We start from the raw sequence: 451,559 nt of genomic DNA, 5'->3' as shown, positions 1-451,559 counted from the left end.
CTTCTGCGCGATGGCGTACGCGAGCGGATAGCCCAGCAGCAGCGCCAGCACCAGGGCCACGCCCGCGTAGCCGAACGAGCGCAGGAACTGCGGCCAGTACGCCTGGAGCACGTCCGGGTAGTTGCCGAACGCCCAGGTCAGCGCGTAGCCCGTGGACAGCGAGCCGCTGGGGTCGTAGAGGCTGGCCGCGGCGAGCTGCACCAACGGCACGCCGAAGAACACCAGCAGCCAGGCCGCGCCGGGCAGCAACAGCAGGTACGGCAGCAGGCGGTGCCGCCCGGTCCGGGCGGCCGGTGGCACCGGCGCTGGCTGCCCCGATCCGGTGGGCACCTGGGCCAGGACGGTCACGACGACGCACCCACCGGCTCGTCGACAACCGGCGAGGTCCGGTCGGTGTCGGCGGCATCCCGGGGCAGCAGGAACGCGTGCCGTGGATCCCAGTACGCCACGGCCTCGCTGCCGACCGGCACCTGCGCCGCCGCACCGCTGTTGGCCGTGAAGACCGACAGCTCGGTGCCCCAGCCGGTGCGCAGCAGGTACTGCGTGCTGACCCCGACGTAGGAGGCGTCGGTGACCACCCCGGTGACGTGCTGGTGGCCGGCGGGCACCTGGTCGGCGGAGCCGACCAGATGCAACTTCTCCGGGCGTACCCCCAGGTGGACCGGGCCACGGTCGGCCCGGGCCCGGCCGGCGGGCACCGAGAAACGCGCGCCGTGCGCCGTCACCGCGACCTCGCCGGCACCGGTGCCGGCGGCGTCACCGGCGAGCAGGTTGGACTGGCCGAGGAAGTTCGCCACGAACGCGGTCGCCGGGAACTCGTAGATGTCGGCCGGGGCGCCGAGCTGCTCGATCCGGCCGGCGTTCATCACCGCGACGGTGTCGGCCATGGTCATGGCCTCCTCCTGGTCGTGAGTGACGTGCACGAAGGTGATGCCCACCTCGGTCTGGATCCGCTTCAGCTCGATCTGCATCTGTCGGCGCAGCTTCAGGTCGAGCGCGCCCAACGGCTCGTCGAGCAGCAGCACCTGCGGCCGGTTGATCAGCGCGCGGGCCAGCGCGACCCGCTGCTGCTGGCCACCGGAGAGCTGGGCCGGGCGGCGGTTGCCGTAGTCGTCGAGCTGCACCAGCGACAGCATCCGCAGGACCTCGTCGTCGACCGAGCGGATGCCGCGCCGGCGCAGCCCGAAGGCCACGTTCTCGAAGATGTTCAGGTGCGGGAAGAGCGCGTAGCTCTGGAACACGGTGTTGACCGGCCGCTTGTATGGCCGCAGCCGGGCGATGTCGCGGTCGCCGAGCAGCACCTGACCGCTGGTGGGCTCTTCCAGGCCGGCGATCATCCGCAGCGTGGTGGTCTTGCCGCAGCCGGACGCCCCGAGCAGGGCGAAGAACGAACCCTGCGGAATGGTCAGGCTGAGGTCGTCGACCGCGGTGAAGATGCCGAACCGCTTGGTGAGGTTGGCCAGGCGCAGGTCGCCGGCGGGTGTCTCGCGTGCCATCCCCGTCACGCCCCGATGACCTGCTGGAACTTACCCTCGTACTCCTTCTCCTGCTTCTCGTCCAGGGCCATGAACACCTTGGACTTCGACAGGAGGGCCTCGTCGGGGAAGATCAGCGGGTTGGCGGCCAGCTCGGGGTCGATCTTCTCCATCTCGGCCTGGGCGCCCTTGACCGGGCAGATGTAGTTGACGTACGCGGCGAGCGTCGCGGCGACGGCCGGCTCGTAGTAGTAGTTGATGAGCGCCTCGGCGTTGCCCTTGTGGGTGGCCTTGTTGGGGACCATCATGTTGTCGCTGAACAGCATCACGCCGGAGTCGGGCGCGACGAACTGCACCTTCTCGTTCTCGCTGGAGAGCTGGATGATGTCCCCGGACCAGCCGATGCACGCGGCGATGTCGCCCTTGGCCAGGTCGGGTGCGTAGTCGTTGCCGGTGAATTTGCGGATCTGCCCGGAGTCGACGGCCTTCTTGAGCTTGTTGAGCGCGTCGTCGTACTGGGCGGTGGTGAAGTTGGCGGGGTCGTGCCCGTTGGACTGGAGCAGCAGGCCCATCGTGTCGCGCATCTCGCTGAGCGCGGTCACCTTGCCCTTGAGGTCGGGTCGGGTGAGCAGCTCGTCGACGGTGCGCAGCTCCTTGGTGACGCTGCCGTTGTACGCCAGACCGGCGAGGCCGGACTGCCACGGGATGGAGATCCGGTTCTCCTGGTCGAAGGAGCGGTTGAGCAGCGACGGGAGCAGGTTAGCCTGCACATTCGGGATCTTCGCCGGGTCGAGCTTCTGGATCCAGCCGAGCCGGATCATCCGCGCCGCCATCCAGTCGGTCAGCACGATGATGTCCCGGTCGGTGCTCTGGCAGGCTGCGAGCTGGTTCTGCACCTTGCCGAAGAACTCGTTGTTGTCGTTGATGTCCTCCGTGTACGTGACCTGGATGCCGCTCTTGGCGATGAACTGGTCCAGGCTGGGCCGCTTGGACTCGTCCTTCTCATCCACGTCCATGTACTGCGGCCAGTTGGAGAAGGCAAGCTTCTTCTCAGTGCCGGACAGGTCATCGCTGACGCAGCCGGCCTCGGTCTGCTGCGCGCCCTTGGTGCCGCAGCCGGCGAGGCTGCCGCCCGTGACGAGGAGCGCGGCCGAACCGAGGGTGCCGGTGAGCAGTCCACGCCGGGTGAGGGGCCGGAGGGGAGTACGCATGACGACTCCTATGGGGTCATCGTCGGCGGGCGGGACGGGGGTGGCGCGCCGGCGGGAGGGTCAGGTGCGATGGACGACTGATCCTGACATGAGGTGACCTCCCTTACAAGGGATTCCGTTGCGGAGTTAGCGATGCACGACGAAATACGCCAGACTGCGCGGGGATATACGCGCGACATCACGATTCGGGACATGGGGAGCGCACGATGACGAACCGGCAGCACGAGAACGGCAACGGCGGTCGACGCGTCGCTGTCCGTGAAGGCGCCCATCACGCTCTGCTGGACGACGTGGCCAAGCAGATCATCGAACAGCTCCAGGAGGACGGCCGCCGGCCGTACGCCACCATCGGCAAGGCGGTCGGGCTCTCCGAGGCGGCGGTCCGCCAGCGGGTGCAGCGGCTGCTCGACTCCGGCGTGATGCAGATCGTCGCGGTGACCGATCCGCTCCAGCTCGGCTTCCCCCGCCAGGCGATGATCGGCCTGCGTACCGACGGCGACCTGGAGGCGGTGGCCGACCGGCTGGCCGAGCTGGAGGAGGTCGACTACGTGGTGATCACCGCGGGCTCGTTCGACCTGCTCACCGAGGTGGTCTGCCGCAACGACGACCACCTGCTAGAGATCCTGCAACGACTGCGCGCGGTGCCCGGGGTGCTCGCCACCGAGGCGTTCGTCTACCTCAAGCTGCGCAAGCAGACCTACACCTGGGGCACGGCCTGACGCTCAGCGGCCCGCCGGGTGCACACTGCGGCGCACGATAGCCACGCTGCGTGTCGGTGTCCGCTGCCTACCGGCGTGTTGCGGTGGACGTGTTGACGCGCATCCAGAACGCTCCGCACCTGCCCCCGAGGTGCCCCGCCCCCGTCCCGGCTGCTCGCCCCGTTGCTCCACTCGGGTGATCGACTCGCTTGATCCACCGGCAGGCCACCCGGCCAACGGCCACCCGGCCGGCAGTCCACCGCTCGCGTCCTTTGCTCTGCTTCAACCGGCGCAACACCCCGTGTCCGGACACCGGACATGCACTGTTGCGTCCGTTGAAGCAGAGCAAAGGAGGCGCGGAGAACGCCGTCAGCTACTCGTCCTGGTCGAACAGCGTGCCCGCCTCGGTGCACCTGGCCGCCCCGAGCGCGCCGACCAGGGGTCAGCGGGCAGTCCGGCGCGCCCGCCGGGCGACGACGAGCAGGCCAACGGCCTTGCGGATTCCGTCGCGACTAAGGCAATTTCTCGCCGAATCCGTCGCCCTGAGGCTCAGGCACTACCGATCACACTTGCTTTCCCTGGTCGTGCTGTGCGATAACCGTGGGCAGAGCGGCCGGCGTCACCCCTTTGACCGGCCCGACGACCGATGGGGCTGACATGGCCAACGCCACCGACCACCTCTGGATGCACTTCACCCGGATGGCGAGCTACTCCGCCGGCGAGGTGCCGACCATCGTGCGCGGCGAGGGCGCGTACGTGTGGGACGCGCAGGGCCGCCGCTACCTGGACGGGCTCGCCGGGCTCTTCGTCGTCAACGCCGGCCACGGCCGCACCGAGCTGGCCGAGGCCGCCGCCAAGCAGGCCGGCGAGCTGGCGTACTTCCCGCTCTGGTCGTACGCCCACCCCAAGGCCATCGAGCTGGCCGAGAAGATCGCCTCGCTCACCCCCGGCGACCTCAACCGGGTCTTCTTCACCACCGGCGGCTCGGAGGCCGTCGAGGCGGCGTGGAAGCTGGCCCGGGCCTACTTCAAGCGCACCGGCCAGCCCAACAAGTACAAGGTGGTCAGCCGGTACATCGCGTACCACGGCACCTCGATGGGCGCGCTGTCGATCACCGGCCTGCCCGGCATCAAGAGCGACTTCGAGCCGCTGGTGCCCGGCGGGATCAAGGTGCCGAACACCAACTTCTACCGGGCGCCGGAGCACGGCGACTCGCCCGAGGCGTTCGGCCGCTGGGCCGCCGACGAGATCGGCCGGGCGATCGAACGGGAGGGGCCGGACACCGTCGCCGCGGTCTTCCTGGAGCCGGTGCAGAACTCCGGCGGCTGCTTCCCACCCCCTCCCGGCTACTTCGAGCGGGTACGGGAGATCTGCGACGCGTACGACGTGCTGCTCGTCTCCGACGAGGTGATCTGTTCCTGGGGTCGGCTCGGCGAGTACTTCGGGGCGGTGCGCTACGGCTACCAGCCGGACATCATCACCACCGCGAAGGGCATCACCTCCGGGTACGCCCCGCTCGGCGCGATGATCGCCAGCGACCGGCTGATGGAGCCGTTCCTCACCGAGACCGGCATGTTCGCCCACGGGGTGACCTTCGGTGGCCACCCGGTGTCCTGCGCGGTCGCCCTGGCCAACCTGGAGGTCTTCGCCCGTGAGGACCTGGTCGGGCACGTGCGGGCCAACGAGGACGGGTTCCGGTCCACTCTGGAGAAGCTCAACGACCTGCCGATCGTCGGCGACGTCCGCGGCGACGGCTACTTCTACGGCATCGAGCTGGTCAAGGACAAGACGACCCGGGAGACCTTTGACGAGGCCGAGTCGGAGAGGCTGCTGCGGGGCTTCCTCTCCACCGCGCTGTTCCAGGCGGGGCTCTACTGCCGCGCCGACGACCGGGGTGACCCCGTCGTGCAGCTCGCCCCGCCGCTGATCGCCGAGCAGCAGCACTTCGACGAGATCGAACAGATCCTGCGTACGGTCCTCACCGAGGCATGGGCGCGACTCTGAGCGGCGACCCCGCCGGGCGCTACCGGGAGCTGTCGCACTGGCTGTCCACCCTGGACGAGCCGCTGACCCCGCGACCGGCGCTGCCCGGCGACGCGGACGCCGACGTGGTCATCGTGGGCGCCGGCTACACCGGGCTGTGGACGGCGTACCACCTGGCCCGGGCCGAGCCGGCGCTGCGGATCATCGTGCTGGAGAAGGAGATCGCCGGGTACGGCGCGTCCGGCCGCAACGGCGGCTGGTGCTCGGCGCTCTTCCCCACCTCGCTGACCGGGCTGGCCCGGCGGCACGGCCGGGACGCGGCGATCGCCATGCAACGGGCCCTGCACGAGACGGTGCGCGAGGTGGGCCGGGTGGTCGCGGCCGAGGGCATCGACTGCGACTGGGCGGACGGCGGCACGGTCACCCTGGCCCGCACCGGCCCCCAGCTCGCCCGCGCCCGGGCCGCCGTGGACGAGGCCCGCGCGTTCGGCTTCGGCGCCGAGCACCTGGCGCTGCTCGACACCGGCGAGGCCACCGCCCGCTGCGCCGCCGAGGGGGTACGCGGTGGGACGTACACCCCGCACTGCGCGGCCGTGCACCCGGCGAAGCTGGTCCGGGGTCTGGCCCGGGCGGTGGAACGGCTCGGGGTGACCATCCACGAGCGGACACCGGTCACCGCGATCCGGGCCGGGTCGGCAGTGACGGTGGCCGGCACGGTACGGGCGCCGGTGGTGGTCCGGGCCACCGAGGGGTACACGCCCGCGCTGCCCGGCCAGCGACGAACCGTGGCACCCGTGTACTCCCTGATGGTGGCCACCGAGCCGCTGCCGGCGGAGACGTGGGCGCGCATCGGGCTGGCCCAGCGCGAGACGTTCTCCGACCACCGGCACGTCATCATCTACGGCCAGCGCACCGCGGACGGCCGGCTGGCCTTCGGCGGGCGCGGTGCTCCGTACCATTTCGGCTCCCGGGTCTCCCCCGGCTACGACCGGGAGCCACGGGTCTTCGCCGCGCTGCGGCGGACGCTCGGGGAGCTCTTCCCGGTGCTCGGCCCGGACGTGCCGGTGACCCACACCTGGGGTGGCCCACTCGGGGTGGCCCGGGACTGGGCGGCCTCGGTGGGCTTCGACCGGGCCAGCGGGCTGGCCTGGGCGGGCGGCTACGTCGGGGACGGGGTGGGCTCCAGCAACCTCGCCGGGCGCACCCTGGCCGACCTGATCCGCGGCGAACGCACCGAGCTGACCACCCTGCCCTGGGTGAACCACCGCTCCCGCCGCTGGGAGCCGGAACCCCTACGGTGGCTGGCCGTCAACACCGCCCTCCGCGTGATGACCACCGCCGACACAACGGAGATGCGCACCAACCGCCCCTCCCGCCGCGCAAAAACCCTCTCCCGCCTCCTCGGCAACTAACCCCACCTCACCCAACCCCACCCCACCCACCAGCGCCGTTGATCATGAAGTTATTGCCATGACACGCCGAGGCGAGTGGCAATAACTTCATGATCAACCGGGGGGCACGGACGGCGCCGGCCCCTTGGGGTCAGTGGTTGGGGGGGATTACGCGGAGGTGGCCTCGGCGGCCGGTCGCGTGGTGGGGGTGGTCGGAGGGCTGGTCGGGCTCCGGAGGGCGGGGCGCCGGGCGGGCGGCCTCGCGGACGGCCTCGGCGAGCGCGACCAGGTCGTCGGTGGTCGGGGGCGGCGGCTCGAACTCGCCCTCGTGCCGGACCACGTCCCAGCCCCGGGGGGCGGTGAGGCTGCGGGCGTGCGGCTCACACAGGTCGTACGTGTGCGGCTCGGCGAAGGCCGCCAGTGGACCCACCACCGCCGTCGACTCGTTGTAGACATAGGTCAATGTGGCGACCGCTTGCCGGGGGCAGCCGTTACGGGAGCAGCGCCGTGGTGACCTCACGGCGGCAGGGTATCTCCATTACCGGGTCCGGCGCATCGCTTCGCGTTGCGACACGCCCGTCGTGGTGATCACAATCCACCCGTCCGGCGCACGGCGCGCCACGGGAGCGGCGCTGCCGCTGGCCAGCCCGACGCGGGGGCTACCCTTTGCCTCATGACGAGCCCGGAACACCGCCGCCCCGGTTCCGGCCGGCGCGCTCACCGCGACCGGCACGGGCGCGGGCTGCGTGGGCGGTTGGTGCCGGCGACCGTGCCGCTGGCGCGGACCAAGGCCGAGGTCTTCGACGACCTGGTCCTGGACACCGTCGAGACGCTGGAGCGACGGTTCGCCAAGGAACTGGCCGGCGTCGAGTTCGCGGTCGAGGACGTCCCGCCGGATCTGAACGTCTACGACTCCGACGTGCTGGAGGACGGCGAGGTCCCGCTGGCCCGACTGCTGCCGGGCCGTCCGGGCCGGCAGGAGGTGCCGCCGCGGATCGTGCTGTACCGGCGGCCCCTGGAGTTCCGGGCGATGGACCGCGAGGACCTCGCCGACCTGGTGCATGACGTGATCATCGAGCAGGTGGCGAACCTGCTCGGCGTCGATCCCGACGAGCTGGCCTGAGCCGTCCGCCCGCGCGCGAGTCGGGCGGCCCCCACCGCCCCGACCCGGCACCGCTCAGGCGGCCCGCCGCTTCAACTTGCGCCGCTCCCGCTCCGAGAGCCCACCCCAGATGCCGAACCGCTCGTCGTGACCGAGTGCGTATTCGAGGCATTCGGTCTTGACCTCGCAGCGCGAGCAGATTCGCTTCGCCTCGCGTGTCGAGCCGCCCTTCTCGGGAAAAAACGCCTCAGGGTCGGTCTGCGAGCACAGGGCCCGCTCCTGCCACTCCGGCGCGTTTCCGAGCAGGTCGGCCACTTCAAGCTGGCCGTCCATCAAATGCCTCCTTGTCGCGCACCGGCGTCATCGCCGCTGCAACCCCCCACGCGAAAGGCGTGCTTGTCCGTCCGGTCCCGTTTTGTTGCGTTCCGCGCGAACAACCCCATTCAAATTACACGCGTGTAATGCGTGCGCCGTCAAGCCAAACTTGATAATGGAGTCGCCCTCCCGACACCCCCGGCCGGCCACTCGGGCCGTCCAGCCTCGCAACCTGCCCTATCGATTCAGACCCCGGCCGAGTAACGCCCTCTCCGGCGAGTTGCCCGACTTTTCTGCCGTGGCGCTCTCCCGGCAGGTCGCCCCCGCGACGTCGCCAGGAACACCGGATCGCCCCTTTCCCCAAAGCTGATCTTGGTGGGGGACAGGTTAACGCGGCTCGGGCCAGACCGCCCGTCGAGTCGCGGACACCGGTCGCGCCCCGTCCACAGTGTGGACGGGGCGCGACCGGAAACGCTGCGGCGTGGGTCAGCCGGCGACCCCGAAACCGCTGCTCGGCCATACGAACTCGGCAATCGCTCCACCATGGACAAAAACCGTGCCGGCGGGCGTACGGTCGTCCCACCAGACGGTATAGATACCGGCCGGCAGATCGGGGTAGACCGCACTGTGGAACGAGCCGTCCCGCACTCGACGTTCCCGCACCGCCGAGTGGGTCCGCCGATCCTCGTCACGGCTGATCTCGATCTCCCGGCCGTGCAGATCCCGCCCGGTGTAGACGATCAGGGCACCGGTCTCGCCGCCCAGATCGAGAACGACGCTCCCGGTCTCCGACGGCCCGTACGCGTGCTCGTGCATCCGCGTCTCCTCCCCCACCCCGGTCAGGACGACGCCGGCGGGTTGTTGAACCCGTCGTACGGCGTACCCAGGTAGGGGAAGTTCCCGAGGAAGGGTGCGGTCACGTCGGCGGCGCTCAACCCCGGGGTGACCGCGGCGGCCGCCGCGTCCGGGCGGAACGTCTTGTCCACCAGCGGGACGGTCACCCCGGCGATCGCCCGCAGCGCGATGCTGACCACGTCGTCGCCGACGCGCCGGCCGTTCGGGAAGCCGGCCAGGTCACCGCCGAGCACGCCGAACCGGTCCGGACGCCGGCTGGGCGGGATGGCGGTGTTCAGTCGTAGCATGTCGGCCTGCACGTCGCCGGTGGTGTTGGTGAAGCCGTCGATCAGCCCGGCCGGCACGCCGGTGAGCAGGATCGCGACGAGGTCGGCCCGGGGCTTCTTCGCCTTGGTGAGCTTGTCCAGGTTGGGGAAGACGTCCGGGTAGAGCGCCGGCAGCAGCGCCGCCAGCTCGGGCTGCTCGACGAACTGCGCGAACCGCTTGTCCTCCGACGGCGGCAGGGAGTTCCACAGGTCCTTCTTGGACATCGGCACGATGACCTCGTTGAACAGTGGGTTGCCCAGCCGGGAGACCTGGGTGAACGGGCCGGCGGCGGTGTCCGCGGCCGCGCGGTCGCCCAGCACCCGGACCTGCCGGCGCGACGCCGACGTCCACACCCCGATCACCGACGCCCGGTCGGCCGCGCCGTACCGGTTGGCGCGCCGGCGCACCCGACTCAGCGGCACCTGCACGGCGATGCTGTGCACGTTCATCCGATCGGTGGCGTTGACCGGCTCCCCCTCGGCCTTGAAGACCTTCTTGCCGGCCACGTGCAGCTGCTGGAACGGCCGCAGCGTACCGAGGTCGAAGATCGCCCCCAGGTCCACGAAGAAGCCGTCCGCGCGCTGCCCCGCGAACACCCGCTCGCCGGTGGAGAGCGAGTAGGTCGCCTGCCGGACCAGCTCCGCGTACTTCGGGGTGGACAGCGGCCCGACGTTGCACGGCGGGCAGGGCAGCTTGTGCGCCAACCGGTGCTCCCGGCCGTCGGCCACCCGGGTCAGGCTGTAGAACTGCCGCCGGTTCCAGTTCTTGCTGTCCAGCGAATCGATCGGGCCGGTGTTGTAGAGAAAACTGTTCGGATTGGTGATCTCGGTGGTGAATTCGAACCGGTAGGTGACATCCGGGCGGCCGTCACCGTCGTTGTCGATATGGATCTCGTACCGCACGTCGTCGCCGAACTCGAAGAAGTTCGGGCCCCCGGAGGGGAGCTGCAACGGCACGTAGTTGGCGATCAGCGTGACCGAGTCGGGCTTGTCGGGGCTGACGAACGCGTACAGGTCGGAGCTGTCGGCGACCGGATCCTTGGCTATCTCCGGGGCCTCGCGGTGGGAAGACATGGCGGACCAACCTCACTGGGCGGGGACAGGATGGCGGGGCGGAGGGTCGGGTCAGCGCCGGGCGGCGCGCCGCAGCCGATCCGCCAGGCCACGGTCGCGTACCTCGATCCGGGAATCACCGACGAAGACGTCCATCGTTCCGGAGGCGGCGTCACGCAGGTGCACGACGATCGGGTCGTCGGCCCGGCCGGCCGCGCTCGGGGCGTTCTGCGCGGCCGACAGGCCCGGCACGGTGAGCGCGGCGGCGCCGAGGGTGGCGCTGGCCGCGGCGGTCAACGTCTGCCGGCGGGTCAGTCGCGGCCAGGGCCGCTTCCGCTGATCACTGGTCATGGGCAACCTTTCCGGCGGTGGCGCGAACGCGCCCGCGGGGACGGAAGGGTCCGGTGCCGCCTACCGACGCCGCCGGGCCCGAGGGGGACACCGGCGGCGGGCCTCGCCGCGACCGCCGCCGGCACCGCTTGGTACGGCCGGCGGCGGGAAAAGGTTCGACGTCAGGGCCGGACGTGACCGTACGCGGTCGTGCGCTTGCGGGCCGGTCGGCCGGCCGCCGTGGCGATCGCCCGCAACTGCTCCTCGGTCCGCGCCGAGCCGTTGCCCGAGCCGGCCATCCGGGAGATGGTCTCCTCCATCAGCGTGCCGCCCAGGTCGTTGCAGCCGCCCTGGAGCATCGCCACCGTGCCCTCGTCGCCCAGCTTCACCCAGGAGCACTGGATGTTGTCGATCCGGCCGTGCAACAGCAGCCGGGACATCGCGTGCACCACCCGGTTCTCGCGCCAGGTCGGCCCGGGGCGGGCGATGCCGGCCAGGTAGATCGGGGCGTTTGTGTGCACGAACGGCAGCGCGACGAACTCGGTGAAGCCGCCGGTGCGGTCCTGCACACCCGCCAGCACCCGGAAGTGCGCCAGCCACTGCCCGGGATGGTCGACGTGGCCGTACATCATCGTCGAGCTGGACCGGATGCCCAGCTCGTGGGCGGTGCTGACCACCTCGACCCAGGCGGCGGCCGGAAGTTTGCCCTTGGTCAACACCCAGCGCACGTCGTCGTCGAGGATCTCGGCGGCGGTGCCCGGGATGGTGTCCAGCCCGGCCTCGCGCAGCTGGGTCAGCCAGTCGCGCACCGGCACGCCCGCCTTCGCCGCGGCGGTGACGATCTCCATCGGGGAGAACGCGTGCACGTGCATCCCCGGCACCCGGGCCTTGATCGCCCGGACGATGTCGGCGTACCCGGTGACCGGCATCTTCGGGTCGATGCCGCCCTGGAGGCACACCTCGCTGGCACCGGCCGCCCACGCCTCCGCGGCCCGGTCGGCGACCTGCTCGACGGAGAGCCGGTACGCGTCGGCGTCCCGCTCGCGCTGGGCGAAGGCGCAGAACCGGCAGCCGACGTAGCAGACATTGCTGAAGTTGATGTTGCGGTTGACCACGTAGGTGACGTCGTCGCCGACCGCGTCGCGGCGCACGTCGTCGGCCAGCCGGCACAACTCGTCGAGCGCCGGCCCGTCCGCCGCGAACAACGCCAGCGCCGCGTCGGTGTTGCCGGGTTCCAGCAGCGCGGCCGGGTCGTCGGCGGCGAGCCGCAGCCCGGCCCGCAGGTCGTGGTCGCCGGCGAGGGCGGCCGGCCCGGCGGTCACCTTCGTGGCCACCTCCGCCCAGTCGCCGTAGACGCTGTCGAAGTCGCCGCGCCGGTCCTCCGTACGCCCGGTGGTGTCGATGGTGGTGTGCAGGTCGGTCCGCCCGCCGAACACCTCCTCCGGCTCCTGCCAGGGGCGGCCCTGCGGCCGGGCCGACTCGACCGCCAGCCCGGAGGTCGGGTCGGCCAGCGCGCCCACGTGCGGCAGCAGCCTCGGGTCGAGCCACGGGTCGCCCGCGCGCACGTACTCGGGGTAGATGGTCAGCCGCTCACGCAGGGTGAACCCGGCCAGCTCGGTGTGCCGGGCCAACTCCTCGATCTGCGGCCAGGGACGTTCCGGGTTGACGTGGTCCGGGGTGAGCGGGGAGACACCGCCCCAGTCGTCGATGCCGGCCCGCAGCAGCAGGTCGTACTCGCCGGCGATGAGGTTCGGCGGGGCCTGGATGCGGGCCTTCGGGCCGAGCAGCAGCCGGGCCACCGCCACCGTCGCGGCCAGGTCGTGCAGCTCCGCGTCCGGCATCCCCCGCATGGCGGTGTCCGGCTTGGCGCGGAAATTCTGCACGATCACCTCCTGGAGGTGCCCGTACTCCCGGTGCGCGCGGCGGATCGCGAAGAGCGCGTCCACCCGCTCGGCCGGGGTCTCCCCGATGCCGATGAGGATGCCGGTCGTGAACGGCACCCCGACCCGGCCCGCGTCGTCGAGCACCCGCAGCCGGACCGCCGGCTCCTTGTCCGGCGAGCCGAAGTGCGGGCCGCCCGGCTCGGACCAGAGCCGGGTCGCGGTGGTCTCCAGCATCATGCCCATGCTCGGCGCGACCGGCTTGAGCCGTTGCAGCTCCGACCAGGACAGCACTCCGGGGTTGAGGTGCGGCAGCAGCCCGGTCTCCTCGAGCACCGCGACGGCGCAGGCACGCAGATAGTCCAGAGTGGAGTCGTAGCCGCGCTCGTCCAGCCAGCTCCGGGCCGCCGGCCAGCGCTCCTCCGGCCGGTCGCCGAGGGTGAACAGGGCCTCCTTGCAGCCCTGTTCGGCGCCCGCCCGGGCGATGGCCAGCACCTCGTCGCGGTCCAGGAACGGCGCCGGCAGCCGGTGCGGCACGGTGGCGAACGTGCAGTAGTGACAGCGGTCCCGGCAGAGCCGGGTCAGCGGAATGAAGACCTTCTTGGAGTACATGACCACACCGGGCCGCCCGGCCTCGCGAAGCCCGGCGTCGCGGATTCCACCGGCCACCCGGAGCAGCTCGTCGAGCGCGTCACCGCGGGCGGAGAGCAGCGCGGTCGCCTCGTCGACGTCCAGCGCCCGCCCGGTCGCGGCCCGGCCCAGGGCCCGCCGCACGCTCGCCTCGCTCGGACCGGAGTGGGTGCGATCAACCATCCGCCCAGCCTATGCGCAACCCCACCGCCCCCACCGCTCCCCACCCAACGGCCCACCCCGCCGGCCCACCCCGTTGATCATGAAGTTGTTGCCTCGACACGCCGTGCCGACGGGCAACAACTTCATGATCGACGGAGGTGACCCGGCCGGTGCTGGGACGGGACGGTGGGTGGGGTGGGAGGTCAGCGGGGGTCAGCGGGGTGGTTGGGGGTGGTCGCCCGGGTTGATGCGCTGGGTGCGGTCGCTGTCCGGGTCGCCGGGACGGGGGATCGCCTCGGTCGCGTCGGCCGACTGGCGCGGAATCGCCTGCGTCGGGTCCGCCGACGGTGGCTGGCCGAACGGCGGGGCGGACTGCGGGGCCGGCGTGAACGGCGGGGCGGACTGCGGGGCGGGGTTGACCGGCGGCGGCGACTGCGGGGCGGACCCGAACGGCGGAGCCGACTGCGGCGCGGACCCGAACGGCGGAGCCGACTGCGGCGCGGACCCGAACGGCGGCGAGGGCTGGCCGTACTGGCCGGGGTGCTGTGCCGGCGGGTAGCCGCCCGGCTGACCGGGTGCGGGCCAACCGCCGCCCGGCTGGCTGCCGGGCTGCCCCGGCCAGCCGCCCTGCTGCTGCGGCCAGCCCGGCTGCGGCTGGCCGTAGACGCCCGGCTGGGGCTTCGGCCGCGGCACGTAGTACAGCTTCCGCCAGATCGTGTAGACCACCCAGGCGGCGGCCGCGAAGATCATCAGCCAGGCGAACCTGGTGAGCACGCCGAGCAGCGCGTCGAGCACCTCGGCCTCGGCCAGCCGGCCCACCGTCCAGATCAGCATGGTCAGCGTGCCGAGCAGCGCGCTGACCGCGTACTCGCCGAGGGCCACCTGTGTGATCAGCTTCGCCTTGGGCAGCACCGGCGACACGTGCGTGGCCAGGAGCACGGCCAGCAGCGGCAGGGCCACCGCCTCCAGCCCGACGAACGCGAAGAAGGCATTGCCCGCGCGGTCGGTGAAGGAGCTGTAGTCGTTCGGGCTGAGCAGCCGGAGCAGGCCCACGAAGAGGAACACCGCGTTGGCGCCGAGCAGCGCGAGCGCACCCAGTTCGCGTAGTGGCTTGGTCAGCTGGCGGGCCTGGGTCGCGTCGGTGGACGCGGGCTCGGCGGGGCTGGTCACGAGCTCCCCCTCGGGGCATGGACGGACAGGGCGCACGTGAGCCTAGTCTCCCGAGCCACCGGCGGACCGGAGGCGTCACGTGCGCGAGGATGGTCGACATGCGCATCGTGGTTCTGGCCGGCGGCATCGGTGGTGCCCGGTTCCTGCTCGGCGTCCGGGCGTACGCCCGAGAGGTCGGCGCCGAGGTGACCGCCGTCGTCAACGTCGGCGACGACCTGTGGCTGCACGGGTTGAAGATCTGTCCCGACCTGGACAGCGTCATGTACACGCTCGGTGGCGGCGCCGACCCGGAGCGGGGCTGGGGCCGGATCGGGGAGAGCTGGACGGTCAAGGAGGAGTTGGCCGCGTACGGGGCGGAGCCGACCTGGTTCGGCCTCGGCGACAAGGACATCGCCACGCACCTGGTGCGCAGCACCATGCTCAACGCCGGCTACCCGCTGCACGCGGTCACCGAGGCGCTGGCGACCCGCTGGAAGCCGGGCGTACGCCTGCTGCCGGCGACCGACGACCGGCTGGAGACCCACGCCATCGTGAGCGCGACGAGTGAGCTTGCGAGCCCCGCGGTCGCGAACAGCGGCGGCACGGCCGAGGACGACCGGGGCCAGCGGGCGATCCACTTCCAGGAGTGGTGGGTGCGGTACCGGGCCGACATCCCCACCCACCGCTTCGTCTTCGTGGGCGCGGAGACGGCGAAGCCGGCACCCGGGGTGCTGGACGCGATCGGCACGGCCGACCTGGTGCTGATCGCGCCGAGCAACCCCGTGGTGAGCGTCGCGCCGGTGCTGGCCGTGCCGGGGCTGCGCGAGGCGGTGGCCGACGGGCCGGCCCCGGTGGTGGGCGTCTCGCCGATCATCGGCGGCGCGCCGGTCCGCGGCATGGCCGACCGGTGCCTGGAGGTGCTCGGTGTCGAGTGCAGCGCGGCCGGGGTGGGCCGGCTGTACGGCGGCCGGGCGGCCGGCGGGCTGCTGGACGGCTGGCTGGTTGCCGAGGAGGACGCGGACACGCTCGTGCCGGAGGTGACGGTCCGCGCGGTGCCGTTGCGGATGACCGACGAGGCGGCGACGGCGGCGATGGTCCGCGCCGCGGTGGAGTTGACGTGAGGCTGGAGATCCTGCCGGTGCTGGGCATCGGCCACGTGTCCGAGGGCGACGACCTGGCGGCCATGATCGCCACCGCCGCGCCCTGGCTGCGCGACGGTGATGTGCTGGTGGTCACCAGCAAGATCGTCTCCAAGGCGGAGGGACGGTTGGTCGACGTCCCGGCGGACGGGCCCGAGCGGCTCGCGACGCGCGACGAGGTGCTCGCCGGGGAGACCGCCCGGGTGGTGGCGAGCCGGGGGCCCACCCGGATCGTGCAGACCCACCACGGCTTCGTGATGGCCTCCGCCGGCATCGACGCGTCGAACGTGGACAAGACCCGGCTGGTGCTGCTGCCGGTGGATCCGGACGCCTCGGCCCGGGCGCTGCGCACCGCGCTGCGGGAGCGCTACGACCTGGACGTCGCCGTGATCGTCAGCGACACCATGGGCCGACCGTGGCGCAACGGGCTGACCGACGTGGCGCTCGGGGTGGCCGGGATGCCGGCCATCCGCGACCACCGGGGCGAGGTCGACCCGTACGGCAACGAGCTCCAACTGACCCAGATGGCCGTGGTGGACGAGCTGGCGGGCGCCGGCGAACTGATCAAGGGCAAGTGTGACCAGGTGCCGGTGGCGGTGGTGCGGGGCTACCTCTCCGCCACCCGCCCGGACGACGCCGCTGGCGCACAGGCGCTGGTCCGCGATGCCACGCAGGACCTCTTCTCGCTCGGGACCGCCGAGGCCCGGACGGCCGGGCTGGCCGACGCCGCCGCCCTGACCGACGCTCCCAACTCGACGCCGGCCGACCCGGCCGCCGTGCGACGCGCGATCGACGCGGTCGCCGGGGTGGTCGCCGCGGGCACGGTCTTCACCCTGGTCGACGAGGCGGAGGTACGCGCCGGTCTGATCGCCAAGGTGCCCGGCTGGCCGGACGGCGCCACCGCCCTGGTGCTCGGCTCGCCACCGGCTCCGGTCGACCCGATGGACCTGGTCCGCTTCGGTGCCGACCTGCACCGGCTGCGCGCCGCCCTGGCCGCGGAGGGCGTCGGGTCGACCCTGCTCCCCCCGCCCGCCGGCAGCCCGGCCAGCGCCACGCTCGCCATCTGACGGACCGGCCGGGTCAGGCGTCCAGCATGGCCCGGCCGAGCGGGGTCAACGTGTGCAGCACCGTGTTGCGGTCCCGCTGGCTGACCAGCAGGCCGGCGTTGCGCAACACGGTGGCGTGCTGACTGGCCGCCGCCGCCGAGATGTTGAGCCGGCGGGCGACCTCGCCGGTGGTGCAGCCCTCGTCGCTGGCCTCCAGCACCGCCGCCCTGGTCCGGCCGAGCAGGGCGGCGAGCGAATCCCGGCCGGCGCCCGACACGGCCGGGCCGGCCCCGTCGGCCGACGCCAGCGCGCCCAGCCGGTCCACCCGGTAGACCAGTACCGGCGGCAGCGCCGGATCCAGCAGGGCGACCGGGGTGGGCGCGCAGAAGTAGGACGGCACCAGCAGCAGCCCCCGGCCGTCGAGGTGCAGCTCCCGGCTGTGCGGGTAGTCGCGGACCTCGAGCACCCCGCCGTCCCAGCGCATCGCCGGCCGGAGGCTGGTGAGCAGGCCCTCCATGCCGCCGTCGAGCAGCGCCCGGGCCCGGCGGGACCGGTCCGCCGCCACCGCGGACTGGATGCGGCTCCAGTACGGGCTGATCGCCAGCGACCGGTACTGCTCCATCGACTCGGCGAGATGACTCAGCGCCGCGACCTCGCCCCGGGCCAGTGCGCCGGCCGAGGACGGCAGGGAGTTTTCGGACGCCAACACGGTCAGGTCCCGGTGCAGCCGTTTGGCGGGGGTGCTGCGGACCGCGTCCAGCCCGGCCTCGAAGCCGTCGACGCTGGCGTACGGGGTGAGGAAGTCGGGGAAGTAGCCGCGCGGCGGACTCAGCGCGAAGAGCAGCCGGAGCTGGTCGGAGGCCGCGTCCTGGCGCAGCCCTCGGGACACCGTGCGCCGCCAGTTCTCCGTCAGCGGATCACGGCCGCGGCCCTGCAACAGGTGCAGGCTGAGGACCAACTCCCAGACCGGGTCCGCCGCCGGCGCCACCCGGGTCCGGAGAATGTCCTCGCCAGAAAAGTGGATCTTCAGCATGCAGCGCTCCTGTGCCGCCGGGCAGGGGGATGCCGGGTGACGCTTCGACTCTACCTGGCCGGCACTTATCTCCATCTTTAAGCCTGAGCTGAAAAACCTCGACGCCTCCGGGCACGGTTCGGCATGCTTCCAGTGCCCGAGCACGGCACCGACGCGTCACGCACGCGCACCGGCGCCGGGCACCGGGGCCGGGGGAGGACCGGTGATCGGGCGGCACCACGAGGGTCTGCGGCCCTTGCTCCGCAGAGGTGCCGTCCGGTCGCCGCCGTCGCGGCACATACCGCCCGGCTCAGCCGACCCAGAGCGCGACCCGGTGGTCCTCGTCGGTGACGTAGAAGCGCCGCCCATCCAGCTCGGCCAGCCCCTCGACGTGGTGAAACGGCGCCAGGTCCGCCACCAGTTCCCCGGCGAGCAGGTGCCGGTCCGGGGCCGCGACCCGCGGGTCGCCGGCCGGCAGCCGGAACCGGACGTGCCGGGAGCCCACGTCGCCCCCGCCGGGATGGTCATCGAGCAGCACCGAGCCCTTGCCCAGCGCGTCGATCGAGCCGATCACGGCGGCGTACCCGCCGTCCGAGGTCGGTGCGATCGCCCGGAACCCGGTCAACTCGCCCGGCGGGGTCACCCCGGTCACCGCGTACGTCCCCACCGCCCGGGGCCAGGCCGGCTCCGCAGCGAACATGCCCGGCACACCGGCCACCTCGACCAGGATCGGCTCGCCGGCCTCGGTGACCGGGAAGCGCAGCCCCAGCAGCACCGTGCCGGCCGGAGTGAAGGCCGCCGCCTCGACGTTCAGCGGCAGGTCGTCCGGGGCCAGACGGCTCACCCAACTCTTCTCCCCCGCGGTCCCCCGGGCCAGGGTCTCCACGATGAACCGGTCCCGCACCCGCTTCCCCGGCGGCAACGGGGTCAGCGGCGCCGCGACCAGCGCGTCGTTCACCGCCCGGTGCAGCCGGAAGCGGTTGCGCACCACGTGCACCGGCACCGACCCCGTAGCCGCGTCGTCCTCCCGGAACCGGGCCACGAACGCACGCCGGGGACGCAGCGGGCCGGCCTTCGAGCCGAAGTGGGAGCCGAAGACGTACACCCAGCCGTCGTGGTGGGCGAGCGCCTCGCCGTCCTCGGTCCGGCCGTTCTCCACGCCGGCGTCCGCCGCGACGTGCCGTGCGGTCCACTCGCCGTCGTCCAGCTCCAGCAGCAGCGCCAGGCAGCGCTCCACCGGCCCCTCGTCCAGCACCGTCCAGAAGCCCCGGCGGGCGCCGTACGCCCGCAGCAGCGCCGCCGACCGCACCGGCAGCAGATCGCTCGCCTCGTTGCCGGCCACCACGAATTCAAGGAGTCGCAGGGTCACCGCGCCAGCGTACGGAGCGTGCGCTCGTAGAGTGGCGGGGTGCCCGACACCGCGCTCACCGGACCCGCCACCCACCCGACCGACCCCGAGACGTACGCGGCGCTGCACGCCGACGCCACCGCGCTGCTCGAGGGCTGGCGGCCCACCAGCCCGGCCGCTGCCGCCGCCCGGGACCAGACCGTCCGCCTGCTCGCCGCCGGGCCGGTCGCGATGAGCCGGCCGCACCGCGCGGGGCACGTCACCGCCAGCGCGCTGGTGCTGGATGCCACCGGCTCGCGGGTGCTGCTCTGCCTGCACGGCAAGTTCGGGCGCTGGGTGCAGCTCGGCGGGCACTGCGAGCCGACCGACCAGACCCTGGTCGGCGCCGCGCTGCGCGAGGCCACCGAGGAATCCGGGATCGCCGGCCTCCGCATCGACCCGGTGCCGATCGACGTGGACATCCACCCGGTGGGCTGTCAGGGCGGCTCCCTGCACCACGACGTCCGGTTCGCCGTGCTCGCCCCGCCCGGTGCGGTGGAGCAGGTCAGCGACGAGGCGGAGGCACTGGGCTGGTTCCCGCCGGACCAACTCCCCGAGCCGCTGGCCGGCGGGACCGTGCAACTGGTCGCGCCGGCCCTCGCGGCCCTCAGACGTAGCCCTCTTCGCCCCGCTCCTTGAGCTCGTCGACCAGGACCTTGACGTCCTGGGCCCGGTCGCGCGGGCAGACCAGCACCGCGTCCGGGGTGTCCACCACGATCAGGTCACGCACCCCGAGGACGGCCACCAGGCGGCCGGACTGCGGCACGACCACCAGGTTGGAGCTGTCCCGCAGCAGCACACCCGGCTTGGCGTCGGTGCCGAGCACCACGTTGCCCGACGCGTCGGCCGGCAGCACGTCGCCGAGGGTGTGGAAGTCGCCGACATCGTTCCAGCCGAAGTCGCCCGGCACGGTGGCCACCCGACCCGCGGTGGCCGCGCCCTCCATCACCGCGTAGTCGACGGAGATCTTCGGCAGGGTCGGCCAGACCGTACCGAGCACGTCGTCCTGCTCGGGGGTGCCCCAGGCGGCGGCGATCGCGGTGACCCCGGCGTGCAGGGCCGGTTGCTGGCGGAGCAGTTCGGCGAGGAACACGTCCACCCGCCAGACGAACATGCTCGCGTTCCACAGGTGCCGGCCGGACCGGACGTACGCCTCGGCGACCTCGGCGGCCGGCTTCTCCTTGAACTCGGCCACCGGACGCCACGGGGAGCCGTCGGCCGGGTCGCCGGTCTCCAGGTAGCCGTAGCCGGTCTCCGGCCGCGTCGGGGTGATCCCGACGGTCATCAGCATGCCCTGCTCCGCGCCGCGGACCGCCTCCTGGACCGTCCGCACCCAGCTCTCCGGATCGCCGATCAGGTGGTCGGCCGCGAAGCTGCCCATTACCGCCTCCGGGTCGCGCAGCGCGATCACCGCGGCGGCCAGCGCGATCGCGGCGCAGGAGTCCCGGGGCGAGGGCTCGACGAGGATGTTCTCCTCGGGCAACCCGGTCAGCTGCCGGGCCACCGCCGCGACGTGCGCGGCGCCGGTGACCACGAGGATGTGGTCCGGTGTGGTCAGCGGCGCGAGCCGCGCCACGGTCGCCTGGAGCAGCGACGCGTTGGAGCCGGTCAGCGGGTGGAGGAACTTGGGGTGGCCGGCGCGGGACAACGGCCACAACCTCGTGCCGCTGCCACCTGCCGGGATGACCGCATAGAGCATCCGCACATCATGCACGACGGATTCCGGCCGGGTGGGCGGGTCGCCGCCCAGGGGCCCGGACGGTCACGAGCGGGCGCGGCTCCACGCGGCGATGTGCACCTCGGCGCTGGACTCCCAGGTGAACTCCTTGGCCCGGTCGAAACCGGCCTTCGCCAGCGACAACCGGCGCTGCTCGTCGTCCAGCAGGGCCGCCAGGTCGGTGCCGATCTGCTCCGCGTCCTCCGACGTGTACGCGACCGCGTCGCCGCCCACCTCGGGCAGCGAGAGCCGGGGCGTGGTCAGCACGGGGGCGGCGCAGGCCATCGCCTCCAGGATCGGCAGCCCGAACCCCTCGCCGTAGGAGGGATAGGCCGCGACCAGCGCGCCGCCGAGGAAGCCGGGCAGGTCGGCGTAGCGCAGGTAGCCGGGGCGCAGCAACCGCAGGTGGGACGGGACCTCGGCCACCGCCCGATCGATGTCGTCGTCGTGCCCCTGCCCGCCGGCGATCACCAGGGCCGGCGGATCGGCCCGATTGGCCACCGCCCGGGCCCAACCACGGATCAGGTTGGGAACGTTCTTACGCGGCTCCTTGGCCCCGAGGAAGGCGACGTAGCTGCTGTCGCCCAGCCCCAGCCGGGCGCGCACGCGGGCCTTCTCCTCCTCGCTGGGCGCGTGGAAGGCGGCCTGGTCGACCCCGTGGTAGGCCACGTCGATCCGGGTCGGGTCGGCGTCGAGCAGCCGGATCAGCTCGTCCCGGGTGGCCTTGCTGGGCACGATCACCCGGTCGGCCCGCCGCAACGAGGTCTTGATGGCGCTGCGGAAGAAGGTGCGGCGGGACTTGTCGTAGTGCTCCGGCTCGGTGAAGAACGTCGCGTCGTGCACGGTGACCGTAACGGGACACCCGGCCCGCAGCGGGCAGGTGTAGAAGGGCGAGTGCAGCACGTGCGCGCCCACCTGCTGGGCGAGCAGCGGCAGGCCGGTCTGCTCCCAGGCGAGCCGCGCCGGGCGGTGCGCCACGGCGGCCGGGGCGGGAATGATCTCCGCGCCGGGCAGCATCCGGGTGTACCGCTCGAGATCGGTGCGGAGGCTGACCACCGCCAGCTCCACCCCCGACCCACACACCTTGCCGAGGGCACCGAGCAGACCGTCAACGTATCGACCGACACCACCACGGTCGGCGGGGACACTCGTGGCGTCGATGAGCACGCGGGGCGGGCGACCGGCGGTCACGGGGCGACTCCTTGCACTGGCGGGTCTGTGGGGAACAACACTCCGGGGGCCAAGCCTACGCCGGAGCACGGGGCCGACGCTGACTGCGACCCGACGGTACGCCGACTTGTCATCGTCTTCGAGTACGGCCCACGGAGGCGTATCGTTCGCGCCGATGGCCGACAACATTGCCCGGGTGTTCGCCGACGCGATCGCGACCGACCCGACCCGACCGTTGCTGACCTGGTACGACGACGCCAGCGGTGACCGCACCGAACTCTCCGGCGCCACCCTGGCGAACTGGGTGGCGAAGACCGCCAACCTCCTCGTCGACGAGGTCGCCCTCGCACAGGGGGATCCGGCCGGCGTCCTCCTGCCGCCGCACTGGCAGACCGCGGCGGTGCTGCTGGGTTGCTGGTCGGCCAAGCTGAGCGTGGTCGACACGCCGGGCGACGTGGACGTGCTCTTCGCCGCCGCCGACCGCTTCGACGAGGCGCAGTCCTGGTCCGCCGGTGAGCGGTACGCCCTGGGGCTGTCGCCGCTCGCGGCCCCGCTGCGGCAGGTGCCGCCCGGGTTCGCCGACTACGTGGTCGAGGTGCGCCGGCACGGCGACCACTTCCGCCCGCAGCCCGGGCCGGGCCCCGCCGACGGTCACCTGCTGGCCCGCGCCGAGGCCCGCGCCGCGGAGCTGGGCATCACGCCCGGCGCCCGGATCATGGTCGACGCGGCGGCGTACCCCGACCCGGTGGACTGGCTGCTGGCGCCGCTGACGCAGGCCGCCACCGTCGTGCTCTGCGCCAACCTCGACCCCACCCGGCTGCCCGCCCGCCTGAGCACCGAACAGGTGACCCACCCGCTCCCGTGACCCCCGCCCGCGATCAGGCGGGGGTGTTGTCGGGGGCGCGGCGCTGGGCGAAGGCGGCGAAGGCCGTGAGGGACTCGGGATTGACCAGCGCGCCCTTCGCGGCCGCCGAGTCGACCGGGGTGCCGGTGAGGATCTTCTTGACCGGCACCTCCAGCTTCTTCGCCGAGAGCGTGCGCGGCACCGCGCGCACCTGGTGGATCTCGTCCGGCACGTGCCGGGGCGAGAGCGCGGTACGCAGCTCGCGGCAGATCTTCGCGCGCATCGGGTCGTCCAGCTCCAGGCCCTCGGCGAGCACCACGAAGAGCAGCAGCTCGCCGGCGCCGCCCTCGTCGTCCTCCAGGTGCACGACGACCGAGTCGACGACCTCGTCCAGCCCCTCGACCACCGAGTAGAACTCGGCGGTGCCCAGCCGCACTCCGCCGCGGTTGAGAGTGGCGTCCGACCGTCCGGTGATCACGCAGCCGCCCCGGTCGTTGATCGTGATCCAGTCGCCGTGCCGCCAGACGCCCGGGTAGACGTCGAAGTAGGCCTCCCGGTAGCGCGTGCCGTCCGGGTCGTTCCAGAAGCCCACCGGCATGCTCGGCATCGGCTCGGTGATCACCAGCTCGCCCAGCTCGCCGATCACCGGTGTGCCGTCGGCGGAGCGAGCCTCCACCTTGGCGCCCAACGCCCGGCAGGCGATCTCACCGGCGTACACCGGCAGCAGCGGCACCCCGCCGACGAAGCCGGTGCACACGTCGGTGCCGCCGGAGAGGGACTGGAGCTGGAGGTGGTCGCCGACGGTCTCGTACACCCAGGTGAAGCCCTCGGCGGGCAGCGGCGCGCCGGTGGAGCCGACGCCGCGCAGCGCGGACAGGTCGGCGACCTCCCGCGGCACCAGACCGGCCTTGCGGCAGGCCAGCAGGAACGGCGCCGAGGTGCCGAAGTACGTGGTGCCGGTCTCCGCCGCCAGCCGCCACAGCCCACCCAGGTCGGGGTGGCCCGGGTTGCCGTCGAAGAGCACGATGGTCGCGCCGACCGCCGGGCCGGAGACCAGGAAGTTCCACATCATCCAGCCGGTGGTGGTGAACCAGAAGAACCGGTCGGCCGGGCCCAGGTCGTGGTGCAGGGCGAGCATCTTCAGGTGCTCCAGCAGGATGCCACCGTGGCCGTGCACGATCGGCTTCGGCAGCCCGGTGGTGCCCGAGGAGTAGAGCACGTACAGCGGGTGGCCGAACGGCACCGGCGTGAACGCCAGCGGCTCGTCGGTGGGCCCGGCCAGGTCGGCCCAGCTCAGCGCGCCGTCGGGGAGGGCGCCCTCCGGGTCCAGGTACCCGATGCTGACGGTGTGCCGCACCGACGGCAGCGCGGCCCGGATGGCCTCGACCTCGGCGCGCCGGTCCACCGGCTTGTCGCCGTACCGGTAGCCGTCCACGGCGACCAGCACGGTCGGCTCGATCTGCTGCCAGCGGTCGGTGACGCTGCGGGTGCCGAACTCGGGCGCACACGACGAGAAGATCGCCCCCAGGCTGGCGGTGGCCAGCAGCAGGACGTACGTCTCACCGATGTTCGGGGCGTACGCCGCCACCCGGTCACCGGCGGTGACGCCGAGCCGGCGCAGCCCGGCCGACACCCGGCGGACCTGCTCGCGCAGCTCCCCGGCGGTCAGCGTGACCGGCGCCCGGGTCTGCCCGTGCGCGATCACCACCGGGTCGTCGTCGGCCCGCCCGGGCATCCGCAGCACGTTCTCGGCGTAGTTGAGGGTGGCCCCGGGGAACCAGCGGGCCCCGGGCATTCCCCGCTCGGCCAGGGTGGCCGTCGGCGGGGTGTGCGCCACCACCTCGAAGTGGTCCCAGATCGAGCGCCAGAACGCGTCCAGGTCGGTGACCGACCAGCGCCACAGCGCGTCGTAGTCGGCGAAGTCCAGCCCGCGGTGCTCCCGCAGCCAACGCAGATAGCCGCCGATGCGGGACCGCTCGCGCACGTCCGCCGGCGGCGTCCACAGCATGTCACCCACTGCTCCACCCTCCCCTGGCCCGACACGACACTGTGCGGGGGCCGTGCGGCCATCCTCCCCCACCTCGCTGCGCCATTCTCCACTCGTGGTGCCGGCGGGGGCGTGTGGAGGGCCCCCATGGCTGGGCTGCCGGCAGTGTGGGCGGGGTTGCGGTGTGGACGCGGAAGGCTGCAAGGGCCCAGGGGGGCAAATCGGACGATGTTCCCCTTAGGTACGATCCCGATCGGCTCGACCGTCAATGGGCGGACCGGGTCAACGGGGGAGCTACCATGGCAATTGGGCGCATCCTGGCGTTCATCGGCGGTAAGCGCGGGTGGGTCGCGGCGCTGCTGGCGGCGCTGGCCTTCGTGGGGCTCTGGGCGCTGGTCCGACCGGCGGTCAATCCGGTGAACGACTCCTACCGATACGCCAGGGCCACGCTGACCCTGCTCGGCGAGTCGCCGGCCAGAGCACAGCGCCAGGCCCTGGCCGCGGCCTGCACCGAGCAGGCCCACTGGCAGGCGCGACAAGCCTCCCTCGACCCGGTCGCCATGGCGACTCCGTTCTCGGTCAAGGATGCGTCCCGGCAGTGCGTCGCCAAGTATCCGGACGGGCTGACCCCGAACGAGCCGCGGTACGAGGCGATCTTCGCCGACCGGTTCGGCTACTCGGCGCTCTCCGCCCCGCTGGTGCGCGTGTTCGGGGTGAACCTGGGTCTGTCGGCGACCTCGGTGCTGTTCACCGCGCTCGGCGGCCTGTTGATCTTCTGGTTGCTGCGTGAGGTCGGTGTCCCGCCCGGCGTCGCGCTGGCCGGCCAGGTGTTCTACTACTTCTCGCCGCTCGGCTGGTGGGGCTCGTACCCCTTGACCGAGGGGCCGGTGCTGACGTGCATGACGGCGGCCCTGCTCGGCTCGTGGTGGCTGTTGCGGCGGCGAACGGTCGCCGGCGTCGCGCTGCTGACCGCGGCTCTGGCGCTCGGCACGACGGTGCGCTACCCGACCTTCCTGCTGGCCGCCGCCGGATTGGCCGCCGCCGCGCTGCTCTCCCTTCTCACGACCCCGGCCGGCCGGCACGCGGGAACGTGGCTGCTGACCGGGATCGGCGCGGCCGCGACCGTGGCCATTTTCGGGGTGGCGAACCTGCTGGGCTTCTCCGGCTCGGAGGAGACCCTGCAGGACAAGTTCACCAGCCACTTCACCCTGCCGGACGTCGACGATCCCTGGCAGCGGCTGATCGATCTCAACCTGAATTTCTGGCCCAGCTGGTTGCAGCACGAGCTGCGCGCGCCCTGGCTGCTGCTCGGGCTGGCCTTCGGAGCGTGGGCGCTCTTCCGCCGGCACGCCCCGTTGGCCTGGGTCACCCTGGGGCTGGCCGGGACCGGGCTGGCCACTCAGATCGCCCACCCGATCTGGACGGAGAGTGACCGCCTCTACGTCGCAGTCTGGCTGGTGCCGGTGCTCGGCCTGCCGCTGTTGCTCGACCGGCTGACGTCCACCCGCCGGCCGGAGTCGGCCGGCGCGACGGAGGCCGACGCCGTGACCGAGGTGGTGGAAACCGCCGGTCTCCGCTCCGGCCGGCAGTGACCCGGCCAGAGCGGATCGGTCAGCCCGCCCGGTGCGCCTGGATGGCGCGGCGGCGGGCGAGCCGGTGCGCACGACGGATCTCCGCCTCCCGGTAGCGGCGCTCGTCCTCCGGCGTCTCCGGGAGCACCGGGCGGACCATCCGCGGCGCCCCGCCCACGTCCACCCCCACGAAGACCAGGTACGCGGTGGCCACCCGGACCGGCGCGTCCTCGGCCGAGTCCCACCGTTCGGCGACCACCCGCACGCCCACCTCCATCGAGGTCTGCCCGGTCCAGTTCACCTGGGCGTGCGCGTGCACCAGGTCGCCGACGCGGACCGCCTCGGAGAAGACGATCTCGTCGATCGCCGCGGTCACCGCGGTCCCGCCGCTGTGCCGGGCGGCTGCGGCCCCCGCCACGTCGTCGACGAACTTCATCAGGACCCCGCCGTGCACGGTGCCGTACAGGTTCACGTCGACAGCGGTCATGATCTTGCTCAGGGTGACGCGCGAGTACGACGTCGGCTTGCCGGTCGGAGCGGCGGAGGGGTGCTCGGTCATGCCGGAAACGGTACGGTGCGCGGATGCGACATCTCTGGAGCTTCCTCGCCGGGTTGGTGGTGGTGCCCATCACCTGGGTGCTGGTCACACTCGGGCAGGACGGGTCGAGCCGGACGGTCGACCGCTGGGTGGAGATCGGCACCTTCAACACGGCCAACCTGATCGAGCCGGCCGTGTACCTCGGTGTCGGCGGTGTCCTGCTGGGCCTGCTCGGCACACTGCGCGTCTCGCCGTTGGGCCCGCTGGTGGCCGGGCTGCTGCTGGCCATCCCGTACGTCGGGATGTTCGTGGCGCCGTTCGAGGTGCGGGACGCGATCCCGCAGGGGTGGAAGGTGTTCGGCGATCCGCTGCCGCTGCGGCTTCCGGTGGAGAACGGCACCCTCTTCCTGATCGGCCTGCTGCTGCTCATGGCGGCGTTCAGCAGGCAACGCTGGCAGCAGTGGCCGCGTCCGGTGACCGAACCGGCCACCGCGCCAGCACCGGCGGGCGGCCCGCGCAGCGACGACTTCACCCTGACCGACTGGCCGCCGCCCGAGCCCGCCGAGCGCGACGCCGCCCCGCCCACCCTCGGTTACCCGGCCGATCCGACCCCGACCGACCCCCTGCCCCGCCGGGTGGGCGGCGAGTCGCCGTGGTCCGCGCCTCCGCGCGGCCAGCCGCACCCCGAGGACACCACCGAGATCCGTTGATCGTGGGGCGGGCCGGGTGACCGGCCCGCCCCCAGACCGGAGTCCAGCGTGCGCGGTGGACGGCCGGACTAGTGCACTGCGACGGCCAGGTCCGCATCGACGGTGCCGAGCTCGGCGCGGGGCACGACGAGGACCATGACCAGCGTCGCGGCGGCCATGCCGCCCGCGATGACGATCGCCATCGGCACGCTGCCGGTGCCGAACAGGCCCGCCAGCGGCGCCGACAGCGCACCGATGCCGAACTGCACGGCACCGAGCAGCGCCGCCGCGGTGCCAGCGGCCTCGCTGTGCCGGCTCATGGCCAGCGCCGGGGCGTTCGGCAGGGCCAGGCCGGCGGCGGCCAGGACGAGCCACAGCGACGCGAGCAGCGTGCCCAGGCCACCGAAACCGGTCGCGGCGAACACGATCAGCAGGAGCCCGGCCGCGGTCCCGGCGATCAGGGCGATGCTGAGGATCCGCTGCGGGGTGTAGCGGCGCAGCAGCCGGACGTTGAACTGGGTGGCGCCGATCAGGCCCACGGCACCGGCGCCGAAGGCCAGGCCGAACTGCTGCTCGTCGAGGCCGTACTCCTGCTGGAGCACGAACGACGACCCGGAGACGTACGCGAACAGGGCCGCCATCGCCAGCCCGGCGACCAGCACGAGGCCGACGAACGCCCGGTCGTTGAGCAGCCCCCGGTAGTCGCGCAGGGTCGCGCCCACCCCGCCGTGGCGCCGACGCGCCACCGGAAGGGTCTCCGGGAGCTGGAAATAGGCGACGACGATCAGGAGCGCCCCCAGCACCGCCAGCGCCGCGAAGACGCCCCGCCACTCGGTCCAGCGCAGCAGACCGCTGCCCAGGGTCGGCGCGAGAATCGGCGCCAGGCCCATGACGAGCATCAGGCGGGAGAAGATCCGGGCGAAGGAGGCGCCGCTGAACAGGTCCCGGACGACGGCCGTGGCGACCACGGTGGCGGCCGCGACGCCGAGCCCCTGGAGCACGCGCAGGGTGCCGAGCACGGCGATGTTGGGCGCGAAGACGCACAGCACGGACGCCACGATGTGCGCGGCCAGCCCGGCCAGCAGCGGCACGCGCCGGCCGACCACGTCGGAGAGCGGCCCGATCAGCAGCTGGCCCAGCGCGAGGCCGAGCAGCGTGCCGGTCAACGTCAGCTGCACCGCGGTCTCGGTGGTCTGCAGGCCGGCCGTGATGGCGGGCAGGGCCGGCAGGTACATGTCGATGGTCAGGGGGCCGATCGCGATCAGCGCGCCCAGCACGAGGACGAGTTGGGCCCGCTGACGGTTGGTCATCAGGTCGCCGGGCAGCACCTCCCGATCGGAGGCGGTATCGGGGGCGGTCTTCTCCACCAACTGCTTCATCATCTCGATTTCTCTGCGTGTGTTCAGACGTCGTTGGGCGTGCCCGACGTTGGGCAGCGAGTGGATGGCGAGGCAGGGTGGCGGCGGGCGTGCCGGCCCGGGGTGGGCAGATGCTCGGTCGATCAGGCTCTGATCCTCCCCTTCTGCCGACATCGTTGACTACCTCAACGACCTGGTGTGTGGGGACTCACGTACGAACGCCGACCGCCCCACCGCCGGATGGCGGTGGGGCGGTCGGACCGGACAGGGGCGGCGCGTCTAGACAGCGCCGCTGAGCAGTTGCCGCGCCATGACGATCCGCTGCACCTGGTTGGTGCCCTCGTAGATCTGGGTGATCTTGGCGTCCCGCATCATCCGCTCGACCGGGTAGTCCCGGGTGTAGCCGTAGCCGCCGAGCAGCTGCACCGCGTCGGTGGTGATCTCCATGGCGGCGTCGGAGGCGAAGCACTTGGCCGCCGCGCCGAAGTAGGTCAGGTCCGCGTCACCGCGCTCGGACTTGCCGGCCGCGGCGTAGGTGAGCTGCCGGGCCGCCTCCAGCTTCATGCCCATGTCGGCGAGCATGAACTGGACACCCTGGAACTCGGCGACCGCCTTGCCGAACTGCCGGCGCTCGGCCACGTACCCCTTGGCGTAGTCGAGCGCGCCCTGCGCGATCCCGATGGCCTGGGCGGCGATGGTGACCCGGGTGTGGTCGAGGGTCCGCATCGCGGTGGCGAAGCCGGTGCCCTCCGCGCCGATGATGCGGTCCGCCGGGATCCGCACGTTGTCCAGGTAGACCTCGCGGGTGGGCGAGCCCTTGATGCCCAGCTTCTTCTCCGGGGCGCCGAAGCTCACCCCCGAGTCGGACTTCTCGACCACGAAGGCCGAGATTCCCCGGGACCGGGCGGTCGGGTCGGTGACCGCGAAGACGGTGTAGAACTCGGACACGCCGGCGTTGGTGATCCAGCGCTTCACACCGTTGAGCACCCAGTGATCCCCGTCACGTACGGCACGGGTGGTCATCGAGGCCGCGTCGCTGCCCGCCTCCGGCTCGGAGAGGCAGTACGAGAACATCGCATCCCCCGCCGCCACCGGCGTGAGGTAGCGCCGCTTGAGGTCCTCGGAGCCGGACAGCAGCAGCGGCATGGTGCCGAGCTTGTTGACCGCCGGGATCAGGGACGAGGACGCGCAGGCCCGCGCCACCTCCTCGATCACGATGGCGGTGGCCAACGCGTCCGCGCCCGCCCCGCCGTACTCCTCGGGGATGTGCGGCGCGTGGAAGTCGGCGGCCCGCAGCGCGTCGTAGGACGCCTTCGGGAACTCACCGGTCTCGTCGGCCTCGGCGGCGTGTGGAGCCACCTTCGCCGTGCAGACCTCCCGGACCGCCTCCCGGATCGCCTCGTGCTCCTCCGGCAACCGGTAGACGTCGAACGACTCCCCTGCGGCCATCTCGGCCCTCCCCTTCACCGCTATCATGCGCAGTCTGTAGCCTCCCCTGACCGCCGACCGCGCAGACTGAAGGATAGCGACTGCAGTTCAGGTGGATGTTACCGGCGCGTAGGTAGAGGCTTGACGGAGTACCCACGCCGCTGAGCGATGATGGAAGACAGACAGTGAGCCACCCCTCCGGTGCCCGGCCAGGCGCCGCAGCAGAATGCGACGCGACGAAGCGCCGCCAGTGCGAGCGGAGAAGACAGGCGTGACGATCCCCTATCCCACCATCCAGCCGACCCCCGCCATCGCCACGGTGACGCCGCCCTCGGGCGCTCCTCGCCCGCGGGTGACCTTCCTGGGGACCGGCTACCTCGGTGCGACGTACGCCATCTGCTACGCGGAGCTGGGCTATGAGGTGCTCGGGTTCGACGTGGACGCCGACAAGATCGCGAAGCTCAACGCCGGTCAGGTGCCGATCCACGAGCCCGGCCTGGACGAGCTGCTCAAGCGCAACCTGGCCGCCGGCCGGCTGCGATTCAGCACCGACATCGCGGAGACCGCCGACTTCGGCGACGTCCACTTCATTTGCGTCGGCACCCCCCAGCGGGCCGACGGGATGGGTGCCGACCTGTCGTACGTCGAGGCGTCGGTGACCAGCCTGGCGCAGCACCTGACCCGCAAGTCGCTGATCGTCGGCAAGTCGACCGTGCCGGTGGGCACCGCCGAGTGGGTGGAGCAGCTGGTCGGCAAGCACAGCCCCAACGACCTGGGCGTCGAGGTGGCGTGGAGCCCCGAGTTCCTCCAGGAGGGCTTCGCCGTCGACGACGTGCTGCGCCCCAACCGGATCGTCGTCGGCGTGAAGAGCGAGTGGGCCAACGGCATGCTCTACGCCGCGCACAAGGGCGTCTTCGACCTGGCCGCCACCGAGGACCGCGAGGTGCCGCTGGTGGTCACCGACTTCGCGACCGCCGAGCTGGTCAAGGTCGCCGCGAACGCCTTCCTGGCCACCAAGATCTCCTTCATCAACGCGATGGCCGAGGTCTGCGAGGCCTCGGGCGGCGACGTCACCCAGCTGGCCCGGGCGATCGGCTACGACCCGCGGATCGGCAACCGGTTCCTCCAGGCCGGCCTCGGCTTCGGCGGCGCCTGCCTGCCGAAGGACATCCGGGCCTTCCAGGCCCGCGCGCAGGAGTTGGGCGCCGGCGAGGCGCTGCGCTTCCTGCACGAGGTCGACCTGATCAACCTGCGCCGCCGTACCCGGGTGCTCCAGCTCGCGGCGGACCTGCTCGGCCGCCGCTCCGGCCCTGCCGGCCCCGACTTCTCCGGCACCCGGATCGCCGTCCTCGGCGCCACCTTCAAGCCCAACACCGACGACGTCCGCGACGCCCCGGCGCTCGCCGTCGCCGCGCTGCTCCAGAAGGCCGGCGCCGACGTGCACGTGTACGACCCGCAGGGCACCGAGAACGCGCGCCGCGCCGTACCCGAGCTGACCTACGAGACCGGCATCAACGAGGCGGTCACCGGCGCCGACCTGGTCTGCGTCCTCACCGAGTGGGCCGACTTCCGCAACGCCGACCCGGTCGCCCTCGGCGAGCTGGTCGCCGGCCGCAAGGTGGTCGACGGCCGCAACTGCCTCGACTCGGCACTGTGGACCCAGGCCGGCTGGGAGTACCGGGGCATGGGCCGCCCCTGACGGATCCGACCTCACCGGCCGGTCGCGGAGCACCTCTCCGCGGCCGGCCGGTGTCGTTGTTTGCCCCGGACCCGCCGACAAGTGTCGAAATCCGCGCCAGCTTTGGGCATGCTGCGACAGTGGGAGTCCACAGTGCGGGCGGAGGGGTGTCGTGGCGACCTTTCAGTGCTCCTCGTGCGGCCGGGAGATCAAGCCGGCCGTCCGCTGCCCGCACTGCGGGGCCGATCAGGCCCAGTGGGTCGAGCACCTGGCGGACATCGAGCGTTCGATCGCGGAGATGAAGGCGCGCGACGCCGCCATCGCCCGCGAGCAGCGGCAGATCGCCGCCAAGATGCAGGCCGCGCTCTTCCAGCGGGACATCCTCGCCCACGCCGGTGAGGAACGGCTCAAGCAGGCCACCCGGCCGCGCCGGGTGCTGCGCCGCCGTCCCGGCCGTCGGCCGCCGACCGCCACCACCGGCGCCCCGCCCCGGGTGCCGCGTCAGGGCACCCCGCCCAGCGCGGAGGACCCACCGCCGCCCCCGCCCCCGCCGTCCTGGCTCGACGCGGACGACCCGGAGCACCCCCCGGAGGCGTCCTCCCGCGAGGTGCAGAACATCCCGCTCGGGCTGGGCGCGTTGCTGCTCGGGGTGGCCGCGGTGGTCTTCGCCGCGGTGGCGACCAGCTCGATGGACGCGCTGGCCCGCCTCGGCATCCTGCTGCTCGCCACGGTGCTGATGCTGCTCGCGCCGCCGGCACTGGCCCGCCGCGGGCTCACCTCGACCGCCGAGACGATCTCCGCGGTCGGCCTGCTGCTGGTGCCGCTGGCCGGCAACGCCCTGTGGGCGGTCGACCGGATCGGCAACGGGGGCTCGTCCGGCGCGGTCTTCGCCGGGGTGATCTTCGCGGTCACCGCCGTGGTCGCGTTCGGGTACGCCGGCTGGACCGGCCTGCGCACACCCCGGTTCGCCACCGTGCTCGCCGCGCAGCCGGTGCTGCCGCTGCTGGCGTACGACCGGATCACCGGGCCCGGCGGCTGGGCTCTGGTGCTCACCCTGGTCGCCCTCCTCGACCTCTGGCTGACCCGCTCCGGGGTCACGGTGGAACGACCCGTCCGGCAGGACCTGCCGGACCCGGGCACGCCGTCGGCGCCCCGGCAACGCAGCGCCGAGAGCCGACCCGAGGGCGACCCGGAGGAGGCCGCCGAGGTGGTCGACCCCGACGCGGGGGCCACCGACGCCCGGCCGGTCCGTCCGGTGCCGGGGCTGCGCGAGCTGATCTGGCTGCTCCACGGGGTGGCGGTCGCCGTCGCCCTGGCGTACGCGGTCACCGCCCTGCTCCGCGCGGAGACCGTGCCGACGGCGACCGGCGCCGGGATGGTGCTGCTGCTGGCCGCCGCCGCCGGGCTGGCCGGCGCGCTGGTGCTGCGCCGCCCGCCGCTGCCCGACGTGGCGGCCGGCATCCTCACCCTGGCCGTGATCGGGACGCTCAGCAGGATCGCCTCGGTGGCGCTGCCCGGCCGGGCGTTGCTGCTGATCGCGGCGGTCATCACGGTGACCGGGCTGGCGGTGCGCGCGGTCCCCGAGGCCGCCCGTCGGGGCCCGCAGGTCGCCTCGGCGGTGGCACTCACCGTCAGCGGGCTGGTGGTCGCCGGGGGCGCGTTGCGCGCCGGGGTCGCCCCGGTCCGGGCGGCGCTGCCCGCCTGGGGCGCCGACCTCGACCGGTACCCGGCCGAGCTGGCCGCCGCCGTCGGCCCGACCACCTGGCAGCTCGCCGGCGCCGCGTTCCTGCTCACCATCGCCGCGGTGCTGGCCCTGCCACCGGAGATCCGGCGCGAGTTCGCCGTCGCCGGGGCGGCGCTGACCGCGCTGGCCGTGCCGGCCTCGTTCGGTCTCGGCTGGGCGTCGGCACCCTGGCCGATGGTGCTCACCGCCGTCGGGATCGGGGTGATCGGCCTCTCCGCGCGCACCAGCCGCGCCGCGCTGGCGCACTCCGTCGCGGCCGCCGTGGTGGGCCTGTTCGGCGCGGGCGCCAGCCTGGCCGGTCCGACGCTCACCGCCGCCGTCCTGCTCACCCTCTTCGCGGCCGGGGCCCTGGTCGCGCTGGCACCCCGGATCCGGATCGCCTCGGTCGCCGCCGACACGGTGACCGCCTGGGCCGCCGGGGGCGCGGCGTTCGCGCTGCCCGGGGCGGTCGCCGCGTTCGTGGCCGCCACCGTGCCCACCGACCCGACCCCCACACCGGCCAGCCTGCGCGAGGTGACCGTCCCGGTGCTGGCGGCGAGCTTCCTCGCGGTCTGCGTGACCCTCGGCTACGCCGCCATGGTGCAGGTGTCCCAGCGGCGCATCCCGGCGCCCCTGTCCGTCGGCACCGGGCTGGGCGCGCTGGTGGTCACCGCCGCCGCCTTCGGCGCCCCCGGGGCGACCGTCGCCGACGCCTGGGTCGGCGCCCTGCTGCTGGTCGCCGCGGTGCTGCTCTTCCTGGCACCGTCGATCGACGCTGGCCGCCGCTCCGATCTCACCCTGGACGGCTCGGACCTGGCCGCTGCGGCCGTCACCACCGCCCTGATCGCCACACTGGTCCGGATCGCGGCTGTGCTGACCCCGGGCGGGCAGCTGGCGGTCGCCGCCGGCCTGGTGCTGGTGGTGGCCGTCGGGGCCCGCGCCATGCCCGAGGAGTGGCGTCGCGGGCCCATTCTCGGCATCACCATCGGCGGCCTGCTGATCGGCGTACTCGCCGGGTGGACGGCGCTGCGCGGTGGGCTGGGTGTGCTGGCGACCCCCGGCCCGATCTGGGACGGCGACCTGAGCGGCTGGCCGGCCGCGCCGACCGGCGGCTCCACCTGGCAGGCCCCGGTCGCTCTGGTCCTGCTGGCCCTCGCGGCCGGCATCCTGCTCCCCCCGCCGTGGCGGTGGGACGTGTCCGGCGCGGCGGTCGTGCTGGCCACGATCGGCGCGCCCACCGCGTTCGAGCTGCCCTGGTGGTCGCCGGTCCTGGTCGGCGGAATGGTCGCCACCGTCTACGGGATGGCCGCCGTGGCCACGGAGGAGGCCCGGGCTGGGCTGTCCCGGGCCACCGTGGCCGGGGTGGTCGCGCTGCACGCGGCCGGCGCCGGCCTGGTCCGACCGTGGACCACCGCGCTGGCGCTGGGCAGCATCGCGCTGATCGGCGTGGCGGTGGCCGCGCTGGCCCGCGTACTGGCCGGTCCACAGGTGACCGACCTCGAGACCGAGGGGATGCCACCGCACCTGGTGCAGATCGGCGGTGCGGCGGCCGGTGCCGCGCTGCTGGCTCTTCCCGGCTCGGTGGCCGCCCTGGCCGCCGAGTTCGAACACTCGGCACAGGTGGTGCTGACCGCCGCGCTGGCCGCGTCCAGCCTCGGCCTGGCCGCCGTGGCCGCGGTCCGCCGGCACGTCCCGCAGTACCTGCCCTGGGCCAGCGTGGCCATCGTCGGCGGGGCCACCATCAGTGCTCTCGCCGCCATCCCCACCGGCCTCGCCTCGGGCGTCTACGCGGCCGCCGCCGCGCTGCTCGGCGTGCTGGCCGAGTTGATCCGCGCGGCCACCGTGCCGCCGGCCGGCTCGGCCCAGCCGGTCCGGCGTTGGGCGGTCCTGCTCGACGGCGCACTGCGGCGGTTGCCGGACGACCCGGATCGGCGGCGGTGGCGGGTCAGCCCGTCGGCCGGCGCTCTGGCCGCGGCGGCCCTGCCGACCGCCCTGGCGCTCGCCTCGATCACACCCACCCTGGTCGCCGCCCTGGTCGACCCGCACCGCACGCTGACCCGCATCTGGCAGGGTCCGCCGCCGGAACTGCTCAGTCCGCCGCCGGACGTGGTCGACCCGACCCACGTGCTCACCGCGCTGCTGCTCACCGCGGCGGCGGCGCTGGCCGCCACCGGGTTCAGCGGCGGACGCCGGTCCCGGGCCGTGCCGGTGGTGCTGCCCGGTGCCGCCGTCACGCTGCTGATCGCGCCCATCGCGCTGGGCAGCGGTTGGCCGGCGAGCACCCTCGCCGCGCTCTCCGTCTTCACCATCGCGATGCTCGGCCTCGCGCTGACCCCGCCTCCGCCGCTGGTCGAGCCGGCCCGCTCGCTGCGGCTGGCCCGGGTGCTGGTGTTCGTCATCGGCCTGGCCGCCGGGGGCGCCGGGCTGGCCGGCAGCCTGGCCACCCGCGAGCTGACCCTGTTCACCCTCGGCGGCGCGGTCGGCGTCGGCACGGTGGCGGCCCTGTACGGCGCCACCCAGCGGGCCCGCATCCTCGGCTGGCTCTTCGCCTCGCTGATGGCGCAGCTCTTCGTGCTCACCGCCGGCCTCGTCGCCGGGCTGGCCGCGGTCTGGTCCGCGTTCGGGGTCCTCGCGGTCGGGGCCGCCCTGCTGGTGTTCTCGGCGACCCTGCCCCGGCTGCGCCGCCCCGAGGCGCAGCGCGAGGCCGCGACGGTGGAGTGGAGCGGGTACGCGGCGGCGCTGATCGCCCTCGCCCTCGCCTTCGACTCGCCCCGGCACATCGCCGCACTGCTGGCCGCCTGGGGCGCGGTCCTCGGGGTGGCGGCGACGCGTCCCGGTCGCCGGCCGGTGGAGCGCCGGATCCTGTTCTGGGCGGTGGTGGCCTGCGAGATCAGCGCCTGGTGGATCATGATGCGGGTCGCCAACGTGGCCCTGCCCGAGGCGTACACGCTGCCGTTCGCCGCGCTGGCACTGCTGGTCGGGGTGCTGGAGCTACGCCACCGGTCGGACATGAGCAGTTGGGTGGCGTACGGGCCGGCGCTGGTCGCCGCGTTCGTGCCCACTCTGGCGATCGTGCTGGCCACCGAGTCCAGCACCCTGCGGCAGATGCTGCTGCTGCTCGGGGCGGTAGCGGTGCTGATCTTCGGCTCGTCCAGCCGGCAGCAGGCGCCGGTGATCGTCGGCGCGTCGGTCACCGCCATCACCGCGATCCACGCGCTGTTCAGCCTCGGCCCGTGGCTCGCGTTGATCCCGGTTGGCATCCTGTTGCTCATCCTGGGCGCCAGCAACGAGCGCCGCCGCCGCGCCCAGGAACGCCTACAGACCGCGCTACGCGGCATGAGGTGAACCGGAGGGTCCCTGCGGCGTGGGTGGGTGGGGGCGGTGAGCGGGCCGGGTCCGTACGAGGTCGGGATCGGCGGGCCGGGTCCGTGCGAGGTCGGGATCAGCGTGCCGGGTCGGGGCGAGGTCGGGATGACCGCGACCGGGGTGGGTCAGCTCAGGGTGGCGTGGAGGGCGGCTTCCTTGGTGGCCACCAGCTTCTCCAGGTCCTGCTGGTAGGTCGCCATCCGGGCGCGCAGGTGCTCGTCGGCCGCTCCGAGGATCCGCACGGCGAGCAGGCCGGCGTTGCGGGCGTTGCCGATCGAGACGGTGGCCACCGGGATCCCGGCGGGCATCTGCACGATGGAGAGCAGCGAGTCCATGCCGTCGAGGTGCTTCAGCGGCACCGGCACGCCGATCACCGGCAGCGGGGTCACCGAGGCGACCATGCCCGGCAGCGCCGCAGCCCCACCGGCACCGGCGATGATCACCTTGAGGCCCCGGTCGGCGGCGTCACGGCCGTACTCGATCATCGCGACCGGGGTCCGGTGTGCCGAGATCACCCGGACCTCGTACGGCACCCCGAAGTCGTCCAGCACCTCGGCTGCGGCCCGCATGGTCGGCCAGTCCGAGTCACTGCCCATGATCAGCCCGACCGTGCTCACTGCGGCTCTCCTTCGTTCGCGGCTGCGGGGCTGACCGGCTCACGCCTCGCGCTCACTCGTGCCCCTCACGCAACCAGCGCGCGGCCCGCGCGGCCCGCGCCCGTACGTCGTCCAGGTCGTCCCCGAGCACCGTGACGTGCCCGATCTTGCGGCCGGGCCGCACCTGCTTGCCGTAGAGGTGCACCTTGGCCCCGGGCTCGGCGGCGAAGAGGTGGTGCAGTCGCTCGTCGATCGACATCCCGCCCGGCTCGCCGCCGAGCACGTTGGCCATCACGACCACCGGCGCGGCCAGCCCGGTGTCACCCATCGGGTAGTCCAGCACCGCCCGCAGGTGCTGCTCGAACTGCGAGGTCCGCGCTCCCTCGATGGTCCAGTGCCCGGAGTTGTGCGGACGCATCGCCAGCTCGTTGACCACGATCGCCGGTCGGCCGGCCGCGTCGCGCACCTCGAAGAGTTCCACCGCGAGCAGGCCGACCACGCCGAGCGCGGTGGCCAGGTCGATGGCCAACTGCTGGGCGGTGACCGCCAGCTCCTCGTCCAGGCCGGGCGCCGGGGCCAGCACCTCCACGCAGATGCCGTCCCGCTGCACCGTCTCGACGACCGGGTACGCGGCCACCTGGCCGAACGGCGAGCGGGCCACCTGCACGGCAAGCTCCCGGCGCAGCGGCACCCGCTCCTCGACGATCAGCCGCGTGCCGCCGGCGAGCAGGGTCCGCGCCAGCTCGGTGGCCTGGACGACGTCGTCGACCAGCCAGACCCCCCGGCCGTCGTAGCCACCCCGGGCCGCCTTGAGCACCACCGGCCAGCCGACCTGCTCGCCGAAGCCGACCAGGTCGGCGGGCTCCCCGACCGGCCGCCACGCCGGGTTGGGAGCGCCCAGCTCGGCCAGGCGCTCCCGCATGACCTGCTTGTCCTGGGCGTGCAGCAGCGCGTCCGCGGGTGGATGCAGGGTCACGCCTTCCGCGGCCAGCGTGCGGATGTGCTCGGTCGGCACGTGCTCGTGGTCGAAGGTGACCACGTCGCAGCCCTTGGCGAAGGTGCGCAGCGCGGCCAGGTCGGTGTGGTCGCCGTACTGGACGTCGGCGGCGACCAGCGCCGCGCCGTCGTCGGGAGCGACCGCGAGCACGCGCAGTGACTGGCCGAGGGCGATCGCGGCCTGGTGGGTCATCCGGGCCAGCTGGCCGCCACCCACCATGCCGACAACAGGCAGACCGGTACGGGAATCCATAGCGCGGCCAGCCTATCCGGGCCGCCGACACGGCCACCCGCAGGGCCGCCGCTCGCGCCGTCGATCCGTCCGGGTGCCGCCCGCCGCAGCCGGACGCGGGGCGCGGGCGGCCTCGCGGGCGCTACACGGGGCAACCATCGGGCGGGGCACGCTCAGCGGAGCTCGGCGACCAGCTCCTCGACCGTCGTGACCGGGCGCTGGCAGACGAAGCCCCGGCAGACGTACGCGGCGGACCGCCCGTCGACCAGCGCCCGGTCGGCCAGCAGCGGCACCCCGGGCTGGTCCGGCCGCCCGGCGACCACCACCGCGCCGGGCGGGGCGTGCCGGTGGGCCGCCGCCACCAGCGGGTCGTCGGTCGGGTCGTCGGTCGCCACGGCGATCTCGTACGGCCCGGACAGCAGCGCCTCGCCGACCGTTGCCGCGTACCCGGTGAACCGGGCGTGCTGCCCGACGATCGGCGCCACCGTGCCGAGCGCCACCTCGGCGGCCTCCCGGTAGCGGGTCTCACCGGTCAGCGCCGCGTACGCGACGAGCCCGGCGATCAGCGCCGACCGACCGGACGGGGTGGCGTTGTCGGTCGGGTCCGCCGGCCGGGCGACGAGCCGCTCCGCGTCGTCGGCGGTGTCGTAGAAGGCGCCACCGGGCGCGGCGAAGTGCTCCAGCGCGACGTCCAGCAGCCCACCGGCCAGGGTCAGCCACCGGCCCTCGCCGGTGAGCTGGTGCAGCGCGCAGAACGCCTCGGCCACGCAGCCGTAGTCCTCCAAAACGCCGGCCGGCTCACCGACCGCACCGCCCCGGGAGACCCGGCGCAGCCGGCCATCGACCAGGTGCACGGCGGCCAGGTGCTCGGCGGCGTCGCGCATCGCGCCGTCGGCGACGATGACCACACCCTCCATCAGGTTGGCGTCCTCGTCCTGCGGCGACGCGTACAGCGCGACGACCTGCTGGAACTCGACGATGGCGGTGATCGCCAGGCCGTTCCAGGCAGCCACCACCTTGTCGTCACGGGCCGGCTGTGGCCGGTCGTCCCGGGCCGCGAGCAGCCGCCCCACCACCTGCTGCCAGCGGGCCCGGATCTCGGGTGCGACATCGTCGACGTCCCGGGCGAGCCGGAGCACGCTCGTGCCGTGCTCGAACGTGCCCTGCTCGGTCACGGCGAACAGGTCGGCGGCCCACCGGCCGTCCTCCTCGCCCAGCACCTCGACGAGTTGGGCCGGCGTCCAGGAGTAGGTGAGCCCCTCGACGCCCTCGGTGTCGGCGTCCAGCGCGGACGCGAAGCCGTCGCCCGGCTGGTGCAGCTCGTCGGCGAGGAACCGGGCGGTGTCCCGGGCGATCCGGCGGGCCAGCGGGTCGCCGGTCAGCCGCCAGAGCTGGGTGTAGACGCGGAGCAGCAGCGCGTTGTCGTAGAGCATCTTCTCGAAGTGCGGCACCGTCCAGTGCGCGTCCACCGAGTACCGGGCGAAGCCTCCGGCGAGCTGGTCGTAGATGCCGCCCCGGGCCATCGCCTCGGCGGTGTGCCGGACGATCTCCAGGCTGCGCGGGTCGCCTGTGCGCTGGTGGTGGCGCAGCAGGAACAGCAGGTTCATGTGCGGCGGGAACTTCGGGGCGCCCCCGAAGCCGCCGTTGGTCGTGTCGTACTCGCCGGCCAGGGTCGCGGCGGCGGCGTCGAGCAGCGGGGCGTCCAGCGGCGCGGTGGACCCGCCCACGGCCTGTGCGCCGCCGATCGCCTCGACCACGGCGGCGCCCTGGCGCAGCACCTCCTCGCGCTGGTCCCGCCAGGCGGTGGCGACCGACTGGAGCAACCGGACGAAGTTGGCCCGCGGGAAGTAGGTGCCGCAGAAGAACGGGGTGCCGTCCGGGGTGGCGAAAACGGTCATCGGCCAACCGCCCTGCCCGGTCATCGCCTGGGTGGCGGTCATGTAGACCGCGTCGACGTCCGGGCGTTCCTCCCGGTCCACCTTGATCGACACGAAGTCGTCGTTCAGCAGGGCGGCCACGTGCTCGTTCTCGAACGACTCGTGCGCCATCACATGGCACCAGTGGCAGGCGGCGTAGCCCACCGAGATGAGCACCGGCACGTCCCGTCGCTTCGCCTCGGCGAACGCCTCGTCACACCAGGGCCACCAGTCGACCGGGTTGTCGGCGTGCTGGAGCAGGTACGGACTGGTGGCGCCGGCGAGTCGGTTCACCCGACGACCATAACCAGCCCCGGACGGATACGCCGGGCGGTCACCCGGCCCAGGCCGCGCGGGCCTGGGCCGGGCGCGGATCAGCCTCGCCCCAGGCTGACCGTCGCGGTGTCGGAGTCGCTGACGAAGATGTCGTACGTGGTGTCGTAGGAGCTGGCATTGGCGGTCACCTCGACGTCACCCCTGCGGAACGGGGTGGAGCTGAACGAGGGTGAACTCGCCGTCCAGGCGACCGGGGCGCCCGGGGTACAGGCCACCTCAGCCCGGACGATGCCTTCGACACGCGTGCCGTGCCATGTCTGGGTCATGCCACCGTCGACGTAGACGGTGGCCGGTGCGGTGCAGGTCACGGTGCCGTGCACCGTCACCTCGTCGGTCCGGGTGTCGATCGTGCCCGAGGCGGCCACCTGCACGCCGACGGCCAGCACCGGAGGTGCCGGCGGGTTGGCGACGTGCACCTCGCCGCGGGCCGAGCCGGTGCTGTAGTTGCAGCGCTGCTCGAACGTGGCGTCGAACCGCTCCAGGTAGCCGTGCGGGCCCCAGGAGATGTCGGTGACGGTAAACGAGCCGGTCTGCCCGTACGGGCAGATCCGGTCGTTGCCGCTCAGCGCGATGCCGGGCAGCGGGCTCTCGTAGGTGTTCTCGGTGGCGCCGGTGTAGGTGCCCACGGTCAGCGCCTGACCGACCGGCGCGCTCAGGTCGATCGTCCAGGGGCCGGCGGGCGGGTCGAAGACCTGGACGGTGAGGTGGTTCGCCGTGCCCCAGACGTTGAAGCCGTCCCCGGTCGCCGTGGCGAACGAGTAGCTCCGGCCCTCGCTGACCGGGTCATCCGGGTCGCCGGTGACGGTCAGCGAGCCGGACTGCGGCGCCTTCGCCTGCACGGGTGGGGCTGCGGCCAGCGCGCCGAGCGACGCGGCGGTCAGCGCGAGCGCCGCCGCGAGGATGGGACGTTTCCGGGAGAGTCGCATGGCTGTCCCTTCGACAGGTGGACGTGACGGCCGCGCAGATCAATGCATCTGCGTAGCTCGATCGACTCTAGAAGGTTGGCGGGCGGTTGGCCGCCCCGTCCGGAACCGATCAGTGGGAGGTGGCCGACGGTCAGGAGGCGCCGTCGGCGCGGAGCCGGAAGACGTTCGACTCCGCCGAGTCGCGCAGCGACCCGAGCACCGCGCTGATCTTGTCCGCCGGCATCGGCTTGAAGAAGTGGTAGCCCTGCGCCGAGGTGCAGCCCAGCTCGGCAAGGGCCAGCCGCTGCTCGGCGGTCTCCACCCCCTCGGCCACCACCCGCAGGCCCAACTCCTGGGCGAGGCCCACGGTGGTGCGTACGATCGCCGCCGCCTCCGGCGAGTCCGCCATCCGGATCACGAACGAACGGTCCACCTTCAACTCGTCCACCGCGATGCGGGTGAGGAAGGTCAGCGAGGAGAAGCCGGTACCGAAGTCGTCCACCGCGAGCTGCACGCCCATCGACCGGAGCGTGGCCAGCACCTCGTCGATGACCTCCAGCTCGCTCATCACCACCGTCTCGGTGATCTCCAGGACCAGCCGGCGCGGCGGCACCTGGTGCCGGCGCAGCGCGTCGGCGATCTCCGCCGGCAGCCGGGGGTCGAGCAGGCTGCGCGCCGACAGGTTCACCGAGATCGGGACGTCGAGCCCCTCCCGGGCCCACTCGGCCGCCACGCCGAGCGCCTTGTCCAGCACGTACCGGGTGAACGTGCCGAGCTGCTCGCTGTTCTCCACCGGCCGGATGAAGTCGGCCGGGCCCAGCCAGCCGCGCCGGGGATGCCGCCACCGGATCAGCGCCTCGACCCCGGTGGGGGCGCCGGTGGCCAGGTCGACCGCCGGCTGCAACGCCAGGACCAGCTGGTCGTCCACCTCCAGCGCCTCACGCAGCTCGGCCAGCAGGGCCAGCTGGTCGGTGCTGGCCGCGTCCCGGGCGCCGTCGTACGCGGCGACGTTGCCGCCGCCCTCCTTGGCCTGGTACATCGCGATGTCGGCCCGGCGCAGCAGCTCCGTCAGGTCGGCGGTGCCGGCGTCGGCCACGACCACCCCGACCGACACCTCGATCGACATCCGCACCCCGGCCACCTCGGTCGGTGCGGCAAGCCGCTCGGCGATCTCCCGCGCCTGCCGGAGCGCGTGCGCCATCGGGGCGGCCCGGTCGCCGAGCACCGGCACCGAGGTGAGCAGCAGAGCGAACTCGTCGCCACCGAGCCGGCCGAGCAGGTCACCGGGGCGGGCCAACGCGCTGAGCCGGTTCGCGGTCAGCCGCAGCAGCTGATCGCCCGCGGCGTGCCCGAGGGTGTCGTTGACTTCCTTGAACTGGTTGATGTCCAGCAGCAGCAGCGCCACGGGGTGATCGTGCGCGAGCTGCCGCAGCGACTGGTCGCCCTTCCCGAGCATCGCGGCCCGGTTGGCCAGCCCGGTGAGCGGGTCGTGCACCGCCTCGTACGACGACCGGGCGGTGACCAGCCGCAGCTCGCGGTGGGTCGCGGCGTCGTGCAGCGCGGCGGCGAGCGCGTCGCCGAACGCGGCCACCGCGTCGCGTTCCCGGGCGGTGGGCGGAGCGGACCGGGGGAACCGGACCCGCAGCCGACCGACCGGCGCGGCGCCCACCGACAGCGGTCGGATCAGCTCGTGCTCGTCGGGCTCCGACCGGTCCGGCGGGCTCACCTCCCGGTCGACCAACTGACCACCGGGGTCACCCCGGTACCGGCGCCACCGGCCATCGGCCCGGGCCACGTCCACGTCGACCAGCTCGGCGTTGAACAGCGCCAGCGCGCCGGTCACCGCCGCGCTGGCCACGCCCCGCTCGTCGAGCTGGTTGAGAGCCGCGGTCGCCTCGGCGAAGGCCCGCCACGTCCGGCGTTCCTGGTCGGAGCGCAGCCGGTACCGGTAGGTCTGCTGGAGCAGCCAGAGCAGGGGCGGGAGCAGCAGCAACCAGCGCGGGTCGAGCTCCAGCAGCGCGACCACCACCAGGCCGACCGCCACGTTGCCCACGAACATCAGCAGCTTGCCGCGCAGCGCGGCGAGCAGCGGCGGCCCGATCGGCAGCCCGTGCCGCAGGCCCAGCGTCACCCCGCCGAGCCAGGCGGTCACCAGGAGGTACGTCACCGAGCCGGCGATCACGGCCAGTGCCAGCATCGGGGTGGGCGGGGCGAGCAGTGGATGGCCCAACGCGGTGGCCACGGACACGGCCAGCGCCACCGCGGCGGACAGCGACGCGGCGATCCGGACGATCTCCAGCATCGGACGGCGGTCGTTGTGCAGCGAGAGCACCGTCCAGGCCAGCCCGGCGCCGAGCAGGGCGGCCGACGGCAGCCAGCCGGCGGGTGTCAGGTACAGGCAGACGATCAGCGCCGCCTCGCCCCAGGTGATGCTGACCATGCCGGCGGACGAGCGGAACCGCAGCCGCGCGAACTGGGCGACGGCGAAGACGGCGACGGCGATGCCGAAACGGGCCGGACCGCCGAGCGGATCGTCGGCCGGCAGCCGGTCCGGCAGGGTCAACCCGACCGCGGCGGCGACCAGGGCGGTCAACGTCACCGCGGCGGTGAGCACGAGCACCCGGGCAGGCGTGCCGCGCACGCCGAGCCGGTCGGTCGGGCCGGAGGTCATCGACCTCCCCCGTCAGCCGACCGACCGACGACGGTACGGCGGGCGGCCGGTGCTGTGACGGTCATCGGCGCCCCCTCCCGCGCACGGCTCGGGGACTTTTGGTCCCCCCGGCGGAAGGCTAAGCCAAACCGGGTGGTCGCAACAGGGGGCGACCACCCGGTTCGGCGTGAATCATGCGCGGACTACCCGTTCCGGTGCTGCTGGTGCCCATTGGGAGCGGGCGGGGAGGAATCACGCCCGTCGGCCCCGTCTGTCGGATCGGCGACTGACGCTTCGGCCTTGCTCGGGTCGGTCGGCCGCGTCTGCTGCGGGAACCGGTCGGGCAGCCGGCGCAGCCGGGCGTTCATGTTGCGGATCAGCAGGATGGTCGCGGTGGCCAGCAGCAGGATGAGGAAGAGGCCCATCGGACCGGCCAGGCCACCCGTGCGGGTGTCCCCGAAGTTGTTCTCCGCGAGCACCTGGGCAGTGGTCAGCATGGCGTTCCTCCGATGTGCGGTTGGTTACCAGGGTAGCCCCGCGCGGAATCAGCGCGCGTGCGCCGTCTCCCGCACCCCGGCGAAGAGATCGGACTCCGGCATCGGGCTGTCCACCACCGAACGGGCCAGCTCGTAGTCCTCCGTCGGCCAGGCGCGCTGCTGGAGCTCCATTGGCACGTGGAACCAGAAGCCGTCCGGGTCGACCTGGGTGGCGTGGGCGCGGAGCGCGTCGTCGCGGACCGGGAAGTATTCGGCGCACTCCACCCGGGTGGTGATCCGGGGACCCTTGTCCGGTCGATCCTCCCAGCGCTCGAGCCACTCCTTGTAGGGCGACTCCAGGCCGGCGGCGAGCATGCCCTCGTGCAGAGCCATGATCTTGGCCTTGGAGAAGCCGATGTCGTAGTAGAGCTTCAGGGGCTGCCACGGGGCGCCCAGCTCCGGGTAGCGCTCCGGGTCGCCGGCCGCCTCGAAGGCGGCAACGCTCACCTTGTGGCACATGATGTGGTCGGGGTGCGGGTAGCCGCCCTCTTCGTCGTACGTGGTGACCACGTGCGGACGGAACTCGCGCATCAGCCGCACCAGCGGGCCGGCGGCCACCTCGACGTCCTGGAGGGCGAAGCAGCCCTCGGGCAGCGGCGGCAGCGGGTCGCCCTCGGGCAGCCCGGAGTCGACGAAGCCGAGCCAGGCCTGCTCGACGCCGAGGATCGCCCGGGCGGCGTCCATCTCGCCGCGCCGGATCTCGGCGATGTTGGCCCACACGTCGGGCCGGTCGAGCTTGGGGTTGAGCACGCTGCCGCGCTCGCCGCCGGTGCACGTCACGACCAGCACGTCCACACCCTCGGCGACGTATTTCGCCGTGGTCGCCGCGCCCTTGCTCGACTCGTCATCCGGATGGGCATGAACGGCCATGAGACGCAGTTGCTCTGCCAACGTCGGCGCTCCTCGTCTGTGCCGGACGGTGGACCCGACCGGGCTCGACCGGCTGACCTGCCGGGAATCCTGCGCACCCGCTCGCCGAACGGCACCGCGGGGGGCCACCTGCCATTCCCGCCGCTGAGCCGGGCTGGGAGGATGGACCCTGTCATTCTTGCTGATGCCGCCGACAACAACGCCAGGAGATACCCGCCGGTGACCGAGACGCACGCCACAATTTCACCGGGCGCGCCGGTTTTCCCGGCCGGCCGCTACGGTCGCCGTCGCGCGACCGGCGGAGGGCGCCGCCGCACCCTGTCGGCCGCGCTGGTGCTGCTGGTGCTCCTGGGAGCGCTGACACTGATCTCGTTCCGTCTCTACCGGCAGTATGGCGATCCCGTCTACGACGCCCAGGTGATCACCTATACCGACATCACGGACAATCAGGTGCTGGTCGACTTCCGGGTGACCGTCCCGCCGGGCGGATCGGCGGTCTGCGTGCTGCGCGCCCGCGACCGCGCCGGCGCCGAGGTGGCCCGCGAGGAGGTCACCGTGACCGCCGGGAGCGGCGACCGGCACATCACCACGCGGCACCGGCTGGCCACCACCGCGCGGCCGTTCATCGGCGAGGTGGTGCGCTGCCGGGCCGCGGCCTGAGCAGCCGGGACAGCGACGCGGCGGGCAACCACCGCGGGCCCGTGGGGGCATCCACCCTTGGTGTCGGATACGGACACCAGCGGTGATCGCCGACACCCTGTGTCGTACCGCACTGGTAACTTGGTAGTTCACCTGTCAGCCAGCCACGCACATCTGAGGAGACCGCCTGTGTCCACTGGCAACGAGGCGCCCGCCACCTGGCTGTCCCAGGACGCGTACGACCGCCTCCAGGCCGAGCTCGACGAGCACATCGCCAACCGCCCGGCGATCGCCGCGGAGATCAACGCCCGCCGCGAGGAGGGCGACCTGCGGGAGAACGGCGGCTACCACGCCGCCCGCGAGGAGCAGGGCAAGGCCGAGGGCCGCATCCGCTACCTCCAGGAGCTCCTGCGCACCGCCAAGGTCGGCGAGGCGCCGACGACGGACGCGGTGTCGCCCGGCATGGTGGTGACGATCTACTTCGACGACGACACCGAGGACACCGAGACCTTCCTGCTCGGCTCCCGGGAGATCGCGTCCACCACCGACCTGACGGTCTACAGCCCCGAGTCGGCGCTCGGCAAGGCGATCCTGGGCGGTCGGCCCGGGCAGACCTGCACCTACACGGCGCCGAGCGGCGCCGACATCAAGGTGACAGTGGTCAGCTTCGAGCCGTTCTCCGGCTGATCGCCACCGGCCGCACCACCCGCTGAGGCGTAAGCCGGCGAGGCGTGGCACCCGCCGGTGTCACGCCTCGCCGGCGAAGACCACCTGGTAACCGCTGGCCCGCAGTGCGCTGATCAGCGTGTCCGAGTGCTCCACCCCCCGGGTCTCCACCGACAGCGCCACCTCCACCTCGCCGAGGCTCAGGTGCGGGTTGGCCCGCTGGTGCTCCACGTCGACCACGTTGGCCCGGTGCTCGGCGATCTGGCTGAGCAGCGACGCGAGCTGCCCGGGCCGGTCGGAGCAGCGCACCGTCACCCGCAGGTAGCGACCCGCGGCGGCCAGCCCGTGCTCGATCACCCGCAGCATCAGCAGCGGGTCGATGTTGCCGCCGGAGAGCACCGCGACCACCGGGGTCTCCACCTGCACCACACCGGCCAGCAGAGCGGCCACGCCCACCGCGCCGGCCGGCTCGACCACCTGCTTGCCCCGCTCCAGCAGCATCAGCAGGGCCCGGGAGATGTCCTCCTCGGAGACGGTGACGATCTCGTCGACCAGCTTGCGGACGTGGCTGAAGGTGATCTCTCCCGGCCGGCCGACCGCGATGCCGTCCGCGATGGTGGAGAAGGTGGGCAACCGGACCGGCTCCCCGGCCACCAGTGAGGGCGGGAAGGCCGCCGCGCCGGCCGCCTGGACACCGATGATGCGGACGTCGGGTCGCAGCGCCTTGGCGGCCACCGCCATGCCGGAGATGAGACCGCCGCCGCCCACCCCGGTGATGATGGTCCGCACGTCCGGGCACTGTTCCAGGATCTCCAGCGCCACCGTGCCCTGGCCGGCGATCACATCCGGGTGGTCGAACGGGTGGATCAGCACCGCGCCGGTGCGCTCGGCGTACGTGTGCGCGGCGACCAGCGCCTCGTCGACCGTGTTGCCGGCCAGTTCGACCTGCGCGCCGTACCCCTTGGTGGCGGCCACCTTCGGCAGCGGCGCGTTGACCGGCATGAAGACCGTGGCGTGCGTACCGACCAGGCCGGCGGCCAGCGCGACACCCTGCGCGTGGTTGCCGGCGCTCGCCGCGACCACGCCGCGCTCCCGTTCCGCCGCCGAGAGCCGGGAGATCCGCACGTACGCCCCGCGCACCTTGTACGAGCCGGCCCGCTGCACGTTCTCGCACTTCAGCCAGGTCGGCCCGCCCAGTGCCGCGCTCAACGGCCGGGAGGGCTCCAGCGGGGTCGTCCGGGTGACGCCGGCGAGCAGTTCGCGCGCGGCCCGCACGTCGTCGAGGCCGACCAGTTCCGTCATGCCCCGATCGTGCCACCCGACCCCGGCGCCTCCTGCGGCGACACCGGGGTCGTCGGGGACACGACGGCCGGCACGGGTCCGCCCGGCATCGGCACGCCGAGAGCCGGCGACACCGGCCAGCCCTGGGCGGCCGTCGGCCAGGCCGGCATCCCCCGGGCGATCCGCGCCTCCTGCATCGTGGAGATCCGCCGGACCAGCACGATCAGCGCCACGGCGGCGATCACACACGCCACCGCGGGCACGGCGTTGCGGAGCAGGGAGTCCGGGTAGTAGTCGACGTACGCCTGGTAGTCGGCGTCGGTGGAGGGGCTCACCGGCAGCTTGTCGTACGCCCGGCTGTCGAGGCGACCGGCCAGCCGCTCGCCGACGCTGAACACCAACCAGGCGGCCCACCAGACGTACACCAGGTCCGGCGTGAACCGCCGCCAGAGGCTGTCCCGGGCCACGTTGGCCACCACCCGGGCCGGCACCACGAAGTTCGCGAACGGCACCAGCCAGCCGGCGATCGCCCAGCCTGCCCCGAGCGTCGGCAGCGCACCGGGGAACGCCTCGATGTTCTTCCGCGCCCGCCACGTCCAGATGATCACCAGCACGGCGGCGGTGAGGTACGCGGCCACCATCGGCAGCGCCAACAGCGCCTCGATGAGCACCGCGGCGACCAGCAGATCCGGGTCGCCGTCGGCCCGGGCCTGCCGGGCCATCACCAACCCCACCAGCGGAGCGAGTGCCGCTACGAGGTACAGCACAGCGGTCGCGCCGACCGCGATGCCGGCGGCCAGGCCGATGCCGCGTACGGAGTAGGTGGGCAGCCCCGGAGTGACGGCGGGCTGGCCGAGCGGCGTGTGGCAGCGCTCGCACTCGTTGTGTTCGGGGGACGTGGCGTCCCCGCAGGTCTGGCAGCGCACTGGTGTCCCCCGGGTTCGCGCGACGATGCGCGCACACCGTAGACGATCATGCGGTGGTCGGTGACCCCGTTCCGACCCGGGGGTAGCCGGGGGCGTGGCGCGACCAGGGTGCGGCCATCTCGAACTGGCCGGCCACGCCGAGCAGCAGCAGCTCCGAGCCGGGCGGACCGACCAGCTGCACGGCGACCGGCAGGCCGTCCGGACGGCGGCCCACCGGCACCACGATCGCCGGCAGACCGGCGATGTTCCACGGCGCCGCGTACGGGGCGTACCGGATGTTCGCCGTCATGTTCGCCCGCCAGGACCGCTCGGACCAGCGGGCGGCCTCCGGCGGCGCGCTGGCCAGCGCCGGGGTGAGCAGCAGGTCGACCGAGTGGTCGGTGAAGAAGTCGATCGACCGCTGCCGCCAGGCGGCCCGGTCGGCCTCCCGGACGTAGCCGCGGCGCTGCGCCCACTCCCCCAGCGCGACGTGCCGTCGGCTGCGCCGTTGCAGGTCACGCCGGGCCAGCCCGGCGGCCCGGACGTCGGCGGCAGCGGCGGCGAACCAGGTGGCGATGCCCTGTAGCCCGAGCGCGGTGGGATAGACCGGGTCGGCCGGCACGGTGTCGTGCCCGGCTGCGGCGAGCAGCCGGCCGGCGGTGGCGACCGCGTCGCGGTTGGGCGCGTCCGGCGAGACGCCACGCACCGGGGAGCGCAGCGAGACGCCCACCCGCAGTCGCTGCGGCGGGACCAGCTTCTCCGGGCGCCGACCGGCGAGCACCGAGAAACCGACCGCCGCGTCGGCGACGGTGCTGGTCAGCATGCCGTGCTCGGTGAGGCCGAACCAGTCCTCCGCGCCGAGCTGGCAGGGGACCACGCCCCGGCCGGGCTTGAGCCCGACCAGGCCACAGCAGGCCGCCGGGATCCGGATCGAGCCGAGGCCGTCGTTGCCGTGCGCGATCGGCACCAGCCCGGCGGCCACCGCGGCGGCGGCGCCGCCGGAGGAGCCGCCGGGGGTACGCCCGCTGTCCCACGGATTGCGGGTCACCGCGCTGGAGTCGTCGGTCAGTGCCCACAGCCCCAGCTCGGGCATCCGGGTGACGCCGAGGATCACCGCGCCGGCGCCGCGCAGCCGGCGCACCACCTCGTGGTCGGCCTCCGCCACCTCGGTACGCACCGCCGCCGACCCGTTCCAGGTGGGCAGGCCGGCGACCGGAGTGTTCTCCTTGACCGCCACCGGCACCCCGGCCAGCGGCAGGTTGGCCAGGTCCTCCTGCTCGTCGACCTTCTCCGCCTCGGTGATCGCCTCGCCACCGCGCACGGCGCGGAACGCGGCCAGCTCGGCGTCGGCCCGCGCGATGTATTCGAGATGGTCGGCGACGACCTGGGTGGCCGAGACGTCGCCCCTGCGTACGCCCCGGGCGATCTGCTTGGCGGTCGCTCCGACCCAGGTCGCCATGATGTCCTGCACGGCCATCCTCCCCAGCGGTCAGCCCAGTGCCTGCTCCAGATCGGCGAGCAGGTCGTCGACCGTCTCGATGCCGACAGACAGTCGCACGAGATCGCCGGGAACTTCAAGCGGCGAGCCGGCAGCACTTGCGTGTGTCATCCGGCCCGGGTGCTCGATCAGGGATTCCACCCCGCCCAGCGACTCGGCGAGCACGAAGAGCTTGGCCCGGTTGCAGATCTCCACCGCGTGGTCCTCGCCGCCGGCCGCCCGGAAGGAGATCATGCCGCCGAACCGGCGCATCTGCTTGGCGGCAACCTCGTGACCGGGGTGCGAGGGCAGCCCGGGGTAGATCACCTGGGCCACCTTGGCGTGCCCGTCGAGGTATCCGGCGAGCCGCTCGGCGTTGTCGCAGTGCCGGTCCATCCGCACCCCGAGGGTCTTGATGCCCCGCAGGGTGAGCCAGGCGTCGAACGGCCCGTTGATCGCGCCCATCGCGTTCTGGTGGTAGCGCAGTTCCTCGCCGAGCGCGGCGTCGGCCACGACGAGCGCGCCACCCACCACATCGGAGTGCCCACCGATGTACTTGGTGGTGGAGTGCACCACCACGTCCGCGCCGTGGGCGATCGGCTGCTGCAGGTACGGCGAGGCGAACGTGTTGTCGACCACCAGCAGTGCGCCCGCGTCGTGCGCCACACCGGCCAGGGCGGCGATGTCGGCGATGCCGAGCAGCGGGTTGGTCGGCGTCTCCACCCAGACGATCTTCGTACGCCCCGGCTGCACGGCGGCCCGGACCGCGGCCGGGTCGGAGACCCTGGCCGGGGTGAACTCCAGACCCCACCGCTGGGCGACCCGGGCGAAGAGCCGGTACGTGCCGCCGTACGCGTCGTCCGGGATCACCACGTGGTCACCCGGCTGGCAGACCGCCCGCAGCAGGGTGTCCTCGGCCGCCAGGCCGCTGGCGAAGGCGAGCCCCACCGGCCCGCCCTCGAGCGCGGCCAGGCACTCCTGGAGCGCGTCGCGGGTCGGGTTGCCGGAGCGGCTGTACTCGTAGCCGAGCCGGGGCGCGCCGACGGCGTCCTGGGCGTACGTGCTGGTCTGGTAGATCGGTGGAATGACCGCGCCGGTGCGGGCCTCAGGGTCCTGACCGGCGTGAATGGCGAGAGTCTCGAAGCCGTGGTTCATTCTGGTGAGGCTAGTGCCCCGCCCGGCGCCGCGGGGCGGGGCCGGGCAGCCGCCATTAGCCTGGGCCGATGAGCGGGTGCGTGTTCTGCGGGATCGTGGCCGGCGAGGTGCCGGCGTTCCGGGTTGCCGACGAGCCGGACGGGGTGGCGTTCCTGGACACCCGGCCGGTCTTCGCCGGGCACGTGCTGGTGGTGCCCCGGGTCCACCTGGTGACCCTGGCCGAACTGCCCGCCGACCTGCTGCCGGGCTACTTCGCGCTGGTTCAGCGGCTCGCGGTTGCGGTGGAGACCGGTCTGGGGGCCGGTGGGACGTTCGTGGCGATGAACAACAAGGTGTCCCAGTCGGTGCCGCACCTGCACACCCACGTCGTTCCCCGGACCAGGGGGGACGGGCTGCGCGGGTTCTTCTGGCCGCGTACCCGCTACCCCAGCGACCAGGACGCCGAAGACATCGCGGCCCGGGTGTCCGCCGCGCTGCCGCGCCCGTCCCGACCGTCTGCCTGACTCCAGCCTGGGCGGGTAAGGAACCTGGGCCCGCCGGCGTTGCATGCGGCAGAGGTACGAGAGGAGTTCCACCGTGTTCCTTCGCCAGTCCAAGGCTGAGCTGCCCACCCCCGACCAGGCCCTGCCGGGCCGCCCGATCGCCATGCCGGTCGCCGACCGGCACGAGGTGCTGGGGACCCCGCTGAAGGGCCCGTTCCCGGAGGGCTTTCAGGTCGCCGTGTTCGGTATGGGCTGCTTCTGGGGCGCCGAGCGGCTGTTCTGGACGCTGCCCGGCGTGTACACCACGTCCGCCGGCTACGCGGGTGGCATCACCAAGAACCCGACGTACGAGGAGACGTGCACCGGCCGCACCGGGCACGCCGAGGTCGTCCAGGTGGTCTACGACCCGACCAAGATCACTTATGAGGACCTGCTGAAGGTCTTCTGGGAGAACCACGACCCGACCCAGGGCATGCGCCAGGGCAACGACGTGGGCACCCAGTACCGGTCGGCGATCTACACGACCACCGACGAGCAGCGGGCCATCGCGGAGTCGTCCCGGGACGCGTTCCAGCCGATCGTGACGCGGGCCGGCAAGGGTGAGATCACCACGGAGATCGCCCCGCTCGGCAGCTACTACTTCGCCGAGGACTACCACCAGCAGTACCTGGCGCCGACGAAGAACCCGAACGGGTACTGCAACCACGGGCCGAACGGGCTGAGCTGCCCGGTCGGTGTGGCGCGTACCTCCGGCTGACCGCCGCCGCCCCGTAGGACCACGATGCCCGGCCGCCGAGAGGCGGCCGGGCATTCCCGTCCGGCCCTGTGATCGAAATCCGTTGCCGAGCCCGGCGAGGACTCGATAGCGTGGCGGTACACGTGAAAGGAGGTGGTCCAGACTTGTATAGCAATCGGACTCGTGAGGTGGCTGTCAGCTAGCCGCTGTCCTCGACAGTGATCGGTCCGCCGCGAGGCGGGCACCAGCACCATCGTCGAGACCGTGTGGCAGCGGTGCGGCGAATCCACGACAGCCACCCGACCCCCGGGGTGCCGGCCAAGTCCAGCCGGCCCGCGCGCGAGCGCGGAGCGCCCCGGGGGTCGCTCCATATCCGCGGGAGTGGCGATGTCCATGCGCGAGCTGGTGGTGCTCGGTACGGCCAGCCAGGCCCCGACCCGCCAGCGCAACCACAACGGGTACGTGCTGCGCTGGGACGACGAGGTGATCCTCTTCGACCCGGGCGAGGGCAGCCAGCGCCAGCTCCTGCACACCACGGTCACCGCCACCGACCTGACCCGGATCTGCGTCACCCACTTCCACGGCGACCACTGCCTCGGCCTGCCCGGCACCATCCAGCGGCTCTCCCTGGACCGGGTGGCGCACCCGGTCGCCGTGCACTTCCCGGCCGGCGGCGCCGAATACTTCGCCCGGCTGCGGCACGCCACCTCCTTCCACGAGACCGCCGAGCTGCGCGTCGAGCCGATCGAGGCCGACGGCCAGCGGATCACCCTGGGCTGCGGCACGCTGGAGGCGCGCCGGCTGCGGCACCCCATCGAGACGTACGGCTACCGGCTGGTCGAGCCGGACGGCTGCCGGATGCTGCCGGAGAAGCTGGCCGCGTACGGCATCGCCGGGCCGGCCGTCGGCGAGCTGATCCGGGTCGGGCACCTGGACCTCGACGGGCGCCGCGTCACCCGGGACGAGGTGAGCGTGCCCCGGCCGGGGCAACGGTTCGCGTTCGTGATGGACACCGGCCTCTGCGACGGGGTCTACGCCCTCGCCGAGCACGCCGATCTGCTGGTGATCGAGTCGACCTTCCTGGAGTCGGAGGCCGCGCTCGCCGCCGAGGTCGGCCACCTGACCGCGGCGCAGGCCGCCCGGGTGGCGACCGAGTCCGAGGTACGCCGACTGGTGCTCACCCACTTCTCCCAGCGCTACCCGGACCCGCGCCGGTTCCACGACGAGGCGCGCGCGCACTTCGACGGCGATCTGATCATCGCCGAGGATCTGATCACCGTGCAGCTCCCACCACGCCGGGTAGCCTCGGCCGGGTGACCGTCACGCTCCGCCCCGCGACCGAAGGCGACCTGATGGCGGTGGGCGCCCTGCACCAGCGCTCCCGGGTCGCCACGTACTCCTCCTTCCTGCCGGCCGAGGCGCTGGCCGACCCGACGCCGGAGGCGATGGGTCGGTACTGGAGCGAGCGGTGGAGCTGGGAACGGGACACCCACCGGCTGACCGTGGCGGAGCGCGCCGGGACGCTGGTCGGGTTCAGCCACCTGGGCCCGGACGACGAGGACGACCCGGCGACCGGGCTGCTCAACGCGATCCACCTGGACCCGGCCGAGCAGGGCCGGGGCACCGGCCGGACGCTGATGGTGGACGCGCTGGACGCCATGCGGGCCCGGGGCTGGAGGCGGGCGGCGCTCTGGGTGCTGCGGGACAACACGCACGCCCGCGCCTTCTACGAGCGCGGCGGCTGGACCCCCACCGGCGCGGAACGCGAGGAGCACATCGGCACCGCCCTCACCCCCCAACTCCGCTACAGCCGCGCGCTGGCGGTGTAGCCCCCCCTTCCGACACGCCGCCGGTCGATGTTCGCTCTCGGCGGATCGGGGCATGCCGGGGCGTGCGGCGGCGTTGGGGCGGGCATGGACACCGATCACACCAGGTCCGACCCGGCCGAGGAGGCCGCGCTGGACGCGTACTCCCGGGTGGTCACGACCGTGGCGGCCCGGGTGCTGCCCAGCGTGGCCGCGCTGTCGGTGCGGACCGCGCGCGGTGCCGGCGCCGGCTCCGCGGTCACGGTGGGCAGCGACGGTCTGCTGCTGACCAGCGCACACGTGGTGCAGGGCGCCGCCGGCGGCTCGGCGGCGTTCGGCGACGGCACCGAAACCCCGTTCCGGGTGGTCGGCACCGATCCACTCTCCGACCTCGCCGTGCTGCGGGTCGAGGAGGCCACCGTGCCCCCGGTGGAGCTGGGCGACGCCGACGGGCTGCGGATCGGCCAGTTGGTGGTGGCCGTCGGCAACCCGATGGGCCTGGCCGGATCCGTCACCGCCGGCGTGGTCTCCGGACTGGGCCGTTCGCTACCCGCCCGCGACGGGCGGGTCACCCGCCTCATCGAGGACGTGATCCAGACCGACGCGGCGCTGAACCCCGGCAACTCCGGTGGCGCGCTCGCCGACTCGACCGGCCGGGTGGTCGGCGTGAACACGGCGGTCGCCGGCTACGGGTTGGGCCTCGCCGTGCCGATCAACGCGACCACCCGCCAGATCATCGCCGAGCTGACCACCGCCGGCCGCGTCCGCCGCGCCTGGCTCGGTGTGGCCGGCGTACCCGTGCCACTGCCACCGGAGGTGACGGCGCGTACCGGTCAGCGGCGCGGGCTGCGGGTGGTGGAGGTCGTACCGGGCAGCCCGGCCGGATTGGCCGGTCTCTACCTGGGCGACATCATCCTCAACGCCGGCGGACGAGCGGTGGCCGACGGTCAGGGGTTGCAACGGTTGATGCTCGGCCCGGCCATCGGCGCCCGGCTGCCGGTGACGGTGCTGCGCAAGGGCGCGTTCGTCGACGTCGTCGCGGTCCCGACCGAGCTGCGCGCCTGACACTTCCGGCCGTCGGGGCGCCCGACGGCCGGAAGCGTCAACGAGGGGGTGCTCAGCGGGCGCCGAGGTGGGCGAGGAGGTCCTGGCGGGTGAGGACGCCCTTGGGCTTGCCGTCGACGAGGACCAGCGCGGCGTCGGACTTCTCCAGCAGGCCGACGGCCTCGCTGACCGGCTGGCCACCACCGATCATCGGCAGCGGATCGCCCATGTGCCGCTCGATCGTGTCGTGCAGGTGGGCCTGGCCGGTGAAGAGCGCGTCGAGCAGGTCCCGCTCGGCGATGGAACCGGCCACCTCGCCGGTCACCACCGGCGGCTCGGCCTTGAGCACCGGCAGCTGCGAGACGCCGTACTCGCGCATGTAGTCGATCGCGTCGCGGACCGTCTCCGTCGGGTGGACGTGCACCAGCTCCGGCAGCCCGCCCGGCTTGCTCGCCAGCGCGTCGGCCACCGTCGGCTCGGTGCCGGAGTTGTCGAGGAAGCCGTACCGGGCCATCCACGAGTCGTTGAAGATCTTGGACAGGTAGCCCCGGCCGCCGTCCGGCAGCAGCACGACCACCACGTCGTCCGGGCCGGCCCGGCGGGCCACCTCCAGCGCGGCGACGACCGCCATCCCGCAGGAGCCGCCGACCAGCAGCCCCTCCTCGCGGGCCAGCCGCCGGGTCATCTCGAAGGACGCCTTGTCGGAGACCTCGACGATCTCGTCGGCGACGCCCCGGTCGTACGTCTCCGGCCAGAAGTCCTCGCCGACGCCCTCCACCAGGTACGGCCGTCCGGTGCCGCCGGAGTAGACCGAGCCCTCCGGGTCGGCCCCGACGATCCGCACCCGGCCCTCGGAGGCCTCCTTGAGGTAGCGGCCGATGCCGGAGATGGTGCCGCCGGTGCCGACGCCCGCCACGAAGTGGGTGAGCCGGCCGTCGGTCTGCTTCCACAGCTCCGGGCCGGTCGTCTCGTAGTGCGAGCGCGGGTTGGCCGGGTTGCTGTACTGGTTGGGCTTCCAGGCGCCGGGGATCTCCCGGGTCAGCCGGTCGGAGACGTTGTAGTACGAGCGCGGGTCCTCCGGGGCGACGGCGGTCGGGCAGACCACCACCTCGGCGCCGTACGCCCGGAGCACGTCCTGCTTGTCCTGGCTGACCTTGTCGGGGCAGACGAAGACGCAGCGGTAGCCCTTGAGCTGGGCCACCAGGGCCAGCCCGACGCCGGTGTTGCCGCTGGTCGGCTCGACGATGGTGCCGCCGGGCTTGAGCAGGCCGGCGGCCTCCGCGTCCTCCACCATCCGCAGCGCGATCCGGTCCTTCACCGAGCCGCCCGGGTTGACGTACTCGACCTTGGCGAGCACGGTGGCCTGGATGCCCTCGGTGACGTTACGCAGACGTACCAGCGGGGTGTTGCCGATCATGTCGACGACGTTGTCGTAGTACTGCACGGTGTGCCCTTCGTTGCGGCGCCGGCGACGGCGGCCCGGCAGACGTTTCCTCGCCGCCCAGGGTACGTGTCGTCAGGGCGCCAGGCCCCCGGGGATGACGGAGCTCCGACGGGCCTCCCACTCCAGGAAGCGGTCGGTCTCGGCGAGCACGCTCCCGGCCAGCCAGGTGATCATGACGGCGTCGTCGGCCAGCCCGAAGATCGCGAGTGGGATCTCCGGTAGCAGGTCGATCGGCGAGACGATGTACGCCGTCGCCGCGGTCATCAGGGCCAGCCGGAGGCCGCCGTCGTACTCCCCACGCGCGGTGGCCCGGATCATCCGCGGCAACGCCGCCAACCGGGCACCCAGCGACGGCCCGCCGCGCGCCCCGGCCGCCAGTGCCCGGGCCAGTGCCGTGAACGCCGCGCTTCGCTTCAGTGTCTTCCCCATCGTCGCGCTCCTCTCCGCCGGATCAGCGTGGCGGGTCGGCGCAAATCGGCCGGCCTCCCCCGGACAGGTACCCCGTCGCGTCGATTTCCAGGCACCCGTGAGCCGTCACGACGACAGCGGCGTGTCGGCCCGGCGAGATAATGTCGCGGTATGGGGGTGGCTGGTTCCGTCGTACCCGTTGATCCGCGCTGGCGGCAGGCCCGGCGTGTTGCCCGCCTTGCGGCCATCGGGACGGGCGCCACCGCGGCGGCCGCGATCGCCACCGGCGGGGTGCTGCTCGGCCAGGCCCGCCAGGCCCGGCGCACCATCCCGATGGCCGAGGCGCCGCCGCCACGCTGCGACGGAGTGTACGGCGCGAAGTTCCCCGGCACCCCGCTCACCATGGTCGTGCTCGGCGACTCGTCGGCGGCCGGCTACGGGGTGCACCGCCGCCGGGAGACGCCCGGCGCGCTGCTCGCCACCGGCCTGTCCCGACGGCTGCACCGGCCGGTGCGGCTGCACCGTTTCGCGGTGGTCGGGGCCATCTCGGCAGTGCTGCGGCACCAGGTGGAGGCGGCGCTGGAGCGCCAGCCCGACATCGCGGTGATCCTGATCGGCGGCAACGACATCACCAACCGCACACCGCGCGGCCTGGCCGTGCGCTACCTGGTCGAGGCGGTCCGCACCCTGCGCGACGCCGGTTGCGAGGTGGTCGTCGGCACCTGCCCCGACCTCGGCGCGATCCGCCCGATCCAGCCACCACTGCGCTGGCTGGCACACCGGTGGAGCCGGCAGCTCGCCGCCGCCCAGACGGTGGCGGTGGTCGAGGCGGGCGGTTGGACGGTCTCCCTCGGCGACCTGCTCGGCCCCCGCTTCGCCGCCGAACCGCACCGGATGTTCGCCTGGGACCGGTTCCACCCCTCCGCCGAGGGGTACGCGGTTGCCGCCGCCGCGCTGCTGCCGACGATGCTCTCCGCGCTCGGCGCGGGACAGGAACGACGGGTCGCACCGACACCGGGCGAGGGCGTACGGTCGCTGCCGGAGGCCGCACAGGAGGCGGCCCGGCACGCGGGCACCGAGGTCAGCGGCACACAGGTCCGGGGCCACGACCGTGGGCCGGCCGGCCGGTGGGCACAGCTGCGCCGCCGGGCGTTCTTCGGTGTCGGCGCGGTGCCGCAGCGCGGGTCCGCCGCGGACACCTCGACAGTGGAGGGACTGGCATGAACGAGCGCAGCGAGCGGGACGTGACAGCCGGTTTCCCGGGCCGCCTGGGTCGGGCGGCGGCGCTCTCGCTGCTCGCCGGCACCGTGGGCGGCGCCGCCGTCCTGGCCGGCGAGGCGTTCGTCGCCCGGCACCGGCGCTACGCCCAACCGGAGCTGGGGCTGGCGCTGCGGGCCACGATCGGCCGGGCCGGCGCACCGCCGCTGCGGCTGGTGCTGCTCGGCGACTCGTCGGCGTTGGGCGTGGGCGTCGACCGGCTCGACGACACCATTGGCGGGCAGTTGGCCAACCTGCTCGCCGAGGGCCCCACCGGCCGGCGGGTGCACCTGTCCAGCGTCGGCGTCTCCGGATCCCGCTCGACGGACCTGACGACCCAGGTGGCCCGTGCCCTGCTCGGCGAACGACCCGACGTGGCGCTGATCCTGATCGGGGCGAACGACGCCACCGGCCTGCGCCGGCCCGCCGACGCGGCGGCGTATCTCGGCGCGGCCGTGCACCGGCTGCGCGAGGCGCGCGTCGAGGTGGTGGTGGGCACGTGCCCCGACCTCGGCGCCGTACGGGCCATCGCGCCTCCGCTGCGTCAACTGGTCGGCTGGTCCGGGCGGCGGATGGCCCGCGCCCAGACCACGGCCGTGCTGGACGCCGGCGGCGCCGTGGTCGACCTGGCCACCGAGACCGGGCCGGTGTTCCGGGCCGACGCGGGGACGCTCTGCCATGACGGCTTCCATCCCTCCGCCGACGGCTACCGGGTGTGGGCGCACGCCCTGCTGCCCGCCGTCGCGGCCGCGGCGGCGGTGGCCACCCGACGCTAGATCGACCCCGGCGGGCGTGACATTTCCCGCCGGGCCGGCTTCTTCCGCGCCAAGTTACCGGCGGGTTAACGTGGGGCCATGCCGATTGAGTCGTCCCGCGACGCCGTCATCGTCGCCACCGCCCGCTCCCCCATCGGCCGGGCGCACAAGGGGTCCCTGCGCGACGTCCGCTCCGACGACCTCGCCGCGACCATCGTCCAGGCGGCCCTGGACAAGATCCCCCAGCTCGATCCGACCACCATCGACGACCTCTACCTCGGGTGCGGCCTGCCCGGCGGCGAACAGGGCTTCAACATGGCCCGGGTGGTGGCCACCCTGCTCGGGCTCGACACCGTGCCCGGCGCCACGCTGACCCGCTACTGCGCCTCCTCGTTGCAGACCACCCGGATGGCCATGCACGCGATCCGCGCCGGCGAGGGCGACGTCTTCGTCTCCGCCGGCGTCGAGATAGTCTCCCGGTACGCCCGGGGCAGCTCCGACGGGCTGCCCCCCGAGGCGCAGGCGCTGGTCGGCGGCGGCTGGGAGAATCCGCGCTTCGCGGCGGCGGGTGAGCGCTCGAAGCGCCGCGCGCAGGGCGGCGCCGACGTGTGGACCGACCCGCGCGAGTCCGGCGAGCTGCCGGACATCTACCTGACCATGGGGCAGACCGCGGAGAACCTGGCCCAGGTGTACGACGTCACCCGCGCCGACATGGACGCGTTCGGCGTCCGCAGCCAGAACCTCGCCGAGAAGGCCATCGCCGACGGCTTCTGGGCCCGGGAGATCACCCCGGTCACCACGCCCGACGGCACGGTGGTGAGCACCGACGACGGCCCGCGCGCCGGCGTCACCCTGGAGGGCGTGGCCGGCCTGAAGCCGGTGTTCCGCCCGGACGGCCGGATCACCGCCGGCAACTGCTGCCCGCTCAACGACGGCGCCGCCGCCGTGGTCATCATGAGCGCCCAGCGGGCCGAGGAGCTCGGGCTGACCCCGCTGGCCCGGATCGTCTCCACCGGTGTGACCGCGCTGTCGCCGGAGATCATGGGCCTCGGTCCGGTCGAGGCGTCCCGGCAGGCGCTGCGGCGGGCCGGCATGACCATCGACGACGTCGACCTGGTCGAGATCAACGAGGCGTTCGCCGCCCAGGTCATCCCCTCCTACCGGCAGCTGGGCATCCCGGAGGAGAAGCTGAACGTGATGGGCGGCGCCATCGCTGTCGGCCACCCGTTCGGCATGACCGGCGCTCGGATCACCGGCACCCTGCTCAACGCGCTCGAGTGGCACGACAAGACCATCGGTCTGGAGACCATGTGCGTCGGCGGCGGCCAGGGCATGGCCATGGTGCTCGAGCGGCTGAGCTGAGCTCAGAGCGCGCTGCGGGTCGCCGTCACCTCGGCGGCGGCCCGCGCCAGCACCTCGGCACCCGGGCCGGCGGCGACGAGGTCCGCCGCGACCACCCGTAGCTGGTCGGGCAGGGCCAGGTCGTTGTCCAGCCGCGGCACCACCCGGCGGGGTGCGCCCTCGGCGTCGGCGGCCAGGTTGGCGATCTCCTGCACCAGTCGGTGCATCAGGTCGGCGCGGGGCACGTTGCCGGTGGTCGCCACCGCCGCCCAGCGGGGCTGCTCCCAGTGCCCGACCTGACGGACCAGCAACTGCACGGCCTTGTCCAACTCCCCTGCGCTCATCGCCGCCGAGTCTACGGCCGGCGCCGGCCGGGTGGCGTCGGGCCGGTCAGCGGCGCAGGTAGCTGAGCAGCCGCAGCAGCTGCCAGTAGAGGAAGACCAACCCGGTGAGCAGGCCGAACGCGCTCAGCCACGCGTACCGGCGGGGTCGGCCGTCGCGCACCGAGCGCTCGACGAGGTCGAAGTCGAGGATGAAGCTGAACGCGCCGGCGATGATGGCCACGACCGAGAAGGCGTACGGCAGCCAGCCGACCTCGCCGCTGACGCTGTAGACCGCCAGCCCGGGCCGACCCGAGACCAGGTACGACACCAGGTTGACCACGCTGAGCACGGCGATCCCGAGCAGCGTGCCGATCACCAGGCGGGCCAGCCGGGGCGTCGCCCGGATGATCCGGGCCCGGTAGAGCGCCGCCATGCCGAGGAAGACGCCGAAGGTGCCGGCCACCGCCTGCACCACGATGCCCGGATAGATCGACTCGAAGGCGCGGCTGGCCACCCCCAGCAGCAACCCCTGGAGCACGGCGTACCCGACGATCGGCACCGGATTGGTGATCCCGCGCAACGAGATGACCAGGACCAGCGCGATCGAGGCGAGCGCGCTACCGGCCAGCGCGGCGGGCAGCCAGGCCGCCTGCGGCACCACCGCCCAGGAGACCGCCGCGGCAGCGCCGGTGATCAGCAGCAACCCGACGGTGCGGACCACCACGTCGTCGACGGTCATCGCCTCGACGTCGCGGGCACCGAGCACCCGGGCCTCCACGCGGCCGGTCTCGTCCAGCCGGTTCAGCACCGGGTTGTTGCTGCGCACCGCCGCCTCCTTCGCCCGCGTACCCCCTCGCAGTCACTCTGCCCCGGGCGGACCGGCGGCGGCGGGCAAACGGCACGGCCGGCGCGGACGACGGCGCCCGCCCCCGCGGGAGCGGGGGCGGGCACCGGTCAGCAGTGCGGACGAGGTCAGTCGTCGCCTTGGAAATAGCTCAGCAGTCGCAGGATCTCGATGTAGAGCCAGACCAGGCTGACCAGGATGCCGAAGGCGGCCGTCCAGGAGTAGCGCTGCGGCAGGCCCATCCGGACGCCGTCCTCGATCTCCTTGAAGCTGAGCACGAAGCTCAGCGAGGCGACCACGATGCACACCAGGCTGAAGCCGATGGCCAGCGGGCTGCCGTCGCGCAGGCCGGTGTTGACGCCGAACAGGGCCAGCACCAGGTTGATCAGCATGACCGCGAAGAGGCCGGTCATCACCGCGATCATGCCCTTGACGAAGGCCGGGGTGGCCCGGATGACCTTCGCCCGGTAGAGCATCGCCATCAGGAAGAAGATGCCGAAGCTTGCCGCGGCGGCCTGGAGCACGATGCCGTCGTACGCCGTCTCGAAGGCCTTGCTGACCATGCCGACGAAGACACCCTCGACGACCGCGTACGTGATGACCAGCGCCGGGTTGGCCATCCGGGAGAACGAGATGATCAGGCCGAGCACCAGGCCGACGACCGCGGCGCCGATCCAGGCGGCACCGACCAGCGCGTCGGGCACGAGCACCCAGGCGGCCGCGGCGGAGACGCCGAGGATGCCGAGCAGAGCGACCGTCTTGACGACGACGTCGTCGACGGTCATGGGCGCCACGGTCGGCGGCGCGGCCGGGTAGCCGGCTTGGGACGGGTACTGCTGCGGAATGCCGGGCTGTCCGTACGGCCCGGTCGGGGCGTACCCGGCGGAGCGCTCCCGCTCGGCCGCCTGGCCGAGCCGGGCGAGCACCGGGTTCGAGGTCTTCACTGTCTGGCCTCCCTCAGGGGGTCGTTTGCACGTGAACGTGCCCTCCAAGAGTAAACGGCCCGACCAACTCCTGGTGATCACGAATGAGAAAGCGTCGAGGCGGCTGGTGCCCGGGGCGGGGGTCGAACCCGCACGCCTTGCGGCAGCCGCTTTTAAGGCGGCCGTGTCTGCCGTTCCACCACCCGGGCGGGTGGCACCGGCGCGCCGACACGCACGGTGCAGTCTCACCGTAGCCGGTTCGCGGCGACCCGGCGTACCCCGCCGGGCTGGCCGCACTAGGGTCGATGCCGTGAGCAGCGCAGCCCCCACGGCCCCCGACGCCGCCCCTGAGCAGGCCTTCCTCCTCGCCGATCAGGTCAACCGCCAAGCCTGGGCCGTCCGGCTGCTGGCCGCCGTCCGCCGGCATCGGGCAGACCTGCTGGTCGCGTTGATCTGCACGGTGGTGGCCGCCTGGCTCACCCACGGGCTGTGGCCCGACCCGACCGGCCGGACGCTGGCGCTGAACCCCGAGGACCAGACCCTCTACGAGTGGTTCCTGGCGGTCGACGCGCGAGCGCTGCTCGGCGACTTCAGTCTGCTCACCGACCGGCTCAACGCCCCCGACGGGGTCAACCTGATGGCCAACACCACGGTCATCGCGCTCGGCATCGTCTGCGCGCCGATCACGCTGCTCCTCGGCGCGCCGGTCACCTTCGCGCTGCTCGCCGCCGCCAACCTGGCCGGCACCGCCGTCGCCTGGTACCTGCTGTTCCAGCGGACGATGCGCGCCCGCCGGCTCGCCGCCGCCCTGGGTGGGGGGCTGTGCGGGTTCGGCCCGGGAATGATCTCGCAGACCAACAGCCATCTGCACATGACCGCCCAGTGGCTGGTTCCGGTGATCGTCTGGCTGGTGGTCCGGCTGCTTCGGGCATCCGACCCGGGACCCGCCACCCCGCCCGGGCCCGACCGGCTTCCGTCCGCCGGACCGGACCGGCGGCGCATTTTCAGCTCGGCGGCCGGGCTGGCCACGGCGGTCACCGCGCAGGTCTTCATCGGCGAGGAGGTGCTCTTCCTCGCCGCCATCACCCTGCTGGTGATGGCGGTCAGCTACGCCGTGGTGGACCGGGACCTGGCCCGACGGGCGCTGCCCAACTTCGCCGCCGGGCTGGCGGTCGCCGCCGGGCTGGCCCTGCTGGTGCTCGGATATCCGCTGTGGTTCCAGTTCGCCGGACCGCAGGGGGTCGCCGACGGGATGTTCAGTCCCGCCTACTTCTCGGCCGACCTGAGCAGCTGGTGGACGCTCTCCCCGCTGTCGGTGGCCGGCAGCGACGAGTCCGCCCGGTTGACCACCGGCCCGGCCGAGTACAACACCTTCCTCGGCTGGCCGCTGCTGCTGGTCACCGCGGCCTGCGCGGTCTGGGTCTGGGTGGGGCGGCGCCGGCTGGTGCTCGCCTGCGTGGTCGCGGCGCTGGTGATGGGCGCGCTCTCGCTCGGCCCAGAGGTGGTGCTCGGCGGCACCAGGACCGCGCTGCCCGGCCCGTACGCCCTGCTGGCCGGGCTGCCGGTGGTGGACGGCGCGCTGCCGATGCGGTTCGGCCTGGCGCTGCTGCCGATCATCGCGACGCTGCTGGTGCTGGCGCTCGACCGGGCCCTGCGGAGCACCGGTCGGGCGCGGCGGCTGGTGCCGCTGGCCGTCGTGGCGGCGCTGCTGCCGGTCTTCCCCACCCCGCTGCCGACGGCCGAGCGGCCCGCCGTGCCGGAGTTCATCACCGGCGGGCACTGGCAGCAGTGCGTCCGCCCCGGCGGGGTGCTGGTCCCGGTGCCGCTGCCGACGCCCAAGGAACCGTGGCCGATGCGCTGGGCGGCCGCCGCCGACGCCGGCTTCGGGCTGCCCGAGGGGTTCTTCATCGGCCCGTACGGCCGGGGCGGCACCGCGGCGATGGGCACCTTCAAGCAGCCCACCTCGGCGCTGCTGGCGGACGTCGCGCGACGCGGCGACCAGCCAGCCATCGGCGACGAGCAGCGCCGCCAGGCCGCCCGGGACGTCGACTTCTGGAACGCATCCTGTGTGGCGCTGGCGGACGACGCCCCGCACGTGGAGAGCCTCCGCGCGACCCTGGAACAGCTCTACGGCCCGGCGACCCGGATCGCGGACGCCTGGATCTGGCGGGTCTGACGCCACCGGCCGCGCCGCCGCCGGGGCTCAGCGTCTCCCGGAGGGCACAAAAGAAGGGGCCCCTCCCCACCGGAAATGGCAGGAAGGGGCCCTTCGCACATCTCGGTCAGACGCGGGGGCCGACCGGCTGGGACGCCTCGACGAACTCCTCGCGCGGGTCGTGCAGCTGACCCAGGGCGACCACCTCGCGCTTGAGGAAGAACGCCAGCGACCAGTCCACCACCACCCGCACCTTGCGGTTGAACGACGGGATCCGGCTCATGTGGTACGTCCGGTGCATGACCCAGGCCGGCCAGCCGGTCATCTTGACGCCGTACACCTGGGCGACACCCTTGTGCAGGCCGAGGCTGGCCACGCTGCCGACGTGCTTGTGCTTGTAGTTGACCGGCTCGCGGCCCCGGATCACCGCCGCGATGTTGTCGGCCATCCGGGCGGCCTGACGTACCGCGTGCTGGGCACTGGGCGAGCAGAAGTTGCCCGGCTCCTTGGTCAGGTCGGGCACCGCCGCGCAGTCGCCGGCGCTCCACGCGCCCTCGACCACCCGGTCGCCGTCGACGACCTGGAGCGTGGGCAGGCAGGTGACCCGCCGGCGGTCGTCGCGCGGGAGGTCGGTGGCGTCCAGCATCGGCGACGGCTTCACGCCCGCCGTCCAGACGATCGTGTCGGAGCGGAAGCTGTCGCCGTCGGAGAGCTTGACCACCCCGTCGACGCAGGACTCCAGCCGGGTGTCCAGCCGGATGTCCATGTTCCGCTTGAGCAGCTGCTGCACCGTGTAGGCGCCCATGTCCCGATCGACCTCGGGCAGCACCCGCTGGGTGGCCTCGACCAGAACCCAGCGCATCTCCTCCGGCTTCAGCTCCGGGTAGTAGCGCATCGCGTCGCGGGCCATGTCCTCCATCTCGGCGAGCGCCTCGATGCCGGCGTAGCCACCACCCACGAAGGTGAAGGTCAACGCCGAGCGGCGGACGTCCGGGTCGGGAGTCACGGCCGCGACGTCCAGCCGGTCCAACACGTGGTTGCGGAGGTAGATCGCCTCACCGATGGTCTTGAACCCGATGCCCTGCTCGTGCAGGCCGGGGATCGGCAGCGTCCGGGACACCGAACCCGGGGCCACGATCACGTGGTCGTACGCGACCTCCCGGGCCGGGCCGACGATCGGCTGCACGGTGGCCACCTTGCGGTCGTGCTCGAGCCGGGTGACCGTGCCGGCCACCACGGTGCACCGCCGCAACTCTCGCCGCAGCGGCACCACGGAGTGCCGGGGGGAGATGTTGCCCGCCGCGGCCTCGGGCAGGAACGGCTGGTACGTCATGTGCGGCTGGGGGTCCACCACGATGACCTCAGCCTCACGGGAGCTGAGCTTCTTCGACAGGCGCAGGGCCGCATAGAGACCGACGTGCCCGGCACCCACCACAAGGATCCGCTTCGGATTCACGTCATCTATCTTTCCCCGGCCGGCTCAGGTAATCCCGTCCGCGCCCCCCATCTGTGACGGAGCACAACCCCTGTGACCTGGCTAACCCTCCCGAATCACCGCTTCACCTGCGTCTCAGGAGCCAGCCCAGCAACGCCGCGATCCCCACCGCCACGAGCAAACCGAGCACGGTGACCCACTGGTGGCCGTTCTCCCCACCCATGCCCCCCACCTGCAACAGCAGCACCCCCAGCACGGCGGTACCCAGCAGCACCGCGCCCGCCCGCAGCAGCCATCGGGTGACCAGCTCCGGGTCCACCACGGCGTCGTACGGCAGCAGCGCCGCCAGCGCGCAGAGGGTGTGCCCCAGGTAGAGCAGCGCAGCGAGGGCCAGCAGCCGCCAGAGCGCCACCGGCCGGCCATAACCGTCGGTGGCGAGCAGCCAGCCGCCGACCATGAGCAGCGCCGCGAAGGTCGGCCAGACCCGACGCGGACCCACCGCGGGCAGCAGCGCGGCCACCGCCAGGAAGGCCAGCGGGCGGCCGGACAGCACCTCGGCGGGGAACGCCAGCGCGAACCCGGCCAGCACGGTGACGAAGATCCCGGCCCGAACCATGAGCGGGGCGGGACTGATCCGGGCGAACGCGTCCTGGGCCGCCCGGACCCGCCCGGCCACGACGTCGATCATCTGAGCCCGCCCCCAGTCCTCATCGGGCACCCACCCTGGGGGCCATGGCCAGCCGCGCCACGTCCCGCAGCACCTGGTCGAGGCTGCCGGCACCCGCCCAGCGCACCACGGGCACGCCGTGCTCGCGGAGCTGCCCGATCATGATGTCCCGGTCCAGCCGCCACAGCCGGTACGCCACCTCGGCCCAGCCCCGATCCTTCGGCGGCGTCAGGTCGGTCGGCAGCGTGTCGACCGCCACCACGAACCGCCCGGCCCGGGCCAGCCGGGCCAGCATCTGCGCCGACCGCTCGTCCAGCAGCGGGGTGAGCACCACCACCAGCGCGTCCGAGGAGAGCAGCTGCGGGCCGAAAACCTGGTCGTACGGCTCGTGCTGGGAGGCTTGAGCACGTACGTCGAGCAGCCACTCCAGCACCGTCAGGTACTGCCGGCGACCGGCCGCCGGGCGCAACCGCCGGGCCGCCGGCCCGTACTCCAGCAACGAGACCCGGTCGCCCCGGTGCAGATAGTGCTCGGCGATCGCGGCGGTAGCCCGCACGGTGGTGTCCAGCACCGAGGCGGCACCACCCACCCCGCCCGAGCGGCCCGCCTCAGCGAGCACGTCGAGCAGCACCACCACCTCGGCGTCCCGGTCGGAGAGGGTGGCCGCCACGTGCAGTTGCCGGGCGCGCAGCGACACCCGCCAGTCGATGCGGCGCAACCGGTCACCGGGCGCGAAGATCCGGACGCCGGCCAGCTCGCCGCCCTCACCGGGCCGGCGGGAGTGGTGCGCGCCGACCAGGCCGGCGGCTCGGGGCATCGCCTCCACCGCCTCGAACGGCTCGGTTCGCGGGTAGACCCGGACCCGCACCGGCTCGGTGATCACCGCCCGGGAGACCAGGAGGCCACCGGCCGTGGCGACCCGCGCGCCGGCCGGACCGACCGGGTGCCGACCCCAGCGCAGGGCCTTACCGGCCAGCCCGAGGTCCACCGCCGTCGCCCTGGGCACCGACGTCACGAACGGCCGATCGGCGACCGACCGCCCCCCGCCGCCGGCCGGTGCCGCGCCACCGCTGGGCGGCACGTCCCCGAGCGCCCCGTCGAGGGCGAAACCGGCCCGCTCGATCCGCAACCACGGAGAGACCCGGGACCGCACCACCACCAGGTCGTAGTCGACCGTGTCCGGGTTGCCGACGCTCACCGCCGCCGTCATGTCGCCACCCTCGACCAGCGGCCCGTCGTCGCCGGAGGTGATCCACACCTGCGGCAGCGCGGAGGGCCGGCGGCGCAGCGCGTACGCGGTGCCGAGCGCGAACGGGGCCGCCAGCACGATCAGGTCGACCCGCCCCAGCAGCACACCTGCCACCAGCAACAGGCCGGCGAGCAGCACCGCCCGGCCGAGCGCCCAGGTGGGTGCCCAGCCGGCGGCCGGCTCCGGCTCGGCGGATCGGGGCAGGGTCGGTCCGGTCATCAGCGTCGGGGCCCGCCGGCGGCGTAGCTGGGCAGCGCGCCGCTCGCCGGCGCCGGAGTGCCCTCCAGCACCTCGCCGACCACGAAGGCCGGGTCGACGCGGCGCAGCCACATCTCCGGGCGCAGGGTGATCCGGTGGGCCAGCGCGGGCGCCGCGACCTCCTTGACGTCCTCCGGCACCACGTAGTCCCGGCCGCCGAACACCGCACGGACGCGGGCCAGCAGCAACAGGGCCAGCGAGCCGCGCGGCGACGCGCCGACCAGCACCGACGGGTGCTCCCGGGTGGCCGCGGTGAGCGCCACGATGTAGCGGCCGATGGAGTCCTCCACCACCACGTCCTCCAGGGCGGCCTGCATCGCCCGCAGGGTGGCCGCGTCGACCACCGGCTTGATGTCCGCCTCCTCGCGGCGGCGGCCCATCCGGCGGCGCAGCACCTCCCACTCCTCGTCGTGGTCCGGGTAGCCGAAGGAGACCCGGAGCAGGAACCGGTCCAGCTGCGCCTCGGGCAGCGGATAGGTGCCCTCGTACTCGATCGGGTTGGCGGTGGCCAGCACGTGGAACGGCTCGTCCAGCTTGTAGGTCACCCCCTCCACCGAGACCTGCTTCTCCTGCATCGCCTCCAGCAGCGCGGACTGCGTCTTCGGGGGCGTCCGGTTGATCTCGTCGGCGAGGAGCAGGTTGGTGAAGACCGGGCCGGCCCGGAAGGCGAAGTCACCGTTGCGCTGGTCGTACAGGAACGAGCCGGTGACGTCGGCGGGGAGCAGGTCAGGGGTGAACTGGAGCCGGCGGAAGTCCAGCCCGAGCGCCTGGGCGAAGGAGCGCGCGGTGAGCGTCTTGCCCAGACCCGGCAGGTCCTCCAGGAGGACGTGCCCACCGGCCAGGATGCCGGCGAGGACCAACTCCAATGCGTCCCGCTTGCCGACCACGACGGTGCCGACCGCGTCCAGCACCGCCCGGGCCAGACGGCCGACCTCGGCGGCGGGCATGCTCCGGTCGTTCATCAGATGTTCTCCAGTTCGGCGACGATCACCGCGAGGTCGCGCGGCGACGGGGGGCGGCGAGGCGGTTTTTCCAGGAACGTCCACAGCCGGTCGCCCAGCAGGACACGGGCGCGGCCCGGGTCCGACTCACGGGTGACGCCGTGCTTCAGGCGCATCCGCTCGTCGGCCAGTTCACCGATGCGGGGCAGGACAACGCTGGTGAAGCGTTCGGGGCGCGTCGTGGACCAGTCGAGCGGCCATTCCCAGCGGTTGATCGCGCCGCGCAACGCGTCCCGGGCGCCCCAGTTGTAGCTGCCGTCCTCCTCGCCCGTCGCGACCCGACCGCCCGCCGGCGGCGGGGGTGGCGGCGCGAGCAGGGCGGTGACCCGGCGGACCGCCAGCACGGCGAGCACCCCGGCGATCAGCACGGGCAGGGAGACCTTGAGGCCGACCGCGCGCAGACCGGCGACCAGCACCGCGACCAACGCGGCGGCGGTCGCGAGCGAGCGCAGCACCATGCGGGTCCGGCCGCCACGCGACTGCGGGTCGGCCGGAGCCGGTTCCTCCTCGAAGGCGAGCAGGTCGTCGATGCTGGTACTGCTCACGGTGCCACCTCTGTTCGCGACTGCGGGGCTCGCAAACCCGGCTCACTCCTCGCGCTCACGGTGCCACCTCTGCTCGCGACTGCCGGGCTCGCAAACCCGGCTCATTCCTCGCGCTCACGGTGCCACCTCCGCGCTGGGGGCCACCGTGGCCAACTCCTGGCGCAGCCGGCGCAGTGCGGCGCGGGCCTGGTCGCGGGTGCGTTCGTCGACCGGGCGGGTGGCGTACCGCGCCTCCCGGTAGACGTGCGCGAACTCGGCCAGCACGTCGGCGCTGACGATCGCCGGAACCCCGGCCGACGGGTCGCCGCGCAGCAGCCGGGTGACCAGGTCGGTGGGGGTGTCGCCGGGCCGGCGCGGAACGCCCGCCGTGGCGGCGGCCTCCTCCAGACGCACCCAGCAGGCGATCACCGCGACCCGGGGATCGGTGTCCCGGTCGTCCAGCTCCACCAGGCCGGCGTCGAGGGCGGCGACCACCTCGCGGGCGGTGCCCTCGGCCGTACGCCGGGCCCCCTGCGCCGGCAGTGCCCGGGTGGTGCGGCGCACGGCGCCCCGGATGAGGATCCAGGCGAGGTAGCCGAGCACGGCGACGATGGCCAGCCCGAGCAGCACCACCGCCACTGTGGCGATCCACTGCGGGATGTGCGCCTGGGTGGCCTCGCCGGCGTCCCGCGGCTCCACCGGGATGGACGGTGGCGGCTCGGCGGTCGGATACTCCGGAACCCACGGAACCTGTTCCACCGGCGGGATCCGGCTCGCCCCGATCGACGAGTGCGCGGAGGCCAGCGCGGCCCCGACGAGCAGGACGGCAACCACACCCACCGGCCACCATCGGCGGAGCAGACCGAGCACCTGACGCAGCACGCCGGGCTCGCCGTCCGGGTACGGCGTGTGCGGGCGCTTCACGTCCGTCATGGCCACCGCCCCACGCAGTCTCAGTCCACTCCGGCCAGCTGCTTAGCCCGGCCGAAGACATCGTCCAGCATCTCTGGTCTCAACCGTCCGGTGAAGGTGTTCTGCTGGCTGACGTGGTAGCAGCCGAGCAACTCCGGTGCGGCTGTGCCGGACCAGTGTGCCCCATGGCCGAACGCCGGTCGCGGGCTGGGCGGGCGCTGCCCGTACACCGCGTGCAGCACCGGCCACCACGCTGCCCAGGCGAACGCGCCCAGCGCGACCACGACGCGCAGGGTGGGCCGGATCAGCGCGACCTCGCGGTGCAGCCAGGGCGCGCAGGTGTCCCGCTCGCCGGGGGTGGGCTTGTTGTCCGGCGGCGCGCACCGGACGGCCGAGAAGATGCGGGTGTCCCGCAGGGTCAGCCCGTCGTCGGCGGCGACGCTGGTCGGCTGGTTGGCGAGCCCGGCCCGGTGCAGGGCGGCGAAGAGCACGTCACCCGAGCGGTCACCGGTGAAGATCCGGCCGGTGCGGTTTCCACCGTGCGCGGCGGGCGCCAGCCCGAGGATGGCGATCCGGGCGTCGCTGCTGCCGAAGCCCGGGACCGGACGGCCCCAGTACTCCTGGTCCCGGAAGGCGGCCCGGCGGGTGCGGGCCACCTCCTCCCGCCACCGGACGAGCCGCGGGCAGGCGAAACAGTCGCTGACCGCCGCGTCCAGGTCGGCCAGGTCGGTCGCCCGCGCGGCGCGGGCGACCACCTGCTCGGGGGTACGCGACTCAGCCAAGCTTGGCCCGGAAGAGTTCCAGGGTGCGGGCCCAGGCGCTGGCGGCGGCGCGCTGGTCGAACGCCTCCGGCCGGTCGTCGTTGAAGAAGGCGTGCGAGGTGCCCGGGTAGTCGTAGAGGTGGCAGGTGCCGCCGGCCTCCTCGATGGCACGGCGGGCGGTCTGCACGCCCTCGGCGGCGGAGGTGCCGTCCTCTTCGGAGCAGTGGATGACGGCGGACTTGCCGGCGTAGTCGACCCAGTCGGGGCGCATCGACTCCCAGGGCAGCACGGGGTAGAACCCCACGCTGGCGACGATGCGCTCGGAGAGCGTCGCCGACCAGAGAGCCAGGCTGCCGCCGGCGCAGAAGCCCACGGCCCCCACCTTGCCGGTGACCTCCGGCCGCCCGGCGAGGTAGTCGGCCGCGCCGGCGATGTCCTTCGCCGCCTCGTCCATCCGCATCGCCATCAGCAGCCGCTGCGCCTCGTCCGGCTCGCTGGTGGTCTGACCGTGGTAGAAGTCCGGGGCGAGGGCGACGAAGCCGGCCTCGGCGAACCGGTCCGCCACCGACCGGATGTGCGGGACCAGACCCCACCACTCCTGGATGACGATGACGGCGGGGCTGGCGACGCCGCTGGCAGGTATCGCGAGATACCCCTCGCTCGTCCCCCCGTTGCTGCGGTAGCTCACCATCTCGCCCATTGGCCCGTCCTCCTAGCGGTCAGTCATCGTTGGCTGGTCGCCCAGTGGTCCTACGTGCCGGTAGCCTGCCATGCCGCGCCGCCGCCGGGAAGACGCGCGAACAGTGGCATTCACCTCCCGTTCGCCGGGTGGTGACTCCGCGTACGCCGACGGCGGCGGGGGTAGGTTCCCCCGCCGCCGTCGGTGCTGGCGCCCGGCCTGCTGGCGCTCCGGTCAGGCCTTCTTGGTCACGCCTTCTTGGTCAGGCAGAGCAGATAGCCCGTCTTGCCCGGCTCGATGCTGTAGAAGACGTAACCCTCCTCGCCCTCCTTGAGGTACTGGTCGCAGGCGGTGTCGGCCTTGGCCTGCGCCTCGGTCTGCCCGTCGAGGCGACCGACCACGTTGTACGCCGCGTCGGTGGAGGTGCACTCGACGACCTTGGCGCCGTTTGCCTCCTCCGTCTCGGTGCCCGTGACCTCGGGCAGCTCGGCGATGCAGTCACCGGCCTTGGCGTCGGCGGTCTCGTCCTTGTTCAGGAAGTTGCCGATCGTGGTGGCGAGACCGAACTTCAGGCCGGCGATGACGACGAACACGAGGATCGCGCCGACGATGCCGAGGGCCTTCTTTGCACCGGACTTCTTCGCCTCCGGCTCGACCGGGGACGGCGTCTCGACGGCCGGCTGGGGCGGCGTGACGTCGGACGCGGGGGGCGGTGCGACCTGCTCTGACACGGGGGTTCCTTCCGAGGGGTTGATGAGCAGACGACACCGTAACGATCATTGATTTCCGGCGTCGTCCCGCTCGCCTCGTCCGTTCAGCTATTTCCCAGCTTCGTATGCATGATCCAGTTCACACCGTGGCTCAGCGCGTCGGGGTGGGGGTTGGCGTGTCGCTCGGCGTCGCGGTCGGGCCCGCCGAGGGCTCGCCGGGCGTCGCACTCGGCGTCGGCGTGCCGGTCGGCTCCGGCGTCGGCGTGGTGATCACGGCCGGCGCCGACGGTGGGGACACGCCCGGGCCTCGGGGCCCGAACGGCGCCCGGCCCACGCAGTACGGGTATGGCCGCAGCAGGGGGTTGCCGTACTCGTCGACACGGCCTTCGCAGTCCGGGTAGCCGAGCCGGATCGGATTGCCGTTCTGGTCGAAGAGCCGGGCGTTCTCCACCAGCCGGCCCTCGCTGTCGTAGACGAAGACGTCCCGGACCTGGTCGTACGGGCCGTTGATCGACGTCGGATCGATGCCGTAGTCGCCGTACCGCATCCGGTCCTCCGCCTGCATGAGGGCGGAGAGCGCGAAGACCACCAGCACCACGCTGCCGGCGTGCAGGGCCCAGCGGGGCCACCGGCTCAGCCGGGTGGAGCGACGACCCAGCCAGATCGAGACGAGCAGGAAGCCCACCAGCATGATCAGGCCGGCGAGCAGTTCGCCGCCGAACCGGGGCAGCAGACCGAAGCTGCCACCCGTGCTGATCACGGTGACCAGCATGGCTGCCAGGTAGCCGCGCAGCACCCACCAGCCGGGGCGCAGCAACCGGAGAAAGTCGCTGGCCGTCTCGTACCCGAGCGGTGGGCCGAGTCGGGTGTCGATCGCGCGCAGCCGGCCGCGGGCCCGTACCACCGCGGATGCCACCCGCTGGTCCAGGTTGCGGCCGCTGGCCGGTGCTCCGGCCGCGGCCCGCAGCTCGGCGGCGTACGTCTCGGGCTCGCCCAGCCGCTCGACGAGGGTGCCCTCGGACTCGGCGGCGACCTCGGCGAGGTGGTCGGCGAGGTCCTCGGTCAGCTCGTCGCGTTGCCCGGGCGGCAGGTCGGCCAGAGCGGCCCGGACCCGCGCCACGTAGTCGGTGATCTCCTGCTCCGTGACGGTCATGCCGCCAGCCCCCGATCGTCGAGCAGACTGTCCATGGTGGTGGCGAACGAGCGCCAGAGCTTGCCGGAGCGGGCCAACTGGTCGCGCCCCGCGGCGTTGAGTGAGTAGTACTTGCGGTGCGGCCCGGATTCGCTGGGCACGACGTAGGTGGTGAGCAGGCCGGCGGCGAAGAGACGGCGCAGCGTGCCGTAGACCGAGGCGTCGCCGACCTCCTCCAGCCCGGCCTCCCGGAGCCGTCGCAGGATGTCGTAGCCGTAGCCGTCCTCCTCCCGGAGCACGGCGAGGACGGCGAGGTCGAGCACGCCCTTCAGCAACTGTGTGGTGTCCACGCATTGCACACTAGTGTGCAATGCGAAGTAGCGTCAACGATTCAGCCTCGACACGCCCACGCACAGCCGCGATCCACCCGGCTTCCTGAAAAACGGACCACGACCCGTCCGGACACCCCACCCTCACGGAAGGCGAGTCGATCACGCACCCCGCGAGGGTCCTTCCAGACATTCCGAGCCGATCGGATCGGGAGCGGGCCCCCTGGCGGTCCAGCCCACGAACCTGGCGAACAGGTCAGCCGGGGACGGGGCGGGATTTGGATTGAGCTTGATCAGATCCGCGGTGGCCTCGAACAACAGGCCAGCCATGTAGACGCTCAGGCCAACCCGGTCCCGTCGATACTCCATCACCAGCAACAGACGCGCCGGCTGGCACGGCCACGGGGCAGCGCACACCCGACACAGCCACAGGGGCCGCATCGGCAGGTGCGGGCGCATCGCCCGGCGCTGACGGTCGTGACCTGGGGAGAAGTTCGACGTTGACATCCCCCGATCGTGCTATCGCTATTGCCGATCGTCAACCCCGATCGCTGTTACCGATCGTTGAACAATCGCCGGTGCCTACCGTCAACACATGGGCGAGTTCGTTGGGATCGCTGAAATACGAGACATGCTCGGAGGGGTTTCCCGCGCCCGGGCTTCCGTAGTTGCGTCCCGGCGCGATTTTCCAGCCCCGTACCAGGTGTTGCGGATGGGCCAGATCTGGCGGCGCACCGACGTCGAGAAGTGGATCCGGCAGCACCGGCCAGACCTGACGACGGACTGACGCAAAGCCCTGCCGGGCGGGTCGAGATCGAAACGGGTTCGCTGAATCGGGGTGTCCTGATGACTCGGATACCGCGATATCGGCGAAGGCGAGTCGACCACGCCCGTCAGCGCGAGGCTGGCTGGAGACTCCAGGCGATGCCGTCGAGGATGTCGTGCTCCGAGGCGACCACGGACGGCATACCGGCCCGCTCCATGATCACGCGGAGCACCAGGGCACCCGCGCCGATCACGTCGGCCCGGCCCGGGTGCATCACCGGGATCGCCAACCGCTGCGCGCTGGTCCGACCCAGCAGGTCCTCGGTCACCTGGGCCACCGCCTCGTACGACACCCGGGCGTGGTGGATGCGCTCCGGGTCGTACTCCTGAAGGCCCTGCGCGATGGCGACCACGGTGGTGACCGACCCGGCGAGGCCGACCAGGGTGGCGGCCTCGCGGCCGGGCACCACCGCGAGCGCCCGGTCCACCGCCGCCGCGATGTCGGCCCGCGCGGCGGCGACCTGCTCCGGCGTCGGCGGGTCACCGGGCAGGTGCCGCTCGGTCATCCGGACGCAGCCGATGTCCACCGAGATCGCCGCCCGCACCCCGCTGGCCCGGTCGCCGACCACGAACTCGGTCGAGCCGCCGCCGATGTCGACGACCAGGAACGGCTCCTTCGCGTCGGCCGGCAACCCGCGCACCGCGCCGGTGAACGACAGCCGGGCCTCCTCGTCGCCGGTGACCACCTCGGGCGCGACCCCGAGGGTGGCCTGCACCATCTCGGTGAAGTCGGCGGCGTTCGCCGCATCCCGGGAGGCCGAGGTGGCGCACATCCGCACCCGCTGGACGCCCAGCTTCTCGATGTCGGCGGCGTACGACGCCAACGCCACCCGGGTGCGTTCGATCGCCTCCGGGGCCAGCCGCCCGGTCCGGTCCACGCCCTGCCCCAGCCGCACGATCTCCATCCGCCGGGTCAGGTCGATCAGCGGTGCCTGCGGCCCGGCCGACGCCTCGGGCAGGTCGGCGACCAGCAGTCGGATCGAGTTGGTCCCGCAGTCGATGGCCGCCACACGCGTCGTCACCCCGCAACCCTACGACAGCCCATCGGCGGTACCCGGCGGCGATCCCGAGCGCACCGGCATCAGGGCTGGCGGCCCAGACATGCCCGGCTACAGGCGCAGCAGCATCCGGGTGTTGCCCAGCGTGTTCGGCTTGACCCGCTCCAGGTCCAGGAACTCGGCGACACCCTCGTCGTACGAGCGCAGCAACTGCTCGTAGACCGGCTGCGGCACCGGCGCGCCGTCGATAGCCCGGAACCCGAACGAGGCGAAGAACCGGGTCTCGAAGGTGAGCACGAAGATGCGCGCCACGCCCAACTCCCGGGCCGCGTCGATCAGCTCACCGACCAGCCGGTGCCCGATCCGCTGGCCCCGGCAGGACGGGTCCACCGCGACCGTACGGATCTCCGCCAGGTCCTCCCACATCACGTGCAGCGCGCCACAGCCCACCACGGCGCCGTCGTCCGCGCGGACCGCCACCCGGAACTCCTGCACGTCCTCGTAGAGGGTGACGGTGGCCTTGCTCAGCAAGCGCCGGTCGTCGGTGTAGGTGTCGACCAGCCGCCGGATGCCCCGCACATCCCCGGTGCGGGCCCGCCGCACCAGGATCTGGTCCTCGGCAACCGGTGTCGGGAAGCCTCCGTCCGCGCTCATTCGCCCGCCGGCACGTCCACGCACGGGCCGGCCGTCCACCAGGGCTCGACCAGCTCCAGCGTCTCGTCGCCGAACGGGTTCACCCCGGGGCCGGCACCGAGCGCGTGCCCCAGGTGCACGTGCAGGCACTTCACCCGGCCCGGCATCCCGCCCGCCGAGATGCCGGCGATCTCGGGTACCTCGCCGATCGCCTCGCGGCGGGTGAGGTAGTCCTCGTGCGCCGCCCGGTAGTGCGCGGCCAGCTCGGGATCCGCCGCCAGCCGGTCGGCCATCTCCTTCATCAACCCGGCCGACTCCAGCCGGCTGCACGCCGCCGTGGCCCGGGGGCAGGTCAGGTAGTAGAGCGTCGGGAACGGGGTGCCGTCGGCGAGGCGCGGCGTCGTCTCCACCACGTCCGGCAGGCCGCACGGGCAGCGGTGGGCGACCGCCCGGGTCCCACGGGGCGGGCGGCCGAGCTGCGCGGCCACCGCGGCCAGGTCGGCCTCGGTGGCCGGCTCGCGGTGCGGCAGGGGTACGGAATCCGCGGCCGACTCCGGCGGTGGTGCGACAGTCACGGTGCTTGTCTCTCCTGATGCGCTGGTCGGTGGTTCACTTGCCCGGCTGCTGGCTGTCCGCCGCCTGGACGCTCGACCAGAGTGTGTCGTACCAGGTCACCGGACCGGCTGGGGCGGCCGGTCCGGTCGACTTACCGGCGTCCCGGGCGGCGCCCTCCGGGTCGTGCAGCACCACCATCATCTTCTCGCCGGGCCGGCCCATGAAGAACCGCTCCCGGGCCTTGGTCTCGATGTACGCCGGGTCCTTCCAGTTGGCGGCCTCGGCGGCGAGCTTGGCTATCTCTTCTTCCTGCGCCGCCTGTGCCGCCTCCATCCGCTCGATGTCGGCCTGCTGGTCCAGGTAGACCCGGACCGGATAGGTGTAGGCCAACGCGAGCGCGATCAGCACCGCGAACAGCACGGTGGCCCGACCGGTGAAGCCACGGGGGTGGGGTGCGGCGAGACGCTTGACGGCGCCGCCGGCGGCGGTACGCCGGGCCGCTGCCGGACGGTTCGCGGAGCGGACCCCCTCGGCGCCCCGGGCCGCGCCCGGCGCCCGACCGGCGGCGCCCCGCGGCTCGGCGCGCACTCCGGCGTCCCGGACCGATCCCCGGGTGGCCCGGCCACCGCCCGGCCGGCCGGACTGACCCGGCCGGCGGGCGGGACGCTGACCACCCGGTGTGCGGCGCTGCTGCATCGTCACACCCCTCCCCCGAGGCTTCGCGTCTTACAGATGGTGTCGGGAAGCCCCGCGGTGGGGCTTCCCGACCACGTCTCAGGCCGAACGGTAGCGCGGGAACGCGCCCACGCCGGCGTAGCGCGCCGCGTCGGCCAGCTCCTCCTCGATCCGGAGCAGCTGGTTGTACTTGGCGACGCGGTCCGAGCGGGCCGGGGCACCGGTCTTGATCTGGCCGCAACCGGTGGCCACCGCCAGGTCGGCGATGGTGGTGTCCTCGGTCTCGCCGGAGCGGTGGCTCATCATGCACTTGAAGCCGGCCCGGTGGGCCAGGTCCACCGCGTCCAGGGTCTCGGTCAGCGAACCGATCTGGTTGACCTTGACCAGGACCGCGTTCGCCGCCTTCTCCGCGATGCCGCGGGCGATGCGCTGCGGGTTGGTCACGAACAGGTCGTCACCGACGATCTGCACCCGGTCGCCGATCGAGGCGGTCAGCGTCTGCCAGCCGGTCCAGTCGTCCTCCGCCAGCGGGTCCTCGATCGACACGATCGGGTACTCGTCGGCAAGCTTGGTGTAGTAGGTGCTCATCTCCTCGGCGGACTTCGGGGTGCCCTCGAAGGTGTACGTGCCGTTGTCGAAGAACTCCGTCGCGGCCACGTCGAGCGCGAACACGATGTCGGTGCCGAGCCGGTAGCCGGCCTTCTCGACCGCCTCGGCGATCAGGTCCAGCGCCGCGGCGTTGGTCGGCAGGTTCGGCGCGAAGCCGCCCTCGTCGCCGAGCCCGGTCGACAGGCCCTTCTTCTTCAGCACCGACTTCAGCGCGTGGTAGACCTCCGCGCCGGAGCGCAGCGCCTCACGGAAGGTGGGCGCTCCGATCGGCGCGATCATGAATTCCTGGATGTCGACGTTGGAGTCGGCGTGCGCGCCACCGTTGAGGATGTTCATCATCGGCACCGGCAGGAGGTGCGCGTTCGGGCCGCCCAGGTAGCGGAAGAGGCTCAGCTCGGCACTGCCGGCGGCGGCCTTCGCGACCGCGAGGGAGACGCCGAGGATGGCGTTCGCGCCCAGCTCCGACTTGCTGTCGGTGCCGTCGACGTCGAGCATCTTCTGGTCGATCAGGCGCTGCTCGCTGGCCTCGTACCCGATGATCTGGTCGACGATCTTGTCCTCGACGTTGGAGACCGCCTTCTCCACGCCCTTGCCCTGGTAGCGGTCGGCGTCACCGTCGCGCAGCTCGATCGCCTCGAAGGCGCCGGTGGAGGCGCCGGAGGGCACGGCGGCGCGGGCCACCGTGCCGTCGTCCAGGCCGACCTCGACCTCGACCGTGGGGTTGCCCCGCGAGTCGAGAATCTCCCGGGCGACGATTCCCTCGATGGTTGCCACTGAGTCGCTCCTCGTTGTTGTGATCCGGTCCGTGGGTGGGCCGCGACGGTGCGGCTGAGGCAGGTGTTGAACGCAGCGTATCGGGCCACGGGAACGGGCACGGCGTCGCCCGCGCACCCGAGTCGCCCCGCGGTGACGGACATTCCCGGATTTCCGGGCGTCAACCGGCAACGGGTTTGCGCTGCGCCGACCCGATCCACCAGTCTGGTCGCCATGCCCGCCGCCTCGACCACCCTCCGCATGCTCGCCGTGTCGGTCATCGCGTCGCTCACGGTCACCGGCTGTCAAACATTCGAGGACGCCGGACGAGCCATGGGCCGCTCCGAACTGGTCAACGACCTCGCCGCCCGGCTCGACCGGGCGCTGGAGCTGACCTACTCGGCCGAGTACCAGCTCCCCGGCGGACAGACCGCCGCCATCGCGCAGGCGCAGGATCCGGCCCGTTCCGCGTACAGCTACCCGGGTGGGCGACTCACCGTCACCCCGGACGCGGTCACCCGATGCACCGCGGCCGGCGGCCGCACGACGTGCACGCTGCTCACGCCGCCCACCCCGGGCAGCAAGCCCACCGTGGCGCTCTTCACCGAGGCGAACCAGCAGGGCCTGGTCACCCCGCCGGTGGTGGTCGGGCTGCTGACCGCCGCCGCGCTCGACCCGCAGGCGGTCATCAAGCAGAGCGACACCACGGTCGCCGGGCACCACGCCACCTGCGTCGAGGTGCAGCGGTCGGACGGAGGCTTCACGGCCTGCGTGACCACCGAGGGTGTGCTGGGCAGCTTCACCGGGCCGGTCGACGGCAAGCCGATGGAGTTGGCGCTGAGCAGGTACTCCGCGACGGTGGCGAAGGACGCGTTCGACCCGCCCGCCGACGCCAGCGTGGTCGACCGCCGACCGGGCGGCTCGTGACCGACCCGGCCGTCGGGGCCGTGGCCCCCGTGCGGCGCCCCGGATTCCAGCCGGGCTCCGACGCCGGCCGCCCACCCGCGCCGACCGACCTCGCCCTGCCGGTGATCGGCGCGAAGCTGCTGACCGCCGCCGACGGGACGATGGCCCGGGTCGCCGACCTGCCCGCCGACACCCGATGGGTGCCGCTGGGCACCCTCGACGGGGTGCCCGCGTGGGCCACCGAGCTGGCCACGGCCGACGGGACGCGCGGCCGGACGCGCGGCTGGGCGTCGCTGGCCGCCGAGGTGCCCGAGCCGCTCGCCACGCTGGCCGGGCGGGCGTTGGCCGTGATCACCTGGCGGCGTACCCACCGGTGGTGCGGCGCCTGCCGCGCCGAGCTGATCGACCAGCCCGGCGAGACCGCCCGGCGCTGCCCCGACTGCGGCCTGTACGTGCCGATGCAGCTCTCCGCCGCGGTGCTGGTCGCGATCACCCGACCCGGCCCGGCCGGACGCGTTGACGAGCTGCTGCTGGTGCGGCACGCCACCGGGCCGACCGGGCTGTGGGCACTGGTCGCCGGGTTCGTGGAGGCCGGCGAGACCCTCGAGGCTGCGGTGCACCGGGAGGTCGGCGAGGAGGTCGGGCTCGGCGTCGCCGAGCTGGCCTACTTCGGCAGCCAGCCCTGGGCGATCTCCGGCCCCGGGGTGCTGCTCGCCGGCTTCACCGCCCGTGCCGCCGACCCGCACGCCGAGCCGGTGGTCGACGGCCGGGAGCTGACCGAGGCCCGCTGGTTCGCCCTGGACGCGCTGCCGGCGGAACTGCCGCCCGCGTACTCCATCTCGCGCTGGCTGATCGACGCGACGGGGACCGCCGCGCAGCGCTGAGTCGCGCGGATCGGGTTCATGGTCTCCCACAGGTGCAGACCGCCGGCTTCCTCAGACGCCGAGCAGGGTCCGCAGGTGGCGCGGGGGCGGGCAGTCGTGGGCGAGCATCGCGTCGTGCCAGTCGCGCACCGACACGCCGTGCGGGCGGGCGGCGGCGATCTCGGCCACCTCGCTGTACCCCACGAAGTACGTGGAGAGCTGCGTGGACGTGAGCAGCGACCGACGCCACTTGCCGGCCGCCTCGCCCTCCTCCTGGAAGCCGCGCCCGGTCATCAGCGCCATCGCCTCGGCCTCGGGCAGGTCCTCGGCGTGCACCAACTGGTCGAGCAGCGCGTTGATGGTCATCCGCAACTGCATCTTGAGCTGCTGCAACCGCACCGGCAGGCCGCCGAAGCCGAGCCCGGCCATCAGCTCCTCGGCGTACACGGCCCAGCCCTCGATGAACGGGCCCGACTCGGCCAGCGCCCGCACCCGGGTGCCACCGACGTAGCGGCGGGCGTGGGCGAGCTGGAGGAAGTGCCCGGGCATCGCCTCGTGCACGGTCAGGTTGCGGATCATGTGGTCGTTGTACTCGCGGTAGAACGACTCGACCCGCTGGGCCGGCCAGTCCGTGGGTGTGGGCGCGATGCAGTAGAACGTCGGCAGGGCGGCGGTCTCCAGCGGGCCGGGCGAGTCGCAGTACGCCACCGCGACGCCCCGCGCGAACTCCGGCATCTCCTGGATCACGCACCGGTCGTCGACCAGGGTGACCAGGTCGTGTGCGCGGACGAAGTCGGTGGCCTCGTCCAGGGTCACCCCGGCCAGCTCCACGATGGTCCGGTTGTCCGGGTGCTCGGCGGCGAGCACGTCCAGCGCCCGTCGTACCGTCGTGTCGTCGGCCCGGCCGCCGACCAGCTCGACGGCCGCCTCGCGGATCTCCGCGGTGACCCGGTCCAGGTTGGCCCAGGCGCGGCGTTGGATCTCGGCGGCCCCCAGCTCGGTGTCCAGGGTGTGCCAGAGCCGGGCCTCCCAGCGGCGGCGGCCCAGGCGGGGGTCGCGGCCGGGGCCGCCGTCGGCGGCCAGGCCGGTGCGCAGCCAGGCGACAAACTCCTCCAGTGCGGCGATCGCCGCAGTGGCCGCCGGCTCCACCCGGTCGAGGCTGCCGGGCGCCTGGGCGAGCAGCGGGGGCAGCTCGTCGCGGATCAGCGCGGCCGTGCCGGTGAACTGCCCGACCGCCGTCTCGGCGTGGATCCGTGGCATGTCCCGCAGCGTCGCGCGGGCGGTGGCGAGGGCGTCCGGCACGGCGGCGAGCCGACCGGCCAGGTGGGTCAGCCGCACCTCGACCGGCGCGTACGGGCGGGTGAAGAGCGGGTGCAGCAGCGGGCCGGGGTTGTGGTGCAGCGGGTCCCACTCGTGCGACCGGATCTCGGTCAGCTCGAACAGCTCCCGATCCACGAACGAGGTGAGCAGCGCATGGTCCACCTGCTCCTCGACGTCGAGCGAGTCCGGGTCCAGTTCGGACAGCGCGTTCGCCGCGTCGGAGAGCATCGCCCGGTCGGTGGCCAGGGCGTCGGCGGACAGGTCCGGCAAGCGGTCGTCGTACCGGTGGTCCCCCGCCGCGGTGGCGACCCCAGGCCGACTCTCCAGCAACGCCTCGACGACCCGCTCCGCCAGAACCCCAAACGCTTCCACCCCCCGACCCTACCGACCGCCCCCGACGCGACCGGCGGTGATCATGAGGTTGGCGGGGCCGACAGGTCGTCGCAGGCCCGTCAACCTCATGATCAACCTGGTTCGGTGGGCGGGGTGATGCGCTCGGCGACGCGGACCGCTTCGGCGTAGGCCAGGGTGGTGCGGCGGAGGGCGGCCTCCGGGTCCAGGTCGGCCTGGCGGGCCGCCGCGACCGTGGTCAGCAGGCTCGCACCGAGCCTCGCCTCCTCGTCCACCTGCGAGTCGGCCAGCGGCGGTGGAACGGCCAGCCCGACCCGGGCGGCGCGGTCCAGGATCGTCGCGGCCAGGGCGAGGGCGGGCTGGCTCAGCGCCACACCGTCCAGCACCGAGCCACGCGCCTTCTCGGCCCGCTTGATCCGCTCCCAGTTGGCCGTGATCTCCTCCAGCGTGCCCGCCTCCGCACCGGCGAAGACGTGCGGATTGCGCCGGATCATCTTGTCGACCAGGCCACCGGCCACGTCGTCGACGTTCCACCGCTCACCCTCGGGCAGCTCCTCCGCGAGCCGGGCGTGCAGCACCACCTGGAGCAGCACGTCGCCCAACTCCTCGCGCAGCGCGTCGGTGTCGCCCGCGCTGATCGCGTCGTACGCCTCGTAGCTCTCCTCCAGCAGATAACCGGCGAGGCTGCGGTGCGTCTGCGCCCGCTTCCACGGGTCGCCGCCCGGCGAGGCCAACCGGTCCAGCACGGCCACCGCGTCCAGCAGCCGGGCGCCCGGCGGGTCCCACGAGCCGTACATCAGCTCCAGCTCCGCCAACCCCGGCTCCCGGGCCAGCCGCAGACCCAGCTCCCGGGCCAGCGACTCGTCGCCGGCCGGGCCGGCCAGCCAGACCGCGGCGCCGTGCGCCGCCACCGCGTCCAGCAACGGCTGCGTCGCCGGGCCGTCCACCACCGTGACCTCGGCGCCCGCCTGGCGCACGGCCGTGGCCAGCTCACTCTCCGCCCCGGTCAGCACCGGGTGCCGGCGTACGGCATCCCAGGCGGCGGAGGTCAGCAGACCGGCCGGCAGCCGGGGCGAGGTGACCAGCAGGACGATCCGTGCCGACATGCTCAGCTGGCCGTGCCCTCGGCCTCGGGCGCCGCGCTCGACGTCGCCGGCTCCGGGGTGGAGATGTCCGTGACCGGACCCTCCTCGTTGATGTACGGCAGCGAGTAGAAGACCAACGACTGACCGGTGCTCACCACCGACGGCACCCCGACCGCCCGGTAACGCGGGTTGATGGAGACGTCGGCCCGGCCCGCCTCATCCTCCAGCGCGGTGCTGAGCGCGGTGGCGGCGCGGACGAAGCCGCCGTCACCGAACGCCCGGCGGACGTCGGCCACCGACAGCCCACCCTGGATCGCCCCGGTCTTCGCGATGGCCTGGTACACGGCCATCATCGAGTCGTCGCTCAGCTCGGCCGGCGGAAGCTGCTGGTTGAGCACCTGGAGCAGATCGATCCACTCGCCCCAGAGCTTGGCGTACTCGGTGCTGGCCGGCACCCGCAGGTTCTGCTCCAACTGCTGCGGAGTGACCTCGTCGGGCACCTGGAGGTTCTTCGACGCCGCCACCCGCTTACCCAGCTCCAGGCTGACCAGCAGGTTCACCACGTCCTGCCGGGTGACGGCGGAACGCAGCTGCTCGGGCTCGGGCGTCGCCCCGGCCTGACCGGCCTCCTGCCGGACCGCCTCGCCGTACTTCGCCTGCAGGTCGTCGTAGATCGCGTCGACCCGGTCCACCGAATAGGTGGCGTCACCGACATAGGCGGCGACGTTCGGTGCGGACTTTCCGCAGGCAGCGAGGGAGAGGACACCCAGGGCCGCGACGCTGGCGGCGGCGATCAGACGGCGAGCACGCATGCCCGTCACTCTCTCATGCCCTTTCCCTCGCTGTGACGGCCCCCACCCTCAGCCGGCTGCGGCGACCAGCGGGGCGGGGGCGCCCAGCACGTCGGACAGCAGTTGGGCGCACCACTCCAGCAGCGCCTGGTCGCGCAGCGGCTCGCCGCCGACCCGACGGGTGCTCGGCCGGGGCACGCTGACCTGGTCGGTCGCCTGCTTGTAGACCGCGTCCGGGTGGTAACGCTTGAGCCGCAGCTGCTTCGAGTCGGGCAGCGGCAGCGGCCCGAACCGGACGTGCTTGCCCTGCATCGACACGTCGGCCAGGCCGTACCGGCGGGCCAGCAGGCGGAACCGGGCCACGGCCACCAGGTTCTGCACCGGGGCCGGCGGCTCGCCGTACCGGTCGGTCATCTCGGCGACCACCTCGCGCAGCCGCTCCTCGTCGCGCGCCTCGGCGAGCTTGCGGTACATCTCCAGCCGCAGCCGCTCCACGCTCACGTAGTCGTGCGGCAGGTGGGCGTCGACCGGCAGGTCGATCTTGACGTCGGCCTCCTCCTCCGGACGCTCACCCTTGAACGCGGAGACCGCCTCGCCGACCATCCGCACGTACAGGTCGAAGCCGACACCCTCGATGTGCCCGGACTGCTCGCCGCCGAGCAGGTTGCCGGCGCCCCGGATCTCCAGGTCCTTCATCGCCACGTACATGCCGGCGCCCAGCTCGGTGTGCTGGGCGATGGTGGCCAGCCGCTCGTGGGCGTGCTCGGTGAGCGGCTTCTCCGGCGGGTAGAGGAAGTAGGCGTACGCCCGCTCCCGGCCCCGGCCGACCCGGCCACGGATCTGGTGCAGCTGGGCCAGGCCGAGCAGGTCGGCCCGCTCCACGATCAGGGTGTTGGCGTTCGGGATGTCGATGCCGGACTCCACGATCGTGGTGCAGACCAGCACGTCGAACTCCTTCTCCCAGAAGCCGACCATGACCTTCTCCAGGGCCTCCTCGCCCATCTGGCCGTGCGCCACCGCCACCCGCGCCTCGGGCACCAGCTCACGCAGCCGCCGCGCCGCCCGGTCGATCGACTCGACCCGGTTGTGCAGGTAGAAGACCTGCCCGTCGCGGAGCAGCTCCCGGTGGATGGACGCGGCCACCTGCCGGTCGTCCTGCGCGCCCACGAAGGTGAGCACCGGGTGCCGCTCCTCCGGCGGAGTGGCGATGGTCGACATCTCCCGGATGCCGGTGATCGCCATCTCCAGGGTGCGCGGGATCGGGGTGGCCGACATGCTCAGCACGTCGACCGAGGCACGCAGCGTCTTCAGGTGCTCCTTGTGCTCGACGCCGAAGCGCTGCTCCTCATCGACGATCACCAGCCCCAGCTGCTTGAACCGGGTGGCGGTCTGGAGCAGCCGGTGGGTGCCGATGACGATGTCGACGGTGCCGTCGGCGACCATCTCCAGCGTCCGCTCGGTCTCCTTCGGCGTCTGGAACCGGGACAGCTGCCGGATCTGGACCGGGAACTGGCTCATCCGCTCGGCGAACGTGTTGTAGTGCTGCTGCACCAGCAGCGTGGTCGGCACCAGCACCGCCACCTGCTTGCCGTCCTGCACCGCCTTAAACGCCGCCCGGACCGCGATCTCGGTCTTGCCGTAGCCGACGTCACCGCAGATCAACCGGTCCATCGGGACGGTCTGCTCCATGTCCCGCTTGACCTCGTCGATAGCGGCGAGCTGATCCGGCGTCTCCTGCCACGGGAAGGCGTCCTCCAGCTCGCGCTGCCACGGGGTGTCCGGCCCGAACGAGTGGCCCTTGGACGCCTTCCGCGCGGCGTACAGCTGAATCAGCTGCGCGGCGATCTCCCGGACCGCCTTGCGGGCCCGGGCCTTGGACTTCTGCCAGTCCGAGCCGCCCATCTTGTGCAGGGTCGGCTGCTCGCCGCCCACGTAACGGGAGAGCTGGTCGAGCTGGTCGGTCGGCACGAAGAGCCGGTCGCCGGGCTGGCCGCGCTTGCTGGCCGCGTACTCGATGACCAGGTACTCCCGGCTGGCGCCGTTGACGGTGCGCTGCACCAGCTCGACGTACCGGCCGATGCCGTGCTGCTCGTGCACCACGTGGTCGCCGGCCTTCAGCTCCAGCGGGTCGATGGTGTTGCGCCGCCGGCTCGGCATCTTGCGCATGTCCCGCGTGGACGTGCCCCGACCGCCGGTGACGTCGTTGCCGGTGAGCAGCACGAAACGGGACGCCTCGTCGACGAACCCGCTGCTCAGCGCACCGCAGGTGACCACCAGCTCGCCGGGGACGGGAGCGGTCGGCACCTCCTCGGTGAGCCGGGCGCCGAGCCCGGCGTCGCGCAGCACCTCCACCGCCCGCTGGGCGGGGCCGTGCCCCTCGAAGACCAGCGCGATCGACCAGCCCTCGCCGGCCCAGCGCTTGAGGTCGTCGACCACCCGCGCGGTCTCACCGTGGTAGAGCGGGGCCGGCTGGGCGGAGAGGGTCACCGCGATGGCGTCGTCCGGGGTGACGGCGGCCTGCTCCGGCGCGTCCTCCCAGGGCTGCCGCGTCTCGGCGGTCTCCGCCTCCACCAGGCCGAACGGGGACAGCGTCCACCACGGCTGGCCGAGCTTGCCGGCGGCGGCACGCACCTCGGCCAGGGTGCGGAAGGCGGCGGCGCCGACATCCACCGGGGCCTGGCCACCGACCGCGGCGGCGGCCCAGCTGGCCTGGAGGAACTCCTCCGAGGTACGCACCAGGTCGTGCGCCCGGGTGCGGATCCGCTCCGGGTCGCAGAGCAGGACGTGGGTGCCGGCCGGCATGGCGTCCAGCAGCAGCTCCAGCGAGTCGGGGCCGACCAGCACCGGCGCCAGCGACTCCATCCCCTCGACCGGGATGCCCTCGGCCAGCTTGTCCAGGATCTCGGCCAGCTCCGGGTGCTGCTCGGCGAGCGCGGCGGCCCGCTCGCGGACCGACGGGGTGAGCAACAGCTCCCGGCACGGCGGCGCCCAGAGCAGCGGGACCTGCTCGATGGTCCGCTGGTCGGCGACGGCGAAGGTGCGGATCTCCTCCACCTCGTCGCCCCAGAACTCCACCCGGGACGGGTGCTCGTCGGTGGGCGGGAACACGTCCAGGATGCCGCCGCGCACCGCGAACTCGCCGCGCTTGGTGACCAGGTCGACCCGGGCGTACGCCATGTCGATCAGCCGGCGGGCGACCTCCTCCAGATCCGCCTCCTCGCCCGCGGCGAGCTGCACCGGCTCCAGGTCACCGAGCCCCTTGAGCTGTGGTTGGAGCAGCGAGCGGACCGGCGCCACGACCACCCGCAGCGGCCCGGTGCTGCCGTGCGCGTCGGCCGACTCCGGGTGCGCCAGCCGGCGCAGCACGGCCAGTCGCCGGCCGACGGTGTCCGAACGCGGGGAGAGCCGCTCGTGCGGCAGCGTCTCCCAGGAGGGGAAGACCACCACCTGCTCCGCCGGCAGCAGCCCACCCAGCGCGGCGGCCAGGTCGTCGGCCTCCCGGGTGGTGGCGGTCACCGCCAGCACCGGTCGCCCGGCCCCGCCACCGGTGCCGTCGGGGTCGGCCGCGACGGCGGCGACCGCGAACGGGCGCAGCGCCGGCGGGGCGGTGATGTCGAGGCCGTCGACCTGAGCGGCACCGGAGCGCGCCAGGTCACGCGCCCGGGCCAGCCCCGGGTCGGCCAGGGCGGCGGAGAACAGACCGGTGAGCATGTGAGATCACTTCCAGGGGAGTCGACGCACACGACGGCTGCCCCTCGTCCGGTCGGACGGGGGGTGCACGACAACCAGCCTATCCCCGTCCACCGACACCCACCCCCTTCCGCCCAGGTCCGCGCGCCCCGCGCCAAGATCGTGCTCGATCCTGGATGTAGTGGTGTCGACGCGCCGCGAGACCACTACATCCAGGATGTTGCGCGATCTTGCCGCCCTGCCCCGCTTGCGCGGACCGTTTCGGGCTGCCGCATCCGTTTGCGCCAGCCAGGCGGGCGGCCCGGAGACGGACCGCCGGGACGGGCATTGGATCTTGACGGTGACGGGGGGTCGTGGTCAGGGTTCTGACATGGGCGGACAGTGGCGGGCACAGTTTGACGCTGAGGTGAGCTTCGCGAACGGCGGTGGACTGCACACCGAGGGGTTCCGGCTGGACATCCCGGGTCGGGAGATCACCGACGAGGACCTGGCCGTGTTGTTCGTCCGGCACCTCGGGCTGCTGATCGTCGCCGAGGTCCGGATCAGCGCAAAGACGATCATCGAGGAGCCACACAAGGGTGGCCGGGGCGTCGCCGTCGACGCGCCCCGCGCCGGCCGTCGGCTGGTCGAGCTGAGCCACCTGATCAGCGATGGAATGACCACCCTGCCCGGCTGGCGCGGGCCGAAGATCGGCGACTGGCTGACGTTCGAGGCGTCCCGGGCGAACTACGCGCCGGGCACCGAGTTCCGGGTGGCCCAGATCGACATGATCGCCAACACCGGCACGTACCTGCACACCCCCACACACCGCTTCACGGCCGGCGACGACCTGGGCGGGGTACCGCTGGACCGGCTCGCCGACCTGCCCGGCGTGGTGGTCCGGGTGCCGGCCGGTACCCGGGCGGTGGACCGGTTGATGCTGGCTCCGTACGAGGTGGCCGGGCGCGCGGTACTGCTGCACACCGGGTGGGATGCGCACTTCGGCACCGAACGGTACGGCGCGCCGGAGGCGCCGCACCTGACCGGGGACGCCGCTCAGGCCCTGGTCGACGCCGGTGTGGCCCTGGTCGGCATCGACTCGATCAACATCGACGACATGAGCCCGGCCGCCGGTGGCGAACGCCCCGCGCACAGCACACTGCTCGCCGCCGGCATCCCGATCGTGGAGCACCTGACCGGCCTGGACGCCCTGCCCCCGCAGAACTTCCGGTTCACCGCCGCCCCGCCCCGGGTGGCCGGCATGGGCACCTTCCCGGTCCGCGCCTTCGCCGTCGTCGACAGCTGAGCGCACCCACCACCGCCACGGCCGTCCGGGGCTCGGCCAAGATCTAGTAGTCGCCTCCGCTGCGCCGCGCGGCAACACCTTCCCTGACGTTGCGAGACCCGCCGGCCGGCGCGGCGGCAGGGCCGGGTGGGTCAGTAGCGGACGGCGATGCGGCGGGCCTCGGCGTCGACCAGGATCTCTCCGCCGTACGGGATGATCAGCTGCGGGTCGGTGTGCCCGAGGTCGACGTCGAAGACCAGCACCGCGTCCGGGGCGTACTCGGCGCAGGCCCGGGTCACCCCGGCCCGCTGGGCCGCCGCGTACGCCCGGCGCTCGTCGAGGGTGTGCGGCCGGTCGAAGTCCCACGCCTTGGCCCGCCCGACAAGCACGGCGGGGAAGCCGGCGAGCAGGCCGCGCTCCCCCATGTTGCGCAGGATCCGGTACACCTCGGTGTCCGAGGGCAGCTCCTGGGAGGTCTCGATCAGCAGCACGGAGCCGGCCAGCGACGCGGCCGGGGCCACCCGGTCGGTGGCGAGCAGCCAGTGGAGCACCTCCAGGTTGCCACCCCAGGTGCGTCCGCGGACCACGCGCGCCGGGCCCTGCCAGTGCCAGCCCGCACCCGGCAGCATCACCGGCTCGTCGGCGAGCGTCGCCGGGTCACGCCAGTCGCGTGGCTCGTCGCCCCACTCGGTCGCCGGCGTGAGGTCGTACCAGTCGGTGCTGAAGAGCGCCGCGCGCAGCGAGTCGAAGGTCAGCGGGTGCGGCGCGCCCGGCCGGCCGAGGTGCACCAGCACGGACCCGCCGTGGTACGCCACGATCCCCAGCCGGTGCAGGTGGTTGAGAACGTTGGTGTTGTCGGAGTAGCCGAAGTAGGGCTTCGGGTTGGCCCGCAGCACGTCGTCGTCGAGGTGCGGGGTGACCGTGACCAGGTCGTCGCCGCCGACGGTGGCGAGCACCGCGGTGATCGTCGGGTCGGCGAAGGCGGCGGTCAGGTCGCGGGCCCGGTCGCGGGGGTCGGCTCCCATCACCCGGGTGGTCGGGTATTCCACCGGCTCCAGGCCGAACTCCTCGCGCAGCCGGCGCAGCCCCAGCTCGTACACGTGCGGGAAGAGGCCCGGCAGACCGGCGGAGGGCGAGACGACCGCGACCCGGTCGCCCGGCCTGGGCTTGGCGGGATAGTTCGGGGACTCCATGATCGAACGGTAACGGTCGGCACCAGCGGATTTCCGCCCGGCGAAACGCCGCAAGTCGGGTCCGTGGCCGCCGGGCGAAACCCCGCGCGGGCGGCTGACGTGATCTCCGAGGTGTTCCGCGTCACGGCCCAGCATGCGGAGAGCCCTCCTGCCATCCGGCCCGGCGCGGATACCATCCAGGGAGTCGGACAGCGCTGTCCTTCGTACTCACGTAAGGAGCGCATCGTGACCGACCAGCACGACCACGACGGCCCGGACGCCGCGCTGCGCGCCGACATCCGCCGGCTCGGCACCCTTCTCGGGCAGACCCTCGCCCGCCAGGAGGGGCGACCACTGCTCGACCTGGTGGAGGAGATCCGCGCCCAGGTCCGCACCGACCCCCCGACGGCCGCCCAGCGGCTCGGCGGGCTGGACGTGACCACCGGCACCAAGCTGGCGCGCGCCTTCTCCACCTACTTCCACCTGGCCAACATCACCGAGCAGGTGCACCGCGCCCGGGACCTGCGCCGTCGCCGCGCCGTGCAGGGCGGCTGGCTGGACCAGGCGGCCAAGATGATCGCCGAGCGCGGGGTGCCGGCCGAGGAGATCGCCGCCGCGGCCCGCCGGCTCGCGGTCCGGCCGGTCTTCACCGCACACCCGACCGAGGCGGCCCGCCGCTCGATCCTGTCCAAGCTGCGGGCCATCGCCGACGAGCTGGACACCGAGACCGCCAACGCGATCCTGTACGGCGCCAGCGACGAGGGCCCGGCGAACCGCCGGCTGGCCGAGCTGCTGGACCTGATGTGGCAGACCGACGAGCTGCGGCTGGACCGGCCGGACCCGACCGACGAGGCCCGCAACGCGATCTACTACCTGCGTGACCTGTACGCCGAGGCCGCACCGCAGGTGCTCGACGACCTGGCCGACACGCTGCGCACGCTGGGTGTGGAGACCTCGCCGACGGCCCGTCCGCTGAGCTTCGGCACCTGGATCGGCGGTGACCGGGACGGCAACCCCTTCGTCACCCCGGCGGTCACCCGCGAGGTGCTGACCATCCAGCACGAGCACGGCATCGCGGCCACCGAGAAGGCCATGGACCACCTGATCAACGAGGTCTCGGTCTCCCGCCGGCTGCGCGGGGTGTCGCTGGACCTCTCCGCCAGCCTCGCCGCCGACCTGGACGCGCTGCCCGAGGTGGCGCCCCGGTTCCGCCGGGTCAACGCCGAGGAGCCGTACCGGCTCAAGGCGCGCTGCGTGAAGGCGAAGCTGGCCAACACCCGGCAGCGGTTGCGCCAGGGCACCGCCCACGTGCCGGGCCGGGACTACCTGGGCTCCGCCGAGCTGATCGCGGACCTGGAGCTGCTGCGCGCGTCGCTGGCCCGCAACTCCGGGCAGCTCACCGCCGTCGGCCGGCTGGCCTCCGCCATCCGGACGGTCTCGGCCTTCGGCCTGCACCTGGCCACCATGGACGTCCGGGAGCACGCCGAGGCGCACCATGCGGTGCTCGCCCAGCTGTACGCGGCGGTCGGCGAGGTGTCCGACTATCCGGCGCTGTCCCGGCTGGAGCGCACCAAGCTGCTCGCCGACGAGCTGACCGGCCGCCGGCCGCTGTCCACGCTGGACACTCCGCTGTCCGAGCCGGCCCGCAAGACGTTCGACGTGTTCGGCACCATCCGGGAGGCGCAGGACCGGTTCGGCGCCGAGGTGATCGAGTCGTACATCATCTCGATGACCCTGGGCGTCGACGACGTGCTGGCCGCGGTGGTGCTGGCCCGCGAGGCCGGGCTCGTCGACGTGCACAGCGGGCGGGCCCGGATCGGGTTCGTGCCGCTGCTGGAGACGCCGGCCGAGCTGAACGCCGGCGGCGAACTCCTCGACGAGCTGCTGTCGCTGCCCGCGTACCGGGCGCTGGTGGCGGCCCGCGGCGACGTGCAGGAGGTCATGCTCGGCTACTCGGACTCCAACAAGGAGGCCGGGATCACCACCAGCCAGTGGTCGATCCACCGGGCGCAGCGCGCCCTGCGCGACGTGGCCGCCCGGCACGGGGTGCACCTGCGGCTGTTCCACGGCCGGGGCGGCACGGTGGGGCGCGGCGGTGGGCCGACGCACGAGGCGATCCTGGCCCAGCCGTACGGCACGCTGGACGGCGCGATCAAGGTGACCGAGCAGGGCGAGGTGATCTCCGACAAGTACAGCCTGCCCTCGCTGGCCCGGGAGAACCTGGAACTCACCCTCGCCGCGGTGCTCCAGGCGACGCTACTGCACACCGGCCCCCGGCAGCCGGCGGAGATGCTCGAACGCTGGGACGCCGCGATGGACGTGGTCTCCGAGTCGGCGTACCGGTCGTACCGGTCGCTGGTCGAGGACCCGGACCTGCCGGCGTACTTCTGGGCGTCCACCCCCACCGAGCTGCTCGGCGCGCTGAACATCGGCTCCCGGCCCGCGAAGCGCCCGAACACCGGCGCCGGGCTGTCCGGGCTGCGGGCCATCCCGTGGGTGTTCGGCTGGACGCAGACCCGGCAGATCGTGCCGGGCTGGTTCGGCGTCGGCTCCGGGCTGGCCGCCGCCCGCGAGGCCGGGCTGGCGGACGTGCTGGCCGAGATGCACCGCAACTGGCACTTCTTCCGCACGTTCCTGTCCAACGTCGAGATGATGCTGACCAAGACCGACCTGAGCATCGCCCGCCGGTATGTCGAGACGCTGGTGCCGAAGAAGCTGCACCCGATCTTCGAGCAGATCGAGCAGGAGTACGAGCTGACCAAGCGGGAGGTGCTGGCGGTGACCGCCTCGCCCGCCCTGCTGGAGAACTCGCCGGTGCTCCAGCGCACCCTGGCGGTGCGGGACACCTACCTGGAGCCGCTGCACCATCTCCAGGTGGCGCTGCTGCGGCAGTACCGGGAGTCCGGTGCCGCCGGGCGGGCGGTGGCGACCGCGCCGGGCGGCCGACGCGCCCCGAGCGACGGCACGGCCCTGGAGCGGGCGCTGCTCACCACGGTGAACGGCATCGCCGCCGGTATGCGCAACACCGGCTGACCTGCGACGGAAAGGCCCCGGTCACCTCGACCGGGGCCTTTCGCATGCCGTTCAGCCGGCGCTCACCAGTCGCCGCCGCCGAAGTCCCCGCCCCCGAAGTCCCCGCCGCCGAAGCCGCCGCCGCCGAAGTCCCCGCCCGCGTAGTCCCCGCCGCCGACGTCGCCGCCCTGGTCCCCACCGTCGAAGCCCTGGTCGCCGCCCTGGTCACCGGCGTCCGCGCCGCCCTGGTCGACGCCGTCGCCGAAGCCCTCCTGGTAACCCTCGTCGTAGCCGTAACCGGGGTCGGCGAAGGCGGGCGAGAACAGCGCGTCGGCGATCAGGATGCCGCCGAGCACGCCGGCGCCGGCGCCCAGCGCCGTCTTCCACCACGGGGTCGAATACCAGCCCGCCGGCACCGGCCGGCCCTGGTAACGGCCACCGGGGTAGTAGTAGGGCGTCTCCCGACCCGGCTGCGGGCCGGCCCGGAAGGTCTGCCCCTGCACGTCGACCGCACGCTCCTTGGTGAGCTGCCCGACGCCCCGCGCGGCGGCCAGCGCCGGCACCTCAGGCCCCGGGTCGATCCCCAGCGCGGTCCGCGCCGCCCGGATGTACGCCAGCCCCTCCAGCGCGGTCTCCCGGGCCAGCGCGAACTGGTGCGGCGTACGCGCCTGCTCCAGCTGGGAGCCGGCCGCGTTGTACCGCTCACCGGCGTCGGAGAGGGCCTGCCGGACCGCCGGCTCGTCGCCGTGCAGGTTCATCAACTGACCGCCGAGGCGCTCGTACCAACGCTGCGCCTCCGCGCGGGCGTCGCCGAGCTCGGTGCGCTGACGGGCGGTGGCCTGGGCACGGATGAGCGCCGCTGCGGCCACCGCGCCGATTACCACGATGGCGAGACACAGCACAGGTTCCATGTCATCGAACGTACCCCCGGGTGTCACGTCGTACCCGTCTGGCAAGCTCCGGTGATGGACGTCTCGACGCTGCTCCTGGTGATCGTGTGCCTCGGCGCCGGCGGGGCGGTGGGCTGGCTCGCGGCGCGGTCCCGGTCGGCGGCCGACATCGCCCGGCTGGACGCCACGCTCACCGCGACCCGGGAGGGCGAGGGGCGCCTGGAGCAGTCCATGCGGGCGCTGAGCTACGAGGCCACCGCCCAGTCCCAGGAGGCGGTGGCCCGTGCGGTGGCGCCGCTGCACGACACCCTGCGCCGCTACGAGCAGCGGGTCGCCGAGCTGGAGCACGACCGGGTCGACGCGTACGCCGAGCTGCGCGAGCAGGTCCGCTCGATGAGCGCGGTCTCCGGCGAGCTGCGCACCGAGACCAAGCAGCTGGTGGCGGCGCTGCGGGCACCCCAGGTGCGGGGCCGCTGGGGCGAGCACCAGCTGCGCCGCATCGTCGAGGCGGCCGGCATGCTGGAGCACTGCGACTTCTCCGAGCAGGTCACCGCCGCCACCGACCAGCAGGTCGTCCGACCGGATCTGGTCGTCCGGCTGCACGGCGGCCGTTCGGTGGTGGTGGACGCCAAGGCGCCGTTCGACGCGTACCTCACCGCGATGGAGGCCCGCGACGAGCGCGGTCGGGACACCCACCTCGACGCGCACGCCCGGCACCTGCGGGGGCACGTCGACGCTCTGGCCGCCAAATCCTACTGGGCCGCGTTCGACAGCTCACCGGAGTTCGTGGTGCTGTTCGTTCCCGCCGACCCGTTCCTGGACGTCGCGCTCCAGCGTGACCCGACGCTGCTGGAGCACGCCTTCGCCCGCAACGTGGTGCTGGCGACGCCGGCCACCCTGGTCGCCCTGCTCCGCACGGTGGCCTACTCGTGGCGGCAGGAGGCACTGGCCCGCAACGCGCTCGCGGTGCACACGCTGGCACGGGAGCTGTACAGCCGGCTCGCCACCCTCGGCGACCACGTGGGCAAGCTCGGCTCGTCGCTGGCCGGCGCGGTGACCGCGTACAACCGGGCGGTCGGCTCGCTGGAGGCCCGGGTGCTGGTCAGCGCCCGCAAGCTCGCCGAGCTGGGCGTCTCGGACGAGGAGCTGGCCAGCCCGGCCCAGGTCGAGCTGACTCCCCGACAGCCCCAGGCGCCCGAGCTGCTGGACGACGTCCTCCCCACCGACCGCGACCGCTGAGCGGTTCGCCAGGCGGCGGGTCGGCCGCTGGCCCAGCGGGCCGGCTCAGCTACGGCGTGCGCCCTCCACGACGAACGGCGTGCCCTGCTGGCAGGTGGTCATCATGTCGGGCTCGACCCGGCCGGTGACGGTCACCGTGGCGCCGGCGGTCAGCACGTCCCGGGGGCCGCCGATCAACAGGTAGCCGTCGAGCAGCACGCAGTTCGGCTCGACGCCGCGGATGATCGTGCCGGTGAGTTCGATGGCTCCGACCGGCGGTGGCACGGTCGGGCCGCCGGGCGACTTGGGCGGCCTCGGCGTCGACCCGGGGGCGGTGGGTGTGGCGGGTGCGCCCGTCGGCGGGGTCGCCGCTGGCGGGGTGGGCTGCCCGGTCGCCGGTGACGATCCGCTCGGGGTGGGGGTGGCGGGGCCGTCCGTCTCGCCGCAGGCGCTCAGCGCCGCGCAGACCACCAGGGCGGAAACGACGAGCCGAAATCTCCTCATGCCGGTTTCGACGTGCCGGAGCGCCGGGGCGTTCCCACCGGGGCCGGCGGCACCACTCAACCCCGGGCCGCCGCGGCCTTCATGTCCCGCTTCAGCTCCTGCGGGAGCGAGAAGGTGAGCCGCTCGTTGGCGGTGGTGATCTCCTCGACGTCGGCGAAACCGCGCGCGGCCAGGTGCGCCAGCACGTCCCGGACCAGATCCTCGGGCACACTCGCCCCGGAGGTCACGCCGACGGTGCGGGCGTCGGCCAGCCAGGCATCGTCGATCTCGTGGGCGAAGTCCACCAGGTGACCGGCGCGGGCACCGGCGTCCAGTGCCACCTCGACCAGCCGGACGGAGTTGGAGGAGTTCCGCGAGCCGACGACGATCACCACGTCGCAGTCCGGCGCGATCTCCTTGACCACGTGCTGCCGGTTGGAGGTGGCGTAGCAGATGTCGTCGCTGGGCGGGGACTGGAGGAGCGGCAGCCGCTGCTTGAGCCGGGCGACCGTCTCCAACGTCTCGTCCACCGAGAGCGTGGTCTGGGAGAGCCAGACGACCTTCTCCGGGTCGCGGACGGTGATCTTGTCAACACCGTCCGGGCCGTCCACCAGCTGGATGTGGGCGGGAGCCTCGCCGGCGGTGCCGACGACCTCCTCGTGCCCCTCGTGACCGATGAGCAGGATGTCGTAGTCCTCGGCGGCGAACCGCTTCGCCTCCTGGTGCACCTTGGTGACCAGCGGGCAGGTCGCGTCGATCGCCTTCAGCGAACGCTCCCTCGCCTGCTCGTAGACCTCGGGGGCCACGCCGTGCGCGGAGAAGATGACGGTGGCGCCCTCCGGCACCTCCTCGTTCTCCTCCACGAAGATCGCGCCCTGGGCCTCCAGGGTCTGCACCACGTGCTTGTTGTGCACGATCTGCTTGCGGACGTAGATCGGGGCACCGTAGAGCTTCAGCGCCTCCTCGACGGTCTGCACCGCGCGGTCGACACCAGCGCAGTAGCCGCGGGGCTTGGCCAGGAGCACGCGCTTGCCGGTCTGGGGGGTCGCCTGAGCCTCGGTCACCCGCCCATCGTACGTGTCCGGTTTCCCGACAGCAGCGGCTGCGACCCGCACCACACCCGACCTCACTGATCAAGGGGTTGCGTCCGGAACTCGCCCAGAGCTGACGCAAACTTCTTGGCCACCGGGAGGGTCCGTAGGGTTGGGCGGGTGAGTGACGGGGCGCGGAGCAGCGCGGAGGAGCCGTGGCCGGTTCGGGTCGTCAGCCAGAAGGTGGGCGCCTGGATCGCGAAGCTCGGCTGGGTGTGGGTGGACGGGCAGGTCGCGCAGATCAGCCGCCGACCCGGGGCGAGCACCGTCTTCCTCACCCTGCGTGACCCGTCGGCCGACCTGAGCCTGACCGTCACCACCAACCGGGACGTGCTGGACGCCGGCGCGCCGGAGCTGCGTGAGGGTGCCCGGGTGGTGCTGCACGCCAAGCCGGAGTTCTACGCCGCCCGGGGCACGCTGAGCCTGCGAGCCGACGAGATCCGCCAGGTGGGGCTGGGTGAGCTGCTGGCCAGGCTGGAGAAGCTCAAGAAGCTGCTCGCCGCCGAGGGGCTGTTCGACCGGGCCCGCAAGCGCCGGCTGCCGTTCCTGCCGGGCCGGATCGGGCTGATCACCGGTCGGGCGTCGGCCGCCGAGCGGGACGTGCTGACCAACGCGCGGCGGCGCTGGCCGGCGGTGGAGTTCCGTACGGTGAACGTGGCCGTGCAGGGCCCGTCCGCGGTGCCGCAGATCATCGACGCGCTCAAGGTGCTGGACGCCGACCCGAGCATCGACGTGATCATCATCGCCCGGGGTGGTGGCGGCATCGAGGACCTGCTGCCCTTCTCCGACGAGGCGCTCTGCCGCGCGGTGTTCGGCTGCCGTACCCCGGTGGTCAGCGCGATCGGTCACGAGACGGACGCCCCGCTGATCGACTACGTCGCCGACGTCCGTGCCTCCACCCCGACCGACGCGGCCAAGCGGGTGGTGCCCGACCTCACCGAGGAGGTACGCCTCATCGGCCAGGCCCGGCACCGCCTCGAGCGGGCCGTGCGCAACCTGGTCGATCGGGAGTCCCACCGACTCGACGGGCTGCGTTCCCGGCCGGTGCTGGCCCGGCCCCAGGTGATGGTGGAGCAGCGGGCGACCGACCTGGCCGCGCTGCGTCAGCGTGCCGGACGGTGCCTGGACCACCGGCTCGCCGCGGCCGACGACGAGCTGCGGCACACCCTGGCCCGGCTCCGCGCCCTCTCGCCCGCCGCCACCCTCGACCGGGGGTACGCGATCGTGCAGCGCGCGGACGGCCACGTGGTGCGCGCGGCGGCCGAGGTCGGCAAGGGCGACCCGCTGCGGGTCCGGCTGGCCGACGGTGAGCTGACCGCCACGGTGGACGGATGAGTGGCGGGGCGCGGCGGCCGGGAAGTGGTGTGCTGAGATGGACGCGATGACTGACGACACGAAGGCCGGGCCGGACGAGCGGCTCAGCTACGAGCAGGCCCGCGCCGAGCTGGCCTCGGTGGTGGAGCGGCTGGAGGCCGGCGGCACGTCCCTGGAGGAGTCGCTGGCGCTGTGGGAGCGCGGCGAGGCGCTGGCGGTGATCTGCCAGCGCTGGCTGGACGGCGCCCGGGCGCGGATCGAAGCCGCCCGGCAGGAGCCCGCCTCCTGACCGCCGGTGGGGCGACCGGAGCCGCCCCACCCGCGTACGACCGTCAGTTGAAGAGGCTGTACAGCTCGGCCGGCGCCTCGACGACCTGGGCCGCCGGCGGCTTCTGCGCGGCGGTGGCGGCACCGTAGTCCGAGTACGTCATCTTGATCTCCTGGGCGGCGGTCTGCCCGGCGGCCGGGAGTTGCAGCACCAGCTCGTTGAGCCGGCCCTGCGGGTCCACCTTCGCGGTGAACGGGACGGTCTTCGCCTGCGTGCCCAGCGCGGCGATCGTGGCGGCGTTCAGCGAGCCGGCCTCGGCCGCCTTGGTGACGTCGATGGTGCCGGCGTACGTGCCGGTGCCGGTGCTGCGGACCTCGGTGATGCCCTGGGTCAGCACCGCGCTGCCGGCCGGGTCGACCTTCTCGAAGTCGAAGCCGAGGCTGCGGTTGCCCTTGATCCGGGTCTGGTCCAGGTGCTGGTACTTGCCGAGGTTGAGCTGCTTGATGGCGGGCAGGCTCTGGGCGGTGGGGCCGGTCAACTCCAGCTTGACCCAGCTGTCCGGCTTGAAGTGGATCACGTCCAGCTTCATGGCCAGGTCGGACGAGGGCCCGCCGATGGCGATCTTCATGGCGGCACTCTGGCTCGGCTGGTGCACCTGGCCCTCCGCCGTCGAGCCGGCGCCGGCCAGGGTGAAGCGGAAGTTCCCGTTGCTGATTTCCTTGGTGGAGTCGAGCAGCGCCTGCTTGGCGTCGCCCGCCACGGGCGAGCCGGACGGGCTGGGCGCGCCGGACGTGCTCACCGTCGGGGAAGCGGTCGATCCGGCGGTGGACGTGCCGCCGCCGGCGCAGGCGGCCAGGGTGGGCGTGAACAGAGCGGCGGCTACCAGGCCGGCGCTGAGTCGTCGAACAGTCATGCGTGTCTCCCAAGGGGGTCACCCGACGACCTGGACGGCGCCGGAAACCGGGCGGCGCAGCAGCACGGTCGGCTGCGCCGCGCGACCCGGGCCGTGCAGGGCGCCCGGATCACTCCCTCTCTGTTCCCTGTCGACCCGTCGGACAATCACCCTTCTGTCCGGTTGCCGATGATGGTCGACTCCGGGAAGACCGGACCGGGGTGGCACGGGGCCACCCGCCGGTCAGCGCAGCGAGCCGGCCAGTTGCCGCAGTTCGTTGTCCCGGGCATCGCCGACGACCAGCACCGTCCGGGTCGGCTCCAGCAGGATCAGCGCCTGCTGGTTGCCCCGGGCCGTGTAGCGCTGCCAGGTGCGCCCGGCCAGCTCGGTCGGGCCCTGCGGCTGGCCCTGGTCGGTCAGCTCGGCGGGGAGCAGCCGCTCGGCCGGCACACTGCTCTGCAGCAACTGGACGCCGCGCCCCTCGGGGGTGAGGTACCCGATTCGCAGATTCGCGCCGCCCTCGACGGCCTGGTAGCGAGCGCTGACCGTGCGCCAGCCGGAGCTGAGCCCCTGCGGCTGGCTCACCGGGAAGGTGTTCGCCGACCGGGCCTGCTCGATGGCCGGCCCCGGATCGACCGTGGTGGGCTCGTCACCACCGAGGAAACCCCGGTAGAACGCCAGCAGCAGCGCGATCGGGATCAGCAGCACCAGCAGCGAGATCGCCATGTCCTTCGGCGACCGCTCGGATCGGGCGGCCTCCACCCGTGGCGGCGGTGCCGGCCGGTCCCCGGCATCCGGGGCGACGTCCGGGCCACTGCGGCCCGGCTCGACCGCCGGGGCGGACTCGACCAGGGCCGGCTCGCCGGTCGGTGGAGTCTCCGGGTCGGTCTCGGCAGGCTCGAGACCCGAGCCGGCGGGAGGGTCGGCCGGCGGCTGGCCGCCGGGCGGCGTGCGGTCGGCGGGTACGCGGTCGGCTGGCTGTGCGGGATCCACCCTGCCATCTTCGCAGCCTCCCGACCGGCGGTATCCGGCCCATCACCGCCCCGCGCCGACGCCGGGTCAGCCATCGTGTGAGGATCAGCGACAAAGCCGGCAGCGGGGACGCGCCCCTGCCGCCGGTCGTCCCCGCACCGTCGCGAGGAGGAGCAGCCGTCATGACGAACACCAGGACGCGGATCCCACAGGATCTCGACCGTAACCTTGCCCTCGACCTGGTCCGGGTCACCGAGGCCGCGGCGATGGCCGCTGGCCGCTGGGTCGGCCGGGGCGACAAGGAGGGCGGCGACGGGGCCGCCGTCGACGCCATGCGCAAGCTGATCAACTCGATCCAGATGCGCGGCGTCGTGGTGATCGGCGAGGGCGAGAAGGACAACGCCCCGATGCTCTTCAACGGGGAACACGTCGGCGACGGCACCGGCCCGGAGGTGGACGTCGCGGTCGACCCCGTCGACGGCACCACGCTGATGAGCAAGGGCATGCCGAACGCGCTGGCGGTGCTCGCCGTCTCCGAGCGGGGCGCGATGTTCGACCCGAGCGCCGTCTTCTACATGGAGAAGCTCGCGGTCGGGCCGGCGTACGCCGACGTGGTGGACATCAACGCCGGCGTGGCCGACAACCTGCGCCGGATCGCCAAGGTCAAGGGCACCGACGTCTCCGAGGTGACGGTCTGCGTGCTGGACCGCAGCCGCCACGACGACCTGGTCTCGCAGATCCGCCGGACCGGGGCGGGCATCCGGTTCATCTCCGACGGGGACATCGCCGGCTCCATCGCGGCGGCCCGGGGCGAGTCGGACGTCGACGTGCTGATGGGCATCGGCGGCACCCCCGAGGGCATCATCTCCGCCTGCGCGCTGAAGTGCATGGGCGGGGCGATGCAGGCCAAGCTCTGGCCGCGCGACGCCGAGGAGCGGGAGAAGGCGCTGGCCGCCGGGCACGACCTGGACCGGGTGCTGAGCACCGACGACCTGGTCACCGGGGACAACTGCTTCTTCGTGGCGACCGGTGTCACCTCCGGCGACCTGCTGCGCGGGGTGCGCTACCGGGCCGGCGGCGCGTACACCCAGTCGATCGTGATGCGGTCGAAGAGCGGCACCATCCGGGTGATCGACTCGTACCACCGGCTGGAGAAGCTGGCGCTCTACTCCGCTGTCGACTTCGACGGTCGTCCCCTGGCCGAGCAGGAGTGAGCGACACCGACACGGCGACGCCGCCGGTCCTGTCAGCCACCCGCCGGATCACCGGTGTCGCGCTGGCGTCGGTCTCCGGGGTCGCGGTGGCGGTGCAGTCTCGGATCAACGGTGAGCTGGGGGTACGCCTGGCCGACGGGTTCGCCGCCGCGGTGATCTCGTTCGGTGTCGGCCTGGTGGTGCTGCTGGTTCTGGTGCCCGCCACCCCCGGCGGTCGGCGGGGGCTGGTCGCGGTGCGGGCCGCCCTCGCCGCGGGCACGCTGCGGCCATGGCAGTGCCTCGGCGGGGTGTGCGGGGCGTTCCTGGTCGCCACCCAGGGGCTGACCATCGGCACCCTGGGCGTGGCGGTCTTCACCGTGGCGGTGGTCGCCGGGCAGACCGGCAGCAGCCTCGCGGTGGACCGGGCGGGGATCGGGCCGACCGGCCGGCAGCCGGTCACCCGGCAGCGGCTGGCCAGCGCGGTGCTCACCGTGCTGGCGGTCGGCCTGGCCGTCGGCGACCGGTTCGGTGACCCGGGCACGTTGGCGTTGGCCCTGCTGCCCCTGCTCGCCGGGGTTGGCATCGCCTGGCAGCAGGCGGTCAATGGTCGGGTCCGGGCGGCGGCCGACAGTGCGCTGACCGCCACCCTGGTCAACTTCAGCGTGGGCACGATCGCCCTACTCGTCGCGTTCGCGGTCGACGCCGCGGTTCGCGGCTGGCCGATCGGCCACCTGCCGACCGAGCCGTGGCTGTACCTGGGTGGCCCGATCGGCATCGTGTTCATCGCGATCGCCGCGGCGGTCGTGCGCTTCACCGGTGTGCTGCTGCTCGGCCTGGCCACCATCGCCGGGCAGATCGTGGGGGCGGTCCTGCTGGACCTGGTGCTGCCCACGGCGGCCTCGCACCCGAGCCTGAACACCCTGCTCGGGGCCGCGCTGACCATGGTGGCCGTGCTGATCGCCGCGCTCGGACCGCCCACCCGCCGCTGAGCCGGACCGGTCTCACGACGTCCTCGGCGGCGGGTACGCCGGCTCGGCCGAGACGCGAACCTGGTCCGGCAACCGGGCCGTCCACCACGCCAGCAGCAGGCCGGGCACGGTGGCCAACCCGGCCAACAGCAGCGCCACCCGGCCTCGTTCCGGAGCGCCGAACAACCAGCCGGTCAGCGGCAGGCCGACGAGGAGCAGGGTGAGCAGGAACCCGCCGGCCACCCGGGCCGTCCACCGACGGGTCGCACCCGCGTACCACGCGGAGCCGAGCATGACGATCGCCGTCAGCGCACCCAACGGCAGCACGGCCGTCAGCACCGCCAGCACGGTGCCGAGGTCGTCGCCGCGGGGCCAGACCGCCGCCAGCACCGCCACGACGACGAACAGCGACACCGCACCGCAGAGGCCGGGCCAGAAGGGGCCGCCGCGGCGACGGACGCTCAGGTGGGCGGAGACGACGGTGACCAGGAACCCGAGGGTGAGCGCCACCGCGACGACGAGCAGCACGTCGGTCTGCCGCTGACCGGGCCCACCGTCGTCCAGCGCGGGCAGGCGACTCCAGTACGTGCCGTGTGGACCCTCCTGGCCGAGGAAGCCGTCGCGCCGCCACTCGCCGTCCGGCAGGCGACGCAGGAAGCCGTCCCGGCCGTTGGCCACCAGCACCCCGTGGCCACCGTCGACCGTGGAATAGACGATCAACTCCCGGGAGGCGAAGTGTCGGTGAATGTCACCCGGGTTCGGGAACCGGCGGGCCAGTTCCTCGCGCCGCCCGTCCGACACCTCCCAGTCCACCCGCCAGCTCGCACCGGCGTCGTCGCTCCGCTCCACCCGTAGCTGACCCGGGACCACCCGGTAGCACCGCCGCGGCTCGGCCGGCACGCACGCCTGCCGGTGCGGATTCTCCGGGTCGTACATTCGCCGCTGCTCGGCCTCGGTCGCGAGCCGCCAGGTGGTGGCGCCATCGTCGCTGATCGCCCACTGCCCGTCCGCCGGCCGCTGCGGCCAGGAGGTGTCACTGCCACCCGAACCGACCGAGATCGCCGGACGGTCGTCGAGCAGGGTCACGCCGAGGGCGTACGGAAAGTAGGCCGGGCTGGTGGCGGTCACCGCGACCAACGCCAGCGGCAGCACCACCAGCAGCCGTACCAGCCGGGCCAGCCGGTACCGCACCGGCCGCTCACGGGCTCGCGTCCAGCTCCACCAGGCCAGCGCGAGCGCCGGCAGCGCGAGCAGGTCGGTGCGGTCGGCCCGGATGAGCGACGGCCCGGCCAGCGCGGTCCAGGCCGAGGAGGCGACCTCCGCGGCGTACCCGCTGGACTTGACGACCGCGAACCCCGCGCCCACCGCGACCAGCCCGGCCAGGACGGCGGCCCGGGCCGGCAGTCGCGGCACCAGGAGGGTCAGCAGCACGGCGACCAGCGGCGGCGCGAGCACCAGGCCCGCGACGTCGCTCAGCTTGCCGGTCAGCGGGCCGGGGAAGGCCGGCTTCAGCAGATGGTCGTTGAGCAGCAGCAGGACCAGGGAGAGCAGGGTGACGGGGTGGCACAGCCAGGCCAGCGTCGAGGGCGCGCCGTCCCGTGGAGCCCGCGGATCGCTCATCCACCCAGGCTTCCCGGCTCCAGTCTCGGCGCGAACACGGGCCGGTGTGCATCCGGCATCGGCGGATGTCAGTCGGTCGTCGGTGTCAGCCGGCGTCGGAGGAGTGCCCGGGGAACAGGTGGGCGCTCGGGTCGATCGCCACCGCGGCGTTGTTGACCGCCGTCGCGGCCTCCCCGAAGCCGGTCGCGATCAGCCGGACCTTGCCCGGGTACTCGGTGATGTCGCCGGCTGCGAAGACCCGGGGCAGGTTCGTCGCCATGGCGCTGTCCACCAGGATGTGCCGGCGGTCCAGCCGCAGCCCCCACTCGGCGAGCGGACCCAGGTCGGCGGTGAACCCGAGCGCGGCCACCACGGTGTCCACCGGCAGCGTCTCGGTCGCGCCACCACGCAGGGTCACCTCGGCGCCGGTCACCGTGCCCTCGCCGAACAGCCGCGTGACCTCGGCGTTGACCACCACCCGCACCGGCAGCGCCAGCACCCGGGCGACCGTGGAGGCGTGCGCCCGGAACTTCTCCCGCCGGTGCACCAGGGTCACCGAGCGGGCCAGCGGTTGCAGGGTCAACGCCCAGTCGAAGGCGGAGTCGCCCCCACCCACGATCAGCACGTCCCGGTCGGCCAACTCGGCCGGCTCGGGTACGAAGTAGACGATCCCGGTGCCGGGCGCGCTGTCGGCGCACGGCAGCGGCCGCGGGCTGAAGCTGCCCAACCCGCCGGTGATCACCACCGCGCCGCAGGCCAGCTGCTCCCCACCGGCCAGGCCGAGCACCGGCCGGTCATCGGCGTACGAGAGCTTCTCGGCCCGGGTGCCGAGCAGGTAGTGCGGGCCGAACGGGGCGGCCTGAGCCACCAGGTTGGCGACCAGATCGCGGCCCTTGACGGCGGGGAAACCGGCCACGTCGAGGATCAGCTTCTCCGGGTACATCGCGGTGACCTGACCGCCCGGCTCCGGCAGCGCGTCGATCACCGCCACCGACAGCCCTCGAAACCCGGCGTAGTACGCGGCGAAGAGGCCGGCCGGACCGGCCCCGATCACGGCAACATCGACCTCACGCATGGCGTACCGTCGCTTTCCGCTCACGGATCAACGCTTGCTGATCACGACGGTAGGCGGGTGGCAGCGGTCGGGCAAGCACGTCCCAGAGGCGCGCCGGGGGGAACGGGTCAGGGCAGGCTGAGCGTGGAACCGGAGTAGTCCGAGCCGCCGGCGACCGGGCGGCGACGACGGAACAGGATCGCGGCCACCACCCCGCCCAGCAGCCCGAACAGGTGCCCCTGCCAGGAGATCCGCTCGTCGGTGGGGAGGATGCCCACCAGCTGCCAGCCGTAGAGCAGCCCGACCAGCAGGAAGACCGCGAAGTTCCACCAGCTGCGCTCGAAGATGCCCCGGGTGAGCAGGATGCCCAGGTAACCGAAGATGACCCCGCTGGCGCCGACCACCACCGAGTTGGGCGAGCCGGTGAACCAGACGCCGAGCCCGCTGACCAGGATGATGATCAGGGTCGACCAGAGGAACCGGCGGGCGCCGGCGGCCAGCACGAAGGTGCCCAGCAGGATCAGCGGGATGCTGTTGCTGTAGAGGTGGTCGAAGCCGTGGTGCAGGAACGGGGAGAAGAAGACCCCGTCCAGCCCGTCGATGCGCTGCGGGATGATGCCGGCGGTGGCGTCCAGGCCGAACTCGAGCCCCTGGTCGACGGCCTCGATGAGAAAGAGGAACGGGACCACCGCGCACATCGCGACGAAGGCCCGGCCCAGGGCGGCGTAGAACGCCTCGGTGCCGAACTGGTGGGGGTCGCCGCTTCCAGGGTGCAGGGTCACCCCCCAACTGCTATCAGCAAAAGGGGCTGGCCGCCACTCGCGTCCCGTCCGCACCGATCCGGTACGGACGGCGGCGGGGCGGATGCTCGCCCACCCGCCCCGCCGCCGACACCGTCAGTAGTGGCCGTTGTCCTGGAAGTAGCCCCAGGCACCGCAGGGCGTGTCGTACCTGCCCTTGATGTAGCCCAGACCCCACTTGATCTGCGTGGCCGGGTTCGTCCGCCAGTCGTCGGCGACGGTGCCCATCTTGCTGCCCGGCAGAGCCTGCGGGATCCCGTACGCACCGGACGAGGAGTTGCTGGCCTTGTGGTTCCAGCCGCTCTCCTTGGTCCAGAGCTTCTCCAGGCACGGGAACTCGGCGATGCCGAACCCCGCGTCGATCATCATGGCGCAGCCGACCTTGCGGTTGCCGCTGTACTCGGCGCAGGAGGCCGGGATCGGCCCGTCGTACGGCTTGGGCTTCTCCGCCGCCGCCCGCTCTGCCGCCTCGCGCTCGGCCTTGCGGGACGCCGCGGCGGCCTCGGCCTTGCGGGCCCGCTCGGCGGCCTCCTTGGCGGCCTGCGCCGCCCGCAGCTTGGCCTGGTACTCGGCCGCCCGCTGCTTGGCGAACTTCACCTGGTGCGCGGCCTGCCGTTCCCGCTGGTAGGCGAAATCGGCGCGGTCGACCTCGACGCCAACCTGCGCGGTCAGGCCCTGTTGCTGGGTTTCGCGGTCTTCGCCCAGGTAGAAGCCACCGGCAACGCCCACGGAGAGCAGCGCGACAGCAGCCGTACGGGCGCCCAACCGGCTCCACAGCCGACTCACGAAGTGGTCCCTTCGTCGGGGGCAAGGACGCGGCGCGGTGCCGGGCCACACGGGGGCCGTCAGCCGTGCCGCGAGCGCCCCGACCGGTGCCGGTCGCGCCGACACACCGGCCTTCGCCGATGTCGCCCATCTCGGGACGAACGATCACCAACGATTCCTCTGGTACGTGGGCGCTCGTTGGACACCATCGCGCACAGTGAGGCTGATGGGAAACCAACCGCCTCCTTTGTGATCTGCACCACAACAAAAATGCGGACGAAGGCTGACAAAGACCCCGGTCAGAGTGGGATGTCCTCCAGCAGGTCCGTCACCATGGCGGCGATCGGCGACCGCTCCGAACGGCTGAGCGTGACATGTGCGAAGAGCGGATGGCCCTTGAGCGCCTCGATGACCGCGGTCACGCCGTCGTGCCGGCCGACCCGCAGATTGTCCCGCTGGGCCACGTCGTGGGTGAGCACCACCCGGGAGCCCTGCCCGATCCGGGACAGCACGGTCAGCAGCACGCCGCGCTCCAGCGACTGGGCCTCGTCCACGATCACGAAGGCGTCGTGCAGGCTGCGCCCACGGATGTGGGTCAGCGGCAGCACCTCGAGGATGCCGCGTGAGGTGACCTCCTCCAGGACGTTCTCGTGCACCACCGCGCCGAGCGTGTCGAAGACCGCCTGGGCCCACGGCGACATCTTCTCCGACTCCGACCCGGGCAGGTAGCCCAGCTCCTGGCCGCCGACGGCGTACAGCGGACGGAACACGATCACCTTCTTGTGCCGGCGGCGTTCCATCACCGCCTCCAGCCCCGCGCAGAGGGCCAACGCCGACTTGCCGGTGCCGGCCCGGCCACCCAGCGAGACGATCCCGATCGACTCGTCCAGCAGCAGGTCGAGGGCGACCCGCTGCTCGGCCGAGCGGCCGTGCAGGCCGAACGCCTCCCGGTCACCCCGGACCAGCCGGACCGACTTGTCCGGCAGGACCCGGCCGAGCGCCGAACCGCGCGCCGAGTGCAGCACCAGGCCGGTGTGGCAGGGCAGCCCGGCCGCCTCGTCCACGTCGAGCGTCTCGCCCGCGTACAGCCGACCGATCTGCTCCTCGCCCAGCTCCAGCTCGGACATGCCCGTCCAGGTCGGGTCGCTGGCCTGACCGTGCCGGTACTCGTCGGCCCGCAGGCCCACCGAGGCGGCCTTGACCCGCAGCGGCATGTCCTTGCTGACCAGGGTGACCTCCCGCCCCTCGGCGGCGAGGTTGAGCGCCACGGAGAGGATCCGGGCGTCGTTGCTCTCGGTGCGGAACCCGGGCGGCAGCACCCCGTCGTCGGTGTGGTTGAGCTCCACCCGCAACGTGCCGCCGTGATCGTTGGCGGGCACCGGGTGGTCGAGTCGCCCGTGCGTGATGCGCAGCTCGTCGAGCATCCGCAGCGACTGCCGGGCGAACCAGCCCAGCTCCGGATGGTGCCGCTTGCCCTCCAGTTCGGTGATGACCACGAGGGGCAGGACCACCTCGTGCTCGGCGAACCGGTGGAAGGCCGCCGGGTCGGACAGCAGCACGCTGGTGTCCAGGACGAATGCCTGGCCGGCTGGTCGCGGCTCCTTCGGGTCGGCCGGCGCGGCCGCCGCCGTACGGCGGCTCCTGGTGGCGCGGCGGGTCGTGGCAGTCGCGGCCGGGGTCTGATCGGCACCGGCGGTCGAACGGCGAGTCGTCACAGGCCTGCTCCGACGGATGGGCACCCGCCACCCGTGTTCCGCCTCCTCCGGTGCCCGGGGACACGGGGTCGGATGCGGAACCCCGTGCGCGAGGTCGCAGATCCGGGCGGACCGGCTGGCCCGGGAGAACCCCGTGCCATGCCTAGACGCTAGCGGCGGCGGACCGTCCGGGCTAGAGGGCGATCGTGGATCTCTGGAGACCGCCGTGTGAACACACCCGCCCGCCGGACGCCGGCCGGGTCGGTGCCGGCGGGCGCGGCGGAGCCGGCCGGGATGCATGCCCCCTGCGCGCATCCCGGCCGGTGGGGCCACCGTCACCGGTCTGACGTGGCCCCGACGGTGCGTGTCCGCCGCGGACGACGCACCGCGCTCGTGGCACCGGACGGCGGAACCGCGCCCGGCGGCCCGCCGACCGGCCTCAACCGGTCCGCCGGACGAGCGTGCCGGTCGGGTGCCGCCCGGTGATCGGGGCGGCCGGCGCGGTGAACGACGAGCCGGTATAGGTGGTGCCGGGGCGGGCGACGGTGCCCGCGGAGCGGACGGCGCCCGCCGGCGAGACCGACAGTGCGGAGGCGATGGCGGCCTGGGCGTCACGTCGCCGCCGGTTCCAGGCGCCCCGGTCGCCGTCGAAGTAGCCCTGCCGGTAGCCGAAGCGGTAGCCGATGCGGTAGCTGAGCTGCCCGTGCAGCCGGCCGGCCGCGTAGCTGGTGGCGCCGAGCACCAGGACGAGGAAGACGGCGAGGAACGGGCTCATCGGGCGGCTCCAGCCCGGCCCGACCGCCGGGTCATCGCTCCTCCGGCTCGACCGCGGTGGGATCCGCGACGAGCAGCCGGTCCAGATCGTCGGTGCTGACCTCCTCGACCAGCTCGACGCTGATCCGGCAGCCGTCCAGCACGACCTCGGCCACGGAGGATCGGCGGATCTCTCCACCAGCGTCGTAGACCCGGACGCTCAGCTCGGGGCAGCCGAGATGGGTACGCCAGGCGTTCCACTCGGTGCGATCGCCGACGCTCAGCGACAGGTAGCGGCAGCCTCGGGCGAGGTAGAGGCGCCATGGGGCGCTCAGCCCCGCGGCCACTCCCTCGGCAATCAGCCCGAAGGCCTGGGCTCGGGTGGCGAGCTCGGTCACCACACCCCCCTCGCGCCGGGGGCGTGACGCATGTGAGCACCAGTCGTCTCATGCACGTGACACACCGTAGATTGTCCCACGAGCGTGACAGTATCAGCTTTTCGTCCGTTTACCGCCGCACCTAAGGGCATCTATTCTGCCCGGGTGACACCCCTCAACAGTGGCACTGAATCGTTTACCGGAAATCCGAGGACCCCGTCACGTCCGCGTGACGATGGCGCGCCCGGTCGCGCGCCGACGGCGGACTGGCCGTACCGTCACGGGGTGACCGAGACGGCCAATGCGCGGAAGATCGCCTTCGCCACCTTCGTCCGGCGCGCGCTCGACGAGGCCCGTGCGACCCGGGCCTGGAGCGGCACCGAGGTGTCCCGGCGCACCGGCGTTTCCCGGCAGACCATCAACCGGTGGGTCCGGGGCGACTGGGCCAGCGACCCGGAGGCCGAACGGGTGGTCGCCTTCTGCGAGGGCCTGGGGCTCAACCCCGCCGCGGCCTTCGCCGCCCTCGGCTGGGACCGCACCGCCGCCGGCCCACGCGCCGGCCAGCCAGCGCCGCCGATGGACCCCGACGTCGAGGCGCTGCTGCGCCGGCTGGTCGACCCGAACGTGTCGGACGCGGAGAAGTTCCACATCCGGGAAACCATTCGATACCTCGCATACCGCCCCACCCTGCCGGTCGACGTCCGAAAAAGAGGTAATCAGGCCGGCTAGTTCCTCAGATGGCGAAAGAACGCCTGGTCAGGTTCATTCGTTTGGCTCCGGGGCCGGAACGGGCACGCTAGCGTCCCTATTCGTACTGCTTGGGCTCGTCGTCGGCGGGGGGACGGGACAAGGCCGAACCCAGCCCTGCGGGACAGAAGGAGGGGTCTGTCCATGACCCTGAAGTGGTTGGCAGTCGTGGCCGCCACGGTGTCGATGACACTGTGGGCGACCGGCAACGTGGTGACCCTCGTGGTCAACGGCGGGCAGCTTCCGATGCTCGTCAACCTTTTCGTGCTCACCACCGCCGGCACCTCGGTCGTCCTGGCCGTCGTCGCCGAGCTGCACGAGCGGCTGAACGATCGGATCAGCGCACTCACCGAGTTCCTGGTGGCACGGCTCAACGAGATCGAGAACCACACCGGCGATCGCAACACCGGGTTCGTGGAGGGCTATCTGTTGAGCCACGGCCAGGAGGCCGCGGTGGTGCCGTTCGGCCGTCGCGGACGGGGAGCCGCCGAACGCTGACCGCGCGCCGCCGAGCGGGTCCGCTCGGCCAGGAATGAGCCTTCTTCGCCGGGGTACGCTGACGCGCGTGCCGCCGTTGAATCTGGGCAATCAGCAGCCGAGGACCCCGTTGAACGCCGACCAGGCGTGGCAGATCACTGCCGGCCGGGCCGCCGGGACCGTGTTCTTCTTCGACTTCGACGGCACGCTCGCGCCCGTCGACGACGATCCGACCGCGGTACGCCCCGCTCCCACGGCGCTGGCCGCGATCGAGGCGCTGGCGCCGGTGGTGCAGCGGGTCGCGATCGTCTCTGCCCGACCGGTGGAGTTCCTCCGGGACCAGCTCGGCGGGCTCGCCGGCGTGGACCTCTACGGCCTGTACGGGCTGGAGCACAGCCACTCCGGCGGCGAGACCGTGACCGAGCCGGCCGCGCTGCCCTGGGTGCCGACCATGGCCGAGCTGGCCGACCTGGCCCGGGCGGAGCTGCCGCCCGGCACGCTCGTCGAGTACAAGCGGCTCTCCGTCGCGCTGCACTGGCGTACCGCGCCGCAGCTCGGCTCGACCGTGCAGCAGTGGGGGCAGGCACAGGCCGACCGGTTGGGGCTGCGGGTGCAGGCCGGGCGGATGGTGCTGGAGCTCAAGCCCCCGGTCGACCGGGACAAGGGCATGGTGATCGGCGAGGTGATCCGGGAGGCCACCGGCGCCTGGTACTTCGGCGACGACGTGTCGGACATCAAGGCGTTCGCCGCGCTGCGCGCCCGAGCCGCCGCCGACCCGGACTTCTTCGGCGTTTGCGTGGCGGTGGCCAACCCGGAGACCGGCCACGAGGTGGCGAACGCCGCCGATCTGACCATCGAGTCCCCGGCCGCCCTGGGCGACTTCCTCACCCGGGCACTGACCCACCTGCCCTGACCGGGCCGGCCGGGGCCCCGGCGCCGTCAGGCGCCGTAGCGTCGCTGCCGCGTGGCGTACGAGCGCAGCGCGCGCAGGAAGTCGATGTGCCGGAAATCCGGCCAGTTGAGCTCGCAGAAGTAGAACTCGGAGTGCGCGGACTGCCAGAGCATGAAACCGGACAGCCGCTGCTCGCCGCTGGTGCGGATGACCAGGTCGGGGTCGGGCTGGCCACGGGTGTAGAGGTGCTCGGCGATGTGCTCGACGTCCAGCACCTCGGCCAGCTCCTCGATGGTGCCGCCGGAGGCGGCGTGCTCCAGCAGCAGCGAGCGCACGGCGTCGGTGATCTCCCGCCGGCCGCCGTACCCGACCGCGATGTTGACCTCGGCGCCACCGCTGCGCTCCCGGGTGCGCTCCTCGGCGCCCTTGAGCGCCGCCGCGGTCTGCGCCGGCAGCAGGTCGAGCGCTCCGACGATGCGCAACCGCCAGGGATTGCCCTCCTCGGCCAGCTCCACCACCAGATCCTCGATGATCTTGAGGAGTGGATCCAGCTCGCTGGCCGGCCGGCGCAGGTTGTCGGTGGCCAGCAGGTAGAGGGTGACGTGCCCGATGCCGGCCTGGTCACACCAGCCGAGGACATGCTTGATCTTCGCGGCGCCGACCCGGTGCCCGTCGTTCGGGTCGACGAAGCCCATCTCCCTCGCCCACCGGCGGTTGCCGTCGCACATCACCCCGACGTGTCGGGGCACCGGCTTACCCGCGAGCTTCGCCGTGAGCCGGCGCTCGTACACGGAGTAGATAAGGTTCCGCAGCGTCATCACCTAGCAGCGTAGCGACCCACCGGGCGGATCACCGCCTCGGAGCCCGATCCCCGGCGGGGAGCCCGATACCGATCATGGCCAGGGTACGGGCAGTGAGCCGCCCGTCGCCCAGCCCCAGCTCGACCACGTCGTCGAACACCCGGTCGTCCCGACGGGCCGCGCGCACCGCCGCGTCGACCACCCGCCGGCGCCGCGCCAACCAGGCCGCGACCGAGCTGTGCCGCAGATGGGTGCCGAGTCGGCGACGGAGCCCGTCGGCGTAGCGGCGGGCCGCGGCCTCGGGCGCGCGGGCCGCCGCCGCTCCGGCGAGCGCACCGGACAGCAGCGCGTAGAAGATGCCCTCCCCCGTGAACGGATTGATCAGCGACAGCGCGTCCCCGGCGAGCAGGGTGCGGCCCCGCCCCGGTGCCGGCCGGTGGGTCGACAGCGGCAGGTGGTGGGCACGCAGCGCGGTCACCGTCGCGGGGTCGGTGCCGGGCAGCAGCGCGGCCAGCCGGTCCAGCAGGTACGACCGGCTCAGCGGCTCACCGCGCAGCACCTCCCCGTACCCGACGTTCGCCCGCCCGTCGCCGATCGGGAACGACCAGGCGTACGCCGGCCAGCGTGCCTGTGAGGTGACGATGAGCTGCTCGGACGGGCCCGGCGGCGCCGGCGCGTACCCCCGGATGGCCAGCGCCAGGTGTCGGTCGGGGTTCACCGGGTGGCCGAGTGCCCGGCGCACCACCGACCCGGCGCCGTCCGCGCCCACCACGACCCGGCCGGACAGCTCCCCGTCGAGCACCACCCGGTCGGCGCGCGGCTCCACCCGCCGGACGGTGTGCCGACGCAGCTGGGCCCCGGCGGCCACCGCGGCCGCCACCAGCCGCGCGTCGAAGACCTCCCGGGGGACGGTGTACGCCGGGCGGGGCAGAGCCCGCGCCACGGCGCCACCGCCCGGGGCGATCATGCGCAGCGCGGGGAGCGGCGCGTAGCCCGCCACCGCCTGGGTCACCCCCAGCTCGGCGAGCACGTCCACCGAGTGCGCGGCGATCCCGTCACCGCACGCCTTGTCCCGGGGAAAGTCGGCCCGGTCCAGCAGCAGCACGCTGGCGCCCGCCCGGCGCGCCGTCAGCGCGGCGGCCGCTCCGGCCGGCCCCGCTCCCACCACCACCACGTCGAACTCGTCGCTCACCGCGAAGCCTCCCTCCGGCCGGTGCGGCGCGGCTCTTCCCGCCCCCGTCGGCGATCTGCCCGCGCCGCCGACACCGGTCGCTGTGACCGACGCCACCCGCCATCCTGCCTCGTCCCCGCTCACGTCGACCCGCCACGAAGGGCGCGCCGCCGCCGGGTTCAGGCCGGGGCACCCTCCGCGCGGGCCGCTCGGCGCAGGCCGTAGAGCGTCAGGGCGGCGGCTGCCACGAGCGGGCCGCCGTCGCGGACCAGGCCGTCCACCCCCAGCAGCCACCAGCACAGCGGCAGGTCCACGGCGAGTACGGCCCCCGTGACGACGACCAGCAGGCCGCGCGCCCAGTGCTTGCCGCGCATCAGGAACGCGGTGCAGAACAGCACCGCGTAGCTGGCCGTGATCCCGGCGCCGAACCAGAACAGCACGGCCGGCACGGCGGTCAGGCGACCGTCCAGGATGGATCCGCCGGCCACCAGTGCCGGCACCAGCATCAGCGGGCTGTAGGTAAACGCCGCCACCCGGCTGGTCAGCAGCCAGCCACTGGCCTCGGGTCGGCGCGGCGGGGTCTCCCGCCAGGAGATGCCGGCCCGGTCGATCACCAGCCGAGGCCGGTGCCGGACGAGGTGCCCGGCCAGCGCCGGCGAACGGTAGAGCAGCCAGACCACCGCCGTGCAGAGCGCGGTGAGGGCGGCGAAGCCGAGCAATCCGGGCAGTGGCGGCACGCCCTGCCGGGGCACGATCAGCCGGCCGACGGCGAAGATCGTGGTGACCGCGAGGATCAGCCCGAACGGGCGGGCCACCGTCCTCCCCCGTCGGACGTGCCCGATCAGCAGCAGGAACCCGAACGAGCGCAGCATCGCCCAGCCGGTCCGCACCGCCAGCCCGAAGCCCTGCTCCGGGGCGTACCACCAGTTGAGCAGCTCGACCACGACGGTGGCCGCCGCGGTCGTCGCGAGCAGGACAGTGAGCACCCGGACGGCGGACGGCCGCCGGACCTCGGTCTCGGCGGCCGTCCTCATGGGATCCGATGATGCCCGGGTGGGGCGATGTTCACACCTGGCGTTGCGGCTGCACGGCGTCCAGGCGGGCCCGCAGCGCGTCCAGCTCGGCCCAGAGCACGCCGGGCAGCTTGTCACCGAACTTCTCGAACCACTCGGTGACCAGCGGCAGCTCGTTGCGCCACTCCTCCGGGTCGACCTTCAGCGCGATCCGGACGTCCTCCGGGGTCATGTCCAGACCCTCGACGTCCAGGGCGTCCGGGGCCGGAACCATGCCGACCGGGGTCTCCACGGCGTCGGCCCGACCCTCGATGCGCTCGACGATCCACTTCAGCACGCGGGAGTTCTCGCCGAAGCCCGGCCAGAGGAAGGAGCCCTCCGGGTCCTTGCGGAACCAGTTGACGTAGTAGATCTTGGGCAGCTTGGCCTCGTCGCCGTCGGCGCCCTTGCCCATCTCGATCCAGTGCCGGAAGTAGTCACCGGCGTGGTAGCCGATGAACGGCAGCATCGCCATCGGGTCGCGGCGGACCACGCCGACCGCGCCGGAGGCGGCGGCCGTGGTCTCGGACGACAGCGTCGCCCCCATGTAGACGCCGTGCACCCAGTCCCGCGCCTCGGTGACCAGCGGAATGGTGTCCTTCCGGCGGCCACCGAAGAGGATCGCGTCGATCGGCACGCCGTTCGGGTCGTAGTACTCCTCCGCGAGGATCGGGCACTGGGTGATCGGGGTGCAGAACCGGCTGTTCGCGTGGGAGGAGAGGCTGTCGCTGTCCGGCGTCCAGTCGTTGCCCTTCCAGTCGATCAGGTGCGCCGGGGGCTCGCCCATGCCCTCCCACCAGACGTCCCCGTCGTCGGTGAGACCCACGTTGGTGAAGACGGAGTTGCCCCGGTCCAGCGTCCGCATCGCGTTGGCGTTGGTCTTCCAGTCGGTGCCCGGCGCGACGCCGAAGAGGCCGTACTCCGGGTTGACCGCGTAGAGGCGGCCGTCCTCACCGAACCGCATCCAGGCGATGTCGTCGCCGATGGTCTCGACCTTCCAACCCGGGATGGTCGGCTCCACCATGGCCAGGTTGGTCTTGCCGCAGGCCGACGGGAACGCGCCGGCGATGTGGTGGACCTTGCCCTCCGGCGAGGTGATCTTGAGGATCAGCATGTGCTCGGCGAGCCAGCCCTCGTCACGCCCCATGACGCTGGCGATCCGCAGCGAGTAGCACTTCTTGCCGAGCAGCGAGTTGCCGCCGTAACCCGAGCCGTACGACCAGATCTCGCGGGTCTCCGGGAAGTGCGAGATGTACTTCGTCTCGTTGCACGGCCACGCGACGTCCTGCTGGCCCGGCGCGAGCGGTGCGCCGATCGAGTGCAGCGCGTGCACGAAGTCCGCGTCGTTCCCCATCGCCTCGAGGACCTTGGCGCCCATCCGGGTCATGATGCGCATCGAGGCGACCACGTACGCGCTGTCGGTGATCTCGACACCGAACATCGGGCTCTCGGCCTCGACCGGACCCATGACGAACGGGATGACGTACATGGTGCGGCCGCGCATCGACCCGCGGTACAGGTCGGTCATCGTCCGCTTCATCTCGGCCGGCGCCATCCAGTTGTTGGTGGGCCCGGCGTCCGCCTCGTCGACGGAGCAGATGAAGGTGCGCTCCTCGACCCGGGCGACGTCCGTCGGGTCGGTGCGCGCGTAGAACGAGTTGGGCTTCTTCTCCGGGTTCAGCCGGATCAGGGTGCCGGCCTCGACCAGCTCATCGGTGAGGCGGCGCCACTCCTCGTCGGACCCGTCCACCCAGACGACCCGGTCGGGGGTGGTCAGTTCCGCGACCTCACGGACCCAGGCGAGCAGTTTCGGATGGGACGTCGGGGCCTGATCGATACCCCGCACAACAGCCGGAGCAACCATGACACATCTCCTTGTGGTCGACGCTGACCGATCTATGGGATGCACGAGTCTCAGCGGCGCGATGCGTCGCCTTCGTGGAAACCTGGGATTGGGCTCAGCGTAAACCGGGCAGCCTTCCGAGTCAGTGGGACTGGTTGTGAAGAACTGCACAAGGTACGGCGACGCTGCGGCATTACGAGCTGATACCCGCTTTCCCGCGCAGTTTCACGCAAATCTTGTTGTGCACCCCAGTCGACATGAGTTGCGGTCGGGCGGCGAACCGGCCCCGCCGACCGGTCCGTGGATTCCCGTTCCGGGCCGCGTCAGTCCTCCCAGTTGGTTACGCTGCGTGCAAGAGCAGCGCACCCGGCGGAGGCCCGGCACAAGGGACCACGCCTGCTCGCCGTTGCTACCCCGCTGACTGGTCGCCAGCCGGTAGGCTCGGCCCGTGGCCGCCACGATGACCGGGGAGCAACCGGGTCCCCGGCAGACCCGGCCGGGTCTGGTCCGGGCACTGCTCGACCGTTTCGGTCACCTCGTCCGCGAGTTGAGCAAGTTCGCGACCGTCGGCGGGATCGCCTTCCTCATCGACTTCGCGCTGTTCAACTACCTGACGACCGCCCGTGGCGTCGAGCAGGTGACGGCGAAGACCATCTCCACCATCATCGCGGCCAGCTTCGCCTTCCTCGGCAACCGGTTCTGGACCTGGCGGCACCGCCAGCGCAACAACCCGGCCCGGGAGTACGCGCTCTTCTTCTTCTTCAACGCCGTCGGCCTCGGCATCGCGGTGGCCTGCCTCGCGATCAGCCGGTACGGGCTGGGCAGCATCTGGCCGGCCGTGTTCCAGACGCCGCTGGCCGACAACATCGCCAGCTTCGTCGTCGGCACGGGCCTCGGCACGCTCTTCCGATTCTGGTCCTACCGGCGGTTCGTCTTCGTCGAAGCGGGAACCCGCACCGTTCCGCAGGTGAGGCACGACCGAGACCACGGGGCGTGACCTGCCGCCCACCTCGTCCGGCCGGTGATCGCCGGCTTCACCGACTGCCCTAAGGTGTTTCGCATGCGTCTTGTCCGTCTGCTGCCTGAGCGCTGGCAGAAGTTCATCCGCGAGGCGCTCAAATTCGGCATCGTCGGCGGCATCAACACCGTCATCAATTACGCGGTGTTCAATGTCCTTGCACTCACCGTCTTTGCCGATGGTCAGTTGAAGGCCACCGTGATCGCGACCGTCGTGGCCACGATCACGTCGTATCTTATGAATCGCCACTGGACGTACCGGGATCGCCCGAAATCGGCGCTCCGGCGGGAGTACGTCCTGTTTTTCCTCTTCAACGCGACCGGCCTGCTCATTGAGCTGGGCGTGCTGGCCGCCGCCAAGTACGGCCTCGGCGTCCACGGCCTGCTGGCGCTGAACGTGGCGAAGACCGGCGGCGTGCTGCTGGCCACGCTGTTCCGGTTCTGGTCGTACCGGACCTTCGTCTTCCAGCCCGTCGTCCCGGCCGAGCCCGAGGCCAAGGACGAACCCACCTGGCACAGCATCCCGCGTGACCAGTGGGACACCATGGCCGAAATGGACCCGGTCGCCGAGCTGGCCGAATCCGTCTCCGAGCTGGAGGAGGCGCAGTCCGACGATCGCACGGCAGCCTCACCCGGCCCGCTCGGCGCCCCCACCCAGGGGAGGCCCGCACCGCTGACCGCTGGTTTCTCCGCCGACCTGGACGCGGAACTCGCCGCGGAGCTGCACGCCGGCACCCGCCGCGCGCCCCGCCGGTGACGCCACCCGCCGCCCGTTCCGGCACCGGGGCACCCGCCGAGCTGTTCTTCGAGGACCTCGTCCCCGGCCTCACCGTCGACCTCGGCGTGGTCACCGTGGATGGCGACGAGATGGTGGCCTTCGCCCGCCGCTTCGACCCGCAGTGGTACCACGTCGACCCCGAGCTGGCCGGAGCGAGCCGGCACGGCGGGCTCATCGCCAGCGGCTTCTACACGGTCAGCCTGTTCATGCGGGCGTACGTCGACCACCTGCTGTCCCGCGCGGCGGCGGACGCCTCCCCCGGCCTGGAGGAGCTGCGCTGGCTCGCCCCGGTGCGCGCCGGGGACCGGCTCGCCGTCCGGGTCGACGTGATGGGCGCCCGGCCGTCCACCGCCCGCCCGGGCCTCGGCACGGCCAGCCTCACCGGCACCATGCTCCGTCTCGGCCCCGACGACCGGCCGGAGCAGGAGGTGCTGCGGACCCGCTTCCGTGGCTGGTTCGCCCTGCGCCCGGCCGAACCCCCGCCTGCGCCCGACATGTCCGACAGGGATCCGTCCGGGGCCGAACCGCCCCGCTGACCCGCCCCGGCGCGGTGGCCGGGACGGTCACGGGAGTCGGATTCAGCCCGAGGTGTCGCGCAACGGCTTGCCCTCACGCATGTCGGCGAGGATGTCGCGCATCTCCCCGTCGCCCAGCGAGTGCTTGTCGTGCTGCGCCTCGACCAGCTCGTACAGGGTGGTCTGCACCTGGCCGACCCCCGGCACGTCGGCGAGCACCGACTGGCCGCGCTCGCCGGCGGACTCGATGGTGAGCGTGCCGCAGCCGAGCAGCCGCTCGACGAAGCGCTGGTTCATCGAGTGGTCGTTGATCCGGGTGAGCGGGAGGTCCCGCCGGTCCCGGGAGAAGACACCCTGCTGGAGCAGCACCCGCTCGTTGGTGAACAGGTAGTGCGTGGTGCGCCAGACCAGGAACGGCCACAGCCCGAGCCAGAGCACGGCGACCAGGGCCACCACCCCGATCACGGCCAGCGCGATCGAGCCACCGCCGCTCTCCGGCAGCAGGAGCACGCCAGCGACTACCGCCGCAACGGCCAGCACCAGCACCGCGATCGGCCGGATCAGCGCCTTCCAGTGCGGGTGCAGGTGCAGCACGACGTGCTCGTCCTCGGTGAGCACGTCTTCGGGGAACGCCACGGTAACCTCCATCGCCATTTTTCCGACGCGCAGACCGTAACCGGTCCAACCGCCCGGACGGATCAGCCGCACGGGGTGGGTTGTGTTAACGGCAGACCGTTCCTGTCACCGGAGGTGGAGGACGTCACCGGCGGCCAGGACGCGGTCGCCCGTGGCGGTGGTGATCAGGAGCTGACCGTCGGGGTCCACACCGGTGGCGGTGCCGGTCAGGTCGTCGCCGCCGGGGAGCAGGACCCGCACCTCGCGGCCCACCGTGGCACAGGCCGCCAGGTAGGCGTCGCGCAGGCCGCTGGCCACCGCGTCCCCACCGGCGGAGCGCCAGCGGTCGTACCAGTCGGCGACCGCGCGCAGCAACGCCCGCAGCAGCGGGTCCCGGTCGGTGGCCGCCGCGCCGGCCAGTTGCAGCGAGGTGGCCGGCAGGCCGGTCGGGTTCACCGGCAGCTCGTCGGCGCGCAGCGTCACGTTGAGTCCGATACCGAGCACGATCGCCGGCGGCTGGTCCGGCGAGCGCGCCGGCACCCCCTCGGCCAGCACCCCGGCGCACTTCGCGTCGCCGATCAGCAGGTCGTTGGGCCACTTCAGGGTGGCCTCCAGCTCGGCCAGCCGGGCCACCGCCTCGACCAGCGCCACGCCGGCCAGCAGCGGCAGCCAGCCGTACCCGGTGGGTGGCGCGGCCTGCCAACCGCGGTCCGGCACGGCCTCGCCGGGCCGCAGCAGCATGCTGGTGGTGATTCCGGCCCGCGCCGGCGACTGCCACATCCGACCGCGCCGGCCGCGCCCGGCGGTCTGCCGCTCGGCGACCACGACCAGGCCCTCCGGCTCACCGGCCCGGGCCGCCTCGGCCACGTCGGCGTTGGTGGAGCCGGTCTCGGTGCGCAGCTCCAGGCGGGCCCACGGGCCGTGCGGCGCGACCAGGGCACGCCGCAGCCGGGCCGCCGACAGCGGCGGGCGATCCAGATCGGTGTACGGGGAGCCCGGCATCCCGTCAGCCTACGGCGGTGGCCCGGCGGCACTGAGGCGTACTGCACAGCGGCGCCGGCCTGAACCATCGTTATATTCCCTGGGTGACTACCGAGACCGGGACCAACATCCACAGCACCGCGGGCAAGCTGGCGGACCTGGAGCGCCGGGTCGACGAGGCGGTGCACGCCGGATCGGCGCGTGCGGTCGAGAAGCAGCACGCGCGGGGCAAGAAGACCGCCCGTGAGCGCATCGAGATGCTGCTCGACGAGGGCTCCTTCGTCGAACTGGACGAGCTGGCCCGGCACCGGTCCACGGCCTTCGGGCTGGAGAAGAACCGCCCGTACGGCGACGGCGTGGTCACCGGCTACGGCACGGTGGACGGCCGGCAGGTCTGCGTCTTCGCGCAGGACTTCACGGTCTTCGGTGGCTCGCTGGGCGAGGTCTTCGGCGAGAAGATCGTCAAGGTGATGGACCTGGCCATGAAGATCGGCTGCCCGGTGGTCGGCATCAACGACTCCGGTGGGGCGCGCATCCAGGAGGGCGTGGTCTCGCTCGGCCTCTACGGCGAGATCTTCTTCCGCAACGTCCGGGCCTCCGGCGTCATCCCGCAGATCTCGCTGGTGATGGGGCCGTGCGCCGGCGGCGCGGTCTACTCCCCGGCCGTCACCGACTTCACCGTCATGGTCGACCAGACCTCACACATGTTCATCACCGGCCCGGACGTGATCAAGACGGTGACCGGCGAGGACGTCGGCATGGAGGAGCTGGGCGGCGCCCGTACGCACAACTCGCGCAGCGGCAACGCGCACTACCTCGCCACCGACGAGGAGGACGCGGTCGACTACGTGAAGGCGCTGCTGTCGTACCTGCCGTCGAACAACCTCGACGAGCCGGTCGTCCACCCCGCCGAGGCGGATCTCGCCATCAGCGACGAGGACCGGGAGCTCGACACGCTGATCCCGGACTCGGCCAACCAGCCGTACGACATCCACCGGGTGATCGAGCACGTCCTCGACGACGGGGAGTTCCTCGAGGTCCAGCCGCTCTACGCGCAGAACATCGTGGTCGGCTACGGCCGCGTCGAGGGGCGCCCGGTCGGCGTGGTGGCCAACCAGCCGATGCATTTCGCCGGCACCCTGGACATCGCCGCCTCGGAGAAGGCCGCCCGGTTCGTCCGCACCTGCGACGCGTTCAACATCCCGGTGCTGACCTTCGTGGACGTGCCGGGCTTCCTCCCCGGCACCGGTCAGGAGTGGGACGGCATCATCCGCCGGGGCGCCAAACTCATCTACGCGTACGCCGAGGCGACCGTCCCCAAGGTCACCGTCATCACCCGCAAGGCGTACGGCGGGGCGTACGACGTGATGGGCTCCAAGCACCTCGGCGCCGACCTGAACTTCGCGTGGCCGACCGCGCAGATCGCGGTGATGGGCGCGCAGGGCGCCGTGAACATCCTCTACCGCTCCGAGCTGGCCGGCGCCGACGACCCGGCGGCCGTTCGGGCCGAGAAGATCGCCGAGTACGAGGACACCCTCGCCAACCCGTACGTGGCCGCCGAGCGCGGATACGTCGACTCGGTGATCCCGCCGCACGAGACGCGGACCCAGATCGTCCGTGCACTGCGCGTCCTGCGCACCAAGCGCGAGACCCTCCCGCCGAAGAAGCACGGCAACATCCCGCTCTGACCGCGTTTCTGCTGCACGCCTGTTCCTGGTTGTCGTGGCCTCCTGACCACAGTGGAGGGCACGACAACCAGGAAAGAGTGGTGTGCCGTCAGCAGGGTGGGTTGGCGGCGACGCACATCCGGTAGGCGGCCGTTCGGCCCAGGGCCTCCAGGTCGGCGTAGCTGAATCCGGTGCCGTCCACCCGGTCCGCGACGGCATCGGGGCCCGGCACCAGCACCGTCACCAGGTCGCCGACCCGGACCACGACGGTGACCTCGACCAGCTCGGCCGGAACCAGCTCCCTTCCATCGGGCCGGCCGCGTGGAGCGAGCGACACGTGGCGCACCAGCATCGACTCGTCGCCGGCGAAATCGCTCGCCGGCGTCTCCCACCGGTGCAGGGTCTCGCTCGGCGTCGGCTCGCCGGCCACCACGGTGGACCCGACGAGACGCCACTCGCGGCAGGCGTCGAGCAGCATCCGCAACGAACCGAACAGCCGCCCGCCCACCCTCGGGTCAAGCCGGTAGACGTCCTGGCTGAGCACCGTCCGCACCGGCGAGCGGCCGTCCGTCCGCGACAGCAGGGTGAGCGACCGCGAGTAGCGGGAGGCAGCGTCGACCGCTGGCAGGTTCTGCTCGCCACCGCAGCGCTCCAGCAGCGGATCCAGCCGCACCAGCTCGCCGAGGCCCGCGTCGCCGAGCTGCACGCCGGTCGGGACGGGAACCTCGGCCGACGACAGCAGGGAGTACGGCGGGATCTCGGTCCTGCCGGCTGTCTCGGCCGGTCCCGCCGTGTCCGTGGGCGGAACCGGTGGTCGTCCCGCGCTGGCGTACGCCGTCCCCGTTGCCATGGCGAGCACCACGACCGCCGCCAGCACGACCCTCCGTCGGCTGCGCCGCCGGGCCACGGCCCGGATCTCCTGCGGCTCCGGCCACCGCACGTCCCCCAGATCCCGGTGGACCCGCTCGATGAATGCCAGGTCCTCACGCATCGGTAGCCTCCTCGAGGTCAGAGACGGCGAGTAGCCCGGCGAGCGCGGTGCGCCCCCGGGAGAGTCGGGCCTTGACCGTGCCCACCGGGGCCGCGGTCTCCCGCGCCACCTCCGCGACCGGCATGCCCATCAGGTAGTACAGAGCGATGGCCGTGCGCTGCTCCTCGGGCAGCCGACGCAGCGCGGCGACCACCTCGACGGTGTCGGTGCCCGGGCCGGGGACGGCCTCGGTGGCCCCGTGCCGCAGGTACGCGCGGGCGCGACTGCGCAGGCTGCGCCACCGGCTCACGGCGATCCGGCTGGCCACCACCCGCACCCACGCCTCCGGGTCGTCGTACCGGCTGACCGTCGACCAGCGCTGCCACGCCCGGATGTACGCCTCCTGCACGGCGTCCTGCGCCTCGACCCGATCACCCGTGAGCGCGTAGACGAAACCGAGCAGCCGTTGCCGGCTCCCCCGGTAGAACTCGTCGAACCCGTCGACGTCCGGCACCCGCTACCTCCCCGTGTCGGTCGCAGGGAACACGCGCCGGGCGGGGCCGTCGGTTGCCCCGGTCAGGCGATCATCTTCTCCAGCTCGGCGAGTGGGAACGCGCCGGCCCCGATCCCCTCCCGGGCCGCCCGGCGCACCGCGCGCTGCACGGCCACGTTGGCCGGCGTCGGTACGCCGTGCAACCGGCCGAGCAACACGATCTCACCGTTGAGGTGGTCGACCTCGGTCGAGCCGGTGCCTCGGGCCAGGCTCTGCCAGGTGGAGCCGCCGGAACGGCCCGCGCCGTCGACCGGGCGCTGCTGAACCAGGTCGCCGCGTTCGGCCCGCTCCTCTTCGGGGGAGGTGTGCGGGATGCGCGCGGCGGCGAGCGCGGCGACGCCCTCGGCGCGTACCCGCTCGGCCAGGGCGTCCGGGATGTCCTGCCCGAGCAGCGCCTGCAGGCCGTTGCCGAGGTTGTTGAGCAGCTTGCCGTACTTCCAGCGCAGCACGTCCGGCCGGACCGGGGCGACGAACCCGGCGGCGGTCAGATCGGCGGCGATCGCCTGATCGGTGTCGTCCGCGCCGGCCGGGTACCGCCCGACGTGCAGCATTCCCGGGTGCGGGTGGCCGTTGGCCACCACCACGCCCGGGTCCAGGTGGGTGGCCGGCAGCCAGACGCACACGGGGTGCACCGCGGCGAAGAGCCGCAGCGCGGCTCGCTCGTTGGCCACCCCGTTCTGCGCGGTGACCAGCGGCAGCCGCTCACCCGCCGTGCCGCCGCCGGCCACCGGCGCGTCCACCCAGGCGGCCAGCGCGCCCGCGGTGTCCTGCGACTTGACGGTCAGGACCAGCACCGTGTCTGCCGGTAGCGGCCGGTCACCGGGGCGGTCCACGGCGGCGAGCCGGGCGGTGACCTCGCCGTCGGGCTGGCGCAGGGTCAGGCCCCGCTCGCGGATCGCGTCAAGGTGCGCGCCCCGGGCCACCAGGGTCACGTCCCGGCCGGCCTCCGCCAGCCGTACGCCGATGGTCCCGCCGACCGCGCCCGCCCCGATGATCACGTATCGCATGGCCTCATTCTGCCCGCCGGCGCCACCTCGGGCGGGCGCGAGGTCAGACCGTCAGACCGGCGTCGGTGAGGATCGGGCCGGCGAGCAGCAGCGCGCCGGCGACCAGTGCGACCAGGTTGACCAGGGCGAAGACGAGCACCCAGAAGAACGCCGGGAACGGGGTGAGCCCGGCGAGCTGGTCGGCGTCGGAGGCGGGCATCCGGCCGCGGGAGCGCAGCTGTTGCAGCTCCACCACCGGCCGCACCCCACCGAGCAGCAGGAACCACACCCCCGTGTACGCGAATGCGGCCTGCACCTGCGGGGTGGCGTACCAGGAGACGGCGAGCACCACGGCACCGGTGACCAGCAGCGACACCACGCCGAAGGCGTTACGGATCATGACCAGCATGGCGAGCAGCAGCGCCACCGCGACCCAGAGCAGCAGGGTGATCCGGTTGCCGCCGAGCAGCCAGGCCCCGGCCAGGCCGACCAGCGGTGGGGCGACGTAGCCGGCCAGCAGGGTGAGGATCATGCCCGGCCCGCTGGGCCGGCCGGCCGAGAGCGTCAGCCCGGAGGTGTCCGAGTGCAACCGGATGCCGCGCAGCTTACGGCCGGTGAGCAGGGCGACCAGGGCGTGCCCGCCCTCGTGGGCGATGGTGATGGCGTTGCGGGCGACCCGCCACGGCAGTCGGGTGCTGACCACCACCAGCGCGACGGCCGCGGTGATCAGCACCAGCAGCGGGGGCGGGTCCGGCTGCGCGCCGAACAGCGTGTCCCACAGGTCGCCCAGCCCGTCGATCGACATCATGGGGCGCGAGCCTACCGGCGGCGTTCCGGTGTCGGTCCCCGGCCACCGGCCCGCCGCCCTGCGCTGACCCGTTCCGCTCCGGCCACGGGAGCAACTGACACCGTCGATGAAAGTTTCTTCAGCAACTCTTGTGATCTAGGGCAGTTATCTCCAAAGATGGGCGTCAATAGAACGACATCCCTGGAGGCAGCCATGGCCCGTACCAGATCAGCGCTGCGCCGCGTGCTCGCGGCCGGCCTCACCCTCCTCGCCACCGCGGCGGCGACCCTGGTCGCTACCGCCGGACCGGCAGCCGCCGCCACCACGGCCGGCGTCGACGTCTCCCGCTACCAGGGCACCATCAACTGGACGAGCGTGCGCAACGCCGGCATCGAGTTCGCCTTCATCAAGGCCACCGAGGGCACCAGCTACAAGGACCCGAACTTCAACGCCAACTACGTCAACGCGTACAACGCCGGGGTGATCCGCGGGGCGTACCACTTCGCCCGGCCCAACATCTCCGCCGGCTCGACCCAGGCCAACTACCTGGCCTCCAACGGCGGCGCCTGGTCGGCGGACAGCCGCACCCTCCCCGCCGCGCTGGACCTGGAGGCCAACCCGTACGCCGGCGGCTACTGCTACGGCCTCAGCACCACCGGGATGCGCAACTGGGTCCAGGACTTCCTGAACACGTACCGCTCCCGCACCGGCCGCTACGCGGTCATCTACACCACGACCAGCTTCTGGAACCAGTGCACCGGCAGTTGGACCGGCCCGTGGGCGAACCACCCGCTCTGGCTGGCCCGCTGGGCGAGCACCCCCGGCGCCCTGCCGGCCGGCGCGCCGGTGTGGAGCTTCTGGCAGTACACCAGCACCGGCGCCGTCTCCGGGATCAGCGGCAACGTGGACCGCAACTACTGGAACGGTGACCGCAGCCGACTGATCGCGTTGGCCAACAACACCTGATCGGGCCGGTCCGCCCGATCCGCCTGGGGAGGCGGTTGGCGGCAGCGGGATCGGCTGTCACCTCACGGTCGACAATCGGTCCGGCTGCCGCCACGCCACCGGTACGGGTCAGGCTCGCCGTCGGCTCATGGCCGGCACCACGACCGGAACGTCCTCACCGGCCAGAGCGCCCCGCCGGGTCAACCGCCAGGCAGCCACCCCGCAGACGGCAACGGTCACGACGCTGAGCAGTGCGATGAGCGCCCAGATTCCCGCGCTGACCAGCAGCAGGGCGGCGTCGCCGAGCGCGACGAGCATCCACAGCGCCAGCCGGGGCCGGGCATCCCTCCGTCGGTGACTCATGTCGTACCTCCTTCCGTCGTCGGAGATCAGATACCCCGAACGACGCAAGGTCATGCGAACGGATTTCGCGCCGGCGATCAGTCCCTGCGGTCGGGCACGAAGCCCTTGGCGATCCGGTCGAAGTTCGGCAGGTTGGCCTGCCAGTCCTTCTCCGCGATCTCCCACCGCAGCGCGTAGCCCCGGTTGCTGGCCGTCACGAACCCACGGTTACGAACGTGGATCCGCGTCCCGTCCCGGGTCTCCAGCCACTCCCAGTCCCCGCAGGTCTTCCAGAAGTTGCACGGCTTGATGCTGAGGTACTGGTAGTTGTTGACGCGACTCTTGCGGTTCGGCTCCTGCTCCTGCCAGTCCTTGACCGCGTCCTTCGCCGGCGTGGGGGTCCACTGCACCAGCAGCTCACCCGGCCCGTTGTTCTGGCTGAAGACGACCGTGCTGCCGTCGACCTGCCGGCGCGACCAGCCGTCCGGCAGTGGCAGGGCGAAGCCGGCCGGGTCCCGGTGCAGCTTCCAACCCGCCGGCAGGACGTTCGGGTCGACCGACGGGGTGGCCGACGGCGTCGGGCTGGGGGCGCCGCTGGTGGGCGGGGGCACCGCCGGCGCCGTCGTCTGGGCCGGAGCCGAGGTCGCGCCAACGCCGGTCGTCGGATCGGCCTGCGGTGTCTCGTCCTCACCCTTGGTGAGCAGCGGCACGATCACCACGAGGCCGATCAGCAGCAGGGCCACCACGGCCCCGATCAGCAGGTTGCGCCGGGTGTTGTTCGGCTTCGTACCGTCCGACAGCGGCACCGCCGCGCGCCCGGCGGGGCTGACCGGGGGCATGACCGACGTCGGGGCCGGCGGCCTGCGCTGTTCCGGCGCCACGGGCGGGCCGTCGACTGCGGTCGGCTCGTCGTCGGCGTCCGTCGTACCGTCGGCCGGTGCCTCGGGCGCGGCCGCCACCTTCGCGGTCGGCTCAGCCTCGGACGTGGCCGGTTGGTCGATGGTGGCGGTCGGCTCGGCCGGCACGGGCGCGGTCGGGTCGGCGTCGGGCGCGGAGGGCACGACGGCCGTCGGTGTGGCGTCACTCGTGGAGGTCGCGGCCGCGGCGGCCGGCGGGGTGCCCGGCGCGGGCGGCGACACCGGGTGGTCGGCCCGCTCCTCGGCGGGTCGCGGCGCCGGCACCAGCGGCGGGCGCGGCTCGCGCGGACCGTTCGGCCCGGGCCGGCGTACGCCATCGAGCAGCGAGATGCCGCGCGCCCGCTTGCCCCCGGCGCGACGCAGCAGCCGCTCCGCCACCTCGGCGTTGATCCGCTCGTTCGGGTCCTTGCGTAGCAGCCCGTTGAGCACCGGCTTGAGCGGGCCGGCGTTCTTCGGCGGCGGCATCGGCTCGGTGGCCAGCGCGGCAAGCGTGGCGATCGCCGACGGCCGCGCGTACGGCGACTTGCCCTCGACCGCCGCGTAGAGCGTCGCGCCCAGCGACCACAGGTCGGCCTCCGGCCCCGCGGTGCCCTCCCGCGCACGCTCCGGCGAGATGTACGCCGGCGAACCGAGGACCATGCCGGTGCGGGTGACGTTCGGGTCACCCGGGATGGTGGCCAGACCAAAATCGGTCAGCACCACCCGGCCGTCGTCGCCGAGCAGCACGTTGCCCGGCTTGACGTCGCGGTGCATGACGCCCGCCTTGTGCGCGGCGTTGAGGGCACCCAGCACACCGAGGCCGATCTCGACCGCGCGGGCCGGCGACACCGGCCCGTCCTCGGCGAGAGTGTCCTGCAACGACCTGGACGCCACGTACTCCATGACGATCCACGGATCCCCGTCGGTGCGGAGCACGTCGAAGATGCGGACCACGTTGATGTGGTTGAGGCGGGCGATGGCCCGCGCCTCGCGCAGCGACCGCTCCCGCATCTCGCGGCGTTCCTCGTCGGTGAGACCGGGCGGCGGCACCAACTCCTTGATGGCGACGTCCCGGTGCAACACCTCGTCGCGCGCCTTCCACACCCGACCCATGCCACCCTGGCCGAGCGGCGACAGAAGCCGGTATCGGTCAGCGACGAGTTGGGGAAGCGCGTTCGACATCGGTGAGACGGTACCCGGACCCGCTGATCGTCACACCGCCGGCACGCCACTCTGCGTTCCCCGTAACTTCGCGACGCGTACCCTGGCGTCATGTCTGCCGAAGAGCCGCTGTTCCGGGTCGTCCGCGGCGTGCCCACCGCCGAGGAACTGGCCGCCCTGGTGGGGGCGATCGTCGTCCGTTCCCGCCCGGCCGCCGCCCCCGAACCGGTGGCGACGTCCGCCTGGGCGCGCAGCGGTCGCCCTGCCGGCACGGCATCCACGGCCGGCCCGGGCGGATGGCGCTCCGCCGGCCTGCCCCGCTGACCCGACCTGCCGCGCGGGGGCTGCCAGGTGCGCTCCCAGCCGTTAACCTCACTCAGGGAAACGGTGCCGTGACGGGTAGGGAGGATCGATGATCCCCGAAGAGGACGGGCCAGCGCCCTGGCTGCGCAACTACGGCGGCATCGAGGCCGACATCCGACAGCTCCGGGAGTTCGCCGACCGGCTCGCCGCCGAGGTCGAAGGCAACTACGCGCCACACCTGTCGTACATCGCCGACGACATGTCCGCCCAACTGCCCAACCCGTGCGACGCCTTCATCGAGCTGGTCACCTTCCTGCACGCCCACCACGAGACACAGCAGGCCACCGCCGACATGGTCTACGCCGTCCGAGGTGCCACCGGCCACCTGGCCGCCGTCGCCGACCGCGTCGCCACCCAGTACTCGGACGCCGACGCCTTCTCCGCCGCCCGCCTGGTGGACGTCCAGCGGGCACTCGCCGACCCGGGCACCGTCCTGCCCGGCAGCCGGACACCGATGCTGCCCGACCCGACCGGCCCCGACGGCGGACGGCCGGTGGTGCTGCCGTGATCGAACGGGGCAACAGCCGCACCTCCGGCGTCACCGACTGGCAACTGATGGACGTCAACAGCATGTGGGCGTGCCTACAGGACCACGACACCACCAACCACTGGAAGCAGGTCGGCGGCTGGCGCAAGGTCTGCGACCTGGCCCAGATCCACCTCGGCCGGCTCCAGGAGTACCGGCGCGGGCTCGCCGAGGCGTGGCCACCCGAGACCAGCGCCGCCTCCCGCACGTACCTCGCCCAGCTCGACGAGCTGATCGACAAGGTGCGGCACACCCACGACGCCGCCGCGGCCAACTACACCGCTCTCTCCGCCGCCACCCAGGCCATCGGCACCACCCGCGCCGAACTGCGCAAGGTCTATGAGGAGTACGCGACCAAGCTCCAGCAGAAGCAGGCGTACGAGGCGACGGCCGCCGACCCGAAAGCGGTCATGGGCAGCCGGGTCACGCAGTCACCGGTGACCGACGCCGAACTGGAACGGCTGAACGCGCAGGCGCGGGGCATGATGTTCAACCTCAGCGGCGAACTCCAACAAGCCCAAGCCACCCTCCAAAAACCACCCCCACCGCCAAGGGTCAAACCAGTCGCCGACCAGGCGAACTCAGATGTGTACGGCGGAGTTGCCGCCCCTATCATTCCTCCAATCGTGCCGGTGCCTGCGCCGACATCTCCCGCAGCCCGGCCGCGGGCAACTATTCAACCCGTGCCGCCGCCGAATGTCCCGGGCTCCGGGCCCGTGCTCGGCGCAGCGGGCAGCGGGCTAGCAGCCGCGCCCGCAAACACCGGTCCAGGTCTTGGCCCCACGGCACCAACGCCAGCGGGCCCAACCCCCAGCCTCGGGGCGCCACCCCTATCGCCCGGCATCCCACCACTTACCCGTCCCTCTGGGGTCCTTGACTCCCAGCCCTATCCCGTCAACCGCTCGGGCGGAGGCAATGCAACGCCGCCCCACGCAACACCACCTGTACAACCACGTCCAATGCCTCCAGGCGGCCTCATTGGAGGGGTCCCGGGAACCGGGATTGGCCAACCAGGCGGAAGCACCCCACCTCGTCGTATCAACCCAGTCGGCGGCGTAATAGGCGGCGGAGGCGCCGGCACTGGGCCTACAGGCGGAGCGGGATCCCGACCCGGTAGTGGCCGCGGTCCCGGTTTGCCACACGGGTTTACGCCCTTCGGCGGTGCTCCGAACATCAACCCCTCAGGTAATGGCGTGTCTCGTCCGAACACTCGGGAAACCCAGCGCGATGAGCGACATCCTTGGGATCCTGACCATCCATGGGAGACCACCAAGGGTGTCGACCCTGTGGTCCGGCCGAGTGATAAACAGGACCCAATCGATCCTGGCCCCGCCATTGGCCGGTAAACCCCATGCCGCGTGGACGGTCCTGACCAGTCTGAGCGTCCTCCTGCTGCCACTCCCATTGCGTGCGCCTGCCACGCCTGATCCGCAGGGTGTGGAGTTAATCCGCAGCGACCAGTGGCATCTTGGTTATCTTCATACCGTTGAAGCCCAGAAAATTAGTCGAGGCAAGGGCGTTACTGTGGCTCTGCCAGACACAGGTGTGGAGAAACATCCTGACCTGCAGAACAATCTGAGGCCGGGTACTGACATCATCTCCGACGGCACCGGCGACGGTCGAGCGGATGCGAGCAGCCACGGGACTGGCATGGCAGGACTAATTGCTGCTCATGGACGTAGCAACACCACAGGAGCCCTTGGCCTCGCCCCTGAAGCCAGCATCCTCCCTATCCGCATCCAAATTTCCGACACAGAGGGCGACAGCGATAATCTTGCCGACGGGATACAATATGCCATCACACGTGGTGCCGAAGTCGTCAGCGTCTCTTCTGTTGCTGGACCGAACCCCAATTTACGACGAGCCGTCGAGGCCGCAATCCGGGCGGATATCCTCATCGTGGCAGCGGCAGGTAATAGGCCACGCGATCAATCCGTCAGCTTTCCCGCGGCCTATCCGGGCGTTATCGCTGTCGGCGGCGTCGACCGGAACGGGAACCATGCTGCTGTCTCGGTGACCGGTCCCGAGATCGACGTGGTTGCGCCGGCGGTAGACATCTACAGCACGAGCCTCAACGGCAAGTACCGCAAAGGCACTGGCACCTCCGACGCGACGGCGATCGTGGCGGGGGCGGCGGCGTTGATCAGGTCCAAGTACCCCTACCTGCCCGCGCAGGAGGTGGCACACCGCCTGACGGCGACCGCCATCGACAAGGGTCCGCCCGGGCGTGACGACGAGTACGGCTATGGCGTGATCGACCTGGTGGCGGCGCTGACGGCGGACGTACCCCCACTGGGGTTCGAGTCGGCGAGCGCGCCGACCGGTGGTGGCCCAACCACGACAGCCGGGGCTCGGCCGGGCAGCGACGACAACGGGGCGACCGTGCGCGGCCTGGCCACGCTCGGGGTGATCATGGCCGCTGGTGTCGGGTGGGCGCTGGTTGTGCGGCGAAGGCGCCGCGACGATCCGCCGCCCCGCATCAGTCGCTGACCGGTCGACGGCCCGTGATCCACTCGGGATCAGTGGTGTCGCGGGCCCGACGCCCTGGGCCGCCGCGCCTACAGGGCGGGTCGGGTGGTCGTGGTGGGGGCGGTGAGCCGGTAACGTCGGTCGGGTGTCTGCATCCCTGCCGCTCCGTCTCGTGCTCGCCTCGGCGAGCCCTGCCCGTCGCAAGTCGCTCCAGGCCGCCGGCATCGAGCCGGACGTGCTGGTCAGTGGGGTGGACGAGTCTCTGGTGGTGACCGATCGGGCCGAGGAGCTGTGCCTGGAGCTGGCACGGCGCAAGGCTCAGGCCGTGTTGACCCGGCTGAGCCCGGCCACCGACCAGCGGACGTTGGTGATCGGCTGTGACTCGGTGCTCGCGTTCGACGGGGAGATCCTCGGCAAGCCGGCGGATCCGGCGGACGCCACCCGGCGTTGGCAGCGGATGCGGGGGCGCAGCGGCGTCCTGCACAGCGGGCACTGCCTGATCGACGTTGTCTCCGGGCGGCGCGCTGAGGCCGTCGCCTCGACCATCGTCCATTTCGCCGACATCAGCGACGACGAGATCGCCGCGTACGTGGCCACCGGCGAGCCGTTGGCGGTGGCCGGCGCGTTCACCATCGACGGGCTGGGCGGCCCGTTCGTGGAGCGGATCGAGGGTGACCCGGGGACGGTGGTCGGGCTGTCGATGCCGCTGCTGCGTCGTCTCCTCGCCGAGCTGGGCCTGCGGATCACGGATCTGTGGACGAAGGTCGCGCCGGGCGGCCAGTCGGTCGAGCCGCTCGGTAACGTCCGTTCATGACCACCAAATCGATCCCGCTCACCGACGAGCTGCACGCGTACCTGGTAGCGCACGGCAGCCCGCCGGACGAGATCATCCGGGACCTGGCCGAGGAGACCCGGTCGGTGCTGCCGGAGCACGCCACGATGCAGGTGGCTCCGGAACAGGCCGCGTTCCTGACCTTCCTCACCCGGCTGCTCGACGTACGGCAGGCCGTCGAGGTCGGCACGTTCACCGGGCTCTCGTCGCTGGCGATCGCCCGTGGGCTGCCCGACGGTGGGCGGCTGACCTGCTTCGACATCTCCGAGGAGTTCACCGGCATCGCCCGGCGCTACTGGGCTCGCGCCGGCGTGCAGGACCGGATCGACCTGCGGATCGGCCCGGCCGGGGACCGGCTGCGGGAGCTGCCGCACGAGCGGTACCTGGACTTCGCGTTCATTGACGCGGACAAGACCGGCTACCCGGTCTACTGGTCGGAGTTGGTGCCGCGGATGCGGCCGGGCGGGGTGATCGCCGTCGACAACGTGCTGCGCGGCGGCAGGGTGATCGCGCCGCGGGACGCCAACGACCGGGCCATCGCCGCGTTCAACGACGAGGTCCTCGCCGACGTACGGGTCGACCCGGTGATGCTGCCGATCGCGGACGGCCTGACCCTCGCCCGGGTGCGCTGAGGACCGCTGAACGGGGAAATCGGGGCGCCCTCCTGCGGGAGGGAACCCCGATTTCCGGGAAGAACGAGGAACGTCAGCGGACGCTGCGGGCGAACTGGCGTGCCGCCCAGACGACCCCCGCTGCGGCGAGCACCGCGGTGATGGTCAGGCCCTGCCAGACCTTGTCGCTGCCCAGGTCACCGGCGAACAGCGCCCGGGTGCCGTCGACCGCCCAGGAGAACGGGTTCCAGTCGGCGATGGCCTGCAACCAGCCGGGGGCGAAGGTCAGGGGCAGCAGGATGCCGGAGAGCAGCAGCACCGGCTGCGCCACCGTGTTCATCAGCGGGGCCAGCGCGTCCTCGCTCTTGACCTTGAGCGCGACGCCGTACGAGACGGCCGAGGTCATCAGCGCGATCAGGGCGAGCATCAGGTACGCCAGCAGCAGGTCACCGATGAACACCCGCAGGTCGAACAGGAGCGCCAGCAGGGTGATGATGACCGCCTGCACGATGAGCGAGAGCACGTCGCGCAGCGAGCGGCCGAGCAGCAGGGCGAGCCGGCTGATCGGGGTGACCCGGGAGCGTTCGATGACCCCGGCGCGCAGCTCGGCGATCAGGCCGAAGCCCTGGAACAGGCCGCCGAAGATGGCCAGCAGCACCAGCAGACCGGGTACGAAGATCTTGTAGGCGGCGGCCTGGGTGGGCGCGTTCAGCGCCGGCTTGAGCAGCGGGGCGAAGAGCAGCAGGTACATCACCGGCTGGAACACGCCGACGAAGACCCAGACCGGGTTGCGCAGCAGCAGCTGGGTCTGCCGCTGGAAGATCAGCCACGTGTCACGGGCGAATTTCATGAGTCGTCTCCGGGTGGTCAGGACTCGCGCAGCGAGCGGCCGGTCTTGGTCAGGAAGACGTCGTCCAGGCTGGGCCGGTGCAGCTCGATCGAGCGCAGGTCCAGCCCGGCCTGGTCGAGTCTGCGCAGCACCTGCGGGATGGCGGTGGCACCCTCGTCGACGTAGAGGCGCAGACCGCCCTCGTCGACGGTCTCCAGCTTGTTGACGTACGGCTCGCCGTCGAGCGACTGGGCGGCCTGCGGGGTCGCGGCCAGGTCGAGGCCGACCAGCACGACGTCGCCGGAGATCTCCCGCTTGAGCTCGGCCGGGGTGCCCTCCGCGACCACCTCGCCGTTGTCCATGATCGCGATCCGGTCGCAGAGCGCGTCGGCCTCGTCGAGGTAGTGGGTGGTGATGAAGACGGTCATCCCGTCGCGGCGCAGCCGCCGGATCTCGTCCCACATGTGCGCGCGGCTCTGCGGGTCGAGGCCGGTGGTCGGCTCGTCGAGGAAGACGATCTTCGGCTCGTGGATGATGCCGAGGGCGATCTCCACCCGCCGGCGCTGGCCGCCGGAGTAGGTCTTGCACTTGCGGTCGGCGTACTCGGTGAGCTGGAAGGCGTCCAGCGCGCGGGCGGCGCGGCGCTGTGCGTCGGCCTTGCTGATGCCGTACATCCGGGCATGCAGCACCAGCTCCTCGCGGGCGGTCGACTCGTCCCACGTGCTGCCGCCCTGCGGGACGTAGCCGATCCGGCGGCGCACCTCGGCCGGGGCCTTGCGCAGGTCGGCGCCGGCGATGGTGGCCTCGCCGCCGTCCGGCTCGATCAGCGTGGCGAGCATCCGCAGCGTGGTGGTCTTGCCGGCGCCGTTGGGGCCGAGGAAGCCGAAGATCTCACCCTCGGCGACCTCGAGGTTGACGCCCCGCACGGCGTCCACCGTCTTCGTCTCTCGACCCGCGCGGGAGCGGAACGACTTCCGCAGCCCCCTGGTCTCGATCATCTCTGCTCCTGGTCGTCCGGGCCGGCCGGGCCGGCCGTCGAAGGGGACGACGCCGGACGGCGCACTCCCCCGCTGTGCCGTCAGCAGGCTAACGCGATATAACTCTTATGGTCAACGTTGATTATTTCGCGTCGGCAGTCCCGTCGGGAGCCCCGTCCCTCCACTGCGGCCAGCCCTCGGCGTTCTCCAGCTCAGCAGGCAGGTACGACACTCCGGAATCGATTTTCTCGGCGACCCGCTCGCACCAGGCCATCTCCGCCTCCGCCCGGGCCGACCAGAGCTCGAACATCCACCCGACGTGCACCGGCTTGGTGTTGCGCACCCAGTCCGACTCCAGCGAGGCGCGCATCGACTCGATGCCGGCGCGCAGCAGGTTGGCGCGGTTGCGCAGGGCCGCCGATGCCTCGGACCGCGGCATCGCGGGCAGGAAGGAGAACGCGGCCGTGAACGGGTCCACTGGCTCGGTGAAGTTCCACCAGAGGCTGCGCAGCAGCGTCTCGAACTCGTCCTCGCCCTTGGGGGTCACCTCGTAGGTGGTGCGCGCGGGGCGGGAGCCGACCTGCTCGGTGGCGACGGCGCGGAGGAGGCCCTCCTCGGTGAGTTTGCGCAGCGCGTGATAGATCGAGCCGGGCTGCACGTTCGCCCACTTGTCGGCGCTCCAGCTCAGCAGCTCGCGGCGCACGTCGTAGCCGTGCACGGGCTGCATCCACCGCACCAGGCCGAGGATCATCATCCGAGTCGCAGACACCGGACAAGCGTAATAGGCAAGTTTGATTAGAGCGCTTCGGTACAGTGCGGCATCCCACACTGAGCGATCGTTAGGGCCACCAGGGTGGCCGATACACTCCCGGTCAGTAACCTGCCGGGAGGAGCCACGAAGGTGCGCAAGGTACTCATCGCCAACCGCGGCGAGATCGCCGTCCGGGTGATTCGCGCCTGCCGCGACGCCGGCCTGGGCAGTGTCGCCGTGTACGCGGACTCCGACCGCGACGCCCTGCACGCCACGCTCGCGGACGAGGCGTACGCGCTCGGCGGGGACAGCGCGACCGAGACGTACCTGCGCATCGACAAGCTGCTCGACGTGGCCGCCCGGGCGGGCGCCGACGCCGTGCACCCCGGCTACGGCTTCCTCTCCGAGAACGCCGACTTCGCCCAGGCGGTCATCGACGCCGGGCTGACCTGGATCGGCCCCACCCCGCAGGCGATCCGCGACCTGGGTGACAAGGTCACCGCCCGGCACATCGCCCAGCGCGCCGGCGCGCCGCTCGTCCCCGGCACCCCCGACCCGGTGGCCAACCCGGACGAGGTGATGGCGTTCGCCGTGGACCACGGCCTGCCGGTCGCCATCAAGGCCGCCTTCGGTGGCGGCGGGCGCGGGCTCAAGGTGGCCCGGACCATGGAGGAGATCCCCCAGCTGTTCGAGTCGGCCACCCGGGAGGCGGTCGCGGCGTTCGGCCGGGGCGAGTGCTTCGTGGAGCGGTACCTGGACCAGCCGCGGCACGTCGAGGCGCAGGTCCTCGCCGACCAGCACGGCAACGTGATCGTGGTGGGCACCCGGGACTGCTCGTTGCAGCGGCGACACCAGAAGCTGGTCGAGGAGGCTCCCGCGCCGTTCCTCACCGACGCCCAGCGGGCCCAGATCCACGACAGCGCCAAGGCGATCTGCCGCGAGGCCGGCTACCACGGCGCCGGCACCGTGGAGTACCTGGTCGGCGTGGACGGCACCATCTCCTTCCTGGAGGTCAACACGCGGCTCCAGGTCGAACACCCGGTCACCGAGGAGACCGCCGGCATCGACCTGGTCCGCGAGCAGTTCCGGATCGCCGACGGCGAGAAGCTGCGGATCACCGAGGACCCGACGCCGCGCGGGCACTCCATCGAGTTCCGGATCAACGGCGAGGACCCGGGCCGCAACTTCCTGCCCGCCCCGGGCACCGTCACCGCGCTGCGGCTGCCCACCGGCCCCGGCGTCCGGGTCGACACCGGCATCTCGGCCGGCGACGTGATCGGCGGAAACTTCGATTCCCTGCTGGCCAAGGTCATCATCACCGGTGAGACGCGGGCCGAGGCGCTGGAGCGGGCCCGCCGGGCACTGGACGAGATGGTGGTCGACGGGATGGCCACCGCGCTGCCGTTCCACCGCCTGGTGGTGCGGGACGACGCGTTCACCGCCGAACCGTTCACCGTGCACACCCGGTGGATCGAGACCGAGTTCCACAACACCGTGCCGCCGTTCGCCGCCGCCGCCGGCGCCACCGAGGCGCCGGCCGAGCGCGAGACCGTCGTGGTCGAGGTGGGCGGCAAGCGGCTGGAGGTCAGCCTCCCCGCCGGCTTCGGCGGGGGTACGACCACCGCCGCGCCGGCCGCCCGCAAGCCGACCCGGCGCGGTGGTGGCACCAGGGCCGGCGCCCAGGTCAGCGGCGACACGCTCACCTCGCCGATGCAGGGCACGATCGTCAAGATCGCGGTGGCGGACGGCGACACCGTTGCCGAGGGCGACCTGGTGGTCGTGCTGGAGGCGATGAAGATGGAGCAGCCGCTGCACGCGCACAAGGCCGGCACGGTCAGCGGGCTCACCGCCGAGGTCGGTGCCGTGATCACCGCGGGGGCGAGCATCTGCACCATCGCCTGAGCTGTCCGGCGGTCAGCGGAGGGTCTCCGCGGCGACCGCGCGGACGGCGGCGGTCAGGGCGTTCAGTACGTCCGACTCCAGCCGCCAGTGCTGCCAGTAGAGCGGGACGTCCAGGTGCCGGCCCGGCGCGAGGTCCACACAGCGATCGGCGGCCAGGTCGGCCTCGGCGATCTGTTCCGGCACCAGGCTCCAGCCCAGCCCGAGCCGGATGGTCTCGCTGAAGGCCGGCACCGACGGCACGTAGTGCACCGGCGGGTCGAGCGGGCGGCCCGCCAGCGCGCGGATGAAGCGGTGTTGCACCCGGTCCTTGCGGTCGAACACGACCAGCGGCGCACCCGCCACCGCGGACGGGGTGAACCCGTCGGCGAAGTGGGACGCCGCGAACTCCGCCGTGGCCAGCGGGCGGTAGCGCATGGCGCCAAGTCGCAGCACCCGGCAGCCCTGCACCGCCTCCCGCTGGGCGGTCACCGCCGCCGTCACCGAACCGTCCCGGAGCAGCTCGGCGGTGTGGTCCTGATCGTCCTGCCGCAGGTCGAAGGAGAGCCCGGCCCGCTGCGGCAGTCGGGCCAGCGCGGCGGGGAACCAGGTGGCCAGCGAGTCCGCGTTGACCACCACGGCGACCCGGATGCGGCCGCCGCCGGCCAGCGGACCTCGGGCGTCGGCCAGCGCTTCCCGTTCCAGCAGCGTGAGCTGGCCGGCCAGGCGCAGCAGCGGGCGGCCCGCCTCGGTCGCCACGCACGGTCGGGTCCGGCGGACCAGCACCTGGCCGACCGTCTCCTCCAGCGCCTTGATCCGCTGGCTCACCGCCGACGGCGTGACGTGCAGCAGCCGGGCCGCCGCCTCGAAGCTGCCCTCCGCGACCACCGCGGCGAGCGTCCGCAGCTGCGCCGAGTCGAGACCTTCCATAAGCAGAGCTTAGGTTGCCGCAGAATCTTTAGTTGGACTGGTGCTCGTCACCGGCCCTAACGTCGTCCCCGTGCTCACCTCCGCCGTCGCCGGCTTCTCGATCTCCATCGCCCTCATCGTCGCCATCGGCGCCCAGAACGCCTTCGTCCTGCGTCAGGGCCTGCGCCGCGAGCACGTCGTACCCGTGGTGCTCACCTGCGCCGCGTCGGACGCCCTGCTGATCACCGCGGGCGTCGCCGGGGTCGGCACGTTGGTGACGGGCCGGCCGGAGCTGTTGACGGCGATCCGGTGGGGCGGGGCGGCGTTCCTCCTCTGCTACGCGGCGCTCGCCGCCCGCCGCGCCCTGCGTCCCGGAGCCCTGCTGCCCACCGAGCGGCCGCCGGCCACGTTGGGGGCGACCCTGCTCGCCTGCGCCGCCTTCACCTACCTGAACCCCCACGTCTACCTGGACACCGTGCTGCTCCTCGGCGGGGTGGCCCAGCAGCACCCGCACCGCTGGATCTTCGGCGCCGGTGCCGCCCTGGCCAGCGTGGTGTGGTTCACCGCGCTCGGCGCCGGCGCGCACCGCCTCGCGCCGCTGCTCGCCCGTACCGCCGCCTGGCGCGTGCTGGACGCGGTCATCGCCGTCGTGATGGCCGGGCTCGCCGCGGCGCTCCTGTTGGGTTGACCGGGCGCGGGCCGGCGGCGGCGGGAGTGTTTTCCATGACCACTGGCGGCTGGATGAGCCACGAGCGGGAATGATGGCCGGGTGCAGTTCCTTCACGGCGCGGCCCCCGCGCACGACCTGACCTACACCGACGTCTTCATGGCGCCGGCCCGCTCCGACCTCGGCTCCCGGCTCGATGTCGACCTGTCCACCGGCGACGGCACCGGCACCACCATCCCGTTGGTGGTGTCGAACATGACCGCGGTCGCCGGCCGGCGGATGGCCGAGACGGTGGCCCGGCGGGGCGCGATCGCGGTGATCCCGCAGGACATCCCGATCGAGGTGGTGGCGAACGTCGTCGCCTGGGTGAAGCAGCGGCACCTGGTCTACGACACGCCGATCACCCTGGGCCCGACCGAGACCGTGGGTGACGCCATCCACCTGCTGCCGAAGCGCTCGCACGGCGCGGTCATCGTGGTCGACGAGGCCAGCCGCCCGCTGGGCGTGGTCACCGAGGCGGACACCGTCGGCGTGGACCGGTTCGCCCAGCTGCGGCACGTGATGTCCACCGAGCTGCACACCGTCCCGGCGGACGCGGACCCGCGTACCGGTTTCGACCGGCTCTCCGCGGGCCGGCGCCGGCTCGCTCCGGTGGTGGACGCCGACGGCCGGCTGGTCGGGGTGCTGACCCGGCAGGGCGCCCTGCGGGCCACCCTCTACACGCCCGCCGTGGACGGCCAGGGTCGACTGCGCATCGCGGCCGCGGTCGGGATCAACGGCGACGTCACCGGCAAGGCCGCCGCCCTGCTGGAGGCGGGGGTGGACACGCTGGTCGTGGACACCGCGCACGGCCACCAGGCGCGGATGATCTCCGCGCTGCAGGCGGTCCGCAAGCTGGACCCGGGGGTGCCGGTGGCGGCCGGCAACGTGGTCACCGCCGAGGGGGTACGCGACCTGGTCGAGGCGGGCGCCGACATCATCAAGGTCGGCGTCGGCCCGGGGGCGATGTGCACCACCCGGATGATGACCGGCGTGGGTCGACCGCAGTTCTCCGCCGTGCTCGACTGCTCGGCGGCGGCCCGCGAGCTCGGCCGGCACGTCTGGGCCGACGGCGGTGTGCGGCACCCGCGCGACGTGGCGCTCGCGCTCGCCGCCGGCGCCTCGAACGTGATGATCGGTTCGTGGTTCGCCGGCACCTACGAGTCCCCCGGCGACCTGTACACCGACGCGGACGGCCGGCGGTACAAGGAGAGCTTCGGGATGGCCTCGGCGCGGGCGGTCAGCGCCCGCACCGCCGACGACAGCCCGTACGACCGGGCCCGCAAGGCGGTGTTCGAGGAGGGCATCTCCTCGGCGCGGATGTACCTGGACCCGGCCCGGCCCGGCGTCGAGGACCTGATCGACGAGATCATCGCCGGGGTGCGCAGCGCCTTCACCTACGCGGGTGCGCGGGACCTGACGCAGTTCCACGAGCGGGCGATCGTCGGCGTGCAGAGCGCCGCCGGTTTCACCGAGGGGATGCCGCTGCCCACCAGTTGGTGAGCTTCGGGTACGGCCAGCCCCCGCGGCGCAGTCGGGGCGGCGCTGGCGTACCCCTGCTCTTTGCCTTTGCTCTGCTTCACCGGACGCAACAGGCACTGTCCGGACAGCGGACGACGGCTGTTGCGCGGATTGAAGCAGAGCAAAGGCTGCGGTGCGGGCGGGTGCCACCGCCCGCCCTTCGCCCGTCGCTCGTCGCCGAGGACCGACTGCTCAGTTGAAGAGCCGGCTGACCACCACGCGGGCGGCCTCGCGTGGGTCGTCGCCGACCCGGGGCGGCAGCGCGCCGGCGAGCCACAGGGTGGCGAAGCCGTGCACGATCGACCAGGCCGCGAGCGCGTCCCGCTCGGGGTCGGCGCCGGGGTCGTCGGACCGTAGCCCGCCCACGCCGGAGCGGAGCGCGGCGCCGGAGCGCTCCCGGGCGGCGACCAGCTCGGCGTCGTCGGCCCGGTAGAGCTCCGGCCGGAACATCACCTCGAAGTGCGCGCGGTGCCGCACGGCGAAGTCGACGTACGCGACACCGGCGGCCAGCAGGTCGCCGCCCGCCCCGTTCAGCGTCTGCGCCAACAGGTCGAAGCCCTGGGCTGCCAGCGCGGTGAGCAGGCCCGCCTTGTCGCCGAAGTGGTGGGCGGGCGCGGCGTGCGAGACGCCGGCCCGGCGCGCCAGGTCGCGCAGGCTCAGCGCTGCCGGCCCGACCTCCTCGATCGCCTCGACCGCGGCGGCGAGCAGGGCACGGCGTAGGTCGCCGTGGTGGTACGCGCGGGTTCCGGTCATGCGCCCATCCTATCTTGCCATTGACAAGATGCCGTCCCACGCGGCAATCTTGCCAGTGACAAGTTTCCCGAAGGAGGATCCCGATGGCACCCCTGATCGCCCTGCTGGCCGGCACCGCTCTCGCCCGCCTGGCCGGCCTCGCCGGCGTCACCGCGCTGGACGGCTGGCACCCCGCGCTGCGGGTCGGGCTGGCCCTGATGTTCACGCTGACCGCCGTGGCGCACTTCGCGGGCCGGCGCCGCACCGACCTGATCGCGATGGTCCCGCCCGGCCTGCCCCGGCCGGATCTGCTGGTCACCGTCACCGGCGTGCTCGAACTGGCCGGCGCGGTCGGCCTGCTGGTGCCCGCGACCGCACGCCTGGCCGCCGTCGGGCTCGGCCTGCTGATGCTCGCGATGTTCCCGGCCAACGTCTCGGCCGCCCGCCGGCGACTGACCCTGGCGGGGCAACCGGTCACCCCGCTCGGCCAGCGCACCGCTCTGCAGATCGTGTTCGTGGCCACCGCGGCGGCAATTTCGTTTGGCCCCTGACTATCAGGGAGCTAATCTGCTCCCGTGGAACTCGTCACTCTCCAGGACGTGCCGCTCGGCCGGCTCCTGGTCGTGGCCGGGCACCTCGTCGGGCAGCGGTGGAACCGCTACCTCGCCGAGGAGCACGGCCTCACCCAGGCCGGCATGGTGACCCTGATGACGCTCGCCCGGCACGGCGAGCTGCCCCACCGCAAGGTCGCCGAGAAGGGCTTCGTACGCCCGGCGACCCTGACCGGCATCGTGGACACCCTGGCCCGCGACGGGCTGGTCGAGCGGCAGCGCGACGACAGCGACCGGCGCAGCATCCGGCTCGCCATCACTCCCGCCGGGCGGGAGCGGGTGGCCGCCCTCACCGCGCTGATGCACTCCGGACGTCCGCTCACGTCGGTCGACGCCGACCCGGCGAAGGCGCAGATCATCCGGGAGTTCCTGCTCGAGGTCATCGGCAGCGGGGACGACCCGCGGATGACCGGACGCCCCACCGAACCAGAGGACCCGGCGTGCTGATTCGACTGTTGCGCAACCAGTTGCGCACCTACCAACGACCGTTGACGGCGGTGGTGCTGCTCCAGTTCGTGGGCACCATGGCGTCGCTCTACCTGCCCAGCCTCAACGCCGACATCATCGACCGGGGCGTGGCCCGGGGCGACACCGACTACATCATGCGCATCGGCGGCTGGATGCTGCTGGTCAGCCTGGTCCAGATCATCTGCTCGATCGCCGCGGTCTACCTGGGCGCGCGGGTCGCGATGGGCTTCGGCCGGGACGTCCGCGCGACGCTGTTCGGGCACGTCAACCGCTTCTCCGCCCGCGAGGTGGCCCGGTTCGGCGCACCGTCGCTGATCACCCGCAACACGAACGACGTGCAGCAGGTGCAGATGCTCGTCCTGATGAGCTGCACCATGCTGGTCGCCGCGCCGATCATGAGCGTTGGCGGCGTGTTCATGGCGCTGCGCGAGGACATCGGGCTCTCCTGGCTGATGCTGGTCAGCGTGCCGGTGCTGGCCATCACGCTCAGCATGATCATCCGCCGGATGGTGCCGGGTTTCCGGCTGATGCAGACCCGGATCGACACGGTCAACCGGGTGCTGCGCGAGCAGATCACCGGCATCCGGGTGGTCCGAGCCTTCGTTCGGGAGCCCTACGAGACGGACCGCTTCGCCGTCGCCAACGCCGACCTGACCGCCACCGCGCTGCGTACCGGCCGGCTGCTGGCACTGATCTTCCCGGTGGTCATGCTGGTGCTGAACGTCTCCAGCGTGGCGGTGCTCTGGTTCGGCGCGCAGCGGGTGGACGCGAACGCGATCCAGGTCGGCGCGCTCACCGCCTTCCTCCAGTACCTGATGCAGATCCTGATGGCCGTGATGATGGCCACCTTCATGCTGATGATGGTGCCGCGGGCCGCGGTCTGCGCCGAGCGGATCGTCGAGGTGTTGGACACCGACTCCTCGGTGGTTCCCGCCGCCGACGCGGTGGCGGAGCTGTCGACCAGGGCCGAGTTGGAGCTGCGCGGGGTGGGCTTCCAGTACCCGGGCGCGGTCGAACCGGTGCTGCGGGACATCTCCTTCCGGGCCTCCCCGGGCACCACCACGGCGATCATCGGCAGCACCGGCGCGGGCAAGACGACCCTGCTGTCGCTCATTCCCCGCCTGGTCGACGTCACCGCCGGCGCGGTGCTGGTCGACGGGGTGGACGTACGGGAGCTGGCACCCGACGAGCTGTGGCGGCGCATCGGCCTGGTGCCGCAGCGGCCGTACCTGTTCACCGGCACGGTCGCCAGCAACCTGCGCTACGGCAACCCGGACGCCACCGACGACGAGCTGTGGGCGGCGCTGGAGATCGCCCAGGCCCGGGACTTCGTGGCCCAGATGCCCGGTGGGCTGGACGCTCCGATCGCCCAGGGCGGCAGCACGGTCTCCGGCGGGCAGCGGCAACGTCTGGCCATCGCCCGGGCCCTGGTCCGGCAACCGGAGATCTACCTGTTCGACGACTCGTTCTCCGCGCTCGACCTTGGCACCGACGCGCGGCTGCGGGCGGCACTGCGCCCGGTCACCGCACAGTCCGCAGTGGTGATCGTGGCCCAGCGGGTCTCCACGATCGTGGACGCCGACCAGATCATCGTGCTCGAGGACGGGGGGGTCGTCGGAGTGGGACGACACCAGGAGTTGTTGGAGAGCTGCCCGACGTACGCCGAGATCGTGGCCTCCCAGCAGACGGCGGAGGTGCCGGCATGAGCGAGCCCGACGAGCCGCGGACCGCGGCCGTACCCCCGCAGAAGCCGGCCGGCGACGCGCGGACGCCCGGGGGCGACACGCAGCAGCCCGGCGGTGACACGCCGACGCCGAAGCGGTTGCCGCCGGGTCGCCAGGGCGGCGGCCCGCCGTGGGCGGGCGCCGGGATGCCCGCCGAGAAGTCGATGACCTTCGGGCCGTCGGCCCGGCGGTTGCTCGGCCGGCTGCGCCCCCACCGGTTGCACCTCGCCGCGATCATCACCCTCGCCCTGGTGAGCGTCGGGTTCAGCGTGGCCGGGCCGAAGATCCTCGGTCACGCCACCGACCTGATCTTCAACGGGGTGATCGGCCGGCAGTTGTCGGCGGGCACCACCACCGAACAGGCGGTCGCGGCGGCCCGGGCCAGCGGCAACGACGGCTTCGCCGACATGCTGGCCCGGATGGACGTGATCCCCGGCGTCGGCATCGACTTCAGCGCCCTGAGCCGGGTGCTGCTGCTGGCCCTCGGGCTCTACCTGGCCGCGAGCGTGTTGTCGTGGTGGCAGGGCTGGCTGCTCAACGGGGTGGTCCAGCGGACCGTGCTGCGGCTGCGCGCCGAGGTCGAGGAGAAGCTCAACCGGCTGCCGCTGCCGTACTTCGACCGGCAGCCCCGCGGCGAGCTGCTCAGCCGGGTCACCAACGACATCGACAACATCTCCACCAGCCTCCAGCAGACCCTCAGCCAGCTGCTCACCTCGCTGCTGACCGTGGTCGGCGTGCTGGGCGTGATGTTCTGGATCTCGCCGCTGCTGGCCCTGGTGGCCCTGGTCGCGGTGCCGCTGTCGGTGCTGGTCACCCAGCGCATCGCCAAGCGCTCGCAGAAGCAGTTCATCGCCCAGTGGAAGCACACCGGCGAGCTGAACGGCCAGATCGAGGAGGCCTACACCGGTCACGAGCTGGTGAAGGTCTTCGGCCGGCAGCGCGAGGTGGAGGCCGCGTTCAACGCGAAGAACGAGGAGCTGTTCCGGGCCAGCTTCGGCGCCCAGTTCATCTCCGGGATCATCATGCCGTCGATGATGTTCATCGGAAACCTCAGCTACGTGGCGATCGCGGTGGTCGGCGGGCTGCGGGTGGCGTCCGGCGCGATGAGCCTGGGTGACGTGCAGGCGTTCATCCAGTACTCCCGCCAGTTCACCCAGCCGCTCACCCAGCTCGCCTCGATGGCCAACCTGCTCCAGTCCGGTGTGGCCTCGGCCGAGCGGGTCTTCGCGGTCCTCGACGCTGACGAGCAGACCGTCGACCCCGCCGTGCCGGCCCGGGTCGCCGACCCGCACGGCCGCGTCGAGTTCGAGCACGTCTCGTTCCGGTACGAGCCGGACAAGCCGCTGATCGACGACCTGTCGCTGGTCGCCGAGCCAGGGCACACGGTGGCCATCGTCGGCCCGACCGGCGCCGGCAAGACCACCCTGGTCAACCTGGTGATGCGGTTCTACGAGCTGGACGCCGGCCGGATCACCCTGGACGGGGTGGACATCACCACCATGCGCCGCGACGACCTGCGGAGTCGGATCGGCATGGTGCTCCAGGACACCTGGCTCTTCGGCGGCACCATCCGGGACAACATCGCGTACGGCCGGCCGGACGCGACCGAGGAGGAGATCCTCGCCGCGGCCCGGGCCACCTTCGTCGACCGGTTCGTGCGCAGCCTGCCCGACGGCTACGACACGGTCATCGACGAGGAGGGCAGCAACGTCAGCGCCGGCGAGAAGCAGCTCATCACCATCGCGCGGGCGTTCCTCGCCGAGCCGTCCCTGCTGATCCTGGACGAGGCGACCAGCTCGGTGGACACCCGTACCGAGGTGCTGCTCCAGCGGGCGATGGCCGCCCTGCGCTCGGACCGGACCAGCTTCGTCATCGCGCACCGGCTCTCCACCATCCGCGACGCCGACCTGATCCTGATGATGGAGAACGGCCGCATCGTCGAGCAGGGCACCCACGAGCAGCTGCTCGCCGCCCGTGGCGCGTACCACCGCCTCTACCAGTCCCAGTTCACGGCAGCCGTCGTGGACGAGGAGCCCGCCGACCCGGGCGTTCCCCAGCCCGCGCCGGTCTAGGGCGGATCACCGTGCGCACAGTTCGTTCGACGACGATCCACCCCCGACCGGCGGGTGGGTCAGTCCGGCGGGAGCAGGTCGACCGCGCGGGCGGCGACCTGCCGGCTGATCAGGGCGAGCGCGGCGTCGGCGGGCATCGGGTCCAGGGCGCGGCCACCGCGCAGCCGCAGCGCGAGACGCCCGTCGGCCGCCTCTCGGGAACCCAGCACCCCGAGGTACGGGACGCGGCGGCGGGCCGCGTCCCGGATCCGGGCGCCCAGCGAGCCGGCGACGTCGACCTCGACCCGCAGCCCGGCGGCGACGGCGCGGCGGGCCTGCTCGGCTGCCGCGCCGGCCTGCTCGTCGTCCACCGGCAGCAGCACCAGCTGGACCGGCGCGTACCAGGCCGGAAAGGCGCCCTGATGCACCTCGATGAGGTACGCGAACAGCCGCTCCATGCTGCCGACCAGACTGCGGTGCACCATCACCGGCCGCCGCCGGCCGCCGTCGGAGTCGGTGTACGACAGGTCGAACCGTTCCGGCTTGTCGAAATCCAGCTGGATGGTGGAGATGGTCGACTCCCGACCGGCCGCGTCGACGATTTGGATGTCGATCTTCGGGCCGTAGAACGCGGCCTCCCCCGGCGCCTCGACGTACGGCACCCCGGCCAGCGCGTCCCGCAGCAGCTCCTCGGCCCGGGCCCACTGCCCGTCGTCGCCGACGTACTTCTCGCCCGGCCCGCGCAGCGACAGCCGGAAGCCGGCGGGGCGGACACCGAGCGCGGCGTGCGCGGCGCGGATCAGCCCGAGGATCTCCACGACCTCCGCGCCCACCTGCTCCGGGGCGCAGAAGGTGTGCGCGTCGTTCAGCGAGATGGCGCGCACCCGGGACAGCCCACCGAGCACCCCGGAACGCTCCGAACGGTACATCCCGCCCAGCTCCGCGATCCGCAACGGCAGCTCCCGGTAGGAGCGGCCCCGGGCGCGGAAGACCAGCGCGTGGTGCGGGCAGAGCGCCGGCCGGAGCACGAACTCGTCGTCGGCGCTGAGGCGCATCGGCGGAAACATGTCGTCGGCGAAGTAGCCGAGGTGCCCGGAGAGTTCGAAGAGTTCGCGCTTGCCCAGCGGCGGCGAGTAGACGTGCTGGTGGCCCGAGCGGCGCTCCAGCTCCCGGACGTACTCCTCGACGGCGTGCCGGGCGGCCGCGCCGGCCGGCAGCCAGATCGGCAGGCCGGCGCCGGCCAGCGGGTCGGACACGAAGAGGTCCAGCTCCCGGCCGAGTCTGCGGTGGTCGATCATGTCGTGCTCCTGGATCGGGTACGACCCGGAGGCGACCTGGACTCCGAACGCCGCGCGGCCCTCGGGGGCGGATCGCCCCGGGGCCTGGTCGACGGTGGTTACGTCAGAGCGGCGCGCCGGGGACACCCGGCGTCGTGGTCACCACTACCGCGCTGCGCATGCGGCGACGGTACCCGTCGGGCGATCGGGGACGCACCCGGATTTGGCGTGGCGGAGGGAGGGGCGGGCCGCCGGCGCGGGACCCGCCGGCGGCCCGGGGCGGCCCGAGTCGTCAGGAACGGGGGACCCGACGGGCGGGGCCGCGCGGACAACGGTACGCCGACGGACGCCGATCCGCCGACCCCGCGTGGGCCCGGTGGGACGCTCCCCGAACCGTCACCCGAGGACGGTTCGAGCCGTTGTACCTGGGTGGCCCGGTCGTGTCGATGGTCACGGCGGGGTGGGGCTGTCCACGGTGACGCCGGACACGCCGTCAGGCTCGAGACACCCAATCGGCCGCATCCGGCGAGGTGGCACGCGTGCCCGAACTACTGACTGACGTCGCATCGCCGACCTGGGCGTACCTCGTGCTGCTCGGCCTGCTGATCGCGGACGCCTTCGTCCCGGTGATTCCCACCCAGATCGTCATGATCACCAGCGGCGCACTCACCGTCTACGGCGGGCTCAGCCTGCCGGTCACCATAGCCGTCGGCGCGCTCGGTGTCTTCGCCGGCGATCTGGCGTGCTACCTGCTCGGTCGCGGCGCACCGGACCGGCGGGCCCCCCGGCACGCCGAGCCGAGCCGGGCGCGGCGGGTCGCCAGCCGGGTCACCCAGGGGCTGCGACAGCCCGGGCCGCTGGTCATCCTGCTCTGCCGGTTCGTGCCCGGAGGTCGGATGGCCGCCTGCTTCTCCGCCGGCCGCAGCCGCTACCCGTACCGCCTGTTCGTGCTCTACGAGGCGGTGGCCGCGCTGGGCTGGGCCACCTACGGCGCGCTGGTCGGGCACCTCGGCGGCACCGCGCTCACCGAATCGGCCTGGCGGCTGGCCATCATCGCCACCGCGGCGGCGGCCGGTTTCGCCGCCGCCGGATGGGCGATGACCCTGGTCAGCGCACGGCATGCCCGGGCCGCCGCCGGAGCCGACATCCCCATCGACTGAGCGCCGCCCGGCGCCCCCCGGGTGCCTCTAGGGGTGGTCCCCCGGGACGATTTCGGTGGCCGTCCCGGATCCGGCTCGGGTCCCCTCGGCGACAGGCTGAGGCATGCCTGGAACCCGGAGCACCGGCCTGCTGGCCCTCGGCGGGATCGCCCTGGCGGCGCTGCTCACCGTGATCGGCCATCTCGAAGTCAACGACGACCTCAACCCGTGGGCGCTGACCGTCAGCGACTTCGCCGTCTCCGACCGGGGCGGCGTCATCGACGTCGCCATGGTGGTGCTCGCGCTCGCCACCGTGGCGCTGCTGTACGGCCTGCGCCGCACCGGGCCACCACGGCCGCGCTCCGGCCGGCCGGTCGAGCTGCTGCTCGGCGCGTGGGTGGCCGGCCTGCTGCTGGCCGCGGTGGTGCCGACGAACGAGCCGGGCACGGTCATGACCGCCGCCGCCTATGTGCACCGGTACGCCTCGGTGGTCGCCTTCCTGGCGCTGCCGGCCGGGGGTTGGCTGCTCGCCCGCCGCCCCGACCTGGCCCCCGCTGCCCGGGCCCTCCGCGCCCTCGTCGTGCTGAGCCTGGCCCTGGCGGCAGCGATGATCTGGTCCGCCTACCCCGGAGACCGCCTGCTGATCGGCCTGGCCGAACGCCTCCTCATCCTCACCGAGGTCGCGGTGCTCGGTACCGTCGCGGTGGCTCTGACCCGGACGCCCGTCGCCAGGTGGGTCGTCACTCCAGCTCGTGGAGCATGAGCTGGCGGGCCGCCTCGGTGATCGAGCCGGAGAGGCTCGGGTAGATGGTGATGGTCTGGGCCAGCTCGTTGACGGTGAGGTTGTTCTCGACCGCCATGGTGATCGGCAGGATCAGCTCGCTGGCCTTCGGGGCGACCACCACCCCGCCGACGACCTGACCACTGGCCGGTCGGCAGAACAGCTTCACGAAGCCGTCGGAGAGGTCGTCCATCTTGGCCCGGGCGTTGCCCGACAGCGGCAGCATCACCTGCCGGGCCGGCACCTTGCCGGCGTCCACCTCGTCCTGGGAGACACCCACGGTGGCCAGCTCCGGGTCGGTGAAGACGTTCGCCGCGACGGTCCGCAGACGCAGCGGGCGGACCGCCTCGCCGAGGGCGTGCCACATCGCGATCCGGCCCTGCATGGCGGCGACGCTGGCCAGCAGCAGGACCCCGGTGCAGTCGCCGGCCGCGTAGATGCCGGGCACGTTGGTGCGCGACACCCGGTCGACCGTGACGTAGCCGCCCCGGCCCAGCTCCACGCCGTACTCGGCGAGGCCCAGTTCGGCGGTGTTCGGGATGGAACCGACCGCGATCAGGGCGTGCGAGCCGGTCACCTTGCGGCCGTCGGACAGCTCCACCTCGACACCGTCCGCCGTACGCCGAACCGCGTCGGCCCGCGAGTTGTTGAGGATGCTCATCCCCCGGTTGCGGAACACCCGCTCGATGGCCGACGCGGCGTCGGCGTCCTCGTGCGGCATCACCCGGTCGCGACTGGAGACCAGGGTGACCTGGACCCCCATCGCCAGGTACGCGCTGGCGAACTCGGCGCCGGTCACGCCGGAGCCGACCACGATCAGGTGCTCGGGCAGCTCGGGCAGGTCGTACACCTGGCGCCAGGTCAGGATGCGCTCGCCGTCCGGGACGGCGGTGGGCAGCTGGCGGGGCGTCGAGCCGGTGGCCACCAGCACGGTGGACGCGGCGATCGAGTATTCCTCGGCGCCGTCGGCGGGGGTGACGATGACGCGGTGGGTGTGGCCCAGGGTGTCCTCGCCCAGGCGGGCCGTACCGGCCACGAAGGTGACCCCGGCCTTGAGCAGCTTGGCGTGGATGTCGGCCGACTGGGCCAGCGCCAGCCGCTTGACCCGCTCGTGCACGGCCCGCGCGTCGACGGTGACCGCCTCCAGGCCGTCCGAGTGCACCCCGAACTCCTCGGTGTCCCGGTACCCGGTGACCACCTCCGAGCTGGCGATGAAGGTCTTCGACGGGACGCAGTCGGAGAGCACGCAGGCCCCGCCCGCGCCGTCGGCCTCCACCACGGTGACATCGGCGTCGAGCTGGGCGGCGACCAGCGCCGCCTCGTACCCGGCCGGCCCCCCGCCGATGATCACGATCCGGCTCACAGCGTCTGCCCTTCGTCGATGCTCACAGTGACTTTCTTCTCCCGAACGCATCCGACACGCACAGTCGTATTCTCCCCCACCCGCATACCCGGCTATCGTCATCGCCGTGCGTCTTCACGCCGCCTACGGCTCAAACCTGGATCCCGCCCGGATGCGCGCCTACTGCCCGCACTCGCCGATGGTGGGTATCGGCTGGCTGGAGGGGTGGCGGCTGACCTTCGCCGGGGCCGACGTGATCGGCTGGGAGGGCGCGGTGAGCACCGTGGTCGAGTCCCCGGGCGACCGGGTCTTCGTGGCGCTCTACGACATCCACCCGTACGACGCGGCCCAGCTCGACGAGATCGAGGGGGTGACCGCCGGCACGTACCGCAAACTGCACGTCCGGGTCTCCACCCTCGACGGCGACGTGACCGCGTGGGTCTACGTCTTCGACGGGTACGAGGGTGGCCTGCCGACGTCGTGGTATCTCTCCGAGATCGCGAACGCCGCCGAGAAGGCGGGCGCGCCGGACGACTACGTCACCGAGCTGCGGTCCCGCCCCACCGGCACCGCGTCGGCCTAGAGGCTGTCGCACGCTGCCAGTCTGCTACCGACGCCGGCCGGACCGCCCGGCGGGCCGGCCCGGGGTCGTCAATCACACACCGGCTGCCGGGACGACCAACTGGTACATGTCGGTCCACCGCGTCTCCCGCAGGCCCACGGACCGGTAGAGCGACAGCGGGGCGGTCGGGTTGGTGAGGTCCACCCCCAGGCCGGCCGCCTGCCGGCCCTTCTCGGCGTAGCGGGCGAAGGCGCGGCGCAGCAGCGCCGCGCCCACCCCCCGCCGTCGGTACGCGGGCAGCACCGCCAGGCTCCGCACGAAGCCCTCCTGCTGGTCGAGCGCCTGATCCGAGGACTGCAAGGCGCCCGCCACCACCCCGTCGACCTCGGCGACGAACCATTCGTCCCAGGCGGTCACGTCACCGATCCGGGCCCGCCACCGCTCGTACGACAGCGGCTCGTGGTCCGGGGTGTCGCGGAAGGCGGTGTCCTGGATCCGGTGGAACTCCCGCAGGTCGGTGTCGTCGTCCGGGCGGACCGGCCGCACCGTGACCCCGGGCGGCGGAGCGGGCTCGGCGGGCAGATCGGCAAGCGGGCGGCGCATCCGGACGTACCTCTTGGCCAGGGTGAACCCGACCGCACGCAGGTCCCGTTCCCAGTCGCGTTCCGGCGCGAAGACCGCGCAGCGGACGGTGAGCGCGGGCAGCCCCCGCTCGGCGGCCCGCTCGGCGACCCGGTCCAGTTGCCGGGCCAGCAGCGGCGCCCGGACCGCGGCGCCCCGCTGCGGGTCGACGTAGACCTCGACGAACTCCCGGCCGACGCCGGTCGGGTTGTCGACGGTCGCCCAACCCACCACGGTGTCGTCCGGGTCCACGGCCAGCCAGGAGTCGCGAGCCGGGTCGACGAAGGGGGCGGTCAGGGACTCCGCGACGTCCTCGGCGTCGAAGTCGGGATGACCGATGGCGAAGGTGTCGGCGGCGTGCACCACCGCGAGGATCGCCGGCACGTCGTCGAGGGTGGGCCGGCGCGTGGTCCAGCCAGCGGGAAGGGTCACGGCAGGTGATCCTGGCAGCCGAGGGCCGGCCGCGCCGCCCATTTTCCGCGCACCCTTCCGCTCACTCGGGGGCGAGGTCGGCGCGGGTGCGGTGCAGCAGCTCCACCAGCTCGATGCCGTCGGCGGCACCGAGCGCCGCGAACGCCGGTGCGGCCAGCCGGTTGGTGACCGCCTCCGCCCACAGCCGTCGACGCACCAGCGGCCCGACCGGCGGGTACGGCGGCGGCCAGCCACAGGCCACCGCACCGGCCTCTCCCTCCGGCCCGGCGAGCACCGCCTCCAGCGGCGTCATCCCGGCGGCGCGTACCGCCAGCAGGTAGGCGCCGGTGAAGTGTTCGCGGAGCAGCCGCAGCCCGGCGGCGCTGCGGGCGCCCGGGGAGAGATCCGGCAACGGCATGGCCCGCCAGGCGGCGAAGAGCGGCATGCCGCTGGCGTCCGCCGCCGCCACCGCCCGTTCGACCAGCGCGGCCAGGCGCTGCACGGCGGGCAGCCCGCCCAACCGTTGCGCCCCCCACCGGCAGCACTCGGCAAGGCTCGCGGCGGCGACCTCGGCCGGGCGGAGGACCCGGGCCGCCGCGTCCCAGCCGTCGGCGACCGCGTCGGGGGCGATGAAACCCAGGGACGCGGCGGCCGTCTCGGCGCGTACGTCGCCGAGGGCACCGGCGCGCCCACTGATGTAGAAGGCCCAACCGGAGATGCCGAGCAGCCGTGCCCGGCGCAGTGTGGTCGGGCAGCGGCTGAATCTGTCGCCCAGGTCGAGCGTGACGGGCTTGCTGGCGGCGGCGACCTGCTCCGGCGTCATCCGTACGCCAACCTCGGGCGCCCCGGCCCGGTCAGCACCGGCAGCCGGGACACCGGCCCGCCGGCCGCAGGGGCCTCCCGATCCGGGATCACCGGCCAGGGACGGCCCGACCACTCGTCGTCGTCCATCGATGGTCAGTCTGCCCGGCCACCGCCCGGGTCCGCATCCCCCTCTTCGGCCGCCAACGCCTCGACCGCCGCCTCGACCTCGCCCGCGCGACGCCGGGCGACGGTGACGGCCCGTTCGGCCGCACGCCGGGCCAGCTTGGCCCGGCTGAGATCCTGCTCCGCCACCGCCCGCCGCCGCTCCAGCTCGGCCAGCTCGGCCTCTATCCCGTCGAGCACGGCGGCGCCGTCCCGCTCCTGCCCGGCCGCGTCGGTCAACTCGGCCTCGGCCCGCTCCTGGTCGCTCCGGGCCCTGGCCAGTTCCCGGTCCAGGGCCCGGCGCTGCCGCGCCCGCTCGGCCCGGGCCGCCCGCTCCGCGGCCCGTTCGGCGCGTTCCGCCGCCCGGTCGGTACGCGGGGCCGCCTCGGGGGCCGCGCGTTGGGCGCCGGGTCGGCGGGACGGGCGTTCCTCGGCCCGCTCCTCGTCGTCGCCGGTGACCAGCCGCAGCTGCGGACGGGGCACCTCGCCGAAGCCGGCGTAGCTGGCGGAGCGGAGCAGCCGCCCGGACCGGACCTGCTCGGCGACCTCGGTGTCGGAGAGCGCCGCGTTCAGGGTCGCCTCCACCTCGGCCAACGGCAGCTTGCCGGCCGACGGCGCGTCCGGCTCCGCCGCGGCGAGCTTGCGGACCTCGGCGACCAGTGCGCCGACCACCGCCCGGCGCTGCGCGGACAGCTCCCGTAGCCGGGGCCCGCGCAGGTCCCGCTGGGCGGCCCGCAGCGCGTCGGCGAGCTGGACCAGATCGGCGACCAGCTCCGGCCGGTGGATGGCGAGCAGGTTCACCAGCCAGGCGGCCACCGTGGGGCGGCGCAGCCGGGCCAGCTGCCGGGCGGTGGCAGGGTCTCCGGCGCGGCGGGCCTCGGCCACGGCGGCGTCCCGGGCGGCCACGAACCGCTCCGGCGGGGTGCGGTAGAGCTGCTGCACCAGCTCCGGGGAGGGGCCGGGCATGGCCTCAGACGTCCACCCGGCTACCGGGCTCCAAGCGCTGGTACTCGGTGCCGGACAGCGCGGAGTACTGCCGGTTGAGCACGCCCAGCCCGTTGTCGTTGAGCAGCGCGTCGTGCAGCGCGTACGCGCGGCGCGGGGCGACCGCCCGGATGAAGTCGAGCACCTCGGAGAACTTCGACCAGGGCGCGTGGATCGGCGCGAAGAGCGTGTCGACCGGCGTCTCGTCCGGCACCACCAGGGCGTCGCCCGGGTGGTACACCACGTCGTTGATCAGGAAACCGAGGTTGTCCACCACCGGGATGTCCGGGTGGATCACCGCGTGCTTCCCGCCGTAGGCGCGGACGGCCACCCCGGCGGCGGTGAACGACTCACCGGCCGTCACCGGGTGCAGCGCGTCAGCGGCGTCGCCCAGGGCGCCGGCGAGCGAGGCGGGCCCGTGGATCGGGAACGGTCGCCGGTCGAGTTGCAGGCGCACCGCCGCCACGTCGAGGTGGTCGGGATGTTCGTGGGTGATCAGCACCGCGTCCGCACCGTCCAACGCCGCGGGGTCGCTGAACACGCCGGGGTCGACGACGAGGACTCCCCCGTCGTGTTCCACCCGTATGCAGGAGTGGGCGTACTTGGTGAGCCGCATCGTGACTCCTCGATTATCGAATCGTGACGTCCTCAGCGCAGTCTGCCGGAACCAGCCGACGAGCGCGCCGCGTCCGAGGTATCGCCACACAGGCTGACGACGATGGGAGCGGGGATGGACGAACGGGCGGGACGGCGCCGCGGCGCACTGCTGGCGGCATCGACACTGGCGGCGGTGCTCGCGTTGACGGGGTGCGGCGCCGGCGACAGCGGGGCGCGGGACACGGCGGCGGGCTCGGCGGCCGAGGCACCGCAGGCGAACGGCGGCGCGGCGGACCGGGACAGCGCCGCCGGGGCACCGGAGGCGGCCGGGGCCGGCGCTCCGGACCTGCGGGTCGACCAGCGGGCCATCATCTACACCGGAACGATGCGCGTGCAGGTGGACGATGTGGACGCCGCCGCCCGTGAGGTGACCGCCGCGGTCACCCGCGCGGGTGGTTTCATCGGCGGCGACCAGCGGCGCAGCGCCGAAGCGGACGCGGTCGCCGAGTTGCAGCTACGGGTGCCGGCGGCGAAGTTCGCCGGCGTGGTCGAGGAGGTCGCGAAGCTCGGCAAGCAGGAGAGCCGGGAGATCAGCACCCAGGACGTCACGGAGGAGACCGTCGACCTGGACGCCCGGATCACCAGTCAGCGGGCCCGGGTGGACAGCGCCCGCCGGCTGCTCGCCCGAGCCACCTCGATCACCGACCTGGTGTCGCTGGAGAACGAGCTGGGCCGCCGCGAGGCCGACCTGGCCTCGCTGGAGGCCAAGAAGCGGCGACTGGCCGACCTGACCGCCCTCTCCACGATCACCGTGTCGCTGGCCGGGCCGGCGGCGAAGGTGACCGAGGAGAAGACCGAGACCGGCTTCCTGGCCGGGCTGAAGGGCGGTTGGAAGGCGTTCGTCGCCTCGTTGACCGTCCTGCTCACCGTGCTGGGCGCGCTACTGCCCTGGCTGGTGGCGCTCGGCGTGCCGCTGGCGGTGCTGCTGCTGGTGCTGCGCAGACGTCGAAAGAACCCGGCGCTGGTCGCTCCGGTCAGCGCACCGCCGCCAGTGCCCGCAGCGCGGTCTGCACCATGACGCGTATGCCGGCCGGGATCGCTCCCTCGTCCACGTCGAACGAGGCGCGGTGCAGGTCGACGTTGGGGCCGGCACGGCCCACGCCGAGCCGGGCGAGGGCGCCGGGGACGTACTCCAGGTACCAGGAGAAGTCCTCGCCGCCCATGCTCTGCGGCGTCTCGGCGATCCCGTCCGGGCCGAGCGCGGCGGCGGTGGCGGCGGTCAGCACCTGGATGGCCCGCGCGTCGTTGCACACCGGCGGCCGGCCGCGCAGGTACTCCAGGTCGACCGTCGCGCCGGTCGGCGCGATGACGTCCCGGACCACCTGAGCCACGATCTTGGGTGCCTGCTCCCAGGTGTCGCGGTCCATCACCCGCAGGGTGCCGGAGGCGGACGCCTCGGAGGGGATGACGTTGTAGCGGGTGCCGGCCGAGGCGTGGCCGAAGACCAGCAGCAGCCCGCTGTTGGCCGGCACCCGGCGGCTGACCAGGGCGGGCACCTCGGTGATCAGCCGGCCGAGCGCGTCGACCAGGTCGACGGTCAGGTGCGGGCGGGCGGTGTGCCCGCCCGGGCCGGAGAGCCGGACGGTGACGTTGTCGGCCGCCGCGGTGATCGGGCCGACCCGCAGGCCGACCTGACCCACCGGCAGGTTCGGGTCGCAGTGCAGCGCGAAGATCTGCACCACGTCGTCCAGGCCACCGGCCTCGATGACCTCCAGCGAACCGCAGGGCAGGATCTCCTCGGCCGGCTGGAAGATGAGCCGGACCCGACCGTCCAGCTCGCCCAGGTCAGCGAGCTGGGCCAGCAGCATGCCGACGCCCAGCAGGATCGACGTGTGCACGTCGTGGCCGCAGGCGTGGCAGACGCCCGCCACCGTGGACCGGTACGGCACGTCCTTGGGGTCGTCCAGCGGCAGGGCGTCGATGTCGGCGCGCAGCGCGACGATCGGGCCGTCCGGGCGGCCGTTGACGTCACAGATCACGCCGTTGCCCTTGGGCAGCAGTCGCGGGTTCAACCCGGCCAGCGAGAGCTCCCGGGCGATCAGGGCGGCCGTCTCGAACTCGGTGCCGGAGAGCTCGGGGTGCGAGTGGATGTGACGGCGGGTGGCGATCAGCCCGGGTACCCGGAGCGCGAGGAGGTGGTCCAGGTCGCGGGGCAGGGGCTGGGACCCGGGCGGCAGCTCCGGCCAGGACGACGCCAGCTGGCTGCCGATGGGCAGCGTCAACGCACTCGTCACGTCGAATTCTCGATCACTAGAGATGGATGGATCATCGGGGACAGCAGACAGCCTAGACCTCCGGCGGTGACGCTGCGCAACCTCGTTACGGTGATGATCAGACCGCACAGCGTCACGTATGCCCTGCTGAGGGCGCTCGGAGATGCGTGGGACAGCAGGTAGATCACGGTCGAACGCCGTCATCTGCCCCTCACCTCCTACAACGCGTAACCGATCTCGGCGGTCACGAATCGGCGCCCCTCGCGGGCCCACGTTGCGAATTGTCGCATTAGTCGGGGTGATGAACTGACACTCCGACAATAAGCCGACCACGCTCCGCAACGAGCCGGAAAAAGACGCTCACACGCGCTCGTCCGCCATGACCGCACACGTTGTGCGTCCCCGTTCACCCGGTCGGGGTACCCCCAAACCTGATGGACACACCCCGGGCGCGGTCGGGGGCCACGCCGCCCTCGGCCCGGCCGGTGGAGGATCCGCTTCCGACTGTAGCTCTGCCGGACCCGAACAAACCCGCCCTGAACTGGGAGAACAGCCGGCCAGACGGTCAGAACCGATCGGTGGGCCGGTACAGCCCCCACGCCTCCCGCAGCGTCCCGCAGACCTCACCCACCGTGGCGCGGGCCCGCAGCGCCTCCTTCATCGGGTACAGCACGTTCTCCGTGCCGTCGGCGGCGGCCCGCAGGTCGGCCAGGGCCCGGGCCACCGCGTCGCCGTCCCGCTCGGCGCGCAGCCGGGCCAGCCGGTCGGCCTGGGCCGCCTCGATCGCCGGGTCGACCCGCAGCGGCTCGTACGGCTCCTCCTCGTCGACCGTGAACCGGTTGAGACCGACCACCACCCGCTCACCCGAGTCGATCTCCTGGGCGATCCGGTACGCGGACTGCTCGATCTCGCGCTTCTGGAACCCGGCCTCGATGGCGTCCACCGCCGAGCCGTGGTCGGCCACCCGCTCCATCAACTCGACCGCGGCGGCCTCGATCTCGGCGGTCATCGCCTCCACCACGTACGAGCCGGCGAACGGGTCGACGGTGGCGGTCAGGTCCGTCTCGTACGCCAGCACCTGCTGGGTACGCAGCGCGAGCCGGGCGGCCTTCTCGGTGGGCAGCGCGATCGCCTCGTCGAAGCTGTTGGTGTGCAGCGACTGCGTGCCGCCGAGCACCGCGCCGAGCCCCTGCACCGCGACCCGGACCAGGTTGACCTCCGGCTGCTGGGCGGTTAGCTGCACGCCGGCGGTCTGGGTGTGGAAGCGCAGCATCATCGACTTCGGATCCTTGGCGCCGAACTGGTCACGCATCAGCCGGGCCCAGATCGTGCGGGCGGCGCGGAACTTCGCCACCTCCTCCAGCAGCGTCGTGCGGGCCACGAAGAAGAACGACAGCCGGGGCGCGAAGTCGTCCACCGCGAGCCCGGCGGCCAGCGCGGCCCGGACGTACTCCACGCCGTTGGCCAGGGTGAACGCGATCTCCTGCGCGGGGGTCGCGCCGGCCTCGGCCATGTGGTAGCCGGAGATGGAGATCGTGTTCCACTTCGGCACCTCCTTGCGGCAGTACGCGAACGTGTCGGCCACCAGGCGCAGCGAGGGCTTCGGCGGGAAGATGTACGTCCCCCGGGCGATGTACTCCTTGAGGATGTCGTTCTGGATGGTGCCGTTGAGCGCCGCTCCGGGCACCCCGTTCTCCTCGGCGACGAGCTGGTAGAGCAGCAGCAGCACCGACCCGGGAGCGTTGATGGTCATCGAGGTGGAGACCTTGTCCAGCGGGATGTCGGCGAAGAGCAGCCGCATGTCCTCGATGGAGTCGATGGCCACGCCCACCTTGCCGACCTCGCCGTGCGCGATCGGCTCGTCCGAGTCGTAGCCCATCTGGGTCGGCAGGTCGAACGCGACGGAGAGGCCCATCGTGCCGGCCCGCAACAGTTGGTGGTACCGCGCGTTGGACTCGGTGGCGGTGCCGAAGCCGGCGTACTGGCGCATGGTCCACGGACGGGAGGTGTACATCGTCGGGTAGACGCCCCGGGTGTACGGGAACTCGCCGGGGCCACCCGTCCGGGAGTCCAGATCCTCCGGAAGGTCGGCCGCCGTGTAGACGCCCTTGATCGGGAAACCGGACTCGCTTGACCGCCGTTCGTTCATCCCCGGATGGTAGGACGGGTGGGCGTGTCGCCGGGTGAGGGATACCGCACAGTGCGTCTCCGTTGGTCGACGGGAGGTGAACGGTTGCGCACGTTCAGTCGACTTCGACAAACGTCCGTCGCGTCGGCTTTCGCATCGGGCGTCGGAACCAGCAAGATAGGGGGGTTGTGTCCCAGCCCCCCTCGATTTCCCCCGGTGGCTTTTCTGTGACTCAGATCCCGACGTGGAGCGGCGGACAGGTAAGTCCCGCCAGCGGACGAGCGGCGCCCGGCACCACCATCGGTGGCCGGTACGCGCTGCGGTCCTCGGTGGGCAACGGCGGCATGGGTACGGTGTGGCGCGCCACAGACACCCTGCTGCGCCGGGACGTGGCGGTGAAGGAGGTCGTCCTGCCCCCGGGGCTGGCCCCCAGCGACCGCGACGCCATGTACGAACGCACACTGCGCGAGGCCCGGGCCGCCGCCGCCATCCAGCACCCCGCGGTCGTGCAGGTGTACGACGTGGTCACCGAGGCCGGCCGACCCTGGATCGTGATGGAGCTGCTGGACGCCCGCAGCCTCGCCGACATGGTGATCGAGGACGGGCCGGTCGCGCCCCGCGCCGTCGCCAAGATCGGCATCGCGCTGCTCGGCGCGTTGGAGGTCGCGCACGCGATCGGCGTTCTGCACCGCGACGTCAAGCCGGCCAACGTGCTGATCTGCACCGACGGGCGGTGCGTGCTGACCGACTTCGGCGTCGCCCGGATGCCCACCGACGTGCAGCTCACCACCCCCGGCATGGTGCTCGGCTCGCCGCACTTCATCTCGCCCGAGCGGGCCATGGGCCAGGAGTTCGGCCCACCGAGCGACCTCTTCTCGCTGGGTGTGACGCTCTACACGGCGGTCGAGGGGCGGCCCCCGTTCGACAAGGGCGACCCGATCGAGACCATGCACGCCGTGGTCGAGGACCCGCCAGCCCCGCCACAGCGCAGCGGCCCGCTGACCCGGGTGCTGATGGGCCTGCTCGAGAAGGACCCGGCCCGCCGGCTGGACGTGCACACCTCCCGGGCCATGCTGCGCGAACTGCTCGCCGGCCCGCTGGGCAGCACCGCGACCGCCGTGCACTCGGTGACCGACCCGTACGCCGTGGTGCCGGTGCAGCAGCGCCCGGCGCCGGTCGCACCGCCGGCCCGGCCGGAGCCGAAGCCGGACGCCCAGATCGGCGGCCGGGCGATGCTGGCCCCGGGCGAGTCCCTGACCGACCGCCTGGCGTCGCTGCGCCGGGGCGAGCGCCCCCAGCCGGCCGCCGCGGCCGGCGCCACGGGGCTCGACGACACCAGCGCCGACGCGCTGGCCGGTCCGCTGCACACGCCCACCGGCGCGATGCCCGTCCCCGGCCGGCCCACCACCGGGCGCACGTACGGCGGCAGCGCCGACGCCACCCAACGGGTGGACGCCGGCGGGCACCCGGACGCCACCCAGCGGGTCAGCTACGGCAGCCGGCCCGACGCCACCCAGCAGGTCGGGTACGGCGGCGCACCGGAGGCCACCCAGCGCATCGGCGGCACCTACGGCGGCGGCAACCAGTGGTCGGTGCCCGGTACCGGCCAGCCCTGGGCCACGCCCGCGACGTCCGGTGGCGGTGGCGGTGGCGGTGGCGGGGCACTGGACAAGGTCCGCGCCACCGGAGGTCAACTGGTCACCACGGTCAAGGGCTGGCCGCGCAAGGTGCAGCTCGCCGCGGCCGGCGGCCTGGCGCTGGTGCTGCTGATCAGCGTGGTGGCGCTCTCCGGCGGCGACGACACCCCGCCGAGCACGCCGGCGGCGCAGCCCACCGCGTCCGCCCCGGCGGCTCCCACGGTCGAGATGCAGGAGCACGCGGCCCGCGGGATCCAGGTATCGGTCCCCCAAGGCTGGACGAAGGCCACCGGCGCCAGTTACTTCGACTATGTCGACCCGGGGAACGACGGCCGCAAGATTCGGATCCTGACCGAGAAATGGAGTGGAAGTCCGACCCGGTGGGCGGAAAGCGCCCAGAACTTCCTCAGGACGAAGAGCACGACCTGCAAGAAGCCATACAAGCAGATTTCCATCAGCGAGAAAGATTCGGCAGGCAACCCGGGCGTTGAATTCGAATACACCTGCGGCAACGGTGGCGACATGCGCCACGGCATATGGCATGCGGTGGTCAGCGGCGGCAAGGCCTACTCGTTCTACCTCACGGCGGATGAGGCCGCGTTCGCCGGGAGCAAGCCGATCTTCGAGGAAATGGTAAAGACCTTCCAGCTCACCGGAAATGGTTAGGTCCACCTGCTGTCAAGCCGCTTTTGCTAGCCATGCCGAGAGGGCTACGGGTTGACCCGTAGCCCTCTCGGCTGCGCTCAGCAGTGGGTGTTGGCACCTCCACCCGAAAGGTACGCGTCGGAGACCCAGCCTTCAGGATCACCGTGCGCCGCCAGACTGACCCAGGACCACGTAGACCACGTAGTCCCGTTTCGAGTGACCCGGTCCCCCTCGATGTAGCAATGCGGATACATGTAGTCGCCGGTGTCCCATCGCGTGATGAGTCCACAACTAGTGTGCGGACCCGTCCTCATAGCCACGGCTTCCCCAGTGATCTGAATGTATCCATTCGAGGAGAGGTCGGAATGCACATGTGAGCACGAGGCGGCGGCCGGACCCGCAGGCATAAGCACGGCACCTCCCAACGCTCCCGCGAGAACCATGGACGAGAACAGCGAGACTCGTGCCCGTGAACTACGGTTCATACCCAACCCCCGATGGATTTGATTCAGGCGTGTACATATGTCAATGTATTCGCCGTCTTCAGGCACAGTCAAGAGCGAAGAGTCAGGATTCGCTAAGACGCATGCCGGGGCACTGGCAGGAGCAAGCCATACGGCACGTGAGATCCCGTGTGCTATCAAGGGGCATGGCGGCGGACACCACTGACATCGACGACATTCACGAGCAAGCTCGGCGCTGGCTCGCCGACGACCCCGACCCGACGAGCCGGGACGAGCTGACGGCGGTGCTGGACCGGCTGCCGGCGAGCGCGCCGGAGCTGGCCGACCGGTTCGCCGGGCCGCTGACCTTCGGCACCGCGGGCCTGCGCGGCCCGCTGCGCGCCGGCCCGAACGGGATGAACCTCGCCGTGGTCACCCAGGCCGCCGCCGGCCTGGTCGGCTGGCTCGCCGCCCAGGGCGGCACCGGCCCCCTGGTGATCGGGTACGACGCCCGGCACGGCTCCCGCCAGTTCGCCGAGCGGACCGCCCAGGTGGCCACCGGTGCCGGCCGGCCGGCGCTGCTGCTGCCCCGCCCGCTGCCCACCCCGGTGCTGGCGTACGCGGTGCGTCAACTCGGCGCCGTGGCCGGAGTGATGGTCACGGCCAGCCACAACCCGCCGCAGGACAACGGCTACAAGGTCTACCTCGGTGCGGAGCTGGGCGGGGAGCTGGGCGCCGGGGCGCAGATCGTGCCGCCGGCCGACGCCGGCATCGAGGCCGCCATCCGGGCGGTGGGACCGCTGACCGAGGTGCCGCTGGGCCGGCCCGGTGACGTGCTCGGTGACGACCTGGTCGCCTCGTACGTCGAGCGGGCCACCGCCGTGATCGCGCCGGACGGCCCGCGCGACCTGACGGTGGCGTACACCCCGCTGCACGGCGTGGGCGCCGCGGTGCTCACGGCCGCCTTCGCCCGGGCCGGTTTCCCGGTCCCCGGCGTGGTGCCCGAGCAGGCCGAGCCGGACCCGGCGTTCCCGACCGTGTCGTTCCCCAACCCGGAGGAGCCGGGGGCGGTGGACCTGCTGATCGCGCTGGCCGACTCCACCGGCGCGGACCTCGCCATCGCCAACGACCCCGACGCGGACCGCTGCGCGGTGGTGGCCCGCGACGGCGCCACCGGCTGGCGGATGCTGCGCGGCGACGAGGTGGGCGCGCTGCTCGCCGACCACCTGATGCGCCGCGGGGTGACCGGGCTCTACGCCACCACCATCGTCTCGTCGTCACTGCTGCGAGCCATGTGCGCGGCCCGGGGCCTGCCCTACGACGAGACGCTGACCGGGTTCAAGTGGATCGTCCGGGCGGGCGGCGGGAGCGCGCCGCTGGTCTACGGCTACGAGGAGGCGCTCGGCTACTGCGTCGCCCCGGACCACGTCCGGGACAAGGACGGCATCACCGCCGCACTGACGGTGGCGGAGCTGGCCGCCGGCCTCAAGGCGCAGGGCCGCAGCCTGACCGACCGGCTGGACGAGCTGGCCGCCGAGTTCGGCGTGCACCACACCGATCAGCTCTCCGTCCGGGTGGACGACCTGCGGGAGATCGCCGACGCGATGGCCCGGATCCGGGCGGCCACCCCGACCACACTGCTGGGGCAACCGGTCGACACCACCCAGGATCTGCTCCCCGAGGCGGACGTGGTGATCCTGCGTACCGGGTCGGTCCGGGTGGTGATCCGCCCGTCCGGGACCGAGCCGAAGCTCAAGGCGTACCTGGAGGTGGTCGAGCCGGTGCCCGACGGCGATGTCGCCGCCGCCCGCGCCCGCGCCGCCGGGGCGATCGCGCAGCTCCGCACCGAGATCGCCACCGCCCTCGGCCTGTAGTGCACCGAAGGGCCCCTCAATGGCGAGGGGCCCTTCGGACCGGTCAGTGGCGTTTGCCGAGGGCCTGGTCGACGGCCTTCGCCAGCGCGGCGACGACCAGGCCGACCGATGGGCGGACCACCGAGTCGTCGACGCTCACCTCGCCGGAGAACCCGGCGCCGCTGGCGATCTCCTCGAGGCGGCGGCGGGCGCCGGCGGCCGTCTCACCCGTCACCCCGAGCGCGGATTCCATCCGCAGCACCACGACGAGGGTGGCCAGCGCGGCGGTCCGCTCGTCCGGCGCCGCCGCGCCGGTCAGCGCCTCGGCCAGCCGCCGCCGGGTGTCCGCCTCCACCGAGCTGTCGACCACCGGGTAGCGGTGCACGTGGATGAAGCCCAGCTCGGTCTCGTCGATGTCCCGGACCACGCCCTGCTGGCACAGGTCACCCAGGATCCGGTCGCGCAGTCCGTGCCGCAGGCGCTGCACCCACGAGGCCGGAGTGTGCGGGGTGTCCGCGGCGATCCGGCCGAGCACCTCGTCGGTGACCGGCTCGCCGGTGGGCGTCGGGTCGACCACCGTCAGGGAACCGTCGGCGTACGCGATCCGGCCGGCCAGGGCCAGCTCGACCAGCACCGCGGCGGCCATGCCCAGGTCCAGGCTGATCCGCGGCATGGTCGCCTTGCCGGTCGTGTCGTCGTAGGCGAGGAGCAACAGCTCCTCGGCGAGCGCAACACCAGTCATGGCCGGAGACGGTAGCGGGTCCGCGCCCCACCGCGCGCGGACCCGCCGGACCCCGCACCGACCGGGGTAACGACTCAGAACCGGGGCATGCCGCCGAACTGGCGGTCGCCGGCGTCGCCGAGCCCGGGAACGATGAACATCCGCTCGTTGAGCCCCTCGTCGATCGAGGCGGTGACCAGGCGCAACGGCAGGCCGGAGCGTTCCAGCCGCTCGATGCCGACCGGCGCGGCGAGCACGCAGAGCACGGTGATGTCGGTGCAGCCCCGGTCGGCCAGCAGACGGCAGCAGTGCTCCAGCGAACCGCCGGTGGCAAGCATCGGGTCGAGCACCAGCACCGGCAGGCCGGCCAGCTCCCGGGGCAGCGACTCCATGTACGCGCGCGGCTCGTACGTCGCCTCGTCCCGGGCCAGGCCGACGAAGCCCATCGAGGACTCGGGCAGCAGGCCGAGCGCGGCGTCCGCCATGCCCAGGCCGGCCCGCAGCACCGGCACCAGCAGCGGCGGGTTGGCCAGCCGGGTGCCGACGGTGGCGGTGACCGGCGTCTGCACCGGGTACCGCTCGACGGGGAAGGAACGCGCCGCCTCGTACACCAACATGGTGGTCAGTTCGTGCAGCGCCGCCCGGAACGTCGACGAATCGGTGCGCGCGTCCCGCATGGCGGTCAGCCGAGACTGGGCCAGCGGGTGGTCAATGACGTGTACATCCACGATCGCTCAACCTACCGGTCCCGCTGGTCGGGCGGTGCGGGTGCGGTCGGACCAGCGACGCCGCTCACGCGGACCGGTCCCACCGGGCCGGCGTGAGCAAGATCACTCAGCGGTCCGGTGCGTAGACTTCGGGGCATGACGGCGACAACGACGTCGGCCCGGTCGGAGCTCTCCGAGCTGGGACGATCCGAGACCGCTCTGCGGACCTTCCTGCACGGCCTGCCCGGCGTGGACCAGGTCGGCGCGGAGCAGCGGGCGGCGCAGCTCGGCACCCGCTCCATCAAGACCACCGCCAAGGCACAGGCGATCGACCTGGCGATCCGGATGGTCGACCTGACCACCCTGGAGGGGGCCGACACCCCCGGCAAGGTGCGCGCGCTGGCCGCGAAGGCGCTGCGCCCCGACCCGGCGGACCCGTCCTGCCCGCACGTCGGCGCCGTCTGCGTCTACCCCGCGATGGTCCCGTACGTGGCGGAGGTGCTGCGCGGAAGCGGCGTGCACCTGGCCAGCGTGGCGACGGCCTTCCCGTCGGGGCAGGCGCCGCTGGAGATCAAGCTCGCCGACACCCGGGCCGCCGTCGCGGCCGGCGCCGACGAGATCGACATGGTGATCAACCGGGGTGCGTTCCTGGCCGGCCGCTACAAGGAGGTCTACGACGAAATCGTGGCCACCAAGGAAGCCTCCGGCGACGCCCACCTCAAGGTGATCCTGGAGACCGGCGAGCTGGCCACCTACGACAACGTGCGCCGCGCCTCCTGGCTGGCCATGCTGGCCGGCGGCGACTTCATCAAGACCTCCACCGGCAAGGTCCCGGTCGCCGCGACCCTGCCGGTGACCCTGGTGATGCTGGAGGCGGTCCGCGACTTCCGGGCCGCCACCGGGCGGCAGGTCGGCGTGAAGCCCGCCGGTGGCATCAAGACCACCAAGGACGCGATCAAGTACCTGGTGATGGTCAACGAGACCGTCGGCGCGGACTGGCTCGACCCGGACTGGTTCCGCTTCGGCGCGTCCAGCCTGCTCAACGACCTGCTGATGCAGCGCACCAAGCTGACGACCGGCACCTACTCCGGTCCCGACTACTTCACCCTGGACTGAGAGCCGATGTTCGAATACGCACCCGCCCCCGAGTCCCGCTCGGTGGTGGACCTCAAGCCCACGTACGGGCTGTTCATCGACGGCGCGTTCGTCGACCCGACCGACGGCGGCAACTTCAAGTCGATCAACCCCGCCTCCGAGGAGGTGCTGGCCGAGGTCGCCGAGGCCGGCGCACAGGACGTCGAACGCGCGGTACGCGCCGCCCGGAAGGCGTACGAGAAGGTCTGGGGCCCGATGCCGGGCCGGGACCGGGCCAAGTACCTGTACCGGATCGCCCGGATCCTCCAGGAGCGCTCCCGCGAGCTGGCCGTGCTGGAGTCACTGGACAACGGCAAGCCGATCAAGGAGTCCCGCGACGTCGACCTGCCGCTGGTCGCCGCGTACTTCTTCTACTACGCCGGCTGGGCCGACAAGCTCGAGCACGCGGGCTTCGGCGCCGACCCGAAGCCCATCGGGGTCGCCGCGCAGGTCATCCCGTGGAACTTCCCGCTGCTGATGCTGGCCTGGAAGATCGCTCCGGCGCTGGCCGCCGGCAACACGGTGGTGCTGAAGCCGGCCGAGACCACCCCGCTGACCGCGCTGCTCTTCGCCGAGATCTGCCAGCAGGCCGAGCTGCCCGCCGGCGTCGTCAACATCATCACCGGCGCCGGTGACACCGGCCGGACGCTGGTCGAGCACCCCGGCGTGGACAAGGTCGCCTTCACCGGCTCCACCGACGTCGGACGGGCCATCGCCCGGTCGATCGCCGGCACCCGCAAGAAGCTCACGCTGGAGCTGGGTGGCAAGGCCGCCAACATCGTGTTCGACGACGCCCCGATCGACCAGGCGGTCGAGGGGATCGTCAACGGCATCTTCTTCAACCAGGGGCACGTCTGCTGCGCCGGCTCCCGCCTGCTGGTCCAGGAGAACGTGGCCGACCGGGTGCTGGAGTCCCTGAAGCGGCGGATGGCACAGCTCCGCGTCGGCGACCCGCTGGACAAGAACACCGACATCGGCGCGATCAACTCCGCCGCACAGTTGGAGCGGATCCGCGAGCTGTCCGACGCCGGCGCGGCCGAGGGCGCCGAGCGCTGGTCGCCGCCCTGCGAGCTGCCCGAGCGCGGCTTCTGGTTCGCGCCGACCATCTTCACCGGGGTCACCCAGGCACACCGGATCGCCCGCGAGGAGATCTTCGGCCCGGTGCTGTCGGTGCTCACCTTCCGCACCCCGGCCGAGGCCGTGGAGAAGGCCAACAACACGCCGTACGGGCTGTCGGCGGGGATCTGGACCGACAAGGGCTCCCGGATCCTGTGGATGGCCGACCGGCTGCGCGCCGGGGTCGTCTGGGCCAACACGTTCAACAAGTTCGACCCCACCTCGCCGTTCGGCGGCTACAAGGAGTCGGGCTACGGTCGCGAGGGCGGCCGGCACGGGCTGGAGGGGTACCTCAATGTCTGAGCGGGTCGCGGTACGCAAGACGTACAAGCTCTTCATCGGCGGGAAGTTCCCGCGCAGCGAGTCGGGACGGTCGTATCTCGTGCAGTCCTCGAATGTGTCACTGGCCTCCCGCAAGGACGCCCGGGACGCGGTGGTCGCCGCCCGCGCCGCCGTGAAGGGCTGGGCCGGGGCGACCGCGTACAACCGGGGTCAGATCCTCTACCGGGCCGCCGAGATGCTGGAGGGCCGCCGCGAGCAGTTCGTCGCCCTCGGCGTGCCGGGTGACGAGGTGGACGCCGCGGTGGACCGCTGGGTCTGGTACGCCGGCTGGTCCGACAAGCTCTCCCAGGTGTACGGCGGCGCCAACCCGGTCGCCGGGCCGTACTTCAACCTGTCCGCGCCGGAGCCGACCGGGGTGGTCGCCGTGGTCGCCCCGGAGCGCCCGGCGCTGCTCGGCCTGGTCAGCGTGATCGCACCGGCGATCGTGACCGGCAACACGGTGGTGGTGGCGGCCTCCCCGACCGAGCCGCTGGCGGCGGTGACGCTGGCCGAGGTGCTGGCCACCTCCGACCTGCCCGGCGGGGTGGTGAACATCCTCACCGGCAGGATCACCGAGACCGCGCCGACGCTGGCCGCGCACATGGACGTCAACGCGATCGACCTCAGTGGGGTGACCGACGCCGACCTGGCGGCCGACCTGGAGGTGAAGGCGGCGGAGAACCTCAAGCGGGTGCTCCGGCCCGCCCCGGCCGACCACGACTGGTCCGCGACCCCGGGGCTGGCCCGGATGACGAGCCTGCTGGAGACGAAGACGGTCTGGCACCCCAAGGGGGTGTGAGGTTGTCGGTTCCCGGCCTTGGGGTCCACGCAGCCCTTCGCGCGCAACTTCGGTGAAGTTGCTGCCTCCGGAGCGCCGGAGGCAGCAACTTCCTCGTTCTTGTGCGGATCTTGGCCGGCCCGCCCGCCCCTCCCCGACGATCATGGGTTTGGCGGGGGGTTTGATCTTGCCGGGGCTCGTCAACCTCATGATCAGTCCGGTGGGGTCCGGCGGGGGTGGGGTGGGGGTCTACTACCGGGGGTAGGATTGCGGGGTGACTCGGTTGGGCGATCTTGAGCGTGCGGTGATGGACGTGCTGTGGGACGTGGTCCCGGGCACGTCGGACGGGGTGACCGTGCGCGAGGTGGCCGACGCTCTCGACGGCCGCGAGCTGGCGTACACCACGGTGATGACCGTGCTGGACCGGCTCGCCGGCAAGGGCATGGTGCAGCGGGAGCGGGAGGGCCGGGCCTGGCGTTACCGGCCGGCGGCAAGCCGCGAGGCGCACATCGCCCAGCTCATGCTCGACGCCCTCGACCTGGGCGGCAGCCGCGACGCCGCGCTGGTGCGCTTCGCCCACTCGGTGACCGGCACCGAGGCCGAGGTGCTGCGTGCGGCCCTGGGGAGCGAGGCCGGGCTGACCCGGCCCGCCCCGACCGAGGCCGGCGCCGAGTTGACCGACCGGGTGGACGGGCCGGCGGCGGCGCGGCGGCCGGCCGACGAGGCAGCGGAGCGGTAGGGCGCGCCATGGCCTACGCCGTGCACTTCGCCGCCACCATGCTGGCCTGCTATCTGACCGCGCAGGTGCTGGCCAACAGCACCTGGCCGTGGCGCAGCCCCCGGGTGGCGATCGTCTGCTGGCAGGCGGTCGGGTTGGCCCTGGGCCTCTCCGCGATGGGCCTGCCCATGGCGTTCGGGTTGGCCGCCTACGACCTGCCGACCGGGAGCGCCCTGCTCGCCCTGGCCACCGACCTCGCCCACGGCGCCCTTCCGGTCGGGGTGACCGCCTTCCACCTGGCCGGCGTGGGTGTCGGCTTCGGCATCGGCGCGGTGCTGGTCACCACGACCGTGCGCAGCATCCACGGCACCGTACGCGCTCAGCGCCGGCATCGGGACCTGCTCACCCTGGTCGCCCGGAACGACCCGGCCGCGCCCGGCGCGCTGGTCCTGGACCATCCGAGCGCCGCCGCGTACTGCCTGCCCGGGGTGAAGCCGCAGGTGGTGGTCAGCGCGGGCACGCTGAGCCTGCTGGACCGGGCCGAGCTGGCCGCGGTTCTCAGTCACGAGCGTGCGCACGCGCACGAGCGGCACGACCTGGTGCTGTTGCCGTTCACCGCGCTCTGCCGCGCGTTGCCGTGGTTCCGGTGGGTCCGCGACGCGCACGAGCGGGTCGCGCTGCTGGTCGAGATGCGCGCCGACGACAAGGCACGCGAGCTGCACGCCGATGCGCCGCTGGCGGGCGCGCTGCGCCGGTTCGCCGCCGCCGGCCACCGGATCACCCCGGCCGGCGCGCTGGGCATGGGCGACCGCGACCTGGACGTACGCGTCCAGCGGCTGCTGGTCAGCGACCGGCCGCCCCGGGTGCTCGGCGCCACCGCGCTCGCGGTCGCCACCACGCTGGTCGCCCTTCCGATCACCCTCTTCCTGAGCTGACCCGCAGCAGTCCGCTGACACGAAGCCCGCGCCGGGTCCGGCGCGGGTGCTGCGCGCTCTCCTGATCCCAGGATCACGTCGAGGCTCACCCCCCACAACTACTACATCCTGTCGTAGAGTCGCCTACGACAGGATGTAGTAGCTAACATGTAGCCTAGCTACGTGTAGGGTGGCTACGACAAGGGAGCCAACGCTACGGAGACCCGGTCATGGACACGCTGCTCCTCGCCCGCCTGCAGTTCGCCACCACCACCTCGATCCACTTTCTGTTCGTGGTCGTCACGCTCGGGCTGGTCACCCTGCTGGTCGGGATGCAGACCGCCTGGGTGCTCACCGGGAACCCGAAGTGGGAGCGGCTCACCCGCTACTGGGGCCAGCTCTACGTGATCAACTACGTGCTCGGCATCGCCACCGGCATCGTGATGGAGTTCCAGTTCGGGCTGAACTGGAGCGGCCTGTCGCGCTACGTGGGCAACGTCTTCGGCGCGCCGCTGGCCATCGAGACGCTGGTGGCGTTCTTCCTGGAGTCCACGTTCCTCGGGATGTGGATCTTCGGTTGGCACCGGCTCCGCAAGGGCGTCCACCTCGCGCTGCTCTGGGGCGTGGCGCTCACCGCGTACGCCTCGGCGTTCTGGATCATGGTGGCCAACTCCTGGCTCCAGCACCCGGTCGGGTACGAGGTGCGCGACGGCATCGCCCACCTCACCGACTTCGGCGCGCTGCTCACCAATCCCAGCCTCGGCATGGCGTTCGGGCACGTGGTCTCAGCGGCGCTGCTGGTCGGCGGGATGCTGATGGCGGCCATCAGCGCCTGGCACCTGATCCGGCGTACCACCGACTTCGCGCTCTTCCGCACCTCGCTGCGGGTCGGCCTGGTCACCGCGGCACTGGCGATCACCCTGGTGCAGGGCTTCGGCTTCGCCCAGTTCGGCCCGGTCGGCGAGGTGCAGCCGACCAAGTTCGGCCAGGGCCCGGAGGCCCAGGCGCTGATCACCGACTGGACGACGCGGTTCGGCCCGGGCGACTACACCCCGCCGGCGCTGGCCAGCGTCGGACTGGGCTTCATGATCCTCATCGGTTTCACCCTCGGCTGCGTCTGGCTGCTGCTCCCGCTGCTCTTCCGGGACTGGATCATCCGGCTGCGCTTCCCGCTCTGGCTGGTCCTGCTCGCCCTGCCGCTGCCGTTCGTCGCGGTGATCCTCGGCTGGATCGCCCGGGAGGTCGGCCGCCAGCCCTGGGTGGCGTACGGGCTGCTCCCCACCGAGCAGGCGGTCTCCCCGGTCGGCGCACCGGTGATGCTCGCCTCACTGGTCGGCTTCAGCCTGCTGCTGGGCACCCTCGCCGTCACCAACTGGGTGCTGCTCGCCCGGCACGCGGCCCGCGGCGCGGGCGACCCGCCGCTCGGCCGTCCGCCGGCGCCGCCGAACGAGCCGACGCACCCCGAACCCGCCCTCGTGTGAGGAGATCATCGTGGACCTCGCCTGGTACGCCCTGCTCGGCCTGTTCTTCGGCGCCTACCTGGTGCTCGCCGGCTACGACTACGGCGTCGGGATGCTGCTCGCCCGTGGCGGCGGCCCGGCCGGGCGACGGGCCGCGCTGACCGCGCTCGGCCCGTTCTTCCTCGGCAACGAGGTCTGGCTGGTGGCCGCCGTGGGCATCCTCTTCGGAGCCTTCCCGGTGCTGGAGGGCGAACTGCTCTCCGGGTGCTATCCGGCGGTCGCCGGCGCGCTGGCCGGTGTGGTCCTGGTGACCGCGGGCGTACAGCTGCGCAGCCGGCCGACCGACGAACGGATCCGGGCCCGCTGGGACCGGGTGGTGGTGGTCGGCAGCGTGCTCGCCGCGCTGGGCTGGGGCGTGCTGCTGGCCGCGCTGCTGCAGGGCGTGCCCCGCGGGGCCGACGGCCACGTCGCCGGGGTGTCGCATCTGGCCACGCCGTTCACGGCCGCCGCCGGGCTGGCCATGGTCGCCCTGGTCGCCCTGCACGGTGCGACGTTCCTCACCCTGCGACTGCCGACCGCCGACGCCGCCCTGGTCGGCCGGACGGCCGGTCGGCTGGTGCCGGTGGCGCTCACCGCGGTCGCCCTGGCCACCGTCGTGGGCCTGCTCTCCGATCGGGTACGCGACGCCGTCCAGCGACCGGCGGTGGCCGTACTGCTGCCGGTGCTGCTGGCGGCGGCGCTGCTGGCGGCCCGCGCGGCGCTGGCCCGGCGGCGGCCGGGGTGGGCCCTGGTCGCGACCGGCGCGGCCCTGGCGCTGCCGGTGGCGCTGGTCGGCGCGGCCCTCTGGCCCTACGTGCTGGTGTCCACGACGGACCCGGGCGCCTCGCTGACGGTGGCCGACGCCGCTGCCAGCGCGCCGACGCTGCGGCTACTCGGCTGGGTGGCGCTGCCGCTGCTGCCGGCCCTACTAGGCTTCCAGGCGATGTGCTGGTGGGTTTTCCGGGGACGGACCGACGGCAGGGCACCGGTGTACTGGTGAACCGCCGTCCCTTCGACCCGCGTCTGCTGCGCCGGGTCCCCGCGGCCCGGCGCGATCTTGCCGTGCTCGCGCTGCTCGGCGTACTCGCCGCCGGACTGATCGTGGCGCAGGCCACCGCACTGGCGGCGGTGCTGGCCACCGCCGTCGACGGCCGACTGGACCGGCCGGCGCTGGCCGGCTTCGCGGTGGCCGTCGCCGCCCGTTCGGTGCTGGTCTGGGCGCAGGGCACGGTCTCGGCGCGGGTCGCCGCCACGGTCAAGGCCGCGCTGCGGGCCGACCTGCTCGGCGCGGTCGGCCGGCACGGGCCGGGGTGGGTCGCCGGGCAACGGGCCGGCCAGCTCGCCACGCTGGCCGGGCGCGGCCTGGACGCGTTGGACGCGTACTTCACCGGGTACCTGCCGCAGCTGGTGCTCAGCGTGACGGTGCCGCTGGCCGTGCTGGCCCGGGTCGTCTTCGCCGACTGGGGCTCGGCGGTGATCATCGCGCTGACCCTGCCGCTGATCCCGGTCTTCGGCGCGCTGCTCGGCTGGCAGGCGCAGGCCGCCACGGAACGGCAGTGGCGCCGGCTCTCCCTGCTGGGCGGGCACTTCCTGGACATGGTCGCCGGGCTGCCCACGCTGCGCGCGTTCGGTCGGGCCCGGGCGCAGACCGAGGTGGTCCGCCGGATGGCCGACGGGCACCGGGTCGCCACCATGAAGACACTGCGGATCGCGTTCCTCTCCGCGCTGGTGCTGGAGCTGGTCGCCACCCTCTCGGTGGCCCTGGTCGCGGTGCCGGTCGGCATCCGGCTGCTCGGCGGCGGCCTGGCCCTGCAGACCGCGTTGCTGGTGCTGCTGCTCACCCCGGAGGCGTACCTGCCGCTGCGGGCCGCCGGCAGCCGCTTCCACGCCAGCATGGAGGGGCTCACCGCGCTGGACGAGGCGCTCACCGTCTCCGCCACCCCCGCCACACCCCGGGCCGCCGAGGGCGCGGCCACGCCCGACGGGCGCGGCGAGATCCGCTTCGAGTCGGTGACCGTGGAGTACGAGCGGACCACCGCACTGCGCGACGTGACCCTGACCGTCCGGCCCGGTGAGCGGATCGCCATCATCGGGCCCAGCGGCGCCGGCAAGAGCACCCTGCTCGGTCTGCTGCTCGGCTTCGTGACCCCGACCAGTGGCCGGGTCACCGTGGACGGGGTCGACCTCGCCGCCGCCGACCCGGACGCCTGGCGCCGCCAGGTCGCCTGGGTGCCGCAACGCGCCCATCTCTTCGCCGCCTCGCTGGCCGACAACATCCGGCTCGGCGCGCCGGACACCCCACCCGGGACGCTCGCCGCCGCGGTGCACGACGCGGCGCTGGACGACGTGGTGGCCGGCCTGCCGGACGGGCTGGAGACGCTGCTCGGCGAGCGCGGGCACGGGCTGTCCAGCGGGCAGCGGCAACGGGTGGCCCTGGCACGGGCGTTCCTCCGCGACGCCCCGGTGGTGCTGCTCGACGAGCCCACCGCCCGACTGGACACCGCGGCCGAGGCGGTGGTGCTCGACGCCACCCGCCGGCTGGTCGCCGGGCGGACCGCGCTGCTGGTGGCGCACCGGCCGGCACTGCTGGCCGACGCCGACCGGATCCTGCGGATCGAGGACGGCCGGGTGACCGAGCTGACGCCCGAGCCGACCGGGAAGGTGACCCGATGAGCGCCGCACCGGAGCCGCCGCCCGCCGGGCCCCGCCCGGCCACCGGCGCGACCGCAGCCGGACGGGCGACCGCCGAGCGGAGGGTGCTGCGCCTGGCGCGGCCGTACCTCAGCCGGCTGGTGGGCGCGGGTCTGCTCGCCGCCGCCACCGAGTTCGCCGGGCTCGCCCTGATGGCCACCGCGACCTGGCTGTTGATGAGCGCCGCCGGCCGGCCGCCGCTGGACCGGCTCACCGTGGCGATCGTCGCGGTCCGGGCGCTGGCGATCAGCCGGGGCGTCTTCCGCTACACGGAACGGCTCGCCGGGCACGACGCGGTTCTTCGCATGATCACCGACGTCCGGGCCCGGGTCTTCGCCACCCTCGCCGCCCGTCGCACCGCCGCGCACCGCTCCGGGGACGTGCTGAGCCGGCTGGTCTCCGACGTCGAGGCCGTGCAGGACCTCCTGCTGCGGGTGCTGGTGCCGGGCTCGGCGGCGGCACTGGTCGGGGTGCTGGCGGTGGCCGGTGCGGCGCTGATCTCGCCACCGGCCGCCGGCGCGCTCGCCGCCGGGCTGCTGGTCGCCGGGGGGGCGCTGCCCGCGCTGGCCACCGCGGTCACCCGGCGCAGCGCGGCGGAGGTGGCCCCACTGCGCGGCGCACTGGCCACCGACGCCGTCGACCTCACCCACGGCGCCGCCGACCTGGCCGCGTTCGGCGCGACCGGTGCCGCCCTGCGCACCGCCGAACAGCGGGCCGGCCGACTGGCGCGGCTGGAGCGCCGCCTGGCCGCCACCGGGTTCGCGGTGGACGCGGCCGGAGTGCTGGTCGCCGGGCTGACCGCCGCCGCGGTGGTGCTGGCCGCGTTGGCCGCGGACGTGCCGGGGGTGCTGGTCGGCGTGCTGGCCGTGGGCAGCCTGGCCGCCGTCGAGGTGGCGCTGGCCCTGGTCTCGGCGGCCCGGCAGTGGACCCAGCTGCGGCCCGGCCTGACCCGGGTGGCCGCCCTGCTCGACACGGACCTGCCCACTACCCCGGCCGGCAGCCCCAGCGCCGGCGACGACGGCCTGGCCGGCCCGCACGAGCTGCGCTTCGACGAGGTGACCGTGCGGTACCGGGCCGGCGCCGCGCCCGCGCTGGACCGGGTGAGCCTGGACCTGCCCGCCGGGCGGCGGATCGCGGTGGTCGGCCCGAGCGGCGCCGGCAAGAGCACCCTGGCCGCCGTGCTGACCGGCGCGGTCCAGCCCACGTCCGGCCGGGTCAGCCTGGACGGTCGCGACCTCTCGGCGTACGCCGAGGAGGAGCTGCCCCGCGCGGTCGGCGGGCTGCTCGCCGAGGCGTACGTCTTCCACGCCACCGTCCGGGAGAACCTGCTGCTCGGCCGCGCCGGGGCGGGCGAGGAGGAGCTGATCGCGGCGACCGCCGCCGCCGGCCTGCTGGAGTGGGTACGCGCCCAGCCGGCGGGGTGGGACACCCTGGTCGGCGAGGAGGGCGGCCAGCTCTCCGGCGGCCAGCGGCAACGGCTCGCGCTCGCCCGCGCCCTGCTCGCCGCACCGCCGGTGCTGGTGCTCGACGAGCCCACCGAGGGGCTGGACCCGGCCGCCGCGGACGCCGTGCTCGCCTCGGCCCTCGCCGCCACCCCCGCCGGGCACTCGGTGCTGCTGATCACGCACCGGCTCAGCGGGCTGGCCGAGCTGGACGAGATCGTCGTCCTCGACGGCGGCCGGGTGATCCAGCGCGGCCGGCACGCCGACCTCGTCGCCGCCCCCGGGTGGTACCGGGACCAGTGGCTGCTCCAGGCGGCGGCCGAACGCGGGTACCTGGCTCTCACCCCCTGACCGGGCTCCGGGGCGGACCAGGGTTCTCCCGGACGTCGGCGCACCGGCGTCCGTGGCAGGGTGGTGCCATGCCGCGCTGTGAGGACGTGTTGGTGGAGGAGCACCTGCGGGAGCTCGCCGCCCGGTTGCGGGGGCCGGCCCGACTGAAGTCCGACCTGCTGACCGAGGCACGCCACGGTCTGCTGGACGCCGTCGAGGCGTACCGCGAGGGTGGCGTGCCACCCACCGAGGCCGAGCGGCGTGCGGTGGCCGAGTTCGGCTCGCCGGCGCAGTTGCTCCCCTCCTGGCAGGCCGAGCTGGCGGTGGGCGCGCTGCGCGGGCTCTCCCTGCGGATGCTGGCGACCGCCGCGGTGGGGGTCATCGCCGGCGACCTCACCTGGCAGGGGTCGAGCTGGAGCGGCGGCTCGCGGCCGCCTGCCGTCTACCTGCTGCTCTCCACCTCGGTCGACTGGATCTGGGCCGGCTCGCTGCTGCTCGCGGTGGCCGGGCTGCTGGTGGTGGCGGCGAGCGCCCGTTCGCCGCGACCGGGGCTGGCGGCGGCGCAGCGGGCGGTGGGCGCCGGCCTGACCGGCACCCTGGTCCTTGGCATGGTGGCCGGCGGCGCCCTCTTTGTCTGGTCGATAGGGCTCTGGGAAGCGGCGCTGACCTGGCCGCCGATGATCATCGGGATGGTGGTGGCGGGCGGCGCCTACTTCTCGCTGGTCCGCGCGGCGCGCGGCTGGCTGTTGGCCACCGTCCGCTGATCCCGGAACGCCCGCGGCCGGGCACACCACGGCCGAGCCGGCGGAGCACGTTCCGGCGCTCGGCCACCGGGTGCGTCAGGCCGTCGTGCCGGACGGGGTGCCCGGGTCGAGGAACCGGCCGACCGTCACGCGGAACTCGTGCCAACCCGCCCGCTCCCCCGCCAGCGCCCGCCGGCCGGAGTCGGTGAGCTGGTACGTCCGCCGCTCCCGGCCGTTGACCGTGCTCCAGGTGCTCGCCACGTGGCCGGCGCGCTCCAGCCGGCGCAGCGCCGGATAGATGGTGCCGGTGGGCAGGTCGAGGCTGCCGTCGCTGCGTGACCGCAGCGCCTCGATGATGGCGTACCCGTGCAGCGCGCCCTGTTCGAGCACGGCGAGCAGCAGTGCGTCGAGGTGGCCGTGCAACTCCTGGGCCTTCATGCGTAGCTACGCTACTTGTCGAACGGCCGGTCCGCCACCGGCAACCACCAGCGCCGACGCGCAGGCCCGAGCCGGTGCGCCGCCCGGCCACCGGGGTGCGGGCACCGGCCGCCCAGGACCGCCGACTAGGGTATGTGCCCAGAGTCACTCGCCGGTCGGAGACGCCGGTGGGTGGGCAACCCGAAGCACACGGAGGTCAGCGTGGCCCGCCAGTCGCCTCAACGGCCCGACGCCGACGAGCCAGAGCTCGACGACACCACCGGCCCGGCCGAGCCAGACGAGGCCGAGGAGACCGGCCGCGCGGCGGCGCCGGTCGACCGGTCGCTCTGGGACGAGCTGCGGATCGACCCGGTGGAGATCGCCCTGCCCGCCGGCACCGGCTTCACGCTGCGGGCGTACCGCCCGGCCGGAGAGCTGACCCCGACCGACGTGACCGAACGCGACCAGGACGACCCGTTCCTCGCCCGCCGTCAGGTGATCGAGGAGGAGGACGACGAGACCGTCGTCATCCTCGACGAGGACCTGGCGGAGGAGTTCGCCGAGGGCGACCAGGAGACGCCGTCGCGCCGTCGCCGGGACGGCGACGAGGCCGCCGAGGAGGCCGAGGACGAGGCCGCCACGGACGAGGCGGACGACGAGGAGGTCCCGGTCTTCCTCAGCCACCGGGGCAAGCTGCTGCTCTTCAAGACGCCCGAGTCGTTGGTCAGTTTCATCCGGTCCGGGGCGCCAAATGATCTGTCCCAACTGGACAGCTGGAATGAATTGTCCGAACGGGTGGAGCCGGCCGACATCGCGCCGCTCGACGAGGACACCTACGAGCTCGACCTCGTCGTGGAGAACCTGCGCGGCGGGCACGACACCTGGGATTCGACCCTGCTGATCGAGGCCGGCGAGGTCGCACGTGACCTGTCGTACGCGTTGCGCCTGCCTGCGGTACTTGACATGCTCTCCGCCGGCTCCAGCCTCGACGACCTCGACGAGGCGCTGCGCGCCACCGTCAACGGCGGGATCGGCGGTTTCATGGGCCGGCGGCGGCTGAAGAAAATCGGGGCACAAACCGCAAGTCTGGGTTGGCGCACCATTGTCGGCAAGATCTCTGCGGTCGTGGACTGGCGCGACTGACCCGTACCGGGGAGCATCAGTTGCTGGCAGAGGAAAGACCTGTCCCGGGAGGAGGACGACGCCGTGGCGCTCGTGCGCGTGTACTGCGGTCTGGCCTCGGCGGATCCGGCTGACCGACCGGCCTCGGCCGGTTCGACGCTGACGTCCGCTGTGGTCGACGACGCAGGCCGTCTGCTGCATGTCTGCGAGATCGGCGACGACGCCGCTGGCTACGCCCAGCTCGTCGCGCTGCTCGTGGAGCGGTCGGGCGGGCCGAGCGGTGCGGCCATCGCCGCCGACAGCGACGACCACACGGTCACCTCGCTGCTGAGCGCGGCGGGTCGGCCCCTGGCGATCGCGGACGACGACTCGGTGGACGACTTCGCCGAGCGGTTCGCCGACGACGACTCCCTGGAGGAGATGCAGTCGCCGCCAGCCGAACGGCGGGCGGTCGGTCTGGCCCGCGCGTTGCAGGCGGGCGCACTTTCCGCGGTCACCCTGCCGGCTCCCCGCGACCTCGCCGGCTACAAGCAGGTGCTCTCCGCGCACGCCGCGCTGGCCAGTGGTCGGCACTCCGCCGCCGTGGCGCTGCGCGAGGTGCTCCGTGAGCTCTACCCGGCGGCGCTGCGGGCGTACCCGGACCCGGCCGAGCCGGTCTCCCTGGCTGTGCTGGACGCGCTGCCCGAGCCGGGCATGCTCGGCGGCACCGTGGCCCGGGGCCGCGAGGTCTCGGTGGCGGCGGACGCCATCGCCGCGCACCTCGCCGCCGACGGCGTGGCCGACGCCGACGAAATCAACGAAGCGGTCACCGCGCTGCGGGTCGCCATCTCCGAGACGCCCCGCCGCGCCGCGGTGAACCGGGCGCTCACCTCCGCGGTGGCCGAGACGGTCCGGCAGGCGGTCGCCTCCGTACGGGCCTGCGACGCCGGGTGCGAGGCGCTGGTCAGCGCCCTCAGCGCGCGGGCCAGCACGCCGGCGCAGGCACCCGGCCGCCGCGCCGCCGCCCGCCGTGGCGAGTCGGTCGGCGAGCTGACCGGCCTGTCCAACACCGGCACCGGCCTGCGTGCCGTCCGGCCGACCCCGCCCGCCGCCGAGCCGGCACCCACCGGGGGCCGGCGCAGCCGCCCCGAACCGGTCCCGGGCGGCGCCCCGTTGGCGTCGCCACGTCCGCTCGGGCCGCCGCCGGTCGCCCCGGCTCCGATCACCCCGCCGCCGGTCGCACCCGCGCCGGTCGCCCCCGCAGCAGTCGCCGGCCCGCCGGTGTCCGCCCCGCCGGGGCGCGGCGAGTCTCTCCCGAGCCGGATCGACGGTCCGACCAACCGGCCGGTCTCCGCACCGCCGCCCCCGCCGCCCGGGATCACCCCGATCGCACCGGCGCAGCGCGGCACGGTGCCGCCGGCCGAGGCGGGCGAGCCGTTCCGGCCGACGTTGACGACCGCCGCGATCAACAACGCGCGGGCCGAGCGGCAGCGCACGGTCATCCCGCCCCGCCCCAAGACCAACGGCCAGCCCCTGCCGAGCCACCAGCGTCCGGTCGACGAGCCCCCCACCGGCGGGTTCAGCGCCACCGACCTCAGCATCCCGGTGCCGACGCCCCGGCCGGGCCAGGAGTCGGCACCGCCGGGCTCCCGGGCCAACTGGCCGCTTGTCAACAACCCGGAGGACCCGGCCGACAGCTCGGCGAACAACCCGGCCCCGTACTCGTACGGCGGCAGCCGTGGCATCGACGCCCCGACCGACCCGGGCCGGGCCGACGGCCGCGTCACCCCGCCGTGGCTGGCGGACGACCTGCCCCAGGAGCCACCCATGCTGCGGCTGGTGGAGCCGCCGCCGCTGGCCGACCGGGCACTGCGCGAGGCTTCGCTCAACCCGCCGACCGACCCGCGACTCGAGACACCGCCGCTGCGGCTGGTCGATCGGGAGCAGGCAGCCCGCAACGGCCGCCCCGCGCCCCGCGCGGAGCGCCCCGTCGAGCACCGGCCGTCCCCTCCGGTCGAGCACCGGCCGCCGCCGGTGGCGGACGAGGGCGACGGGGACCTGCTGATCTTCGCGCAGGCCAAGTCGGCCTGGTTCGTCGGCCAGACCGAGGAGTCCGACCTGGACTGGTCGACCACGGCCGACACCGGGTGGCAGGCTGCCGAGCAGGCCGCCCGTCCCGCAGTGGGGGCCGAGACGACCGCTGGCCTGCCCAAGCGCGTCCCGCAGGCCAACCTGGTCCCCGGTTCCCCGCTGCGCGAGGAGCGTCCACTGCGGATAGTGCGGGACGCAGCGAGCCTCGCGGAGAACACCACCGGCTACTTCCGTGGCTGGCGTCGGGGACAGGAGATCGGCGGGTTCGCCGTGGGTGGCCGGCCGGGTCGCGAGGCCGCCGGCGGCTGGGACTTCAGCCGTGACCACGGGGACCGCGACGACGACCGGGAGTACGAGTACCGTTCCGCCGGCTACCAGTCCTGACGACGACCGCCCACGCGGGTGCACGCCCTGACGGGCGGCACCCGCGTTCGCGTCGATGGCGACCGCCCATGGACACCGTCAGCTGGGCCGCCTCATCGCCGCGCAGCGACTGCGGAGGCGGCGCGGCTACCGCGTCACCGGGGTTACGCGGCGACAGCGGCGTACGGGCCACCTGAGGCGCGCGCTGAGCGGTGCCGTGAGCTGGCCGGTGCCCAGCCGCCACGGACCGACCGACAGAGCCAGGCGCCGGACGCGTGCCGGTGCGGGTGAGGTCGACCGGGGCGCGTGCCGGGCCACCGGATGCCCGCGGAGGCGGCTCCGGACAGCACTCAGCGCCCGGTGGCGGCCGGAGCCACCACCGGGCGCGGATCGCCCGGTCAGGCCGGGGCGACGGCGCGCGTACGCCGCATGGTGAGCACGTACTCGACCAGCGAGATCAGCACGTGCTTCGTCGACTCCCGGTTACGGGCGTCGCAGGCCACCACCGGCACGTCGCTCGAGATCGCCAGCGCGTCCCGAACGTCCTGCGGGTCGTGGTACTGCATCCCGTCGAAGCAGTTGATGGCCACCAGGTACGGCAGCCGCCGGTGCTCGAAGAAGTCGATCGCCGCGAAACAGTCGGCCAGCCGGCGGGTGTCCACCAGCACGACCGCGCCGATCGCGCCCCGAACCAGTTCGTCCCACATGAACCAGAATCGGGTCTGGCCCGGCGTACCGAACAGGTACAGGATCAGGTCACGGTCGATCGAGATCCGGCCGAAGTCCATGGCCACCGTGGTCGTCGTCTTGCCCGGCACCTGCCGGGTGTCGTCGACGCCCACGCCAGCCGAGGTCATGATGGCCTCGGTGGTCAGCGGCGTGATCTCCGAGACCGAGCCGACCAGCGTCGTCTTACCGACGCCGAATCCACCGGCGATAACGATCTTCGCCGACGTCACGCGCCCACTCGGGTTCGGCGGGCGGTGCGACATGTCAGAGCCTGCGAAGTCCACTCAGCACCCTCTCCAGCAGTTCAGTGCCCACCGCGTCGTCGGAGTCGTCCAAAATGGTCGGCTCGTGGACTGCGACCAGGCCGTCCGTCGCCATGTCGGCGATGAGCACCCGGGCCACACCGAGCGGGAGCTGCATCCGCGCCGCGATCTCGGCGAGCGATTGCACGCGTCCGTCACACAGCGCGGCGATGTACTGGTGTTCGCGGCCACCGTTGCCATTGGCAGCGGCCCGACCGCGCACCGTCGTCTCGACGAGCGCCTCCAGCGCGATGTCGAGCCGGGGACGGGTACGACCGCGGGTCACGGCGTATGGACGGACCAACGCTCCGGTCGGTTCGTCACGATCGGCCATGTCGCCGCTCACCTCCTTCGTACCCGGCACCGGCTCCCACCGGTGAAACCCGTCGTTGTCGTCGTTGCAGTAGCGCCGACCTCACGATCGGCGATGCGTCAGCCCAGCATGCCCGCGGCCGCACGCGGCTGCGGGGTCAGTGCGTCGCCGACGCGGTCGACCAGCAACGCCATTTCGTAGCCGACCTGCCCCACGTCGGAGCTGCGGGCGGCCAACACGGCGAAGGACGAGCCGTCCGAGATGGACATCAGGAACAGGAAGCCATTGTCCATCTCCACGACGGTCTGCAGCACCGCGCCTCCCTCGAAGCAGCGGGCCGCCCCCTGCGTGAGGCTGACCAGACCGGACGCGATCGCGGCGAGCTGGTCGGCCCGGTCCCGCGGCAGATCCCGTGACGACGCGAGGAGCAGGCCGTCCGCCGAGACGGCGACCGCATGCGCGACACCGGGTACCCGGTCGGCGAAGTTGGCCAGCAGCCAACCAAGATCCTGCGTAGTTGTCATCCTTCTTGCTCCTTCTGCCCGCTCCCGGCCGCTGGGCCTGAGCCAGACTGCGAGGATTGCTGCCCTCCCGGAGTCGCCTCCGGGTTGGTCGGGTTGTCCGAGGTGCTACGCCCTCGCTGCACGCCCCGGTGGTAGGCGGAGAGCAGGCCACGGACCGCCTCCGGGGAACGCCGCTGGACCGAGGTGGTGGGCTTCTCCACCGCGCCCGGGACCAGCTGCGCCATCGGCTTACGCTTCGGCAGACCGGTCGTCGTGGTCTCGCTCACCGGGACCGCGCTGGCCGCTGCCGAGGCGGCACGCCAGCCGTCGTCGGCGGCGGTCTGCCAGCCGTTGGTCTGCTGTTGGGGCCGGCGGTTCGGCAGGCTCTCGGCGAGGCTGGGGCGGGCGGCCCCGTTCGCTGTCGACCCGTTGTCCCGCGGCGCTCCTCCGGCCGTCGGAGTGTCTGCCATCGGTGTGTTACCCGTCGTCCCGGATGGTGTCTGCTGGACTGCCCGACCGCCGGCCTCGACCGTCGCGAACTGCTGGGTCGCGGTGCCGCCGTTCGCCGCGGGCTGCGCGGCGGGTGCGGCCGCCTGGGCCGCCGCCTCCTCCGGACCCGGTCGACGGGTACGGAACCAGGCCGACTCGAGCTCCCGGAAGATCGGCAGCTCCATGGTCTCGTCCGCGTACCGCTGCCGGTTCTGGGCCTGCGGCTGCTGCGGCGCCGGCCGGCTCTGGGCCGGTGCCGGTGCCGGTGAGGTCGGCGCCGGCGGCTGGGCCGCGGCGGCCGGCTGTTCGGCGGGCCGCTGCACCCGTGGCAGCTCCGTCGTCATGTCCAGAGCGGCGGCGAGCCGCTCGGGCACCGGCGGGGTTGCCGCGTCCCGCTCGCCACCGGACACCGGCGGCCAGGCTGGCGGCGCGGGTGCGCTGGGCGCCTGCGCGGGCGGAGCCGATCGGGGCGCGAAGCCGCTGAACGACTGGCCGGAGGCCGGAGGCGCCGAGTACGGCTGACTCGACGCCGGCGGGGCCGAATAGGGCTGACCAGCGGGCGGGGCCGAATAGGGCTGGCCGGCGGGCGGGGCCGAGTACGGGTGCCCGGCCGGCGGTGCCGAGTACGGCGCCGCGGAGGTCGGGGCGGCCGACACCGGCGGACCGGCGTACGGCGCACCCGAGTAGGGCTGCGCGGAGTACGGCTGACCGGAGGCCGGCGAGGCCGAGACCGGGGCACCGGAGTAGGGCTGCGCGGAGACCGGCGGCGCCGAGTACGGATGCGCCTCGGGGCTGCTCGGCAGCTGCCGCGGGATGGCCGGCTGCTGACCCGTTTCCGCGGAGTCGTCGCCGGAGCGGCGCTGCGGCAGCGGGTCGATGGGCTGACCGTTGGCCGTCCGTGGGGTGAACCCGTCACCGCCGTTGGTGCCGGCGGCACCGGTCAGGTCCGACCAGGCCGGCATCGAGCGGTACCCACCGGTGTTGGCGGGGGTGCCGGCGCCGTTGCGCGACGCGGGGTCGAACGGGCGGCCGCCCAGGGTGACCTGGTTGCCGGACTCGCTTGGGCGGGGCCCGTTGCCCAGCGCGGGCAGCGCGCCGAAGACCGGCACCGGGCCGCCCGCCTGCGGGCCACCGGCCGCGGGCAGCGCCGCCGGTTGCTGCACCCGGCCGGAGAGCGCCCGGGGCACCAGCACCGAGGTCGGCAGGGTCACGTCGGCGACCGTGCCACGGTCACCGCCGGGGCGCAGCTCAACCCGGACCCCGTGCCGGGACGCCAGCCGGGCGACCACGACCAGGCCCATCATCCGCGACACGGCCACGTCCACCTGCGGTGGCGTCGCCAGGCGCTCGTTGAGCTCGTTCAACTGGTCGTTGCTGATGCCGATGCCGCGGTCCTCGACGTAGAGCGAGGCGCGGTCGCCGACCCGACGGGCCTCGACCATCACCTGCGAGTCCGGCGGCGAGAACGCGGTGGCGTTGTCGAACAGCTCGGCGACGAGGTGCACCAGGTCGTTGACCGCGTGCGCGGCGACCTCGATGTCCCGGTCGATGACCCCGAACTCGATCCGGGTGTAGTGCTCGACCTCGGACTGCGCGGCGCGCAGCACGTCGATGAGCGCGGCCGGCTCGCGCTGCACGCGGGTGGAGTCCGCGCCGGCGAGCACGAGCAGGTTCTCGTCGTTGCGGCGCATCCGGGTGGCCAGGTGGTCGAGCTGGAACAGCTCGGCCAACCGGTCCGGGTCCTCCTCGCCGCGCTCCAGCCGGTCGAGGTGCCCGATGAGGCGGTCGACCAGGATCTGCGAACGGCGGGCGAGGTTGACGAACATGGTCGCGACGGAGGCACGCAGCGCGGCCTGCTCGGCGGCCGTCCGGACGGCTTCCAGGTGGACGGCGTTGAACGCCTCGGTCACCTGACCGAACTCGTCCTTGCTGCGGACCGGGAGCGGCTCGGCGATCTGGTTGGCCAGCTGCACCGGGGAGAGCTGCCCGACGACCTGCGGGTCACGAAGTCGGGCCACCGCCTGCGGGAGGCCGTACTGGGCGACGGAGAGAGCACCCTGCCGCAGGTCACGCAGCGAGCGGGCCATCGAGCGGGCGACCAGGTAGGCGAAGAGGATGGCCAGCAGCAGCATGCTGAGCAGCAGGCCGGTCTCCAGGAACACCTGACGCTGGACGGCCGAGCGCAGGTTGTCGGCCTCGGCGACCACGTCACGGTCGAGCTTCGTCTCGACGGTGCGGATCAGCTTGGCGTTGGCCGTCATGGCCGAGTCCCACTGGTCCGGGCCGAACGGAGCGCCGCGCATGTCACCGGTGGTGTTGCCGTCGATCCAGCCGGTGTAGTTCTGCGCCTCGCGGCGGTCGCCACCGGCGACCGTCTGGTCGTGGAACTTCGCCTCGTCGGGGCTGGCGACGGCCTTGAAGCTCTGCAACGCCTGTTGCTGACCGGTGCCGCTGGCGATGTAGTCGGTGCGCAGCACCGGGGTCATCCGCTGCTGCGCGCCGAGCGCGCGGTGGACGACGACCCGGCGTGCGGAGAGGAACTCCTTCTCCCGGGCGACCGCCGCGGCGGCCCGCATCCGGTCGCTCAGGTCGTTATCACCGGCGAGCTGCGTGGCCGAGTCGCGGATGGCCAGCAGATCACTGATCAGACCCTCGTAGGCCTGAATGGTCTCGGTGAGCTTGAGCTTGCCGTTGAACACCTGGCTGCGAACGCCCGGCAGATCCTTCAGGGTCTGGTCGATCCCATCGAGCAGACCCTCCAGGCTGCTCGGCAGGTCCTCGATCTCGGCCCGCTGCTGCAGGTAGGGGCCCTTCGCCTGGTCGACCCGGGAGTTGACCCGGTTGTAGGCCTCCTGGTACTGCGCCGCCGGCTGCGTCCCCCTGGCCCCCAGCAGCAGCACGGCGGTGGTCCGCTCGTCCTGGAGCGTGTCGACCAGGTCACCTGAATAGCTCGACAGGTTGGCCAGGTCGCCGGCACGGTTGGCATTGTTGAGCGTCTCCAGGTGGTCGACCAGACCACTGGTGCCCACCACGACCGTGGCGATGGTCGGCACGATCATGATGAGACCGAGCTTGGACCAGATCGGCATGTCCCGGAGCCGGCTGGCCGGCCGGCGCAGCCGCGACAGGAAGGAGCCCGCCGTCTTTGGCCGTTTGCTCACGTCACCGCCCTCGCGATTACAGCTTGAACGCGTTGCCCCGGGCAACGCCCAGCGTCCGACCCGGCGGGTCGGACCCCCGAGATTCCATCACGCCGCCCGGCAAGAAGAAAGCCCAGGTTGTCACCCGCCGAAGGTGTGATGAGATGTTGATGCGATTTGATAGCAGTCCGTCTGGCCGGAGTAACTGAAGGTAATGGAACATCCGCACCGCGTTGTCCTGCTCGCCGGCCCTTCTGGCTCCGGAAAGTCGTACATAGCGCAGCAAACCGGGTTGCCGGTGCTCTGCTTGGACGACTTCTACAAAGATGGCGATGACCCTACGTTGCCGCACCGAAACGGCCAGGTCGATTGGGAATCACCCGAGTCGTGGGACGCCCACACGGCGGTGGAAACGATTGCCCGACTGGCTCGGGAGGGTCGCGCCGATGTGCCGGTTTATGCGATCGGCGCGGATCGAAGGGTGGCCACCCGGCCATTTGACGTCGACGGATCGCCACTTTTCGTCGCCGAAGGGATCTTCGCCGCCGAGATCGTCGAGGAGTGCCGCCGTCGCGGGCTGCTCGCCGGGGCGTACGCGCTGCGCCGACCACGCGGGGCGACCTTCCTGCGCCGGTTGGCCCGGGACCTGTCCGAGCAGCGCAAGGCGCCCCGGGTGCTGGTCCGGCGCGGGGTGGCGTTGCTGCGTGCCGAGCCCGCGGTGCTGCGCCGGCAGACCGGGCTGGGCGCGGAGGCGGCCCGGGCACGGGAGGTGCTGCGCCGGGTGGCCGGCCTGCTCGCCGGCCACCACCCGCACGGCTGACGGTCAGGCCAGCAGCTTCGCGTACGCCGGCTTGATCACCTCATCGATGATCCGCAGCCGCTCGTCGAACGGGATGAAGGCGCTCTTCATCGCGTTGATGGTGAACCACTGCAACTCCCGCCAGCCGTAGCCGAACGTCTCCACCAGCAGGGCCATCTCCCGCGACATCGAGGTGCCGCTCATCAGCCGGTTGTCGGTGTTCACGGTGACCCGGAACCGCAGGTCGCGCAGCAGGCCGATCGGGTGGTCGGCGATCGAGTCCACCGCGCCGGTCTGCACGTTCGACGACGGGCACAGCTCCAGCGGGATCCGCTTGTCCCGGACGTACGCGGCGAGCCGACCGAGCACCGGCACACCGCCGGGTGTGATGTCGTCCACGATCCGCACCCCGTGGCCGAGCCGGTCCGCGCCGCACCACTGGATCGCCTGCCAGATCGACGGCAGGCCGAACGCCTCGCCGGCGTGGATGGTGAAGTGGAAGTTCTCCCGCTGGAGGTATTCGAAGGCGTCCAGGTGCCGGGTGGGCGGGAAGCCCGCCTCGGCGCCGGCGATGTCGAAGCCGACCACCCCGGCGTCCCGGTGCCGCACGGCCAGTTCGGCGATCTCCTGCGAGCGGGCCGCGTGCCGCATGGCGGTGAGCAGGGTGCCCACCCGGATGCTCAGCCCCGCCTCGACGGCCTGGGCGGTGCCCTCGGCGAAACCGGCCAGCACCGCCTCGACCACCTCGTCCAGACTCAGGTCGTGTTCCAGGTGCTGCTCCGGGGCGAAGCGCACCTCGGCGTAGACCACCCCGTCGGCGGCCAGGTCCAACGCGCACTCACGCGCCACCCGGCGCAACGCCGGCGCGGTCTGCATGACCGCCACGGTGTGCGCGAACGTCTCCAGGTAGCGCTCCAGCGAGCCGGAGTCGGCCGCGTCGACGAACCAGCGCCCCAGCGCCTCCGCGTCGGTGGTGGGCAGTTCGTGGCCCACCTCCGCGGCCAGCTCGACGATCGTCGCCGGCCGCAGACCGCCGTCGAGGTGGTCGTGCAGCAGCGCCTTCGGAACCTTGACGATGTCCTCGTACCGGATTGTTGCGACCATGCTCAGACCCTAGTCAGCGACCCCGGCGGACCGGGACGGGACCGGCGGGGTGTCACGGCCGCCAGCCGTACACCCGGTGCACGTCGAGGCGGATCACGAGCCGCCCGTCGGCGACCATGGCGGCGCGGTAGTCCGCCCAGTCCGGGTGCTCGCCGCGGATCCGCCGGTAGACCTCGACCAGCTCGTCGACCGTGGCGTCGGCGATGGTGGCGGCCGGCTCGGTGAGGGTCACGGTCCCCTCGGCGACCGCGTACGCGCCGCCGTCCGGCGTGGTCACGTGGAAGCTGGCCCGGGGATCGCGGCGCAGGTTGCGCACCTTCGCCCGGTCACCGGTGGTGGAGCAGCGGATCAGCCCCGGCTCGGCCAGGTAGTCGAGGTTGGACAGCTGCGGTCGGCCGTCCCGGCGCAGGGTGACCAGCGCCCCGCGCCCCCGCTCGCCGAACAGCTCCCACAGTCGGTCGCTCACGCCGGCACCCGTAGCGGCGCGAACGCGGTGGCCAGCCGGCCGAGGTGCGGCGGGGTCACCCTGGAGGGATCTGGTTGACATGTCATCGAATTTACCGGCAGATTGATGACGTGTCAACAAACGGCTAGACTGGCCGCATGGACGCGACCCGGTGGCTGGACGAACGGGAGGACCGCGCCTGGCGTGGCTACCGCCGGATGCGTCGACTGCTCGACCTGGAGCTGGCCCGGGAGCTGACCCAGGACGCCGGCCTGTCCGAACCGGACTACGACGTGCTCTCCGACCTCTCCGAGACGCCCCAGGGGCGCCTGCGCCTCAGCGAGCTGGCGGACAGGATGCTGTGGTCGCGCAGCCGACTCTCCCACCACCTGAGCCGGATGCAGCAGCGCGGCCTGGTGACCCGCGAGGAGTGCGCCGACGACGCCCGAGGCTCGATCGTCGTGCTCACCGCGGCCGGCCGGCAGGCCATCGAGTCCGCCGCCCCGGGCCACGTTGCCGCCGTCCGCCGGCATCTGATCGACCTGCTCACCCCGGCGGAGATCGAGGCGCTCGGCGCGCTCACGCACCGGGTGGTCGACCACCTCGCCGGCCCCGACCTCCGGGCCGCCCGGCCGCAGTCCCCACGGGAGGCCTGACGTGGACCCGCGCATCCTGGGGCGGTTGCGCTGCCCGGTCTGCGGCGAGCCGCTGGCCGAGGCGACCGCCGGGACGGCCAGGGCGCTGCGCTGCCCGCGCCGGCACAGCTTCGACATCGCCCGGCAGGGGTACGTCAACCTGCTCGCCGGCCGCGCCCCGCATGCCGGCGACAGCGCCGAGATGGTGGCCGCCCGGGCGGACTTCCTCGCCGCCGGGCACTACGACGTCATCTCGGCCGCCCTCGCCGCTGCCGCCACGGACGCCGTCGGCCGGCTCCGCGCGACGGCCACCACGCATCCCCGACCCACTACCCCGCCCGCCCTTTGCTCTGCTTCAACCGACGCAACGGTTTCCGGCCAGAACCGTTGCGCGGAGGTAAGCAGAGCAAAGGACACAACAGCAGAGGTACGGGTTGAGCCGACGCCCGACTTCGAGGCGTACCCCCTGGTGGTGGATGCCGGCGCCGGCACCGGCCGGTACCTGGGCGCGGTGCTGGCGGCGCTGCCGGACGCGGTGGGTCTGGCCCTGGACGTCTCCAAGCCGGCGCTGCGCCGCGCCGCGCGGGCGCATCCCCGGGCGGCCGCGGCGCTCGCCGACACCTGGCAGCGGCTGCCGCTCGCCGACGCCTCGACCTCCGTGCTGCTGAACGTCTTCGCCCCGCGCAACGGCCCGGAGTTCCACCGGGTGCTCGACCCGGACGGCACGCTGCTGGTGGTCACCCCCGCCGCCGACCACCTCGCCGAACTGGTGGACGCCCTCGACCTGCTGCGGGTGGACCCGGACAAGGCCGACCGGGTGGCCGGCAGCCTCGGCGGGCAGTTCACCCCGGTCAGCTCGGCCGAACACCGGGCGGAGCTGGCGCTGACCCGGCCGGAGGTCGCCACCCTGGTCGGGATGGGCCCCAGCGCCTGGCACACCGACCCGGCCGCTCTCGCCACCCGGCTGGCCGCGCTGCCCGAACCGGTCCGGGTCACCGTGGCCGTCCGGCTCGACGTCCAGCGACCCCGCTAGCTCAGGTGGAGAGGTCGACCTCTTCCCAGCCGGGCGGCTCGTCGTGGTACGGCCCGCGCAGGACCACCGCCCACTCCAGCGCCCAGCGTCGCTGACCGATCGCGTTGGCGTCGACCAGCCCGGGCAGCGACCGCCCGCCGCGCTCCGTCTCCAGGTACGCCCAGTCCAGGCAGTAGTGCAGGTCGAGCAGCGCGGCCGCGTCGGCGGGGTGCTGCGGCGCGGTGAGGATCCGGGAGCGCCAGCGCGGAAACGTCTCCCCCTCGGCGATGTGCGGCAGCCGCTCGACCAGCCGCTCGTCCACGGCCAGGGTCGGGTCGAGCTGCTTGCTCAGCCCGAGCACCCAGGCCAGCGCGAAGAGCGCGTCGTGGTGCAGCACGAACGAGCGGTGGTCGCCCTTGCCGCCGATCACGAACTGCCACTCCGGCGGAGTCACCATCTCGACCAGGTGCGAGCCGAGCAGCCAGCTCATCGCCGCCTGCGGGGGCATCCCGAAACAGCGGGCCAGGATCAGGTGCAGCACGGCGATCCGTGCCTCGATCTCCGCCGTGGGGCGCAGCTCGATCACGTCACCCGGCTCCCAGACGAGCGGGAACTGGGCCGGCGGCAGCGGCAGGCCGAGCCGGGACAACTCGTCCAGGCTCGCCTCGCGCACCTCGCGTGGGTCGGGGGCAGGTACGGTCACGGCGGATCTTCCTGTCTGCTCGCGACGGCTCAAGGCCGGCTATCCCCCCTTGGCCTGGGAGAATAGCGGTCCCAGGTGACCGGCACCACGCCGCCCCGACCCCTCGCCGAGTCAGCCGATCCGCTCGATGACCAGCGGCGTCGACACCGGCGCGGTCGACGCGATCCGCACCGCTCGGGCGGCCTCCGCCAACGCCGCCGGGATCCGCGCCGGGTCCTCGGCGCGCAGCTCGTAGAGGGCGTCACCGGCCCGGACCGGATCGCCGGGCCGCTTGTGCAGCACCACCCCCGCCGGCACGCTGACCGGGTCCTCCTTGCGGGCGCGGCCCGCGCCGAGCCGCCAGGCCGCAACCCCCATGGCGTACGCGTCGACGGCCGCCACGTACCCGTCCTGCTCCGCGCGGACCACCTCGATCTCCGGGGCGGTCGGCATCGGCGCGTCCGGGTCGCCGCCCTGCGCACGGATCATCGCCCGCCAGGAGTCCATCGCCCGGCCGTCCCGCAGCGCCGCCGCCGGATCGGCGTCCGGCAGACCGGCGGCGTCGAGCATCTCCCGGGCCAGGGCCAGCGTCAGCTCCACCACGTCGGCCGGGCCACCGCCGGCCAGCACCTCGACCGACTCGGTCACCTCGACCGCGTTGCCGATCGCCAGGCCGAGCGGGGTGGACATGTCGGTGAGCAGGGCGACGGTCCGCACGCCGTGCGCGCCACCCAGCTCGACCATGGTGCGGGCCAGCTCGCGGGCCTGGTCGACGGACTTCATGAAGGCGCCCGAGCCGACCTTGACGTCGAGGACCAGCGCGCCGGTGCCCTCGGCGATCTTCTTGCTCATGATCGAGCTGGCGATCAGGGGGATCGCCTCCACGGTGCCGGTCACGTCGCGCAGCGCGTACAGCTTGCGGTCGGCCGGAGCGAGCCCGGCGCCGGCCGCGCAGATCACCGCGCCGACGTCGCCGAGCTGCGTGATGAACTCGTCGTTGCTCAGCGCGGCCCGCCAGCCGGGAATGGACTCCAACTTGTCCAGAGTGCCGCCGGTGTGCCCGAGGCCACGCCCGCTCAGCTGCGGAACGGCCGCGCCGCACGCCGCCACCAGCGGGGTGAGCGGCAGAGTGATCTTGTCGCCGACGCCGCCGGTGGAGTGCTTGTCGACCGTCGGGCGGCGCACCGCGGAGAGGTCCAGGCGCTCACCGCTGGCGATCATCGCGGCGGTCCAGCGGGCGATCTCCGGACCGGTCATGCCGTTGAGCAGGATCGCCATGGCCAGCGCGGACATCTGCTCGTCCGCGACCACCCCCCGGGTGTACGCGTCCATCACCCAGTCGATCTGCGCGTCGGACAGCACACCCCCGTCCCGCTTCACCCGAATGACGTCAACGGCAGCAAAACCACTACTCATCAAAAGTTCTCTCTAGTCGTGTGGCGGAACCAGCCCACGCGGAATCAGGACCAGCGAACCGGAATCTCCGCCGGCGGCTCACCCTCGCCGGCCCAGAAGATGGTGCCGGTCGCGTCCACCACCACGACCCGGGGCGTCCGCGCCATCCCCCAGGTGATCGCCTCCGCCGGGTCGTCCCAGCTCGGGGCCTCCTCCAGCACGCCGGTCTCGGCGCCCGCGTCGTCCCCGGCCGACCGCTCCCAGTACGCCGTCCAGACCTGCTGACCGGCGGACATGTCCGGGTGCACGAAGACCGTGCCGCGCCCGCGCCAGGCGGCCAGCCGCTCCGGGACCACCGGGACCGGCGTCTCACCGGTCACCGCCTCCAGGTCCTCCACGCCGAAGGCGTGCGGCAGCAGCTCGGCCATCCGCAGCGGGCGGCCCTTGGTCTCGATCAGGCACTCCGGCCCGCCGTGCTCCCAGAGCAGCTGCCGGCACCGGCCACACGGCATCAACGGCTCACCGGTGGCGTCGACGCAGGAGAACGCGACGAGTCGACCGCCGCCGGTGGCGTGCAGGCTGGAGACCACCCCGCACTCGGCGCAGAGCGTCACCCCGTACGCGGCGTTCTCCACGTTGCAGCCGACCACCACCCGGCCGTCGTCGACCAGCGCGGCCGCACCGACCGGGAACGTCGAGTACGGCGCGTACGCGTGCCGCATCGCGTCCGTCGCGGCGGCGCGCAACCGCGCCCAGTCGATGTCAGTCATCCCATCATTCTGCCGCACCGCCGTCGTGGTCTGCGGCGGGACCACCTCGGCCCCGCCGCGTCCGCACCCGGGCGTCAGCCCTTGATGTACGGCTTGCCGTCGGCCGCCGGTGCCCGGACCCGGCCGACCAGGCCGGCGACCGCCAGGATCGTCGCCAGGTAGGGCAGCATGGCCAGGAACTGGCTGGGGATCACGCTGTTGATCGCACCCAGATAGGTGGCGAGCTGGTCGGCGAAACCGAAGAAGAGCGCGGCGAGCAGCGCCCCGGTCGGGTTCCACCGGCCGAAGATCAGCGCGGCCAGCGCGATGAAGCCCTTGCCGCCGATCATGTTCTTGGTGAACGAGTAGAGCGCCAGCGTGTACGACGCGCCGCCGATGCCGGCGACCACGCCGGCCAGCAGCACGTTGCGGTAGCGCACCCGCAGCACCTTGACGCCGAGCGTGTCGGCGGCGGTCGGGTGCTCACCGACCGAGCGGGTCCGCAGCCCCCAGCGGGTACGGAACAGCCCGATGTGGATCACCAGCACCAGGAGCAGGCCGACGTAGAGGAAGATGTTGCCGCGGAACAGCGCCGGGCCGAGCACCGGGATGTCCTCGAGCAGCGGGATGTTCCAGTTGCCGAAGCGGGGCGAGCTGTTGTACTTCTCCGCGTCGGTCTGCATCAGCCGCTCGTAGAGGAAGCCGGTGACGCCGACCGCCAGCAGGTTGAGCACGATGCCGATGACCACCTGGTCGACCAGGTAGCGGATGGCGAAGACGGCCAGCAGCAGCGAGATGAACGCGCCGCCGATGGCGGCGGCGACCAGGCCCACCCAGACGCTGCCGGAGAGGCTGCCGAACAGCGCGCCGCTGAACGCGCCCATCAGCAACTGCCCCTCGATGGCCACGTTGACCACGCCGGACCGCTCGCAGAGCACCCCGGCCAGCGCGCCGAAGATCAGCGGCAGGGCCAGGATGAAGGTGCCCCGGATGATGTTGACCAGCGGCATGAAGTTCTGCCCGGTGGGCGCGGCGGAGACCTGCCAGCAGAGGAAGGACAGCACGAAGCCGACCAGCCCGACACCGAGCACGGGCAGGAACCACCGCTTCGGCACCCCGGCGAGCAGCGCCGCACCGGCGGCGATCGCGATGATCCCGAACAGGATCGCGCCGATCGTGCCGTTGATCTCCAGCGCGGCACCGGCCGCGTCATCGCTGAGCGTGAACCGGGCCTGCTGGTCGGTGGCGAGCGCACCGAAGAGCACCGCCGAGAGCAGGCCGAGCGCCAGCAGCACGAGGCCGACCTTGCGGTTCCGCGTCCAGAAGCCCTCGTCGACCGCGGCGACCGCGACGTCGGGCACAGCCATGGTGGACATGAGTTACCAGCCCTTCGCCAGGCTCGTCTGCAACCGGGCGGCCCGTGCGGCCCGGAGCTGGAAGATCGCTTTCACCAGGGCGGGTGCGGCGATGAAGATGACGATCAGCGCCTGGAGCACGGTGACCAGCTCCAGCGAGATCCCCGAGTACGACTGCATCCGGTTGCCGCCGGCCTGGAGCGCCCCGAACAGCAGCGCGGCCAGCAGCACGCCCCACGGCTTCACCCGGCCGAGCAGCGCCACCAGGATGCCGTCGAAGCCGATCTGCGCGACCACCAGCGGCGTCAGCGCGTTGGCGGTGGAGCCGAGGACCATGTTCGAGCCGCCGAGGCCGGCCAGGATCCCGGAGAAGACCATGATCAGGGTGTACGTCCGGGTGACGCTGATGCCCGCGGTGCGGGCGGCGTCCGGGTTGGCGCCCACCGCGCGCAGCTCGAAGCCGAGCGTGGAGCGGTTGAGCAGCCAGGCGACAGCCCACGTGGCCAGCACCGCGAGCAGGATGCCGGCGTGCACCCGCAGGTTGTCGCCGAGCAGTCGGGGCAGCTGGGCGGACGTGTCCACCGCCTTGCTGATCGCGTCCGTACGGGTCGGGTCCTGCACCCCGTTCTGCACGATCAACCAGGTCAGGAAGTACGTGGCGACGTAGTTGAGCATGATCGTGTTGATCACCTCGTGCGCGCCGGTGCGGGCCTTGAGGATGCCCGGGATGAAACCCCAGATCGCCCCGCCCAGGGCGCCGGCCAGCACCGCCACCAGCAGGTGCAGGCCGGGCGGCAGCGGCAGCAGGAAGCCGGCCAGCGCGGCCAGGATCACGCCGATGGTGGCCTGGCCCTGCGCGCCGATGTTGAACAGGCCGCCGCGGAAGGCCAGCGCCACCGCCAGACCGGTGAAGACCAGCGGGGCGGTGTAGGTGAGCGTCTCGGAGATCGGCGCGAGCACCGCCTGCCAGCCGTTGTCGCCGTTCAGCCAGCCGGAGAACGTCTCCGGGTCGAAGATCGCGCCCTTGAACAGGTTCGCGTACGCCTCGCTCACCAGCGTCCAGCTGGCGCTGAACGCGTCCGACGGGCGGGCGGTGATGTACGAGTAGGTGGACAGCACCGCCGGATCAGAAATGATCATCAGCACCCCGCCGACCACGATCGCCAGCACGAGCGACAGCAGGGTCACCGTGAAGGTGTTGGCCGCCCAGAGGTTGTTCAGGAACAGCCTGCCCAGGCTGGGCTTCGGCTCCGCCTCCGGCGCCGACCGGCCCGGCGTCGCCGCCTCGGCCTTCTCGGTGTTGCCGAGAGCGGTCTGCGCGGCCTGCGCCTCGCTCGCCGGCTCCTTGTCCGGCGAGCCGGGCTGCGGGTTGGGGTCGCTCATGCCGTCACTCCGCTTCGCTGCGTGACGCCATGAGGCACCAACGCCCGGTAACGATGATTCGCTCGCTGGCGCTCGCTCATGCCTCGTCCTCATTTGCGGGGCGTGCGTCGGTCGATGCGGCCTCGGCGCCCCGCTCGGAGGCCGTGTCCGGGCTGATGCCGGCCATCAACAGGCCGATCTCCTCACGCGGGGTGTCCGGGCCGACGATGCCGATGATCCGGCCGCGGTACATCACCGCGATCCGGTCGGCCAGCCCGATCACCTCGTCCAGTTCGCTGGAGACCACCATGACGGCGGTGCCGATGTCCCGCTCGCGGATGATCCGGCTGTGGATGAACTCGATCGACCCGACATCGACGCCACGGGTCGGCTGGGCGGCGATGAAGAGCTTCAGCGGCCGGGACAGCTCCCGGGCCACGATCACCTTCTGCTGGTTGCCACCGGAGAGGGTGCCCACCGGCGCGTCCGCTGATGAGGTACGGACGTCGAACTGCTCGATCCGCTCCTTCGCCGACGCCGCGATCGCCTCCGGCTTGAGCGCGAGCCCGGACCCGAACGGTGGCCGGTCGTAGATGTCCAGCACCAGGTTCTCCGCGACGCTGAACTCCTTGACCAGGCCGTCCACGCTGCGGTCCTCGGGCACGTAGCCGACGCCGGCGCGGAGCACCTTCTTGGTCGTCCAGCCGTCGATCCGGTCGCCGCCCAGGCTGACCGTGCCGGCGAGCACCGGGCGCAGGCCCATGATCGCCTCGATCAGCTCGGTCTGGCCGTTGCCCTGCACGCCCGCCACGCCGAGCACCTCGCCCGCGCGTACGGTCAGGTCCACGCCGTCGACCGCCCGGACCTGCCGGTCGTCGTCGACGACCAGCCCGGCCACCTCGAGCATCGGCTCGCCCGGCGTGGCCGGGGCCTTCTCGACGGTGAGCCGCACGCTGCGCCCGACCATCAGCGCGGCCAGCTCGTCCCGGCTGGCCTCCGGGGAGGCGGTGCCGACGGTCTTTCCACGCCGGATCACGGTGATCCGGTCGGCGATCGCCTTGACCTCGCCCAGCTTGTGGGTGATGAAGACGATCGACTTGCCGGCCGCCTTCAGTGACCGCATGACCGTCAGCAGTTCCTCGGTCTCCTGTGGGGTGAGCACCGCGGTCGGCTCGTCCAGGATGAGCAGGTCGACATCGCGGGTGAGCGCCTTGACGATCTCGACGCGCTGCTGGATGCCGACCGGCAGGTCCTCGATCACGGCGTCCGGGTCGACCCGCAGGTTGTACCGCTCGGACACCTCGGTGACCTCGCGCCGGGCACGCCGCCGGTCCAGGAAACCGGCGATGCCGCCCCGGACCTGCTCGGCGCCGAGCATGATGTTCTCGGCGACGGTGAAGACCGGCACCAGCATGAAGTGCTGGTGCACCATGCCGATCCCGGCGGCGATCGCGTCGGACGGGCCCTTCAGCTTCAGCGGCTTGCCGTCGACCAGGATCTCGCCCTCGTCGGGCTGGTAGAGCCCGTAGAGCACGTTCATCAGGGTCGACTTGCCCGCGCCGTTCTCGCCGAGCAGGGCGTGAATCTCTCCAGGCTCCACCGTCAGATCGATGTGGTCGTTGGCGACCAGATCACCGAACCGCTTGGTGATGCCGCGCAGTTCGAGTCTCAGCGCAACCTCCTGGAGTGCGAGCGATGGTGCAGCGTAGCTGCCGTTGACCGGGCCGGGCCGGTCACCGTGGCGCGCGATCGGCCGCTCCGGCCCCACGGGTGGTCACCCGCGGCGCCGGAGCGGCCGGATCGGTCGTACCTGTCCCCCGCCGACCCTCCGATGATCTCATCGGAGGGACCGGCCGGTCGTCACTTGGTCGGCTGGGCCTTCGAGGTGACGGTGATGGTGCCGGCGGCGATGTCCGCCTTGATCTTGTCGACCTCGGTCTTCAGCTCGGCCGGAACCTTGCTGTCGAAGTCGTGGTACGGGGCGATCGAGACGCCGTTGTTGGCCAGGGTGCCGACGAAGCCGGGCTTGGCCTGGAGCTTCTCGCCACCGGCGGCCTTGAGCACGGCCTCCTTGACGGCCTCCGGGATGTTCTTGACCACGGTGGTCACGATCGCGGAGCAGTCCGGGGTGCTCTCGCAGCCGTCGACGTCCACCCAGATGGTGTTGTACTTGCCGCCCGAGGCCTTCGCCGCGGAGGTGGTGCCGAGGCCGGAGCCGCCGGCGACCGGCATGATGATGTCCGCGCCCTGGGCGACCAGCGCGTCGGAGACCTTCTTGCCCTCGTCCTGCTTGGCGAAGTCGTTGGTGAAGGAGCCCTTCTGGGTCTCCTTGTTCCAGCCCAGCGCCTGGACGTTCTTCTTCTTGGTGGTGTTGTAGTACGCCACGCCGTCGACGAAGCCGTCCATGAAGATGGTCACCGGCGGGATCGGCAGGCCACCGTAGGTGCCCACCTTGCCGCTCTTGGACAGCCCGGCGGCCAGGTAGCCGGCCTGGAAGGCGGCCTGGGCGGTGTCGAACTGCATCGGGTACACGTTGGCGTCGCCCGGGTTGGCGTCGACGATGCCGAACGTCTGGTTCGGGTTGGCCTTGGCGATCTTCGAGGTGGCGTTGGCCATCAGGCCACCGACCGCCAGGATGAAGTCGCACTTCTGGTTGACGTACTGCGTCAGGTTCGGCTCGTAGTCGGCCTCGGCCTTCGACGCGACGTACTTGATGTCGATGTTGTCGTTGGCGGCCTTGGCCTCCTGCAGGCCCTTCCAGGCCGAGGTGTTGAACGACTTGTCGTCGATGCCACCGACGTCGGTCACCATGCAGGCGCTGAACTTCTTGGCGCCGCTGCCGGCGTTGTTGTCATCCTTGGGGGCCTCGCCACACGCGGCGGCGCTGAGCACGAGCCCACCCACCGCGAAGATCGAGGCGATCCGCATCCCACGCACCGAGCGCAAGACGTCTCCTTCCCATTGCACACCGCGCCTAGTGCGGTGGCAGCCCATCAGCCGACCTGCGGTGTGCCGCCGGCTGTCCCACGTTACGGACGGGAGCGTACGCCCGCGCCCACCCACCGGCCGACAATCGTGCACGACTGTTGAGCGCCTGTTACCCGGGTGTAACCCTTGGGTGGGGCAAGTCACTCTTCGTGCTGGTATCGAGCGTCCAGGGCGTCACCGAACGTCCGTTTTACGGGGGCGGCCGCCTCCTCGGACGTTACCGCCAAAAGACGGCGACCGCCGCGTTGACCAGGGTCAGGCCGACGATCGCGAGGAAGTGGCCGCGATTGACCACGTCCCGCTTCCGGGAGAAGAAGACCATGACGAAGATCAGCAGCGCGAGCACCAGCTTCGTCACAAGTTTCGCCGGTGCCGGCTCGTCGCCGTCGCGCAGCGGCGCGGCCAGGCCGAGCCCGGTCAGCAGACCGATCACCGACCCCCAGAGCATGGCGGGGTTGATCCGCAGCCGGCCACTGATGTATTGGGCGATCGAGCCGCCGAGCAGCAGGGCGAAACCGATCAGATGGACATAGAGGAGGATCAGTCGCAGTGCTTCCACGCCGCCCATCCTCCCCTATCAACGACAGTTTGTAGTAGGGGGTCCTGCGATCGGCGCGTCGCGACGGCCCCGGCGCGGTCAGCACAGCCGCCAGACCTGGAAGGTGGGGCCGTCACCGGGCAGGGCCACCGAGCCGTCCGGGCCGGGCCGGAGCGCCGACGCGCCCCCGTACAGGTTCTCGGCGGCCGGCAGGCCGGCCAGGCGTACCGGCACACCGGCCGCCCGCCGGGCCAGCACCAGCACCGTCCCGGTCGGCGCCTCGCGCAGAAAGACGAGCGTGTCCGGGTCGTGGTGCAGCCGGCGCAGGCCGCCGTGTCGCAGCGCCGGCTCGCCGCGCCGCAGCGCGATCAGCGCCTGGTACGCGGCGAGCGTGCCGGCGTCCCAGCTCTGCGGGCGGTGCCACGGCATCGGGGTACGCGAGGACTCACCGTTCGTGCCGGTCAGGCCCAGCTCGTCCCCCGCGAAGATCATCGGAATGCCGGGCAAGGTGGCGAGCAGGCCGGCGGCGACCTCTTGTCTGGCCGCGTCGCCGACCACCGTCCGGATCCGGGCCGAGTCGTGCGAGCCGAGCAGTTGCCACGAGTGCGCGTACGAGCGCCAGGAGATCAGTGACCGGTAGGCGTCCATGGTGGCCAGCACGGCGTCCGCGTCCCGCCGGGACACCCCGCCGGGGGTGCCGAGGAAGTTCGGTACCGGCTGGTCGCCGTGGCGCAGCCAGGACCAGACCGGGTCGGTGAAGCCGACGTAGTTCATGGTGCCGTGCCAGCCGTCGCGGTCCAGGTCGCCGGTGTGGTCATGGCCGTGCTCGGCCATCAGCAGGCCGTCCGGCCGGTCCCGGGCGACGACCGAGCGCAGCAGAGCCGCCACCTCGTGGGTGTACGCGTCGGCGCCCCGGCGGCCGGTCATGTTCGCCACGTCCACCCGCCACCCGTCCAGCCCGTACGGCGGGCGCAGCCAGCGGCGCAGCACCGCGTCCTCGGCGGTGGCGAAGCGGCGGCGCAGCTCGCCGCTTCCCCAGTTCAGCTTCGGCAGCGACTTCACGCCGTTCCAGGACTCGTAGTCCCCGGTGGTCTCGTCGAAGTAGTACAGGTCCCGCTCGGGCGCGTGCACCCGCGAGGAGGCGGCGGTGAACCAGTCGTGCGCGTCGCCGGTGTGGTTGCTGGTGATGTCGCCGAGCAGCCGCCAGCCCCGGGCCCGTACCGCGTCCGCGAGGCGGGCCAGCGCGGCGTCCCCGCCGAGCAGCGGATCGACCCGGTCGAAGCTGGCGGCGTCGTAGCGGTGGTTGGAGCGGGCCGGGAAGATCGGCGTCAGGTAGACCGTGTTCACCCCGAGCCGGTCCAGGTGGTCCAGCCGCTCGGTGACCCCGTCCAGGTCGCCGCCGTACAGCTGGTGCGGGGTCTCCGGGCCACGTCCGATCACCGGGGTGTCCCAGTCGCACGGTATCGCCCAGTCCGGCAGCCGCCGGCCGTCGGCGGCGGCGGAGCGGGCGAACCGGTCCGGGAAGATCTGGTAGATCACGGCATCCCGCGCCCAGGACGGCGGCGGCGCGTGGGTGACCAGCTTGAAGTCGCCGTGGTCGGGCACATCGTGGTCGACCAGCCCGGCGGCCGTCAGCCACCGGGTACGCCGCCCGGAGAGCAGGAAGCGGTAGTTGCTCACCGGGTTGCGGGCCGGCACCTCGGCCCGCCACCAGACGTCCCCGCCCTCGGTGCGGTCCACGGTGGCCTCGCGGAAGCGCGGCTCGCCGTCGCCGGTGGTGCGCACGTGCACCTGACTCACGTCGGCGCCGGCTGGCACCCGGACGAAGACGTCGACGACCTCCCCCAACGTGGGCTCCTGCTGGGGGACGTATCGCGGGGATCCGTCGTGGTGCGGCTGCACGGCAGTTCTTCCTCTCGGACGTACCCGGCGGGGGCCGGCCGCGCCTGGGCGGCCTGCCTGTCGTGCCGCCTTTGCTCTGCTTACGCCCACGCAACGGGCGCTGTCCGGATAGCGGACGCCGGCTGTTGCGCGGGTTGAAGCAGAGCAAAGGCGGCAGAGCAAGCTGTGGGGACGCCCCGACCCTTGGTCGGACCCGGCTGGCTATCCCTTGACCGCGCCGGCGGTCAGCCCGGAGACGATGTAGCGCTGGAGCACCTGGAAGACCAGCACGGTGGGGATCGCGGTGAGCAGCGTGCCGGCGGCGAAGATGCCGAAGTTGTTGTTGCGCTCGTTGCCCTGCAACATGCCGTACATGCCGACCGCGAGGGTCTTCGAGTCGGTGCTGGTGAGGAACACGTTGGCCATCAGGAACTCGTTGATGGTGCCGATGAACGCCAGCAGCCCGGTCACCGCCAGGATCGGCGCCACCAGCGGCAGCATGATCCGGAAGAAGACCTGTGCGTGCGACGCCCCGTCCATGGTCGCCGACTCGTCCAGCTCCCGGGGCAGGGTGTCGAAGAAGCCCTTCATCAGCCAGGTGTTCACGCCGAGCGCGCCACCCATGTAGAGCAGCAACAGCCCCCACGGGGTGTTGAAGCCGATCGACGGCCACAGGTCGGTGATCGTGCCGAAGATCAGGTAGATCGCCACGATCGCCAGGAACTGCGGGAACATCTGGATCAACAGCAGGGCCAGCAACCCCACCCGGCGGCCCCGGAACCGCATCCGGGAGAAGGCGTACGCCGCCAGCGCGGAGAGGAACACCGACGCGAACGAGGCCACCCCGGCGATCAGCAGCGAGTTGAGGAACCACCGCCCGAAGGCGGTCCGTTCGAACAACCCGCCGAAGTTGCCGAGTGACACCCCGCCGGTCGGCACCAGCTCGGAGGTGGAGAGCGTGCCGAGCGGGTTGAGCGCGGCGGAGAGCACGAACACGATCGGGAAGAGGCTGAACAGCACGCCCAGTACGGCGACCAGGTGCCGCCAGCCGACCTGCGCGAACCAGCGGTTGCGACGGGGGGTCACGAGTACACCTCCTCCTGCTTACGGGTCCGCCGGAAGCTGACCGCCGAGACCACCGCGACGATGGCGAAGATGAACAGCGAGATCGCGGCGGCGAAACCGAACTCCGCGCCCTGCCCGCCGAAGGCCAGCCGGTAGGTGTACGTGATCAGCAGGTCCGTCGCCCCGTTGGTCGGGTTGTCCGCCGGGAACGGCGCACCCTCGGTGGTCAGGTAGATCGCGTTGAAGTTGTTGAAGTTGTACGCGAACGACGAGATCAGCAGCGGGGAGAGCGCGACCAGCAGCAGCGGCAGGGTGACCGCGCGGAAGGACTGCCAGGGCGAGGCTCCGTCCACCGAGGTCGCCTCGGTCAGCTCCCGCGGGATGGCCTGCAACGCACCGGTGGCCACCAGGAACATGTACGGGTAGCCGAGCCAGAGCTGCACCAGGATGACCGCGAAACGCGCCGTCCAGGAGTGGCCGAACCAGTCCACGTCCAGGCCGAACAGGCTGTTGATCAGGCCGAAGTCGGCGTTGAACATGTCCCGCCAGGCCAGCAGCATCGCGAACGACGGCATGGCGTACGGCAGGACCAGCAGCACCCGGTAGAGGTTGGTGCCCCGCATCCGGGGCGAGTGCAGCACGAGCGCGATCAGCATGCCGAGCAGGAACGTCCCGCCGGTGGAGCAGATGGCGAAGGTGAAGTTCCAGATCAGGGTGCCGAGGAACGGGCCGGAGATGTTCCTGTCGGTGAGCACCCGCGTGAAGTTGCTCAGGCCGACGTTGACCTTCCAGCCCTGGGCGAGTCGCTCGCCGTCGGCGGCGACGAAGGCGCCCACCTCCTCGTCGGCGGCCCAGGTCTGCCCGGTCCCGGTGTCCCGGATGCAGTCGCAGCCGGACTCGTACGCCCGCACCGCCTTGCCCTCGTACGCGCGGGACAGTCCGCTGGAGCGCAACGCGCCGCCGGCGGTGGGCACCACCAGGTCGGTGATCTCCTTGCTGCGGGCGCTGGCCTGGCCGAAGTTCAGCACGGTGTAGCCGTCGGCGGCGGTGACCTTGCCACCCGTGCCGACGGTGACGTCGGCGGCGTCGAGCTGGCGCAGCCCGCCGGTGTCGCCGGCGGAGACGGTGCCGGTGGCCGGGTCGGTGACCAGGAACACCAGCGGTCCGGTGGCCGGGTCGCCCTTGGTGGCGATCGACAGCGCGTACTCGGCGGAGCCGGGCACCTGGGTGACCGAGGACGTCTGGATCGCGACGATCGCCTCGTCCTTGCTGCCCCGGTGCCCGTCCCCGAAGTTGGTGAAGGCGGTGCTGGCGGTGTACAGCACCGGGAAGACCTGGAAGGCGATCAGGAACAGGGTGCCCGGGACCAGGTACTTGGCCGGGATGTGCCGGGGGGTGAGGTAGAGGTAGAACAGTCCGGCGGTGGTCGCCGCCAGCAGGGCCAGGCCGGCCCACTTCCCGCCGTCGATGAGCGGGAAGGCAGCCCAGACCGCGATACCGGCGGTGAGGCCGAGCAGGAGCACCTTGCCGGCGAGGCCGGTCAGGGTGATCGGCGCGTGGTCACGCGCGGCACGGGAGCGCGGGGGCCGGGAGCCGACGGGCCCCCGGCCCGGGGTCCGCGTGGCGGACCCCGGGCCGGACAGCGGCGTACTCATTACTTGATCTGGCCGGCGATCGTCTTGCCCGCCGCGGTGATGGTGCTGGTCGGGTCGGCACCACCGACGACGGCGGCCTCGGCCTTGCCGAACGGGTCCCAGATCGCGGCCATCGCCGGGATGGCCGGGAGCACCTGGCCGTTCCTGCCGGCCTCCTGGAACTTGGCCAGGTCCGGGTCGCTGCCCTTGACCTGGTCGAGGGCGGCGGTCAGCGCCGGCGGCCGGGGCTCGGCGTTGTACAGCGCGACGGCCAGCTCGGGGGTCGTGGTGTAGTTGGCCACGAACTCCTGGGCCAGCGCCTTGTTCTTGCCCTTGGTGGCGACGTAGAACGCCTGCACACCCACGAACGGCTGGGCCTCCTTGCCGCCCGCGAAGCCGGGGATGGCGGAGATGTCGTACTTGATGTTGGCCTTCTTGACGTCGGCCACCGCCCACGGGCCGGAGACCAGGTACGCGCACTTCTTGCTGGTGAAGGTGGCGATCGAGTTGGTGTCCGCGATGGAGCGCTTGAGCACGCCCTCGCCCTTCTCGCCCAGCGCACCGATCTTCTTGAACGCCTCGATCGAGGCGGGCTTGCCGACGCCCAGGTCCTTCGGGTCGTAGTCGCCGTTGGCGGCGGTGCCGAAGAGGTAGCCGCCGGCCGAGCTGTACAGCGGGTAGATGTGGTACGCGTCGCCGTTCTGGCCGACCTGGAGGCAGAGCGTCTCGGTGGCCTTCTTCGCCGTCTTGAGCTGCTTGCCCGTGGCGACCAGGTCCTCAATGGTCTTCGGCGCCTCGGGGGCCAGTTCGGTGTTGCGGATCAGCGCCAGGTTCTCCTGCGCGTACGGCACGCCGTAGAGCTGGCCGTTGAAGGTGACCGCCTTGATGGCGGTCTCGTTGAACGCGCTCTTCTGCTCGGCGGCGAGCTGCACGGGGTCGATGGCGCCGTTCTGCACCAGGTTGCCGATCCAGTCGTGCGCGCCGACCACCACGTCGGGGCCGCTGCCCTGCTGCGAGGCGGTGACGAAGTTGGTCTGCAGGTCCTTGCTGACGGCCTGGACCTCGACGGTCACGCCGTTCTCCTGGCCGAACTTCTCGGCGAACGGCTTGAGGGCCGCGGTCCGCTTGTCGTCGGCCCAGATCACCAGTTTGCCGCCGGCGGCCTTGGGGGATTCCTTCGCGGCCGGCTCGTCGCTGTCGCCACCACAGCCGGAGGCGGCGAGCGCCAGGGCGAAGAGGGCGACCACACCCGCGGTACGGATGCGCATCGGTACTCCTGTCGTCATGGCGGGCCCGCCGGGGGAAGGGCGGCCCGCCAGTGGAAACCTCTGGAAGTTCTTGCCAACCGGCGCATCGATGCTGCGCCGCTGCTCTCGCATGTTGCGGGGACGTTAGCAAGAGGTTGCAGATAATGGAAGGGCTTGCAGAGCGCCCCGCAAGAACTTGCCGGTGGGCTAAAGTGCCGCCATGCGCGCTCGACTGTCCGACATCGCCCAGCAGGCCGAAGTCAGCGAGGCCACGGTGTCGCGGGTGCTCAACGACCGCCCCGGCGTGGCCCCGGAGACCCGGCAGGCCGTCCTCACCGCCCTCGACGTGCTCGGCTACGAGCGCCCGGCCCGGCTGCGCAAGCGCAGCGCCGGCCTGGTCGGTCTGGTGGTGCCGGAGCTGGACAACCCGATCTTCCCCGCCTTCGCCCAGGTCATCGAGTCGACGCTGGCACAGAGCGGGTTCACTCCGGTGCTCTGCACGCAGACCGCCGGCGGCGTCACCGAGGACGAGTACGTCGAGATGCTGCTGGACCGGCAGGTCTCCGGGATCGTCTTCGTCTCCGGCCTGCACGCCGACACCGCCGCCAACCACGACCGCTACCGGGCGCTGATCGCCCGGCCGTTGCCGGTCGTGATGATCAACGGGTACGTGCCCGGCATCGGCGCCCCCTTCGTCTCCTGCGACGACCGGGAGGCCGCCGAGCTGGCCGTGGCCCACCTCGTCGCACTCGGACACCGCCGGATCGGCCTGATCACCGGCCCCGACCGGTTCGTTCCGGTGCAGCGCAAGGTGGCCGGCTGGCGCTCCGCGATGACCCGGCTGGCCGGCGTCGCCGAGGCCGACCTCGGCCCACTGGCCGAGCTGTCGCTGTTCGGTGTGGAGGGTGGCGAGGCCGCGGCCGGCCGGCTGCTGGACCGCGGCGTGACCGGCGTGGTGTGCGGCTCGGACCTGATGGCGCTCGGCGCGATCCGGGCGGCCCGCCAGCGCGGCCTCACCGTCCCCGGCGACCTCTCCGTCGTCGGCTACGACGACTCGCCGTTGATGGCCTTCACCGACCCGCCGCTGACCACCATGCGGCAGCCGGTCATCGCGATGGCGGTGGCTGCCGTCCGGGCCCTGGTGGACGAGATCAACGGGCACGGCGCTCCGCACTCGGAGTACCTGTTCCGCCCGGAGCTGGTCGTACGCGGCTCCACCGCGGTCGCCCCGGCCGGCACCGGCGCGGGAGGCTCCAACCGGCACCGGCCCGGCTCCTCCGCGCTGGCGGTGTCCGCCTGACCGGCGCCACCCCTGCCGGTCAGCCACCCGCCCGCAGCAACCACGGCATCACCTTGCGCAAGAACTGCTTGACTCTTGCAGCGCTCGGCCGGCATATTGCTCAGACATCCGGCGGGCGACACGCCACACCCGCCGCGTGTCACCTCACCGAGCCCGAGACAGACGGGGAACACCACCGATGACCGCCAGCACCGCCACCCCGCACCGCACCGCCGACGACGACTGGTGGCGCTCCGCGGTCGTCTACCAGGTCTACGTCCGCAGCTTCGCCGACAGCGACGGCGACGGCACCGGCGACCTCCAGGGCATCCGGCAGCGCCTGCCGTACCTGCGCGACCTCGGGGTGGACGCGCTCTGGCTGACCCCCTTCTACACCTCCCCCATGGTCGACGGCGGGTACGACGTCGCCGACTACCGGGACGTCGACCCGATGTTCGGCACCCTCGCCGACTTCGACGCGATGATCACCGACGCGCACGCCCTCGGCCTGGGGATCATCGTCGACCTGGTGCCCAACCACACCTCCAGCGCGCACCGCTGGTTCACCGCCGCCCTCGCCGCCGGCCCCGGCTCGCCCGAGCGGGCCCGCTACCTCTTCGCCGAGGGCCGGGGCGCGCACGGCGAGCTGCCGCCGAACGACTGGGAGAGCATCTTCGGCGGCCCGGCCTGGACCCGCCTCGCGGACGGCGAGTGGTACCTGCACCTGTTCGACCCCGCCCAGCCGGACCTGAACTGGCGCCACCCCGAGGTCCGTGCCGAGTTCGAGGACGTGCTGCGGTTCTGGCTGGACCGGGGCGTCGACGGCTTCCGGGTCGACGTGGCGCACGGCATGATCAAGGCCGAGGGGTTGCCGGACGTCGGCTTCAGCACGCTGACCACCGGCCAGCGCCAGGTGGAACTGCTCGGCAAGGGCCGGCTGCCCTACTTCGACCAGGACGAGGTGCACGAGATCTACCGCGCCTGGCGGCCCATCCTGGACAGCTACCCCGGAGGCCGGATGGCCGTCGCCGAGGCGTGGGCCGAGACCCCGCAGCGGCTGGCCCGCTACATCGGCCCGGACGAGCTGCACCAGGCGTTCAGCTTCGACTTCCTCGACGCCACCTGGTCGGCCGACTCGTTCCGCAAGGTGATCGACACGGCGCTGGCCGAGTCGACCGTGGTCGGCGCGCCCACGACCTGGGTGCTGTCCAACCACGACAAGCAGCGGCACGTCACCCGCTACGGCGACGGCGCCGAGGGACTGCGACGGGCCCGCGCCGCCAGCCTGCTGATGCTCGCCCTGCCCGGTTGCGCCTACCTCTACCAGGGCGAGGAGCTGGGCCTGCCCGAGGTGCTCGACCTCCCCGACGAGCTGCGCCAGGACCCGGCGTTCCTGCGTACCGGCGAGAGCCGGGACGGCTGCCGGGTGCCGATCCCGTGGAGCGGCGAGTTGGCCCCGTACGGCTTCGGGCCGGCCGGCAGCGAGCTGAGCTGGCTGCCCACGCCGGCGACCTGGCAGGCCCTCTCGGTCGCCGCGCAGACCGGCGTGCCCGGCTCGACGCTGGAGCTGTACCGGGCCGCGCTGCAAATCCGGCACGACCACCCGGCGCTGGCCGCCGACGCCGACGGGGTGACCTGGCTGGAGAGCGGGCCGGGCGTGCTGGCGTTCTCCCGCACCGCCGGCGCGACCGTGCTGACCTGCGTGGTCAACCTCAGCGGCGCGCCGGTCCAGATCGACGGGTACGGCGAGCCGCTCGTCGCCAGCGAGGCGCTCACCGGGCCGGGCTCCGGCCATCTGCTGCCGGTCGACGCTGCCGCCTGGTTGGAACGGCGCTGAGCGGGTAACCCGTCATCGACCTGGTCGTCCGTCGTGCCCCGCGCCAACGGGCGACTGGGCTACCGGCCCCTTGTGGTGGGGGGTGAGGTGCACCGGCGCCACGCGGAGTCCGCTCCGCGTGGCGCCGGTGTCCGTCTGCGCCGCGTTCCGTCCCGACCCGTGTCACTTCGCCGTGAGCAGCGCCGCGATCCGGGTGAAGCCGGCGCGCACCTCGGCCTCGTTCGGCGGCTCGGTGGGCTCGCCACGGCCCGCCTCGTCGGCGGCGGCGTCCAACTCCTCGTCGATCACGTCCTCGAAGTCGCCGTACAGATCCGCCCCCTCGACCTGCCGGGCCTCGTCCTCGGCGGCGACCTGCGCGGCGGCGATCTCGCTGCGGATCTCGTCGGCCGACAGCGCCGGCAGCAGCGGCTCCACCACGGCCATCAGCTGCTCCTCAGCCACCACCGCCTCGGCCAGTGCCAACGCGTGCGGCCGCTCGTACGGCCCGCAGACCACCGGCTCCCACTCGTCGAGGTCGCCGAGCGGGCCGAAGGTGATGATCCACGGCAGGCCGAGCATCGGCGAGTCGGCCGGCAGGTCCAGTGTCATGAGTGCGCCCACGGGCTCATCATGGTCCGCGAACGCGAGCGCGCGACCCCGTTCGCCTCGGTTGTCGCCCGTCCGGCACCCGATCCGGCCCGGTCAGCCGGGGCGGGCGGCGTCCAGGGCGGCGCGGACCAGGGCGAGCGCGGTGGCGGGCGGCACGCCGAGCCGCCGTGCCTCGGCGGCGTACTCGACGGCAACCCGGTGCAGCCGGTCGACGGCGTCGTCCCGGCCGGGGGCCACGAAGGTGCCGTTGCGCCCCCGGGTCTCCAGCAGCCCGGCCGCCTCCAGCTCCCGGTACGCCCGGGCCACCGTGTTCGCGGCCAGCCGCAGGTCGGCGGCGAGCTGCCGGACGGTGGGAAGTCGGCTGCCCACCGGCAACCGTCCGTCGCCGATCAGCTCGGCGAGCTGCCCGCGCACCTGCTCGTACGGCGGCACCGACGAGTCCGGGTCGACCGATATCAGCACCTGCGCACCTTCCGCCATCAGCCCGCGCCGCCCGGTGTACCGGGATCGGTGTCCTCGTCGAGATTCGCCGGCGGGGCGCCCTCCGCCAGGTCCACCACCCGCCCGCGGTTGCTGGTGGCGACGAGCGCCGCGCCGAACAGCACCAGCTGGTTGAGCAGGTAGAGGTAGAGCAGCAGGCCGACGGCGCCGGCCACCACGGTGTACGCCGGGTTCCGCTCGGTGCGCACCACGTAGTACCGCCCGACCGTGTTGAGCAGCGTGATGCCGACCGCGACCAGCACCACCACCGGGCGCAGCCGGGACCGGCTCACCCGCAGCCGGGGCACCGCGACCAGCAGCGCGGTGGCGAGCACCGCGTTGATGAGCACGCTGAGCACCGCGCTGATCGTGGTCAGACCTACCGAGCCGGTGCTTCGCAGCAGGAAACGCAGCAGCGACTCCAGCGCGTCCACCGCCGCCACCGACACGCCGAGCAGCACGAAGACGCCGATCATCACCCCGAGGTCGACCAGCCGCCGGATCACGAGGTTGCCGGGCTGCTGGTTGAGCCGGTACATCAGCCGCTGGGACGAGCGGATCGCCTCCACCCAGCCGATCCCGGTGAAGACCAGGATGACCAGGCCGACGACGCCGACGGTGCCGCTGGAGTTGGCGATCTGCTCCGCGTCCAGAAACGGCAGGTTCTCCTTCAGGAACCCGGCCGCCGCCGCGCTGACCTCGTCGTTGTCCTCCAGGATCGCGCCGAAGACGGAGTACGCGACCAGCGCGAGGGCGAACACGGCGAAGAAGCCGTAGTAGGCGATCGCCGCCGCCAGCCGCCCGGCCAGCACCTCGGCGTAGAGCGCGCCGGCCCGCCACACGTGGTCGAAGAGCGCCGACCGGCAGCGCGCGGCGCTCACCCAGCGGTCGATGCCCGCCTCGACCCGGCCGATCACGTTCACGCGGTCATCCTCGCCGATCTCCCGCCGCCGTGGTGGCACCCGCCGTACCGTGCTCGCCGAGCGGCGCGTCGCCGGTCGGTCAGCCGCCGAGGCGGAAGTCCCGACGCGGCCGCCACCGGGCCTGCCCGCTGTGCGAGAAGAGGGTGAACGCGTCGACCTCGAACATGGCGGAGAAGTCGGCCAGATCCTCGTACGCCTTGTCCAGCGCCTCCGGTGCCACGTCCTGCGCCACGGTGACGTGCGGATGGTACGGGAACCGGGCCTGGCGACGTAGGCCCGGCGCCGCGGCGATGGCGGCGGCCAGCAGTTCGCATTCGCTGATCCCGGCGGCCACCGCGACGAACACCACCTGGGTCACCGGACGGAACGTGCCGGTGCCCCGCAGGTGCAGCGTGAACGGCAGGTGCGCGGCGGCGACGTTGGCGAGGTGCGCCTCGACGGTCGGCAGGGTGGCTGTCGGGATCTCGGTGGGCCCGAGCAGCGTCACGTGCGCGGGCACCGCCAGCGGGTCGCCGGCCTCGACCCGCCGCCGGGTGAGCTGGGCCCCCCACGGCTCCGGGATGTCCACCGCGATGCCGATCTCGATGGTGTCACCGGTCGGCGGCACCCCACCACTGCGATCCACGCTCCGCGTCGCCCCTTCGGCCACCGACCCGCCCACCTGTCCCGGGGCGCTATTCGCCGCGCACCGGCGGGAAGAACCCGACCCGCTCGTACGCGGACCGCAGGGTCGCCCCGGCCACCGTCCGGGCCTTCTCCGCGCCGGCGGCGAGCAGCTTGTCCAGCTGGGCCGGGTCGTCGAGGTAGGTGCTGGTGCGCTGCTGGATCGGGCGGACGAACTCCGCCACCACCTCGGCCAGCTCCTTCTTGAGGTCGCCGTAGCCCCGCCCGGCGAACGCGGCCACCAGGTCGTCGATGCTGCGCCCGCTGAGTGCCGAGTGGATCGTCAGCAGGTTGGACACGCCCGGCTTGGTCTCCGCGTCGAAGACGATTTCCCGGCCGGTGTCGGTCACCGCCGACCGGATCTTCTTCGCCGAGCGGGCCGGGTCCTCCAGCAGGTCGATGATGCCGGCCGGTGAGGACGACGACTTGGACATCTTCGCGGTCGGGTCCTGCAGGTCGGTGATCTTTGCGGTGTCCTTGACGATGTGCGGCGCGGGCACCGTGAACGTCGGGCCGAACAGCGAGTTGAACCGCTGGGCCAGGTCGCGGGACAGCTCCAGGTGCTGACGCTGGTCCTCGCCGACCGGCACGGCGTTGGCCTGGTAGAGCAGGATGTCGGCGGCCTGCAGGATGGGGTAGGTGAAGAGGCCGACGCTGGCCCGCTCGTTGCCCTGCTTCTGCGACTTGTCCTTGAACTGGGTCATCCGGCTGGCCTCGCCGAAGCCGGTGATGCAGCCGAGCACCCAGGCCAGCTGCGGGTGCTCGGGCACCTGCGACTGCACGAACAGGGTGCTGCGCTCCGGGTCCAGACCGACCGCGAAGAGCTGGGCGGCGGCCACCCTGGTGCGCTGGCGCAGCAGGGCCGGGTCGTGCCCCGCCGTGATGGCGTGCAGGTCCACCACGCAGTAGAACGCGTCGTGGGTCTCCTGCAGGGCCACCCAGTGCCGCACCGCGCCCAGGTAGTTGCCGAGGTGGAACGAGTCGGCCGTCGGCTGGATGCCGGAGAAGACGCGGGGGCGGGCGGGAACGTCGGACATGCCGATAATTGTGTCAGCAAGCGACGGGGTCCGTCATGACGGGCCGGCGGGTCGGCCGCGGCCCGCCGGTGTCGGGCCGTTGACCTCGCGCGCTTCCCGCGCGCCGACGCGGTGGGCCGGCGCGACAACGGGACCGCGCTGCTGCCCTGCCACGACCTCCCACGCGTGCGCCGCCCCGGCGTCCCGCGCCGACCCCGCGCCGGACTCCCGGCGTTGCTCCGGCACCCGCACGGCGGAGACCGCGAGCCGGGCCACCCGGCGTCCGTCGAGGGCCAGCACCCGCAGCAGCCAACCGCCCGACGCGTCGGCCGGGTCGGGTCCGCCGGCCTCGGCCGGCTCACCGGGCACGGACACCTCGTCACCGGTGACCGGCAGCCGGCCCAGCGCCGCCATCACGAACCCGCCGACCGTCTCGTACGGCCCCTCGGGCAGCACCACCCCCGTCCGCTCGGCGAAGTCGGCCAGGTTGAGCCGACCGTCCACGACGGCGGGCAGGCCGGCGTGCACCGGGTCCGGCGCGGCGTCGTACTCGTCGTGGATCTCGCCGATCAGCTCCTCGATCAGGTCCTCCAGGGTGACGATCCCGGCGGTGCCGCCGTACTCGTCGACCACCACCGCGAGGTGCTGACCCTCCCGGCGCATCTCGGTCAGCGCGGGCAGCACCCGTTTGCTGCCGGGCAGGCGCTTCACCTCGCGGGTGAGCTCGCCGACGGTGGCGCACGCGTCGGCGTCCGGCCGCAGCAGCACGTCGCGGAGGTGCACGAAGCCGACCACGTCGTCGTGGGTGCCGTCGGTGACCGGGTAGCGGGTGTGCGTCTCGGCGCGGACCAGCCGGGCGGCCTCGGCGATGGTCAGCCGGGCCGGCAGGAAGACCACCTCGGTGCGGGGCATCATCACCTCGCGGACCAGGCTGGCGCCGGCCACCAGAACCTCGTCGATGATCTGCCGTTCGTCCGGGTCGAGCAGCGTGTTCGCCGCGACCAGGTCCCGCAGATCGGCCTCGGTGATGCGCTCCCGGCCGGCTGCCGGGCCGGCCCCCAGCAGGTCGGTGACGAGGCGGGTGGCGCCGTCGGCGACGCGGACCACCACCCGGGCGACGGCCCGGGCGAGCGGGCCAGGGTCGCGGCGGGGCCTCCCCCGCGCGCCTCGCCGGAGCCCGGTACGGGCCGCTTCCCGCATGACAGAGATGGTAGACACCGTCGGCCCGCCGCACCGGGGTTCATCGACAGCAGGGCCGAATGTTCGGCTCTGTTTAATCGTGAGAGATTATGATGGAATAGGGATGGCGGCAGGATCGGCCGGGCAGCACACGCCGCCGTAGGGTGATCACCAAAGGGCCACGTCCCGGGCGGGCCAGGCAGGAGGCAACAACGTGAAACTGCTCGTCACCGGGGGCGCCGGCTTCATCGGGAGCGTAGTGACCCGGATGCTGCTCGACGCGGGTCACCAGGTGGTGGTCCTGGACGATCTGCGTACCGGTCACCGCGAGGCGCTCGCTCCGGAGGCGACCCACGTCGAGGCGTCCATCCAGGACGCCGTCCGGGTCATCACCCCCGACGCCGGCTTCGACGGGGTGCTGCACTTCGCCGCCCTGATCGCCGCCGGCGAGTCGATGGTCAAGCCGGAGCTGTACTGGCAGACCAACACCGTCGGCACCCTCGCCCTGATCGACGCCGTCCGGGCCGCCGGGGTGCCCCGGATGGTCTTCTCCTCCACCGCCGCCGTCTACGGCAACCCCACCGAGCTGCCCATCCCGGAGACCGCGGTCAAGGCGCCCACCAACACGTACGGCGCCACCAAGCTCGCCGTCGACATGGCGCTCACCTCCGAGGCGATCGCCCACGGGCTGGCCGCCGTGTCGCTGCGCTACTTCAACGTGGCCGGCGCGCACCTCGCCGGCGACGTGGCGCTGGGCGAGCGGCACGACCCCGAGACGCACCTGATCCCGATCGCGTTGGAGGTCGCCGCCGGCCGGCGGGAGAAGCTCCAGCTCTTCGGCGACGACTACCCCACCGTGGACGGCACCTGCGTCCGCGACTACATCCACGTCGCCGACCTGGCCCGCGCCCACCTGCTGGCGCTGGACGCGGCCACCGCGGGCCAGCACCGGATCTACAACCTGGGCAACGGCAACGGCTTCACCAACCGGCAGGTGGTCGACGTCGTCCGCGAGGTCACCGGGCACGCCCTGCCCGTCGAGGTGGCGCCCCGCCGCGAGGGCGACCCGGCCGAGCTGGTCGCCTCCTCCGCGTTGGCCCGCGACGAGCTGGGCTGGGTGCCGCAGAAGCCGACCCTGCACGACATGGTGGGGGACGCCTGGGCCTTCTACCGCACGCACATCCTGGAGCAGTCATGACCCACCCCTCCGGTGACGTCGCCGAGCGGGCCGCCGCCGGCTTCACCATGCAGTACGGCGACCGCGCCGCCGGCCGCTGGGCGGCTCCCGGCCGGGTCAACCTGATCGGCGAGCACACCGACTACAACGACGGGTTCGTGCTGCCCTTCGCGCTCCCACTGCGGACCGTCGTCGCCGCCGACCGGCAGGACGACGAGCGGTGGACGGTCTGGTCCGAGCTCTCCGACGAGACGATCACCTTCGGCGCGGACGACGTCGCCGAGCCGGGCCGGGTCACCGGCTGGGGCGCGTACGTGGCCGGTGTGGTGTGGGCGCTGCGCGAGGCCGGTCACCCGGTGCCCGGCGCCCGGCTGGCGATCGCCTCCGACGTGCCGCTGGGCTCCGGTCTCTCGTCCTCGGCCGCGCTGGAGTCGGCCGTGCTCGCCGCGCTGCTCGACCTCGGGGGGCTGGAGCTGCCCGCCGAGCGGCAGCCCCGGCTGGCGCAGCGGGCGGAGAACCTCTACGTCGGCGCGCCGACCGGGATCATGGACCAGTCCGCCGTGATCCGCTGCCGTGCCGGGCACGCCCTCTTCCTCGACTGCCGCGACGAGTCCGTCGAGCACATCCCGTTCGACCTGGACGCCGCCGGGCTGGCCGTGCTGGTCATCGACAGCCGCGCGCCGCACCGGCACGCCGACGGTGAGTACGCCGCCCGCCGCCGGTCCTGCGAGGCGGGCGCCAAGGCGCTCGGCGTCCCCGCGCTGCGGGACGTGGGCGTCGACCAGCTCGACGCCGCCCTGGCCCGGCTCGACGACGAGGAGACCCGGCGGCGGGTCCGGCACGTGGTCACCGAGGACCAGCGGGTGCTGGACACGGTCGCGCTGCTGCGCGCCGGCCGGGTCCGGGACATCGGCCCGCTGCTCACCGCCTCGCACGTCTCGATGCGCGACGACTTCGAGATCACCGTTCCGGAGATCGACACCGCGGTCGAGGCAGCGCTCGCGGCCGGCGCGCTGGGCGCCCGGATGACCGGCGGCGGCTTCGGCGGGTGCGTCCTCGCCCTGGTCGACGCGGACCGGGCCGACGCGGTCGCCGCCGCCGTAACGGCCGCGTACGCCGAACGCGGCTTCACCGCACCCAACACCGTCCCGGTCCTCCCGGCCCCCGGCGCCACCCGCCTCACCTAGCCCACCCCGCCTCAGCCCGGTGATCAAGAGGTTCGCGTCGGTCCGAGCCCGGACTCTGCCGCAGACCTCTTGATCACCGGTCAGGGTGAGGTGTGTGGAGGCGGGGTCAGCTGGCTTCGACGATCATGCCGGCGCCCACCGTGCGGTTGGTGGCCTCGTCGATGATGACGAAACCGCCGGTGGTCCGGTTGCGCCGGTACTCGTCGGCCAGCAGCGGCACGGTGGTGCGCAGTCGCACCCGGCCGATCTCGTTGAGTCGCAGCGCGTCGGCCGACTCGTCGCGGTGCAGCGAGTTGACGTCCAGCCGGTAGTGCAGCCCGCGCACGATCGCCCGGGCCGACCGGGTGGTGTGCTTGATCGCGTACCGGCCGCCGACCTGCAACGGGCGGGTCTCGTCCATCCAGCAGACCATCGCCTCGATGTCCTGGGCGACCGCCGGCGCGTTGTTCGGCCGGCAGATCATGTCGCCCCGGGAGATGTCGATCTCGTCGGCCAGCCGTACCGTCACCGACATCGGCGGGAACGCCTCCGCGACCGGCCCGTCGGCGGTCTCCACCGCGGCGATCCGGCTGGTGAAGCCGGACGGCAGCACCATCACCTCGTCGCCCGGCTTCAGCACGCCGGAGGCGACCTGACCGGCGTAGCCGCGGTAGTCGGTGACCGTGGTGGACTGCGGCCGGATCACGTACTGCACCGGGAACCGGACGTCGACGAGGTTGCGGTCGCTGGCGATGTGCACCCGCTCCAGGTGGTGCAGCAACGACGGGCCCTCGTACCACGGCATGTTCTCCGACCGGGCGACGATGTTGTCGCCGCGCAGCGCGGAGATGGGCACCACGGTCAGGTCCGGTACGTCGAGCTTCGCGGCGAACGCCGTGAACTCGTCGGCGATCCGCTCGTAGACCTCCTGCGACCAGTCCACCAGGTCCATCTTGTTCACGCAGAGGACCAGGTGCGGCACCCGCAGCAGGGAGCAGAGGAACGCGTGCCGGCGGGACTGCTCGACCAGGCCCTTGCGCGCGTCCACCAGGATCAGCGCCAGGTCGGCGGTGGACGCCCCGGTGACCATGTTGCGGGTGTACTGGATGTGCCCCGGGGTGTCGGCGATGATGAACTTGCGCCGCGGCGTGGCGAAGTACCGGTACGCCACGTCGATGGTGATGCCCTGCTCCCGCTCGGCGCGCAGGCCGTCGGTGAGCAGCGCCAGGTTGGTGTACTCGTCCCCACGCGCCGCGCTGACCGCCTCCACCGCGGCCAACTGGTCGGTGAAGAGGGACTTGGTGTCGTAGAGCAGCCGGCCGATCAGGGTCGACTTGCCGTCGTCCACACTGCCGGCGGTGGCGAACCGCAGCAGGTCCATCGGTCGGGCCTCCGGCCCGGTGCTGGTGGCGGCCGGGGCCACGATCTCGGTGGTCATCAGAAGTAGCCCTCCCGCTTGCGGTCCTCCATGGCGGCCTCGCTGACCCGGTCGTCACCACGGGTCGCGCCGCGCTCGGTGATCCGGGTGGCCGCCACCTCCTCGATGACCTTCTCCACGGTGTCGGCGTCCGAGCGGACCGCCGCCGTGCAGGAGGCGTCGCCGACGGTGCGGTAGCGCACCTGCGCCTTGAAGCGCTCCTCACCGGCCCGGGGACGGAAGAACTCGTTGACCGCGTAGAGCATCCCGTCCCGTTCGATCACCTCACGCTCGTGCGCGTAGTAGATCGACGGCAGCGGGATCCGCTCCCGAGCGATGTAGTGCCAGACGTCCAGCTCGGTCCAGTTGGACAGCGGGAAGACCCGGATCGACTCGCCCGGGTGGTGCCGGCCGTTGTACAGCGACCACAGCTCCGGCCGCTGGTTCTTCGGGTCCCACTGGCCGAACTCGTCGCGGAAGCTGAACACGCGCTCCTTGGCCCGGGCCTTCTCCTCGTCGCGGCGGGCGCCACCGAACAGCGCGTCGAAGCGGTGCTTCTCCACCGCGTCGAGCAGCACCGGCGTCTGGATCCGGTTGCGCATACCGTCGCCGGACTCCCGGACCAGCCCGCTGGCCAGCGCCTCCGGCACGCTCGCCAGGACGAGCTGCAACCCCAGCTCGGCGACCCGCTGGTCGCGGTATTCCAGGACCTCGGGGAAGTTGTGCCCGGTGTCGACATGCATGACCGGGAAGGGGATGTTGGCCGGGGCGAAGGCCTTCTGCGCCAGCCGCAGCATGACGATCGAGTCCTTGCCGCCGGAGAAGAGCAGCACCGGGCGCTCCATCTCGGCGACCACCTCGCGCATCACGAAGACGCTCTCCGCCTCCAGTGCGTCCAGGTGGGAGACCCGGTAGGCCGCCGGCGTGGTCATGACACCGGCTCGATTCGCTCGCTCATCCGATTTCCAGACCTTTCCGGTCGGGCATGTCAAGAAGGGCCTCAGGCTACCCGGAATGTCTCTGCAGCGCTGCAAGCAACCGGGTGGCGAGATCCTTGCGGCAGACCAGCAGGTCGGGCAGGCGCGGATCCGCCTCGTTGTATCTCAGCGCAGAACCGTCGATCCGGGAAGCGTGGAGTCCGGTGGCCGTCGCCACAGCCACCGGAGCCGCCGAGTCCCACTCGTACTGCCCACCGGCGTGGATGTAGGCATCCACCTCGCCGGTGACCACCGCGGCGATCTTCGCCCCGGCCGATCCCATCGGCACCAGCTTCGCCCCCACGTCCTCGGCCAGGTCGCTGAGGAACACCGGCGGTCGGCTCCGGCTCGCCGCCAACCGGATCACCCGCGTGCCGGCCGTCGCCGCCTCCACCGTCATCGGCGGGTACGCCGGCGGGTAGTCCGTGCCGAGCACCCGGTGCTGCGCCGGCAGTCCCACCGCCCCGGCGACCAGCCCGTGCGGGCTCGGCGCGCTGCGGGCCCAGAGCGCCACGTGCACCGCCCAGTCCGAGCGGCCCTCCTCGGCGAACTCCCGGGTGCCGTCCAACGGGTCGATGATCCACACCCGGTCCGCGGCCAACCGGGACACCGCCTCGGCGTTCACCTCGGCCGCCCAGGCCAGCCGCGACCCCTCGTCCTCCTCGGAGAGCACCGCGTCACCCGGGCGCCACTTCGCCAGCTCCGTACGGATCAGGTCGTGCGACACCTTGTCCCCGGCCGACTTCAGCGCGCCGGTGTCCGCGAAACCCAACTCGGCCCGCAGGTCGAGCAGCGCCTGACCGGCCCGGGCCGCCAACCACCGGGCGAACGCGCCGTCGATCATCGGAGGACTGCTCACTGCCCGCTCCCGTCGCCTCGCCGCCACCCGTGTCCATCCGGGTCGCTACGCCGCGACCCGCGTCGGCGGTCGCGGCACGCCGAAAGGCGCAGACTACCGGCCCGCCAACCCCGATCCGGTACGCCCCGCCCGGCTCTCAAGCACCGTGGTAGAGGTTCTGTGTCGGTTCGACACCCTTGACGATCACCGACTCCACCACGTCGGCGGCCCGGTCCACCAGGAAATCCAGTTCCTTGCGCTCCGCCGCGCCGAAATCCGACAGCACGTAGTCCGCCGGGTCCTGCCGCCCCGGCGGCCGGCCGACGCCGAACCGCACCCGGATGTAGTCCTTGGTGCCCAACGACTTCGACATCGAGCGCAGGCCGTTGTGCCCACCCTCGCCGCCACCGCACTTGACCCGCACCTGGCCGTACCCGATGTCCAGCTCGTCGTGCACCGCGATCACCTGCGCCGGCGGCACCTTGTAGAACTGCGCCAGCGCCGCCACCGGCCCGCCGGACAGGTTCATGTACGTCAGTGGCTTCACCAGCACCAGCTTCGGCCCGCCGAAGCCCAGTCGCCCCTCGGCCACCTCGGCGACCGCCCGCTTGTGCCTGCCGAACCGCGCCCCGATCCGCCCGGCCAGCAGGTCAGCCACCATGAAGCCGACGTTGTGCCGGTTCCCGGCGTACTCCCGGCCCGGGTTTCCCAGGCCGACCACCAGCCACGGCCCCGCCTCGTCCGTCACGACCCACCCCTCCCGACGTCCGTCCCACCGACTCCCGATACGACGACAGGCGCCCCCGAACGCTCGGGGACGCCTGCCGCACAGTACGAACGGATCAGGCCTCGGTGCGCGCCTCGGTGTTCTCCCCGCCCTCGGCGGTCGGGGCGGCGTCCGCACCCTCGGAACCCTCGGTGACCTCGCCGACCTCGGCCTCGGCCTCCTCGGTGGCCTCCTCGACCTCGGGCAGCGTCGCCTCGAGCTGCTCGGCGGTCGGGGCGGCGGTCACCGCGGCGACCGACAGCTCCGGGTCGACGGCCAGCTCGACGCCGGCCGGCAGCTGGACGTCGCCGGCGGTCACCTGGGAGCCCGCCTCCAGGCCCTCGATCGACGCCTCGAGGTGGTCCGGCACCTTGGTGGCGTCGGCGGTCACCGAGAGGGTGTCGTGGTCGTGCACGATCAGGGTGTCCTTGGCGGCGTCGCCGGTCAGCTGGACCGGGACGTCGACGGTGACCTTCTCGCCCCGGCGGACCAGGAGGAGGTCGACGTGCTCGAAGGTGTCCTTGATCGGGTCACGCTGGATCGCCTTCGGCAGCGCCAGCACCTGGGTGCCGTCGGTGATGTCGATCGCGAAGAGCTGGTTGGCGCCACCCTTGCGGATCGCGGCGGCGAACTCGCGGGACGGCAGCGCGATGTGCTTGGGCTTCTCGCCGTGGCCGTACAGCACGGCAGGCACCTTGCCGGCCCGGCGGGTACGACGGGCACCACCCTTGCCGAACTCGGTACGGGGCTCGGCGCTGATCTTTACCTCGGACACGGGGAAACTCCTGATGCTTTCGCTACGGCGGCTTGTCGTCTTGCGGTGCTGGGGCGAGGGGCTCGCTGGGGCTCATGCGTCATGAACGACTGCCCGGAGCACCGCGTCGATGACGGTGCCTCCGTGCGGCGCTTTTCAGCGGCCCGCCGGGCACCCTCGCCGTGGCAACCGCACCAGTCTACCCGAGCTGATTCCGGGGTTTCCGGCAGTCCCCGGGTCACCGCTCACGTCGGCGCGCGGGCCGACCGCCCGGGGTCAGTGCGGGGGCGTTCCCGCCGGCGCGCAGCCGGCGGGAACGGCCCTCACGGCAGCGCGACGCTCAGCTCAGGCCACCGAAGAGGGTGGTCACCGAGCCGTCGTCGAAGACCTCGCGGATCGCCCGCGCCAGCAGCGGCGCGATCGACAGGACGGTCAGCTTGTCGAGCTGCTTCTCCGGGGTGAGCGGCAGGGTGTTGGTCACGACGATCTCGCTGATCGGGCTGTTCTTCAGCCGCTCGGTCGCCGGGTCCGACATCAGCGCGTGGGTGGACGCGACCACGATCTCCGCAGCGCCCGACTCCTTGAGGATGTCGGCGGCGCCGGTGATCGTGCCACCGGTGTCGATCATGTCGTCGACGATCAGGCAGACCCGACCCTCGACCTCGCCGACCACCCGGTTGGCCACCACCTGGTTGGGCTTCATCGGGTCGCGGGTCTTGTGGATGAACGCCAGCGGGCAGCCACCCAGCCGGTCGGTCCACCGCTCGGCCACCCGCACGCGACCCGAGTCCGGGGCCACCACGGTCATCGGCCGGCCCGCGTACTTGTGCTCCACGTACTCGGCGAGGATGTCCATCGCGAAGAGGTGGTCCACCGGACCGTCGAAGAAGCCCTGGATCTGGGCGGTGTGCAGATCGACGGTGAGGATCCGGTTGGCGCCGGCCGTCTTCAGCAGGTCCGCCACCAGACGGGCCGAGATCGGCTCGCGACCGCGGTGCTTCTTGTCCTGCCGCGCGTACGGGTAGAACGGCAGCACCACGGTGATCCGCTTGGCCGACCCCCGCTTCAGCGCGTCCACCATGATCAGGGTCTCCATGACCCAGGTGTTCACCCCGTGCGTCACGGACTGCACCACGAAGGCGTCCGACCCACGCACCGAGTCCTTGAACCGTACGAAGATCTCGCCGTTGGCGAACTCGTACGCGTCGGCCGGCGTCGGCGCCACGCCGAGCACCTCACCGATCTCCTTGGCCAGCTCCGGAAAGCCACGTCCGGAAAAGAGCATCAGGCTCTTGCGGTTTTCGGCGACGATGCTGCCCATGGGCCCGTCTGCTCCCGTTTGTCGGTGGTACCCGGCCCGGTGGTGGTGGGTCGGCGGGGACTATTCGGTTGCAGTATCTCCCGTGGCGGAGGCGCCGCCCACCGTCTCGGCCTGCCCGTGCATTGCCTCACTGTCGCTTGCGGCGCCGGCCCCACCCGGCGCACCCTCAGCGCCGCGGGCGCGCTGCGCGGCCTCGGCCGCTGCCGTTCCGGCCCGCCGCTTCACCACCCAGCCCTCGATGTTGCGCTGGCGTGCCCGGGCGACACCCATCGCACCCGGCGGGACGTCGTCCACGATCACCGAGCCGGCCGCCGTGTACGCGCCGTCGCCCACCTCGACCGGCGCCACGAACATGTTGTCCGCCCCCGTCCGGACGTGGCTGCCGATGACCGTGTGGTGCTTGTTCACCCCGTCGTAGTTCACGAAGACCGACGCCGCGCCGATGTTGCTCTGCTCGCCGATCGTCGCGTCACCCACGTACGTCAGGTGCGGCACCTTCGAGCCGGCGCCGATCTGCGCATTCTTCACCTCGACGAACGTGCCGACCTTCGCCTTGTCGGCCAGCCGCGCGGCCGGCCGCAGGTACGCGTACGGCCCGACGCTGGCGCCCGCGCCGACCTCCGCGCTCACCGCGTGGCTGCGCACCACCGAAGCGCCGGGGCCGACGATCGTGTCGACCAGCGTGACGTCCGGGCCGATCTGCGCGCCCGCGCCGACCACCGTGCCGCCACGCAGCTGGGTGTTCTGGTCGACCACCGCGTCGCGGTCCAGCGCGACCGTCACGTCGATCCAGGTGGTCGCCGGGTCCAGCAGGCTCACACCGGTACGCATCCAGGCCTCGTTGACCCGGTCGCGGAGCAGCCGGCGCAGCGTCGCCAGCTCCACCCGGTCGTTGCAGCCCAGCGTCTCGACGTGGTCGACGGCCACGTGCACCGCCACCGGCTCGCCGGCCGAGCGGAGCAGGCCGAAGACGTCGGTCAGGTACTCCTCGCCCTGGTCGTTGTCGGTGGAGAGCTTGCCCAGCGCGTGGCGCAGCCGCACCGCGTCGAACGCGTAGATGCCGGCGTTGATCTCCCGGATCGCGCGCTGCGTCGCGTCGGCGTCGCGCTCCTCGACGATCTGCTCCAGCCGGCCGTCGGCGTCCCGCACGATCCGCCCGAGCCCGGTCGGGTCGGGCACTTCGGCGGCCAGCACGGTGGCCGCGGCGGCGGCCTCCTCGTGCGCGGCCACGAGCGCGCCCACCGTCTCCGGCCGCAGCAGCGGCACGTCCCCGTTGATCACAACGACCGTGCCGGCGCCCTCCGGCACGGCGTCCAGCGCGATGCGCACGGCGTGCCCGGTGCCGAGCTGCTCGGCCTGGAGCACGGGCGTGGCGTCCGGGGCGACCTCGGTCAGGTGACCCCGGACCTGGTCGGCGCCGTGCCCCACCACCACGACGGTGCGGTCCGCGGCCAGCGGCGCGGCCGCGCTCAGCACGTGGCCGAGCAGGGTCCGGCCGAGCAGGGGATGCAGCACCTTGGGCAGTGTCGACTTCATCCGCTTGCCCTCACCGGCGGCGAGCACGACGACGGTACGAAGGTGGGGCTGGGGCACGATGTGGCTCCCGTCGGGACGGCGGACACTCTCGCGGTCATGCTAACCGCGGCGCCCGGCACGTCTCCGCCTTACCCCCACTGGAACCTAAACCGGACTTAGGGGGCAGCTCGGCCGCCAGGGTTCGAACCTGAAATACGGGTACCAAAGACCCGGGTGTTGCCAATTACACCACGGCCGATCAGCGACGCAACCGCGTCACATCCGGGGATGGGGATCCCGCCGCTACACCTTAGCGCCCCGGCCGCCGGACGCCACCGCTCATTCCGCTCGCTCGGACGGCCCGAGGCCCGCCCGGGTGGCACCAGGGCGGGCCGGATAGACAGAAGCTCTCCCAACCCACCGACGTGACCGGTGTCGGCGTACCGCCGAGCGTCGATGCCACCCGGCCGCACAGCGCGACCCGCAGCGCCGCGCCGACCCTGCCCGGACGGGCCGACCGAGCCACCGACCGAAGCGGAAATCAGGGCTCTGACCTGCGTTTCAGCAGGACGGTGCAGGGGCGTTCGGAAACTTCCCCGTGCGATCTACGGTGCCGTAAGTTACGGTGACGTAGGCGTAGCTTCGTGATCGCTTCCGTCCCCTCTGCGAGGTGCCATGTCCACCGCTCTGCTCGAACCCAACGCCGCCGGACCCGGCCCGAAACCCCTTACCGACGGCAGCCAGTCCCCCGGGATCCTGGTCGCCCTCTGGGCCTTCGTGGTGATCCCCTTCGTGGCCCTGCTGGTCGCCGTGCCGGTGGCCTGGGGTGGCTGGCTGGGCTGGACCGACGTGGTCATCGGCCTGGTCTGGTACGTGGTCTCCGGGCTCGGCATCACGGTCGGCTTCCACCGCTACTTCACCCACGGCTCGTTCAAGGCCAAGCGGTGGCTGCGTGTGACGCTGGCGGTCGCGGGTTCGCTGGCGGTGCAGGGCGAGATCATCCAGTGGGTGGCCGACCACCGGCGGCACCACGCCTTCTCCGACCTGGAGGGCGACCCGCACTCGCCGTGGCGCTTCGGCACCAGCCTCTGGGCGCTGACCCGCGGCCTGTTCCACGCGCACGTCGGCTGGCTGTTCCGCCGCGAGCTGTCCAACCGCGAGCGGTTCGCCCCCGACCTGCTCGCCGACAACGACATCCGCCGGGTGGACCGTCTGTTCCCGATGCTGGTGGCCATCTCGCTGCTCGGTCCGGCGCTGATCGGCGGCCTGGTGACCTGGTCCTGGCAGGGCGCGCTGACCGCGTTCTTCTGGGCCGGGCTGGTCCGCATCGGCCTGCTGCACCACGTCACCTGGGCGATCAACTCGGTCTGCCACGTCTACGGCGAGCGTCCGTTCGCCATGCGCCAGGGCGACCGGGCGTCGAACTTCTGGCCGCTGGCGATCCTGTCGTTCGGCGAGAGCTGGCACAACCTGCACCACGCCGACCCGACCAGCGCCCGGCACGGCGTACTGCGTGGTCAGGTGGACATCTCCGCCCGCGTGATCTGGCTGTTCGAGAAGATCGGCGCGGCGTCGCAGGTGCGCTGGCCGAAGCCGGAGCGCCTCGCGGCCAAGCTCGTGAAGCCGGTCGCACCCCGGTAAAAGCGGGCGGTGCTCCGGGAGGCCGCCTGGCAGGATGGCCGGGTGGCCGAGCGACGCGGGGAGACCGGACGGCTCGGTGGACGGGGAGCCGGGCCCGATCCGGGTACGGTCGGACAGCGCGGCTGGGCGATCTGTTCGCCCGCCAGTGAGGCGACGACGTGAACGGGCACAACGGAGGCACCATCCCACGGCAGGGCGTCACCGAGCGCCAGCGAGGCGGCGACATGCCTGAGGCCACCGACGGAGCCGGCGGCCGGCGTGCCGCGCCGGCCCCGGCACCCAAATCCACCTCCCGGGTCCGCATGTCCGCGGCCCAGCGGCGGGAGCAGTTGATCGCGATCGGCCGGCAGCTCTTCGCCGAGCGCGGTTTCGACGCCACCTCCATCGAGGAGGTGGCGGCCCGCGCCAAGGTCTCCAAGCCCGTCGTGTACGAGCACTTCGGCGGCAAGGAGGGGCTCTACGCCGTGGTGGTGGACCGGGAGGTCCGGGCGCTGCTGGACCGGATCACCACGGCGTTGACCGCCGGGCACCCGCGGGAGCTGCTCGAGCAGGCGGCGATGGCCCTGCTGGGCTACATCGAGGAGGAGACCAGCGGCTTCCGGGTGCTGGTCCGCGAGTCGCCGGTGCTGTCCGGGACGGGCAACTTCATCAGCGTGATGAACGACGTGGCACACCAGGTCGAGCACATCCTGGGCGCCGAGTTCAAGAGTCGCGGGTACGACCCGAAGCTGGCCGAGCTGTACTCGCAGGCGCTGGTGGGCATGGTGGCGCTGACCGGCCGCTGGTGGCTGGAGGTGCGCAAGCCGCGCAAGGAGACGGTGGCGGCGCACCTGGTCAACCTGGCCTGGAACGGGTTGTCCCACCTGGAGGCGAAGCCGACGCTGATCACCGCGCGCCGCCGCTGACCACGGTCAGCGGCGAAGGTGCACGTCGGCCACCGGGTGGCTGCGGTTGCGCCGCTCCTCCTCGGCGTGCTCCTCGGGGCCGACCTTGTCGTAGAGGCCGGTGCCGAGCAGGACCAGGCCGAACAGCATCGACACGATCACGGTCGACATCGAGAAGTTGAGGAAGTTCGCCTCGGTCTGCAGCACGGACATCATCAGGATGCTGGTCGCCAGGAACACGACCCCGGCGGTGAGGTTCATGTAGTGGCCGAGGTTGCTCCGCCGGGACGCCCCGATGATCAGAACGACTCCGAAGGCCACCGAGGCGAGCGAGAACGCCAGGTTGGTGCGCAGCCCGAGCACCCAGTGGCTGCCCCGGTCGAAGAGCGGATCGCCGATCGTCTGGGCGACGCCCCAGACGCCGAAGACGAGGATGTAGACGCCGATCAGGCCGGCGAGGACCCGGTAGAGCGGCCGTGCCGGATGGTTCACCGGAAAATGCGGCATGCCCTGGTCTCCCGTCCGAGTATCACCTTCGCGGTGATTGTCACCCGGACCAACAGGACATGTCCGACGAATCCCAAAGGCCGCCGGGTCAGTGAGCGGGCTGGACCAGCACAGGTTTTCGCCGGAGCCCGAGCTGCGCAGGGATCAAGCCTGACCGCCCGGAGCAGCTCGGGCCCGGCGAAAAACCACCACCGCGACCAGGGCTCAGAGCACCAGGCGAGCCTTCTCGAAGGCCTCCGCCTCCTCGTCCGAGCCGACCTTGCCGTACATGCCGACCATGAGCAGAACCAGCGCCGCCAGCATCACGCCGATCACCGTGGCGATGCTGAAGTTGAAGAAGTTGGCGTCGGTCTGGATGAACGCGAGGCCGGCCAGGCTGATCACCATCAGGGCGTACGCCAGCCACTGGTTGATCGCCACGTCGATGTTGCGGCCGAGCGCGGTGCCGGCCAGCACGAGGAGCCCGAGCAGCACGCAGAGCAGCGAGAAACCGAGGTTGGTGCCCTGGCCGAGGATCTTGGTGTCGTCCTGCGCGAGGATCTCGTTGCCGGCGCTCGCGATGATGCCGAGCACACCGAAGACCACCAGGTACAGACCGGTCAGCCCGCCGATCGCCCGGTAGATCGGCCGCGCGGGGTGGTTGACGGGGGTGTGGGCCATGTCTGAGTCTCCAACGCCGTGGGGTGAGGTGTCGCGGACGATTGTCCCGCATGTGGAGGTGTGACGCCGCACACGGCCCCCGGGCTGGCGCGCCCGGCCCGGTCAGCCCTCGGGCAGGTCCTCGGCGAGCGTCATCCAGGTCTCCTCGATCCGCTCGCGCTCGGCGCGCAGATCCTTGAGCTGGGTGTCCAACTCGGCCACCCGTGCGTAGTCGGTGGCGTCGGCGGCGAGCTGGTCGAGCAGCGTGGCCTCGCGCTGGTCGAGCTTGCCGAGCTGGCGTTCCAGCCGGGTCAGCTCCTTGCGGGCCTGTCGGACCTCGGCGGCGGACATGCCGGTCGTGGTGGTGCCGGTCGGCGCGGCGGCCGAGGTGGCGCCAGCCCGGGAAGGGCCGGCCCGCTCGGCGGTCCGGGCGAGGTATTCGTCGACGCCGCCGGGCAGGTGCACCAGCCGGCCGTCACCGAACATCCCGTACGCCGTGTCGGTGACCCGCTCGATGAGATATCGGTCGTGGCTGGCCACGATGATCGTGCCGGGCCAGGAGTCGAGCAGGTCCTCCAGCGCGGCGAGCGTGTCGGTGTCCAGGTCGTTGGTGGGCTCGTCGAAGAGCAGCACGTTGGGCTCACCGGCGAGCAGCCGCAGCATCTGCAACCGGCGGCGCTCCCCGCCGGAGAGGTCGCTGACCGGGGTCCAGAGCCGTCGGTCGTCGAAGCCGAAGACCTCGGCGAGCTGGGCGGCGGACACCTCGCGGTCGCCGAGCTGCACCCGGCGGGCGACCTCCTCGACGGCTTCGAGCACACGCAGGTGCCCGGGCAGCTCGGCGAGCTCCTGGGACAGGAACGCCGGCCGCACGGTGGAGCCGGTGTTGAGGCGGCCACCGCCGGGGCGGGTGATGCCGGCGAGCATCCGCAGCAGCGTGGTCTTGCCGGCGCCGTTGGCACCGAGGATGGCGATCCGGTCGCCGGGCCCGACCAGCCAGGTGACGTCCCGCAGGATCTCCTTGGGGCCGGCGTGCAGCTCGACGTTCTCCAGGTCGTACACCTGCTTGCCGAGCCGGGAGGTGGCCATCCGTTGCAGCGACATGGTGTCGCGCGCCGGCGGCACGTCGGCGATCAGGGCGTTCGCGGCGTCGATGCGGAACTGGGGCTTGGAGGTGCGCGCCGGCGGACCCCGCCGCAGCCAGGCGATCTCCTTGCGGAGCAGGTTCTGCCGGCGGGCCTCGGTGGCGGCGGCGACCCGCTCGCGCTCGGCGCGGGCCAGGGTCCAGGCGGCGAAGCCACCCTCGTAGGCGCGGACGGTCTGGTCGGCGACCTCCCAGGTGGTGGTGCAGACCGCGTCCAGGAACCACCGGTCGTGGGTGACCACGACCAGGGCGCCCTTGCGGCCGACCAGGTGCCGGGCCAGCCAGTCGACACCGCCGACGTCGAGGTGGTTCGTGGGCTCGTCGAGGATGAGCAGGTCGGAGTCGCGGACCAGCAGCGCGGCGAGCGCGACCCGGCGCCGTTCGCCACCGGACATCGGGCCGACCGGCTGGTCGAGGCCGAGGTGCGGCATGCCGAGGCCGTCGAGGATGGCACGCACCCCGGCGTCGCCGGCCCACTCGTGCTCGGCGCCCATGCCCTCGTTGAGCCAGGCGGTGCCGAGCACCACGTCCCGGACGGTGGCCTCGGGGGCGAGGGTGAGCTGCTGCGGCAGCCAGAGCACGCGCAGGTCGCGGCGGTGGGTCACCCGACCGTCGTCGGGGTCCTCCTGCTTGGTGAGCAGCCGCAGCAGGGTGGACTTGCCGGCGCCGTTGAGGCCGACCACGCCGATCCGGTCGGCGTCGTCCAGGCCGAGCGAGACGTCCGTGAGGAGCCGCCCGGTGGCGCCGTACCCCTTGGACACCCGGTCCAGATTGACGATGTTCGCCACGTTCCACCCTTCATGATCAAGGCGTCCCGGTGCCGGCGGGCACCTGGACGCCTCTCCCAAGGGTACGCGGACGCTCCGGACGCCCGCGCCGCGTGCCGACAGCCCCGGTGGGACGCGTCGTCAGCCGACGCGGGCACCGGCGACCGGACCGTGCGCGACCCGCGCCTCCCGGCAGACGCCCGCCGCGGTCAGCTCGGCGGCGATCCGCTCGGCGTCGGCCGCGTCGGAGGCGAGGAAGACGCAGGTCGGGCCGGAGCCGGAGACGATGCCGGTGAGCGCGCCGGCCGCCTCACCGGCCTTGAGCGTGTCGGCCAGCGCCGGGCGCATGGCCAGCGCGGCGTCCTGGAGGTCGTTGCCGAGCGTGCGGGCGAGCACCCGGGGGTCGCGCTGCCGCAGCGCGCCCAGCAGCGCGTCGGTGCTGCCCAGCGGAGCGCCGGCGGTGCCGGCGTCGCGGAGCCGGTCCAACTCCCGGTAGGCGGCCGGGGTGGACAGGCCACCATCGGCGATGGCCACCACCCAGTGCCAGGAGGTGGGGCGGGCCAGCACGGGGCTGATCGCCTCCCCCCGGCCGGTGCCCAGCGCGGTGCCGCCGTAGATCAGGAACGGCACGTCGGAGCCGAGGTCGGCGGCGATGCCGGCCAGTTCGTCGCGGGACAGCCCGGTGCCCCAGAGCGCGTCGCAGGCCACCAGCGTGGCGGCCGCGTCGGCGCTGCCGCCGGCCAGTCCGCCGGCGAGCGGGATCTGCTTGCGCAGGTGCAGCCGGGCGTGCGGCAGCACCCCGGCGTACCCGGCCAGGGCGTGCGCGGCGCGGATCACCAGGTTGGTGTCGTCCAGGGCCAGCTCGCCCGTGCCCTCGCCCTCCATGGTCAGGGCGAGCGTGTCGCCCCGGCGGGCCGTCAGCTCGTCGTAGATCGAGATGGCGTGGTAGACGGTGTTCAGCTCGTGATAGCCGTCACGGCGCAGCGGGCCCACCCCGAGGTGCAGGTTGACCTTCGCGGGCACCCGGACCTTCACCGGCCCGCTGGCTCCGCGCCGCTCGTCCTCGTCGTCCGGTCGCCAGGCCTCGGTCACCGGGCGATGTCCCGCACGGCCAGGCGGATGTCGAACGACTTGGTCACGGTCAGCTCCTCGGCATGGTCACGCGCCCGTACGCCTCCTCGGCGGGCACCGCGCCAGCCTACTGGGCGGCCGGCGCGGGGGTCGGAGCCGACGCGGCGATGGCGGCGAACTGCTTGACGGTGAGGGACTCCCCCCGGGCGCCGGGGTCGACGCCGGCGGCGGTGAGCGCGGCGGCCGCCCGGTCCGCGCCGCCGGCCCAGCCGGCCAGCGCGGCGCGCAGGGTCTTTCGGCGCTGCGCGAACGCCGCGTCCACCACCGCGAAGACCCGTTTCCGGGGTACGTCGGCTCGGGGTGGTTCGCGGCGGGTGAAGGCGACCAGGCCGGAGTCGACGTTCGGCACCGGCCAGAACACGTTCGGCGGCACCCGCCCGACGGCCCGGGCCTGGGCGTACCAGGCGAGCTTGACCGACGGGATTCCGTACACCTTGGAGCCGGGACCGGCGACCAGCCGGTCGGCGACCTCCTTCTGCACCATCACCAGGCCCTTTCGGAGGCTGGGCAGCTCGGCGAGCAGGTGCAGCACCACGGGCACGGCCACGTTGTAGGGCAGGTTGGCCACCAGCGCGGTCGGCGGCGGGTCGGCCAGCTCGGCGGCGTCGATGCGCAGCGCGTCGGCGCGGTGCACGGTGAGCCGGCCGGCGTCCGCACCGGCGTGCCGGGTGGCGGTCTCCGGCAGCGCGCCGGCGAGCACCGGGTCGATCTCCACGGCGTGCACGTGCCCGGCGACCGGCAACAGCCCGAGGGTGAGCGAGCCGAGCCCGGGGCCGACCTCCAGAGCCACGTCGTCGGGGGTCAGGCCGGCGGCCGTGACGATCCGACGCACGGTGTTCGGGTCGTGCACGAAGTTCTGGCCCAGCTTCTTGGTGGGCGCGACGCCCAGGCGGGCGGCGAGTTCCCGGATCTCCGCCGGGCCGAGGAGACCGGTCATGCCTGGCAGCGTAGCGGCGGCATGGGGACCGACCGTCGGGCCGGGTTCACCACGGGCCGAAGGCGCGGTCGCCGGTGGCCGAGATGGCCGCGCACAGCTCGTCCAGGTCGGCGCCGGTGGTCGCGGCGAGCGAGCGGACGGTGAGCGGGATCAGGTACGAGGCGTTCGGCCGGCCGCGGTGCGGCGTCGGGGTGAGGTACGGGGCGTCGGTCTCCACCAGGATCTGGTCCACGGGGGTGAGCGCCGCGGCCTCACGCAACGCCGTGGCGCTGCCGAACGTGACGGTGCCGGCGAAGCTGAGCAGGTAGCCGCGGCGGACGCACTCGCGGGCGAAGTCGGCGTCACCGGAGAAGCAGTGCAGCACCACCGTGGCCGGGGCCCCCTCGTCGTCGAGGATCCGCAGCACGTCGGCGTGCGCGTCCCGGTCGTGGATCACCAGCGCCTTGCCGTACCGCTTGGCGATGGCGATGTGCGCCCGGAAGCTCTCCTCCTGCGCGGCGCGCCCCTCGTCGCCGGTACGGAAGAAGTCCATCCCGGTCTCGCCGATCCCCCGGACCCGGTCACGCGCGGCGAGTGACTCGATCTCCCGCAGCGCCTCGTCGAGGTCGGACAGCCGGGGTGCCTCGTTCGGGTGCAGCGCCACCGTGGCCAGCACGGCGGGATGCCGGTCGGCGGTGTCCGCGCCCCACCGGGAGGAGGCGACGTCCACACCCACCTGGACCAGCCGGTCCACGCCGACCTTGGTGGCCAGGTCGATCGCCACGGCGACCGGGTCGTCGGCCGGCCCGCCGCCGGGTACGCCGGCCTCGCTGACGGTGATGTCCAGGTGCGTGTGGCTGTCCAGCACCGGCCGGGGCAGCGGCTCGGGGGCGGGCGGAAACTCTCCGGCCCGCCGCGCGGCACGCTCTCGGCGGGTTTCAGTGGGTTCGCTCATCAGCGACAGCATCACACACCGGGGCTGTCCATCCGCCCGCCACCCGACGTTCACCTCGACTACGCCGCGCGACTCTACCGTCGCCAACGAGCGAGCGCAGCGAGCGAACCGGCGGGCACAGCAGCGTGCCGCGAAGCGACGGCACGGAGCGAAGCGGAGTGCTGGCAGTGAGCCGACTGAGTGCGCCACCGGGCCGAGGCGACAGCGTGACGGCCCGCATCTCACCGAGTAGAGGGAGGTGACGGCATGAGCGTCACCCCCCAGGCCAGCGGCTCCGCCAGCGAACGCACCGGGTTGCGCGTGGCGTTCGGCGGCGGCGTCTACCCGGCCGAGGAGATCGCCCGGGGCGCCGCGTACGAGCTGTTCAGCGCCGACGAGGTGCCCGGTTTCGAGTGGGCGCCCCGACCGGGCAGCGCCCTGCCGTGGCGGCGGTTCGTGCACGTCACCGAGGTGACGGCGGTGCACGGGGCGGCGGAGCCGGCCGAGGAGCCGGAGACGCCGCTGATGCTGCCGGCGCACCGGGAGCGGGGGTGGGCCCAGCTGCACCAGCTCAGCCAGCAGCCGTCCGCGGCCGGTGACCCGATGCTGGCCGCGTCGCGCGCGTCGGCGGTGGTCCGGCGGGGCACCCGGATGGTGAAGATGCTCTCCCCCCGGCAGCTCGCGGGGTACGTGCGCGGGTGGTTGCCGCACGGCTTCTGCTACCGGGAGCACGACGTGGCGCACCTGCGTTCGCCGGCCGCGACCACCGTGCTGCGCACCGACGGCGAGGTCGGCCGGGACGGCCTGGAGGTGGCGTACGCGCTGCGCTGGCGGGCCGCCGACCCGGGCGACTACGACGTGCCGGTCGGCGAGGCGCACCGCGGCCTGACCGCGCTGGCCCCCCGGGACCGGCTGGGCCCACCGGTGCTGGGTACGGGTTTCGTGCCGAGCAACGGTCAGCTCATCCCGGAGTTCATCACCCGCGACTTCGCCGACCTGCCGATGCCGGCGAACGCCGCCCTGCTCGCCTATCCGGCGGAGGGGGTGGAGGTGGTGCTCTACACCTACCAGGCCGAGCAGCGCGGGTGGCTGCGGATGGTGGGCCCGCAGTGGCGGCACCTGCTGGCCGCGGTGCCGGGTCTCTCCCCCGATCAGGAGTACGTGCCGACCGGGGACGCTCCGCGCTCCACCCAGCTCGTGGGCGTGCACGGCGACAGCGAGTACGAGGCGGTGGCGGACCTGCCCGGCGGGTTCCGGGTGCTGGCGATGACCCGGGCGGCCCGCTACCCGGTGGAGGCGGTGGCCCGCCGGCTCAGGTTCGCGCAGTGGCGGGGCGTGCCCTGCCTGGTGCTGCGGGAGGAGGCCGGTTGGCTGCGGCTGCGGCTGCGCTACCCGGATCCGGACACGGTGCTGGCGACCGGGGCGCAGTGCCACGACCGCGGCGTCTACGAGACCTGGGCGCCCGGCGCCGAGGTGACCGACGACCAGGTGATGGACACCCGGTACGCGATGTGACGCGGCGGCGGCCGTCGCCCGGGTCTGGGCGACGGCCGCCGCACGGCGGCGTTCCTCAGCCGGCCAGCCGGGCCAGCTCCTCGTCGACGATCGACGGGTCGAGCTTGCGGAACACCGGCTTCGGCGCGGCCAGCGCACGGCCCGCCTCCAGCGGCACCGACTCCCAGCGCGCGCCGACCGTGTAGTCGCCGGTCAGCACCGGGTACGCCGGCCCGCCGTCCAGGTCGTCGACCTGCTCGATCACCGGCATCGGCGCGTGCACACCGGTGCCGCCGAGCAGTTCGTGCACCTGCTGCGCGGAGTGCGGCAGGAACGGCGTGAGCAGCGTGTTGGCGTCGCTGACCACCTGGAGGGCGACGTGCAGGATGGTGCCCATCCGCGGCTTGTCCGCCTCGTCCTTGAGCTTCCACGGCGCCTGCTCGGAGAGGTACCTGTTGGCCTCGGCGACCACCTTCATGGCCTCGCCGATCGCCTGCTTCTGCCGGTGCCGGCCGATCAGGTCGCCGACTCCTGCGAAGCCGGCACGGGCTGTAGCGAGCAGCGCCTCGTCGGCCTCGGTGAGCCCGGCCGGGTCGATCGGCGGGATGGCGCCGAAGTTCTTCGCCGCCATCGAGACGGACCGGTTGACCAGGTTGCCCCAGCCGGCGACCAGCTCGTCGTTGTTGCGGCGGAGGAACTCCGCCCAGGTGAAGTCGGTGTCGTTGCTCTCCGGGCCGGCGGCGGCGATGAAGTAGCGCAGCGCGTCGGCGTCGTAGCGCTCCAGGAAGTCGCGGACGTAGATGACCACCTTGCGGGACGAGGAGAACTTGCGCCCCTCCATGGTCAGGTACTCGCTGGAGACCACCTCGGTGGGCAGGTTGAGCTGACCCAGCTCGCCCGGCTCACCGTCGCGGGAGCCCTCACCGGAGTACCCGGAGAGCAGCGCCGGCCAGATCACCGAGTGGAAGACGATGTTGTCCTTGCCCATGAAGTAGTAGGAGCGGGCGTCCTTGCCCTCCCCGTCGGCGGACCACCACTTCCGCCACGCCTCCGGGTCGCCGGTGCGGCGAGCCCACTCGATGGAGGCGGAGAGGTAGCCGATCACCGCGTCGAACCAGACGTAGATCCGCTTGTCCGGCCGGTCCCGCCAGCCGTCGAGCGGGATCGGTACGCCCCACTCCAGGTCCCGGGTGATCGCCCGGGGCTGGAGGTCGTCGAGCAGGTTGCGGGAGAACCGCAGCACGTTGGGCCGCCACCCCTCCCGGGTGTCCAGCCACTGCCGCAGCACGTCGGCCAGGGCGGGCAGGTCCAGGAAGAAGTGCTCGGTCTCGACGAACTTCGGGGTCTCCCCGTTGATCCGCGACTTCGGGTTGATCAGGTCGATCGGGTCGAGCTGGTTGCCGCAGTTGTCGCACTGGTCGCCGCGGGCGCTGTCGTACCCACAGATCGGGCAGGTGCCCTCGATGTACCGGTCGGGCAGGGTGCGCCCGGTGGACGGGGAGATCGCGCCCATGGTGGTCTTCGGCACGATGTAGCCGTTGCGGTACATCCCCTCGAACAGCTCCTGCACCACCGCGTAGTGGTTGCGGGTGGTGGTGCGGGTGAACAGGTCGTAGGAGAGCCCGAGGCCGTGCAGGTCCTCGACGATCACCCGGTTGTACCGGTCGGCCAGCTCGCGCGGGGTGACCCCGTCGGCGTCGGCCTGCACCTGGATGGGGGTGCCGTGCTCGTCGGTGCCCGAGACCATGAGCACGTCGTGGCCGGCCATCCGCATGTACCGGGCGAAGACGTCGGAGGGAACGCCGAAACCGGAAACGTGGCCGATGTGGCGGGGGCCGTTGGCGTACGGCCAGGCCACTGCCGCGAGAACGTGACTCATGAGCAGCAAGCCTAGTGACCTCTCCGGGACGCCCGCGAACCAATGGGGGGTGGCGGGCCGACGGGCCGGACGAACCACCTCGCCTTTTGGTCCGATTTGTTCCCGACACGCGCTCAAGCTGCCCGATCCGGCCGCGATACCGGTGTGCAATGAACGCCGTGACTGGCAGACGAGCGGCCCGGGACCACGACGACCGTCCCACCGGGCCGGCGGTCGGCGACGACGCCAGCCCCGAGCCCGGCGGGGCCCGTGGCGGAGCGGTCGCGCCCCAGCCCCGGCTGGTGCCCGGCGCCGATCCCACCCGCACACCGGACGACCCGGCCCCCCGACCGGGCGGCACCCCGCAGCTTGGCCCCAGCCCTCGATCGGGCGGCACTGCGCGGACCGGCCCGACGCCACGCCCGGCCGCCGCCCCGACATCGGCACCCGCGGTCGGACGGCCGGGCCGGCAGCGGCCCACTCCGTCGGGGCGGGTGGCCGGGCCGAAGCCGGACGGCCCAGGGCTCGCCGCCACTCCGGTTCGCCCCGCTCCGGCCGCGCCGACACCGACGCCTGCCCGTCCCGCTCCGGCGGCGCCGGCACCCACCCCGGCCCGTCCCACTCCGCCGGGCTCGGCGGGTGGCACACCGCCGGCCACCGAGGAGCACGCGCCGGCCAGCGAGGAGCCCGCGCCGGCCGCCGAGCTGGAGCCGACCACCGGGGCGCCGGTGGACGCGGTGCCGCGCCGGGTGCCGGTCCGGCAGCACAGCCGCTGGCACCGGGGCGCCCGCCGGACCGACGGCGACACGCCGCCGGGCGATGACGACGGCACCTACTGGGCACCGATCGAGCAGGTGCACTGGGACGGCACCCCGGTGCGGGAGGACCCCGCACCGGAGCGGGACCGCGACGCCGGCAGGGCCCGCCGGAAGCCGGCCCGCGCCACCCCGCCGCCCGACCCGCTGCCCGGGCTCGCGGTGCTGGTGCTGCTGAGCCTGCTCGCGGCCTTCTTCGGGTGGGTCAGCGCCGGTCCGTTCTGGCTGGCCGTGGGGCATGCCCGGGTCGGCACGGTGGTGATCGACGACTGCACCGGCGGCGGGCTCACCCAGCGGTGCCGGGGGATCTTCACGGCCGACGACGGTCGGTTCCTGGCGCACGGGGTACGGGTCAGCGGCGTACCCGCCGGCCGGGACGCCCCCGGAACGGCGCTACCCGCGCGAATGGCCGGCCCGGACGGCGACACCGCGTACGCCGACACGGGCCTGGGCCGGCACCTGCGCTGGGTGCCCGGCCTGCTGGCGGTGCTCGGCTGCGCCGCCGGCATCGCCCGGTGGACCGGGTCGACGCGGCTGCCCGGACGGCGGAACCGCCGCTGGGCGGTGGCCGTCGCCGTCGCCGGCCCGGTGCTGATCACCCTCGGCTTCCTCGTCGCCGCCTGGTGAGCGGTCCGCCCGCCGGGAAACGCCTGTCAGCTGTGCACGATCGTGTAGACGTCGCGGCGGCGCAGGGCGTACTCGGTGGCGACGTCGGTGATGGCGTCGCGGCGGGACCGGCCGGCGGCCTCCCGCTCGGCGACAGCCGCGCGCAGGGTGTCGTCGTCGGGGCGTTCCGCGGCGGTCACCGGCGCTCCGGACACCACCAGGGTGATCTCCCCGCGCGGGTCCCCCTCGGCGGCCCACCGGGCCAGTTCGCCGAGGGGGCGGCGGAGCACCTCCTCGTAGGTCTTGGTGAGCTCCCGGCAGAGCGCCGCCGGCCGGTCCGCGCCGAACGTCTCGGCCAGGTCGGCGAGCGCCGCGCCGATCCGGTGCGGCGCCTCGAAGAAGACCAGCGTGCGCTCCTCGGCGGCGAGGGCGCGCAGCCGGGACCGGCGGGCGCCGGGCGTGCGGGGCAGGAAGCCCTCGAAGCAGAACCGGTCGCACGGCAGCCCGGAGATCGCCAGCGCGGTGGTCACCGCGCTCGGCCCGGGGGCGACGCTGACCGGCGCCCCGACCTCCAGTGCGGCCCGGACGAGCCGGTAGCCGGGGTCGGAGACGCTCGGCATCCCGCCGTCGGTCACGAGCGCCACCACGTACCCACCGAGGATGACCTCGACCAGCTCGGGGGTGCGCCGCTCCTCGTTGCCCTCGAAGTACGAGACGATCCGACCGCCGACGGTGATGTCGAGGTCGCGGGCCAGCCGGGTGAGCCGGCGGGTGTCCTCGGCGGCCACCACGTCGGCGCTGGCCAGCACCTCCCGGAACCGGGCCGAGGCGTCGGCGGGGTTGCCGAGCGGGGCGCCGAGCAGGATCAGGCGCCCAGCTTCGGACATTTCACCCACAGGATCGTCTCCTTCGTTGACGGTGGATACCGGTATCAGGGACGACGGGCGCCACCGGACACCTTGGCAGCCTACGATCGCCGGGTGACGAGTGCGTCGACAGCGCAGAGCCCGAGCGCCGAGCCGGCAAAGATGGTCGAGGTGATGGCGGGCGACAACCGCCCCGACCAGGAATCCGCGGTGCCCCGCGCCGGCGGCGGGGTGTCCGGCGTGGTGCGCCGACGGTTCACCACCGTCGATGCCCGACTGGACCGCTTCTCGTGGCTCGCCACCGCCGTGGTGGTGGCCATCGCGGCGATCCTGCGCTTCGTCGGCCTGTCCAGCCCGAAGGGCAAGATCTTCGACGAGACGTACTACGCCAAGGACGCCTACGGGCTGATCAGCCGCGGCGTCGAGTGGAACTACAAGGACAACGCCCCGTCGTACGTGGTGCACCCGCCGCTGGGCAAGTGGCTGATCGGCCTCGGCGAGTGGGCCTTCGGCTACCAGGACGCCGACTCCAAGGTCTCCGTCCCCGGGCACCTGATCACCACGGCGCCGGAGTTCGGCTGGCGGTTCTCGGCAGCCGTGGTCGGCACCCTGTCGGTGCTGCTGCTGGTCCGCATCGGGCGGCGGATGTTCCGCTCGACGGTGCTGGGCTGCGCGGCCGGCCTGCTGCTCGCCCTGGACGGCTTCCACCTGGTGCTGTCCCGCGCGGCGCTGCTCGACATCTTCCTGCTCTTCTTCGTGCTGGCCGCGTTCGGCGCGCTGGTGCTCGACCGGGACGCCCGCCGTCGGCGCTGGGCGCGGGCGCTGGACGACGGGCTCGATCCGAGCCTGCCTGGCCGCGCCGGCCGACCGCCGACCGGCTGGCGCACCTGGCCGTGGTGGCGGCTCGCCGCCGGGGTGCTGCTCGGGTGCGCCTGCGCCGTGAAGTGGAGTGCCCTCTACTTCGTGCCGGCCTTCGCGCTGCTGGTGCTCCTCTGGGAGGTCGGCGTCCGCCGCTCGGCCGGGGTCCGCCGGCCCTGGCGGGACACCCTGCTCGACGAGCTGCCCTGGCTGGTGCTGGCCGGCGTGCTGATGGTGGGCACCTACCTCGCGACCTGGACGGGCTGGCTGCTCAGCGACGACGGCTACTACCGGCTCGCGTCGTCCTACCCGACCGCCCCGCTCAGTGACACCCCGGTGATCGGCCCGCTGATCAACCTCTTCGAGTACCACCGGGCCGCGTACGGCTTCCACACCGGGCTGGACGACCCGCACAAGTACCAGTCGTGGCCGTGGCAGTGGCTTCTGCTCGGCCGTCCGGTGGCGTTCCACTGGTCCGGCGACGGGGCCTGCGGCGCGCCGTCCTGCGCCTCGGAGATCCTGCTGCTCGGCACCCCGCTGCTCTGGTGGTCGTTCCTGCCCGCCCTGGTGGCGCTGGTCTGGCTGGGCGTGGCTCGCCGGGACTGGCGGGCCGGCGCAATCCTGCTCAGCGTGGCGGCCGGGCTGCTGCCCTGGTTCGTGTTCGCCCTCGAGGGCCGGACGATGTTCTCGTTCTACGCCGCACCCGCACTGCCCTTCCTGGTGCTGGCCGTCGTCTACGTGCTGGGTGCGCTGATCGCCCCGGCCGGGGGTGAGGTCGGCGAGGTGACGCCGCTGGTGCCCGGCGACCCGGGCTACGAACGCCGGTTGGTGGGCAGCATCGCGGCCGGTGCGTACGTGCTGCTGGTGGCGCTCTGCTTCGCGTACTTCTATCCGATCTTCGTGGGCACGCTGCTGCCCTACTCGGACTGGCTGTCCCGGATGTGGCTGGACGGGCGCTGGATATAAGCATCGACGACGAAAACGGGCCCGCACGCTTCGGCGTGCGGGCCCGTTCTACAAAGACGCGCGCCCCGATCGCCTGCCACGGGGGAAGCGGGCGATTGGGGCGCGCATGAAGAGCTTAACCACCGCGCACCACCGGCACAACGGGTCGACTTGGGTCAGATTTCCGACGGATGCGGACCGGGCCGACACCTCCCCTCCGACCGTTGACCGAGGGTGACCCGGCGTGGACGCAGCGCCCCGAACGGGCAGGTCCGAGGCCGCGTGACCCCGCCTGCCGCGCCCACCACTCGCGTCTGCGGCCCGGCATCGAGCAGTCGCCGCGGCCACCGCCGAACCGGGTGCGACGATCTCCAACCCGCCACCCAAATGATCATCCAAAGTGGATCTCACTACACTGCGGGCCGTGATCAACTTCAGACGATCGGCGGCCGTCCTTCTCGGACTGCTGGCGACCACCGCGCTGACCGGGCCGGTCCCGGCGGCGGCCGACGAGGAGCCGGCGCCCGAGCCGCCCCGGGTCGAGCTGGTGCTCGACGTCAGCGGCTCGATGCGGGCCGCGGACATCGACGGGCGGAGCCGGATCTCGGTCGCCCAGCAGGCGTTCAACGAGGTGGTGGACGCGCTGCCGGCCGAGACCCAGCTCGGCATCCGGGTGCTCGGCGCGACCTACCGGGGCAAGGACAAGAAGGTCGGCTGCCAGGACACCCAGCAGATCGTGCCGGTCGGGCCGGTGGACCGGGCCCGGGCCAAGGCGGCGGTGGCGACGCTGCGGCCAACCGGGTTCACGCCCGTCGGGCTCGCGCTGCGCTCCGCCGCGCAGGACCTGGGCACCGGGGCCACCACCCGCCGGATCGTGCTGATCACCGACGGGGAGGACACCTGCGCCCCACCGGACCCGTGCGAGGTGGCCCGGGAGTTGGCCGCCCAGGGCACCAGCCTGGTGGTCGACACGCTCGGCCTGGCCCCCGACGAGAAGGTCCGCCGGCAGCTGCTCTGCATCGCCGGGGCGACCGGCGGCACCTACACCGCGGCGCAGAGCGCCGAGGAGCTGACCGACCGGATCAAGCAGCTCGTCGAGCGGGCCGGCGACACGCACACCCTGGCTCCGACCGTCGTCGGCGGCGCGAACGCCTGCGATTCGGCGCCGCTGCTGGCCCCCGGCGTGTACGCGGACCGGGAGTCGTTCTCCGAGCACCGGTACTACCGGGTGCCGGTACGCCCCGGGCAGGAGCTGCGCGCCTCGGTGAGCATGGGTCTGGACCGGCCGGTGAACCGCGACTACGGCGTGCTGCTGCGGGCCACTGCGGCGGACGGCCGGGAACTGGTCCGTGGCGCGGACGCCGGCAGCGGACGGGCCGACGTGCTCTCCGCCGGGCTGCGCTGGTCGGCCAGCGCTGACGACGAGGACGCCACTGAGGTCGAGGAGACCGCCCCGGCGGTCGTCGCGCCCACCACCGTCTGCCTGGTCGTGAGCAACTCCTTCGCCCCGCGCCCCGGCACCGCGGCGACGCCGGGGATGCCGGTGGAGCTGACCATCGACGTGGTCGCCGCCGCGCCCGCGCCGGACGGGCCCGACCTCGGCCGGGGCTGGGCGCTGCTCGCCCTGCTCACCGTGGCGGGCCTGCTCACCGGACTGCTCGCCGGCCTGCTCACCCGCTGGTGGGTCGCCACCTGGAGGACCAACTGATGCGTACCGCACTGTTCCGGTCGCTGGCGGCGGTGCTCGCCGCCGGCGGTTCCGCGCTGCTGCCCGTGGCGGCCGTCGCGGCCCCCACCCCCTCGCCGGGTGCCACGCCGGTGAACCGGGCCGGCACGTCGTTCCTGACCGCCACGCCGATCACCGCCGGGCAACCGGTACGGGTGGACGGCTCCGTCGGCGACCACCTCTACTGGTCCTTCCCGGCGACGGCCGGGCAGGTGCAGGAGATCAGCGCAACGGTCACCTTCCCGAAGGCGCGCAGTGGTGCCTCCACCTGGACCGTCGACGTCTTCGACGGGCTGCGCCGGCGGCAGGCGTGCACCGCCGGGGCGCAGACCCCGACGGTGGACGCGCAGGCGCCGAGCGTGGCGCTGGGCTGCACGCTGCGCGAGGTGCGGCCCTGGGCGGAGCCGTGGTCGGCCGACCCGCTGCCCGGCACGTACGTCATCCGGCTGTCCGTGGTGGACCTGCCGGAGCCGGACCTGGGCGCGCCGATCGACGTGGACCTGCTGGTCGGCACCCTCGCCGACCGGGGCGCCTCGGCCGACGACGGCGAGCTGGCCGCGCCGCTCGTGCCGAACACCAGGGCGGGCAGCGTGCTCAACGCCGTACCGGCGGCCGACGCGGAGGCCGACGACGAGGGTGACTCGCTGGCGGACTGGCTGCCGGATCTCGGCTCGCGCTGGGTCTGGACCAGCATCGGCGGTGTGCTCGCCGCGGCGGCCGGGGTCGTCGGCTTCGCCCTGACCCGGCGACCCGGACGCGGCTGAACGAGCCCCGACCCCCGGTGGCCCCGCCCGGCGGCGGGGCCACCGGCGGGCTCAGCGGCGTCGCGAGCCGCGCGGCAGCCAGCCGATGAACCGGTCCTGGAGGGACATCACCGGTGCGGTGCGCAGATCCTCCGTGGCGGCGGCGAGGCAGGAGCCCAGGTAGACGCTGAGCATCGCCCGGTCACCCCCGTACTCCGCCAGCAGCCGGCTGCGCTTCGTCGCACACGGCCACTCGTCGCCGCAGGAGCCGCAGCTCCAGCCGGGGGTTGTCGGCGCGTGGTCATCCGCCCGTCCCCCCGACCGTTCCGCACCATCGGTCATCGCGCGTCCTCTCCAGATGTCCGCGGGACCAGCGTTGCCGTGCCCGGTCAATGTGATGGTGGTCCCCCCGGTGCCATCAGGGCGAGCGCTGTGCGTCCCTCCGGTGTTACATCTTTCCGGTACGTTCTCCCCTCGTGACAGTCGGAAAGTTGACGGTCGACCCGGAGCCGGTGCGGCGCATCGGCCCCTACCGACGGGTAGCCGGCGATGCGTGACCTGCTGCCGGCAACGGTGGCGGTGGCGGTCGCCGGAGCGGACGACTGGGCCGGGGAGCTGCTCGCCGCCGAGCAGGCATGCCTCGGCGAGCGGGCGGTGCAGACCCGTCGGCGGGACTTCACGGCCGGGCGGGTCTGCGCCCGCCGGGCGATGGCCGATCTCGGCCTGCCACCGGCCGCCGTACCGGCCGCCGCCGACCGCGCGCCCGTCTGGCCGGCCGGCGTGGTCGGCAGCATCACCCACACCACCGGCTACTGCGCCGCCGCCGCGGCACGCAGCACGGACCTCCGGTCCGTCGGCATAGACGCCGAGCAGCACCGCGAGGTCAACGCGGGAGTACGCCGCCTCGTGCTGCTGCCCGAGGAGGAGGAGATGTGCGCCCGGCTGCCCCGCGGCACCTCCTGGCCGGTCGTGCTCTTCAGCGCCAAGGAGACCGTCTACAAGGTCTGGCACCCGGTGGTCGGGAGCTGGCTGGACTTCCACGACGCCCGGCTCGACCTCGACCCGGACGCGGGGACGTTCACCGCTCGCATCGCGTCGGCCCGGGTGGACGCTGCCACGGTCGCCGACCCGCCGGCCACGCTCACCGGCCGGTTCGTGGTCGCGGACGGCCTGGTGCGCACCGCCGCCGTGCTTCCGCTCCGCTGACACCCGGGTCCGGCACCGTCCACGCTGGCCGGTCCACGATGTCCGCCGCTCCGTTCCGGGCACCCACCGGCGGGTGGGACGGATTCCGGCGCGGCGACCGGGCGGTCGATGACACACGGTAGCGTCGGCGGGTTCCCGAACCGCACGTACCGAGGCGTCAAGGAGTACGGTGACCCACCCCCAGCCCCCCGTCGGGCCGCAGGACCCCCAGCAGCCGAACCCGGAGCCGCCGACGCAGCCGTTCCCGGCGACACCGCAGCAGTCCGCCAGCGAGCCGACGGTCCCGCAGGCACCCGCGCCGCCCAACCCCTGGTCGGCAGGGGGGAACGCGCCGCAGCCGCCGTACGCCAGCGCGCCCGACCAGACCTGGCCGCAGCCGCCGTTCTCCGGCGGCGCGTACCCGGCGGCTGGCTCCGGCGGGTACCCGCCGCCCACCGGGCCGGGCTACCCGCTCACCATGCCGCCACCCGTGCCGACGAAGAACTCCAAGAAGACCGTTGTGGTCATCGCGGTCACGGCGGCGGTGCTGACGCTGCTCTGCTGCGCCGGCGGCATCGTGGCGGTGGTCATCGGCGCGAACCGGGCGGCGAACGAGGTGACCGAGGCCCTGCCGACCCCGGACGTGACCCGAGGCGTCGGACAACCCCGCAATGCCTCCCCCGCACCGGCCCCGTCGTCGGGCGACACCCGCAACATGGCCGCCGGGGACACCCTGGTCATCGACGGCGACGACGGCACCATCGAGATCACGGTGACGAAGTTCAGCAGCGCCACCAAGCCGTGCACGTCGTACGGCCTCAAGCCCGACGAGGGCATGTACGTGATCGCCGACGTGACCGTGACGGTGACCAGCGGCACCGGTTCGGTGAACCCGCTCTTCTTCCAGTGGGTCGCCGCCGACGGCACCGAGACGAACGCGATCGCCGGGGCCTTCTCCGGCTGCGGCAAGCCGATGCCGGCCGGCAACGACCTGACCGCCGGCACCAGGCGCACCGGCAGCGTGGTGTTCGACGTCCCCGACACCAACGGCGTGCTGGAGTACCAGCACGAGTTCGAGACCGCCGGCTCCTGGAAGCCGTGACGCTCGGGGTTTTCCGCACGTGAGGGGGGGACGCGGGCTCAGGAGAGGCGTCCTGCACGTGCGCGCGGGGCGAGCACCGCGTTCGGTGCTCGCCCCGCGCTTCCCTCAGCGGCGAGGTGTCAGCAGCCCGTCCAGCGCACCGGGGTGACCCGGTCGGCGTTGCGGAAGCCGACGATGGTGCCCGTGGCAGAGACGGACCGTGCACCGATGGTCACGCGCTCGCCGCCGCCCGGCAGGACGCGGGAGGTGGTCCCGCGCACGACCCGGTCGCCGCCCACGACCACACCCCGGTCGTTGACGTCCTCCAGCCATTCCAGGCGCTGGTCGAGCGCCGTGTGCGAGCCGTCCCGAAGGTCCCACCGCACCTTGAGCGAACTGGTGTCGCCCAGGTCGACCTGGCCGATCGCCCAGTGGCCCTCCGCCGCGTAGACCGACGTCGTCCGGGCACCCGGTGCGGTGAGGGCGTCGATCCGGCCGTCCGGCCGGCGGACCCAGCCGGTCCAGTTGCCCCAGTCCCCGGCGGTGCCCACGATGGTGCCGTCCTGGGTGATGCCCTGCGGCGTGGCGTTGGCCGGGGCGTCGAGCACCTCCACCGTTCCCGGCCGAGCGGCCGGCCAGCGCAGCCCGAAGTTCTGCCCGGTGTCGGCGTCCGAGCCGTGGCCGACGATGTCGCCGGCCCTGTTGACGGCCGTGACGAAGATGCCGCCGGACGGCACCACCGGTAGCTGCTCGATCCGGCCGTCGCGGTACCTCCACGGCCGGCCGATGCCGTCCGTCCACCCGTTGCCGACGACGACACCGCGGGCGTTGACGTCGACGACGTCGGCGACGATCGACGACTCGATGCTGGTGAGCCTCTCCCGGTCCCAGACCAGCAGCAGGGACTGGTTGCCGCTGTCACCGACCCGCAGTGCGGCGCCAGCGACGAACCGGCCCGTGGGGTCGATGGCGTTCGCCTCGGCCCGGTAGGTGTCGGCCGGGAACGGCAACGTGCCGATCGTGCAGGCGCGGAGGGCCGCACCCCCGGCTGCGGCGGTGGCCGGTCCGGAGACGGCGGCGCCGACCGCGGTGGCGAGCAGTCCGGCGGCTACGCCAGCGATCATCCTGCGTCGAGCGATGTGGGTCATCAGTACTCCCCGTGTCAGCCCGGGTACGCCGGGCGTCGATGATGACCGTTGCACAACCGGCGGGAGCTTCCGGTTGCGGAATGTCGGATGAGAGACATCCCTGCCGACGTCCTGGGCTACCGCGCCCACGCCTCCGTGGCGGTGACGACCGGCCGGCCGGTGCGTACCGATTCCTCGATGGCGAGGCTGATGAGGTGGTCCTGGCACGCCTCCGCCAGGGGGTACGGCGCCGCGCCTTCGTCCCGCGCCCAGGCGCCGGCACGAGCCAGGATGTCGGCTACGGCGATGTCGTCGTCGGACATTCCGCTGCCGACGAACGGATTCCGGTAGACCACGCGGCCGTCGAAGCTGATGTGCTTCAGGTCGAGCCCTTCCAGGTTCAGGTCGACGCCGGTCTGCCGCCGCACCAGGGACGACTCCACCGGTGTGGTCGGGTCGGCCAGGCGGACAACCCGGTCGTCCACCAACTCACCGAGCGACCCCCGCACCACCAACCGACGGGTACGCAGCGGGTTCCACCACTGGTTGTCGGTGAAGTCGTACAAGCCCATCCGCCCGCCGAAGTCGATGGTCGCGAGCGTGGTGGACAGCTGCTGCGGGGTCGCGTCCCCACTCCAGCCGGCGGGTGACAACGGGTTGGCCAGCGGCGCGACGAAGGACCGCCCGCTGACCTCGGCAACGTCGTACCCGACGCCGAGCAGACCACGGATCAGCGACACCGCGTGGTACAGGTGCGTCGAGGAGACCTGGACCGAGGTCGGATCGCCGAGCAGCCCGGCGCGGACCAGCTCCAGCCGGGCCGCGTGCCCGGGCATCAGCAGGTACTGCTCGGCGACCTGCACCAGGCCGGTGTCGCCGACGTCCGCCCAGAGTGACCGCAGCCCCGCCAGGTCGGGCGCGGGCGGCGTCTCGGCGAGCACCGGCACACCGGCCGCGACCAGCTCGCGGGTCGCATCGGGCGTCGCCGACCAGGGCACCGACACGATGACGAAGTCCGGCCGCTCGTGGGCGAGCAGCTCGGCCGTCGTGCGGAAGGTCCGCACGCCCCACTCGGCCGTCACCGCGTCACCCCGCGATCCGGTACGCGTGACCACCCCGGTCGCCCGGAACCGCTCCGGCAGCAGTCGAGCCAGGCGGAGGAAGAACTCACCCCGCCAACCACTGCCGACGAGGCCGAACCGGGTCTGGGCCGTGGATGTCATGTGGGCTCCTCACGTCGACACCGGATGCTAGCCGCCCTGTGGGCCGCTCTCCTTCGCTACGGTTGCCCGGGATCCCCGACTGACGGAGGACGTCGCTGATGACCGCCGGCCCACTTCGCGCAGACCCCGGGACGCTGCTCGTCGAGGCGGCTGGGCCGCGACCTCCGCTCGACTACTACCTCGTCCTGGCGGAGCCGAACCCGGCCGCCGAGGTGGAGGGCATCGTCGTCGAGGAGTTCGCCCGGCACGCTAATTTCTCGACGGCGGGGCTGGACAGCGCGGGCTGGACGCCGTCCGGTGACGGCTGGTGGAGTTCCGCTTCGTTCAGCCGCAGCATGCGTACCGATCGGGAGCTGCTGGCGCGCGTGGTTCCTACCTCGCGCGGCGGTGCCGAGCGCGTCCACCGCCAGCTCGGCGGAGGGCAGTTGCCGGTCGAAGCGGTCCTGCGCACGTACTTCCGCGACCACCAACCGTTCACGACCGCTCCACCGCTGCGGCTCGGTCCCGCGCAGCCACCCAGCGGATTCCACGACCGGCGCGTCTACCGCGTCCTCTTCGCGAAGGACCTGCGGGAGGATCAGCTGGCGAACCTCAGGACACTCTGGCAGCCCGCGGTCGACGGCGCGCCACGGTCCCCGGGGTCGGTCGTCGCCGGTCACCGGGATCAGGGCGGCGACCGGTTCGCCTGGGACGTGCGCAGGGTTGGCCGCGGACTTGCCTGGTGCCTCGACGTGACCGTCCTCTTGAGAACCACCGCCACCGGCACATTGGGCGCGACCCTGTACGAACTGACGAATGTCATGCGCCGGCACGGCCTGATACCCGTGACGACCGAGCGGTTCGCCTGACCAGCGTGAGTGCCTGCGTGCGCACCGGACGCACCGGCGAGGGTCAGGCGACCGGGTCGGTTGACGCCTCACGGATGGGCTGCGTCGGGCGGAGGCCGCGATAAGGCAGCCGCCAAGGCCCGCGAACATGATGTTCACAAGCCACATCGGCGCTGACTAGCCTCGACGTGTGCAGATTGGTGTGAACGTACCGAACTTCGCCCCAGGCACCGACCCCGAGGTGCTGCGACGGTGGGCGCAGACGGTCGAGGGCCTCGGCTTCGACCTGCTGATGGTCTCCGACCACATCGCGGTGACCCCGGACGTCGCCGAGCAGTACCCCGCCCCGTTCTACGAGCCGTTCACCACGCTGTCCTGGCTCGCCGGGGTGACCCACCGCGTCCGGCTCGGCACCACCGTGCTCATCGTCCCGTACCGGCACCCGCTGCTCACCGCCCGGATGGCGGCGAACCTCAACCGGCTCAGCGGCGGCCGTCTCGTCCTCGGCGTCGGCGTCGGCTGGGCACAGCAGGAGTTCGAGGCGCTCGGCGTGCCGTACCGGCGGCGCGGCGCACTGACCGACGAGTACCTGGACGCGATGCGTGACGCCTGGCGCAACACCGCCGACTACGACACCGAAGCGATCCCGATCTGGGTCGGCGGCAACAGCGACGCCGGCATGCGCCGGGCGGTACGACTTGGAGAGGCGTGGCACCCGCTACGGGTCACGCCCGGATGGCTGGCCGAGGCGGCCGGGCGACTCAAGGCCATCGCCGACGAACTGTCTCGCCCGGTGCCCGCGCTGACACCGCGCATCGCCCTCCGCGAGACCCGTGAACCGGTCACCGCCCCCGACCGGCCCGCCGGTGTCGGCACCATCGAGCAGATCACCGCCGACATCGACCAGCTCCGTCTGCTCGGCGCGGACACGGTCGTGCTCGACCCGTTCAACGGCGACCTGACCGAGATCCGCCAGCCCGAACGCGCCTGGCAGACCCTCGCGGCCGTGGCCGCGTACCACAAGACCCAGGAGGACGGATGACGCCCGACGACGAGAAGTTTCTCCGCCGCGCCGTGGACATTGCCAACCAGGCCGGAGCATCCGGCGAACGGCCGTTCGGCTCGTTGCTGGTCGCCGCCGACGGCACGATCCTGGTCGAGGACCACAACACCGTGGTCTCCGACTCGGACATCACCGCCCACCCGGAACTGAAGCTGGCCCGCTGGGCCGCCCGGGAACTCGCCCCGGACGTGGCGGCCGGCACGACCATGTTCACCAGTTGCCAACCCTGCCCGATGTGCGCCACCGCGATCGACCGGTCGGGCCTCGGCCGGGTGGTGTACGCCCTGTCCAGCGAACAGTTCGAGGAGGTCAAGCCGCCGACCCCGCCGCTGCCCCCGGTGCGGTACGAGGGGCCGGCGCTGTTCGACGAGGCGCGCCGGCCGATCGACAACCACTACTAGTCCGGGAGTCACCGAGCTGGGGCGGAGTGGTGGCGAGTTGCGGGCCCGCGCATTGCTTCGCAAGATCGAAAGAGGCCGTTCCCCCACACGGGGAACGGCCTCAGGATCATCCTGGTTGTCTGCCCGTCCGGCGAGGACAATTGTTCTTGCTGCTGAGACTCGCAAGCCCCGTTTGGTCGCCGCGTCAGCGACGGTCGCGCGGGTGCTGCGGCGGCTCTAGAACGTCCGACGGTGGTGGCGGCTTCTTTGGGCCGAACCCGTACCGCACCGCCCAGATGGCGACGCCCGCCACGATGACGGCGACCAAGAAGAAGCAAGCTATGCCCCCGGTGATGCCCATTTCGCAAAATTATCGTGTTGCGCACAGCGTGGGACTCGGTTTCTAGACATACCTGACCACTCAGGTGGCCCGGGCTTCGTCGTATGGCGCGCCGACGGCGGGCCGCAACCGACGCGCTGGCGGACGAAGGCCAGTGGCGCGGCGGCGGGCCATCGGCCCGGCCCAGGTTCGGCGGCGCGAGCGGCCCGGACGCGGACCAGCGGCACGCTCCGCGACGCGAGCGCCCAAACGAAGACGAGGCCCGAAGGCCCCGGATCATCGCTGATTTGCGCCCGATCTGTGCCCGCCGATCTTGGTCGGCAGGTTTCCCAGGTCGTACGTATTGCTGGTGGAGCTGAGGGGATTTGAACCCCTGACCCCCTCGATGCGAACGAGGTGCGCTACCAGTCTGCGCCACAGCCCCTCCGCCGGCGAACCGGCTTCGGTCCCACCCGGCTTACACCGGGCGGGCCGGCAGCAAGGCTAACAGGTCGCCGGCCCCCACCGCGAATCCGCCCCCGGCGCGGCGCTCACCCCCGCCGAAAGATCCACTCGACGTCCCGGAAACCGGGGCATCCGGGGCGCCGCGACACCCCCACATCCAGGAAACCGAGTCGATCAAGCGCCGGCACCGCGCCCGGTCAGGCGCCTCGGCCGGCCTCGTAGGGGCGTCCGCGCAGCCCACCCGATCGCCGGTAGGAGACCGAGCCTCCGTTGACCGCCGCCGGCAGGTCGCCCGGGCGGTCCAAGCCCATCGCGGCGCGGCGTACCCCCTCGCGCTGGGCTGCGAGCCGGCGCTGCGCCTCCCGGCGGGCCGCCGCTCGGCGGGCCTGCTCGCGGCGCACCTCGGCCTGTCGGGCCGCCAGCCAGGCCGCCTCGCGGGCCCGGGCCCGGCGGCGACGACGCCCGGCCAGGGCGCGACCACGCAGGTGGATGACGTACACGGCCAGCAGCATGAAGGTGACCGAGAAGCCGATCCAGAAGCCGGGGCTGACGAACAGCACGCCGATCAACTCGACGACGTTGAGCAGCAGCAGTGCGGCGAGCACCCGGCGACGCCGGTACACGGCGGGGGTGTGCTGCCGGCGGGGTGGCGGGCGGCGGCGGGACCGCTTGGATGCGGGCGGCACGGCGCGTAGCCGGCCGGAGCGGCGGGCCGGGGGCGCGGAGACCGGCGCCGTCAACGCACCGGTAGCGGCATCTTCGCTGAGCGTGACGACCAGCGAGCGCGGCGGGTGCACGGGGCGCCGCCCCGGCACAGTGCGGCGCCGTCGGCGGCGCTGGAGCACCCGCGCCGTCGACTGCGCCCGCTCCGCCACCAGCCGCTCGGTGGCGTCGTACCGGCGGACCAGCGCCGGGGCCAGGGCGAGCAGGCCGGCGGCGGCGAGGACGGCGAGGAGCACCGAGGTCGGCACCCTCACCCCTCCCGTCACCGAATTCGGAGCAACCACCACCCGACCGCAGGATCTTCCACCGATCGCGCCTGGGTGCGTAGATCGTCCGGATGGGCAGCGCTTGCCGAAGCTTGCAGTTACTTGAGGTTACGGCGCACCGACCGGGATGCCGCCGCGCCGCGCCGATCCCGTCCGTGGGACGACTGGGAGGATGTCGGGAAATCCCGCCATCCTCCTCCTACCGCGCATTGGCGCGTACCCGGTGCCAGCGGGCCAGCAGGCCACCCTCGGCGGCGATCTCCTCACTGGTCATCGCGTATCCGATGTGGTCCCGCCAGGCGCCGTCGATGTGCATGTAGCGCACGTGGTACGACTCCTCGCGGAAGCCCAGCTTCTCCACGACCCGCCGGGAGGGCCGGTTCTCCGGGCGGATGTTGATTTCCACCCGGTGCAGCCCGCCCGGGCCGAACGCGTGGTCCACGGCCAGCGCGAGCGCGGTCGGGATCACGCCCTGGCCGGCCACGCGGGCGTCCACCCAGTAGCCGACGTACCCGGAGCAGAGCGCCCGCCGCACGATGCTGCCCACGTTGAGGTGCCCGACCAGCCGGTCCCGGTCGGCTTCGCGCAGGCACACCGCGAACGGCATGCCCTCGCCCTCGCGGGCGGAACGCCGCTGGTCACGATGCACCCAGCGGAACGCGGCCGGGGAGTTCAACTCGTCCCAGCTGCCGGGCAGTGACGACTCCCAGGGCGCCAGCCAGGCCTGGTTGGCGCGGCGCACCTCCGACCACGCCGCCGCGTCGGAGCGCCGGTAGGGCCTCAGCAGGACCGGGCCGTCGACCAGCACCGCCGGCCAGCCGGGCGCCCGCGGGGGTCCGAAGAGGCTCACCCGCACAGTCTCCCGCGCGGGACCGTGCCACGCGCAAGTGGACCCACCGCGCTCACCGCACAGGGCCTCATGATCGCGGGGTCGGAACCGTGGCCGCCGACCGCCCGGACGCGCCGCCACGTCTGCGGGCGGGTCGACCGGGACATCGTCACCGGCGACGGTCCAGCAGCAGGACGTCCACGGTGGAGCCGGCGGCGGCGGTGGTGACCCGTTCGCCGAGCACCAGCAGCCCGTTCGCCTCGGCAAGGCCGGAGAGGGTGAACGGCCCGCCGCTGAGCGGCTGCACGGTGTATCCACCGCCACGTCGCTCCGCGACGTGCGCGGGACGGAACTCGCGCAGCCCACCGGGGGACGACACGGTCTCCAGCAGGTGCGCCCGGACACTGGGGCGGAACACCGGCTCGGCGCCGGCGAGCAGTTGGATGGCGGGGCGGGCCAGCACCTCGAAGCCGATCAGCGCGGCACCGGGGTCGCCGGGCAGGCAGACCACCGGCACCTCCTCGGCACCGACCGTGCCGAAGCCGAGCGCGGTGCCGGGATAGAGCGCCACGTCGGTGAAGGTCACCGGCCCGGCCCGGCCGCCCTCCCGGCGGGACAGGATCCGGCGCACCATGTCGCCGGGGCCGGTGCCGGTCCCGCCGGTGGTGATGATCAGGTCGGCGCGCAGGGTCTGGTCCTCCAGCAGCCCGCGCAGCCCCTCCGGGTCGTCGTCGCAGATGCCCACCCGGTACGCCAGCGCGCCCACCTCGGCCGCGGCGGCGGTCAGCGCGTGTGAGTTCGCGTCCACCACCTGCCCCGGCTGGCTGCCCCGGCCCACGTCGACCAGCTCGTCACCGGTGGCCACGATGACCACCCGGGGGCTGGGCCGGACCACCACGTGCCCGATGCCGGTGGCGGCGAAGACCGCGACCAGCGCCGGGGAGACGTACGTGCCGGCGCGGGCGAGCAGGGTGCCCGCGGGCAGTTCCTCACCGGCGCGGCGTACCCCGTACCCCCGCTTGGGGGTGCGGAAGATCTCCACGGCGGCCATGCCCTGGTCGGTCCACTCCACCGGGACCACCACGTCGGCGGCGACCGGCAGCGGCGCCCCGGCGGCCACCGAGAAGCACGAGCCGGGGGTGAGCCGGACCGGGCGCCAGCTCGCCGCGCCGAGGTCGCCGACCACGTTGAGCCGGATGGTCCGGCCGCCGGGCGTGCCGGAGGGGGCCGGGACGTAGCTCGGGCCCCGGCCCCCGCCGGAGATGTCCTCCCAGCGCGCCGCGTACCCGTCCACGGCCGCCTGGTCGAAGGCCGGGAAGGCGTGCGGCGCGACGACGTCCTCGGCGAGGACGTTGCCGTACGCCTGGGTGAGGTCGAGGTCGAGTGGCGGCAGCGCTCGTAACCTGCGCAGCACGCTGCCCAGGTAGTCGGCGAGCGGCGTCAACTCGTTCGCGGCCGCCTCGGCGTCGGCCGTCGCGGTCATGTACCAGATCCGCCTGCCGCGTCGGCCTTGACGAACTCGGCCAGCCAGGAGCGGAACTCGGAGCCCAGGTCGTCGCGCTCGGCGGCGATCTGCACCACCGTCTGGAGGTAGCCCAGCGGCATCCCGGTGTCGTAGCGGGTGCCCCGGTAGACGATCGCGTGCACCGGGGTGCCCTCGGTGCGCAGCAGCTCCATCGCGTCGGTCAGCTGGATCTCGCCACCGCTGCCCGGCTTGGTCCGCCGGATCGCGTCGAAGATCGTGCCGGGCAGCACGTACCGGCCGAGCACCGCGAGGTTGCTCGGCGCGTCCTCCGGCTGCGGCTTCTCCACCATGCCGGTCACCTTGACGACCTCGCCGATGTCGCCCAGCTCCGACTCGGCCGGCTCGACGGAGGCGATGCCGTACCGCTTGGTGTCGGCCGGGTCGACCTCGAAGAAGGCGAGCACCACGCCGCCGGTGCGGGCCTGCAGCTCCAACATGGCCGGCAGCAGCGGCTCGGACTGCTTGACGAACTCGTCGCCGAGCAGCACCGCGAAGGGCTGGTCGCCGACGTGCGACTCGGCGTACCCGACGGCGTGGCCGAGCCCGAGCTGCTCCGGCTGCCGGACGGTGTAGATCTCGGCCAGCTCGCTGGGCCGGCGCACGGCGGCGAGCCGCTCGGCGTCGCCCTTCTCCTCCAGCCTGGCCTCCAGGTCGGGGCGACGGTCGAAGTGATCCACCATCGATGTCTTACCCCGACCGGTGATCAGCAACACGTCACCGATGCCGGCCTGGGTGGCCTCCTCGACGATGTACTGCAGCACCGGCCGGTCCACCACCGGCAGCAGCTCCTTGGGCACCGCCTTGGTGGCGGGCAGGAACCGGGTGGCAAGTCCGGCGGCCGGGATGACGGCCTTGACCGCCAGGGGACGGCCGGTTGCGGCGACCGTCGATGATGGGTTCGCTGAGTGCTCCGACATGCCGCGAGACTATCGGCCACGGCTCTGCCGCGGCGGGTGTGGCCCAGAAGACGCGCCGCCACCCGACCCCGGCCGCGCGGCGTCCGGGCCGGGCCGCCCCGCGTCCGCGGCGCTGTCCGCCGGGCCGTCGGCCGGTTCCGGCCCGGCGTGCGCCCCCGCGGGCGACGATTCGGGTACGCCCGCGGCCGGCTCCGACCGGGCGGGCCCGCCCGGCTCCCGGAGGACCTGCACGGGCCGGCCTGCGCGTGGCAGCCCGTCGGATGGACTCAGCGCGCCCGCCGGTACCGGAATCTCCTGGGTCGGCACGTCCGGGCACACCTCGGCGATCCGGTAGGTGTCCCGGCCGGCGGCCTTCGCCGCGTAGAGCGCGTCGTCGGCGGCCTCCAGCACCTGCCGACCGGTGCTGCCGTGGTCCGGGTAGACGGCGATGCCCACCGACACGGTCACCACGACCGGCCCCGCGTACGCCTCGACGGCGATCGGCGTCTCCCGGACCGCCGCGCCCAGCCGCTCCGCCACGATCGCCGCGCCCCGGGCGTCGGTCTCCGGCAGCAGCAGCACGAACTCCTCACCGCCCTGCCGGAAAGCGAGGTCGACCTCGCGGATCTCGCCGCGCACCCGCCGGGCGAACTCGGCCAGCACGGTGTCCCCCGCCGCGTGCCCGTACGTGTCGTTGACGTCCTTGAACCGGTCCAGGTCCAGGGCGAGGACGCTGAGCATCCGGCCGAACCGGCTGGCCCGCTCCACCTCCCGCCGGATCGACTCACGCAGGTAGCGGTAGTTCCACAGCCCGGTGAGCGGGTCGGTGAGCGAGAGCCGCTGCGCCTCCTCGTGCACCCGGACGTTGTCCACCGCCACGGCCGCGTGCCCGGCGAAGGTGCGCAGCGTGACCAGGTCGTCGTCGTCGAACTCGTCCGCGCCCAGCCGGTCGTAGAGGGCCAGCACGCCCAGCGCCGCCGCCGGCGCGCTGGCCTCGTCGCCCCCGGCCGGCGCCGCCGGCCCGCCCAGGGTGGCCGTGGTGCTGCCCGGCATGGCCGGGGTGCCGCCCGGGGTGGCCGGGGTGCCGCCCGGGGTGGCCGTGGTGCCGCCCGGGGTGGCGAAGGGGACCGCGACGTACGTGCGGCAGCGCGGCTCACCCGCCGGGGCCTCGGTCGGCTCCACCCGCCCCCGCTGCGGCTCACCGGTGGCGGCCACCGCGCCGACCACGCCGACGCCCACCGGCACCCGCAGCGTCTGCGGCCCGTCCCCCTCGGGCCAGCGCCCGTCCAGGCCCTCGGTGCACTGCGCGACCAGCACCCCACCGGCCTCCACCAGCAGCACCGCGCCGGCCCGTGCCCCGGTGGCCGCGATGGCGCTGTGCAGGATCACCCGCAGGATGCGTTGCAGGTCGTGCGTGCTGGCCAGGGTGTCCCCGAGGACGGCGAGGTGCCCGCGCAACTGGTCCCGGCTGCTGGTCAGCGCCGCGACGTACGACCCGGTCTCCCGGGTCATCCGGTTGAACGCGGCGGCCAGCCGGCCCAGCTCATCGCGGGCACGCACCGGCACCCGGGCGGTCAGGTCGCCGTGCGCCACCCGGTCCACCGCGCCGGCCAGCTCGACCAGCGGCCGGGTGGTCACCCGGGCCAGCCGCAGGGCGGTCAGCACGGCGAGGAGCGCGGCCAGGACGACCACGCCGACCAGCGTGGCGTACAGCCCGGGCGGGCGCTCGCTCGGCACGGAGAGGACCAGCGGCAGGGGCTGCCCGGTGGACGGTCCGATCCGTCGCACGTACCGGCCCTCGGTGGTCTCGCTGACCCGCTCGCCGTCGATGGTGCTGGCGGCGGCCAGCACCGCGTCGCGTACCTCGCGGGACTCGGTCGTGTGGGTGACCCGCGCGGCGCTGGCACCCCCGTCGAGCAGCGTGACCGCCACGCCGGTCACCGCCGCCAGCCGGGCCACGAACGCCGGGTCGACGAGCTGCGCGGCGGCCACCGTGCCCAGCAGGGTGCCGGCCCGGTCACGCAGGTCGACCCGGGCGGCCAGGGCGCGGACCGGCCCGGCCGGCGTGGCTGGCCCGGAGCAGTCCCGCCAGGGCGTCGACGGCGCGCCGGGCGAGGTGTACGTGACCTGGCCGGTCACGTCGGTGATCAGCACTCCGGCGGCCAGCCCTCGGCCGACCAGCTGGGCGGCGGCGACGGCCGGGTCGCCGGTGAGGGCCACCGCGTCGGCGGTGGCGCGTAGCTGCTGGCAGAGCGCGTCGACCGAGGTACGCACGGTGGACGCGGCCACGGCGAGGCGCTCCGTGGACCGGCTGCGGTCGACGGCGGTGACGGTGGAGGCGACGAAGAACGCGCCGAGCAGGACCGGCCCGAGCACCACCACGAGGAAGGCTGCTGTCAACCGCCCGCGTAGCGTCACTCGGTCCCCCCGGACGTTCCGCTTCCGTTGCTTGCGATGCTGACATAGAGCGACCGTGGCAGAGGCGTTGCGTCAGGAGTGTTGCGTGCCGGAATTTTCTGATGAAGCGGAAGTGACCCGTGTGGCGAAGCGGGAGACCCGCGCCGAGCTGCTCGCCCGCCGTCGGGCGCTGAGCGGTCCGGCGCGGTCCGCCGCCGCCGGGCGCGTCCAGGCCGAGCTGGTGGCACTGGTACGCCGGCTACGCCCGCACCGGATGACGGCGTACGTGCCGGTCGGCTCCGAGCCGGGCGGGGCCGACCTGCCGGAGGTGCTGCGGGCGGCGCTGCCGGCCGACGCCGAGCTGCTGCTGCCGGTGCTCCGCGCCGACCTCGACCTGGACTGGGCGGCGTACACCGGGCCCGGTGCTTTGAGAGCGGCCGGGCGGGGTATCCGTGAGCCGGTCGGACCCCGACTCGGGGTGGAGGCGGTGACCGGCGCGGACCTGGTGGTCGTACCGGCGCTGGCGGTCGATCGGCGCGGCCGGCGGCTGGGCCGCGGCGGCGGCTCGTACGACCGGGCGCTGGCGCGGGTGCCCGCGGCGACGCTGACCGTGGTCCCGCTGCACGACGGCGAGCTGGTCGAGGCCCTGCCCGCAGAGCCGCACGACCGCCCGGTCCGCGCGGTCGTCACCCCCGCCGACGGGGTGCGTACGCTTGACGCCGGCCCGGGTGCGGCGCATGGTGTCGCGCCCCACACGTCCGCTGGACGAACCCGGGCCGAATGACGCACCATTGGCACTCGAATACGTCGAGTGCCAACTGGCTGAGCCCAGATCCGGAGGAGAACGTGCCCACGTACCAGTACGCCTGCACCGCGTGCGGTCACCAGCTCGAGGCGGTCCAGTCCTTCTCTGACGAGCCGCTGACCGAGTGCCCGGCGTGTGAGGGGCGACTGCGCAAGGTCTTCAACTCGGTCGGCATCGTCTTCAAGGGCTCCGGCTTCTACCGCACCGACTCCCGGGCGTCCGGCTCCGAGACGTCGGCCGGTGGCGCCGCGGGCAAGCCGGCCAAGTCCGAGTCGTCCTCGCCCTCCTCGGGTGGCGACTCCGGGTCGTCGTCGAGCTCCTCGAACGGGTCGTCGTCCTCGTCGTCCGGATCGTCCTCGTCCGGATCGTCCTCGACCGGGTCGTCCTCGTCGTCCGGGTCGAGCGGCGGCAAGGCCCCGGCGGCCAGCTCCGCATCCTGACCGCCCTGCCCGCCGCCCTCGTCTGACCGGCCTGGTCTGATCGAGGCCGGCCGGCCACCCTCGGCTCCCGGGTGCGAGTCCTAGCAGATTCGGCCGGTCGGTGGACGTTGTCCACAGGCCGGCCGGTTGTCCACAGACGCCCCCGGACGGTCAGCTGAGCAGGCCCGCTCCGGCCTATCGTGCCGCCCACGGGGTGCCCGCTGCGGCACCGGGACGGGAGGCGGCAGATGGCGACCGGCGATCCAGACTCCGCGCGGGCATTGCGGCCGCTGCGGCGGCTCGCGCTGCCCGGCGGGCGCACCCTGCTCCGGGCCGGCCTGGTCGCCGCGCTGCTCGGCCTGGCCGCCGCCGTCCTGCACACCCCGACCGGCTGCCCGCCCACCGACGCCACGCCAACCGCCGTGCCCCGCGCCGGGGCACCGGTCGACGCGAGCGGGCCGACCAACCCGACCGGCACGGTCCGCGGGAGTGGGCCGACCGACACGAGCGAAACCACAGCCGGGGCCGGAGGGCCGCCCGGTCCGTTACCGCTGCCCAGCGGCGCGGTCGGGGTGCCGGTCCGGCTGGCCGAGCCGGCCGCGCTGGCGGTGGTCCGGCCCGGGGCCCGGGTCGACCTGCTCGCGGCGCCGCCGGGCGGGGCGGGCACCGAGGCGGCCCTGCTCGCCCCCCGAGCGCTGGTGCTGGACGTGCTGGGCGCGGGCGCGACCGACGGGTCAGCGGCGCTCTATCTGGCGCTCCGCCCCGACCAGGCGCAACGCGCGGTCGGGCTGCCCGAGGGAAGCCGGTTCGCCATCGTCGTCCGCGGTTGACCTCGGGCATCACCCGCGCGGCTCGCTACGAGGGGAGCAGGGTCAGTCCCAGTGCGGAGGGCGTTCGGCGAGCAGCCAGTCGTCGTTGCCGCCGGGGCGCTCGCCCCAGCCGCGGTCGGTGTCGTCGGCGGTCTGCTCGGGCAGCACCACGAAGTCTTCGCTCAGGTCGACGGTGCGGTCGTCGTCGCCGCGCGCGCCCTGCGTGCCGGGGTCCTGGGTGCTCACGAGCGGCAAGACTAGCGCAGCGGACGGCAGCGGAGCGGTGGCGCACGGTGGCGCGCCGGCCAGAAGCGACCGAGCCGCCGGCCGCGTTGGTAGCGTCGGACGGCGTGACGACCCCCAGCGGTGGCAGCACCCCGGACGACTACTGGCGGCGGCCCGGGACCGGCGGCGAGGGAGCAGCCGACCAGGCCGCGCCCGCGACCGCGCCAGCGAGCGGGTACGCCGGCCCGCCGCCGAGCGTGCCACCGCCGGCGGGCTGGCGTCCGCCCGTACACCTGGAGCCGGCGCCGCCCCGGCGGCTGCCGCCGCAGGACATGGCCAGCCTCGACGTGGCCGAGCAGCGCGCGCAGCGGGTCACCTACGGCTTCGGCGCGGCGGTCGGCGTGGTGCTGGTGGTCCTGGTCTGCCTGCTCTGCTCGCGGCTCCTCTTCTGATCCGCGTCGTGACCGGCGGTCAGAGGGTGGTGCCCCAGACGGCCTGGGCGCCGGAGTGGCCGGTCAGGTACACGTAGACCAGGGCGGCGATGGACAGCGCGACGACCGCCACCGCCAGCACCGGGGTCACCAGCGCCGGCAGCCGCGGCACCCGGGGGTGTCCGCTGGTCGCCACCAGCAGCAGGATGGCCGCGATTCCGAGCGGCACCACGATCCGGAACAGGATGTCGCCGTAGCGGGAGTGCTCGAAGATCTGGTCGAGGATCGGGCCCTGGAAACCCCGGGCGACCAGCGCGTCGGTGAACGCCTCACCCGACTCGATCGCCACGAAGGCGGTCAGCGGGGCGGCCACGGCGAGGACGCCCACCGCCCAGTCCAGCCGGTGCCGCCAGCGCGGCAGCCCCACGTACGCGACGGCCAGCACCGCCAGCAGCGGCACGAACAGGACCACCGCATGGACCACCAGGACGTGTACCGGTAGACCCTGGATCTCCTCGAACATCGACACCCTCCAGGTGGATCACGATCACGGGGCGGCCACGTACGGCTCGCCGCCGTCCCCAGGCTCTCGACCGGAGACACGCACGGCGTCCCCTTCGGGTTCAGCGCGTCCCGATCCGGCCACCGCCGGCTGTGTCCGTGGCCACCCGGAACGGACGTCGGTTGTCGGCCCTGGTCACACGTGCTGTCATTGGCGCATGTCCGGTGCCGAGGAACTGCTGCGATCACGGGGCCTGCGAGTCACCCGGCCGCGCCTCGCGGTGCTCGAGGTGCTGGCCGGTGGCGGCCACCTGGAGGTCGACGAGATCACCCGACAGGTCCGCGAACGCCTCGACTCGGTCTCCACCCAGGCGGTCTACGACGTGCTGGGGGCGCTGTCCCGGGCCGGGCTGTCCCGCCGGATCGAGCCGGCCGGCAGTCCCGCCCGCTACGAGGCGCGCGCCGGCGACAACCACCACCACGTGGTCTGCCGGGGCTGCGGCGAGATCGCCGACATCGACTGCGCGGTGGGCAGCGCCCCCTGCCTGGCGCCGGGCGTCGCGCACGGCTTCGAGGTGGACGAGGCGGAGGTGACCTTCTGGGGTCTCTGCCCGGGCTGCCAGGCCCGCCGCTCCGCCGACAGCTGACGGGGGCTCCCGCCCGCAAAGGTGACCGGCGAGGCCGGCCGGGCCGTGGCACTCTTGGGCGGTGGACTCCGATGACCTCGGTCTCTTCGGTCCGGGTTCGGTCACGTGGAAGGTGCACGAGGAGCCGATCCTGATCGTCGCCGGCCTGCGCTCGCTCTACCTCCAGGCGTTGCACCCGCGGGCGATGGCCGGGGTCGCACAGAACAGCAACTACCGCACCGACGCCTGGGGCCGCCTGGTCCGCACCGCCACCTACGTGGCGACCACCGTCTACGGGACCACCGCCGAGGCGGAGGCGGCCGGGGCACGGCTGCGCCGGCTGCACGCCCGGCTGCGGGCCACCGACCCGACCAGCGGCGAGGAGTTCCGGATCGACGAGCCCGACCTGCTGCGCTGGGTGCACGTCACCGAGGTCGAGTCGTTCCTCAGCACGGCCCGCCGGGCCGGCCTGCCGCTCACCGACGACGAGGTGGACGGCTACTACACCGAGCAGCGCCGCTCCGCCGCCCTGGTCGGCCTCGACCCGGCCACCGTCCCGGCCACCGCCGAGGAGGTGGCGGCGTACTACCGCGCGGTACGGCCGGAGTTGCGGATGACCCGGGAGGCCGCGGAGACCGCGGTCTTCCTCACCGCCCCGCCGCTGCCGTGGAAGCTCAGCCTGCCGGCCCGGTTGGGGCTGACCCTCGGGCCACCGCGCTGGGCGTACCTCGGGATCGCCGGCACCGCGCTCGCGCTGCTGCCGGCGTGGGCCCGCCGGATGTACGGCGGGCTCGGACTGCCCACCACCGCGCTGTCGGCGGACCTGACCGTGCGCGCCCTGCGGCTGGCACTGGGCACGGTGCCCCGGCGCTACCTGGAGGGGCCGATCCTGCAGGCCGCCAAGCAGCGGGCCGAACGGCTCACCGCCACCCCGCTGGCCGGTTGACCCGACGTCATCAGCGGACTCAGCCGTCGGTGGGCCGGTCCACGGCTGCCCACGGCTCCTTGCCCGGCGTCTGCGCGCCGGTGGGGCAGTGCCGCCGGTAGTCGCACCAGCCGCAGCGCGGGCCGGGCGCCACCGGGAACGCCTCATCCGCGTCCCCACCGTCGGCGACCGCCCGCTCGGCCGCCATGATGTCGCGGGCCGTCTCCTCGGCGCGGGTCAACTGCCGGGCCAGCGACTCGACGGTGTGGTCATGGCCGGCCACCGTGCCGGTCGGCAGGTGGTGCAGCTCGACCCGACGGCACGGGCGACGGAAGACGCGCTCGGCCGCGTACGCGTAGAGCGCCAGCGCCTGCGAGCCTCGGGCGTCATCGGTGTCCAGCCCCGTGCGGCCGGTCTTGTAGTCGACGATGACCAGCTCCTGGCCCTCCGGCCCGGGGCGGGAGTCGATCCGGTCGGCTCGGCCGTTGAACGCCAGCACGGCGGTCTTGACGGCCACCACCCGCTCCACGCCGAGCGGGTCGGCCTCCGGCTCCAGCGTCTCGACGTACGCCTCCAGCCAGCCCAGCGCCCGCCGGTAGGCGGCCCGCTCCTGCTCGTCGTCGCGGTAGCCCTCGCGGACCCAGGTGCCCTTGAGCAGCGTGGCCAGCGCCTCGGGGCGGCGCCGGTCGCCAGGCAGCGCATACCAGTTCTTCAGGGCGGTGTGGACGCTGGCGCCGAGCGAGTTGTGCGCCCACGGCGGGCCCTTCGGCGGGGCCGGCCGGTCGACGTAGGAGTAGCGGTAGCGGCGCGGGCAGTCCGCGTACGCGCCGAGCTTGCTCGGGGTGCAGACGAAGAGCCGCTCCGGCATGCCCTCGAAGCCGAGCTGCTCGGCGCCGCCGGCGCGCTGCTGGGGGGCCCGGCCACCGGCGGCGGGGCGCCCGGCTGAGGAGGATCGTCGCACGCCTGCGATCCTGCCACCCACCCCCGACATCACCGGTATGCCGGGTCAGGTCATGTTCACATACTGCGTGACGAAGGCGGCCACCGCGTCCGCGATGAGCTGCACGGCGATCGCGGCCAGCAGCAGACCGGCGATCCGGGTCAGCACCTCGATCCCGCCGGGACGCAGGACCTTCACGATGCCGCCGGAGAAGCGCAGCACGATCCAGACCGCGACCATCACGGCGACGATCGCCGCGGCGATGGCGGTGAAGTCCCCCATCCCGTCGCCCTGCTGCACGAAGAGCATGGTGGCGACGATGGCGCCGGGGCCGGCCAGCAGCGGGGTGCCCAGGGGCACCAGCGCGATGTTCGAGGTGGTCTGCTGGCTGGGGTCGTCGGCCTTGCCGGTCAGCAGTTCGAGGGCGACCAGCACCAGCAGCAGGCCGCCGGCGGCCTGCAGCGCGGGCAGGTCCACGTGCAGGTAGTCGAGCAGGGTCTGCCCTGCCACCGCGAAGATCACGATCACGCCGAGTGCCAGCGCGACCGCCTGCCAGGCCGCCCGGTTACGGTCCCGGGCGGACAGTGGGCCGGTCAGCGCGACGAAGATCGGCATCATGCCCGGCGGGTCGGTGATCACCAGCAGGGTCACGAAAACCTCGCCGAACAGCTTCAGGTCCACGTGATCAACCTAGCCGCGCGGTTGTGGGCTGAAACGCGGATCAGCCCGAAGCGACCTCGGTCACCCCTGCGGCGACGATCCGCTCGTACGCCTCGACACTCGTGCCGAACGCGCCGAGCTGGACGGTCTTGTGCGTGCCGTGGAAGTCCGAGGAGCCGGTGACCAGCAGACCCAGCTCGGCGGCGAGAGCCCGGACGTGCGCCTGCTCGGCCGGGCTGTGGTCCTCGTGGTCGGCCTCCAGCCCGGCCAGCCCTGCCGCGGCCAGCTCGGCGATCAGCTCGTCGGGCACCACCCGGCCGCGTCGGGTGGCCCGCGGATGGGCGAAGACCGGCACCCCGCCGGCCGCCCGGACCAGCCGGACCGCCCGGAACACGTCGATGTCCTCCTTGGGCAGCCGGTACCGCTCACCCAACCAGTCCGGACCGAACGCCTCCCGGGTGGTGCCGACCAGGCCGGCCCGGATCAGCGCCTGCGCGATGTGCGGCCGGCCCACCGTGCCGCCTCCCGCGCCGGCCAGGATGTGCGGCCAGCTCACGTCGATGCCGTCGGCGCGCAGCAACGCGACCATTCGTTCGCCCCGCTCCTCGCGGGCGGCGCGCACCCGGGCCAGCTCGGCGACCAGCTCCGGGTGCTCCGGGTCGAACAGGTACGCCAGCAGGTGCAGCGGCACCGCGGGCTGCGCGCCGGACCAGCGGCAGGACAGCTCCGCACCCCGGACGAGGCGCAGCCCGGGTGGCAGCGCCCGTACGGCCGGCGCCCAGCCGGAGGTGGTGTCGTGGTCGGTGATCGCCAGCACGTCCAGCCCCGCGTCGGCGGCCGCGCGGACCAGTTCGCCCGGGCTCAGCGTGCCGTCGCTGGCCGTCGAGTGGGCGTGCAGGTCGATCCGCGGGGCGGGGCCGGTACGCGAGGTCACCACTCGACGCTACCGAGCGCCACCGACCCGGGCGCGGCGAGGTTCGTTCGCTCCTGACCGGTCAGGAGCCGGTCACCAGGACCGGCCGGTCCCCGGGCTGCACGCCGGGCACCGGTGCCGGGTCGGCCGGCTTGCCGGCCCGCACCCGGTCGACGTCGACCCGGACCAGCTTGCCGGCCTCGTCGACGTAGGTGGCGTCCGAGTCGGTCGTCCAGGCGATGGCGCCCGTCGCCGGCGGCCCGGCCGGTACCGCCGTCATGCCCGGCCCGAGCCGGTGCAGGTCGACCAGCAGTGCCCGGGCGGCCTTGCCGAGCCAGCCGTTCACCAGCAGCCACCGGCCGTCCGTGGAGATACCGCCGGCTCCGTCCTGGCTCAGTTGGAGGCCGCAGCCGGTGCCGACCTGCTTCAGGTCATGCTCCGGCTCCAGCACGGCCAGGCAGCTCTGCGGCGGGTCTCCGGCGGAGAGCCGGCCGACCAGCCGTCCGTCGGGCAACGCCCCGTAGACGCTCAGGGTGCTCCGGTCGGCCCCCGCGCTGAACTCCCCGGCGCCCGGCCGCCACAGAGCGTGGCCCGCGCCGTCCGGGTGGAGCCGGACCAGCAGGCGGTCGCCGACGAACCGGACCGGTTTCGCGTCGGCGGGTACGGGAGTGCGCACCGGCCCGATGAGCTGGGTGCCGATGACCCCCGCCACCAGCAGGCCGGTGCCGTCGCGCCAGGCGACCTGGCGGCCGTCCGGTGCCACGACGATCGCGTCGGCCCCGGCCAGCAGCACCTGCACCAGCCCGTCGCGCTGCGCCACCCAGAGGGAACGGCCAGCGGTGGTCGGCGCGCCGACCACCAGCCAGCCACCGCCGCCGGGCAGCAGGTGGACGGCCTCGGCCGGCCCCACACCGGGCAGCTCCAACCGCTCCCCGCTCGCGCTGATCAGCGTCCCACCGACGAGCAGGTCGACGGACGTCCCGGGCGACGGCGCGGGGGCGGCAACGGCGGGCGAGGGAATCGGCCGGCCCGACGGGTTCGGATCACCGATCACGACGATGGGCGTGCCCTGCCCGCCGGAGTCGTCGCCGAGCTGCGCCATTCCGGTGCTGACCACCACCGTGGCGACCGCCGCGAGAGCGAGGCCGCTCGCGGTACGACGGCGCCGGATGCGGTTCGCCCGGCGGATGGCCTGACCGGCCGGGTCGGCGCCCAGAGGGCGGGCCATAGCGACCTGGTGCGAGAGGCTCTCCCGCACCGCACCTTCCAGCTCGTCAGGTCGCACCTGATATGGACGCGGCGGGCGGCCCGTCAGGTTGCCGGACCGGCCCGGGAATGCGCTCACCGCTGCTCTCCGGTGCCGACGGGGACGGCCGCCGTGGGCAGCTCGACGGGCAGTTCGACCGCGCGGGGCGTGGCCGGGCGGGGCACGGTCGGGCCGGCCGCCGTCCGGGACCGGCCGGCCGCGGCGTCGCCGGTGGCCGTGACCTGCCCGGTCGTGTTGGTCGCGCCGCCGGCCCGGGCGGCGCTCGCACCCCCGGTCCGGTCGGTGCTCGCAGCGGCGGTGCGGGCGCCGGCGGCGGTGGCCTCGGCGACCAGCTCCGGTGCGGCGGCGCCCATCCGACGGCGCAGCGTGGACAGGGCCCGGGACGCCTGGCTCTTCACCGTGCCCGGGGAGATGTCCAGCATCGCGGCGGTCTGCGCCTCCGACATGTCCTCGTAGTAGCGCAGCACCAGGACCGCCCGCTGCCGGCTGGGCAGCTCCCTGAGGTGTCGCCAGAGCAGGTCGCGGTCCAGTTGCCGTTCGATCTCGTCGACACCGGCGCGCTCGGGCAGCACCTCGGTGGGGCGCTCACCGTGCCAGCGCCGTCGCCACCAGCTGGTGGACGTGTTGACCAGGACCCGCCGGGCGTACGGCTCGACCGCCTCGATCCCACCGAGCCTCTTCCACGCCAGGTAGGTCTTGGTCAGCGCCGTCTGGAGCAGGTCCTCGGCCGTGGCCCAGTCGCCGGTGAGCAGATAGGCGGTACGCAGCAGGGCTGCGGAGCGGGCCGCGACGAACTCGCGGAACTCCTCCTCCAACGGGTCCCTGCTCGCCACCGCGCACCTCCGCACCCCAGCCGTCCTGGCAGAGTGCCACGTCAGAGGCGCTCGGGTCCATGACGAAAGGTGCGCACCTACTCCGATGTTCGGACGAAAACCTTCACGCCCCGTCGTCGGCCTTGGCCTCGTCGGCTTCCTTGCCCAGCCGGGCCTCGACCGCCTGCGGCTCGTACATCTCTTCGACCACTCGCAGGTAGAGCTCGTTCGGGTTGGGCAGGTTCTTGATCTCGCGCAGCGCCTGCTCCTGGCCGGCGGACTCCAGCACGAAGGTGCCGTAGTTGAGCGCCCGGCCGCTGGGCGTCTGCTCGTACTTCATGTCGGTGACCCGGACCAGCGGCATCATGGCCACCCGGCGGGTGATGATGCCGTTGACCACCATGACCCGCTTGTTGGTCAGGATGAACCGGTCATACCACCAGTCGGCGACCTTCCACGCCACCCAGCCCATCACCGCGAACCAGAGCAGCACGGCGATGGTGGTCAGCGCGCCGACGTTCTGCCCGGCGAGGAAGCCGGAGAGGTAGCCGAGCACGAAGGTCGCCGCGATGCCGATCAACAGCGGGGTGGTGAGGTGGATCCAGTGCCGCTTCCACTCGCCCCGGTAGCGCTCCGTGGGGAAGAGGTAGCGGGCGACCAGCGAGCTGGGCTCGTCCTCCAGCGGCAGCACCCGCCGGGGGGTGGCGCCGGTCGCGTCGGCGCGCAACCCGGCCAGCTCGTCCTCGGAGATCTGCGGCGGCTGGTAGCCGGCCTCCGGATCACGGATCCACGCCCGACCGGAACGACCCTCGCCGGCGTAGCCCGGCCCGTCGCCGTAGCCGACGTCGTCCGATAGGGACGGACCGTCGGACAGGCCGGGCCCGGCCCCATAGCCCGGGCCGTCATCAGGCCCGATCCGTGGGATCGGCTCGGTGTCGCGCTCGCGGCGCTCCCGGTCGGGGTCGTCCGGGTCGAAGGGTGGACCGGAGGGGCTGCCCATCGGCGGCTAGGCGACGAGGCTGGTGAAGAAGTCGCCGAACCCCTGGGCGATGTCGACGATCCCGCCGCCGAGCGACTTGAACACATCCGCCGCAGAGTTTGGCCGGTAGGCGACGAAGAAGATCAAGAATGCGATTCCGGCCCAGGTGAGGACCTTCTTGACCATGGCGGGCCATCCTCTCGCGCGGCGCCGGGTCCCATTACCGCAGCGGCACCCAGAGTATCAGTGTGGTGTCGTACAGTGAATATCTGCGTCCGTTCTCCGTCAACCCGGAAGAGTTGTCAAGCCCTCCCGGACAGGTACGGGGACGGTGCGCCGTACACGAGCTCGGGCGGAGTCCACTCGGTCAGGTCGTGCAGCACGACATCTTCCGCGAGCAGGTGACCCGCACTCGCCGGCCAGGCTATCGCATGCAGCCACATTCCCCGAGCCTCGCCGGCGTACGCGCTTCGATCCGTCGGTGAATTCACCAACCACAGTGGAGTCGGGTGCCCACCGACCCGGATCCGGGCCTGCCCGACGTGCTCGGGGTGACCCGGCCCGGGGTCGGTCAACGCGTCGGCCAACTCCGGTCCCGGGTCCGGGCCGGCCAGCCCGGCCAGCCGGGTGCCCAGACCGACGCCCGGCTCCTCGGCCACGAAGACAAGGTCGGCCGGGCCGCCACCGAACGGCGCCGGGCCCGCGCAGGCCACCGCGGTCGCCCGCACGCCGGTGCGGTCGTCCCCGGCGTACGCCACCCCGGTGAGGGTCCAGCCGGGCGGCAGCGGCCACGGGCACCACAGCGGCGTGCCGGGCTGATCCGCGCTCGCGGTGATCCGGTCCACCACGCTCGCCACGATCTCCGCTCCGATGTGCTCGGGCACGTGCAGCGGTGGGACCGGGCCGCAGTCCAGGCACCTCGACTCGGTGTGCATCAGATCCGGCGCCCGTACCGGGCCCCCGCATCTCGGACAACTCACCGCGACACTCACATCCCCACCGTCACCCCGCAGCGCCGGCCCGTCAAGCCGGAACGTCCGATTCGGCACCGGGGACGTGGTCAGTCAGGCGGCGGACCCGCGTGGGCACGGATCCAGGCGTGCATGGCGATGCCGCTGGCCACGCCCGCGTTGATCGACCTCGTGGAGCCGTACTGTGCGATGGAGTAGAGCTGGTCGCAGGCCGCCCGGGCCGGTTCGGAGAGCCCGGGCCCCTCCTGGCCGAACAGCAGCACGCACTCCCGCGGCAGGGCGCCGGTCTCCAGCGGGCGCGAGCCGGGCAGGTTGTCGATGCCGAACACCGGCAACCCCTGCCCGGCCGCCCAGCCGACGAACTCCTCGATCGTCTCGTGGTGCCGCACGTGCTGGTAGCGATCGGTCACCATCGCGCCGCGCCGGTTCCACCGTCGCCGTCCCACGATGTGCACCCCGGCGGCGAGGAACGCGTTGGCGTTGCGGACCACCGTGCCGATGTTGAAGTCGTGCTGCCAGTTCTCGATGGCGACGTGGAACCCGTGCCGGTGCCGGTCCAGGTCCGCGACGATCGCCTCGTGCCGCCAGTACCGGTAGCGGTCCGCCACGTTGCGCCGGTCCCCCTCGGCCAGCAACTGCGGGTCGTAGCGCGGGTCGTCCGGCGGGTCCCCCGGCCAGGGGCCCACGCCCACCTCAAGCTGGTCGTCGGTCACGGTCATCAGAGAGTACGGACCCGTCGCGCGCTCGGCGCCGACGGCCTGCCGGCCGGTTCAGCCCAGCCCCAGCGCGGCACCGAGCCGGTCCAGGAAGCGCCGGTCGGCGGGGCTGGTCGACTCGCCCGCCGAAGGCTCGCCGGGGGCGGTCGCCGCCCGGCAGACCCGGGCCGCGACCGACTGCACCCACTGGCGGTACGCGGCGGAGTCGGCGGGGTCGGCGCGCCGGTGCAGGACCCGGACCGCCGCCCGGCACGCGGCCAGGAGGTCCACCAGATCGGTGAGCGGTTCGGTGGGGGTCGGGGTGCCGTCGTGGCGGGCGTAGATCGCGGCGACCACCGCGCGGACCAGGTCGCTGTCGAACGCCCGGCCGGCGGCCACCGCGTCCAGGCCGGCCAGGCCCGCCATGACTCCCCGGGCCGGGCGGCCGGGGCCCGGGCCGGCGGCGGCCACGAGGACCCGACCGGGCAGGCTGGTGAGCAGGTCCCACTCGGCGGCGGAGTAGACGGCGGTGGTCAGTGGTGCGGCGCGCCGACCGGCAGAGGACGGCTCTCCGGCGACGGAGTGGCTCATCGGAACCTCCGGCGCCAGCATATGCCCCGAAACGGGAAAAGGGCCCCTTCCCCATCAGAACCTGATGGGGAAGGAGCCCGAAGCCGGCGGCGGTCGACCCGCCGCGGCGCTCAGCGCGGCTCGGGGAAGCTGGGCCGCTCCGGGTCCACTCCCTCGGGAACCGCGGTGGCCGCGTACTCCCGCTTGGGGACCATGACCTTGCGGCGGAAGACGCAGACCATCGTGCCGTCCTGGTTGTAGCCGCGGGTCTCCACCGAGACCACGCCCCGGTCGGGCTTGGAGCCGGACTCCCGCTTGTCCAGCACGGTGGTCTCGCCGTAGATGGTGTCGCCGTGGAAGGTGGGGGCCACGTGCCGTAGCGACTCGACCTCGAGGTTGGCGATCGCCTTGCCGCTGACATCGGGCACCGACATGCCGAGCAGCAGGGAGTAGATGTAGTTGCCCACCACGACGTTGCGCTTGAATTGGCTCGCCGTCTCGGCGTAGTGCGCGTCCATGTGCAGCGGGTGGTGGTTCATCGTGAGCAGGCAGAAGAGGTGGTCGTCGTACTCGGTGACGGTCTTGCCCGGCCAGTGCCGGTAGACCGCGCCGACCTCGAACTCCTCGTAGTAACGGCCGAACTGCATCCTGGTCCCCTTCGACGGGCGGCGATGGAGTTCGGCACAGCATGCCTTACCGGTGGTTAAGGTGACCGGCGGGGCGCGACCCCGGCGGAAAAGTCACACCGGTCGCTCGCTCGGGGGGAGACGCAATGAGCGGCGGGGCCCTCCCCGGCACCCGCCGCCCACGCTCTGATGCGGAGAATTCTGCCCTACGCAATCGTAGGTTCGACAGAGACAGACGTCACATTTATCTTTTTGTAACACTACTCTCCGTAACGAGACGAGGGGTGATCGACGATCTCCGCAGGCCGGATAGCTCCTTGTCGAGGGGCAAGTTACCGATTCGTAGCGCTCGATCCGGTGGATCTCTTTGGAAACGCTCCCATCACGGCTGGTCACGCAAGTGCGTCGTGCACTTGCGTTCCGCAGGTCGGGACGGACAGACGCGGGTCGATGACTCTCGGTACCCGTCGGCAGCCCGGAGCACGTTTCGTGCCCGACCGCACGGGAATTCGATACGGTCAGCGATGGTTCTACGCGACGCAGACAAACCGCGGTGATCGGAGAGTGCAATGGCAACCGTTGAGCTGACCTCGGCGAACTTCGACGAGGTGACCGGCAACGACGGCATCGTCCTGGTCGACTTCTGGGCCGACTGGTGTGGTCCGTGCAAGCGGTTCGCCCCGGTCTACGAGCGCTCCTCGGAGAAGCACCAGAACATCGTCTTCGGCAAGGTCGACACCGAGGCGCAGCAGGAACTGGGCGCCAAGTTCGACATCCGGTCGATCCCGACCATCATGGCGATCCGCGACGGCGTCATCGTCTTCGCCCAGCCGGGCGCCCTCCCGGAGTCCGCGCTGGAGAACCTGATCGAGCAGGTCGAGGCGCTGGACATGGACGACGTCCGCAAGCAGCTGGCCGAGCACAACCACTGAGCCGTCCCAGTGACGGCACGCGAGGCCGGGCCCGGTTCGGGCCCGGCCTTCGTCGTACCCCGGGACGTGCGGAGAGACACCAGCGTGGTCGCCGACCCGGGCAGCCGGAACTGACCGTCGGAGGGACCCGACGCGGCCGGTACATCCCGTATCGTCACGACCCGATGGAGAACTTGACCACCCGCGGGCGCGCCACCCGGTTGGGCGTGACCGCACTCGGCCTCGTCCTGCTGCTGGTCGGCACCCTGTGGGGCAGCGACGACGATTTCCCGTTCGGTCCGTTTCGGATGTACTCGACGTCCAACCCACCGAACGCGCCCGCGCCGGACACGCGGGTGGAGGGCGTGAACAGCACCGGCGTCGTGATCGACCTCGACCAGGACGCTACCGGCATCCGCCGCGCCGAGATCGAGGGCCAGCAGGACCGGTACGCCGCCGACCCGGAGCTGCTCGCCGAGGTCGCCGACGCGTACGCCGAACGCCACCCGGACGCCGCCGCGCTGGTCGAGGTCCGCATCGTCATCCGCTGGCACGGCATCCACGCCGGCCGGCCGACCGGCCGGCACATCGACGAGACCGTGGTCCGCTGGCAGGCGCCCCGATGAGCCGCTGGCTGACCGAGGCGGTGCCGCGCGGCCGGGTCGCCGCGTTCCGCACCCTGATCTACCTCTTCGTCGCCGCCGACCTGGTGGTCTTCACGCCCTGGGTGCGGACCCGGGTCAGCGTGCCCGGCGAGCTGTACCAGCCGCTGCTGGTCGGCCGGATACTCCCGCTGCCCACGCCGACCCCGGCACTGGTGGCGGTGATCTTCTGGGCGCTGCTGCTGCTCGCCCTGCTCGCCGCCACCGGACGGGCACCCCGGCTGCTCGGCTGGTCGGTCTGCGCGCTGTACCTCGAGTGGATGATCATCGCGATGAGCTACGGGAAGGTGGACCACGACCGGTTCGGGCTGCTCGTCGCGCTGGCCGTACTGCCCACCGCCGGTCGGGCCCGGCACGGCGACACCACCCGCACCGAGGCCGGCGGCTGGGCGCTGCGGGTCACCCAGATCGCCGTGATCTGCACGTACTTCCTGGCCGCCTGGGCCAAGCTGCGCTTCGGCGGGCTGGACTGGCTGACCGGCTCGGTGCTGGCGCGGGCCATCATCCGACGTGGCACCGACCTGGCGGACCTCGTCGCCCAGGTGCCGTACCTGCTGATCGTCGCCCAGTTCGGCATCGTGGCCTTCGAGCTGTTCAGCCCGGTGGTCTTCCTGCTGCCGCCCCGCTGGCGGCTGGCCATGGTCGGCTTCTTCTACTCGTTCCACGTGGTGACCGTCGCGACCATCACCATCTCGTTCGCACCGCACCTGGCCGCGATGACCAGCTTCCTGCCGCTGGAGCGCGTCCGCCCGCTGGTCTGGGCCCGCCGGCTCGTCGGCCGCCCCCGGGTCGAGCCGACGAGTGACGGGGTCCAGGACCCACCGGAGCCGAGCACGGAACCGGCGCCGCTCGGTGGTCAGCCGCCGGTGCTCGGGCGGCCGGCCGGGCCGTAGAGCCGCTCCCGGGCCTCCTGCGGCAGGGCACAGGCCGCCGTTCCGCCCGGCAACCGGTGCCGGTTGCGCGCGACCCAGCGATACGCCGGCCAGGCCGCGGCGCGCGCCGGCGGGAAGCGCAGCCCGGCACCGGCGACCCGCCACACCGGGCCGCTCGCGGCGAGCAGCTTCGCGATGGCGTCCGGCCCGGCGGCGCGTGAGCCGTCCGCACCGACCCACTGCACGGCCTCCTCACACTCGGCGGCGGTGAGGCCGAGCGCGTCCAGGTCGGCGAACTGCCAGGGCACCACCCGCGCGGCGGTCGGGATGCGGCGTTCGATGAACTCCGCGCACCTGGTGCAGAACGCGCAGTCCCCGTCGTAGACGAAGGTCGACGTCTTCATGTCTCCATCCTCCCCTCCGCCACCGCCCGGCCGGGCACCGGTGTCCGGCGGGTCACTTGCGCTCTACTCGTACACGTGTTCGAATAGTGGCCATGCGCTGGGACAACCTCACCGCTCCCCCGGTTGAGGGAGACCCCGAGCGGGCAGCGCCAGCGACGCCACCCCTGCCGCTGGCGCTGCCCGGCGCCGTCGCCCGCACCTTCGACACCCCGGAGTTCGCCGGGATGACCTTCTACGAGGTGCGGGCCAAGTCCATCATCAACCGGGTGCCCGGGCAGTCCCGTGTTCCCTTCGAGTGGACCATCAACCCGTACCGGGGCTGCTCCCATGCATGTGTGTACTGCCTCTCGGGAGACACACCCATCTTGATGGCTGACGGACGCACGAGACCGATCAGCGAGCTGGAGCCGGGCGACCGCATCTACGGGACCGAGCGACGCGGCGCCTACCGCCGATACGTCGTCACCACGGTGCTCGACAAGTGGTCGACGGTGAAACCGGCCTATCGGGTCATTCTGGAGGACGGCACGACGCTCGTTGCGAGCGGGGACCACCGGTTCCTCTCCGAACGTGGCTGGAAATACGTCACCGGGGCCATGCACGGCAGCGCCCGACGCCCCTACCTGACCACCAACAACCGCCTGATCGGCACCGGGCGCTTCGCCGTCAGGCCCAAGGAGTCATCTGACTACCGCCGGGGCTACCTCTGCGGCATGGTCCGCGGGGACGCGCATCTCAGCACGTTCTCCTATTCGTACGGGACTGTGCATCGGTTCCGCCTGGCGCTGTGCGACGACGAGGCGTTGAGCCGTAGTGAGCGTTATCTCGCCCTTGAAGGGGTCGTCACGCAGCGCTTCACGTTCACTCAGGCCAGCACCGTGCGGCGAGCGTTGGCCGCCATCCGCACCTCGAAGCAGCGGGACATCGAGACGATCGCTCAGCTGATCCGCTGGCCGGTAGATCCCAGCGACGACTGGCGGCTCGGCTTCCTGGCCGGCATCTTCGACGCCGAGGGCAGTTGCAGCAAAGGCGTCCTCCGCATCACCAACAGCGACGACGCCATCCTCGACCAAACGGCGGAGGCACTGCAGCGGTTCGGGCTCTCCTTCGTGCGGGAAGATCGCGGCCTACCCAACCGGGTGCGGGTGATCAGGCTGACCGGCGGTCTGGTTGCACGGCTACGGTTCTTCCACCTGACCGACCCGGCCATCACGCGTAAGCGTTCGATCGAGGGTGCCGCGCTGAAGCATCAGACCGCACTCAGGGTGGTGGGCATCCAGGCCCTCGGGCTGGAGCTTCCGCTGTGGGACATCACCACCGGCACCGGGGACTTCATCGCCAACGGGGTGGTCAGCCACAACTGCTTCGCGAGAAACACCCATACCTATCTCGACCTCGACGCCGGTGCGGACTTCGATCGGAAGGTGATCGTCAAAGTCAACGCGGGTGAGCTGGTCCGGCGGGAGTTGGCCGCGCCGAGGTGGCGGGGCGCGCACCTGGCGATGGGCACCAACGTGGACTGCTACCAGCGGGCCGAGGGTCGCTACCGACTGATGCCGCAGATCATCGCGGCCCTGCGGGACTTCGCCAACCCGTTCTCGATCCTGACCAAGGGCACGCTGATCCTGCGGGACCTGCCGTTGCTGCGCCAGGCCGCCGAGGTGACCAGGGTCGGCATCTCCTACTCGGTGGGCTTCGTCGACGAGCAGCTCTGGCGTGCCGCCGAGCCGGGCACACCGCACCCGCGTCGCCGACTGGACGCGGTCCGGGCGCTCGCCGACGCCGGCTTCTCCGTCGGGGTGCTGATGGCCCCGATCCTGCCCGGGCTCAGCGACGACGACGAGTCGATCGACGCCACCGTGTCGGCGATCGCCGCCGCCGGGGCGAGCAGCGTGACCCCGCTGGCCCTGCACCTGCGTCCCGGCGCTCGGGAGTGGTACGCAAGCTGGCTGGCCCGGGAGTACCCGCACCTCGTGCCCCGCTACCGCGAGCTCTACCGGGCCGGCTCCTACGCTCCGCAGGCGTACCAGCGGGAGCTGACCGCGCGGGTGCGCATCGCGGCACGCCGGCACGGGCTGCACCGCGCTGAGCGGGGCGACAACCGCAGCCTGCCCGAGCCGCCACCACCGCCGGCCGCCGAGCAGCTGACCCTGCTGTAGCCCCTGGGCGGAGCTACAGTCGGCGGGTGCGTACCGCTCAGCAGATCCTCGCCGACTCCGCCGTGATCGCCGTCGTGGGCGCGTCCCGCGACCCGCGCAAGGCCGCGCACGGCGTGCCGTTGCAGATGCAGCAGTACGGCTGGCGCATCATCCCGGTCAACCCGACCGTCGACGAACTCTTCGGCGAGCGGGCGTACCCGACGCTCGCCGACATCCCGCACCCCGTCGACCTGGTGGACGTGTTCCGGCCGGCGGCCGACGCCGTGCAGGTGGTCCGGGACGCGGCGGCGATCGGCGCCCCGGCGGTCTGGTTGCAGCTGGGCATCGTCTCGGCCGAGGCCCGGCGAATCGCCGAGGAGGCGGGCATGGACTACGTCGAGGACCACTGCCTCATCGTCGAACGCGCCGCCGCCGGCCTGACCCGTCTCGGCTGAGCGCGCCCGTAGCGCTGAAGGCATCCCGGTCGGGGCGATGGTGCGCCGAGCGTGATACCTCAGAGTCATAACTATGCCTGAGAGTCATCACGCTCACGGCCGACCAACCGCCGTCTGCCTCCCTGACTGCGGGGCGGGCAGAGCTCAGAGCTTGTACTCCTTGAGCAGGCCGCGGGAGATGATGGTCTTCTGGATCTCCGAGGTGCCCTCGCCGATGAGCAGGAACGGGGCCTCCCGCATCAGCCGCTCGATCTCGTACTCCTTGGAGTAGCCGTAGCCGCCGTGGATGCGGAACGCCTCCTGGACCACCTCGGCGCAGTACTCCGAGGCGAGCAGCTTGGCCATCCCGGCCTCGACGTCGTTGCGCTGGCCGGCGTCCTTGAGCCGGGCGGCGTTGACCATGAGGGCGTGCGCGGCCTCGATCTTCGTGCCCATCTCGGCGAGCTTGAAGGCGATGGCCTGGTGCCTGGCGAGCGGCTGCCCGAAGGTCTTGCGCTGCTGGGCGTAGCTCACCGCCAGCTCGAAGGCACGGATGGAGATGCCGCAGGCTCGGGCGGCCACGTTGACCCGGCCCACCTCGATGCCGTCCATCATCTGGTAGAAGCCCCGGCCGAGCTTGTCGGCGCCGCCGAGGATGGCCGAGTCGGGGACGGTCACCCCGTCGAGGACCATCTCGGTGGTCTCGACGCCCTTGTAGCCCATCTTGTCGATCTTGCCGGGGATGGTCAGGCCGGAGGCGGTCTCGCCGAAGCCCGGCTCCTTCTCCAGCAGGAAGGTGCTCATGTTGCCGTACACCGACTCGGCGCCGGTGTCGGTCTTGACCAGCGTGGCCACGACCGAGGAGTAGGCGCCGTTGGTCAGCCACATCTTCTGCCCGTTGAGCACGTAGCGGTCGCCGTCGCGCACGGCCCGGGACTTGATGGCCGAGACGTCGGAGCCGGTCTCCGGCTCCGACATGGAGAACGCGCCGCGCACCTCGCCGGTGGCCATCTTCGGCAGCAGCCGGGCCTTCTGCTCGGCGGAGCCGTGCTGGGAGATCAGGTACGCCACGATGAAGTGGGTATTGACGATGCCGGAGATCGACATCCAGCCTCGGGACAACTGCTCCACCACCAGCGCATAGGTGAGCAGCGACTCGCCCAGGCCGCCGTACTCCTCGTCGATGGTGAGGCCGAACAGCCCCATCTCGCGCATCCCGTCGAGGATGTCGGTGGGGTATTCGTCGGCGTGCTCCAGCCGCTGAGCGTGCGGAATGATCTCCTTGTCGGCGAACTCCCGGACCGTCTCCAGGATCGACTGCTGCACGTCGGTCAGGCCGGGCGTCTGGGCGAGTCGAGCCATCTCAGCCTCCGGGGATCAGCGCACTACTCGTGGGTAACTGAACGCTGGGTCAGTATCGGTCTCCGGAGCCGGCGAGGCCAAGGTGACCAGTCCACACAACCGCTGTGAAAAGGTTCACCGCTGCGGGTAGCGTCCGGCAAGAGGGACTTTTCCGGCACCGGCAGGAGGAGGACAGCCGTGAGCTACCCGCCGCCGTCGGGGCCACCCGGGGACGAGCAGCCGCCGTCACCCTACGAGCCACCCCGGGACCAGTCGCCCTACGCGCCGCCGCCGGCGGGCCAGTCGCCGTCCGCGCCACCGTCGGACCAGTCGTCCTTCGGCCCGCCGGAGCGCTCGCCGTACGGGCCGCCGGCGGACGAGCCGTCGCCGTACGAGCAGCAGGGACCGCACCAGTCGGCGCACTGGGCGCAGCAGCCGCCGTACCCCCCGCAGGGCCCCTACGGGCAGTACGGACCTCCGTCCGGGCCGGGTCGGGGCACCAACGTGCTGGCGATCCTGTCTCTGGTGTTCGCCTTCGTGTTCCCCCCGGCCGGCGTGGTCCTCGGCCACGTGGCCAAGCGGCAGATCCGCACCAGCCACGAGGAGGGCGACCAGCTCGCCACCTGGGGTCTGATCCTCGGCTACGTCTTCACCGGGCTCACCCTGCTGGCCTGCTGCGGCTGGCTGGCCCTGGTCCTGATCGGCAACACCGGCGACAGCGGCGGCTACTGACCGGCGAGCAGAGCCCGCCCGAGGTGGACGCGGACGGTCAGCGGAAGCGGGCCTCGCGGACGCTGTTGCCGCCGTCCACGACCAGCATCTGGCCGGTGATGTACGAGGCGGCCGGCGAGCAGAGGAAGCTGATCGCGGCGGCGACCTCGTCCGGGGTGCCCGGTCGACCGACCGGGGTGCCCAGCCCCTGCTTGATCTCGGCCATCGTGGACGCCGCGGTGTAGATGGTGCCCGGGGCCACCGCGTTCACGGTCACCCCGTCGGCGATCATCTCCATGGCCAGGGCCCGGGTCAGCCCGACGACTCCGGCCTTCGCGGCGGCGTACGCGGCCTCGGTCGGCAGGGCGTTGACCGGGCCGGCGGTGGCCGCCAGGTTGACGATCCGCCCCCAGCCCCGCTCGGCCATGCCGCTGATGAACGCACGGCTGCACAGGAACGCGGTGGTGAGGTTGCGGTCGATCTCGGCGCGCCACTCGTCGTAGGTCAGCTGCGCGACCGGCCGCAGCACCTCCGGGCTGGCCCGGCTGGCCAGGCCGGCGTTGTTGACCAGCACCTCGACGTCGCCCAACTGCTCGGCGACCGCGTCGGCCAGCGCGCCGACCTCGGACTCGTCGGTCAGGTCGGCCACGAAGCCGGTCACCCCCAGCTCGCTGGCCCGCTCGTGGATGCGCCGCGTGGTGGAGACGATGGCGACCCGGGCGCCCAGGTCGGTAAGGCGGCGGGCGGTGGCGTACCCGATGCCGTCCGGGCTGCCCGCACCCGTGACCAGGGCGACCCGCCCGTCGAGCCGCATGGTCACCGGGTCGGGGAGCGCGATCGGCTCGTCCGCGCCGGGGGCACCTGTCGGTGTGGCCGCTCGGCCGCGCCGGCCGGCGCCCGGGCGGCTGACGTCCCGTCTGGGTCGACTGCCGGAACGATCAGCGGCGCGCGCGTCGATTGCCATGCCAGGATCCTGCCCGGTCGGACGGGCCCGGGCAACGCGGCACCCGGTAGCGGGGGCATCGTGTTTGGTCGCCGCTGGCTACTGTGACGGCGCACCCGACCTGACGGAGAATTCGCATGACGTATCCCCCACCGCCCGGCGGCTGGACCGATCCCACAGGCCAGCAGTCGAGCCCTCCGGTGGAGCCGACCCTTGTGGCCGGTCAGCCGGTGCCCACCCAGCCCGGCCCCGCGGGCCCGTACGTGCCGGTGGACCCGTACGCGCCCGTCGACCCGTACGCCGCCGGACAGTTGCCGCCGGGGCAGCCCATGGCCGGTTACGCCCCGCCCGGCTACCCGCCGCAGTACGCCGGGTACGGCTACCCGCCGCCACAGAAGACCAACGGCCTGGCGATCGCGGCGCTGGTGCTGGCCCTGGTCGGCTTCACCTCCTGCATCACCGGACCGGTCGGGGCGATCCTCGGTCACATGGCCCAGAAGCAGATCCGGCAGACCGGCGAGGCCGGTGAGGGGATGGCGAAGGCCGCGATCATCATCGGCTGGATCGTCACCGGGCTGCTGGTGCTGCTGATCGCCTTCTACGTCGTCATGATCGTCCTCGCCATCGCGACGAGCGGCGGCAGCGACAGCAGCGGCTACTGACCGTCGAACGGGTCGGCGTACCGGCGGTGGTCGGGCCGCGACGACAGCCGTGGGTTGTCGTCGCGGCCCGGCACGGTCACTCCGAAGGTGGGGTGAACGACGAGGTACGGCTCATCCCTGCGGCCCGGCCCTTTGCGGAGATCACCAGCGCCATCTTGCGGGACGCCTCGTCGATCATCTCGTCGCCGAGCATGACGGCGCCCAGCTTGCCGCCGGCCTCCGAGGTGTAGTGCTCGTACGCGTCGAGGATCAACTCGGCGTGGTCGTAGTCGGCCTGCGCCGGCTGGTAGACCTCGTTGGCGGCGTCGATCTGGCCCGGGTGCAGCACCCACTTGCCGTCGAAGCCCAGCGCGGCCGACCGCTTGGCGACCTCGCGGAACGCGTCCACGTCCCGGATCTGCAGGAACGGACCGTCGATGGCCTGCTTGTCGTGCATCCGGGCGGCCATCAGGATCCGCATCAGGATGTAGTGGTACGGGTCGCCCGGGTAGTCCGGGATGAGCGCGCCGACCACCAGCGACTTCATGTTGATCGAGGCCATGAAGTCGGCCGGGCCGAAGATGATGGTCTCCACCCGGGGCGAGGCGGCGGCGATCGCGTCCACGTTGACCAGGCCGGCGGCGTTCTCTATCTGCGCCTCGATACCGATCCGGCCGACCTCCAGGCCGAGCGTCTTCTCGATCTGGGTGAGCGTCAGATCCAACCACTGCACCTGGGCGGCGCTCTGCACCTTCGGCAGCATGATGCAGTCCAGGTTCGCGCCGGCGCCCTCGACGACCTCGATGACGTCCCGGTACGTCCACGGGGTCGTCAGGTCGTTGACCCGGACGACGCGGGTCTTGCCGGCCCAGTCGCCGTCGTTGAGCGCGGCCACGATGTTCTTGCGCGCATCCGGCTTTGCCAGCGGGGCCACGGCGTCCTCCAGGTCGAGGAAGACCTGGTCGGCCGGGAGTCCCTGCGCCTTGCCGAGCATCTTGACGCTGGAACCCGGTACGGCGAGGCAGGACCGGCGGGGACGACCGACTGCGGCCATGGATGCGCTCCTTCCAGCGTTCGGCGGCATGCCGACGCCACCTGACGACAGATCCGAGAAACTTAACGATCCCAAAGGGCGTGGTGACGCCACGGTAACCTCGCGCCATGACCGGGGTGAATGGACCTGTGGAAGATCTCACTGGGCGTCGGCTGGTGGTGGTGACCGGGGCCAGCTCCGGCATCGGGCTGGCCGCCGCCGTCGACCTGGCGTGCCGTGGTGACCGGGTGGTGCTGGTCGGACGGGACCCGGCCCGGTTGCAGGCCGCGGCGGAACGGGTACGGGAGACCTCGGGCGAGCGTCCGGAGTTGTTCCGGGCCGACTTCGCGGTGCTCGACGACGTGCGCCGGCTCGCCGAGCGGCTGCGCGACGCGTACGACCGCATCGACCTGCTGGCGAACAACGCCGGTGCCATCGCGCTCCAGCCGCTGACCACCGTGGACGGCTTCGAGCTGTCGATCCAGGCCAACCACCTGGCCCCGTTCCTGCTGACGAACCTGCTCGCCGACCGGATCGGCCGGATCGTGGTCACCGCCTCCGGCGCGCACCGCAGCGGCGTGCTGGACCCGAGCGACCTGAACAGGCCGCTGAACCGCTACCGGCCGATGGTCGCGTACGGCACCAGCAAGCAGGCCAACATCCTGTTCACCGCCGAGGCGGCCCGCCGCTGGCCGGACATCCCGGCGCACAGCTTCCACCCGGGGATCGTGCGCACCCGGTTCGCCAACGACAGCCGGCTGGTCGCCCTCGGCATGCGGTTCCTGCCGTTCCGCAGCCCCGAGAAGGGCGCCGAGACCCTGGTCTGGCTGGCCAACCAGGACCCGTCCCGGCTGGTCGACGGCGGCTACTACTACAACCGGCGACTGCACCGGCCGTTCCGCAAGGCCACCGATCCGCAGCTCGCCGCGCGGCTCTGGGCGGCCAGCGCCAAGGCCGTCGGCATCGCCGCCTAGGTGGCCGCCGTGCTGACACTCGTCGCGCTCGTCGAGTTCGCCGCCGGTGCCGAGGCCGCCGGGCAGCGGTACGAGGACGCCGTGCTGGCCCGGCTCGGCCGGCACGGCGGCCGGGTGGAACGGCGGCTGCGCGGCACCGACGAGCGGACCGAGGTGCACGTGATCCGGTTCGACGCCCGGGCCGGCTACGAGTCGTTCATGGCCGACCCGGAGCGGGTCGCGCTGCGCGCCGACCTCGGCGCAGCCGCACCGACCACCCGCGTGATCGAGGTGCACGAGGTCTAAGGACCGGGGGCGGCGTGGGCGCGGCGGCCGAACCGTCGACCGCGCCAGCGCCGCAGCAGCGACAGCACGGGCAGAGCCACCACGAGCGCCAGGACGAACCCCACGGCGAGCAGCCAGAACGGCAGCGGCCCGTAGTCGGGGCGGCCGGACTCGCGTACGGCGCCGTCGACCGCCAGGTTGGCGGCGACCGTGAGGTCGGTGATGCCCTCCGGAGTGCGGAAGAGCACCTCCGGCGCCGGTGCGCCCCGGCGCAGCACCACGAGTTCCACCCGATCCGTGCCCGGCTCGTGATACGGACCCCAGGCGATGTCGTGGTCCTCCGGCCGGTCCACCGCCTCCGGGCCCGGCACGCCGACCAGCGCGACCGCCTCGTCCGCCGAGCGCCAGCCGAGCAGTTGGACGAACGTACGGGACGGCAGCGGCGGGAACGCCGCGCCGGCCAGCGGTGTGCCGTCGACGGCGGACCGGAGGCCCAGCGTCCAGGTCCGCGGGTAGGCCGGCACCGGGCAGTCGGTGCAGGTGGACCGGGAGAGGACCGCCACCGCCCGGCCGTCCGGCAGCCAGGCCCCGGCGCCGCCGAGCCGCCCGCCGGTGAGCGGCAGCTTCCGGTACGGCTCGGCGACGCCGTCGGCGCCCGCGTCGGCGACCCGTGCGAGCCAGACCTCGTCACGGACCTGGAGGGCCAGCTCGCCGCCGTTCGGGGAAAGTGCCGCCGTGCGTCCCGGCGGAATCCAGGCGGTGCCCACCCGGACCCGCAGGACGTCCTTCCCGCCCGCCCGGTCGTAGACCCCCACGTACGGGGTGGTGTACGTGTTCGGCGGGGTGAAGGCGGTGTCGTCGTCGGCGTAGACGAGCCGTTCGCCATCCGGCGCGAACGCGAGCGGGTAGCCGTCCGTCCGGTCCGGGGTGAACCGCCCGGTCGTCAGGTCGAGCAGGGACGCGCCGATCCAGGCGTACCGGCCGTCCGGGGAGAGCAGCGCGTCGAAGCCCGGGGTGAGCGGCCCGGCGTCCAGCACCCGGTACCGGTCGGCGTCGGCGGCCAGCACGCCCATCCGGCTCTCGAACCAGTCGGTGCGCACGGCCGGGCCACCGAAGAGCATCGCCGCCGCGCCGGGCGCCGAGTCCCGCACCGAGGCGGTGCGCAGCGGCGGATCGGCGAGCCGGGTGGGCAGGCCAGGGGCATCGATGCGCGGGGCGGCGGGCGCCGGCAGGGCCACCGGGTGCAGCGCGTACCCGGTGCCGAGGAGCAGGACCAGGACGGCCAGCGCGCCGGCGACGGCGGCCCGGCGACGCCGGTGCCGGGTCCGCGCCGCGTCGAAGAGCCCGTCCGGTACGGGCGCGGGTGACACGTCGTCGGCGAGGCGGCGAAGCGCGTCGCTGAGCCGGGCGGTCATCGAGCCACCTCCTGCGGGCTACGGCCGACCAGCTCGGCCAACTCGGGGGCGAGGACGCGCAGCCGCCCGAGTGCGTGCCGGGTCTGGCTCTTCACGGTGCCGACCCGACAACCCAGCAACGCGGCCGTCTCGGTCTCGGTGCGGTCCTCGTAGTAGCGCAGGACCAGGACCGCGCGCTGCCGCACGGTCAGCCGGGCCAACGCCGCCCGGAGCACCAGCCGCAGGTCCGTGTCGTCCCCGGGACGGGCCCGCTCCGGTGGCGCCCCGCCCAGTAGCTCCGGCGGGCGCGCCCGACGCCGCCGCCACCAGCTCGCCGCCTGGGTGTAGAGCACCCGGCGCAGGTAGGCGGCCGGGTCGTGGAGCCGCTCCCAGCGCACCGCGACCCGGGCGAGCGCCACCTGCACCAGGTCCTCGGCGTGGTGCCGGTCGCCGGTCAACAGGTACGCGAACCGGGTCAGCCCGGGGGTCTCGGCCCGTACGAAATCGGCGAAGCCGTCCCGGGTGCGGTCCTCAGTCGTCAAACGGATCGCCCTCCTCATCCGGACAGACGCCGGGCAGGCCCGCCCCGGAGGGAACCGCTGCCCACATTCCTCAGGTCGTCCCGGATTCGCTGGCCACGGCGGGCGGTCAGTCCGTCAACGGGGCGGCGTCGGCGGGGAGCGGGGTGGGCGGCGTGGCGCGGCGGCCGGCCCGGGCGCCGCCGAGCACCACCACCGCCACCCCGACCAGCAGCAGCGCCATTCCCAGCAGCGCGTACGGGCGGGGCAGCTGACCCAGCCAGACCCAGGCGAGCAGCGCGGCGCCGGGCACCTCCAGCAGGATCAGCACGCTGACCGTGGTCGCCGGAATCCGGTGCAGGGCGTAGTTGAACATGGAATGGCCGAGCAGTTGCGCGCCGGCCACCAGGGCCAGGATGGCCAGCCAGGTCCGCCCGTCGAAGCCGGTCATCCGGACTCCGCCGACCTGGCAGACCACCAACAGGATCAGCGCGCAGATCCCGTAGCAGATGGTGGTGTACGTGGTGGTGCTGATGCTGGCCCGGGCCCGCTCGCCGAACGCGGTGTAGATGGCGGCGAACAGGCCGCCGGCCAGCGCCAGCAGGTCACCGAGGACGGCCCGCCCGGAGATGCCCACGTCCGCGCCGGTGGCGATCACCGCACCGCCGACCGCCACCGCGATGCCGATCCACACCACTGAAGGCAGCCGACGCCCCTGGGCACGGGCGATCAGCCCCTGCCAGACCGGCTGGGTGGCGACCAGGGCGGTGGCCGTGGCGACCGAGGTGAGCTTGGCGCTCGGCATCCAGGTGGCGAAGTGCGCGGCCAGCGCGACCCCGGAGAGCACGCAGTACAGCCCCTCCCGCCGGCCCGCCCGTCCGGCCAGCGCCCGGAACTCGGCGCGGCGCCGGGCCAGCGAGAACGGGCTCAGCACGGCCACCGCGAGCAGGTTGCGCCAGAAGGCGATGGCCAGCGCGGGAGCGGCGGCGTACGCGATCAGCGGTGCGGACGACGACACGGCGACCACGGCCAGGCCGACCGCGCCGGTGGTCAGCGGATCCAGGGGCGGGCGGTGTGAGGAAGGGGGCACGGGAAGCAATCCTCACACGACCACGGACAACACAGACCGTCAGCACTCCGTTACGATCACGCGGGTCCGCGCCGGCGACCCTCGACCGCCCGGAGGCGCTCCCCATGCCCAGCTACCAGGCGGTGCTGTTCGACTTCTTCGGCACCCTGACCCGTTCCGTGCAGCGCGGCGCCGCGCACCTCGGCACGGCCGAGCTGCTCGGTTGCCCCACCGAGACGCTGAACGAGGTGCTGAACCGCACGTACTACGAGCGGGCCACCGGCCGGTTCGGCAACGCGGAGGCGACGCTCCGGTGGGTGTGCGCCCAGGCCGGCGTACACCCCAGCGACCGTGCGGTGCGCGCGGCGGTGGCCTCCCGGCACCGGGCGGTCCGCGCGGACACCCGGTTGCGGGCCGACGCGGTGCCCGTGCTGGCGGCGCTGCGCCAGCGCGGCCTGCGCACCGGCGTGATCAGCGACTGTACGCACGAGCTGCCGGCCTTCCTGCCGCAACTCGCGATCGCCCCGCTGCTCGACGTGCGGGTCTACTCGGTGCAGGTCGGACGGTGCAAGCCGGACGCCGCGCTCTACCTGACCGCCTGCCGGCGGCTGGGGCTCGCGCCGCGCGACTGCCTGTACGTCGGCGACGGCGGCAGCCAGGAGTTGACCGGCGCCGAGCGGGCCGGGATGAGCGCCGTCCGACTCGCCGCGCCCGACCTGGCCGAACACATGGTCTTCAACGCCGACCGCGACTGGCGCGGCCCGACGCTCGGCGCGTTGCACGACGTGCTCGGCCTGGCCGGCGCCGCGGTCGTCGGCATGGGTGTGGACGGCCGGGCGGGCTGACCGGGCCGGGGCGGCGGGTCAGCGTCGGCGGACCCGGTGCAGGCGGAACGGCTTGCGGGTCGCTCGGACCGCCGGGGTGTCGCGCGGCGTCTCGGCCTGCGCGTCGGCGGGCAGGTCGGTGCCGGTCAGCGGCTCACCCGCCGGGGCGAGCCGGTTCACGGCGCAGCCGTCGGCAGCCCACCGTGCCACGAGGTCGGCGGTCGGGCCGGGCGCGTTCAGCCGCTTTCCCGCCAGCAGCGGCACCGTGGTGTCCCACGCCTCGGTGCCCGGTCGGAGCCGGGTCACCCGGGCCGGCCAGGTGACGATCCGGCCGCCGTGGTCGCCGCGCAGGGTGACCTGCGCCTCGGCCGCGTCGGCCAGCCCCGGCGCCGCCTGCTCGCCCGGCCCGCTGACCACGAACAGCGCGCCCTCCAGCGGGGCGCACCAGAGTGCCAGCGCCGGCCCGCCGGCCACGCTGACCCAGGCCACCGCGGCCTTCTTCATCGCCTCGTCGACCAGTGGCGTGCCCCGGGGGGCGTCCTCGTCCGTCACACCCGCATTGTCCCGCATGGGCACCGCCGGTCAGCCCACGAAGGGTGGCACGGCGATCTCACCCCGGGCCACCGGCATCACCTGGCCGGCAACCGTCGCACCGACCACCACGCCGTTGTCGGCGGTGACCGTGCAGGCCAGTGCGGACGGACGGTTCATCTCGACACCCTGGCGGACCGCGTACCGGGACAACCCGTCCCCGGGAAGCAGGCCGCTGGCCACCAGCCAGACACCGAGACCCAGCGCCGCCGAACCGGTCGCCGGGTCCTCCGGTACGCCGAGGCCGGGCACGAAGACCCGGGCGTGTGCGGTTTGCGCGGCCGGATCCCAGGAGAAGACGCTGACGTGCGCCACCCCGTACCGCTCCGCCGCCGCCGGGTTCACCCGGGCCCGGGCCACCGACTCCGGCCGCACCGGCAGGTACGGGAACTCCAACCCGCAGCCGGCGACCCGTGGGGCGGGCCCGATGTGGTCGTCCGGGGTCAGCCCGGCGATCTCCAGCAGTGGTTCCGGGTCCAGCTCGGGGCCGAGGGTGGGGCTGCCACCGGTCAGCGTCGCCCCGGACGCGGTCACCTCGACCGGCAGCACCCCGGCGCCACACTCCTGGGTGACCTGCCCCACACCGAACATCCCGCGCCGGCTCGCGGTGACCGCCGCGCCGACGCTGGGGTGCCCCGCGAACGGCAACTCCTCCACCGGGGTGAAGATACGTGCCCGGTAGGTGGCGCCGACCCGGGTCGGCGGCAGCACGAACACCGTCTCGGAGAGGTTGAACTCCAGCGCGAGCGCCTGCATCTGCTCCGTGGCCAGCGCCTCCGCGCCGAACACCACGGCCAGCGGGTTGCCGGCGAAGGGGCGGTCGGTGAAGACGTCCACGATCTCGTAGGCCAAGGTCGACATGTTGATAAACAGTAGGCGCTTAGGCTGGTGCCCGTGAGCACGCCGACCCGGGTCTACATCGCCCGCCTCGCCGGAGTCGCCGTCTTCGATCCGAACGGCGACCAGGTGGGCCGGGTTCGCGACGCCGTGGCCCGGCTGCGGGCGACCAAGCGTCCCCCGGAGGTGGTGGGCCTGGTCGCCGAGATGCCGATGCGTCGGCGGATCTTCCTGTCCATCAACCGGATCACCTCCATCGACGCGGACGCGGTCGTGCTCGGCTCCGGCACCCTCAACCTGCGGCGTTTCGAGAAGCGCCCGAACGAGCTGCTGGTGCTCCAGGAGCTGCTGGACCGGCGGGTGCAGCTCGACCCGGGCGGCCAGCCCGGCACCGTGGTCGACGTCGCCATGGAGTGCGCCCGGGGCGGTGAGTGGTCACTCACCCGGGTCGCGGTCCGCGAGCAGACCGGCCGGCTCACCCGCCGCGGTCACCTGCACCAGGTGGACTGGGACCGGGTACGCGGGCTCAGCGGCATCGCCGACAACCGGGGTACGGCGAACCTGCTCGCCGTACTGGAGGACATGCGCCCGGCCGACCTGGCCAACGCGTTGCAGGACCTGCCCGACGCGCGGCGCAACGAGGTCGCGGCGGCGCTGGACGACGAGCGGCTGGCCGACGTGCTCAGCGAGTTGCCGGAGCACGACCAGGTGGAGATCCTGGCCGCGCTGGACCGGGAACGGGCCGCCGACGTGCTGGAGGAGATGGACCCGGACGACGCCGCCGACCTGCTCAACGAGCTGCCCCCGCCGGAGCAGGACGTGCTCCTGGACCTGATGGAGCCGGACGAGGCCGACCCGGTACGCCAGCTCCTCAAGTACACGCCCGGCACGGCGGGCAGCGTGATGACATCGGAGCCGGTCATCATGCCGCCGGACGCCACCGTCGCCGAGGCGCTGGCCCGGATCCGGGAACCACAGCTGTCCCCCGCCGTCGCCGCACAGGTGTTCATCACGCGGGCACCGCAGAACACCCCGACCGGCCGGTACCTGGGCATGGTGCACTTCCAGGCACTGCTGCGCGAACCGCCGGCCGACCTGCTCGGCAAGGTGGTGGTCAACGACATCGACCCGCTGCGGCCCACCACCCCGCTGCCCGAGATCACCCGGCGGATGGCCACCTACGACCTGGTCGCCATGCCGGTGATCGACCGGAACAACCGGCTGGTCGGCGCCGTCACGGTGGACGACGTGCTGGACCATTCCCTGCCCCGGGACTGGCGCGACCGGGATGCCCTGACCGCGCCGGGCGCCACCGACGCGGCGTTGGGCGGCGCGGATGGCTGAGCAGCGCCGGGCCGAGCGGCTCGACCAGCCGCGCGAGCCCCGGGGCGTCAAGCTGCCCCGGTTCGACGCCGAGGCGTTCGGCAGGTGGTCCGAGGGCATCGCCCGTGGCATGGGCACCGCGAACTTCATCGTCGTCATGACGGTGGTGATCGCGTTGTGGTTCGGCTGGAACACCCTGGCCCCGGCCCCCCTGCGCTTCGACCCGTACACCTTCACGTTCCTCACCCTGGTGCTGTCGTTGCAGGCCAGCTACGCGGCGCCGCTGATCCTGCTGGCGCAGAACCGGCAGGCCGACCGGGACCGGGTGGCGCTGGAGGAGGACCGGCGGCGGGCCACCGCGCAGAAGGCGGACACCGAGTACCTGGCCCGGGAGATCGCCGCGCTACGGATCGCGCTGGGCGAGGTCGCCACCCGCGACTTCCTCCGCTCGGAGCTGACCCGGCTGGCCGAGGAACTGGACGAGGCGGGGCAGCGCCGGCAACGGTTGGAGCGCCGCCAGCAGGAGAAGGACAGCCGGCAGGAACGGCGCAGCCAGCGGGCGACCGACGGCGCGGGGCTGGACGAGCCCCGCGACGACCTGGACGGCGACTTCGCCCACGACACCCGGCCGGACGGCGCCGGGCCCCGCCCGCAGGACGGCTGACCCGGAGGGGCCGGGAGCGAGCCATCGATTCGCTCACACCGTTCGCCGCCAGCGGTTGGAGCGGATGCCCCGCGACGTAGCATTGCGGGCATGTCAGCACCCGTCAGCACCGTCGAGGACGCGATCCAGGCCGCCCTGGCCACCGTCAACGACCCGGAGATCCGCCGGCCGATCACCGAGCTGGGCATGGTCCGCTCCGCCACGATCGGCGCCAGCGGCGTCGTACGGGTCGAGCTGCTGCTCACCGTCGCCGGCTGCCCGCTCAAGGACAAGCTGCGCACGGACATCACCGCCGCCGTCGCCGCGGTGCCCGGGGTGACCGGCGTGGAGATCGACTTCGGTGTGATGAGCCCCGAGCAGCGGCAGTCGCTGCAGTCGCAGCTGCGCGGCGGGGGTGCCAGCGAGGAGCCGGTCATCCCGTTCGCCCAGCCCGGCTCGCGGACGCGGGTGTACGCCGTGGCCAGCGGCAAGGGTGGCGTCGGCAAGTCCAGCGTGACGGTCAACCTGGCGGCGGCGCTGGCCGCCCGTGGCCTCTCCGTGGGCGTGGTCGACGCGGACATCTACGGCCACTCGGTGCCCCGGATGCTGGGCGCGGACGGCCGGCCGACCCGCGTCGAAGACATGATCATGCCGCCGCAGTCGCACGGCGTGAAGGTGATCTCGATCGGCATGTTCACCGCCGGCAACGCCGCCGTGGTGTGGCGCGGCCCGATGCTGCACCGCGCGTTGCAGCAGTTCCTGGCCGACGTCTACTGGGGCGACCTGGACGTGCTCCTGCTCGATCTGCCGCCGGGCACCGGCGACGTGGCCATCTCGCTGGCCCAGCTGCTGCCCAACTCGGAGATCCTGGTGGTCACCACCCCGCAGGCCGCCGCCGCCGAGGTGGCGGAGCGGGCGGGTGCCATCGCCCTGCAGACGCACCAGCGGGTGGTCGGCGTCATCGAGAACATGTCCTGGCTGGAGCTGCCGGACGGCTCCCGGATGGAGATCTTCGGTGCCGGCGGCGGCGCTGCGGTCGCCGAGTCGCTGAGCCGGACCATCGGCGCGCAGGTGCCGCTGCTGGGCCAGATCCCGCTGGACACCCGCGTCCGGGAGGCCGGCGACGCCGGTAACCCGATCGTGCTGGCCGAGCCGGAGTCGCCGGCCGCGCAGGCGCTCGGCACGATCGCCGACCGGCTCGCGGTGCGCCGTGAGTCGCTGCTCGGCAAGCCGCTCGGCCTCAAGCCCGCCGGGCGCTGACCGCCCGGTCCATCACGTCACCCGCCGGCCGCCTGGCCGGCGGGTGAAGCGGCCGGTGAGGCCCGGGCCCGCCGGGTCAGGTGGCGTCGTCGTAGCTGGCTCGCGGAGCCGGCGCCGGCGGGGTGCCGGTGGCCGTGCCGGACCGGGTTCCGTTCGACCGCGGGTCCGCGGCGTTCGCCACGTCCTTCAGCTCGTTGTGCACACCGCTGACGTCCGCGCGCAGGTTGTCGTAGACCCCCTGCAACGGCTTGCGGATCGCCGCCTCGTCCTCCTCGCTGAGGAGGTGCTTGCGGATGAAGGCCTTCGGGTGGAGATCCTCGAGCTGGATGTCGGTGCCCAGCTCGCGACTCAGGTCACCGGTGGCGTTGCGGGCCATGTTGCGCAGGTTGCGCACCAACCGCAGGCCGTCGGTGATCACGGCGGGCAGCCGGTCACCGAAGATCAGCAGCGCCAGGAGCAGCAGCGCACCGATCTCCCACCAGTTCAGGTTGTCGAGCATCCCGCGGGCCTCCTCTCGGCGTCAGCAGCAAGACTACGCACGTCGGACGGCTTTCGGGCAGGGGGTGACCCGCTGTTCACTTGGCATCCGCGGCAAGGGTGACCGAGGTGTTCTGCCGGTCGGCGCCACGCCGGAACTCGACGGTCACCACCGAGCCGGGCGCGAACTTGCGGACCAGGGCGATCAGATCCGTCGGCTCGGTCATCGGCCGGCCGTTGAGCTTCAGGATCACGTCACCGACCCGCAGTCCGGCGCCGGCCGCCGGACCGGACGGCTCCACCGCGGCCAGCCGTACGCCGCCGCTGGCTCCCGCCCCCGGGCCGCCGACCTGGGCGCCGATCACCGTGCGCCGGGCCTTGCCGGTGCCGATGATGTCCTGGGTCACCCGCTTGGCCTGGTTGATCGGGATGGCGAAGGCGAGACCGATGTTGCCGGCCTCCTGCCCCTCCGCGACCAACGACTTGATCGTCGAGTTCACCCCGACCACCCGACCGGCGCCGTCGACGAGCGGGCCGCCGGAGTTGCCGTGGTTGACCGCCGCGTCGGTCTGGATCGCCGCGTAGTACCGCACCGGACCGCCCGGCTCGCCGGCCTGCATCGTCCGGTCCAGGGCGCTCACGATGCCGGCGGTGACCGTGTTGGCCAGCGAGAGCGGTGAGCCGATGGCGAGCACCGGGTCGCCGACGGCCAGCGCATCGGAGTCGCCGAACTCCACCGGCCGCAGCCCCGTCCGGCTCACCTTGATGACCGCGATGTCCGACTCCGGGTCCTGACCGACGATCGTCGCCGCGGCGGTGCTGCCGTCGTTGAAGACCACCGAGGCCTTGCCGCTGCCGCCGGCCACCACGTGGTCGTTGGTGATCACGTGCCCGTCGGCGCTGGCGATGAAGCCGGAGCCCTCGCTCGTCCCGCCGAGGCTGCTCACCCGGACGGTCACCACGCTGGGCAGGACCCGTTCAGCCACCCCGGCCAGCGACTCCGGCTTGCGCTGGGCCAACGCGGGAGGCGGCGCCGGCGCGGCGCCGAGCACCGTCCCGGCGGCCCCGCCGCGCACCGCGAACGCGTAGCCCAGCGCGCCGCCGAGGGTGCCGGCCAGCAGCGCGGTGATCACCGGAATGAGCAGCAGGTGCCGCAACGTCGGCCGGCCCGGCGCGTCCGGATCGGTGACCGGCTCCGGCTCGGTGCCCGCCGCCACCACACCGGGCACCACCACCGCGGCCGGCGCCGCCGGATCCCGCCACGGATCGGCGAGCGCGTCGGACCACCAGGGCGATGTGCCGGGGACGCTCGGCGACGCGGTCGATGCCGGCCCGGTCGCCGGCGGCGCGGTCGTCGCCGGCCAGGTGGCCGGCGCCCCGCCGTACGGCGTACCCGCCGTCGGCGTGGCCGAGGAGCCCGCTGGCGGGCTCCCGGCCATCGATGCGCCGCCAGGTGACGCCGCGGGCACGCTGCCGGCCCCCGGCGCGGTCGGCGACCCCGCCGGCGGGGCCTCTGCCCCGGGCGGTCGTGCCGGAGCCGGAGTCTCACCGCCCCGGCGCCAGTCCCAGCCGTCGGTCACGTCGGTGCCTCCCAGTCCGTCCCCGGATCCCGCGCCGCGTCGTCCGGCCACCGACCGGCGCGGTCGCGGCTGACGGGATACCGCCTCCAGGATTGCACGGATGCACGCGGTGGAGTCAGCGGTTGCCCCCGGTGATCGTCGAGGGCGGAGGCGCGGCTGCGCCGCGCGACGGTCGCCTCTACGCTCACAGTGCCAACCCGCCCCCGCACCACGCACCGCCCCCGGAGGTGCCCCATCGCCACGGTCGCCGGTTCCGGCAGTTCGACGACCCAGGCTCAGCAGTTCGCCGAGTCGTACGTCACCGAGGATCTCGTCCTGCGTACCGCCCGCAGCCTGGCCCACGAGGTGGGCCTCGACGCGGTCACCCCCGGCGCCGGAGCGGCGCTGCGGTTGCTGGCCGCAGCCGGCAACGCCCGCGCGGTGGTGGAGATCGGCACCGGCACCGGGGTGAGTGGCCTGTGGCTGCTGCGCGGCATGCGCGCGGACGGCGTGCTCACCACCATCGACGTGGAGGTGGAGCACCAGCGGATCGCCCGGCGGATCTTCAACGAGGCCGGCTTCGCCGCCGGTCGCACGCGGATCATCACCGGTCGCGCCCTGGACGTGCTGCCCCGGCTCGCCGACGGCGCGTACGACCTGGTCTTCGTGGACGCCGAGGCGACCGGCTTCCACGCCTGCGTGGAGGCCGCGCTACGGCTGCTGCGCCCGGGGGGCGTGCTCGCACTCAACGGCATGCTGGCCGGCGGCCGGATCGGTGACCCGGCCGCCCGGGACGCGGAGACGGTGACGGTCCGCGAGACGATCAAGGCGGTGCGGGAGTCCGAGCACTGGATCCCCGCGCTGCTCCCGGTCGGGCACGGGGTGCTCGCCGCCGTGAAGTGCTGAGCCCGCTCAGTCGACGCTGGCCAGCCAGCGCAGCAGCGAGCGCACGCCCCAGCCGGTCGCACCGCGGCTGACTTCGGCGTGGTCGCCGTCCGCCCAGGACGGGGCGGACATGTCCAGGTGCAGCCAGCGGTCCCGCAGCTCACCGGTGAACTCGCGCAGGTAGAGCGCGGCCAGCACCGACCCCGCGCCCTGAGCCGGCGCGCTGTACAGGTCGGCGACCTCGCTGCCCAGGTACTCGACGTAGTCGGTGTGCAGCGGCATCCGCCAGGCCGCCTCGCCGGCCGCCTCGGCCGCGGCCAGCACATCGGCGGCCAGCTCGTCGTTCTCGCTGTACAGGGCGGCGGTCCGCTTCCCCAACGCCACCGCGTTGGCCCCGGTGAGGGTCGCCAGGTCGAGCAGCAGGTCCGGCGCGAGCTCCCGCACCGCGTACGCCAGCGCGTCGGCGAGGACCAGCCGACCCTCGGCGTCGGAGTTGGTCGTCTCGCTGGTCGTCCCGCCGTAGTGCCGGACGACGTCGCCGGGGCGGAACGCCGAGCCGCTGACCATGTTCTCGGCCAGTGGCGCCAGCGTGGTGACCCGGACCGGCAACCGCAGCGTCGCGGCGCCGAGGGTGGCGGCGACGACCGCTGCCGCGCCGGCCATGTCCTTGCGCATCAGCTTCATCGCCGGCACCGGCTTGATCGAGATTCCGCCGGTGTCGAAGGTGATGCCCTTGCCGATCAGCACGACGTGGGTACGCGCGTCGGCCGGGTGCCAGTCCAGCTCGACGAGGCGGGGGCCGCTGGCCGAGCCGCCGCCCACGGCGAGGATCCCCCCGAAGCCCTCGGCGGCCAGCTCGTCCGGACCGCGGACCCGCAGGCGCAGGTCCGGCAGGTCGGCCGCGGCGGAGGCCACCTGGTCGGCGAACCACTCGGGGTTCTTGACCGAGGAGGGGGTGTTGGTCAGGTCGCGCGCGAGGCGGGTCATCGCGGCGGTGGTGCGGGCGGTGGCGACGGTCGCCTCGTGGGCGGCCGGGTCGGCGAGCAGCAGGTCGACGCCGACGAGCGCGGGCGGGTCGCCGGCCTCGGTCAGCCGGAACCGGTACGAGGCGAGCAGCAGCCCCTCGGTCAACCCACGGACGGCGGCCGGCGTCACGTCCGCCGGCAGCGCGAGGGTGATCTGCGTCTCATCCACGGCGGCGCGGGCCAGGGCCGCGCCAGCGGTCCGCCAGGCCGCCTCACCGCCGTCGCCGACACCGAGCAGCAGCAGCCGGCCCGGGGTACGCCCCGGGCGCAGTTGGGTGCGGGTCTCACCGGCCCGGCCGGTCAGCCGGGCGACCGGCACCAGCGCGGCGGCCTCCTCGGCGACGCCGTCCGGCAGTGCCACGGCGGTCGGCACCGGCTCGACGGAGGCGTCGCCGTCCGCCGCCGGATCGACGGGACGGACGGGCAGGATGAGGACGTCGAGCCGGTCGGGCTCGGCGAGCGGACGGATGGCGAGCACGCGGAACCGCACCTCCAGAAAAATGTCGCGGAGCGGGACCAGACCCGCCTGTCCGCGCAGATGAAGACCCTGAGCCACCGGCGATGCCGGTGGCTCAGGGACCGAGGAACGTCCCGGGCGGTGTACGCCGTCCGGACCACTCCTCACTCAGCCGGCAGCCGCCTTCAGCGCGTCACCGAGCGCGTTGGCCTCGTCGGGAGTCATCTCGACGACGAGCCGGCCACCGCCCTCCAGCGGGACCCGCATCACGATGCCCCGGCCCTCCTTGGTGACTTCCAGCGGACCGTCGCCCGTCCGCGGCTTCATCGCCGCCATGTTGTCTCCCCTCAGACCTACACCAGGGTCGGTGGGTTGCCCCACAGCCACTTCGTCACGACCACCCGCAACGGTCGCGGGGGTGTCGACCAACGATTTTCCCTGATGAACACCGCCGGACCCAAACCGGAGCAGCATTGATGTAACAGCATCTAGCTTATCTTGAGAAGGCCTGTCACAATGTGCGGTCATGCAGGCACGGTCGGCACTCTTCGACCTGTACGGCGACCACCTCCGGCCGAGGGGTGGCCGCGCACCGGTCGCCGCCCTGGTCAAGCTACTGGCGCCGTTGGGAATCGCGCCGCCGGCAGTACGCACCGCCGTGTCCCGGATGGTGCGTCAGGGCTGGCTCGACCCGCTCCGGTTGGCATCCGGGCCGGGATATTCGATCACACCGAAAGCCGCCCGGCGGCTGGACGAGGCGGCGGCCCGGATCTACCGCACCGGCCGGGTCAGCTGGGACGGCCGGTTCGATCTGCTCGTCCTGGAGGCCCCCGGCTCGCGCCGGGACCGACAGCGGCTCGCCGCCAACCTCAGCTTCCTCGGCTACGGCACGCTCGACGAGCAGACCTGGGTGGCGACCCGGCCCGCCGAGGACGTCGACCTGCTGCTCGCCGAAGCCGGTGTCCAGTTCGAGCGGTTCACCGCCTCGCACTTCTCCGGCACCCCCGGAGCGATGGGCGTGGTCCGCCGGGCCTGGAACCTGACCGAGATCGGCCGCGCCTACGAACGGTTCGTCGCCGACCAGCGCCCGCTGCTCGGGGCGGTCACCGCGCGCAGCAGCGACGAGGAGGCGTACGCGGCCCGGTTCCGGCTCGTGCACGCGTGGCGTACCTTCCTGTTCCGGGACCCGCAGCTGCCCCCGGCGCTGCTGCCCGAGCGCTGGCCCGGCACCGCCGCGGCCAGTTTCTTCGACCGGCACGCGGCCCGCCTGCGTCCGGCCGCCGACCGGTACGTCGAGCAGTGCCTCGACGCCGGCAACCGCATCGTCCGACAGAAGGGTCGTTGAACACGTGACCGAGCCATTGCTGGTCGACCGGACCGATGCCGTCGTCACCCTCACGCTGAACCGGCCGAACGCGATGAACGCCCTCGACGTGGCGCTCAAGGAGGCGCTGCGGGACACCCTGGCGCAGCTGGAGACCGACCGGTCCTGCCGGGCGGTCGTGCTGGCCGGTGCGGGTGGGTCGTTCAGCGCTGGTCAGGACCTGCGCGAGCACGTATCGACGCTGGAGAACACCGCCACCGACCCGCTGGGCACCGTCCGGGCGCACTACAACCCGATCGCCGCGCGGCTGGCCAACCTGCCCAAGCCGGTGGTGGCCGCGGTCCGCGGGATGGCCGCCGGGGCGGGCGCGTCGCTCGCCTTCCTGGCCGACATCCGGATCGGCGGCCCGACCACCAGCTTCCTGATGGCCTTCGCCAAGGTCGGCCTCGCCGCCGACACCGGCGCGTCCTGGACGCTGCCGCGGCTGGTCGGTCACGCCAAGGCGGTGGAGCTGCTGATGCTGGCCGAGCCGGTACGCGCCGAGGAGGCCTGCCGGTTGGGCCTGCTCAACCGCCTGGTGGACGACGACGAGCAGGTGCTGCCGACCGCGCAGGAGCTGGCCGCCCGCCTCGCCGCCGGCCCCACCGTCGCCTACGGGGCGATCAAGCGGCAGCTCTCCATCGCCGACGCCGGCACCCTCGCCGACGCGCTGGCCGCCGAGGCGCAGGCGCAGTCCATCTGCGGCGCCACCGCCGATCACCGGGCGGCCACCCTCGCCTTCGTCGCGAAGCAGAAGCCGATCTTCGAGGGCCACTGAACGCGATCCGCATCCCGCCCTTACCGTCCTCGAACACGGGCGGCCTAGCGTCAGCCACATGACCGATCGTGAAGCGGTGGCACACCTGCTGCGCCGGGCCACCTTCGGGCCGACCGCCGACGAGGTGGACGCGGCCGAGCGGGCCGGGCCGGCAGCCACCCTGGACGCCCTCCTGAACCCGAACCGTGCGGACCGGGGTGCGATCGCCACCCCGGTCCCGGCGTTGCCCCCGGACCCTTACGCGGCGTTGACCAAGGAGTCCACCCGCGAGCAGCGGCAGCAGGCCAACGCGGAGCGCCGGGAGCAGCTCCAGCGGCTGACCCTCTGGTGGTTGGAGCGGATGGTGGCGGCCGAGGACGGGCTGACCGAGAAGCTGCTCTTCTTCTGGCACGGGCACTGGGCGACAAGCGCGCAGAAGGTCAAGTCCGCCCACCTGATGCTGGGCCAGTTGGAGACGCTGCGCCGCCACGGGCGCGGACCGCTGGGCCCACTGGTCGCCGCGATGGTGCGCGACCCGGCCCTGATCCTCTGGCTGGACGGGCAGAAGAACACCCGCAAGGCACCGAACGAGAACCTGGCCCGCGAGCTGATGGAGTTGTTCACCCTCGGCATCGGGGGCTACACCGAGGCCGACGTGAAGGCCGGCGCGCGGGCGCTGACCGGCTGGGTGGTGGACCGGCGCACCGGCGACGCCCGCTTCGAGGCTCGCCGGCACGACCCCGGAGAGAAGACCATCCTCGGGCACAGCGCCCGGTTCGACGCCCAGGCGTACGCCGGGCTGCTGGCCGCCCAGCCCGCGGCGGCGACGTTCGTGGCCGGCCGGCTCTGGTTCCGCTACGCCGGCACCGACGTCCCGGCGCCGACCGGCCTGGCCGGTACCGACACCGTCGCCATCCTCCGCACGCTCTTCTCGTCGCCAGCCTTCGCCCAGACCAGGGGGACCCTGGTCAAGCAGCCGGTGGAGTGGGTGGTCGGTGCGCTGCGGCAACTCGGCATCCGACCCGCGACGCTGCCGGAGCAGCAACGCAAACAACTGCTGGCCGGCCTGAACGCGCTGGACCAGGTGCCGCTACGACCGCCGAGCGTGGGCGGCTGGCCGGCCGGGGCCGCCTGGCTGACCACCTCGTCACTGCAGGCCCGACTCCGGACGGCCGGGATGCTGGCCGCCGCCACGGCACCAGCCGTGCTGGCCCGGCTGACCGCCGCGCCCGCCGACGGCCGGCCGGACGCCCTGGCCCGGCTGCTGGTGGTCGACGGATGGGGTGCCCGGACCCGGGCCGCCCTCACCCCGCTCGCCGGCGAGCCCCGGAAGCTGCTGGCCGCCGGCCTGGTCAGTCCCGAGTACACCGTCAGCTGAGCGGAGGAGTCGATCGATGGACACCCTGACCCGACGGAAGTTCCTGCTCACCAGCGGGGTGGTCGGCGCGGGCGCGCTCGCCGCCGGAGCCGGTGCGTACAGCCTTCGGGACCTGCTGGACACCGCCGGGGACCGCGATCCGCAGTCCCGCACGCTGGTGCTGGTCACCCTCTACGGCGGCAACGACGGCCTAAACACCATCATCCCGTACGGCGACCCCGCCTACCGGGCGGCCCGCCCCGAGCTGGCGTACCCGGACGGCGAGGTGCGGCGGTTGGACGACGACTTCGGCCTCAACCCGGCGCTGGCTGGACTGCACCAGCGCTGGTCAGGCGGTGGGTTGGCGATCGTGCGGGGGATCGGCTACCCGAAGCCGGACCGCAGCCATTTCCGGTCGATGGACATCTGGCAGACCGCGCAGCCGGACCGGCCGGGCAACACCGGCTGGCTGGGGCGCTGGCTGGACCAGTCGGGTGGGGATCCGAGGCTGGCTGTCTCCTTCGAGCCGGCGCTACCGCCGCTGCTGGCCGGGATGCGGAGCGCGGGCGCCGCGGTGCCGGTGACCGACCGGAAGGCCGCCAGGGGGCTGCCAGCGGAAACGCTGACCGCGTTCGCCGCCCCTGAGGCGGGTGAGTCGGCAGCCCGCAGCCGTGCCGCCGCCTGCTTCGCCGACCTGCGCTCGGTGGACGAGATGATCCGGCAGGTCCGCGACTCCGCGGAAACGGACGCGGCGGACCCGGACGGCGAGCAGGCGCCGGCGACGGCCACCGGCGGGGCACGGACGCCGCTGGATGCGCAGCTGGACCTGGTCGCGCAGTGTGTCGAGGCCGAGGTGTCCACCCGGGTCTTCTCGGTGTCGCTGGGCGGGTTCGACACGCACGCCGACGAGAAGCAGTTGCAGGCCGTCCTGCTGGGTCAACTGGACCGGGCGTTGACCGGGTTCGCCGACCGGATGAGTCGTACAGAGGCAGGCCGGAAGGTAGTCGTGGCGGTCTACTCGGAGTTCGGTCGTCGCGTCCGAGCCAACGCCTCGGACGGCACCGACCACGGCACCGCCTCGGACATGCTGCTGCTCGGTGCCGGGGTGCGCGGCGGCTGGCACGGTGCGGCGCCCAGCCTCACCGACCTCGACGACGGGGACCTGAAATACACCACCGACTTCCGGGACGTCTACGCCACGCTGCTGGAGCGGGTGCTGGACACCGACCCGGGCCCGGTGCTCGCCGACTGGCGGGGACGGCTGGGCGGTTTGTTCTAGTCGTCCTCTTCCGGATCCTGGTTGGCCTCGGCGCCCAGCACGAACGCCTGCATGGCCAGCTCGTCCCCGGAGGGCGACACGAAGGCGGGCAGCTCGCGCGGCCCCAGCTCCTGCACGTAGGACCAGAAGAGCCGGACCGCCTCGGCCGGCGTGCCAGCCTCGATCGGCAGGTCGAGGCTGACCAGCCAGGTGCGTCGCGCCGGGGGCGGGCCGAGCCGGTCGGCCAGCGCCCGGAAGGCCGCCGGGTCCAGCGCGGTGAGCGGCCCGTCGAGCGTCAGCCGGTCGGCCGGCACCGGCTCGTCAAAGGCCCGTCGGGTGTACGCAACGACGAGCGCCCCGGGCTCGACCGGGGACTGCGGGTCGTCCGGGTCTTCCCGGTGCCGTTGGACCGGGGCGGTGACCCGGCCGAGCGCCACCAGCCGGGGCGGCGCGTCGGCCAGCACGGCCACCCGGTCACCGGGGCCCGGCCGGCTGACGTCGGACAGCCCGGTCAGCTCCAGCGTGTCGTGGTGCACGAGCCGTTCGGCCTCGTACCGCTCGGCGGGCAGCAGCACCGCCCAGGTGCCTGTCCCGTCGGCGTGCCCGGCCTCGCCGGCCCGGTGCACGGTCTCGGTCGTCATGCCTGCCATCCCATCACGCCGCCGGTGGCAGCGTGACATGGCAGCCGACGATGTGATCGTCGACCATGCCGGTGGCCTGCATGAGGGCGTACGCGGTGGTCGGGCCGACGAACCGGAAGCCACGCTTCTTGAGCGCCTTGGCCATTGCCGTCGACTCGGGGGTGATCGGCGCGAGCTCGGCGAACGAGGCGGGGCGGGCCGGCCGGGGCTCCGGGGCGAAGGACCAGAGCAGCGCGGACAGCCCGTCGGGCAGCTCCAGCGCGGCGCGGGCGTTGGCGATCGCCGCCTCGATCTTGGCCCGGTTGCGGACGATGCCGGCGTCGGCGAGCAGCCGGGTCACGTCGGCGTCGCCGTAGCCGGCGACGGTCGGGATCCGGAACTCGTCGAAGGCCAGCCGGAACGCCGGGCGCTTGCGCAGGATGGTCAGCCAGGACAGGCCGGACTGGAAGGCCTCCAGGGTCATCCGCTCGTAGAGCGCGTCGTCGCCGTGCAGCGGCCGCCCCCACTCGGTGTCGTGGTAGACGGCGTAGTCGGGGGTGCTCGACCCCCAGGCGCAGCGTGGCAGCCCGTCGGCGCCGATCACCAGGTCAGTCACCTCGTACACGCTAGGCCATGCCGCCGACAGCCCACTGCCGCCGCCGACCGGCCGCTGGGCTGTCCCACGCGCCGGCCGGCAGCCGCCCGCGGAGCGTGGTCAGGGCAGCCGGCCCTGCTCGACCAGACGGGCGAACCTCTTCAGCGCCTGCGTGAGGCTGACCTTGGAGCCGGGCCAGAGCACCGGCCACGCCAGCCGGCCGGCCGGACCGCCCGGCAGGTGGAACCACTCGTGCCAGACCACCTGGGTGCGCGCCCGGTCCATCTGGGTGCAGCGCAGCACACCCGGGCCGCGCAGCAGCCGGCCGCAGTGCACGACGCCGATCTCGTACGGCTCGTCGACCCGGACCACCCGCATCTCGTCGCGCAGCACCACCGGGCCGAGCGCGGTCACCGCCTCGATCAGGCTGCCCTCCCGGCCATCGCCCTCGACCACCCGCAGGCGGGTGAACGGGATCCAGTCGGACTGCCGTTCCCAGGCCAGCAGCGCGGCGAAGACCCGCTCCGCCGGGGCGTTGACGACCACCGTGGCGGTCACCTCGCCGGCACCGGGTTGGGCGGCCTCGCGGAGATCGTCGGCGCCCCCCGGGTCGGTCACGCCGACTCCGACCGAACCACCGCGCCCTGCTGTCCGGTGCCGGCGGTCGGCTCACCGTCGGTCTGTTCGCGGTCGGGCGGCTCGAGGGCAGGGGCCACGCCGTCGGAGTCCGCCGGAGAGGAGGTGGCGCCGGGCAGCGGGCCCGCGGCGGCCGAACCGACCGGGGCAGCGCCGGATCCGGCGCCGTCGCCCGGCTGTTCGACCTGCTGAGCGGCCGCACCCTCGTCCGTCGCGGCGCCCGCGGACTGCTCACGGGCCTGGCGCAGCGCGTCCGCGTCGGCGGTGCGTCCCTCACGCAACGCGGTGACCTCCGCCTCCAGCACGCCGATCAGCTCCGACTTGTAGCCGATGTCGTAGGCGGCGCGGCGCATCGCCTGATCGACCTGGGCCATCCGGTACCCCCGCAGCCCGGTGTCGAAACGGACCGCACCCACATCGGATTCGCGCAACGGCCGCATGCCCGGCAATGGCACGGCCTGCGAATCGGGCTCGGCGGGTGCCAGGCCGGGATCACGGCCGCTGACCAGCACCGTCACGCCGAATACCACCGCCGCGACAGTCAATGCCACGACCAGGAGGAGCAGAAGCTGACCCATGCACTGATCGTGGCATGGCGACCGGCCGTGAGCGAGCCCGCCACCCACCCCGATCACGATCAGCGCCGACGCCGCCCGGCGTCCCGCCCGGCCGACCGGCTAGCGTCGGGACCGGCCGGCGCGGCGGCGACGGTGCGGACTGTCAGGAGGCGGCATGGCCGGGGCGCTTCGGCTCGGTGGGCGGACGTTCGCCCCCGGCGAGCTGGTGGTGATGGCGATCGTCAACCGCACGCCGGACTCGTTCTTCGATCGCGGCGCCACCTTCGCCGCCGACAGCGCCCTGCGCGCGGTCGAACGGGCCGTGGACGAGGGCGCGGCGATCATCGACATCGGCGGGGTGAAGGCCGGCCCCGGCGCGGAGGTGGACGTCGCCGAGGAGATACGGCGCACGGTGGACACCATCGCCGCCGTCCGGGCCGCGTTCCCCGACGTGGTGATCTCCATCGACACCTGGCGCGCCGAGGTTGCCGTGGAGGCCGTGGCGGCCGGCGCCGACCTGCTCAACGACACCTGGTCGGGCGCCGACCCGGCGCTGGCCCGGGTCGCCGCGCAGACCGGCGCCGGCCTGGTCTGCTCGCACGCCGGCGGGCTGGTCCCGCGGACCCGGCCGCACCGGGCCGCCTTCGACGACGTGGTCGCCGACGTGGTCACGACGGTGACCGGGCTCGCCGAGCGCGCGGTGGCGGCGGGGGTACGCCCCGACGGCATCCTCATCGACCCGGCACACGACTTCGGTAAGAACACCCGGCACTCCCTGGAGATCACCCGTCGGCTGGACGAGTTGACCGGGACCGGCTGGCCGCTGCTGGTGGCGCTCTCCAACAAGGACTTCGTCGGCGAGACGCTGGACCTGCCGGTGGCCGAACGGCTGGAGGGGACGCTCGCCGCGACGGCGATCTCCGCCTGGCTCGGTGCCCGGGTGTTCCGGGCCCACCAGGTCGCGCCCACCCGCCGGGTGCTGGACATGGTGGCCTCGATCCGCGGTGACCGACCGCCCGCGGCGACCCGGCGGGGCCTGGCCTGACCGGTCGTCGCGACACCCCGCCGCGAACGGTCGGGCGGACCGGCACGATCGCCGGGGGACCGGACGGTCAGGTCCAGCGCAGGATGTTCCTACGCCAGGCATAGAGGATGCCCAGTGCGAGCACCGCCACGAACACCGCCATCTCCACCACCGTGACCAGGCCGAAGCCCGGCCGGTCGAAGACCACCGCCCAGGGGAAGAGGAACACCGCCTCGACCGCGAAGAGGACGTAGAGGTAGGCGTAGACGTAGTAGCGGATCTGCATCTGGGCCCAGTCCGCGCCGACCGGGTCGAGCCCGCACTCATAGCTGGTCCGCTTGCCGTGCGGATCGGCCGGACGGGCAGGACGTAACACCCGATTGGCTGAGAACGCCGTAACAAAGAACAGGACGCTGGCGAGCAGCAAGAGCCCGAGCGTCGCGTACGAGCCCAGGTAACCGGTCACGTCCGGGAGCCTACCGTCCGCGCCGAACGGCCGTCCCGAACACGTTACGGATTTGTTTCCGAATGGGACTAGTGCTCCAAGGCAACTGTTACCGAATACTGGATGCCCACCCACGCCACCGGAGGACAGATGGCCAGCTTGCAGGTATCGCCCGGCTCCCGGGCGGCCAAGCGGCGTCCTACGACGCACCTGCTGGCGACCTCTCTCGCGCTCGGTCTGCTCGCGGCGCTCGCCGTGGCGCCGACCTGGGCCAGCGCGGCGTCGCCGGACGCCACTCCGATCGCGGCGGAGAGCGACCCGGTGACCGAACCCGAGCCGGGCCCCGAGACCACCCCGGCGGAGGAGCCCACCCCGACCGAGGAGCCGAGCGGAGATCCCCTGCCGACCGACCCGGCCCCGGAGACCACCGCACCGCCGCCGGAGACGACGCCGCCGGCCCCGCAGACCAGCGCGCCGGACGTCCCGCCGGCGCCGACGACCACCGCGCCCGCGCCGGGCAGCACCACCCGGCCGCCCACGCCCGGGCCACCGGCGCCCCCGGTGCCGTCGGCACCCCCGGTCCGGCCACCTGCACCGGGCGCGGAGGCGCCGCCGCCGAACCCGCTCGGCGTGCAGGTCACCACCGAGGACGTCACCCTCACCGGGGCGTACTGGAACGCGGCCAGCACGGCCACCACGCTGCGGGTCACGGTGCGGAACACCGGCACTTCCGCCCAGCGGATCCGGCTCTCGTACACCCTGCCCGCCGGGCTGACCGACGCCGGCACGAAGGGCTGCACCACCGCCGGTGGCGGCGCCTACCGCTGCGGAGCCTGGACGGCCGAGGCGGGCGCACGGTTCAGCAGCCTGCTCCGGCTGCGGGTCGCCGGCACCGCCTGGAAGCGGATGCCGCTGAGCGGCTCCGTGCGGGTCACCGCGACCGCACCCGGCGTGGCCGGCGAGGCGGCCGACGACCAGGGCTTCGCGGTGCTCTTCCCGCCGGGTCCACCGGTCCCCGGGATCGCGCTGGCCGCCGACGAGGTGAGCTTCGACATCAGCGGCGCGGTGAGCACTCTCGCCGTCCGGCTGGGCAACACCGGAACGGTGGACGCGACCGGCCGGGTCGAGGTGGTCCTCCCGGCCGGGGTGACCGTGCCGACCCCACCGGCCGGCTGCGTGGCGGTCGACCCGACCCGCACCCGGTGCGACGCCGGCACCCTGGCGGCGGGCAGAACCGCCGAGGTGCGGCTACCGGTGGAGGCCACCCCGCAGGCGCAGCGGGAGGCGCCGCTGTCCGGCGCGGTGATCGGCCAGCTCGACCCGCGCAGCGGCCCGACCCGGCAGGTGCAGATGAGCTTCCGGATCACCGCGGCCGCCGCGCTGGCCACCCCGGTGGTCTCCCCGCCGGCGCCCACCGGTTCGCAGGGCGTGCTCCCCGCCGGGGGCTCCGCCGACGGCGGCGGGATGACCTCGGTGCAGCGCACCGCCGTCATCCTGATCGCGGTCTCCGCGCTGCTGGTGGTGCTGGCCCTCACGCTGGCCACCACCTCGCTGCGTCGCCGGCTCACCGACCCGGGGCCCGAGCCGACCACGATTCCCACCGACTGACCCGCCACACCGCAGGTTGCGCCGCCGGCTCAGGCCGGCGGCGCGACCTCGACGGTGATCTGGATTACGGCGGGCTGGGCGAAACGTCGCAGAACGGCGTAATTCTCGGCCGGATCCGGTCCCAGTCGGCGGACCTCCAGGGAGGGTGGAGGGTCCGTTCGACGTAGGCTCTCAGGTGAGGAACAACAGCGGACCGGACCAGCCTGGAGCGGTGCGGTGCAGCGTTGCGTCAAGGAGGTCCCGTGACCGGGCAAGGCGAGGTCACCATCATGTTCAGCCGCCCGCGCGACCGCGCGCAGCGAAGCGAGGTGCAGGCGTGACCAAGCAGATCCGTCAACTCGACCGGGTGGTCATCCGGTTCGCCGGTGACTCCGGCGACGGCATGCAGCTGACCGGCGACCGGTTCACCTCGGAGACGGCGCAGCTCGGCAACGACATCTCCACACTGCCCAACTTCCCCGCCGAGATCCGGGCGCCTGCCGGCACCCTGCCCGGCGTGTCGAGTTTCCAGGTTCACTTCGCCGACTACGACATCCTCACCCCGGGCGACGCGCCCAACGTGCTGGTGGCGATGAACCCGGCGGCGCTGAAGGCCAACCTGGCCGACCTGCCGCGCGGCGCGGACATCATCGTCAACACCGACGAGTTCACCAAGCGCAACCTGGCCAAGGTCGGCTACCAGGTCAGCCCACTGGACGACGACTCGCTCGCCGGGTACGTCGTGCACCCGGTGGCGCTCACCTCCATGACGGTCGGCGCGCTCGCCGCGTACGCGGTGTCCAAGAAGGACGCCGAGCGGTCGAAGAACATGTTCGCCCTCGGCCTGCTCTCCTGGATGTACTCCCGGCCGTACGAGTCGACGCTGCGCTTCCTCGAGCGCAAGTTCGCCGCCCGTCCGGAGCTGGTCGCGGCGAACGTGGCCGCCTTCAAGGCCGGCTGGAACTTCGGCGAGACGACCGAGGACTTCGCGGTCCGCTACGAGGTCAAGCCGGCGAAGATGCAGCCGGGCACCTACCGCAACATCACCGGCAACGCGGCACTCTCGCTGGGTCTGGTCGCCGCCGGGGTGCGCTCCGGGCTGCCGGTCTTCCTCGGCGCGTACCCGATCACGCCGGCGTCGGACATCCTCCACGAGCTGAGCAAGCACAAGCGCTTCGGCGTGCTCACCATGCAGGCGGAGGACGAGATCGCCGCGGTCGGCGCGGCACTGGGCGCGTCGTACGGCGGGTCGCTCGGTGTGACCACCACCAGCGGGCCGGGCGTCGCGCTCAAGAGCGAGACGATCTCCCTCGCGGTGGCCCTGGAGCTGCCGCTGGTGATCGTGGACGTACAGCGCGCCGGCCCGTCGACCGGCATGCCGACCAAGACCGAGCAGGCCGACCTCAACATGGCGCTGTACGGCCGGCACGGCGAGGCGCCGGTCGCGGTGATCGCGCCGCGGTCGCCGTCGGACTGCTTCTTCGCCGCGCTGGAGGCGGCCCGGATCGCGCTGACCTACCGCACTCCGGTGATCCTGCTGTCCGACAACTACGTCGCCAACGGCTCGGAGCCGTGGCTGCTGCCGGACGTGGAGTCGCTGCCCGACCTGCGGGTGGAGTTCGCCACCAGGCCGAACGGCGAGGACGGCACCACCTTCCTGCCCTACCTGCGTGACCCGGAGACCCTGGCCCGCCCGTGGGCGATCCCGGGCACGCCGGGTCTGGAACACCGGATCGGTGGCCTGGAGAAGGCCGACAAGACCGGTGACATCTCCTACGACCCGGCCAACCACGACTTCATGGTGCGCACCCGCGCGGCCCGGATCGAGACCATTCCGGTGCCGGACCTCGAAGTGGAGGACCCGGACGGCGACGCCCGCGTGCTGGTGCTCGGCTGGGGCTCGACGTACGGGCCGATCGGCGCCGCGTGCCGGGGGCTGCGTCAGCGCGGCCTGTCCATCGCCCAGGCGCACCTGCGGCACCTGGCCCCGATGCCGGCGAACGTGGGCGAGGTGCTGCGCTCGTACGACCGGGTGGTCATCCCGGAGATGAACCTGGGCCAGCTCGCCCACGTCATCCGGTCCCGCTACCTGGTCGACGCGATCAGCTACAACCAGGTCCGCGGCCTGCCGTTCACGGCCTCGGAGCTGGAGACGACGCTGGAAGAGGTGCTGAAGAATGTCTGAGCCCGTCGCCCTCAAGCTCACCGCCAAGGACTTCAAGTCCGACCAGGAGGTGCGCTGGTGCCCCGGCTGCGGCGACTACGCGATCCTGGCGGCCATCCAGCAGTTCATGCCGGAGCTGAACATCCCCCGGGAGCGGACCGTCTTCGTCTCCGGCATCGGCTGCTCGTCGCGCTTCCCGTACTACATGAACACGTACGGGATGCACTCGATCCACGGCCGCGCTCCGGCGATCGCCACCGGCCTCTCGGTGTCCCGGCCCGACCTGTCGGTCTGGGTGGTGACCGGTGACGGTGACGCGCTCTCCATCGGCGGCAACCACCTGATCCACGCGCTGCGGCGCAACGTCAACCTCAAGATCCTGCTCTTCAACAACCGGATCTACGGGCTGACCAAGGGGCAGTATTCGCCCACCTCCGAGGTCGGGAAGATCACCAAGTCGACCCCGGCCGGTTCGGCGGACGCCCCGTTCAACCCGCTCTCGCTCGCCCTCGGCGCGGAGGCCAGCTTCGTCGGCCGGACCATCGACTCCGACCGCAAGCACCTCCAGTCGGTGCTGCGGGCCGCCGCCGAGCACGAGGGCTCGGCCTTCGTGGAGATCTACCAGAACTGCAACATCTTCAACGACGGGGCGTTCGACCAGCTCAAGGACCCGTCCACCCGGGACGACTACCTGATCCGACTGGAGCACGGGCAGCCGGTCACCTTCGGTGCCGACGGGCGGTTCTGCGTGGTGCACCCGCCGGGCGGCTTCGGCCTGGAGGTCCGGGAGACCAGCTCGGTGCGCCCGGAGGAGATCGTCGTGCACGACGCGACGGTGGCCGACCCGGCGTACGCCTTCGCGCTGTCCCGGCTGCCCGGCCTGGACCTGCGCAACACCCCGATCGGGGTGTTCCGCTCGGTGGACCGGCCGTCCTACGACAGCGTGGTGCAGAGCCAGCTCGCCGCCGCCAGGGCGACGGTCACCGAGACCCCCGAGCAGCAGCTCGCCGGCCTGCTGGGCAGCGGCGACACCTGGACGATCCTCTGATCCGTACGGCATGACGAGAGCGGCCGCCCCCGACGGGGACGGCCGCTCTCGTCGTATCGGCACTGCTCAGCGCTGCGCGGAGGCCGGCAGCCAGAGGTTGTCGATCTCCTTCTCGGTCGCCGCGAGGCTCGCCTCGTGCAGCGGGATCAGCTCGGCCATCGTCGGCACCGACGGCGCCAGGGTCAGCTCGGTGCTGATGAAGCGCGGCTCCAGGCCGGTCATCGAAAGGCCGTGCGGGAGCCACTGCTCCGCGTGGTCCCAGCCGTGCCGCGGAGTGCCCTCGCCGTAGCCGCCACCCCGGGTGGCCAGCACCACGAACTCGCGGCCGCCGAGCAGGCCCTCCTGCGTCGTCGGGTCGTACGTCAGGCCGGCCACGATCAGGTGGTCGACCCAGGACTTGACGCTGCTCGGCGCGCCGTAGTTGTAGAGCGGCAGGCCGAGCAGCACGACGTCGGCCTGCTTCACCTCGTCGACCAACCGCTTGCTGAGCTCCCAGGATTCGCGCTGCGCCGGGGTGTGCTGCTCCGGCGGCGTCATCCGGGCCAAGCCGCCCGCCGCGTCCAGGTGCGGCAGCGGCTCGGCGCCCAGATCCCGGTACGTCACCGTGCCGCCGGGGTGGGCGGCCTGCCAGGCGGCGACAGCGCGCGCGGTGAGCCGCCGGCTGACGGACCACTCGCCGCGGATGCTCGAGTCGATATGCAGAAGATGCATCATTCCCCCTCCAGGGATCGTATGTGAAGCACCAACTATTTATAGCAGGACGATGTTCCGCCGAGTCGGTAGACTGGGTCACATGCCCGCCCCGCCGCTCGGCCCCTCGGAGCACCGCTCGGGGGCGCTGCTGGACCATCTGGCCCGGCGGATGCGGTTACGGTCCGAGTCGGTGCTGGCACCGCTGGGCCTGCGTCCGCGGCATCTGGTCGCACTCACCGTGCTGCGGGACGGCGGCGGAATGAGCCAACAGGCGCTCGCCAACACCCTGGAGATGGACGGCACCAACATCGTCGGGCTGCTCAACGACCTGGAGGCGGAGCAGCTGATCGAGCGGCGACGCTCGCCCGAGGATCGTCGCCGGCACGTCGTCGAACTCACCGGAGACGGGGCAAAACGCCTCAACGAGGCCGAGTGCGCCCTGGCCAGCGCCGAGAACGAGGTGCTGGGGGCCCTGGAGCCCGACGAGCGGGAGAACCTCTACCTGCTGCTCCGGCGGGCCGCCACCGGGGCAACGGTCAACTGCGGTGCGTCGATCTTTTCGGACGAGTCGCCCGACGACAGGTGCTGACGCCGCCCCGGCGTACGGCTCAGATCGCCGAGGTCGACTGGGGGCGGTCGTCGCGGACGTGCACCAGCATGTCGCCGGTCTCGATCACCGCGGCGGCCCGGTCGGCCAGGGTGACCACCTTGCCCCGCCGGACCAGCGCGATCACCAGCGAATCCAGCTCGCGCGGCGAACGACCCACCTCGTCCCGCTCCGCCGAACGCATCGCCAACGCCATGCCCTGACCCGGGGTGAGCAGGTCCTCCACCACGTCGATGAGCGGAGGCGCCGAGGTGGAGAGACCGAGCAGCCGGCCGGCGGTGGCCGAGGAGACGATCACGTGGTGCGCGCCGCTCTGCTTGAGCAGCGGGGCGTTCTCCGCCTCCCGGGCGGCGGCGATGATGCGGACCTGCCCGGCGGTGAGCTGTCGCACGGTCAGCGCCACCAGCACCGAGGCGTCGTCACTGTCGGTCGCGATGATCACTGCCTTCGCGTTCCGGACGTGCGCCTCGTTGAGCACGGACGACCGGGTCGCCGAGCCCTCGATCGCGACCAGTCCGGCCGAGGTGGCCTGTCGCAGGGCGGGACCGCTGCGCTCCACCACCACGATCCTCGACCGGTCCAGGCCGTTCTCCAGCAGGGCGGAGACCGCGCTGCGGCCCTTGGTGCCGTAGCCGCAGATGATGACGTGGTCCTTCACGGTTCTCCTCCACCGCGACAGGCGACGGCCGGTCCGGTACTGCTCGGTCAGGACTTCCAGGGTGGTGCCGACCAGGATGATCAGGAAGAGCACCCGGGCGGGCGTGACGAAGAGGACGTTGACCAGCCGGGCCGACTGCGCGGCCGGCGTGATGTCGCCGTAGCCGGTCGTGGAGAGCGAGACGACCGCGTAGTAGAAGCAGTCGAGCAGCGTCAGGCCGTCCTCGTTGACGTCGCGGTAGCCGTCCCGGTCCAGGTAGACCGCGGTGACGACGGCGAGGACCAGGCCCAGGGCCGCGGCGAGCCGCAGGCTCAGCGCGCTCAGCGGGCCCCGGCGCTGCGCGGGAAAATGGATCACCGTCGAACCTGCTCCGCCACCGTCGCCTGCACGCCCACAACATAGCGGGTATGCCGCGATCCGCACCCCCGGGTGGCCGGGCCGGGCAACCGATCGCGGCGCCGGACCCGACTACCGGGCGACAGCGACGAACCGGTCGAGGCCGGCAGACGGAGGGGGCACGAACCTCGTGACGAGAAGCGGCGAACGCGGCGGCGGGGCCGATGACGAGTACACCGAGTACATCCGGGCCCGGATGGTCCAGTGGCGGCGGACCGCGTACCTGATGTGCGGGGACTGGGACCGGGGCGACGACATCCTGCAACGGGTGCTCACCGACCTGTACCGCACCTGGGCGCGGGCGCGCCGCGCCGACCACCTGGACGCCCTGGTGCGCACCATGCTGCTGCGGCGGCTGATCGACGAGCGGCGCCTGCGCTGGTCCCGGGTCCGGCTCGGGGCCGCGCTGCCCGAACGGGCCACCTCCGCCGCCGACCCCACCGACCGGATCACGCTCGTCGACGCGCTGCGCCAGGTCCCGCCCCGTCAGCGCGCGGTGCTGGTGCTGCGGTACTTCCAGGATCTCAGCGTCGAGGAGACCGCCCGGGCCATGGGCTGCACGACGGGGACCGTCAAGAGCCAGGCCGCCAAGGGGCTGGCCACCCTGCGCGCCCTGCTCACCCCCAGCCTGACCGGCAACTGAGAGGAGCGACGAAATGCTGGACGAACGCCAGATTGGCGGCCTGATGCTCGCCGAGGTCGAGTCGGCGGAGACACCCTCCCGGGTGCTCGACCTCGACCGGGCGATGAGCACCGGGCGCCGCCAACGTCGCGCGGCCCGCGGCACCAGCGCGGTGCTGCTCGCGGTGGCGCTGACCGTGGGCGCACTGACAGTGCCCGACCTGCTGAACCGGGATCGTCCGTCGGCCACCATGCCGTCCGACGACGGTGGCAAGGAAGGCGCTACCGGCCTGCCGGCGGCGCTGACCACGGTCGACCCCGAGCGGGTGTACGTCCGATTCGGCTGGCTGCCGGACGGCATACGCAATCTGCAGTACCAGGCCGGGCTGTCGCTCGCCGACCCCGGCGCCGGACCGGGAGCGCAACGACGAGTTGGGCGCGTGTACCTCAGCGCGACCAGCAGCCGCAGCGGCGACCAGTGGCACGGCGTAGCGCTCACCCTCTTTCCGAAGGGGGTGCCGGCCCCGCCACCGCAGCGGGACAGCGGGCAGCCGGCCACCGTGATCGGCACCAGTGCCGGGCCCGAGCTGAACGGCGCGGCGAGCACCTTCGTCACCTACACCGGGGCGGAGGCCCCGGAGGCGGTCCTGCGCTGGCGGTACGCCCCGGACGGCTGGGCCCAGCTGCGGGTGATCGGAACAGCGGCAGACACGACGGACACCGCCGTGCGGGTGGCCCGGTCCCTGCGCTTCGGCGACGGCCCGGTGCAGCTGCCGGGAAAGGTGGCTGGCGTCCCGGCCGGCCTGCGCCTGATCGCGGTCGACGTCACCGAGTCGCTGGAGCAGCCCGGGTACTGGCACGCCAGCACGCAGTGGTCCCCGGGGTCGGCCAGCGCCGAACCCGGCCGGCAGCGCGCCCGCACACTCAGCGTCAGCATCTCCCGATACCGGCACGTCACCGACCCGTCTGACAAGGCATACGTCGACCCGAACACCACCGTCGACGGACATCCGGCGAAGTTCGGCGGACAGGACGGCAACGAGTCGCTGACCGTGTACGACGTCAACGGGGCGACAGTGCGGATCGACGACGACGCGCTGCTGCCCGCTGGCGGCACCCGGGCCCTGTTCCGCGCGGTCACGCTGGTGCCCGAGCCGGCCACCTGGCACACCCACCTGCGCCGATGAGGCGTCGGGCCCGCGCCGACGTGGCGGCGCGGGCCCGCACGGGTCGGCCGCGAGGGCCGGGAACGGGCATGATGGGGGTGTCTTCGGACGACGACCGCGAAAGCGAGGCCCGCATGTCCCTACTGCGACGAGTGATCGGCGGGGTGCTGCGCCGACTGCGCCAGAGCCAGGGCCGCACGCTGCGCGAGGTGTCCGCGGCCGCCGGCGTCTCGGTGCCGTATCTGTCGGAGGTGGAACGGGGTCGCAAGGAGGCGTCGTCGGAGGTGCTCGCGGCGATCTGCCGGGCGCTGGGCATCCGCCTCTCGGACCTGCTCGAGGAGGCACGCGACGACCTGCGCCGGGTCGAGCCCCGCGTCCCGGCCGCACCGCGTGCGGTGTTGACGCGGCTGGAGCGGGTCGAGGTGGCTCGACGCGAAGCCGGCCACCAGACGCTGCGGGTGGGCCCGCGCACCACCGGGCCGATCCTGCACCGGGGGCCCGGGGCGACCGGGCCGACCCTGCGCGTCGGGGCGACGGCCTCCGCCGGTGGCTTCCGCCCCGGTCCGCGTACCGCCGCCCTGCTGGGCTGCGCGCGGGCCCGGGCGGCTGCGCGGCGGCTGACCGCCGCGTAGGCCGCGCCGGTTCTGCCATCGGCGGATCTGCCACCGGCAGAATCCCTGGGCCGGCCACCACCGCCGCACGCACGCTGGATGGGTCGGTCCACGGGCGGCCCCGCCGCCCGCCGGCGCGGTGAAAGGCGGCGCAATCATGGGGTACGGCGTGTGGATGCTGGACGGCGGGCAGGCGTCCTTCGGTGACCAGGTGTTCGAGCGGCTGTTGCGGGAGCGGATCGTCTTCCTCGGCACCGAGGTGACCGAGGAATCGGCCAACCAAATCTGCGCGCAGATCCTGCTGCTGGCCGCCGAGGACGCCGAGCGGGACATCTACCTCTACATCAACTCGCCGGGCGGCTCGGTGAGCGCCGGGATGGCGGTCTACGACACGATGCGCTACGTCCGCAACGACGTGGCCACGTTGGCGCTGGGGTTCGCCGGGTCGATGGGGCAGTTCCTGCTCTGCGCCGGTGCGGCGGGCAAGCGGTATGCGCTGCCGCACTCGCGGATCATGATGCACCAACCGTCCGGCGGGATGGGCGGCACCGCCTCGGACATCACCATCCAGGCGGAGAACATGCTGCACGTGAAGCGGACCATGCAGGAGTTGATCTCCCAGCACAGTGGACGGACGCTGGCCGAGATCCAGCGGGACTGGGACCGGGACCGCTGGTTCACCGCCGAGCAGGCCCTGGAGTACGGCCTGATCGACCACGTGCTCGCGCGCGCCGAGCAGCTTCCGGCGGTCTGACCCCGTGCCAATGCCGGACGCGACCCCCTCGATCCGCGTCCGACCAGGCACGGGACGGACCCGCAGTAGTACCCGCCCTGCTATGTCCGAGCCTATTCCCACCGGTGGGAATCGGCTCGGCATGCGAGGCGCAGCGCATTTCCACAGATTCCCGTTACAGAGATCTACATAAATATCCGTGTCCGGTGGCTGGCGCCCGCGCTCGCTCTGGAGACGTTCCGCCGCAGAGGTTCGGGGCCGCGCGGGACGTGATGCCGGCGAAAATCGACTGGCGGTCGCCCGTTAGGGTCACGTCTATGCGTCGACTGATCCCAACCCTTTCGATCGCCCTCGCCGCCGCCCTCGTGGCGGGCTGTGGCACGAGCTCCGGCGGCGACTCCTCCGCGCCCCCAGCCGCCCCGGCGACGTCCAAGGCCGACCCGGTCACCGCCATTCGGCAGGCCATGGATCGCAGCCTGGGCGGCACCGTCACCATGGACGCCTCGATCAAGGCGGGCAGCCAATCGATCACTCTCAGCGGAAAGATGGATCCCGCCTCCCGGGCGGTCCAGGTCACCGGTAATGCCCCGGAGCCGATGGAGGCCCGGCTGATCGGCGACGCCGCCTACATCAAGTCGGACTCGCTCGAGGGCGAGAAGCCGTGGATGAAGATCGACCTCACCAAGCTCCGGCCGACCAGTTCGCTGCGCCAGTCCTTCGACATCGGGTCGCAGACCGGCATCGTCGGCGGCATCGTGTCCGCGCAGGAGGTGGGCGGCGGCCGTTACACCGGCACCGCCGACCTGGGCAAGGCGGCCGAGGCCGCCAGTACCGATGGCGGTATGCGGCAGGGCCTGGAGTCGTCGGCGAAGCTGGCGAAGGACCCGAAGGCGATCCCGTTCGAAGCGACTGTCGACGCCGACGGCCGCCTCACCGCGCTGTCGTACACGATCGCCACGAAGACCGTGGGTGATCTGGTCACCGACATGCGGATGAGCGGCTTCGGCGAGAAGGTCACGGTGACGGCGCCGCCCGCCAACGAGACCGAGGCGGCCTCCGCGGAGATGTACAAGTTCCTCTGACCCCGACAGAACGCGGTGCCCTCCGGATGATCCGGGGGGCACCGACCGTTCCTGCGGGATGACCGTCGCGGCGCTCAATCATCGCGATCGGCCGTGTGCACGACCGGTGGTTGGGCGCGTGGACCACCCGTAGGCACCAGCGACCCGGCCGGCCCGCGTCGTCGGCGCGGCTGCCGGCCGGGTGCTACCGCTGTCAGGAGGCGCAGGTGTTGAGCATGCTCTGTAGCGCGGACTTCTCCGAGGACTGCAGGGTGAGGCTCCAGTTGTACTTCACGGTGATCCACATCTTGCTGTAGGTGCACCGGTACGACGACAGGGACGGCTGCCAGGTGGAGGGGTCCTGGTCGCCCTTGGCCTGGTTGACGTTGTCCGTCACCGCGATAAGTTGCGGGCGGGTGAGGTCGTTGGCGAAGCTCTGCCGACGGCTGGTCGTCCAGGAGTTGGCGCCGGAGCGCCACGCCTCCGCGAGGGGCACGACGTGGTCGATGTCGACGTCCGAGGCCGCCGTCCAGGTCGCGCCGTCGTACGGGCTGTACCAGCGGCCGGAGGTGGCCGCGCAGGAGCTGTCGACGACGACCGAGGTGCCGTCGCGCTTGAGAACCTGCTCGCGGGTGTTGCAACTGCCACTGACCGTGATCCAGTGCGGGAACAGGTCACGCGAGTAACCGCTGGTCGAGCCCTGCGCCGCCACGGTCAGGGCGTTGAGCTGCGACTGCGCCGTCGCCTTCGACGGGATACCGGGAGGCGTGGCCGAGGCCGGTTGCGCGTTCACGACGGCCAGGCAGGCCCCCGCGAGGGCGGCGACCGCGATCGCCGCGACGCGGTGCGTGGCACGCGGAAGGGAGGTGACAGAGGACGCGATCGGCATGAGCGGCAGCCTTTCGTCAGGGGGTGGACCGCAACCGTCCCTGACGATCACGTCGATCGAAGGTCATGCGCGTGAAGGTTGTCCGTCCGGTCATTGAGCATTCGGCTTCCTCCGGTGTCCACACTCCTCTGTGGTGTGGACACGGGCGAAAGCCGCTCGGCAGTGACCTGGCTTGACCTGCGCCGCCAAGCTCGCTGCCACGTCCAGGAGCTGACCGCATCGACAACTACTTGCGCTGCTTCGATGCGGCACTATGCACCATGCGTGCCGGACAGGCCGGCATGACGCGAGCCGCCCGCCCCTTCCTGCGCAGCCCGCTCGATCTTCGCCCGGTACGCCTCACGGGCCGCCGTGTCGATCTGCTCCTCGTACTCAGGCCTCACCCCGGTGCGGCCGTCGAGTTGCTCACGCAGGATGTCGGCGTGCCCGGCATGCCGGGTGGTCTCCTGAAGGACGTGGATCATGATGGCGAACAGCTTGACGTCCGACCGCGACCACCATGGCACGTGGCCGGGCGCATCGAGGGGAAGCGCTTGAATCGTCGCGTCCGCATGCCCCCAGGCACGCTGATAGAAGTCGATGATCTGTTCGCGGCTCTCGCCCGGGGTCACCCACAGGTCACTGCCGTCCGCGTCCTGCCATCGCCCCAGCGCATCCGGGGACGGGCGGCCGAAGACCGCACCGAAATACCAGGCCTCCAACGTCGCCATGTGCTTCACCAGGCCGAGGAGGTTGGTCCCCGTCGCTGTCAGGGGACGCCGGATGTCGTACTCGGACAGGCCGTCGAGCTTCCAGACCAGTGCCTCCCGGATCCCCTTGAGCCGGCCATGCAGGCAGTCCTTCGCGAAATCATCGATCACGGGACACGAGCTTGCCATCCGACAGCGAGCGGAGCACCTCGGACCTCACAGCGCCGTGGTTCGTAACTCGCCGACACGAATCCGACGACGGCCTGCAGTGCCAGGCCCGAGGTTCAACCTCTCACGGCGTGCTCGTCGCCGCCCGCCGTCTCGGACATGCCAACGCGAGCGTCACCACCCGGCACTACGCCCGCGCGATCGACTCCCGCGATGCCGAGGTGGCCGCTCACCTGGACAAGGTCGGACGGCACGATCGGGCACGAAGTCCCGGCCGGAGGGAAAATGAACGGTGATCAAGGCTCTGACCTGGTGCCCCCGGCAGGATTCGAACCTGCGACACACGGTTTAGGAAACCGATGCTCTATCCCCTGAGCTACGAGGGCGCGAGTGGCCAGTCTAGCGACCTGGGGTTCACCTGGAAGGGCAGGGAGTGGCCCACGCTCACCCACGTTCCCCGGACCGCTGTTCGCCCAGCCCAGGACCACACGCCGAGCACACGAACCGCGGTATGCGACCGGCGGTCGGCCGCAGTGATCCGCGTTGGCACCGGTCCGCCCGGGTTGGCATCCGCTGGAGAGCACACCGCGCACATCACCGAAGATCATGTGGGCTGCCCACTCCCCCGGCTGGGCGTCGCTTGCCACGGGAGATTCGACCAGATCGTCATCAGCCGGGGCCCCAGTGCTTTCGAACGCGCAACATCAAGAGGTGTCCGGACGCTCATAGTCCATACACACGTGGACGGTGGCGCCCGTTCACGACCCGATCAGGAACAGCACCCCCGCGGCGACCAGCCCGGCTTCCACCAGGAGCACAAACAGCCGATCGCTGATCCGACCGACGATGGCTTTGCCCACCCACGTCCCGGCCAGCGTTGCCGGGGTCAACGCCACCCCGAACAACAGCACCCGGCCCGTCAGCAGGTCCCCCGCACCGTAGGCGGCGATCTTCGACAGGTGCATCGTCAGCGCACCGGCCGCCTCGGTGCCGATGTACGCCGCCCGCGTCAGCCCGTACGCGAGGAAGAAAGGCGCCGTCAACGGCCCCACCGAACCCAGCAGCGCCGAGCCCAGCCCAGATGCGGCCCCCACCGCGGTGAAGCTGCGATCAGCCGGCTTGCGAGGGTGCGGATTGCGTCGCCGCCAGATCACCACCCCGATCAGGAACGCCCCCAACAGGCGCTTGAGTGGCCCCAGCGGCGCGTGCGCCAACAACAGTCCGCCGGCGACCGCGAGCGGCACCGCACCCAGCGCGAACCAGCCGATCAACGGCCAGTGCAGCTCCCTCCGGTTGAACCACACCCGAAACGCGTTGCTCGACACCTGCGTCAAGGTCAACATCGGCACCGCCACCCGCAGCCCGAACAGCGCGGTGAACACCGGCAGCAGCAACACCCCACCACCGAACCCGGCCACTGCGGACAGCAGTGCCAGCAGAAAGGCCGCCGCCGAGGCGAGCAGCAGCGTTCCCACCGGATCACCGGTCATCGGATCGCCGTCAGTCGCGGATGCCGGCCGCACGCAGGACCGCGCCGAGTCCGGCCGAGCTGCCAGGCCAATGCCGACCCAGCGCCTGCACCCCGGCGCGGCGGGCCACCGACCGCAACGCCAGAGCCACGATGATCGCATCATCGGCGTAGCCGATGACCGGGATGAAATCAGGAATCAGGTCGATAGGAACGGCAAGATAAGCCAGCAGCAACCACAGCCGCACCCGCACCCCGCCAGGCAGGCTCTTGTCGCCGGCCAAGCGTTTCAGCAGGCGCAGCAGGTCCGGCAGCAGCCGCAGCATCTCGCCGAGGCCGGGGCGCTCATAGCGCCGCCCGGCTAACAGCAACGCCGCGATCAGCGCCAACCACACCACGAGCAGGCCGACGGCGGCACCCACAGCGATCTTCCACACGGCGTCCATCAGATGCCGACTGTACGGCGCTGCAAAGGCGCCGGCGGGAGCAGCCGCTCGGCTGTGGCTATGCCGGCGAGCCAGGAGGCCACCGGCCACAGGTCGTGCTGGCTGGCGCGGATGACGGCGGCGAGTGCGGCAGGGTCACCGGTGCCGGCGCGCAACGCCACCCGGCCAGCTTGTCCGGGTGGGCGAGGTGCCGGGCCGGCTGGCTCACCGGGCGGCGTCGGCCGCTGTGCCGGGCGCGTTGGCGAGCACCGCGGCCAGGTCGGCCGGGATCGGCATCGGCTGGGTCAGCGGCACCCGGGCGCGGCCGGTGTTGCCGGCCGGATAGCGGCCCAACGCGGACCCGGGCCCGGCCACGGCAAGGCGAAGAACCTGTCCGACCGCTTCGACGCGGTCACGTTCGCGCAGAGCGCGGCGCAGCATGACGGCGTGGACCACCGTGTGCGGCCACGGCCACGGCTGCGACAGGATGTGCGCGCGTTCGGCGGCCCGCCACGCGGTCGCCGCATCGGTTGCGACCCGGGCGGTGGTCAACTCGGCGTTGAACGCGGCCCGCACCGCGGGCGGCATCCGCCGCCCGACGGCCAGTGCCGTCATGTCGCATCCGCCGAGCAGCAGGAGCAGCCCTGCCGGCTCCCGCACGCGTCACTCTCGCCGGCACCGTGTCCATCTGCGGCGGTACCGGCGGGGGTGTCAGCGAGGGGCGCGGTCAGCGGGACGGCGCAGCAGGCATCACCGCGCCACGCCTCACGGCCTTCCTTCACCGCCACGGCGGCGATGACCAGCGCGGCGACGGGGTCGGCCCAGGACCAGCCGAACAGGCTGTTCACTCCCAGACCCACGAGCAGGACCGCGGACAGGTATGTGCACAGCAGGGTCTGCTTGGAGTCGGCGACCGCCGAGCGCGGTCGACGACGCGATCGTGCCAGCGGTGACCGCCACAACCGCCTCGATGACGTTGTAGGTGATCGTGGCGGCGACCAGCAGCCGCACCCGACGGGCGAGCACCTGCCGGCGCGCCGGCGACGGCCCTGCCGATGCCAGGTCGATCAGGGGCAGGGTCATCAGCGGCAGCCCTTCTCGTCGGAGTCCGGGCAGGCGGCCGGGTCGACCGCCAGCACGAGGCCGAGCAGGTCTGCCAGGGCATGCGCCAGGCGGGCGTCGGCCAACTCGTAGCGGGTGCGACGGCCCTCCGGCACGGCGACGACCAGCCCACAGCCGCGCAGGCACGACAGATGATTCGACAGGTTCTGCCGGGTCGTGCCCAGCAGTTCGGCCAGTTCCGCCGGATAGCCTGGCCCGTCGCGTAGCGCGAGCAGCAGGCGCGCCCGCGTCGGGTCGGACAAGGCATGGCCGAAGCGGGCCAGCACCTGCCCGTGCGTCAACGTCTCCACGGTACAGGTAGTATTGATAGATTTGCATGTCTCTTTGCCTTCGGGTATGAAGGCTGCAAGCACGTCCGGGTGCTGGTTCCTGGGGAGGAGCGACAATGAGAGATGCCCTGCGCCGCCTACGAACGGTGGCGGTCGCGCTCGGCGCCGGCACCCTCGGGCTGAGTTTGCTGTCGGTACCCGCCGCCGAGGCGTACTCGGTTCAACCTCTCGCACCGCACTCCGAGCGGGCACCCGAATCCGAGCAGTTCTCCGCCGAAGGCGTCACCACGGTCGGCGAACTACGGACCATCGGCGGCTCGCTGTCCTACGCCCAGGACGGCGGGACGCAGATCATCCGGCACCCCGGCGCGTCGTACGTCAAGGTGCACTTCAGCTCACTGCGCCTGGCCCACGGCGACCACGTGACCGTGTCGAGCCCCGACGGCCGGGAGAGCTACCGGTACGACCGCTACCTGAACCGGGCGACCGGCGCGGACTACACCACCGACGGACAACCGGGCTTCTGGGCGATGTCGGTGGAGGGCGACACCGCGGTGGTGAGGTTGCACAGCAGCCGCGCTTCCCGCGGCGCCGCCGCCACCATCGACCGGTTCTGGCGCGGCTACGACCGCACCGAGATCACGCAGCACAACGTCACGACGCAATCCGTCTGCAGTACCGACGCCCGCCGCGACGTGGTCTGCTACCAGACCAGCCACCCCAACGAGTACGCCCGGGGCAGGGCGGTGGCACGGCTGCTGATCAGCGGCGGTGGGATGTGCACCACGTGGCGGGTTGGCAACACCAACCGCATGCTGACCAACAAGCACTGCTTCTCAACACAGTCCGCCGTCAGCGGCAGCGAGATGCAGTTCAACTACCAGTGCGCCACCTGTGGCGGCGCGAACCCTGGCGCCGGCACCAAGGTCAGTGGAGCCACCCTCTACAAGGTGAGCAGCGGCGGCTCCAACCAACTGGACTACACCCTGTACTCGGTGAACAACTTCGCCAACATCCAGGCGTTCGGCACCCTGTACCTGGCGACGACCGCCACCACCACCGGCACCCGGATGTACGTTCCGGGGCACGGCGACGGCAGCCCGAAGCGACTGTCGATCTACGAGGACACCCAGAACGGTGCGACCTGCAGCGTGCGCAACGCGAACTACAACACCTGGAACATCAGCTACAGCTGTGACACCTCGGGCGGCAACTCGGGCTCGCCGGTGCTGAACGCCAGCCACCAGGTTATCGCCCTGCACCACCTCGGCGGGTGCCCGTCGAACCAGGGCGCGAAGGCACACCTCATCTACAACGAGATCGCCAGTCTGATCGACAACGGCTGACGACGGGCCGTCGGGGTGCGGTGCGCCCCGACGGCACCCCGGTATCCACGGTCACGACCGCAACGGTCGGGCCGCCCAGTCGGCGGCCACCTCGTGCGGATCACCGGTCCGGAACAGCGGCGGCTCGTGCAGCAGGAAATCGCGGTGGCTGATGTTCCAGGCGTACGCCCCGGCCATGGCGAAGGCCAGCACGTCCCCCACGCCGATCGGCCCGACGGTGGCCGACCGGGAGAGCACGTCCTTCGGGGTGCAGAGCTGGCCGACCACGGTGACCGGCCCGCCGTCCGTGCGCGGGCCGTCGGCATCGCGTCGCCGGTGCACGCTGAACGGCTGCGCGTGCCCCTTCGCGGCGGGCGTACGCAGGTGGTGGGTGCCACCGGCCACCACCACGAACCACTCGCCGTAGGAGCGTTTCACGTCGATGACCTCGGTGACGTACGCCCCGCAGTAGGCGGTGACCGACCGGCCCGGCTCGATCCGCACCCGTAGGCCCGGGTACGCGTCGAGTATGTCCGCCAGCGCCCGGCCGTAGCTCACCCAGTCGAAGCGTGCCGCCGGGTCGGCGTAGTCGACGGTCATGCCCCCGCCGACGTCGACCTCGGCGGCACCGATCTCGGCGACGGACCAGCGGATCACGGCGGCGGCGACCGCGCCAGCGAGCGGGGCGTCCAACCCGCTGGCCAGGTGGGCGTGGACTCCGCGTACGTCGATGCCGGCGGGCGGGCGGCGGGCGCACTCCACCGCGTCGGCCGGGTCCATGCCGAACGGGCTGGGCCCACCGCCCATGACCAGGCTCGCGCCGGGCGCGGCCACCGGCAGGTTCACGCGCAGCAGCACCCGGGCCAGCGTGCCCGAGGCGGTGGCCAGCGCGCCGAGGCGCCGCAGCTCGGCCGGCGACTCGACGTGGATGCGGTGCACCCCGGCGGCGAGGGCGGCGATGAGGTCCTCGTCGGTCTTGCCGGGCCCGGCGTACGCCTCCGGTGCCCGACCCGGCAGCACCTCGGCGAGCCTCCGCAGCTCGCCACGGCTGGCGGCCTCGAACCCGTCGACGACCGGGGCGAGGGTTCGCAGTACGCCCGGGTCCGGGTTCGCCTTGACCGCGTAGAGCAGTTCGACCCCCTGCGGCAGCGCCGCGCGAACGGATCGGGCATGCGCGGCCAGCCCGTCGAGGTCGTGGACGTAGACCGGTCGGGTCACCGTGGCCCGCCCATCGGGTTCGGCACCGGCACGAACGGGGCGGCACGGTCGGCGTCGCGTCGCCACCGGACCAGCAGGTTCGCCTTGGCCACCAGCGGCTCCCCGCTCAACAGTGCGCGCAGCTCCGGCGGATCGCCGAGGTCCGCCGACACCGCCTCGACGACCGCTCGTAGCTCCTGCCACAGCCGCAGCTCGATCCCCGGCCGCGCGTCGGCGAGCGCGCCGCAGACGCCGCCCAGGTGGTTGACAAACAGGCAGTAGACGATCCGGCGGCGGGCGTCCCGGGGACCGTAGCCGACCTGCGGCGGGACGCCGTCCGGCCAGGTGGCCCACCGGTCGGTGGCCAGCTTCACCCCCTCCAGGTCCCGCAGCAGCATCCGTACCGGACGACGCTCGTGGTCGAGGACCACGACCACGTTCTGCAGGTGCGCCTCGTGCACCACGCCGTGGCGGAGCCAGCTCCGCAGCACCGCCGGCACCAGCAACCCGATGTACGCGCGCCACCAGGCCACCGCGTCCGGTACGGCCAGTGGAGTGGCGGCCAGCGCCGCCGCCAGCATCGGGGTGTCCCCGGGTCGCAGGTGCGGGCGCAGGCCGGTACGCAGGATCGTCCCGTACGCCTCGTCGGCGCCCGGCAGGTCGACCGTGCGGTACGCGGGCTCGGCGAGCAGCCCCACCCCGGCCGGCATCGGCACCCGGGCCAGCAGCTCGGTCAGGGCGACCGCGCCGGTGAGTTCGTATCGTGCGTTCTTGCGCAGGCAGTTGGTGATCCGCACGTGCAGGCTGGTCTTGACGAACAGGTCGGCGTCCGGGGCGTAGAGCGTTCGGACACTGGCCGTCGGCCGTACCGGAACACCGGCCGGGCCGAGGAGGCGAAGCCGCGCATCCGCTGGCGGGATCAGTGACAGCTGCCAGGGGTGCACCGGCAGCACCCGGTGCCCGGCCGGGGGTCGCGGCGGGTCGAGGGCGGTGATCAGTGGGTCGAACGGCCCGGCACCGGCCACGAGGTCGTCCGGGACGGCGAGCCAGTGCAGCCGGAACGCGGTACGCAGCTCCGGCGCGTAGGCCCGCCAGCTGTCCGGGTCACCGCTGCGCCACTTCGGCGCGGGGTGGTGCGGGTGGCCGAAGACCAGCGACTGCTCGGATTCGACGTACGCGTCGATGGCCGGCTCGCCGGTGGGGGTCGGATCGTGTGCCGGACGCTCGGCGAGCAGCCGGGCGACGGTGTCGCGGCTGGCCTGGACCTGCCCGAGGAACTCGTCGTTGATCTGGCCGGTACGGGCGGCGAGTTCCGCCGCGACCAGACCGGCCAGCCCGTCCGCGTCCAGGTTGTCCCACCGGCCGTCGTCGGTCCTGCGCTGCACCGGGCCGGTGTAGTGGTGCGCGCCGAGCGGCGAGGTTCGCGCGAGGGCGCAGCGCAGTGTCACGTCGAGGTGCCGCAGCAGCAGGCGTTCCGCTCCACCGACCACGGTGGCGTCGCCGTCGGGGAGGGCGATCTCGCGCATCAGGCAGCCGAAGACGGTGTGGGCGGCGGCCAGGTCGGCGAGATGGCTGGTGTCGGCGCCCGGCCGGGAGCGCAGCTGTGCGCTCGTCATCGTGTCTCCCGGAGGTAGTTCGGGCCGGTGCGCCGGTAGTACTTGTTGATGTCGGCGCAGCCGAGCCGCTGCTTGGGCAGCAGGGTGCCGGCGGTGAGCATCGCCTTGATGGGCAGGTGGGCGACCTGGAGGACCCGCTCGGTGAAGGATCGCGCCGCCGGCCCGTCGCCCCAGCGGTCCCGGGCCTCGGCCAGCCGGGGCGCGAGTGCGGCGGCCGGTGACGGCACGGGCAGTCCTCTGGCGGCCAGGGCGATCAGGGGCGCCGCAGCGGCCAGGTGCAGGGTGATGGTGATGAACACGTCGGCCAGCTCCTGCGGGTCGCGCGCCCACATCCGCTCGTCGCGCAGCGGAAGCCCACCGGCGCCGCGGTGCCGGAGGTCCAGGCGGGCGCCGTCGTTGTCCTTGTAGAGCAGCCCGATGGTCCCGTCGGGGTGCGCCAGCAGGTGGATGTTCTGCGGGTGCGCCTCGAGGGCGACCCCGTGTCGTAGCCAGAGGCAGACGTGCCAGTCGAGCAGAAGGTCCAGGTACGACGCGAGCAGCGCCTCGGGCTGGCCGGGGCTGATCCGTTCGAGGACGGTGCCCGTGACCGGGTCGGGTGCGGCGAGGGCGGCGACCGGCACCACCTGGACCCCGGCCAGGTCGCGCGGGAACCGGCGCAGCAGGAAACCACGGCGTTCGTCGCCGTCGACGTACGCGTAGGTGCTCTCGTCGGCGTGCCGGATTCGGCCGGCGAAGGCCGGTTCCGCGGCGGCGATCCGGTCGAGCAGCCCGGCGACCGTCGCGCCGTCGGCCAATGAGCCCGGGTGCAACGTCCGCCGGTTGCGGGCGCCGAGGCTCGCGGTCGGCAGTGGCAACTTGAGGTGCAGGTACGGGTCGTGGTCGAGCGCGACGGTCCGCATGGACAGGGTGGGCCGCGCGGAGATCACCGGCAGGTCCGCCACCGGTAGCGCGTCGCGTGCCGCGGTGAGCGGATGCACCGGCATCAGGAGCTGATCCGGACGCGGCGCCGGCGGCCACCACGCGGGAAGGTCACCGGCGAGGGTCACCTCCCCGGCGGAGGCGGCGTACCAGCGCAGTGCGAGGCGCGGCGCGTGCTCGGGTGCGTACCGGAGAAGGTCGTCGTCGTCGAGCCCGTGCCGGCATCGGTCGGTCGGGTAGACCGGGTGGCCCTGGTGCGCGGCGAGCACGTCGTCCAGGAGCGCGGCCGGCATGCCGGTCGGAGTGACCGCGCGGTCGGCGGCCACGGCGGCGAGCACCCGCGGCCGTGCGCGGGCGGCGAGCCGCCGGGCCCGCAGGTCGGCTCGACACTCGGCACCGAAGTCCCGCCAGCCTGCCTCGGCCTCGACGTCGCCCTGCGGAGCGAGCAGAGTCAGCAGACCGTCCAGTGTGTCCGTCACGTGGGTGTCGTCGTCGGCCACGACGTGCACCACCGGTGCGGCACCGCGTAGGGCCTGCTGGAAGCCGTCCGCGCGCACGGGAATCCGTAGCAGCCCGGCGGTGTGCGGAACCTCCCACCAGTCCGTCGCGGCCGGACGGCCCCGGCTGAGCAGGCCGAGGTGATCCTCGCGGAGCAGGGCGTCGAGCACCCGGAGGAACACCTCCCGCTCACAGTCGTCGCTCACTCGACAATCGTCCACTGGAGGTCGCGGCGGAAGGCGGCCAGCGACGCCCGGACGGTCGCCCGGTCGGGGCCGATCGCGTGCAGCACGGCCAGGTAGTCGCGGTTGGTGCCGGTGCGGTCGGCGGTGCGGCCCACCTCGCGTAGCGGTCGGCAACCCAGCCGGACCCCGTCGTGGGTCGTGTCCAGTGGGCCGGGTGCGGCCGCGAGCCGGCCCGTCCGGTCCGCGCAGACGTACTCCACCCGCGCGTACCGGTCGACGGTGGCCGGCAGGTCGAGAGCGGCCAGCGGCTCGCCGAGGTGCAGCCGGATGACGTACTCGAACAGCGGTACGCCGAGCAGTTCGGCGAGGATCAGGTCCATCCGGTCACCGATGAGGCGGTAGTTGACCTCGATCAGGCGGACCCGGTCGTCCTGGACGACGTACTCGGTGTGGCAGGCGCCGAAGCCGACCCCGAGCGCGTCGAGCCGTGCCCGTAGCTGGGTGCGGGTCTGTTCCTCCGGCGGCGACCAGTCGAGGCTCTCCTCGGTGAAGGTCGGTGGCGGCCCGAGATGGGTACGCCACCCGCCGAGGACGGCCACCGCCGTACCGTCGCCCAGGGTGTCGTACGTCCGCAGCTCGCCGGGGAGGTACTCCTCGACCACCAGGGCCACGTCCGGCCGCCGGCCGCGGATCTCGGCGATCCGGGCGGACAGCTCGCGGTGGTCGGCAACGAGGTAGGCGTCCTCGCTGGCCACGCCCTCGCGGGGTTTGACCACCGCCGGGAACATCTCGGCCGACACCCCGGGCGGGGCGCCGGGGCCGACGGTGACGGAGCGGACCAGGTCCAGCCCGGCGGCGGCGACCGCCGTGCGGGCCGCCGCCTTGTCCTTGCAGAGACGGGCCGCGTCGGGATCCTTGCCGGGCAGACCGAGCTTGCGGGCGGCGATCGCGGTCACCTCCTGGAGGTGGTCGCTGTTGGACAGCAGCGCCGCCGGTCGGTCGGATGCTGTCGCCGCGACCACCGCTGCCGCGTCCCGGATCGGGCACCGGGTCACGGGCGCGTCGGCCGGCCACTGCTCGGGTCGGTCGGTCAGCACGGTGACCGGCAGCCCGAGCGAGGCCGCCGCCGGGAGGAACCCGTCCATGACGGCGTCGGTGGGGTTGAGCGCGGTGAGGTACAGCCGCATGCCGCCTCCGTCGACTGGACGATCGTCCCGATTAGGATAGCCTATCCTAATTATCAGGGTATGCGGCGGTCTGTGCAGTTCTTCGGGTCAGCCCGCCGACCCTGTCACCACGACGACGCGCTCCGGCTCCGATCGCTGCGCCCGGCGCAGCAGGCCGGCGGCCACCAGGCCACCGACCAGGACCGCGGCGGCGCCCGCCGTCTGCCCGGTCTCCAGCGCCGACGCGAAGGCGACGGTGACGGCCTCCCGTTCCGGCCCTTCGCGGGCGGCGGCGAGGGCCGCCGGGAACGAGCCGGCACCGGCCAGAGCGGCGGGCAGCAGGGCGGCGAACCGGGCGTTCAGCACGGCGCCCAGCACCGCGATGCCGAGGCTGCTACCGACCTCGGTCATGGTGCCGTCGACCCCCGCGCCGGCGCCGGCCTTCTCCGCCGGGATCGCGCTCATCACCGCCTCGACGATCGCCGGATTGGCCAGAGCGCAGCCCACACCCATGACGAGCAACCCACCCAGCAACACCCCGTAGCCGTCGGAGGGGACCAGGGTGACCACCGCGAGGCCACCCGAGAGGAGTGTCATGCCGACGGCGATGGCCGCCGCCAGCCCGAGCCGACGGATCAGGGCCGCGGCGACGCCGCTGACGTTGAGCAGCACGATGGACAGAGCGAAGGGCGCCATCCGCAGGCCGGCCTCCCAGGCGGGGTAGCCGCGGACGAACTGCAGGTGCTGGGTGAGCAGGAACAGCGCGCCGGTGGCGCCGAACGTGATCAGGACGACGCCGGAGATCGCGCCGACGAAGCGCCGGTCCCGGAAGAAGTGCATGTCCAGCATGGGATGCGGGGTCTGCCGCTCCCAGCGGACGAAGAGCCCGAGCAGGAGTACGCCGACGGCTGCCGCGCCCAGCACCTCCGCCGACGTCCAGCCCCGGTCCGGCCCCGAGATGATCGACCAGACGACCGCGGTCAACCCGGTGGTGGAGAGCACCGCGCCGAGCACGTCGAGGCGGCCACCGGACGGGTCGCGGGACTCGGGTATCAGCGCACGGCCCACCACCAGGCAGACCAGCACGATGGGGACGTTCATCAGGAAGATGGCGCCCCACGGTAGGTGGGCGAGGATGGTGCCACCGATCGGTGGCCCGACCGCGAAGCCCAACGCGCTGGTCGCAGCCCAGATGCCGATGGCCCGGGACCGTTCGGCACCGTCGAACACCTGCATGGCGACCGCGAGGGTGGAGGTGACCAGCAGCGCACCGCCGATGCCCATCCCAGCCCGGGCGGCGATCAACTGCCCGCTGGTGCTGGAGAGACCGGCGGCCAGCGACCCGAGCCCGAACAGGACCAGGCCGGCGAGCAGCATCCGGCGGCGTCCGTACCGATCGGCGGCGCTACCGGCGGTGAGCAGCAGACCCGACAGCACCAGCGCGTATGCGTTGATCATCCACTGCACGTCGGCGGTGCTGGCGCCCAGCTCGGTGGTGAGCACCGGCACCGCCACGGTCAGCACCGTGTTGTCCAGCACCACGACCAGCTGGACGACGCAGAGCACGGCCAGGATCAACCACCGGTGCGGCAGTCGGGCCGGTGCCGTGCGCACGGTGGCGGGCTGAGCCGCCAGCGCGCCGACCCTCGGCGCAGGAATGGCCGCCCCACGTCGGCCACCGGAGCTCACGCCACTGCCCGGTCGAGGATGGGCGCCCGGAGGAACTTGACGGGCCAGATCAGACCGACGATCTGCAGCAGCGCCAGGGTGTCCAGCGAGGTGCCGCCGTCGCGCAGGATGGCGGTCAGCCCGACGGTGATGAAGCCGATGCCGAGATACTGCGTGACGTACAGCGCGGTCAGGGTGCCGAGGCGACCCGTCATGCGGCTTTCCAGTACGCGAGGGACGTCAACCGTCCCTTGTCGACGTTCAGGGTCCGCCGGATGTGCCGGATGATGCTGCGGGTGCTGGCCGCCTCGCAGGCCACCCAGTAGTGGGCCGCGTCGCTGGGCGGCAGGGCGGCACAGACCGTGTCGACCAGGTGTCGGCCGTCGTCGCGGCGAGGCACCCAGGTGACGCCGTGGTGCGTTCGGGCGCGCGGTGTGAGGGCCTTCTCGCCCTCGTGGGCGTACTCCAGCCAGACCGTCGCCGGGATGTCGGCGCTGGCGTCGAGCAGGCTGTTCACCGCCGGCAGGGACGCCGCGTCACCAACGAGGTAGAGGTGCTCGGGTGCGGGGTCGGGCAGCCGGAACGCGCTGCCCTGCACGGTGGCGCCGATGGTGTCGCCGATCTGTGCGGTGGTGGCCCAGCGTGCGGCGCAGCCGTCGTGGACGGCGAATTCGAGGCTGAACCGGCCGGTCGCCGGATCGGGATCCACCAGCGTGTACGCGCGCTGGTGCGCCCGACCGTCATTGTCGAACCACAGCCGGACCCACATCGTGGGGTGCAACCCGCACTCCTCCAGCAGGCCGCCGCCGTCCAGGAGCAGCCGCTGGTAGTGCCCGTCGACCGACTCGGTGCCCAGCACGGTCAACCGAAAGTCCCGGCCTCCCATGGCCTTGAGGACCAGGGCCTCCCAGTTCCGTTTCACGCACCCCTCCAGGTAACGTCAGCCTTCGTTAGGTGAGGGTAACCTAACTTGACACCCGGCGGAACACGCGTCTCCCTCGTTCGGGGCAGTGCGGGAATGAGCCACGCCGGCCGCGATGCCCCGGGGGCACGCGCCCGGTCGTGGGCCGACCACATCGACGACCTCACCCGGTCACGGGGCCCCCTCACCACCCTCAGCCCCGACCGGCGCCTCGCCCAGGGCCTCACCAGCGCCGTCGGCCCCGCACTCGCGCGCTTCCTGTTCCAGGACCCGGCCGCACGGCGGATCGTCGTCGAGCCGGACGTTCGCAACGACCTCGCGCTACGCCGGCTGGAGGTGGAGGGCTTCACCTTCGGCTCCGAGATCGACATGCCGGACAAGCGTGCCCAACTCGCCTTCCTGACCCGCGAGCGGTTCGAGTCGGACCACCCGACGTCGGCCTGACCGTCGCCTCGGCGGCAGGTGCCGGCGCAGCCCGGCGGCGCGCCTAGCCTCGTGCGCTCTGATCAGTCGTCTCGTGCTCCGGGTCCTCGGGTGCGAACGGCGTACGCAGGCGCGTCATCGTTGCCGCGCTGACGTCCACGGTCGGCCCGTGCTCGTGGTCGACAGCCCGGTCCCCGTCGGCGGCGAAGGGATTGAGGGCGAACGTCATATCGGGCACGGTGTGCTCCAAAGATGTGCACGGCAGCGCTGGACTCAGTGACCGGCGGCTACGAGCCGTGGAGGCGGATGGGCGGGTCCGGCGATCGGCCATCGGTACCCCGCACCGACAGCCTAGCGCTCTCCTCCGTTCCCTCGCGCGGCGAAGGTGTCCGCACCACTCACGCCGCCGGCCCGGGTCGGCACCGTTACGGTCGAGGTTGCCGGAAGCGGTCCCCCGACCCGGAGGGCCCGGGAAGTGCGCGACGAACAGGACAGCCATGACCGTACACATCGATCTTGCCGGCAGGACCGCGCTGGTCACCGGTTCGACCCAGGGGATCGGTGCCGCCATCACCGCCGGCCTCGCCCGCGCGGGTGCGCGGGTGGCGGTCAACGGCCGTACCGCCGCCAGTGTCCAGCGGGCGGCGGCGGCGTTGCGCAACGAGGTCCCCGGTGCCGACGTGCTCGAGATCGATGCCGATGTGGCCAGTGACGAGGGCACCGCACGGACCCTCGAACTGCTGCCCACCGTCGACATTCTCGTCAACAGTCTCGGCGTCTTCGGCCCCAACCCGGCGCTGGAGATCTCGGATGACGAGTGGCGTCGCTACTTCGAGGTGAACGTGCTGGCCGGCGTCCGGCTGACCCGGGCCTACCTGCCCGGGATGATGGAGCGCGGCTGGGGGCGGGTGCAGTACATCGCCAGCGACTCCGCCGTCGCGATCCCGGCCGAAATGATCCACTACGGCGTCTCCAAGACGGCGCTGCTCGGCGTCTCACGCGGCTTCGCGAAGGCAGCCGCCGGCACGGGCGTGACCGTCAACTCGGTGCTCGCGGGGCCGACCCACACCGGCGGCGTCGAGGACTTCGTCGCCGAACTCATGGGCGACACCCTGCCGTGGGACGAGGCGCAGCGGGAGTTCATGCGACAGCACCGGCCGCAGTCCCTGCTTCAGCGCCTCATCGAGCCCGAGGAGATCGCCAACATGGTCACCTACCTCGCCTCTCCCCTGGCCTCCGCGACGACCGGCGCGGCGGTCCGGGTCGACGGCGGCTACGTCGACGCGATCATCCCGTAACCGAGCAGCCCCTCGCGGCCCCGTTCCGTCGCAGAACGGCACGGGTCGATGGCGCCCTCATCCGGCCCTGCCGTCCGGTGGCCGGGATTCCACCATCGCGGCGAGGAGGGCGGCGACCGGCACGGTGGCGAAACCGACCCGGGTGTCACTGGCCCCGTACGGCAGCCACAGCTCGCCGTCGTGGATCAGCCCCCCGCAGGAGTAGACGACGTTGGGTACGTAGCCGTCCCGGTCGCCCTGGTCGGGTGACAGGAGCACGCCGGGAAGGTGCGCGACGACCCGCTCCGGTCGGTGCAGGTCGAGCAGGAGCGCGCCGATGGCGTACCGGCGCATCGGCCCGACACCGTGGGTGAGCACGAGCCAGCCAGCGTTGGTTTCGATGGGGGACCCGCAGTTGCCGACCTGGATCAACTCCCAACTGTCCCGCGGGGCGTGCACCGGGACCGGGGCCTGCCAGCGGTTGTCGCCGTCCAGGACGGTGAGACCGATGGTCTCACCGTCGGCGCGGCAGAGAGCCAGGTGCCGGCCGCCGACGGTACGGGGGAACAGCGCGATCCCCTTGTTGCGGGCACCCGGCCCGCGCATCGGCGTCATTTCGAAACGGCGCAGGTCGCTGCTGGCCAGCGCCCGGGTGGCGATGGTCCGGCCGTCGTACGCGGTGTAGGTGGCCCGGTACACCGGGCCGGACTCGTCGACGAACCGGACGAACCGGGCGTCCTCCATGCCGTTGCTCTCAGCCGGGGTGGCCGGCCAGAGCACCCGTTCGTGCAGAGTCGTGTCGGCGGGGAAGGCCGTGGCGTAGCTGCCGGCGTTGGTGCGACGCAGTTGCTCGAGTGTGCCCATCCCGGTGCTGCGGGAGAGCAGATCCGCTGGCAGGTCGCCGAGCACCCGCTCGAAGGTGGCCTCGTCATACCGGTCGGGCAGGGCGTCCAGCACCGTGGCGCTGACCTCGTTGTCGACGTCCTCCTCGGCCAGCCCGGCGACGAGCAGGTCCCGGCGGTGCCGTACGCCCGTCCGCTGTCCAACGGCCAGGAGACCGGACCGGTCGGCGACGACGAGCTGACGCCCGGGTCCGAGGACCGCGGTGGCGAAGCCGATGGAGGACAGGTGGCCCTCGCCGATCTGGCGCAGACTGACCGCGACGCGCAGCTGCCCGGCGCTCAGCCCGGTCTGGTCGGGGTGGGCCACCATCGACGGGTTGCACAGGGCGGCGGACTCGACCGCGTACTCATGGCTGAAGTAGGCGCCGACCAGGAGCCGACTGGTGGGGGAGAGATCCCAGGCCCGGGCGGCGCGGTGCCGGACGAGGCCGTAGTGGTGGTGGAACGTACCGGCCAGGTCGCGGTGCCGGGCGCCGAAACGATCGAAGGTGTCCCGCAACAGCCTGCCGGTCTCCTCGTCGTCCAGGCGCGCCACACGGTCGACGAGCGCACCCGCGCGGGTGCGTACCACCGCGGCGTCCTCACCCGGGACGAAGAGCTTGACGATGACCCGGCGTGCGTCCGGGGTGAGTGTGCGGTCGTGCCGGACGGCCAGGATGCCGGTCACGACCACCGCCGGGCGTGCTGCAGCGTGGAGATGAGCGCGAGGGTGGATTCGGCGCCCTGGTTCAGGTTGGGTCCGTGCGGGGTCAGACCGTCGTAGCCGCCGCCGGTCGCCGGATCCCACATCGGCGTGCCGAGGTCGTTGTCGCCGAGGAACCACCCGACCGCCTGCCGTATCCCCGTCTCCCAGCCGGGGTCGCCGGTGACCGTGGCGGCTGTGGCGCAGGCATCGGCGAGGGCGGCGACCTCGATCGGCTGCTGGTCATGGTGGAGTCGCACCGCGCCGTGCCGCCATCCCTTGGCGGGCACGACCGACAGCCGTCCGTCGCGGAGTTGAACGGTGCGCAGCCAGGTCAGCATCCGCAGACCGTCGTCGAGGGGCGGGCCGTCGTGGCGCAGTTGGCTGGCGGCGATGACCACCTCGGCTAGGGCCGGGTTGGCGTAGGTCAGCTGCTCCCGCGGCCAGGGCCACCGCGGATCGGATCCGGGGGCGCCGACCGTGGTGGCCGCGTCCCTGAGCAACGTGGCCGCGGCGACGTGACCCGGGTGTCGGCGCAGCACCTCGGCCGCGCCGAGCCCGGCGAAGGCCATCGCGTGCGGGGCCGGGGAGCGTCGCGTGGCACCCCGGCTGAAGGCAACCAGCGCCTCCTCCCGTACCCAGGCGGCGGGGCTACGGGCAACGGCGGTGCCCAGCCCCCACAGCGCCCGGCCCCACCAGTCGCCGAGCCCGGGCTCGTCGGTCCACCGCCGGTCGTACCCGAGCCGGTTGTGGAAGGCGCCGCTGGCATCCTGCGCGTGGGTCAGGAAGGCGAGGTAGCGCTCCGCGAGCCGGAGCACCTCCTCCGTCGGCTCCGGCTCGCGACTGGTGACGACCAGACCGCGGGCCACGTCGTCGGTGCAGTAGCCGTGCTCGCGGCGGACGATGGCGTGCCGCGCGTGCTCGAACAGGCCGGTGTCGTCGCTCAGCCGGCTCAGGTGCGCGAAACTCGGCGCGGGCGCCGCCACCCAGCGTCTGCCGGCCGGCACGCTCGGGCGGCCGGTGGTCGCGGTCACGCCGACGCCGCGCCGACGACGGCCGGGCGGGCCTCAGTGAGCCGCTCGGCGAGCGTGCCGTACCGGGCCGCCACCGCCGGCCAGCGCAGATGCGCGGCCAGCGGCCGGACGCGGCCGGCCAGTCGGGCGGTCAGACCCGGCTCGATCAGGATCCGCCGGATCGCCGCGGCCAGCGCCGCCGGATCCTGGTGGGGTACCACGAGACCGGGTCCGCCGGTGAGCAGCTCGACGGCGTGCGGGAACGCGGTGGCCACCACGGGCACCCCGGCGGCCACCGCCTCGATGAGCACGCCGGAGGTGACCTGTTCGCGGGAGTCGTACGGCAGCACGACCACGTCGGCGGAGCGGATCAACCGGCCCAGTGCCTCAAGGTCGTGGTAGACGTCCTGGTAGTCCACGGCGTGCGCGATGCCCAGTTGCGCACCGAGCCGGTGCAGCCCCGACCGGTACGTCTCGCCCTGGTGCTCGATCACCTTGGGGTGGGTCCGGCCCGCGACGGTGTAGGTGGGTGTCGGTTCCAGGTCCTGCAACCGAGCGAGGGCCCGCAACGACCACTCGATGCCCTTGCCCGGACCGAGCAGCCCCCAGGTCAACAGGTGTGGGCGGGCACGTCGGTCGACGTGTACGCCGACGTGCTCGGCGGCGCCGTGCGGGATGACCGTGACCTTGCCCGGCGACACGGCGTAGCCGACGAGCAGCCGGTCACGGGCGGTGTCGGTCATCGTGACGACCGCACCGGCGGTGGCGACGATCTGCTCCAGCAGGGACTTCTGCCGGGCGGAGGGCTGGCGGAGCACGGTGTGCAGGACCACGATGCTCGGCACGGTGAGCCGGCGCAGCAGCGGGAGGACGTCCTCGCCGTCGTCGCCGGGGTAGATGCCGTACTCGTGCTGGACGATGGCCACGTCAAAGGTGTTCAGGACCGCGGCGGCGTCCCGCCAGCCGGCCGGGGTGTGCGCCGACCAGGTGTGCACCACCCCGGGCCCGGGCCGCTGGTCATCGCCGTGGTCCGTGACCCGCACGATGCCGCCGTGCGCGCCGTCGGCGGTCAACTGCGCAGCGAGGGCCGAGTTGAAGGTGGCAAGCCCACACCGGGTCGGTGGGTGGGTGCTGAGGAATCCGTAGCTGGGCATGGGTGTCGGGCCTTCCGGTTGTCGGCCGCCCCGGGAGAACCAGGGACGAACCTCACGCGTGACGGCGCACACCGGTCAGCGTGTGTGACCGGCGGAACGGATTCGAGACGGTTCAGCTGCGGATGAGGCGGTCGTAGACGTCGAGATACTCGGTGACCATCCGGTCCGCGCTGAAGCGCTGCTGAGCCCGCGCCCGGCAACCTTCGCGGTCGAGGCCGGCGGCCCGGGTCACCGCGTCGACGGCCTGCTCGACGGTGTGGACGAGGAACCCCGTCACACCGTCGTCGACGACCTCCGACATGGACCCCCGCGCGTACGCGACAACCGGAGTGCCGCAGACCATCGACTCCACGACCGACAGTCCGAACGGTTCGTCGAAGGCGATCGGATGCAGCAGGGCGGTGCTGGCGCCCAGCACCTCCGCACGGCGGCGGGGACCGACCGATCCGAGGAAGACGACCTGGTCACCGTCGATGTGCGGGGCCACCTGCTCGACGAAGTACCGCTCGTCCTGCACGATGCCGCAGATGGTCAGGGGCCGGCCGGCGAGGCGGGCGATCTCGATGGCGGTGTGGGTGCCCTTGTCGGGATGGATCCGGCCGAAGGCCGCCAGTCCGGCGCCGGCATCGCTGGTGAACGGCAACCCGGTGAGGTCCACGCCGTGCTGCACCGTGGCGAGGTAGTCGAGCTCCGGGGACCGGTCGGCGTCGGAGATCGACACGTAGGACGAGCGGGCCCGGGCATAGGCGGGCAGGATTCCCGCGCCGGAGAAGCCGTGAACGGTGGTGAGCAGCGGAGCGTGACAGTGTTCCGCGAAGGCCAGCGGCAGCCAGTCGAGGTGGCTGTGCACCAGGTCGAACTGCGCTGAGCGGGCCAGCGCGTAGGCGACGTGCATCGCCTCCCACACCCGGCCGTCCATGGCCGGGTCGTCCGCGTATCCGCGGGGGCAGATGCCGTCCAGCTTGGCCGAGGTGACCGAGTCCAGCGTCGCGAAGAGAGTCACGTCGACGCCCCGGCTGGCCAGCCCCTCGGCGAGCAGACCGGTCACCTGCTCCCAGGGGCCGTAGTGGTGCGGAGGTGTGCGCCAGGCGACTGGTCCGAGCAGCGCCACCCTCACGGAGAGGGCGCGTCGACGAGGTCAGCCGGGTCGAGATGCAGGGTGGCGAGCAGGCCGGAGTGCTTGGCGGGGTCAACCCGCTCCGGCAGCTCGCGCTCGACCCAGTCGGCCCTGGCCTGCTGGCCCCGGTCGCGAAGTGCGCTGACGATCCTGTGCCTGGCAATCCTCATCTGGTGCTCCCTGCTTGAGCCGTCCGGAACGATCATGCTCGCGGACGACGGTGTGAACGGGCCCGAATCCACCACCGGCCATCGCGCCGAACCCGAATTGCGCTGACCGGTGAATCCGACGGCCGGACGTGGTCGGCGATGAACCAACACGACCAGCACCTCGCGGCGATGGGGATGACGATCGTTAACGCCCCTCATGGGCTGGTGGCGACGGCATCTGGCGGCCACCGGGGGCCCGGGCGACATGTTCACCGTACGCCCTCGCCCTGTGGAGCTGCACCCGCACGGTGGCCGGGCGCGCCGGAACCTGCCCTTTGTCCCAACTACGGCTGGGCGCTCCCGTAGCATCAACCAGGGCTTTCCTGCCGCATACGACTCGGCCCGTTCTCCCTGTCGCAAGCCGCTCTCGAGTCCCACCGGACCTCGGAGTCAGTAGACGGGCACCCGATGACGACCGATCAAGCGGTAGGGCTGACCCGTAGGGACGAGGGGCCCCAGCGGGCCACCCTGCTGGAACTGTTTCTCGATCTGGCGTTCGTCGCAGCGCTCGCCCTGACGTCACGAACCCTGGCGCAGCGTCTCGACTGGGTCGGGGGCTTCCAGGCCCTGCTGCTGCTGATGGCGATCTGGTGGGTCTGGTCCGCCACCGCGCTGGCAACGGACCTCTACCACGCACAGCGACCCCCCGTCCTCGTCACGACGCTGTGGGTCATGCTCGGAACCATCCTGATGGCGGGCTCACTGCCCGGAGCCTTCGCCGCGCATGCGCTGCTCTTCGCGGGCACGTACGTGGCGATCCAGGTGGGACGTGGCGTCTTCCTCATCGCCGCGCCGCACAACCGCGCGGAACGGCTACCCCCCAGCCGGTTCATCTTCTGGTTCGTCGTGTCCGCCGTACCGTGGCTCGCCGGCGGTCTCGTGGCAGGCCCGGCGCGGGGCCTGCTGTGGGCCGCTGCGCTCGCCATCGACTACGGGGCGGCCTGGCTCCGCTACCCCACCCCGCGGCTCGGCCGGGTACCCATGCCCGAGTACGTGGTGGCAGCCGATCACCTGGCGGAGCGCTACCAGCAGTTCTTCACTCTCGCCCTCGGTGACCTCATCCTCGTCACCACGCTGACCTACGCCGACAACGACGTGACGACCGTTCGCACGGTGGCGCTCCTGGTCGGCTTCGCCGCCACCGTGCTGCTGTGGCAGATCTACGTCCACCGCGCCGGCGCCCTGCTACAGGCTGCCATCGAGGCATCCCGGGATCCGGGCGGGTTCGTTCGGTCCGCGCCCTACACCCACCTGCTCATGGTGGCCGGCGTGGTCGCCACCGCCGCCGGTCTCGAAGTCGTCATCGCCCACCCCACCGAGCAGACGACGCCCTGGCTTGCCGGCGTCATCCTCGGCGGGCCCGCGTTGTTCCTGGCCGGACGCGCCCGATTCGAGTACGAGGTGTTCAGCCGGGTGTCGCCGTCCCGACTGGTCGCGCTGCTCGTGCTGGTGGTCGCGGGACCCGCTCTGGTCTTTACGCCCGCACTGGTGGCTGGTCTCACCGCAACTCTCGTACTCGCCGGGGTCGCCGTCTCGGACGGGGTCCGGGCCCACGGGAACCCGCCCGAGCCAGCGGCGCCCTCCACGTGAACCGGGATCGGCTTCCGGGCTCCAGCACTACATCCCCGCCGCTGGCCCTGCTCAGTAGCTGCCCTGTTGCTGGTGCGGCCGGTTGCGGACGAGGGCGAGGGCGAGCACGGCGGTCACGAGGAAGACGATGCCGTTGACCCGCAGCCCGGCCTGCACGCCGGCGGTCAGTGCCTCGGCGAGCGCCGACCGGACCGGCTCGGGCAGCGCCTGGTCTCCGGTGCCGCCGGCCACCACGGCCGACTGCACGGCCGACCGGGTGGGCTCGCCCACCTGGTGGGCGGCGAGCCGGTCGGGCAGGTCGGCCAGCATCGTGGTGGTGAGCAGCGTGCCCAGCAGGGACGAGCCGAGCACCGAGCCGACCTGGCGGGCGGCGTTGACCGCGCCGGAGGCCATGCCCGCCTGGGCGGGCGCGACGCTGGCCATCGCCGCCGCGGTCGCCGGGGCCACGACCAGGGCACTGGCCGCGCCGAACAGCGCGAGCAGCGGCCAGCGCTGGTCGAACGGGGTGGCCGGGCCCTGGGCGGCGAGACCGAAGCTGGCCAGGGCGCCGAGGAGGAGACCAGCGGTGAGGGGCGCCTTGAACCCGGTGCGGCGGATCGTCCGTCCGGCGGCGAAGGCGACGACCGCGTAGACACCGAAGAGCACCAGCATCCTCCAGCCGGTGTCCAGCGGGCTGAGCGCCTGAGCACGCTCGTGGAACAGGACGAGCAGGATCGCCACGCCGGTGAAGCCGAACAGGGACACCGCGGCGACGACCATGACGGCGCTGAACGACGCGGACCGGAACAGCCGTACGTCGAGCATCGGCGCGCTGGTACGCAGCTCGACCAGCACGAACCCGACCAGCGCTGCGGCGGAGACGATCCAGGTCGTCGCGACGACCGGGCTGGTGTAGCCGTCCCGGCCGCCCCTGATCATGGCGTAGACGGCGGCGGCGATGGCGACGGTGCCGAGCAGCAGGCCGGGCACGTCGAGACGGCCCGCGCCCTGTCGGGACTCGGCCACCCCGACCGCGGCCACGACGAGGGTGACCACGCCCAGAACGATCGTCGACAGGTAGACGCTGTGCCAGTGGTGGTGCCGCAGCAGGGCGCCGGCGATCAGCGGGCCCACCGCGAGGCCGATGCCGGAGGCGGCCGACCAGGCGGTGATGACCTCGGTGCGCCGGTGCGGGTCGGTGAAGGTCGCGCCGAGGATCGCCAGGCTGTTCGGCAGGATCAGGGCCCCGCCGAGGCCCGCCACCAGTTGCCCGGCGATCACCGAGGCCACCGTGGGGGCTCCGGCCACGACCGCACCGCCAACGATCATGGCGATGACGCCGGCGCCGAACATCCGCTTGCGCCCGTACCGGTTGCCCAAGGTCGCGGCGGACAGCACCAGGCTCGCCACCACCAGGGTGTAGGCGCTGGGAATCCAGATCAGCGTGGTCGGGTCGACGCCCAGGTCCCGCTGGATGGTGGTCAGGGCGGAAACGGTCGCGGTGATCTGGAGGAACGTGATCATCGCGCCCAGGCACATGGCGATCAGGGTCACGGCCCGGGAACCACGAGCGGATGGGCGCGCGGTGGCCGCGACGCTCGCCTGCGGCGGGCGTGCCGATCCGGTCGGGGCCGTGGTGCGCTGGTCGGTCACAAAGTGTCCTAGGGGTTCGGTTCGCGCAGGTCCCGAGGTCGCGGCGACGGCGCGGAAGCGGACGGCACCGATCAGGCGGCACCGGCTGGACGACGGCTGACTTATACATGGCGAAGCCAGCACCCAGTGAAGCACCTGACTAGCGGTTGCGCAAGTCAGGTCGTACGCTGGCGGCATGGCGGATCTACGGGACGACCGCGACTCGTGGTCGATGGCGAACTGCTCGGTCGCCCGCGCGATGGACATCGTGGGCAGCAGGTCGACCATGTTGATCATGCGCGAGGCACTGCTCGGTACGCGCCGTTTCGACGACTTCGTCCGTCGGGTCGGGGTCGGCGAGCCCGCGATGGCGGCCCGGCTCAAGGAGCTGGTCGCCGCCGGCCTGCTCGAACGGATCCCCTACCGGGAGCCGGGGCAGCGCACCCGCCACGAGTACCAGCTCACCCTCAAGGGACGCGAGCTGCTGCCCGTCGTCACCGCGCTGCGCAACTGGGGCGACACCTGGGCCGCCGACGAAACCGGCCCCGGCCTACTCGTCACCCACCGCGGCTGCGGCGAGCGGATCCGCGCGGTGCTGCGCTGCGAAGCCGGCCACGACGTGAAGGAGAACGAGACCGACATCGTCGCCGGGCCGGGCCTGATCCGGCTCGGGTGACCGCGGAGGCGGTGGCCGAACTGGAGGCCGGCATCGAGGGTCGGGAAGCACCGCTCGCCCGGGCCATCCTGCACCGGTGCCGGGAACTCGTCCCGGCCTGAGCTGGGCGGGGTCGTGCGGATGGCGTGTCGCCGGCGGGTGGAGCCGCCGGCGACACGCCGCCGTGGATCAGAGGACGATCTGGTGCACCCGGTCGTCCACGCCGCGTACCGCCAGCCAGGCGCTGCCGTTGGCGCCGGCCGCGGCACCCGGTGCGCCCCGGAACGCGTCGGTGGCGAACTCGCCACGACGGAACCAGCCGCCCCACGCGCCATCGGTCAGGTTGCGCTGCCAGAGCCGGTTGTCGGCGGCCAGCGAGAACAGGTAGACCCGGCCGGCCGTGGCGAGCAGCGTCGGGCTGCCGCTGGTGGTGCCACCCAGGCTGGTCCAGGCCGACCAGGTGGTGCCGGTGCGGCTGCTCCACCACACCTCGTCGGTCCGGCTGCGGACCGCCACGTGCAGCCCGCCGGCGTCGTCGACGACGGCGCTCGGCCGGCCGTAGATCGGCCGGTCCTCGGGTGCGCCGATGCCCGTCCAGCCGGTGCTCGGGGTCCGCGACCAGAGTTTGCCGTCGGCACCACGGGCGACCAGCGTCCACTGGGTCGGGCTGGTCCAGGCCACCGTGGGCCCGTCGGTCAACGTGCCGCCGAGGCTGCGCCACGGCCCCCACTTCCCGGCGGTGTAACTGCGCTGCCAGGCCGCGTTGTCGGTGCCGCGGACGAAGACGTCGAGCCGGCCGCCCGCCGAGCCGTACGCCGCCGGCTGGCCGAGGATCCGACCGCCGACCGGACCACCGAGCGAGGTCCAGCGGGTACCCCACGTCGCGCCGGAGCGGGTGTTGACCGCCAACCCTCCCTGCGCGTCGCGAACGAAGGCGGTGGCGTGCGTGTCGTCCACCCGGACCAGCGCCGGGCTGGCGCTGGCGGTGCCGCCGAGGTCGGCGCCGGCGACCTGGTCGGTGCCGGTCAGGCCGAGCATGGCCACCCCGTGCGCGGGGACCTGGACGGTGTACGAGCCGGTGAACGGCTGCACGCCGGCGGTGCCCGGCTGAGCGTCGACGGTGGTGCGGGCCCACAGGTCGCGGACCGCGACCGGCCCGCCGAGCGCGACGTCGGCGAAGTTGACCGTGATCTCCTGGGCGGTGTCGTGCCGGTTGAGCAGCGCGACGGCCCGCCGGCCCGAGCCGGTGAGCACCTTGCTCCAGACCTGCGCGTCGACCCCGGTGTCGGCGACCTTGACGCCCTGCCGGACCAGCCGGTCCTGGTTCACCGCGATGATCTCGGGGTTGGTCAGCGCCGAGATCATCTCGCTGGGCAGGCCCCGCGGGTCGGAGCCGATCACCAGCGGCGCGGCCATGATGGACCACATGCCGAGCTGCGTCTTGGACTCCTCCAGGCTCAGCTCGTACCCGCCGCCGGGCAGCGGACGCATCGGCAGCAGGTAGTCCGGGTCGTTGTAGTGCCCCGGCCCGGTGGCCGCCGGGTGGTACGCGTTGACGTCCATGTTGCGCAGCACCCACGGGAACGCCCACTGCGGCGTCGGGTCGGTGAGCCCGACGTCCGTGTAGGTCCGCCAGGAGTCGGCGACGGTGGGCGCGTACGTGTAGGTCCAGGTGGAGAGCTGCTCCGGTGTGTACGGGCCGCCGCCCCAGTCGGAGCTGACCGGGTTGCAGATGTTGAGCAGCATCGGCCGGGGCGACCGGCGTACCGCCTCGGCGAGCTCTCGGAACGTGCTCTCCGGGTCGAGGCCCGCGGCGCGTCCGCAGAGCCAGTCGGCCTTGAGCGCGTCGAAGCCCCAGCCGGCGAACTGGGCGATGTCGGCCTGGTAGTGGCCGTTGCTGCCGAGCCCACACTGGCCCGGCAGGTACGGCCCGGCGTCGGTGTAGATGCCGGCCTTCATCCCCTTGCTGTGGATGTACGCGGCCAGCGCGGGCATCCCACCGGGGAACCGGGCCGGGTCGGCGACGAGCTTGCCGGCCTCGTCGCGCGGGGTGGGCGCGGCCCAGTTGCCGTCGATCCAGACGTAGGTGTAGCCGGCGTCCCGCAGGCCGCTGCTGACCATGAAGTCGGTGACCGACCTGACCTCGGCCTCGGTGGGATCGCCACCGAGACCGAAGTAGGTGTTCCAGCCCTGGTAGGGCGTCGGGGCGAGCCCGCTGTTGAAGAAGGTCGGCGCACCCTGGTCCTCGGCGCCGGTGGCGGCCGGGGCGTGGCCGGGCCGGCCGGGGCCACCGGCTCGGGGTGGGTCGGTGTGCGGTGGGCCGGCCGTGGCCGGCACCGGGCCGACCAGGCCCAGGCCGAGCACGGCCAGGGCGACGGTCAGCGGTCGGATCAGGCGCATCGTGGGGTACTCCTGTCCCTCGGGGGTGGGGTGGTGGTGCCCCGGCCTCAGTCGCGGCGCAGCACGATGAGGTCGGCGTCGTGGGTCGCGCTCCAGTGCACCGGCAGGCCGAAGGTGCTGAGGTGGCTGCCGGAGTAGTGCCGGTCGCCGTGCCGGTAGCGGGCGGCCGGGTCGAGGCCGCGCAGCGGCAGCCGGACCGGGCGGGACGGCAGCAGGCCGGCGCCGTCGAGTCGGCCGGTGTGCCAGGCCAGGACGACCACCCGGCGCTCGTCCGGCGCGGTGTACTGCACGGCGCAGCGGGCCTGGTCGGGGCCACCGATCAGGTGCACCGCGCCGCGCGTGACGACGTCCCGGATCTCCTTGTACCGGGCGATCCAGCCGGCCGCCTCGGCCCGCTGCGCGGGAGTCCATGCCCGGATGTCCGCGCCGATGCCGAGCACGCCGGCCATCGCGAGCACGAACCGGAACGCCAGCGTTCGTGGGCGCGGGTCGAACAGGCCGGGCGCGTCGGTGACCCAGGAGCTGAGCAGGTGCGGGGCGTTGGCGTGCAGGAAGCCGTACTGGATGGCCAGCCGGTCCAGCGGGCCGGTGTTGTCGCTGGGCCAGAAGACGTCGGCCCGGGCGGCCATCGCCAGGTCGGTCCGCGCGCCCCCGCCGGCACAGGCCTCGACGAGCACGCCGGGGTGGTCTCGGCGCAGCCGCTCGTAGATCCGGTGCAGGTTGGCCACGTGCGCGCCGTCGAGGTCGAACGGACCGGCCCCGCCGGGGCGTCCCGGCTCGGTACGCGGCCGGTTGAAGTCCCACTTCAGGTAGTCGATGTCGTACCGGCGGAGCAGGCCGTCCACGGTGGAGTGGACGAACTCGGCGACCTCCGGCCGGCCCAGGTCGAGCAGGTACTGGTTGCGTACCGGGGTGAGCGGCCGGCCGTCGACGGAGTACACCCACTCCGGGTGCTCGGCGTAGAGGGTCGACTTCGGGTTGACGCACTCCGGCTCGACCCAGAGCCCGAAGTTGAGCCCGAGCGCCCGGACGTCGGCGATGAACGAGTCGAACCCGGCCGGGAACTTCGCCGGGTCCGGCATCCAGTCACCCAGCCCCGCGGTGTCGTCGTCACGGCCGATGAACCAGCCGTCGTCCACCACGAACGTCTCCACGCCCAGCTCGGCCGCGATCTCGGCGAGCGCCAACTGGCTCTTGGCCTCGACCGCGAAGTAGGTGGCCTCCCACGAGTTGTAGAGCACCGGGCGGGGCGTGAGCCGGTCTCCGGCGAGCAGCCGCTGGTGGGTGTGCCAGACCCGGGCCAGGCCGTCCAGGCCGTCCGGGCTGTACGCCCCGGTGACCTCGGGCAGGGTCAGCCGGTCGCCGGGGGCCAGGTCCAGCGGGCCGTCGACCAGCTGGCGCCCGGCGCGGACGCGGGTCAGACCGCCGGTGTCCCGCTCGGCGCTGATCTCCCACGAACCGGTCCAGGCCAGGGCCACCGCCCAGGCCGGGCCGGTCGGCTCGGCGGTGTCGCGGACGGCCAGCCAGGGCACGTGCAGATGCCCGGGTACGCCCTGGGAGCTGCCGATGCTGAACGTGCCGTGGCCCAGCTCGACGTGGGCGAGCTGGAACTCCTGCTCCCACTGCCCCCACTGGTGGCTGAGCAGCGCGCCGTGCGGCGTCGGTACGCAGAACCCGGCCGACCCGGCCCGGACGATCCGCAGCGGACCGCTGCCGTCGTTGGCCAGCTCGACCCACCGCTGCACCACGTCGGTGCCGGCCGGCACCCGGTAGTGCACGGTGGCGCGCAGCCCGGTGACCGGGTCGGCGAACTCGACCGCCAGCTCCCGCTGGTCGGCGTCGACCCGCGCATCGGTGTGTATGAAGCCCACCCGTCGCTGCCCGTTCGAGGTCTCGATGACCAGGTCGGCTCCGGTGAACGGGCGGTCCGCGTCCGTGGCGTACTCGATGGGGGCGGCGTCCCCGGCGGTGAGGAACGGCACCGGCCCGTCGTAGGCGACCGGGGACGGCCCGTCGGAGACCCCGTGCGGCCCCCACGCGACCAGCTCCAGCCAACGGCCGTGCGCGGGCACGGTCACGGTGTACTCGGTGTGCGCGCCGCGCAGCGTCCAGCGCTGCCCCGTCGCGGCGGTCACTTGACCGCTCCGAGCGCCAGGCCGGAGACGAAGTGCCGCTGGAAGCGCAGGAAGACCGCGACCGTCGGGACGGCCGCGATGACCGTGCCGGCGGCGATGACGTTCCAGGACGAGACGAACTGCCCCTGGAGGCCGAGCAGCGCCGGGGTGACCGGCATGTTGTCGTCGGTGCGCAGCACGGTGATCGCCCAGAGCAGGTCGTTGAAGATCCAGGTGAAGGAGAGCGCCCCGAGAGCGGCCAGCGCGGGCCGGGTCAGCGGCAGCATCACCCGGGTGAAGATCTGCGCGGTGCCGGCGCCGTCGATCGTGGCCGCCTCCTGGATCTCGCCCGGCAGGTCCCGCATGAAGCCGTGCAGGACGAAGGTGTAGAAGCCGAGCCCGAAGCCGACCTGCACCGCGATCAACGCCCAGAGCGTGTCGTACAGGCCGGTCAGCTCGCTGAACTTGGCCACCGGAATGAGCAGGATCTGCGGTGGCAGCAGGTTGCCGGCCAGCATCAGCAGCAGGATGGTCCGCCGCCCGGGGATCCGGAAGCGACTCAGCGCGAACGCGGCCATCGCGGCCAGCCCCAGGCTCAACGCCACCGACGGGACGGTGACCAGCATGCTGTTGACCAACGCGCGCAGCTCGCCGCCGTCGGTCCAGGCCTGCCGGTAGGTGTCCAGGGTGAACGATCGGGGCAGGCTGCCCACGCCGTGCGCGGCGATGTCGTCGAACGATCGGGTGGACATCACCACGACCCAGATCACCGGACCCAGCCAGAGCAGCGAGAGCAGGATCATGCCGGTGTGGAAGCCCCCGGTACGGAGCTTGTTCATCACGCTTCCTCCCGGAACGCGCGGACCAGGTAGCCGAGGATGACGGCCAGCGCGAGCACGAAGATCACCACGGCGATCGCGGAGGCGTAGCCCAGCCGCAGGCTCTGGAACGCGGTCGAGTACATGTAGGTGCTGAGCAGCTCCGACGAGTGGTACGGCCCGCCCTTGGTGAGCGACCAGACGATGTCGAACGAGCGCAGCGAGTCGATCACGATGACCGACAGCACGACGGCGTTGACCCCCTTGAGCTGGGGGATGGTGACGTGTCGCAGCCGCTGCCAGGAGTTGGCGCCATCCATCCGGGCCGCCTCGTGCAGCGCCGGGTCGATCGCCTTCAGCCCGGCCAGGAACAGCACCATGACGTAGCCGATCTGCCGCCACAGCGCGGGCAGGATCACCGCGTACAGCGCGGTCTGCGGGTCGGCGAGCCAGGGCCGGATCAGCTGCTCCAGGCCGACGGCCCGCAGCAGCGTGTCGGCGATGCCGTCGGGCTGGTAGAAGACCCGCCAGACCAGCGCGGTCACCACCAGCGAGAACACCACCGGGGTGAACAGCGCGGCCCGGTAGAAGCCGACCCCGCGCCGCTCCTTCTGCAGGACCAGCGCCATGCCGAAGCCGCCCAGCACGGAGAGGCCGCCGAAGAGCACCAGCCAGATCACCGTGTTGAGCAGCGCCCCGCGGAAGGTGGCGTCACCGGCCATCTCGACGTAGTTGTCGACGCCGACGAAGGTGGGCGGCGACATCCCGTCCCAGCGGGTGAGGGAGAACCAGAAGCCCTGGAGCGCCGGCCAGAAGACCCAGACGCTCTCCACCGCGAACGGCACCAGGACGAACGCCACCAGCAGCGGCGACAGTCGAGCCGACCGTCGCCGCCGCCGGGTGGGGGTGACCGGAGTCGTGGAGATCGTTGCTGTCACGTCAGCCCTTGAAGACCTTCTCGGCGCCGGTCTGCCACTCCCGCAGGATCGCGTCGATCTGGTCCGGCTTGTCGATGAACTTGGTCAGCGCGGTGTCCGCGGTCGGCTGGAGCGCGTCGCTGGAGTCGCGGTTGAAGAACTGGGTCAGCTCCTTGGCCTCGTCCAGCATCGCCTTGCCCTTGGTGACCAGCGGCGAGTCGGATGCCTTGGCCCTGGGGTTGGCCGGCAGCACGATGCCGGAGCTGGCCTTGACGTACGCCTCCTGCGCCTCGACGCCGGCCAGGTAGGTGAGCAGGGCCTTGGTGCCGGTCGGGTTGGCGGTCTTCGCGCTGGCGAAGAAGCCGTCCGTCGGGGCCTCCTCGGCCAGTGGCACCGCCGGGTCGATGATCGGGAACCGGAAGAAGTCCAGGTCGCCGAGAGCGTCCTTGGGCGCCGCGTCGGCGAAGAAGGTGCCGATCAGGAACATGCCGGTCTTGCCGGCCAGCAGCGCGGTGGTCGCCTCCTGGAACGGGTACGCCTTGCCCTTGGGGTCGAAGTAGGGCAGGGCCTCGCGCCAGCGGGTGAAGACCGCCTTGACCTTGGGGTCGTCGAAGCGCTGCTTGCCGGCGAGCAGCTCGCGGTGGAACGGGGCGCCGTTGATCCGGATGTTGAGGTAGTCGAACCAGGCGGAGGCGACCCACGGGGTGTCGCCGAGACCGATGCCGATCGGCGGGATGCCCTTGCTCTTCAGCGTCTCGCACAGCGCCAGGAACTCGGTCCAGGTCTTGGGCTCCTGCACGCCCCACTTGGCGAAGTTGGACTTGCGGTAGAAGAAGCCCCACCAGTAGTTGTTCATCGGCACGAAGATCTGCTTGCCGCTGGCGTCGGTGGAGAGGGTGCGCAGCGACTGCGGGTAGTCGCCCAGCGACTTCCAGACGTCGGAGACGTCGAGTAGCAGGTTGCGGCCGGCGTAGTCGTTGGCGACGGAGCCCGCGTACCAGGTGTAGAGGTCCGGCGGGTTGGCCGAGGTCAGATAGGTCGGCAGCTGGGTCCGGAAGGTCTCCGAGGCGATCGTGTTGAGACTCGCCGTGCCCTTGCCCTGCGCGTTGAAGTTCGCTATCAGCTTCTCCATCGCCGCCTTGGCCTGCGGCGAGGAGAGGTTGGACTGGACGGTGACCGCGCCGGAGCCCTTGCCCGCCGTCGGCCCGCTGGCGGAGCTGGCGCACGCGCTGAGAAACGAGCTGGCGCCGAGGGCGCCCAGGCCGGCGAGCCCGAGGTGGCCAAGGAATCGCCGGCGACCGGGGTCGAAGTCGCTCACGGGGGTGTCCTTCCTCTACGACACGTAGCGTCACTGCGCGATGTGTCGGCCATGTGAATGCTGTGACCAGAAGGTTGCATCGGCCCTCGTCGGCTGTCAAGATATCTTCGTAATTAATGATTAGATGAGACCACGGCGAGGGTCAGGTGGATCAGCTTATGCGGCGGCTCGAAGGCAAGACTGCGCTGGTCACTGGCGCGATGGGCGGGATCGGCGCGGCCACCGCCCGGCGGTTCGCCGCCGAGGGAGCGGCAGTCGCCCTGCTCGACGTGGCCGACCCGAGCCCGCTGACCGACGAGCTGACCGCCCAGGGTCATCGCGCACTGTCCGTAATGGGCGATGTCAGCGACGAGGCCGACTGGTCGGCCGCCGTGACAGCGGTGCACGGCGCCCTCGGCCCGGTGGACATCCTGGTCAGCACCGCGTACGCCGTCCAGGTCGCGCCGGCGCACGAGACCAGCCGGCAGTCCTGGGACCAGCAGCTCGGGGTCAGCCTCACCGGCTCCTTCCTCGGCGTGCGCGCCTGCCTCGACGACCTGCGGGCGCGCTCGGGCGCGGTCGTGCTGATCTCGTCGGTGCACGCGCTGGTCGGGCTGCCCGGCCGGCCCGCGTACGCCGCGGCCAAGGGCGGCCTCGTCGCGCTCGGCCGCCAGCTCGCCGTGGAGTACGGCCCGCAGGTGCGGGTCAACACCGTGCTGCCCGGCCCGATCCTCACCGGCGCCTGGGCCGAGGTGTCCGAAGAGGACCGCCGGCGCAGCGTCGCGGAGACCGTGGCCAAGCGGTTCGGCACTCCGGACGAGGTGGCCGCGACGGTGGCCTTCCTCGCCTCACCCGACGCCGCCTACGTCACCGGCGCGAGCCTCGTGGTGGACGGTGGCTGGACCGCGGTGAAAGCCTCGGCCTGAGAGATCGATACCGACCAGCGAAAAGGCCAGGAGAGCATTGGCACAGTACGCACGCCGCGGCGTCCACGGGCAGACCGTCGAAGCCATCGCCCGCCGCATCCTCACCGGTGAGATCGCCGCAGGGGCGACCCTGAACATCGCCGCGTTGCAGGAGGAGTTCGACGTCAGCCTGACGGCGCTGCGCGAGGCGCTGAAGGTCCTCACGGCCAAAGGCATCGTCGACGCCCGGCAGAAGCGCGGCACGTTCGTCCGGCCGCGCGCCGACTGGAACCTGCTCGACGGGGACGTCATCCGCTGGCAGTTCGCCGAGGGCCCCGACGAGAGGCTGCTCGACCAGCTGCACGAGGTACGCGCCATCATCGAGCCGGCCGCCGCGCGGCTCGCCGCCAGCCGGGCCACCGAGGACGACATCGCCGCCCTGGACCAGGCACTGGCCGAGATGGCCGAGGCCAACGGGGACCCGGCCGCCGCCGTCGCCGCCGACCTCTCCTTCCACCGGGCGCTGCTCGCCGCCACCCACAACGAACTGCTGGAGCGGATGGAGGTGGTGATGGAGACCGGGCTCGCCGAGCGGGACCGGCTGGTGCACGGCGGCGACGCGCACGACGACCCGGTGCCCAGCCACCGCGCTGTGGTCGACGCGCTGCGGGCGCGGGACGAGACGGCGACCGAGACCGCCATGCGTGAGTTGCTGGACAAGGCCGTCCGGGACGTCGAGAAGGCACGGGGACAGAGGGGCAGTCGGTGAAGATCGAGCGGATCGAGACCTTCCTGGTCGCGCCACGGTGGTTGTTCTGCCGGGTGGAGACCGACGCCGGGCTGGTCGGGTGGGGTGAGCCGGTGGTCGAGGGGCGCGCCGAGGTGGTGCGCAGCGCGGTCGAGGTGCTCTCCGAGTACCTGATCGGTGAGGATCCACTGCGGATCGAGCAGCACTGGCAGGTGCTCACCAAGGGCGGCTTCTACCGCGGTGGCCCGATCCTCTCCAGCGCCGTCGCCGGCCTCGACCAGGCACTCTGGGACATCGCCGGCCAGGCGTACGGGGTGCCGGTGCACGCCCTGCTCGGTGGGGCCGTCCGCGACCGGGTGCGCATCTACTCCTGGATCGGCGGGGACGAGCCGGACGAGGTGGCCGACGCCGCCGCCGCGCAGGCCGCCGCCGGTCTCACCGGCGTCAAGATGAACGCCTGCGGGCGACTCTCCGCGATCCCCACCTCCGCCGAGGTGGACGCGGTGATCGGCCGGGTCGCCGCCGCCCGGGAGGTGCTCGGCCCCGACCGGGACATCGCGCTGGACTTCCACGGTCGGGCCGGGCTGGCCGCCGTACGCCGGATCCTGCCCGAGCTGGCCCCCCTGCGCCCGTTCTTCGTGGAGGAACCGGTCCTGCCCGACCAGGCCCACCACCTGCGGGACATCGTCGCCGGCACGCCGATCCCGGTGGCCACCGGCGAACGGCTCTACGGCCGCTCCGAGTTCCTCGGCCCGTTGCAGGCCGGGGTCACCGTGGTCCAGCCGGACCTGTCGCACGCCGGCGGGATCTCCGAGGTGCGCCGGATCGCCGCGCTGGCCGAGACGTACGGCGCGCTGCTCGCCCCGCACTGCCCGCTCGGCCCGATCTCCCTGGCGGCCAGCCTCCAGGTGGCCTTCGCGACCCCGAACTTCCTGATCCAGGAGCAGAGCATCGGCATCCACTACCACTCCGGCTCCGAGCTGCTGGACTACGTGATCGACCGGGAGCCGTTCCGGTTCGTGGACGGGCACATCGCCCGGCTGGACCGGCCCGGCCTGGGCATCACGGTGGACGAGGCGGCGGTCCGCGAGGCCGCCCGTACCCCGCACGCCTGGCGCAACCCGGTCTGGCAGCACCGCGACGGGTCGTTCGCCGAATGGTGACCGGGGCGGCCGGGCTCGAGCCGGTGCCGCTGCGGATGGCGTACGACGCGGCGCACGGCGGCCGGTGGACCAGCCTGCACGGCGGCGGCCGGGAATGGCTCTGGCGCGGACCGGAGGCCGGCCGGCACGAGGTACGCCCCGACGACGCGTTCGTCGACGCCGGCGGGCTGGAGGAATGCCTGCCCACCGTGCGCGGCCGGCCCGACCACGGCGAGGTGTGGTCACGGCCGTGGCGGGCAGCCGGCGTCGGCACGGCGGCCATCGAGCGGCCCACGTTCACGTTGATCCGCCGGATCACCAACTCGGACGGCGTGGTGGTAACCGACTACCGGCTGAGCGCGGATCCGGGCCACCGGTTCGTCTGGGCGGCGCACGCCCTGCTCGACCTCTCCCCCACCGCCCGTCTGGACGCCCCGGCCGGCACCCCGACCCGGCTGTACCCGGAGGCCGCCGACCTGCTGCCGCCAGGCACCTGGCCCGCCGGCAGCCCCTTTCTGACCGGCACCTGGCCCGCGCCGGCCGGGCTGACGCTGGATACGCTGGGCCCGGACGACGGAACCGCACTCGGTGCCGTGCTGCTCGACTGCCCCCGGGTTCAGGTGACCGACGGCGCCGACCGGCTGACCCTGGAGCTGGAGTGCGACGACCAGCCCCGCAGCACCGCGCTCTGGCGCAACCTGCGCGGCTGGCCGGCCACCACGCCCTACCGCAGCATCGGCGTCGAACCGATGCTCGGCGCCGCCTTCGACCTGGCCGATGCCGGTCCGTCCGACGCGGCGGTCGTTCCGTCCGCCGGTGAGGTCGCCTGGCGACTCACCCTCTCTGCCCACCGACTCCACGGAGGACGCCCGCGATGAACCTGCTCGACGAGCTGCGTGCCCACCGACTGCTGGCGATCGTTCGCGGCCCCGACCCGGCCGCCGCGCTGGCGGCGGTGCTCACCCTGGCCGAGAGCGGCGTCGCGCTGGTCGAGGTCTCGTTGACCGGCGCCGACGCGCTCGGCACCATCCGGCGGGCCCGGGCCGCACTCGGGCCGGACTTCGCCCTGGGTGCGGGCACCGTCCTCAGCGCCGAGGACGCCCGCGCGGCGGCCGACGCGGGTGCCACCTTCCTGGTCACTCCGGCGTTGGCGCCGAGCCTCGCCGAGGGTGGCCGGCTCGGGCTGCCGGTGCTCGCCGGTGCGCTCACCCCCACCGAAGTGGTGCAGGCCAACAGTGGTGGAGCCAGCGCGGTCAAGCTCTTCCCGGCCTCGCTGGGCGGGCCCGACTACCTCGGCGCGCTGCGCGACCCGTTCCCCGGCACCGCGTTCGTGCCGGTCGGCGGTGTCGACGCCGACGGTGCACGGCGCTACCTCGACCGGGGCGCCACGGCGGTCGGCGTCGGCTCCCCGCTGCTCGGCGACGCGGTTCGCGGCGGCGATCCGGCGGCGCTGCGCGAGCGCGCTGCCGCGTTCCTCTCGGCGGTCCGCCCATGACCGACCTGCTGACCCTCGGCGAGACGATGGCGGCGTTCCGCACCACCGGCCCGCTGCGGCTGGGCGGCACCGCCGGCATCTCGGTCGCCGGGTCCGAGTCCACGGTGGCGATCGGCCTGGCCCGGCTCGGCCACCGGGCCGCCTGGGTCGGGGTCACCGGCGCCGACGAGCCCGGCGAACTGGTCCGCCGCACGCTGCGCGCCGAGGGCGTCGACCTGACCTGGTCCCGGGTCGACCCGACGGCCCCCACCGGGCTGATCCTCTTCGAGTCCCGGGTCGCCGACATCAACCGGGTCACCTACCACCGCACCGGGTCCGCCGGCTCCCGGCTGCGCCCCGCGGACGTCACCCCCGCCTTCGACCCGCCCGGGTCACCGCCCCGGCTGCTGCACGTCACCGGCATCACCTGCGCGCTGGGCGCCGAGCCGTACCAGGCCGTGGTGGCGGCGGTGCGGCTCGCCCGCGCGGCGGGCAGCACCGTCTGCCTGGACGTCAACCACCGGAATCGGCTCTGGTCGGTCGACGAGGCCGCCGCCGCGCTGCGGCCGCTGCTGCCCTCGATCGACCTGGTGGTGGCCTCCGACGACGAGCTGGCCGTGCTGACCGACGCGACCGACCCGGTCGCGGCGCTGCTCTCGGCCGGCGTGACCGAGGTCGTCGTGAAGCACGGTGGCGACGGTGCGACCAGCCACAGCGCGAGCGGCAGCGTGCACCGGCAGGCCCGGACGGTGCCGGTGGTGGACACCGTCGGCGCCGGTGACGCCTTCGTGGCCGGCCTGCTCTCCGGCTGGCTGGACGGGGCGGACGTGCCGGCCCGGCTGGACCGGGCGGTCACCACCGGCGCGTTCGCCGTCGCCACCCGGGGTGACTGGGAGGGCCTGCCCGACCGGGCGGAGCTGACGCTGCTCGACCACGGGCCCGGTGGCACCGTGCGCTGACCACCGCACGGATCTTCAGAGGAGCGAGATGGAGCTGACCGAACCGACCGCGTGGAGCGCGGACCGGCTGGAGCTGGGCGAGGGGCTGCGCTGGGTCGACGGCCGGCTGGTCCTGGTCGACCTGCTGGCCGGGCGGCTGCTGGAGGCCGGCGGCGAGCGACCGGGCCCGCTGCGGGAGCTGCGCCGGCTGGACGTCCCGCTCGGTGCCGTCGCCCCGGTGGCCGAGCGGCCCGGCGAGTGGCTGGCCGCCGCCGGGACCGGCGTCGCGCTGCTGCCCGCCACCGGCGACCCCGCGCCGGTCGCCGACCTGGTCGCCGACGGGCCCGAGCCGGCCCGGATGAACGACGCGGTCGCCGACCCGCACGGGCGGTTCTGGGCGGGCAGCATGACGTACGCCGGGGTGCCCGGTGCAGGCACGCTGTACCGGCTGGTCCCGGGCGCGGCCCCGGTGCCGGCCGTGACCGGACTGACGGTGCCGAACGGCCCGGCGTTCGACGCGGCCGGGACCACCATGTACCTGGCCGACTCACCGCGTGGCGAGGTCGATCGGTTCAGCGTCGACCCGCTTACCGGGGCCCTGCACGGGCGGGAGCCGTTCCTGCGGCTGGCCGCCGACGACGGTGGCCCGGACGGGATGACGGTCGACGCGGCGGGTCACCTCTGGGTCGCGCTGTGGGGCGGCTCGGCGGTGCGCCGCTACCGGCCGGACGGCACGCTGGACCGGGAGATCCGCCTACCGGCGACCCAGCCGGCCGGCATCTGCCTGGGCGGCCCCGACCTGCGTCGGCTCTTCATCGGCACCGCCCGGTACGGGCTCGCGCCGGCCGGTCCACTGGACGGCGCGCTGCTCGCGGTGGACGTCCCGGTCCCCGGCCTGCCCACCGCGCTCGCCGCCGCGCCCGACTTCGCCTGACGGCAGGCATAGCGGACCCCGGGAAGGGAAGAACCCCAACGGCCGGCGTGGGTCCGGCCGACCGTTGGGGGCGAACGATGAGATCTGTGGGACGGGCGTCATGAACGGGCCGGTCGGTGACGAGCCGCTCGGTGAGCTGGAGCTGGTGCACACCTTCACCGGTCCGATGCCGACCGGGGTGAGCGTCTCGCACCGGGGCCGGATCTTCGTCAACTTCCCGAAGTGGGGCGACGAGGTGCCGGCCACCGTGGTCGAGCTGCGCGACGGTCGGGAGGTGCCCTACCCCGACCAGCAGTGGAACGACCCGTCCGGCAACGACGACGCGGGCGCGTTCGTCTCGGTGCAGAGCATCGTCGTGGACCCGGCCGACCGACTCTGGGTAGTGGACACCGGCAGCCCGATGTTCCAGCCGACGAAGCCGGGTGGGCCGAAGCTGGTGCGGATCGACCTGGACACCGACACCGTGGCCCAGGTGATCACCTTCCCGACCGACGTGGCGCTGCCGACGACGTACCTCAACGACGTCCGCTTCGACCTGCGGCGGGGCGAGTCGGGGGTCGCCTACATCACCGACTCGGCGGCCTCCGGGCCGAACGGGATCATCGTGGTGGACCTGGCCAGCGGAGCCTCGTGGCGGCGGCTGCACGAGCACCCGTCCACGAAGGCGGAGCCACTGGCGACGTTCCGCCCGGTGGTCGAGGGCCGACCGTTCCTCGAACGGCCGGCGGACGGGCCGCCGAAGCCAGTGACCATGGGCTCCGACGGCATCGCCATCTCGGCCGACGGCACCCGGTTGCACTACTGCCCGCTGGCGTCCCGGCGCTGGTACAGCGTGTCCACCGAGGCGCTGGCCGACCCGGGCGTCACCCAGGAGGCGGTCGCGGCGACCGTGGTCGACGAGGGCGACAAGGGCACCGCGTCGGACGGGCTGGAGAGCGACGACGCGGGGCGGCTCTACCTCACCTCGTACGAGCACAACGCGGTGCTGCGTCGGCTGCCGGACGGTGAGTACGAGACCCTGGTCCACGATCCGCGGCTGCTCTGGCCGGACACCATGTCGGTGGCCGCCGACGGACACCTCTACGTCACCGCCAACCAGCTGCACCGGCAGGCGCAGTACCAGCGGGGTCAGGACCTGCGGCGCCGGCCGTACGCGCTGTTCCGCACCCGGATCGACGCCGGGCCGGTGCTGCTGCGCCGTTGACCGTCCGCGCCAGCGGGCCCCGGGTGGCGCGGGCGGCAGGCATGGCGGGGCCACCCGCGGGTAGCCCGTCAGGTGGCCGACTGGGAAGAGCTGTTCGTCCCGGACACCCCGCTGTTGGAGATCGTGGTCCGGGGCAGCGTCATGTACCTCGCGCTCTTCACGCTGCTGCGGGTCATCCTCAAGCGCGAGAGCGGCACCACCGGCGTCACCGACCTGCTGGTGATCGTGCTGCTCGCCGACGCGGCGCAGAACGGTATGTCGGGCGGCTACAACTCGATCACCGACGGGGTGCTGCTGGTCGCCGTGATCATCGGTTGGTCGTACCTGCTGAACGCCGTCGCGTACCGCTGGCAGGCCGCCGCCCGGCTCATCCGGCCGGGCTCGCTGGTGCTGGTGCGGGACGGCCGGATCATGCGCGAGAACATGCGCCGGGAACTGATCACCAACGAGGAGTTGCACACCCTGCTGCGCAAGCACGGTGTCACCGACCTCGCGGAGGTCCGCGAGGTGCGGATGGAGTCCGACGGCCAGTTCAGCGTCACCACCCGTTTCACACCGGGCCGATCCCGCGACGATTCCGACGCCTCGGGCGGCTTCGACTGACGGCCGGCCCCGGTGTGCCGCGTCAGCGCAGGTCGGGCGCGATGAGTCAGCCGGTGGGCAGGGTCCGGTCCAGCAGGTCGAACAGGGCGGCCCAGTGCCGCTCGGTGGCCCGCTCGTCGTACGCGGGGGTGTCGGACATGGTGTAGCCGTGGTGCGCGCCCGCGTACACCTCGGAGCGGTACCGGACGCCGGCGGCGTCGAGCGCCTTCTCCAACGTCGCGATCTGCTCGGGCGTCATCGACTGGTCCTCGTCGGCGTGCCCGAAGTACACCTCACCGGTGATCGAGGCGACGCCCAGGTGCGGGCTGTCCGGCGCGTCGGTGACGATCCGCCCGCCGTGGAAGCTGGCTGCGGCGGCGATCCGGTCCGGGTGCGCCTCAATGGCCCGCAGGGCGTTCGTGCCACCCATGCAGTAGCCGGTGACCACGACGGGGCCCGGCCGGACGTCGTCGCGGGCCGCCAGGAAGTCGAGGTACGAGCCGGTGTCCCGGCTGATCACGTCGGCGGTCAGCGCCCGGACCAACGGCATGACCCTTTCGAAGATCGCGCCGCGCTGGTCCGCCTCGCCGAGGCGGGACAGATCGAACAGCGGTGCGCGGCCGGCCCGGTAGAAGAGGTGGGGCGTCAGCACGAGGTAGCCCCGGGCGGCGATCCGCTCCGCCATCTCCACCAGGCGCGGGCGCGGGCCGAAGGCGTCCTGGAGGAGCAGCACCGCCGGAAACGGGCCGTCCCCGTCCGGCCGGGTGAGGCACGCGTCCGCGACCCCGTCGCCCGTCGGAATGTCCACCGTCGTCGTCCGCACCGGTCCCCCTCGTACGCCCACCGTTGGCCCCTCAGGAAGGCTACTCGTCGCGCCCGGTCCCGCCAGCGGCGGCCGCCGTGAACAGGGCGTCAAGAATCGGCGGTGGCCCGTCAGAACGGCGTATCGAGGGGCCGTCCGCCGTCGCCGGGTGGTGACGATGGGTCCATGAGTCCTTGGCGGATGACACGCTGGGAACGGGGACACCTGCCGGCCGGTACGGAGACACCGGCGGCGTGGGACGACGCGCCACCGGATGGCGGCCCCGACCCCCTGGCGGAACCTCCCACGACCGGGCCGGACGAGCCCGAACGGCGGCACGAGGCGCTGGTCAGCGTCCGGCTCGGCCCGTCCGCGCCCGGCAGTCACCTGGTGGAGTACCTGCGGCACGAGCCGTGCGCCGTCGCCGCCTGGTGGATCGCCGCCGACGTGGACGCCGTGGTGCGGCTCTCCGCCGACAGCATGACCGTGCTGCACCGCGCCGTGGCCGACCTGCGCCGCCGCGCCGGGGTGGAGGTGGTGGTGGCGCACTTCATCCTCCGCGCGCTCGACCTGGCCACGCCGGCCGACCCGCGCGCCGCACGGGAGGCCCCGGCGTGGGCCGTGCCCGCAGCATGAGCCGCCCCTGCAACGCCCCACGGATCGTGGTGGGAGTCGACCGGTCGTTCGCCGGGATGCAGGCGCTGCGCCGCGCGGTGCAGTTGGCCCGCCGCGACGGCGCACAGCTGGACGCCGTACGGGCGTGGGTCTTCGCGCCGACCTGGCGGCCCGGCACGCTGACCTGGCGCTGGCAGGACGAGTGCGACCAGGCGGCCCTGGCCTACCTGCGGGGCGTCTTCGACGCGGCGCTGGGCGGGCAGCCCCGGGACGTGCCCGTGCGGCTGGTGGCGACGCAGGGCTACGCCGGGCAGGTGCTGGTCGACCACGCGCACCGGGAGTCCGACCTGCTCGTCGTCGGAAGCCCGGAACGCCGCCGGTTCGGCGGGTCGCACGGTCACGTCACCCGGTACTGCGTGACGAGGGCGGCCGTGCCGGTCGTCGCGGTGCCCGCCCCGTCCTGGGCCCGGGCCGCCACGATCCGCCGCTTCGCCCGCGACCTCGAACGGTTCAGCCGGTGACCGCCGCCGCTGCGGAAGCGCCCGCCGGGCGCGCGTCAAAGGCGCGTAGCGATCGGCGGCATCGACGTGATGATCGCGTAACGGACCGGTCGACGGCGGGCAACCCCGCCGTAGCGTCGGATCCGCCGCCAGAGCGGCGGCACGAACGGAAAGGATCGCCCCGACCATGGACGAGGCCCCGATAATCTACGCCGTTCCGGTGCGGGAGCTGCCGGGACGGCTGGTAGGGACGGTGCGGACCGGCCGGTCACCACAGGGTCAGCGGGTGGGCATCGCCTTCACCCGGCCCGAACTGCTGGTCGCCGCGATGGGCGCGGATCAGCCGTGGGAAGAACTCTGCGAGTCCGCGCTGCGCAGCATGCTGCGCCCGCTCGGCATCGACCGGATCCAGGTCGACCCGCTGCTGGTGGCGCCGCCGCTGGACCCGAGCTTCGGCGACCGGGCGGCGCCGACCGTGCCGGCCCGGGAACCGGCCACCCCCGTCGGCCCACGGGCCGGGGGCGACCCGGTCCCGGTCGGCCCCGTCGCTGGTCAGGCGCGCACGAAGCGCACCGCGTCCGCGACCACGTGGCCGTCCGTGCCCTCGGTACGGATCAGCACGCTCCCGTCGGTGCCCGCCGTGAACGGGTAGGTGCCCAGCGGCACCCACTGGCCCCCGGACTGCCGCTGGTCCACCGTCCGGGTGGCCACCCCGCCGGAGTACGCGATGTCCACCGGCACGTTCGTCGCCCGGTTCGGGTTCGCGGTCCAGCGCAGCTGCACGGTCCACGAACCGGAGGCGGGCAGCGTCGGGCGGAAGCGAAGCCGGTTGACACCCTTGCCGACGTTGCCGTCGTGCTCGTAGTCCGCGCCGTAGTAGCCGCCGATGCTGCTGCTGCGCAGCCACGTCCCGGCCCGGGTGATCCCGCTGGCCGCCGCGTTGTCCAGGATCACCTCGCCGGCCGGCGCCCAGTCGAGCACCGCGCCGTCCTGGCGCAGCCGCGCCTGGAGGGCGGGCACGGACACCGCCTGCACGGCGAGGTTCCCCGCGAGCGCCAGGGACGCCGCGGTGGCCGCGGCCTGCCCGAGGATCATGAAGACCGGCAGTCGTGCTCGGTCATCATGTACCCGGAGACCATCCGGCGCGCCTCGCGGATGTAGAGCAGCGGCGGCCACGCCGCTGCCACTGCGAACGAAATTCTTCAATCTCTGCCGGAGGGTGTCACCCGTGCGATCACGTCGACGCGGTGGTCCGTCCGGTGGGTCGGATCGGTCGCGTCAAAGGCGCGTAGCTAATGGCGGCGTCGCCGTGATGTTCCCGTAGCGGAGCGCTGGCGACCACGCAGCCGGCAGTAGCGTCGGATTCGCCGACCCCGGTCGACCCGGGCCCGTCTCTGCGGAGGTCTCCAGATGCTGTCCCCGGTCACCGTGCTGCCGGTCGTGCGACGCCGGTCGTCATCCGCGCCCGAACCTGATCCGCAGATCGTCACGGTCGAGATCTCCATCGTGGTCCGATCCGGTGCGGCCGCCATCGAGCGGGTGGCCGAGTTCGCCGAACGGGTCTCCGCGCTCGCCAGCGGCGTGCTCCACCAGGAGGTGTCGTCGGGCGGCCCGATCATCGGGATCGACAGCCCTTCGGCATCCTTCGGCAACGGCGGTGCCACACCACGCAGGTTGTCGGGCGCCCCCCAGCCAACCCGCCCCGAGCTGCTGCTGCGACCGGTACGCCGGACCGCCCAGCTCAGTGGCGAGCCGGTGACGTTCACCCGGCGCGAGTACGACCTGCTGCTCCACCTGGCCCGCCACCCTCATCAGGCACTCACCCGGGGGCAGCTACTGCGCGAGGTCTGGGGTTACGAAATGTGCCGTGGCGCGCGAACCGTGGATGTGCACGTGCGTCGGCTACGGCAGAAGCTGGCGGGGCGCGGTCCGGTCATCACGACCGTGCATGGCATCGGCTACCGCCTGGACGCCGCCGAGAGGCTACGGGTTGCCGCGGACTGACGTCGCCCACGGTCGGACGCTGCCGGTCACGGCCGGTAGCGGTAGCCCATCCCGGGCTCGGTGATGAGATGCCGGGGACGGGCCGGGTCGTCCTCCAGCTTGCGCCGCAGCTGGGCCAGGTACTGCCGCAGGTAATTGGTCTCGTTCTGGTACTCCGGGCCCCACACGTCGTGGAGGAGCTGGCGCTGGCTGACCAGCTTGCCGGGGTGGCGCAGCAGCTTCTCCAGCACGCTCCACTGGGTGGGGGTCAGCTTGACCTCGGTGCCGTCGTCCCGCCGCACGCTGTGGTCGGCCAGGTCGACGGTGTGCCGGCCGATCCGCAGCGCGGGCACCGCCTCGCTGGACGCGCCGAGCCGCCGGGTCACCGCGCGGATGCGGGCCAGCAGCTCCTCCACCCCGAACGGCTTGGTGACGTAGTCGTCCGCACCGGCGTCGAGCGCGGCGACCTTGTCCTCGCTGCCGGCCCGGCCGGAGAGCACGATGATCGGCACGGTGGTCCAGCCGCGCAGGCCACGGATGACCTCCACCCCGTCGATATCGGGCAGGCCGAGGTCGAGCACCACCAGATCGGGCGGGTGGCTGGCGGCGGCTTTCAGCGCGGCAGCCCCGGTGCCGGCGACATCCACGTCGTACCGGCGGGCGCGGAGGTTGATCCGCAGTGCCCGCAGGATCTGCGGTTCGTCGTCGACGACCAGGATGCGCGTCATTCCTGTGGCCCCTCCGAGCTGGTCTGCACGGCGGCCGGCAGCCGCAGCACCATGGTGAGTCCACCGCCAGGGGTGGTCTCGGGGGTGATGCTGCCACCCATCGCCTCGGCCAGACCCCGGGACAGGGCAAGCCCGAGGCCGACGCCGGTCTGGTTGTCCCGGTCGCCGAGGCGCTGGAACGGCAGGAAGACGTGCTCCCACTGGTCCTCCGGGATGCCCGGTCCACGGTCGATGATCCGCAGCTCCACCTGGCCGGCGTGCGCGCTCGCCGTGACGGTGGGGGGCTGCCCGGGCGGGCTGTACCTCAGCGCGTTCGCGATGACGTTGACCAGCACCCGTTCCAGCAGGCCGGGGTCGGCGGTGGCCGCGGGCAGGTCGGCCGGGATATCGGTGCCGACGGCGGCGGCGGGCGGGCCGAGTTCGTCCAGCGCCAGGGGTACGGCGTCCTCCAGGCCGATCGTGGTCGCTGTGATGCCGAGGACGCCGGCCTGGAGCCGGCTCATGTCCAGCAGGTTGCCGACCAGCCGGGCGAGCCGGTCCAGTGACTCCTCGGCGGTCTCCAGCAGCTCCTCGCGGTCATGCTCGTCGAACTCGATGTCGTGGCTGCGCAGGCTGGTCACGGCGGCCTTCGCCGACGCCAGCGGCGTACGCAGGTCGTGGCTGACCGCGGCGAGCAGCGCGGTACGCATCCGGTCCGCCGCGGCGAGGGGCCGGGCGGTGGCCGCCTCCTCGGCCAGCCGTTCCTGACGCAGCGCGACGGCGGCCTGGGCGGCGAACGCCTCGACGATCCGCCGGTCGGCGGCCTCCAGCCGTCGGCCGCTGAGCACGACGGTGATCCGCTCGTCGACCGGCACCGCCGTCTCGCCGGCGTCGGGCGTGCAGGCCGGCGAGTCGCCGACGCTGGCCACCACGCACCAGGCGTGCTCCTCGCGGGCCCGCTCCGGGCGCCCACTGGCCTCCTCGGCCAACTCCAGCACGCTCACCGCACGCAGCCCGAAGGTCTCCCGAAGTTGATCCAGCAGCGCGGGCAGCGGTCGTTCGCCGCGCAGCACGCCACCGGCGACGGCGGCGAGGGTCTGCGCGTCGGCGGCGGCGCGGGCGGCCTCTCGGGTCCGCCGCGCGGCCACGTCGACGATCCAGCTCACCGCCAGCGCCACGCCGACGAAGACGGCCAGGGCGAGGAGGTTATCCGCCTCGGCGATGGTCAGCGCGTGGAACGGCGGCGTGAAGAACCAGTTCAGCAGCAGCGAACCGCCGAGCGCCGCGACCAGGGCCGGCCACAGCCCGCCGACCAGGGCGACCCCGATCACGCCGACGAGGAACAGCAGTATGTCGTTGGTCAGGGTCAGGTCGGGCAGCACCAACAGCAGCAGGGTCAGCGCCGGCATGCCGAGCCCGGCCAGCGCGAAGCCGAGCAGCCGGCGGCGCCGGGACAGCGCCGCCGGCACGGCCCCCGCCCGCCGGCCCCGGCCGGCCTCTGTGTGGTTGACCAGGTGCACGTCGATCGCACCGGACAGTGCGGTGGTGGTCACCCCGACGCCCCGGGCGAAGATCTGCGCGAAGCGGCCCCGCCGGCTGGCGCCGAGCACCAACTGGGTGGCGTTCACGCCGCGGGCGAAGTCCAGAAGCGCGGCCGGCACATCGGTGCCGAGCACCTGGTGGTAGGTGCCGCCCAGACTCTCCACCAGCACCCGCTGGCGGGCCAGTTGGGCCGGGTCCGCGCCGGCCAGGCCGTCGCTGCGGGCGACGTGCACGGCGAGCAGGTCGGCGCCCTTGCTGCGGGCCGCGACCCGGGCGGCCCGGCGGATCAGCGTCTCGCCCTCGGGGCCACCGGTCAGTGCCACCACGACCCGTTCCCTGGCCTCCCAGGTGGCCTCGATGCCCTGCTGGCTGCGGTACCGGTCGAGTTGCTCGTCGACCTTGTCGGCCAGCCAGAGCAGGGCCAGTTCGCGCAGCGCGGTGAGGTTGCCGACCCGGAAGTAGTTGCCCAGCGCGGCGTCGATCTTGTCGGGACGGTAGATGTTGCCGTGCGCCATCCGTCGGCGCAGCGCCTCGGGGGTCATGTCGACCAGCTCGACCTGCTCGGCGGCGCGGACGATCTCGTCGGGCACGGTCTCCCGCTGGGTGGTGCCGGTGATCTGGGCGACGACGTCGTTGACCGACTCCAGGTGCTGCACGTTGACCGTGGAGAGCACGTCGATCCCCGCGTCGAGCAGTTCCTGAATGTCCTGCCAGCGCTTGTCGTGCCGGGAGCCGGGCACGTTGGTGTGCGCCAACTCGTCGACCACCGCGACCTCCGGCCGGCGGGCCAGCACCGCGTCCAGGTCCATCTCGGTGAACTCGGCGCCCCGGTAGTTCATCGCGCGGCGGGGGACCTGCTCCAGGTCACCAAGCATGGCCGCGGTGTGCTGGCGGCCGTGGGTCTCGACGAAGCCGATCACCACGTCGGTGCCGCGCGCGGCACGCCGCTGGGCCTCCTCCAACATGGCGTACGTCTTGCCGACACCGGGGGCGGCCCCAAGATAGATGCGCAGTTCTCCGCGTGGCACGGGGACCATCCTCCCTGCTCAGATCGGCGGGCGGGGCCGTGCCCGGTTGGCACGGCCCCGCCTGCGAGTGTGCTCAGCGCGCGGCGAACTGCTTGTCGAGGGCGAGGTTGAGCTCCAGCACATTGACTCCCGGCTCACCCATGAAGCCGAGTCCTCGCCCGGTGGTGTGCTCGTCCACCAGCCGGCGGACAGCCCCCGGGTCCGCGCCGCGCTCCCGCGCGACCCGGTTCACCTGCAACTCGGCGTACGCCGGGCTGATCTGCGGGTCGAGGCCGCTGCCGCTGGCGGTGACCGCGTCGGCGGGCACCGCCGGGTCGGCGGGCGCGTTGCCCCGGATCGGGGTGACCACCCCACCGGCGGCCACGTAGTCCTCGTCGGGCTGGGCCAACTCCACCGTGATCCCCTGGTACGAGGTCACGAACGGGGTGGCCGGGGCGGCCTGGTTGACGCTGACCACCCGGGTGACCGGGCCGGTCAGGCCATCGGCGCGGAAGACCGCGAGCACGGCCCCCACCCCGTCGTCGGTGCAGAACGGGCGCCGGCCGTCGACGCCGTTGAGCTCGCCAACGGACTTGCTGCGCCCGCACACCTGGGTGAGCAGGCTCTCGCTGGCCTGCTCCGGGTCGGTGGAGATCGTGTCGACCACGCTCTCCGGGCCCAGGTTGCTGGCCGAGGTGGAGGTCGGGTCGTAGCCGTCGCCGGCGGCGGACGGGCGGGACTGGAAGTAGCGGGCGACGGGGTTGCCGTCCGCGTCGGTGAAGGACTGGCCGATCAGCGCGCTGCCGACCGTCTTCCCGCCCTCGTCGATCAGCGAGCCGTCGGCCTTGTGGTTGAGGCCGGGCAGCTGGCCGATCGCGACCAGGGCCAGCGGGTAGACCAGCCCGAGCAGCACCGTGAATACGAGCACGGCGCGCAGGGCGGCGAGATGTTGGGCGAGCCAGTTGGGTAGGCGCATCACGAAATCCCCGGGATGAACTGGATGAGCAGGTCGATGAGCTTGATCCCGATGAACGGCACGATGATGCCGCCCAGTCCGTACAGCCACAGGTTGCGGCTGAGCAGCTTCGACGCGGCGGCCGGCCGGTACCGCACGCCACGGAGGGCGAGCGGGATCAGCGCGATGATCACCAGGGCGTTGAAGATGACCGCGGACAGGATCGCCGACTCCGGGCTGGACAGCCGCATGATGTTCAACGCGTCCAGGCTCGGGTAGAGGCCGGCGAACATGGCCGGGATGATCGCGAAGTACTTCGCGATGTCGTTGGCGATGCTGAACGTGGTCAGCGCGCCGCGGGTGATCAGCAACTGCTTGCCGATCTCCACGATCTCGATGAGCTTGGTCGGGTCGGAGTCGAGGTCGACCATGTTGCCGGCCTCCTTGGCGGCCGACGTACCGGTGTTCATTGCCACCCCGACGTCGGCCTGGGCGAGCGCCGGCGCGTCGTTGGTGCCGTCGCCGGTCATCGCGACCAGCCGGCCACCCTCCTGCTCCCGCTTGATCAGCGCGAGCTTGTCCTCCGGCGTCGCCTCGGCCAGGAAGTCGTCGACCCCGGCCTCGTCAGCGATCGCCTTCGCGGTACGCGGGTTGTCGCCGGTGATCATCACGGTCCGGATGCCCATTCGGCGCATCTCGTCGAACCGCTCCCGCATCCCGGACTTGACGACGTCCTTGAGGTGGATGACGCCCAGCGCGCGAGCCGGCTCACCGTCGATGTGCTCGGCCACGACCAGCGGCGTGCCGCCGGTGCTGCTGATGCCGTCCACGATCTCGCCGACCTGCTCGGTGGGGTGCCCGCCGTTCTCGCGGACCCACTTCATCACCGCGGCGGCGGCGCCCTTGCGGACCCGGCGCCCCGTTCCAGCCGCCCCGGCGTCCACGCTGGCCTCCGGGGCCATGTCGACGCCGCTCATCCGCGTCTGCGCGGTGAACGGTACGAAGGTGGCGTGCGGCATCACGCCGGGCTCGCGCTCGCGCAGCCCGAACTCGTTCTTTGCCAGCACCACCACCGAGCGCCCCTCCGGGGTCTCGTCGGCCAGGCTGGACAGCTGCGCGGCGTCGGCCAGGGTTGCGGCCGTCACCCCCTCGACCGGTACGAACTCGGCGGCCTGCCGGTTGCCCAGCGTGATGGTGCCGGTCTTGTCCAGCAGCAGGGTGTTGACGTCGCCGGCCGCCTCGACGGCCCGGCCGCTCATGGCCAGGACGTTGCGCTGCACCAGCCGGTCCATACCGGCGATGCCGATGGCGGAGAGCAGTGCGCCGATGGTGGTGGGGATCAGGCAGACCAGCAGCGAGATCAGCACGACACCGGTGACACCGGAGTCGGTGATCGCGCCGCTGTTCGGCGCGGCCGCCTGGTACGCCTTGGAGAAGATGGCCAGCGGCTGAAGGGTGACCACGGCCAGCAGGAAGATGATCGTGAGCGCGGCGAGCAGGATGTTCAGCGCGATCTCGTTCGGCGTCTTCTGCCGGTTGGCACCCTCGACCAGGGCGATCATCCGGTCGATGAAGCTCTCCCCCGGCTTCTGGGTGATCTTCACGATGATCCGGTCGGAGAGCACCTTGGTGCCGCCGGTGACCGCGCTGCGGTCGCCGCCGGACTCCCGGATGACCGGGGCGGACTCGCCGGTGATGGCCGACTCGTCGACGCTGGCGATGCCCTCGACGATGTCGCCGTCACCGGGGATGATTCCGCCCGCCTCGACCAACACGATGTCGCCCTGGCGCAGCTGCGGAGCGGGTACCGCCTCGTCCCGGTAGGCGTTGGCCCGGGCGCCCGGCTTCCAGTCGATCAGCCGGGTCGCGATGGTGTCCTGCTTGGCCTGCCGCAGCGCGGCGGCCTGGGCCTTGCCCCGGCCCTCGGCGACCGCCTCGGCCAGGTTGGCGAAGAGCACGGTCAGCCAGAGCCAGATGGTGATCGCCCAGGCGAACACCGACGGGTCGGTCACCGCCAGGACGGTGGTGAAGGCCGCGCCGACTTCCACGATCAGCATCACCGGGTTGCGCCACAGCGTGCCCGGGTTGAGCTTGCGCAGCGCGTCCGGCAGGGACCGGATCAACTGCTTGGGGTCGAGCAGACCCGCGCCGACGCGGTTGCCCTGGGTTGCCGGGGTGCCGGGCGTCGGTTGCTCGCCGGTCCCGGATGTCACAGATGTGACGGACATGTCCTCGTTCCTCATGATGGTCACAGCCCTTCAGCCAGCGGGCCGAGCGCAAGTGCGGGCAGGAAGGTCAGCGCGACGAGGATCACCGTGACGCCGACGACCATCCCGATGAACAGCGGTCGGTGGGTCGGCAGGGTGCCCTCGGACGCGGGAGTGGGCGCCTGGCGGGCCAGCGAGCCGGCCAACGCGAGCACGAAGATGAGCGGCAGGAACCGGCCCAACAGCATGCACAACCCGAGCGCGGTGTCCCACCAGGTGGTGTTCACCGTGATGCCGCCGAAGGCGGAGCCGTTGTTGTTGCTGGCCGAGGTGAACGCGTAGAGCACCTCGGAGAGGCCGTGCGGACCGACGTTGAGCGCCGTGGAGTTGTTGCCGGTGGCGAACGCGGCCGCCGTACCGACCAGCACCAGGATCGGCGTGATCAGGAAGTAGAGCGAGGCGAACTTGATCTCGCGCGCCCCGATCTTCTTGCCCAGGTACTCCGGAGTGCGACCCACCATCAGGCCGGCCACGAAGACCGTGATCACCGCGAGGATGAGCAGGCCGTAGAGACCGGCGCCGACACCACCGGGGGCGACCTCGCCGAGCATCATGTTGAACATGGTCATCAGACCGCCGAGTGAGGTGAACGAGTCGTGGAACGAGTTCACGGCACCGGTCGAGGTCAGCGTGGTGGCGGCGGCGAAGGTGGCCGAGTTCGAGACGTCGAACCGGACCTCCTTGCCCTCCAATGCGGCGCCGACCGCCTGCGGCACCGTGCCGTGGCCGGCCAGCTCGAAGACGTTGGTGAGGACGACGCTGGCGAACGCCAGGATGCCCATCACCGCCGCGATGGCGTAGCCCTGCCGGTTCTGCCCGACCATCCGGCCGAAGACCCGGGGCAGGCTGAACGGGATCAGGAAGATCAGGAAGAGCTGCAGCCAGTTCGTCCACGTCGTCGGGTTCTCGAACGGGTGGGCGCTGTTGACGTTGTAGAAGCCGCCACCGTTGGTGCCCAGCTCCTTGATCACTTCCTGGCTGGCCACCGGACCGCCGGTGATGGTCTGGGTGCCACCGGTCAGGGTGCTCACGTCGGTGCCGGCGGAGAGGTTCTGCACCACCCCACCGATCATCAGCGCGAGAGCGCCGAGCACCGCGATCGGCAGCAGGATCCGCAGCGTGATCCGGGTCAGGTCGACCCAGAAGTTGCCGAGCTGCCCGGTGCGGCTGCGGGCGAAGCCGCGCACCAGCGCGACCGCCACCGCGATGCCGACCGCCGCCGAGACGAAGTTCTGCACCGCCAGACCGGCCATCTGCACCAGGTGGCCCATCGTCGACTCACCCGAGTACGACTGCCAGTTGGTGTTGGTCACGAACGACACGGCGGTGTTCCACGCGCCGTGCGGCACCACCGGGTCGAAGCCCAGCGACAGCCACAGGTGGTTCTGCACCCGCTGGAACAGGTACAGGAACAGGATCGAGATCGCCGAGAACGCCAGCACGCTGCGGGCGTACACGCCCCAGGTCTGCTCGGCGGCCGGGTTGACCCCAACCAGGCGGTAGATCCCCCGCTCGACCCGGGACTGCCGGGTGCCGGCGACCGCCCGGAACATGTAGTCGCCGAACGGCTTGTAGACGGCGACCAGGGCTGCCACCAGCGTCAGCACGAAGATGACGCCGGCTGTTGTCATGGTCATCAGAACCGCTCCGGAAACAACAGGGCGAACACCAGGAACGCGCCCAGGATGATCGCGAGCACCAGGCCCACGGCGTTGACGGCACTCACAGCTTCTCCACCGCCCGCACGACCAGGGCGAGCACTGCGAACAGCACCACCGTCAGGACCACGAACACCACGTCAGACACGCTGACTCCTCATAGCGGAAAGGTTCGTCGCGACCGCCTCCCGGTCGCGCCGGGCAATCAAAGCCCCACCACCTCCCCGACGGCAGGGGTCATAACACGACCATGACGGCGGCGATCCTTTTCTTGACGCGCTTTTCACACCCGACCCCTGAACAGGTGAAACGAGGCACAAATGGCCCAGGGGCGGGTTAGGAGGTGCGGCGGGCCGGGTCAGGCCGGCCGGCGGGCCACCAGCACGTCGCGCATGATCGACTGGTCCACCCGGTGCCGCAGCGCGCGGTACGGCTCCGCGTCGACCACGGTCAGGCCGGCCGCGGCCAGCGCCGCCGCCGCGTCGTCTCGGCCGGCGACGTGGGTGTTCCAGGAGATGCCGAGCGCCCCGCCGGGACGCAGCAGCCGCGCCCAGACCGGCGCGGCGTCCGCGAGCAGCGCCAGCGGGTCGCGGGTCAGCCCGTGCTCAGCGGTCCGGCTGCCGTGCTGGACGCCGTACGGCGCGTCCGCGACGACAAGGTCGAAGGTCTCCGGCCGGAAGAACTCGGCGGCGCGGGTGGTGTCGGCGTTGACCACGTCCAGCAGGTGGAGCTGGCCGGCCTTGTGCTCCTCGCGGGTCGGCGCCAGCTCGATACGCACCCGGCGACCGACAACCTTGCGCTCACGCCGCACCGGACCGGACTCCAGCACCCGGTGCTTGATCCGCTTCTGCTTCAGCCAGGTGGTGACGAACGCCCGGTACGCCTCGACGTCCTTCTGGTCGCGCTCCACCCCGGCGGCGTCGAAGCCGTACATCAGCGCCTGGTTGAGGGTGGTGCCGCGACCGCAGAGCGGGTCGAGCACCCGGAACCGCCGGGTGGTCAGCTCACCGGCCCAGTCCGAGGCGAGCAGGGTGACGTTGAGCAGCAGCTTGGTGAACTGCTCGTTGGTCTTGCCCGGGTACTTCTGGATGGTGATCAGGTCGTCGTCGTAGCGGTCCAGCCGGCTCCACTCGATCGGGCGCAGCAGGTCGCCGACGACCTCGAACAGCGCGTACCCCGCGGAGAGGTTGCCCAGCATGGCCAGGTCCCGCTCGGTCAACCCGTCACCGGCGAAGGTGAGGTAGGTGGCTCCGCCGACCGTCGTCGTGCCCACGTCGCCGATCCGGCCGTCGAGCGCCGACCGGCCGAAGATCTCCAGCTCTGCCCGGGTGAGGTCGATGGCGGAGCGGGCGTACACCCGGTTGGTGGAGGGCAGGATCAGCAGGCCGTAGCGCGTCATGGTCCGGCGAGTATTCCACAACCCGCGCCGGCCTCCGGGAACTGGAGCGGGGGCTGGACCGACTACCCGTACATGGGGTGTGAGCAGTGGCGGGAGGTCCTGTCCGCACAGTTGGACGGCGAGGAGACCGCCGCGGAACGGACGGCGGCACAGGGGCACCTCGACGGGTGCGCCGAGTGCCGGGCCTGGTTCACGGCGGCGGCCGCCGTGACCCGTCGGGTCCGTACCCGACTGGTCACGGAACCGCCCGACCGGACCGACGCGATCCTGGCCGCCGCAGCGGCACCGGCCCGGCGCGGGCGTCCCGGCTTGGCCTGGCGGGGCCGGCTGGTCGCCGGGCTGCGCGCGGCGCTCGGGCTGCTCGGCGCGGTGCAACTGGTGCTCGGCCTGGCCCAGGTGGGCCGGGGCGCGGCCGCCGATCACCTGCATCCCGCCGGCCAGCACCTGTGGCACGAGTCGGCCGCCTGGAACGTGGCGGTGGGCGCCGGGTTCCTCTTCGTGGCGGTACGCCGCAGCCCACCGGCCGGCCTGGTGCCGATGCTCAGCGCGTTCGTGGGCACGTTGCTGCTGCTTTCGGTCAACGATCTGGCCACCGGCACGGTGGGCGGGGAGCGGCTGGTCAGCCACGGTTTCCTGGTGTGTGGTTACCTGATCACCGTGCTGCTGTCCCGGCCCGGGCTGCGCCCCGGGGGTCCGGCTCCGCAGCGGCAGCCGGCGCCGTCGCGCTGGCGGTTCCGGGCGGACGAGGTCGACCGGCCGCTGCGGGTGGTCCGCTCCGAGGCCTACCCGGCGCAGGCCGCCGAACGCCACGCCGCCCCGGCGGCACGGGTCGGTGCGGCCGTCGACCGGCGCGCAGCCTGAGCGCTGGCTGCGCGGGCCCGCCGGTCAGCTCGCGGCGACCGTCTCCGTCGCGCCGGCCTGACCGCCGCCCACGATGACCGCCGGGATCACCTGCTCGACGATGGTCAGCAGCGTGGTGGTGAGCAGCACGTGCACCTGGGGCCGGGTCAGCGCGCCGCGCTGGAGCCACTCCCGCGCGGTCGAGGTGGCCAGCCCGCCGTACGCCCGGACCATCCCCCGCAACTCCTCGCGGTGTTCCGCCTCGTCGGCCAGGCCGACGGCGACCAGCATCCGGTCCGCCGCGACCTCCTCGGCCTCGGCGAGCACCCGCTCCACGTCGGCGTCGCCGCCCATTCCGCGTGCGGTGACGGCTGCCAGCCAGGACGTGCTGTGCCGGGAGACCACGTCGAGGAACCAGGAGACGCTGGCGTCGACCCGGGTACGCAGGTCACCCTTGGGCAGCCGCTCCAGCGCCACCTCGGGGATGGTCACCATGACCCGGACGACCTCCAGGTAGAGGTCCTTCTTCGTGCCGAAGTAGTGGTTGACCAGGCCGCGCGCGACGCCAGCCTCCCGGGCGATGTCGGTGGTCGACACATCCGGGTACGCGCGCTCGCCGAACAGCCGGACGGCGCAGGCCAGGATCTGCCCGCGCCGGGCATCCGGCTCCAACCGGCGGCGGCGCGGAGCCGTGTCGACACTCATCTACCGGACCCTATCGGCAGCTCACCGTCGCGGCCTAGGTTCGGGCTCACGCGGAGGGCCTGGCCAGGGCCGCCAACCCGCCCCGCACGAAGAGTCGCCATGGCTCGTTGACCGGCCTTCTCACCGTGTGTCACGTCCCTACCCGCGACCGTTGACCGTCGCTCTTCCTTTGCTCTGCTTCACTCCGCGCAACACCGGCCAGGACCAGCGGATATGCCGCAGCCGCCGTGCGTTGGCGAGGTTGCCCGGATGAGCGGACGGTGACTGTTGCGTGGGTTGAAGCAGAGCAAAGGATGCAGAGCGGGAGGGTCGACCCCCGGGGCTGGTCACGGTGGGTCATGTGCCGCAGGGGCGTGGGTCCGGGCGCGGCAGTTGATCGAGACTTATTGACATGCCGCCAACAGGGCGCGAGGGTGGTGCACATGCCGACGCCCGCATCCGACGATGCCCCCTCGCCCTGGCGTGAGGCGGAGCACGACGACCTGGCCGACCTGGCCCGCACCTTCTTCACGAAGGAGGTGCTGCCGCACACCGAACGCCTGTTGGCGCAGGGCCATCCGGACCGCGAGCACTACCGGCGCGCCGGCGAGCTGGGGCTGCTCGGCCTCTCCGTCCCGGAGGAGTACGGCGGCGGGGGCGGCGGATTCACCCACGAGGCGGTCGTGCTGCACGAGCAGGCGTACGCCGGCGAGAGCAGCCTCGGTCTGGCCGTCCACAGTGGCATCGTCACCGGCTACCTGGCGGCGTACGGCAGCGAGGAGCAGAAGCGGCGCTGGCTGCCGGGCCTGTGCAGCGGTGACCTGATCGGCGCGATCGCGATGACCGAGCCGGACGGCGGCTCCGACCTCCAGGCGATGCGCACCCGGGCGGTCCGCGACGGCGACGACTACCTGGTCACCGGGGCGAAGACGTTCATCACCAACGGCGGCCTGGCCGACCTGGTCATCGTGGCCGTGAAGACCGACCCGGAGCAGCGGGCGGCCGGTGTCTCGCTGCTGGTCTGCGAGGTCGGCGGTGACCCGGAGGGCTTCCGCCGGGGGCGGCTGCTGTCCAAGATCGGGCTGCACGCCAACGACACCGCCGAACTCTTCTTCGACGAGTTCCGGGTGCCGGCGGCCAACCTGCTCGGCGGCGCCGAAGGGCTGGGCTTCATCCAGCTCATGCAGCAACTCCCGCAGGAACGACTGGTGATCGGCGTCGGCGCGGTCGCGGCGATGGAGCGTGCGATCGAGCTGACCGTCGCGTACACCAGGGAGCGGGCCGCCTTCGGCAAGCCGTTGATGGGCCACCAGAACACCCGGATGGTGCTCGCCGAGTGCGCCACCCGCACCCGGGTCAGCCGGGTCTTCCTCGACGACTGCATCGTCCGGCACAGCCGGGGCGAGCTGGACGTGGCCACCGCCGCGATGGCGAAGTACTGGTTGACCGACGGCCAGTGCGAGGTGATCGACCGGTGCCTGCAACTCTTCGGCGGCTACGGCTACACCACCGAGTACCCGATCGCCCGGATGTACGCCGACGCCCGGGTCCAGAAGATCTACGGCGGCACCAACGAGATCATGAAGGAGCTGATCGCCCGTGCCCTCTGAGGCGTACGTCTACGACGCGGTCCGCACCCCGCGCGGGCGCGGCCGGGACACCGGCGCGCTGCACGGGGTCAAGCCGATCTCCCTGGTCGTCGGCCTGATCGACGCGCTACGCGAGCGCAACCCCGGCCTGGACGTCGACCGGCTGGAGGACCTGCTGCTCGGCATCGTCACCCCGGTCGGCGAACAGGGCGGCGATCTGGCCCGGGCCGCGGCGCTGCTGGCCGGTCTGCCCGACCACGTTGGTGGGGTGCAGCTCAACCGGTTCTGCGCCTCCGGGCTGGAGGCCGTCAACTCCGCCGCGGCGCGGATCCGCTCCGGCTGGGAGCACCTGCTGCTCGCCGGCGGGGTGGAGTCGATGTCCCGGGTGCCGATGGGCTCCGACGGCGCGGCCTGGGCCACCGACCCGCAGACCGCACTGGCCACCTCGTTCGTGCCGCAGGGCGTCAGCGCCGACCTGATCGCCACCCTGGAGGGCTTCACCCGCGACGACGCGGACGGTTACGCGCTGCGCTCGCAGGAGCGGGCCGCCAAGGCGTGGGCGGGCGGGCACTTCGCCCGCTCGGTGGTGCCGGTCCGCGACGGCAACGGGCTGGACATCCTCACCGTGGACGAGCACCCCCGCCCGGGGACCACCCGGGAGGCGCTGGCCAAGCTCACCCCGTCCTTCGCCACGATGGGCGAGGCGGCCGGCTTCGACGCGGTGGCGTTGCAGAAGTTCCACTGGCTGGAAGCGATCGAGCACGTCCACCACGCCGGCAATTCCTCCGGCATCGTGGACGGCGCGGCACTGGTACTGATCGGCTCGGCGGAGGTCGGCCGGGACCTCGGCCTCACCCCGCGCGCCCGGATCGTCGGCGCGGCGGTCACCGGCGCCGACCCGACGCTGATGCTGACCGGCCCGATCCCGGCCACCCACAAGGCGCTCGCCGCCGCCGGGCTCACCCTCGACGACATCGACCTGTTCGAGATCAACGAGGCGTTCGCCGCGGTGGTGCTCAAGTACGTCCGCGACCTGGGCCTGGACCCGGACCGGGTGAACGTCAACGGCGGCGCGATCGCTCTCGGTCACCCGCTCGGCGCGACCGGAGCGATGCTGCTGGGCACCGCGTTGGACGAGTTGGAGCGCCGCGACCTGCGGCGCGCTGTGGTGACCCTCTGCATCGGCGGCGGCATGGGAGTCGCCACCGTCATCGAGCGCTGCTGACCCGGAGGACGACCAATGACCGACACCATCCGGTACGACCGCGGCGCCGACGGCATCGTCACGCTCACCCTGGACGACCCGGACCAGTCCGCCAACACGATGAACCGGGCGTACGCCGCGTCGATGAGCGCGATGCTGGACCGGCTGGAGGCCGAGCGCGACGAGCTGACCGGGGTCATCGTGACCAGCGCGAAGTCCACCTTCTTCGCCGGCGGCGACCTGCCGGAGATGGTCCGGGCGACCCGCGCCGACGCGCCCGCGCTGGCCGAACTGCTCGGCACCATCAAGCGGGACCTGCGCCGGCTGGAGACGCTGGGCCGGCCGGTGGTCGCCGCCGTCAACGGCTCGGCACTCGGCGGCGGCCTGGAGATCGCGCTCGCCTGCCACCACCGGGTCGCGCTGGACGCGCCGGGCTGCCGGCTCGGGCTGCCCGAGGTGACCCTGGGCCTGCTGCCCGGCGCCGGCGGCGTCACCCGGACCGTACGGATGCTCGGTCTGGCCGGGGCGCTGACCACGGTGCTGCTCACCGGCCGGCGGATGCGCCCGGCCGACGCCCTGGCCGCCGGGATCGTCGACGAGGTGGTGGCCACGCCGACGGAGCTGCTGGCGCGGGCCCGGGCCTGGATCGCGGCCAACCCCCACCCGACCCAGCCGTGGGACCGCCCGGACTACCGGATGCCCGGCGGCAGCCCGGCCAGCCGGTCGCTGGCCGCGCAGCTGCCGGCCTTCCCGGCGACCCTGCGCAAGCAGCTCAAGGGTGCTCGGCTGCCGGCTCCGGAGGCGATCCTGGCCACTGCTGTCGAGGGTGCGCAGGTCGACCTGGAGACCGCGTTCACGGTGGAGACCCGGCATCTGATCGGCCTGCTCACCGGGCAGGTCGCCAAGAACATGATCGGCGCGTTCTTCTTCGACCTGAAGGCCGTCAACGGCGGAGCGGCCCGCCCGTCCGGCGTGGACGTCGCGCCGGTGCGCCGGGTGGCGGTGCTGGGCGCCGGCATGATGGGCGCCGGCATCGCGTACGCCTGCGCCAGCGCCGGCCTGGACGTGGTGGTCAAGGACGTCTCGCCGGAGGCCGCGGGTCGGGCCCGGGAACACGCCGAGCGGCTGCTGGCCCGGAAGATCCGCAAGGGCCGTGCCACCGAGGCGGACGCCCGAGCCGTTCTGGACCGGATCACCACCACCGACCGGGTGGACGCGCTGGCCGGCTGCGACGCGGTGATCGAGGCGGTCTTCGAGGACCCGGGGCTGAAGCGGTCGGTCTTCGCCGAGGTGGCGCCGGTGCTGGCGCCGGACGCCCTGCTCGCCTCCAACACCTCCACCCTGCCGATCACCGGGCTTGCCGCCGGGGTGGACCGGCCGGCCGACTTCGTCGGCATGCACTTCTTCTCGCCGGTGGACCGGATGCCGCTGCTGGAGATCGTGGTCGGCGAGCAGACCGGCGACGCGGCGCTGGCCCGGGCGTTCGACCTGGGCCGGCGGATCGGCAAGACCCCGATCGTGGTCAACGACGGCCGGGGCTTCTTCACCAGCCGGGTCATCGGCCGCTTCATCGACGAGGCGGTCGGCATGGTCGCCGAGGGCGTGCCGGCCGCGTCGGTGGAGCAGGCCGCCCTGCAGGCCGGCTACCCGACCGGGCCGCTGGCGCTGGCCGACGAGGTGAGCCTCACCCTGATCCAGCGGATCCGCCGGCAGTTCGAGGCGGCCAGCGAAGGCTTCCTGCCGCTGCCGGCACACCGGCTGGTGGACGAGCTGGTGGACGCGTACGACCGGCCGGGGCGCGCCGCCGGGCGCGGTTTCTACGGGTACGCCGACGGCACCCGGGGTCGCCTGTGGACCGGTCTGGCCGAGCTGACCACCGACGCGGGGCGGGCGGTGCCGTTCACCGACCTTCAGGAGCGGATGCTCTTCGCCGAGGCGTTGGACGCGCTGCGCTGCCTAGACGAAGGGGTGCTCCGCACCGAGACGGACGCCAACATCGGCTCGATCTTCGGCATCGGCTTCCCGGCCTGGACCGGCGGGGTGATCCGCTACGTCCGGCAATACGCGGGCGGCCCGGCCGGCTTCGCGACCCGGGCGTCCGAGCTGGCCGCCCGCTACGGCGACCGGTTCACGCCCCCCGCCGACCTGGTCGACCGGCTCGCCGCGTCGGCCGCCCGCACCGCCGAGCCGGTGAGCGCCGCGTGACGGGCACCGACGAGCCGACGCGCGGCGAGCCGAGCGGTCCGGCGCGCGGCGGACCGCTGGCCGGGGTACGGGTGGTCGAGCTGGCCAGCCTCGCGCCTGCGCCGTTCGGCTGCATGGTGCTCGCCGACCTGGGCGCGGACGTGGTGCGGGTGGACCGGCCGGGCGGCCCGGGTGCGGGGCGGCTCGCCGCGCCGACCGTTGGGCCGTTGCAGCGCGGCCGGCGGGTCACCGCGCTCGACCTGAAGTCCCCGGCCGGTGTGGCGGACCTGCTGCGCCTGGTGGAACGGGCGGACGTGCTGGTCGAGGCGTACCGGCCGGGCGTGGCCGAGCGGCTGGGCTTCGGGCCGGAGACCTGCCGGGCCCGTAACCCCCGACTGGTGTACGCCCGGATGACCGGCTGGGGCCAGGACGGCCCGCTGGCACCCCGCGCGGGGCATGACATCGACTACATCGCGGTGGCCGGGGCGCTGGAGCCACTGGGCCGGGCCGGCGAGCGTCCGTACGCCCCGATGAACCTGCTCGGCGACTTCGGCGGGGGCGGCATGCTCCTCGCCGTGGGCGTGCTGGCCGCCCTGCTGGAACGGGAACGCTCCGGCGTCGGCCAGGTGGTCGACGCGGCGATGGTGGACGGTTCGGCGCTGCTCACCTCGTTCCTGCACGGGCTGCTCGGCACCGGCCTGTGGGCCGCGCCGCGTGGCCGCAACATGTTCGACGGCGGGGCACCGTTCTACGACACGTACCGCACCGCCGACGGTGGCTTCATGGCGGTCGGCGCGATGGAGCCGGCCTTCTACGCCGTGCTGCTGACCGGCCTCGGCCTCGCCGACGAGCCGGACCTGCCCGACCAGTACGACCCGAGCGGCTGGGACGAGCTGCGCCGACGGTTCACCGAGCGGTTCGCCGAGCGGACCCGGGACGAGTGGACGGCCGTCTTCGCCGACCTGGACGCCTGCGTCGCGCCGGTGCTCGCCCCCGGCGAGGCGCACCGGCATCCGCACAACGCCGCCCGGGGCACCTTCGTCGAGGTGGGCGGCGAGATCCAGCCCGCTCCGGCGCCCCGCTTCGACCGGACGCCGACCGGCCAACCAGCCCCGGCCCCCGACCCGGAGCGGGACGTCCTCCCGGCCGACACGATCCTCGCCGACTGGCCGCAACGCCTGACCGGCCGCGCCGACGCGCACGAGGCGACCGACACCGCCAACGCGGAGCGGGACAGCTGGAAGGGCCACGTCAACGGAATCCTCTATGGAATCCAGTTCGACGGGGCGCTCGACGACGCGGTGGTGACCCGCGTCGCCGACGGGGTGGTCGGCGGTCTCTACCCCGGAGACCGGGCCGAGACGCTGGACGCGCTCGACCAGGCGCTGCGCTACACGGGCCCCCTCAACGACCAGGCAGAGACGCACCACAGCGAGGAGAGCATCCGCGCCTTCCTCGGCCGTCTCTCCACCGCCCTCGCGTCCCGCGCCTAACTCCCCGCTCCGACCGCTCCGCCCGGATTGATCAAGAGGTTCGCGTCAAGGAACGGCCCTTCCGTGACGCGAACCCGCGCCCAGCAGCGCGCCGATCCGCACGGCCAGCCCGGGGCGACGCGGCGCCGGGTCCGGCCCGACCAGTGCCCAGGTGAACAGGTATCCGGCGGCCAGGTAGTGCAGATGCAGGGCGTGGTGCAGCGTCGGCTGGCGCTCCGCGGCCGCGTACAGCGGGGTGAGCAGCACGAGGTAGAGCCCACCCGTGCTGAGCAGCCCGGCGGTGACCGGGTGGGCGATCAGGTGCAGCGGGCGGGCACGCAGCAGCCGGCCCACCGCCCGGCGTACCGGCTGCGGCGCGACCCGCAGCAGCAGGGTCACCGGGGCGCCGAGCACCAGCCCGAGCGGGGCCAGCATGCCGAGCAACAGGTGCTGCGCCATGTGTCCGCGTGGGTCGCCGGGGAGCTGCGCGAGCGGCCCGACCGCGACCGCCAGCACGGCACAGCCGGCCAGCCAGGCGGCGCTGCGCCGGTGGTCCCAGCCTCGTCGGTCGCACGCGGCGGCGACGAGGTAACCGCCGGCCAGCAGCCCGACCACCGCCAGCGCAGGCCAGCCGGGGCCCTCCGCCGCATGCCCCCCGTGCGCGACCGTCAGCGACGCGAACCAGGTCGGGTCGGCAGCGGCAGGCGTCGCGGTCACCGCTGGCCGTCGGGTGCCAGGCGGGACCGCGCCCGCCAGACCAGCGCGGCGCCGGCGAGGATGGACGAGCGGACGTCCGGGACGGTGCCCGTCCGCGCCTTCGGCAGGCTCGAGCCAACCACGACACACCTCGCATCCGCCTCGCGTCCGGACGGAACTACCCGGGGCCGGACGAAACATGCCGGCGAGAGCCACCGCGGGGTCTCAGCGGCATCCCCGTTTCGCTCCGCGGGCACGCCTGGCGGCATGATCATGGAGATTCCGGGAGTAGCCGGGCCGCGGAGAAGGAGGTGCACGTGCCGGACGCGGACGAACTCGTCGCCGATGCGCTCGCGGCGGTGCGCGGCACCGACGTACGACAGGCCGAACGGCAGCTGGACCGGCTGATGGTCGGCACCGGCGCGGCGGACGGCGCGGCGGCGGTGGACGCGGCGCTGCTGCGTCGCCTGGTCCGTGGCGTGGCGCGGCTCTGGCCAAGGGGCTGGCAGCCGGTGGACCTGGAGCGGATCACCACCCGTCGGCTCGGTGCCCGCCCGGCCCGGCTGGTCCGGGACGCGATGGCGGCTCAACGGCGTGAGCAGGCCGGGCCGGTCCCGGCGTGGTGGGACGAGCAGCTGCGCGAGCTGACCGCCGAGGTGTGGTGGGACGACGACCGGGGCGTGCTGTCCGGCTGGTCCGTCCGGGAGGGGCTGGACCGGGTCGACGCCCTGCGCATGGCGGTGGACACCCTCGTACTCGTGGAGAGCCTGCCGCCGATCGCCGTGCTGCGCCCGCCACCGGGCACCGCCGGCGCGGCGACCACCGGCCGGCCGGCCGGCGCGGCCCGCAGCGGTTCCGGAATGCTCGACCGGGTACGGGCCCTGCTGGCCAAGGCCGAGTCGACCACCTTCCCGGCCGAGGCGGAGGCGTTGACGGGCAAGGCGCAGGAGTTGATCGCCCGACACAGCATCGACGAGGCGCTGCTGGCCGCCGGGGACGACCGGGGCGACCTGCCCGGCGGGGTGCGGCTCGGCACCGACGCCCCGTACGCGGGGGCCAAGGCGCTGCTGGTGCAGGAGGTCGCGGCGGCGAACCGCTGTGAGGCGGTCTGGTCCGACGACCTCGGTTTCGCCACCGTGCTGGGTTGGCCGGCCGACCTCGTGGCGGTGGAGCTGCTGTACACCTCGCTGCTGGTCCAGGCCACCGCCGCGATGCTGCGCGGGCGGGCCGAGCGCCGGCCGGGGGCCGGGCGGCGGACCCGCGTCTGGGACGAGTCCTTCCTCAACGCGTTCGCGCTGCGGATCGGCCAGCGGCTCCGCGCGACCACCGAGGCGGCGGACCAGGCGGCGGCCGAGACGGCCGGGCCGGAGCGACTGCTCCCGGTGCTCGCCGCCCGCGGCGAGGCGGTCCGGGAGCGGCTGGACACCCTCTTCCCCGGCGTCACCCGGCACCGGCTCAGCGTCCGGGACGCCGAGGGGTGGTCGTCCGGCACCTCGGCCGCGGACCGGGCGTCGTTGGACGTCGGCGGTGGCCGTTCGCCCCGGCAGGTGCCGGGACGACACGATCCGCGCTGACCCGCCCGGCGTGGGACCGCCACCGCCGGAGGTTTTCTGCGATTTTCTTCGGTACGCGGTAGGGAACGGGGTGACGGCTCCGACCCTCCGGTGAGAAAGCGCCCCGACCGGGGCGCGACCAGGACCCGAGGAGCATCGCCGTGAAGTACATGCTGCTGATCTGGAACCGGCCCGGCTTCACCGAGGAGCTGACCGAGCGGGAGCGCACCGCGCTGCTCGGCGAGGTCGACGAGATCATGAAGGAGCTGACCGAGACCGGCGAGCTGGTCGGCGGCCAGGCGCTGGCCGACCCGTCGCAGACCCGGACGGTCCGGCTCGCCGGCGGCCACCCGGAGGTCGTCGACGGGCCGTTCATGGAGAGCAAGGAGCAGTTCGCCGGCTACCTGACCGTCGACTGCGACAGCCCCGAGCGGGCCGCCGAGATCGCCGCCCGGTGGCCGGACGTGCGCTTCGGCGGCGCGATGGAGGTCCGGCCGATCATGGACGAGGCCGGGACGGAGATGTGACCGACGACCGGACGGTCGAGGCCCTGCTGCGCACGCTCGCGCCGCAGGTCCTCGGCCTGCTGGTCCGCCGGCACGGGCAGTTCGACCGGTGCGAGGACGCCGTGCAGGAGGCGCTGCTCGCCGCCGCGACGCAGTGGCCCGCGCAGGGCGTGCCGGACAACCCCCGCGCCTGGCTGCTCACCGTGGCCACCCGCCGGCTCACCGACGAGTGGCGCAGCGAGCGCGCCCGCCGGGACCGCGAGGTGGCGGTGGCGCTGCGCGAGCCCGCGTACGCCGGGGTGGCGCCGGCGGCCGACGCGGAGCCAGCGGTGGCGGACGCCGACGACACTCTGACCCTGCTCTTCCTCTGCTGTCACCCGGCGCTGGCCCCCTCGGCGCAGGTGGCGCTGACCCTGCGCGCCGTGGGTGGGCTCAACACCGCGCAGATCGCCCGGGCGCACCTGGTGCCGGAGGCGACGATGAGCCAGCGGATCCGCCGGGCGAAGCAGCGGATCGAGGCCGCCGGAGCCCGGTTCGACATGCCGGCACCGGCGGAGCGGGAGGAGCGGCTGCGGACGGTGCTCCGGGTGCTCTACCTGATCTTCAACGAGGGGTACACCGCGTCCAGCGGGCCGGACCTGCAGCGGGTCGAGTTGACCGGCGAGGCGATCCGGCTGGCCCGCGTCCTGCACCGGCTGCTGCCCGGTGACGGCGAGGTGGCGGGGCTGCTCGCGTTGATGCTGCTCACCGACGCGCACCGGGCCGCCCGGGTCGGCCCGGACGGGGAGTTGGTGCCGCTGGCCGAGCAGGACCGCACCCGGTGGGACCATTCGGCCATCGTGGCGGGGATCGCGCTGATCACCGAGGCGTTGACCTGGTCGCCGCCCGGTCCGTACCAGCTTCAGGCGGCGATCGCCGCGGTGCACGCCGAGGCGCCGACAGCGGCGGAGACGGACTGGCGGCAGATCGTCGCGCTCTACCGGCTGCTCGCGCGGATCGCGCCGAACCCGATGGTCACCCTCAACCAGGCGGTGGCGGTGGCCATGGTGGACGGACCGCGTGCCGGGCTGGCCCTGCTCACGCCGCTGGACGCCGACGAGCGCATCGCCGGGCACCACCGGCTCGCCGCGGTCCGGGCCCACCTGCTGGAGCTGGCCGGAGAGCCCATTGCGGCGCGGGACGCGTACCTGGCGGCAGCCCGGGGCACCACCAGCCTGCCCGAGCAGCGTTACCTGGAGCTGCGGGCCGCCCGACTGCCCGCGCGGCGATGAGTTCCGGCGGTCGCCGGAGTCGACCTGGCATGGGAATGGTGAGCAGTCAGCTGTCGATCTCGTTGGACGGGTACGTGGCCGGGCCGGACCAGAGCCGGCAGGATCCGCTGGGCCGAGGCGGCCTGCGGTTGCACGAGTGGTTCTTCGGCCTGGACAGCTGGCGGGCGCAGCACGGGCTGGCCGGCGGCGAGCGGGGCGTCGACGCCGACCTGGTCGACGAGCTGACCCGCGACGTCGGGGCGTACGTGATGGGCCGGCGGATGTTCGGCGGCGGGGACGGCGACTGGGACCAGAGCTGGCAGGGTTGGTGGGGCGACGATCCGCCGTTCCACACCCCGGTCTTCGTGCTCAGCCACCATTCCCGGGCGCCACTGGTGATGCGGGGCGGCACCGAGTTCCGGTTCGTCACCGACGGGATCGAGTCCGCGCTGCGGCAGGCCCGGGCGGCTGCGGGTGACCGGCAGGTGTCGATCGCGGGCGGCGCGAGCACGGTTCGGCAGTACCTGGCCGCCGGGCTGATCGACACCCTGCATCTGCACCTCGTGCCGATCGTGCTCGGGGCCGGTGAACGACTCTTCGACGGGATCGAGCCACGGCTGGAGCAGGTGGCGGTGGTAGCCGGGCCGACCGTGGCGCACCTGCGCTACCGCGTCCTGCGCTGATCGGGGGGTACCGGCCCCGGTCACCGCGAGGCGACCGGGGCCGGCGCTCGGCCCGAACGTCCGGTCGGTCAGACCGGCGGGCCGGTCACGACGACGGCTCGACGGCCGCGCAGCTGGTGCCGGGGCGGGGCACCACCACGCTGGTCAGGTAGCGGTCGACGGCATCGCCCACGCACGGGCTGGTGGTGTAGCTGCCGTGCCCCCATCCCTCGTAGGTGAGCAGCACGCCGTGCTCGCCCAACTGCCGGGCCACATTGACGGCCCAGTTGTAACCGCTGGCCGGATCGTGCACGGTGGCGGCGAGCAGCAGCGGCACGTCGGTGCGGACCCGCGGGCGGTGCTGCGGGTTGGCGACCGGCGCCGGCGTGCCCAGGCAGGTGACGAGGGCGAACAGGGCCGGTGGGTAGCGCAGGTCGGGCGCGAGGCGACCCACCCGGCGCAGGTGTTCGGCGTACTCGCGGTAGTCGCGGACGGGCAGGCTCCAGTCCTGGCAGAAGACCGCGAACGGGTACGGCGCCACGGTGTCCCCCGTCGAGCCCGCGGCCGGTCGGGCGGCGATCGACCCGGTGGCGGCGTCCATCGTCGCGATCCAGTCGGCCAGCCCCGGCCATCGCTGCGTCTCGTAGAGCTTCTTGTGGGCGAGCCGGCTCAGCTCGAACGGGGTCAGCACGACCCCGGGCCGGTCCGGGTCGGTCAGCACGCCTTGCTCGGCCCGGGCGTGCAGCCCGGCCCAGACCCCACGGACGTCCCACCCGTGCAGAGCGCACCCGGTGGACCGGGCACACCAGGCGACGAACTCGTCGAACGAGTCCTCCCCGGTGACGGCCTGGGTGTCCAGGAAGGCGGTGGTGCCGAGGCTGTGGTCCACCGTCGACTCGAGCACCATGGCCCGGACCCGGTGCGGGAAGAGCTCCGCGTACCGCTGCCCGAGCAGCGTGCCGTACGAGCTGCCGTGGAAGGTCAGCCGCCGTTCGCCGAGCGCGGCGCGGACCGCGTCGAGGTCGCGGGCGGCACTGGTCGTGTCCACGTGGTCGTAGAGCGGCCCGGTGCGGGCCCGGCAGTCGGCCCGCAGCAGCGCGTTGCCGGCCAGCGTGGCGTCGAACTGGGCCTGGTCGACGAGCAGTTGTGGTTGCCGGGCGAGCAGGTCGGTGGAGCAGACCACCGGGTGGCTGCGGCCGACACCGCGCGGGTCGAAGCTGACGATGTCGAAGCGGCGGCGCAGCTCGGCGCTGAACCGGCTGCTGCCGGTCACCACCCGGTCGACCCCGCTGTCACCCGGCCCGCCGGGGCCGAACACCAGAGTTCCGGTCCGGGCGGACGGGTCGGTGGCCGTCCGCCGGGCCAGCGCCAGGTCGAAACGCTCGCCTCGGGGCCGTCGCCAGTCGATGGGCAGGGACAGCGTGCCGCACTCGGCGGTGGCGTCCGTGGCGCAGGGCTGCCAGTCGATGGTCGGTGCCGGTTGTGGCCGGGCGGCGGCCGGGCTGGCCGGGGCCAGGCCGGTGGCCGTGAGGGCCAGGGCGACCGCCCAGCCGACGGCGGATTTGCGTACGCGCAGCATGGGGTGCTGTCCTCTCCTCGAAGGAGCGTCACGGGAGAAACTCGCCCATCGGGCGAGGTGGTGCTGCTTCCACCCGGGCCGTCGAGTAGCCGCTCGACGGCCCGGGGCCTTTCGTCGGGGTCAGTCGACCTCGCGCAGGACGCGTTCCATCGCGCCCATCCGGGTCTCCATTCCGCCCAGCCGGCCGTCCAGCGCGGCCAGCAGGCGGGCGTTCTCCTCCTGGGCGCGGGCTGCCGTCTCCGCCAGCCGGCGGTAGTCGTCCGAGCGGGCACCGTCGTACCGGGCCCGCCGGGTCTTGGCGATCTGGACGACGGTCACCGCGAACACGGTGATCAACAGGGCGAAGACGCCGATCGCGCCGACCACCTCGGTCCAGTCGTGGTCGCTCATCCCGGTCATCGCTCCGCTCCGGGCTGTTCGGCCGAGTCGTGCCCGGTCAGCGTCTCGGCCGCCGTCGCGATGATCTCGGGGGTGAGTGTGAGCACGAACGGCTCCACCTCGTAGTAGTTCATGGCCTTTCCGTCCTCCGACAACTCCAGGCGAGCGGTGACCAGCCCGGCCGCCGCCAGCTTCCGTAGGTGGACCTGCAACAGCGCCCGGCTGATGCCCAGTTGCCGGGCCAGCCGGCTGACGTAGGCGCGCTCCCGGGCCAACGCGGCGACGATCCGCAGCCGGTGTGGGTTGGCCAGGGTCGCCAGCACCCGGACCAGGTCGTCACCGGTTGGCGGCGAAGCGGCGCTCATAACCAGCCCTTGCACATGCCAACAGAAGTTAGCAGGTGTCGGCGCACGGCGGTCGGGAGCGGTGACGGAATCAGGGGGATCTCAGGGTCGCCGGAACGACCGGACAGACAGAACGCCGGGCCGATGAGATCACCGGCCCGGCGTTCGGAGTTCGTCGTACGTCAGCTCTTGAAGGCGTCCTTGATCTTCTCGCCCGCCTGCTTGAGCTTGGCCCCGGCCTGGTCGTTGCGGCCCTCGGCCTCGAGCTGCTCGTTGTCGGTAGCCCGACCGGCACCTTCCTTCAGCTTGCCGGCCGCGTCCTCGGTGGCGTTGTTGATCTTGTCGTCGATTCCCATGTGCCAACCTCCCTTGCGAGCGTCGCTACGCGGTCAGCAGTACCCCCGCCGGTGGCGGTCCAATCATCTCGGCCGGGTGAACCGTCACACCGGGTCACCGCCGACGGCCGAACGGAACCGGCGCAGGCGCAGGCTGTTGGCCACCACGAACACCGAGGACAGGGCCATCGTGGCGCCGGCGATCATCGGGTTGAGCAGCCCGGCAGCGGCCAGCGGCAGGGCCGCCACGTTGTACCCGAAGGCCCAGAACAGGTTGCCCCGGATGATGCCGAGCGTGCGGCGGGACAGCCGGATGGCGTCCACCGCGGCGTCCAGGTCGCCCCGGACCAGGGTGAGGTCGGACGCCTCGATCGCCACGTCGGTGCCGGTGCCCATGGCCAGGCCCAGGTCGGCCTGGGCCAGCGCCGGGGCGTCGTTGACCCCGTCGCCGACCATCGCCACCGACCGCCCCTCGGCCTGGAGCCGCTTGACCACGTCCACCTTGCCGGCGGGCAGCACCTCGGGGATCACCTCGTCCACGCCCACCTCGGCGGCGACCGCCCGGGCCACGGTGGCGTTGTCCCCGGTCAGCAGGACCGGGGTGAGCCCCAGGGCGCGCAGTCGGGCAACCGCCGCCCGGCTGGTCGGCCGGACCACGTCGGCGACCGCGAGCACCCCCCGGGCCCGCCCGTCCCAACCGGCGACGATCGCGGTCCGGCCGGCGGCCTCCGCGTCGGCGCTCACGTGCTGGACCTCCGGCGGTACGTCGAGCCCGCGCTCGCGCAGCAGTCGGAGCCGGCCGACCAGCACCTTCCGGCCGTCCACCGTGGCCGTCACGCCCAGACCCTCGACGTTGGCGAAGCCGGTCACCGCGGGCAGCTTCCCGGCCTCGGCGGCTCCCGCGGCGACCGCCCGGGCGATTGGGTGCTCGGAGGCGGCCTCCACCGCCCCCGCGAGCCGGAGCAGCTCGGCGCGGTCCTCACCGGACGCCGGCACCACGTCCACCAGTGTCATCCGGCCGGTCGTCACGGTGCCGGTCTTGTCCAGCACCACGGTGTCCACCCGCCGGGTCGACTCCAGCACCTCCGGTCCCTTGATCAGCACGCCGAGCTGGGCGCCACGGCCGGTGCCGACCAGGAGCGCGGTCGGCGTGGCCAGGCCGAGCGCGCACGGGCAGGCGATGATCAGCACGGCCACCGCGGCGGTGAACGCCGCCGTCGGCCCGGCACCGGTGCCGAGCCACCAGCCGAGGGTGCCCACGGCGAGCGTGATGACGATCGGCACGAACACGCCGGAGATCCGGTCCGCCAGCCGCTGCACGGCCGCCTTGCCGCTCTGCGCCTGCTCGACCAGGTCGGCCATCCGGGCGAGCTGGGTGTCCCCGCCGACCCGGGTGGCGGTGACGACGAGACGGCCACCCGCGTTGATCGTGGCACCCACCACGCCGTCTCCCGGGCCGACCTCGACCGGCACAGACTCGCCGGTGAGCATGCTGGCGTCGACGGCCGAGGTGCCCTCGTCGACCACGCCGTCGGTGGCGATCTTCTCGCCGGGGCGGACCACGAACCGGTCGCCGACGGCGAGCTGGTCCACCGGGATGCGGGTCTCCACCCCGTCACGGAGCACCGCCACCTCCTTGGCGCCCAGCTCGAGCAGGGCGCGCAGGGCGGCGCCGGCGGTCCGCTTGGAGCGGGCCTCGAAGTAGCGGCCGGCCAGGATGAACACGGTCACCCCGGCGGCCGCCTCCAGGTAGATGTTGCCGGCGCCGTCGGTGCGGGTGATGTCGAAGCGGAACGGGTGGGTCATCCCGGGCATCCCGGCATCGCCGAGGAAGAGCGCCCAGAGCGACCAACCGAACGCGGCCAGGGTGCCGAGCGAGACCAGGGTGTCCATGGTGGCCGCGCCGTGCCGCAGGTTGGTCCAGGCGGCCCGGTGGAACGGCAGCCCACCCCAGACCACCACCGGGGCGGCCAGGGTCAACGACAGCCACTGCCAGTAGTCGAACTGCCAGGCCGGCACCATGGCCAGCACGACCACCGGCACGCTGAGCGCCACCGACACCCAGAGTCGGGTACGCGGGCCGCGCAGCGGGTCCACCTGCTCCTCGGGAGTCGCCGGCGGTGACGGCAGCGCCGCCGTGTAGCCGGTCTTCTGCACCGTGTCGATCAGGTCGTCCGGCGTGACGCCGTCGGCGTACCGGACGGTGGCCTTCTCGGTGGCGTAGTTGACGGTCGCGCTGACGCCGTCCATCCGGTTCAGCTTCTTCTCGATCCGGGCGGCGCAGGCGGCGCAGGTCATGCCGCTGATCGCCAACTCGATCCGGTTCGGTGCCTCGGGCAGCGGTCTGCTGGTGGTGGTCATCATCTGGTCCCGTCAGTTGTGCCCGTGCCCGGGGGTGCCGTGGTCGGCGCCCCCGGTCGGTGCGGGTCCGCTGGGGGCGGGATCGCCGCCGGTCGTCGGCGCGCTGGTCGGCGGCGGGCCGGCGATCACGGTGAACTCGGCGGTGTGCACCGACTCGCCGTGCTGGAAGTCGAGGTAGAGCCGGTAACTGCCGACCGAGGGCACCTCGGCGAGGAAGGTGACGGCCGGGCCGGGCGGCGTGCGCCCGTCGCCGGGCGTCCCCTCCGGGTGCACGTGCAGGTACGCCAGGTCGCCCCGGCGCAGCGCCACCAGATGGCCGTACGCGCCCAGGTAGGGCTCCAGATCGGTGACCGGCTGGCCGTCCCGGCTGACGGTCAGCGTGAGCGGCGAGGTGCGGCCGGGCTCCAGCGTGCCGTCCAGGGTCACCGTGTAGCCGTCGACCGTGGTGCTGCTCGACGGTGCGGGCAGCGGCCGTTCGGTCAGCGCTCCGGGGACGGTCACGTCCATACCGAGGGTCAGCGGTTCGCCCCCGGTCGGGGCGAAGTCGGCGAACGCCCGCCACTGGCCGGGCCCGGCCAGCGGGGTGGCGACCCGCCAGGTGCCGTCCGGTGCCAGGTCGGGGTGCACGTGCCGGAAACCGGAGAGGTCCCGCCGGGCGACGATGAGGTGCATCCGCTTGTCGTGCGCCACGTCGAACCGGGTCACCGGCCGCCCGTCGGGGCCGCCGATCCGGAAGGCGAACTCGCCGGCCGGGGCGGCGACCGGTTCGAGGGTGTAGCCGCGGTCGGAGACGAGCAGGCCGCCGGGGAGCCGGTCGGCGTCCTCGTCGTGCGCTCCGTGGCCCACCGGACCCGACTGGTGGGCGGCGCCGCCGTCGTGCGAGCTCTCCGCGACCGGGGCGGCGGGACCGGCCACCTGGCCGATCCCGTACGCCGCGCCGAAGACCGCCGCGAGGCCGAGGGCGAATCCGCCCAGTCTGGTCACCGTGTTCACGCCGAGCCTTTCGATCAGGCGTCGACGAGGTCGTAGCCGGCCTCGTCGACGGCGGCCCGGACGACCGCCACGTCCAGCGGCTGGTCGCTGCTGACCGTGACCTGGCCGGTGGACAGGTCGACCTGCACGTCACGTACACCCGCGATGGCGCCGACCTCGGCGCTGACCGAGCTGACGCAGTGCCCGCAGGTCATGCCCTGCACCTGGTACGTCGTGTTGACCATCGAACCGTCTCCCTTCGTGACCTCCGAGCCTATACCCCCCAGGGGTAAATCGGAGGCGGACCTCTGCCCTTGTCCTGTACGGGTACCCGGTGGGGGTATCCGACAGGAAGGGACGTTACCATACCCCCTAGGGGTACGCTATCCTGGTCGGCATGACCGCACCCACTCCGATCCGCGGATACACCGCCAGCAAGGATCAGCTGCTCGCGCGGCTCCGCCGCGTGGAGGGGCAGGTCCGGGGCATCGAGAAGATGGTCGACGAGGACCGCTACTGCATCGACGTGCTGACCCAAATCTCGGCGATCCAGGCCGCGCTGGACAAGGTCGCGCTGGGGCTGCTCGACGGGCACGCCCGGCACTGCATGCACGAGGGCGCGGCCGAGGGCCGGGCCGACGAGATGGCCACCGAGATGATGGCGGCGGTCGGCCGGCTGATGAAGCGCGGCTGAGACCCTCGCCCGGCCCGACCGGGCGGGCCGTCAGTCGGCCTCCGGACCGAGGCGCACCCCGCGCAGCAGTTGGGCGTTGAGCGCCACCACGATGGTGGACGCGGACATCAGCACCGCGGCCAGGGCCGGGCTCAACGCCACCCCGGCCCACGCCAGCACCCCGGCCGCCAGCGGCAGCGCCACCACGTTGTAGCCCGCCGCCCAGGCCAGGTTCTGCCGCATCTTCCGGTACGACGCCCGGGAGAGCCGGACCACGGCGCCGACCCCGCGCGGGTCCGAGGACGCCAGCACCACCCCGGCGGACTCGATCGCCACATCGGTGCCCGCGCCGATCGCGATGCCGACGTCGGCGCGCGCCAACGCCGGCGCGTCGTTCACCCCGTCACCGACCATCGCCACGGTCAACCCCCGCCGCTGAAGCTCGGCCACCCGGCTGTCCTTCTCCGCCGGCAGCACCTCGGCGAAGACCTCGTCGACGCCCTGCCGGAAGCCGAGTTCGGCGGCGACCGCCTCGGCCACCGGGCGGGCGTCACCGGTGATCATGGCGATGGTGCGGACGCCCTCGGCGCGCAGCTCGACGATGGCCTCCCGGGCCTCCGGACGCACCTCGTCGGTCAGTGCGAACGCGCCGAGCACGGTGTCCGGCAGCCGCACCAGGTGCAGCACCGCGGCGCCCCGAGCCGACCACCGCCCGATCGCCGCCTCCAGCTCGCCCGGCAGCGACAGGCTCAGCTCCCGCAGCAGCGCCGGGCCGCCCACCGCGTACGGCGTACCGTCGACGGTGGCCTGCACGCCGCGGCCCGGCAGCGACCGGAACCCGGCGGCCGGGGCCGGGCCGGTGCTCCCGGCTGCCGCCACGATCGCCCGAGCCAGCGGATGCTCGCTGTCCGACTCCACGCCGGCCGCGATCCGCAGCACCTCGTCCCGCCCGACGCCGGACGCCGTCACCAGGTCGGTGACCGCGTGCTCGCCCCGGGTCAGGGTGCCGGTCTTGTCGAACAGCACCGCGTCGACGGTCCGCATCCGCTCCAGCGCCAACCGGTCCTTGACCAGGATCCCGGATCGCGCGGCCAGCGCGGTGGAGAGCGCGACGACCAGCGGAATGGCCAGTCCGAGCGCGTGCGGGCAGGCGATCACCAGGACGGTGACCGCGCGGACCACCGCCTCGTCGGGCTGGCCGACCACGGTCCAGACCAGCACGGTCAGCACGGCCGTGCCGGCGGCCAGGTAGAACAGCGCTGCGGCGAACCGGTCCGCCAGCAGCTGGGCCCGCCCGCCGGAGCGCTGCGCCTGCGCGACCATCCGTTGGATGCCGGCGAGCGCGGTCTGCTCACCCAGCGCCTCGACGCGGACGCGGATCGCCGAGTCGGTGGCGACCGTGCCGGCCACCACCCGCTCCCCTGTCGAGCGGGCGACCGGGCGCGACTCCCCCGTGATCATCGACTCGTCCAGCTCGGCCCCACCGTCGACGATCCGGCCGTCCGCCGGAACCCGGCCACCCGGTCGGACCAGCACCGTGTCGCCGACCCGCAGCTCGGCCACCGGCACCGACTCGACACCCCCGTCCGCCGCCACCCGCTCCGCATCGTCGGGCAGCAACGCGGCCAGCGCCGCGAGCGCACCCCGGGCCTGACCGATGGCCTTCATCTCCTGCCAGTGCCCCAGCAGCATGATGGTGACCAGCGCGGCCAGCTCCCACCAGAAGTCCAGGTCGAAGGCGCCCACGCTGGCGGCCAGTGACGCCGCGTACGCGACGGTGATGGCCATCGCGACCAGCAGCATCATGCCCGGCGCCCGGTCGCGGACCTCGCGGACCGCACCGACCAGGAACGGCCAGCCGCCCCACCAGAACACCACCGAGCCGAGCACCGGCCCGACCCAGGATCGACCCGGGACGTCCGGCCCGGGGCCGAGCCGGTCCAGCACCAGGTGGCTGGTCAGCACCACCGGCACGGTGAGCACCAGGCAGACCCAGAACCGGCGACGGAACATCGCCGGGTCGTGCCCGGCGTGCTTGTCGTGCCCGCCGCGCTGCCCAGACCCGCCGTCGGCGTGTCGCTGATGGCCGTCGGGCCCGGCGTGTCGCTGGTCGCCGCCGGCGCGGTCGGGGTCGTGCGGTGACGGTGCGGGCATGACTCCAACATGCCGGTCCGGAAACGCCCACACGGGCGGTTCGACCACCCGACACTCCGTCACGACCTGCATCCCCCGGTCGGGCTGGTTAGCATTTCCGACGATGGCCCTCCGGATCCCGCTGCGCAGCCGGGCAGAGGTGCCGCCACGCCGTGGCGTCGCCTCCCGCCGCACGGGCTGGTCTCTCACCGTCCGTGATCACGCAGTCGCCATCCAGCGATCCGGCACGCTCGTCGCCGCATTCCCGCGGCGGCGGTGAACCGACAGGCCCGCCGGCACGTACCTCGCACCGGATCGTTGGGAGTCTCGCATTGGGTTCCGACCACAGCCGTTCCGCTCCGTCCGCCCCGCCCCGGGTGCGACGGATCCTCATCGCGACCGTGGTGCCTCTCTTCGTCGTGACCGTGCTCGCCGCGGTGGTGCTCTGGCCGCGTGACGGGTCACCGCAGACCGACGGCGGCGCGAACGTGCCGCGCCACCACGGCACGGTGACCCGGGTGGTGACCGAGCCGTGCCCACCGGCGGCGCCGAGCCCCGAGGGCACACCGAGCGCCGGGGACGGGCCGTGCGGCACGGTGGACGTCCGAATGAACGACGGGCCGGCCTCCGGCCAGCAGGTCCAGACGCCGGTGCCCGCCGGCCCCGGTGCACCCCGCGTCGAGGTCGGCGACGAGGTCATCCTGGTCCAGCTGACCGATCCGACCGATCCCGCCGCCAGCAGCTGGAACATCGCCGAACACCAGCGCGCCGCACCGCTGCTGTGGCTGGCGGTGATCTTCGCGGCCGCGATCGTCGCGTTCGGCCGTTGGCGGGGCCTGGCCGCCCTGGCCGGGTTGGCCGCCAGCTTCGCCATCCTGCTCACCTTCGTGCTGCCCGGCATCGGGGCGGGCCGGTCCCCGCTGCTGGTGGCGGTGGTCGGCGCCGCGCTGATCATGTTCGTGGTGCTCTACCTGACGCACGGGGTCACCGCGCAGACCTCGGTGGCGGTGCTCGGCACCCTCGGCAGCCTGGTGCTCACCGGCGTGCTCGCCACCATCGCCACCGCCGCCACCCACCTCACGGGCTTCGGCAGCGAGGACGCCACCACCCTGTCGATGTTCCAGGCCGACGTGGACCTGCACGGCCTGCTGCTCGCCGGGATCATCATCGGCTCGCTCGGTGTGCTCGACGACGTGACGGTCACCCAGGCGGCCACCGTGACCGAGCTGGCCAACGCCAACCCCGGGCTGAGCCGGCTGCAGCTCTACCGGGCGGCGACCCGGGTCGGCCGGGCGCACATCGCCTCCACCGTCAACACCATCGTGCTGGCGTACGCGGGCGCCTCGTTGCCGCTGCTGCTCCTGCTCACCGCCGACTCGCGGCCGATCGGGCAGATCCTGACCAGCGAGTTCCTCGCGCAGGAGATCGTCCGCAGCGCGGTGGCGACGCTCGGTCTGATCGCCGCCGTACCGCTGACCACCGGGCTGGCCGCGATGGTGACCGCAGCCGGCCGGCAGGGCCCCGCGCACGCCGAGGACGCGCCCGCCCCGCGACCCCAGCCCGACCGGGCCGAGGCACTGGCCGCCCTGATTTCCCCGCGCACGGATCGACACGACCCCACATCGCCCGACCCGGCGCGGACCACCCCCTCGTCCACCGCCACCGACCGGTGGCCAGAGCCGAACAGGAGCACGGATACGGCATGGTGACACTCCTCAGCGTGACCAGGTGGGGCGTCCGCCCTGAGAACCACGTCACTGGTCACTCAGCGCCATGGCGAAATGACACTTTTAGTCGGCATCCGGGCGTAGCTCAGCCGGTGGACTCTCGGGTAACCTCGCTGCCGGTTACCGCCGAAGGCGCGAAGCAGCGTCTGCGGTACCACCGCCCAATCGCCAACCGGCGAGCCGGGAACCCAGGTACGTGGGGTGAATCCGCGACAGCGGTAGGGGCCACTTCCGCCCCGAACCCGTCAGCTAACCCGGTCGGCGGTCGACGGAAGGGAACATTGTGACGGCACCCCTACGCCGCTGGTTGACACCCGTGGTGGCCGTGATCGCCGCACTGACCGTGCTCGCCGGACCCCTCCCGGCACAGGCCGCCCCGACGACCCCCACACCGTCCGGGCACGAGGAGGACGGCGAGCCCAAGCTGCTCAACGACGTCATCGAGAAGACCAACCGCGACTACTCCGCCGCCAAGTCCAGGCTGGACAAGTCCAAGAAGAAGCAGCTGCAGCTGGCGCTGGAGGTCGACCGGGCCAAGGCCGACCTGGACGCACTCGCCCCACAGGTCGGGCAGATCGCCGCCCAGTCGTACCGCACCGGCCGGATCGGCCCGATGGCGATGCTGCTGGAGAGTGACGCCCCCGACTCGTTCGTCCAGCGCGCCGCCGCGCTCGACGAGATGAACATGGTCAACGAGAAGAAGCTCGCCGAGGTCAACGCGGTGAAGGCTCGCGCCGAGCAGGCCAAGCTTGCCCTCGACGCGGAGGTCCGCGAGCAGCAGAAGCAGACCGCCCTGATGGCGAAGGAGAAGCGCGACGCGGACAAGGCGCTCGCGCTGGTCGGTGGGAAGGGCTTCACCGGTGGGCTGGTGTCGGCCACCTCGCCGGTCGCCCGGCTCGGCCCCGGACGGACCGCCGACGGTGACTGGAAGTCCGAGTCGTGCAGTGAGGATGACCCGACCACCTCGGGCTGCGTCACCCCGCGCACCCTGCACGCGTACAAGGAGGTCAAGCGAGCCGGCTTCAACCGGTTCGTCGGCTGCTACCGCTCCGGCGGCCCGTGGGAGCACCCGAAGGGCCGCGCCTGTGACTGGTCGTTGCAGAAGAGCGGCTTCAGCCCGTGGCACAACGAGGACACCCGGACGTACGGCAACAACGTCGCCGCGTTCCTCATCCGCAACGCCGACCGGCTCGGCATCTACTACGTGATCTGGAACCGGCAGATCTGGTTCCCGGCGACCGGCTGGAAGTCGTACAGCGGGCCGTCGAACCACACCGACCACGTGCACATGTCGCTGCTCTGACCTGCGTGCTCCGCGTCGAGGGCCGTTCCGCGTCAGGCGGGACGGCCCTCGCCGTGTGTCAGGTGGCGGGCGCGACCGGGATGCTGGCGCCGGCCGCGCCGGCGACCGTCGCGGCCGGCACGGCGGCCACCGGACGCACGGCTCCGGCGGCGAGCCGGTACGACACCCCCACCACCGCGCACCGCCCCTGCGCCACCGCAGCGGCCAGCACGGGAGACTGTCCGAGCAGCGTCTCGACGGTCTGTGCGATGTGGATGTCGACGATGCCGTCGATGTCGTCGACCCCCTCGGCCTCGGCACGGCGCAGGCTCGGCAGCACGGCGTCGACGACGGCGCGGAGGTGCCCCAGGGGCTGGGCGCCGGTGGTGACCGCCTCGCGGGTCGCCTGCACCGCGCCGCACGAGTCGTGACCGAGCACCACCACCAGCGGGGTGCCCAGCACGGTCACCGCGTACTCCACGCTGCCCAGCACCTCGGGGCCTGCGGTGTGCCCGGCGGTGCGGACCACGAACAGGTCACCCAGCCCACGGTCGAAGATGATCTCAGCGGCCAACCGGGAGTCGGAGCAGCCGACGATCACCGCGAACGGGTGCTGCCCGTCCGCCACCGCGGCCCGGTGCCCGGCATCCTGGTTGGGGTGGCGCGGGGCGCCGCTGACGAAGCGGCGGTTGCCGGCAGCCAGTTCGGCGTACGCCTGGGCCGGATCGGCCGGCACCGGGTCCGTGGTCCGCTGCGGACCCGGCTGCCCGCCGGGTGTACCGGGATTGCTCATCCCGCACCTCGTCTCCACGCTTTTGACCTGCTCAACCGGCTCTTCACGGGGGCCGGCGACGAGCGCTGGCTCGGGCTCCACGGTCACACGCACCACAAGATGCGTCAAGATATGCGTGATATAGATTTCATACGTTGGCCCCGGGCGGTCATCGGGCGGAGCCCCGAGGGCAGGGTCGACAACGGGAGAGGCGGTCCCACGATGGCGAGCACGGCGACGGCGGCTGGCGGTACCGGCGGCCGGAACTGGACGTTCCTCACCAACCACGGGCATGTCCTGCTGGCCATCGCCCGCGACCCCACCGCGCGCCTGCGCGACGTGGCGGCCGAGGTCGGCGTGACCGAGCGGGCCGCGCAGGCGATCGTCGCCGACCTGGAGGCCGGTGGCTACCTGCACCGCACCCGGGTCGGGCGGCGCAACGAGTACACCCTCAACCCGGCCGGCCATTTCCGGCACCCCGCCGAGGCCGACCGCCAGGTCGGCGATCTGCTCGCGCTCTTCGCCGAGACACCCGCCCGGCAGACCGCCCGCCCGTCCTGACCCTCGTCGCCGGGCCGCTGCCCGACGGGACACAGCGGTAATCTCTGCGGGTGCGCGAATGCCTGCCGTTGAGCGCGACCGACCCGTCCCGCCGTACCGGACGCTCCGTCCGCGCTGTCCTCAGTGGAACGCTGGCGGTCCTGCTCGGCGCCGCCCTGGTGGTCGTCCCCTCGCCGGCGGCCGCGGCGCCACCCACCTGCGGCCCGGACGGCGAGGCCACCCTGCCGGAAATGCCGTGGGCGCTACGCCGGTTGGACCCGGCCTCGGCGTGGCCGCTGTCCCGGGGTGCCGGGGTGACGGTGGCGGTCATCGACTCCGGGGTCTCCGCCATCCACCCGCTGCTCAAGGGCAAGGTGCTCGAAGGTCGCGACTTCAACGGCCTGCCGGCCAACCAGGGCCAGTGCGACCTGGCCGGGCACGGCACGATGGTCGCCGGCATCATCGCCGGCAAGGACGGCACCGGCGCACCGTTCAGCGGCATCGCCCCGGCGGCCCGCATCCTGCCGATCCGGGTGCTGCCGGACGCCAAGGGCACCAACGACGAGGCGCTGCCGGGGCAGATCGCCGCGGCCATCAACTACGCGGTCGACAACGGCGCCGACGTGATCAACCTGTCCCTGGTGACCCTGCCCCGCCCCGAACTGGAGGCCGCGGTCGAGAACGCGCTCGCGAAGCGGGTGGTGCTGGTCGCCGCCGCCGGCAACCGGCAGGAGCAGCAGCAGGAGAAGACCGCCTACCCGGCCGCGTACCCGGGCGTGATCGCGGTCGCCGGCGTGAACGAGCAGGGCGGCCACGTGGGCACCTCGGTCAGCGGCGCCTACGTCGACGTCGCCGCGCCGGGGTTGAACATCGTCGGCCCGGCACCGGGCGGGAACGGCTACCGCGCCGAGCCGACCGGCGGCACCAGCTTCGCCGCCGCGTACGTCTCGGGAGTGGCCGCGCTGGTCCGGGCCGCCTATCCGAATCTCAGTCCCGACCAGGTCGCCGAGCGGCTGGAACGGACGGCGGACAACCCGCCGGACGGGCACAACGTGGAGGTCGGGTACGGCGTGGTCAACCCGTACCGGGCCGTGTCGAGCTTGCTGGGCACCCGTACCGATCCGCCCGCCGGCGCGCTCCCGGCACCCGCCAGGTCGGCCGATCCGCTGCGCTGGCAGCGCACCGCCGCGCTCTGGACGGCGGCCGTCGGCGCGCTGCTCGCCGTGCTGCTGCTGACCGCCCGGCCGATCCTGATCCGGGGCCGCCGGCGCGGCTGGCGCCCGGGCCGGCGCACCGACTCACCGGTCACCGGCTGACCTGCGCCGTTTGGTCGCGCCGGTGAGTGCTGCCGAATGCTTCCCGGGACCTGACCAGCCCGCTGATCCACCAAGCACTGCAGGGACGGTCGCAGGCGGGTGACGAGGACCCCGAGCGATGTCATCTATCGGACTCACTGTGCCAACGTCAGCCCGTACCCTGCGGGAATGTCCCCGCGCATTGACGTCAGCGACGGCACCTCCGAGCGCGTAGTCCATCTGACCGACGTCAGCGACCTGCTTCAACTGCGCAGCTACGCGGCCACGGCCCGGGTCGTCTTCCTCGGCACAGGCCGCATCCCGGGTCTTCGGCGGATGACTCAGAACGACATAGCGACCGAGTGGACGAGGTACAAGAAAGGACGCGGCCGCCAACAGAAGACGGACGACGACGTCAATATTGACAACGATGGCGAGGAGCGCGGAAGGCTTCGTCGCAACGCTAGCTCGAACTTCAGCAAACGGCTTGAGCAGCCGTCCATCGAGTTCCTCCGAAGCCTGGACGTAGTTATCTTGCGTAAGGCTCCGGCGATGATCCGCGCTGGGGGTCTCGCCACCTTCGCCGCCCGTCTCGAGGGTGTCCAGAGTGGCATCAATGTCGGCGTCGAAGTGGCGCCCGAGTTTCATGCCACCCTCCTCGGGCTTCAAAACCCGGAACCGGTGGTCGTGCTCCTGCAGGCCAACATCCTGCTGGCAGAATTTGAGGACTCGTCCCGGCACCCGGCCGACGTGGAGATTCAGTACCGCGACTTCCTGCCGCACCTGGTGGACAACCTGATCCGGATCGGGTGCCTGCCACCCACCCCCTATAGCGTGGATGCGCTGATCCTGCTCGGCAGCCTGAGTCGGTATGCCCTACCCCTCTTTCAGGAGCGTCTCTCTACTGCCCTCCGAACGCCCCTCGGCTTCCGCGTCTGGCGCGCGCTCACTGCCATCGTGCTCGCCGTCCGACAGCGCAAGGAGGAGTCTCTGGCTTCTGGGCAGGCGGTGCGGCACTGGGTGAAACAGCAGCTCAGATTCAGCGATCGGCTGCGCAACCACAGCCTCTACCCGGCTCGTTCCCTGGACCTGGAACTGGCTATCGCGGTGCCCGCAGCCTGGTCTTCTCCCACCGCGGGGGAGGACTGGGCCGGAGCTCTCCTGCACCGGAGGGCGACAGATCAATCTGCCACCTTACGTGAACGAGGCACAGCTGCCTTCGGCCTTTGGGAACGCGCGATCGACGGTGAATATGCGGATCTGGCCCGTGGGCCGGTCAGCGAACTCATCAAGTCCTTTGAGGAGGAAGCCCCTGCACGACCGGGTCTTGCGTGGGTCGCGGGTACCTTGGCGCAAAACCTCAGAGAAGGAAGAAAGATCGTCACGAGCTGGCCAGCCCTCGGTGATCCGTGTCAACAGGTCATGCATGATGCTGCCAGCCACCTGGACGTACCGGATCGCATCCGCGCAGCCACCGAGACGCTGCTCCAGCATGCCGTCATCAAGAACGCCGGAGTCTATCGTCGCCGGGCTATCGACACCTTGCGCGCAGGTGGCTGGGCAGCGCAGGTGATTCCAGCACTGGAGCAAGTATTGCTGGACCCCCGAGCCGAAGCGTGGCTGAGATGTCGAGTGCTCTTCGCTATCGGATTCATGCAGGAACGCGACGAGCACGTTCAGGAAGTCTTGCGGCAGGCCTCCGAGGACTCGTGGAAGAGGGTAGGGACTACTCGTCGCAACAAGAGTCACGACTTCAGGGTGCGGGTGCTCGAGTTGCACTCCGCTTTGTTCGCGGTCGGAGACTGCTTCGGCGCTGCGGGCGCGGAACGGTCCGCCGCTCAGGTCCGAGAACTGCTCGACCAACTCCTGGGAGAACTCGTAGAGGCGGTGAAGGAAGACAACCGTCTAGGAAAAGACCTGGTCCCCGTCAGCCGCGCGCTCACGTACCTCCTCGGCACTACCGCTCATGTCCGGCCTGCCAGAACGAAGGAGTGGCTGGAGACACTAGCGCAGGTTGACGACCCAGCCACCAGGACGATGTCCAACTGGGGACTGAGCCGACTGCGCTCGGCGGATCGCGTCGAGCAGGCCCATGAGGTTGAGTTCGATGCGCTTGACCTTGAGTAACTGCGCCTTGACGCCTGAGTCCGGCTGCTGTTGCCGGGACCGACACGAGGCCGACTTCGCGGCGCGGTACAAATTCCGATCGACAAAGAGTCGTGGCCGGGTCGTGGTAAACCACGACCCGGCCACCCGGCCAGTTTGAGAGAGGCTGCTGATTTCGGCTCGGCCGCCGTCTCAGCCCTGTCGATTACTGGGCCGAACCCGGTCATCGCTCAAGGGACGCTTCGCTGCCCGCGCCCGCGGCCTTACCACCGGCACATAGACCCACTCCATCGAGGAGGAAACACACCGACACCAGGCAACCTGCTTGTGGATCTCCTCGTGCACCTGGGCGGAGGCGACGTCGAACACATGAGCGACCGGCCAACCGCGCACCCAGGTAATACGTTGCTCGCCTCCCCTCCATAGTTCCCAGTCTCCGTTCTGCCGCCGGACAACGCGGTAGGTGGAGATGGTGGACAGCGCAGGCACCACCTGGTGACGCGGTGCCTGCGTAGGGCCACTGGTGCCTGCCACTGCCTCTCTCCTCTCGATAGCTCTTTAGGCTGCGGTTACCTGCGACGCGATCCCGTGGCTCGTCGGCTCGGGCCGATAGGGGTGCGACCGGCCGTAGCTCTGGTACAGCACCTCGCCAACCGCAGTACACACGGCGATGAAGCAGACAATGAAGAGATGTGCGCCCCACACCGCACCGCCGGTCAGCAGCGTGGTCGTCACGCCGGCGAGGCTGAGGAGAACGTTGCAGATCCGAGCGGCCCGGTCTCGCCGTACGCTGTGCTCCAGGTCTGGGCCTCGCAGGGGCCTGGTGTAGTACTCCAAAACCTGAGCCATCACGAAGGCGACAAGCAGGCAGGTTCCAAAGACGGCAAAGTCGAGTTGGCTTCGCGGGCCCACGTGCTGCTCGCTGACAACGGCTCGGGCCGTCTGACTGACACCGAAGTAGGACAGGAAGAGGTACAGCGTCGGCCTGCATGTGCGGATCAGTACACCGAACGCTAGTTCGTAGGCGTCGGACGGCGTATTCTTGTCGGGGTTCAGCATGGGAGCTCCTCGCAGGGATGGTCGTGTGCTGATCACTTGTCCGGTCTGACCACCGGACTGCCAGTGGCTCCGCCGTTTCCATCGGTGGGGCCACTGTGGTTTATCTTCCCTGCAAACATGCCGAGGACACCAGTTAAAGGCAGCAGTTGAAGCCGACCTCTGCAGCCGGCGTTGTGCCTGGTCAGAGCACTGATCACTCTCCTGCGATGATCGTCTGTGTTGCTGCTTGGAAAGCTGAGGCAGTGATCAGGGGAGGCGTTAGGAAGTACTGCGTGAAAGGCAAGGCAGCGAATAGTCGCCGCCAAAGAAGTGAACTATCCACCCTTGTAGCAGCGCGTAGACCAGCATCGTGTGCAGCTGGGCGAAGGTCAGGCGAGGTACGACAGCACTCGACTGTGGCTGCCGATCCTGGGCGTGTCTATCCCGGTTCGGCGCCGCAGGACCGTCCGCCACCGTCCGCCGCTCGATGGCTCCGCGAGAAGGTGCTCGTCCAGACCATGAGTCGCGAGGCCGAGGTCACCACCGCGCGACGGAGCCCCGCTTCGCTGATGGAGCTTCCCACCCGTGCTCGCCGAGCAGTTGTCTGTCTGTGGACTAGGGCCTGACCGGGAACTGCTCGTTGTCGTCGCAGTCCATGAAGTCTCGGGTCGCGGGGTGATGGCCGAGGGACGGCATGGCCTGGAAGGAACTCGGTGACGCGGTCACGGAGCACATGAGCTTCACCCGCAGCCCTGCCCGGCCTGCGCTCGCACCGGCTGCGCCACAGCTACGCCACCCGGCTTCGCCAAGGCGGTCCCGACCCGCGCAGGTCCAGGTCCCAATCCGGCAAGGCCTCCCTCGGCACCGTCGACCGAGTCGTGCAGCAGCAGCCGCCAATCGCCCGCCGCAGCGCCCCGGCGTACACACCACGGCGCCGACGGATCAGCCCGTCGGCGCCGTGGTGTGCCGCAATTCAGCGCAGGACGCCCGAGGTGCCGCCGCCGTCCGCACCCCACACGTCCTCGTCCTCCTCCAGCCAGGTGTTGCGCGGAGCCTCCTCCTCGCCGTAGCCGGCACCCGCGCCGGCACCCATCCCGGCCATCGCACCCGCGCCCCGGCCACCCGCGCCCCGGCCGCCGGCTCCGGCACCCGCCGCGCCCCGACCGGCACCGCCCCGACCCGCACCGCCGCCGGCGACGCCACCCATGCCGGGTGCCATGCCGCCGCCCGCGCCGAGCTTGCCGCCCACGCCGGCCCGGCCACCGCCGCGGCCACCGCCGCGACCGGCACCCGCCGCGCCGCCACCCATCATCGGGCCCATACCGGGGGAGACCGCCCGACCGAGCGCGCCGCCGCCCGCGAGTACGCCCGCACCGGCGCCGCCACCGCCCAGGCCGCCGCCGCTGCCGAGCCCGCTGGCGCCGCCCAGGCCGGAACCCAGGCCGCCGCCCCCGAGGCCGGAGCCGAGACCCGGGGTGCCGCCACCGCCGGCGCCCGCGAGGCCGCTGCTGTAATCCTCGTCCAGGCCGCCGCCGCCCGGCACACCACCGGTGCCGGGGTAGCCGCCCGAACCGGTGTCGTACCCGCCGGAGAGGTCGGGGTGCGTGCCGGAGCCGCTGGGCAGGTTGCCGGTGTCCGGCATGCCGGTGGAGCCGATCGACGGCTTCGCGCCCATGTCGCCGATGGAGGGGTTGCCGCCGCCGATGTCCGGTACCTTGCCGACCCCGCCACCACCGCCGCCACCGTTGTCCAGCTTCGGAATCTCGGTCGTCGGTGTCTTGTTGTCGAAGCCGCGCGCGTCACCCGGGGTGCCCGGGGCGATGTTCTGGTAGTCGCCGCTGACCCGCTGGTAGACGCCGGCCGCCTCGTCGGAGCGGTCGTTGATCCAGTCGGCGACGGCGGTCACCGGGTCCAGCCAGCCGAGGAAATCCGGTGCCACCTTGGCCTCGAAGAAGCCCACGCTGAGGGTCAGCTTGGCGTTCCGGGCCTCCAGCACGTCGTTGACGCAGGTCGCCGGGACCGGGAAGTCCCGCTGGGCGGCGGTGAGTTTCTCCGCCGCGGTCTTGAGCGACTGGACGATGCCGGTGCCCTTCTCGGCGTCCGCCACGATGTGCCCGGTGTCCTTGGCGATCTGCTCGACGTGGCCCTTGAACGCGTCGTACGCCGGGCCCTTCCAGACCGTGCCCAGGTCCTTGATGTTGGTTTCGAGACTCTGCTTGACGTTGTTCAGATTCTTGATCAGCTGTTCCCAGCCAAGGGCAGCGCTCTCCACGTCGCCCGGCCGGCCGTCGATGACGACCTTCTGGCACATCTCTTCCCAGCTCAGGCCCATCTGCCGTCCTCCCCGTTCTAGCGACCGTCGCCGTTGCCGGCCACGTCGCCGAAGACCCGCTGCATGTCGGCGGCGGACATCGCGTTGGCATGCTCCGCCGTCTCGTAGTTCTCCTTGACCTGACGCAGTGCCTCCGCCGCGTCGTACAGGCTCTGGGAGAGCCGCCGGACGCCGCTCTCGGTGCCCTGGTAGAGCCCCTGGTGCTTGGCGGCCAACCGGCCGGCCCAGTCGAAGCCACCGAGCGGGCTCGCCGGGCCGCCGGCCACCCCGGCCGCCGCGCCGGCAGCCGCACCGCCCATCAGATCCTGGATGTCGACCATGTCGTAGGAGAGCTTGTTCAGGTACGCCGCGTGGGTCTCCAGCCAGGTGATGGCCGAGTCCAGGCTGGTCGCGTCCCACTCGGTCTTGACGCCCGCCTCGCCGGGTGCGGTGACCAGGCCCTTCGGCGTCGCGGCGTGGTTGACGTTGTCGATCTCGAAGCCGGTCACTGCCAGACCCGGCGTCATCACCCCGGCCGCCGGGACCGGGATGTAGATGTTGTCTGCCTCGAACCGTTCCGGCTGCTTGGTCGTGTCGTCCGTCATCGGTCCCCTCCCCGAAAACCTGACTCGTGGTCGGCGCTCACTGCTGCTGTGGGCCGGCTGGCGGTGGAGCGTGCCCCGGGCCGGCGCCCGGCCAACCGGGCCCGCCCGACGGCGGTGCCGGCGTGGCCTGAGCCGGCGGGTAGCCCGGCGCGGTCTGACCCGCCGGCGGATAGCCCGGCGGCGGGTACCCCGGCGCGGGGTGGCCCGGCGGCGGACCGTAACCCGGACCGGGCTGCTGCGGTGGAACCTGACCCCCCGGTGCCGACCAACCGGCCGGACCCGCGGGCCAACCGGGCGGCGGAGCCGGTGGGCCCGTGACGGCCGCCGGCCTGCGCCGCCTGCGACGCATCAGCACCACCAGAAGGATGACCAGCGCGACGATCGGCACGGCCAAGCAGAGCCCCACCTGGACGATGGCACCGGCCTTGTTGCTGACCCCGAACTCGACCGCCTTGCCGTCGTCGTCGGGTTGAGCAGCACCACCGGGTCGGGTCGGGTCGGCAGCCGCGCCCTCCAGCAGTGGATTCGTCTTCACCGCAGGCACCGAGCGGGTCAGCGCGGCGACCGGGTCGACCGCACCGAAGCCGAACTGCGGGTCCCGACCGGCCGGCCCGGCATCGCGAGCGGTCTTGACCAGCCGGTTGATGACGTTGACCGCGTCGAGATCCGGATACCTGGCCCGGACCAGCGCCGCCACCCCGGAGAGGATGGCGGCCGCGGAGCTGGTGCCGCTGGCCACCGTGTAGCCGTTCGGGGAGACCGCCTTGGGCGCCGGCCCGATGATGCTCTCCATGGGTGCGGCGAGCACGATCTCCGGGCCCTGCACCGAGCCGGCGAAGAAGCCACCGCGCTTGTTCAGCCCCGAGACGGCGATCACGCCGGGGATGTTGGCCGGAATGGTGACCTGTCGGTCGCCCTCCTCGATGTTTCCAGCGGAGACGACCACCACCGCGTCCTTGCCCAACGCGTACTTGACGGCGTCCGTCAGGTCCGGGTCGGGCCGAGCCGGGTCGCCTCCGTAGGAGATGTTGATGACGTCCGCGCCCGCGTCCGCCGCCCAGCGAATCGCGAGGACCATGTCGATGCCGGCCGCACGGGGCCCCATGGAGACCGGGAGGATCTTCGCGGCCGGCGCGATGCCCAACTCCCGCATCGTGCCCCCGCCGCGGCCGGCGATGATGCCGGCCATCGAGGTGCCGTGCCCCGACTCCGCGTCGTCGTCGCGCCGCCCGTCCGGAGCGGCGGCAGCGTTCACCCCGTGCCCCGCCAGCACCTGGCCGCGCAGATCAGGGTGCGAAGGGTCCACACCGGAGTCGACGACGGCAACCACCACACCCTTGCCCTGGGTGATCCGGTGCGCCTGGGGGATCTTCAGCGAGTCGAGATACCACTGCAGGCCACGGACCGTGTCGGCGGCCTGCGCAGGTGCCGGGACCACGACGGAAGCCATCGCGGCACACAACGCCAACGCGGCCGCGGCGGTGACCCGCGCCGATCGGAAGGACATCCCCGTACGCATCGCTCTCCCAGTACCTGTGCCGACGCCAACGCAATGCGGCTCCGGTCCGGTCGAACCGGACCGGAGCCGCACCGGTGATTGTCTCAGCCCCACACCTTGGCGTTGCTCATCTCGGTGGAGACGTAGTTCTCACGGGCGATGCCGACAGCGCCGCCGATCTCGTTCAGGATCCGGTTGATGTCCCGGACCGACGAGTCCCACTTCGCCTGGTGCTGCTCGTAGGCCGCCCGGTCCTCACCGTCCCACTGGAGCTTGGACAGCATCGACCGCAGCGTGTCCAGCTTCTCGTCGATGGTCTTCGAGATGGCCTGCATCTGCTGGTTGCTGCTCTCGAGGACCGCGTAGTCAACCTTGATCGTCACGACTTCCTCCTCTGCTGGCTACGGATCACGGGTTGAGAGCAGAGTGGAACTTGTCCAGCATCTGCTGCTGCTCTTCGTCGTTGACCTGGTGCGTCGTACCCGACTTGTCGAGCAGGTCGGCGATGCTGTCCATCGCCGTCAGCAGGTTGACGGTGTCCTCGTTCCAGCGCTGCATGAGCGACTGGAAGCCCGTGGACGCCTGACCCTTCCACGCCATGGCCAGGTCGTCGACTACGTTCCACAGCTTCTTCAGCTCGCCGTCGACCTCGCTGCGCGTGGACCGCACGTCACTCGCGGCGGTATGCAGAGTCGCAGCTTCGACCTCGAACGCCATGCTTCACACCCTTCCGTCATGTTGTGGCGGCGGCTTTGCCGCGCCCCTCCCCCGCGGCAAGGCAGCAACACCCCACCGACGGACACTCCAGTGAAGACCGTAGCGGAACCGGTCCAGCCCGCGCAGCCCTGACCGGCCGCGTTCGATGGATAGTGGTGAATCGGGTCAGGCGGACCGGGAGTACGACCGGACGTGCCTGACCACGCTCACCAGCAGTACGACCACCAGGAACGCCACCGCCAGCCAGAGTGCCGGCACCTCCAGCGCCCGGTGCAGCACCACCGGAATGAGCGCCGCGACGCCCGTCACGAGCACCAGCTCGCCGGCTCGTCGGACCCGCGTCGACCTGCCGATCTGGGCGATCAGGGCCAGGCCGAGGAAGGCCGGGACGGTCAGCAGGAAGTACACGAACAGGTAGAACAACCCCTGCGGCATCGCCACCTCCGTCTCGATGGTCAGCGGTGGGACGAGCGTTCCCCGGCCCGGTGGGGCTTGCTGCCCCTGATGTCGGGGGACGGGCCCGCGGCGGCCGCACCGGGACGGGAATCCGACACGGCCACGCACCGGCCCGAGCCCATCCTCGTCACGACGGCTCGGCCCAGGCGGTCTGGATCAGCTGCTGGCCGTCGCGGCGGCGGACCAGCGTGCCCCGGCCGGGCGGCTGCGGGCTCGGCCGCAGGGTGCCGAAGACGGCGCCCTCCTCCCGGTTGCCGGACATCAGCAGGCCCGGTGAATCCAGCTCGCGCAGCCGTTGCAGCACCGGCTCGTAGAGTGCGCGGGACACCCCGCCCACCCGGCGCGTGATGATCAGGTGCAGGCCGATGTCGCGGGCCTGCGGCAGCAGCTCGTGCAGGGCACTGAGCGGGTTGCTGCCACCGGAGGCCACCAGGTCGTAGTCGTCCACGAGGATGTACAGGTCCGGGCCCTTCCACCAGCTCCGGTCCCGCAGCTGCGCGGTGGTGACGTCCGGGCCGGGGAGCCGGTTGGACAGCGCACTGCGGATCGAGCCGAGCCCCTGCGCGAACGCCTGGTTGGACGGGGCGTAGTCCAGCAGGTGATCGCCCTCCACCGCACCCAGCAGCCCGCGCCGGTAGTCGGCGATCACCAGTCGGGCCTGGGCGGGCGTGTACCGCTCGGTGATGCCCCGGGCGATCAGCCGCAGCAGGTTGGTCTTGCCGCACTCCGCGTCCCCGAAGACCGTCAGGTGCGGCTCGTTGGCCAGGTCCAGGTAGACCGGCGCCAGCGCCGACTCGTTGACACCGATCGGCAGGCCCGGCGCCGACCGGTCGATGATCCGGGCCAGCTCGGCCACCGGCAGCCGGCGCGGCAGCAGCCGCACCTTCGGCGCCGGGCGGCCCGGCCAGTTGGCCGCCACGTGGCCGGCCAGGGCGATCGAGGCCTCACTCAGGTCCTCGATGTCGCGGCGGCCGTCGATGCGCGAGATGGCGGTGAGGAAGTGCAGCTTGTCCCGGGTCAGACCGCGACCGGGGGCCTTCTCCGGCACGTTCATCGCCGCGCGGCGGTCGATCTCCGACTCCGAGGCGTCGCCCAGGCGCAGCTCCAGCTTGGTGCCGAGCAGGTCCCGCATGTTGATGCGGATCTCCGCCCAGCGCACCGCCGTGAGCACCACGTGCACACCGAAGCCGAGGCCCCGGTTGGCCAGCGTGGTGATCGTCTGCTCCAGCTCCTCGTAGTCCTGGCGCAGTGTGTTCCAGCCGTCCACCACCAGGAACACGTCGCCGAACGGGTCGTCGGCGAACTCACCGGCCGCCCGGCGACGCCGGTAGCTCGCCACCGAGTCGATGCCGTGCTGGGCGAAACGCGCCTCCCGCTCGTCCAGGACGGCCACCACCTCGGCCACCGTGCGGCGCACGGCCTCGACGTCACGCCGGCCGGCCACCCCGGCCATGTGCGGCAGCCGCTCCAGGCTGCGCAGCGCGCCACCACCGAAGTCCAGGCAGAAGAACTGCACCTCGCGCGGGGTGTGCGTGAGTGCCAGCGAGGCGAGCAGCGTACGCAGCATCGTGCTCTTGCCGCTGAGCGAACGACCGACGATGACCACGTTGCCGCCGGCGCCGGCCAGCTCGACCATCATCGGGTCACGACGCTGCTCGTACGGGCGGTCCACCACGCCGACCGGCACGGTGAGCCGTCCCCGGCCCGGCCAGGACGCGGTGCACAGCCCGTACGTCGGGTCGACGGCCAGCGGGCCGAGCAGCTCACCAAGACCCGGCGGGTCGGCCAGCGGCGGCAGCCACACCTGGTGCGCCGGCCGGCCCCGGCCCTTGAGCTGGTCGATCAGCACGTCGAGCATCGCCACGGCCTTGCCGTCGGCCGGCTGCTCCGGCTCCGGCGCGGTGTCCACCGGCAGCTGCGGGGTCTGCGCCGGCATGAAGTCGACGCCGTACGGCACGATCCGGCGCTGCACCAGGGCCTGCGACGCGGAGGCCTGCTGCCCCGGCGCCCGGTACGGCCCCGACACGTACGCGGCCCGGAACCGCAGCATGGTGCTGGTGTCCGTCTTCAGGTAGCCGTGGCCCGGCGCGTTCGGCAGCTCGTACGCGTCCGGCACGCCGAGCACGATCCGGCTCTCCACGGCGGAGAACGTGCGCAGACCGATCCGGTACGACAGGTGGGTGTCCAGGCCGCGCAGCTTGCCCTCCTCCAGCCGCTGGCTGGCCAGCAGCAGGTGCACGCCGAGCGACCGGCCCAACCGGCCGATCATCACGAACAGGTCGATGAAGTCGGGCTTGGCGGCGAGCAGCTCGCTGAACTCGTCACAGATGATCAACAGGCTGGGCATCGGTGCCAGCGGCTCGCCGGCCGCCCGGGCCTTCTCGTACTCGAAGCGGGAGACGTAGTTGCCGGCCGCGCGCAGCAGCTCCTGCCGGCGCACCATCTCGCCCGCGAGCGCGTCGCGCATCCGGTCGACCAGCGGCAGCTCGTCGGCCAGGTTGGTGATCACCGCGCTGGTGTGCGGAAGGGCCTCCAGGGAGGCGAACGTCGCGCCACCCTTGAAGTCGACCAGGACGAAGTTCAGCTCCTCCGACGAGTGGGTCACCGCCAGCGCGGCCACCACCGTACGCAGCAGCTCACTCTTGCCGGACCCGGTCGCGCCGATCACCAGACCGTGCGGGCCCATGCCCTCGTGCGCCGACTCCTTGAAGTCCAGCTCGACGACGTTGCCGTCCGGGCCGACACCGAGCGGGATGCGCAGACGGTCCCGGTGACCGCGCGGACGCCAGGTCTGGTGCACGTCCACCGCCGCGGCGTCGCCCACGCCGAGCAGGTCCGGCAGTTCCATGCTGCGGGCCAGCGGCTCCTCGTTGCTGGCCTGCTGCTGGGAGAGCCGGTAGGGGGCAATCTGCCGGGCCAGCCCCTCGGCGGCCTCGCCGCTGAGCCGGTCCGGACGGCCGAGCCGGGACGACGAGCTGCCCCGGACCAGTTCGAGGTTGCTGCCGTCGCCCACGTCGAGGCAGAGCAGCCAGCGCCCGGCGTCGCGCGGCACCGTCCCGGACAGGTCGATCAGCGTGGCGCCGAGCAGCCCCTGGCCGAGCAGCTGACAGGTCGGCGCGATCTCACCGCCGTCGATCACCACGACCACGTGCGGCGCGGTGGTCAGCGGCTTGGCCTCGGGCGCGAACCGGGGCCGCCCGGCCAGCTCCCCGGCGAGCGACTCCTCGGCCTCGGCGAGGCTGGCGAAGACCAACCTGCGGGCACCGGCCGCGTCCGTCCATCCACTGTGGTGGGCGTGTGGCAACCACTTGACCCAGCCCCAGGCCGACTGCCGGTCGGGCGCGGCGACCACCGCGATCACCAGGTCGTCCGGAGCGTGGAAGGTGGCCAGCTGACCCAACGCCGCGCGGGCCAGGTCGAGCACCGGCTCCCGGTCGCCGCGCAGCACCACGCGGCTGAACGCCCGCACCGACAGCGCGGTCGGCAGCTCGGGCACGGTGGAGTGCGCGCGGACGAACCGGCGCAGCGCGATGGCGCTCATCGGCTCCAGGTCCTCCACCGGCTTGGTCTCCGGCGGGACGATCTCCACCGCCAGCCGCTGCGGGCCGAGCGCGATCCGGGTCTCGCCGAAGTCGTCCTCGGTGATCCGCCGCTCCCAGAGCCGCCGCGACGCGGCGATCGACCAGAGCGCGTCGGGCTCCGGGTGCCGCCAGGCCATGGCCGCCCGCTGCTGCTCCGCGGCGCGTCGGGTGCGCTTGCGCATCTGGGCCAGGTAGCGCATGTAGTCGCGGCGATCCGCGTTCAGCTCGGCCTTGTCGTTGCCGCCGTTGCTCAACGACCCGATCGCCATCCCGAGCATCGAGACGCCGAAGAGACCACCCGCGACGTACGTCATCATGCCGCCGCCCCGGCCGGCGTAGAGGAAGGCCATCGCGCCGACCCCGCAGACCATCGGCAGGATCATGAGCAGCTGCCCCATCCCGCGGGGCGTCGGCTCGGGCAGCTCGGGTGGCGACTCCAGCAGCACCTCACCGCGCGGCAGGGCCGGCCCCGGCTGACGCGGGAGCCGGCGGAACACCACCGTGCTCACGGCTGTCTCCTCCCCAGAAGCGGCCTCAAGGACGTGCCCTCGCGCACCGAAGTGCGCGGGTGGGCATCGTACGTGCCCGTCATCGTAGGTAATCTCCCGTGGGCGCGGTGGACCCGCACCGCGCGGCACCGCGGGCCCGCTGATCGTAGAAGGACACCAGGAGGCCACTGTGGCAACGAAGACGGCGACCGGTGGTCTGAGCCGGATCACCATCGTGGCTCCCCGTACCCGGATGGATCTGGCCCTGCCGTCGGACGTGCCGATGGCCGACCTGCTCCCCACCCTGCTGCGCTACGCCGGGGAGGACCTGGCCGACGAGGGGGTGCGGCACGGCGGCTGGGCACTGTCCCGGTTGGGCGGAGCCCCGCTGGACGGTGGGCGTACCGCCGCGCAGCTCGGCGTCCGCGACGGCGAGGTGCTCTACTTCAACCCCCGGTCCGCCGCCACCCCGGAGGTCGTCTTCGACGACGTCGTGGACGCGGTCGCCACCGCGACCAACCAGCGCCCCGGCGCCTGGCAGGTGGGCGCGACCCGGTCCTTCGCGGTGCTGTTCGCCGCCGCGGCGCTCGGCGCCGGTGCCCTGGCCGCGCTCTTCGCCGGCCCACCGCACCTGCCCGGCGCGTTGTCCGCCCTGCTGGTCGCGGTGGCGCTGCTGGTCGGTGCGGCGGTGCTGTCCCGGGCCGCCGGTGACAGCCGGACCGGCGCGGTGCTGGCCATGCTCGGCCTGGTGCACGCCGGCACGGGCGGTCTGCTGCTGCTCGCCGGAGACCGGCCGCTGACCGACCTGGCCAGCCCACACGTCCTGCTCGCGGCGACCGCCGTGGTCGTCGCGGGGGCGATCGCCGCACTGGCCGTCGGCGACCGCTACCCGCTCTTCTTCGCCGCGCTGGGGGTGGGTGCCGCGATCGGCCTGGGCGCGCTGCTGTGCCTGGCCTTCGGCATGGACGCGCCAGGCGCGGCCGCGGTGGTGGCGGCGGTCGCGTTCGGCGTGGTGCCGGCGCTGCCGATGGTCGCCTACCGGTTGGCTCGGCTGCCGGTGCCGTCGATCCCGACCGGTCCGGAGGACCTGAAGACCGACAGCGAGTCCGTCGACGGCCGGCAGGTGCTCCAGCAGAGCGAGCGTGCCGACGAGTTCCTCACCGGTCTGCTGTGGACGGTGTCGCTGCTGGTGCTCGGCGCGCAGCTGGTGCTGGCCCTGGACGGGCGCCTCGCGGCGGTGCTGCTCTGCCTGGTGCTGGCCCTGCTCTCGCTGCTGCGGGCCCGCCCGCTCCTGGGTCGGGCCCAGCGCACCCCGGTGCTGCTGACCGGCACCGTCGGGCTGGGCCTGACGGCCGCCGCCACCTTCGCCGGCGGGTCGCAGCTGGTCCGGCTCGGTCTGATCCTCGGCGGGCTGCTGCTCGCAGCCGTGATCAGCCTGATCTACGGGCTGACCGTGGCCGGCAAGCGCATCTCCCCGGTCTGGGGCCGGCTGCTGGACATCGTCGAGATCATGCTGATCATCTCGCTGGTCCCGCTCGCCGTCTGGGTCTGCGGCCTGTACGGCTGGATCGTCAACCTGCGGCCCTGACCGGAGGCTTCCCCGCCCGCCAGCCGGACGGCCGGACGGCGGGCGGACCGTCAGCGCGGCTGCGGACGGACGGAGCCGGCCAGCGCGGAGGCGACCGGCGCGCTCGCGTAGACGCCGGGGCCGTGCTGCCCGTCCACCGGCCGAGCCGGCGTGCCGGCCCGCTGCGCGATGTCGCGCACCACCTTGACCAGCGCCTCGACGTGGTTGTCCATCGCAGCGACACGCAGCAGGGGCGCCGCCACCCGACCGTCCGGCGACACCGCCGCGGCCACCGTGTGCGACGGCGCGGAGGTCGCGGTGATCGCGTCCACCAGCGGGCCGAGCGGGGCCTCCGACCGGCCCCGCAGGGCCAGGCAGCGATGGGTCCAGCCGCCGCCGCGCAGCCCGTGCCAGGTCTCCGCCGGTGGCTCCGGCACCAGGTCCAGCCCGGCGGCCGAGACCACGGCCGCCCGCAGCTCGTCGCGGCCCAGCGGCCGGTGGGCCAGCCCCGCGGCGGTCAGCGCCTTGCCCAGCCGGCCGATCCCGGCGGACAGCGTCCGGTGCACGCCGGGCAGGCCGCCACCCCGGCTCACCGCCTCCACCCGGGCGTCGCGGACGGTGAGCCGCAGTGCGACCCAGACGGTCCGGTGCGCCGCCGGCGGCGCACCGGGCGCCGGATACCAGACCAGGGTGTGCGCGACGACCTGGGCGCGGGAGACCGGCGCGGTGAACTCCGCGAGCACCCGCAGCGCCCGGTCCACCATCGACGCCTCCACCGAACCGACGACCGCGCCGGAGGTGGGTTGCAGCGCGACCGCCGCGAACCAGCCCTGGTCGTCCTGCCCGATGCCGAGCCGGGTGCCCCGGTCGGTCAGCTCGATGACGCTGAGCTCGGGGGCGAGTGCGGCCAGGCGCGGGTCCGACGCGACCCCACCGGCCAGCACCGCCGCCGCGCGCTCGCGTCGGCGCCGCAACCGCCGGCGCAGCATCAGGTCCTCGAACCACCAGCGGCCGCCCCGGCGGGCGAAGACGGCCAGTACGACCAACGCCGCCACCGTGCCCACCGCGGCGAGCAGCCAGCTGGGCCCCGCCCCGGCGGCCCAGACGGCGACCGCGCACACCTCCAGCACGACGAGCTGCCCGACCAGCACGGGGCCGACCCGGCCCCGACCGGGCCGGTCGGCCGGCGGCGCCGCCCGCACCGGGACGTCGGACGGGTTCGTGGCCACTCGGGCGGGTCGCGCCTGAACCTGCGTCATCGGTGACTGTCCCTCCTGCACGGTACGGCTCCACGCCGGGTCGGTCCGGCGCCGCCCACGGGCGGTGGTCCCAAGGACCCGCCGTCGGCCCCTTATCGTAGGGAAGCCCGCGACGGCACCCCGACCCTGATCGTCGCGGATCCACCCCGCCGGAGGTAAGTCATGCGGACCCGCCGCGATCAGGTGCAGGCGTACCGCTTCGTCACCCGCCGGATCGTCTCCGCTCTGCTGTCGGGCGATCCGGAGACCACGAACCTGCCGATGCGACGACTCGGCATGGCGGTCTTCGGCAGTGTGCTCGCCGCGGCCGTGGTGCTCGGCGGGGTCGGCGCCTACGGCCAGCTGACCGGGAACACCGCGCCGCTGGAAGAGAACACGCTGGTCATCGAGCGGGAGACCGGCGCGACGTACGTGTTCGTGGAGGGACAGCTGCACCCCACGCTGAACTACACCTCGGCGCGGCTCATCCTCAACGAGGCGGACCCCGCGGTGCGCACGATGTCCCAGGCGTCGCTGCGGGACCGGCCGCGCGGCCGCACGGTCGGCATCGTCGGCGCACCGGACGCCCTGCCGAACCGCAAGTCGCTGACCGGCCTCCCGTGGTCGGTCTGCGACGTGCCCGACCCGGCCGACCCGCGCCGGTCCACCACCCGGGTGGTCATCGACCGGGCGCTGCCCGGTGGCACACCGCTGGGCGACCGTGCCGTACTGGTCACGGTGGACGGTCAGCGGCACCTGCTCACCGGCAACGCCCGGCTCCAGGTGCTCGGCGGTGACCAGGCGATCGCGGCGCTGCGGATGACCGGCACGACGCCACTGCCGGTCGGGCAGCAACTGCTCAACGCCGTACCGGCCGGGCCGCCGCTGCGCAAGCCGTCGCTGCCCGGCCAGGGCGACCGCAGCGGGTTGAGCGTGGCCGGGCGAACGGCCACGATCGGCCAGGTGTTCCGGGCGGCCGGGCAGCACTACGTGCTGGCCCGGGAGGGGCTCGTCTCAATCTCTGAGATCACCGCCCTGCTGATGATCAGCGGCGGCGGTCAGATCACCGACATCACGCCGGATCAGGTTGGCCGGCTCTTCACCGACCAGCGGGTGGACGAGGAGGGGCTGCCGCAGACGCTGCCCGTCCTGTACCCGGCCCGGTCCGGGCAGACGCTGCTCTGCGCCACGTACCGGGCGGGCAGCGCGGGTGGGCCGCCGACGACCACCGTGGAGGTCTTCGACCGGGCACCGGCGGAGCTGACCGCGAGCGAGCCGGGCCCGGTGCCGGTACGCCAGACCGCCCGGGACGCGGTACGCACGGCCGAGGCCGTGCTGCTGCCCGGCGGCAAGGGAGTGCTCGCGCAGGCCGCCCCCGGCGCCGGGACCAGCGGATCCGGCGCCGCCGGGTCGACGGTCTACCTGATCAGCCCCCAGGGCGTCCGGTACCCACTCGGGTCGGGTGAGACGCTGGCCGTGCTCGGCTACGGCGGGGTGACCCCCCTGGCGGTGCCCGGCTCGCTCCTCTCGCTGATCCCGACCGGGCCCACCCTCAGTCGTGAGGACGCGACGGCCTACTTCTCGCCCGGCGGTGCGCCGTCGTCGGCGCCGGCACCGGAGCCGACGCCGTCCACCTCGACCAGCGGCGCTCCGGCGACCGGCGGAACGGGTGGCGGGGTGCCCCCGGCATCGATCGGGGCCGACGACTGAGCGGCCCGGACGGGTCGCCCCGGATCGCACTGGTGGACTAACCTGAGGTCGCTGACGGTTGTCAACCAGAACGACGGGGATGTTGCCATGACCGGCCGTACGGAAGTCGACCTGCTGTCCCTTGAGGACTTCCACCAGCACCTGACCGCGCGGCTGAGCCAGGTCGAGTCGGTGCTGCGCAAGCTCAACACCGAGATGCAGTGCAGTCCCCCGGCATTGGGCTCGTTCACCGACGCCACCCACAACGCGCGCCGCTACAGCGAGGTCCACCAGTCCTACGTGGACCAGGCCGAGCGGCTCCGGCAGGCCGTCAAGGCCGCCCAGCAGGCGACCAGCGTGATCCTGACCAACTACCGCACCGCCGAGGCGCGTAACGCGGCCAACGCCAGCGACATCACCGCCGCGCTGACCGGGGTCGACCGGGCGCTGCAGCCGAAGGGGGACGGGCGTGTCTGAGTACACCCAGCGCTACCAGGGCAACAGCCACCAGCAGCTGTACGACGCCGTGATGGCCGGCAAGCCGGAGCAGATCGACGGCGTGGCCTCCCAGTGGGCTGCGCTCAAGGGCATCCTGGACGGCCTCGGCCGCGAGCTGAGCGGCGACCTCGAGAAGCTCGGCAACACGTGGACGGGCTCGGCGGGTCGGGAGTTCCAGCGGCGGCTGACGCTGATCGTCGACCACGCCGAGGCGCTGGGCGAGGGGATGGCCGGCGTCAAGCAGGCGCTGACCATGATGGCCGGCCAGTTGCGCACCGCGCACAAGCAGGCGGAGAGCCCGGACGAGACCGACGACAACGACAAGGCAGTCTCCGGGGCGCTCAAGGGCGCCGCGTTCGGCCTGCCGGGCGCGGTGGTCGGGGGCATCATGGGCCACCAGCAGGACAAGGAAGAGCAGGAGAAGGCCCACCAGCGGATGGTGAACGTGGTGGCCGAGCTGGCCGCCGGTTACGACCTATCCGCCTACGACCGGGTGGTCAACCCGCCTCCGCCCCACCCGGACACTCCGAAGACCACCAGCGACGACAGGCCGACGCCGCGCAGCGTCCCGACCACCACCACTCCGACCGCCGCGCCCACCACCAGCCACAGCACCGCGCACACCGGCGGCGCGACCATCGCGACGCCCGATCGCGTCGCTCCGCCCCCGGTCGCGGGCGACGGGTCCGTCCCCGGCCAGGGCGGCGCGGGCACCGGCGGCACGCCGGCCGTCGCCACCGGTCCGGGCGGCGGCGGCGGCGAGGGCGATGTCACCACCTCCCTCGCCGGTGCCGACCCGCTGGTCGGCGGGGCGCTGCTCGCTGGCGGCGCGGCCGGGTTGGCCGGTCTGTCCGGGCCGACGACCGCGCCCGCCAGCGCCGGGCCGGGTCTGCTCTTCGCCGGGCAGGGCGGCGCGCCGGCCGGTGGGGTGCTGCGCACCACCGCGCTCGCCGGTTCGGGCAGCACGCCCACCACCTCGGTCCGACCGACCGGTGGCGCGGCAGCGGCCGACAACCGCGCCGCCAGCGGAATCGGGCGCAGCATGGATGGTCGGCGCAGCGAGGCCGGCGGCCGGTCGGCAGCGGCCGGCCGGCAGGGCGCGGCGGGTGGCAGCGGAGCCAACCGCCCCGGGGTGCTCGGCGGGCACGGCCGATCGGACTCCGACGAGTCCGACGAGCGGATGACCTGGCTGACCGAGGACGAGATGGTGTGGGGGGACGGCGGAGAGGCTCCACCGTCGGTGCTCGGCACCGCCGACTGACTCCCGATCGCAGCCGGCGCCCTGCCCGTCGGCGATGTCGCACGAACGTGCGCGGTGGCCCCGACCGGACTCGATCCGGCGGGGTCACCGCTGTCTTCGGGCGCCGGCGGCTCCGTCCACAGTTGCGCTTCGTGGCGACGGTCACTCCCGTACGGGCCGTTGCCGAGCTGCGCCGCGGCAGGGCGGGCGTTAGGTTGGTCGGGTGTCCTCCGCAGCGCCCGTCCCCCCAGCCCGGTGGGCTGTGCTGCGGTCACTGCGGGAGCTGACCCGGCTGGCGGTCACCGCGCTGGTGCTCGCGGTCGGCCTCGGCGGCGCTCTGGCCACGACCCCGCCCCCGGCATCGACGCAGCTGCGACCCAGCGCCGTGAGCAGCCGGGTGGAGACCCTCCGGCCCGAGGCGGCGCCGGCCACTCAGGTGGCCACCCGGCCGGCCGCGCCCCGGCCGGTCAGCACTGTCGACACCGCCGCGCCGACCGCTCCGGTCACCGCGGGTCCGGAGCACGCGCCGGCCAGTGAGCCCGGGCGCGGCATCCCGCCCCGGCGCGGTCCGCCCACTCGCTGATCGCGGCCGGCAACCGGCCCGGCGATCCACGCGTCCCGCCCGGCTCGACCGTGCGGCCGCTCCCGTCGCCGCCGCCGGCGTGACCACGCCGCCGCATCGGCCGGAGATCACCGAACGGTGACCAGCCCGGCGGACACCGACAGCGGTGACCGCCCCGAGGCGCGACCCGGCCGTTCCGGCAGTCCATCGCGACCGATCCGGCCTAGCGGCACGCGCAGCAGGTCATCCATCCGCGCCGATGCCACCGGTACTCCCGTCCGCCGCCACCCGTCGATACCCGTCGTTCGACCGTGAGGTGCTCATCATGCAGACCGTCCTCTCCGCCGTCCTGCCCGACGTGCCCCGGGCCGCCGCCATCTGGCTGAGCCTGCTCCTGGTGGTCGCGGTGACCGTCGCCGCCCTTCTCGTACGGCCCGGCCGGCTCCGTCTCGATCCGGGCGCTCGGATCCGCCGCGCGGCCATGCCCAGCCAGATCGAGCAGGCCCAGGCGGAACGCGAGCAGAGCCGCTACGCACAGGAGGTCGCGGTGGCCGCCGAGCGCGCCACCACGACCGCCCAGCGCCGCCGGGCGGAATGGGTCGCCGCGCAGGAGGAGGTCGAGACCGCGTGGCAGGCCTACGAGGCGGCCGAGGCGGCCGTCCGGCGACTCAGCACCGCCGCGGCGATGCCGCTGCCGCACACCGCCCGGACTCCCGCCGAGTACGTCGACCGCGAGCGCTACCTGCACCGGGCCGCGCTGGACGCGTACTGGCGGCGGGAGCTGTCGGTGGAGCAGCTCAGTGATGTCTTCGCGCACCGCGACGGCTGGGACCCTCGGCTGCACCCGGTCGAGCAGGAGCTGGTGCTGCGGCGGGCGATCCGCGACAACCTGGCGGCCCGGCACGCCGCCGCGGGAGAGCGGGAGCAGGCCGCGTGGCGCGCCGCCGAGCTGGCCGTGGCGGCGGCCCGCAGCCTGCGCGAGGAGGCGCACGCGGCGACCGGACGGCGGGTGGCGGAGTCGGTCTCGGTGCTGCCGCTGAGTGAGGTCGTCCGGTCGGTCGAGCAGACCCGGGAGAACCAGGTGGTCGCCCGCGGTCGCGCGGCGGTACCCGCGTTCTGACCGCTCGGCACGACCCGACCGGCGGCGTGCCGGAGCCGGAGGACCGGGCCGGGTGATGGCACCCGCGTGCCGAGCCTCGTCGGCGGGCCGGGCGGGCCGGCGTGGGTTAGCGTGACGACATGTCCCGTCAGGCGTGGGTCCTCGTGGTGATCGCCGGCATCCTGGCGCTCGCCACACTCGTGGGCGCTGTGGTGCTCGCGGTGCGGGTGGTGCGGACCCGACGGCTGCTGGCCGGGCTCGGCGCGGGTGGCAAGGTCGCCTTCTACGGGGCGCTGATCTACACGATCTTCCCGGTCGACCTGCTCCCGGACCCGATCTACCTGGATGACATGGGTGTTCTGGCCGGCGCGTTGATCTACCTCAGCCGGCTGGTGCACCAGCGCCGGGCGGCGGGTCGCCGGCTGCCCGGGCAGCCCGACGGGCCGCCGGACCGGGACCGGGCACAGCGCCCCGTGCCATGATCGTGGCCGGGTCGGCAGACGGGGGCGGGTCATGGCGGGCGATCACGGGTTGGACGTACGCGACGAGCGCGTCGCGGCGTTCTGCGCGGAACGACACCTCGCGACGCTGACCACCGTGCGCGCCGACGGCACCCCGCACGTGGTGCCGGTCGGGGTCACCCTCGACCCCGCGGCCGGGCTGGCCCGCGTGATCACCTCCGGTACCTCCCGCAAGGCCCGGCACGTGGCTGCCGCCGGCGCTGCGGGCACCCCGGTGGCCGTCTGCCACGTGGACGGCCGGCGCTGGCTGACGATCGAGGGCCGGGCGGTGCTGCGCTCGGACCGGGCCGCCGTCGCCGAGGCGGAGCGCCGCTACGCCGAGCGGTATCGGACCCCACGCCCGAATCCGGAGCGGGTGGTCATCGAAATCACGGTGACCGGCGTCCTCGGCAGCCTCTGAAACCGCCGCCCCGGCCCATCGTCCCCTGTCGGCCACGCCCAGTGACCGGTTCGTGCCCTGTCGACCGTTTGTTGCGCGGATAGCCGCAGGGCGGTGTACGCCGTGAGCGGCGGCACGACCTACCCGGAAATCCCCGCCCGACCGGGGCCGTTGCACCTGTGCGTGACCGTCCGTACCGGGGCCCCCGGTCGCGGAATGCCCACCCGAGCAGGGCCGTTAGATCCCCGGTAGGCCGTGGCCGAGACTGCCGCGGTCGTCGCCCCCTCAGTGGGCCGAGCGCCATTCCCGTGCTGCCGCCCTCCGCGAACGCGGAGGCGCCAACCCCGAACGGAGACTCGACGATGAATCCGATCATCCAGAAGAGCGGCCTGTCCGTCGCCGGCGTGCTGGTCGCCGGCGGCTGCGCTCTCGGCCCCGCGATGCCGGCGCTGGCCGCCCCGGTGCAGGGCATGCCGACCTCGGCGAGCCAGAGCGATCGGGCCAGCCAGAGTGAGCGGTCCGCCGAGCGGATCCTCGGCATCGACTACCAGGCCCAGCCCAACTTCTACTACTGCGGCCCGGCCGCGACCCGCATGGCTCTGTCCGCGCAGGGCAAGGAGCTCTCCCAGGACGAGGTGGCCGAGCTGCTCGGCACCACCGAGGCGGGCACCGCTTCGGCCCTGGACACCACCCGCGTGCTCAACGAGCTGACCGGCGGCAAGTACCGGACCACGGAGATCAGTGACTCGGTGGCCCGCCCGGAGCAGGTCGAGCAGCTGCGCCGGGACGTGCTGGCCGCGGTGGACGCCGGCCGGCCGGTGGTGGCCAACATCATGGGCACGACCGTGGACACCGACGGCAACCCGCACTCGTACGAGGGTGGCCACTACCTGACCCTGGTCGGCTACCGGGATGGTGGCGACACGATCCGGATCGCCGACCCGGCGGACCCGGCGCTGGGCGAGTACTGGATGAGCCTGCCGAAGGTCGCCAACTGGATCGCCGAGCGCGGCTACTCCTCCTGACCCTGCCGTTTCACCGGGCCGGTCTTCCCCTGTCGGGGAGGCCGGCCCGATCGTCGTTGCGCCTACGGGCGGCGAGGTTCGAGCGCCGTCGGGCCCGGACCGCCCGGGTCGGCCGGGCCCGGTGCAGGTGTCGCCGGGCCGGCGGATGGATGGCCGCCTCGCCGGCGCCGGCCGCCCGGCGCACGACCGTGTTCGCGTCGTCCGAGTCGCAGCCGGCGGCTCGGAGGAGATCGCTGGCTGCGGTTCGCAGGCCGGTGACGAGGGCCTCGCCGAACGTGCCGACCCCGGTCGCGACGGCCCGCCCGGCCAGTTCGGCGCACTGCTCGACCATCTGGCGGGTGCGCTCGGGATCGCGGCCGATCCGGCCCTCCCTGCGCATCTCCCTCGTCGCCTGACCCAGTCGGGCTATTGCGTCCGGCAGCTCCGGTGGGATGGTCTCGTCGTACTGGAGTGCGGTGGTCGACCAGCGGGCTATGGCGCGGCTGTCCAGCAGCAGCCGCTCCAGGTGAGCCGCGCCGCGGGCGTACTCGTGGTACTGCTGGCGGCGGTGCCAGCGGACCGGAGCGATCGTCACCACCTCCTCCGCGCCGCTCAGCGCCTCGTGCAGCCGGCTGAGATCACCCTCGGTGCCGCGGAGCCGCTCCAGGACGCGCATCGTCCGGTCGGCGTCGCGCCCCCGCAATGCCTGCGCCAGCTCGTCGAGCTGCTCGCAGAGGACCGCGAAGATCGGCGCCGCGGCCCGGTCGAGCACCCGCATCGGGTTGACCGGCAACAGCAGCGCGACCACCGCCAGGCCGACCACGCCCCCGACCAGCGCGTCGAAGATCCGGGGCAACTCCAGGCCGGGCTCCATCGGGGCCAGCGTGGAGATCAGCACGGCGGTACCGCCGGCCTGAGCGACCAGCTGGCCACCCTTTCCCGCCACCAGCAGCGCGCTGGCGATGGCCAGGGCGACCACCGCGCCGGTCTGCCACGGCCCCGAGCCGAGGAAGAAGCGCAGCGTGTCACCGATGATGATGCCCAGACCCACACCGCCCAGCAGCTCGAAGGTGCGCCGGGCCCGCTGCCCGATGGCGGTGGCGATCGTACCGACGGCGGCCGCGGGGGCGAAGACGTGCGCTCCGGGACCGAGCAGGTGCCGCGCGATCAGGGCCGCCAGCGCCGCGGCCAGCCCCGCCTGAACGGCGATCACCAGGGTGAGCTGCCACTGCCGGGCGCGGATCCGGCCGGCCTGCCCGCCGCGGTGCCGAACGTGCTCGACGGCCTGGCCGCTCCGCTCGGCAGCCTCGTCGAGCGGCGACCGGTCGCTTTCGGCTGGTGGGCGGTCGTCGGGCATGGCCACGGTTACCCGGGCGTCCGGCGGGCAATCGTTCCCATCTGCCCCGTCTGCACCAGGAGCATCCGCGGGTGGTCGTGCCAGCCGCCCCGCGAATCCATCGGCGGGCGTGATTTGGCGAACGGCTGCGGGGTACCAGGGCGCACACACCCACCGATCCGCAACCGGTAAGGGGCCGTGAGATGACCAACCCGCAGACCACCGCCGACCAGGACGTCGTCGACGTCCTGGTCGCCGACCACCGCGAGGTCGAGACGCTCTTCGTCGAGCTGGAGACCCGGCAGGGCACCCCCGAGTACCGTCGCCAACTCGTCGACGTGGTGATCGCCGAACTCGTCCGCCACTCGGTGGCCGAGGAGGCGTACGTCTACCCGACCGCGCGCAAGGCGCTACCCGACGGCGACGAGATCGCCGATCACGAGATCGCCGAACACGCCGACGCCGAACGGACGATGAAGGAGCTGGAGTCCATCGACCCGTCCGACTCCCGCTTCGAGGAGCTGCTCGCACACCTGACCAGCACCATCCGACACCACGTACGGGATGAGGAGAACGAGCTCTTCCCCCGGCTGCGCGCGGCGACGGCGCGGGAGGAGCTGGTCGAACTGGCCGACAAGGTGACGGCGATCAAGGAGATCGCACCGACCCGACCGCACCCCGGCGCGCCGGACCACCCGCCGGCGAACAAGCTCCTCGCCCCCGGCACCGGCCTGGTCGACCGGCTGCGCGACGCGCTGAGCGGCCGGCCGACCTCGATGAGCGAGCTGCGCGAGAAGCACCAGCGCTGACCGGTGTGCCCCTCGGCTCCCGCGAGGGGCACACGGGTCCGGACAGGACACTCCCGGGTCGCCGGTGCATGGCGACCCGGGAGACGTCGGGTGCGTCAGCGGACCTGGTCGCCCTCGCCGGTACGCGACTGGGCCTGGTCCACGCCCTTGTCGATCTGGTCGTCGTACTTCCCGCCGGTGCGCTTGTCGGCCATGTCGCCGGCCTTGTCCAGCCCCTGGTCGACCTGCTTGTCGTGCTTGTCCGCGAAATCCTTGGCCTTGTCCATGAAGTCGCCCACGCGAGTCCTCCTCTACTTCTGTCACTCCCCTCCCGTCAGCGTTCCCTGGGTCGGGCAGCGCAAACCGCTCGATTCCGGCTTCACGGGCTGGTCAGCACCCTCTGGCCGCACCCGTCACGCTGCCGGCCACCCCGCGTTGAGGCGGTACGGGTGTCGGCGTGCGCCGGGCCGGGTACCGACCTCGCGAGATCGAGGAGGACCGACATGGTGGCAGACGGGCCCGAGGCGGGCGCCGGGGCGACAACGGGCGGCTCCGGGCCGCGCCAGGCATGGGTGGCGCTGCCCTGGCTGGTCCGGACCGCGGTGGTGTGGAGCGCCTGCCTGGTGGTGGTGGTCGCCGGGCTCTACCTGCTGGGCCGGATCGCCGTACTGCTGGCGCCGTTGGCCATCGCGCTGGCCGCCACCATCTTCCTCACCGCGCTGCTCGACCCGGTGCTGCTGCGGCTGCGCCGGTTGCGGCTGCCACCGGCGCTGGCCGCGCTGCTCACCGTGCTGCTGCTTCTCGGCATCCTGGTGGGGGTCGGCGCGCTGGTGTGGAACCTGACCGCGAGTCAGTTCGACCAGCTCAGTCAGGAGCTGACCCAGGGGCTGGCCCGCAGCCGCGACTTCGTCACGTCCACCCTGCCGGTCACCGACGCACAGCTGGACCGGCTGGTGGACCAGGCACGGCAGGGGCTGAGCGGGAGCTCCCCGGACCCGGTGGCCGGCGCCCGGACCGTGACCGAGGTGCTGGGCTCCGCGCTGCTCGCCCTGGTGCTGCTCTTCTTCCTGCTCAAGGACGGCCGCTCGATGTGGCACTGGGTGCTGTCCCGGATGACCGGGCCGAACAGGTCCGTCGTGGCCGAGGCCGGTCGGGCCGGCTGGCGGACGTTGGGCGCGTACAGCCGGGGCACCATGCTGATCGCCGCGATCGACGCGATCGGCATCGGCCTGGCCCTGGTGGTGTTGCGGGTGCCGCTCGCCCTGCCGCTGGCGCTGATCACCTTCCTCGGCGGTTTCGTGCCGATCATCGGTGCGACGGTGGCCGGCGCGGTGGCGGTGCTGGTGGCGCTGGCGGCCAACGGGCCGACCACGGCGCTGCTCACCCTGGCCGCGGTGATCGCCGTACAGCAGATCGAGGGCAACCTGCTGGAGCCGTTGGTCATGAAGCGGCAGGTCCGGCTGCATCCGGCGGTGATCCTGGTGGCGGTCACCGCCGGCACCCTGATCGCGGGCATCGCCGGCGCCTTCGTCAGTGTCCCGATCACCGCCGTCCTCTGGCGCATCGTCGACACCGTCCAACGCCACCGCTCGGTGCTGTCGATCGACCCGTCGACCTCATGATCGACGCGCTGGGGCGGTCGCGCGGCTGAGGTGGGTGGTGAACCAGGTGCCGGCATGCTCGGCGACCTGCTCGAGGGTGCCGGGCTCCTCGAAGAGATGGGTGGCACCGGGGACGATCCGCAGCTCGCCGACGTCCCCCAGCTCGGCCAGCGCCTGCTCGTTGAGGGCGATCACCTCCTCGTCGAAGCCGCCGACCAGCAGCAACGTCGGGGTACGCACCCGGTCCAGGGCGGCGCCGGCCAGGTCGGGGCGACCACCCCGGGACACCACCGCGCCCACCCGGTCGGCACGGGAAGCCGCCGCGACCAGAGCGGCAGCGGCACCCGTGCTCGCTCCGAAGAGGCCGATCGGGACGTCACCGGCGGGGCGCTCGGCCGCCAACCAGTCGACGATCCCGGCCAGCCGGCTGGCCAACAGCCCGATGTCGAAGCGCAGTTCGGCGGTACGCGCGTCCACCTCGTCCTCGGCCGGGGTCAGCAGGTCCACGAGGACCGTGCCGAGCCCACGACCGTTCAGCGTCCCGGCCACCGCCACGTTGCGCGGGCTGTGGCGCGAGCTGCCGCTGCCGTGCGCGAACAGCACCACGCCGACCGGCTGAGCCGGCAGCATCAGGTCCGCGGGGAGCTGGGCGTCCCCGACCGGGATGGTCACCGTGCTGCGCTGCTCGTCCATGCCGCACCTCCCCGTAGTCGCCTGCACTGCGGGTACCCAACCCGCCGCGCCGCACGCACCCGGCCACGACGGCTGGTGTTTTCGGGTACGGCCGGGGCGAGGGCCCGGAGTTTGCCGGGTGGGGCGTCGGGTAGGCGAGGGGCGACCGCAGACCGTGTCGGCGCAGACCGCGCCCCGACGGATCGCGAGGATCGTCATGGCTCAGCAGCAGACGTCGCGGCAGCAGCAGATGGACGAGCGGAACCGGCGGGAACAGGACGCCGAGCGAAGCCGGGACTGGGGGGACGAGGCCGCGCAGGCGCGGACTCCCGAGGATCCCCGGGCGATGGCGCCCAGGGACGCGTTGGGACGGCCGTCCACCGGTGAGCCGGTCTGACGCACCGGCCGGGCCCACCGATCGACGGCCGGAGCGAACCCGGCACTCGATGGTCGGGACCCACCAGGGATTCGGCGGCTGGGGCGGGAGTGATCCCGCCCCGGCCGTCACTGTTCGTGCTCGGGCAACCGCAGCAGCGGCGACCTGCCCGGCGGCTGCTCCGGCACCGGCCCGGACGGCTCGGCAGGCGGCACCGGCACGGTGACCGGCTCGTCGCAGGTCACCCGCAGCACCTGGTTGTGGTGGCGCAGCTCCACCACGTCGTCCGGGCCGCCGTGCCGCAGCGAGTACGTCGTCTGGTGCGGCCGGACGTCGACCCGCAACGCCAGCCCCCGCCACTGGAGCGAGAACTCCAGTCGGCTGAGTCGGCTGGGGAGCCGGGGGGCGAACGACAGGAGACCGTCGTGGTCCCGCAACCCGCCGATCCCACCGACCAGGGCGAGCCACGCGCCGGCCAGCGAGGCCATGTGCACGCCGTCCCGGGTGTTCTCGTTGAGGTTGTGCAGGTCCATGAGCGCGGCCTCGCGCAGGTAGATGTGCGCCAGCTCGGGATGGCCCACCTCCGCGGCGAGCACGGACTGGGTGGAGGCCGACAGCGACGAGTCGCGCACGGTGCGGCGCTCGTAGTAGAGGAAGTTGCGCAGCTTCTGCTCGGGGGTGAACGCGTCCCCCCGCCAGTGCATGGCCAGGACCAGGTCCGCCTGCTTGATCACCTGCTTGCGGTACAGGTCGAAGTACGTGTAGTGCAGCAGCAGCGGGTACTTCTCCGCCGGCGTGTGCGCGAAGTCCCACTCCTGGAGCCGGGTGAACCCCTCGACCTGCTGGTGGACGCCGATCTCGTCGTCGTACGGGATGTGCATCGAGGTGGCGGCGTCCCGCCAGCTCGCCGCCTCCTCGTCGGTGACCCCGAGGTGGAACGCCTCTTCCCGGTAGCGCATCGCCACGTCGGCGGCAGTGAGGAGGTTCCGCTGCGCCATCAGGTTGGTGTAGATGTTGTCGTTCTTGATCGCGGTGTACTCGTCGGGGCCGGTCACCCCGTCGATGTGGAACTGCCCGTGCCGGTCGTGGTTGCCGATCGAGCGCCACAGCCGGGCGGTCTCCACCAGCAGCTCCAGCCCGATCTCCCGTTCCAGGTCGGTGTCCCCGGTGACCAGCACGTAGCGGCGCAGCGCGTCGGCGATGTCGGCGGCGATGTGGAAGGCCGCGGTGCCCGCGGGCCAGTACCCGGATGATTCGGGGCCCTCGATGGTCCGCCAGGGGAAGGCGGCGCCCTTGAGGTTGAGCGTCTCGGCCCGCTCCCGGGCCGAATCCAGGGTGCTGTATCGCCAGTGCAGCGCGTTGCGCACCGCGTTGGGCTGCGTGTAGGTGAGCACCGGCAGGACGAACATCTCGGTGTCCCAGAAGGCGTGCCCGTCGTAGCCGGGGCCGGTCAGCCCCTTCGCGGAGATCGGCCGACGCTCGGCCCGGGCACCGGCCTGGAGCACGTGGAAGAGGCCGAAGCGGACGGCCTGCTGCACCTCCGGGTCCCCCTCGACGCGCACGTCGGCGGCGTCCCAGAACTCGTCGAGGTAGCCGCGCTGCTCGCGGCAGAGCCCGTCCCAGCCGTCCAGCCGGGCACCGGCCAGCGCCGCGCCGACCTGGTCGCGCAGCGCGGGAAGCGAGCGGCGGCTCGACCAGCCGTACGTCAGGTACTTGACCACCCGCAGCTTCTCGCCCGGCTTGAGCATGCACGCGATCGTGGTGCGGACCCAGTCCTCGTACCCTTCGGACTCGATGGTGGTGTGGTCCGGGCCGTGCACCTCGTGTTCCATCGCGGCGGCCACCCGCAGGCCGGAGACCTTGGTGCGGTGGATCAGCTGCCCACCGTCCGGGGTGGTCAGCTCCTCCTCGGCCAGCAACGGCGACTCCAGCACCGCCGCGACCCGGGGGTCCTTGCTCTGCGGCGGCAACGTCTCGTTGGCGACCAGCTCGGACTGCACGATGAGCCGGAGCGGACCGTCCACCGCCTCCACCTCGTAGCTGATGGCGGCGACCGACCGCTGGGCGAACGACACCAGCCGGGTGCTGCGGACCTTGACCTCCCGGCCGGTCGGCGAGCGCCACTGCAGCTCCCGGTGCAGGGTGCCGGCACGCATGTCGAGGATCCGCTCGTGGGAGACCAGTTGGCCGTAGCGCACGTCGAGCGGTTCGTCGTCGACCAGCAGCCGGATCAGTTTGCCGTTCGTGACGTTGACGATGGTCTGCCCGGACTCGGGGAAGCCGTAGCCGGCCTCCGCGTACGGCAGTGGACGCAGCTCGTAGAACGAGTTGAGGTACGTGCCGGGCAGGCCGTGCGGCTCGCCCTCGTCGAGGTTGCCGCGCAGACCGACGTGCCCGTTGGAGAGCGCGAAGACGGACTCCGACTGGGCCAGCACGTCCATGTCCAGCCGGGTCTCCCGGACGTGCCAGGGCTCGACCGGATAGGCCCGCTCCCGGATCACGCCGGACCCCGCTCTCCGGTCGGGTTGCGGGCGGCGGGCAGTGGCTCGGCGTCGCCCGCGTCGAGCAGGTCGGCGAGGTCGGTGACCACGATGTCGGCGCCGTGTGTACGCAGCTCGTCGGCCTGCCCGACCCGGTCGACGCCGATCACGTAACCGAAGCCGCCGGCCCGGCCGGCGGCCACCCCGGAGAGCGCGTCCTCGAAGACGGCGGCCTGCGCCGGGTCGACGCCGAGCAGCCTGGCCCCGGCGAGGAAGGTGTCGGGGTGCGGCTTGCCGCGCAGGCCCTCGGCCCGGGCGAGCAGCCCGTCGACCCGCGCCTCCAGTAACGGTTCCAGCCCGGCGGCGGCGAGCACCTCGCGCCCGTTGGCGCTCGCGGTCACCACGGCTCGGCGCAGCCCGGCGGCGGTCGCCGCCTCCAGGTAGCGCACCGAGCCCGGGTAGACCTCGACGCCGGAGGTGCGCAGGCGGTGCAGCAGCAGGATGTTCTTGCGGTTGCCGACTCCGTTGACCGTGTCGGCGTCCGGTGGGTCGTCGGGGCTGCCCTCGGGCAGCACGATCCCTCGGGAGGCCAGGAACGACCGGACGCCGTCGGCGCGGGGCCGGCCGTCGACGTAGCGGTTGTAGTCGGGGCCGGGGTCGAACGGCTGGAACGGCTCACCGGTGGCGGTGGCCCGCTGCCGCAGGAACTCGTCGAACGTCTCCGTCCAGGCGGCGTTGTGCACCCGGGCGGTCTGCGTCAGCACACCGTCCAGGTCGAAGAGACAGGCGGTCACGTGAGCAGGTAGGCCCAGCACGCTACGAATCTAACCATCTGTCCGGGTCGGCAAGCCCCGTTTCCGCCGGCCCTGTCGTGGCTCAGTTCGGCCGCAGCGTCCAGACCACCGTCATCACCGACGTGGGGGTGCCGTCCTCGGTGGTGATCTCCACCTCGACCGGGAACTCGGGCCGCTTCCCGGACTCCAGCTCGGCGATCACCTCGAGAGCCGGCCTGCCGAGCCGCGCGGTGGCCAGCACCGGCCCCCGTGCCAGTTTCCGGTAGGCGATCTCGGCGCGGACCGCGAGCGGCACGGCCCGATCCAAAAGCTGCCCGAAGGCGGCCAGCACCACCGCGCCGGAGGCCGTCTCACCGAGGGTGAACATCGCCCCGGCGTGCGGCCCGCCGACGTGGTTGTGGGTGGCCGGCGAGTCGGGGAGCCGGACGACGGCCCGCACCCCGCCCTCCGCTTCGGGTGCCACCTCGACGAATTCGAAGCCGAGCGTACGGGCGAACGGCACCGCTTCCAGCATGCCGGCCGCCACCTGGCGGGAGTCGATGGTCATGGCCTGACGTTACTAGCCGGTAACCACCCCGGCAACCAGGGATTTTCCGGTCCGGACGGCGCTCAGAGGTTGGCGATGGTCCGCAGGATCTCCGCGTAGAAGTTGCCGTCGATGCTGCGGAAGAAGGCGAAATCCTGACCCGGGTCACCGAAGAACGGACGCAGCGTCCAGGCCAACTGGGTGCCGACGAAACCGAAGAGCAGGATCCAGATGTAGAGCAGGGTCATGCTGGCCGGCCGCTGCGCCGGCTCGCCACGCCGCACCGGCGGGTTGGCCCACGGGCGGTGTGGCTGCGGGTAGCCGGGCGGCAGCATGCCGGGCGGGAAGGAGCTGGCGGTCGGCTGCCCGCCCCACTGGGCCGGGGCCTGCGCCGGGACCTGCGCCGGGGCCTGCGCGGCGGGCGACCCGGCCTCGGGGGTGGCGCCGTTCGGGACCGTGCCGGCCGACCCGGCCGCGGGCGCTCCGGCCGGCACGGCGACCGGCTCGGCGACCTGGTCAGCCGCGGGCACCGCACCGGCGGGCACGGCGGCCGGCACGGCCTGCGCCGGAGCCTGGGTCTGGGCCGCCTCCGGGGCGAGCAGGCCGTGGTCGTTGAGCACCTGCATCCCGCCGGTCAGGAAACGCAGCCCGACCAGCGCCGACAGGGTCAGGATCGCCACGTTGAGCAGCTTGAAGAAACCGTAGTCGGGCGCGGTGATCAGGAAGAAGAGGCTGATCGGCGCGAACGCCACCGCGAGCATCGAGGTGACCGTGATCGCCACCATCACCAACGCCAGCGACTGGCGCACCGAGAGGCGGGCACCGAAGACCAGGTTGAACAGGTAGAGCGTGGGAAGGCAGATGGCCAGGGTGACCAGGAACAGCAGCGGCAACTTCAGCGCGGAGGTCAGCGCCATCAGCGGACTGTGGAAGGCACCCAGCACCGCGCCGTAGCAGGCGAGCGCGATGGCCGAGCTCGCCAGCATGCGCCCGGTCAACGCGTTCAGGTCACGCTCGGCCACGATCTGCTGCCAGATCCCCTGCCGATCGCGGAGGATGCGCTCGATGACGAGCGGGCTGGGACGGTCACCCGACACGGGTGCACCCCTCTCGGTGTCTTTCACAGTGGACTGGGTGCGCAGACGGTAGGACACCGGGGGGCGGTCCCGCCACCCCGCTCCGGCGTGGTGTCAGCGCCACCCCACGTCGATCCGGCCGCCACGCTCGTCGAAGAAGTGCAGCGCGTCCATCCGGACCGCGACGGAGAGGGGGTGACCCGCGGTGACCGCCGGGTACGGCGCCAACCGCACCGCCAGCTCGGCCGGGCGGCGATGGTGCCGACCGGGGTCGGGCAGCACGCTCGTCCGGGTGCCACCCGGCGCGTCGCCCGCTTCCACGGCCTTGCCGGTGAGCCGCTGCATCACCGAGTTGAACCGGCGCAGGCCGCGCTGGCCCACCGGCGGGTTGTCCAGGCGGGCGCCCATCTCGTCGACCACGATCGCGGTCGCCCCGATGTCGAGGAACGCGAGGGACTCGTGCCCGTGGTGCTCCAGGTAGCGGATCCGGCCGCGCAGCACGTCACCGGGGCTGTCCGGGGAGACCGGGGTGAGCGCCTCGGCCCGCATGCCGACCACGATCCGCTCGCCGTGGTAGTGCGCCACGGCCCGGCTGCGGATGTCGTCCCAGGGCAGGTAGAGCGACTGCTCGCCGAGGTTGAGCGTGACGTACCGGTCCAGATGCACGTAGACCGACGCCTCGAGCAGGTTCATCCGCGGGCTGCCCAGGAAGGCGGCCACGTAGAGCGTCGCCGGCCGGCCGTACACCTGGGTGGGAGTGCCCACGTCCTGGAGCACGCCACGGCGCATGATGGCCACCCGGTCGGCCATGGTGAGGGCCTCCGCCTGGTCGTGGGTGACGTAGACGGTGGTGACGCCCAGCTCCCGGGTGAGGCCGGAGATCTCCGCGCGCAGCTCCGCGCGCAGCCCGCTGTCCAGGTTGGACAGCGGCTCGTCCATCAGGAACAACCCGGGCCGGCGGACGATCGCGCGACCCATCGCGACGCGCTGCCGCTGCCCGCCGGAGAGCTGACCCGGTTTGCGCGCGAGCACGTCGCCGATGCCCAGCGCGCTGGCCACGTCGGTGACCCGCTCGCCCCGCGGCGTCGGCTCGACCCCGGCCAGGCGCAGCGGGAAGGCGATGTTGTCACCGACGGTCATGTGCGGATAGAGGGCGAAGTCCTGGAAGACCATCGCGATCTTCCGATCCCGCGGCGGCAGGTCGTTCGCCAGTTCCCCGTCGAGGAGCACCGCACCCTGGGTCGGGTCCTCCAACCCGGCGATCATCCGCAGCACCGTGGACTTGCCACAGCCGGACGGGCCGAGCAGCACCATGAACTCGCCGTCGTTCACGTCCAGGTTGATGCTGTCGACGGCCAGCGTGCCGTCCTTGAAGACCTTGGTGACATCCTTGAGCGCGACGGTGGTCACCGTCTCCTCCCCCAGTTCGTCGGCCGAACCCCAGAAGACTGTGACCAGGATCATTGGATCAGCACATCGGGTGAACGTCTCATGTTCGACCGATGGCACCGCTATTAACCGACACAGGGCCGGCGGGCGGCGCGATCAGCAGCGCGGGGCCCGCTCGTCCGGCTCACCCAGGAACACCCGGCGTACCACCCGCTCCGCCGCGCGCCCGTCGTCCAGCGCGCAGAACCGGCCCCGGAAGTGCGCCCTGGCCTTGGTCGCCGCGTCCGAGCGCACCGCGTCGGTGCGGAACAGGTCGAGCAGGTCCGCGAAGGTGGTGGCCACCGCGCCCGGCGGCTCCGCCGTGACGTCGAAGTAGACACCCCGGGCCAGCCGGTACGCCTCCCAGTCCGGGGTGTACAGCACCATCGGCCGGTCCAGCACCGCGTAGTCGAACAGCGCCGACGAGTAGTCGCTGACCAGCACGTCGGCCACCAGGTAGAGGTCCTCCACCCGCTGGTGACCGCTGACGTCGCGGACCCGGTCCCGGTCCACCGCTCGGCGGGGGCTGCGATCCCGGTCGTTGAAGTAGTGGCTGCGCATCAACAGCCGGCCGGAGTCACCCAGCGCCTCGACGAACCGGTCCGGGTCGAACGGCGGCCGGTAGCCGGGCAGGTGCTCGCGGTGCGTCGGGGCGTACAGCACGACCTGCTCGTCGGGGCGGAAGCCGAACTCCGCGCGCAGCCGGCGCACCTCGTCCGGGCCGGCGTTGACCAGTCGGTCGTTGCGCGGGTAGCCGACCTCCAGGGTGGTGTACGAGGCCGGGTACGCCCGGTCCCACATCTGGGTGGAGAAGCTGTTCGCGCTGACGCTGTAGTCCCAGCGGTCCACCCGGCGCAGCAGCCCGGCGAAGTCCATCCCGACCGCACCGATCGGGTAGCGCTGCTGGTCCAGCCCCATCACCTTGACCGGCGTGCCGTGGTGGGTCTGCACGTGCACCTGCTCCGGCCGCTTCCGGACGAAGTCCGGGAAGTTGACGTTGTTGACCAGCCACCGGGCCCGGGCCAGCGCGCGGTAGTAGGCCGGGGTGCCGGCGACCACGTACTCCACTCCGGCCGGCACGGTGTCCACCCGGTCCCGGCGCACGATCCACACCCCGCGCACCCCGGGGGCCAGCCGGCGGGCCTCCTCGTAGATCGCCGCCGGGTTGCAGGCGTACCCCCGGTACCAGTAGGCCGCGTACAGCGCGAGCGTCGAATCCACCGGCCGGCGCAACTCCGCCCGGTAGTACTCGCGCAGCAGTCCGTCACGGGTCAGCCGGACGCCGCGCCGGGCGGCAGGACCGACCCGCCGCCGCGTGGTACGGGCCCGCCGGCGAGCGGTGTCGCGGGCCCGGCTCGCTGCCCGCAACGCGCTGAACGTCCGCCAGCGGCCGGTGGCGACGAGCCGGTGCTTGATTCCTTCCACCCCGCCCGGCACCGGGTACCCGCCGGCCGGCAGCCAGCGCGCGTAGTCGGCGGTGATCTGCGCGAAGAAGGCGGGCCGCAGTTCCGGGGCGATCCGCTGGCCGTTGCCGAGCACGGTCAGGTAGTGCCAGATCATCCGTTCGAAGACCGCCGGCCGCAGGGCGTCCACCGCCGGCCCCCAGGTGTCCATGAGGTGGAAGACCCGGTGCCACTGCGGGAACACCTCGAAGTGCCGGTCACCGCGGGTCCGGGTGATCGCGCCGGCCCGCCGCTGCCGGTAGTTGACGCAGACCCGGTCGAGTACGCCGATCCGCTGCGCCGCCATCAGCACCGGGTAGCTGAACGAGACGTCCTCGTACCAGCCGGGCGCGAAGCGGAGCCCCAGGTCGACGAGGAACTCCCGGCGGACCAACCGGTTCCACGCGGTGTGCAGCAGCCGCATGGCCTCCGGCCGGTCCCGCAGTCGGAAGGTGTCCGCGCCGGGCGACTCGGGGAACACCTCCGCCATCGCGCTGCGGGTGGCCGTGTCGTTCCAGTGCGTCCGGACGTGGTCGACCAGCAGCACGTCCGGCCGGGTGCCTCGCAGCCGCTCGGCGACCTCCGGCAGGCACTCCGGCGCCAGCCAGTCGTCGCCGTCGAGGAACCAGACGTACTCGCCGACGGCCCGGTCCAGCCCGACGTTGCGGGCCGGACCGAGGCCGACGTTCTCCGGGAGCCGGATCGACCGGACCCGCTGGTCGCGGGCCGCGTACTCGTCGATGATCTCGCCGCCGGAGTCCGGCGAGCAGTCGTCGACCGCGATCACCTCGAGGTCGGTCTCCGGCTGGCCGAGGATCGAGTCCAGGCACTCGCGCAGGTAGCCCTGCACCCGGAAGGCCGGCACCACGAAACTGATCAGGGTCATCCGGCCGTCCCTCCGTCAGCGCGGCGCGCCACCTCCCGCGCCCACCGGCGCGGCCGACGCCCGCGCGCTACGGGCCGGCCGGACGAACCAGGCCAGGACGACGCTCGCCACGAAAACCACGAGAAGGTACGCACCGAGTGTAGCCATGCCGATACTCACGATTCCGGCAATCGCCGCGAGGGCCAGCACCACCGACCGTCCCTCCCAGCCCAGCGTGGCCGGGTGCAGCGGGGGTGCTGACTGCCGCTTCTCCAGTCGGGCGGTCAGGTCGTAGTGGTGCACGGTGAGCACGAAGACGTAGCCGAAGATCAGCCACCCCGGCGCGCCGCCGACCACCCCGACCGCGATCGCGAACAGGTACTCGGCGGCCCGCAGCGCGGCCGGCACCAGCCAGTCCAACGGACCGTTGTGCGCGGCCCCGGCACCGAGGCCAGCGACCAGCAGCACGAGCAGCGCCACCGGCACCGCCCAGCGCAGCCCGTCGGGCGCGTCGCCCAGCACGGCCGCGACCAGCAGCGCCGCCGGGCCGAGCGCGGCGATCACCGCCAGGGTCAGCGGCCCCATCGGGCGGACCACCGGCAGCCGGCGGGCCAGCGGCCCGTCGTCGCGGTGCAGGGTGGCATCGACCGTGTCCAGCACCGGCACCCACATCCAGCGGGCCCGCAGCGTACGCAGCGCCCCGGTGTACGCGAAGGCCAGCACGCCCCACACCAGCACCGCGATCAGACTGACCAGCGGGTTGAACAGCGCCACGGTCAGCGCGATCAGCGCCCACCGCTCGCCGATCGGAAAGACCACGGTCCGCTTCAGCCAGTACGACAGCGAGCCGGTGTCCGCCTGCACCCGGGTCGACGCGGCGTTCAACCGGTCCCCGATACCGCCGCTGGCACCCGTCGCGGTTCTCGGCCGGCGGGCCGCCTCGTCGTGCAGCACCCCGTACCAGGTGTCGGTCATGTGCCGGACGGTCTGCAACGTCATGGCGGCGATCGCCAGCGCCCAGCCGTTGCCCAGGCCGGCGTGGCTCACACCGAAACCGAGCCCGGCGTAGACCAGGTACTCCTTGGCGCGGTCGGCCATCGTGTCCAGCCAGCCACCCCAGGCGCTGAAGTGCCGGGTGTAGCGGGCCAACTGGCCGTCCACGCAGTCCAGCACGAAACCGAGGTAGAGCAGCACCGCGCCGCTGACCAGCGCGAGCCGCCCGCCGACGCCGAACAGCACCGCGGCGGCCAGCGCGAAGAGCACCGAGATCACCGTCACCCCGGTCGGGGTGAGCCGGAGCCGGGCCGCCAACCGGACGACGTACGGCGACCAGGTGCTGACGAAATAGGTGGAGAAGAAGTCGTCCTTCTCCTTCACCGCCAGCCGCAGCTCGGCCCGGTCCTCGTCGACCGCGGTGACGGCCGCCTCGGCGGCTGCCAGCCCGGCCGCGTCGTCGACCCGGTGCGCCACGAGCAGGCGTACCCGCTGGGCGAAGATCAGGGTGCCGAGCGCGGCGAGACCCGCGACGAGCCGGTCCACGGCGGACCCGGGGCCGCCGGCCGTGACCGGCCCGGGCCGCCCGGTGCCGTCGCTGGGCCCGAACGGTGCGACATCCCCGACCGGGCCGATCGGGGTGGCGATGGGCAGCATGCCGACCGCGGCGGCCCGGGCGGCGGCGGCCAGGGTCGGCAGGTCGTCCACGCCGACCCGCAACGCGCCCCCGAACACTCCGGTGGCGTCGCCGTCCAGGGCGTCCACCGCGCCGGCGTCGACCACCTGGCCGCGCTCCTCGCGCACGGCGGTCCGCCCGGGCACCGGCGGGTCGGTGAGCACCAGTGCGACCGTCGGTCCCACCGGGCTGGTGACCAGGTGTCGCAGTACGGCGGTGTGCGCGACCAGGTCGGTGCCGGTGACCAGCAGCGGGCCGGTGGCGGTGTCGGCCAGCGCGGCCAGTTCGTCCAGTCCGGCGGCGAAGCGCACCTCGTCCGCCCCGGCCTGCCGAAGCTGGGCGGCGAGCCGGTCGGCCAGCGGCTCGCCGGTCGCGGTGGTCAGGCCCGCCGCGCGCGTCCCGGCGGCGAGCACGATCGCGAGCGTCACCGCGGGACCGCGGCGTGGTACGCGTCGAGCGCCTCGGCGATGGTGCCGTCGAGCATCAACCGGCCCGCGTCGAGGTACAACCCCCGACGGCAGAACCGGGTCAGGTCCTTTTCGTTGTGTGACACCAGCACCAGCGTGCGCCCCTCCCCGAGCAGACGATCAATCGTCGCGTAACACTTCTTGCGGAACTCCGCGTCCCCGACCGCGGTCACCTCGTCCATCAGCAGGATCGGGTGCGGCAGGTGCGAGATGATCGCGAAGCCGAGCCGCACCTTCATCCCCGACGAGTAGTGCCGCACCGACGTGTCGATGGCCCGTTCCACCTGCTCGCCGGCGAACTCGACGATCTCGTCGAAGTGCCGCTTCAGGTAGCCCGTCGACAGCCCGTGCAGCCCACCGACCAGGTGCAGGTTCTCCCGCCCGGTCAGGTCGTTGGAGAAACCGGCGGACAGTTCCAGCAGCGGGGCCACCGCGCCGTCCACCCGGATGCTGCCCTCGTCCGGAATGAGCACCCCCGCTATCAACCGCAGCAGCGTGCTCTTGCCGGTGCCGTTGCGGCCGATCACCCCGACCGTCTCGCCCGGCTCGACGGCGAACGACACGTCGCGCAGCGGCCAGAACTGGCCCGGCAGGGCGCCCCGGTTGCCCCGGTGGATGAACAACTCCCGCAGCCGCAGTTGCCGGCGGCGGTTGCGGACGAAACGGATGCCCAGGCCGTCAGCCTCGATGATCGGCGCGGCCATTCAGAGTTCCTTGAGCACGGCGGGTTCCAACCGGCGGAACGACCACCAGCCGGCGGCCAGCACCAGCAGGCTGCCGACGACCGTGGTGGCGAGCAGCCGGGCGTCCGGGAACTCGTCCGGGTACCAGATCGCGTGGTGCAGCTGGAAGATCCCGACCAGCGGGTTCAGCTCGTACGCCACCTTCAGCCAGCCGGGCAGGCCGGACTCCCGGACCAGGCTGAGCGGGTAGATGATCGGAGTGGCGTAGAAGAGCACCCGGATGATCAGCCGCATGAGCCGCTCCACGTCGCGCATCAGCACGTTCCACGCGGACAGCAGCAGGGCCAGCCCGATCAGCAGGACCGCCTGGACGGCCACCGCGAGCGGCAGGGAGAGCAGGGACCAGCCGGGACGGATCCGCCCGTGCGCCGCGTAGACCGCCGCGATGGCGATCAGGATCGGCAGACCGGCCGCGTACTCGGCGAACCGGCCGGTGACCCGGCCGATCGGGAAGACCTGGCGCGGGACGTTCATCGTGGTGATCAACCGGGACTGGCCGGTGAGCGCGTTGGTGGCCTCGCTCAGCGCCGAACTGGTCCACATCCAGGCGAAGATCCCGGTGATCAGGAACAGCGGGTACGACCCGGCCGCGTCACCGAGATGCCGACCGGTGTCACGGGAGTAGAGCACGCCGAAGACGAACCAGTAGATGGCGCCCATGCCGAGCGGCTCGATCAACGACCAGAGGTAACCCAGCACCGACTGCTGGTACTTGACCGCCAGGTCGCGCCTGACCAGGATGCGCAGCGAGTTGCGGTGCGACCACAACGCCGCGACGCCAGAGGTCACCGCTGTCTCCCGCCTCCTGAAACGGACGACAGGTTAGCAGTCGGTGAACGAATGCCCCGAGTCGGCCAGATCAGCACTCGATCACGTTGACGGCCAGACCGCCCCGCGCCGTCTCCTTGTACTTGACCTTCATGTCGGCGCCCGTCTCCCGCATGGTCTTGATGACCTTGTCCAGCGACACCGCGTGCACACCGTCGCCGCGCAGCGCCAGCCGGGCGGCCGTGATCGCCTTGATGCTAGCCACCGCGTTCCGCTCGATGCAGGGGATCTGCACCAGGCCACCCACCGGGTCGCAGGTCAGCCCGAGGTTGTGCTCCATCCCGATCTCGGCCGCGTTCTCCACCTGCTCGGGGGTGCCGCCGAGCGCCTCGGCCAGGCCCGCCGCGGCCATCGAGCACGCCGAGCCCACCTCGCCCTGGCAGCCGACCTCCGCGCCGGAGATCGAGGCGTTCTCCTTGAACAGCACACCGATCGCGCCGGCCGCCAGCAGGAACCGCACCACGCCGTCCTCGGAGGCGTCCGGCACGAACCGCGTGTAGTAGTGCAGCACCGCCGGAATGATCCCGGCCGCGCCGTTCGTCGGGGCGGTGACCACCCGACCGCCGGCGGCGTTCTCCTCGTTCACCGCCAGGGCGAACAGCGTCACCCAGTCCATCGCGCGCAGCGGATCGGTGGTCCCCGTGTCCGCCTCCAGGCTGCGCCGCAGCTCCGCCGCGCGCCGCCGGACCTTCAACCCACCCGGGAGTACGCCATCGCGCTCGCAGCCGCGCTCCACGCACTCCCGCATCACCCGCCAGATCTCCAGCAGGCCGGCCCGGATCTCCGCCTCGCTGCGCCAGGAAAGCTCGTTGGCCAGCATCACCTCGCTGATCGAGAGGCCGGTGGAGGTGGTCACCTCCAGCAGCTGCGCCCCGGTCAGGAAGGGGTACCGCACCCGCGTGCTGTCCGGCTTGATCCGGTCCGCGCCGGCCGCCGCCTCGTCCACCACGAAGCCGCCGCCCACCGAGTAGTACGTCCGGCTGCGCACCTCGGCGCCGGTCCGGTCGTACGCCACGAAGGTCATCCCGTTCGGGTGGTACGGCAGCGACCGGCGGCGGTGCAGCGTCAGGTCCCGACCCGGGTCGAAGTCGATCTCGTGCGCGTCCAGCAGGCTGATCCGCCGCTCCGCCCGGATCCGCTCGACGCGGGGGCCGACGGTGTCCGTGTCGACCGTCTCGGGCGCCTCCCCGGACAGCCCGAGCAGCACCGCCCGGTCGCTGCCGTGGCCGTGCCCGGTGGCGCCGAGCGAGCCGAACAGTTCGGCCTGCACCCGCGCGGTGTCGGCGAGCAGGCCGTCGGCCTTGAGCCCGGCCACGAAGGTGCGGGCGGCCCGCATCGGCCCCACCGTGTGCGAGCTGGACGGCCCGATGCCGACGCTGAAGAGGTCGAAAACACTGATCATGGCTGCGCTTCCTCGCCGTCGTCCCGTGGTACGGGATCCGGCCCGGTCGTGGCCACCGGTCAGGCGGCCCCGCTCGTGGCCGCCCGGTCGGGTGGCCGCCGGTCACCCGGGGTGTGGGTGCCCGACCAGCGAGCCTACCCGCCCAGTTCACGCCCCTACCCGGCCACCGCGACGTGGACACCTGCCCGCCGCCCCAAGGTCACGCACGCCTGCTCCCGGGCGGCGGCGGAGGCGTCGGGGAGGGGTGACCCGGGTAATGCACCTACGGGTCCACGGTCTGCCGATCGTCCTCGGGACCGAGGGCGAGCTGGTCATCCCTTTCTACCGTGGATTGCAGACGCGGCGTACCGCCGCAGAGTGGGAGTACGACGATGAGTCGCAAACTGGTTCGGCCCCGCCAGGGGCGCATGATCGCCGGTGTCTGCGCCGGCCTCGGTCAGCGGTTCGGCATGTCCGCCGGGATGGTCCGACTGCTGTTCCTGCTGTCGCTGCTGCTGCCCGGCACCCAGGTGATCGTCTACCTGATCCTCTGGATCCTCATGCCGAACGAGGACAGCTACGCCGCCACCCGCTACTGACCGCCACCGTCCGGAGCATCCGCCCGTACGCCTTCCCTTGCCCACGACGTCCGACCTGTGTTGCGGTCAACCATCGACAGGCCTGAGAATGAGCCTTGCCCGGATGGGCACGTGAGGCGACAGGCCGGCGCGGGGCGGTTCCGGCTCATGGGCGACGGGTGTGAGTGTGGCCGACAAAGTAGGCGCTACTTCCCTCCCGGAACCGCTTCGGCTTCGGGAGGGATTCGCGCACGGCCGGTTTCAGGTGCTGCACACGGACCATTTGGAGTATCTGCTAGCTGCCGCCGAGCGGTGCACCTTTCTGCATGTGGGCATCACCCAGCCCTTCCTCGACCGACTACGCCCCTCCGTCGGCGCGGCGGCCCACCGGCACGACCCCACGGCCAACCCTTTGACGTACGAGGAACGCAAGGAGCTCGTCACCCGCGCCCTCGTCGGTGCGGGACTCGAAAAGTCAGCATTCGCGGTATGTCCATTCCCGATCGAGCAGCCTGAGCTGCTGACTGATCTCATACCGCTCTCCGTCACGGCCTTCACTACGGTCTGCGACGAGTGGAACGTGCGCAAGATCGGGGTGCTGCGACAACTTGGCTACGACGTGCAGGTGCTGTTGTGGCGGGGCACACAGCGCATCACCGGTTCGGCAGTTCGCCGCATGATTGGACAGGGAAACCCGGAATGGACCTCGTTTGTGCCGGCGGCCTGCCGCGACTACCTGCTCGACCTCGACATTGCGGCCCGGTTGAGCGCGATGACGGGACGGAAGGACGAAAACGATGCCCGATTACCCTGAGATCAGAGACAGCAATCGGCACGTGTACGACTCCCTGGCCGCCCAGTACGAAGCCAAAGCCTGGGCCCGGATTCCATCGGCGGTACGTCGCGCACGCTTTCTGGCAGGTCTCGTACCACCGGAATCCCGCGTACTCGACGTGGGATGCGGAGTGGGCCTCACGATGGCGGAATTCGACCGCTTGGGCTTCGACGTGACTGGTCTAGATTTGTCGCCGCAGATGGCTAGGCTGACCCAGGCGCGCAACCCGACATGTCAGGTACTGATCGGGGACTTTTTGGATTTAACGCTTCCCCACAGCTATGAACTCATCCTCGCGCAGGCTTTCATCCACCTTTTCCCCGTAGAGCGGAGCGCCGCGCTGTTTCAGCGGTTTCGCACCTGCGTCACCCCGGGCGGCGTCCTGTCGGTCTGCACGAACGTTTCTGTCAGCAGCGCACAGGGCTGGAGCGTCAAGGATGACTACCACCTGCCCACCCCCCGCTTCAAGAAATTCTGGCGACGCGAGGAGGTATGGGCTGCCCTCACCGACAACGGCTTCACAGTGATTGACGAGCGACAGACCGTGGACATCCGCGGCAAGCATTTCCTTGAGGTGTGCGCACGCCGCGACCGGCTAACCGGCTGACGCCATCCGAGCCAAGGCATCGACGATGGGACCGCGCGCGGACGGAGTGATGTCGTAGTTGCCGACCTCGCCCAACGGAACCCAGCGCAGGTGAGAGATGTGCTCCTGTTGTGCGTTCACGGTCAGCCGAGCCTCGGGCTCACCGACGATCATGCACTCGCGCGCGACCACGATGATCGTCTCTGCCTCACCCAGCCGCCACATCCACATCGACAAGGGTCGGTACGGTGCGACGTCGAGGGCGACTTCCTCGTGCACCTCACGGCGCAGGCCTTCATCGAGACCCTCGTCTGGACGCAGTCGACCTCCGGGGATCTCCCACCGTCCCGGATGGTAAGGATGATCCTCCGCCTTGCGAATCATCAGCAGTTTGCCCTCATGGACGATGATCGCTTTTTGCGCAAACTGGACCAGGTCGTCCATCACTTGACCACCCTGCGACTCACCCAGGTCAGGCACGCTTGCGACATCCATCGTTGCCACGCCGTCCAAATCCGCTCATCGCAGTTCGATGGCGACATCCGACCTGTGCGTCAGTGAACCGATCACACGCCCAGCCACGCCCTGCTCCGTCAACGCGGAAAGTACCACGTCGACGAGATCCTCAGCGGCAGCCAGCAACAAGCCGCCCGAGGTCTGAGGGTCACTGATCACGGCCCGTTCCACGTCAGTCAAGGCCCGCCCCCGGCTCAAGCTGCCGAAATGATCCCAGTTCCGAATCGCGCCGCCTGGCGTCATCCCCTGGTGCACCAGTTCTTCCACGCCTGGCAAAACCGGAATGTCGCGCACTGTCAACGTCGCCGAAACATCAGACGCGAGGCACATTTCCTGCAAGTGCCCCAGGAGCCCGAACCCCGTCACGTCAGTGGCTGCCCGCACTCCGTACCGCACGCAGACCTGGCTGGCCCTGTCGTTCAGGTCCACCATTGAGCGGTAACTCGCGGTGACCACATGATCCGGGGCCAGGCCGTTCTTCAAGCCCGTTGAGACCAGGCCCGTACCCAGCGGCTTGGTCAGGATCAACCGGTCACCCGGGGAGGCTGCGCTGATCCGTAGCACCGCATCCGGCGCGACGAACCCCACCACGGCCATGCCGAATTTCGGGGCGGCACCTCGCAGGGTGTGCCCGCCGACAACATGCGCACCGGCCCGTCGCGTGACGGATTCCGCGCCCCGTAGCACCTCGGCGAGGAGGCCCATCGGCAGTACCTCATCGGGCCACTCGACGAGGTTCACCGCGAGCCTCGGGGTGCCGCCCATCGCGTACACGTCGGACATCGCGTTGGCGGCCGCGATCGCGCCCCAACGCCTGGCATCGTCATCGATCGGAGTGAAGAAGTCGGCCGTCAGGATGATGGCAAGGTCATCCGCCACGACGTAGACGGCTGCGTCATCACGCTCGGGCAGCCCCACGATAAGGCGATCATCAGTCTTGGGCACTGGCTGCGCACCATCGGCCAAGCCTTCCAGGAAGACCGAGAGCACCTCGGAGAGCTGACCTGGGCCAAGCTTACAACCACAGCCACCAGCCGGCGAGAATTGCATCAGGGGGGCTACTCGCATGGGCGACACCGCCTTCGAAGAGTTGGGCCACTGTAGCCCATGCATCTGACCGGCGAAAGATGCAATTCAGGACCGGGAGAGGCTCCAGTCAACACCTAATTGCAGAATCCCGACGTGTTGTCAGAAATCCGTCAGCAAGGCGAGAGCGGCCGCTGCACAAAGATCGTGATAGATTTGGCCGATTGGCAGTCACATGTCCACCGGGCATTCAAGGGAGAATGCGTTGGGGTTCCTGACCGGCATTGAGATTCGACGGCGCATCTCCATTGGTGACCTGAAGATTCACTCCCTCGACCCCGACGAGCCGTTCAGCGTGGACAACCAGGTGACCGAGGACGCGGTCGACCTGCGCCTGGCGCCAGCCGGTCTGGTGCTACGCCAGGATGTCGAGAGCATCGACTACGTCAACGATGACCTCGACAAGCTCTACGACATCATCGAAATCCCCGCTACCGGCTACGTCCTGCCTCCTCACGAGGTGCTGCTCACCCAGTCGTTGGAGGCGATCTGCCTTCCTGCGGACATCCTCGGCCTGGTGGTGACTCGCAGCAGCTTCGCCCGGCTGGGGCTGCTGGTGAACTGTCTCGCGCCCAAGTCACCACCGGGCATCAAGTGGGCATTTCCGCTGCAACTGGTCAACATCTCACGGGTGCCCCTCACGATCTACCCGTTCACCTCAGTCGCGCAGTTGATCCTGTCCGAAATGAGCGGCGAGCCCATTGGCTACCGGGGGAAGTTCCAAGATTCCTACACCGTCACGCCACCGCTGTTCAGCGCACGTGAGAAACAGTCGATCGGTGCGCGAAATCCGCACGAGACCCTGCGGACGTTCCACATCATCGCTCGCGACGCACTCAATCAGCAGGGCACCTCCCGCCCCGCGAACACGGAAGGCGTCCACCTACCGGCGGAGGATTCCGCCAGCAGACGCCGGCGCAGCGTCGACCTGGCGATCCTGACCCTGAGCACCCTCGCCGCCATCGGCTTTGGCATAGCTGGAAACATCATCTCCGGCGGCAAGATCGACTACTGGCAGGGCGTCAGCCTCGTCCTACTGTTGCTGCTGAGCGCCGCCTGCACCGCGGCTGCGTTACTCCTGCAGGCTTCGCAGAGCCGCCGCCGCCGTTGAAGGCGCGTCGGCACCCGGGAGACGTACCCGAAGGGTACGGCGGTCAGGGGGCGGTGTAGGTGACCGTGACCTGCTGGTAGCCGAGGGAGCGCAGCAGCCCCTCCAGCATCTTGCGGGTGTTCTCCTCCGCTCGGGCGGAGAGCCCGCTGTCCCGGGCGGCGGCGGTGATCCGTTCCTCGGCGAGCTGGTAGACCTGCTGCTGCCGGTTGGGATCGTTGCCGACCAGGTCACCGAGCCGGTTGAGCAGACCGCGCTGCTCGGCGAAGACGTAGCTCTTCTCCAGGTCGAGGTTGGTCTCGCCGAGCTGCGGCGCGGGCAGCTTGATCTCGACCGAGGTGCCGTCCGCGGACTCGACGACGGCGCCCTCACCGATCTTGCCGAAGTCGACGTACGCCTCGACGCTGCCCGCCCCGACGAACAGGGTGCGCTCGTTGAGCAGGAAATCCGGGACGTTGCGCCGGTCGTTCTGGGTGTCGACCACGACCTGGAAGTTGCCCTCGGCGGCCACGTAGCGGCTGAGGTCCTGAATCGACTTCAGCAACGGTGGCTGGCTGCGGTCGGTCTGCTCCTTGGCGAACGGGTTGCGGAACTCGGGCAGGATGCCGGTCGCCTGAATGCCGAGCAGCACCACCACGGCCAGCGCGGCAGCTCCGAGCAGCACGAGCAGACCGCGGACCGGCCCACCGGCGCCGCCGGTCGTCGGGCCACCGGAGCCGCCCGGTGTGTGCGTGGTCGGCTCGGGTGTCGCGGTCGACCGCTCCTTGAGATCGTCGCCGGTCGGGTAACCGGGGAACTCCCTCGTGGGCTCGTTGATGCCAGCGTCGCGGGCCATCACGCTCACCGTCCTCGTCAGACACGTCGTCTGTCATTGACGGTACGGCCCCCGTACGACACCCGCGCGCCGAGCGTCGGAAATGCGTGAACCCGCAGGTCAGGCGAAGGCGGAGAGCCCCGTGAGCCGCTGCCCGACGACCAGCTGGTGGATCTCCGAGGTGCCCTCGTAGGTCAGCACGCTCTCCAGGTTGTTGGCGTGCCGCATCACCGGGTACTCCCCGGAGACGCCGTTGGCGCCGAGGATGGTGCGGCACTGCCGGGCGATGGCCAGCGCCTCCCGCACGTTGTTCAGCTTGCCCACGCTGACCTGCTCGGGCCGCAGCCGCCCAGCGTCGGCGAGCCGACCCAGGTGCAGCGCCAGCAGTTGCCCCTTCACCAGCTCGACGGCCATGTCGGCGAGCTTCGCCTGGGTGAGCTGGAAGCCGGCCAGCGGGCGACCGAACTGGGTGCGGGTGGTGGCGTACGCCAGGGCCGTCTCCAGGCAGTCCCGGGCGGCGCCGACCGCGCCCCAGACGATGCCGTACCGGGCCTCGGTGAGGCAGCTCAGCGGGGCCTTGAGCCCGATCGCCTCGGGCAGTTGGGCGTCCGCCGGGAGCCGGACGTCGTCGAGCACGATCTCGCCGGTCACCGACGCGCGCAGCGACATCTTGCGGCGGATCTCCCGGGCCGTGACGCCGGGTGTCTCCATCGGTACGGCGAAACCCCGGACGCCCTCGTCGGTGCGCGCCCAGATCACCGCGACATCGGCGATCGGCGCGTTGGTGATCCACATCTTGCCGCCGGTGAGCACCCAGTCGTCGCCGTCGCGGCGAGCCCGGGTGGCCATCGACGCCGGGTCGGAGCCGTGGTCCGGCTCGGTCAGCCCGAAGCAGCCGATCGCCTCACCGGTCGCCATCGACGGGAGCCAGCGCTGCTTCTGCTCCTCGCTGCCGTAGCGCCAGATGGCGTACATGGCCAGGGAGCCCTGCACGGAGACCAGCGAGCGGACGCCGGAGTCGCCGGCCTCCAACTCCTGGCAGGCCAGCCCGTAGGCGACCGCGGAGGCCCCGGCGCAGCCGTACCCGGTCAGGTGCATGCCGAGCAGCCCGAGCTTGCCGAACTCCCGGGCCAGCTCGCGGGCCGGCACCCGGCCCTCCTCGTACCAGTCGGCGACGTGCGGGCGCACCCGGTCGTCGATGAGCTGGCGTACGACGTCACGGATCTGCCGCTCCTCCTCGGTGAGCGACGGGTCCAGGTCGAGCAGGTCCAGCGGAGCGGTCATGGACGCCACCTTAACGAAGACTCAGGCCGGCGGGCACGGGCGCGTCACTCGACGGGCTCGGAGAGCACCAGCACCCGGGCATGGATCTGGTTGCGCTGCTGGAGAGCGGCGCGCAGGGCCCGGTGCAGGCCGTCCTCCAGGTAGAGCCCGCCGTTCCACTGCACCACGTGGGGAAACAGGTCACCGTAGAAGGTGGAGTCCTCGGCGAGGAGCTTGTCGAGCGCCAGCTCGCGCTTGGTGGTGATCAACTGATCCAGGCGCAGAGGTCGCGGTGGAATCTCCGCCCACTGCTTGAGCGTCAGGTTGTGCTCCGGATAGGGACGCCCGTCCCGGACCGCTCTGAAGATCACGACGGCACGCTCCCCTCCCCGTGGCCAGGCCGACCGACGGCGCCGAGCCGGGTCGCGGCGGGCACCGCGCGGCGCGGCACCGATGACGCGTGCCAGCCTAGCCGCCCAGCGCACACCGCGTTCTGCTCCCTGATGTCAGTTTCGCTACCGCTCGTCCGATCCTCAACGGGACGAACGGGACGTCGCGCTCAAGTCCATCGCCCCCGCCGCACCACCTCGTCCATCGGACGACGCCCTCGGCGCAGCGACGGTGACCGATGGTCCGGCGCGCGGTAACCGATTGTGACGGCACCGACGGGTCGGTACTCCGTCGGCACGCCGAACGCGTCCCGGTAAACGGCCAGCCGCTGGGGCGGAATGCCGAAGAAACAGGCCCCCAGGCCCTCGTCCACCGCCGTGAGCAACATCAGCAGCGCGGCGAACCCGGTGTCCACGTACCAGTAGGGCACCGGCCAGCGATCCGTGGACCGGTCCGTCCAGCCCTTGTCCGGCTCCGCGTACCGCTGGAGGTAGGCCGACTCGTTGGCGTGCGGCACCACGATCAGCGGCGCCCGTCGCATCCCCGCCAGCCAACGCTCCCGCCCGCCACCGTCCGGCGTGGTGGCGGCCCAGAACCGCTCCCGGTCGGCCGCCTCCTCCAGCACGAGGAAGCCCCAGCCCTGCGCGAAGCCGGCCGACGGAGCGCGTACCGCGTGGTCGAGCAGCCGGTCCACCACGTCGGGCGGGACCGGGCGGTCCGGGTCGTAGTTGCGCACCATCCGCCGTCGGCGGACGACCTCGGCGAACTCCATCCCGCTCTCCCCGCCGCCTCGGCTCAGGCCCCGGGGCGGATGCCCCAGGCGCCCTGCCAGGTCGCGCCCGGCTTGAGCGTGAGCACGTCCTTGCCCGAGCGGAACGCGTCCGGCGGGCACGTCATCGGCTCGATCGCCACCGAGCGGCGATGCCGGACACCGGTGAGCGCGTCCCCGGTGAACACCTGCCACCAGCCGAACTCCCGGTCCGCCCAGATGCTCACCCCCGACGAGCCGTCCGGCGCGGCCAGGCTCACCGACGAGCCGCCGTCGGCGTCGGCGATCACCTGCCCGAAGCAGAGGTCCAACTGGGCGCGGCCGATCCGGCGCGGGCTGGTCCAGTCGTACTCGGTGCCCTCCACCGGCGTCGCGCCGACCGGCAACAGTCGCCCGTCCACCAGCAGCCGGGTACGCGTGGGCAGCCGCATGACCAGGTCGTCCACCGCGACGCCCGGCAGTTGCAGGTACGGATGCACGGAGAAGCCGAACGGCGCCAGCTCACCGCCGATGTTGGTCACCTCGTGCTCGGCGCGCAGCCCACCCGGGCCGACGCTCCACCGGCTGCGCAGCCGCAGCGGCCACGGGTAGCCGGGCTGCGGCGGCAGGTCGTAGCCGACCGTCACCGCGTCCGCCGACTGCTCCAGCAGCCGCCACGGCACCCAGTTGACCAGCCCGTGGATGGCCACGTGCCGCTGCGGCTCGGTCAGCGGAAGCTGGTGCGTCCGGTCCCCGAAGGAGTAGCGGCCGTCCCGGATCCGGTTCGGCCAGGGCGCCAGCACCTGCCCGGCGCAGCCGGGGCAGACCTCGTCGGTCTGGTACCCGTCGACCAGGTCGACACCGTCGTGCCGGTAGGTCCGCAGCCCGCCGCCCACCTCCACGATGACGGCCTCGTGGCCGGCGGCCGAGATGGTCCACTGGGCGCCGGAGAAGGGGCGCTGGTCGGGGCTGTCCATGTCGGCGACCCTAACCGGTCACGTCCGGTCGCCGCTCGACGCCGCCGCCCGGTAGCGCAGCAACGCCGGGAAGGCGACCGCGAGCACGACCACGAGCACCGCCGAGGCGAGCCCGCCGGCCACCCAGGCCACCCCGCCGCCGAAGCCGGCGGCCATCGTGCCGGCCCGCAGGTCGCCCAGGCGCGGACCGCCGGCCACCACCACCGTGTTGACGCCCTGGAGTCGACCGCGCATCCGGTCCGGCGCGTACACCAGCAGCATGGACTGGCGCAGCACCGCGCTCACCAGGTCCGCGGCACCGGCCACGGCGAGCAGCAGGACCATCAGCCAGAGCTGGTGGGCCAGGCCGGCCGCGGCGATCGCGACCCCCCAGGCGACCACCGCGACCACCAGGCCGAGCCCCTGCCGGCGGAGTCGACCGATCCAGCCGGAGGTGAGCCCGCCGATCATCGAGCCGATCGCGATGGCGGCGTAGAGCAGGCCGACCGCGCCACCGCCGCCGAACCGCTCGTGGGCGATCTCCGGGAAGAGCGCCCGCGGCATGGCCAGGATCATGGCGATCAGGTCCACCCCGAAGGAGAGCAGCAGCACCGGCGTGGTGGCCAGGTAGCGGAACCCGTCGATCACGCTGGCCAGGCCGGCGCGGCGGGGCTCGCCGTCGGCGGTCGGCTCGGGGGGCAGCGCGGGCAGGCGCAGCGCGGCCCAGAGCATCGCGGTGAACAGCACCGCGTCCACCCCGTACGCGATCGGCAGCACGACCGCGGTGTCCGGCGAGGCGGCGAGGATCAGGCCGGCGGCGAGCGGGCCGGCGACCGAGGCGGCGGTGAAGGTGGTGTAGTTCAGAGTGCTGGCGGCCGGGACCAGATCGTCCGGGACCAGCCGGGGCAGCATCGCGCTGCGGGCCGGCGAACTGATGGCGAACGCCACCGACTGCACCGCCATCAGCGCCAGCAGCAGCACCGGGCTGCCCACGTCCAGCAGCGCCTGGACCAGCAGCCCGAGGGTGGACGCCCAGAGCAGCAACGACCCACCGAGCAGCACCACCCGGCGGTCGCGGGCGTCGGCGACCGCGCCACCCCAGAGCCCGAAGATCAGCAGCGGCACGAAGGCCGCCACGCCCAGCAGACCGACCCAGAACGAGTCCCTGGTGAGCGCGTACATCTCCACCGGCACCGCGACGGCGGTGAACTGGAAGCCGAACATCGCCACGGTGTTGCCGAGCCAGAGCCGCCGGTACGCCGGCACGCGGAGCGGACGGACGTCGATCGCCCAGCGGCGCGCTCCGCGCGGCCGGGCCTCCTGAACGTCCGTCACGGTGCCAACCGCTCGACGGTCCAGCTCGCGCCCTCGCCGCTCCGGTCGCCGTCGGGCGGGCCGTCGTCGGTACGGCGGAAGCGCAGCCGGTCGTGCAGCCGGCCGGCCCGGCCCTGCCAGAACTCCACCGACTCGGGCCGGACCCGCAGCCCACCCCAGTGCGGTGGGGTCGGGATCACCGTCTCGCCGGCGAACCGCTCGGCCGCCGCCCGGTAGCTCTCCTCCAGCGCGGCCCGGTCCGGCACGACCTGCGACTGCGGGCTGGCCCAGGCGCCCAGCTGGGAACCGCGCGGGCGGCTGGCGAAGTACGCCTCGCTCACCGCCCGGTCGACCGGGGCGATCCGTCCGGTGACCACCACCTGACGCTGCATCGGGAACCACGGGAAGACCAGGCTGGCGTACGGGTTGGCGGACGCCTCGACGCCCTTGCGCGAGAGGTGGTTGGTGAAGAAGACGAAGCCGTCCGGGTCGTACCCCTTCAGCAGCACCGTCCGCCCGCTCGGCCGGCCGGCCGGGTCGGCGGTGCCGACCACCATCGCGTTGGGTTCGGGTAGCCCGAAGGCCACCGCGTCGGCGAACCAGCGGTCGAACTGGGTGTGCCAGTCGGCGGCCAGGTCAGCTTCGGTCAGGCCCAGGTCCGCGGCGTACTCGTTACGCATCGCGGCCGGGGCGGGTGTGTCGCCCGTCACGTTCCCACTCCTCCTCGGCGGCCCCGCCGGCGCCCTCCCGCGCTGGCCAGCCCACACCGCCCAGTCTCACCGAGCCGCGCGGAGAATGCGCGTCCGGGGATGTCGTGTGCAGCACAGTGGCAGCGGGTCGCGTATCCGGTTGCTCAGCAGGCAAGATGTTCCGAACACATCCCTGAGGGTCGCCTGAGGCGCTCGGCCGACCGGGCCGGATGAGCTGACCGGGCGCACCGACCAGATCCAGGAGAGCGACATGGCCGATTTCAAACCCGGGCTGGAGGGCGTAGTCGCCTTCGAGACCGAGATCGCCGAACCTGACCGTGAGGGTGGCGCGCTGCGCTATCGCGGGGTCGACATCGAGGATCTGATCGGCCAGGTCTCGTTCGGCAATGTGTGGGCACTGCTGGTCGACGGCCGGTTCGGGCCGGGCCTGCCGCCGGCGGAGCCGTTCCCGGTGCCGGTGCACTCCGGCGACATCCGGGTGGACGTGCAGTCCGCGGTCGCCATGCTGGCCCCGTACTGGGGGCTTAGCCAGCTGCTGGACATCTCCGACGAGCAGGCCCGCGAGGACCTCGCCCGGGTCTCGGTGACCGCGCTCTCCTTCGTCGCCCAGTCCGCCCGGGGCCTCGGCCTGCCGGCGGTGCCGCAGAAGGAGATCGACAAGGCGCAGACCATCGTCGAGCGGTTCATGAAGCGCTGGCGCGGCGAGCCCGACCCGCGGCACGTCAAGGCCGTCGACGCGTACTTCATCTCGGCCGCCGAGCACGGCCTGAACGCCTCCACCTTCACCGCCCGCATCGTCGCCTCCACCGGGGCGGACGCGGCGGCCTGCATCTCCTCCGGCATCGGCGCCCTCTCCGGCCCGCTGCACGGCGGTGCCCCGTCCCGGGTGCTCAGCATGCTGGAGGCGGTGGAGCGCAGCGGAGACGCCGAGGGCTACGTCAAGGGCGTACTGGACCGCGGCGAGCGGCTGATGGGCTTCGGCCACCGGGTCTACCGGGCGGAGGACCCGCGCGCCCGCGTGCTCCGGCGTACCGCCAAGGAGCTGGGCGCGCCGCGCTTCGAGATCGCCGAGGCGCTGGAGAAGGCGGCTCTGGCCGAGTTGCAGGCCCGCCGCCCGGACCGGGTGCTGGCGACCAACGTCGAGTTCTGGTCGGCCGTGGTCCTGGACTTCGCCGAGGTGCCGGCGCACATGTTCACCTCGATGTTCACCTGCGCCCGGATGGGCGGCTGGAGCGCGCACATCCTGGAGCAGAAGCGCCTGCAGCGACTGGTCCGCCCGTCCGCCCGCTACGTCGGCCCGGCCAGCCGCAAGCCCAGCGACGTCGAAGGCTGGAGCGCCATCCCGCACGGCGTCTGATCGGTTCGGAACGGCCCCTTCTCCACGCCTCGCGCGTGGGAGGGGGCCTTTTCCGACCGCGGCAGGCCTGTCCGCGCCGGGTGTGGCGAAGGACTCACGCCGGCCCCCGGGACTCCGACTTCGGCGGCCCGGCCAGGGTGCGAGGATGAGGGTCGGCAGTGTCGCCGGATCGCCGGTACGGATCCCGGCCCGCCGTGCGTCCACGTACGCGCCCGTCGCCGGTCCGCACCGGGCCCCCCGCCCTCGCCCATGCGGAAGGACCTTCACCACCGTGGCTGACGCACCGCTCATCCGGATTCCCGACGAGATCAAGCCCGCCGACGGCCGTTTCGGCTGCGGCCCGTCCAAGGTCCGTCCGGCGGCCGTGTCCGCCCTCGCCGAGGTGGCCACCACCTACCTGGGCACCTCGCACCGGCAGAAGACGGTCCGCGACCAGGTGGCCCGGCTGCGCTCCGGCATCGCCGAGTTCTTCTCGCTGCCCGAGGGCTACGAGGTGGTGATCGGCAACGGTGGCACCACCGCCTTCTGGGAGGTCGCCACCTTCGGCCTCATCCGGGACCGGGCGCAGTTCGCCAGCTTCGGCGAGTTCGGCGCCAAGTTCGCCAAGTCGGTCAAGGACGCCCCGTTCCTGGGCGAGCCGACCGTCCGCAAGAGCGACGCGGGCGGCGCCCCGACCCTGGTCGCCGAGGCCGGCGTGGACGTCTACGCGACGCCGCAGAACGAGACCTCGACCGGCGTGGCCGTGCCGATCAGCCGGGTGGCCGGGGCGGACGAGGGCGCGCTCCTGCTGGTCGACGCCACCTCCGCCGCGGGCGGCCTGGAGGTCAACGTCGGCGAGACCGACGTCTACTACTTCGCGCCGCAGAAGTGCTTCGGCTCCGACGGCGGGCTCTGGCTGGCCCTGATGTCACCGGCCGCGCTGGACCGGGCCGCCGAGATCAAGGCCTCCGGGCGGTACATCCCCGCCTTCCTCGACCTGGTCACCGCGATCGACAACTCGCGGCTGGAGCAGACCTACAACACCCCGGCGCTGGCCACCATCTTCCTGGCCGCCGAGCAGACCGACTGGATGAACGCGCAGGGTGGCCTGGCCTGGGCGGCCAAGCGCACCGCCGAGAGCGCCGCGACGGTGTACGGCTGGGCGGAACGGTCCACCGTGGCCACCCCGTTCGTCAGCGACCCCACGCTGCGGTCCAACGTGGTCGCGACCATCGACTTCGCAGACGAGGTGGACGCGACGGCCGTCGCCAAGGCGCTGCGCGCGAACGGCATCGTGGACACCGAGCCGTACCGCAAGCTCGGCCGCAACCAGCTGCGGGTGGCGCTGTTCCCGGCCGTGGAGCCGGCTGACGTCGAGGCGTTGACCGCGTCCATCGACTACGTGGTCGAGCGCCTCTGAGGATCGTCACGGTCGGTGTCCGTCGGGGCACCAGCACCCAGATCAGCAGGGCGACGGCGACCACGATGACGAACGGTGCGGCCCAGTTCTCGAAGCGCCGCAGGGTGTCCATGCC

The 451,559-nt window shown here is 72.7% G+C and carries 427 protein-coding genes, 4 tRNA genes, 5 pseudogenes and 1 riboswitch (1 of these 437 cut by a window edge); of the genes and pseudogenes, 174 read left to right on the top strand and 262 right to left on the bottom strand.

The features are described from left to right. The 3 genes in view from AB0K07_RS05590 to AB0K07_RS05580 are tightly spaced (at most 5 nt apart) and all read right to left on the bottom strand, a layout consistent with a single transcriptional unit that may run on beyond the window. Positions 1-348: the 5' end (the start) of an ABC transporter permease gene (locus tag AB0K07_RS05590; protein ID WP_363751189.1), read on the bottom strand. 567 nt of this gene lie to the left of the window's left edge; 348 of the gene's 915 nt are visible here — the first part of the coding sequence; its start codon is at positions 346-348; its stop codon lies off the left edge, out of view. Further along, a complete protein-coding gene (locus tag AB0K07_RS05585) occupies positions 345-1,496 on the bottom strand; it encodes an ABC transporter ATP-binding protein (protein ID WP_363751188.1) in 1,152 nt (383 codons plus the stop codon). The genes AB0K07_RS05590 and AB0K07_RS05585 overlap by 4 nt, the downstream gene beginning before the upstream one ends. Before the next feature lie 5 nt (positions 1,497-1,501). Continuing rightward, positions 1,502-2,686: a spermidine/putrescine ABC transporter substrate-binding protein gene (locus tag AB0K07_RS05580; protein ID WP_363751187.1), complete on the bottom strand. Its 1,185-nt coding sequence runs from the start codon at positions 2,684-2,686 to the stop codon at positions 1,502-1,504. A gap of 206 nt (positions 2,687-2,892) precedes the next feature. Between AB0K07_RS05580 and AB0K07_RS05575 the strand changes: the two genes are divergently transcribed. The 3 genes from AB0K07_RS05575 to AB0K07_RS05565 all read left to right on the top strand — a co-directional run bounded on the left by AB0K07_RS05575 (position 2,893) and on the right by AB0K07_RS05565 (position 6,779). Continuing rightward, positions 2,893-3,405 carry an Lrp/AsnC family transcriptional regulator gene (locus AB0K07_RS05575; RefSeq protein ID WP_363751186.1) on the top strand — a complete coding sequence of 171 codons (513 nt, stop codon included), beginning with the start codon at positions 2,893-2,895 and terminating at the stop codon, positions 3,403-3,405. A gap of 636 nt (positions 3,406-4,041) precedes the next feature. Continuing rightward, positions 4,042-5,388, top strand: coding sequence for an aspartate aminotransferase family protein (locus tag AB0K07_RS05570; RefSeq protein WP_363751185.1), 1,347 nt, complete (start codon positions 4,042-4,044; stop codon positions 5,386-5,388). Beyond that, positions 5,373-6,779 (top strand): FAD-binding oxidoreductase, encoded by a 1,407-nt coding sequence (locus AB0K07_RS05565; protein ID WP_363751184.1) that lies wholly within the window; start codon positions 5,373-5,375, stop codon positions 6,777-6,779. The genes AB0K07_RS05570 and AB0K07_RS05565 overlap by 16 nt, the downstream gene beginning before the upstream one ends. Positions 6,780-6,909: 130 nt before the next feature. Here AB0K07_RS05565 and AB0K07_RS05560 read toward each other — a convergent pair whose 3' ends face one another. Beyond that, on the bottom strand, positions 6,910-7,278 hold the full coding sequence (locus tag AB0K07_RS05560; RefSeq protein WP_363751182.1) for a DUF3499 domain-containing protein: 369 nt from the start codon (positions 7,276-7,278) through the stop codon (positions 6,910-6,912). A gap of 153 nt (positions 7,279-7,431) precedes the next feature. Between AB0K07_RS05560 and AB0K07_RS05555 the strand changes: the two genes are divergently transcribed. Further along, positions 7,432-7,881 (top strand): metallopeptidase family protein, encoded by a 450-nt coding sequence (locus AB0K07_RS05555; RefSeq protein ID WP_074316962.1) that lies wholly within the window; start codon positions 7,432-7,434, stop codon positions 7,879-7,881. Positions 7,882-7,935: 54 nt separating this feature from the next. On the opposite strand, the gene AB0K07_RS05550 is transcribed toward AB0K07_RS05555, so the two are convergent. From AB0K07_RS05550 to AB0K07_RS05525, 6 genes are all read right to left on the bottom strand, one after another. Further along, a complete protein-coding gene (locus tag AB0K07_RS05550) occupies positions 7,936-8,193 on the bottom strand; it encodes a WhiB family transcriptional regulator (RefSeq protein ID WP_007455784.1) in 258 nt (85 codons plus the stop codon). 468 nt (positions 8,194-8,661) lie between these two features. Continuing rightward, positions 8,662-8,991 carry a phospholipase gene (locus AB0K07_RS05545; RefSeq protein WP_363751180.1) on the bottom strand — a complete coding sequence of 110 codons (330 nt, stop codon included), beginning with the start codon at positions 8,989-8,991 and terminating at the stop codon, positions 8,662-8,664. A 23-nt stretch (positions 8,992-9,014) separates the two neighbouring features. Next, positions 9,015-10,409 (bottom strand): DUF4331 domain-containing protein, encoded by a 1,395-nt coding sequence (locus AB0K07_RS05540; protein ID WP_363751179.1) that lies wholly within the window; start codon positions 10,407-10,409, stop codon positions 9,015-9,017. Positions 10,410-10,460: 51 nt separating this feature from the next. Further along, a complete protein-coding gene (locus tag AB0K07_RS05535; RefSeq protein ID WP_363751177.1) occupies positions 10,461-10,739 on the bottom strand; it encodes a hypothetical protein in 279 nt (92 codons plus the stop codon). A gap of 161 nt (positions 10,740-10,900) precedes the next feature. Then, a complete protein-coding gene (locus AB0K07_RS05530) occupies positions 10,901-13,411 on the bottom strand; it encodes a bifunctional FO biosynthesis protein CofGH (RefSeq protein WP_363751175.1) in 2,511 nt (836 codons plus the stop codon). Between the two features lie 192 nt (positions 13,412-13,603). Continuing rightward, positions 13,604-14,560 carry a hypothetical protein gene (locus tag AB0K07_RS05525; protein WP_363751173.1) on the bottom strand — a complete coding sequence of 319 codons (957 nt, stop codon included), beginning with the start codon at positions 14,558-14,560 and terminating at the stop codon, positions 13,604-13,606. 98 nt (positions 14,561-14,658) lie between these two features. Between AB0K07_RS05525 and cofD the strand changes: the two genes are divergently transcribed. Next, on the top strand, positions 14,659-15,660 hold the full coding sequence (gene cofD, locus AB0K07_RS05520; RefSeq protein WP_363751171.1) for a 2-phospho-L-lactate transferase: 1,002 nt from the start codon (positions 14,659-14,661) through the stop codon (positions 15,658-15,660). After that, positions 15,657-16,745: a coenzyme F420-0:L-glutamate ligase gene (locus AB0K07_RS05515; protein WP_363751170.1), complete on the top strand. Its 1,089-nt coding sequence runs from the start codon at positions 15,657-15,659 to the stop codon at positions 16,743-16,745. The genes cofD and AB0K07_RS05515 overlap by 4 nt, the downstream gene beginning before the upstream one ends. A 13-nt stretch (positions 16,746-16,758) precedes the next feature. On the opposite strand, the gene AB0K07_RS05510 is transcribed toward AB0K07_RS05515, so the two are convergent. Next, positions 16,759-17,757: a winged helix-turn-helix domain-containing protein gene (locus AB0K07_RS05510; RefSeq protein ID WP_363751169.1), complete on the bottom strand. Its 999-nt coding sequence runs from the start codon at positions 17,755-17,757 to the stop codon at positions 16,759-16,761. A gap of 289 nt (positions 17,758-18,046) precedes the next feature. Further along, positions 18,047-19,105, bottom strand: a complete 1,059-nt coding sequence (locus AB0K07_RS05505; protein ID WP_363751168.1) for a hypothetical protein — start codon at positions 19,103-19,105, stop codon at positions 18,047-18,049. 39 nt (positions 19,106-19,144) lie between these two features. Between AB0K07_RS05505 and AB0K07_RS05500 the strand changes: the two genes are divergently transcribed. Next, on the top strand, positions 19,145-19,762 hold the full coding sequence (locus AB0K07_RS05500; protein WP_363751167.1) for an NUDIX hydrolase: 618 nt from the start codon (positions 19,145-19,147) through the stop codon (positions 19,760-19,762). Here AB0K07_RS05500 and AB0K07_RS05495 read toward each other — a convergent pair. Further along, positions 19,731-20,822 (bottom strand): sugar phosphate nucleotidyltransferase, encoded by a 1,092-nt coding sequence (locus AB0K07_RS05495; protein WP_363751166.1) that lies wholly within the window; start codon positions 20,820-20,822, stop codon positions 19,731-19,733. The genes AB0K07_RS05500 and AB0K07_RS05495 overlap by 32 nt on opposite strands. 63 nt (positions 20,823-20,885) lie before the next feature. Continuing rightward, the gene (locus AB0K07_RS05490) at positions 20,886-22,031 is read right to left on the bottom strand and encodes a glycosyltransferase family 1 protein (protein ID WP_363751165.1); all 1,146 of its coding nucleotides are present in this window, start codon (positions 22,029-22,031) and stop codon (positions 20,886-20,888) included. Positions 22,032-22,185: 154 nt separating this feature from the next. Here AB0K07_RS05490 and AB0K07_RS05485 point away from each other — a divergent pair, with 154 nt between their 5' ends. Beyond that, positions 22,186-22,875 carry a TIGR03089 family protein gene (locus AB0K07_RS05485; protein ID WP_363751163.1) on the top strand — a complete coding sequence of 230 codons (690 nt, stop codon included), beginning with the start codon at positions 22,186-22,188 and terminating at the stop codon, positions 22,873-22,875. Between the two features lie 13 nt (positions 22,876-22,888). Here AB0K07_RS05485 and AB0K07_RS05480 read toward each other — a convergent pair whose 3' ends face one another. Beyond that, positions 22,889-24,871 carry an acetoacetate--CoA ligase gene (locus AB0K07_RS05480; protein ID WP_363751162.1) on the bottom strand — a complete coding sequence of 661 codons (1,983 nt, stop codon included), beginning with the start codon at positions 24,869-24,871 and terminating at the stop codon, positions 22,889-22,891. A 269-nt stretch (positions 24,872-25,140) separates the two neighbouring features. Between AB0K07_RS05480 and AB0K07_RS05475 the strand changes: the two genes are divergently transcribed. Further along, positions 25,141-26,433 carry a hypothetical protein gene (locus tag AB0K07_RS05475; RefSeq protein ID WP_363751161.1) on the top strand — a complete coding sequence of 431 codons (1,293 nt, stop codon included), beginning with the start codon at positions 25,141-25,143 and terminating at the stop codon, positions 26,431-26,433. A gap of 19 nt (positions 26,434-26,452) precedes the next feature. Here AB0K07_RS05475 and AB0K07_RS05470 read toward each other — a convergent pair whose 3' ends face one another. Beyond that, on the bottom strand, positions 26,453-26,971 hold the full coding sequence (locus AB0K07_RS05470) for a hotdog domain-containing protein (protein WP_363751160.1): 519 nt from the start codon (positions 26,969-26,971) through the stop codon (positions 26,453-26,455). A gap of 23 nt (positions 26,972-26,994) precedes the next feature. On the opposite strand from AB0K07_RS05470, the gene AB0K07_RS05465 reads away from it, so the two are divergent. Continuing rightward, positions 26,995-27,660, top strand: coding sequence for a hypothetical protein (locus tag AB0K07_RS05465; protein ID WP_363751159.1), 666 nt, complete (start codon positions 26,995-26,997; stop codon positions 27,658-27,660). A 68-nt stretch (positions 27,661-27,728) separates the two neighbouring features. On the opposite strand, the gene AB0K07_RS05460 is transcribed toward AB0K07_RS05465, so the two are convergent. Both AB0K07_RS05460 and AB0K07_RS05455 read right to left on the bottom strand, forming a co-directional pair. Continuing rightward, entirely contained in the window at positions 27,729-29,021 is a 1,293-nt protein-coding gene (locus AB0K07_RS05460; RefSeq protein WP_363751158.1) for a multidrug effflux MFS transporter, read from the bottom strand. A gap of 255 nt (positions 29,022-29,276) precedes the next feature. Next, positions 29,277-30,446, bottom strand: a complete 1,170-nt coding sequence (locus AB0K07_RS05455) for an acyl-CoA dehydrogenase family protein (protein ID WP_363751157.1) — start codon at positions 30,444-30,446, stop codon at positions 29,277-29,279. A gap of 250 nt (positions 30,447-30,696) precedes the next feature. On the opposite strand from AB0K07_RS05455, the gene AB0K07_RS05450 reads away from it, so the two are divergent. After that, positions 30,697-32,124, top strand: a complete 1,428-nt coding sequence (locus tag AB0K07_RS05450) for a UDP-glucose/GDP-mannose dehydrogenase family protein (protein WP_363751156.1) — start codon at positions 30,697-30,699, stop codon at positions 32,122-32,124. A gap of 151 nt (positions 32,125-32,275) precedes the next feature. Then, positions 32,276-37,171 carry a permease gene (locus AB0K07_RS05445; RefSeq protein WP_363751155.1) on the top strand — a complete coding sequence of 1,632 codons (4,896 nt, stop codon included), beginning with the start codon at positions 32,276-32,278 and terminating at the stop codon, positions 37,169-37,171. Between the two features lie 146 nt (positions 37,172-37,317). On the opposite strand, the gene purE is transcribed toward AB0K07_RS05445, so the two are convergent. The 7 genes from purE to mca form a co-directional block, all read right to left on the bottom strand. Further along, positions 37,318-37,809, bottom strand: coding sequence for a 5-(carboxyamino)imidazole ribonucleotide mutase (gene purE, locus AB0K07_RS05440; protein ID WP_363751154.1), 492 nt, complete (start codon positions 37,807-37,809; stop codon positions 37,318-37,320). Between the two features lie 52 nt (positions 37,810-37,861). Then, the gene (locus tag AB0K07_RS05435; protein ID WP_363751153.1) at positions 37,862-39,037 is read right to left on the bottom strand and encodes a 5-(carboxyamino)imidazole ribonucleotide synthase; all 1,176 of its coding nucleotides are present in this window, start codon (positions 39,035-39,037) and stop codon (positions 37,862-37,864) included. Between the two features lie 152 nt (positions 39,038-39,189). Continuing rightward, positions 39,190-41,226, bottom strand: a complete 2,037-nt coding sequence (locus AB0K07_RS05430; protein ID WP_363751152.1) for a thioredoxin domain-containing protein — start codon at positions 41,224-41,226, stop codon at positions 39,190-39,192. A gap of 80 nt (positions 41,227-41,306) precedes the next feature. Then, on the bottom strand, positions 41,307-42,194 hold the full coding sequence (locus AB0K07_RS05425) for a hypothetical protein (RefSeq protein ID WP_363751151.1): 888 nt from the start codon (positions 42,192-42,194) through the stop codon (positions 41,307-41,309). Positions 42,195-42,324: 130 nt separating this feature from the next. Next, the gene (locus tag AB0K07_RS05420; protein ID WP_363751149.1) at positions 42,325-44,844 is read right to left on the bottom strand and encodes a bifunctional diguanylate cyclase/phosphodiesterase; all 2,520 of its coding nucleotides are present in this window, start codon (positions 44,842-44,844) and stop codon (positions 42,325-42,327) included. A 182-nt stretch (positions 44,845-45,026) separates the two neighbouring features. Further along, positions 45,027-45,320 carry a hypothetical protein gene (locus AB0K07_RS05415; protein WP_363751147.1) on the bottom strand — a complete coding sequence of 98 codons (294 nt, stop codon included), beginning with the start codon at positions 45,318-45,320 and terminating at the stop codon, positions 45,027-45,029. A 48-nt stretch (positions 45,321-45,368) separates the two neighbouring features. Beyond that, the gene (gene mca / locus AB0K07_RS05410) at positions 45,369-46,250 is read right to left on the bottom strand and encodes a mycothiol conjugate amidase Mca (protein ID WP_363751145.1); all 882 of its coding nucleotides are present in this window, start codon (positions 46,248-46,250) and stop codon (positions 45,369-45,371) included. Positions 46,251-46,448: 198 nt separating this feature from the next. Between mca and AB0K07_RS05405 the strand changes: the two genes are divergently transcribed. Both AB0K07_RS05405 and greA read left to right on the top strand, forming a co-directional pair. Further along, positions 46,449-46,889 carry a DUF4307 domain-containing protein gene (locus tag AB0K07_RS05405; RefSeq protein WP_363751143.1) on the top strand — a complete coding sequence of 147 codons (441 nt, stop codon included), beginning with the start codon at positions 46,449-46,451 and terminating at the stop codon, positions 46,887-46,889. A 168-nt stretch (positions 46,890-47,057) separates the two neighbouring features. After that, positions 47,058-47,555, top strand: coding sequence for a transcription elongation factor GreA (gene greA / locus AB0K07_RS05400; RefSeq protein WP_363751141.1), 498 nt, complete (start codon positions 47,058-47,060; stop codon positions 47,553-47,555). A 60-nt stretch (positions 47,556-47,615) separates the two neighbouring features. Here the strand turns inward: greA and ilvA are convergent, their stop codons facing one another. The 4 genes from ilvA to AB0K07_RS05380 are packed head-to-tail and all read right to left on the bottom strand — an operon-like array spanning position 47,616 to position 52,352. Beyond that, positions 47,616-48,836: a threonine ammonia-lyase gene (ilvA, locus tag AB0K07_RS05395; RefSeq protein WP_363751139.1), complete on the bottom strand. Its 1,221-nt coding sequence runs from the start codon at positions 48,834-48,836 to the stop codon at positions 47,616-47,618. After that, positions 48,833-49,741, bottom strand: coding sequence for a DUF4328 domain-containing protein (locus AB0K07_RS05390; protein WP_363751138.1), 909 nt, complete (start codon positions 49,739-49,741; stop codon positions 48,833-48,835). The genes ilvA and AB0K07_RS05390 overlap by 4 nt, the downstream gene beginning before the upstream one ends. A 46-nt stretch (positions 49,742-49,787) precedes the next feature. Further along, positions 49,788-51,197, bottom strand: a complete 1,410-nt coding sequence (locus AB0K07_RS05385; RefSeq protein ID WP_363751137.1) for an amidase — start codon at positions 51,195-51,197, stop codon at positions 49,788-49,790. Positions 51,198-51,209: 12 nt separating this feature from the next. After that, a complete protein-coding gene (locus tag AB0K07_RS05380) occupies positions 51,210-52,352 on the bottom strand; it encodes a cystathionine gamma-synthase (protein ID WP_363751136.1) in 1,143 nt (380 codons plus the stop codon). A gap of 68 nt (positions 52,353-52,420) precedes the next feature. Here AB0K07_RS05380 and AB0K07_RS05375 point away from each other — a divergent pair, with 68 nt between their 5' ends. From AB0K07_RS05375 to AB0K07_RS05355, 5 genes are all read left to right on the top strand, one after another. Continuing rightward, positions 52,421-52,855, top strand: a complete 435-nt coding sequence (locus tag AB0K07_RS05375) for an HIT family protein (RefSeq protein ID WP_363751135.1) — start codon at positions 52,421-52,423, stop codon at positions 52,853-52,855. Positions 52,856-52,928: 73 nt separating this feature from the next. Next, positions 52,929-53,591 carry a peptide-methionine (S)-S-oxide reductase MsrA gene (gene msrA / locus AB0K07_RS05370; RefSeq protein ID WP_363751134.1) on the top strand — a complete coding sequence of 221 codons (663 nt, stop codon included), beginning with the start codon at positions 52,929-52,931 and terminating at the stop codon, positions 53,589-53,591. A gap of 366 nt (positions 53,592-53,957) precedes the next feature. Beyond that, on the top strand, positions 53,958-54,887 hold the full coding sequence (locus tag AB0K07_RS05365) for a ribonuclease Z (RefSeq protein WP_363751133.1): 930 nt from the start codon (positions 53,958-53,960) through the stop codon (positions 54,885-54,887). Next, positions 54,884-55,399 carry a GNAT family N-acetyltransferase gene (locus AB0K07_RS05360; protein ID WP_363751132.1) on the top strand — a complete coding sequence of 172 codons (516 nt, stop codon included), beginning with the start codon at positions 54,884-54,886 and terminating at the stop codon, positions 55,397-55,399. Before AB0K07_RS05365 ends, AB0K07_RS05360 begins: the two co-directional genes overlap by 4 nt. Before the next feature lie 84 nt (positions 55,400-55,483). Next, entirely contained in the window at positions 55,484-56,440 is a 957-nt protein-coding gene (locus AB0K07_RS05355; RefSeq protein WP_363751131.1) for a trypsin-like peptidase domain-containing protein, read from the top strand. Between the two features lie 52 nt (positions 56,441-56,492). Here AB0K07_RS05355 and AB0K07_RS05350 read toward each other — a convergent pair whose 3' ends face one another. Continuing rightward, on the bottom strand, positions 56,493-57,863 hold the full coding sequence (locus tag AB0K07_RS05350) for a cystathionine beta-synthase (RefSeq protein ID WP_363751129.1): 1,371 nt from the start codon (positions 57,861-57,863) through the stop codon (positions 56,493-56,495). Between the two features lie 72 nt (positions 57,864-57,935). Then, positions 57,936-58,292: a YkvA family protein gene (locus AB0K07_RS05345; protein WP_363751128.1), complete on the bottom strand. Its 357-nt coding sequence runs from the start codon at positions 58,290-58,292 to the stop codon at positions 57,936-57,938. A gap of 150 nt (positions 58,293-58,442) precedes the next feature. Between AB0K07_RS05345 and AB0K07_RS05340 the strand changes: the two genes are divergently transcribed. The 3 genes from AB0K07_RS05340 to AB0K07_RS05330 all read left to right on the top strand — a co-directional run bounded on the left by AB0K07_RS05340 (position 58,443) and on the right by AB0K07_RS05330 (position 61,645). Continuing rightward, on the top strand, positions 58,443-59,495 hold the full coding sequence (locus AB0K07_RS05340) for an SGNH/GDSL hydrolase family protein (RefSeq protein ID WP_363751126.1): 1,053 nt from the start codon (positions 58,443-58,445) through the stop codon (positions 59,493-59,495). Then, complete coding sequence (locus tag AB0K07_RS05335) at positions 59,492-60,304, top strand: SGNH/GDSL hydrolase family protein (protein ID WP_363751124.1); 813 nt, start codon at positions 59,492-59,494, stop codon at positions 60,302-60,304. Before AB0K07_RS05340 ends, AB0K07_RS05335 begins: the two co-directional genes overlap by 4 nt. A 78-nt stretch (positions 60,305-60,382) precedes the next feature. Continuing rightward, positions 60,383-61,645 (top strand): acetyl-CoA C-acetyltransferase, encoded by a 1,263-nt coding sequence (locus AB0K07_RS05330; protein ID WP_363751122.1) that lies wholly within the window; start codon positions 60,383-60,385, stop codon positions 61,643-61,645. A gap of 2 nt (positions 61,646-61,647) precedes the next feature. Here the strand turns inward: AB0K07_RS05330 and AB0K07_RS05325 are convergent, their stop codons facing one another. From AB0K07_RS05325 to AB0K07_RS05310, 4 genes are all read right to left on the bottom strand, one after another. Beyond that, on the bottom strand, positions 61,648-61,968 hold the full coding sequence (locus AB0K07_RS05325; protein ID WP_363751120.1) for a hypothetical protein: 321 nt from the start codon (positions 61,966-61,968) through the stop codon (positions 61,648-61,650). Positions 61,969-62,014: 46 nt separating this feature from the next. Beyond that, the gene (locus tag AB0K07_RS05320; RefSeq protein WP_363751118.1) at positions 62,015-62,773 is read right to left on the bottom strand and encodes a Bax inhibitor-1/YccA family protein; all 759 of its coding nucleotides are present in this window, start codon (positions 62,771-62,773) and stop codon (positions 62,015-62,017) included. A 146-nt stretch (positions 62,774-62,919) separates the two neighbouring features. Continuing rightward, entirely contained in the window at positions 62,920-63,735 is an 816-nt protein-coding gene (locus AB0K07_RS05315; protein ID WP_363751116.1) for a Bax inhibitor-1/YccA family protein, read from the bottom strand. Positions 63,736-63,839: 104 nt separating this feature from the next. Beyond that, a tRNA-Leu gene (locus AB0K07_RS05310) sits at positions 63,840-63,923 on the bottom strand. A 101-nt stretch (positions 63,924-64,024) separates the two neighbouring features. Here AB0K07_RS05310 and AB0K07_RS05305 point away from each other — a divergent pair. Further along, on the top strand, positions 64,025-65,890 hold the full coding sequence (locus tag AB0K07_RS05305; RefSeq protein WP_363751114.1) for a hypothetical protein: 1,866 nt from the start codon (positions 64,025-64,027) through the stop codon (positions 65,888-65,890). 106 nt (positions 65,891-65,996) lie between these two features. Here AB0K07_RS05305 and AB0K07_RS05300 read toward each other — a convergent pair whose 3' ends face one another. The 17 genes from AB0K07_RS05300 to eno all read right to left on the bottom strand — a co-directional run bounded on the left by AB0K07_RS05300 (position 65,997) and on the right by eno (position 80,595). Further along, the gene (locus tag AB0K07_RS05300; protein WP_363751112.1) at positions 65,997-67,325 is read right to left on the bottom strand and encodes an NAD(P)/FAD-dependent oxidoreductase; all 1,329 of its coding nucleotides are present in this window, start codon (positions 67,323-67,325) and stop codon (positions 65,997-65,999) included. A 103-nt stretch (positions 67,326-67,428) separates the two neighbouring features. Then, positions 67,429-67,992 (bottom strand): hypothetical protein, encoded by a 564-nt coding sequence (locus tag AB0K07_RS05295; protein WP_363751110.1) that lies wholly within the window; start codon positions 67,990-67,992, stop codon positions 67,429-67,431. 19 nt (positions 67,993-68,011) lie between these two features. Further along, positions 68,012-69,439, bottom strand: a complete 1,428-nt coding sequence (locus AB0K07_RS05290) for a DUF58 domain-containing protein (protein WP_363751108.1) — start codon at positions 69,437-69,439, stop codon at positions 68,012-68,014. Beyond that, entirely contained in the window at positions 69,439-70,440 is a 1,002-nt protein-coding gene (locus AB0K07_RS05285; RefSeq protein ID WP_363751106.1) for a MoxR family ATPase, read from the bottom strand. The genes AB0K07_RS05290 and AB0K07_RS05285 overlap by 1 nt, the downstream gene beginning before the upstream one ends. Next, on the bottom strand, positions 70,440-71,024 hold the full coding sequence (locus tag AB0K07_RS05280; protein WP_363751104.1) for a hypothetical protein: 585 nt from the start codon (positions 71,022-71,024) through the stop codon (positions 70,440-70,442). Before AB0K07_RS05280 ends, AB0K07_RS05285 begins: the two co-directional genes overlap by 1 nt. Before the next feature lie 114 nt (positions 71,025-71,138). After that, positions 71,139-71,864 (bottom strand): DUF4129 domain-containing protein, encoded by a 726-nt coding sequence (locus AB0K07_RS05275; protein WP_363751436.1) that lies wholly within the window; start codon positions 71,862-71,864, stop codon positions 71,139-71,141. A 92-nt stretch (positions 71,865-71,956) separates the two neighbouring features. After that, positions 71,957-72,670, bottom strand: a complete 714-nt coding sequence (locus AB0K07_RS05270) for a uracil-DNA glycosylase (RefSeq protein ID WP_363751435.1) — start codon at positions 72,668-72,670, stop codon at positions 71,957-71,959. Between the two features lie 19 nt (positions 72,671-72,689). Then, positions 72,690-73,376: a dienelactone hydrolase family protein gene (locus AB0K07_RS05265; RefSeq protein ID WP_363751102.1), complete on the bottom strand. Its 687-nt coding sequence runs from the start codon at positions 73,374-73,376 to the stop codon at positions 72,690-72,692. Positions 73,377-73,603: 227 nt separating this feature from the next. Continuing rightward, complete coding sequence (locus tag AB0K07_RS05260) at positions 73,604-74,086, bottom strand: hypothetical protein (RefSeq protein ID WP_363751100.1); 483 nt, start codon at positions 74,084-74,086, stop codon at positions 73,604-73,606. Positions 74,087-74,216: 130 nt separating this feature from the next. Next, positions 74,217-75,218, bottom strand: a complete 1,002-nt coding sequence (locus tag AB0K07_RS05255) for a hypothetical protein (protein WP_363751098.1) — start codon at positions 75,216-75,218, stop codon at positions 74,217-74,219. Further along, the gene (locus tag AB0K07_RS05250) at positions 75,215-75,547 is read right to left on the bottom strand and encodes a PadR family transcriptional regulator (protein WP_121654545.1); all 333 of its coding nucleotides are present in this window, start codon (positions 75,545-75,547) and stop codon (positions 75,215-75,217) included. The genes AB0K07_RS05255 and AB0K07_RS05250 overlap by 4 nt, the downstream gene beginning before the upstream one ends. Before the next feature lie 517 nt (positions 75,548-76,064). After that, complete coding sequence (locus AB0K07_RS05245) at positions 76,065-76,289, bottom strand: hypothetical protein (RefSeq protein ID WP_363751096.1); 225 nt, start codon at positions 76,287-76,289, stop codon at positions 76,065-76,067. Between the two features lie 130 nt (positions 76,290-76,419). Next, entirely contained in the window at positions 76,420-77,361 is a 942-nt protein-coding gene (locus AB0K07_RS05240) for a Ppx/GppA phosphatase family protein (RefSeq protein WP_363751434.1), read from the bottom strand. Between the two features lie 99 nt (positions 77,362-77,460). Continuing rightward, positions 77,461-78,003, bottom strand: coding sequence for an amino-acid N-acetyltransferase (locus AB0K07_RS05235; protein WP_363751094.1), 543 nt, complete (start codon positions 78,001-78,003; stop codon positions 77,461-77,463). Continuing rightward, positions 78,000-78,557, bottom strand: a complete 558-nt coding sequence (locus AB0K07_RS05230) for a DUF501 domain-containing protein (protein ID WP_363751093.1) — start codon at positions 78,555-78,557, stop codon at positions 78,000-78,002. The genes AB0K07_RS05235 and AB0K07_RS05230 overlap by 4 nt, the downstream gene beginning before the upstream one ends. A 34-nt stretch (positions 78,558-78,591) precedes the next feature. Then, positions 78,592-79,233, bottom strand: coding sequence for a septum formation initiator family protein (locus AB0K07_RS05225; RefSeq protein ID WP_363751092.1), 642 nt, complete (start codon positions 79,231-79,233; stop codon positions 78,592-78,594). Between the two features lie 78 nt (positions 79,234-79,311). Then, positions 79,312-80,595, bottom strand: a complete 1,284-nt coding sequence (gene eno / locus AB0K07_RS05220; RefSeq protein WP_363751091.1) for a phosphopyruvate hydratase — start codon at positions 80,593-80,595, stop codon at positions 79,312-79,314. 213 nt (positions 80,596-80,808) lie between these two features. Between eno and AB0K07_RS05215 the strand changes: the two genes are divergently transcribed. After that, positions 80,809-81,501, top strand: coding sequence for a hypothetical protein (locus tag AB0K07_RS05215; RefSeq protein WP_363751090.1), 693 nt, complete (start codon positions 80,809-80,811; stop codon positions 81,499-81,501). Positions 81,502-81,530: 29 nt separating this feature from the next. Next, positions 81,531-82,364: an NAD(+) diphosphatase gene (gene nudC / locus AB0K07_RS05210; RefSeq protein WP_363751089.1), complete on the top strand. Its 834-nt coding sequence runs from the start codon at positions 81,531-81,533 to the stop codon at positions 82,362-82,364. A gap of 51 nt (positions 82,365-82,415) precedes the next feature. Here nudC and AB0K07_RS05205 read toward each other — a convergent pair whose 3' ends face one another. The 4 genes from AB0K07_RS05205 to mfd all read right to left on the bottom strand — a co-directional run bounded on the left by AB0K07_RS05205 (position 82,416) and on the right by mfd (position 89,601). Then, positions 82,416-84,035: a DUF885 domain-containing protein gene (locus AB0K07_RS05205; protein WP_363751088.1), complete on the bottom strand. Its 1,620-nt coding sequence runs from the start codon at positions 84,033-84,035 to the stop codon at positions 82,416-82,418. A 92-nt stretch (positions 84,036-84,127) separates the two neighbouring features. Next, the gene (locus AB0K07_RS05200) at positions 84,128-85,120 is read right to left on the bottom strand and encodes a nucleoside triphosphate pyrophosphohydrolase (protein ID WP_363751086.1); all 993 of its coding nucleotides are present in this window, start codon (positions 85,118-85,120) and stop codon (positions 84,128-84,130) included. Between the two features lie 2 nt (positions 85,121-85,122). Further along, positions 85,123-85,911, bottom strand: coding sequence for a hypothetical protein (locus AB0K07_RS05195; protein WP_363751085.1), 789 nt, complete (start codon positions 85,909-85,911; stop codon positions 85,123-85,125). Between the two features lie 48 nt (positions 85,912-85,959). After that, entirely contained in the window at positions 85,960-89,601 is a 3,642-nt protein-coding gene (mfd, locus tag AB0K07_RS05190) for a transcription-repair coupling factor (protein ID WP_363751083.1), read from the bottom strand. 349 nt (positions 89,602-89,950) lie between these two features. Between mfd and AB0K07_RS05185 the strand changes: the two genes are divergently transcribed. Beyond that, positions 89,951-90,865, top strand: a complete 915-nt coding sequence (locus tag AB0K07_RS05185; RefSeq protein WP_363751081.1) for a cyclase family protein — start codon at positions 89,951-89,953, stop codon at positions 90,863-90,865. A gap of 131 nt (positions 90,866-90,996) precedes the next feature. Here the strand turns inward: AB0K07_RS05185 and AB0K07_RS05180 are convergent, their stop codons facing one another. After that, a complete protein-coding gene (locus AB0K07_RS05180; protein ID WP_363751080.1) occupies positions 90,997-92,037 on the bottom strand; it encodes a S66 peptidase family protein in 1,041 nt (346 codons plus the stop codon). 225 nt (positions 92,038-92,262) lie between these two features. Here AB0K07_RS05180 and ppc point away from each other — a divergent pair, with 225 nt between their 5' ends. Then, positions 92,263-95,049 (top strand): phosphoenolpyruvate carboxylase, encoded by a 2,787-nt coding sequence (ppc, locus tag AB0K07_RS05175; protein ID WP_363751079.1) that lies wholly within the window; start codon positions 92,263-92,265, stop codon positions 95,047-95,049. Positions 95,050-95,111: 62 nt separating this feature from the next. Here the strand turns inward: ppc and AB0K07_RS05170 are convergent, their stop codons facing one another. Next, complete coding sequence (locus AB0K07_RS05170) at positions 95,112-95,939, bottom strand: hypothetical protein (RefSeq protein ID WP_363751078.1); 828 nt, start codon at positions 95,937-95,939, stop codon at positions 95,112-95,114. A gap of 54 nt (positions 95,940-95,993) precedes the next feature. Between AB0K07_RS05170 and AB0K07_RS05165 the strand changes: the two genes are divergently transcribed. After that, the gene (locus AB0K07_RS05165) at positions 95,994-97,157 is read left to right on the top strand and encodes a DNA recombination protein RmuC (RefSeq protein WP_363751077.1); all 1,164 of its coding nucleotides are present in this window, start codon (positions 95,994-95,996) and stop codon (positions 97,155-97,157) included. Positions 97,158-97,202: 45 nt separating this feature from the next. Here AB0K07_RS05165 and AB0K07_RS05160 read toward each other — a convergent pair whose 3' ends face one another. Next, positions 97,203-97,640 (bottom strand): hypothetical protein, encoded by a 438-nt coding sequence (locus AB0K07_RS05160; protein WP_363751076.1) that lies wholly within the window; start codon positions 97,638-97,640, stop codon positions 97,203-97,205. 56 nt (positions 97,641-97,696) lie between these two features. Then, positions 97,697-98,683, bottom strand: a complete 987-nt coding sequence (locus AB0K07_RS05155; protein WP_363751075.1) for a 4-hydroxy-3-methylbut-2-enyl diphosphate reductase — start codon at positions 98,681-98,683, stop codon at positions 97,697-97,699. A gap of 147 nt (positions 98,684-98,830) precedes the next feature. Between AB0K07_RS05155 and xseA the strand changes: the two genes are divergently transcribed. Then, positions 98,831-100,045: an exodeoxyribonuclease VII large subunit gene (gene xseA / locus AB0K07_RS05150; RefSeq protein ID WP_363751074.1), complete on the top strand. Its 1,215-nt coding sequence runs from the start codon at positions 98,831-98,833 to the stop codon at positions 100,043-100,045. A 46-nt stretch (positions 100,046-100,091) separates the two neighbouring features. Further along, the gene (locus tag AB0K07_RS05145; protein WP_053655421.1) at positions 100,092-100,313 is read left to right on the top strand and encodes an exodeoxyribonuclease VII small subunit; all 222 of its coding nucleotides are present in this window, start codon (positions 100,092-100,094) and stop codon (positions 100,311-100,313) included. Between the two features lie 43 nt (positions 100,314-100,356). On the opposite strand, the gene AB0K07_RS05140 is transcribed toward AB0K07_RS05145, so the two are convergent. Both AB0K07_RS05140 and AB0K07_RS05135 read right to left on the bottom strand, forming a co-directional pair. Then, positions 100,357-101,205 (bottom strand): hypothetical protein, encoded by an 849-nt coding sequence (locus tag AB0K07_RS05140; RefSeq protein WP_363751073.1) that lies wholly within the window; start codon positions 101,203-101,205, stop codon positions 100,357-100,359. 222 nt (positions 101,206-101,427) lie between these two features. After that, positions 101,428-102,177: a DUF4245 family protein gene (locus AB0K07_RS05135; RefSeq protein WP_363751072.1), complete on the bottom strand. Its 750-nt coding sequence runs from the start codon at positions 102,175-102,177 to the stop codon at positions 101,428-101,430. 161 nt (positions 102,178-102,338) lie between these two features. Between AB0K07_RS05135 and glpX the strand changes: the two genes are divergently transcribed. Both glpX and AB0K07_RS05125 read left to right on the top strand, forming a co-directional pair. Next, positions 102,339-103,370: a class II fructose-bisphosphatase gene (gene glpX, locus AB0K07_RS05130; protein ID WP_363751070.1), complete on the top strand. Its 1,032-nt coding sequence runs from the start codon at positions 102,339-102,341 to the stop codon at positions 103,368-103,370. Beyond that, entirely contained in the window at positions 103,367-104,338 is a 972-nt protein-coding gene (locus AB0K07_RS05125) for a DMT family transporter (protein WP_363751068.1), read from the top strand. Before glpX ends, AB0K07_RS05125 begins: the two co-directional genes overlap by 4 nt. 12 nt (positions 104,339-104,350) lie before the next feature. Here the strand turns inward: AB0K07_RS05125 and AB0K07_RS05120 are convergent, their stop codons facing one another. The 7 genes from AB0K07_RS05120 to AB0K07_RS05090 all read right to left on the bottom strand — a co-directional run bounded on the left by AB0K07_RS05120 (position 104,351) and on the right by AB0K07_RS05090 (position 111,380). Next, positions 104,351-105,937 (bottom strand): hypothetical protein, encoded by a 1,587-nt coding sequence (locus AB0K07_RS05120; RefSeq protein WP_363751067.1) that lies wholly within the window; start codon positions 105,935-105,937, stop codon positions 104,351-104,353. An 85-nt stretch (positions 105,938-106,022) separates the two neighbouring features. Next, positions 106,023-106,991: an NAD(P)/FAD-dependent oxidoreductase gene (locus tag AB0K07_RS05115; RefSeq protein WP_363751432.1), complete on the bottom strand. Its 969-nt coding sequence runs from the start codon at positions 106,989-106,991 to the stop codon at positions 106,023-106,025. A 107-nt stretch (positions 106,992-107,098) separates the two neighbouring features. Further along, on the bottom strand, positions 107,099-107,752 hold the full coding sequence (locus AB0K07_RS05110; RefSeq protein WP_363751064.1) for a rhomboid family intramembrane serine protease: 654 nt from the start codon (positions 107,750-107,752) through the stop codon (positions 107,099-107,101). Positions 107,753-107,866: 114 nt separating this feature from the next. After that, positions 107,867-108,556 carry a lytic transglycosylase domain-containing protein gene (locus AB0K07_RS05105; RefSeq protein ID WP_363751062.1) on the bottom strand — a complete coding sequence of 230 codons (690 nt, stop codon included), beginning with the start codon at positions 108,554-108,556 and terminating at the stop codon, positions 107,867-107,869. Between the two features lie 278 nt (positions 108,557-108,834). Next, the gene (locus tag AB0K07_RS05100; protein ID WP_363751061.1) at positions 108,835-110,250 is read right to left on the bottom strand and encodes a PhoH family protein; all 1,416 of its coding nucleotides are present in this window, start codon (positions 110,248-110,250) and stop codon (positions 108,835-108,837) included. Between the two features lie 418 nt (positions 110,251-110,668). Continuing rightward, complete coding sequence (locus tag AB0K07_RS05095) at positions 110,669-111,004, bottom strand: hypothetical protein (protein WP_363751059.1); 336 nt, start codon at positions 111,002-111,004, stop codon at positions 110,669-110,671. Between the two features lie 31 nt (positions 111,005-111,035). Then, positions 111,036-111,380 carry a hypothetical protein gene (locus AB0K07_RS05090; protein ID WP_109817399.1) on the bottom strand — a complete coding sequence of 115 codons (345 nt, stop codon included), beginning with the start codon at positions 111,378-111,380 and terminating at the stop codon, positions 111,036-111,038. 264 nt (positions 111,381-111,644) lie between these two features. Between AB0K07_RS05090 and AB0K07_RS05085 the strand changes: the two genes are divergently transcribed. The 3 genes from AB0K07_RS05085 (at position 111,645) to otsB (ending at position 113,496) form a co-directional block, all read left to right on the top strand. Next, entirely contained in the window at positions 111,645-112,088 is a 444-nt protein-coding gene (locus AB0K07_RS05085) for an XRE family transcriptional regulator (RefSeq protein WP_089021730.1), read from the top strand. Positions 112,089-112,250: 162 nt separating this feature from the next. Then, on the top strand, positions 112,251-112,604 hold the full coding sequence (locus AB0K07_RS05080) for a hypothetical protein (protein WP_363751057.1): 354 nt from the start codon (positions 112,251-112,253) through the stop codon (positions 112,602-112,604). A 67-nt stretch (positions 112,605-112,671) separates the two neighbouring features. Continuing rightward, a complete protein-coding gene (gene otsB / locus AB0K07_RS05075; protein WP_363751055.1) occupies positions 112,672-113,496 on the top strand; it encodes a trehalose-phosphatase in 825 nt (274 codons plus the stop codon). Positions 113,497-113,522: 26 nt separating this feature from the next. Here the strand turns inward: otsB and AB0K07_RS05070 are convergent, their stop codons facing one another. From AB0K07_RS05070 to AB0K07_RS05055, 4 genes are all read right to left on the bottom strand, one after another. After that, the gene (locus AB0K07_RS05070; protein ID WP_089017723.1) at positions 113,523-114,293 is read right to left on the bottom strand and encodes an isoprenyl transferase; all 771 of its coding nucleotides are present in this window, start codon (positions 114,291-114,293) and stop codon (positions 113,523-113,525) included. A 31-nt stretch (positions 114,294-114,324) separates the two neighbouring features. Next, complete coding sequence (locus tag AB0K07_RS05065) at positions 114,325-115,467, bottom strand: geranylgeranyl reductase family protein (RefSeq protein ID WP_363751053.1); 1,143 nt, start codon at positions 115,465-115,467, stop codon at positions 114,325-114,327. Positions 115,468-115,625: 158 nt separating this feature from the next. Continuing rightward, complete coding sequence (locus tag AB0K07_RS05060; protein ID WP_363751051.1) at positions 115,626-116,480, bottom strand: hypothetical protein; 855 nt, start codon at positions 116,478-116,480, stop codon at positions 115,626-115,628. 31 nt (positions 116,481-116,511) lie between these two features. Further along, positions 116,512-118,362, bottom strand: a complete 1,851-nt coding sequence (locus AB0K07_RS05055) for a phosphoenolpyruvate carboxykinase (GTP) (protein WP_363751049.1) — start codon at positions 118,360-118,362, stop codon at positions 116,512-116,514. Between the two features lie 427 nt (positions 118,363-118,789). On the opposite strand from AB0K07_RS05055, the gene AB0K07_RS05050 reads away from it, so the two are divergent. From AB0K07_RS05050 to AB0K07_RS05040, 3 genes are all read left to right on the top strand, one after another. Further along, entirely contained in the window at positions 118,790-119,338 is a 549-nt protein-coding gene (locus AB0K07_RS05050; protein WP_363751047.1) for a GtrA family protein, read from the top strand. Between the two features lie 63 nt (positions 119,339-119,401). After that, on the top strand, positions 119,402-120,115 hold the full coding sequence (locus tag AB0K07_RS05045) for a GtrA family protein (RefSeq protein ID WP_363751431.1): 714 nt from the start codon (positions 119,402-119,404) through the stop codon (positions 120,113-120,115). After that, entirely contained in the window at positions 120,112-120,672 is a 561-nt protein-coding gene (locus AB0K07_RS05040) for a MaoC/PaaZ C-terminal domain-containing protein (RefSeq protein WP_363751045.1), read from the top strand. Before AB0K07_RS05045 ends, AB0K07_RS05040 begins: the two co-directional genes overlap by 4 nt. A gap of 42 nt (positions 120,673-120,714) precedes the next feature. On the opposite strand, the gene AB0K07_RS05035 is transcribed toward AB0K07_RS05040, so the two are convergent. Both AB0K07_RS05035 and AB0K07_RS05030 read right to left on the bottom strand, forming a co-directional pair. Further along, complete coding sequence (locus AB0K07_RS05035) at positions 120,715-121,287, bottom strand: PH domain-containing protein (protein WP_363751043.1); 573 nt, start codon at positions 121,285-121,287, stop codon at positions 120,715-120,717. 105 nt (positions 121,288-121,392) lie between these two features. Then, a complete protein-coding gene (locus tag AB0K07_RS05030) occupies positions 121,393-122,268 on the bottom strand; it encodes a biotin--[acetyl-CoA-carboxylase] ligase (protein ID WP_363751041.1) in 876 nt (291 codons plus the stop codon). Positions 122,269-122,351: 83 nt separating this feature from the next. Here AB0K07_RS05030 and AB0K07_RS05025 point away from each other — a divergent pair, with 83 nt between their 5' ends. Further along, positions 122,352-123,935, top strand: coding sequence for an acyl-CoA carboxylase subunit beta (locus tag AB0K07_RS05025; protein ID WP_363751039.1), 1,584 nt, complete (start codon positions 122,352-122,354; stop codon positions 123,933-123,935). Between the two features lie 88 nt (positions 123,936-124,023). On the opposite strand, the gene AB0K07_RS05020 is transcribed toward AB0K07_RS05025, so the two are convergent. The 4 genes from AB0K07_RS05020 to AB0K07_RS05005 all read right to left on the bottom strand — a co-directional run bounded on the left by AB0K07_RS05020 (position 124,024) and on the right by AB0K07_RS05005 (position 127,231). Beyond that, on the bottom strand, positions 124,024-124,905 hold the full coding sequence (locus tag AB0K07_RS05020) for a hypothetical protein (RefSeq protein WP_363751037.1): 882 nt from the start codon (positions 124,903-124,905) through the stop codon (positions 124,024-124,026). Next, on the bottom strand, positions 124,898-125,398 hold the full coding sequence (locus AB0K07_RS05015; RefSeq protein WP_363751036.1) for a SigE family RNA polymerase sigma factor: 501 nt from the start codon (positions 125,396-125,398) through the stop codon (positions 124,898-124,900). Before AB0K07_RS05015 ends, AB0K07_RS05020 begins: the two co-directional genes overlap by 8 nt. 62 nt (positions 125,399-125,460) lie before the next feature. Continuing rightward, positions 125,461-126,444, bottom strand: a complete 984-nt coding sequence (locus tag AB0K07_RS05010; RefSeq protein WP_363751035.1) for a 2-dehydropantoate 2-reductase N-terminal domain-containing protein — start codon at positions 126,442-126,444, stop codon at positions 125,461-125,463. A gap of 43 nt (positions 126,445-126,487) precedes the next feature. After that, positions 126,488-127,231 carry a M50 family metallopeptidase gene (locus AB0K07_RS05005; protein WP_363751034.1) on the bottom strand — a complete coding sequence of 248 codons (744 nt, stop codon included), beginning with the start codon at positions 127,229-127,231 and terminating at the stop codon, positions 126,488-126,490. 192 nt (positions 127,232-127,423) lie between these two features. On the opposite strand from AB0K07_RS05005, the gene AB0K07_RS05000 reads away from it, so the two are divergent. Then, a complete protein-coding gene (locus AB0K07_RS05000) occupies positions 127,424-128,176 on the top strand; it encodes a GH25 family lysozyme (protein WP_363751033.1) in 753 nt (250 codons plus the stop codon). A 108-nt stretch (positions 128,177-128,284) separates the two neighbouring features. Here AB0K07_RS05000 and AB0K07_RS04995 read toward each other — a convergent pair whose 3' ends face one another. Further along, positions 128,285-128,518, bottom strand: coding sequence for a hypothetical protein (locus AB0K07_RS04995; RefSeq protein ID WP_363751032.1), 234 nt, complete (start codon positions 128,516-128,518; stop codon positions 128,285-128,287). Between the two features lie 77 nt (positions 128,519-128,595). Continuing rightward, on the bottom strand, positions 128,596-130,575 hold the full coding sequence (locus tag AB0K07_RS04990) for a protein kinase (protein WP_363751031.1): 1,980 nt from the start codon (positions 130,573-130,575) through the stop codon (positions 128,596-128,598). Between the two features lie 90 nt (positions 130,576-130,665). On the opposite strand from AB0K07_RS04990, the gene AB0K07_RS04985 reads away from it, so the two are divergent. The 5 genes from AB0K07_RS04985 (at position 130,666) to AB0K07_RS04965 (ending at position 135,376) form a co-directional block, all read left to right on the top strand. Further along, a complete protein-coding gene (locus tag AB0K07_RS04985) occupies positions 130,666-130,878 on the top strand; it encodes an acyl-CoA carboxylase subunit epsilon (RefSeq protein WP_363751030.1) in 213 nt (70 codons plus the stop codon). An 88-nt stretch (positions 130,879-130,966) separates the two neighbouring features. After that, complete coding sequence (locus AB0K07_RS04980) at positions 130,967-131,425, top strand: hypothetical protein (RefSeq protein ID WP_363751028.1); 459 nt, start codon at positions 130,967-130,969, stop codon at positions 131,423-131,425. Positions 131,426-132,670: 1,245 nt separating this feature from the next. Then, a complete protein-coding gene (gene mycP, locus AB0K07_RS04975) occupies positions 132,671-133,933 on the top strand; it encodes a type VII secretion-associated serine protease mycosin (protein WP_363751027.1) in 1,263 nt (420 codons plus the stop codon). A 124-nt stretch (positions 133,934-134,057) separates the two neighbouring features. Then, complete coding sequence (locus tag AB0K07_RS04970) at positions 134,058-134,726, top strand: Maf family protein (RefSeq protein ID WP_363751026.1); 669 nt, start codon at positions 134,058-134,060, stop codon at positions 134,724-134,726. Continuing rightward, a complete protein-coding gene (locus AB0K07_RS04965) occupies positions 134,723-135,376 on the top strand; it encodes an O-methyltransferase (RefSeq protein WP_363751025.1) in 654 nt (217 codons plus the stop codon). The genes AB0K07_RS04970 and AB0K07_RS04965 overlap by 4 nt, the downstream gene beginning before the upstream one ends. Positions 135,377-135,449: 73 nt before the next feature. On the opposite strand, the gene AB0K07_RS04960 is transcribed toward AB0K07_RS04965, so the two are convergent. The 3 genes from AB0K07_RS04960 to AB0K07_RS04950 form a co-directional block, all read right to left on the bottom strand. Beyond that, positions 135,450-136,205, bottom strand: coding sequence for an ABC transporter permease (locus AB0K07_RS04960; RefSeq protein WP_363751024.1), 756 nt, complete (start codon positions 136,203-136,205; stop codon positions 135,450-135,452). A 17-nt stretch (positions 136,206-136,222) separates the two neighbouring features. Then, positions 136,223-137,182: an ATP-binding cassette domain-containing protein gene (locus tag AB0K07_RS04955; protein WP_363751022.1), complete on the bottom strand. Its 960-nt coding sequence runs from the start codon at positions 137,180-137,182 to the stop codon at positions 136,223-136,225. A 121-nt stretch (positions 137,183-137,303) separates the two neighbouring features. Beyond that, positions 137,304-137,915: a PadR family transcriptional regulator gene (locus tag AB0K07_RS04950; RefSeq protein WP_363751429.1), complete on the bottom strand. Its 612-nt coding sequence runs from the start codon at positions 137,913-137,915 to the stop codon at positions 137,304-137,306. Positions 137,916-138,062: 147 nt separating this feature from the next. Here AB0K07_RS04950 and AB0K07_RS04945 point away from each other — a divergent pair, with 147 nt between their 5' ends. Then, positions 138,063-139,814: a biotin carboxylase N-terminal domain-containing protein gene (locus AB0K07_RS04945; RefSeq protein WP_363751020.1), complete on the top strand. Its 1,752-nt coding sequence runs from the start codon at positions 138,063-138,065 to the stop codon at positions 139,812-139,814. A 12-nt stretch (positions 139,815-139,826) separates the two neighbouring features. Here AB0K07_RS04945 and AB0K07_RS04940 read toward each other — a convergent pair whose 3' ends face one another. Further along, a complete protein-coding gene (locus tag AB0K07_RS04940) occupies positions 139,827-140,720 on the bottom strand; it encodes a LysR family transcriptional regulator ArgP (protein WP_363751018.1) in 894 nt (297 codons plus the stop codon). A 70-nt stretch (positions 140,721-140,790) separates the two neighbouring features. On the opposite strand from AB0K07_RS04940, the gene AB0K07_RS04935 reads away from it, so the two are divergent. Both AB0K07_RS04935 and AB0K07_RS04930 read left to right on the top strand, forming a co-directional pair. After that, entirely contained in the window at positions 140,791-141,387 is a 597-nt protein-coding gene (locus AB0K07_RS04935) for a LysE/ArgO family amino acid transporter (protein ID WP_363751017.1), read from the top strand. An 81-nt stretch (positions 141,388-141,468) separates the two neighbouring features. Further along, positions 141,469-142,908, top strand: coding sequence for a GuaB1 family IMP dehydrogenase-related protein (locus tag AB0K07_RS04930; protein WP_363751015.1), 1,440 nt, complete (start codon positions 141,469-141,471; stop codon positions 142,906-142,908). A gap of 210 nt (positions 142,909-143,118) precedes the next feature. Here AB0K07_RS04930 and AB0K07_RS04925 read toward each other — a convergent pair whose 3' ends face one another. Then, on the bottom strand, positions 143,119-143,679 hold the full coding sequence (locus AB0K07_RS04925; protein ID WP_363751014.1) for a TetR/AcrR family transcriptional regulator: 561 nt from the start codon (positions 143,677-143,679) through the stop codon (positions 143,119-143,121). An 83-nt stretch (positions 143,680-143,762) separates the two neighbouring features. On the opposite strand from AB0K07_RS04925, the gene AB0K07_RS04920 reads away from it, so the two are divergent. From AB0K07_RS04920 to AB0K07_RS04905, 4 genes are all read left to right on the top strand, one after another. Continuing rightward, on the top strand, positions 143,763-144,209 hold the full coding sequence (locus tag AB0K07_RS04920; RefSeq protein WP_363751012.1) for a DoxX family protein: 447 nt from the start codon (positions 143,763-143,765) through the stop codon (positions 144,207-144,209). A 24-nt stretch (positions 144,210-144,233) separates the two neighbouring features. After that, the gene (locus AB0K07_RS04915; protein ID WP_363751010.1) at positions 144,234-144,716 is read left to right on the top strand and encodes a MarR family transcriptional regulator; all 483 of its coding nucleotides are present in this window, start codon (positions 144,234-144,236) and stop codon (positions 144,714-144,716) included. Next, positions 144,710-146,443 carry an ABC transporter ATP-binding protein gene (locus tag AB0K07_RS04910; RefSeq protein WP_363751008.1) on the top strand — a complete coding sequence of 578 codons (1,734 nt, stop codon included), beginning with the start codon at positions 144,710-144,712 and terminating at the stop codon, positions 146,441-146,443. Before AB0K07_RS04915 ends, AB0K07_RS04910 begins: the two co-directional genes overlap by 7 nt. A 164-nt stretch (positions 146,444-146,607) precedes the next feature. Beyond that, on the top strand, positions 146,608-148,533 hold the full coding sequence (locus AB0K07_RS04905) for an ABC transporter ATP-binding protein (protein WP_363751428.1): 1,926 nt from the start codon (positions 146,608-146,610) through the stop codon (positions 148,531-148,533). Between the two features lie 59 nt (positions 148,534-148,592). Here the strand turns inward: AB0K07_RS04905 and thrS are convergent, their stop codons facing one another. Next, positions 148,593-149,810 (bottom strand): threonine--tRNA ligase, encoded by a 1,218-nt coding sequence (thrS, locus tag AB0K07_RS04900; protein WP_363751007.1) that lies wholly within the window; start codon positions 149,808-149,810, stop codon positions 148,593-148,595. Positions 149,811-150,328: 518 nt separating this feature from the next. On the opposite strand from thrS, the gene AB0K07_RS04895 reads away from it, so the two are divergent. Both AB0K07_RS04895 and AB0K07_RS04890 read left to right on the top strand, forming a co-directional pair. Further along, positions 150,329-150,949 (top strand): DedA family protein, encoded by a 621-nt coding sequence (locus tag AB0K07_RS04895; RefSeq protein WP_363751005.1) that lies wholly within the window; start codon positions 150,329-150,331, stop codon positions 150,947-150,949. Positions 150,950-151,052: 103 nt separating this feature from the next. Then, positions 151,053-151,691, top strand: a complete 639-nt coding sequence (locus AB0K07_RS04890; protein WP_363751004.1) for a DUF998 domain-containing protein — start codon at positions 151,053-151,055, stop codon at positions 151,689-151,691. Here AB0K07_RS04890 and AB0K07_RS04885 read toward each other — a convergent pair. Further along, complete coding sequence (locus AB0K07_RS04885) at positions 151,669-153,072, bottom strand: NAD(P)H-quinone dehydrogenase (protein ID WP_363751003.1); 1,404 nt, start codon at positions 153,070-153,072, stop codon at positions 151,669-151,671. The genes AB0K07_RS04890 and AB0K07_RS04885 overlap by 23 nt on opposite strands. 106 nt (positions 153,073-153,178) lie before the next feature. On the opposite strand from AB0K07_RS04885, the gene AB0K07_RS04880 reads away from it, so the two are divergent. Beyond that, positions 153,179-153,634 (top strand): gamma-glutamylcyclotransferase, encoded by a 456-nt coding sequence (locus tag AB0K07_RS04880; protein ID WP_363751001.1) that lies wholly within the window; start codon positions 153,179-153,181, stop codon positions 153,632-153,634. 72 nt (positions 153,635-153,706) lie between these two features. Here the strand turns inward: AB0K07_RS04880 and AB0K07_RS04875 are convergent, their stop codons facing one another. The 5 genes from AB0K07_RS04875 to AB0K07_RS04855 form a co-directional block, all read right to left on the bottom strand. After that, a complete protein-coding gene (locus AB0K07_RS04875) occupies positions 153,707-154,666 on the bottom strand; it encodes a GNAT family N-acetyltransferase (RefSeq protein WP_363751000.1) in 960 nt (319 codons plus the stop codon). Between the two features lie 61 nt (positions 154,667-154,727). After that, positions 154,728-155,468 carry a hypothetical protein gene (locus AB0K07_RS04870; RefSeq protein ID WP_363750998.1) on the bottom strand — a complete coding sequence of 247 codons (741 nt, stop codon included), beginning with the start codon at positions 155,466-155,468 and terminating at the stop codon, positions 154,728-154,730. Then, positions 155,465-155,596 carry a hypothetical protein gene (locus AB0K07_RS04865; RefSeq protein ID WP_363750996.1) on the bottom strand — a complete coding sequence of 44 codons (132 nt, stop codon included), beginning with the start codon at positions 155,594-155,596 and terminating at the stop codon, positions 155,465-155,467. The genes AB0K07_RS04870 and AB0K07_RS04865 overlap by 4 nt, the downstream gene beginning before the upstream one ends. A gap of 6 nt (positions 155,597-155,602) precedes the next feature. After that, complete coding sequence (locus tag AB0K07_RS04860; RefSeq protein ID WP_363750995.1) at positions 155,603-156,577, bottom strand: hypothetical protein; 975 nt, start codon at positions 156,575-156,577, stop codon at positions 155,603-155,605. Between the two features lie 4 nt (positions 156,578-156,581). After that, positions 156,582-157,211: an MBL fold metallo-hydrolase gene (locus AB0K07_RS04855; protein WP_363750993.1), complete on the bottom strand. Its 630-nt coding sequence runs from the start codon at positions 157,209-157,211 to the stop codon at positions 156,582-156,584. 93 nt (positions 157,212-157,304) lie between these two features. Between AB0K07_RS04855 and AB0K07_RS04850 the strand changes: the two genes are divergently transcribed. Continuing rightward, positions 157,305-158,270, top strand: coding sequence for a DUF4349 domain-containing protein (locus AB0K07_RS04850; RefSeq protein ID WP_363751427.1), 966 nt, complete (start codon positions 157,305-157,307; stop codon positions 158,268-158,270). On the opposite strand, the gene AB0K07_RS04845 is transcribed toward AB0K07_RS04850, so the two are convergent. Continuing rightward, positions 158,227-159,486 carry an amidohydrolase gene (locus AB0K07_RS04845; protein ID WP_363750992.1) on the bottom strand — a complete coding sequence of 420 codons (1,260 nt, stop codon included), beginning with the start codon at positions 159,484-159,486 and terminating at the stop codon, positions 158,227-158,229. The two genes, AB0K07_RS04850 and AB0K07_RS04845, sit on opposite strands and share 44 nt — an antisense overlap. A 544-nt stretch (positions 159,487-160,030) precedes the next feature. Further along, on the bottom strand, positions 160,031-161,614 hold the full coding sequence (locus AB0K07_RS04840) for a methylmalonyl-CoA mutase family protein (protein WP_363750991.1): 1,584 nt from the start codon (positions 161,612-161,614) through the stop codon (positions 160,031-160,033). A gap of 206 nt (positions 161,615-161,820) precedes the next feature. Between AB0K07_RS04840 and AB0K07_RS04835 the strand changes: the two genes are divergently transcribed. Together AB0K07_RS04835 and AB0K07_RS04830 are read left to right on the top strand one after the other, a co-directional pair. Next, positions 161,821-163,896, top strand: coding sequence for a serine/threonine-protein kinase (locus tag AB0K07_RS04835; RefSeq protein ID WP_363750990.1), 2,076 nt, complete (start codon positions 161,821-161,823; stop codon positions 163,894-163,896). 628 nt (positions 163,897-164,524) lie between these two features. Then, positions 164,525-166,192 (top strand): phospho-sugar mutase, encoded by a 1,668-nt coding sequence (locus AB0K07_RS04830; protein ID WP_363750989.1) that lies wholly within the window; start codon positions 164,525-164,527, stop codon positions 166,190-166,192. Positions 166,193-166,235: 43 nt separating this feature from the next. Here the strand turns inward: AB0K07_RS04830 and AB0K07_RS04825 are convergent, their stop codons facing one another. Together AB0K07_RS04825 and upp are read right to left on the bottom strand one after the other, a co-directional pair. Next, positions 166,236-166,913, bottom strand: coding sequence for a GPP34 family phosphoprotein (locus AB0K07_RS04825; protein ID WP_363750988.1), 678 nt, complete (start codon positions 166,911-166,913; stop codon positions 166,236-166,238). 74 nt (positions 166,914-166,987) lie between these two features. Beyond that, positions 166,988-167,620 carry a uracil phosphoribosyltransferase gene (upp, locus tag AB0K07_RS04820; protein WP_363750987.1) on the bottom strand — a complete coding sequence of 211 codons (633 nt, stop codon included), beginning with the start codon at positions 167,618-167,620 and terminating at the stop codon, positions 166,988-166,990. Between the two features lie 135 nt (positions 167,621-167,755). Here upp and deoC point away from each other — a divergent pair, with 135 nt between their 5' ends. The 10 genes from deoC to AB0K07_RS04770 all read left to right on the top strand — a co-directional run bounded on the left by deoC (position 167,756) and on the right by AB0K07_RS04770 (position 179,306). Next, positions 167,756-168,715, top strand: a complete 960-nt coding sequence (gene deoC, locus AB0K07_RS04815; protein ID WP_363750986.1) for a deoxyribose-phosphate aldolase — start codon at positions 167,756-167,758, stop codon at positions 168,713-168,715. Between the two features lie 6 nt (positions 168,716-168,721). After that, positions 168,722-170,152: an aldehyde dehydrogenase family protein gene (locus AB0K07_RS04810; RefSeq protein ID WP_363750985.1), complete on the top strand. Its 1,431-nt coding sequence runs from the start codon at positions 168,722-168,724 to the stop codon at positions 170,150-170,152. After that, positions 170,145-170,969 carry an aldehyde dehydrogenase family protein gene (locus tag AB0K07_RS04805; protein ID WP_363750984.1) on the top strand — a complete coding sequence of 275 codons (825 nt, stop codon included), beginning with the start codon at positions 170,145-170,147 and terminating at the stop codon, positions 170,967-170,969. The genes AB0K07_RS04810 and AB0K07_RS04805 overlap by 8 nt, the downstream gene beginning before the upstream one ends. Positions 170,970-171,222: 253 nt before the next feature. Further along, on the top strand, positions 171,223-171,687 hold the full coding sequence (locus tag AB0K07_RS04800; RefSeq protein ID WP_363750983.1) for a BlaI/MecI/CopY family transcriptional regulator: 465 nt from the start codon (positions 171,223-171,225) through the stop codon (positions 171,685-171,687). A gap of 8 nt (positions 171,688-171,695) precedes the next feature. Further along, positions 171,696-172,601 carry a M56 family metallopeptidase gene (locus AB0K07_RS04795; protein WP_363750981.1) on the top strand — a complete coding sequence of 302 codons (906 nt, stop codon included), beginning with the start codon at positions 171,696-171,698 and terminating at the stop codon, positions 172,599-172,601. A 209-nt stretch (positions 172,602-172,810) separates the two neighbouring features. Next, on the top strand, positions 172,811-174,061 hold the full coding sequence (locus AB0K07_RS04790) for a cytochrome ubiquinol oxidase subunit I (protein ID WP_363750979.1): 1,251 nt from the start codon (positions 172,811-172,813) through the stop codon (positions 174,059-174,061). Between the two features lie 10 nt (positions 174,062-174,071). Beyond that, the gene (locus AB0K07_RS04785; protein WP_363750977.1) at positions 174,072-175,079 is read left to right on the top strand and encodes a cytochrome d ubiquinol oxidase subunit II; all 1,008 of its coding nucleotides are present in this window, start codon (positions 174,072-174,074) and stop codon (positions 175,077-175,079) included. Next, positions 175,076-176,752, top strand: a complete 1,677-nt coding sequence (gene cydD, locus AB0K07_RS04780) for a thiol reductant ABC exporter subunit CydD (protein WP_363750975.1) — start codon at positions 175,076-175,078, stop codon at positions 176,750-176,752. Before AB0K07_RS04785 ends, cydD begins: the two co-directional genes overlap by 4 nt. After that, complete coding sequence (gene cydC, locus AB0K07_RS04775) at positions 176,749-178,563, top strand: thiol reductant ABC exporter subunit CydC (RefSeq protein WP_363750973.1); 1,815 nt, start codon at positions 176,749-176,751, stop codon at positions 178,561-178,563. Before cydD ends, cydC begins: the two co-directional genes overlap by 4 nt. Positions 178,564-178,631: 68 nt before the next feature. Next, a complete protein-coding gene (locus AB0K07_RS04770) occupies positions 178,632-179,306 on the top strand; it encodes a permease prefix domain 1-containing protein (protein ID WP_363750972.1) in 675 nt (224 codons plus the stop codon). A 75-nt stretch (positions 179,307-179,381) separates the two neighbouring features. On the opposite strand, the gene AB0K07_RS04765 is transcribed toward AB0K07_RS04770, so the two are convergent. Continuing rightward, positions 179,382-179,723 (bottom strand): helix-turn-helix transcriptional regulator, encoded by a 342-nt coding sequence (locus AB0K07_RS04765; protein WP_363750970.1) that lies wholly within the window; start codon positions 179,721-179,723, stop codon positions 179,382-179,384. A gap of 171 nt (positions 179,724-179,894) precedes the next feature. Between AB0K07_RS04765 and AB0K07_RS04760 the strand changes: the two genes are divergently transcribed. Both AB0K07_RS04760 and AB0K07_RS04755 read left to right on the top strand, forming a co-directional pair. Then, positions 179,895-180,845, top strand: coding sequence for a DNA primase (locus AB0K07_RS04760; RefSeq protein ID WP_363750968.1), 951 nt, complete (start codon positions 179,895-179,897; stop codon positions 180,843-180,845). 39 nt (positions 180,846-180,884) lie between these two features. Next, positions 180,885-183,278 carry a transposase gene (locus AB0K07_RS04755; protein WP_363751425.1) on the top strand — a complete coding sequence of 798 codons (2,394 nt, stop codon included), beginning with the start codon at positions 180,885-180,887 and terminating at the stop codon, positions 183,276-183,278. Between the two features lie 377 nt (positions 183,279-183,655). On the opposite strand, the gene AB0K07_RS04750 is transcribed toward AB0K07_RS04755, so the two are convergent. The 4 genes from AB0K07_RS04750 to AB0K07_RS04735 form a co-directional block, all read right to left on the bottom strand. Beyond that, positions 183,656-184,249, bottom strand: coding sequence for an ATP/GTP-binding protein (locus tag AB0K07_RS04750; RefSeq protein WP_007455465.1), 594 nt, complete (start codon positions 184,247-184,249; stop codon positions 183,656-183,658). 1 nt (position 184,250) lies between these two features. Continuing rightward, positions 184,251-184,622, bottom strand: coding sequence for a DUF742 domain-containing protein (locus tag AB0K07_RS04745; RefSeq protein WP_089021735.1), 372 nt, complete (start codon positions 184,620-184,622; stop codon positions 184,251-184,253). Between the two features lie 98 nt (positions 184,623-184,720). Continuing rightward, positions 184,721-185,125, bottom strand: coding sequence for a roadblock/LC7 domain-containing protein (locus AB0K07_RS04740; RefSeq protein WP_007455462.1), 405 nt, complete (start codon positions 185,123-185,125; stop codon positions 184,721-184,723). Next, positions 185,122-188,754, bottom strand: a complete 3,633-nt coding sequence (locus AB0K07_RS04735; RefSeq protein WP_363750966.1) for a nitrate- and nitrite sensing domain-containing protein — start codon at positions 188,752-188,754, stop codon at positions 185,122-185,124. Before AB0K07_RS04735 ends, AB0K07_RS04740 begins: the two co-directional genes overlap by 4 nt. Positions 188,755-189,214: 460 nt before the next feature. On the opposite strand from AB0K07_RS04735, the gene AB0K07_RS04730 reads away from it, so the two are divergent. After that, positions 189,215-189,553, top strand: coding sequence for a hypothetical protein (locus tag AB0K07_RS04730; RefSeq protein WP_363750964.1), 339 nt, complete (start codon positions 189,215-189,217; stop codon positions 189,551-189,553). Between the two features lie 3 nt (positions 189,554-189,556). On the opposite strand, the gene AB0K07_RS04725 is transcribed toward AB0K07_RS04730, so the two are convergent. Further along, entirely contained in the window at positions 189,557-190,636 is a 1,080-nt protein-coding gene (locus AB0K07_RS04725) for an adenosine deaminase (RefSeq protein ID WP_363750963.1), read from the bottom strand. 52 nt (positions 190,637-190,688) lie between these two features. Further along, positions 190,689-191,102, bottom strand: coding sequence for a PPOX class F420-dependent oxidoreductase (locus AB0K07_RS04720; protein WP_363750962.1), 414 nt, complete (start codon positions 191,100-191,102; stop codon positions 190,689-190,691). 137 nt (positions 191,103-191,239) lie between these two features. On the opposite strand from AB0K07_RS04720, the gene AB0K07_RS04715 reads away from it, so the two are divergent. After that, complete coding sequence (locus AB0K07_RS04715; protein WP_363750960.1) at positions 191,240-191,737, top strand: MarR family transcriptional regulator; 498 nt, start codon at positions 191,240-191,242, stop codon at positions 191,735-191,737. A gap of 1 nt (position 191,738) precedes the next feature. Continuing rightward, positions 191,739-192,749, top strand: coding sequence for a putative RNA methyltransferase (locus AB0K07_RS04710; protein ID WP_363750958.1), 1,011 nt, complete (start codon positions 191,739-191,741; stop codon positions 192,747-192,749). Position 192,750: 1 nt separating this feature from the next. Here AB0K07_RS04710 and AB0K07_RS04705 read toward each other — a convergent pair whose 3' ends face one another. The 12 genes from AB0K07_RS04705 to AB0K07_RS04650 form a co-directional block, all read right to left on the bottom strand. Beyond that, positions 192,751-193,431, bottom strand: coding sequence for a DUF4272 domain-containing protein (locus tag AB0K07_RS04705; RefSeq protein ID WP_363750956.1), 681 nt, complete (start codon positions 193,429-193,431; stop codon positions 192,751-192,753). Between the two features lie 111 nt (positions 193,432-193,542). Continuing rightward, positions 193,543-194,826, bottom strand: coding sequence for a thymidine phosphorylase (locus AB0K07_RS04700; protein ID WP_363750954.1), 1,284 nt, complete (start codon positions 194,824-194,826; stop codon positions 193,543-193,545). A 44-nt stretch (positions 194,827-194,870) separates the two neighbouring features. Further along, positions 194,871-195,575 carry a cytidine deaminase gene (locus AB0K07_RS04695; RefSeq protein ID WP_363750952.1) on the bottom strand — a complete coding sequence of 235 codons (705 nt, stop codon included), beginning with the start codon at positions 195,573-195,575 and terminating at the stop codon, positions 194,871-194,873. Positions 195,576-195,649: 74 nt separating this feature from the next. Next, entirely contained in the window at positions 195,650-196,930 is a 1,281-nt protein-coding gene (locus AB0K07_RS04690; protein WP_363750951.1) for an ABC transporter permease, read from the bottom strand. Between the two features lie 3 nt (positions 196,931-196,933). Further along, a complete protein-coding gene (locus AB0K07_RS04685) occupies positions 196,934-198,292 on the bottom strand; it encodes an ABC transporter permease (RefSeq protein WP_363750950.1) in 1,359 nt (452 codons plus the stop codon). Between the two features lie 76 nt (positions 198,293-198,368). Then, entirely contained in the window at positions 198,369-200,039 is a 1,671-nt protein-coding gene (locus AB0K07_RS04680; RefSeq protein WP_363750949.1) for an ABC transporter ATP-binding protein, read from the bottom strand. Positions 200,040-200,131: 92 nt separating this feature from the next. After that, the gene (locus AB0K07_RS04675) at positions 200,132-201,199 is read right to left on the bottom strand and encodes a BMP family ABC transporter substrate-binding protein (protein ID WP_363751424.1); all 1,068 of its coding nucleotides are present in this window, start codon (positions 201,197-201,199) and stop codon (positions 200,132-200,134) included. A gap of 277 nt (positions 201,200-201,476) precedes the next feature. Then, complete coding sequence (locus tag AB0K07_RS04670) at positions 201,477-201,818, bottom strand: hypothetical protein (protein ID WP_363750948.1); 342 nt, start codon at positions 201,816-201,818, stop codon at positions 201,477-201,479. Positions 201,819-201,896: 78 nt separating this feature from the next. Next, positions 201,897-203,645: a glycoside hydrolase family 13 protein gene (locus tag AB0K07_RS04665; RefSeq protein WP_363750947.1), complete on the bottom strand. Its 1,749-nt coding sequence runs from the start codon at positions 203,643-203,645 to the stop codon at positions 201,897-201,899. A 255-nt stretch (positions 203,646-203,900) separates the two neighbouring features. Further along, positions 203,901-204,764: a sugar ABC transporter permease gene (locus tag AB0K07_RS04660; RefSeq protein ID WP_363750946.1), complete on the bottom strand. Its 864-nt coding sequence runs from the start codon at positions 204,762-204,764 to the stop codon at positions 203,901-203,903. Continuing rightward, positions 204,761-206,398, bottom strand: a complete 1,638-nt coding sequence (locus tag AB0K07_RS04655; RefSeq protein ID WP_363750945.1) for an ABC transporter permease subunit — start codon at positions 206,396-206,398, stop codon at positions 204,761-204,763. Before AB0K07_RS04655 ends, AB0K07_RS04660 begins: the two co-directional genes overlap by 4 nt. After that, positions 206,398-207,645, bottom strand: coding sequence for a maltose ABC transporter substrate-binding protein (locus AB0K07_RS04650; protein WP_363750944.1), 1,248 nt, complete (start codon positions 207,643-207,645; stop codon positions 206,398-206,400). Before AB0K07_RS04650 ends, AB0K07_RS04655 begins: the two co-directional genes overlap by 1 nt. A gap of 199 nt (positions 207,646-207,844) precedes the next feature. Here AB0K07_RS04650 and AB0K07_RS04645 point away from each other — a divergent pair, with 199 nt between their 5' ends. After that, complete coding sequence (locus tag AB0K07_RS04645) at positions 207,845-208,924, top strand: LacI family DNA-binding transcriptional regulator (protein ID WP_363750943.1); 1,080 nt, start codon at positions 207,845-207,847, stop codon at positions 208,922-208,924. A 178-nt stretch (positions 208,925-209,102) separates the two neighbouring features. Next, positions 209,103-210,740: a glycoside hydrolase family 13 protein gene (locus AB0K07_RS04640; protein ID WP_363750942.1), complete on the top strand. Its 1,638-nt coding sequence runs from the start codon at positions 209,103-209,105 to the stop codon at positions 210,738-210,740. Between the two features lie 162 nt (positions 210,741-210,902). On the opposite strand, the gene AB0K07_RS04635 is transcribed toward AB0K07_RS04640, so the two are convergent. The 6 genes and pseudogenes from AB0K07_RS04635 to AB0K07_RS04610 form a co-directional block, all read right to left on the bottom strand. Continuing rightward, positions 210,903-211,340, bottom strand: a complete 438-nt coding sequence (locus AB0K07_RS04635; RefSeq protein ID WP_363750941.1) for a hypothetical protein — start codon at positions 211,338-211,340, stop codon at positions 210,903-210,905. An 81-nt stretch (positions 211,341-211,421) separates the two neighbouring features. Continuing rightward, positions 211,422-211,808 (bottom strand): GntR family transcriptional regulator, encoded by a 387-nt coding sequence (locus tag AB0K07_RS04630; RefSeq protein WP_363750940.1) that lies wholly within the window; start codon positions 211,806-211,808, stop codon positions 211,422-211,424. Beyond that, a complete protein-coding gene (locus tag AB0K07_RS04625) occupies positions 211,808-212,731 on the bottom strand; it encodes a YhjD/YihY/BrkB family envelope integrity protein (protein ID WP_363750939.1) in 924 nt (307 codons plus the stop codon). Before AB0K07_RS04625 ends, AB0K07_RS04630 begins: the two co-directional genes overlap by 1 nt. Positions 212,732-212,810: 79 nt before the next feature. Then, a complete protein-coding gene (locus AB0K07_RS04620; protein WP_363750938.1) occupies positions 212,811-213,380 on the bottom strand; it encodes a 2'-5' RNA ligase family protein in 570 nt (189 codons plus the stop codon). A 25-nt stretch (positions 213,381-213,405) separates the two neighbouring features. Further along, positions 213,406-214,431 carry a tryptophan--tRNA ligase gene (trpS, locus tag AB0K07_RS04615; RefSeq protein WP_363750936.1) on the bottom strand — a complete coding sequence of 342 codons (1,026 nt, stop codon included), beginning with the start codon at positions 214,429-214,431 and terminating at the stop codon, positions 213,406-213,408. 198 nt (positions 214,432-214,629) lie between these two features. Beyond that, positions 214,630-215,610: pseudogene (locus tag AB0K07_RS04610) on the bottom strand (hemolysin family protein); the annotation flags it as partial. Between the two features lie 247 nt (positions 215,611-215,857). Here AB0K07_RS04610 and galE point away from each other — a divergent pair. Together galE and galK are read left to right on the top strand one after the other, a co-directional pair. Then, positions 215,858-216,787, top strand: a complete 930-nt coding sequence (gene galE, locus AB0K07_RS04605) for a UDP-glucose 4-epimerase GalE (protein ID WP_363751423.1) — start codon at positions 215,858-215,860, stop codon at positions 216,785-216,787. Then, positions 216,784-217,953: a galactokinase gene (galK, locus tag AB0K07_RS04600; protein WP_363750935.1), complete on the top strand. Its 1,170-nt coding sequence runs from the start codon at positions 216,784-216,786 to the stop codon at positions 217,951-217,953. Before galE ends, galK begins: the two co-directional genes overlap by 4 nt. Before the next feature lie 106 nt (positions 217,954-218,059). On the opposite strand, the gene AB0K07_RS04595 is transcribed toward galK, so the two are convergent. The 8 genes from AB0K07_RS04595 to AB0K07_RS04560 all read right to left on the bottom strand — a co-directional run bounded on the left by AB0K07_RS04595 (position 218,060) and on the right by AB0K07_RS04560 (position 225,779). Next, entirely contained in the window at positions 218,060-219,370 is a 1,311-nt protein-coding gene (locus tag AB0K07_RS04595; RefSeq protein ID WP_363750934.1) for a GTP-binding protein, read from the bottom strand. Continuing rightward, positions 219,370-220,281 carry a sulfate adenylyltransferase subunit CysD gene (cysD, locus tag AB0K07_RS04590; RefSeq protein WP_363750932.1) on the bottom strand — a complete coding sequence of 304 codons (912 nt, stop codon included), beginning with the start codon at positions 220,279-220,281 and terminating at the stop codon, positions 219,370-219,372. The genes AB0K07_RS04595 and cysD overlap by 1 nt, the downstream gene beginning before the upstream one ends. Positions 220,282-220,354: 73 nt before the next feature. After that, on the bottom strand, positions 220,355-221,170 hold the full coding sequence (locus AB0K07_RS04585) for an inositol monophosphatase family protein (protein ID WP_363751422.1): 816 nt from the start codon (positions 221,168-221,170) through the stop codon (positions 220,355-220,357). A 151-nt stretch (positions 221,171-221,321) separates the two neighbouring features. Next, positions 221,322-221,912 carry an aminoacyl-tRNA hydrolase gene (gene pth, locus AB0K07_RS04580; protein WP_363750931.1) on the bottom strand — a complete coding sequence of 197 codons (591 nt, stop codon included), beginning with the start codon at positions 221,910-221,912 and terminating at the stop codon, positions 221,322-221,324. A 94-nt stretch (positions 221,913-222,006) separates the two neighbouring features. After that, positions 222,007-222,705 (bottom strand): 50S ribosomal protein L25/general stress protein Ctc, encoded by a 699-nt coding sequence (locus AB0K07_RS04575; RefSeq protein WP_363750929.1) that lies wholly within the window; start codon positions 222,703-222,705, stop codon positions 222,007-222,009. 319 nt (positions 222,706-223,024) lie between these two features. After that, a complete protein-coding gene (locus AB0K07_RS04570; RefSeq protein WP_363750928.1) occupies positions 223,025-224,005 on the bottom strand; it encodes a ribose-phosphate diphosphokinase in 981 nt (326 codons plus the stop codon). Between the two features lie 60 nt (positions 224,006-224,065). Beyond that, positions 224,066-225,601 carry a bifunctional UDP-N-acetylglucosamine diphosphorylase/glucosamine-1-phosphate N-acetyltransferase GlmU gene (gene glmU / locus AB0K07_RS04565; protein WP_363751421.1) on the bottom strand — a complete coding sequence of 512 codons (1,536 nt, stop codon included), beginning with the start codon at positions 225,599-225,601 and terminating at the stop codon, positions 224,066-224,068. 106 nt (positions 225,602-225,707) lie between these two features. Further along, a tRNA-Gln gene (locus tag AB0K07_RS04560) sits at positions 225,708-225,779 on the bottom strand. Positions 225,780-226,195: 416 nt separating this feature from the next. Between AB0K07_RS04560 and AB0K07_RS04555 the strand changes: the two genes are divergently transcribed. After that, complete coding sequence (locus tag AB0K07_RS04555) at positions 226,196-227,161, top strand: acyl-CoA desaturase (protein ID WP_363750926.1); 966 nt, start codon at positions 226,196-226,198, stop codon at positions 227,159-227,161. Between the two features lie 224 nt (positions 227,162-227,385). Continuing rightward, entirely contained in the window at positions 227,386-228,066 is a 681-nt protein-coding gene (locus tag AB0K07_RS04550) for a TetR/AcrR family transcriptional regulator (RefSeq protein ID WP_363750925.1), read from the top strand. A gap of 6 nt (positions 228,067-228,072) precedes the next feature. Here AB0K07_RS04550 and AB0K07_RS04545 read toward each other — a convergent pair whose 3' ends face one another. The 6 genes from AB0K07_RS04545 to AB0K07_RS04520 all read right to left on the bottom strand — a co-directional run bounded on the left by AB0K07_RS04545 (position 228,073) and on the right by AB0K07_RS04520 (position 234,113). Then, on the bottom strand, positions 228,073-228,552 hold the full coding sequence (locus AB0K07_RS04545; protein ID WP_363750923.1) for a DUF4383 domain-containing protein: 480 nt from the start codon (positions 228,550-228,552) through the stop codon (positions 228,073-228,075). Between the two features lie 204 nt (positions 228,553-228,756). Beyond that, positions 228,757-229,212, bottom strand: a complete 456-nt coding sequence (locus tag AB0K07_RS04540) for a DUF4383 domain-containing protein (RefSeq protein WP_363750922.1) — start codon at positions 229,210-229,212, stop codon at positions 228,757-228,759. Between the two features lie 102 nt (positions 229,213-229,314). After that, positions 229,315-231,120, bottom strand: a complete 1,806-nt coding sequence (locus AB0K07_RS04535) for an ABC-F family ATP-binding cassette domain-containing protein (RefSeq protein ID WP_363750920.1) — start codon at positions 231,118-231,120, stop codon at positions 229,315-229,317. A gap of 120 nt (positions 231,121-231,240) precedes the next feature. Beyond that, entirely contained in the window at positions 231,241-232,191 is a 951-nt protein-coding gene (locus AB0K07_RS04530; protein WP_363750918.1) for a 4-(cytidine 5'-diphospho)-2-C-methyl-D-erythritol kinase, read from the bottom strand. Positions 232,192-232,297: 106 nt separating this feature from the next. Beyond that, a complete protein-coding gene (gene rsmA, locus AB0K07_RS04525) occupies positions 232,298-233,167 on the bottom strand; it encodes a 16S rRNA (adenine(1518)-N(6)/adenine(1519)-N(6))-dimethyltransferase RsmA (protein WP_363750917.1) in 870 nt (289 codons plus the stop codon). Positions 233,168-233,213: 46 nt separating this feature from the next. Next, positions 233,214-234,113, bottom strand: coding sequence for a TatD family hydrolase (locus AB0K07_RS04520; RefSeq protein WP_363750915.1), 900 nt, complete (start codon positions 234,111-234,113; stop codon positions 233,214-233,216). 234 nt (positions 234,114-234,347) lie between these two features. Between AB0K07_RS04520 and AB0K07_RS04515 the strand changes: the two genes are divergently transcribed. Then, a complete protein-coding gene (locus AB0K07_RS04515) occupies positions 234,348-235,595 on the top strand; it encodes a hypothetical protein (RefSeq protein ID WP_363750913.1) in 1,248 nt (415 codons plus the stop codon). A 55-nt stretch (positions 235,596-235,650) separates the two neighbouring features. Here AB0K07_RS04515 and metG read toward each other — a convergent pair whose 3' ends face one another. After that, complete coding sequence (metG, locus tag AB0K07_RS04510) at positions 235,651-237,453, bottom strand: methionine--tRNA ligase (RefSeq protein WP_363750911.1); 1,803 nt, start codon at positions 237,451-237,453, stop codon at positions 235,651-235,653. Positions 237,454-237,611: 158 nt separating this feature from the next. Between metG and AB0K07_RS04505 the strand changes: the two genes are divergently transcribed. Then, positions 237,612-238,874: a hypothetical protein gene (locus tag AB0K07_RS04505; protein WP_363750909.1), complete on the top strand. Its 1,263-nt coding sequence runs from the start codon at positions 237,612-237,614 to the stop codon at positions 238,872-238,874. 26 nt (positions 238,875-238,900) lie between these two features. On the opposite strand, the gene rsmI is transcribed toward AB0K07_RS04505, so the two are convergent. Then, positions 238,901-239,749: a 16S rRNA (cytidine(1402)-2'-O)-methyltransferase gene (gene rsmI, locus AB0K07_RS04500; RefSeq protein WP_363750907.1), complete on the bottom strand. Its 849-nt coding sequence runs from the start codon at positions 239,747-239,749 to the stop codon at positions 238,901-238,903. Positions 239,750-239,893: 144 nt separating this feature from the next. Between rsmI and AB0K07_RS04495 the strand changes: the two genes are divergently transcribed. From AB0K07_RS04495 to AB0K07_RS04485, 3 genes are all read left to right on the top strand, one after another. Then, positions 239,894-241,543: a phospholipid carrier-dependent glycosyltransferase gene (locus tag AB0K07_RS04495; protein WP_363751420.1), complete on the top strand. Its 1,650-nt coding sequence runs from the start codon at positions 239,894-239,896 to the stop codon at positions 241,541-241,543. Positions 241,544-241,946: 403 nt separating this feature from the next. Then, positions 241,947-243,230: a VWA domain-containing protein gene (locus AB0K07_RS04490; RefSeq protein WP_363750906.1), complete on the top strand. Its 1,284-nt coding sequence runs from the start codon at positions 241,947-241,949 to the stop codon at positions 243,228-243,230. After that, a complete protein-coding gene (locus AB0K07_RS04485) occupies positions 243,230-244,012 on the top strand; it encodes a peptidase (protein ID WP_363750904.1) in 783 nt (260 codons plus the stop codon). Before AB0K07_RS04490 ends, AB0K07_RS04485 begins: the two co-directional genes overlap by 1 nt. A gap of 51 nt (positions 244,013-244,063) precedes the next feature. Here AB0K07_RS04485 and AB0K07_RS04480 read toward each other — a convergent pair whose 3' ends face one another. Beyond that, on the bottom strand, positions 244,064-244,333 hold the full coding sequence (locus tag AB0K07_RS04480; RefSeq protein ID WP_363750902.1) for a hypothetical protein: 270 nt from the start codon (positions 244,331-244,333) through the stop codon (positions 244,064-244,066). Positions 244,334-244,540: 207 nt separating this feature from the next. On the opposite strand from AB0K07_RS04480, the gene AB0K07_RS04475 reads away from it, so the two are divergent. Continuing rightward, positions 244,541-245,197: a 4'-phosphopantetheinyl transferase superfamily protein gene (locus tag AB0K07_RS04475; RefSeq protein WP_363750900.1), complete on the top strand. Its 657-nt coding sequence runs from the start codon at positions 244,541-244,543 to the stop codon at positions 245,195-245,197. Between the two features lie 169 nt (positions 245,198-245,366). After that, on the top strand, positions 245,367-246,278 hold the full coding sequence (locus AB0K07_RS04470; RefSeq protein WP_363750898.1) for a DUF4352 domain-containing protein: 912 nt from the start codon (positions 245,367-245,369) through the stop codon (positions 246,276-246,278). Between the two features lie 119 nt (positions 246,279-246,397). Here AB0K07_RS04470 and AB0K07_RS04465 read toward each other — a convergent pair whose 3' ends face one another. Both AB0K07_RS04465 and AB0K07_RS04460 read right to left on the bottom strand, forming a co-directional pair. After that, entirely contained in the window at positions 246,398-247,405 is a 1,008-nt protein-coding gene (locus AB0K07_RS04465; RefSeq protein ID WP_363750896.1) for a hypothetical protein, read from the bottom strand. A gap of 116 nt (positions 247,406-247,521) precedes the next feature. After that, on the bottom strand, positions 247,522-248,607 hold the full coding sequence (locus AB0K07_RS04460; protein ID WP_363750895.1) for a Gfo/Idh/MocA family oxidoreductase: 1,086 nt from the start codon (positions 248,605-248,607) through the stop codon (positions 247,522-247,524). Between the two features lie 98 nt (positions 248,608-248,705). Between AB0K07_RS04460 and AB0K07_RS04455 the strand changes: the two genes are divergently transcribed. The 3 genes from AB0K07_RS04455 (at position 248,706) to AB0K07_RS04445 (ending at position 250,898) form a co-directional block, all read left to right on the top strand. Then, on the top strand, positions 248,706-249,455 hold the full coding sequence (locus AB0K07_RS04455) for a hypothetical protein (protein ID WP_363750893.1): 750 nt from the start codon (positions 248,706-248,708) through the stop codon (positions 249,453-249,455). 169 nt (positions 249,456-249,624) lie between these two features. Continuing rightward, positions 249,625-250,476 (top strand): LLM class flavin-dependent oxidoreductase, encoded by an 852-nt coding sequence (locus tag AB0K07_RS04450; protein ID WP_363750891.1) that lies wholly within the window; start codon positions 249,625-249,627, stop codon positions 250,474-250,476. Next, complete coding sequence (locus tag AB0K07_RS04445) at positions 250,473-250,898, top strand: nucleoside deaminase (protein WP_363750889.1); 426 nt, start codon at positions 250,473-250,475, stop codon at positions 250,896-250,898. Before AB0K07_RS04450 ends, AB0K07_RS04445 begins: the two co-directional genes overlap by 4 nt. A gap of 666 nt (positions 250,899-251,564) precedes the next feature. On the opposite strand, the gene AB0K07_RS04440 is transcribed toward AB0K07_RS04445, so the two are convergent. From AB0K07_RS04440 to AB0K07_RS04415, 6 genes are all read right to left on the bottom strand, one after another. Next, positions 251,565-251,641 (bottom strand) — tRNA-Ala (locus AB0K07_RS04440). 217 nt (positions 251,642-251,858) lie between these two features. Then, positions 251,859-252,638, bottom strand: a complete 780-nt coding sequence (locus AB0K07_RS04435; protein WP_363750887.1) for a hypothetical protein — start codon at positions 252,636-252,638, stop codon at positions 251,859-251,861. A 211-nt stretch (positions 252,639-252,849) separates the two neighbouring features. Beyond that, on the bottom strand, positions 252,850-253,500 hold the full coding sequence (locus tag AB0K07_RS04430; RefSeq protein ID WP_363750886.1) for a GNAT family protein: 651 nt from the start codon (positions 253,498-253,500) through the stop codon (positions 252,850-252,852). A gap of 148 nt (positions 253,501-253,648) precedes the next feature. After that, complete coding sequence (gene glp, locus AB0K07_RS04425) at positions 253,649-254,962, bottom strand: gephyrin-like molybdotransferase Glp (RefSeq protein WP_074316573.1); 1,314 nt, start codon at positions 254,960-254,962, stop codon at positions 253,649-253,651. Then, positions 254,959-255,921, bottom strand: coding sequence for a UTP--glucose-1-phosphate uridylyltransferase (locus AB0K07_RS04420; protein ID WP_363750883.1), 963 nt, complete (start codon positions 255,919-255,921; stop codon positions 254,959-254,961). The genes glp and AB0K07_RS04420 overlap by 4 nt, the downstream gene beginning before the upstream one ends. 9 nt (positions 255,922-255,930) lie before the next feature. Beyond that, positions 255,931-258,318 carry a diguanylate cyclase gene (locus AB0K07_RS04415; protein ID WP_363750881.1) on the bottom strand — a complete coding sequence of 796 codons (2,388 nt, stop codon included), beginning with the start codon at positions 258,316-258,318 and terminating at the stop codon, positions 255,931-255,933. Between the two features lie 85 nt (positions 258,319-258,403). On the opposite strand from AB0K07_RS04415, the gene AB0K07_RS04410 reads away from it, so the two are divergent. Both AB0K07_RS04410 and AB0K07_RS04405 read left to right on the top strand, forming a co-directional pair. Then, complete coding sequence (locus AB0K07_RS04410; protein ID WP_363750879.1) at positions 258,404-259,081, top strand: 5-formyltetrahydrofolate cyclo-ligase; 678 nt, start codon at positions 258,404-258,406, stop codon at positions 259,079-259,081. Further along, a pseudogene (locus tag AB0K07_RS04405) lies at positions 259,078-259,284 on the top strand (FmdB family zinc ribbon protein); the annotation flags it as partial. The gene AB0K07_RS04410 and the pseudogene AB0K07_RS04405, both read left to right, overlap by 4 nt. Positions 259,285-259,298: 14 nt before the next feature. Here the strand turns inward: AB0K07_RS04405 and AB0K07_RS04400 are convergent. Then, positions 259,299-259,514: a hypothetical protein gene (locus AB0K07_RS04400; protein ID WP_363751443.1), complete on the bottom strand. Its 216-nt coding sequence runs from the start codon at positions 259,512-259,514 to the stop codon at positions 259,299-259,301. A gap of 255 nt (positions 259,515-259,769) precedes the next feature. Here AB0K07_RS04400 and AB0K07_RS04395 point away from each other — a divergent pair, with 255 nt between their 5' ends. Next, positions 259,770-260,351: a flagellar biosynthesis protein FlgA gene (locus AB0K07_RS04395; RefSeq protein WP_363750878.1), complete on the top strand. Its 582-nt coding sequence runs from the start codon at positions 259,770-259,772 to the stop codon at positions 260,349-260,351. 42 nt (positions 260,352-260,393) lie between these two features. On the opposite strand, the gene AB0K07_RS04390 is transcribed toward AB0K07_RS04395, so the two are convergent. Next, the gene (locus AB0K07_RS04390) at positions 260,394-260,576 is read right to left on the bottom strand and encodes a hypothetical protein (RefSeq protein ID WP_363750876.1); all 183 of its coding nucleotides are present in this window, start codon (positions 260,574-260,576) and stop codon (positions 260,394-260,396) included. A 104-nt stretch (positions 260,577-260,680) separates the two neighbouring features. On the opposite strand from AB0K07_RS04390, the gene AB0K07_RS04385 reads away from it, so the two are divergent. After that, entirely contained in the window at positions 260,681-261,007 is a 327-nt protein-coding gene (locus tag AB0K07_RS04385; RefSeq protein WP_363750874.1) for a hypothetical protein, read from the top strand. 19 nt (positions 261,008-261,026) lie between these two features. On the opposite strand, the gene AB0K07_RS04380 is transcribed toward AB0K07_RS04385, so the two are convergent. Further along, positions 261,027-261,509 (bottom strand): DUF2231 domain-containing protein, encoded by a 483-nt coding sequence (locus AB0K07_RS04380; protein WP_363750872.1) that lies wholly within the window; start codon positions 261,507-261,509, stop codon positions 261,027-261,029. Positions 261,510-261,705: 196 nt separating this feature from the next. On the opposite strand from AB0K07_RS04380, the gene AB0K07_RS04375 reads away from it, so the two are divergent. Then, a complete protein-coding gene (locus tag AB0K07_RS04375) occupies positions 261,706-262,134 on the top strand; it encodes a Fur family transcriptional regulator (RefSeq protein WP_363750870.1) in 429 nt (142 codons plus the stop codon). A 61-nt stretch (positions 262,135-262,195) separates the two neighbouring features. Then, positions 262,196-263,059, top strand: a complete 864-nt coding sequence (locus AB0K07_RS04370) for an oxygenase MpaB family protein (protein WP_363750868.1) — start codon at positions 262,196-262,198, stop codon at positions 263,057-263,059. A 19-nt stretch (positions 263,060-263,078) separates the two neighbouring features. Here AB0K07_RS04370 and AB0K07_RS04365 read toward each other — a convergent pair whose 3' ends face one another. From AB0K07_RS04365 to AB0K07_RS04315, 11 genes are all read right to left on the bottom strand, one after another. Next, on the bottom strand, positions 263,079-263,999 hold the full coding sequence (locus tag AB0K07_RS04365; RefSeq protein WP_363750867.1) for a PD-(D/E)XK nuclease family protein: 921 nt from the start codon (positions 263,997-263,999) through the stop codon (positions 263,079-263,081). 45 nt (positions 264,000-264,044) lie between these two features. Then, positions 264,045-264,659 carry a MarC family protein gene (locus tag AB0K07_RS04360; protein ID WP_363750866.1) on the bottom strand — a complete coding sequence of 205 codons (615 nt, stop codon included), beginning with the start codon at positions 264,657-264,659 and terminating at the stop codon, positions 264,045-264,047. 40 nt (positions 264,660-264,699) lie between these two features. Beyond that, a complete protein-coding gene (locus tag AB0K07_RS04355; RefSeq protein ID WP_363750864.1) occupies positions 264,700-265,572 on the bottom strand; it encodes a PHP domain-containing protein in 873 nt (290 codons plus the stop codon). 61 nt (positions 265,573-265,633) lie between these two features. Then, positions 265,634-266,779 carry a hypothetical protein gene (locus AB0K07_RS04350; protein WP_363750863.1) on the bottom strand — a complete coding sequence of 382 codons (1,146 nt, stop codon included), beginning with the start codon at positions 266,777-266,779 and terminating at the stop codon, positions 265,634-265,636. 113 nt (positions 266,780-266,892) lie between these two features. Continuing rightward, on the bottom strand, positions 266,893-267,651 hold the full coding sequence (locus AB0K07_RS04345) for a SigE family RNA polymerase sigma factor (protein WP_363750862.1): 759 nt from the start codon (positions 267,649-267,651) through the stop codon (positions 266,893-266,895). Positions 267,652-267,754: 103 nt separating this feature from the next. Then, positions 267,755-268,630 (bottom strand): PH domain-containing protein, encoded by an 876-nt coding sequence (locus AB0K07_RS04340; protein ID WP_363750860.1) that lies wholly within the window; start codon positions 268,628-268,630, stop codon positions 267,755-267,757. A 6-nt stretch (positions 268,631-268,636) separates the two neighbouring features. Further along, positions 268,637-268,795: a hypothetical protein gene (locus AB0K07_RS04335; protein ID WP_165942702.1), complete on the bottom strand. Its 159-nt coding sequence runs from the start codon at positions 268,793-268,795 to the stop codon at positions 268,637-268,639. A 116-nt stretch (positions 268,796-268,911) separates the two neighbouring features. Beyond that, entirely contained in the window at positions 268,912-269,589 is a 678-nt protein-coding gene (locus AB0K07_RS04330; protein WP_363750859.1) for a TFIIB-type zinc ribbon-containing protein, read from the bottom strand. An 80-nt stretch (positions 269,590-269,669) separates the two neighbouring features. Beyond that, entirely contained in the window at positions 269,670-270,293 is a 624-nt protein-coding gene (locus AB0K07_RS04325) for an RNA methyltransferase (RefSeq protein ID WP_363750858.1), read from the bottom strand. Between the two features lie 57 nt (positions 270,294-270,350). Continuing rightward, entirely contained in the window at positions 270,351-270,887 is a 537-nt protein-coding gene (locus AB0K07_RS04320) for a hypothetical protein (protein WP_363750857.1), read from the bottom strand. Positions 270,888-270,976: 89 nt separating this feature from the next. Then, positions 270,977-271,492: a MaoC family dehydratase gene (locus AB0K07_RS04315; RefSeq protein WP_363750856.1), complete on the bottom strand. Its 516-nt coding sequence runs from the start codon at positions 271,490-271,492 to the stop codon at positions 270,977-270,979. A 548-nt stretch (positions 271,493-272,040) separates the two neighbouring features. Here AB0K07_RS04315 and trxA point away from each other — a divergent pair. The 3 genes from trxA (at position 272,041) to AB0K07_RS04300 (ending at position 273,937) form a co-directional block, all read left to right on the top strand. After that, the gene (trxA, locus tag AB0K07_RS04310; RefSeq protein ID WP_030329190.1) at positions 272,041-272,403 is read left to right on the top strand and encodes a thioredoxin; all 363 of its coding nucleotides are present in this window, start codon (positions 272,041-272,043) and stop codon (positions 272,401-272,403) included. 164 nt (positions 272,404-272,567) lie between these two features. After that, the gene (locus AB0K07_RS04305; protein ID WP_363750855.1) at positions 272,568-273,008 is read left to right on the top strand and encodes a hypothetical protein; all 441 of its coding nucleotides are present in this window, start codon (positions 272,568-272,570) and stop codon (positions 273,006-273,008) included. Continuing rightward, positions 273,005-273,937 carry an HTTM domain-containing protein gene (locus AB0K07_RS04300; protein WP_363750854.1) on the top strand — a complete coding sequence of 311 codons (933 nt, stop codon included), beginning with the start codon at positions 273,005-273,007 and terminating at the stop codon, positions 273,935-273,937. The genes AB0K07_RS04305 and AB0K07_RS04300 overlap by 4 nt, the downstream gene beginning before the upstream one ends. On the opposite strand, the gene AB0K07_RS04295 is transcribed toward AB0K07_RS04300, so the two are convergent. Then, positions 273,901-274,320 carry a DUF393 domain-containing protein gene (locus AB0K07_RS04295; protein WP_363750853.1) on the bottom strand — a complete coding sequence of 140 codons (420 nt, stop codon included), beginning with the start codon at positions 274,318-274,320 and terminating at the stop codon, positions 273,901-273,903. The two genes, AB0K07_RS04300 and AB0K07_RS04295, sit on opposite strands and share 37 nt — an antisense overlap. 92 nt (positions 274,321-274,412) lie before the next feature. Here AB0K07_RS04295 and AB0K07_RS04290 point away from each other — a divergent pair, with 92 nt between their 5' ends. Beyond that, positions 274,413-276,479: an intein-containing Rv2578c family radical SAM protein gene (locus tag AB0K07_RS04290; protein WP_363750852.1), complete on the top strand. Its 2,067-nt coding sequence runs from the start codon at positions 274,413-274,415 to the stop codon at positions 276,477-276,479. A 26-nt stretch (positions 276,480-276,505) separates the two neighbouring features. Beyond that, the gene (locus tag AB0K07_RS04285; RefSeq protein ID WP_363750851.1) at positions 276,506-276,913 is read left to right on the top strand and encodes a CoA-binding protein; all 408 of its coding nucleotides are present in this window, start codon (positions 276,506-276,508) and stop codon (positions 276,911-276,913) included. A gap of 144 nt (positions 276,914-277,057) precedes the next feature. Here the strand turns inward: AB0K07_RS04285 and AB0K07_RS04280 are convergent, their stop codons facing one another. After that, positions 277,058-278,254, bottom strand: a complete 1,197-nt coding sequence (locus AB0K07_RS04280) for an acyl-CoA dehydrogenase family protein (RefSeq protein ID WP_363750850.1) — start codon at positions 278,252-278,254, stop codon at positions 277,058-277,060. A gap of 177 nt (positions 278,255-278,431) precedes the next feature. On the opposite strand from AB0K07_RS04280, the gene AB0K07_RS04275 reads away from it, so the two are divergent. Then, complete coding sequence (locus AB0K07_RS04275; protein WP_363750849.1) at positions 278,432-278,965, top strand: DUF4190 domain-containing protein; 534 nt, start codon at positions 278,432-278,434, stop codon at positions 278,963-278,965. Between the two features lie 37 nt (positions 278,966-279,002). On the opposite strand, the gene AB0K07_RS04270 is transcribed toward AB0K07_RS04275, so the two are convergent. Continuing rightward, complete coding sequence (locus AB0K07_RS04270) at positions 279,003-279,908, bottom strand: SDR family NAD(P)-dependent oxidoreductase (protein ID WP_363750848.1); 906 nt, start codon at positions 279,906-279,908, stop codon at positions 279,003-279,005. A 116-nt stretch (positions 279,909-280,024) separates the two neighbouring features. Here AB0K07_RS04270 and AB0K07_RS04265 point away from each other — a divergent pair, with 116 nt between their 5' ends. Then, a complete protein-coding gene (locus tag AB0K07_RS04265) occupies positions 280,025-280,549 on the top strand; it encodes a DUF4190 domain-containing protein (protein ID WP_363750847.1) in 525 nt (174 codons plus the stop codon). Positions 280,550-280,625: 76 nt separating this feature from the next. Here AB0K07_RS04265 and AB0K07_RS04260 read toward each other — a convergent pair whose 3' ends face one another. Continuing rightward, positions 280,626-281,582, bottom strand: coding sequence for a CoA ester lyase (locus AB0K07_RS04260; protein ID WP_363750846.1), 957 nt, complete (start codon positions 281,580-281,582; stop codon positions 280,626-280,628). Positions 281,583-281,710: 128 nt separating this feature from the next. Here AB0K07_RS04260 and AB0K07_RS04255 point away from each other — a divergent pair, with 128 nt between their 5' ends. Beyond that, positions 281,711-282,535, top strand: coding sequence for an SDR family NAD(P)-dependent oxidoreductase (locus AB0K07_RS04255; protein WP_363751419.1), 825 nt, complete (start codon positions 281,711-281,713; stop codon positions 282,533-282,535). Between the two features lie 9 nt (positions 282,536-282,544). Continuing rightward, positions 282,545-282,820: a hypothetical protein gene (locus AB0K07_RS04250; RefSeq protein ID WP_363750845.1), complete on the top strand. Its 276-nt coding sequence runs from the start codon at positions 282,545-282,547 to the stop codon at positions 282,818-282,820. Here the strand turns inward: AB0K07_RS04250 and AB0K07_RS04245 are convergent. The 3 genes from AB0K07_RS04245 to AB0K07_RS04235 all read right to left on the bottom strand — a co-directional run bounded on the left by AB0K07_RS04245 (position 282,817) and on the right by AB0K07_RS04235 (position 285,801). Next, positions 282,817-284,214 (bottom strand): hypothetical protein, encoded by a 1,398-nt coding sequence (locus tag AB0K07_RS04245; protein ID WP_363750844.1) that lies wholly within the window; start codon positions 284,212-284,214, stop codon positions 282,817-282,819. The two genes, AB0K07_RS04250 and AB0K07_RS04245, sit on opposite strands and share 4 nt — an antisense overlap. Continuing rightward, complete coding sequence (locus AB0K07_RS04240) at positions 284,211-284,753, bottom strand: SigE family RNA polymerase sigma factor (protein WP_363750843.1); 543 nt, start codon at positions 284,751-284,753, stop codon at positions 284,211-284,213. Before AB0K07_RS04240 ends, AB0K07_RS04245 begins: the two co-directional genes overlap by 4 nt. A gap of 88 nt (positions 284,754-284,841) precedes the next feature. Next, entirely contained in the window at positions 284,842-285,801 is a 960-nt protein-coding gene (locus AB0K07_RS04235) for a DMT family transporter (protein ID WP_363750842.1), read from the bottom strand. 104 nt (positions 285,802-285,905) lie between these two features. On the opposite strand from AB0K07_RS04235, the gene AB0K07_RS04230 reads away from it, so the two are divergent. Then, positions 285,906-286,625, top strand: a complete 720-nt coding sequence (locus AB0K07_RS04230) for an HAD family hydrolase (RefSeq protein ID WP_363750841.1) — start codon at positions 285,906-285,908, stop codon at positions 286,623-286,625. Between the two features lie 18 nt (positions 286,626-286,643). Here the strand turns inward: AB0K07_RS04230 and AB0K07_RS04225 are convergent, their stop codons facing one another. Further along, complete coding sequence (locus AB0K07_RS04225; RefSeq protein ID WP_363750840.1) at positions 286,644-287,174, bottom strand: hypothetical protein; 531 nt, start codon at positions 287,172-287,174, stop codon at positions 286,644-286,646. A gap of 12 nt (positions 287,175-287,186) precedes the next feature. Then, positions 287,187-288,056 carry a PhzF family phenazine biosynthesis protein gene (locus AB0K07_RS04220; protein WP_363750839.1) on the bottom strand — a complete coding sequence of 290 codons (870 nt, stop codon included), beginning with the start codon at positions 288,054-288,056 and terminating at the stop codon, positions 287,187-287,189. A gap of 33 nt (positions 288,057-288,089) precedes the next feature. Between AB0K07_RS04220 and AB0K07_RS04215 the strand changes: the two genes are divergently transcribed. From AB0K07_RS04215 to AB0K07_RS04205, 3 genes are all read left to right on the top strand, one after another. Then, entirely contained in the window at positions 288,090-289,376 is a 1,287-nt protein-coding gene (locus AB0K07_RS04215) for a CBS domain-containing protein (RefSeq protein WP_363750838.1), read from the top strand. Beyond that, positions 289,369-290,019 carry a DUF1003 domain-containing protein gene (locus tag AB0K07_RS04210; RefSeq protein WP_363750837.1) on the top strand — a complete coding sequence of 217 codons (651 nt, stop codon included), beginning with the start codon at positions 289,369-289,371 and terminating at the stop codon, positions 290,017-290,019. Before AB0K07_RS04215 ends, AB0K07_RS04210 begins: the two co-directional genes overlap by 8 nt. A gap of 90 nt (positions 290,020-290,109) precedes the next feature. After that, entirely contained in the window at positions 290,110-291,258 is a 1,149-nt protein-coding gene (locus AB0K07_RS04205; RefSeq protein ID WP_363750836.1) for an Mrp/NBP35 family ATP-binding protein, read from the top strand. 76 nt (positions 291,259-291,334) lie between these two features. Here the strand turns inward: AB0K07_RS04205 and AB0K07_RS04200 are convergent, their stop codons facing one another. Both AB0K07_RS04200 and AB0K07_RS04195 read right to left on the bottom strand, forming a co-directional pair. Then, on the bottom strand, positions 291,335-291,757 hold the full coding sequence (locus tag AB0K07_RS04200) for a preprotein translocase subunit TatB (RefSeq protein ID WP_363750835.1): 423 nt from the start codon (positions 291,755-291,757) through the stop codon (positions 291,335-291,337). Between the two features lie 76 nt (positions 291,758-291,833). Next, on the bottom strand, positions 291,834-293,174 hold the full coding sequence (locus tag AB0K07_RS04195) for a trypsin-like peptidase domain-containing protein (RefSeq protein ID WP_363750834.1): 1,341 nt from the start codon (positions 293,172-293,174) through the stop codon (positions 291,834-291,836). A gap of 375 nt (positions 293,175-293,549) precedes the next feature. Between AB0K07_RS04195 and AB0K07_RS04190 the strand changes: the two genes are divergently transcribed. Beyond that, complete coding sequence (locus AB0K07_RS04190; RefSeq protein WP_363751418.1) at positions 293,550-294,200, top strand: O-methyltransferase; 651 nt, start codon at positions 293,550-293,552, stop codon at positions 294,198-294,200. Positions 294,201-294,206: 6 nt separating this feature from the next. On the opposite strand, the gene AB0K07_RS04185 is transcribed toward AB0K07_RS04190, so the two are convergent. Further along, entirely contained in the window at positions 294,207-295,682 is a 1,476-nt protein-coding gene (locus tag AB0K07_RS04185) for a leucyl aminopeptidase family protein (protein ID WP_363751416.1), read from the bottom strand. Positions 295,683-295,829: 147 nt separating this feature from the next. After that, positions 295,830-295,997, bottom strand: a complete 168-nt coding sequence (locus tag AB0K07_RS04180) for a DUF3117 domain-containing protein (protein ID WP_007455245.1) — start codon at positions 295,995-295,997, stop codon at positions 295,830-295,832. Between the two features lie 190 nt (positions 295,998-296,187). On the opposite strand from AB0K07_RS04180, the gene AB0K07_RS04175 reads away from it, so the two are divergent. From AB0K07_RS04175 to AB0K07_RS04160, 4 genes are read left to right on the top strand one after another with little or no spacing between them, the layout of a single operon-like run. After that, complete coding sequence (locus AB0K07_RS04175) at positions 296,188-297,006, top strand: PaaX family transcriptional regulator C-terminal domain-containing protein (RefSeq protein WP_363750833.1); 819 nt, start codon at positions 296,188-296,190, stop codon at positions 297,004-297,006. Positions 297,007-297,010: 4 nt separating this feature from the next. After that, a complete protein-coding gene (locus AB0K07_RS04170; RefSeq protein WP_363750832.1) occupies positions 297,011-297,802 on the top strand; it encodes an enoyl-CoA hydratase-related protein in 792 nt (263 codons plus the stop codon). A 58-nt stretch (positions 297,803-297,860) separates the two neighbouring features. Next, positions 297,861-299,159: a DUF1800 domain-containing protein gene (locus AB0K07_RS04165; RefSeq protein WP_363750831.1), complete on the top strand. Its 1,299-nt coding sequence runs from the start codon at positions 297,861-297,863 to the stop codon at positions 299,157-299,159. 16 nt (positions 299,160-299,175) lie between these two features. Next, positions 299,176-300,417, top strand: coding sequence for a DUF1501 domain-containing protein (locus AB0K07_RS04160; RefSeq protein WP_363750830.1), 1,242 nt, complete (start codon positions 299,176-299,178; stop codon positions 300,415-300,417). On the opposite strand, the gene AB0K07_RS04155 is transcribed toward AB0K07_RS04160, so the two are convergent. From AB0K07_RS04155 to AB0K07_RS04140, 4 genes are all read right to left on the bottom strand, one after another. Beyond that, a complete protein-coding gene (locus AB0K07_RS04155) occupies positions 300,414-301,037 on the bottom strand; it encodes a hypothetical protein (RefSeq protein WP_363750828.1) in 624 nt (207 codons plus the stop codon). The genes AB0K07_RS04160 and AB0K07_RS04155 overlap by 4 nt on opposite strands. A gap of 13 nt (positions 301,038-301,050) precedes the next feature. Further along, the gene (locus AB0K07_RS04150; protein WP_363750826.1) at positions 301,051-301,632 is read right to left on the bottom strand and encodes a DNA-3-methyladenine glycosylase I; all 582 of its coding nucleotides are present in this window, start codon (positions 301,630-301,632) and stop codon (positions 301,051-301,053) included. Between the two features lie 99 nt (positions 301,633-301,731). Continuing rightward, positions 301,732-302,229, bottom strand: coding sequence for an SRPBCC family protein (locus AB0K07_RS04145; protein WP_363750824.1), 498 nt, complete (start codon positions 302,227-302,229; stop codon positions 301,732-301,734). After that, a complete protein-coding gene (locus AB0K07_RS04140) occupies positions 302,226-302,825 on the bottom strand; it encodes a DivIVA domain-containing protein (RefSeq protein ID WP_363750822.1) in 600 nt (199 codons plus the stop codon). Before AB0K07_RS04140 ends, AB0K07_RS04145 begins: the two co-directional genes overlap by 4 nt. A gap of 154 nt (positions 302,826-302,979) precedes the next feature. Here AB0K07_RS04140 and folP point away from each other — a divergent pair, with 154 nt between their 5' ends. Then, on the top strand, positions 302,980-303,849 hold the full coding sequence (folP, locus tag AB0K07_RS04135) for a dihydropteroate synthase (RefSeq protein ID WP_363750820.1): 870 nt from the start codon (positions 302,980-302,982) through the stop codon (positions 303,847-303,849). A gap of 67 nt (positions 303,850-303,916) precedes the next feature. Here folP and ndhC read toward each other — a convergent pair whose 3' ends face one another. Next, the gene (gene ndhC / locus AB0K07_RS04130; protein WP_109819197.1) at positions 303,917-304,294 is read right to left on the bottom strand and encodes an NADH-quinone oxidoreductase subunit A; all 378 of its coding nucleotides are present in this window, start codon (positions 304,292-304,294) and stop codon (positions 303,917-303,919) included. A gap of 129 nt (positions 304,295-304,423) precedes the next feature. On the opposite strand from ndhC, the gene AB0K07_RS04125 reads away from it, so the two are divergent. The 3 genes from AB0K07_RS04125 (at position 304,424) to AB0K07_RS04115 (ending at position 309,072) form a co-directional block, all read left to right on the top strand. Next, a complete protein-coding gene (locus AB0K07_RS04125; protein WP_363750818.1) occupies positions 304,424-305,881 on the top strand; it encodes a hypothetical protein in 1,458 nt (485 codons plus the stop codon). A gap of 316 nt (positions 305,882-306,197) precedes the next feature. Then, on the top strand, positions 306,198-308,045 hold the full coding sequence (locus AB0K07_RS04120) for a 2-oxoacid:acceptor oxidoreductase subunit alpha (protein WP_363750816.1): 1,848 nt from the start codon (positions 306,198-306,200) through the stop codon (positions 308,043-308,045). After that, entirely contained in the window at positions 308,038-309,072 is a 1,035-nt protein-coding gene (locus AB0K07_RS04115) for a 2-oxoacid:ferredoxin oxidoreductase subunit beta (protein WP_363750814.1), read from the top strand. The genes AB0K07_RS04120 and AB0K07_RS04115 overlap by 8 nt, the downstream gene beginning before the upstream one ends. A gap of 66 nt (positions 309,073-309,138) precedes the next feature. Here the strand turns inward: AB0K07_RS04115 and AB0K07_RS04110 are convergent, their stop codons facing one another. Then, entirely contained in the window at positions 309,139-309,783 is a 645-nt protein-coding gene (locus AB0K07_RS04110; protein WP_363750813.1) for an NAD(P)H-dependent oxidoreductase, read from the bottom strand. Positions 309,784-309,865: 82 nt separating this feature from the next. On the opposite strand from AB0K07_RS04110, the gene AB0K07_RS04105 reads away from it, so the two are divergent. Then, positions 309,866-310,354, top strand: a complete 489-nt coding sequence (locus tag AB0K07_RS04105) for a MarR family winged helix-turn-helix transcriptional regulator (RefSeq protein ID WP_363750811.1) — start codon at positions 309,866-309,868, stop codon at positions 310,352-310,354. Between the two features lie 19 nt (positions 310,355-310,373). Here the strand turns inward: AB0K07_RS04105 and AB0K07_RS04100 are convergent, their stop codons facing one another. Beyond that, positions 310,374-311,387 carry a potassium channel family protein gene (locus AB0K07_RS04100; RefSeq protein ID WP_363750809.1) on the bottom strand — a complete coding sequence of 338 codons (1,014 nt, stop codon included), beginning with the start codon at positions 311,385-311,387 and terminating at the stop codon, positions 310,374-310,376. Positions 311,388-311,556: 169 nt separating this feature from the next. Between AB0K07_RS04100 and AB0K07_RS04095 the strand changes: the two genes are divergently transcribed. The 5 genes from AB0K07_RS04095 (at position 311,557) to AB0K07_RS04075 (ending at position 315,639) form a co-directional block, all read left to right on the top strand. Then, positions 311,557-312,069: a SigE family RNA polymerase sigma factor gene (locus tag AB0K07_RS04095; protein ID WP_363750808.1), complete on the top strand. Its 513-nt coding sequence runs from the start codon at positions 311,557-311,559 to the stop codon at positions 312,067-312,069. 13 nt (positions 312,070-312,082) lie between these two features. Beyond that, a complete protein-coding gene (locus AB0K07_RS04090; RefSeq protein ID WP_363750806.1) occupies positions 312,083-313,234 on the top strand; it encodes a hypothetical protein in 1,152 nt (383 codons plus the stop codon). Between the two features lie 113 nt (positions 313,235-313,347). Then, the gene (locus tag AB0K07_RS04085) at positions 313,348-313,845 is read left to right on the top strand and encodes a helix-turn-helix transcriptional regulator (RefSeq protein ID WP_363750804.1); all 498 of its coding nucleotides are present in this window, start codon (positions 313,348-313,350) and stop codon (positions 313,843-313,845) included. Between the two features lie 136 nt (positions 313,846-313,981). Further along, positions 313,982-314,578, top strand: a complete 597-nt coding sequence (locus tag AB0K07_RS04080) for an ATP-dependent Clp protease proteolytic subunit (RefSeq protein WP_363750802.1) — start codon at positions 313,982-313,984, stop codon at positions 314,576-314,578. Positions 314,579-314,874: 296 nt separating this feature from the next. Beyond that, complete coding sequence (locus AB0K07_RS04075; protein WP_363750800.1) at positions 314,875-315,639, top strand: hypothetical protein; 765 nt, start codon at positions 314,875-314,877, stop codon at positions 315,637-315,639. A gap of 193 nt (positions 315,640-315,832) precedes the next feature. Here AB0K07_RS04075 and AB0K07_RS04070 read toward each other — a convergent pair whose 3' ends face one another. The 9 genes and pseudogenes from AB0K07_RS04070 to AB0K07_RS04030 form a co-directional block, all read right to left on the bottom strand. Next, positions 315,833-316,507: a DUF1524 domain-containing protein gene (locus AB0K07_RS04070; RefSeq protein WP_363750798.1), complete on the bottom strand. Its 675-nt coding sequence runs from the start codon at positions 316,505-316,507 to the stop codon at positions 315,833-315,835. A 251-nt stretch (positions 316,508-316,758) separates the two neighbouring features. Then, the gene (locus AB0K07_RS04065; protein WP_363750797.1) at positions 316,759-317,367 is read right to left on the bottom strand and encodes a DinB family protein; all 609 of its coding nucleotides are present in this window, start codon (positions 317,365-317,367) and stop codon (positions 316,759-316,761) included. A gap of 307 nt (positions 317,368-317,674) precedes the next feature. Beyond that, positions 317,675-317,750: transfer RNA gene (locus AB0K07_RS04060), tRNA-Arg, on the bottom strand. Between the two features lie 372 nt (positions 317,751-318,122). After that, complete coding sequence (locus tag AB0K07_RS04055; RefSeq protein ID WP_363750796.1) at positions 318,123-318,854, bottom strand: sulfite exporter TauE/SafE family protein; 732 nt, start codon at positions 318,852-318,854, stop codon at positions 318,123-318,125. Positions 318,855-318,864: 10 nt separating this feature from the next. Continuing rightward, positions 318,865-319,278: a YkvA family protein gene (locus AB0K07_RS04050; RefSeq protein ID WP_363750794.1), complete on the bottom strand. Its 414-nt coding sequence runs from the start codon at positions 319,276-319,278 to the stop codon at positions 318,865-318,867. Further along, the gene (locus AB0K07_RS04045; RefSeq protein ID WP_363750792.1) at positions 319,278-319,439 is read right to left on the bottom strand and encodes a hypothetical protein; all 162 of its coding nucleotides are present in this window, start codon (positions 319,437-319,439) and stop codon (positions 319,278-319,280) included. Before AB0K07_RS04045 ends, AB0K07_RS04050 begins: the two co-directional genes overlap by 1 nt. Positions 319,440-319,482: 43 nt before the next feature. Beyond that, a complete protein-coding gene (locus AB0K07_RS04040; RefSeq protein WP_363750791.1) occupies positions 319,483-319,917 on the bottom strand; it encodes a DUF3703 domain-containing protein in 435 nt (144 codons plus the stop codon). Next, positions 319,869-320,340 (bottom strand): annotated as a pseudogene (locus AB0K07_RS04035) (hypothetical protein). The gene AB0K07_RS04040 and the pseudogene AB0K07_RS04035 overlap by 49 nt, the downstream one beginning before the upstream one ends. Beyond that, positions 320,340-320,669: a metalloregulator ArsR/SmtB family transcription factor gene (locus AB0K07_RS04030; protein WP_363750789.1), complete on the bottom strand. Its 330-nt coding sequence runs from the start codon at positions 320,667-320,669 to the stop codon at positions 320,340-320,342. The pseudogene AB0K07_RS04035 and the gene AB0K07_RS04030 overlap by 1 nt, the downstream one beginning before the upstream one ends. Before the next feature lie 95 nt (positions 320,670-320,764). On the opposite strand from AB0K07_RS04030, the gene AB0K07_RS04025 reads away from it, so the two are divergent. Beyond that, a complete protein-coding gene (locus AB0K07_RS04025; RefSeq protein WP_363750787.1) occupies positions 320,765-321,994 on the top strand; it encodes a trypsin-like peptidase domain-containing protein in 1,230 nt (409 codons plus the stop codon). A 51-nt stretch (positions 321,995-322,045) separates the two neighbouring features. Here AB0K07_RS04025 and AB0K07_RS04020 read toward each other — a convergent pair whose 3' ends face one another. From AB0K07_RS04020 to AB0K07_RS03990, 7 genes are all read right to left on the bottom strand, one after another. Further along, the gene (locus AB0K07_RS04020; protein ID WP_363750785.1) at positions 322,046-323,191 is read right to left on the bottom strand and encodes an alanine racemase; all 1,146 of its coding nucleotides are present in this window, start codon (positions 323,189-323,191) and stop codon (positions 322,046-322,048) included. Further along, a complete protein-coding gene (locus AB0K07_RS04015; RefSeq protein ID WP_363750783.1) occupies positions 323,188-324,786 on the bottom strand; it encodes an IucA/IucC family protein in 1,599 nt (532 codons plus the stop codon). The genes AB0K07_RS04020 and AB0K07_RS04015 overlap by 4 nt, the downstream gene beginning before the upstream one ends. Then, positions 324,783-326,408 carry an IucA/IucC family siderophore biosynthesis protein gene (locus AB0K07_RS04010; protein WP_363750781.1) on the bottom strand — a complete coding sequence of 542 codons (1,626 nt, stop codon included), beginning with the start codon at positions 326,406-326,408 and terminating at the stop codon, positions 324,783-324,785. The genes AB0K07_RS04015 and AB0K07_RS04010 overlap by 4 nt, the downstream gene beginning before the upstream one ends. After that, positions 326,405-327,574, bottom strand: coding sequence for a siderophore biosynthesis protein (locus AB0K07_RS04005; RefSeq protein ID WP_363750780.1), 1,170 nt, complete (start codon positions 327,572-327,574; stop codon positions 326,405-326,407). Before AB0K07_RS04005 ends, AB0K07_RS04010 begins: the two co-directional genes overlap by 4 nt. Before the next feature lie 87 nt (positions 327,575-327,661). Next, on the bottom strand, positions 327,662-329,167 hold the full coding sequence (locus AB0K07_RS04000) for an MFS transporter (RefSeq protein WP_363750779.1): 1,506 nt from the start codon (positions 329,165-329,167) through the stop codon (positions 327,662-327,664). Positions 329,168-329,238: 71 nt separating this feature from the next. Then, complete coding sequence (locus AB0K07_RS03995; RefSeq protein ID WP_363750778.1) at positions 329,239-329,436, bottom strand: hypothetical protein; 198 nt, start codon at positions 329,434-329,436, stop codon at positions 329,239-329,241. Beyond that, positions 329,433-330,143 carry a siderophore-interacting protein gene (locus AB0K07_RS03990; protein ID WP_363750777.1) on the bottom strand — a complete coding sequence of 237 codons (711 nt, stop codon included), beginning with the start codon at positions 330,141-330,143 and terminating at the stop codon, positions 329,433-329,435. Before AB0K07_RS03990 ends, AB0K07_RS03995 begins: the two co-directional genes overlap by 4 nt. Before the next feature lie 192 nt (positions 330,144-330,335). Between AB0K07_RS03990 and AB0K07_RS03985 the strand changes: the two are divergent. After that, positions 330,336-330,587 (top strand): annotated as a pseudogene (locus AB0K07_RS03985) (GNAT family N-acetyltransferase); the annotation flags it as partial. A 43-nt stretch (positions 330,588-330,630) separates the two neighbouring features. Here AB0K07_RS03985 and AB0K07_RS03980 read toward each other — a convergent pair. After that, positions 330,631-330,795, bottom strand: a complete 165-nt coding sequence (locus tag AB0K07_RS03980) for a hypothetical protein (protein WP_363750776.1) — start codon at positions 330,793-330,795, stop codon at positions 330,631-330,633. A gap of 268 nt (positions 330,796-331,063) precedes the next feature. Here AB0K07_RS03980 and AB0K07_RS03975 point away from each other — a divergent pair, with 268 nt between their 5' ends. Next, positions 331,064-331,864 carry an SDR family oxidoreductase gene (locus AB0K07_RS03975; RefSeq protein WP_363750775.1) on the top strand — a complete coding sequence of 267 codons (801 nt, stop codon included), beginning with the start codon at positions 331,064-331,066 and terminating at the stop codon, positions 331,862-331,864. A gap of 57 nt (positions 331,865-331,921) precedes the next feature. Here AB0K07_RS03975 and AB0K07_RS03970 read toward each other — a convergent pair whose 3' ends face one another. The 5 genes from AB0K07_RS03970 to AB0K07_RS03950 form a co-directional block, all read right to left on the bottom strand. Then, entirely contained in the window at positions 331,922-333,412 is a 1,491-nt protein-coding gene (locus tag AB0K07_RS03970) for a glycoside hydrolase family 130 protein (protein WP_363750774.1), read from the bottom strand. After that, complete coding sequence (locus AB0K07_RS03965) at positions 333,409-334,461, bottom strand: glycosyltransferase (protein ID WP_363750772.1); 1,053 nt, start codon at positions 334,459-334,461, stop codon at positions 333,409-333,411. Before AB0K07_RS03965 ends, AB0K07_RS03970 begins: the two co-directional genes overlap by 4 nt. After that, a complete protein-coding gene (locus AB0K07_RS03960) occupies positions 334,458-335,594 on the bottom strand; it encodes a glycosyltransferase (protein WP_363750770.1) in 1,137 nt (378 codons plus the stop codon). Before AB0K07_RS03960 ends, AB0K07_RS03965 begins: the two co-directional genes overlap by 4 nt. Before the next feature lie 112 nt (positions 335,595-335,706). After that, a complete protein-coding gene (locus tag AB0K07_RS03955; RefSeq protein ID WP_363750769.1) occupies positions 335,707-336,711 on the bottom strand; it encodes a glycosyltransferase family 4 protein in 1,005 nt (334 codons plus the stop codon). Continuing rightward, complete coding sequence (locus AB0K07_RS03950; protein ID WP_363750768.1) at positions 336,708-336,881, bottom strand: hypothetical protein; 174 nt, start codon at positions 336,879-336,881, stop codon at positions 336,708-336,710. Before AB0K07_RS03950 ends, AB0K07_RS03955 begins: the two co-directional genes overlap by 4 nt. A 447-nt stretch (positions 336,882-337,328) precedes the next feature. Between AB0K07_RS03950 and AB0K07_RS03945 the strand changes: the two genes are divergently transcribed. Continuing rightward, entirely contained in the window at positions 337,329-338,510 is a 1,182-nt protein-coding gene (locus AB0K07_RS03945; protein WP_363750767.1) for a low temperature requirement protein A, read from the top strand. A 51-nt stretch (positions 338,511-338,561) separates the two neighbouring features. On the opposite strand, the gene AB0K07_RS03940 is transcribed toward AB0K07_RS03945, so the two are convergent. Next, complete coding sequence (locus AB0K07_RS03940; protein ID WP_363750766.1) at positions 338,562-340,043, bottom strand: MFS transporter; 1,482 nt, start codon at positions 340,041-340,043, stop codon at positions 338,562-338,564. A gap of 274 nt (positions 340,044-340,317) precedes the next feature. Between AB0K07_RS03940 and AB0K07_RS03935 the strand changes: the two genes are divergently transcribed. Continuing rightward, the gene (locus AB0K07_RS03935; RefSeq protein ID WP_363750765.1) at positions 340,318-340,797 is read left to right on the top strand and encodes a helix-turn-helix domain-containing protein; all 480 of its coding nucleotides are present in this window, start codon (positions 340,318-340,320) and stop codon (positions 340,795-340,797) included. A 168-nt stretch (positions 340,798-340,965) separates the two neighbouring features. Here the strand turns inward: AB0K07_RS03935 and AB0K07_RS03930 are convergent, their stop codons facing one another. Genes AB0K07_RS03930 through AB0K07_RS03910 form a run of 5 tightly spaced genes read right to left on the bottom strand, consistent with a single transcriptional unit; the run spans position 340,966 to position 348,343 of the window. Beyond that, positions 340,966-343,176, bottom strand: a complete 2,211-nt coding sequence (locus AB0K07_RS03930; protein ID WP_363750764.1) for a glycoside hydrolase family 27 protein — start codon at positions 343,174-343,176, stop codon at positions 340,966-340,968. A 47-nt stretch (positions 343,177-343,223) separates the two neighbouring features. Continuing rightward, positions 343,224-345,311, bottom strand: a complete 2,088-nt coding sequence (locus tag AB0K07_RS03925) for an alpha-galactosidase (protein WP_363750763.1) — start codon at positions 345,309-345,311, stop codon at positions 343,224-343,226. After that, positions 345,308-346,129, bottom strand: coding sequence for a carbohydrate ABC transporter permease (locus tag AB0K07_RS03920; RefSeq protein WP_363750761.1), 822 nt, complete (start codon positions 346,127-346,129; stop codon positions 345,308-345,310). Before AB0K07_RS03920 ends, AB0K07_RS03925 begins: the two co-directional genes overlap by 4 nt. Then, complete coding sequence (locus tag AB0K07_RS03915) at positions 346,129-347,046, bottom strand: sugar ABC transporter permease (RefSeq protein ID WP_363750759.1); 918 nt, start codon at positions 347,044-347,046, stop codon at positions 346,129-346,131. The genes AB0K07_RS03920 and AB0K07_RS03915 overlap by 1 nt, the downstream gene beginning before the upstream one ends. Before the next feature lies 1 nt (position 347,047). Next, positions 347,048-348,343: an extracellular solute-binding protein gene (locus AB0K07_RS03910; RefSeq protein ID WP_363750757.1), complete on the bottom strand. Its 1,296-nt coding sequence runs from the start codon at positions 348,341-348,343 to the stop codon at positions 347,048-347,050. A gap of 146 nt (positions 348,344-348,489) precedes the next feature. Between AB0K07_RS03910 and AB0K07_RS03905 the strand changes: the two genes are divergently transcribed. From AB0K07_RS03905 to AB0K07_RS03865, 9 genes are all read left to right on the top strand, one after another. Then, positions 348,490-349,248, top strand: coding sequence for an SDR family oxidoreductase (locus tag AB0K07_RS03905; protein ID WP_363750755.1), 759 nt, complete (start codon positions 348,490-348,492; stop codon positions 349,246-349,248). A 37-nt stretch (positions 349,249-349,285) separates the two neighbouring features. Further along, a complete protein-coding gene (locus AB0K07_RS03900) occupies positions 349,286-349,996 on the top strand; it encodes a FadR/GntR family transcriptional regulator (RefSeq protein WP_363750754.1) in 711 nt (236 codons plus the stop codon). Next, complete coding sequence (dgoD, locus tag AB0K07_RS03895; RefSeq protein WP_363750753.1) at positions 349,993-351,138, top strand: galactonate dehydratase; 1,146 nt, start codon at positions 349,993-349,995, stop codon at positions 351,136-351,138. The genes AB0K07_RS03900 and dgoD overlap by 4 nt, the downstream gene beginning before the upstream one ends. Beyond that, positions 351,132-351,995, top strand: coding sequence for a hypothetical protein (locus AB0K07_RS03890; RefSeq protein WP_363750752.1), 864 nt, complete (start codon positions 351,132-351,134; stop codon positions 351,993-351,995). Before dgoD ends, AB0K07_RS03890 begins: the two co-directional genes overlap by 7 nt. Then, a complete protein-coding gene (locus AB0K07_RS03885) occupies positions 351,992-352,612 on the top strand; it encodes a bifunctional 4-hydroxy-2-oxoglutarate aldolase/2-dehydro-3-deoxy-phosphogluconate aldolase (protein WP_363750751.1) in 621 nt (206 codons plus the stop codon). The genes AB0K07_RS03890 and AB0K07_RS03885 overlap by 4 nt, the downstream gene beginning before the upstream one ends. Continuing rightward, entirely contained in the window at positions 352,609-353,550 is a 942-nt protein-coding gene (locus tag AB0K07_RS03880) for a sugar kinase (RefSeq protein WP_363750750.1), read from the top strand. The genes AB0K07_RS03885 and AB0K07_RS03880 overlap by 4 nt, the downstream gene beginning before the upstream one ends. 28 nt (positions 353,551-353,578) lie before the next feature. After that, positions 353,579-354,463, top strand: coding sequence for an SMP-30/gluconolactonase/LRE family protein (locus AB0K07_RS03875; RefSeq protein ID WP_363750749.1), 885 nt, complete (start codon positions 353,579-353,581; stop codon positions 354,461-354,463). Between the two features lie 100 nt (positions 354,464-354,563). Continuing rightward, complete coding sequence (locus AB0K07_RS03870; RefSeq protein WP_363750748.1) at positions 354,564-355,667, top strand: L-dopachrome tautomerase-related protein; 1,104 nt, start codon at positions 354,564-354,566, stop codon at positions 355,665-355,667. Between the two features lie 72 nt (positions 355,668-355,739). After that, positions 355,740-356,270 (top strand): YetF domain-containing protein, encoded by a 531-nt coding sequence (locus tag AB0K07_RS03865; RefSeq protein WP_363750747.1) that lies wholly within the window; start codon positions 355,740-355,742, stop codon positions 356,268-356,270. A 46-nt stretch (positions 356,271-356,316) separates the two neighbouring features. On the opposite strand, the gene AB0K07_RS03860 is transcribed toward AB0K07_RS03865, so the two are convergent. Beyond that, on the bottom strand, positions 356,317-357,072 hold the full coding sequence (locus tag AB0K07_RS03860) for a dienelactone hydrolase family protein (RefSeq protein ID WP_363750745.1): 756 nt from the start codon (positions 357,070-357,072) through the stop codon (positions 356,317-356,319). 165 nt (positions 357,073-357,237) lie between these two features. Between AB0K07_RS03860 and AB0K07_RS03855 the strand changes: the two genes are divergently transcribed. The 3 genes from AB0K07_RS03855 to AB0K07_RS03845 all read left to right on the top strand — a co-directional run bounded on the left by AB0K07_RS03855 (position 357,238) and on the right by AB0K07_RS03845 (position 358,818). After that, complete coding sequence (locus tag AB0K07_RS03855; protein ID WP_363750743.1) at positions 357,238-357,687, top strand: hypothetical protein; 450 nt, start codon at positions 357,238-357,240, stop codon at positions 357,685-357,687. Further along, complete coding sequence (locus AB0K07_RS03850) at positions 357,666-358,187, top strand: universal stress protein (RefSeq protein WP_363750741.1); 522 nt, start codon at positions 357,666-357,668, stop codon at positions 358,185-358,187. The genes AB0K07_RS03855 and AB0K07_RS03850 overlap by 22 nt, the downstream gene beginning before the upstream one ends. A 166-nt stretch (positions 358,188-358,353) precedes the next feature. Continuing rightward, entirely contained in the window at positions 358,354-358,818 is a 465-nt protein-coding gene (locus AB0K07_RS03845; RefSeq protein WP_363750739.1) for an SAV_915 family protein, read from the top strand. Here AB0K07_RS03845 and AB0K07_RS03840 read toward each other — a convergent pair. Together AB0K07_RS03840 and AB0K07_RS03835 are read right to left on the bottom strand one after the other, a co-directional pair. After that, the gene (locus AB0K07_RS03840; protein WP_363750738.1) at positions 358,719-359,261 is read right to left on the bottom strand and encodes a hypothetical protein; all 543 of its coding nucleotides are present in this window, start codon (positions 359,259-359,261) and stop codon (positions 358,719-358,721) included. The two genes, AB0K07_RS03845 and AB0K07_RS03840, sit on opposite strands and share 100 nt — an antisense overlap. Beyond that, positions 359,258-359,353, bottom strand: a complete 96-nt coding sequence (locus tag AB0K07_RS03835) for an FAD-dependent oxidoreductase (protein WP_363750737.1) — start codon at positions 359,351-359,353, stop codon at positions 359,258-359,260. The genes AB0K07_RS03840 and AB0K07_RS03835 overlap by 4 nt, the downstream gene beginning before the upstream one ends. Before the next feature lie 223 nt (positions 359,354-359,576). On the opposite strand from AB0K07_RS03835, the gene AB0K07_RS03830 reads away from it, so the two are divergent. Beyond that, the gene (locus AB0K07_RS03830) at positions 359,577-360,170 is read left to right on the top strand and encodes a winged helix-turn-helix domain-containing protein (RefSeq protein WP_363750735.1); all 594 of its coding nucleotides are present in this window, start codon (positions 359,577-359,579) and stop codon (positions 360,168-360,170) included. Between the two features lie 26 nt (positions 360,171-360,196). Here AB0K07_RS03830 and AB0K07_RS03825 read toward each other — a convergent pair whose 3' ends face one another. From AB0K07_RS03825 to AB0K07_RS03795, 7 genes are all read right to left on the bottom strand, one after another. Continuing rightward, complete coding sequence (locus AB0K07_RS03825; protein WP_363750733.1) at positions 360,197-360,877, bottom strand: response regulator; 681 nt, start codon at positions 360,875-360,877, stop codon at positions 360,197-360,199. Continuing rightward, positions 360,874-363,426, bottom strand: a complete 2,553-nt coding sequence (locus AB0K07_RS03820; protein ID WP_363750731.1) for a DUF4118 domain-containing protein — start codon at positions 363,424-363,426, stop codon at positions 360,874-360,876. Before AB0K07_RS03820 ends, AB0K07_RS03825 begins: the two co-directional genes overlap by 4 nt. Positions 363,427-363,499: 73 nt before the next feature. Beyond that, positions 363,500-364,381 carry a potassium-transporting ATPase subunit C gene (locus AB0K07_RS03815; protein WP_363750730.1) on the bottom strand — a complete coding sequence of 294 codons (882 nt, stop codon included), beginning with the start codon at positions 364,379-364,381 and terminating at the stop codon, positions 363,500-363,502. Then, positions 364,381-366,588, bottom strand: coding sequence for a potassium-transporting ATPase subunit KdpB (gene kdpB / locus AB0K07_RS03810; protein WP_363750728.1), 2,208 nt, complete (start codon positions 366,586-366,588; stop codon positions 364,381-364,383). The genes AB0K07_RS03815 and kdpB overlap by 1 nt, the downstream gene beginning before the upstream one ends. A 20-nt stretch (positions 366,589-366,608) precedes the next feature. After that, positions 366,609-368,264 (bottom strand): potassium-transporting ATPase subunit KdpA, encoded by a 1,656-nt coding sequence (gene kdpA / locus AB0K07_RS03805; RefSeq protein ID WP_363750726.1) that lies wholly within the window; start codon positions 368,262-368,264, stop codon positions 366,609-366,611. Next, on the bottom strand, positions 368,264-368,353 hold the full coding sequence (kdpF, locus tag AB0K07_RS03800) for a K(+)-transporting ATPase subunit F (protein WP_363750725.1): 90 nt from the start codon (positions 368,351-368,353) through the stop codon (positions 368,264-368,266). Before kdpF ends, kdpA begins: the two co-directional genes overlap by 1 nt. 290 nt (positions 368,354-368,643) lie before the next feature. Then, complete coding sequence (locus tag AB0K07_RS03795) at positions 368,644-369,684, bottom strand: SAM-dependent methyltransferase (protein ID WP_363750724.1); 1,041 nt, start codon at positions 369,682-369,684, stop codon at positions 368,644-368,646. A gap of 72 nt (positions 369,685-369,756) precedes the next feature. Between AB0K07_RS03795 and AB0K07_RS03790 the strand changes: the two genes are divergently transcribed. After that, complete coding sequence (locus tag AB0K07_RS03790; protein WP_363750723.1) at positions 369,757-370,545, top strand: zf-HC2 domain-containing protein; 789 nt, start codon at positions 369,757-369,759, stop codon at positions 370,543-370,545. A gap of 24 nt (positions 370,546-370,569) precedes the next feature. Here the strand turns inward: AB0K07_RS03790 and AB0K07_RS03785 are convergent, their stop codons facing one another. Next, the gene (locus AB0K07_RS03785; protein ID WP_363750722.1) at positions 370,570-371,229 is read right to left on the bottom strand and encodes a TetR/AcrR family transcriptional regulator; all 660 of its coding nucleotides are present in this window, start codon (positions 371,227-371,229) and stop codon (positions 370,570-370,572) included. A gap of 422 nt (positions 371,230-371,651) precedes the next feature. On the opposite strand from AB0K07_RS03785, the gene AB0K07_RS03780 reads away from it, so the two are divergent. From AB0K07_RS03780 to AB0K07_RS03765, 4 genes and pseudogenes are all read left to right on the top strand, one after another. Beyond that, on the top strand, positions 371,652-372,818 hold the full coding sequence (locus AB0K07_RS03780; RefSeq protein ID WP_363750721.1) for an acyl-CoA dehydrogenase family protein: 1,167 nt from the start codon (positions 371,652-371,654) through the stop codon (positions 372,816-372,818). Continuing rightward, a complete protein-coding gene (locus AB0K07_RS03775; RefSeq protein WP_363750720.1) occupies positions 372,808-374,022 on the top strand; it encodes an acetyl-CoA C-acetyltransferase in 1,215 nt (404 codons plus the stop codon). The genes AB0K07_RS03780 and AB0K07_RS03775 overlap by 11 nt, the downstream gene beginning before the upstream one ends. Before the next feature lie 15 nt (positions 374,023-374,037). Next, positions 374,038-376,206 carry a 3-hydroxyacyl-CoA dehydrogenase NAD-binding domain-containing protein gene (locus tag AB0K07_RS03770; protein ID WP_363750719.1) on the top strand — a complete coding sequence of 723 codons (2,169 nt, stop codon included), beginning with the start codon at positions 374,038-374,040 and terminating at the stop codon, positions 376,204-376,206. Further along, positions 376,203-377,306, top strand: a pseudogene (locus tag AB0K07_RS03765) (CaiB/BaiF CoA-transferase family protein); the annotation flags it as partial. The gene AB0K07_RS03770 and the pseudogene AB0K07_RS03765, both read left to right, overlap by 4 nt. Before the next feature lie 417 nt (positions 377,307-377,723). Here AB0K07_RS03765 and AB0K07_RS03760 read toward each other — a convergent pair. Both AB0K07_RS03760 and AB0K07_RS03755 read right to left on the bottom strand, forming a co-directional pair. Then, entirely contained in the window at positions 377,724-378,374 is a 651-nt protein-coding gene (locus AB0K07_RS03760; protein WP_363750718.1) for a cytochrome c oxidase assembly protein, read from the bottom strand. Further along, positions 378,371-378,496, bottom strand: a complete 126-nt coding sequence (locus AB0K07_RS03755) for a hypothetical protein (RefSeq protein ID WP_363750717.1) — start codon at positions 378,494-378,496, stop codon at positions 378,371-378,373. Before AB0K07_RS03755 ends, AB0K07_RS03760 begins: the two co-directional genes overlap by 4 nt. 174 nt (positions 378,497-378,670) lie before the next feature. Here AB0K07_RS03755 and AB0K07_RS03750 point away from each other — a divergent pair, with 174 nt between their 5' ends. The 4 genes from AB0K07_RS03750 to AB0K07_RS03735 all read left to right on the top strand — a co-directional run bounded on the left by AB0K07_RS03750 (position 378,671) and on the right by AB0K07_RS03735 (position 382,345). Next, complete coding sequence (locus tag AB0K07_RS03750; protein ID WP_363750716.1) at positions 378,671-379,927, top strand: DUF2786 domain-containing protein; 1,257 nt, start codon at positions 378,671-378,673, stop codon at positions 379,925-379,927. A gap of 149 nt (positions 379,928-380,076) precedes the next feature. Next, positions 380,077-380,433 (top strand): YciI family protein, encoded by a 357-nt coding sequence (locus tag AB0K07_RS03745; protein ID WP_363751415.1) that lies wholly within the window; start codon positions 380,077-380,079, stop codon positions 380,431-380,433. Continuing rightward, positions 380,430-381,683 (top strand): DUF6596 domain-containing protein, encoded by a 1,254-nt coding sequence (locus AB0K07_RS03740; protein ID WP_363750714.1) that lies wholly within the window; start codon positions 380,430-380,432, stop codon positions 381,681-381,683. Before AB0K07_RS03745 ends, AB0K07_RS03740 begins: the two co-directional genes overlap by 4 nt. A gap of 35 nt (positions 381,684-381,718) precedes the next feature. Next, on the top strand, positions 381,719-382,345 hold the full coding sequence (locus AB0K07_RS03735; RefSeq protein WP_363751414.1) for a dihydrofolate reductase family protein: 627 nt from the start codon (positions 381,719-381,721) through the stop codon (positions 382,343-382,345). Between the two features lie 85 nt (positions 382,346-382,430). Here AB0K07_RS03735 and AB0K07_RS03730 read toward each other — a convergent pair whose 3' ends face one another. The 7 genes from AB0K07_RS03730 to AB0K07_RS03700 form a co-directional block, all read right to left on the bottom strand. After that, positions 382,431-383,903 carry an alpha/beta hydrolase gene (locus AB0K07_RS03730; RefSeq protein ID WP_363750713.1) on the bottom strand — a complete coding sequence of 491 codons (1,473 nt, stop codon included), beginning with the start codon at positions 383,901-383,903 and terminating at the stop codon, positions 382,431-382,433. A gap of 120 nt (positions 383,904-384,023) precedes the next feature. Then, entirely contained in the window at positions 384,024-384,302 is a 279-nt protein-coding gene (locus AB0K07_RS03725; RefSeq protein WP_363750711.1) for a hypothetical protein, read from the bottom strand. Continuing rightward, positions 384,299-384,646 carry a helix-turn-helix domain-containing protein gene (locus AB0K07_RS03720; RefSeq protein WP_363750710.1) on the bottom strand — a complete coding sequence of 116 codons (348 nt, stop codon included), beginning with the start codon at positions 384,644-384,646 and terminating at the stop codon, positions 384,299-384,301. The genes AB0K07_RS03725 and AB0K07_RS03720 overlap by 4 nt, the downstream gene beginning before the upstream one ends. Positions 384,647-384,807: 161 nt before the next feature. Next, entirely contained in the window at positions 384,808-384,981 is a 174-nt protein-coding gene (locus AB0K07_RS03715) for a CsbD family protein (protein ID WP_121656519.1), read from the bottom strand. Positions 384,982-385,065: 84 nt separating this feature from the next. After that, complete coding sequence (locus tag AB0K07_RS03710; protein WP_363750709.1) at positions 385,066-387,321, bottom strand: heavy metal translocating P-type ATPase; 2,256 nt, start codon at positions 387,319-387,321, stop codon at positions 385,066-385,068. 12 nt (positions 387,322-387,333) lie between these two features. Continuing rightward, positions 387,334-388,314 carry a hypothetical protein gene (locus AB0K07_RS03705; protein WP_363750707.1) on the bottom strand — a complete coding sequence of 327 codons (981 nt, stop codon included), beginning with the start codon at positions 388,312-388,314 and terminating at the stop codon, positions 387,334-387,336. 14 nt (positions 388,315-388,328) lie between these two features. Further along, complete coding sequence (locus AB0K07_RS03700) at positions 388,329-388,538, bottom strand: copper ion binding protein (protein WP_363750706.1); 210 nt, start codon at positions 388,536-388,538, stop codon at positions 388,329-388,331. Between the two features lie 152 nt (positions 388,539-388,690). Here AB0K07_RS03700 and AB0K07_RS03695 point away from each other — a divergent pair, with 152 nt between their 5' ends. Then, entirely contained in the window at positions 388,691-388,987 is a 297-nt protein-coding gene (locus tag AB0K07_RS03695) for a metal-sensitive transcriptional regulator (protein WP_007454936.1), read from the top strand. Between the two features lie 30 nt (positions 388,988-389,017). Here AB0K07_RS03695 and AB0K07_RS03690 read toward each other — a convergent pair whose 3' ends face one another. Beyond that, on the bottom strand, positions 389,018-390,979 hold the full coding sequence (locus AB0K07_RS03690) for a heavy metal translocating P-type ATPase (RefSeq protein ID WP_363751413.1): 1,962 nt from the start codon (positions 390,977-390,979) through the stop codon (positions 389,018-389,020). A 452-nt stretch (positions 390,980-391,431) separates the two neighbouring features. Between AB0K07_RS03690 and AB0K07_RS03685 the strand changes: the two genes are divergently transcribed. Continuing rightward, positions 391,432-392,808: a YibE/F family protein gene (locus AB0K07_RS03685; RefSeq protein ID WP_363750705.1), complete on the top strand. Its 1,377-nt coding sequence runs from the start codon at positions 391,432-391,434 to the stop codon at positions 392,806-392,808. Between the two features lie 166 nt (positions 392,809-392,974). After that, positions 392,975-393,105: riboswitch (cyclic di-AMP (ydaO/yuaA leader) on the top strand. A gap of 4 nt (positions 393,106-393,109) precedes the next feature. Then, positions 393,110-394,129, top strand: a complete 1,020-nt coding sequence (locus tag AB0K07_RS03680) for a hypothetical protein (RefSeq protein ID WP_363750703.1) — start codon at positions 393,110-393,112, stop codon at positions 394,127-394,129. A gap of 58 nt (positions 394,130-394,187) precedes the next feature. Here the strand turns inward: AB0K07_RS03680 and AB0K07_RS03675 are convergent, their stop codons facing one another. Next, positions 394,188-394,901 carry a carbonic anhydrase gene (locus tag AB0K07_RS03675; RefSeq protein ID WP_363750702.1) on the bottom strand — a complete coding sequence of 238 codons (714 nt, stop codon included), beginning with the start codon at positions 394,899-394,901 and terminating at the stop codon, positions 394,188-394,190. Between the two features lie 201 nt (positions 394,902-395,102). Here AB0K07_RS03675 and AB0K07_RS03670 point away from each other — a divergent pair, with 201 nt between their 5' ends. The 3 genes from AB0K07_RS03670 to AB0K07_RS03660 all read left to right on the top strand — a co-directional run bounded on the left by AB0K07_RS03670 (position 395,103) and on the right by AB0K07_RS03660 (position 398,842). Continuing rightward, on the top strand, positions 395,103-395,441 hold the full coding sequence (locus tag AB0K07_RS03670; protein WP_363750701.1) for a helix-turn-helix domain-containing protein: 339 nt from the start codon (positions 395,103-395,105) through the stop codon (positions 395,439-395,441). Positions 395,442-395,491: 50 nt separating this feature from the next. Next, complete coding sequence (gene mycP, locus AB0K07_RS03665) at positions 395,492-396,736, top strand: type VII secretion-associated serine protease mycosin (RefSeq protein WP_363750700.1); 1,245 nt, start codon at positions 395,492-395,494, stop codon at positions 396,734-396,736. 168 nt (positions 396,737-396,904) lie between these two features. Further along, complete coding sequence (locus AB0K07_RS03660; protein ID WP_363750699.1) at positions 396,905-398,842, top strand: hypothetical protein; 1,938 nt, start codon at positions 396,905-396,907, stop codon at positions 398,840-398,842. 537 nt (positions 398,843-399,379) lie between these two features. Here AB0K07_RS03660 and AB0K07_RS03655 read toward each other — a convergent pair. The 8 genes from AB0K07_RS03655 to eccCa form a co-directional block, all read right to left on the bottom strand. Further along, complete coding sequence (locus AB0K07_RS03655; RefSeq protein WP_363750698.1) at positions 399,380-399,880, bottom strand: hypothetical protein; 501 nt, start codon at positions 399,878-399,880, stop codon at positions 399,380-399,382. A 952-nt stretch (positions 399,881-400,832) separates the two neighbouring features. Then, the gene (locus tag AB0K07_RS03650; protein WP_363750696.1) at positions 400,833-402,191 is read right to left on the bottom strand and encodes a hypothetical protein; all 1,359 of its coding nucleotides are present in this window, start codon (positions 402,189-402,191) and stop codon (positions 400,833-400,835) included. A 17-nt stretch (positions 402,192-402,208) separates the two neighbouring features. Continuing rightward, entirely contained in the window at positions 402,209-402,775 is a 567-nt protein-coding gene (locus AB0K07_RS03645; protein WP_363750694.1) for a hypothetical protein, read from the bottom strand. Positions 402,776-402,812: 37 nt separating this feature from the next. After that, complete coding sequence (locus tag AB0K07_RS03640; protein ID WP_363750692.1) at positions 402,813-404,225, bottom strand: S8 family serine peptidase; 1,413 nt, start codon at positions 404,223-404,225, stop codon at positions 402,813-402,815. A 152-nt stretch (positions 404,226-404,377) separates the two neighbouring features. Next, complete coding sequence (locus AB0K07_RS03635) at positions 404,378-404,656, bottom strand: WXG100 family type VII secretion target (RefSeq protein ID WP_074316323.1); 279 nt, start codon at positions 404,654-404,656, stop codon at positions 404,378-404,380. Positions 404,657-404,681: 25 nt separating this feature from the next. Continuing rightward, on the bottom strand, positions 404,682-404,990 hold the full coding sequence (locus tag AB0K07_RS03630; protein WP_074316322.1) for a WXG100 family type VII secretion target: 309 nt from the start codon (positions 404,988-404,990) through the stop codon (positions 404,682-404,684). Between the two features lie 165 nt (positions 404,991-405,155). Then, entirely contained in the window at positions 405,156-405,425 is a 270-nt protein-coding gene (locus AB0K07_RS03625; RefSeq protein ID WP_363750689.1) for a hypothetical protein, read from the bottom strand. A 148-nt stretch (positions 405,426-405,573) separates the two neighbouring features. Further along, positions 405,574-409,536, bottom strand: a complete 3,963-nt coding sequence (eccCa, locus tag AB0K07_RS03620) for a type VII secretion protein EccCa (protein WP_363750687.1) — start codon at positions 409,534-409,536, stop codon at positions 405,574-405,576. Positions 409,537-409,705: 169 nt separating this feature from the next. Here eccCa and eccD point away from each other — a divergent pair, with 169 nt between their 5' ends. Continuing rightward, a complete protein-coding gene (gene eccD, locus AB0K07_RS03615) occupies positions 409,706-411,103 on the top strand; it encodes a type VII secretion integral membrane protein EccD (protein WP_363750686.1) in 1,398 nt (465 codons plus the stop codon). Positions 411,104-411,153: 50 nt separating this feature from the next. On the opposite strand, the gene AB0K07_RS03610 is transcribed toward eccD, so the two are convergent. After that, positions 411,154-412,341, bottom strand: a complete 1,188-nt coding sequence (locus AB0K07_RS03610) for a type VII secretion protein EccE (RefSeq protein ID WP_363750684.1) — start codon at positions 412,339-412,341, stop codon at positions 411,154-411,156. Between the two features lie 162 nt (positions 412,342-412,503). Here AB0K07_RS03610 and eccB point away from each other — a divergent pair, with 162 nt between their 5' ends. The 8 genes from eccB to AB0K07_RS03570 all read left to right on the top strand — a co-directional run bounded on the left by eccB (position 412,504) and on the right by AB0K07_RS03570 (position 419,333). Beyond that, a complete protein-coding gene (eccB, locus tag AB0K07_RS03605) occupies positions 412,504-414,030 on the top strand; it encodes a type VII secretion protein EccB (protein WP_363750683.1) in 1,527 nt (508 codons plus the stop codon). Between the two features lie 87 nt (positions 414,031-414,117). After that, on the top strand, positions 414,118-414,486 hold the full coding sequence (locus tag AB0K07_RS03600) for a hypothetical protein (RefSeq protein WP_363750682.1): 369 nt from the start codon (positions 414,118-414,120) through the stop codon (positions 414,484-414,486). After that, positions 414,479-415,768 (top strand): WXG100 family type VII secretion target, encoded by a 1,290-nt coding sequence (locus AB0K07_RS03595; RefSeq protein WP_363750681.1) that lies wholly within the window; start codon positions 414,479-414,481, stop codon positions 415,766-415,768. The genes AB0K07_RS03600 and AB0K07_RS03595 overlap by 8 nt, the downstream gene beginning before the upstream one ends. A gap of 202 nt (positions 415,769-415,970) precedes the next feature. After that, positions 415,971-416,330: a hypothetical protein gene (locus tag AB0K07_RS03590; protein WP_363750680.1), complete on the top strand. Its 360-nt coding sequence runs from the start codon at positions 415,971-415,973 to the stop codon at positions 416,328-416,330. Between the two features lie 238 nt (positions 416,331-416,568). Further along, on the top strand, positions 416,569-417,429 hold the full coding sequence (locus AB0K07_RS03585; protein WP_363750679.1) for a hypothetical protein: 861 nt from the start codon (positions 416,569-416,571) through the stop codon (positions 417,427-417,429). Between the two features lie 119 nt (positions 417,430-417,548). After that, positions 417,549-417,890, top strand: coding sequence for a YkvA family protein (locus AB0K07_RS03580; protein ID WP_363750678.1), 342 nt, complete (start codon positions 417,549-417,551; stop codon positions 417,888-417,890). 31 nt (positions 417,891-417,921) lie between these two features. Next, positions 417,922-418,329 (top strand): TIGR03618 family F420-dependent PPOX class oxidoreductase, encoded by a 408-nt coding sequence (locus AB0K07_RS03575; RefSeq protein ID WP_363750677.1) that lies wholly within the window; start codon positions 417,922-417,924, stop codon positions 418,327-418,329. 341 nt (positions 418,330-418,670) lie between these two features. Further along, a complete protein-coding gene (locus AB0K07_RS03570) occupies positions 418,671-419,333 on the top strand; it encodes a C39 family peptidase (RefSeq protein ID WP_363750676.1) in 663 nt (220 codons plus the stop codon). Positions 419,334-419,343: 10 nt separating this feature from the next. Here AB0K07_RS03570 and AB0K07_RS03565 read toward each other — a convergent pair whose 3' ends face one another. Continuing rightward, on the bottom strand, positions 419,344-420,669 hold the full coding sequence (locus AB0K07_RS03565) for an FUSC family protein (protein ID WP_363750675.1): 1,326 nt from the start codon (positions 420,667-420,669) through the stop codon (positions 419,344-419,346). Between the two features lie 182 nt (positions 420,670-420,851). Here AB0K07_RS03565 and AB0K07_RS03560 point away from each other — a divergent pair, with 182 nt between their 5' ends. Beyond that, positions 420,852-421,457 (top strand): hemerythrin domain-containing protein, encoded by a 606-nt coding sequence (locus tag AB0K07_RS03560; RefSeq protein WP_363750674.1) that lies wholly within the window; start codon positions 420,852-420,854, stop codon positions 421,455-421,457. A gap of 95 nt (positions 421,458-421,552) precedes the next feature. Here the strand turns inward: AB0K07_RS03560 and AB0K07_RS03555 are convergent, their stop codons facing one another. Continuing rightward, a complete protein-coding gene (locus tag AB0K07_RS03555) occupies positions 421,553-421,735 on the bottom strand; it encodes an antitoxin (protein WP_363750673.1) in 183 nt (60 codons plus the stop codon). A gap of 204 nt (positions 421,736-421,939) precedes the next feature. Here AB0K07_RS03555 and AB0K07_RS03550 point away from each other — a divergent pair, with 204 nt between their 5' ends. After that, complete coding sequence (locus AB0K07_RS03550; RefSeq protein WP_363750672.1) at positions 421,940-423,058, top strand: AI-2E family transporter; 1,119 nt, start codon at positions 421,940-421,942, stop codon at positions 423,056-423,058. On the opposite strand, the gene AB0K07_RS03545 is transcribed toward AB0K07_RS03550, so the two are convergent. Next, entirely contained in the window at positions 423,053-423,730 is a 678-nt protein-coding gene (locus AB0K07_RS03545) for a dienelactone hydrolase family protein (protein ID WP_363750671.1), read from the bottom strand. The two genes, AB0K07_RS03550 and AB0K07_RS03545, sit on opposite strands and share 6 nt — an antisense overlap. Before the next feature lie 196 nt (positions 423,731-423,926). Here AB0K07_RS03545 and AB0K07_RS03540 point away from each other — a divergent pair, with 196 nt between their 5' ends. Further along, on the top strand, positions 423,927-424,106 hold the full coding sequence (locus AB0K07_RS03540) for a hypothetical protein (protein WP_074319115.1): 180 nt from the start codon (positions 423,927-423,929) through the stop codon (positions 424,104-424,106). Positions 424,107-424,213: 107 nt separating this feature from the next. Here the strand turns inward: AB0K07_RS03540 and AB0K07_RS03535 are convergent, their stop codons facing one another. From AB0K07_RS03535 to AB0K07_RS03490, 10 genes are all read right to left on the bottom strand, one after another. Continuing rightward, on the bottom strand, positions 424,214-426,586 hold the full coding sequence (locus AB0K07_RS03535; protein ID WP_363750669.1) for a glycoside hydrolase family 65 protein: 2,373 nt from the start codon (positions 426,584-426,586) through the stop codon (positions 424,214-424,216). Further along, entirely contained in the window at positions 426,583-427,380 is a 798-nt protein-coding gene (locus tag AB0K07_RS03530; RefSeq protein WP_363750667.1) for a beta-phosphoglucomutase family hydrolase, read from the bottom strand. The genes AB0K07_RS03535 and AB0K07_RS03530 overlap by 4 nt, the downstream gene beginning before the upstream one ends. Before the next feature lie 61 nt (positions 427,381-427,441). Beyond that, positions 427,442-427,906, bottom strand: a complete 465-nt coding sequence (locus AB0K07_RS03525; RefSeq protein ID WP_363750665.1) for a DUF4442 domain-containing protein — start codon at positions 427,904-427,906, stop codon at positions 427,442-427,444. Positions 427,907-427,968: 62 nt separating this feature from the next. Further along, positions 427,969-428,982, bottom strand: coding sequence for a hypothetical protein (locus AB0K07_RS03520; protein ID WP_363750663.1), 1,014 nt, complete (start codon positions 428,980-428,982; stop codon positions 427,969-427,971). A gap of 93 nt (positions 428,983-429,075) precedes the next feature. After that, complete coding sequence (locus AB0K07_RS03515) at positions 429,076-430,371, bottom strand: ABC transporter ATP-binding protein (protein ID WP_363751412.1); 1,296 nt, start codon at positions 430,369-430,371, stop codon at positions 429,076-429,078. A gap of 135 nt (positions 430,372-430,506) precedes the next feature. Next, positions 430,507-432,717, bottom strand: a complete 2,211-nt coding sequence (locus tag AB0K07_RS03510) for a bifunctional glycosyltransferase family 2 protein/CDP-glycerol:glycerophosphate glycerophosphotransferase (protein ID WP_363750661.1) — start codon at positions 432,715-432,717, stop codon at positions 430,507-430,509. A 15-nt stretch (positions 432,718-432,732) separates the two neighbouring features. Then, the gene (locus AB0K07_RS03505) at positions 432,733-434,748 is read right to left on the bottom strand and encodes a DUF5941 domain-containing protein (RefSeq protein WP_363751411.1); all 2,016 of its coding nucleotides are present in this window, start codon (positions 434,746-434,748) and stop codon (positions 432,733-432,735) included. Between the two features lie 41 nt (positions 434,749-434,789). After that, positions 434,790-435,536: an ABC transporter ATP-binding protein gene (locus AB0K07_RS03500; protein WP_363750659.1), complete on the bottom strand. Its 747-nt coding sequence runs from the start codon at positions 435,534-435,536 to the stop codon at positions 434,790-434,792. Further along, positions 435,537-436,364, bottom strand: coding sequence for an ABC transporter permease (locus tag AB0K07_RS03495; RefSeq protein ID WP_363750657.1), 828 nt, complete (start codon positions 436,362-436,364; stop codon positions 435,537-435,539). Between the two features lie 70 nt (positions 436,365-436,434). Then, a complete protein-coding gene (locus tag AB0K07_RS03490; protein WP_363750655.1) occupies positions 436,435-437,805 on the bottom strand; it encodes an L-serine ammonia-lyase in 1,371 nt (456 codons plus the stop codon). 371 nt (positions 437,806-438,176) lie between these two features. Here AB0K07_RS03490 and AB0K07_RS03485 point away from each other — a divergent pair, with 371 nt between their 5' ends. The 3 genes from AB0K07_RS03485 (at position 438,177) to AB0K07_RS03475 (ending at position 439,804) form a co-directional block, all read left to right on the top strand. Beyond that, positions 438,177-438,383 carry a PspC domain-containing protein gene (locus AB0K07_RS03485; protein ID WP_363750653.1) on the top strand — a complete coding sequence of 69 codons (207 nt, stop codon included), beginning with the start codon at positions 438,177-438,179 and terminating at the stop codon, positions 438,381-438,383. Positions 438,384-438,690: 307 nt separating this feature from the next. After that, on the top strand, positions 438,691-439,176 hold the full coding sequence (locus AB0K07_RS03480; protein WP_363750651.1) for a hypothetical protein: 486 nt from the start codon (positions 438,691-438,693) through the stop codon (positions 439,174-439,176). After that, positions 439,160-439,804 (top strand): class I SAM-dependent methyltransferase, encoded by a 645-nt coding sequence (locus AB0K07_RS03475; protein WP_363750649.1) that lies wholly within the window; start codon positions 439,160-439,162, stop codon positions 439,802-439,804. The genes AB0K07_RS03480 and AB0K07_RS03475 overlap by 17 nt, the downstream gene beginning before the upstream one ends. Here AB0K07_RS03475 and AB0K07_RS03470 read toward each other — a convergent pair. After that, positions 439,793-440,227: an NUDIX domain-containing protein gene (locus AB0K07_RS03470; RefSeq protein ID WP_363750647.1), complete on the bottom strand. Its 435-nt coding sequence runs from the start codon at positions 440,225-440,227 to the stop codon at positions 439,793-439,795. The genes AB0K07_RS03475 and AB0K07_RS03470 overlap by 12 nt on opposite strands. Positions 440,228-440,302: 75 nt before the next feature. Continuing rightward, positions 440,303-441,349: a selenide, water dikinase SelD gene (gene selD, locus AB0K07_RS03465; RefSeq protein WP_363750645.1), complete on the bottom strand. Its 1,047-nt coding sequence runs from the start codon at positions 441,347-441,349 to the stop codon at positions 440,303-440,305. Positions 441,350-441,590: 241 nt separating this feature from the next. On the opposite strand from selD, the gene AB0K07_RS03460 reads away from it, so the two are divergent. Next, on the top strand, positions 441,591-442,496 hold the full coding sequence (locus AB0K07_RS03460) for a hypothetical protein (protein ID WP_363750643.1): 906 nt from the start codon (positions 441,591-441,593) through the stop codon (positions 442,494-442,496). 43 nt (positions 442,497-442,539) lie between these two features. Here AB0K07_RS03460 and AB0K07_RS03455 read toward each other — a convergent pair whose 3' ends face one another. The 7 genes from AB0K07_RS03455 to pdxH all read right to left on the bottom strand — a co-directional run bounded on the left by AB0K07_RS03455 (position 442,540) and on the right by pdxH (position 448,658). Then, entirely contained in the window at positions 442,540-443,328 is a 789-nt protein-coding gene (locus tag AB0K07_RS03455; protein ID WP_363750641.1) for a DUF4230 domain-containing protein, read from the bottom strand. A 99-nt stretch (positions 443,329-443,427) separates the two neighbouring features. After that, on the bottom strand, positions 443,428-444,591 hold the full coding sequence (locus tag AB0K07_RS03450; RefSeq protein ID WP_363750639.1) for an acyl-CoA dehydrogenase family protein: 1,164 nt from the start codon (positions 444,589-444,591) through the stop codon (positions 443,428-443,430). Between the two features lie 44 nt (positions 444,592-444,635). Continuing rightward, complete coding sequence (locus AB0K07_RS03445; RefSeq protein WP_076470742.1) at positions 444,636-444,941, bottom strand: type II toxin-antitoxin system VapB family antitoxin; 306 nt, start codon at positions 444,939-444,941, stop codon at positions 444,636-444,638. Between the two features lie 188 nt (positions 444,942-445,129). After that, positions 445,130-445,732 carry a nitroreductase family protein gene (locus AB0K07_RS03440; RefSeq protein ID WP_363750637.1) on the bottom strand — a complete coding sequence of 201 codons (603 nt, stop codon included), beginning with the start codon at positions 445,730-445,732 and terminating at the stop codon, positions 445,130-445,132. 23 nt (positions 445,733-445,755) lie between these two features. After that, positions 445,756-446,685, bottom strand: coding sequence for an aldose 1-epimerase family protein (locus AB0K07_RS03435; protein ID WP_363750635.1), 930 nt, complete (start codon positions 446,683-446,685; stop codon positions 445,756-445,758). An 18-nt stretch (positions 446,686-446,703) separates the two neighbouring features. Further along, positions 446,704-447,999 carry an MFS transporter gene (locus AB0K07_RS03430; protein ID WP_363750633.1) on the bottom strand — a complete coding sequence of 432 codons (1,296 nt, stop codon included), beginning with the start codon at positions 447,997-447,999 and terminating at the stop codon, positions 446,704-446,706. Beyond that, positions 447,996-448,658 carry a pyridoxamine 5'-phosphate oxidase gene (pdxH, locus tag AB0K07_RS03425; protein WP_363751410.1) on the bottom strand — a complete coding sequence of 221 codons (663 nt, stop codon included), beginning with the start codon at positions 448,656-448,658 and terminating at the stop codon, positions 447,996-447,998. Before pdxH ends, AB0K07_RS03430 begins: the two co-directional genes overlap by 4 nt. 280 nt (positions 448,659-448,938) lie before the next feature. On the opposite strand from pdxH, the gene AB0K07_RS03420 reads away from it, so the two are divergent. Further along, positions 448,939-450,045, top strand: a complete 1,107-nt coding sequence (locus tag AB0K07_RS03420) for a citrate synthase 2 (RefSeq protein WP_363750631.1) — start codon at positions 448,939-448,941, stop codon at positions 450,043-450,045. Positions 450,046-450,316: 271 nt separating this feature from the next. Next, complete coding sequence (gene serC, locus AB0K07_RS03415) at positions 450,317-451,444, top strand: phosphoserine transaminase (protein WP_363750629.1); 1,128 nt, start codon at positions 450,317-450,319, stop codon at positions 451,442-451,444. The last annotated feature ends 115 nt before the right edge of the window (positions 451,445-451,559 follow it).

The sequence above is a fragment of the Micromonospora sp. NPDC049301 genome (assembly GCF_040678715.1).
In the GTDB taxonomy this organism is placed as follows: Bacteria; Actinomycetota; Actinomycetes; order Mycobacteriales; family Micromonosporaceae; genus Micromonospora.
Note: the sequence above shows the minus strand (reverse complement) of the source record. Positions and strands in the feature narration are given on the sequence as shown.

What these genes read in the sequence shown, in the direction of transcription:
- AB0K07_RS03440 (WP_363750637.1), bottom strand. Translation starts at nt 445,732, where the DNA reads ATGGAGTTCGCCGAGGTCGTCCGCCGACGGCGGATGGTGCGCAACTAC.
- AB0K07_RS03545 (WP_363750671.1), bottom strand. Translation starts at nt 423,730, where the DNA reads ATGGACGAGCAGCGCAGCACGGTGACCATCCCGGTCGGGGACGCCCAG.
- AB0K07_RS04465 (WP_363750896.1), bottom strand. Translation starts at nt 247,405, where the DNA reads ATGACCCACATCGCTCGACGCAGGATGATCGCTGGCGTAGCCGCCGGA.
- AB0K07_RS04055 (WP_363750796.1), bottom strand. Translation starts at nt 318,854, where the DNA reads ATGACCGGTGATCCGGTGGGAACGCTGCTGCTCGCCTCGGCGGCGGCC.
- AB0K07_RS04085 (WP_363750804.1), top strand. Translation starts at nt 313,348, where the DNA reads ATGTCCCTACTGCGACGAGTGATCGGCGGGGTGCTGCGCCGACTGCGC.
- AB0K07_RS04860 (WP_363750995.1), bottom strand. Translation starts at nt 156,577, where the DNA reads ATGCCCGGCCCCTCCCCGGAGCTGGTGCAGCAGCTCTACCGCACCCCG.
- galK (WP_363750935.1), top strand. Translation starts at nt 216,784, where the DNA reads ATGACCCACCCCTCCGGTGACGTCGCCGAGCGGGCCGCCGCCGGCTTC.
- trxA (WP_030329190.1), top strand. Translation starts at nt 272,041, where the DNA reads ATGGCAACCGTTGAGCTGACCTCGGCGAACTTCGACGAGGTGACCGGC.
- AB0K07_RS05080 (WP_363751057.1), top strand. Translation starts at nt 112,251, where the DNA reads ATGACCCTGAAGTGGTTGGCAGTCGTGGCCGCCACGGTGTCGATGACA.
- AB0K07_RS03420 (WP_363750631.1), top strand. Translation starts at nt 448,939, where the DNA reads ATGGCCGATTTCAAACCCGGGCTGGAGGGCGTAGTCGCCTTCGAGACC.
- AB0K07_RS03560 (WP_363750674.1), top strand. Translation starts at nt 420,852, where the DNA reads ATGACCAACCCGCAGACCACCGCCGACCAGGACGTCGTCGACGTCCTG.
- AB0K07_RS05325 (WP_363751120.1), bottom strand. Translation starts at nt 61,968, where the DNA reads ATGAGCGCAGGGGAGTTGGACAAGGCCGTGCAGTTGCTGGTCCGTCAG.
- AB0K07_RS04155 (WP_363750828.1), bottom strand. Translation starts at nt 301,037, where the DNA reads ATGACGACCGAGACCGTGCACCGGGCCGGCGAGGCCGGGCACGCCGAC.
- AB0K07_RS05420 (WP_363751149.1), bottom strand. Translation starts at nt 44,844, where the DNA reads ATGACCTCCGGCCCGACCGACCGGCTCGGCGTGCGCGGCACGCCTGCC.
- AB0K07_RS05570 (WP_363751185.1), top strand. Translation starts at nt 4,042, where the DNA reads ATGGCCAACGCCACCGACCACCTCTGGATGCACTTCACCCGGATGGCG.
- AB0K07_RS03540 (WP_074319115.1), top strand. Translation starts at nt 423,927, where the DNA reads ATGGCTCAGCAGCAGACGTCGCGGCAGCAGCAGATGGACGAGCGGAAC.
- AB0K07_RS04210 (WP_363750837.1), top strand. Translation starts at nt 289,369, where the DNA reads ATGGCTGAGCAGCGCCGGGCCGAGCGGCTCGACCAGCCGCGCGAGCCC.
- cydC (WP_363750973.1), top strand. Translation starts at nt 176,749, where the DNA reads ATGAGCGCCGCACCGGAGCCGCCGCCCGCCGGGCCCCGCCCGGCCACC.
- AB0K07_RS03525 (WP_363750665.1), bottom strand. Translation starts at nt 427,906, where the DNA reads ATGACCATCGACTCCCGCCAGGTGGCGGCCGGCATGCTGGAAGCGGTG.
- cofD (WP_363751171.1), top strand. Translation starts at nt 14,659, where the DNA reads ATGCGCATCGTGGTTCTGGCCGGCGGCATCGGTGGTGCCCGGTTCCTG.
- AB0K07_RS05330 (WP_363751122.1), top strand. Translation starts at nt 60,383, where the DNA reads ATGCCGATTGAGTCGTCCCGCGACGCCGTCATCGTCGCCACCGCCCGC.
- AB0K07_RS03655 (WP_363750698.1), bottom strand. Translation starts at nt 399,880, where the DNA reads ATGCTGAACCCCGACAAGAATACGCCGTCCGACGCCTACGAACTAGCG.
- AB0K07_RS03885 (WP_363750751.1), top strand. Translation starts at nt 351,992, where the DNA reads ATGAACCTGCTCGACGAGCTGCGTGCCCACCGACTGCTGGCGATCGTT.
- AB0K07_RS05550 (WP_007455784.1), bottom strand. Translation starts at nt 8,193, where the DNA reads ATGGACGGCCAGCTTGAAGTGGCCGACCTGCTCGGAAACGCGCCGGAG.
- AB0K07_RS05170 (WP_363751078.1), bottom strand. Translation starts at nt 95,939, where the DNA reads ATGGAACCTGTGCTGTGTCTCGCCATCGTGGTAATCGGCGCGGTGGCC.
- AB0K07_RS03675 (WP_363750702.1), bottom strand. Translation starts at nt 394,901, where the DNA reads ATGAGCAATCCCGGTACACCCGGCGGGCAGCCGGGTCCGCAGCGGACC.
- AB0K07_RS04125 (WP_363750818.1), top strand. Translation starts at nt 304,424, where the DNA reads ATGGCCAGCTTGCAGGTATCGCCCGGCTCCCGGGCGGCCAAGCGGCGT.
- AB0K07_RS03715 (WP_121656519.1), bottom strand. Translation starts at nt 384,981, where the DNA reads ATGGGAATCGACGACAAGATCAACAACGCCACCGAGGACGCGGCCGGC.
- AB0K07_RS03500 (WP_363750659.1), bottom strand. Translation starts at nt 435,536, where the DNA reads ATGGCCGCGCCGATCATCGAGGCTGACGGCCTGGGCATCCGTTTCGTC.
- AB0K07_RS04445 (WP_363750889.1), top strand. Translation starts at nt 250,473, where the DNA reads ATGACGCCCGACGACGAGAAGTTTCTCCGCCGCGCCGTGGACATTGCC.
- AB0K07_RS04925 (WP_363751014.1), bottom strand. Translation starts at nt 143,679, where the DNA reads ATGACCGGAACCCGCGCGTACCACCACGGCGACCTACGCCGTGCCCTG.
- AB0K07_RS04290 (WP_363750852.1), top strand. Translation starts at nt 274,413, where the DNA reads ATGCGCTGGGACAACCTCACCGCTCCCCCGGTTGAGGGAGACCCCGAG.
- AB0K07_RS03650 (WP_363750696.1), bottom strand. Translation starts at nt 402,191, where the DNA reads ATGGGCCTGAGCTGGGAAGAGATGTGCCAGAAGGTCGTCATCGACGGC.
- AB0K07_RS03510 (WP_363750661.1), bottom strand. Translation starts at nt 432,717, where the DNA reads ATGACCCTGATCAGTTTCGTGGTGCCGGCCTTCCGGGTGCAGGGCTAC.
- AB0K07_RS04340 (WP_363750860.1), bottom strand. Translation starts at nt 268,630, where the DNA reads ATGGGCAGCCCCTCCGGTCCACCCTTCGACCCGGACGACCCCGACCGG.
- kdpA (WP_363750726.1), bottom strand. Translation starts at nt 368,264, where the DNA reads ATGACCATGACAACAGCCGGCGTCATCTTCGTGCTGACGCTGGTGGCA.
- AB0K07_RS03485 (WP_363750653.1), top strand. Translation starts at nt 438,177, where the DNA reads ATGAGTCGCAAACTGGTTCGGCCCCGCCAGGGGCGCATGATCGCCGGT.
- AB0K07_RS04160 (WP_363750830.1), top strand. Translation starts at nt 299,176, where the DNA reads ATGGACACCCTGACCCGACGGAAGTTCCTGCTCACCAGCGGGGTGGTC.
- AB0K07_RS04180 (WP_007455245.1), bottom strand. Translation starts at nt 295,997, where the DNA reads ATGGCGGCGATGAAGCCGCGGACGGGCGACGGTCCGCTGGAAGTCACC.
- AB0K07_RS05185 (WP_363751081.1), top strand. Translation starts at nt 89,951, where the DNA reads ATGGGCGGACAGTGGCGGGCACAGTTTGACGCTGAGGTGAGCTTCGCG.
- AB0K07_RS04195 (WP_363750834.1), bottom strand. Translation starts at nt 293,174, where the DNA reads ATGGCCGGGAGCCCGCCAGCGGGCTCCTCGGCCACGCCGACGGCGGGT.
- AB0K07_RS04855 (WP_363750993.1), bottom strand. Translation starts at nt 157,211, where the DNA reads ATGCGGCTCACCAAGTACGCCCACTCCTGCATACGGGTGGAACACGAC.
- AB0K07_RS04380 (WP_363750872.1), bottom strand. Translation starts at nt 261,509, where the DNA reads ATGTTCGAGGAGATCCAGGGTCTACCGGTACACGTCCTGGTGGTCCAT.
- AB0K07_RS04980 (WP_363751028.1), top strand. Translation starts at nt 130,967, where the DNA reads ATGATCCCCGAAGAGGACGGGCCAGCGCCCTGGCTGCGCAACTACGGC.
- AB0K07_RS05335 (WP_363751124.1), top strand. Translation starts at nt 59,492, where the DNA reads ATGAACGAGCGCAGCGAGCGGGACGTGACAGCCGGTTTCCCGGGCCGC.
- AB0K07_RS03795 (WP_363750724.1), bottom strand. Translation starts at nt 369,684, where the DNA reads ATGACGCGCTACGGCCTGCTGATCCTGCCCTCCACCAACCGGGTGTAC.
- mfd (WP_363751083.1), bottom strand. Translation starts at nt 89,601, where the DNA reads ATGCTCACCGGTCTGTTCTCCGCCGCCCTGGCCGACCCGGGGCTGGCC.
- AB0K07_RS04305 (WP_363750855.1), top strand. Translation starts at nt 272,568, where the DNA reads ATGGAGAACTTGACCACCCGCGGGCGCGCCACCCGGTTGGGCGTGACC.
- AB0K07_RS03700 (WP_363750706.1), bottom strand. Translation starts at nt 388,538, where the DNA reads ATGGTCAACACGACGTACCAGGTGCAGGGCATGACCTGCGGGCACTGC.
- AB0K07_RS03880 (WP_363750750.1), top strand. Translation starts at nt 352,609, where the DNA reads ATGACCGACCTGCTGACCCTCGGCGAGACGATGGCGGCGTTCCGCACC.
- AB0K07_RS04025 (WP_363750787.1), top strand. Translation starts at nt 320,765, where the DNA reads ATGAGAGATGCCCTGCGCCGCCTACGAACGGTGGCGGTCGCGCTCGGC.
- AB0K07_RS04540 (WP_363750922.1), bottom strand. Translation starts at nt 229,212, where the DNA reads ATGGCCCACACCCCCGTCAACCACCCCGCGCGGCCGATCTACCGGGCG.
- AB0K07_RS05530 (WP_363751175.1), bottom strand. Translation starts at nt 13,411, where the DNA reads ATGGTTGATCGCACCCACTCCGGTCCGAGCGAGGCGAGCGTGCGGCGG.
- AB0K07_RS04110 (WP_363750813.1), bottom strand. Translation starts at nt 309,783, where the DNA reads ATGCATCTTCTGCATATCGACTCGAGCATCCGCGGCGAGTGGTCCGTC.
- AB0K07_RS05575 (WP_363751186.1), top strand. Translation starts at nt 2,893, where the DNA reads ATGACGAACCGGCAGCACGAGAACGGCAACGGCGGTCGACGCGTCGCT.
- AB0K07_RS04475 (WP_363750900.1), top strand. Translation starts at nt 244,541, where the DNA reads ATGCGTGACCTGCTGCCGGCAACGGTGGCGGTGGCGGTCGCCGGAGCG.
- AB0K07_RS03585 (WP_363750679.1), top strand. Translation starts at nt 416,569, where the DNA reads ATGCCACCGGTACTCCCGTCCGCCGCCACCCGTCGATACCCGTCGTTC.
- AB0K07_RS04140 (WP_363750822.1), bottom strand. Translation starts at nt 302,825, where the DNA reads ATGGGTCAGCTTCTGCTCCTCCTGGTCGTGGCATTGACTGTCGCGGCG.
- AB0K07_RS05565 (WP_363751184.1), top strand. Translation starts at nt 5,373, where the DNA reads ATGGGCGCGACTCTGAGCGGCGACCCCGCCGGGCGCTACCGGGAGCTG.
- AB0K07_RS04105 (WP_363750811.1), top strand. Translation starts at nt 309,866, where the DNA reads ATGCCCGCCCCGCCGCTCGGCCCCTCGGAGCACCGCTCGGGGGCGCTG.
- AB0K07_RS03830 (WP_363750735.1), top strand. Translation starts at nt 359,577, where the DNA reads ATGCTGTCCCCGGTCACCGTGCTGCCGGTCGTGCGACGCCGGTCGTCA.
- AB0K07_RS05340 (WP_363751126.1), top strand. Translation starts at nt 58,443, where the DNA reads ATGGGGGTGGCTGGTTCCGTCGTACCCGTTGATCCGCGCTGGCGGCAG.
- AB0K07_RS05005 (WP_363751034.1), bottom strand. Translation starts at nt 127,231, where the DNA reads ATGATGTCGATCGACGGGCTGGGCGACCTGTGGGACACGCTGTTCGGC.
- AB0K07_RS04205 (WP_363750836.1), top strand. Translation starts at nt 290,110, where the DNA reads ATGTCAGCACCCGTCAGCACCGTCGAGGACGCGATCCAGGCCGCCCTG.
- AB0K07_RS04270 (WP_363750848.1), bottom strand. Translation starts at nt 279,908, where the DNA reads ATGGCAATCGACGCGCGCGCCGCTGATCGTTCCGGCAGTCGACCCAGA.
- AB0K07_RS03690 (WP_363751413.1), bottom strand. Translation starts at nt 390,979, where the DNA reads ATGTTCCGTCGCCGGTTCTGGGTCTGCCTGGTGCTCACCGTGCCGGTG.
- AB0K07_RS04725 (WP_363750963.1), bottom strand. Translation starts at nt 190,636, where the DNA reads ATGGTCGCAACAATCCGGTACGAGGACATCGTCAAGGTTCCGAAGGCG.
- AB0K07_RS05380 (WP_363751136.1), bottom strand. Translation starts at nt 52,352, where the DNA reads ATGAACCACGGCTTCGAGACTCTCGCCATTCACGCCGGTCAGGACCCT.
- AB0K07_RS04790 (WP_363750979.1), top strand. Translation starts at nt 172,811, where the DNA reads ATGGACACGCTGCTCCTCGCCCGCCTGCAGTTCGCCACCACCACCTCG.
- AB0K07_RS04695 (WP_363750952.1), bottom strand. Translation starts at nt 195,575, where the DNA reads ATGACTGACATCGACTGGGCGCGGTTGCGCGCCGCCGCGACGGACGCG.
- AB0K07_RS03825 (WP_363750733.1), bottom strand. Translation starts at nt 360,877, where the DNA reads ATGACGCGCATCCTGGTCGTCGACGACGAACCGCAGATCCTGCGGGCA.
- AB0K07_RS04940 (WP_363751018.1), bottom strand. Translation starts at nt 140,720, where the DNA reads ATGGAAGGTCTCGACTCGGCGCAGCTGCGGACGCTCGCCGCGGTGGTC.
- AB0K07_RS04455 (WP_363750893.1), top strand. Translation starts at nt 248,706, where the DNA reads ATGACCGCCGGCCCACTTCGCGCAGACCCCGGGACGCTGCTCGTCGAG.
- rsmA (WP_363750917.1), bottom strand. Translation starts at nt 233,167, where the DNA reads ATGACCGGTCTCCTCGGCCCGGCGGAGATCCGGGAACTCGCCGCCCGC.
- AB0K07_RS03735 (WP_363751414.1), top strand. Translation starts at nt 381,719, where the DNA reads ATGGTGAGCAGTCAGCTGTCGATCTCGTTGGACGGGTACGTGGCCGGG.
- AB0K07_RS05295 (WP_363751110.1), bottom strand. Translation starts at nt 67,992, where the DNA reads ATGATCGACGTCGTGGCCGGGCGGGTCCGGGCGGCCCAGGACGCGTTC.
- AB0K07_RS04220 (WP_363750839.1), bottom strand. Translation starts at nt 288,056, where the DNA reads ATGTCGACCTTGGCCTACGAGATCGTGGACGTCTTCACCGACCGCCCC.
- AB0K07_RS03670 (WP_363750701.1), top strand. Translation starts at nt 395,103, where the DNA reads ATGGCGAGCACGGCGACGGCGGCTGGCGGTACCGGCGGCCGGAACTGG.
- AB0K07_RS03695 (WP_007454936.1), top strand. Translation starts at nt 388,691, where the DNA reads ATGACCGCACCCACTCCGATCCGCGGATACACCGCCAGCAAGGATCAG.
- AB0K07_RS05235 (WP_363751094.1), bottom strand. Translation starts at nt 78,003, where the DNA reads ATGAGCGCGGACGGAGGCTTCCCGACACCGGTTGCCGAGGACCAGATC.
- AB0K07_RS04335 (WP_165942702.1), bottom strand. Translation starts at nt 268,795, where the DNA reads ATGGTCAAGAAGGTCCTCACCTGGGCCGGAATCGCATTCTTGATCTTC.
- AB0K07_RS04175 (WP_363750833.1), top strand. Translation starts at nt 296,188, where the DNA reads ATGCAGGCACGGTCGGCACTCTTCGACCTGTACGGCGACCACCTCCGG.
- AB0K07_RS05540 (WP_363751179.1), bottom strand. Translation starts at nt 10,409, where the DNA reads ATGTCTTCCCACCGCGAGGCCCCGGAGATAGCCAAGGATCCGGTCGCC.
- AB0K07_RS04920 (WP_363751012.1), top strand. Translation starts at nt 143,763, where the DNA reads ATGGCACCCCTGATCGCCCTGCTGGCCGGCACCGCTCTCGCCCGCCTG.
- AB0K07_RS05140 (WP_363751073.1), bottom strand. Translation starts at nt 101,205, where the DNA reads ATGACTGTTCGACGACTCAGCGCCGGCCTGGTAGCCGCCGCTCTGTTC.
- AB0K07_RS05465 (WP_363751159.1), top strand. Translation starts at nt 26,995, where the DNA reads ATGCGACATCTCTGGAGCTTCCTCGCCGGGTTGGTGGTGGTGCCCATC.
- AB0K07_RS05585 (WP_363751188.1), bottom strand. Translation starts at nt 1,496, where the DNA reads ATGGCACGCGAGACACCCGCCGGCGACCTGCGCCTGGCCAACCTCACC.
- AB0K07_RS04495 (WP_363751420.1), top strand. Translation starts at nt 239,894, where the DNA reads ATGGCGGGCGACAACCGCCCCGACCAGGAATCCGCGGTGCCCCGCGCC.
- AB0K07_RS03575 (WP_363750677.1), top strand. Translation starts at nt 417,922, where the DNA reads ATGGCGGGCGATCACGGGTTGGACGTACGCGACGAGCGCGTCGCGGCG.
- AB0K07_RS03840 (WP_363750738.1), bottom strand. Translation starts at nt 359,261, where the DNA reads ATGATCCTCGGGCAGGCCGCGGCCACCGCGGCGTCCCTGGCGCTCGCG.
- AB0K07_RS04090 (WP_363750806.1), top strand. Translation starts at nt 312,083, where the DNA reads ATGCTGGACGAACGCCAGATTGGCGGCCTGATGCTCGCCGAGGTCGAG.
- AB0K07_RS04630 (WP_363750940.1), bottom strand. Translation starts at nt 211,808, where the DNA reads ATGGCGGAAGGTGCGCAGGTGCTGATATCGGTCGACCCGGACTCGTCG.
- AB0K07_RS03980 (WP_363750776.1), bottom strand. Translation starts at nt 330,795, where the DNA reads ATGACGTTCGCCCTCAATCCCTTCGCCGCCGACGGGGACCGGGCTGTC.
- AB0K07_RS04865 (WP_363750996.1), bottom strand. Translation starts at nt 155,596, where the DNA reads ATGGACGACGACGAGTGGTCGGGCCGTCCCTGGCCGGTGATCCCGGAT.
- AB0K07_RS04965 (WP_363751025.1), top strand. Translation starts at nt 134,723, where the DNA reads ATGACCACCAAATCGATCCCGCTCACCGACGAGCTGCACGCGTACCTG.
- pdxH (WP_363751410.1), bottom strand. Translation starts at nt 448,658, where the DNA reads ATGCGTAACGAGTACGCCGCGGACCTGGGCCTGACCGAAGCTGACCTG.
- AB0K07_RS03785 (WP_363750722.1), bottom strand. Translation starts at nt 371,229, where the DNA reads ATGAGTGTCGACACGGCTCCGCGCCGCCGCCGGTTGGAGCCGGATGCC.
- AB0K07_RS03640 (WP_363750692.1), bottom strand. Translation starts at nt 404,225, where the DNA reads ATGGCTTCCGTCGTGGTCCCGGCACCTGCGCAGGCCGCCGACACGGTC.
- AB0K07_RS03730 (WP_363750713.1), bottom strand. Translation starts at nt 383,903, where the DNA reads ATGCTGCGCGTACGCAAATCCGCCGTCGGCTGGGCGGTCGCCCTGGCC.
- AB0K07_RS03580 (WP_363750678.1), top strand. Translation starts at nt 417,549, where the DNA reads ATGTCCCGTCAGGCGTGGGTCCTCGTGGTGATCGCCGGCATCCTGGCG.
- AB0K07_RS04320 (WP_363750857.1), bottom strand. Translation starts at nt 270,887, where the DNA reads ATGCTGGCGCCGGAGGTTCCGATGAGCCACTCCGTCGCCGGAGAGCCG.
- AB0K07_RS03930 (WP_363750764.1), bottom strand. Translation starts at nt 343,176, where the DNA reads ATGCGCCTGATCCGACCGCTGACCGTCGCCCTGGCCGTGCTCGGCCTG.
- AB0K07_RS03550 (WP_363750672.1), top strand. Translation starts at nt 421,940, where the DNA reads ATGGTGGCAGACGGGCCCGAGGCGGGCGCCGGGGCGACAACGGGCGGC.
- AB0K07_RS05115 (WP_363751432.1), bottom strand. Translation starts at nt 106,991, where the DNA reads ATGCGTGAGGTCGATGTTGCCGTGATCGGGGCCGGTCCGGCCGGCCTC.
- AB0K07_RS03960 (WP_363750770.1), bottom strand. Translation starts at nt 335,594, where the DNA reads ATGCCCAGCTACGGATTCCTCAGCACCCACCCACCGACCCGGTGTGGG.
- AB0K07_RS04585 (WP_363751422.1), bottom strand. Translation starts at nt 221,170, where the DNA reads ATGATCGACGGCGCGTTCGCCCGGTGGTTGGCGGCCCGGGCCGGTCAG.
- AB0K07_RS04700 (WP_363750954.1), bottom strand. Translation starts at nt 194,826, where the DNA reads ATGAGTAGTGGTTTTGCTGCCGTTGACGTCATTCGGGTGAAGCGGGAC.
- AB0K07_RS04550 (WP_363750925.1), top strand. Translation starts at nt 227,386, where the DNA reads ATGCCTGAGGCCACCGACGGAGCCGGCGGCCGGCGTGCCGCGCCGGCC.
- AB0K07_RS04520 (WP_363750915.1), bottom strand. Translation starts at nt 234,113, where the DNA reads ATGCTGTCGCTGATGAGCGAACCCACTGAAACCCGCCGAGAGCGTGCC.
- AB0K07_RS03920 (WP_363750761.1), bottom strand. Translation starts at nt 346,129, where the DNA reads ATGAACAAGCTCCGTACCGGGGGCTTCCACACCGGCATGATCCTGCTC.
- AB0K07_RS03975 (WP_363750775.1), top strand. Translation starts at nt 331,064, where the DNA reads ATGACCGTACACATCGATCTTGCCGGCAGGACCGCGCTGGTCACCGGT.
- AB0K07_RS05055 (WP_363751049.1), bottom strand. Translation starts at nt 118,362, where the DNA reads ATGGTTGCTCCGGCTGTTGTGCGGGGTATCGATCAGGCCCCGACGTCC.
- AB0K07_RS05285 (WP_363751106.1), bottom strand. Translation starts at nt 70,440, where the DNA reads ATGAACGACCGGAGCATGCCCGCCGCCGAGGTCGGCCGTCTGGCCCGG.
- AB0K07_RS04750 (WP_007455465.1), bottom strand. Translation starts at nt 184,249, where the DNA reads ATGTCGCACCGCCCGCCGAACCCGAGTGGGCGCGTGACGTCGGCGAAG.
- AB0K07_RS04480 (WP_363750902.1), bottom strand. Translation starts at nt 244,333, where the DNA reads ATGACCGATGGTGCGGAACGGTCGGGGGGACGGGCGGATGACCACGCG.
- deoC (WP_363750986.1), top strand. Translation starts at nt 167,756, where the DNA reads ATGACGGCGACAACGACGTCGGCCCGGTCGGAGCTCTCCGAGCTGGGA.
- AB0K07_RS03950 (WP_363750768.1), bottom strand. Translation starts at nt 336,881, where the DNA reads ATGAGGATTGCCAGGCACAGGATCGTCAGCGCACTTCGCGACCGGGGC.
- AB0K07_RS03710 (WP_363750709.1), bottom strand. Translation starts at nt 387,321, where the DNA reads ATGACCACCACCAGCAGACCGCTGCCCGAGGCACCGAACCGGATCGAG.
- AB0K07_RS05385 (WP_363751137.1), bottom strand. Translation starts at nt 51,197, where the DNA reads ATGGCCGTGCAGGACATCATGGCGACCTGGGTCGGAGCGACCGCCAAG.
- AB0K07_RS05485 (WP_363751163.1), top strand. Translation starts at nt 22,186, where the DNA reads ATGGCCGACAACATTGCCCGGGTGTTCGCCGACGCGATCGCGACCGAC.
- AB0K07_RS03660 (WP_363750699.1), top strand. Translation starts at nt 396,905, where the DNA reads ATGTCCCCGCGCATTGACGTCAGCGACGGCACCTCCGAGCGCGTAGTC.
- AB0K07_RS05435 (WP_363751153.1), bottom strand. Translation starts at nt 39,037, where the DNA reads ATGGATTCCCGTACCGGTCTGCCTGTTGTCGGCATGGTGGGTGGCGGC.
- AB0K07_RS04985 (WP_363751030.1), top strand. Translation starts at nt 130,666, where the DNA reads ATGTCTGCCGAAGAGCCGCTGTTCCGGGTCGTCCGCGGCGTGCCCACC.
- mycP (WP_363751027.1), top strand. Translation starts at nt 132,671, where the DNA reads ATGAGCGACATCCTTGGGATCCTGACCATCCATGGGAGACCACCAAGG.
- AB0K07_RS04395 (WP_363750878.1), top strand. Translation starts at nt 259,770, where the DNA reads ATGGCGACCGGCGATCCAGACTCCGCGCGGGCATTGCGGCCGCTGCGG.
- AB0K07_RS03935 (WP_363750765.1), top strand. Translation starts at nt 340,318, where the DNA reads ATGGCGGATCTACGGGACGACCGCGACTCGTGGTCGATGGCGAACTGC.
- AB0K07_RS04890 (WP_363751004.1), top strand. Translation starts at nt 151,053, where the DNA reads ATGCCTGGAACCCGGAGCACCGGCCTGCTGGCCCTCGGCGGGATCGCC.
- AB0K07_RS04570 (WP_363750928.1), bottom strand. Translation starts at nt 224,005, where the DNA reads ATGGGCAGCATCGTCGCCGAAAACCGCAAGAGCCTGATGCTCTTTTCC.
- AB0K07_RS04830 (WP_363750989.1), top strand. Translation starts at nt 164,525, where the DNA reads ATGGCGGCGGACACCACTGACATCGACGACATTCACGAGCAAGCTCGG.
- thrS (WP_363751007.1), bottom strand. Translation starts at nt 149,810, where the DNA reads ATGATCGACCACCGCAGACTCGGCCGGGAGCTGGACCTCTTCGTGTCC.
- AB0K07_RS04640 (WP_363750942.1), top strand. Translation starts at nt 209,103, where the DNA reads ATGACCGCCAGCACCGCCACCCCGCACCGCACCGCCGACGACGACTGG.
- AB0K07_RS04545 (WP_363750923.1), bottom strand. Translation starts at nt 228,552, where the DNA reads ATGCCGCATTTTCCGGTGAACCATCCGGCACGGCCGCTCTACCGGGTC.
- AB0K07_RS04485 (WP_363750904.1), top strand. Translation starts at nt 243,230, where the DNA reads ATGCGTACCGCACTGTTCCGGTCGCTGGCGGCGGTGCTCGCCGCCGGC.
- AB0K07_RS03625 (WP_363750689.1), bottom strand. Translation starts at nt 405,425, where the DNA reads ATGCCGCAGGGGTTGTTCTACCTGTTCGTGTACTTCCTGCTGACCGTC.
- AB0K07_RS04295 (WP_363750853.1), bottom strand. Translation starts at nt 274,320, where the DNA reads ATGAAGACGTCGACCTTCGTCTACGACGGGGACTGCGCGTTCTGCACC.
- AB0K07_RS05145 (WP_053655421.1), top strand. Translation starts at nt 100,092, where the DNA reads ATGACTGACGACACGAAGGCCGGGCCGGACGAGCGGCTCAGCTACGAG.
- AB0K07_RS04685 (WP_363750950.1), bottom strand. Translation starts at nt 198,292, where the DNA reads ATGAGCGACCCCAACCCGCAGCCCGGCTCGCCGGACAAGGAGCCGGCG.
- AB0K07_RS04240 (WP_363750843.1), bottom strand. Translation starts at nt 284,753, where the DNA reads ATGAGGAGGGCGATCCGTTTGACGACTGAGGACCGCACCCGGGACGGC.
- AB0K07_RS04165 (WP_363750831.1), top strand. Translation starts at nt 297,861, where the DNA reads ATGACCGATCGTGAAGCGGTGGCACACCTGCTGCGCCGGGCCACCTTC.
- AB0K07_RS05510 (WP_363751169.1), bottom strand. Translation starts at nt 17,757, where the DNA reads ATGCTGAAGATCCACTTTTCTGGCGAGGACATTCTCCGGACCCGGGTG.
- AB0K07_RS04870 (WP_363750998.1), bottom strand. Translation starts at nt 155,468, where the DNA reads ATGACGCCGGAGCAGGTCGCCGCCGCCAGCAAGCCCGTCACGCTCGAC.
- AB0K07_RS04840 (WP_363750991.1), bottom strand. Translation starts at nt 161,614, where the DNA reads ATGAACGAACGGCGGTCAAGCGAGTCCGGTTTCCCGATCAAGGGCGTC.
- AB0K07_RS04015 (WP_363750783.1), bottom strand. Translation starts at nt 324,786, where the DNA reads ATGACGAGCGCACAGCTGCGCTCCCGGCCGGGCGCCGACACCAGCCAT.
- AB0K07_RS04005 (WP_363750780.1), bottom strand. Translation starts at nt 327,574, where the DNA reads ATGCGGCTGTACCTCACCGCGCTCAACCCCACCGACGCCGTCATGGAC.
- AB0K07_RS05470 (WP_363751160.1), bottom strand. Translation starts at nt 26,971, where the DNA reads ATGACCGAGCACCCCTCCGCCGCTCCGACCGGCAAGCCGACGTCGTAC.
- AB0K07_RS04260 (WP_363750846.1), bottom strand. Translation starts at nt 281,582, where the DNA reads ATGGCCGCAGTCGGTCGTCCCCGCCGGTCCTGCCTCGCCGTACCGGGT.
- AB0K07_RS03565 (WP_363750675.1), bottom strand. Translation starts at nt 420,669, where the DNA reads ATGCCCGACGACCGCCCACCAGCCGAAAGCGACCGGTCGCCGCTCGAC.
- AB0K07_RS04265 (WP_363750847.1), top strand. Translation starts at nt 280,025, where the DNA reads ATGACGTATCCCCCACCGCCCGGCGGCTGGACCGATCCCACAGGCCAG.
- AB0K07_RS03790 (WP_363750723.1), top strand. Translation starts at nt 369,757, where the DNA reads ATGGGGTGTGAGCAGTGGCGGGAGGTCCTGTCCGCACAGTTGGACGGC.
- AB0K07_RS04375 (WP_363750870.1), top strand. Translation starts at nt 261,706, where the DNA reads ATGTCCGGTGCCGAGGAACTGCTGCGATCACGGGGCCTGCGAGTCACC.
- AB0K07_RS03435 (WP_363750635.1), bottom strand. Translation starts at nt 446,685, where the DNA reads ATGGACAGCCCCGACCAGCGCCCCTTCTCCGGCGCCCAGTGGACCATC.
- AB0K07_RS04950 (WP_363751429.1), bottom strand. Translation starts at nt 137,915, where the DNA reads ATGATGATCCTCGGCCTGGTGCGGTGGATGCAGCCCGTGCACGGCTAC.
- AB0K07_RS05215 (WP_363751090.1), top strand. Translation starts at nt 80,809, where the DNA reads ATGCCCGCCGCCTCGACCACCCTCCGCATGCTCGCCGTGTCGGTCATC.
- AB0K07_RS05425 (WP_363751151.1), bottom strand. Translation starts at nt 42,194, where the DNA reads ATGCGACTCTCCCGGAAACGTCCCATCCTCGCGGCGGCGCTCGCGCTG.
- AB0K07_RS03610 (WP_363750684.1), bottom strand. Translation starts at nt 412,341, where the DNA reads ATGACGCAGGTTCAGGCGCGACCCGCCCGAGTGGCCACGAACCCGTCC.
- AB0K07_RS04080 (WP_363750802.1), top strand. Translation starts at nt 313,982, where the DNA reads ATGGGGTACGGCGTGTGGATGCTGGACGGCGGGCAGGCGTCCTTCGGT.
- AB0K07_RS03470 (WP_363750647.1), bottom strand. Translation starts at nt 440,227, where the DNA reads ATGGACGACCTGGTCCAGTTTGCGCAAAAAGCGATCATCGTCCATGAG.
- AB0K07_RS03720 (WP_363750710.1), bottom strand. Translation starts at nt 384,646, where the DNA reads ATGAGCGCCGCTTCGCCGCCAACCGGTGACGACCTGGTCCGGGTGCTG.
- AB0K07_RS04905 (WP_363751428.1), top strand. Translation starts at nt 146,608, where the DNA reads ATGCCCGCCGAGAAGTCGATGACCTTCGGGCCGTCGGCCCGGCGGTTG.
- AB0K07_RS05070 (WP_089017723.1), bottom strand. Translation starts at nt 114,293, where the DNA reads ATGACGCTGCGGAACCTTATCTACTCCGTGTACGAGCGCCGGCTCACG.
- AB0K07_RS03475 (WP_363750649.1), top strand. Translation starts at nt 439,160, where the DNA reads ATGCCCGATTACCCTGAGATCAGAGACAGCAATCGGCACGTGTACGAC.
- AB0K07_RS03745 (WP_363751415.1), top strand. Translation starts at nt 380,077, where the DNA reads ATGCTGCTGATCTGGAACCGGCCCGGCTTCACCGAGGAGCTGACCGAG.
- AB0K07_RS04245 (WP_363750844.1), bottom strand. Translation starts at nt 284,214, where the DNA reads ATGACCGCCCGGCTCAGCGACGCGCTTCGCCGCCTCGCCGACGACGTG.
- galE (WP_363751423.1), top strand. Translation starts at nt 215,858, where the DNA reads ATGCTGCTCGACGCGGGTCACCAGGTGGTGGTCCTGGACGATCTGCGT.
- folP (WP_363750820.1), top strand. Translation starts at nt 302,980, where the DNA reads ATGGCCGGGGCGCTTCGGCTCGGTGGGCGGACGTTCGCCCCCGGCGAG.
- AB0K07_RS04350 (WP_363750863.1), bottom strand. Translation starts at nt 266,779, where the DNA reads ATGGCCCGCCCTCTGGGCGCCGACCCGGCCGGTCAGGCCATCCGCCGG.
- AB0K07_RS04655 (WP_363750945.1), bottom strand. Translation starts at nt 206,398, where the DNA reads ATGAGTACGCCGCTGTCCGGCCCGGGGTCCGCCACGCGGACCCCGGGC.
- AB0K07_RS04770 (WP_363750972.1), top strand. Translation starts at nt 178,632, where the DNA reads ATGCCGCGCTGTGAGGACGTGTTGGTGGAGGAGCACCTGCGGGAGCTC.
- AB0K07_RS05095 (WP_363751059.1), bottom strand. Translation starts at nt 111,004, where the DNA reads ATGAGCCCGTTCCTCGCCGTCTTCCTCGTCCTGGTGCTCGGCGCCACC.
- AB0K07_RS05415 (WP_363751147.1), bottom strand. Translation starts at nt 45,320, where the DNA reads ATGCTGACCACTGCCCAGGTGCTCGCGGAGAACAACTTCGGGGACACC.
- AB0K07_RS05255 (WP_363751098.1), bottom strand. Translation starts at nt 75,218, where the DNA reads ATGACCGTCACGGAGCAGGAGATCACCGACTACGTGGCGCGGGTCCGG.
- AB0K07_RS05375 (WP_363751135.1), top strand. Translation starts at nt 52,421, where the DNA reads ATGAGCGGGTGCGTGTTCTGCGGGATCGTGGCCGGCGAGGTGCCGGCG.
- AB0K07_RS04645 (WP_363750943.1), top strand. Translation starts at nt 207,845, where the DNA reads ATGCGCGCTCGACTGTCCGACATCGCCCAGCAGGCCGAAGTCAGCGAG.
- AB0K07_RS03815 (WP_363750730.1), bottom strand. Translation starts at nt 364,381, where the DNA reads ATGCGCCTACCCAACTGGCTCGCCCAACATCTCGCCGCCCTGCGCGCC.
- AB0K07_RS04050 (WP_363750794.1), bottom strand. Translation starts at nt 319,278, where the DNA reads ATGGACGCCGTGTGGAAGATCGCTGTGGGTGCCGCCGTCGGCCTGCTC.
- kdpB (WP_363750728.1), bottom strand. Translation starts at nt 366,588, where the DNA reads ATGTCCGTCACATCTGTGACATCCGGGACCGGCGAGCAACCGACGCCC.
- AB0K07_RS05580 (WP_363751187.1), bottom strand. Translation starts at nt 2,686, where the DNA reads ATGCGTACTCCCCTCCGGCCCCTCACCCGGCGTGGACTGCTCACCGGC.
- AB0K07_RS04300 (WP_363750854.1), top strand. Translation starts at nt 273,005, where the DNA reads ATGAGCCGCTGGCTGACCGAGGCGGTGCCGCGCGGCCGGGTCGCCGCG.
- AB0K07_RS05045 (WP_363751431.1), top strand. Translation starts at nt 119,402, where the DNA reads ATGCGTCTTGTCCGTCTGCTGCCTGAGCGCTGGCAGAAGTTCATCCGC.
- AB0K07_RS03450 (WP_363750639.1), bottom strand. Translation starts at nt 444,591, where the DNA reads ATGACCGCTCCGCTGGACCTGCTCGACCTGGACCCGTCGCTCACCGAG.
- AB0K07_RS05020 (WP_363751037.1), bottom strand. Translation starts at nt 124,905, where the DNA reads ATGCGTGAGGACCTGGCATTCATCGAGCGGGTCCACCGGGATCTGGGG.
- trpS (WP_363750936.1), bottom strand. Translation starts at nt 214,431, where the DNA reads ATGTCCGACGTTCCCGCCCGCCCCCGCGTCTTCTCCGGCATCCAGCCG.
- AB0K07_RS05000 (WP_363751033.1), top strand. Translation starts at nt 127,424, where the DNA reads ATGGCCCGTACCAGATCAGCGCTGCGCCGCGTGCTCGCGGCCGGCCTC.
- AB0K07_RS03875 (WP_363750749.1), top strand. Translation starts at nt 353,579, where the DNA reads ATGGAGCTGACCGAACCGACCGCGTGGAGCGCGGACCGGCTGGAGCTG.
- AB0K07_RS04315 (WP_363750856.1), bottom strand. Translation starts at nt 271,492, where the DNA reads ATGCAGTTCGGCCGTTACTACGAGGAGTTCGAGGTCGGCGCGGTCTAC.
- AB0K07_RS04810 (WP_363750985.1), top strand. Translation starts at nt 168,722, where the DNA reads ATGTTCGAATACGCACCCGCCCCCGAGTCCCGCTCGGTGGTGGACCTC.
- AB0K07_RS03890 (WP_363750752.1), top strand. Translation starts at nt 351,132, where the DNA reads ATGGTGACCGGGGCGGCCGGGCTCGAGCCGGTGCCGCTGCGGATGGCG.
- AB0K07_RS05225 (WP_363751092.1), bottom strand. Translation starts at nt 79,233, where the DNA reads ATGCAGCAGCGCCGCACACCGGGTGGTCAGCGTCCCGCCCGCCGGCCG.
- AB0K07_RS04070 (WP_363750798.1), bottom strand. Translation starts at nt 316,507, where the DNA reads ATGCCGATCGCGTCCTCTGTCACCTCCCTTCCGCGTGCCACGCACCGC.
- AB0K07_RS03770 (WP_363750719.1), top strand. Translation starts at nt 374,038, where the DNA reads ATGACCGACACCATCCGGTACGACCGCGGCGCCGACGGCATCGTCACG.
- AB0K07_RS04420 (WP_363750883.1), bottom strand. Translation starts at nt 255,921, where the DNA reads ATGTCGGAGCACTCAGCGAACCCATCATCGACGGTCGCCGCAACCGGC.
- AB0K07_RS05030 (WP_363751041.1), bottom strand. Translation starts at nt 122,268, where the DNA reads ATGCCGGGCTCCCCGTACACCGATCTGGATCGCCCGCCGCTGTCGGCG.
- AB0K07_RS05535 (WP_363751177.1), bottom strand. Translation starts at nt 10,739, where the DNA reads ATGACCAGTGATCAGCGGAAGCGGCCCTGGCCGCGACTGACCCGCCGG.
- AB0K07_RS04595 (WP_363750934.1), bottom strand. Translation starts at nt 219,370, where the DNA reads ATGACCACCGAGATCGTGGCCCCGGCCGCCACCAGCACCGGGCCGGAG.
- AB0K07_RS04805 (WP_363750984.1), top strand. Translation starts at nt 170,145, where the DNA reads ATGTCTGAGCGGGTCGCGGTACGCAAGACGTACAAGCTCTTCATCGGC.
- AB0K07_RS03855 (WP_363750743.1), top strand. Translation starts at nt 357,238, where the DNA reads ATGAGTCCTTGGCGGATGACACGCTGGGAACGGGGACACCTGCCGGCC.
- AB0K07_RS04115 (WP_363750814.1), top strand. Translation starts at nt 308,038, where the DNA reads ATGTCTGAGCCCGTCGCCCTCAAGCTCACCGCCAAGGACTTCAAGTCC.
- AB0K07_RS05265 (WP_363751102.1), bottom strand. Translation starts at nt 73,376, where the DNA reads ATGGGCGAGATGGTGAGCTACCGCAGCAACGGGGGGACGAGCGAGGGG.
- AB0K07_RS05160 (WP_363751076.1), bottom strand. Translation starts at nt 97,640, where the DNA reads ATGAGGAGATTTCGGCTCGTCGTTTCCGCCCTGGTGGTCTGCGCGGCG.
- cysD (WP_363750932.1), bottom strand. Translation starts at nt 220,281, where the DNA reads ATGACCACGCCGGCGGCCTACCGGGTCTCCCACCTGGACGCACTGGAG.
- AB0K07_RS05365 (WP_363751133.1), top strand. Translation starts at nt 53,958, where the DNA reads ATGTCCATGCGCGAGCTGGTGGTGCTCGGTACGGCCAGCCAGGCCCCG.
- AB0K07_RS04075 (WP_363750800.1), top strand. Translation starts at nt 314,875, where the DNA reads ATGCGTCGACTGATCCCAACCCTTTCGATCGCCCTCGCCGCCGCCCTC.
- AB0K07_RS05120 (WP_363751067.1), bottom strand. Translation starts at nt 105,937, where the DNA reads ATGAGCGATCCGCGGGCTCCACGGGACGGCGCGCCCTCGACGCTGGCC.
- glp (WP_074316573.1), bottom strand. Translation starts at nt 254,962, where the DNA reads ATGACCGCGACGGCCGACGCCGAGGCGGCCGCGAACGAGTTGACGCCG.
- AB0K07_RS03630 (WP_074316322.1), bottom strand. Translation starts at nt 404,990, where the DNA reads ATGGCGTTCGAGGTCGAAGCTGCGACTCTGCATACCGCCGCGAGTGAC.
- AB0K07_RS05460 (WP_363751158.1), bottom strand. Translation starts at nt 29,021, where the DNA reads ATGATGAAGCAGTTGGTGGAGAAGACCGCCCCCGATACCGCCTCCGAT.
- AB0K07_RS05495 (WP_363751166.1), bottom strand. Translation starts at nt 20,822, where the DNA reads ATGCTCTATGCGGTCATCCCGGCAGGTGGCAGCGGCACGAGGTTGTGG.
- AB0K07_RS05455 (WP_363751157.1), bottom strand. Translation starts at nt 30,446, where the DNA reads ATGGCCGCAGGGGAGTCGTTCGACGTCTACCGGTTGCCGGAGGAGCAC.
- AB0K07_RS05290 (WP_363751108.1), bottom strand. Translation starts at nt 69,439, where the DNA reads ATGACCGGACCGACCCTGCCCCGATCCGCCGAGCCGGAGCCGGCCGCC.
- AB0K07_RS04650 (WP_363750944.1), bottom strand. Translation starts at nt 207,645, where the DNA reads ATGCGCATCCGTACCGCGGGTGTGGTCGCCCTCTTCGCCCTGGCGCTC.
- AB0K07_RS05195 (WP_363751085.1), bottom strand. Translation starts at nt 85,911, where the DNA reads ATGCGTGCTCGCCGTCTGATCGCCGCCGCCAGCGTCGCGGCCCTGGGT.
- AB0K07_RS03600 (WP_363750682.1), top strand. Translation starts at nt 414,118, where the DNA reads ATGACCGGCCGTACGGAAGTCGACCTGCTGTCCCTTGAGGACTTCCAC.
- AB0K07_RS04995 (WP_363751032.1), bottom strand. Translation starts at nt 128,518, where the DNA reads ATGAGTCACCGACGGAGGGATGCCCGGCCCCGGCTGGCGCTGTGGATG.
- ilvA (WP_363751139.1), bottom strand. Translation starts at nt 48,836, where the DNA reads ATGACGGAACTGGTCGGCCTCGACGACGTGCGGGCCGCGCGCGAACTG.
- AB0K07_RS04765 (WP_363750970.1), bottom strand. Translation starts at nt 179,723, where the DNA reads ATGAAGGCCCAGGAGTTGCACGGCCACCTCGACGCACTGCTGCTCGCC.
- AB0K07_RS04230 (WP_363750841.1), top strand. Translation starts at nt 285,906, where the DNA reads ATGCCCAGCTACCAGGCGGTGCTGTTCGACTTCTTCGGCACCCTGACC.
- AB0K07_RS03845 (WP_363750739.1), top strand. Translation starts at nt 358,354, where the DNA reads ATGGACGAGGCCCCGATAATCTACGCCGTTCCGGTGCGGGAGCTGCCG.
- AB0K07_RS05165 (WP_363751077.1), top strand. Translation starts at nt 95,994, where the DNA reads ATGGACGTCTCGACGCTGCTCCTGGTGATCGTGTGCCTCGGCGCCGGC.
- AB0K07_RS04795 (WP_363750981.1), top strand. Translation starts at nt 171,696, where the DNA reads ATGGCCTACGCCGTGCACTTCGCCGCCACCATGCTGGCCTGCTATCTG.
- AB0K07_RS04690 (WP_363750951.1), bottom strand. Translation starts at nt 196,930, where the DNA reads ATGTCCACCATGGCTGTGCCCGACGTCGCGGTCGCCGCGGTCGACGAG.
- AB0K07_RS05355 (WP_363751131.1), top strand. Translation starts at nt 55,484, where the DNA reads ATGGACACCGATCACACCAGGTCCGACCCGGCCGAGGAGGCCGCGCTG.
- AB0K07_RS03870 (WP_363750748.1), top strand. Translation starts at nt 354,564, where the DNA reads ATGAACGGGCCGGTCGGTGACGAGCCGCTCGGTGAGCTGGAGCTGGTG.
- eccB (WP_363750683.1), top strand. Translation starts at nt 412,504, where the DNA reads ATGCGGACCCGCCGCGATCAGGTGCAGGCGTACCGCTTCGTCACCCGC.
- AB0K07_RS05010 (WP_363751035.1), bottom strand. Translation starts at nt 126,444, where the DNA reads ATGCGATACGTGATCATCGGGGCGGGCGCGGTCGGCGGGACCATCGGC.
- AB0K07_RS05060 (WP_363751051.1), bottom strand. Translation starts at nt 116,480, where the DNA reads ATGAGGACGGCCGCCGAGACCGAGGTCCGGCGGCCGTCCGCCGTCCGG.
- AB0K07_RS04460 (WP_363750895.1), bottom strand. Translation starts at nt 248,607, where the DNA reads ATGACATCCACGGCCCAGACCCGGTTCGGCCTCGTCGGCAGTGGTTGG.
- AB0K07_RS05475 (WP_363751161.1), top strand. Translation starts at nt 25,141, where the DNA reads ATGGCAATTGGGCGCATCCTGGCGTTCATCGGCGGTAAGCGCGGGTGG.
- glpX (WP_363751070.1), top strand. Translation starts at nt 102,339, where the DNA reads ATGACGAACACCAGGACGCGGATCCCACAGGATCTCGACCGTAACCTT.
- AB0K07_RS04990 (WP_363751031.1), bottom strand. Translation starts at nt 130,575, where the DNA reads ATGTCGAACGCGCTTCCCCAACTCGTCGCTGACCGATACCGGCTTCTG.
- AB0K07_RS03780 (WP_363750721.1), top strand. Translation starts at nt 371,652, where the DNA reads ATGCCGACGCCCGCATCCGACGATGCCCCCTCGCCCTGGCGTGAGGCG.
- AB0K07_RS05200 (WP_363751086.1), bottom strand. Translation starts at nt 85,120, where the DNA reads ATGTCGGCACGGATCGTCCTGCTGGTCACCTCGCCCCGGCTGCCGGCC.
- AB0K07_RS05345 (WP_363751128.1), bottom strand. Translation starts at nt 58,292, where the DNA reads ATGGGGAAGACACTGAAGCGAAGCGCGGCGTTCACGGCACTGGCCCGG.
- AB0K07_RS05555 (WP_074316962.1), top strand. Translation starts at nt 7,432, where the DNA reads ATGACGAGCCCGGAACACCGCCGCCCCGGTTCCGGCCGGCGCGCTCAC.
- AB0K07_RS04280 (WP_363750850.1), bottom strand. Translation starts at nt 278,254, where the DNA reads ATGGCTCGACTCGCCCAGACGCCCGGCCTGACCGACGTGCAGCAGTCG.
- AB0K07_RS04675 (WP_363751424.1), bottom strand. Translation starts at nt 201,199, where the DNA reads ATGCGGATCGCCTCGATCTTCGCGGTGGGTGGGCTCGTGCTCAGCGCC.
- AB0K07_RS03725 (WP_363750711.1), bottom strand. Translation starts at nt 384,302, where the DNA reads ATGACCGGGATGAGCGACCACGACTGGACCGAGGTGGTCGGCGCGATC.
- AB0K07_RS03570 (WP_363750676.1), top strand. Translation starts at nt 418,671, where the DNA reads ATGAATCCGATCATCCAGAAGAGCGGCCTGTCCGTCGCCGGCGTGCTG.
- AB0K07_RS05180 (WP_363751080.1), bottom strand. Translation starts at nt 92,037, where the DNA reads ATGGAGTCCCCGAACTATCCCGCCAAGCCCAGGCCGGGCGACCGGGTC.
- AB0K07_RS04555 (WP_363750926.1), top strand. Translation starts at nt 226,196, where the DNA reads ATGTCCACCGCTCTGCTCGAACCCAACGCCGCCGGACCCGGCCCGAAA.
- AB0K07_RS04715 (WP_363750960.1), top strand. Translation starts at nt 191,240, where the DNA reads ATGGACGCGACCCGGTGGCTGGACGAACGGGAGGACCGCGCCTGGCGT.
- AB0K07_RS03945 (WP_363750767.1), top strand. Translation starts at nt 337,329, where the DNA reads ATGACGACCGATCAAGCGGTAGGGCTGACCCGTAGGGACGAGGGGCCC.
- AB0K07_RS04955 (WP_363751022.1), bottom strand. Translation starts at nt 137,182, where the DNA reads ATGATCGAGACCAGGGGGCTGCGGAAGTCGTTCCGCTCCCGCGCGGGT.
- AB0K07_RS03995 (WP_363750778.1), bottom strand. Translation starts at nt 329,436, where the DNA reads ATGACGGGTCGCCTCGGCACCCTGACCGCGCTGTACGTCACGCAGTAT.
- AB0K07_RS04740 (WP_007455462.1), bottom strand. Translation starts at nt 185,125, where the DNA reads ATGACAACTACGCAGGATCTTGGTTGGCTGCTGGCCAACTTCGCCGAC.
- AB0K07_RS04200 (WP_363750835.1), bottom strand. Translation starts at nt 291,757, where the DNA reads ATGCTCGACAACCTGAACTGGTGGGAGATCGGTGCGCTGCTGCTCCTG.
- metG (WP_363750911.1), bottom strand. Translation starts at nt 237,453, where the DNA reads ATGAGTCACGTTCTCGCGGCAGTGGCCTGGCCGTACGCCAACGGCCCC.
- AB0K07_RS04960 (WP_363751024.1), bottom strand. Translation starts at nt 136,205, where the DNA reads ATGAAATTCGCCCGTGACACGTGGCTGATCTTCCAGCGGCAGACCCAG.
- AB0K07_RS05545 (WP_363751180.1), bottom strand. Translation starts at nt 8,991, where the DNA reads ATGCACGAGCACGCGTACGGGCCGTCGGAGACCGGGAGCGTCGTTCTC.
- AB0K07_RS04225 (WP_363750840.1), bottom strand. Translation starts at nt 287,174, where the DNA reads ATGCGGGACAATGCGGGTGTGACGGACGAGGACGCCCCCCGGGGCACG.
- AB0K07_RS03490 (WP_363750655.1), bottom strand. Translation starts at nt 437,805, where the DNA reads ATGATCAGTGTTTTCGACCTCTTCAGCGTCGGCATCGGGCCGTCCAGC.
- AB0K07_RS03645 (WP_363750694.1), bottom strand. Translation starts at nt 402,775, where the DNA reads ATGACGGACGACACGACCAAGCAGCCGGAACGGTTCGAGGCAGACAAC.
- AB0K07_RS04745 (WP_089021735.1), bottom strand. Translation starts at nt 184,622, where the DNA reads ATGGCCGATCGTGACGAACCGACCGGAGCGTTGGTCCGTCCATACGCC.
- AB0K07_RS03455 (WP_363750641.1), bottom strand. Translation starts at nt 443,328, where the DNA reads ATGGCCCGCGACGCTGGCATCAACGAGCCCACGAGGGAGTTCCCCGGT.
- AB0K07_RS04515 (WP_363750913.1), top strand. Translation starts at nt 234,348, where the DNA reads ATGAGCGTCACCCCCCAGGCCAGCGGCTCCGCCAGCGAACGCACCGGG.
- selD (WP_363750645.1), bottom strand. Translation starts at nt 441,349, where the DNA reads ATGCAATTCTCGCCGGCTGGTGGCTGTGGTTGTAAGCTTGGCCCAGGT.
- AB0K07_RS04825 (WP_363750988.1), bottom strand. Translation starts at nt 166,913, where the DNA reads ATGACTGGTGTTGCGCTCGCCGAGGAGCTGTTGCTCCTCGCCTACGAC.